Genomic DNA, 350694 nt, shown 5'->3' with positions numbered 1-350694 from the left:
GCTTGGTTACTTGGCGCTCTTCCAAGTGACCCGCTGTAAGAGCGGAACCAATAGCCGCCGTTACCGCAGAAATGGATATGCACACACCCAGCAGCATCACCGCATAAAGCGAACAATCACCACTGCACACCGCTAGTCTCGATCCACTGCTGAATCGACTCCCGCTTCGGCGCCCAGCCCAGCAACACACGAGCATTGACCGCACGCACACGGCTATTCGAACCAATGGCAAAACGCGCCCAATCCCCCAGCTCGGCAATCGCCTCATCCGCCGGCCAGCTCTGAATCGCCCCGCCAAAACCCAACGACTTGCTGATCGACGTCGCAATCTCGATAAACGAAGCCTCGCCATTCTCGGCAAAGAACAACGAAGCAGAAGGCGCCTTCTCGATAGCCAGACGATACAACTCCGCCAGGTCCTCGATGTGCACGTTGGACCAGCGATGCACCCCGGCCCCCATATAAGCTCCCGCGCCATACTTGCGCGATTGAGCGAACAGTTTCGGCAGTTGATCGCTTTTCGCCGGCACGCCCAACGTCTCGCCATAAATCATGGTCGGGCAGAACACGATGCTGCGAATACCCAGCTCAACGCCGGCATTACGCACCAGCTGATTGATCTCGACCCGGTCCTTGCGGATGTCCATCGGCGTGAATGGCGTTTCATCGGTGAAGATGTCCGGGCGTTCATAGGCGCCGCGAGCGTCATCACCGACCACGCTCGAACCCGAGGTGTGCAACAACACTTTTCCGCTGCCGCTCAGGGCGCTGATAAACGTTTCCACCGAAGCACGATGGTCGGAGTTGGCGGCGTTGACCACTGCGTCGGCAGCGCGCGCCTGTTCGCTGAGAATATAAGCATCATCGAGGGTGCCGAGTACCGGGGTGATGCCCAGTGCCTGCAGCGCTGCGCGGTGTTCCGGGTTACGCACCAGGCCGCTGACTTCATGGCCCGCATCCACCAGGTATTTGGCTACGGAACCGCCGATGTAACCGGTCACGCCGGTAACGAAAATTTTCAATGGATTATCTCCCTTGCATCTTTGAGTTATGCCCGGCCTCGCATTAAATGGAAGGCGCAGGTATTCCTGGTCAAGGAATCCGGTCACGATACGATCCACTCCGTATATGAGCTAGACTGCTGGAACTACAAGTATCTGTGAATCAAGTTCATGCTAACGATCAAAGACATCAACCGCTCCGGCGAGATGGAAGTGTTCACCCGGGTCGTCAGCGCAGGCACCTTCTCTGAAGCCGCACGACGCCTGGACATGTCGCCCTCGGCGGTCAGCAAACTGATTGCGCGACTTGAGGCGCGCTTGGGTGCGCGCTTGTTGCATCGTTCGACGCGGCGTCTGGAACTCACGGCGGAAGGCGAGCGGTTCAACAACGAATGCCTGCGGATTCTCGAACTGATCGATTCCGCCGAGCGAGATATCGCCAACGTGACCCGGCCTAGCGGGCTGATTCAGGTCAACGCCAACCTGCCGTTCGGTCTGCATTGCCTGTTGCCGCTGCTGCCGGATTTTCTTGCGGCCTACCCGGACATCACGCTGAACGTCGAGCTGACCGACACCGTGGTGGACCTGCTGGAGCGACGCGCGGATGTCGCGATCCGCACCGGCCCGATGAGAGAGTCGAGCCTGGTCCAGCGACGTTTGGGTGAAAGCCGCAAGATCACCGTGGCCTCACCGGGTTACCTCGCCCGCTGGGGACAGCCGAAAACCCTGGAGGAGTTGCAGCGGCATAACCGCCTCAGTTTTGGTTTTCATCGCCATTCCCAGGCCTGGGTTTTTCGCGGCGCTGACGGTCAACGCATCGAGATCGAGCCCAAGGGCAATGTCCTGCTCAGTGACGGCGAGAGCATGCGTCAGTCGGCGCTGGCCGGATTAGGGATCGCCCGGCTGGCGAATTTCCACATCAGCGCCGACATCGAAGCGGGGCGTCTGGTACCGGTGCTGGAGGCATTCGACAGTGGTGAAACCGAGGCGATTCACGCCGTGTTCATCGGCCCGGGACAGCAATTGCCCCATCGCGTACGGGTGTTCATTGATTTCCTGCTGGAGCGAATCGGGCCGCAGTTGACCTCGCCCTGATTGCAACACAACCCCGCGGTTTCGGTTTTTTGCTGAATCAGTCTTCAGCAACCCTTGAAAGTCTTCACGCCAGGCCTGGGGCATGATTGTCCGCATAACAACAAACCAGGGCTGTTCATGGACTATCAACTGACTGGAAAAACCGCGCTGATCACCGGCGGCGCGACGGGGATCGGCAAGGCCATCGCCCAGCGTTTCATCCTTGAAGGCGCCAACGTGGTCATCAGCGGGCTGTTGGCGGAAGAGGTCGACGCAGCCGTCGCAGAACTGGGTGAACGCAGCAAAGGCCTGGTGGCAGACTTGACCCAGGAAGGCGCGGCGGAACGTCTGGTGGCCTTGGCCCTTGAGTCCGGGCCGATCGATTTCCTGATCAACAATGTCGGCATCTTCGAGGTCCGGGACTTTTTCGAAACGGACGACGCCCAGTGGTTTCATTACTTCAACGTCAATGTCATGAGCGGTGTGCGCATGACGCGGCTGGTCATGAAGCAGATGCTCGAACGCGGGCACGGTTCGATTGTGTTTATCAGCAGTGAATCCGCGGTCAAGCCACAGCCGTGGATGGTTCATTACGGTGCGATGAAAACCTGCCTGCTGGGGATTTCCAGAGCGTTGGCCGAACTCACCAAAGGCACCGCCGTGCGGGTCAACTCGATCCTGCCGGGGCCGACCTACACCGAGGCGGTCAAGCGTTACCACCGCGAAATCGCTGCCGAGAAAGGCATCACCCCGCAGCAGGTGGTCCACGATTACTTTGACGATACCGAGCCGACGTCGTTGATCCGGCGCATGATCGAGCCTGAAGAAGTGGCCTGCAGCGTGCTTCACCTGGCGGCGTCACCGGCGCTCAATGGCATGGCCATGCGCGTCGAGGGCGGCACCATTCGCTCGATTCTTTAAGCGGTCGCATCCCTGCGGACCGGTACGCGTTAAAGCAGCGGAATGCTGTAGTTCACGATCAAGCGGTTCTGATCCTGATCACGGCTCGCTTCGCTGTTGGACTTGCCGTTGCGCCAGCCAAACCCGACACCCTTGAGCGCGCCGGACTGAATCGTGTAGTCCAGGCCGAAATCCCGTTCCCATTCCTTCTGGGTGTCGCCGGTGACGGTCTTGATGTTATCGCCGCTGAGGTAGATGACCGAAGCCTTCAAACCGGGCACACCCACACCGGCAAAGTCATACGCATACTGACCGAAAGACGTGCGTTCGCCCGCGCGGGTGAAGGTCTGGATCAGGCGATCGGTGTACAGGTAGAGGCTGGCGCCGCCGGCACCTTTATCGGGCAGGTTGCCCTGGCTGAGTTGAGTGAAGTTGCTGCCGCTGGAGACGCTTTGATAACCGGCGGTGAGTGCATGGGCACCGACGGTGTAGATCAGTGCGGCGCTCCAGGTCCGGTTGTCGATTTCGCCATCGGCACCTTCGGTGTAGCCGCTGATCCGGTAGCCTGAGGTGCCCGAACTGTTGGCGCCGGACGAATCGGTCTTGAAGTAGCGCAGGTCGGTTTTCAGCGATTGATTGTCCGAGATCGCCAGCGTGTGCAACAGGCCGAAGAACTGCTGGGTGTAGTAGTTGTCGAGGTTGGCATAGTAATACTGGGCGGTCAGGTCCTTGGTGATTTTCCAGTCGCCGCCGGCGAAATCGAAGGCGTTACTTTCACGGGTGCCGCCGGTGGCTGCCAGGCCTGTTCGGTCGCTTGAGCCACGTCCCGTCGCATGTTCGATGCGGCCACCTGTGAGGGTCAGGTCCTTGAACTCGCTCGAGGTGATCTGGCCGCCGTCGAATGTCTGTGGCAGCAGGCGCCCGTCGTTGGACACCAGGATCGGCAGTTTCGGCATCAGCGTGCCCAGGCGCAGCTCGGTTTTCGAGACCTTGACCTTGCCGGTCAACCCCAGCCGGCTCCATTCATCGACCGCGCTGTTGTCGCTGTCCGACGGAATCATGCTGCTGCCGACGTGGCGTCCTTTGCCGCTGTCCAGCGTGATCCCCATCAGCCCGAGCGCATCGACACCAAAGCCGACCATGCCGTCGGTGTAACCCGACTTGAAGTCCAGCATGAAACCCTGCGCCCATTCCTCGGTTTTCGACGGCGCGGCCGGGCCGTCGCGGTTGTCGTTGTTGAAGTAGAAATTCCTCATCCCCAGGGTTGCCTTGCTGTCACTCAGGAAATCGGCGTGGGCCTGGGTGCTCAGTGCAATGGCGCCCAGCGCCAGGGTTACAACGGTGTTCTTGTTACTCATGTAAATCGCCCCTTTTTTTGTAGTTTTTGAATTCAGGAGGGTGGCTCCCGCCGTGACAGGCGGGAGCGTGATGCCTGGATCAGATACCCAACACGTTGGCGCCGATGCATGGGTCAATGCCGCGCTCCAGGCGACGCTGGTGGACGATCACGGTGATTTCCATCGAGCCGGTGGTGACTTCGAAGTCGAGGATGTGGCCGCCATACGCCTGGAACGTGGCGTCACCGGCCACGCCGTGCATATGGATCGAAGGCTGTTCGTTTTTCCAGGCGACCGAGCCGGTGATGCTCGCCATCTCGACACCGTTCAAGAGCTTGGCGTCGAAGTCCTTCTTGTCCTTGTTCCAGAAACCGAACTTGACGTTGCCGAAGCCGATACCGGTGATGGACGCGCTGGGGATCTTCTCGGCGATGGCCAGTTTGGTCAGCTCCTTGAACGCGTTGTCGCCCGTGCGCAGGACCATGAGGTAACCGGTGGGGGTTTTGGTGTAGCGCGGTGTGGCTTCAGTGGGGCATTGCATGGGCGCGGTCGTCGCGGTGGGAGTGGTTTCGGCAAAGGCCAATTGAGCACCTGCAATGTTGATCATCACGGCGGCGGACACGGCCAGCATCAGTTTGCACAGGCGTTGTTTCGGGTGACGTTGGACTTGCATGAGACTTCCTCTGTTTTTGTTGTTGTGTGGGTGTTGCGGTTTTCGGGACGAGCGAATCCGACGCCTGTAGTTCAACAGGCGCGGAAGTTGTCGCTAAACGTGGTTGTTAGTTGAAGCCGTGTGACTTACAGCGCATCGCGGCTGCTGACGCCGTCAACCAGTCGGGCGATGCTCAGCGGGTTGCTGTTTTTCAGGGCCTCCGGCAACAGGCTGTCGGGGCAATTCTGGTAACACACCGGCCGCAGGAAACGATCGATCGCCAAGGTTCCGACCGAGGTGCCGCGTGCATCCGACGTCGCCGGGTAAGGGCCGCCATGCACCATGGCGTCGCAGACTTCCACGCCAGTGGGATAACCGTTGAACAGCACGCGCCCGACTTTCTGTTCCAGCAGGGCCAGTACATCGCCGAGGGTATCGAGCTCCGAATCCTCGGTAATCAGCGTGGCGGTCAACTGCCCGCGCAAACCGTGCAATGCCTGCATCAACTCGGTGTGGTCGGCGACTTCAACGACGAGGGTGGTCGGGCCGAACACTTCTTCCTGAAGCAACTCATCGCCATTGATCAGCAGGCTCGCATCGGCCTTGAACACTTGTGGCCGTGCCTGATTGCCCTGTTGCTCGCTGCCGGCCAGGTGTGTGATGCCGGGGTGAGCGCGCAGGTTGTCGAGGCCATGGCAATAGCTTTTCAAGGCGCCGGCGTTGAGCATCGTTTGCGCCGGTTGTTCGCTCATCAATCCGGTAAAACGTTCGAGGAATGCCGTGAATTCCGCCGAACGAATGCCCAGCACCAAACCGGGATTGGTGCAGAACTGGCCCGCACCCAACACCACGGAAGCGCTCAGCTCGGCGGCGATTTTTTCACCGCGTGCCTTGAGTGCTTCGGGCATCAGCAACACCGGGTTGATGCTGCTCATCTCGGCGAACACCGGGATCGGCTGAGGGCGCGCCGCCGCCATGTCACACAAGGCGCGACCGCCACGCAACGAACCGGTGAAGCCGACCGCCTGAATGGCCGGATGCTTGACCAGCGCCTCACCGACGCTGCCGTAGAGCAGGTTGAATACGCCTGCGGGCATCCCGGTTTTGCGCGCTGCGCGGGTGATCGCATCGGCGACGTAATCGGCGGTTGCCATGTGGCCGCTGTGGGCCTTGAACACCACCGGGCAACCGGCGGCGAGGGCGGAAGCGGTGTCGCCGCCGGCGGTGGAGAAGGCCAGCGGAAAGTTGCTGGCGCCGAACACGGCGACCGGACCGAGACCGGTGCGGTACTGACGCAGGTCGGGACGCGGCAGTGGCTGACGGTCCGGTAACGCACGGTCGATGCGCGCACCGTAGAAATCACCCCGACGCAGCATCGTGGCGAACAGGCGCATCTGGCCGCTGGTGCGTGCCCGTTCACCTTGAATGCGCCCGGCGGGCAGGGCAGTTTCCTGGCACACCAGGGCGATGAACGTGTCATCCAGCGCATCGAGTTCTGCGGCGATGGCATCGAGAAATCCGGCGCGGCGGGCGGCCGACAGGTTACGGAAAGTCGGGTACGCCGTGGCCGCGGCTTCTGCAGCGGCATTCACTTCCTCGGCTGTTGCCTGATGGAAGCGATAGGGCAGTGCTTCGCCAGTGTTGGCATCGTGGCTTTGCAGGGTGTGCGTGCCGTTGGCCGAGCGTGCGCCGGCGATGTAGTTGTGGCCTGAAACTTCAAACATGTTGGACTCCTGATGAGCTGTTCAAATCGGGTCAAGCGAGCCGGTAGATGCGTCGGGCGTTGTCATGAAACAGCGCAAGCCGATCTTCGAGAGAGCGGTCCCGGACAATGGTTTTGAAACCGTCGAACACTTCGCTGAGGCTGTTCACTACGCCATCGACCGGGTAATTGCTGGCAAACGCGCAGCGGCTGACGTCGAAAATCGATATCGCGTCGTTCACCACCACGCGGTTCGCCTCGATCGGCCACGCCTTGCCGGGAATGCAGATGCCGGAAATCTTCAGCACGACGTTCGGTTCCTTTGCCAGCAGGGCGAGGTTTTCACGCCAACCGGCCAGACCTTCTTCGGAGCGGTCGGCGGGCAATGCGGTGTGATTGACCACGATGGACACGTCGGGAAAATCCCGCGCCAGCTCGGCGGCTTCCGGCAGATGCCACCACGGCGCCTGCAATTCGAAGTGCAGGCCGTTTTCGGCCAGTTGGGCGTATCTCTCGCGCCAGCGCGGATCGCGCATCGAACCGGGGGCGACAAAATCTTCGCGCCAGGCTTCACGGCTGGTCACCGCCGGTTTATGGCGTATGCCGCGCACCAATGGGTGATCGCCGTACAGGCGCAGCAGATCAAAAGCGTCTTCACGATCCAGCCAGGCCTGCGCGACCATGGCGCCCAGGGTGGACTCGGTTTTCGCCAGCGATTCGACAAACCGCACTTCATCGGCCGGTGTCGCCGGGTCCCACTCACCCTCGATCACGACCGTTTGCACGACGTGATGGCGGCCGGTCAGCCGGTGATAGTCGGCCGGCAGGAAATTGCGGCAGATCGACGAGTAATCGCCATAACGAAACGGCCGCAACGGGCGGTCGTTCAGCCATGGGTAGTAATGGGTTTCGATATCGAAATAGTGTTGATGCGCGTCGACGATGGGCAAATCCGCATCGTCGCCGCTGGCCAGAAAACGTGCGCGCCAGTCGATGGCCGACAGGTTATCCATGCTGCTCCTCCAATCGATAAAAGCGTCGGGCGTTGCCGGCGAACACCGCTTCCTGCACCGCACGGCCCATGGGGACGAGCATCGCGGCCATGCCATCGGCAATCGTGTCGTAGGAAGCGCGCAGCCCGGCCACCGGAAAATTGCTGGCGAACATGCAACGCTCGGGGCCGAAGATTTCCAGCGCGGTCAGGACCACAATCCGGTTGTCGTCATAATTCCAGGGCGAATCTTTAAGCCCGAACTCCGACAGCTTGATGTGCACGTTCGGCTGCAAGGCCAACGCCTCCAGGCCTTTGCGCCAGCGCGCCATGCCTTGTGGGCTGCGGTCCCAGGCGAAACCGGTGTGGTTGAGCGCAATGCGGATCTGCGGAAACATCGCCGCCACTTCCGCCGCCTCGATCAGGTGCCACGGCGGCACCCGCAGGTCCCACGACAGATCGTGCTCGGCCAGCCGTGAAAAGCCTTCCAGCCAGTTCGGGTCCTGCATGGTGCCCTTGGCACCGGCCACCGATACGTCCGGCGATGCCGAAGTCACCGGTTTTGAACGGATGCCTTTCACCAGCGGCCTGGCGGCTTGAGCGGCGAGAATCTCTGCACTGTCTTCGCGATCGAACCAGGCATGGGCAACGATGGCATTCGGAAAGCCGTAACGGGCGTTCACCTGTTCCAGCCAGCGCGTCTCGGCGACTTGCTCGTCGCGCGCACGCTCGGCCTCGACGTGCACCGTGCCGACCAAGCGTTGATTTTCGGTCAGGGCGAGGAACTGTTCCGGCAGGAAATCACGGCACAGGCTGTGATAGTCGCCGAGGAAGAATTCCTCGTGATACTCGTCCTGCAACCACGGATAGCGCCCGTTGCCCAGGTCCCACAAATGGTGATGGGCATCGACGACCGGCAGCGCATCCCCGGCCGCCAGGTTCGGCATGCCGTTGCGTTCGTGAAGGGTGATCATGACGAAGACCCTGACTCAGCGCGACGCGGAGAATTGCGAAGGGCTGAGCACGCCGTCTTCGACGTCGCCGGCGGCCGCTGCCTCGGCTTTGGCCTGGACGCGGCTGCGCAGTTTGGCGACGTTCACCACCACACGGGTATGCGCTGCTGTCGCCACCAGCTCGACGTCATCGCGCACCTCGACATTGAAGGTGACGCTGCGACCTTCAATGCGAGTGACCGTGGCGACAATGTTCACCGACATGCCCAGCAGCGTGGCGCCGACGTGACGGATATCGACCGCCGCCCCCACGGTGTTTTCACCCTCGTCGAGGAAGGTCAGCAGGTAATCGAGGCAAGTCTGCTCAATGTCGTCGACCAGGCGCGGCGTGGCGTAGATGCGCAAGTCTTCGCCCAGAAACGAAATGGTGCGTTGTTTGTCGACGATCAGTGGGCGCTCGGTGGCGGAGCCTGGGTGCAGAGTGGAGAAATTCATACAAAACCTCGTGTTTGAGTGCTGACAGTCAAAGGTTGATTCAGGCAGACGGCAGGAAACCGATGGAAATCCACGGCACGGCGATCAGCACCGCCAGCGCGACGACCAGGGCGCCGAGATACGGCCAGACCCGGCGCATGGCGCCACTTGGGTCGACCTTGGCGATGGCGCACGCGGCGTAGAAACCGACGCCGAATGGCGGGGCGAACAAGCCCAGGCCCATGGCGAAGATCGCGACCATGGCGTAATGCACGTCGTTGATGCCCATGGCTTTGGCAATTGGGAACAGCAGCGGGCCGAACAGCACGATGGCCGGGATGCCTTCCAGGAAGCTGCCGAGCAGGATGAACGCCACGGCGGAGATGATCAGGAAGCCCATCGCGCCCCCCGGAACGGTCGCCATCACTTGCGCCAATTGGTGCGAGAAGCCCGACTGGGTCAGCGCCCAGGCCATGGCGGTGGCGCTGCCGATGATGATCAGGATCGCGCCGGACAACGACGCGGTGCTGACCAGAATCGGATACAAGCGGCGCCAGTCGAAGCAGCGGTAGCACAGCAGACCGACGATGAAGGTGTAGGCCACACCGATGGCGGCGACTTCGGTCGCGGTGGCGACGCCTTCGACCACCGCAGTGCGGATCACGAAGGGCAGGGCCAGCGCAGGGATCGCGAGCAGCAGCGAGTGGCCGATTTCCTTGCCTGAGGCGCGTTTGCCGGTGGAGGCCTCACCTTTGCGGTTCTTCCACCAGATGACGGCTGCCATCGCAATTGCGCCCACCACCGCCGGCATGAAACCGCCGGTGAACAGTGCGGAAATCGACACACCGGTCACCGAACCGATGGTGATCAGCACCAGGCTTGGCGGAATGGTTTCCGACATCGCCCCGGAAGCGTTAAGCATCGCCACCAGTTCGTTTTCGTCCTCGCCGCGCTTCTTCATTTCCGGAAACAGCGCCGGGGCGATGGCGGCCATGTCGGCCGCTTTCGAGCCGGAAATACCGGAGATCAGGTAAATGGCGCCGATCAGCACATACGACAAACCGCCGCGCACATGGCCGATCAGCGAGCACAGGAAACGGATCATCGCCCGCGCCATGCCCATGGCTTCGATCAGTGCACCCAAAAACACGAACAGCGGGATGGCCAGCAGGATCAGGCTCGCCATGCCTTCGTCCATCCGCCCCACCACCAGCGTGAGTGGTGTGCTGGTCATGGTCGACAAGTACGCCACCGTGGCCAGGCCGAACGCGACCATGATGGGGACGCCGATGACGATCATCGCCATCACGCCGACCATGAAGAAGATCACCAGGTTCCAGTTGCCCATCAGCAACATCGAGCCTTCGGCCACCCACAACAACGCGCCGAGGGATGCGAGCATCGCCACCGAGACCGAGAAGTCGATCAACCGTGCGCTGGTCAACAGCCGGGCGACGCAGGTCATCAACATCAGGCTCAGGCCGACGGCGATGGCGGACACACGAAAGGCGTTGGGGATTTCGAGGGCGGCGGTGGTGATGATCCACTCGTCGCTGACGTACTCCCAGGCCGGGGTGAACAGCAGCCCGATGAAGGTGATGACGATCACTGCGCCCAGGGTGTCGATGAACGCCCGTTTTTCCACGGGCAGCCGCGAGATGAACGAGGTCAGCCGCATGTGCTCGCCGCGTCGCATCGCCACTACTGAACCGAGCATCGCCAGCCACAGGAACAGCAGCGAAGCCAGTTCGTCGCCCCAGACAATCGGCTGGTTGAGCACATAACGCGAGAACACGTTGCAGAACAGCAGCGTGACTTCGATGACCACCAGCAACGCGGCGCTGCCCTCGGTCAGCCAGCGCAGACCGGTGTCCAGCGCGCGGCCGAGACGAAATGTGGTTTGGTGTGGGCTGAGTCCTTCAGCGGGAGCAACATCCGTCATTGGCAGTTCATTTTTCATGACTTTGTCTCCGGCTTAGGACAGTTGACCCGCGTATTGCTCAAGCAAGCTCCAGGCTTCCGGGCCGTACTTATCCTTCCATTGGGTGTAGAAGCCTTTCGATTGCAGGTCTGTCCTGAACAGTGTGCGGTCGACTTTGTTGAAGGTGATGCCGTGGGCGGTCAGCGACGGCTCCAGGCTGGAGTTGAGGTCGATCACCTGTTGGCGCTGAACCAGCGCGGCGGCGTTGATCTGCCGGGAGACGATTTCCTGCACGTCCGCCGGCAGTTTCGGGAAGGTCTTGCCCGAAGCGACGATCCAGAAACCGCCCCAGATGTGGTCAGTCATCGAGCAATATTTCTGCACTTCATAGAAGCGTGCAGACTCGACCACCACCAGCGGGTTTTCCTGGCCGTCGACCACTTTGGTCTGCAAGGCCGAGTAGGTTTCGTTGATGCTGATGCCGGTCGGCGACGCGCCCAGGGCGCTGAACATCGACGTCCACAGCGGGCTGACCAAGACGCGCAGTTTGAAGCCGGCGAGGTCTTGCGGCGTGTTGATCGGCCGCGTCGAACTGGTGATCTGGCGGAAGCCGTTGTTCCAGACTTTTTCCATCGGGATCAGGCCGACCTTCTCGGTCTTGGCGCGCACGTATTCGCCCAGCTTGCCGTCCAGCGCAGCCCAGACACTGTCGTAGTCCTTGAACGCAAACGGCATGCTTTCAATCGACATGGCCGGCACCAGCGTCGAGAGAATCGCACCCGGCAATGGAATGAAATCGATTGCCCCGGCGCGCACCTGGGACAGCATGTCGGTGTCGCCGCCCATGGCGCCGTTGGCGTACACCTGCAAGTCCACCGCGCCGTTGGTTTCGGCCTTGATCGCCAGCGAGGCGGCCTTCATCTGTTGGTTCAGCGGATGGGTGTCGGGCAGGCTGCTGGTGTAGCGCAGCACGATGGGTTTGGTCGCGGCGAAGACGCTGGAAGGCAGCAGGTTGGCGGCAAATGCGCCACCCACGGTGACGCCGGCAGACACTAGAAAGGATCGGCGGCTGACGGACTCGGTCAAGATACGGCTCATGATGTTCACCTATTGTTTTTGTTGTAGTTGTTCTAAAAAGCAACGCGAACGCTGCTCCTTGTGGGAGCGAGCCTGCTCGCGATGGACCTGAGGGCGCCGCGTTTATCCAGCCAAAAACGCGTTTTCGTTAACGTCCATCGCGAGCAGGCTCGCTCCCACACAGTTCGGTTCAGGAGGCGAGTGCGACCACCGCCTGGGTGCGAATCAACTCGTCGATTTCGTTTTCCGCATACCCGCTTTCCTTCAGCACTTCGCGGGTGTGCTCGCCGAGCAGCGGTGCAGGGCGGCTGGTCGGTGGCGCGGCGTTGTCCATGTCGGAGAAGTGAATCGGCAAGCCCATGCCGCGCACCCGGCCTTCGGTCGGGTGTTCGGTCTCGACGACCATGCCGCGTGCCTTGGTTTGCGGGTGGGCCAGCGCGGCGGCGATGTCGAGGACCGGCCCGGCAGGCAGGCCGAGGCTGTCGAACAACACCATCCATTCATCCGTGGTGCGTGCGACCAGCACTTCGTTGAGGATTTCCACCAGCGCCAGGCGATGCTCCATGCGCAAGGCGTTGCTGGCGAAGCGTGGGTCGGCTTTCAATTGCGGAACGGCCAGCGCCTCGACCAGTCGTTCATAGTTGGCCTGGTTGGCGGCGCCGATGTTGATCCAGCCATCCGCCGTGCGGAACACCTGGTACGGCGCGCTGGTGGAGTTGGCCGAGCCCATTTTTGGCAGGATGGTGCCGTCGGCGAAATACGCCGCTGCTGGCCAGTACATTTGTTGCAGGCCGGCTTCGAACAGCGAGGTGTCGACCATCTGCCCAAGGCCGGTTTTCTGTTTCGCGGCATACGCGGCGCAGATGCCGAGGGCGGCGAGGATGCCGGAGTTGATGTCGGCCACCGGCGAACCGGCCTTGACCGGCTCACGCCCGGCTTCGCCGGTCATGCTCATCATGCCGCTCATGCCTTGGGCGATCAGGTCGAAACCGCCTTTCTCGCCGAACGGCCCGCTGCGGCCGTAACCGGAAATCGCGCAGTAGATCAGCCCGGGGTTGAGGGTTTTCAGGGTTTCGTAACCGAGGCCGAATTTTTCCATGGTGCCGGCGCGGTAGTTTTCCGTGACCACGTCGGCGTCCATCAGCAGGCGGCGCAGAACGTCGCGGCCGCCCTCGGTTTTCAGGTTCAGGCCGATCCCGCGCTTGTTGCGGTTGACCACCATGAACGAAGCGGATTCACCGCTGGCCATGATCGGCGAGAAGCGGCGCGAATCATCACCGTCCGGGACTTTCTCGACCTTCACCACGTCAGCGCCCATGTCGGCCAGCATCATGCCGCACACCGGGCCGGACATGATGTGAGCCAGTTCTACCACGCGCATTCCTGTCAGCGGTCCCATGTTATTTGCCCTCGAATTGTGGTTTGGCTTTGGCGATGAACGCGTTCAGGCCGATCTGAAAATCGTCGGTGTCGTAGCAGGAGTAACTGCTGTCGATCTGCTCGACGGTGGGGGCGATGCCCGCTTCCAGTTGTCGTGCCGCCTGGCGATGCCAGCGGGCGACGAGCGGGGCGCCGTTGATGATGCGTTTGGCGGTGGCGAGGGTTTCGGATTCGACTTCGGCATCCGGTACGACGCGGGTCACGAGGTTTTTCACGTAGGCGTCGTTGGCGTCGAGAATGCGACCTTCAAGGAGAATCTCCAGGGTCGTCGAGCGTCCCGCCAGCGCCACCAGCCCGGCCATTTCGTCATAGGACATGACCAGCCCGAGCTTGCCGACCGGCGCGCCGAAGCGGCTGGACGTGCCACAGATGCGCAGGTCGCAGAGTGCGGCGATTTCCAGGCCACCGCCGACGCACACGCCGTGGATCATCGCGATCACCGGGTGCGGGCAGTCGACAACCGCGCGCATCGCCGCTGAAGTGACTTCGGCATAGTGTCGGGCTTGCGCCTGGTTGGCGCGCACGCTCGGAAACTCGCCGACATCGGCGCCGGCGGCAAAGGCCTGTTCGCCCGCACCGCGCAACACCACGCAACGCACGCTGAGGTCGGCGGACAGTTCGGTCATGACGTCACCCAGGTCTTGCCACATGGACAGGGTCAGGGCGTTCATCTTTCCCGGATGACTGAGGGTGACGATGGCAATGGCGTCTTGCCGTTCGATAAGGACGGTGGGCTTCATGATTGTTCCGCTGTCGTCGATGCTCGGGGGGTGAGATCGACGGCGCGGTTGCCTCCTGATTTATTGTTGTTGGGCAGCGGCTGCTTACAGCGATTGTTCGAGCATCGACAGGTAGTCCGCCGAGGATGCTTCGCGCGGATTGGTCTTGTGGCTGTGATCGTGCAACGCGCCCTCGACGATGCCGGCGAACAGGCTTTCATCGACGCCGATCTGGCTCAGGCGGGTCGGCAGGCCCAGGCGTTTGGTCATGTCTTCGATGGCTGCGCCGATGTTCGCGTCGGCCTCAAGGCCCATGGCATGGCGCAGTCGTTCCAGTTTGCGCTCGTCACGGACAGTCGGGGCGTTGGCGTTGAAGTGCACGACCGCCGGTAGAAAAATCGCGTTCAAAGTGCCGTGGTGCAGTTTCGGATTGATGCCGCCCAAGGCGTGGGAAAGGCTGTGCACGCAGCCCAGACCTTTCTGGAAGGCCAGCGCGCCTTGCATGGACGCGCTCATCATGTTCATCCGCGCTTCACGATCGCCGGGTTCGGCGGTCGCGCGTTCGATGTGTTCCCAGGCACGCCACAGGCCGTCGAGGGCGATGCCGTCTGCGGCGGGGTTGAAGGCCGGGGCCATGAACGTTTCGATGCAATGCGCGATAGCGTCCATGCCGGTGGCGGCGGTGAGCATGGGCGGCAGACCGAGGGTCAACTCCGGATCGCAGATGGCCACGCGCGGCACGACATAGGGGGAGATAACGCCGACCTTGCGACCATCGTCGAGGATCAGGATGGCGCCGCGACCCACCTCGCTGCCGGTGCCGGCCGTGGTCGGAACCGCAATCAGCGGCGCGGTGGCCGAGGTGATGCGATCCAGTCCGCCTTCAATCACCGCGAAGCTTTGCAGAGGACCGTCGTGGGTGGCGCAGACCGCGACGCCTTTGGCCAGATCGATCGATGAACCGCCACCGACGGCGATGATGCCGTTGCACTCGCCGAGGTGGTATTGGGCCACGGCTTCACGCACGGCGTGTTCATTCGGATTGGACGGGGTGGCGTCGAAGATTGTCGGTGCGCGGTCACTGCCGAGGGCGGCGATGACCTTGTCGACGATGCCGGCATTGCGTACGCCGACGTCGGTGACGATCAGCGGCCGGGTGATGCCGGCGCGCTCGGCTTCGGCGGCGAGGTGCTGCAGGCTGTCATAGCCGAACTGGATTTTGGTGACGTAATTGATGAGTGACATGATTCACCACAAGTTATACAGGATTGTTATTGTTGCAACCGGTCTGGGGCAGGAGGGCTTTCGCGCTCTGGTCAAACCCATTGCATTGCCTGGCTGTGGAGTGGACTATAGGGCCGTCTTGGCCAGCCTCGATACTGACAACTTTCGATACCTCTATAACTTTTAGTTAACCCTGATGACGCCCTCACTGAACTCGATCATGTCCCGCCTGCACGTCAAGCAGCTCCGTTTGCTGATCGCCCTGGATGAGCACGGCTCCTTGCTGGGCGCGGCCAAACAGGTCGCGCTGACCCAGCCCGGCGCGAGCAAGGCGCTGCAAGAAATTGAAACCACTTTCGGCACTGCGCTGTTCACTCGCACTAACCGCGGGCTTGAGCCGAACGATGCCGGGCGTTCGGTCATCCGGTACGCGCGGTTGATCCAGACTGACCTTGCGCACCTGCGCGAAGAGATCATCGGCATCATGAGCGGCGAGGGCGGACGCGTGTCGGTCGGCACCATCATGGGCGCCGTGCCGCTGCTGACCACGGCGATCAGCCGGGTGATCGCCGACAACCCGAAGCTGTCCATCGAGATTGTCGAAGACACCAGCGCCGCGCTGCTCAGCCAGCTCGATGCCGGGCGCCTGGACCTGGCGATCTGCCGTACCACCATCAGCACCACCCCCTACTTGTATGAGAGCTCGACCTTCGTCGAGGAAACCCTGGCGGTGATCGCCAGCACCCAGCATCCGTTCGCCTATGCCCGCCAGTTGTCGTTGAAAGACCTGGTGGATTACCGCTGGGTCGTCTATCGCGCCAACATGCCGATGCGGCTGTTGCTGGAGCGCGAGTTTCATGAGGCAGACCTGCGTTTTCCGGTGCATTTGCTGGAAACCACCTCGGCCTTCGCCACTCTGTCGCTGCTCCAGGAAAACCCGACCCTCGTCGCACTGGTGTCGACCGACGTGGCGAAGTTCTGCTCCGGCTACGGCTTCACCACCACGCTGCCGCTGCCGATCACCTCACGCAGCGAACCCTATGAACTGGTGTCGCGCAAAGGCGTCCCGGACTCGCCGGCGGCCAGGCTGCTGCGCGAGGCGCTGCTGAATCCCGCCTGACTGCCGGCGATGACGGCCTTGAAATCGATGCAAACCTTACGGGCCCCATCGCCGGCAAGCCGGCTCCTACAGTGGATCGCAGTTGTTCACCTTTTCGTGCCTGCCACTGAACCCTTGTAGGAGCCGGCTTGCCGGCGATGACGGCCTTGAAATCGATGCAAACCTTGCGGGCCCCATCGCCGGCAAGCCGGCTCCTACAGTGGATCGTGTTGTTCACCTTTTCCGTGCCCGCCACCAAACCCTTGTAGGAGCCGGCTTGCCGGCGATGACGGCCTCGAAGTCGATGCAAATCCTGCGGGCCTCATCGCCAGCAAGCCGGCTCCTACAGGGATCGTGTTGTTCACACCATTCCGGCCTGCCACAACACCCTTGTAGGAGCCGGCTTGCCGGCGATGGCGGTCTTGAAATCGATGCAAAACTCTCGGGCCTCATCGCCGGCAAGCCGGCTCCTACAGTGGGTTGCGTCTTTGTCAGGGATAGTGCCCGGCATTGGACGTTTGCATTCGTGCGATTCAGGCAAAATTGATTTGTGGCGGGCGCGGTGTTTGAAACGAATCGGCGCCGCGATACTCGACGGGATTTTGCCTATTCCTGAATTGGCCCACGGATGGCCATTGCGAGGTTCGAACCATGACTGTCTCCCGCCGACTGGCGCTCTTGATGACCGCTGCCGCGTTGCTCACCGCGTGTGGTGAATCTTCCAAACTGCCGCCGCAGGCCAGTGTCGGCCCGAGCCCGCAGTTGCCTGAGCCCACGACTACGCTGATCCCGACGTTGAAGGTGTCCAAGGCCATCGGCTGGGCCGGCAGCGACAAGCCGAAAGCGCCCGCCGGTTTCACGGTGACGGCCCTGGCCGAAAACCTCGACCACCCGCGCTGGATCTACAGATTGCCCAATGGCGATCTGTTGGTCGCCGAGAGCAATCACCCGCCGATGCCTGAAGGCGCCACTGACGGTGGCAGCGGTCCGCTGGCCTGGGCGCGGCGCACCGCGATGGGTTTTGTGATGGGCCGTGTCGGCGCCGATGCGCCCAGCGCCAATCGAATCACTTTGTTGCGCGATGCCGACGGTGACGGTCACGCAGAACTGCGCACGGTGTTCATGAGTGGACTGACGTCACCCTTCGGCATGGCGTTGGTGGGCAACGAGCTGTTCATCGCCAACGCCGACGCCCTGGTCAAGGTGCCTTACAGCGAGGGGCAAACCGAGATCACGGCGACGCCGGTGAAAGTCACCGATCTGCCTGCCGGTATCAATCACCACTGGACCAAGAACGTGCTCGCCAACCCTGAGGGCACCAAGCTTTACGTCACCGTGGGCTCCAACAGCAACGTTGGCGAAAACGGTCTGGAGGCCGAAGAAGGGCGGGCGGCCATCTGGGAAGTTGACGTTAAAAGCGCAGACAAGCGTCTGTTTGCCAGCGGTCTGCGCAACCCCAACGGCCTGGCCTGGAAACCCGGTTCGAACCAGTTGTGGACCGTGGTCAATGAGCGCGACGAAATCGGCAGCGACCTGGTGCCGGATTACCTGACGTCGGTAAAAGACGGCGCGTTTTACGGCTGGCCATGGAGTTACTACGGCAACCACGTCGACACCCGGGTTGAGCCGCCGCGCCCGGACAAGGTGGCCCAGGCCATCGCCCCGGATTACGCGTTGGGCACCCACGTCGCCCCGCTGGGCCTGGCGTTCTCTGACTCGCGCGGCATGCCCAGCGCTTTCGCCAATGGCGTGTTCATCGGCGAACACGGCTCGTGGAACCGCAATCCGCAGGCCGGCTACAAGGTGGTGTTCATCCCGTTCAGCGACGGCAAGCCTTCAGGTTTACCGGTGGATTTCCTTACCGGTTTCCTCAATGCCGACGGCGAGGCGCAAGGGCGTCCGGTGGGCGTAGCGCTTGATCAGAGCGGAGCGCTGCTGGTGGCGGACGATGTCGGCAACAAGGTATGGCGCGTGGCTGTGGCCAAACCGGGTCAATAAAGCGGGATAGGGCCCGGTCACCGCGCAAGTTGCGCGGCTGACACGGGCTATCAAAGAGGTATCTGCGGCGTCGAGACCACCTGGCGCAAGCCCATGAACGAACGAATCTGCCGCACGCCGGGCAGGTACAACAATTGCTCCGCGTGCAGGCGGTTGAAACTGTTGCTGTCCTTGGTGCGCAACAACATGAAGTAGTCGAATTCCCCCGTCACCACATGGCATTCCATGCAGCCGGAAACCTTTTGCGCCGCCGCTTCGAAGGCAGCGAAGGATTCCGGCGTCGAGCGGTCCAGCACCACGCCGATCAACACCACCATGCCCGCATCCAGCGCGTCATTGTCCAGCAACGCGACGATGCCCTTGATCAAACCCGCCTGCTTGAGGCGTTCAACGCGGCGCAAACACGCCGGCGCACTCAGTTTGACCTTCTCGGCAAGCGCCACATTGGAGATGGAAGCGTCGCGTTGCAGCGCCTTGAGAATGGCGCGGTCGGTGCGGTCCAGCGGGTGTGGCTCCGGGCTGGATGTGCCGGTTTTCTTGTGAGTATTTGTTGCGTTCATATGGATTTCTACGCAATAAAAAGTTGTTTGAAGTGATAGGCGGCGATTTATGTTTCTTTAATGTATTGAAACTTGCAACACATATTTTTGGCTTTGTTCTTAATATTGAACTCATCGAAGCCCCTCTGAAAGAACCTGGAATGCAGCCTGTTTGCCTTTCGGTCTGGCGCTTGGATATCCAATAATCAAGGAGCAGAGTCATGAACCTGAATCGTTTCAAACGCTATCCGTTGACCTTCGGTCCTTCGCCCATCACTCCCTTGAAACGCCTCAGCGAACACCTGGGCGGCAAAGTCGAGCTATATGCCAAGCGTGAAGACTGCAACAGTGGCCTGGCCTTCGGCGGCAACAAGACGCGCAAGCTTGAATACCTGATTCCCGAGGCCATCGAGCAGGGCTGCGACACCCTCGTGTCCATCGGCGGGATCCAGTCGAACCAGACCCGCCAGGTCGCTGCCGTTGCCGCACACCTGGGCATGAAGTGCGTGCTGGTCCAGGAAAACTGGGTGAACTACTCCGATGCCGTGTATGACCGCGTTGGCAACATCGAGATGTCTCGCATCATGGGCGCGGATGTACGACTGGACGCCGCCGGGTTCGACATCGGCATTCGCCCCAGCTGGGAAAAGGCGATGAACGATGTGGTGGAGCGCGGCGGCAAACCGTTTCCGATCCCGGCGGGCTGTTCCGAGCATCCGTATGGCGGTCTCGGCTTCGTCGGTTTCGCCGAGGAAGTCCGCCAGCAGGAAAAAGAACTCGGCTTCAAGTTCGATTACATCGTGGTCTGCTCGGTGACCGGCAGCACCCAGGCGGGCATGGTGGTCGGGTTTGCCGCCGACGGCCGTTCGAAGAATGTCATCGGTATCGACGCTTCGGCCAAACCGGAAAAAACCAAGGCGCAGATCCTGCGGATCGCCCGGCACACCGCTGAACTGGTGGAGCTGGGGCGCGAAATCACCGAAGAAGATGTGGTGCTCGACACACGGTTCGCCTACCCGGAATACGGTTTGCCCAACGACGGCACGCTGGAAGCCATCCGCCTGTGCGGCAGACTTGAAGGCGTGCTGACCGACCCGGTGTACGAAGGAAAATCCATGCACGGGATGATCGAAATGGTTCGCCGTGGCGAGTTCCCCGAAGGCTCGAAAGTGCTTTACGCACACTTGGGCGGGGTGCCTGCGCTGAATGCCTACAGCTTCCTGTTCCGTAACGGCTGATCACAAACCTGTAGGAGCCGGCTTGCCGGCGATGGCGGCCTCGAAATCGATGCAAAACCCACGGGCCTCATCGCCGGCAAGCCGGCTCCTACAGTGGATTGTGTTGTTCACATTGTCGTGTCAGTCACCGAACCCTTGTAGGAGCCGGCTTGCCGGCGATGGCGGCCTCGAAATCGATGCAAAACCAACGGGCCTCATCGCCAGCAAGCCGGCTCCTACAGTGGATTGTGTTGTTCACATTGTCGTGTCAGTCACCGAACCCTTGTAGGAGCCGGCTTGCCGGCGATGGCGGCCTCGAAATCGATGCAGAACCCACGGGCCTCATCGCCAGCAAGCCGGCTCCTACAGTGGATTGTGTTGTTCACATTTTCGTGCCTGTCACCGAACCCTTGTAGGAGCCGGCTTGCCGGCGATGGCGGCCTTGAAATCGATGCAGAACTCACGGGCCTCATCGCCGGCAAGCCGGCTCCTACAGTGGATTGTGTTGTTCACATTGTCGTGTCAGTCACCGAACCCTTGTAGGAGCCGGCTTGCCGGCGATAGCGGCCTTGAAATCGATGCAAAACCCACGGGCCCCATCGCCGGCAAGCCGGCTCCTACAGGAAAGGGGACAACGTTCAACCGCCAGGAGTAGCGCCATGCATGCGATATCGCAATCCGCCGTCTGGATCAAGGAACCCTCGGCGGATGCCGGGGTGGTCATCGTGACCAGTGCCGCGTTGCCCAAATACATGATCGACCAGCTGCACGTGGCCATCGACGACTGGGATCAGGTGGCTTACCTGGCCGTCAAGCAATGCAGGGCATTGATGCTCGACTGGTTGCGGGTCGGGTCCAGCCCCGAGCAAGCGTGTGATGCCCGTCAATTGCTGCGCGGCGTGTGCAAAAGCAGTTTTTTACTGGACGTCGAAGTCGGCACGGTGCCGGGCCTGACCTGGCTGGGATCCGTCTGCGGTCACTCGCTGCGCGTCGTCGACCTGGGAACCGTCGCCTCAACCCATGCAGCGATGGATCGACAGGTGGAAGCCGTTTTGTTGGCGACCCGGAGTCTGGCGAAAAGCGTGCTGCAGGAGCGCTACCTTATTTAGCGGATGTCTTCGCCCGCTCAATCAAACACACCCAATAAGAAAGGCAACGCCTATGAGCCGATCTGCCGACCGTCGTAATAACGCCAGGAAATGGATGCGCGAACCCTCAAGTGGCACGCGCATTGTGGTGATCACTGCTGGACTGGGCAGTGAACATCTAGAGTTGATTCACCACAGTTTCAGTTGCTTTGAAAACATTGCACTGATGCAGGTCGATGTCGCGCCGATGAGCGCAGGAATGTTTGAAGCGCACACATCCACCTGTGATTACTGCCTTGTCGTGGCTGGCGAACTGGATAAGCGCTTTTTACGCGATTTGCCCAAGCGCAGAATCAATATTTACCCGATAGCCCGGGATGCCCGGACCGAGCGCTCCGTCATCGAAGCGGTCGAGCAGGTCAAAAGCCTGGCCCGAGCAAACCCTCCACCGCGCATTGATAACGAATCAGCCTTTTGCAGGAGATGCCCATGAACCCGTCCGATCTTCATGCTCAGTTACCCGGCCAGACCACGGAAGATGCCGAGGAAATCGCTGAATGGCGCGATGCCTTGCTATCGGTCATCGCCCACGGCGGCGCCGGGCAGGCCCGGCAGATCATGGACATGCTGGTGACGCTGGCCAGCACCTGCGAGATGAATTGGCGGCCCCGTCACGGTACGCCCTACATCAATACCATCAGCGTTGAGCAGCAGCCGGTGTTTCCGGGGGATCTGGCGCTCGAAGAACGCCTGGCCTCGATCATGCGCTGGAACGCGTTGGTCATGGTGGCGAGAGCCAACCAGGCCTACGGGGAACTCGGCGGCCACATCGCCAGCTACGCGAGCGCCGCCGATTTGTTTGAGGTGGGCTTCAACCACTTCTTCAGGGCGCGCACTGAAACCAGCGGCGGCGATCTGGTGTTCTACCAGCCGCACTCGGCGCCGGGCGTTTATGCACGGGCTTTTCTGGAAGGCCGCCTCGAAGAGAAGGACTTGCAGCATTACCGGCAAGAGATCGGCGCACGCGCCAATGGCGCCCGGGGGCTGTCGAGTTATCCGCACCCGTGGTTGATGCCGGACTTCTGGCAGTTCCCGACCGGCTCGATGGGCATCGGTCCGATCAGCTCGATCTACCAGGCGCGTTTCATGCGCTACCTGGAACACCGCGGCCTGCAAGACACCGCCGGGCGCACCGTTTGGGGGGTGTTCGGCGACGGTGAAATGGATGAGCCGGAAAGCATGTCGGCCCTGACGCTGGCGGCGCGCGAAGGGCTGGATAATCTGGTGTGGGTGGTCAACTGCAACCTTCAGCGTCTGGACGGTCCGGTGCGGGGCAACGGTCGCATCATCGACGAGCTGGAGGCGCTGTTCGGTGGGGCCGGCTGGAACGTCATCAAACTGGTCTGGGGCTCTGACTGGGACGGACTGTTTGCCCGGGATCACGACGGCGCGCTGGTCAAGGCCCTGTCCGCCACGGTCGATGGCCAGTTCCAGACGTTCGCCGCCAAGGACGGACGTTTCAACCGCGATCAGTTCTTTGGCCAGAACGAAGCCCTGGCACATCTGGCCCAGGGCCTGACCGATGAACAGATCGACCGCCTCAAACGCGGCGGCCACGACGTGGTGAAGATTTTCGCCGCCTACCAAAGCGCGATGCGCGAGGGCAGAAAACCCACGGTAATTCTGGCGCAGACCAAGAAAGGCTTCGGCATGGGCGATGCAGGGCAGGGCAAGATGACCGTGCACCAGCAGAAGAAACTCGACAAGGACGCCTTGATCGCCTTCCGTAACCGTTTCAATTTGCCGTTGACCGATGAACAGGCGACCTCGCTGAGCTTCTTCAAACCCGACGACGACAGCGCCGAAATGCGCTACCTGCACGAACGTCGCCGGGCATTGGGCGGCTATATGCCGTCGCGGCCCACCACGTCGACGTCCTTGGCCGTGCCCGACGTCAACAGCTACGCCGGGTTCGCCATTGCTGCCGAAGGCAAGGAAATGTCCACCACCATGGCCTTCGTGCGAATGCTCAGCGGTTTGCTCCGGGATAAACAACTGGGGCCGCGCATCGTGCCGATCGTGGCCGATGAAGCGCGCACGTTCGGCATGGCCAGCCTGTTCAAGCAGATCGGGATTTACTCCAGCGTGGGCCAACGTTATGAGCCGGAGGATATCGGTTCGATCCTGAGCTATCGCGAAGCCCTCGACGGGCAGATTCTCGAAGAGGGCATCAGCGAGGCCGGGGCGATCAGTTCCTGGGTAGCCGCCGCGACCAGCTATTCGGTGCATGGCCTGCCGATGTTGCCGTTCTACATCTACTACTCGATGTTCGGCTTCCAGCGCATCGGCGATTTGATCTGGGCGGCGGCGGACCAGCGGGCGCGCGGGTTTCTGCTCGGCGCCACGGCGGGGCGCACGACGCTCGGCGGCGAAGGTTTGCAGCATCAGGACGGCAACAGTCACCTGATGGCGGCGATGGTGCCCAACTGCCGGGCCTACGATCCGGCGTTCGCCGGTGAGTTCGCGGTGATCCTCGATCACGGCATGCGCCAGATGCTGGAACGCCAGGTCGACGAGTTCTACTACGTCACGCTGATGAACGAAAACTACCCGCAGCCCAATCTGCCCGAGGGCGTCGAACAGGCAATTATCAAGGGCATGTACCTGTTCGCCCGGCATGAAGTCGAGGACGCACGCGGCAGCGTTCAGTTGTTGGGTTCCGGCGCGATCCTGCTTGAAGTGATCGCGGCAGCCGAGCTGCTGGCCAGCGACTGGAACATCGACAGCGAGGTCTGGAGCGTCACCAGCTTCACCGAGCTGGCCCGCGAGGCCCGTGAGGTGGAGCGCTGGAATCGCCTGCATCCGGGACAACCGGCGCGGCGCAGCCACGTTCAGGAATCGCTCAACGACAAGGCACCGATCATTGCCAGCACCGATTACGTGCGTGCCTTGCCCCAACTGATCGCCAGCTACGCGCCGGCGCGTTACACGGTGCTCGGCACTGACGGTTTCGGCCGCAGTGATACCCGCAGCCGGTTGCGCGCGTTTTTCGAAGTGGACCGCCATCAGATCGTCTTGAGCGCCCTGACGTCACTGGTTCAGGACGGGCGCCTCGATGCCGGCGTGTGTGCCGAAGCGATTGCGCGCTACGGGATTGATGTTGACGCCATCGCGCCTTGGGACGCTTGAAGCCGGGCTTCAGGTCGAGTCGAATTTTCAGGAAATGGTCATGAAGAATGTGCATGAAGTGCGAATGCCCGACATCGGCGATGCCAAGGATGTCGGTGTCATCGAAATACCGGTCAAGGCGGGCGATGCGGTGGTCGAAGGGCAGACCCTGATCATTGTCGAGACGGACAAGGCGTCCATGGAAATTCCATCGCCGCACACGGGCGTGTTGCAATCGTTGGTGGTCAGTCTGGATGACAAAGTCAGCGAGGGATCACCGATTGCCTTTATCGAAAGTGAAGGGCTATCGGCGGCGCCGGCACCGCGCATCGAGCCGGTTGCAACGGTCATAGAACCTCAGCCGATTGCCTCGCCAGGGTTGCTCATCGAAGCGGTTGATCCGCCAACGGACTTGCCGCTGGCATCGCCGTCGGTTCGCAAGTTTTCTCGAGAATTGGGTGTTTCGCTCAAGGCCATTCAGGGCACGGGCCTGCGTCGCCGCATCACCAAGGACGACGTGTTGGCCCATGTGAAAGGCGCACTGACGGTAACTGAAACCCGTGCCCAGCCGTTGGGCGGATTGCTGCCCTGGCCGGTGGTGGACTTTGCCAAGTACGGGCCGGTGGAAACCCGGCCACTGTCGCGCATCCGCAAAATCAGCGGGGCCAACCTGCATCGCAATTGGCTGATGATTCCCCACGTGACCAATCACGACGACGCGGATATCACGCAACTCGAACAGTTCCGCGTGCAGGTGAACAAGGAAAAGGCCGGCAGCGGGGTCAAGTTGACGTTGCTGGCGTTGTTGATGAAAGCCTGTGCGGGCGCGTTGAAAAAATTCCCGGAGTTCAATGCCAGTCTCAACGGCGACGAATTGGTGTTGAAGGGTTATTGCCACATCGGTTTTGCCGCTGATACACCCGAAGGGTTGGTCGTCCCCGTCATCAAGGACGTCGATCAGAAAGGTGTGCTGGCGATTGCCCGGGAAATGTCAGCGCTGGCTGAAAAGGCGCGGGCGGGCAAGTTGAGCGTTGCCGAGATGAGTGGCGGCTGCTTTTCAATCTCGTCGTTGGGCGGCATTGGCGGGACGTATTTCACGCCGATCATCAATGCGCCGGAAGTCGCGATTCTCGGGGTGGGCAAAAGCACGGAGCGACTCGCGCTGGAGGGCGGGCAGGTTGTGACGCGCAACATGCTGCCGTTGAGCCTGAGTTGGGATCATCGCGTGATCGATGGCGCGGCGGCGGGGCGTTTCAACGCCTATCTGAGCAGTGTGCTGGCGGATTACCGCAGGCTGGTTCTGTGATCGAGGGGGCGGTTTGTCGGGTTCGTTCAGCCACTTGAACATACAAATTCCCCGATCGCGGACACAATGCAGATACATGAGTGCGGTTTGATGAGGTCGTCCAACACCACAAAGAGGCTTTTGCCATGTTCCGCAAACTGCAGCTTGCCGCCAGGTTCCTCAGCCAGAGCACGCGCCTGATGGTGGGCGTTCCGGATTACGACAACTACGTTGCGCAGATGAAGCTGAATCATCCGGACCAGCCGGTCATGAGCTATTCAGCATTCTTTCGCGAGCGTCAGGAAGCACGTTACGGCAAACGCAGCTGCACGACGCGGTGCTGCTGAACGCCGATTGAACGGCGGCTGCCGAAAAGCCTCGTCCTCATTGAGAGGGCGGAGCTTTTTGCGTTTCACAGAGCCGAATTGAGGGGCCGGCACACCGAGTGCTAGAACGAGCAGTTCGCGCCCTGAAGCACTACGCGTCCAAACTGCGCATTGTCGTCCAGCGGCGTCACGGCCAGCAGCTGATCCAGACGGATCTCCTGTGGGCCGCCTGCCGTTTCAACGCAGAGAAACTCTTCTTTGTCGCTGGACGTCCGTGTCGTCAGCGCTTTGGCCGTCAGGCTTGTGCCATCCATCAACTCGATATGCAGTCGATAACCGCGCAGGCAGGCAATCTCGAGATAGTCGTGCAGGTCGCAATCCAAAGGCTGATACGTGTTCATGGCATGACTCCTGGCAATCTTGAAGTTTGATGATGCAGGGTTGGCCTGCAACATAGAATCTCCCGCCTGTTTTGTGCAAGCCCCGCAATCCCTGTGGGAGCGAGACCGGCTTGCCGGCGATGAGGCCCTTACAAACGCAAACAATCCCGCCCCTTTACTCAGCTGCCGCGTGACTAGACTAACCAGGGTTATCGAACGGCAGGGGCGACAACCGTGGCGCTACTTTTATGGACTCATTGATCACCGCCGCAGCGCGGGCACTCGCGGCGGGTGATCCGCTTGGTGCGCTTGACCGGGTGGCGTTGCGTGACGATGCGCCCGCGCTCGCGTTGCGCGGCATCGCCATGGCGCAGCTCGGCGATCTGGTTCGGGCGAAAGCGCTGGTGAAAAGCGCCGCGCGCGCATTCGGGCCGAAAGAGCCGTTGGCACGGGCGCGCTGCGTGGTGGCCGAGGCCGAAATTGCGCTGGCTTCGCGTGACCTGGGCTGGCCAGTGAAGGCGCTCGAAACGGCACGCCTGGCGCTTGAGGCCCATGGGGATCGAGTGAATGCCGCTCACGCGCGGTATTTGCAGATTCGGCGATTGTTGCTGATCGGTCGGCTCGACGAGGCCGACGTTCTGTTGGCCGCGCTGGATCCCGCACCGTTGCCGCCGGTGCTGCGCGCCGCCCATGAATTGGTGGTGGCGGGGATTGCCATCCGCCGCCTGCAATCGCAAACAGCCCGGCTTGCCCTGGCGAGGGCCGAACATGTCGCACGCGAGGCGGGTGTCCCGGCGCTTATCGGCGAAGTCGAAAACGCCGTTAACGTCCTGAATTCCCCGGCGGCGCGCCTGATCGCCCATGGCGAAGAGCGGCCGTTGTGGCTGGATGAAGTTGAAGCCGTGCTCGGCTCGACCGCGTTGGTGGTGGACGCCTGCCGTTATGCCGTGCGCGGCGTCGGCATGTCGGTTTCCCTCGCCAGGCGCCCGGTGTTGTTCACCCTCGCTCGGGCGCTGGCCGAAGCGTGGCCGGCGGACGTATCGAGGGAAACCCTGATCCGCCGGGCGTTCCGCCTGAAGCTGTCGGACGAGTCCCATCGAGCGCGCTTGCGTGTCGAAGTCGGGCGCTTGCGTGCGGCGCTGAAACCCTTGGCGGGCGTCATCGCCACTCAACGCGGGTTTGCGCTGGTGGCGCTGGTTTCATCTGACGTAGTGGTGTTGGCGCAACCGGTCGAAGAACGACACGCGGCGCTGTTTGCCTTGCTCGCCGACGGCGAATCCTGGTCGAGTTCGGCGTTGGCGTTGGCGCTCGACACCAGCCAGCGCACGGTGCAGCGCACACTCGACGCGCTGGCGGCGGCCGGCAAAGTGCAGCCATTCGGACGTGGCCGGGCGCGGCGCTGGATGACCCCGTCGGTACCGGGTTTCGCGACGACCTTGTTACTCCCGGCGCCACTGCCGAGTGACTAGGATGAACGCCACGAACCCCTGAAGAGGTAACCGAGATGAAACACTCAACCGCAGAAATCCTCCGCGAATATGGCCCGTTCGCCGGTGTCGACAGCGTGCATGGCGTGACCTGGGACGGTGAGCGCGTCTGGTTTGCCAGTGGCGAAAAACTCATCGCCCTCGACCCGGCCAGCGGCAAGACCCTGCGTTCAATCGACGTCAGCGCCGATGCAGGCACGGCCTTCGACGGCCAGCACCTGTTCCAGATCGCCGCCGACCGCATCCAGAAAATCGACCCACAGACCGGCAAAGTGCTCAACACCATCCCGGCACCGGGTGGCGGCAACGACTCCGGGCTGACCTGGGCTGAGGGGACGCTGTGGGTCGGCCGCTATCGCGACCGGAAGATCCACCAGATCGACCCCGAGACCGGCGCGATTTTGCGCACGATCGAGTCCAATCGCTTCGTTACCGGGGTGACCTGGGTTGACGGGCAGCTGTGGCATGGAACGTGGGAAGGGGATGAAAGCGAGCTGCGCCGCGTGGATGCCAAAACCGGGGAAGTGCTGCAAAGCGTCAAGATGCCGACCGGCGTCGGCGTGTCGGGACTTGAGTCCGATGGCGGCGATCAGTTCTTCTGCGGCGGCGGTGGCAGCGGGAAGGTGAGGGCGGTGCGGCGGCCAGCGTGACGCATCACGCTGGCCATGGTGTGACCGGCCTCAAGGCGCTCCAAACAACATCGTCCAGTAAACCCCTTGGTCACTGCGAGCGTCCGTCGCGTAGGCGGCTCCCACTTGGGTGAACAACGGGCTCATCAGGTTGGCGCAATGTCCGGGGCTGGCGAGCCAGCCTGCCATTGCCTTGCTCGGTGAGCCTTGGCCTGCGGCGATGTTTTCGCCGATCTGGCGGCCACGGAATCCGGCAGCCCGCGCCCGGTCGGCAGGCATATCGCCGTCGGGATCGCGGTGTGCGAAGTAATTTCCGTAGGCCATTGCCTTGCTGTGGCCCTGCGCCGCTGCCCCGAGGCTGGCATTCCAGGCCAGTGGTCGGGCGGCGGCAAAGCGCTGGCGTCCGCAGAGACGCGGTTTCGCCCGCGCGGCGTTGACCTGGGCGAGCAACGCCTTGCTGACGGCTCGCGCGTCGTTCATTTGACTGTCCAGCACCGGCCGCGCCAGCACCACTTGCCATTCGCTGCGGCTGCGGCTGACGCCGATATCGGCGTATTGGCTATCCAGCAATGCCGAGCAGTAATCGCTCTGCAGCAGGTCGAAGGCCTCTTCGGCATCTTGCGCGCCGACCACGCGCAGGCTACGCACGGTCACTGCCTGATAACCGGACGCTTTCAACCGGTCCCGCAAGCCGCCGCCGTAGCCGACCGGCAAGGCCAGATTCGATTTCAGCGCCAGCGGTGCCAAGCGTTGGGCGGGACGCCGCTCGCAGCGCTGCGGGTGGGCGCGGTAATCGTTGATGGCTTCCACCAGTTGCCGTTCCGCGCCGGCGTGGGCGGGGCGGGTGGTAATGGAAAGCAAGGTAAACAGGCACAGCGAAGTCAAGCGCAAGGCGTCGGCGGTTTGGCGCATGGAGGGACAGCTCTGAAGAGATGGCAGCGGTTAGGGGAGGAATTGGCGCCGCTGTAAGACTGGGGAGTTGAAACAAGGTTCACGGGGCAGGAGTGCATATTTACCGGCGACTTCGTGTGTCCGACAGACGTACCTTCACCGCTACATCTTCAGGTGCAAGGATTGCCGGCGATGGCGATTTTACGGACGCCTTCGCGGGCAAGTCGGGTCGCCGCATCGCACGCTCCTACAGGGTTGGTGTCGTTCACAAAATTGTGTTTCAACTCAAACCCGTAGGAGCGAGGCTTGCCCGCGAAGACGGCAGCACAAACACCGACGAAATCAGCTCAGCCCTCACAACCCCCAGCCTTCACGAACAGCCGTGCGAATCCCTTCCAGCAACATGGCAAACGCCGGGTTGTCATTGTTCTCGCGCCAGATCAGATGCAACTCGCTCTGCACGCCTTCCCCCAGGTCGATATCGCGAAACACCACGTTCTTGAACACCACGCTGCTGGCACACCGTGGCACCAGCGCCAGGCCCATGCCGGCGTTGACCAGCGCCAGAATGGTCAGCGACGAACCCAGCCACTGCACGTATTCCGGGGCGACGCGGGCCGAGCGCAGCATGCCGGTCAGCAGTTCGTTGAAAGGTGGGTAGGCGGCGTGGGAGTACATTAGAAACGGTTGTGCATCGAGGTCTTTGACCGACACGGTTTCGGCGCTGGCCAATCGATGATGGCTGGGCACGGCCAGGACAAACGGCTCGCGCACCAGGCACTCGGTGGCATATCCCGGTTCCAGCAACGGCGCGCGGACGATCCCCAGGTCGATGCGGCGGGCGCGCAGGGCTTCGTGCTGTTGGTAGGTATTCATCTCCGACAGGTCGATTTTCACGTGCGGTTGCTTGAGGCGGGCTTCGGCGATGACCTTGGGCAGGAATTCATACACCGCGCTGCCGACAAAACTGATGTTGACCGTGCCGATATCGCCCTCGGCAAAACGCCGGGCGGTGGTGGCGGCTTGCTGCGCGCGTTCGAGCAGGTTCTGCGCTTCGATGAAGAAGGCGCGGCCGGCAGCCGTCAGGGCGACGCTGCGGGTGGTGCGGGTGAACAGCTCGACGCCCAGGTGATGTTCCAGCAGCTGAATCTGTCGGCTGAGCGGCGGCTGGGTCATGTTCAACCGTTCGGCGGCGCGCCGGAAGTTCAGTTCGGTGGCCACCGTGGTGAAGCAGCGCAGTTGGGTCAGTTCGAACATTGATCTAATCCAGGTATCAATCGAATGCCAAGTTAGATTAGACGGGATCAATGTCGGCGTCCATGATCGGCGCGTCCCTAAAAAAACAATGAACGGGAGTCGCCCCCTTGAATACCCTCCAGAGTCCGCCCGATCCAACTGTGCTCGCCCGCGCAGCGGCCAAGGTGAAGCGCCATGTGCTGCCGCTGTTCGTGGTGATGTTCATCGTCAACTACATCGACCGGGTCAACATCGGCTTCGTGCGCAGTCACATGGAAACCGATCTCGGCATTGGCGCCGCGGCCTATGGCCTCGGTGCCGGACTGTTCTTCATCGGTTACGCAATCTTCGAAGTCCCCTCCAACCTGCTGCTGCAACGCTACGGCGCCCGCGCCTGGCTGACGCGCATCATGTTCACCTGGGGCGCAGCGGCCATGGCCATGGCGTTCGTGCGCGGCGAAACCAGTTTCTATGTGCTGCGCTTCATCCTCGGCGCGGCCGAAGCCGGGTTCTTCCCCGGCATCATTTATTACTTCACCCAATGGTTGCCGTCGACCGAACGCGGCAAGGCCATGGCGATCTTCCTCAGCGGCTCGGCCATTGCCTCGGTGATTTCCGGGCCGGTGTCCGGTGCGCTGTTGCACGTCAGCGGTTTCAGCCTGCACGGCTGGCAGTGGATGTTCCTGATCGAAGGTTTCGCCTCGATCGTGCTCTGCGGGTTTGTCTGGTTCTGGTTGCAGTCCCATCCACGCCAGGCGAACTGGCTGAGCGAGGAAGAAAAGGACGCACTGGTGGGCGCCATCGCCCTCGAACAGCAGGCCCGCGAAGCCACGCAGACGGTCAAGCCGTCGATGTTCAAATTGCTCGCCGACAAGCAGATCGCACTGTTCTGCTTCATCTACTTTTCCATTGCCCTGACCATCTACGGCGCGACGTTCTGGTTGCCGAGCATGATCAAGAAAATGGGCAACCTCGGCGACTTCCAGGTCGGTCTGTTCAACTCGATTCCGTGGATCATTTCCATCGTCGCGATGTACGGCTTCGCCGCCATGGCCAGCAAATGGAAACACCAGCAAGCGTGGGTTGCGTTGACCCTGGTGATTGCCGCATTCGGCATGTTCATGTCCACCACTGGCGGGCCGGTCTTTGCCTTCGTCGCCATCTGTTTTGCCGCGATTGGTTTCAAGGCCGCCTCGGCGTTGTTCTGGCCTATTCCGCAAGGCTATCTGGATGCGCGCATCGCCGCGGCGGTGATCGCGTTGATCAACTCCATCGGCAACCTCGGCGGCTTCGTCGCCCCGACGGCGTTCGGTTTCCTCGAACAAAAAACCGGCTCCATCGAGGGCGGTCTCTATGGGCTGGCGGCCACCTCACTGGTGGCGGCGGTGGTGATCTTCTTTGCCCGCACCGCCCCGCGTGGTGATCCCGTTCGCGTGTTGAGCGGCCAACCTGCCGACATCGCAGCGTCAGAAAAATCAGTCAGTCATCAAGCCTTGAGCTCAGGTCCAAAGGGAGCAGCCTCTTGAAAATCAAACGAGTCACCGTCACCCCCATCGCTTTCCGTGATCCGCCGCTGCTCAACGCCAGCGGGATTCACGAGCCGTTCGCGCTGCGTTCGATCATCGAGATTGAGAGCGACAATGGCTACATCGGTCTCGGTGAAAGTTACGGCGATGCGCCGGCGCTGTTGATCCAGCAGCAACTGCAATCGCAATTGATCGGTCTCGATCCGTTCGACCTCAATCAACTGCGGCGCATCGTCCAGGCCACCGTGGCGGCGCACAAACCGGCGAGCATTGCCGGCGCGGAATTGGCACCGGGCTCCCATGCCAGCAAAGCAGTGAGCAATGCGTATTCGGCATTCGAAGTGGCGTTCCTGGATTTGCAGGCGCATTCGTTGAACGTGCCGTTGGTGGACTTGCTGGGCGGGGCGATTCGCGACGAGATTCCGTTCAGCGCCTACCTGTTTTTCAAGTACGCGCAGCATGTCGATTCGCCGTACAAACCGGACAATTGGGGTGAGGCGCTGAACGAAGAGCAGATCGTTGCCCAGGCTCGGCGGATGATCGAGGCCTACGGTTTCAAGAGCATCAAACTCAAGGCCGGCACGCTGCCGCCGGAGCACGAAGTGTCGTGCATCAAGGCGCTGAAAAAGGCCTTCCCCGGTTACCCGCTGCGCATTGACCCGAATGGCAACTGGTCATTGGAAACATCGATTCGCATGGCTGAGTTGCTGGGCGATGACCTGCAATATTACGAAGACCCGACGCCGGGCCTCGACGGCATGGCCGAGCTGCACAAACGCACCGGGCTGCCGCTGGCGACCAACATGGTGGTCACCGATTTCGACGAGTTCCGGCGTAGCGTGGCGTTGAACAGCGTGCAGATTGTCCTCGCCGATCACCATTACTGGGGCGGGCTGCGCGACACGCAGGCGCTGGCGAAAATGTGCGACACCTTTGGTCTTGGCGTGTCGATGCACTCCAACTCGCACCTGGGCATCAGCCTGATGGCGATGGCGCATGTTGCGGCCGCGGTGCCCAATCTGGATTACGCCTGCGACACGCATTACCCGTGGCAGGAGCCGGATGAAGAAGTGATCAAGGGCGGCAAGCTGCCGATCGTCGATGGCTGCGTGAAAATCACTCGCGCCCCGGGGTTGGGTCTTGAGCTGGATCACGATCAACTGGGCAAGCTGCATGACCAATACCTGACCTGCGGCATCCGCCAGCGCGATGACGTGAAGCAGATGCAGCGTTACAAACCGGACTGGAAGGCGGTCAAACCGCGTTTTTGAACTCGGTCAGCAGGCGTTCTATCTGCGCCAGTTCCCAGGTGCTGAGCAGACTGACCGGGTCGGTGCCGTAACGTTGCCAATTGTCGAACAGGCCCTCGCGGCCGTCCGGGCTCTGGCAGCGTTGGCAGTGGCGCAAGTGGTTGTCGTCGATGTCGAGGGTCAGCTGCCAACCTTCGATGTCGACCTGCATCAGACCGGATGCGGAAGGTTCGCCTATCAGCCGCAGGGGACGAACCTCCAGGGCGGCGTCGCGCAATAGCTGGTAAATCTCGCGGGTGGTCAACGGTGGCACGGGTGTCTCCGGTGGCTCAGATAAAAAATCGGCAACGACACCCCCCTGTAGGAGCCAGCTTGCTGGCGATGGCGATCTTGAGGACGCCATCGCCGGCAAGCCGGCTCCTACAGGGGGTAGTGTTCAGCAGGCTTATGGGGAAATGATCCCGTGGTCGATGGCGTATTTGACCAGCGCCGCCGGTTTGTCGATGTTGAGTTTGCGGCGGATGCTCAGGCGATGGGTTTCAACCGTGCGCACGCTGATGTCGAGGTCGCGGGCCATTTCCTTGTTGTTCATCCCCTGGGCCATTTTGTACAACACCTGGCTTTCACGCGGCGTCAGCTCGTTGTCGGTACTTTTATCAGCAATGAGCCGCTGGGCAATTTCCGCGCTGTAGAACGTGCCGCCGCTGGCAATGGCTTCGATGGCGGCGATGATTTCCCGTGACGGCGCGTTCTTCAGCACATAACCGCTGGCACCCGAACGCACGGACTCGCTCACGTATTCATAATTGTCGTACATGCTCAGCACCAGCACTTTGAGCGACGGGTACTGGCTGCGCAGCAACCGGGTCAGCTCCAGTCCGTTCATGTCCTTGAGGCTGATGTCGACCAGCAACAGGTCAGGCTGGCAGCGTCCGACCATCTCGATGGCGTCCGCGCCATTCTCGGCTTCACCCACCACTTCCAGCGGGGCCATGACGGACAGCAGCGCCTTGATCCCGTCGCGAACCAGGGAGTGATCGTCGACCAGGGCGACGCGGATCGGGGAGGGCAGGTTAATCACGGGCATTCACTCTTGTTGTCTGATCAGCGTTTTGTGCCGGGCATTTTCATGGGCAGCAGCACGTCCAGCTCACTTCTTCCCGGCACCGAGATCAGCTCGAACCGACCGCCAAAGTGCTCGACACGCTCACGGATATTACGCAGGCCGATGCCGGCATGGCCACGTTCGACCTGGGCGACGTTGAAGCCGATACCGTCATCGATCACCGTCAGCCGGATGGATTCTTCAGAACCGTGCAGGTTGATGGAAACGTTTTTTGCCTGTGCATGGCGTTCAATGTTGGTCAGGCCTTCCTGCACAATGCGAAACAACGAAACCGCCGCGCCATCGACCAGATGGCAGTCGAATTCGTTGTCGTTATAGGTCACGGTGAGGCCGCTGCGTTGCTCGAATTCCTCGGCAAGTTGACCGATGGCCGCCGACAGCCCCAGGGTGTCGAGCAAGGATGAGCGCAGGTCGTGGGAGAGGCTGCGCACCTCGCCAATCGCCTCGCCGAGTCGTTCCGTGGCCTCTCTTAAAATACTCAAACCCTTGTCTTGTCCATTTTCCAGCACATGGCTGGCGAGTTCGAACTGGAACTTGATGGAGACGAGCACCTGACTGATGCCGTCGTGCAGTTCACGGGAAACCCGCGAGCGTTCTTCCTCCTGCAAACTGACGATTCGCTGGGTCAGGCGTTGCAGTTTTTTGTCGGCCAGACGGTGCTCGCTGACGTTCAGTGTCATGCCGCTGGCAAACACGAACAGCACCGCCACGAGCGCCACGGCGGCAATCGCCAGCATGGTTTTGCGGATGCCCTGGGCCACCTCGTCACGCGCCTGTTGGGTCGCGCGCTCGACGTCCTCAAGGTATATGCCGGTGCCGAGCATCCAGCCCCAGCGATCCAGCATCACCACGTAGGCGAGCTTGTCGGTGACCTGGCCGGAAGACGGCTTGTTCCAGGCGTAGCGTTGAAAGCCTTCGCCCGATTGCGCACTTTTGAGCAATGCCTGAATCACCGGCAGGCCGTGCGGGTCCTTCATGTCCCACAGGTATTGGCCGACCAGTTCCGACTGCCGCGCGTGCATCAGGCTGCGACCTTCGCGGTCGTACACGAAGAAGTAACCATTGATGCCAAAGCTGAGTTTGCGCAGTTCTTCCAGCACGCGTTGCTGGGCGTGTTCGTCACCGTGGCCGTCGTCGTACAGTGGCGCGATCAGGCTTTGCGCCATTTCCACGTAGTTTTTCAGTTCGGCGCGCTTGCTCGCCAGGATGCTGTCTTCGATCAGTTGCGCCTGTTGATCACCCACCTGGCGGTTCAGGGAAATCACCAGCCCGCAGATGACAGCGATCGCCAACACCAGCGGCAGAATCCCGAGCGCGACGATTTTGTGTTTGAGCTGCATCTGGGCTCCTGTCCGGACCGGGGGAAGGCGAAGGCCGGCATCATATGCCAAAGATGCGCACGTCCAGTAGCGCTGCTGGACGGAATGACCTGCGGCTTTCTGGACGACGCGAAATTGTAGGAGCCAGCTTGCTGGCGATCCAGACGACGCGGTGTATCAGTCACGCCACCATCGCCAGCAAGCTGGCTCCTACAGGTTTTGCGTTTCTACGTAGAACTACGTAGAGAGCGCGTACGTAGTAACGCGGATTTATTTGTAGACGGCATGCGCGGATATTGGGCCAGCTCCGCACAGCGGACACAATTATAAAAATTACCGCCGCAGTCACAAGCTGTCGGCAGGAGACACGCTATGCCCCGTCTGGCTAAACACCTCGCCTGGTTTGCCGTGGCTGTTCTGGGAGCGTTTGCGCTAAGTGTCGTGGCCCTGCGCCGCGGCGAAGCGATCAACGCCCTCTGGATCGTAGTCGCAGCCGTCGCCATCTACCTCGTCGCATACCGCTACTACAGCCTGTTCATCGCCAACAAGGTGATGCAACTGGACCCCAATCGAGCCACTCCCGCCGTACTCAATAACGATGGTCTGGACTACGTTCCGACCAACAAGCACGTACTCTTCGGTCACCACTTCGCAGCCATTGCCGGCGCAGGCCCGCTGGTCGGTCCGGTATTGGCGGCGCAGATGGGCTATCTGCCCGGCACACTTTGGCTGATCGCCGGTGTGGTGCTGGCCGGTGCGGTTCAGGACTTCATGGTCCTGTTCATGTCCACCCGCCGCAACGGCCGCTCCCTGGGCGATATGGTCCGCGAAGAAATGGGCCGCATCCCCGGCACCATCGCGCTGTTCGGCTGCTTCCTGATCATGATCATCATCCTCGCGGTGTTGGCGCTGATCGTGGTCAAAGCCCTGGCCGAAAGCCCTTGGGGCATGTTCACCGTGATGGCGACCATCCCGATCGCGATGTTCATGGGCATCTACATGCGCTACATCCGTCCGGGCCGCATCGGTGAAATCTCGATCATCGGCGTGTTCCTGCTGCTGGGCTCGATCTGGCTGGGCGGGCAGATTGCCGCGGACCCAGTGTGGGCCAAGGCGTTCACCTTCACCGGCATTCAAATCACCTGGATGCTGATCGGCTACGGTTTCGTTGCCGCGGTACTGCCGGTGTGGCTGATTCTGGCACCGCGTGACTACCTCTCCACGTTCCTGAAAATCGGCACCATTGTGGCATTGGCGATCGGCATTCTGATCACCATGCCCGAGCTGAGAATGCCGGCACTGACCCAGTTCATCGATGGCACCGGTCCGGTGTGGAAGGGCGGTATGTTCCCGTTCCTGTTCATCACCATTGCCTGTGGCGCGGTATCGGGTTTCCACTCGCTGATCGCTTCCGGCACCACGCCGAAGCTGCTTGCCAGTGAAGGTCATGCCCGCTACATCGGTTACGGTGGCATGCTGATGGAATCCTTCGTCGCCATCATGGCCATGGTTGCGGCATCGGTGATCGATCCGGGCGTGTATTTCGCCATGAACAGCCCAGCGGCGATTGTCGGCGCGGATGCTGTTTCGGTTGCGCAGACTGTCAGCAGCTGGGGCTTTGCAATTACCCCGGAAGCGCTGCAAGCGGTGGCCAAGGACATCGGTGAAACCACCATCCTGGCCCGTGCCGGCGGTGCACCAACCCTGGCGGTCGGTATCGCGCAGATCCTGCACCACGTCCTGCCGGGTGAAAACACCATGGCGTTCTGGTACCACTTTGCGATCCTGTTTGAAGCGCTGTTCATCCTGACCGCAGTCGATGCCGGTACCCGTGCCGGTCGCTTCATGCTCCAGGATTTGCTCGGCTCGTTCGTGCCGGCGCTGAAACGCACCGAGTCCTGGACCGCCAACCTGATCGCCACCGCCGGTTGTGTGGCGATGTGGGGTTACTTGCTCTATCAAGGCGTGATCGATCCGCTGGGTGGCATCAACACCTTGTGGCCGCTGTTCGGCATCTCCAACCAGATGCTGGCCGGTATCGCGCTGATGTTGGCGACGGTTGTGCTGATCAAAATGAAGCGCCAGCGCTACGTCTGGGTGACCATGCTGCCTGCGGTATGGCTGCTGATCTGCACCACCACCGCCGGTTTCATCAAGCTGTTCGACGCCAACCCGGCGATCGGTTTCCTCGCGCTGGCCAAGAAGTACAGCGATGCCTTGGCCAACGGCCAGGTACTCGCGCCGGCCAAGAGCATCGAGCAGATGCAGCACGTGATCTACAACGCCTACACCAATGCGACGTTGACCGCGCTGTTCCTGTTGGTGGTGTTCAGCATCCTGTTCTTTGCCCTCAAGGTCGGCATTGCCGCGTGGGGAACCAAGGAGCGCACGGATAAAGAAGCGCCATTCCAGGCCCTGCCGAATGCGTGATCGAGGAGTGCAGCATGTTCAATGACCTGAGTCGCCTCGGTAAATACCTCGGTCAGGCCGCGCGCCTGATGGTCGGCATGCCCGACTACGATACTTACGTCGAGCATATGCAGACCAAACATCCGGACAAACCGGTGATGAGTTACGAGGTGTTCTTCCGGGAACGCCAGGAAGCGCGTTACGGAAGCAAGGCCGGGCCCAAGTGCTGTTGACCCGGTTGTCGGGTTAACAGCAATCCCTGTGGGAGCTAGCCTGCTGGCGATGGCGGCTGAACATTCAACATCACTGTTGATTGACAGTCCGCCATCGCCAGCAGGCTAGCTCCCACATTGTTTTGCGCAGTAATTTTCAGGGTTTACGTTCGATGAGGGTTCGCCCCGGTTCATTGCGGCACACAAGCTTGTCCCGATAGTTGTCACACAGCGATTTCAGCACATCACTCGCGCAAGCCCCGCTGATCCGCCGATCAATCGCAAAACCCGCCACGTCGCCCTTCAGTTGAATATCTACCCCCGACACCGTCTCCAATCGCTGTTTGATCGGCGCTTCTGCTATTTGCACGGCTGCGCGGAACATTGAACTGTGCAAATGGCCGCACGTCCAAGCCATTAAGCCGGTTTGAGCATTTCAATGTTTCTGGAGGCGGGTGATGTCGAGGCGGGCGCTGATTCGGTTTTTTGCGGTTTATCTGTCCGCTTTCCTGGTGTTCGGATTGGGCGTGGCCGCGGCGTCTCCCTGGATTGCCACTCACATTCTTCTGAAGTGGATGCTATAACCCGGCACTCGCCTCGACGCCAACGGACAGACACATGATTGAAGAGGGACTTTCGCTACTGATCGATTACGGCACTTATCTGCTGCCCGGTTTTAGCCTCTGTGCTCTCTGGTTCTGGTTGACGCCGAAGACGCAACCCGGTTTGCGTATTGCGATCCTGCTGCTGACCTTCGTCCTGCTGCGCGATGTGATGACACCGCTGCGTTTATGGTCCCTGAGTGGCGATGTGCAGATCGGCTTTGTTGCGAATCCGTTTGTCCTGGCCGTGCTGGGTGCGCTGTCGCTGGCGATCGTGGCCGTGCTGGCAAGGATCGCTCCGCAGCTTTGGCAACTCGTCATCTGGAGGAAGGGCAATCTGGCTGCAGGGCTAGCGCTGGGTGTTGCTGCCGGGTGTGCGCTCGGCGTTCCGCTGCGGCTCTATCAAGGCATCGGTGTAGGCGAAATAGCCGGTTACTGGCCTTGGTTGATGGGCATGGTCGTGCTGGCCTACGGCGGGAATGCGTTGGAAGAAGTGCTGTTTCGCGGGTTCCTGCAAGGTCACCTCGAACACCACACCTCTGCGATACGAGCCGCCTTGATCAGCGCTGTCGCGTTCTCGGCCAGCCATTCGTTTCTGGCACTGAGCGTCACCCGGATTGGCTGGCCGATTCTACTGTTCACGTTGCTGGAGGGGGTGGTCTGTGCTTTCGTCCGCATGCGCTACGGCGTGATCGCCGCCACCGCTGCACACGGGACGGCGATATTGCTCATCGCCGCTCCCATGTGATTGATCAACATTGGGGGCTGCTCAGGGGTTGCAAATCTCGACCCGGTGCTCAATCGAGTCTTTTCGGTTGAGCGACAGCAGCCAGATCAGCGGCAACTGCGCAAGGATCACGGTCACAACACCAGCCCAGGGTGTGAGAGCCATTTGCCCATTGGCGACCAGGGCGCTGCCGCTGGTTTCTCCCAAGGCTATACCGAGGTTGAAGGCCGAAATGTTCAGCGCCGAAGCGAACGCCACGGCGTGCGGGGTATAGCGTTCGGCGGTGGCCAGCATGCCGGCCTGGGCGGCGGGAGAGAGACCGAAGGCCAGCGCGCCCCAGAAAAACAGCATCACTACCATCGGCAGTTGATAGGGCAACAGCAGTGCGACCGCCGCCAGCACGAGTGTCAGTAGCACAAAGATCATTCGCAGCGCCGATTGCCAGCCCATCGAGGCCGCGAGTCGGCCCCCGACCAGATTGCCGACCAGGGTCGCAACGCCGAACACGACCAACAACAAACTGGCGGTCGCGGTGGAAAAGCCGCTGATGTCGGTGAGGATCGGGGTGATAAAGGTGAAGGCGGCAAAGCTTGAACCGAAACCCAACACGGTCACGGCCATCATCGCCAGAATGGCCGGGTGCCTGAGTGCCGCCAGCTGAGTGAGAGCTTTGCCCGACGGTGGCGTCGGCACGTTCGGCAACCACCGCGCACTGGCTATCAAGGCTAGGGCAGCCAGCAGCGCGACCGCATAAAACGGCAGGCGCCACCCCATCGCGTTACCCAGGATGCTGCCAATCGGCACACCGATGACCATCGCCAGCGTCAGGCCGGCGAACATCACGGCAATGGCTTTGCTTGCCTGTCCCTTTGGCGCCAGGCTGGCGGCGACGGTGGCACCGATGGCAAAAAAACTGCCATGAGCAAGCGCGGTGATGATGCGTCCTGCCAGTAACCAAAGGTAATCGGTGGAGAGCGCTGCCAGCAGATTCCCGCCCAGAAACAACGCAATCAACGCCAGCAGCACCGATTTGCGCGGCAGGCGCGCCAGTGCCAGAACGGTCAGCGGCGTGCCCAGTGCCAGGGCCAACGCGTACAGCCCGACCAGGCTCCCCGCACGCGCCAGTGGGATGTCGAGGTCAGAGGCGATAGCCGGGAGAATGCCGACGACAATGAACTCGGCCATTCCGATAGCGAAAGCGGTCACCGCCAGCGCCACCACGCCAGGGTGAATACGTTGCGTGCTCGGGTTCATGGACGACCCGCTGCCTGCAGGGCAATCACCTGGTCCGCCTCGACGGTCGCCCCGGCAACGCCAACGGCGCCTATGACCTTGCCGTGTTCATCACGCAGCACCACGCCACCGCCAAAGCTGATCAGGCCGCCGTTGGTAGCCTCCAGCGAGTAAATGGCTCCGCCCGGTTGCGCTTCCATACCCAGTTCGGCGCTGTCGGTGCGAAACAACGCAGCCGTGCGTGCTTTCTTCAGCGAAACATCGATGGCGCCTGGCACGGCGTCATCCATGCGCACGAAATGGCGCAGAAGTCCGGCATCGTCGACCACGCTGATGCAGACGGCGAAACCCTGATCACGCGCCTGCGCTTGTGCACGGTTAATGACCTGCTGGGACAATTGCTCAAACATTCGGGACTCCATTGAATAAAACGACAGGAACGCGATGATCCCGACGATTGCTTTTCAAGGGAATATGCCCCAGGCCATTGGCGGTTAAAGTTTGAGCATGTCGAACATTTCGCGCATGGCGTGGTTCGCCAACGTGCACAACGCTGTCTTGGGCAGACGTGAGGCGGGCGCGGCAACACCGAGCGCCGCCACCACGCGACCTTGCAAACGCAGGGGCAGGGCGACGCAGTTAAGCCCCGGCTCGGCTTCTTCAAGGTCTAACGCGTAGCCATGGGTGACGATACCGGCCAACTCGATTTCCAGTTCCGCAGGCAGCAAGTCCGCTCGACGCAGGCTGCGCCGCAGGTCCTCGTCAAAGGCCAGGAATATTTTACCGATGGCCGAGGTGGTCAGCCCGGCGCGACGCCCGCGCGGGCTTGCAACGCGCAAGTTGCCGCTGCCTTCCAGGGCATCCATGTAGAGGTATTCGCGGGTGCCACAGGGCGCTGCGAGGAAACAGGTTTCGCCACTGCGTTCGGCCAGCGTGCGCAGCGCAGGGGCAAAGGCTTCACGCAGCAACGCATCGGCGTCGTTCAACGGTTGAGCGATTTCGCGCAGGCGCAAACCCAACGCATAGTGGGTGCCACGGCGGGCAATGTAGCCCATGGCGGCCAGTGTATTGAGCAGGCCGTGCAAGGTGCTCTTGTGCAGTCCGGATTGCGCCGCAAGGTCCACCAAGCGGATTTCGCCCTCCGCCGCTGCGATGGTTTCAAGGATCATCATCGCGCGCTCGACGGACTGTATGCCTTTGTTCTCGTTGATCATGTGAGGGACGTTCGTTGGCCAGTAATGAGTCTGAGGTTCACGAGGAATAGTGCCTCGTGGTTCGGTGAAAGCCCATGAGTCGCAGGATTATCCACGCTGACAGGATTGGGCAGCAGTCCTGATCATCCGGGGGGCTTGATGCTGGCGTGAAGGTGGCCGGAGCGATTGGCGGGGAAAGTTTGATGATGTCGGAGTTTAGCGCGGGTGATTGTCTGCGCCGCTCGCAAAACGCCCGCAGCACGCAGAGCAATTGTGGGAGCGAGCAGGCTCGTTCCCACAGGGATTGGCGTTCTTCAACGCCTATTGCGATCAGACCTCGCTGATGTTGACCCAGCGCTGTTCCCGCGCCGCCAATCGAATTGCCGTCGCCAGTCGCTCCACTTCAAAGGCTTGCTCGAAATCGGTGCCGGCTTGTCCGTGGCCGGCCAAGGCCATGATCAGCTCATGCACTTCCAGCGTCTTCAACTCGTTGTAGCCCAACTGATGCCCCGGCGCTGGACTGAACGCTGCGTAACCGGGCAAGTCCGGTCCGGCGAGTAAACGCTGGAAACCGTCCTGGCCGGCGCGGCACAGGCGTAACTCATTCAAACGCTCCTGATCGAACGCCAGGGTGCCTCGGGTACCGCTGATCTCGAAGCTCAGATGATTCTTGTAGCCGTGCTTGAGCCAACTGCTGCTGAAGGTGCCACGAGCGCCGCTGGTGAAGCGCAGCAAGGCATGGGCGTGATCGTCAACAGCAATGCTGCGTTGATCCTGGCTACCGGCCGTGACCGGGCGCTGGCGGTGCACGGTCTGGGAGTCGGCGCACACCGCTTCGACATTACCCAGCAGATGGCGCGCCATGGCGAGCAAGTGACTGCCCAGATCCGCCAATGCCCCGCCGGCATGCCCGGCCTCACAGCGCCACGACCAGGGGGACGCTGGATCGGCCATGAAATCTTCGCTGAATTCGCCTTGAAAACTGATGATCTCGCCGAGTTCGCCGCTCAGAATCAACTCACGTGCCAGGCCAATGATCGGGTTGTGCTGGTAGTTGTAGCCGACACGGGTGACCACCCCGGCATCCTTGGCCGCCACGTGCATGGCATTCGCCTGTTCAAGGTTCACCGCCAGCGGTTTTTCGCAGTACACCGCCTTGCCGGCGGCAAGAGCGGCCATGGCCATCGGGTAGTGCAGATGGTTGGGGGTGGTGATGGCGATCAGGTTGACCTTGGGGTCGTCGATCAATTGCTGCCAGTCGCCATGGGCCTGCTCAAAGCCCCAGGCAGTGGCGCATGCTTGCGCACGAACGGGATCGGCGTCGGCCAGGGCGGCGAGGCGAAGCGTGAAGGGCAGTTCGAATGCCGCACTGACGTTGCGAAAGGCCAGGGCATGGGCACGGCCCATGAAACCCGTGCCGATAAGTCCGATTCCGAGTTCGCGCATGACAGGATCCTTTGGATTCTTGTTTTCAGAGATCCAATTTATAGAATAAATATTCTCTTGTTTCAATTTTTAGAAAAAATATTTACACGTGATCGCTGAGTCGCCGTACGCGCAGCCGTAATACCCGTGTCCGGGTCAGTCGTCGAACCCGACCTGTTCGTGAATCTCATCGACCTTCAACTCCAGTCGATAGGCCACGGCGATAAACAACGCCTGGCACAGGCACAGGGTCGCACTCAATGAACGGAACGCAAACGAACTGCCTTCGTTGACCAGCAGCAGGGTGTTGGCGCGCTTGGCCAGGGGCGAGAGATTGCTGTCGGTGATGATCAGGGTTTTCGCCTGATGATGCTGGGCGATGCGCAGGCAGTGCTGGGTTTCCTTGCCGTATGGCGTGAAGCTGATGGCGATCACCAGGTCATTGGCGCGCACGCTGCGCATCTGCTCGCGGTAGCTGCCGCCGAGCCCAGACACCAAATGAATGCGCTTGTTGGTGTGTTGCAGGTTGTAGACCAGGTAATCGGCTACCGCGAACGAACGACGCACGCCGACCACGTAGATGTTGTCGGCGTTGACCACCAGGTCCACGGCCTTGTCGAAGGCCTGGTCATCGAGTTCCAGCCCCAGTCGCTCGATGCCCGACAGGGTCGCGTCGATGCACTCGCGCGCCAGGTCGCCGCCGCTGGCTTTCTGTGACTTGTTGGCGATCATGCTGCGAATGCGCTGCTGGTAGTTCTGTACCGGCGTGGTTTTGTGGGTATACGCCTCGCGGAACAATGCCTGCATTTCGCTGAAACCGCTGAAGCCGAAACGCTGGGAAAACCGCACGATGGCCGACGGGTGCACTTCGCACTCGCGAGCGATGTCGCTGATGCGGTCGACCATGATCCGGTCGCTCTGCTGGCTCATGTAACTGGCAATGCGTTTGAGCTGGCGCGGCAGGCTTTCGTATTCATTGGTGATCAGCTGCAGCAGGCGCTCGGCATTGATCGGGGGGCTGACAAGATCGCTCTCGGGCGTGCTCTCGGTCGTATCCGGCTGATCGGTGCGGGACATAAGGAATCCTTCTGGCTTGTTCTTGGCTTGTTCTTACTAGCGACGATGTTTCACCGCGTCCCAGGACAATAGGTTGGCTGTGCGCAGTCTACAGGGTAGGCCCGAACAAAATCATGAGCTTGCAGTAGTGTGAGGCTTGCTGAAACGATGCACTGCGTCTGGAGTGCTTGTAATGAAGCTTATTGGAAAAAATATTCCACGTAAAAATTATTTGGAATAATTATTGATTATTCGGTCCCGGTCGTTTTAGTCTGCATCCACCAAGAGTGTTCGGCACGGTCATCGTCCTGAACACAGGCTGATAAAAATAACAGGAGCCAGCATGGGCCAGACTCGTTTTGCCAGTGGACGCCAATTGGATCTGATTTGCCTGGGGCGACTGGGTGTCGACCTCTATGCGCAGCAAGTCGGGGCGCGGTTGGAGGATGTGAGCAGCTTCGCCAAGTACCTCGGTGGATCGTCCGCCAACATCGCTTTCGGCACCGCCCGGTTGGGGCTCAAGTCGGCGATGCTGAGCCGGGTAGGGGACGACCACATGGGGCGTTTCCTGGTCGAATCCCTGGCCCGCGAAGGCTGCGACACCAGTGGTATCAACGTTGATCCGGAGCACCTGACGGCGATGGTGTTGCTCGGCCTCAAGGACCGCGAGACCTTTCCTTTGGTGTTCTATCGCGAAAACTGCGCCGACATGGCGCTACGGGCCGAAGACATCAGCGAAGCCTTTATCGCCTCCAGCAAAGCCTTGCTGATCACCGGCACGCATTTCTCCACCGACGGCGTCTACAAGGCGAGTATCCAGGCGCTGGACTACGCCGAAAAACACAACGTCAAACGGGTTCTGGACATCGACTACCGCCCGGTCCTGTGGGGGCTTGCCGGCAAGGCCGATGGCGAAACCCGCTTCATTGCCGACCAGAACGTCAGTCAGCATGTGCAGAAAATCCTCCCGCGTTTCGATCTTATTGTCGGCACCGAAGAAGAGTTTCTGATTGCCGGTGGTTCCGAGGACTTGCTCACCGCGCTGCGCAACGTCCGTCGATTGAGCGACGCGACCCTGGTGGTCAAACTCGGCCCGCAAGGCTGCACGGTGATTCACGGGGTGATCCCGGAGCGTCTGGAAGATGGCGCGATTTATCCCGGCGTGCGGGTCGAAGTGCTGAACGTACTGGGGGCCGGCGATGCCTTTATGGCCGGCTTCCTCAGCGGTTGGCTGGAGGATGCCAGCGACGAGCATTGCTGCCGGCTGGCCAATGCCTGCGGTGGCCTGGTGGTGTCACGCCATGCCTGCGCCCCGGCGATGCCGACCCGTGCCGAGCTCGATTATCTGTTCAACAGTCCGGTGCCGATTACCCGGCCGGATCAGGACGCCACGTTGCAACGCCTGCATCAGGTCAGTGTGTCGCGCAAGCCGTGGAAGCAACTGTTCATCTTTGCCTTCGACCATCGCTGGCAACTGGTGGAACTGGCGCAAAAGGGCGGTCGCGACCTCGGCGTCATCAGCCAACTCAAACAGCTCTTTATCAAAGCCGTGGAGCGGGTCGAACGCGATTTGCGCGAGCAGGGCATCGAGGCCGATGTCGGGCTGCTGGCGGACCAGCGTTTCGGCCAGGACTCGCTGAACGCGGCCACCGGTCGTGGCTGGTGGGTGGCGCGGCCGGTCGAGATACAAAACTCCCGTCCACTGGCCTTCGAACACGGGCGTTCGATCGGCAGCAACCTGATTGCCTGGCCACAAGAGCAAATCATCAAATGCCTGGTGCAATTTCACCCGGACGACGAGCCAATGCTACGTCTGGAGCAGGAGGCGCAGATCAAGGGTTTGTACCAGGCGTCGCAAGTCAGCGGTCATGAACTGCTGCTGGAAATCATCCCGCCCAAGGATCATCCCTCGACGCACCCGGACGTGTTGTATCGCGCGCTCAAGCGCCTCTACAACCTGGGCATCTACCCGGCGTGGTGGAAGATCGAAGCCCAGAGCGCCGAGGAATGGAAGCAACTCGACGAGCTGATCCAGGAGCGCGATCCGTACTGCCGAGGCGTGGTGTTGCTGGGCTTGAATGCCCCGGCGGCGACATTGGCCGAAGGCTTTCAACAGGCGAGCCAGAGCCGGACATGCCGAGGGTTCGCCGTGGGGCGGACGATTTTTCAGGAGCCAAGCCGTGCGTGGCTGGCTGGGGAAATCGACGACGAGGCGCTGATTCGACAGGTGCAGGGCACGTTTGTCGAATTGATCGATGCCTGGCGCACAGCCCGGGCTTGACGCGACACCGCGTTATCGTTGTTCGCGGGCAAGCCTCGCTCCTACAGATCACCGTAGCTTCCCGTAGGAGCGAGGCTTGCCCGCGAAGGCGGCCTCAGATTCAACGGAAATTCAGAAAACAATAAAAGGTGCAGCCATGCCCGCTATCCGAATTGGCATCAACCCGATCTCCTGGAGCAACGACGACCTGCCGTCCCTCGGTGGCGAGACGCCGCTGAGCACCGCCCTCGGCGAAGGCAAGGAGATCGGCTACGAAGGCTTCGAACTCAACGGCAAATTCCCCAAGGACGCCAAAGGCGTTGGCGATGTACTGCGCCCGTATGACCTGGCGCTGGTGTCCGGCTGGTATTCCAGTCGCCTGGCACGCCGCTCCGTGGCCGAGGAAATCGACGCCATTGCCAGCCATGTCGAGCTGCTGGCGAAGAACGGCGCCAAGGTGCTGGTTTACGGAGAAGTCGCCGATTCCATTCAAGGGCAACGTATTCCTCTGGTCGAACGCCCGCGTTTTCACACCGAACAGGCGTGGCAGGAATACGCTGACAAACTGACCGAGCTGGCGCGCTTCACCCTGTCGCAGGGTGTACGCCTGGCGTATCACCACCATATGGGCGCCTACGTCGAATCCCCGTCGGACATCGACACCCTGATGGCGTTGACCGGCAGTGAAGTTGGCCTGCTGTTCGATTCGGGTCATTGCTACATGGGGGGCGGTGAACCCTTGCAGGTGCTGCGCAAACACATCTCACGCATTTGCCACGTGCATTTCAAGGACGTGCGCAAACCGGTAGTGCAGTTGGCGCGCAACAATCTATGGAGCTTCCCGGACTGCATCATCAACGGCACCTTCACCGTGCCGGGAGATGGCGACATCGACTTCGCCGAACTGCTCGACGTGCTGCTGACGGCCGATTACCAGGGCTGGCTGGTGGTCGAGGCCGAGCAGGACCCGGCGGTGGCCCCGAGCTACGTCTATGCCAAAAAAGGCTTCGACACCTTGCGTGCGCTGCTCGACGAGAGGACAGCACGATGAGCCTGCTGGTCAAAAGCAATGCCCGTGGCGGGACCATGGTCGAGTTGGGCAAAGGTGAACTTGAATACGTCGGTTTCGCCGCTTACCGCTTGAGCCTCGGCGAAACCCTGCCGGTCTCTGCCGGTGACAAGGAACTGTGCCTGGTGCTGCTCAGCGGCCGGGTCGGCATCAAGGGTGAAACGCCGGGGCAGGGCGTGTTCGACTGGGACAACCTTGGGGATCGTCAGTCGGTGTTTGAAGACAAATCCCCGTTCGCCGCGTACTTGCCGCCCGGCAGTCAGGCCCGGATTGTCGCGTTGAGTGATGTGCAGATCGCCGTTTGCGCGGCGCCCGGTGCACCAACCGAGAACCTCGGCCCACGGCTGATCAAACCCGAGACCATGAAACGCAGCGTGCGCGGCAAGGGCGCCAATACCCGCTACGTCTGCGACATCCTGCCGGACACCGAGCCGGCCCATTCGCTGCTGGTGGTGGAAGTGCGCACGCCTTCGGGGCACTCGTCGAGCTACCCGCCGCACAAGCACGACACCGACGATCTGCCGCACCAGAGCTTTCTCGAAGAAACCTATTACCACCAGATCAACCCGCCCCAGGGCTTCGTGTTCCAACGGGTCTACACCGACGATCGCAGCATCGATCAGGCCATGGCCGTGGAAAACAACGACCTTGTGGTCGTGCCCAAGGGTTATCACCCGGTCAGTGTGCCGTACGGCTACGAGTCGTATTACCTGAACGTGATGGCGGGCCCGAAACGCGTCTGGCAATTCCATAACGATCCGCAGCACAGCTGGCTGCTGGATCTCTGAATTCCAACCTCTGCACGGAGAACAAGCACAATGAGCGACGCCCAGGTTGTAGGTCATTACATCGATGGTCAGGTGCAAGACAGCGGCAGTGAAAGGTTCAGCAACGTCTTCAACCCGGCCACCGGCAGCGTTCAGGCGCGGGTCGGGTTGGCCAGCCAGAAGACCGTGGACCAGGCTGTCGCCTCGGCCCTGAAAGCCTTCCCGGCCTGGTCCGAGCAATCGTCCCTGCGACGCTCGCGGGTGATGTTCAAGTTCAAGGAACTGCTCGACCGCCATCACGATGAGCTGGCGGAAATCATCAGCCGCGAACACGGCAAGGTCTTCTCCGACGCCAAGGGTGAAGTCACCCGCGGCATCGAAATCGTCGAATACGCCTGCGGTGCGCCGAACCTGCTGAAAACCGAGTTCAGCGACAACATCGGCGGCGGCATCGACAACTGGAACCTGCGTCAGCCGCTCGGTGTTTGCGCCGGGGTTACGCCGTTCAACTTCCCGGTGATGGTGCCGCTGTGGATGATTCCGCTGGCGCTGGTCACCGGTAACTGCTTCATCCTCAAGCCGTCCGAGCGCGATCCGTCCGCCAGTTTGCTGATGGCTCGCCTGCTGACCGAAGCCGGCTTGCCGGACGGTGTGTTCAACGTGGTCCAGGGGGACAAGACGGCGGTCGACGCCTTGCTGCAACACCCGGACATCGAAGCGATTTCGTTTGTCGGTTCAACGCCGATCGCCGAGTACATCCACCAGCAGGCGACCTCGCGTGGCAAGCGTGTACAGGCGCTGGGCGGGGCGAAGAACCACATGATCGTCATGCCCGATGCGGATCTGGATCAAGCGGCGGATGCCCTGATCGGCGCCGCTTATGGTTCGGCCGGTGAGCGCTGCATGGCGATTTCGATTGCCGTGGCAGTCGGTGATGTCGGTGACCGACTGATTGCCAAATTGTTGCCGCGTATCGATCAGTTGAAAGTCGGCAATGGCCTGCAGGGTGATACCGACATGGGGCCATTGGTGACCGCCGAACACAAGGCCAAGGTTGAAGGCTTCATCGATCAGGGCGTGGCCCAGGGCGCGCAACTGATCGTTGACGGGCGCAACTTCAAGGTGCCGGGTGCCGAGAATGGCTTCTTTGTCGGCGCGACGCTGTTCGACAACGTCACGACCGGGATGAGCATCTACCAGCAGGAAATTTTCGGGCCGGTGCTGGGCATCGTTCGCGTGCCGGATTTCGCCAGTGCCGTGGCCCTGATCAACGCACATGAGTTCGGCAACGGCGTGTCGTGTTTTACCAGCGATGGCGGGATTGCCCGTGCCTTTGCGCGCAGCATCAAGGTCGGCATGGTCGGCATCAACGTGCCGATTCCGGTACCCATGGCCTGGCATTCGTTCGGCGGCTGGAAGCGCTCGCTGTTCGGCGACCACCATGCCTACGGCGAAGAAGGCATCCGCTTCTACAGCCGCTATAAAAGCGTGATGCAGCGCTGGCCCGACAGCATCGCCAAGGGCCCGGAATTCAGCATGCCGACGGCTAAATAATTCACCTGTGCGGAGAACAACAATAATGAGCAAGCCGCTGCGTTTCGCCTTGAACCGTATGGTCGCCCCACGCTTGTCCCTGCCTGCGTTCATCGAGTTGGCGGTGACCCTCAAGGCCGACGCCATTGAGATCCGCAACGACCTCAAGGGCATCGAGATCGAGGACGGGACCGCGCCCGGGCACGTCCGGGAATTGTGTGCGGCCCAAGGCGTCACCGTGCTGTCGATCAACGCGTTGTATCCGTTTGATGTGTGGAATGACGAGCGCCGTGCGCAGGCGTTGAAACTCGCCGCTTACGCACGTGATTGCGGCGCGCAGGGGTTGGTCATGTGCCCGTTGAACGACCGGGCCGATCCGCGCAGCGAGGCCGAGCGCGCTTCGGGCCTGCGCACGGCGTTGAGTCAGCTGGCGCCGATCCTGCGCGATCACGGCATCCTCGGTTTCATCGAACCGCTGGGCTTCGAAGAATGTTCGTTGCGGCGCAAACGCACGGCGGTCGATGCGATCAAGGCCATCGGCGGACTGGATGTGTTCCGTCTGGTGCACGACACCTTTCATCATCACCTGGCCGGTGAACAGGAGTTTTTCCCTGAGTTGACCGGGCTGGTGCACATCTCCGGCGTCGAGGATACCGAAGCGCCGTTGGCGACCATCCGCGATGGCCATCGGGTGCTGGTGGGCGAGGGCGACATTCTCGGCAACGCGGTGCAGATCGAGACCTTGCTCGGCAGCGGCTACAGCGGCTACCTGTCGTTCGAACCGTTTGCCGACAGCGTGCATGGGCTGGTGGATATCGAGCAGGCGATCGGCGCGAGCATGGATCACCTGCAAAAATCCCTGGGCTGAGGCCAACGCGGTTCAAATGTGGGAGCGAGCCTGCTCGCGAAGCGGCGGCACAATCAATATTGATGTCGCCTGACACAACGCTTTCGCGAGCAGGCTCGCTCCCACAAGGGTTTCTTCGTGTATTGAAGGATCAGATATGACCACTACAAGACTGACCATGGCCCAGGCCCTGGTGAAATTCCTCGATAACCAGTACATCGAGGTCGATGGGGTTCAGAGCAAATTCGTCGCCGGGATATTTACCATCTTCGGCCACGGCAACGTGCTGGGTCTGGGGCAAGCCCTGGAGCAGGACAGCGGCGACCTGATCGTCCATCAGGGCCGCAACGAACAAGGCATGGCCCACGCCGCCATCGGGTTCGCCAAGCAGCATCTGCGACGCAAGATCTACGCCTGTACTTCGTCGGTGGGGCCAGGCGCGGCGAACATGCTGACCGCTGCCGCCACCGCGACAGCCAACCGCATCCCATTGCTGTTGTTGCCGGGTGATGTCTACGCCTGCCGCCAGCCAGACCCGGTGCTGCAACAGATCGAGCAGTTCCACGACCTGAGCATCAGCACCAACGACGCGTTCAAGGCCGTGAGCAAATACTGGGATCGCATCAACCGTCCCGAGCAACTGATGACCGCCGCAATTCACGCCATGCGCGTGCTCACCGATCCCGCCGAAACCGGTGCCGTAACCCTGGCCTTGCCGCAAGACGTGCAAGCCGAGGCTTACGACTACCCCGATTACTTCCTGCAAAAACGCGTGCACCGCATCGAGCGCCGTCCGGCGACCGAAGCGATGCTCGACGATGCCGTGGCGTTGTTCAAAGGCAAGCGCAAACCGCTGATCATCTGCGGCGGCGGAGTTAAATACTCTGGCGCCAACGCGGCGTTACAGGCCTTTGCCGAGCGCTTCGATATTCCCTTTGCCGAAACCCAGGCCGGCAAAAGCGCGGTGGTCTCCAGCCATGCCCTGAACGTCGGCGGCATCGGTGAGACTGGCTGTTTGGCGGCAAACCTGTTGGCCAGGGATGCAGATCTGATCATCGGTATCGGCACTCGTTACAGCGACTTCACTACCGCGTCGAAATCCTTGTTTCAGCACCCTGAAGTGCAATTCCTCAACCTCAATATCAGCCCGTGCGATGCTCTGAAACTCGACGGCGTGCAATTGCTGGCGGACGCCCGGACCGGTTTGCAGGCGCTGGCCGAAGCGCTGGGCGACTACCGCTCCGGTTGGGGTGATCAACCCCGTCAAGCCAGGGCGCAGCTGGATGAGGAAGTCGATCGCCTTTATCAGATCGAATACCAGACCCAGGACTTCACCCCGGAAATCAACGATCACCTGGACCCGGCAGTGTTGCGCGAATTCATCGAGTTGACCGGCTCGTGCCTGACCCAGAGCCGCGTGCTCGGCGTGCTCAATGAAGCCCTCGCGGATGACGCGGTGATCGTTGCCGCCGCCGGCAGCCTGCCGGGTGACTTGCAGCGCAGCTGGCGCAGCAAAGGCGTGAACACCTATCACGTCGAATACGGATATTCGTGCATGGGCTATGAGATCAACGCCGCATTGGGGGTGAAACTCGCCGAACCTGAGCGCGAGGTCTATGCGCTGGTGGGCGATGGCTCCTACATGATGTTGCACTCGGAACTGGCGACCTCGATTCAGGAGCGACGCAAGATCAACGTGGTGCTGCTCGACAACATGACCTTCGGTTGCATCAACAACCTGCAGATGGGCAACGGCATGGACAGCTTCGCTACCGAATTCCGTTACCGCAACCCGCAAACCGGCAAGCTCGACGGCGGTTTCGTGCCGGTGGATTTCGCCATGAGCGCGGCGGCCTATGGCTGCAAGACCTACAAAGTGAACACCGTTGAAGAGTTGCACGCCGCGTTGGCGGATGCGCGCTTGCAGACCGTGTCGACCCTGATCGATATCAAGGTCCTGCCCAAAACCATGATTCATGGCTACCTGTCCTGGTGGCGGGTCGGCGTGGCGCAAGTCTCCACCAGCGCCCGCACCGATGCGGTGGCCAAGACCCTGAACGAACGACTGGCCAAGGCCCGTCAGTACTGATTGCCCTGAAACGAACAAACAGGAGTGTTTATATGTCTTTGAAGCTTGGCGTCATCGGCACCGGGGCCATCGGCCAGGACCACATCCGTCGTTGCAGCCAGACCTTGCTCAACAGTCAGGTGGTCGCGGTCACCGACATCAATTTGCAGCAAGCGGCCAAGGTCGTTTCCGATCTGAAGCTGACTGCCGAGGTCTATCCCGACGGTCATGCGCTGATCAAGGCGCCGGAAGTCGAAGCGATCCTCGTCACCTCCTGGGGGCCGAGCCACGAAGAGTTCGTATTGGCAGCGATTGCCGCGGGCAAACCGGTGTTCTGCGAGAAACCGCTGGCGGTCACCGCCGAAGGCTGCCGCAAGATCGTCGAGGCCGAAGTGGCCCATGGCAAGCGGCTGGTGCAGGTCGGTTTCATGCGTCCGTACGATGAAGGGTATCGCGCGTTGAAATCAGTGATCGACAGTGGCCAGATCGGCGAACCGTTGATGCTGCATTGCGCTCACCGTAACCCCACGGTGGGCGAGAACTACAAGACCGACATGGCGATCACCGACACGCTGATCCATGAGCTGGACGTGCTGCGCTGGTTGCTCGACGACGATTACGTTTCGGTGCAGGTAGTGTTCCCGCGCAAGAGCAGCAAGGCCCTCGCGCATTTGAAAGACCCGCAGATCGTTCTGCTGGAAACCGCCAAGGGCACACGCATCGACGTGGAAGTTTTCGTCAATTGCCAGTACGGCTACGACATCCAGTGCGAAGTGGTGGGGGAGACCGGCATCGCCAAACTGCCGGAGCCGTCCCAGGTTCAATTGCGCAGCGGGGCGAAGTTGTCCAACGCGATTCTGATGGACTGGAAGGATCGCTTCATCGCGGCGTACGACGTCGAGTTGCAGGCGTTCATTGATGGTGTAAGGGCCGGGCAGGTGGGTGGGCCTTCGGCGTGGGATGGCTTTGCTGCCGCTGTCGCCGCCGATGCGTGCATCGAAGCGCAAAACAGCGGGGCGATCGTCAACGTCGCACTCCCTGATCGCCCCCGCTTCTACGGCTAACAATTATCCCCTGTGGGAGCGAGCCTGCTCGCGATAGCGGTGTATCAGGCGACATCAATGTGGAATGTACCGCCGTCATCGCGAGCAGGCTCCCTCCTACAGGGTTTGCGTTCTTTCAGGGGAAATACGTGTATGCGCATCGGACTTGTCGGTTACGGCCATGGCGGCCGGTTTTTCCATGCTCCGCTGATCAGCAGTTTGCCAACGGCGACCTTCGTGGGCGTGGTTACCCGCTCCCCCGAGCGCCGACAATTGCTGGCCGCGGAGCATCCCGGCGTGCCAGCCTTCGACAGCATCGGCCAATTGGTGGAAGCCGGAATCGATGTGTTGGTGGTGTCGACACCACTCAAGGGCCGCCCGGCACTGGTGCTCGACGGCATTGAGTACGGCGTGGCAGTGGTCAGCGACAAGCCGTTTGCTGCCGATGCGCAACAGGCACAAACCCTGATTACCATGGCCGAGCGCCAGGGTGTGCGGCTCAGCGTCTATCAGAATCGGCGCTGGGATTCGGATTTCCTCACCGTACGCAAACTCATCGAGTCCGGCGCGCTGGGCCAGGTCACCCGTTTTGAGTCGCGGATCGAGCGCTACTCGCCGCAGTCGGTGAACAACGGCAGTGGCGGCGGCTTCCTGCGGGATCTGGGCAGCCATCTGGTGGATCAGGCGTTGTTGCTGTTCGGTCCGGTGACACGGGTTTATGCCGAACTGGATTACCTGGAGAAAGGCCAGACGTTCGATAACGGCTTTTTTATGTCCCTGACTCACGCCAGCGGTGTGACCTCGCACCTGGGTGGCAGTTGCCTGCAAAACACCCCCGGCCCGCGCTTTCGGGTGACCGGCACACAAGGCTGTTACAGCGTCGATGGTCTGGACGGGCAGGAGGCGTCGGCGCTTGCCGGGCTCTCGCCTAAAACCGAAGGCGAACGCTGGGGCGTGGAGGAGCACCGACGCTGGGGCTGGTTCGAGCAGGGCGAAGAGCGCGAACGGGTTCCCTCCGAGCGGGGCTGTTGGAATCAGTTCTATTTACAGCTACAAACCGCGTTGCAGAGCGGTGGCCCACTGCCTGTGGACGCCCGTGATGCACTGGCGACCACCCGTGTGCTAGACGCCGCGCGGCTGAGTTTCAAGCGCCATCAAGCGGTGGAGTTGAGCCCGTTCGAAAGCCATGGAATAAAATCAGAATAAAATTCTAAAATTGGTTGATATAGAAAATATTTTCCAATAAAGTCATTTCCAGCGAGCTGCCTCGCGTTATGTTTCAACACTTTTCCTGCTTGTCCGCTTACTGAAATCGTCACGCCTCATCCATAAAACCAACAAGAATGTGGAGAAAGACTTTTCATGAAGACCAAGATCCGTTTTGCCTCACTTGCCCTGTCCCTGATGGTCGCCAGCGGCGCTGTGCTGGCCGATGTGAAGATCGGCGTCAGCATGTCCCAGTTCGATGACACCTGGCTGACCTACCTGCGTGAATCCATGGACAAGAAAGCCAAGTCTTACCCCGACGGCGTCCAGCTGCAATTCGAAGATGCCCGCAGCGACGTGGTCAAGCAACTGAGCCAGGTCGAAAGCTTTATCAGCCAGAAAGTCGATGCCATCGTGGTCAACCCGGTGGATACGGCCGCAACCAAAAAAATCACTGAAGCCGCCGTGAAGGCCGGTATTCCGCTGGTCTACGTCAACCGCCGCCCCGATGACCTGAACCTGCCCAAAGGTGTGGTGACTGTCGCTTCCAACGACCTGGAGGCCGGTGAAATGCAAATGCAGTACCTGGCGGACAAGATGGGCGGCAAGGGCGATATTGTGATTTTGCTGGGCGACCTCGCGAACAACTCCACCACCAATCGCACCAAGGGCGTCAAGGAAGTACTGGCCAAATACCCGAACATCAAGATCGAGCAAGAGCAGAGCGGTATCTGGCTGCGGGATAAAGGCATGACCCTGGTCAACGACTGGCTGACCCAGGGCCGCAAGTTTGACGCGATCGTCTCCAACAACGACGAAATGGCCATTGGCGCCGCGATGGCCCTGCAACAGGCGGGCGTCGAAAAAGGCAGTGTGTTGATTGCGGGTGTCGATGGTACGCCGGACGGTTTGAATGCCGTGAAGAAAGGCTCGCTGGCGGCTTCGGTGTTTCAGGACGCCAAGGGGCAGGCCGACGGCTCCATCGATACTGCAGTGAGAATGGCGAAAAACGAGCCGGTCGAGTCGGCCGTCTGGGTGCCGTTTCGCCTGATCACGCCGCAAAACGTTGACCAGTTCAAATAGTCCGTCCGTTCAATAACAACAATAAGTACGCAAGGTGGCGAGCGCGACCTTGCTGATGGAGTACCTGATCATGTTCGCTTCAGCGACTGCTTCGAGCACCCCTTTGAAGGGTGCCCAGCCCACTGCAACACCTGTCGATGAGCCGTACCTGCTGGAGATCGTCAACGTCAGCAAGGGTTTTCCCGGTGTGGTGGCGTTGTCCGATGTGCAGCTGCGGGTGCGCCCCGGTTCCGTGCTGGCGCTCATGGGCGAAAATGGCGCCGGCAAGTCTACCCTGATGAAAATCATCGCCGGCATCTACCAGCCAGACGCCGGCGAACTGCGCCTGCGGGGCAAGCCGGTGGTGTTTGAAACGCCGCTGGCGGCGCTGCAGGCCGGGATCGCAATGATCCACCAGGAACTCAACCTGATGCCGCACATGAGCATCGCCGAAAACATCTGGATCGGTCGTGAGCAGCTCAACGGCTTCCACATGATCGACCACCGGGAAATGCACCGCTGCACGGCGAAATTGCTGGAGCGCCTGCGGATCAACCTCGACCCCGAAGAGCTGGTCGGCAACCTGAGCATCGCCGAGCGGCAGATGGTCGAGATCGCCAAAGCCGTGTCCTATGACTCCGATATCCTGATCATGGACGAACCGACTTCGGCCATCACCGACAAGGAGGTCGCCCACCTGTTTTCGATCATTGCCGACCTGAAAAGCCAGGGCAAAGGCATCATCTATATCACCCACAAAATGAACGAAGTGTTCGCTATCGCCGATGAAGTGGCGGTGTTCCGCGATGGCGCCTACATAGGCCTGCAGCGGGCCGACAGCATGGACAGCGACAGCCTGATTTCGATGATGGTCGGTCGTGAGTTGAGCCAGTTGTTTCCGGTGCGCGACGAGCCGATTGGCGATCTGTTGCTGTCGGTGCGCGACCTCAAGCTGGATGGCATCTTCAAAGGCGTCTCTTTCGACCTGCATGCCGGGGAGATCCTTGGCATTGCCGGGTTGATGGGCTCCGGACGGACCAACGTGGCCGAAGCGATTTTCGGCATTACCCCGAGCGACAGTGGCGAGATTCGCCTCGATGGCGAAGTGGTGCGCATCAGCGATCCGCACATGGCGATCGAGAAGGGTTTCGCACTGTTGACCGAGGATCGCAAGCTCAGCGGCCTGTTCCCATGCCTTTCGGTACTGGAGAACATGGAAATGGCGGTGCTGCCGCACTACGCCGGCCACGGCTTCATTCAGCAGAAAGCCTTGCGGGTGTTGTGCGAAGACATGTGCAAGAAGCTGCGGGTGAAAACCCCTTCACTGGAGCAGTGCATCGACACCTTGTCCGGCGGCAATCAGCAGAAGGCCTTGTTGGCGCGCTGGCTGATGACCAACCCACGAATCCTGATTCTCGACGAGCCGACCCGCGGTATCGATGTCGGCGCCAAGGCCGAGATTTACCGACTCATCTCCTACCTCGCCGGCGAAGGCATGGCGGTGATCATGATTTCCTCGGAACTGCCGGAAGTGCTCGGCATGAGCGACCGGGTGATGGTCATGCACGAGGGCGAACTGATGGGCACCCTCGACCGCAGCGAAGCGACTCAGGAACGAGTGATGCAACTGGCCTCGGGCATGTCCTCGGTTCATTAATGATGCGGGTGGTGGCTACGGCCGCCGTCGATGACGCAATAGAAAGGTGAGTGGCTATGAACGCGATACTGGAAAACAAACCGGCAGCGGCACCGGCCAAGAGTCGCCGGCGCTTTCCGACCGAGCTGAGCATCTTCCTGGTGCTGATCGGGATCGGCCTGGTGTTCGAAATGTTCGGCTGGATCGTGCGCGACCAGAGCTTCCTGATGAACTCCCAGCGGTTGGTGTTGATGATCCTGCAAGTGTCGATCATTGGCCTGCTGGCGATTGGCGTGACCCAGGTGATCATCACCACCGGCATCGACCTGTCGTCGGGCTCGGTGCTGGCCTTGTCGGCGATGATCGCTGCCAGCCTGGCGCAGACCTCGGATTTCACTCGGGCGGTATTCCCGTCGCTGACCGACTTGCCGGTGTGGATTCCAGTGATTGTCGGGCTCGGCGTCGGGCTGTTGGCGGGGGCAATCAACGGCAGCATCATTGCCATCACCGGGATCCCGCCGTTCATTGCTACCCTGGGCATGATGGTCTCGGCCCGTGGCCTGGCGCGTTACTACACCGAAGGCCAGCCAGTGAGCATGCTGTCGGATTCCTACACGGCGATCGGTCACGGTGCGATGCCGGTGATCATTTTCCTGGTGGTGGCGGTGATCTTCCACATCGCGCTGCGCTACACCAAGTACGGCAAATACACCTACGCCATCGGCGGCAACATGCAGGCGGCGCGCACGTCGGGTATTAACGTCAAACGCCATCTGGTCATCGTCTACAGCATCGCCGGGTTGCTGGCGGGGCTGGCGGGCGTGGTGGCTTCGGCCCGTGCCGCCACCGGGCAGGCCGGGATGGGCATGTCCTATGAACTGGATGCGATTGCCGCAGCGGTCATCGGCGGCACCAGCCTGGCGGGCGGGGTGGGGCGCATCACCGGCACGGTCATCGGCGCACTGATCCTTGGGGTGATGGCCAGCGGTTTCACTTTCGTCGGGGTCGATGCCTACATCCAGGACATCATCAAGGGCTTGATCATCGTGGTCGCGGTGGTCATCGACCAATACCGCAACAAGCGCAAACTCAAGCGCTGACATTGACTGCCAGCAGCGGGGGCCGGCTCTGGCTCTCGCTGCCATGTCCGTTGCCGCCTTGTCTCGCAAGCCGCGCATTTGGAGGTCGGTCAGGTAGTGATTCAAGTAGAGATAGTCTGTCGCAAAATTTTACACAGGGGCCCTCTGTCTGCGACGAGGCGGTTCCATTTTTTTTATTAAGTAATTGTAATTTAAGGAGTTTATGTCTTTGGCGTGAAAAGTGCTGATGATTGATGTCAGGGGGCCAGTACTGCTTGCTGAGCTGACCCGATCCACGTTGCCGTCGGGTTCCGCCGTCAATGCGCGCATCGTCGGACCTCAACCAGTATCTCCGCACAAGGACTGCTTCAATGCCTCTTGACCGACTTTCCATCCAATGGAAGATCACCTTGCTGACCGGCTTCTGTCTGGTGGCTATCGTTGCCATGCTCATCGGCATCTCGCTCTACCGCATGGGGGCCGGGACCACGCTGGTCAAGGCGAGCAGTGCGCAGATGCTCGAAGCATCGGCCCGCGAACGCATGCAAGGGGAGGGCAAGGTTCAGGCGTTGACCATCCAACGTTACTTCATGTCGGCCTACCAGGATGGCCTGAACTTATCCCGCGAAGTAATGCGCCAGCGGCGCCAGGCGCAGAAACTGAATCTGGACGGCCAGGCCCTGCGTGATTCGCTCAACCAGCAGATCAAAGAGGCGTTGCAGGCCAACCCGCAACTGCTCAGCCTCTACCTGGTGTTCGAACCTGATGCGCTGGGCGGTGACGATTCCGCCTTTGCCGGCCGTGCCGAAACGGGCAGTAACGAACAAGGCCGATTCGCCACTTACTGGGCGCAGCGCGGTGCAAGCCTGAACACCCTGGCAGTGACCGAAGACATGATCAGCGACGCCACGCCCATGCTCGACGGCAGCCCTTTCAATACCTGGTTCAACTGCCCCAAGCAAAGCCTTAAGCCCTGCTTGTTGAATCCCTACTTCGATGACGCTTCGGGGCAGAAGACGCTGATCACCACCTTGACCTTTCCGGTCATCGAGAACGGTCGCATGATCGCGGTGGTCGGCATGGACATCAGCCTGAGCAATCTCCAGCAGTTGGCGACGGCGGGCAGTCAGGGCCTTTATCAGGGGCAGGGCGCCATCAGTATCCTCAGCCCGGCCGGCTTGCTGGCCGGTCACAGTGTGGACGCCGGCCTGCTCGGCCAGAGCCTGTCCAAGGCCTACCCGGGCGAAGCGGCCGAGCTGCTGGACTTGCAACGTCAGGGGTTGGGGCATGAGCAGCAGACGAACGACCATTTGCAGGTGCTGGCACCGCTGCAACCCATTCCAGATGCCAAGCCCTGGGCCGTGTTGCTGGACGTGCCCATGACGACCCTGCTGGCGCCGGCCATGGCCTTGCAGAACGATCTGGACGTGCGCAACACCCAGGGAACCTGGCTGGAGCTGCTGCTCGGGATAGCCGCCGCCATCGCCGGTCTGCTCCTGGTGTGGCTGACCGCGCGCGGCGTGACCCGACCGATTCTTGGGGTCGCCAGCATGCTCAAGGACATCGCCAGCGGTGAAGGCGACCTGACCCGTCGCCTCGACTACTCGCGCAAGGACGAGCTGGGCGAACTGGCCGGCTGGTTCAACCGCTTCCTCGACAAGCTGCAACCGGTGATTGCCGACGTGAAACGCTCGGTGCAGGACGCCCGCAGCACCGCCGATCAGTCTGCGGCGATCGCCAGCCAGACCAGCTCCGGCATGCAGCAGCAATATCGCGAAGTGGACCAGGTGGCCACGGCCTCCAACGAGATGAGCGCCACCGCCCAGGATGTCGCCCGCAGCGCGGCGCAGGCTGCTGAATCGGCGCGTGGTGCCGACCTCGCCACCCGCGAAGGCCTCGGCATCATTGGCCACACCACCAGCGCCATCGATGCCCTGGCGCGCGACATGAGCAGTGCCATGGCGCAGGTCGAAGGCCTGGCGGCCAACAGTGAACAGATTGGATTGGTGCTGGAGGTGATCCGCAGCATCGCCGAGCAGACCAACTTGCTCGCCCTCAATGCCGCCATCGAAGCTGCGCGTGCCGGTGAAGCCGGACGTGGCTTTGCGGTGGTTGCCGACGAGGTGCGCAACCTGGCCAAGCGGACCCAGGACTCGGTGGAGGAAATCCGTCAGGTCATCGAAGGTTTGCAGAAGGGGACCCGCGAGGTCGCCAGTTCAATGAACAGCAGCTACCAGCAAGCACAGGGCAGCGTCGTACATGTCGAACAGGCGGTCGCCGCCTTGCGTCGAATCGGCGAATCGGTATCGGTCATCTCCGACATGAACCTGCAGATTGCCAGCGCCGCCGAGGAGCAGAGCGCCGTGGCCGAAGAGATCAATACCAACGTGGCGACCATCCGCGATGTCACCGAATCCCTGTCGGGGCAGGCCGAGGAATCGGCCCAGGTGAGCCAGGCGCTGAACCGCCTGGCCAACCATCAGCAGGGGCTGATGCAGCAATTTCGGGTTTAGTCTGTTCAGGGCGTGGGTGAAGGCCATTTATGCGATTCACCCTCGCATTCCTTGCACCAGGCTAACGCAACAGATGCACGGTCAAACCGACGAGCGCGCAGGCCATCAACACCTGAATGACACCCCGCTTGAAGCGGAACAAGGCAACCGCCGCCGCAATCGCGATCAGCGCGGAGGGCCAGTCGAGGTTGCCGCTGAAGCCTGTTGGCCAAAGCACGTGATAGCCGAAGAAGCACGCCAGATTGAGGATCACTCCAACCACGGCGGCTGTTATGGCGGTAAGCGGTGCCGTGAACTTGAGTTCGTTGTGGGTCGACTCCACCAGCGGGCCACCCGCGAGGATGAACAGGAACGAGGGCAGGAAGGTGAACCAGGTCACCAGCGAGGCCGCCACGGCCCCGGCCAGAAACACCTGATCGGCTCCGAACACTTGCGAGACATAGGCGCCGACAAAGCCGACGAAGGCCACGACCATGATCAGCGGCCCCGGTGTGGTTTCCCCCAGGGCCAGCCCGTCGATCATTTGTGTCGGGGTCAGCCAGCCATAGTGTCCGACCGCGCCCTGGTAGACATACGGAAGCACGGCATACGCACCGCCAAAGGTCAGCAACGCGGCTTTGGTAAAGAACCAGCTCATTTGAGTCAAGGTGCCTTCCCAGCCGAAGAGGAGGGTCAAGATGCCCATCGGCAATGCCCAGAGCGTGGCGCCGATAAGTGCGAGCGACGCCAGTTTCAGCCAGTTAAAACGGGCATGCTCAGGGGTGGGGGTGTCGTCATCGATCAAGGCTGGCCCGAAGGATTTTTTGGCGGAACCATGGCCCCCGGTCCTGAACTTCTCGGGCGCCAGGCGCCCTCCGACATAGCCGATCAAAGCGGCGCTCAGCACGATCAGCGGGAATGGAACGTTGAATGCGAAGATCGCGGTAAATGACGCCGCCGCTATCGCCCACAGCCAATTGTTCTTCAGTGCCCGAGAGCCGATCCTGTGTGCCGCTTGCACCACGATGGCCGTCACGGCGGGCTTTATCCCATAGAAGAGCCCGGCCACCACGGGTATATCGCCGAACGCGATGTACATCCACGACAACGCAATCAGGATGAACAGCGAGGGCAACACAAACAGTGCCCCCGCAATGACTCCTCCCCATGTCCGATGCATCAGCCAGCCAATGTAGGTCGCCAACTGCTGAGCCTCAGGCCCGGGCAGCAACATGCAGTAGTTGAGGGCATGCAAAAATCTCCGTTCCGAAATCCAGCGCCGCCGTTCTACCAACTCCTGGTGCATGATCGAGATCTGTCCTGCCGGCCCGCCGAAACTGATGAAGCCGAGCTTTAGCCAGAACCAGAACGCCTCACGCAAACTGACCGGCTGAGGCCTCGACAGATTCTCGTCAACGTCCAATGTGGAAACCTTACTCATCGGGTTGTTCCTCTTTCACAAATTCGTCGAGCAGGCCGTCGAAGATGGCGCTTGCCGCAGCGAGCAAGTAGTCGTCATGGGAAATGGTTTCACGCAGCCCTGCCAGCACCCGTTCGAGAGCTGATGCAGGCAGGGCGAAATCGTCCTCAAGCGGCGCTATCCAGCACCGAGCCTTGTTGTACGAACCGGTCGATCAACCACCTTGCCGCAGGGCCCGGTGGCAGATCCGTACGGTAGATGACGTCGAAGGTATATTGGCCGCTTTTGTATTCCGGTATGTTCAATTGCACGAGCCGGCCGCTCTCCAGATCTTCCTGGACCATCGGCAACGGCATGTTCCCCCAACCGATGCCTTCACGCAGCAGCATGTGCTTGGCACCCAGGTCCGCCAGGCGCCAGGTGCGGTTACTGAGCACGGCGAAATCCTTGCCTTTGGTCAGAAGCGAGCGATCGGACAGCACCAGTTGCGTGAACTCTCGCCCGGCGCCCGGCACATTCGAGCCGTTTGAAGCCAGTGGATGATTCGGGGCTGCCACCGGAATCAACTCAACGCTGCCGACGCCAATTCTTTCGATACCGTCGATGCCTTCATTCATCGGCCCACTGACGCCAACGATTGCACCACGGTTGATCACCAGTTCCGTGACGGCGCCGAGCGCTTCCATATGCAAGTGCAGGGCAACCGTAGGAAATTCTTCGCGAAAGGATTTGAGTGCGTCGACCACGCGCTCCGGGGGAAGCATCACATCGAGCACCACGTGGACTTCGGCTTCAAGCCCCTGAAGCAGCCCTTTCACTTTGGCGCGTAATCCGTGAATGCCGTTGGCGATGGTCCGGGCTTCGGCCAGAACGGTGCGGCCGGCGTCGGTGAGCTGCGGTTTGCGTGTCGTCTGACGGTCGAACAGCGACACGCCGAGCTGCATTTCCAGGTTGGCAATCGAGTAGCTGATGACCGAAGTGGCTCGATGCAGCTTTCTGGCAGCCGCTGCAAAACTGCCAACTTCAACGACCGTCAGGAACACGCGCAGTTGGTCCAGTGTCGGTGTTCCGGGATCAGAAATCATGCGTGTTTCCTCGAACGTAATGGTCAATATTATCCCGGTATTGCTAACCGTTTCATCAGCATGGATCGCCTGCCCGGCTTGCGCTTTCAACCCGACCCTCAGGGAACCTGAAACGCCGGACAGATAAGCGCAAAGCCCCGACAGGGTGAGCAAGGCTCCTAAAGAGTGGCGGGTCGCAATCGGCGACAGTTGAGTCGTCGATTGCGACACCCCCATACGTTCAGGCGTATGCGCAGCGGCTGGAATTATTCAGCTGCGCTCTTAACAGGAGAAACAAGATGACTGATTTCATTCCTACCCCCAACGAGATCGCCGGCAAAGTCGTGATTGTGACGGGCGCCGCCAGCGGTATCGGCCGTGCCATCGTCGAGTTGTTTCATGCCCGTGGCGCCAAGATCATAGCCGAAGACATCAACCCCGAAGTGAATGCACTTGAGCGCCCGGGGCTGGTGCCTTTGGTGGCGGATATCACGGTCGATGGCTCGGCTGAACAGGCTGTTGCACTGGCCGTTCAACACTTCGGCAAGCTTGATGTACTGGTCAATAATGCGGGACGGATCATCTACAAACCTCTGGTCGAGATGACCCGCGCGGACTGGAGCTGGCAGATGGAGACAAACGTGACGGGCGCATTTCTCCATTCCCGCGAAGCGGCGAAAGAAATGATGAAGAAAAAGTCAGGCGCTATCGTCAATATTGCCTCCTATGCCTCTTACTTTGCCTTCCCCGGTATCGCGGCCTACACCGCGTCGAAAGGGGCACTGGCGCAGCTGACCCGGACCCAGGCGCTGGAGGCGATAGAACACGGAATCCGGGTCAATGCGATTGGCGTGGGTGACGTGGTCACCAATCTGCTCAATCACTTCATGGAAGACGGCCCGGGTTTCCTGCAAGAGCACGGGAAATCCGCCCCCATTGGCCGTGCCGCCTCGCCCGGGGAGATCGCCGAAATCGTGGCATTCCTGGCCTCCGAGCGCGCCAGTTTCATTGTCGGCTCGGTGGTCATGGCCGATGGCGGCATGAGCATTCCCGTGGGCAGTTGATGGGTCGGTTGTACCTGCGGCACGGTGCACGCCGTGCCGCGTTTTTCATTTGCGGTAGTGACTGGGCAGGACGCCGACTTCCCGTTTGAACGCTTGAGAGAAATGGCTGGCGCTGCTGTACCCGACTTCCAGTCCGGCATCGATGATGCTCATGTCGGTTTCAATCAGCAGTTGCCTGGCTTTGGTCATTCTCAACCTGATGAAGTAGCGCGAGGGTGAAAGCCCCGTGGCGCGTTTGAACAGGCGGCTGAAGTGGTACTCGCTCATGCCGGCTTCGTCGGCCAGGTCACCCAGACAAAACGCCTCACTCAATGACCTCTCCATCGCGTTCAGCACACGCTTGAGCTTGAAGGCCGGCAGGGCGTTGCGCTGCACGATGTTGTCCGCTTGCGTATCAAGGTACCGGCGCGCCAGATGCACGGCGATGCACTGGGCGATGCCTTGCATCAGCAGTGGGCTGGATTCTCCCTGGGCAGTCAGTTCAACTCTGAATTGTTCGAACAGCACTGACAGCGCTTCATCTCGACCGCCGGATATTTCCCGCAGGCAAATCGCACCGGTGACCTCTTTGTGGGTTTCCTGGATTGCACGTTCAAGCAATGGCAGACCGAGGTAAATGTGCATCACCACGAAGGGCTCCGCACTGTTCACGTGCCAGCGCATTTCGTAGGGAACAGCACTGGTGGTCAGGAAAAAATCACCCTTTTTCACCTCACTCGCCAGCCACTCTTTGCCGGGCTCCCGTTCTTCAATGGTGGCGCTCCCGCACAGCACCCAGACAATCAGCGGTTCAGCCACGGCGGGAACGACAAAGCTCTGTTCAATCCTTTCCCGGGTAAAGATCTGCACCAGCACATCGTTGGAAAAAACATCTTCGGAGGCGGCCAGGCGCTGACCGCGAATGTGCGATTCCAGGCCTGTTGCAGAGGTTCGCTCAACGATTTGCACGATTGAACTTCCTGTTGATGGGGGGATTTACTTGCCTATTTATTCGAATCTAATGATCTAAATTAGTCGGCTATTCAGAGGAGAGGGCAAGACGCAAAATTTCTTCACAGCAGCGATTCATGGTGAGTCGCACAAACTTTGAAGGAAATACCTCATGACTACTTCTGCAAACATCGCTCATTCCACCGGCTCTGAACAGAGCCGCCGCGACGTGACCCACGCCTCGGCTTCGTTGATCGGTCGCGTACTGCTCAGCGCAATCTTCATTCTCTCCGGTTTTTCGAAACTGGCCGCTCCCGCGATGATGGTCGGCTACATCAGCTCCGTGGGTCTTCCGCTTCCGGAACTGGCGCTGGCGTTGGCGATCATTGTCGAAGTCGGTGGTGGCCTGGCACTGATCGCCGGTTACCGCACTCGCACCGTTGCCGCTGTACTGGCCGTGTTCAGCGTATTTACCGCACTGGCTTTCCATAACGCACTGGGCGATCAAAACCAGTTCATCCACTTCTTCAAGAACATCGCGATGGCCGGTGGCCTGTTGCAGGTCGTGGCTTTCGGTGCCGGTCGCTTCAGCCTCGACGCTCGCCGTCGTTGAACCGGTAAGTCGCAGCCCGTTATCCCGACAGGATCAGGCAAGTTGTCAGAAGGATCTGACTAACTGGCTGCCCACCGTTATCCCTAATCTGGACTGGCAGCGAGACACCGCTCTCGCGTCACCAGCCACTCAAGTGAGGGATTAGGGTCATGTCGAATATCTCGAAAAAAGTCGTTCTGATTACGGGCGCGAGCAGCGGAATAGGCGAGGCGACAGCGCGCCTGTTGGCCAGTAGCGGTGCACATGTCGTGCTCGGGGCACGTCGTACGGAGCGCCTCGAAATACTCTGCGCGCAGATCAATTCCAGCGGGGGAAGTGCCCACTTCCAGGCATTGGATGTCACCCGTCTGACCGACGTACAAGCGTTCGTGGATTTTGCGTTGAACCTGCATGGCCGGGTCGACGTATTCGTCAATAACGCCGGGGTCATGCCGCTGTCAAAACTCGAGGCGCTGAAGGTCTCGGAATGGGATCAGATGATCGACGTCAATATTCGCGGCGTCTTGCACGGTATCGCTGCAGGTTTGCCGTTGATGCAAAAACAGAAATCAGGCCAGTTCATCAACATTGCATCGATTGGCGCCTACACCGTCAGCCCAACGGCGTCGGTCTACTGCGCGACGAAGTTTGCAGTGCGCGCCCTATCTGAGGGATTGCGTCAGGAGGTCGGCGGGGACATTCGTGTCACGGTGATTTCACCCGGCGTAACCGAGTCCGAGCTGGCCGAGAGCATTTCCGATGAAGGCGGGCGTGCCGAGATGCGCGAGTTCCGCAAGATCGCCATCCCGGCAATGGCCGTCGCTCGCGCTATCGCTTACGCCATCGAACAGCCTGCCGATGTGGACGTCAGCGAGCTGATTGTCCGCCCGACCGCCAGCGCGTTCTGAACGGAGGAGTTGAACATGACGGTAAAAAAATCCGCTGATCAGGACAAATATGTCGGTATGTGGGTCACGGCAGACGGGCTCATCCGCCATGAGCTCTTGCCGGGTGGCCGATACGATGAAGCCCGGGGCCGGAAGGCGAGTGCCTACCAGGGGCGGTATTGGCTGGAAGGTGACCACATCGAGTACGTCGATGACACCGGGTTCACGGCTGATGGCGACTTCCGCGACGGGATTCTGTACCACGCGGGCATGATTCTTTATCGCGAGATGTAGAGGCCTGGCACCGCCGTGACGGGTTGCCTGCAATGGGTGCCGTTACTGATGCACAGGCGAAGAGTCGGCCGCATTCATCTTCTGGATGACCAACTCGATGAACGCTGATACCGCCAGCGGCAACTGTCGGCGGCTCGGATACAGCACGTTCAGGCCGTAACCGTTGGGCTGGTATTGAGGCAACACCGGGACCAGTGCGCCGGCCTCCACTTCAAGCTTGGCCATCACCGGCGGCAGCAGCGCGATGCCGAGGCCCGCCACGGCGGCCTTGCGCAACGCCTGGGCGGTATTGCCGCTGAAGCGTCCGCTCACTTGCACTTCTTCCTCACCGTTCGGGCCGACCAAGCGCCAAGTGGCATGGCCGCCTGGATGCGCCGAGATCACACAATCGTGGTTTACCAGGTCATGCAGCGTGCGGGGTGAACCCCGCGCCGCGAGGTAGGCGGGGCTGGCGACCATCCCGACGCTGCGCGGGTCAAGGATCTGACGACCGACATAGCCTGAATCGCGCAAGGGGCCGCCGCGAAAGGCGACGTCGATCTGCTCGGCGATCAAGTCGGCCTTCGCGTCGCTGAGCACGAAGTCGAGTCGCACGCGCGGATGCGCGGTCAGAAACTCCGTCACCCATTGCATCTGAAAAAAGTCGAAAAAGTCGGCCGGGGCCGCCACGCGCACCCGACCACTGGGCTCGTGACTGCCCGTCATCAACGCCTGTCCCGCTTCGAGCAGGCCCTCGACGGCGCCCACGCAACGCTCATGAAAGCCAAGGCCGGCACTGGTGAGCGTGAGCTTGCGAGTGGAGCGCTGCATCAGCCGAGTGCCGAGCTGCGTTTCGAGCTGCTGGATGCGCCGACTCACGGTATTGGGGGGCATGCCCAGCTGTCGCGCGGCTTCTGCAAAGCTGCCGCAACGTACTACCTGCACAAACATGGCGATGTCATTGAGGTCGAGCATGGCGAGTCATTCCTGATGCTGGTGGACGAGTGCAATCCAATTGTACCGGCTTATCAAGTAATCGTTCCGGGCCTATTGTCTGGAGCATCGGGCCGAAAGGCTTCCAACTTCGAGTCATCATGATGTCTTTCAAGCAACAAGCTCAGTTCGCTACACAAGAAACCGTTACCCAGCGGGCCATCCGTTACCGCACCACCGGCAATGGGCATGGCTCGATTGTCCGGTTGATGAGCCCCTCAGACCTCGGCCAACTGCTCAAGCCTTTTGTGTTCCTCGACCTGTTTGAAGGCGAGAGCTCGTTCATCAACGGCATGCAGATGCATCCGCATTCCGGCATCGCCACGGTCACCGTCATTACCGAAGGGAATTTGCGTTTTGAGGAGGCGGATTCGGGTTCGGGGATGATTGACTATGGCGGTGTCGAATGGATGCGCGCGGGTGGCGGGGTCTGGCATGGCAAGGAAATGTCGGTCGGTACATCGAAGCGCATTCAGGGTTTTCAACTGTGGGTTGCACTCCCGCCGGCACTGGAAAACGCCAGTGTCGATAGCCAATACCTGGAGTCAGGCGTGATGCCAGAAGTGGGACCGGCGCGTGTGATTCTAGGTGCATACCAGGGTGTCCAAAGCCCGGTTCGCGCTCCCGCCGGAATGAACTACCTGCTGGTCACGCTACCTGCCGGAGAATCCTGGAGTTATGTGCCGCCCACGGGTCATGAGTCGTTGTGGTTGAGTGTCAGTCGTGGATCGCTTTGCGCTCCGGAGGTGGTCATGGCGGGAGAAATGGTCGTTTTCGAACCCGGTAGCGGCACCGTTACGCTCAAGGCCATGCACAAGGAAACGGTCTTCGTGATCGGCTCCGCGCAGCCACATCCTTATGATCTCGCGCTGGGAAGTTACTCGGTGCATACCAACCCGCAAGCCTTGCGGGCGGGGGAGGCAAAAATTGCCGAGATCGGTGCACGGCTGCGTGAATACCTGAAAAAGCCGAGCGGGTCAGCCAGCGTGCCCGTTTTCAAGTAACCCGGCTTTCAGGTGATTAAACCGGTGTTGCCTGACCGCTCGTGCGGGGCGAGCGGGGGCAATGAACAACCTGTATCAGCTGAAGCGAATATCCAGCGAGCGAAGATGCGTCTGCAGCCCCGCGTCCTGAATCGGGATCAGGAACGCTTCCTGATCCGACTCGTTGAAGTGGGCGTGCCAGTAACCAGGTGGCGTTACAAAAGCCAACCCCGGGGCCCAATCCACACGAACCGGGTTACGTATCTGGCCATCGGCATCCAGTTCGGTGCCCACCAGTGAGTAGCAACCTGCCGGGCAGTCGATGATGAAATCCAGCGCAATGGACTGATGCCGGTGAGGCTTCTGGATCGAGCCGGCAGGCAAGATTCCATACATTGCCCAGAGCACATGGGTCACGGTTCGGGTTTGAGGAAAATTGCGATTAGCCAACAAAATGCTGATACGGCTGCGGTCTTGCGCGCGCGGGTCATCGGCCGCTTCACGCAGCTTCGCGTTGGCTGTATGCGCCGGATACAACGTAGGCATGAACCGATCGATGCTGCGGGTCACGCCGAGATAACGCAGCAGTGGTTCGTCATGCACGTAGTAGAGACGGGCATCCTCGGTCGCGCTGAAACGGGCGTCCAGAAGACCCGGCAGCGCAATGAAGCAGCCTTTGGACCATTCAAGGGTGTGCTCGCCCTGGGTGACTTCGCCTGCGCCGGCAATCACATAAAAAACCTGCGAGGTGGCGTTGGGCTGGAGCGTAAGGTTATCGCCCGCATTGAGGCGGATGAAGTTTGCACAAAGCCCGGGCCCGGTTGCCGGCCCTTCACAGCCCAGTGCTTCGCTCAGGTCCAGCGGCACGATCCGCGAGGGGCCAGTGGCACAGAGTGACGCTGGAAAGTTGTGGTAGGGAACGCGGGTAATGAGCTTGGCGCTGATCGGATTCGCCGCTTTGCTGTACTCGAAATACTCGGCTTCCCGCTCGTTTGTCGGCACGGCGTCTACTGCATCGATCCTGAATGTGCTGTTCACGGTTATCACCTCGATCTTTGATCCTTTGACGCAGCTTCTGTTGGATTGCTGTCAGAAGCTGCGAGGGGGGTTACAACGGGAAGTGGTGATTATCGGTTGACCATTTTCGCCGGTACGAACACCAGGATGATCATGGCCGAGACGAACACGCAGCCCGCGACAATGACCAACCCTGTGGTCATCGATTGCGTCAGGTCCTTCAGGTAACCGTGCATTGCAGGGCCGGCGAAGCTGGCCAGATTGCCCGTGGAGTTAATCAGCGCAATTCCGGCCGCCGCACCTGCACCGCCCAGAAACGAGGTCGGCAGCGCCCAGAACATGGGCAGTGAGGTGATGATCCCGGCAGTCGCGATGATCAGACCGGTAATGGCCAGCCAGGGTGTCAACGGGAAGAACGCGCAAATCAGAAAACCAGGCACGGCCACCAACAGCGGAATGATTGCATGCCAACGGCGCTCCCGATGGCGATCAGAGCTTTTACCGGCCAGGTACATGCCCAGCAGTGCCGCCAGATAGGGCACCGCCGAAATGATCCCGATCGTTCGCGGGTCGGTAATGCCGGAGTTGCTGATGATGCTTGGCTGCCAGAAGCCAATGGTGCTGGTGCCCATCACGAGCAGGAACAGAATGGCGCACATCAGCCAGACCCGACCGCCGAGCAATCCTTGACGCACCGAGCTGTGGGTTTTGGAGCGGTTGTCCTGGCTGATTTCTTCGGCAACCAAGGCGCGTTGTTCTTTGCTCAGCCAATGAGCGTCGTCGACTTTGTCGGTAAGAAAGAACATCACGACAAAACCCAGTATCAGTGCCGGTGCGGCTTCGATAATGAACAGCCATTGCCAGCCGGCCAGCCCATGGACCGCGTTCATGGTGTGCATGATGTAGCCCGACACCAGGCCGCTGAGGATGCCGGACACCGGATTGCCTGCCATCAGCAGCGCGACCATCTTGCCCCGGCGATGGGCCGGAAACCAAAGGGTGAGATAGAGCACGATGCCGGGGAAAAAGCCTGCTTCGGCGATGCCCAGGAAAAACCGGGCGATGTAGAACTGCATCGGCGTCTGAACCAGTGCAGTCGCTGCCGAGATGAGCGACCAGGTGATCATGATCCGGGCGATCCAGCGTCGCGCGCCGACGCGGTGCAGGATCATGTTGCTGGGCACTTCAGCGAAGAAATAGCCAATGAAGAAAACACCGGCGCCCAGGCCGTAGACCGCATTGCTGAAGGACAAATCGTTGAGCATGGTCAGCTTGGCAAAGCCGACGTTGATCCTGTCCAGGTAACTGACGACATAGCAAAGGAACAACAGCGGCATGAACCGCCACATGATTTTCTTGAACGTTGATTCGGCGAGGGCAGGGTCCTGTACGCCGATGTGCTGTTCTGCGGTATTGAGGATAGTCATCGCTGACTCCTTGTTATTTTTATGGAGTGCTCGTGATATCAATGCCCTGTGATCGCCAGCGAGCAGTCGAAGCGGCTGTACTCTGGCGATTGTGGCAGCTCTGAAGGTTGTCTGGATAAATCAGGTGCCGCTAAAGCGTGCCGGTCGTCGTTCCATGAAATGCGCCACGCCTTCCTTGAAGTCATCGCTCTGGATGCTCAGGAACATCTCCCGGTTGGCCTGGGCGATGGACTCGGTGATTGTCTGGAAAGGCGACTCGCCCAACTGCTGTTTGATGACGCGTACAGAGCGGGGCGAGACATTGAGGGCCAGTTCTTCGGCGTATTTCAGGGTCTGATCCAGCAGGGCATCCGCTGCAAACAGGCGTTCGACCAGGCCCATGCTCAGTGCTTCCTGCGCCGATACCTTGCGTGACGAAAGCAACAAATCCGCGGCGTGCCCCGGCCCGACAATGCGCGGCAACAGCCAGGCAATGCCGTGTTCGGCAATCAACCCGCGTTTGGCGAAAGCCGTGGAAAACACCGCGGTTTCACTGGCGAAACGCATGTCGCTGTACAGCGCCAGTACCAACCCCAAGCCGGCTGCGGCGCCGTTGATTGCGCTGATGACGGGTTTGCGGACGCCGGGGAAATACGAGTAACGGCTTTGGTAGTCGGCGCGACGATTCATGTCATAGGCGCGCATCCAGGCCATTTCACTGATGTCGTCGGGTGGCAGCACCTCAAGTTCATCGATGTCCATGCCGGCGCAGAATGCACGACCGTTACCGGTCAATACGATGACGCGAACGGTGTCGTCGCGATCCAGTTGAGCGAACGCTTCGCGCAGCTCTGCCTCCATCACCTTGGTCAGTGCATTCATTTTCTCGGGGCGCATCAGGGTCACGACGGCAACGTGCTCTTGAGCGCCGAAACGGCTGAGTTCGATCTGATTGAAATTCATGATTTTTCCCTCGTGCTGGCGACGGGCATTTGAATGGCGCGTATTTCCACAAACTCCTCGATTCCGTACGTACCGCCCTCACGACCAAGGCCGGAATCACCAAAGCCACCGAACGGCGCTGCCGGGTTATAGGGCGCGCCATTGACGTCGACCTGACCGGCGCGTAGTTGAAGGGCGAGGCTCAGGGCGTGATCGGTATCGGCCGCCCACACCGCGCCGGCCAGGCCATACGATGTGCCGTTGGCAATCTCGACGGCCTGCTGTTCGCTTTCATAGGTGGTCACACTGAGTACAGGGCCAAACACTTCCTGCTGTGCCAGTGCCGATTGAGGCGGAACGCGGCCGAAAATAGTCGGCGCAATGTAGTAACCGGTCGCCGGCACTGGCGCTTGGCTGCCGCCGGCAATCAGGTCAAAACCCTGGGATTCGCTATCAGTGATCATGGCGTGAACACGGTCCCGATGCGCCGCAGACACCAGGGGCCCCATGCGTGTGGTCGCCTCCATGGGGTCGCCTAGCGTCAGGCGAGTCACCGCGTCAGCCAGCAAGGCACGGTAGGTGTCATACAACTCGACGGGGACGAGCAAGCGCGTCAGTGAGTTGCACGATTGGCCCGAGTTCAGAAAGCATGACGCGACCACGTGGCGTACGACGTTTTCGGCAGGGGCATCCGCTGTCGCGATGCAGGCTGATTTGCCACCCAACTCCAGTGAAACCCGCTTCAGTGCCTGGCCTGCCGAGGCGGCGATACGTCGGCCCACTGCGGTGGAACCGGTAAACGAGAGCAGCGCGATGTCTGGATGATCGACCAAAGCCTGGCCGGTCGCCGCGTCGCCCAGAACAATGTTCAGCACACCGTTGGGCAGGCCGGCGGCCAGTGCCGCTTCACCCAGTGCACGTGCTGTGCAAGGCGCCAGTTCCGACGGTTTGAGGACCACGGTGCAACCGGCGACCAATGCCGCGGCGACCTTGCCGGTGATCTGGTGCAACGGGTAGTTCCACGGGGTGATAGCACCGACGACGCCGACCGGGACATGGGTGATGGTGGAGTTGCCGACCTGGGCATCCGCCAGGCAATCGACCGCCAGATCAGCCGTCGCCCGCCACGCCAGAATCGGTGCCTGCACCTGTATGCGCTGCGACAGCTTGAGCGGCATGCCGACCTCGGCGGCAATCCCTTGGGCAAGCTGAGCAACGTGTTCTTCCAGTTGATTGGCGATGCCGCGCACGAAGTCAGCCCGTGTGCTGACAGGCAGCGTTGACCACGAGGCAAAGGCATTTTTTGCGGCCTCGACGGCGAGGTCGATTTCCGATGATGTGCCATGGGCGACCTGGCCCAGCCCGGCTTCGCTCGCCGAGTCGTAGACGCGAGTGCTGTCGGCGGATTGTGCGGGCGTCCAGCGTCCGTTGATCAGGTGATGTTGATAGGCAGTCATGGTGTATTTCCTTTGCGTGCACGGGCGTCGAGAAACGCGCTCATCAAGGTCTGTGGCTCACCGCTGGCATAGCATTCGAGTTGGGCGCGGATGCCGGCGGTACAGGCGTCGTCGAAACCGGGTTGAGTGAGCGCCCGGAAGCGTTGTTTGGACAGGCGGATGGCCGTCGCGGGTAGCTGCGCCAGCGAGTGTGCACGGACGATGGCTGCACCCAGGACGTCTGACGCAAGCTCTGTCACCAGCCCGATCTCGTGAGCGCGCTGGCCGTTGATGAGTTCGCCGGACAGGGACAGTTGCGCGTTGTGGGTCAGGCCGACATGCAAAGAGAGCAAGTAGGAGCCGACGATGCTTGCCAGGCCCGCTTTCACTTCAGGCTGACCGATGCGGGCGTCCGGCGTGGCAACCCGCCAGTCGCCACACAGCGCGAGTTGCATGCCTGCGCCAGCGGCGACGCCGTTGATGGCGACCACACAGGGTTTGTCCAGGTCGCGTACGGCCTGGTACATGGCGCGTTGCGCGTTCAGCCAAGGCGCAATCTGCTTCCAGTCGACCGCGCTGGCTTCTTCCAGATCCTGACCCGCACAAAACGCCCGGTCACCGGCACCCGTCAGAACGACCGCTTTAACAGCCGGGTCGTCATTGAGTTGTGTCAGCGCGGTGATCAATGCGCTGCGCAGGTTTTGATTCACCGCGTTCAGGTTGGCGGGGCGGTTGAGCGTGACCAGCGCCACCTGATTCTCGATTTCAACCAGGACGCTGCGCTGTTGATCGATATGACTGATGCTCATGGTGCCTCCCGGTATTCGATAACGGCGTCGACCGCTACTACGCCTTCGGCCATGACCATGACCGGGTTGACGTCGACGCTCAGCAGGTTTGCCTGGTGTTGCAGGGCGAAATCACCCAGCGCCACCGCTGCCCGGGCCAGGGCCTTGGCGTCGAGTGGCGGTTGACCGCGCGCGCCCTTGAGTACCGGGGCAATGCGCAGTTGATCGATCGCTTCCAGCGCTTGTGCCTCAGTGAACGGGGCGAGCAGCGAAACGGTGTCCTTGCGGATCTCGACCAGGGTTCCCCCTTCACCGATCACGACCAGCGTGCCGAACAATGGATCTACTACGACGCCAAGCATGAATTCATGCAGCCCTTTGACCGAGCGCGCGACGATCAGCCGGCCGTGGGGAACACCCAGCGTGTCCAGGGCGCCCAGGCAACGATGCGCCGCGTCCTGAACCGCTTGCGGGTCGGCGAGGTTGAGATGAACCAGACCGTGCTCGCTCTTGTGGGGAACCTGCGCAGCGCAGCCTTTGATGACGATGCGCCCGCCGAAATCAGCGGCGATACGGGCCGCGCTATCCGCGTCATGGCAAACCCGATGCTCGACGACCGGCACCCCGGCGTTTGCCAGGAGGGCCAGGCTGTCTGCCTCATCAAGCAGGCCGGCGCAGGCGTTCACGGTTGTTGCCGTGGGCGCGGTGAGTGGCGAACCTTGCCATTGGCAATGCCGGGCGTACTGACGAAGCGCCGCTACCGCTTCGCTTTCGTTGCGGAAGGCCGGCACTCCGGCTTGCTGGAATTGCGCCCGGACATCCGCTTGAGGCGCGGTCATTACCACGGGTTTGCCGGTGTGTTGCATGAACCTCGCAGTGGTCTGAGCCAGCCCCGGCACATCGTAGCCGGGGCCCGCCACGGGGATCCCGATGAGAAACATGTCCGCTTCCGGGTCTTGGCCAAGCACATCGAGAACGGCAGGAAACATCCCGCCGTTGCCGAGCAGGGCGGCGGTGAGGTCCAGCGGATTTGCGGCGCTGGCGAAGTCAGGGATCAGACCTTTCAGGCGTTCCAGGGTTGGCGGCGCCAGCTCGGTCAGCGGCAGACCGACACGTTCGGCGGCATCGGCGCACAGCACACCCACTGCACCGCTGTGACTCATCACGACCGCTCGACCAGCACCCGGAGCAAAACCGCTCAGGTACAGCGGTGCTGCGTTGACCAGTTCGTGGATATCGTGTGCACGCCAGATTCCATGCTTGTCGAGAAACGCATCGAGGGCGCCATCCTGGCCCACCATGGCCCCGGTGTGGGACGCGGCGGCAGCAGCGCCCTTGTTACTCACGCCGCCTTTGAGCAGCACGATGTGGCAGCCGTTTTGACGAGCGATGTGTGCCGCCTCCGCGAGCAGCATCGGGTTCGAAACCGTTTCCACGTACACCAGAATCAGGCGGATCTGCGGGTCGTCCACGAGGACGCGAGTCAGCTCCGACACGCCCAGGTCAGCGTCGTTGCCAGTGGCTGCCAGGTAGCGAACGCCATAACCCTGCTCACGCAACATCGCGTACGGCATGACGCTCGCCGCACCGCTTTGGCTGACAATGGCGATAGGTCCGTCGGCGGGCGCCACTTCCATGAACATGGTGCTGAAATTCAGCACCGCGCCGTTGGCGAAATTGGCAAACCCTTGGGCGTTGGGGCCGATCAGACGCATGCCGTGATGGCATGCGAAGTCCACCAGTTCATTCTGCAACTGGCGACCGCTTTCGCCGGTCTCGGCAAACCCGGAAGCCATGACCACTGCCGTCTTCACACCCAAACGGGCGCACGCCTTGATGGCTTCCACCGCCGCAGTGCCCGAGACGGCAATGATTGCTGCCTCGGGAACGGTATCCAGCGCACCCAGATCGGGATAGCAGCGCAGGCCTTGAACCGACTCGCGCTTGGGGTTGATCGGCAGGATTGTGCCGGCGTAACCCAACTTGAGCATGTAATGGATGGGCCGTCCGCCGACTTTGTTCGGGTCTTCGGATGCGCCGATGACGGCGACGCTGGACGGGTCGAACAGCGATAACGCTGCCGGGCTGATTTTATTGTTATGGGCCATGGGGGCTCTCGTTGGCTTCAGGTCTGATACGAGTCTAGGGAGCGCCATACCCATCTGGAAGTGTCATAAAGGCGATATCAGATACATCAAATAGTGATGGCTTGATGCAGGGCTGTCGTTTATGTTTCGAGCACTGGATGAGGGCGCTGAGGGCGAGGTTGATGAATCTGAAACAGCTACAAAGCGTGCTGCTGATGGATGAGCTCGGGTCTATTTCCCGAACCGCAGTGGCGCTGGGCACCGCTCAATCACTGGTCAGCCGGCAACTGGCGCAACTGGAGGCCGAGTGGGGCGATCAGCTATTCGTGCGCACTGGGCGTGGTCTGGTCGTCTCGGATTTTGGGCGGCTTGTGCTACCGGAGATTCGTTTGCTGCTCGCTCAGGCCGAGCGCCTGGAAACGTTGGTCAGGGAGTCCTCAGGCGTGCCGGCAGGGACGGTGCACATCGGCGTGCTGCCGTCGATGTCGAGAAGGTTGCTGCCCATGCTGTTCACCAAGCTGCAAACCAATGCCCCCGGCGTCCGCCTGCATGTGGTCGAGGGCTTCAGCGGTGATCTTGATGAGCAACTGGCAGCAGGTGCGCTGGACCTGATAGTCGTTAATCGCTACGGCATATCCAACGCGCGTGACGAAGAAACCCTCGGCGTCGTTGATACGTACCTAGTGGGTAAAGCGGGAAGCCTCAATGGGCTCAAGCAATCGATCGAGTTTGCTGCGTTGGCGGATTTTCCGCTGATCCTGCCTTCTCGCCCCAACGGGTTACGGACCACCCTGGACCAGTTGGCGCGCAAACATCAGCTCTCGTTGAACGTGGCTATCGAAGTCGACACGCTGAACGCAATGAAGGATGTGGCGACGACAGGCGGAGCGTTCACCATCCTGCCTTTTCTGGCGGTGCAGGACGATGTCGAACGCGGGTTGCTCGATGCCGTGCGAATCACCAGGCCGGAGATCAAACGGACGATTGCCTTGGCGTTCACCCACCAGCATCCGCTGTCGAAGGCGGCCAGAGTGGTTGGCGTGCATGTCCGTGAGTTGTCCAAGGCGCTTCTTGAGTAAATCCTGCGCTTTTGAAGAATGGTCATGCCTGGGTTTTGCTCAGTCCCGCAGCGAACCTCCAGCCGATAAACCATCAGCTGCCGCTTATGAAGCGGCAGCTTTTTTATGCCTTGAAGGCGCCACAAAATTCACCTGGAGCCAGCTTTCAAGACTTCATCCCTGCACTTAGTGACGATCCAGCCACACCGTCTGCGCGTTGCAGAATTCCCGCACGCCGAAGTGCGAAAGCTCGCGACCAAAACCGCTCTTCTTCACGCCGCCGAAGGTGACGCGCGGATCGGAGGCGCAGTAACCGTTGATGAATACGCCACCGGTTTCCAGTTCGCCGGCCATCTGTTGGGCACGTTCTACGTTGCCGGTGTAGATAGTCGCAGCGAGGCCGAATTCACTGTCATTTGCCAATTCCAGCGCGTGGGCGGCATCGCGTGCGGTGATGATCGACGCGACCGGGCCAAACAGTTCCTGCTTGAACGAGGTCATCTGGTCGGTGACATCAGCGAAAACCGTTGGCTCGTAGAAGTTGCCGGGGCCTTCTGCTTTCTTGCCACCCAGCAACAATGTCGCGCCTTCTTCCAGGGTATCGCGCACTTGTTGATCCAGTTCATCACGCAGATCAAAGCGGGCCATCGGGCCGACGTACGTGGTGGCGGCGAGTGGATCACCGACCACCAGTTTGCGCGTGGCTTCGACGAACTTGCGTGTGAACTCCTCGACGATGCCTTGCTCGACAATCAGGCGTTTGGCCGCTGCGCAGACTTGCCCGGTGTTTTGATAACGGCCAATGACGGCGGCTTTCACCGCATCGTCGAGGTCGGCATCGTTGAGCACGATAAAGGGGTCGGAACCACCGAGCTCCAATACACATTTTTTCAACGCTGCACCGGCCTGCGCGCCGATGGCCATGCCGGCCCGCACGCTGCCGGTGAGGGTCACCGCTGCAATGCGTGAGTCTTTGATCGCCTTGGAAACGCCGTCCGGCGTGACGTTGATGACTTCGAAAACCCCTTCAGGGAATTCGGCTTGCTTGAAGGCATCCAGCAACAGGTAAGCGCTGCCCATCACGTTGGGTGCGTGTTTGAGCACGTAGGTGTTGCCGGCGAGCAGTACCGGAACGGCGCCACGTAGTACCTGCCAGGTCGGGAAGTTCCACGGCATCACCGCGAGAATCGGGCCGAGCGGGCGGTATTCAATGCGCGCTTTCCCGCCCTCAACCAGTGTCGGTTCGGCGTTGAGCATGGCTGGGCCGTGCTCGGCGTACCATTCGCAGAGCTGCGCACACTTTTCGATTTCGCCACGGGCCTGACTGATCGGCTTCCCCATCTCCAGGGTGATCATGGTTGCCATCGCTTCTGCGTTGTTGCGCAAGGCGCTGGCCAGGGCGATCAGCCGTTGCGCGCGTTGCGCCACCGGTGTGCCGCGCCAGACACGAAACCCGGCCGCAGCGCGTGACAGTGCGGATTGCAGCGCCGCATCGGATTCAAAAGGGTAGTGGCCGATCTGCTCGCCGTTGGCGGGGTTGATCGAAATGGCATGGGTGAGGCTGGAAACATGGGTCATGGCACCGTCCTGCGGGGTGGGGATGGGTTCAGACTACGGTGGCATTTGTTTTCTGGAAACTGAATAATACTGATCGTACCGTTCACGTTTGGAGAATGACTTGGATCTGGTTCAGCTCGAAATTTTCAAAGCTGTCGCCGAGCACGGCAGCATCAGCGTGGCCGCTCAGCATATCCATCGGGTGCCGTCGAACCTGACGACGCGGATCAAGCAACTGGAGCAGGATCTGGGCGTGGACCTGTTTATCCGCGAGAAAAGCCGCCTGCGGCTGTCGCCGGCCGGTTGGAGTTTTCTCGACTATGCCCGACGCATCCTCGACCTGGTCCAGGAGGCCCGCGCGACGGTTGCCGGGGAAGAGCCGCAAGGATCGTTTCCCCTCGGTTCGCTGGAGAGCACGGCGGCGGTGCGTATTCCTGGGCTGTTGGCCGCCTATAACCAGAAGCACGCCAAAGTCGAGCTGGCCTTGTCCACGGGACCTTCCGGAACCATGATTGACGGCGTGCTCTCGGGTCGATTGGCCGCAGCGTTTGTCGACGGGCCGGTGCTGCATCCGGCACTGGAGGGTGTGCCGGCCTTCGAGGAAGAGATGGTGCTGATCGCGCCGCTCAACCATGCCCCGATCCACCGCGCGCAGGATGTGAACGGCGAAAACATCTACGCCTTTCGTTCCAATTGCTCTTATCGCCACCACTTTGAAAGTTGGTTCGCGAAGGACGCCGCAGTGCCCGGCAAGATTTTCGAAATGGAGTCCTATCACGGCATGCTGGCCTGTGTCAGCTCCGGGGCTGGCCTGGCGTTGATGCCGCGCAGCATGCTCGAAAGCATGCCGGGCTGCACCACCGTGAGTGTGTGGCCGTTGTCTGAGTCCTTTCGCTATTTGCGAACCTGGCTGGTGTGGCGCCGGGGCACGGTGTCGCAAAGCCTGACCATGTTCGTGCGTTTGCTCGAAGAGCGATGTGCAGCGGCGGACTTGCTGACTTGAGCGAATCGCGCCGCCATCGATCAGCAGATTCTGCCCGGCCGAAATAGCAGGGCTGCGCAAAAACCGTCAGTGCGAATGACGCGGCTCGCCGCCACTTCGAGCGATGACCCGCATATGCAGGGTGGCCGGCTCCAGGCATCCGCCCGTCGATAACTGTCCAACCAATTGCCGGTACAGCTCTTGCCACGGCGTTTGGGACGCGGGGATGTTTGGCGTCCACTCGGCGCGACGGCGGGCCATTTCGGCTTCGTCGACCAGCAGGTTTACCGATCTTGCGTTGAGGTCCACACGCAGGCGGTCGTTGGTTTTCAGCAGCGCCAAACCTCCGCCGACAGCGGCTTCCGGGGACATGTTGAGGATCGAAGGGCTGGCCGAGGTGCCGCTCTGGCGACCGTCGCCCAGGCACGGCAGAGAGTCGATGCCTTGCTTGATCAGTGCTGCCGGTGGCGCCATGTTCACCACTTCGGCACTACCGGGGTAGCCCACGGTGCCAGCACCACGAATCACCAGGATGCAACGCTCGTCGATTTCCAGCGACGGGTCGTCGATTCGGGCGTGATAGTCCTCCGGTCCTTCGAACACAATTGCCCGTGCTTCAAAGCTGTTTTCTGCGCCTGGCTCGGATAGATAGGTCTTGCGGAACGCCTCGCCGACCACCGACATTTTCATGATTGCGCTATCGAAGAAGTTACCGCTGAGAACGATGAAGCCCGCGCGATGTTTGAGAGGGGTCTCGAAGGGATAGATCACGTCAGCGTTGCTGGTCAGACTGCTGCTGACGATTTCGCCGATCGTCTTGCCGCTGACCGTGGCGCAGTCTTCGTGCAGGCGCCCGGCTTTTTGCAGTTCATGCATGACCGATGGCACGCCGCCCGCGCGATGGAAACCTTCACCCAGGTATTTGCCGGCCGGCATGCAATTGACCAGCAGCGGCACATCTTCGCCAATCCGTTGCCAGTCATCCAGGCTCAACTCGACGCCCATGTGCCGGGCGATGGCGATCAGGTGCGGAGGGCAGTTGCTTGACGCGCCGAGCGCCGACGCGACGGCGATGGCGTTTTCGAAGGCTTCGCGGGTCATGATGTGTGACGGGCGTACATCCTGCATCACCAGTTCGCAAATGCGCTTGCCGGTGGCGTAGGCCATTTGACCGCGCTCGCGGTAGGGCGCCGGAATACTCGCGCAACCCGGCAACGACATGCCCAGCGCTTCGGCCAGTGCGTTCATCGACAGTGCGGTGCCCATGGTGTTGCAGTGACCCACCGAAGGCGATGCCGCGGTGGTCATTTCCATGAAGCCTTCGTAATCGATTTCACCGGCCGCCATCAGGTTGCGCGCATGCCAGAGCACGGTGCCGGAACCGATCAGTTCGCCCTTGTGGTGACCGTCGAGCATCGGCCCGCCGGACAGCACAATGGACGGCAGGTCAGTGGTGGCGGCGGCCATCAGGCAGGCCGGGGTGGTCTTGTCGCAACCGGTGGTGAGTACAACACCATCCAGCGGATAACCGTGGAGAATCTCCACCAGTCCCAGATAGGCCAGGTTCCGATCCAGTGCGGCAGTAGGCCGGCGTGACTGTTCGGCGATCGGGTGGACGGGGAATTCCATGGGGATGCCACCGGCATCACGAATGCCGGCCTTGACCCGCTGCGCGAGTTCCAGGTGATGACGGTTGCAAGGTGTCAAGTCGCTGCCGGTCTGGGCGATGCCAATGATCGGGCGACCCGATTGCAGCTCTTCTCGGGTCATGCCGTAGTTCATGTAGCGTTCGACATACAGGGCAGTCATGTCCGCGTGGGCAGGGTCGTTGAACCATTGCTCGCTGCGCAGACGGCGTTTAGGGGTGTCACTCATGATTCATGTCTCTCTTGTAATTGGATGAATCGACAATCTGTTCTGGATCAGCGTGGCAGCAGTCCTCGGGACGCCAGGTTACGCAGCAAGGCGCTCACGCCAAAGGTCCAAGGCGTTGCCTCGCAGCTGTGGGTCACCTGATTGTGCAGGCTGCCGAGCAACGGGCTGCTGATGCTGACCCGGTCCCCCAGTTTGTGGGTGAAACCACTGCCGACATGATCGCGATCTTCGGTAGGCGCGAACAGGGTACCGAGAAACAGCAGGAAACCATCGGGGTATTGGTGGTTGGCGTTGAGGGTCTGGCCAGCGAGGTCCTGCGGGTCACGGCTGATCTGGCTCATGGAGCTCGATCCGTGCATCCGGTAACCGTCCTCACCTTGCACCTCAAGGTCGACCACGCAGGCACGGACATCGTCCAGGCTGAAGTGCTCGTCGAACAGGCGGATGAACGGCCCGATCGAGCAGGATGCGTTGTTGTCCTTGGCCTTGCTCAGCAGCAGCGCGCTGCGGCCTTCAAAGTCCCGCAGGTTGACGTCATTGCCCAGGGTCGCACCGTGAATCTGCCCGCGACTGTTCACCGCCAGCACCACTTCCGGTTCCGGGTTGTTCCACTGCGAACCCGGATGAATGCCAATCCGGCTGCCGCTGCCAACAGAGGCCAGAACCGGTGCCTTGGTGAAGATTTCCGCGTCCGGACCGATGCCCACTTCCAGGTATTGCGACCACATGCCTTGTTCGATCAACAAGGCTTTCAGACGCATGGCCTGCTCTGAGCCAGGAACGATCGAACGCAGGTTGTCACCGATCACACCGTGCACGGTGGCCCGCACGGCTTCGGCTTTGGCGGCGTCACCACCGGCCTGCTCCTCGATCACACGCTCGATCATGCTGGCGGCGAAGGTCACGCCGGCGGCCTTGATCACCTGCAAGTCCAGAGGAGCCAGCAGGTAAGGTCGGGACGGGTCTGCGTCAGGTCCGGTGTTGGCAAGCAGGGCTTCGATGCTGGCAATGAAGGTGCCCGGCGTCTCGCGCACTGCCGACAGAGGAGCGTCCGATTCCAGCAAGTCACTCAGGGTCGCGAAGCGCTCCGACAGATCGAACACGCCGTCGGCGCGCAGGACGATCGGCGAAGGTCCGGCGATCTGGCCTGGTACCCAGGCGCGACCGATCAAGGTACCGGCGATGCCATCGACGGGCAGGGTGTTTTCGGGAGTAAGCAATAGCGACATGGGGCATCTTCCTGGTTCGTAAAGACTTCACGCTAGGACGGACAGTCGATAAACTCCAATGAGATAAATTCAGTATTCGATAACTTGCGGTTATTACCTGTGCGAGGCGTGTTCATGTCAGATCTGTCCTTCTCCAGTTTCTGCGGTTGGCTCAAGTTCAGGCATTTGCTGCTGATCGACACGTTGGGGCGCACCCGTAACATGCACCTGGCGGCGCAACAGATGAACCTCAGCCAGCCGGCCATCAGCAAGATGCTCAAAGAGATCGAAAGCCTGCTCGGTTTCGCCTTGTTCGAGCGCCAACCACGGGCCATGCCGCCCACGGCGCTGGGCGAGCACGTGCTGCGCTATGCGCAAATCGCCTTGAACGACGCGCGCTCGTTCGTCGAGCAAATCAGCAGCCTGCGTGAGGGGGGGCACGGTCATCTCAAGGTCGGCGGAATATTTGCCGCTACGGCGGTGGCCCTGCCCGAGGCGATCTTGCAGATCAAACAGCGCTGGCCATTGCTGTCGATCGAGGTGGTGGAGCAAACCAGTAACCACCTGATGGAAATGCTTGAAGAGAAGAAACTGGACCTGGCCATCGCCCGTTTCACCGATCAAAGCCAGCAGCAGCGGTACGACTTTCAACCGCTGGCTCCCGAACCGTTCTGCATTGTGGTCAACGACCGGCACCCGCTGGCAGGTGTCGGCCCCATCTCGTTGGAGCAACTGGTGGACTTGCCATGGATTCTTTACCCGGTGGGTACGCCGATTCGCGGGCGCATGGAACTCGCGTTCGCCGAAGCCGGCGTGGGCATGCCCCGCAACACCGTCGACACCATTTCGATGCAGACCTTCCTCCAGGTGCTGCAGCGTGGGCCGATGATCGGGATGCTGCCCAATGCCATGGTCAACCCACTGCTCGAAAGCGGTCAGCTCAAGACGCTGGATACGCCTTTGCATTTGGTCCCGCAGGACTACGGCATCCTCACCCGCAAGGGTGAGCAACTGGTGGGAGCGGCTCTGGAGTTTGCCGAAATACTCAAGGACAACGCCCGTTTGAACAACGATTCGGCGAGTTAAATACGATGGGGTTTATCGGTCATTTCGATAACGGATCGTTATCGGTTAATCCAAAAATGCCATTGGGAAAGAATCGATTCGCGACAGTACAGTAGCGACCAGCTTTCAATCAGGGTCAGGAGACTGTCATGCCCGAACTGTCCGGACACAATTTCATCGCGGGAGGCCGCAGCGCCGCCGGATCGGTGGTGTTGCACAGCGTTGATGCGACGACCGGGCAACCTTTGCCCACGGCCTTCATTCAGGCCACGGTCGAGGAAGTGGACGCCGCGGCAACGGCCGCCGCCCAGGCCTATCCGGTTTATCGCCATCTGCCGGCCGCCCGTCGTGCCGAGTTCCTTGAGGCCATTGCCACAGAGCTGGATGCACTGGGCGATGATTTCGTTGCCCTGGTCTGCCAGGAAACCGCTTTGCCGGCGGCACGCATCCAGGGCGAACGCGCTCGCACCAGCGGCCAGATGCGCCTGTTCGCCCAGACCCTGCGTCGCGGTGACTTCTACGGTGCACGCATCGATCTGCCACTCCCGGCGCGTCAACCCTTGCCGCGCGTCGATCTGCGTCAGTGTCGCCTGGGTGTCGGCCCGGTGGCGGTGTTCGGCGCCAGTAACTTTCCGTTGGCATTTTCTACCGCTGGAGGTGACACCGCGGCTGCGCTCGCCGCCGGTTGCCCAGTGGTGTTCAAAGCCCACAGCGGACACATGGCGACCGCCGAACGAGTGGCCGAAGCCATCGTTCGCGCCGCCGAGCATACCGGCATGCCTGAAGGCGTGTTCAACATGATCTTCGGTGCCGGTGTGGGTGAAACGCTGGTCAAGCATCCGCTGATTCAGGCCGTCGGATTCACCGGTTCACTCAAGGGCGGCAGGGCGCTGTGCGACATGGCCGCCGCCCGCCCGCAACCGATCCCGGTATTTGCCGAGATGAGCAGCATCAACCCGGTACTGGTCCTGCCCGAGGCACTGCAAGTGCGCGGCGAGCGCATCGCTACCGAGCTGGCGGCGTCAGTGGTCATGGGCGCGGGGCAGTTCTGCACCAATCCCGGCCTGGTCATCGGCATTCGCTCAACGGCCTTCAGCCACTTTGTGCAGACGCTCAGTGCCTTGATGGCTGATCAGCCTGCGCAAACCATGCTCAATGCGGGCGGCCTGCGCAGTTACGTTCACGGTTGCGAAACGTTGCTGGCGCATCCGCAGATCATTCATCTGGCAGGGCGGACACAGCAGGGCAATAAGGCGCAGGCGCAATTGTTCCAGGCAGATGCCAGCCTGCTGCTGACGGGCAACGAGTTGCTGCAGGAAGAAATCTTCGGCCCGGCCACCGTGGTGGTCGAGGTGGCCGATCGGGCCGAACTGTTGGCGGCCTTGCACGGTTTACGCGGCCAACTGACCGCGACCTTGCTGGGAGAGACGGCAGAGTTGGAACAGTCCGCCGACCTGGTGGTGCTGCTTGAGCAAAAAGTCGGTCGCGTACTGGTCAATGGTTACCCCACCGGTGTGGAAGTCTGCGATGCCATGGTCCACGGCGGTCCTTGGCCGGCGACATCCGATGCCCGTGGCACCTCGGTTGGCACATTGGCCATCGATCGCTTCCTGCGTCCGGTGTGCTACCAGAACTTCCCGGACGCCTTGCTTCCTGACGCGCTGAAGAACCGCAATCCATTGGGACTGACGCGCCTGGTCAACGGAGAAAAAACCACCGAAGCACTCTAGTCATTGCGCTATGCCGAGTGAACGGTTCACTCGGCCTGACCCATTCGATAAAAACAATCAGGCATGTCCACATGCCCAGGGGTTACCTCATGCAAACGATATCCGAGCAATTGCCCGCGCAGGCGCAGGCCAGCGCCCTTGAATTTGAAGACCGGACCTACCGCAAGGTGATCTGGCGAATTCTTCCTGTCCTGCTCCTGTGTTACATGGCGGCTTACCTGGACCGGGTCAATATCGGCTTTGCCAAACTCGACATGCTCAACGAGCTGCAGTTCAGCAACACCGTCTATGCCTTGGGCGCCAGTATGTTCTTCTGGGGCTACTTCCTGTTTGAAGTGCCAAGCAACCTGTTGCTGCATCGCTACGGCGCGCGCTTCTGGATTGCCCGGATCATGTTGACCTGGGCCGTAATCTCCATGGCCGTGGCGTTCACCGTGCCACTGGCGGGTTTCTTCCACATCGAATCGAGCACGATGTTCTACGTGCTGCGCTTCTTGTTGGGCATCTGTGAAGCCGGCTTTTTCCCGGGTGTGATTCTGTACCTCAACTACTGGTTTCCGACCCATCGGCAAAGCCGGGTGATGTCCGGGTTCCTGATGGCTTTGCCGGTCAGCCTGACCCTGGGCGGGATCCTTTCCGGTTGGTTGATGAGCAGCATGCAAGGCGTGCAGGGCATGTCCGGATGGCAATGGATGCTGATCATCGAAGGCATTCCCTCGATCATCATGGCGTTCGTCGTCATCGTCTGCCTGGCCAACAACATCGACTCCGCCAAATGGCTGTCCGCTGCGGAGAAAGCCTTGCTCAAGGCCAATCTGCAAACCGATAACCAGGGCAAGGCTTCGCGCCTGAGCGAGGTGTTTTTCAATCCGCGGGTGTGGTTGCTGGTGCTGATCCTGCTGACCTTCAACACCGGCTTCTACGGCCTGGCGTTCTGGATGCCTTCGATCATCAAGAGCACGGGCATCACCAACAGCTTGCACATTGGCCTCCTGACCGCCATTCCCTATTCGATTGCCACGGTTGCGATGCTGCTCAACGCACGGCACTCCAACCGGACCGGTGAGCGTCGTATGCACGCGGCGATTCCGGCCTTCATCGGTGGTTTGGGGTTGATCCTGAGCGCGTATTTCGCCGACAACCTGGTGTTGTCCGTGTTGTTCCTCAGCGTATCTGCCTCGGGGATCCTCAGCCTGATGCCGATTTACTGGACCCTGCCGGGAACCGTGCTTTCCGGCGTCGCCGCTGCGGCGGGTATCGGCATGATCAACGCCTTCGGCAACCTCTCCGGTTTCACCGGCTCGATGATCACCGCCGTCGCTGAAAACCTGACCGGCAATATCAACAACGGCACCTATGTACTGGCGCTGTGCTTGTTCGTCAGCGGCGGGCTGATCCTTGCCATTCCCGCGTCGATGCTCGGCAGAACCCCTAAAACAGCACCCCTCACCGCGAAGCTGGAGGCTGCATGAACCTGCAGAACAAACGGGTGCTGATCACGGCGGCGGGGCAGGGTATCGGCATGGCCAGCGCCATTGCCTTTGCCCGGGCCGGTGCCGAAGTGTTTGCCACGGACCTCGATATCAGCAGGCTGGAAGGGCTTGAAGGCATAACGGCGATTACCCTGGACGTGACATCGACTACCGCCATCAGCGAAATCAGAGAGCGCATCGGCGCACTGGACGTGCTGTTCAACTGCGCGGGCTACGTGCACAGTGGCAACATTCTCGAATGCGATGAAGCGGACTGGGCGCGGTCGATGGACATCAACGTCACCGCCATGTACCGCATGATCCGCGCGTTCCTGCCGGGCATGCTGGAACGCGGAGGTGGATCAGTCATCAACATGTCATCGGTGGTTTCCAGCATCAAAGGCGTGCCCAACCGTTTTGCCTATGCTGCCAGCAAAGCGGCGGTGGTAGGGCTGACCAAGGCGGTTGCCGCCGACTTCATCCGTCAGGGCATTCGCTGCAACGCCATTTGCCCCGGTACCGTGGAATCGCCGTCGCTGCGTCAGCGTATTGCCGCACAGGCCGCGCAACAAGGCGTCGACGAAGCACGGGTCTACCAGCAATTCCTTGACCGTCAACCCATGGGGCGCATCGGCAGTGCCGACGAGATCGCCCAGTTGGCTTTGTACCTGGGCAGCGATGCGTCCGCCTACACCACAGGCGGTGTGCATGTCATCGATGGCGGCATGAGCATCTGAAACCCGCTTCGCACTTTCGGTTTGAGCAGGAGAACTAAATGAAACTGTTGCGTTATGGCGAAAAAGGTTCGGAAAAACCGGGCCTGCTGGATGGCGATAATCAGATCCGCGACCTCTCGGCGCATGTACCGGATATCGCCGGACTGGCCCTCAGCCCGGAAAGCCTGGCAACGCTTGCCGCCATCGATCCGTCCAGCCTGCCCATCGTTGCCGGCAAGCCACGGATAGGCGCCTGCGTCGGCCAGGTCGGCAAATTCGTCTGCATTGGTCTGAACTACGCCGACCATGCGGCCGAGTCGAACATGGAAGTGCCGAAAGAGCCGATCATCTTCAACAAATGGACCAGTGCCATCTGCGGCCCGAACGACAACATCGAGATCCCGCGCGGTTCAAAGAAGACCGATTGGGAAGTCGAACTCGGCGTGGTCATCGGCAAAGGCGGGCGCAACATCGATGAAGCCAACGCCATGGAGCATGTCGCCGGCTACTGCGTGATCAACGATGTCTCTGAGCGCGAATGGCAACTGGAGCGGGGCGGTACCTGGGACAAGGGCAAAGGCTTCGATACCTTCGGTCCGCTCGGCCCGTGGCTGGTAACCCGCGATGAAATCCCCGATCCGCATGCGCTGGACCTGTGGCTCGATGTCGACGGACACCGCTATCAGCAAGGGAATACGCGGACGCTGATCTTCAACGTGCCGCAACTGATTGCTTACCTGAGTCGTTGCATGAGCCTGCAACCTGGCGATGTGATTTCGACGGGCACGCCTCCGGGCGTTGGGCTGGGCATCAAGCCACAGCCGGTTTTCCTGCGTCCGGGGCAGACCATACGCCTGGGCATCGCAGGGTTGGGCGAACAGCAGCAAGTCACCGTGCAGGCGGATTGAGGCAAGCGTTCCCAAACACCAGAAATGACAAAGCCCCGAGCAATCGGGGCTTTGTCGTTTTTCTCGGGTCTTGTTAACTCAAACTCAACTTAGCGAGGGCAAATCACTAACGTCGCACGGGTCCCCGTTGGCGTTCGATTTTCCAGCTTGATTTCCCCTCCCGTACGATCTGCGATTGCCTTGACGATGGCCAGCCCCAGGCCTGCCCCTTGGCCATTGCCACGGCTGTAAAAGCGCTCAAGGAGCCGATTGCGTTCCGACTCTTCGATTCCCGGGCCTTCGTCCTCGACGGATAACTCATAGCGATCTTCTTTTCTTTCCAGGCGCACGCTGATCAAGCCGTTAGCCGGTGAAAAATTTGCCGCATTCGTCACTAGATTGTTCAAGGCAATGTGGATGTCGGCCGAATCGATCCTGACCGGGCCGATGTCATCATCCGCATCGAAAACCAGTTCAAGTCCTTTGCTCAAAAGCCAGGGAGTCAACTGCACCAGGCTTTCTCGAACGGTGGCTGTGAGGTCAATGGGGGGAGGGGTTTTGGCTGCTGTTTTCGGTTCGAGACGCGCCATGGTCAGCAATTGGTTGACCAGGCGGCTGGTACGATCGACGCCGGCGATCAGGTGTTCAAGTGATTCGCGTCGGTCATTTTCGGTGCCGGCCTCCAGCAGGTTTTGTGCGTGCACCCGCAAGACGGCCAAGGGCGTGCGCATTTCGTGGGCGGCGTCGGCAATGAAGCGCCGCTCACGTCCGAGCACGTCCTGAATTTGCGCAAGCATGCGGTTGAGTGCCGCCTGCATCGGTTCCAGTTCGCTGGGCAGCGGTGTCATTTGCAGCGGCTCCAGCGAGCCGCTATGGCGTGCGCGCAGGGTCGCGGCCATATCGGCTAACGGCTTGAGCCCCCAGCCGATGGCCAGCCAAACCATCGCCGCGAGGATCAGGCTGCCCAGCATGTTCGGCCACAGGGTGTGGCGGACGATGCGATCGACCAGATCCGCCCGCACATCGTCGCGTTCACCGACCCAGATGCGCAGGCCATTTTGTTTGTCTTCAAGGACAAAGGCGCGCCAGTGACGATTGTTCAAATCCACCACGTCACTGAAACCGGGTGTGTTCGGTGGCGTGCCGAACGAGGGCGCACTGGCGGTGTGCACCAGCACTTCACCTTTGGGACTCCACACCTGAAAGGCGATTTTCCTTTCGTACGGATGACCATCGCCGCGAGGCACTGCCTCGCCCAGCGCCGTATTGAACGCCTGGTACAGATCCGCATGTTCCTGACTCGCCAACGGCATGCGCATCACGCCTTGCAACAGGCGGGCATTCTGCGCCAGTTGCGCATCGTAGACCTCGGCGATTTCGTGGTTGCTGTCGTGCACGTTAAACAGGCTGATCACCGCCAGCCCGGCGAGCATCAAGCCGATGATCAGCGTCAGCGTACGGCGACGGATCGACGTCATCGACGTTCCTCCACCAGATAGCCCACACCACGAACGGTGCGGATCAGGTCGGTGGAGAATTTTTTGCGCAGGTGATGGATGTGCACTTCCAGGGTGTTGCTTTCCGCTTCTTCATTCCAGCCGTACAGCAATTGCATCAAATGATCGCGGGTCATGACGCGACCCGGTGGCGAGAGCAATTCGTGCAACAACTGGTATTCCTTGGGTGTCAGCCCCACGGGCTGGCCAAGATAGCTGACCTGCTGCGTGCCGGGGTTGAGGCTGATGCCGGCGTGCTCGATCAGCATTTGCGCGCGTCCGGCGCTGCGCCGCAGCAGGGCGCGCAACCGGGCTTTGAGTTCGGCCAGGTCGAACGGTTTGATCAAGTAGTCATCGGCGCCGGCATCCAGCCCGGCGATGCGGTCTTCGGTGGCATCGCGGGCGGTGAGTATCAGGACCGGCAAGTTGGAACCGCTGTCGCGCAGGCGTCGCAGCACTTCGAGACCGTCCATGCGCGGCAGGCCGAGATCAAGCACGGCCAGGTCGAAGGTTTCACTGAGCAAGGCATGCAGGGCGCTGCTGCCGTCCTTGATCCAGTCGACGGTGTAGCCTTCGCGCCCGAGGGCCTGGTGAATGCCTTCGCCGAGGGCGACGTCATCCTCGATCAGTAATAAACGCACGCGAACTCCTGTCAGTCGAGTTTTCTGTTTACGTCCACCAGCAACGTCTCGATCTCTTTGCGGCGCCCGGCGTCGGCCGTTTCGCGGTTGGGGCGAGGGGCGGCCAGCAGCGCCTTTTGCAACGCTGCCTTGGCCTCAGAGTAGCGCTTTTGACGGTAAAGGTGATCGCCCCAAAAGTACAGGCTGTCGATGCCATTGGGGTTCATTTGCAAGGCAAGCTTGAGCAGTTGTTCGGCCTTGTCTGAATCACCAAAACCGATGGGCCAGCCCGGCACGCGGTCATACAGTGCGCCGAGGCTGGTGTAAGCCGAGCCTTGCAGGGCTTTGGGGTCCAGAGTCAGGGATTTTTCCAGGTCAGCCTTGGCGTCTTTGGCTTTGCCCAATGCCCCGAGCCCGCCTTGGGCGCCGGCCCAACTGCTGGTGACAATGCCTTTCCAGATCCACGCTTCGGCCACGGCCGGGCGTTCCTGGCTGAAGGCGGAGGCTTGCGCGGCCAGTTGTTCGAAGGCTTGCTCGCGTTGTTTTTCCGGCATTTCGTATTGAATGTGCGCCCAACTCTGCTGGAGGGCAGAGAGGCGTTGCTGGTCGGCGCTGTCGAGGGCCCAGGCGATCTGGCTGAAGGCGCCTATCAAAAGGCAGACGATGATTTTTTTCATGGTTTTTGCTCGTTCTCGGGTTTGTGGCTCAGACGGCGGATCAGTGGCAATTGCTTGCGCAGGCCTCGATCCACCAGGTTGGGCAACAGGCTGTTGAGACGCACGAAAAAACGTTCCGGCCAGCCCAGGTAAAGGTCGCGGTGGTCGCCGGCGATTGCGTGGAGGACGGCCGAGGCCACGGTTTTCGGGTCGTCGACATTGGCCTTGAGGGCATCGTTCAGGGCTTGGGCCGCCGCGCTGTTCATCGATGTGCGGGTGGCGCGGGGTGCCACGTACAGAACACTGACCCGGGTATCCGCCAGTTCCCGGCGCAGGGCTTCGGAAAAACCGCGCAGGGCAAACTTGGTGGCGCAGTAACTGGCATAACCGGGGTAGCCGATCGAACCGTAGGTCGAGCCGACATTCACCACCATGGCACTGTCGGCTTGCTTGAGCTGCGGCAACAGCAGCTTGGTCATGCAAATCGGTGCACTGACGTTGACCGCCAACATGGCGTTGATGTCGCTGTCATCGAGCTGCTCCAGCATGGCGAAATGATTGACGCCGGCGGCATTGATCAACAGGTTGATGCCACCGATGGCCTCAACGGCGGCCAGTACCTTGTGCCGGTCAAAAGGTAACGTCAGGTCGGCGGCCACCCAGTGCAGATTCTGCGGATAGCGCGCGAGCAGCGGCAGCAGTGACTCCTGGTGACGAGCCACGGCCAGGACCCGGGCACCGGCGGCGCACAGTGCGCTGGCGATCTCCATGCCGATGCCGCCACTCGCGCCGGTCAGGACCACACGGGCCTCATGCAGCTGCATGTTGGACTTCCTGGCGGCCCGGCAAACCGCGGAACATGTCGGCGTAAAGCCGGTACACCACTTTCGAGGCGTGGATCACGGCGGCCTGGTCGGCGCTGTCGTCGAGTTGATTCATGAGCCGGCGATAGGTCTGCATGTGCTCGATGTCCAGCGAACCGTGGGAGCTCAAATAACTGAAGGCGCTTTCCGGCAAGGCCAAGTGCTCACGGATGCTGCCCGCCGCGTGAGTCGCCAGGGCGATGCTGGTGCCTTCCAGCACGTTGACCATGCCGAACAGCCCCACCGGGTTGCCCCGGGCAATCAGGTCGTAGAGAAAGCCGACCATCAGTTCAATCGGCAGCGAGGGCTGGCCGTTGCGCACCGCTTCGCGATCACCGCCACAGGCGGCTATGTCGTCGAGCACCCATTGTTCGTGGCCGTATTCATCCTCGATGTATTCACATACCGCCTTGCGCAGCCATTCCAGGCGTGTGGGCAGGCGCGCGCCGCACGCCATCATCAGCGGCACGGTGTGGCGCACGTGGTAGTAAGCCTGAGCGAGAAACGCCCGATAGCTTTCAAGACTGACTTTGCCTTGCAGCGCATCGAGGATGATCGGCAGGTTGAACAGTTCGTGGCGCTCTTGTTGAGTGGCTTCTTGCAGAGTGTCGAAAAACGTCATGATGCGGGCTCCTCGGAATGGGGAAATTCAGTCAGTTGTGCGCGGTACAACGCGACGATGGCGTCCCGGCGCGGGCGGCCATTGGCGGTCAGCAGGCCATTGGCGGCAGTGAAGGGTTCATTCAGGCGTGTCCAGTGATGCACCTGCGCATAATCGGGTAACGCGTCGTTGGCTTCGTCGACGGCAGCAGCCAGTTGTTCGTCCGTGCAGTCCGGGCGGTTGGGCCACAACAATGCGTGATTTCGCGGCAGAGCCTCGCCATACACAAAAGCCTGGGCGATGTGTTGGCGTTGGGTGAGTTCCGCTTCGACCCATTCCGGGTTGACGTTGCGCCCGTAGCTGGTGATGAACTGATGCTTTTTGCGACCGTTGAGGAAGAGGAAACCCTGCGCGTCGAACTCCCCCAGATCGCCGCTGTGCCACCACTCGTCGGTGTAGGCCGGCTCACCCAGGTAACCGAGCAAGAGCGAGCCCTTGATCAGTACCTCACCGTCTTCGGCCAGTTTCACTTCGACGTGGGGCAGGGGCCGGCCGACGCTACCTGCACGGTACGCTGCAGGGCGATTGAGGCAGACGACCGAAGCGCATTCGGACAGGCCGTAACCTTCATAGACCGGCAGGCCGACATGTCGGGCGCGTTGCAATAAGTCCTTAGAGACCCGCGCGCCACCGACGGCGGCAAAGCGCAGTGTTTGCGGATTGAACGCGTTCTGTTCGGTTGCGCTGACCAGCATCAGCAGCAGTTGCGGCACCAGAATCAGACTCTCGGGCGAACGACTGGCCAGGCAACCGAGCAGGCGCGGTACATCGACGCCGCTGGCGCCCCGGATGCCCAGGGTTTTCTGGCTCGGCAGGCTCAGGGTGGCACCGGCGTAGAGCGCGGCGTAGCAGCCCAGGTTTTCCAGCAGGATCGCCAGCGGCAACAGCGCCAGGTGATGCTGTGGTTCAGTGGGTTTGCTGGCCTGATCCAGTTCCCGCGCTACCCGCAACAAGCTGTCGGCGCTCAGGCACACGCCTTTGGGAGTCCCGGTGGTGCCGGAGGTGAAGGTCAGTTTGGCCGTGCCGGGGTGCATCGGGCTCGGGCCGGCGAACGGGCGTCGCCAGAACTCGGCGCTTTTCTCATAGCCGGCAACGAGCAGTTCGGCTTCGAATTCCGGTTCGGCAATCACTCGTTCTGCCTGGCTCTGTTCCAGGCAGTGGGCACGCTGTGCGGGGCTGAAGAAGGGGGGCAAGGTCACGCAAGCAAGGCCTTCGAACAGCGCGGCCAAGTCCCAGAGTATGGCCTCGACGCCGTTGTCCAGAGCCAGGGCGATGACGCTTGCCTGTTCATCGCGCAGACGCTGTTGGCGGTACTTCACTTCAGCGTACAGCGTGGCGTAATCGATTTTCAGGGTGTCGCCCCACAGGGCAATGACGTTGCTCTTGCGCTCGGCATGGCTGCGCAAGGCCTGCTCGAATCGTTGGCATTCAGGCGACATGGCAGGCTCCGTCAAGGGACGATGGCAAGCCCAGCCGGCTGAACAGACCGATGTTGCGCAAATGAATGAAGCCGGCGCGGATGTTGCCGACGTGAACCCAGGGTTTGCTTTCGTAGTAGCTGCCCCAACTGTGCCGGTCGTCGCCCAGTCGCTGCGGGTCGGCGGCGCAGAGGGTCACCGGTTTCAGGCCCAGTCGGTGAAAACTGTTGACCAGGCCCATGTTGCCGGTGAATGCCACCCATTCCAGCCCGCCCATGGCCAGCAGGTAGGTGATGGCAATGATGCTCATCCGCGCATTGCCGGTGTCGGTGGCGGCCAGATTGCCGACCTCGACAATGCCGGCAGGGTCCACCGGGCGTTCTACCACGGCGCTGATCAATGTCTGGATCGGTTTGTCCAGATAACGCTCCAGAAACAACGGCTCGTCACGGCCCAGGCGTACCCCGGCGACCGCGCACAGTTCGCCGTCGGTGCTGCTTATGCCGAACAACTGCGGCATGAAATGACGAATGTCTGCGCCGTGAACCTTGCGAAAGCGTTGCTGGATAAAGTTCTCGAATACCGGCCTCTGTTCATCGCCCGGCAAGGCGCGGGACAGGACGATCTGTGGCGTTTCTGCCTGGCCGAAGTGCAGCGGCAGTGCAATGTTCCAGTCGAAATCGGGCATGGGCGGAACGCCTCCCTCTATAAGTTTGGGGGGAGTATCCGAGGCATTTCTTAATGAAGTCTGAAGGTGGAAAAAGGTTCGTTGAGCGCTGTTCTTCAGACTGTCTTAAGTTTTGACCGACAGGCTGCGTGCCGCCGGTTCAAAGCAACCGCTCAGAGGCTGTCGCACGGCAGTCGTCCCAAAATTTGATGAGGCGTGTTTATGACCCGCGAGATAGTCACAGATCGTTATGCAAAGCTGTCGATCACCCTGCACTGGCTGATGTTGGCGCTGTTCGTCGGCGTGTATGCGTGCATTGAGATCAAGGGGCTGCTGCCACGCGGCAGCAACGCACGAGCTCTGTTCCTGGGGTTGCATGGGCTGTTCGGGATAAGCATTTTCGCTCTGGTCTGGATTCGCCTGCTCGGGCGTCTGACGCCGCGTCCGCCGATCACGCCAACGCCGCCGGCCTGGCAGACCGGCCTGTCACATCTGATGCACCTGGTGCTGTATGGCTTGATGATTGTGACGCCACTGATGGCCTGGTTGATGCTGGCTGCGGGAGGCAAGCCCTTGCCGTATTTCGACTTCTATCTGTCGGCACCGGTGTCGGTGGATCCGGATCTGGCCAAGCGATTCAAGTACTGGCACGAATGGCTTGGCACCAGCGGCTATTGGCTGATCGGCCTGCATGCGCTCGCTGGCCTGTTCCATCATTACTGGGTCGGTGATAACACCCTTGCCCGGATGTTGTCTGGACGAAGCAGGTCATGAATTCAGTGCGCTCTTGACCCTGACGGCGTCCTGGAGAGACACGAGTCAGTCAGTCCAGTACTTCTGGCGAAACCACCCAGACGCTGCAGGGAATCTTGTACAGCAGATGTTCCACGGTGCTGCCGACTAATCGCTCCATGGCGCGGTGACCTATGCGACCCATCACAATCACATCGGTGTCATAAGCCTCGGCATAGCTGGAAAGCACTTTGGCCGGATTGCCCATGATCATGTGCTGGTGCTCCGGCGCAATACCGTTGCGCTCCGAAAGCTCGCGGAACGCGTCCGCTTGCGCGTCGAACAGGGTCTTGGCTTTGCTCGAAGAAAAAAATGCCGAACCATTGCTGAAACCGAATTCATCTGCACTGATGGATGAAAGGTCATGGGCGTAGATCACTTCGAGTTCGGCGTTGCAGGTAGTGGCCAGTTTTGACGCCTCGCGCAAAATCCTGTCGTTGAAACCTTTGTATTGGTCATCACAGTGGAAAGGGTCGACGGCGGCGACGATTTTTCGTGGTAAAGCATGGTGCATATGGCTGACAAAATGCAGCGGTACAGGGCATTCACGTAGCAGATGGATATCCAGCGGGGTAAACATCAGGCGTGATAGCAGGGATTCGTGTTCTAGCGCCTTGATCAATACGGCCATCGGCTGTTCTTTGAGATGAACGAGGATTTCCTGCAACGGCCGCTCCACCCAGACCACTTCAGTAGTGACGTGAACCCCGATTTTGCGCAACGGTCTAGCTTGATCTTCAAGCCATTGACGATGGCGCTCGACATAGCCCAGCCGCATCTGTTCCAGCGCTTGTTCGTTGACCATTCCAGCCGTTGCCAGCCCTTCGAGGTAATCGAACGCCACGATGTGCAGTGCCGCGTCTGCAGCCTTGGCCAGTGCGGCGGCCCGGTCGAAGGCGGGGCTATTTTCCATCAACGGCGAGACGATCAGCATGAAACGTGATTGATCAGACATGACAACTCTCCGGTAGGTAATCGCGCTGTTTCTTGCCCCAATGGCTGAGGCATTGGGCAGTGAAGCCTTGCACTTATCCTGCTGTGGAACGGGGCATCGAGTTTGATCTTTGTCAAATGGAGGGGAGACCGACGATGTAGTCCGACGTGCGGTTGTCCGGGGATTGTCCAGTCACGAAATTGTTGACCATTATCAATCTTTCGTCCGTCAACCCAGCGCAGTCTTTGGATTCGAACTGAACGTTGGCTCGGCATAAGAGGGATCACCATGGGAACCATGAAAGCGGCTGTTTTCGTTGAGCAGAACCGGATCGTGCTGGAAGACAAACCCATCCCTGAAGTCGGGCCGCAGGATGCATTGATCCGTATCACCACCACGACCATTTGTGGCACCGACGTGCATATCCTGCGTGGTGAGTATCCAGTGGCCAAGGGCCTGACCGTGGGCCACGAGCCAGTGGGCATCATTGAACGCTTGGGCTCCCAGGTGCGTGGCTTTGTTGAAGGCCAGCGGGTGATTGCCGGTGCCATTACGCCCAGCGGACAGAGTTATGCCTGTCTCTGTGGTTGCGGCTCACAGGACGGCCCGGACACACGCCATGGTTTTCGCGCCATCGGGGGGTGGAAGTTCGGCAGCATTATTGACGGCTGCCAGGCCGAGTACGTGCTGGTACCGGACGCCATTGCCAATTTGTGCCCGATTCCCGACGGGCTTAGTGACGAGCAGGTGTTGATGTGCCCGGACATTATGTCCACCGGATTTTCCGGGGCAGAGCGGGGAGAAGTGACCATCGGCGATACAGTTGCCGTGTTTGCCCTTGGGCCAATCGGCCTCTGCGCGGTGGCTGGTGCACGCCTCAAAGGCGCGACGACGATCATTGGCGTCGATGCCGTGGCCGAGCGGATGAGCGTCGCGCAACGGTTGGGCGCGACTCATGTCGTCAATTTCAAGGACGGTAACGTGGTCGAGCAGATCATGGCCTTGACCGATGGTCGGGGTGTCGATGTGTCTATCGAGGCACTGGGGACCCAGGGGACGTTCGAGTCCGCACTGCGGGTGCTACGTCCGGGCGGTCGACTGTCCAGCCTCGGCGTTTACTCCAGCGATCTGCGCATTCCCCTCGATGCCTTTGCTGCAGGGTTGGGGGACTACAGCATCGTCACCACCCTGTGCCCCGGCGGCAAGGAGCGCATGCGCCGCTTGATGGCGGTGGTGCAAAGCGTTGGTGTGGACCTGTCGCCACTGGTGACACACCGTTTCAAGCTCGATGATATCGAGGCGGCATATGAGTTGTTTGCCCACCAACAGGACGGTGTGATGAAGATCGCGATTACGCCGTGAGGCTGTCCGGCTTTATTCTCGAAGTAGAACGGAGGTATCTATGATCATTGATATCACGGAGAAACCGGCAAGCCATTGCTGGGTCGTGTGCATGGATGCCCTGGAAGTGAACTTCAATAGCCTGAGCGAAGCGCAGGCTTTCGTTGGCCAACTCAAGGCCCGTATCGAAGCGCCGCACGCCTGGCCGATTCCCCCTGGCCCGGCAGCTTTTACCAGACTGATGGCCGACCCTCGAACGGACTGTCCCAAGGGCGAGCAGGTTCGCGCCGACCTCGTGGAGTAACGCTTTGGGCCAGTACCGGGCGGGCTTCATGCGAATGACAACCCAATGAACGAAACCATTGGGCTGACAGGTGCAGCTGCGGCGCTGGGAATTGGCATGCTCATCGGTCTTGAGCGCGAACGACACAAGGGGCAGGGGGAAACCCGCGCTTGTGCCGGTTTACGGACGTACGCGATTACGGCGTTGTTGGGTTATGTGACGATGCAGGTCGGTGGCAGCCTGCTGGTGGGCATCATGGCGATCGCCTTGGGGTTACTCGTCACCGTGGCGTATTGGCGAAGCCTGAGCGACGACCCCGGCGTGACCAGCGAGGTGGCGTTATTTACGGTGTTGGTACTGGGGGCGTTGTGCGGCACGAACCCCGAGCTGGCGATTGCCATCGGCGTGGTGATCGCGGGGCTGCTGACCTATCGAAAGAAGCTGCATTACTTTGCCCGTAGCCAATTGACCGAAGCGGAGTTGGGTGACGGCCTGATCCTGCTGACTGCTGCGCTGGTCGTGCTGCCCTTGGCGCCGGACCGCTTCATCGGCCCCTACGCGGCCATCAATTTTCGTACCATTTGCACCCTGACCGTATTGCTTATGGCCGTGGGGGCGATTGGACACATTGCTGTTCGTACCTTGGGCACCCGTTACGGTTACGCCATTAGCGCCATTGCCTCCGGGTTTGCCTCCAGCACCGTAACGATTGCCGCCATGGGCCACCTCGTCGCCCGACAGCCCGACAACACAAAGCTCCTGAGTGCGGCCGCGATCCTGTCCAATATGGCCACTGTCACTCAGGTCGGCCTGATCCTGGGGGCGGTCGATCCCGGTTTGCTCCACCACATGTGGGGGCCGCTGGTATCCGGAGCCGCCGTCACAGCATTGTATGGCGTGTGCCTGATGTTTCCCAAGACCGCTTCCGGGGCTAACGAGTCAATCAAGGTCGGTGGTGCGTTCAAGCTCAAACTGGCCCTGATCGTCACGTTGACCATGACCGGCATCACTTTTGTTTCGTCCATGATGCTCAGCCATTTCGGCCAGTTGGGGGTAATGCTGACGGCCACGTTCAGCGGTTTTGCCGATGCGCATGCCTCGACGGCGTCGATTGCTACGTTGGCCAAGTCCGGCCAATTGCCGTTCGATGCCGTTGTCGGCCCTGTGCTGATTGCGATCAGCAGCAACTCCGTCAGCAAATGCGTGGTGGCGTGGGTCAGCGGCGGGCGACGGTTTGCCGCTTATGTGATTCCCGGCCAGGTGTTGCTGACACTGGCAATGTGGGCGGGCATGGGGGTGTCCTGACGGACATCGCGCGGGTAACTGATAAAAATCAAGTGGTCGGTACGGGGAGCAATCAATCTGTGGTTCTACTCCTGGATTGAAATGGCCGCGTGCCGAGGTGTCCCATGTCGCAGACTCAACGTTTACTCTTGATCGCTCCTTCAGCCATGACTCGGACACCGGCATTCGACCGGGCCGCTGCGTTGGCGCTGGCGATGCAATTGCCGTTGCACATCGTGGCGTTCGACTATTCACAAGCTCTGGCGGTGGCGGGGCTTTTCGCCCCGGAACAATTCAGTCTGGCCCGGGACGGCTATCTGCAAACCCATCGGCAATGGCTCGCCGATCAGGCCGGATTGATGAGCAAGCATGGCGTAGAGGTCTCCAGCGAGGTGGTGTGGGTACAGCATCCTTACGAAGAGATCCTGAACTTCATCAATGAGATGCCGCTGACGCTGATCATCAAGGACGTCCAGGAAGAGTCGGTGCTGAAACGTGTGTTTTTCACGCCGCTGGATTGGCAGCTGCTGCGTGATTGTCCGGTACCGGTGCATCTGGTGACCACGCCTCTAAATCCCCGGCCGCGCAACGTACTGGCCATTATTGATGTGTTGCGCGATGAGGATCAGGACCATGTGTTCAATGACCAGATTATCGACGCAGCAACGAAACTGGCTGCGGTCTGTGATGCCAGTCTTGAACTGCTGCATGTGTATGACTGGACGGTTGTATACGCTCAGGACATGGGCTTTGCCGCCTTACCGCTGGCCACCGGTCTATATGAAATGTTGGGAACGGCTCAGCATGACGCGTTTGCGGCCATCGCTGAACGCCATGGCGTGCCTCCGGAGCGTCGTCACTTTTACGAGGGGTCACCTGTGCCGCGTATTTGTGAGTTTGTCTCGGACCACAATACCGATGTCATCGTCATGGGCACTGTGCAGCACAAAGGCTTGAGAAAACTTCTAGGAACCACGGCCGAGCAACTCTTGCATCGGGCGCCGTGCAGTGTGCTGGCGATCAAGCCGGGACGAATGCTGTAATCCTGAGGACTGGATCGCCCCGCGATGGACCGTTGGCCGGAACATCGCGGGGTGATTTTTTACAGGTAAAGACGATGGATGACCTGACGGGTGTCGTTGGGGTCATTGTTCGTCGCGAAACCCAATGCCTTGGCCAGGTCGCGCATGGGCGCATTGTTGGCGGCGTCCACCGAATACATATGGCGAAAACCGTTCTTGCGGGCGGCCTTGATTAAATGCTCCATCAGCAACGTACCCAGCCCAAGGTGCGTCCATTCATCGGCGACCGTGACGGCGCATTCACATTCATGTTCGCCGGTGGCCGCGTAACGACTGATGCCGATCTCGATCAGTTGACCATTGTCGTGGACCAGGGCGATGTAGGCCACGCGCTGTTTGTTGTCGGTGTCCATCAACTGATCGAGCATCGCAGCGCCGGGCTCGTTGATCTGCGCGAGAAAGCGCATGTGCCGGGACTCCGGAGACAGCCGCTTGATGAAGGCATATTCACGGTCGCGATCCTTTTTCGCCAGCGGCCGTATCAGCACGTGGCGGCCGTCCCTGAGCGCTTCGATCCAGTATTGGCCGTCGACCGCGGCATACGCGGCCGCGGCTCGATCATTGTGGTCTTTGACGGTGAGCATGGGGTATTCCTCCAGCACGGTTTTGAAGGGAGACGAGTCAGAAAAAGCAACCGCGTTTGATGCCTTTCTACGCCGCTGTCTACGCTGGAGTTTGATCTGGATCAGAGACTGGTGCCGGGGGCGTCAATTCACCTGTGTTTGATGTAAATCAACTCGCACGAGGTACCAGAGCGCAGTGTTGAAGCATGCCGGCACGTGAAGACCGGGGTCGAACGGAGGTGTGTGATGAGTCAATATCAACGGTTGCTACTGATCGTCGATAAAAGCCTTCAGCAGTCGCCCGCCATGCAGCGCGCCGTCGCTCTGGCTGGGGCCACAGGGGCAGTTCTGGATGTGCGGGCCTTTGTCGAGCCAACACCGGTGGTGCATTTGTGGGAGGAAAAAATCGACGACGCAGAGCAGCAGCGCTATTTGCGTCGCTATCGCCGCTGGGAGGCCGAAGAATTCGATCGGCTCAGCGACCTGGATTTGGAGGTCACGGTCAAAGCCGTCTTCACCACCCATCCGTTACTGGACATTTTGAGGACGGTCGAAGATCTGAAGCCTGATCTGCTGATCAAGGATGTAACCCTTGAACCCGCGCTCAAGCGAGTGTTCATTACTCCGCTCGATTGTCACTTGTTGCGTGAATGCCCAATCCCCATGCACTTGGTCAACTACGTCCGTTACAGCTTGCCACACCGGATCGTGGCAGCAGTGGACCCGTTCGATTCGTCGACACAAATCAGCGGTTTGAACGACACCATCATTCAGACGGCCAATACCCTGGCTCTTCAATGCGATGCGCCGTTACACCTGCTGTACGCCTATGACTTGTCGCCCGTCTTCAACAGCGATGCGCCACTGGCCGGGGGCGGTTGGGGCGTGGACTATATTGAGGAGCTGCGTCAATCCTTGCATGAAGCGTTTATTACTCTGGCGGAGCGCCACGGCGTGCCGCCAGAACGACGCCATTTCGTTATGGGGCTGCCGGTGCCTGTGATCAGTGGATTCGTCGAGGAGTACTTGGCCGACGTGGTGGTAATGGGTGCTGTGCATCGGGTGGGAATCGACCGGCTTATCGGCAGCAATACTGAGCGGGCGCTGTACTCGGTGCCGGGGAGTATTCTGGCCGTCAGGCAGCGCGTCAGGGAGTGAGCACGATTGCGCCGTTGAACTGCCCGGCCCGTAACCGTTCCAGCGTCTGATTGGCATCGAGCAGGTGTCGCGGAGGCTGATCCGAAGCCCCGGCCAATTCGGCACCCGGTGATCGGGCATAAGCCTGACCCTCGCTGTCGTCTGGACGGGTGCCGGATAGTGGGCGTCCTTGACCATTTGCAGGGCCCGAAAGCTGTAACGGCTGGCCGGGGCGATTCAGGACCATGGCACGCCTGAAGACGCTCCAGACGTCAGGTTTCATCTCAAGTGGCGATGGCAGCCCACGATCAGTTGCTTGAGCCCGTCCAGATCCATGATGTTAACGTCGCGGCCGGTTATTTCCACCAACCCCTGGTCACGCAAGTGTGCGATACCCCGGCAGATGGTTTCGAGGCGAAGGCCTAGGTAAGAGCCGATTTCCTCCCGACGCATTTTCAGTACAAAGTTGCTGGACGAATATCCGCGCGTATTCAAGCGTTGCGACATATTCATCAGAAAAGCGGCCAAGCGTTCATCCGAGTTCATGTTGCCCAGCATCATCAGCATGTCGTGATCGCGAACGATTTCCCGGCTGAGGATTTTGTTCAGGTTGTGCTGCAGTGAAGGCAGTTCTCGGGCAAGTTTTTCCAGGTGGGAAAAATGAATGGGGCAGACCTCGCTGTCCTCCAGAGCAACCGCATTGCACGCATGCAAATCGGTGCTGATGGCGTCCAGGCCGAGCATTTCGCCGGGTATCTGGAACCCTGTGACTTGCTCGCGACCATCGACCGAAACCACGCTGGTCTTGAACGAACCGATTCGCACGGCGTAAAGCGAGCGCAACGGATCGCCTGCGCGGTAGAGTGCCGCGCCTTTTTTGACCTTGAATCTTTGCACGATCAGCGTGTCCAGACGCTCGATCTCCAGGGCCGTCAGGCCAAGCGGAAGGCACAGTTCCAATACACTGCAGTTGGAGCATGCAGCTTTAAGGTATTGAACTTGAAGCGGGCGGGCTTCCGGCATGTGGAGGCTACCTTTCCAAAAGTGTACTAAGCATAGGTCTTGCGTCGAAGTGCGGGCCTTTCATTCATGCATTTATCGGTATCGCCGATGAGTGGAAAAGAACGGTTCAACATTCATCCTGGGCAGCGGCTATAGCTATTGATGTAGATCAAGTCATGAGCGCATCGGACTTGCAGAATCGACTTATGAATCAGCGTGCAGCCGCTGGTGCAGAAGGCTGCGGACAGCGGGTCATTGGCGCCCAGCCGGAAGATGGCTTGCATTGGATACTCACCTGACTGGAGGCCATCATGAGCCAGTATCAACGCCTGTTACTGATCATCAACCCGGCCCTGCGCCATTCCCCTGCCATGAACCATGCTGCGGCGCTGGCGAAGGCCAGTGGCGCGAGTTTGCATATCGCGGCGCTAACGTCCTCGTTCAAATGGTTATCACTACTTGAAGAAGGCGAACGGGAACCCGCTCGGGAACGCTACCTGCAGGACCATCGCGACTGGCTCAAGGCTCAGGCCGAAAATCTGCGCGGCAGAGGAATAGAGGTGACCACTGAGGCAGCCTGGGCTGAGGACATCAAGCAGGACATCCTTGATCACGTCACGGACATGCAGCCCGATTTATTGATCAAGGAGGTTCAGCATGAATCCACGCTTAAGCGGGCCTTCTTCACCCCGTTGGACTGGCATCTTTTGCGCCACTGTCCGGTGCCGGTTTATCTGGTAGGCGGAAGTGGCTACGTATTGCCACGCAAGGTTGTAGCGGCGGTCGAGGTAACGGATATCGAGTCAGCCGACAATGAGCTGAACGACCGTATCATTAAGCAGGCATGCAGCCTTGCGATGCAGTGTAATGCCGACCTTCATTTGCTGTACGCGTGCGATATTACGGCCGCTTTTCTGGCGGACATGGGCGGCCTGACCCTCGCTGACCTCACCAAAGTGCTTCGCAGTGACCTGGAGAATTCTTTTTTGAGGTTGGCAGATCGGTTCGGAGTGCCCTCTGATCGTCGACATTTCATTGAGGGGCATCCGGTCAAGGCATTGAGTGAGTTCGCTAATGAACACAAGGTGGATGTGATCGTGATGGGCAGGGTCCAGTCCCATGGAGTGGACAAGCTTCTGGGCAGCACAACCGAACATATTCTGTATCAGGTGCCATGCAGCGTTCTGGCGGTTTAGCGAATCGTCAGTTGGACAGCTTTTCGATGGCCCGTACTTATCGGTCGACAGCTGAGTCTGATATGAGAGGGAAAGACGCAACAGACATTCGTAATGGATCACTACGGAGATGGTCACCACCGTCGTATTGATCAGCGTGTCTGCGAGCATGGCAAGTCTCCAGCGATGGCGGGCTTCAATTCAAGCTTGTCCAGTCTGGATTTACGTAAGCTCAAGGCACTCCTGATGACGATCTCGGTGTGAATGCCTGTCAGTGTTTTCTACGCCTGATACCGGGGAAACGTTGAGGTTTGTCAGCAAGGCTTTCATGAGCTGAAAGGGGATTGCGCTGCCAGTGATTGCCTCCAATTTAGTTGATAAAAATCATGGCTCCCGCCGAATAACGCCAGATACTCGAACAACGAACGCACCAGGCGGATGCTGCAAAAGGCCAATCGCAAGTAACAAGCGTTTGCCTGAAGCCTGACGAAAGGACGTCCGGGTTGCGATCAGGCAGATAAATGGTTTCAGGGAGGGGGACGTGATGCTCAAACTCAAACGCATTTTATTGATAGCCCCCAGCGAAATGACCCTTAGCCCGGCGTTTGAACGTGCGTATGCCTTGGCTTGTGCGACAGGTGCGTTATTGCACATTGTCGCGTTCGATTATGTCCCGGCACTGGCGGTGGCCGGTTTGCTGAACCACGATGCGATGGCTCAGGCTAGGGAAGGTTATCTGCAGGTGCACCGGCATTGGCTGGAGCAGCAAGCCCGGTTTGAACGATGTATCGGAATACAGGTGACCACTGAAGTGGTCTGGGCCCGATCGAGTCTGGCGCACCTGCTTGAGTACGTGAATGACTTTCTTCCGGACCTGGTGATCAAGGATACCCATTACGTGCCGGCACTCGACCGGGCCTTTCACCGACCTTTGGACTGGCATTTGTTGCGCGAGTGTCCGGCCCACTTGCACTTGGTGACCAGTGCCGCAAATCCCAAACCAATGAAAATTCTCGCGGCAATTGATCTGTCCCATCTGGAAGAGCTTACTCAGGGATTGAATGACCGAGTACTCGATCTGGCCTCTACGCTGGCGGCCAGTTGTGGTGCCTCGCTGCACTTGCTCAATGTCAGTCGTTGGTCCGTGATGAGTGATTCGCCGATGAGTGTGCCGACAAGCAGTTTTGATGACAGTTTGAGGGACGCGATTCAGGATGCCCAGCAAGAGGCCTTGGACGTGCTTGCGGAGCGCTATTGCATCAAAAATACACGTCGACATTCGCTGACGGGTAACCCCCAAAAGGTCATCGGACTTTTCGCTCGGCAGAATGCTTTTGACATGGTTGTGTTGGGCACGGTTTATCACCATGGGTACGATCGGTTTATTGGCAGTACTGCCGAGTCTGTGTTGAACCGAGCACCGTGCAGTCTGATGATCGTCAAACCACTGCTCCCGCCCGATTGAGAGGAGCACCGTCGAGCTTGCAGTTGATAAAAGTCAGCTGGCCTTGAGTCAAAAGGAGCGATCAATAGCATTCTCCTGAATGCTCAAGGAAATTGGCCATGCGAATCACATTTTTAGGTGCCGCGGGCACAGTCACGGGCAGCAAGTACTTACTGGAACATCGTAACCAACATGTGCTGATCGATTGCGGTTTATTCCAGGGCTACAAGCAACTGCGATTACACAACAGGGATCCGTTGCAATTTCCGGTCAGCGACCTCAACGCCATTGTCCTGACCCATGCGCATCTCGATCACAGCGGTTATTTACCCGTACTGGTGCGCAATGGTTATTGCGGCCCGGTTTACGCCACTCCCGCTACCTGTGAGCTGGTAAAAAATCTGCTGCTAGACAGTGGCCGCTTGCAGGAAGAAGAGGCAGAGTTCGTGAATCGGCATGGCTTCTCAAAGCACAACCCGGCGTTGCCGCTTTACACCGAGCAAGATGCCAAAAAAGCACTAAAGCTGTTGCGACCAGTAGAGCTGCACCACAAGGTGGAAATTGTCACGGATATGACCATCCAGCTTCGTTGCTCCGGGCATATCTTGGGTGCCGCTACGGTGGAGGTGATCGCCAACGGCCTGGCCTTGGTGTTTTCAGGGGATTTGGGGCGGCTCGATGATCCTTTGATGTTCGCTCCGGAAACCGTCGAACAGGCGGATTACCTGCTGGTAGAGTCGACCTATGGTGATCGTAAACATCCAGTCGAGTCGCCGCAGGAACAATTGGCTGAGGTCATTACCCGCACCGCGCTACGCCGAGGGATAACCTTGGTGCCATCGTTCGCGGTAGGACGTGCCCAACTGTTGATGTATCACCTATATCAGTTGAAACGGAAAAGGGCGATTCCCGATATTCCAATTTACCTCAACAGCCCGATGGCCACCGACGTCACGAGCTTGTACCAGCGTTTTCGTAACGAGCACAGATTATCTCTAGAGGACTGCGAAGGCATGTGCCATGTTGCGCAATTCGTACGTACTGTCAAAGATTCGATCGAGCTGGATCAGCAAACTACCCCGGCGGTGATTATCGCCGCCAGCGGCATGGCCACGGGAGGACGGGTTGTCCATCACCTCAAGGCGCTTGCCCCCAAGCCGATTAACACGCTGCTAATGCCAGGCTTCCAGGCTGGTGGCACCCGTGGCGCGCAGATTGTCGCGTGCGCTCCTTCCGTTCGTATCCACGGAAAAGACGTGCCGATCCGGGCCGAAGTCGTGTCGATGCAAACACTGTCCGCACACGCCGACGCCGATGAAATCATTCAGTGGTTGCGTGGTTTCAAGCGACCTCCAAAACACACATTTGTGGTGCATGGGGAACCTAACGCCTCCGATGTACTGCGTCGACGAATCAGTCTGGAGCTGGGCTGGTCGGTTTCGGTTCCGGAGTATCGCGATAGTGTCGAACTCTCCAGTCTTGATCCTTCTCCAAGTTCAACAACGTGACAATACAGGCGACCAAGGTGTATCGCTTTGGCTTTCAGGTCTTAAAGCGTCATCGGTGAGATAGCTGCCTTTGTTTTTCGCTCGGCCAGGAAATACGGAGCACGGAGCATAGGTTGGTCACCCTGTTGATCAGCCATCCTCAGCGCACGTTGAAGGGCTTCGATGATGGATTCGGCTAGCCGTGGAAATGACCCGGGAGCAGGCTTGGGGTTGACCATCGTCCAGGCCATTGCAGTTCGCTTGGTGGGTAAACTCGGTTAGAAAAACGTCTGTTTGGTGGCTTACGCGCGACATTGTAAATTTGCCGTTTTTAAGCTCCCATTCATGTTTCAAGTGACCGCTTCTGGCCGAGAGCTCTCCCCAGGCGCCATCAACACGGCGAGCGACGGGCGAGTTGGTTTTCGTTGATCTTGTACAGCAGAGAAGGCAGCAAGTCTGAGTTCGGTATAGCAATTCCTACTTGGTAGATGGCAGCGTAACAAGGGAGAACTGAACCGAAGAGGTGGTTTCAGGTTGGAAAAATGCCGGCGCGGGGGGCAAGGGGAATGAGTGCCAAAGATTTCTGGGGGGCGGAAATAGCCTAAAAGATGCGGAAACGACCACTCAGATTTCACAGCCGATTCCCAAACCCCAGAAACGACAAAGCCCTGAATAATCAGGGCTTTGTCGTATAAAGATGGCGGAGGCGATGGGATTCGAACTCATGGACCTGTTACGGTCGACGGTTTTCAAGACCGATACAAAGACGTAAGCGGGCCGATGTTCGTAGCGATTTTCCGTTCCATTACTTTCATTTTTCAGCACCCCTACAGACCGCGTAATACAAGGGGCCTGCTTTGAGTTATGGAACTGTTTTTTCGGCTATTTTGATGGTTTGGCGATAGCGCCAACGCGACGGTAAACCCGCTCGGTGATGTCTCCTTTGGTGTTGAAGGAGCGGTGGCAGCTTGACGCTCTGTTTTTCCAGCAGGCGCCGTTGATTCCTATCCGTGTTCATGGCGATAGTTATCCTCGACCGGCGTTAACCGGCAGGCTGTATGTGAATTTGTGGGTTACGCTGGAAAGCAGGCAACGTGAGAACGCAAACGGTCTCTCATCATGGATGGATCAAGATGAAACTGATTTTGGTTGTGCTTGTTGTTGGTCTGTTGGCTTGGAAGCTTTCCCCTGAATTACAGTCCTGGGCTGAGGCTCGGCTATCGACGCCCCAAATCATCTCTACGGTCGTGACTGCGCCGAAGCCTGTTTCGGCTCCAGTCAAATGCGATGGGCGCAAATACTGCTCGCAGATGACCTCGTGCGCAGAGGCGAAAAACTTTCTGCAAAATTGTCCAGGAATGAAAATGGATGGCGACAATGACGGAGTCCCCTGTGAGATGCAGTGGTGCCGGTGACATTCGCCGTTCAGCAGCAGGCTGGTAGGTGGAAGAGGGCTTAGGCTGTTGCTTTGGATGCCAGCTCGCACTTGGCGGCCAGCTTCAGCAGGTTTTGAGTCGTCGGCTTGAAGCCTTCCGTGTTCGGGCAGTGAGCAAGGTCATGCCCATGCGGGTATTCCTCGAACGGACCATGGAAAGGCCAATTCATCTTCCAGTCCGCCCAGGTGGTGTAAGCATCCATCCCGTCACCCCAATAATCGGTTCCACCTCCCACGCTCAGGCAATGCCTGACATTCGATTTCTGGTCGTACGCTAGTTCGGAGTGCTCATCGTCACGCCAGGCCTTTCGATACAGCGCCGGGTGCAATTGAACGAGGCGATCATGGGTTCACCTGCACGCCGAGATCTTCGAGTGCAAACACGATGCCCCGGCAGTCACCGTCCTCGCCATCCATTGATGTAATGGCAATAGTCGTGATGCTTGAGCACGGTCTTGAGCAGGTGGGCTATGTAACCGCGTCCGCCATCTGGCGTGTTCAGGTCAAAGCCAGGCTCGACCGGTTTGTTTTCTGTGGGCATGGAGGAGCCTTGGCCGGTGTTCGGCTACAGTGAGTGGGTCATCGAAATGGAGATCGGACATGCAATGCTTAATTTGCCAAGCTGTTTCTAAAATTGTTCACACGACAGGATGCTGGTCCGAGGTCAAATGCTCGGCCGGATGTGGACACTTCAGGGTCTCAGCAAACCTTGTTGCGAAGATGAAGTTCAAGAACGAATTCTTTGACGTTGAACGGACAAGGCAATGGCTCGGGATGGCTCGGAATGAGGGGCCAGTGCCGTTGATATCGACCTACGATTACAACGTTTCCTTATTGCACCGTGCCACTAAAGAGCGATCTGGCAGCTCGGCGAGTCGTTCTAGGACATCGATCGCTTCGGAATAGATTGACTTTTTATATCGGTCCGCCGCTGCGTGGGCATGGGGCGTCCTATGCCGGGGAGTGCCCGAGCTCGTCAAAACTAGGTAGTGGTAAAAAGCCATTATTTTTCAATGGAGTTTTTGTTTGATTGAGGTATGGTTGCCGGCATTGCGCACAGTGGGGTATGTGCTTTCCTGAACTTGTGAGTCGCATCGATTTTATGGAGCGGAATAGAATTGTTAACTGATATTAAGGACGCGTCTGCGGCTCTCGCTCAGATCTTAGGTGTAACAGGTTTGGTCTGGATGTTATTTTTTTCTTACAATGAAAAAAATAGAGCGTCAATTGTAAAGCTTATAGGTAGTGCATTAGTTCTGGCTTTGGCTTTTGCAGCTAATAATGCATTTACATACGGGCTGGCAATTTTCATTGTTGCGACTCTTGTTACCGATCTAGATTTTCTTGAAAAGCTTGCTGCGCTTTTTTGGAATAGAGATAAGTATTGGGAATATCAACTAAAAAAACAAAGCCCCGATGAGACTGCAGCTAAGGCTGCGAAAGAAGCAGATGACATTCTCTCGGAAAAGCAGGTCAACTCTGACCAGCCCCCATTCACTGACAGTGCTGTTGAGCCAGAGCCAGAGCCAGAGAGAAAACCAGAGTCAGAGCGAAAGGTTGAGGCAGAGGTTGTTGATAACACTGTGGCTTCGAAGCTATCTAAGCCCAATATTTTTATAGGTGACGAGTCTCTACTTCAGAGTAAATTGAAAGAATCGAGACAAATGACAAGACGAATTTTAAATTTCGAGGCTTTAGTCTCTAAAGCGATTGTTTCAGATAGAGGACCGTTTGTGGGTGCCGTGGCCTCTACAGGGTTTATTTTGGAGGTGCGTGATAGGAGGTTTGAGATTGACCTTATTGTCAAGGTCCCTGGGGCCCATTATGTAGCTGAAATAAAGTATGGTGCCACTCCAAGAATAGTTAAAGAAGGAGAAATGAGGATTCGCGAAGTTGCTAGGGTGTATGAGGCGTATTTAATGGAGAAAGGGCAGTTAGATGTTATGGTAATTCCTATGCTGATAGTTTCTTCTCAGGCTGACTGCTCGAGGGTCGGTTCTGCTGTTACGCTACTAAAGTACGACGAGGGGACAAACTCTTTCGTTTAGTGAGATCTTGCGGATATGTCCTCTGTTATTCAGGCGGCCCCAATCAAAGCCTCGATGATACGTTGCCCAGCCAGCGGCGGCACCGCGTTACCGGTCATGTGCATAGTTAGCCGGTGGTTGTCCGGGCGGAGGGTATCTTCGGGAAAGGACTGTGCGGCCATGGCCTCGTCAGCGGTGATCATGCGCATCATGTCGCCGTCGACCACGGCCCAGCGGTCAAGGGTGGTGATGGTACCGATCGGCCGATCCAGGCTGCGGCCGGTGAGGCCTGATCCTGAGCCGTAGTAGGGCATAACGAACCGTTCGCCGAATCGCTTGCGGCCGTTCTCTACTCGAATGAGTGTCGAAGCGGTGCGCCCTGGCTTGACGACCTGTGACCACTTGCCGGCATCGAAGTCGATGATCTGGCTGGCGGGTACGTGTCGGTATTGCTGCAACTGCAAGTGCAACGGCGCTTTGCTGCGAGAGCAGACCATGAACAGTCGCACGCGGTGTTGCGGCACGCCGAGATCGGCGCAGTCCACGATGTGGGGTGCCAACTGGTAACCCAAGCAGCGCATGGCGTCTGCCCAAGCAAGGGTACAAAATCCAGTTCATGAACTCGGGTACGTTCTCGATCACTGCGAAGTCAGGTCGGTTGACCTCGGCGTTCGCCACCGGTGCCCAGGCTGTCGAGCGCGAGTTGTCGTGCTGCGGGTTGCCGGACTTTTTCCCCCGAGCCCTTGTGTGGCCCTGGCAGCAAGGGGAGGCCAGCATCACGTCATCCTTCGGGACGTCCGCCCAGTTCGCCTGGTGCAAATCTTGGCACGCATGGATGGTGTCCGGGTTGTTGCGGGTGTGCCATTCGACTGCCTCAGCCCAGTGGTTTGTTGCCCAAAGCACTTTCATGCCGACATCGACGCCGCCGCGGGTCCATCCGCCGAAGCCCGAGAACAAATCAATTGCTGTGAACATAGGGGATCCTCGCCGAAGTGGCGTTTCAGAAATGGGTAGGGTAGGGTCTTGGTTTTTCGCGAGGGAACGTAAATGGCGAAGCTGAAAGGACTTGATAAAGGGTTGTTTGCAGTAGCAGTTTTTGCATTGTTTGCGATCGTCAGTGTCGCCATCAGATATGTTTCAGAGTTTTCCATCAATATTTTAACTGACCAAGAAAAGTGGGGGCAATTTGGCGATTACTTTGGTGGTGTTTTAAATCCAGTATTGTCTTTTTTTGCTTTTGTTGCGATTCTTTATACTCTGCGAATTCAAGTGGCAGCTAATGAAGAAGGGGAGCAAAGACATGAAGAGTAACTTAGAGAACAGCGGCTATTCCAGCTTATTGGATTGATGAGTCAGACTGCGGTCAATACCAGAATTGTAAATGTTGGTGGGTTTGGTGATTTGGTTGGGCATCAAGCACAGCACTACGCTTTTGGTGAGCTGTCGGAATCACTCGCCACACGTGCAAGCTGGGAAATGATACCTGCGCCACCTCATATGGAAACATTTGAAGCGTTAGAGAAAAAATATAAAGGATGGAGAAGACGTTATTGGCCAGCAGTAGGTTTTTACATCGATTCCGTTTTTTTGATTCTTGAGTTTATTTTAAAGGAGGAGTCAAGTGCAAAGTTTAAAGAGTTTGCTCTAGAGGCACTGCGCGTTCAGTTGTCTGAGAGCGAGCGACTACTTTTATGGTATTCGGCAATGTTTACGGCTAGGCGTGTCGTTTACTTATATCCTATTCTTCAATCAGGGTTTATTGATGATCAAGATGGTTCTCTTGATGATCTATTAAAGCCTTTTCGAAAGGAGATGCTCGCCTGTAGTCTCTTGTGGTCTCATACACAGCTTGATAGCCAACTCGCGGACACGCCGAACAATAAATAATATAAATAAAGTGCGCGCCGTGACTGGGTTCGCAGCTTGGGTGGGGTTTATTTCGGAATGTCGATTTCGTCGCCAGGCTCTGGCGGATCGTCTGCGAGCGACTTCAGTCCGGCTGCTCGAATGATGCGCGACACCTTTTCGCTCACAACAAAAGGTGTCGTGACACAGCGAAGCATTTGAGCGGCGGTATCGAAATCGGCGGCGATCACATTGCGCAGCGGGTTCTGATACACCTCCTGCTGGTTGTTGAAGCCGTGCTCTTTCATCAGGCGCTTGAGGTCCGGCATGAACACGCCGACCACTTCAACCCTGAAGACACCTACACCCTTCTTCGCATCGTCTTCGGCCTTCTTGGCCCGCTTTTTCTTTTGCTTCACCGACTCCGCCGTCGGTTCCTGCTGTTCCTCGGCCATGCCCTGCCTCTTCAATTTCGTGGGCCGATATATCCAGCCATGTCTGTCGTCGGCGCTGACGCACCTGGTTGTTGATGCACCTCATGCTGCGACCTTCACCTGATGCCATGCGCCGGCGGCGTAGAACAGCTTTGCGGCTTGGGCCTCATCAAGCGATACCTCCGCGGGAATGGCGATCCAGCCTGAAGCGACCATGTGGTTCGGGTTCCGTTCTGGTCAGTGACCGAGAAGGGCATGGCCTACGGCAAGAACCTCACCAACCCCCAATCCCCCCGCGAGACGCAACCTCATTGGTACGTCGATCGTGGCAGCACTGGTCGGGAAGGCCTGACATGCAATACACCGTCACGATCAATCAGGCGAAGGCATTGGAGTGGGGCTTGAATGCACAGCAAGCCCTGCTGTTCGCCTTCGTCTATGAGTGCCCGAGCTGGGCCAATCCAATCGAGACGGACACCGGGATCTACTTCGCGCTGAGCAAGAGCAAGATCGTTGAAGAGCTGCCGCTGCTCACCGACAAACCGGACACCGCTTACCGCTTGCTGAAAGCCTTGCGCGATGCCGGCCTGATCGAGCTTTCCAGCACGTCGAGCATCACATTGATTCGCTTGACTGAGAAGGCGAAAGAATGGAACCGTAAACTGGATGGGGCGGAAAAATATCCGACCTTTGATGCGATCGATGGTCGGAAAAAAATCTGATCTACCTCGGATAAATCTCCGAGCAAGGTCGGAAAAAAATCCGATGCAGGGTCGAAAAAGTCTCCGACAAATCAGGGTACCAATAATCAGGGTACCAATCAGGTAACCAGTAATCAGAATTTGCAGGACGGCTCGGACAAGCCGAACCGATCCGGCGGGCGGGTGCTGGTCGTTGATCGCACCGAGGCGCCGCGGGTTGAAATTCCCGCCGACATGCCCGGACCCAAAGACCAGTCCTGCAAGACGTTCAAGACCTGGGCGAACTACGCCATGTCCTACCTCAAGCGGTACAAAGCCTGGCCGGTATGGAACGCCAAGGAGGGAGGGCAGGTCGGTCTGCTGATCGGCCGCCTGGGCATCGACGTCGCTCACAGCGTCGCCGCGTACTACCTCGGAATCAACGACGCCCAACTGATACGCAAGTGCCACAGCGTCAGCGAGCTGCTGGCCAACGCCGAGAGCTACCACACCCAGTGGGTGACCCAAACTCAGATCAACGGCCGCACCGCCCGCCAACAGGAAGACACCCAGGCCAACATTAACGCCGCACAAGAAGCTGCTCGGAACATCCGCGAAGGAGGGCCACGCAATGCTTTCCTCTGACGAACGCGCACAGCTCGCCGGCGCGATCTGCGCTACTGCCGAAACCCTCGGCCAGACCATCAGCGCCACGGATGCGGAGTTGATGGCTGAGGATCTTGCAGTGTTCGCTCCGACTGACATCCGCAAAGCGCTTCAGGCGTGCCGCCGAGAACTGACCGGGAAGCTGACGCTGGCCTCAGTGCTGCAGCAGGTACAGGCCGCCGATGGCCGTCCGGGTAAAGGCGAGGCGTGGTCGATTGCGCTTACCGCGGGCGATGAATCCGAAACAGTTGTGATGACCGCCGAGATACGCCAGGCGATGGTTGCTGCGCAGCCTATCTTGAGTCGTCGAGACGTAGTGGGTGCGCGGATGGCGTTTAACAGCGCCTATGAGCGACTTGTGTCCGCGGCCAGAGCGGAGGCCATACCGACTACTTGGAGCGTTTCCCTTGGGCAGGATCCGACGCGCCGGGTAACAGCGATCGAGTCGGCAGTCCGTATGCAACTGGTCACTCAGCAGGCCGGCACCCAGTACCTGGCTGACCTGCGCATCGCGCCCATCACCAACGATGGCCAGGCTATCGCTGGGCTGCTCACCGGGTCCGAAGTAGAACCCTCACTGCACCTGCGCGAGAAGCTCGCTGAAGTGCGCCAGATCGTCGATGCGGCGAAGGCCCAGCAGAAGAGCGAGCGACTCAAAAGAGCTCAGGCAGATCGAGTCGACACATATCTGCGCAAACGTAAGTTCCGAGTGGCTATCGCAGCAGCACAACGCAAGGAGACATCCCGTGGCTGAACTCGCATTGATCCGCACTGCCCAGGGTTTGGTGCCGGCCACGGAAGCCGACCGCGAAACTGTCCAGAAGTGGAAGGCTGGACAAATCATCCACGGCAAGTTCACCCGCATGCGCAACGGCAAGCTCCACGGCAAGTTCTTCTCGATGCTCGACTTGGCCTGGGAGTACTGGGAGCCCGACGGCGGACTGATTCCGCGCCAAGAGATGCGTGGCACTCAGGGGCTGGCCAGGTTCTTTGAAGCGCAGAGCGGGAAGCCGGGGCAACTGTCTCACGCGGTCGCCGCTTACATCACCGGGCTTGAGCTGGCTCGAGCTGAGCGTTTCCCGGCGGTGGACAAGAGTCGGGAAGCATTCCGTGAGTGGGTGACGATCGAGGCCGGTCATTTCCATCTGGTGCATACCCCCGAGGGGATCCGCAAAGAAGCCAAGTCGATCAGTTGGGCAAACATGGATGACACCGCTTTCGAGCCACTTTACCGCGACGTCTTCAACGCCTGCTGGCGCTTGGTTTTGTCCGCGCACTTTGAAAATGAAGCAGACGCGCTTTCTGCGGCTGATCAGCTGGGGAGTTATGCATGAGAGCCGCCCTCAAGGAAGCAAAGGCGAAGAGGTGCAAGAACCCGGCCTGCGGGGTTAGCTTCAAGCCGTCTTTCTCCACCGCGCAAAAGGTGTGCAGTTGGGCATGCGGCCTGGCTATCGCTCCGGAGAATCGCGAGAAGGCTCGCAAAGCCATTGCTGAAATTGGCCGTAAGGAAATACGCGCAGCCAAGGAGCGAATCAAGCCGCGGGCCCAGTACATGCGTGAGGCGCAACACGCTTTTAATGAATGGGTGCGCCTACGTGATTTCGCTCTGCCGTGCGTGAGCTGCGGTCGACACCACGAAGGCCAATATCACGCCGGGCATTACCGCACCGTGGGAGCAAATCCTGAGCGGCGTTTCGAGCCGCTGAACGTCCACAAGCAGTGCGCGCCGTGTAACAACCACAAGTCGGGCGACATCGTGAATTACCGGATCGAGTTGGTGAAGCGGATCGGCGCCGAGGCGGTCGAGTGGCTGGAAGGCCCGCATAAGCCGAAGAAGTACACCGTCGATGAGCTGAAGGCGATGACCACCGAATACCGGGCAAAGACCAGAGAACTGAAAAAGGGGCTCGCAGCATGAAACTGATCAACGCAAGACAGGTATGGACTGAGGCACAGCACGAATCGAACGCATCGATCAGTGCTGTGGCCATCGACAAGGCGGAATCGGCACCGGTGCAGAAGGGCGGCCGCATGCGCCGTCATGAGGCCGTGTTTGCCGCCCTGGGCGATGACAAGGAAGTACGCATCCAGATTGTTCGTCAGAAGATCAGCATCGGCGAGACACGCCGCACACCGAGTGGTCGATCTACCGACCACGCCGCTCACCTGGCCACCATCGGCAAGGTCTTGCGTGCCATCGACACGCTGCCGTTTCAGGTGCAGCAGTTCGGGCACTACCTCTATCACCCAGCAATGACCATGCGCCACGTAATGAACGCTGTGCTGCTGATCACCGCCCATGCCAAGTTGCCAGACCTGAAATCGGCCAAGCGCGTGAAGGCGCAGTACCTGGTGACCCTAGCGCTGCAATCGTACAAGGGGGAGGTAGTCGGGGCGGCAGAGTGGGGGCCGGCCCGGATTGCTGCTGAGATGAAGATCTTCTTCGGCGTGACGATAGATCCGAAGAACTGGACGCGCGATTGGCTCGACCTGTGGGAATCCCTGAAAGAAGTCATCAAGGAAGTGGATATTCAGGTGCAACAACCGAACTGTCAGGTGATTCACGCGGAAAAAGAAGAAGAGGTGGCATAAAAATATTGACATGATGGGGTTTTGCGCGTACGACTACCCATGGTACGCAATTCACGCAACACGCATACAAACATTTAAATCCAGCCGCCGCGCCGGGTTTTGTTTAGATTGCGTATTAACCAATGTATAATCAAAACTCAGCCAGATTTTATTTGTTCTGGCGCCCAGTTTCTGGGGATCGAAAGGTTCAAATCCGGCCATGTCGGCTGCTCAAATGGCGATTCTGTTGGTGTTAACAGTTTTAATGACTGTCCTGTACACATCCCCTGAATTGCTGATCGCAACAGTTCAATTTGCGAATGAGGGTAGCCTGATGATGAAAGACACCGTGGTGCAATACGTAAAACCAATCTCTGCAATGCTCGTCGCCATCTCGTGCGGTTGCATGGCCAACGGTAAGATCCCTGTTTGATTCGAGGTTAATCCTCACAAAAAACCCCGCCACGCGCGGGGTTTTTTGTGCAAGTCCGATTGTTGCGATATTCTCAATACCTTCGTTTATCGGCATATCAAAGGAAGGCGCAATGAAGCGAGATATCAGGATGGCAACCCTTATTCTTTCAAGCGTGCAGCATTACGCAAAAGTGAACGGTGTCGAACGCCGGCTGCTTGAAACGATGGTTATTGGTGATTTTCCAGGCCAAAAGGACGACTTCGATTACAACTTTGATCTGCTAGTAAATGACGGATTTCTTTTCAGGGATCACGGTAATGTGCAGCTGACCTGGTCAGGTCATGATCTCCTGGACAAACTGGTGAAATAATTTTCTGATTCAAGCAAGCCGGGCCAAGCGCCGGGTTGTTTGTTTCTGCCGTTCGTCCAATGCTCGGCATTTGCAATGCGCCAGCACATCTCAAGTTCAAGCACGGACATTCCTCGCGTCAGAACGGAGAGCGAGCATGGGCATTGATGAAAATGCGCCCGGAAACATTTCTCAGGCGGGCATAACGGGTGGCACTGATAACGAAACCGGCGATGATCCCGAAGGGAAAGAGCCTGAGGTTCCGCTGCCTCCGGACGACGAAGCACCTGTCGATGAAGAAATGGTCGACGTGGACGCCACTAACTCAGTGTCGAGCGAGCATCCAAAACCCTAGCTATTTTCCAGTTTATGAGCCAGGTCACTGCGTCGGGCTTTTTTTTGTCATGGGTCATGCTAGGTGTGTTGTTTTGGCTGGGCGTTACACCACATAATCTGTGGAAGGACACCACCTAATAGGGACTCAATCTTCTATGACAACACTCGCCGCACGCCTGCTAGAGGCTTTTGAAGGGCCGCACACCCTAAATCTTCCAGAGAATCTCAAGAGCTTTCTGGTGAGGGTCCAGCTCGCCCATAGTCAAAATTATGATGACCTGCATGATGCTATGCTCGATCAGGGATTTGAAAGGACGGTGGTGGCGCGAAATGGCGAAGTCAAACAACTTCCAGAAGCGACGTACTTCCTCTCGGGTCAGCCTGATTATTTGAGTGCTGAGGCCGTCCACGATCAGGTCAAAAAGGCGATAAAGCTTCACAAGACCCGGACGGAACAGTCGAATATTACAGCGCAAACATTTGTGTCAGCCGTGTCAGACGTTTGGTTCGACCTTGGCGATGCAGACGACTAACGCCTACGCTTAAAGACCAGATGCATAAATTAAAGCCCCGTCAAATGCGGGGCTTTTTCGTTTCTGAAATACGACGCCTGGTAGCGGGCAAGCAGGTTTGAGTTCGCGTGCTGCTGTAAACGGCAAGGGTTCGGTTCTTCGCATTCCACCAATTTTCAGGCCTCGGCAATGATCGAGGTCTTTTCGTTTTCGGCACCACCACACCCATCGCTCTGAACTGGGAGTGCTGCCGGGGCTGATTCAAATCCGCAGGTCATGGCCTGCCGTATTCCCAATTCCCTGACGGGGAGGAACCGAGATGCCAAACATGCCAGACAAACCAGGCACTTGGGCGATAGCGCTTGCGTGGTTGAGCCAGCATTCGCCGATCCTCTTCGCCGCTGGACTGTCCTGTGCCATGGCTGTGCTTCGAATCACATACGGTGGTGGCACTCGGCGTCAGATGCTGGTGGAAGGTGCGATCTGCGGAGGCCTGACTTTGACGATCATCAGTGGTCTGGATTTCTTCGGCCTACCTCAGAGCATGGCCACCTTTGCCGGTGGCTGGGTTGGCTTCCTGGGTGTGGAGAAGATCCGCAACATCGCTGACCGGGTGACTGACTTCAAGTTGCCGAGCCGCACGCCTGAATAGCCCGCGACACCTTTCGCGGATCAGCAAATTGTGTTGCGATATTGTCAATGGCTTGAAGATCTGACTGGCTGCCCATATGGTCCGGAAGGCATTTCGCCATATGGAGATTGACATGGACCCGTTGCAACGCTTGATTCTAAAAAATCAGTACGAAATTCTTGCTTTACTCGACCCCGACAACAGAGACCATGAGCTCGCGCTCAAAGCTATCGATAGCGGTTATGAGTTGGAGATCCAAACGCTCATTGAGAATGCGTCGATCGAGCCAGTATCTGTGGCGGTCTGTAAGGAGGTTCGCAGCATTTTGGACATGTTCCGGAATCTGCAGAACAGCCTTAGAGAGAATGAAGCCGATAAGAGTTTGATCAAGGCGTCCCTATTCCCTGGATTCGATGGCAATGACGAGTCATCGCACTATTCTTACGCTTTGTACTTGCTAGAAGACAAGGGACTATGGAAAGGCCTGAAGAACAGAGAGCAAACGTGGAACTCACACCACTCGACCCTTGACGGATATCGGGCAATGCTTACCGAGTTTGAAAGTGTGACCGGTTTCCCATATTCAAATGAAGAGGTAGAGCGGGTACTTGCTGCGCGCCACGAAAGGTAACAGAAACCATATGACAACCAAGCAACCCGACTGGGAGGCAATCGATCAACCTTTCAGTCGGGCTGCTATCAAATACTTACGGACTGATGTGTTTAAAGAAGCAAGGACCTACAGGTTGACCGTAGGCAGCACATTCGGCATGAATTTCGGTTAACCCCTGAGCGAAGCTCCCGATACACAGCCCCAAAAGCGCCGCAATGACGACATAAGCCCATACACGATCGGTTGGCATTGGCTGGCGCTTCATCCACGAATCTACACACCTGGCGCCGTATAATAGAAAGTACAGGCCGATCAATGCGGCGACGCCGATCGCCGAGTAAAAGCCCAGCGAAAAGATACTGAGCGGTTTAAGAAACTCCATTGCACATCTCCTTTTTTAAAGTGCCGCTCGATTGAAGCACTCCGGCATCACGCCCGCCACTCAACTGCGTGTAGTTTCCAGCACTTGTGTGGCTTGATCACACAGGAATCACTCCAAATGCGCAGGCCAATGCCCCCGAAAGCACGGCTTGAGTTGTCGGGGCTATCCGTACTCGGCATCCGTCTGACCCCAGATCCAGAAGTGTGGGAGTGGCTCCAAGCCGAGATCCTTGCCGACACCGGAAGCATTCACAACGAAGACCATGCCCACCTACTGGATGCAGACATCCGGGGCATGTGGGCGTCGTCGAGCGTCGAGAAACAAGGGCGCACGGTCCTCGGCCAGGCCGAACAGGTCGCGTTCCGCGCAGGTGGCAGGACGCCGGAGGAGGGGCAAAACGAGTTGAGTTATGGAACGCTTCCATAATAGTTATGGAACACATGCTAAGCGGCGAAGGATTTGCCAAACCCCAGAAACAACAAAGCCCTGAATAATCAGGGCTTTGTCGTATAAAGATGGCGGAGGCGATGGGATTCGAACTCATGGACCTGTTACAGTCGACGGTTTTCAAGACCGTTGCCTTAAACCACTCGGCCACACCTCCGTTTGCGTTGCGGGCGCCATAATACCTGAATGAAACACACTGTCAAACTCTGTGCATGGCTTGTTACAGAGCGTCTGTTATGATCTTTGCGACTGAACGTTTCAAACCAACAGGAGTGTCGCCATGCGCGAACAGGATTACGCAGTTAATAACAGCGTGCAGGCTGAGCAGCTAGAGGTTAGCCGCGTCCTGCGCAACACATACGGCTTGCTCGCTCTCACCCTCGCATTCAGCGGCGTGATGGCGTTCGTCGCCCAGCAGATGCGCGTCGGCTACCCGAATATCTTCGTGGTGCTGATCGGTTTCTACGGCCTTTTCTTCCTAACCAACAAACTCCGTGATTCCGCGTGGGGCCTGGTGTCGGCGTTTGCCTTGACCGGTTTCATGGGTTTCCTGCTCGGCCCGATCCTTAACCGTTACCTGGGCATGCAGGGCGGCGCGGAAGTAGTGAGCTCGGCCTTCGCAATGACGGCGCTGGTGTTTGGCGGTCTGTCGGCTTACGTGCTGATCACCCGTAAGGACATGAGCTTCCTCGGTGGCTTCATCACCGCAGGTTTCTTCGTGCTGCTGGGTGCGACGCTGGCGAGCTTCTTCTTCCAGGTCAGCGGTCTGCAACTGGCGATCAGCGCAGGTTTTGTGCTGTTCTCCTCGGTCTGCATTCTGTTCCAGACCAGCGCCATCATTCACGGCGGTGAGCGCAACTACATCATGGCGACCATCAGCCTGTATGTGTCGATCTACAACCTGTTCATCAGCTTGTTGCAGATCTTCGGCATCATGAGCCGCGATGATTAATCGTTGTCCATGAGTAAAAAACCCGCTTCGGCGGGTTTTTTCTTGCCTGCGATTTGGCTGAAGGCTTATGCCATGGGCGGCAATCGGCGTTTGACCGGGGTTTTCTTGACGATGGCGGTGTTGGTTTCTGCATGGGTGTTGAGGCGGTCGAGGAGGGTGTCCAGTTGTTCCATCGAGCGCACGTGCAGGCGGGCTATGAAGCAGTCGTCGCCAGTGACTTTGTCGCACTCGGTGAATTCGGGAATCGCCTGGATTTGCCGCTCCACCTCTTGCAACTGGCCCGGCAACGGGCGGATTCGCACGATGGCCTGGAGTTGATAGCCGAAACACTTGGGATCAATCTCGACGGTGTAGCCCTTGAGCACGCCGCGTTCTTCTAGGCGGCGCAAACGCTCGGCGACGCTCGGTGAGGACAGGCCGCTGAGGTTTGCCAGCGCCTTGAGCGAACGCCGTGAGTCTTCCATCAACGCCGTAATCAGCACTTGGTCGATATCGTCAGTCATGGCGCTACCCCTGTAAGGTAATTAATCGAAACCGCCTTGATAAAAAAGGCAGATGTCGAGTTTAGCCTGCTTTTTGCGCTGGAGAAGCCCCCGGTTGGATGGGCATACTTTGGGCTCAATCACAGGAGTCTGATGATGGACAAAACACTTCGTCGCGGTTCATTCGAGATGACCGCCGCCATGCTGATTTCCGGGACCATCGGCTGGTTCGTGCTGGTGTCCGGGCAACCGGTGCTGGACGTGGTGTTCTGGCGTTGCGTGTTCGGCGCCGGCACCTTGTTGCTGATTTGCTCGGCTTTCGGCTTCCTGCGCCCCGGCATTCTGACCCGCACCACGTTCCTGCTGGCGGTGCTCAGCGGCGTGGCGATTGTCGGCAACTGGGTGCTGTTGTTTGCTTCTTACTCCCGCGCTTCGATTGCCATCGGCACCGCGGTGTATAACGTTCAGCCGTTCATGCTGGTCGGCTTGGCCGCGCTGTTCCTCAACGAAAAAATCACCTTGCAGAAACTGTTCTGGCTGGGCGTTTCGTTTCTGGGGATGCTGGCGATTGTCAGCGCACACGGGCAACAGGGCGAGGGCGGCAACGATTACCTGATGGGTATCGCGCTGGCACTCGGGGCCGCTTTCCTTTATGCGATTGCGGCGTTGATCATCAAACGCCTGACCGGCACGCCACCGCACCTGATTGCGCTGATTCAGGTCAGCACCGGCGTGTTGTTGCTCGCGCCATTCGCGCACTTCTCGGCGTTGCCACAAGCACCGAGCGCCTGGGCCAGCCTGGTGACTCTCGGCATTGTTCACACCGGCGTGATGTACGTGTTGCTGTACGGCGCGATCCAGAAATTGCCGACGGCACTGACCGGTGCGTTGTCGTTCATTTACCCGATTGCGGCGATTTTCGTCGACTGGTTTGCCTTTGGTCATCGTCTGGAAATGCTGCAATGGATCGGTGTCGCTGCAATTCTGCTGGCCGCCGCGGGCATGCAACAAGGCTGGAGCCTGAAGTTTCGGCGGACAGTTACACAATAATCAGATGTTCCAACACGGCGCGGTCTTGGCCAGGCGCTGGCGCATTTCGCCAATGTTGCTGGCCAGCTGTCGGATCAAAAGCCGGTAGCCGTCCAGCGGGTTGTAGACCGGTGCGTCCAGGCTCGAATCCGCCGGCAGTTCGACGGGGCGATTCAGCCGCTGGGACGCGCCGGATTTCAGCGCCCGCGCCATCCCCACCAGTTGTACGCGAATCAGCCGATGCTCCGCTTTCAACGCCGATTGCAGATTCGCCATGGCGTCGGGGTCATTGGCATCGGGTCGGGTGTTGCCGAGGATTTCCAGAGTGCTGACGCACATGCGCAAATGGCGCTGGATGGCATCAAGTTCGGTCATTGAAATCTTCACTTCCTTGGACACCGACGGCATCAGCGAGCGCTGTTGCACCATCACCGTGTTCAGGCGATTCATCAACTTCACGTGCTCGTCATCAGTAACGGGTTGGCCATTGATGATGCGCCCGTAAATCGTCGCGCAATCACGCAGCGCATCGGCCAGGTTGTAGCGCCAGGAGTAAACCGCGTACAGCGGCAGGGCGAAGGAAAACGCCAGGGCCAGGGCAATGCCGATCAGGATATCCACCCCGCGCCACAGCCCGTCGGTCACCGGATTATCGCCATGCCCGGCGACGATAAACACGGTGATCGCTGACAGCAGCGCCGTGTAACCGCCCTTGCCGATGGCGTGGTATGAGAAGAATCCGCAGACCACCGACATCGCAAAATAGGTCAGCCACGGCATCCCGAGCCAGGCTTGTTGCGCCACCAGCAACAGGCCGACACCAGCGCCGATCAAGGTGCCGATGGCGCGCTCGGCGGCTTTTTTGCCGATGTTGCCGTGGTGTTGCAAACCGCCGATCACCACCAGCATCGTCACCGACGCCCACTCACCGTGGGGCAGGTGGATGCCGGTGGTCAGCAGGATCGTCGCCAGCAACCCCAGCGATACACGCACGGCGTGAATCAATCTGGCGTGGCGATAGCGCCGGTACGGGTCCAGTAACGGACGCAGTACCCGGCGCAGCAACGGTGGCAGTCGGTTGGCTCTGAAGGTGCTCAGACTCTTGGTCCTCAGAAGATGTAGTCGGTGGTCAGGAAACTCGAACTGCGGCCGCTGATGATCTCGCTGATGAGGTCCTTGTTGGTCTCCTGGAACTTGGTCGCGACCAGCGTGCGAATAGAGAACACCCGCAGCGCATCATGCACCGACAACGTGCCTTCGGCCGAGTTCTTGCGACCATTGAACGGATAGGTGTCCGGGCCGCGCTGGCACTGGGCGTTGAGGTTGATCCGACCGACCTGGTTGGCGAAGGTGTCCACCAACCGGCCAACCGCCACCGGGTTGGTGCCAAAGATACTCAGTTGCTGGCCGAAGTCCGACTCCAGGACGTAATCGATCACTGTGTCCAGATGCCGATAAGGCACGATTGGCACCACCGGGCCGAACTGTTCTTCCTGATAGACACGCATCTGTGGCGTCACCGGGAACAACACCGCCGGATAGAAGAAGGACGCGCGGGCTTCACCGCCATTCGGGTTGACCACACGGGCACCTTTGCTCACGGCATCCGCAACCAGCCCGTGCAGATAATCGACCTTGCCCGACTCCGGCAGCGGCGTCAGGGCTACGCCGGTTTCCCACGGCATGCCGGGTTTGAGGCTGGCAAGTTTGGCGTTGAATTTGTCGATGAACGCCTCGACCACGTCTTCGTGGACGAAGAGGATTTTCAGCGCGGTGCAGCGCTGGCCATTGAACGACAGCGAACCGGTGACCGCTTCGTTCACGGCGTTGTCCAGGTCCACCTCAGGCAAAACGATGCCAGGGTTTTTCGCGTCCAGGCCCAGCGCTGCGCGCAAACGGTGCGGTTTCGGGTGGAGTTTTTTCAGGTCGCTGGCAGCCTTGTTGGTGCCGATGAACGCGAAGATATCGATCTTGCCGCTGGCCATCAGCGCGCTGACCGTCTCGCGGCCGCTGCCGTAAATGACGTTGATCACACCGGTCGGGAAGCTGTCGCGAAACGCTTCCAGCAGCGGACGAATCAGCAGCACGCCGAGCTTGGCTGGTTTGAACACCACGGTGTTGCCCATGATCAACGCCGGAATCAGCGTGGTGAAGGTTTCGTTCAGCGGGTAGTTGTAAGGTCCCATGCACAGCGCCACGCCCAGCGGCACGCGGCGGATCTGCCCGAGCGTGTCCTGTTCCAGCTCGAAACGACTGGAGCGGCGGTCGAGTTCCTTAAGCGCGTTGATGGTGTCGACGATGTAGTCGCAGGTGCGGTCGAACTCTTTTTCCGAGTCCTTGAGGTTTTTGCCGATCTCCCACATCAGCAACTTGACCACGGCTTCGCGCTGTTCGCGCATACGCCCGAGAAACGCTTCGACGTGCTGGATGCGTTCGGCCACGCGCATGGTCGGCCACAAACCCTGGCCCCGGTCATAGGCGCGGACGGCGGCGTCGAGCGCGGTCAGCGCGGTGTCGGCATCGAGCAGCGGCGTGCTGCCGAGGATCACTTGTTCGTCGCCATTTTCGCCGGTCAGGTACACCGGGCTGCGGACTTGGGCGAGGGGACCGGCCCAGGTTTTCAGTTCGCCATCGACCAGGTATTCACGTTGCTCGGTCTGGCCGTCGAGGCGGTACTTTTCCGGGATGTCGCTGGCGTCGGGAAACAGGTTGCCGAGGATGTGTGCTGTGGTCATGTCGCTACTCCATGTGATGTAAGCCATGCGCTGGCGGCTTGCAGTTCAGAATTCACTTCAAAGGTTATACGCCTTATTGCCTCGACTTTTTAAGTGCCGGGGTCAAGATCCGGCGATCTTTTGACCTGAGAACACACAACGGCCGACGCTGCGGGTAAACTTCATGCTCTTTATTAAGGAGTTCATATGAGTTACTACCAGCCGGGCATCCTCGCCACCCCCGTTCCACCTCAAGCCCGTCATATGTTCTTCGCGCTGGAATCCGTCGATGCACTGCCGGCCGCGCTCGACAAGTTGACGCAGCTGGTGGACGGGAAGTCGGCGGTGGCCGGTTTCGGTGAATCCCTGGTCAAGGCGCTGCACGTGCAGATCGACGGGCTGCGGCCGTTTCCGGCACTGACCGGCGTCGGCGTCGACAACCCGTCGACCCAGCACGCGCTGTGGTGCTGGTTGCATGGTGTCGACCGTGGCGAGTTGCTCAATCGCGCCACCGCCATCGAGGCCGCGCTGGCACCGGCCCTGCGCCTGGTGCAGATGAACGAAACGTTCCGCCACCTCACCGGCCACGACCTGACCGGTTACGAAGATGGCACCGAAAACCCGCACGATGAAGCCGCCGTATCTGCCGCGTTGATTGGTGAGGGCGCTGACGGTGTGGTCGGTGGCAGCTTCGCCGCGATCCAGCAGTGGCAGCACGACCTGAAGGGCTTCCACGCGATGCCGTCCGAAGAAAAGGACAACATCATGGGCCGTCGCTTGAGCGACAACGAAGAAATCGATGACGCGCCGATCTCTGCCCACGTCAAACGCACCGCCCAGGAAAGCTTCGCTCCCGAAGCGTTCGTGGTCCGCCGCTCGATGCCGTGGATCGAAGGGGATCGCGCCGGCCTGATGTTCCTCGCGTTCGGTTTCTCCCTCGACGCCTTCGAAGCCCAATTGCGACGCATGAGCGGTCTGGAAGACGGCATCACCGACGGCTTGTACCGTATCAGTCGGCCGATCACTGGCGGCTACTACTGGTGCCCACCGCTGAAGGACGGTCGCCTGGATTTGCGCGCATTGCGCGTCGGTTGATCTGTAGGAGCAAAGCTTGCCGGCGAAGGCGATTTCAATGACGCCATCGCCAGCAAGCCGGCTCCTACAAGTGCGTATGTGTGCCGGGAATGTTCGGTTGACGCCAATCCCGTAGGAGCACGGCTTGCCGGCGAAGGCGATTTCATGGGCGCCATCGCCGGCAAGCCGGCTCCTACAAGTGCGTGGGTGTGCCGGGAAAGTTCGGTTGACGCCAATCCTGTAGGAGCACGGCTTGCCGGCGAAGGCGATTTCAAGGACGCCATCGCCAGCAAGCCGGCTCCTACAAGTGTGTATGCGTGCCGGGAATGTTCGGTTGACGCCAATCCCGTAGGAGCACGGCTTGCCGGCGAAGGCGATTTCATGGACGCCATCGCCGGCAGCCGGCTCCTACAAGTGCGTATGCGTGCCGGGAAAGTTCGGATGACGCCAATCCTGTAGGAGCCAGGCTTGCCGGCGAAGGCGATTTCATGGACGTCATCGCCGGCAAGCCGGCTCCTACAAGTGCGTATGCGTGCCGGGAATGTTCGGTTGACGCCAATCCTGTAGGAGCACGGCTTGCCGGCGAAGGTGATTTCATGGACGCCATCGCCGGCAAGCCGGCTCCTACAAGTGCGTATGCGTGCCGGGAATGTTCGGTTGACGCCAATCCTGTAGGAGCACGGCTTGCCGGCGAAGGCGATTTCACGGGTGCCATCGCCGGCAGGCCGGCTCCTACAAGTGCGCGGGTGTACCGGGAATGTTCGGTTGACGCCAATCCTGTAGGAGCCGGCTTGCCGGCGATCCATGCGGCGCGGTGCGTCAGGTGCCGCGCCATCCCACGAATCTAACCTTATTCTCAAACAGTATTTCTCAACCCCAGTACTAGAACTCTAAGATCACGTCATAACTCGTTATAACAAGTGATCTGCCATGACCGATAACGTTCTCTCCCTCAGCAGTGTTCCTTTGCACACGCAACTGCGCGACGTCTTGCGTGCCCGCATTCTCGACGGCGAATACCCGCAAGACAGCCAGATGCCTTCGGAAAGCGAGCTTGGTGCGTTGTTCAAAGTCAGCCGCATCACCGTGCGCCAGGCCCTCGGCGATCTGCAAAAAGAAGGGCTGATCTTCAAGATTCACGGCAAGGGCACGTTCGTCGCCAAGCCGAAAACCTTCCAGAACGTCAGCACCCTGCAAGGCCTTGCCGAGTCCATGACCGGGCGCGGCTACGAGGTGATCAACCGCCTGCGCAGTTTCAAATTCATCCCCGCCGACAAACTCGTCGCCGAGCGTTTGCGGGTGGCCGAAGGCGAGATCGTGGCGCAGATCAAGCGGGTGCGCCTGATCAACCGTCAGCCGATCTCACTGGAAATCACCTACCTGCCCAAAACCATCGGCGAACGGCTGGAGAAGGCCGATCTGGTCACCCGCGACATCTTCCTGATCCTCGAAAACGACTGCGGCCTGGCCCTCGGTCATGCCGATCTGGCCATCGACGCCGTACTCGCCGACAGCGACCTGACCCAAGCACTCAACATCGAACCCGGCTCGCCGATCATGCGCATCGAGCGTCTGACCCACGATGCCAGCGGCCAACCCGTGGACTTCGAACACCTTTACTACCGTGGCGATGCCTTCCAGTACCGCCTGCGGATCGACCGGCACAAAGGGGCGCAGGCATGACAAGAAGTACCCTCGAACAGGAATACGACATCGTCGTGATCGGCGGTGGCACGGCGGGTCCCATGGCGGCAATCAAGGCCAAGGAGCGCAACCGCGACCTGCGCGTGTTGCTGATCGACAAGGCCAACGTCAAACGCAGCGGCGCGATCAGTATGGGCATGGACGGCCTGAACAACGCGATCATTCCCGGCCATTCCACGCCGGAGCAGTACACCAAGGAAATCACCATCGCCAACGACGGCATCGTCAATCAGGCAGCGGTCTATGCCTACGCCACCCACAGCTTCGAAACCATCGAGCAACTGGACCGCTGGGGCGTGAAGTTCGAGAAGGACGAAACCGGCGATTACGCAGTGAAAAAGGTCCACCACATGGGCGCTTACGTTCTGCCGATGCCGGAAGGGCACGACATCAAGAAAGTCCTGTACCGCCAGTTGAAACGCGCCCGGGTCAGTATCACCAACCGTGTCGTTTGCACGCGCTTGCTGACGGACGAAGAGGGTGCGGTCAACGGCCTGATGGGTTTCGACTGTCGCACCGCCGATTTTCACGTGATCAAAGCCAAGGCGGTGATCCTCGCGTGCGGTGCTGCCGGGCGCCTCGGTTTGCCGTCCTCGGGTTACCTGATGGGCACTTACGAAAACCCGACCAATGCCGGCGACGGTTACGCCATGGCTTATCACGCCGGGGCCGAACTGGCGAACCTCGAATGCTTCCAGATCAACCCGCTGATCAAGGATTACAACGGCCCGGCCTGCGCCTACGTCACCGGCCCGTTGGGCGGCTACACCGCCAACAACAAGGGCGAGCGCTTCATCGAGTGCGACTACTGGAGCGGCCAGATGATGTGGGAGTTCCACCAGGAACTCGAAAGCGGCAACGGCCCGGTGTTCCTCAAACTCGATCACCTGGCCGAGGAAACCATTCAGAACATCGAAGAGATCCTGCACAGCAACGAACGCCCGAGTCGCGGCCAGTTTCACGCCAATCGCGGCACCGATTACCGCACGCAGATGGTCGAGATGCACATCTCCGAAATCGGTTTTTGCAGCGGGCATTCGGCGTCGGGTGTGTGGGTCAACGAGAAGGCCGAAACCTCGGTCAAGGGTTTGTACTCGGCGGGTGACATGGCCGCCGTGCCGCACAACTACATGCTTGGCGCGTTCACCTACGGCTGGTTTGCCGGCACCAACGCAGCGGATTTTGTCGCCGGTCGCGAATTTTCAGCGGTCGATGCCAAGCAGATCGAGACAGAGAAAGCGCGGGTCTACGCGCCACTGGACCGCGAGCACGGACTGCCGCCGGCCCAGGTCGAGTACAAGCTGCGACGCTTCGTGAACGATTACCTGCAACCGCCGAAAGTGACCAAGAAGATGCAGATCGGCCTGCAGCGTTTCAGCGATATCCAGCGCGATCTCGATCAGATCAAGGCCCACAACGCCCACGAACTGATGCGCGCCATGGAAGTCAGCATGATCCGCGACTGCGCCGAAATGGCCGCCCGCGCTTCGTTGTTCCGTGCTGAAAGTCGCTGGGGGCTTTACCACTATCGGGTCGATCACCCGCAACGCAACGACAGCGACTGGTTCTGCCATTGCCATTTGAAGAAGGATGAACACGGCCAGATGAGCAGTTTCAAGAAAGCCGTCGAGCCCTACATCATCCCGCTGGATGCCGAAGAAATGCAGGCCTACGACCGGCTGCGTGTCGGTGCCTTTGCGGCCTGAGCCTGACTATAAGAGAGACCGACCAATGGCCTATCAACCCCAGGAAATTTTCTTCCGTTCCAACGCGCCCGTCACGGTCGACGAGGACCTGTGCATCGCCCACAAAGGCTGCACCGTGTGCGTCGACGTCTGCCCGATGGACTTGCTGGCGATCAACCCGGCCACGCAAAAGGCCTACATGGCCTTCGACGAATGCTGGTACTGCATGCCGTGCGAAAAGGACTGCCCGACCGGGGCGGTGAAAGTCGAAATCCCATACCTCTTACGTTGAAACACCAACCTTGTAGGAGCCGGCTTGCCGGCGATGAGGATTTCCAATTCAACATTAATGCTGGCGGATATACCGCGATCGCCGGCAAGCCGGCTCCTACAGGTTTCGCGTAAAAAGCTACCCGGCAACACCGGACGCCTGCTTCAAACACCCCTCGTTTCCCACCACGCCCTGATCGTGGCGGAGACGAACATCCTATAAATGATTCGAGGGGATTCACCATGTTATTGCGTGCAGCATTGGCCGGTCTGGTACTGGCTTCATTCACCTTGTCGGCTTCCGCCGAAACCATCCGCATTGCCATCGGCACCCAGGACACCACGATCAACTGCGCCGCCGGCGGCCTGTTGATTCGCGAGCTCGGCCTGCTGGACAAATACTTGCCCCACGATGGCCAATACAAGGACGCCAAATACGAGGTCGAGTGGAAGAACTTCACCAGCGGCGCGCCCCTGACCAACGAGATGGTCGCCGGCAAACTGGACTTCGGCGCGATGGCCGATTTCCCCGGCTCGTTCAACGGTGTCGCGTTCGAAACCGCCGGCAAACACAGTCTGTTTATCAGCGTGCTGTCGGGCAGTATCAAGGGCAGCGGCAACGGCATCGTCGTGCCGAGTGCTTCGGGCGTGCAATCACTGGCCGAGTTGAAGGGCAAGACCATTTCCGTGCCGTTCGCCTCGACCGCCCATGGCATGTTGCTGCGCGCCGTGACGGCTCAGGGTTGGGACCCGCTCAAAGACGTGAACATCATCGCCCAGCCGCCGGAAGTCGCCGGTTCCGCGTTGCAGGCCGGGAAGATCGACGCCCATGCCGACTTTGTGCCGTTCGCTGAACTGTTCCCGAGCCGTGGCTTCGCTCGCAAGATCTATGACGGTTCACAGGCGAATACGCCGACGTTCCACGGTGCGCTGGTCGATCAGGCCTACGCGAAAAAGTACCCGGAAATCGTCGTCGCGTACCTGCGCGCCAGCCTCGAAGCCAACCAGTTATTGGCGGCAGAACCCGAGAAGTACAGCGAGTTGATCGCCAAGGTCACCGGCGTCGATGCCGAGGTCAATTACCTGTTCCACGGCCCGCTCGGCGTGCAGACCCGCGACCTGAGCTGGAAGCCGGAATATCGCCAGGCGGTCGGCACCGCCATCGACACCCTCAAGCTGCTGAAGAAGGCTGATCGCGGTCTCGACCTCAACACCTTCATCGACGACCAGTACATCCGCGCCGCGTTCAAGGCATCGAAGCTGGACTACACCGCGCAACTGGCCAACTACGGCCAGACCCCGCTCAAAGCAGTGGATGCCTTGAGTGGCAAAGCCATTACCGACTTCAGTCATGTGGCCGAGATCTGGGTGCGCGGCGAGCCGAAAGTGCGGCAGTACGCCTCGGCGGAATCGGCGTTCACCGCATTGGCCGGTTTGAAGTCCGAAGGCAAAAACATCCGCGCGGTGTATGCCCAGGCGAGTGACAGCGGGATCAAGTTGCTGGCGGATCAGGCGTGGTTTGCCAGTGACGCGAAAGGGCGCCTCAGCGCGTTCCTGCTCAAGGGCCAGGCCCAGCAATTCGCCACGGCCCAGGGCGGCAAAGTCCTCGACTTCACCGACGCCACCACCCAGGCCGTAGCCGCCCGCTAACCGCCAGAACCCCGCAATCCCCTGTAGGAGCGAAGCTTGCTCGCGAAGGAGTGTCAGCTAAGTCAATGTCGACTGACACACCTTCGCGAGCAAGCTTCGCTCCTACAGGGGGTTAGGTTGAGAGGAAGAATTGTGTACCGATCATTTATCCGCTGGATTCCGAGGGCAGCCTCAATACTGCTCTGCCTTTTGTTCTGGCAACTCGCCGCCAGCCACCACTGGAACCTCGGCCTGGTCACCTTCGCCAATGTCCCGACACCGCTGGCGGTGATCGAAGCCGCCCTCGGCCTGGGCGATTCCGGCAAACTCGCCCAGCACCTGAGCAGCAGCCTCAGCCGGGTCTTCGCCGGTTACCTCGCGGCGCTGATCATCGGCATCGCGTTGGGCCTGGCCATCGGTCGTTCGAAATGGGCCGAAGATTTGCTGTTGCCGCCGCTGGAAGTCCTGCGCCCGATCCCCGCCGTCGCCTGGATTCCCCTGGCGATCCTGATGTTCCCGTCGTCGGAACTGTCGATGGTCTTCATCACCTTCACTGGCGCGCTGTTCCCGATCCTGCTCAACACCGTGCACGGCGTCGAAGGCGTTGACCCGCGCCTGATTGCCTCGGCGAAAAGCCTCGGGGCAGGGCGTCGGGCGATTCTGCTGGAGGTGATTCTGCCGGGCGCCGCGCCGAGCATCATCACCGGCCTCGCCATCGGCATGGGCACCTCGTGGTTTTGCCTGGTGACCGCCGAAATGATCTCCGGCCAATACGGCATCGGCTATTACACCTGGGAGTCCTACACCATCCAGAACTACGCCGACATCGTCGTCGGCATGTTGCTGATCGGCGTGCTCGGCATGGGCAGCAGCCTGCTGATCAAACGGTTGGGCGGGTTGTTGACGCCTTGGCATCGACCACGAGGAAAAGCCTGATGAGCGTATTTCAACACCTTGAAGGGCGCATCGATATTCGCGGATTGTCGATCAGCCTCGGGGAGGGCCGTGCCGCGTTCGAAGCCGTACAAGGCCTCGATTGCCAGATCGAACCGGGGCAGTTCGTGTGCATTCTCGGCCCCTCCGGTTGCGGCAAATCGACCTTGCTCGGCGCGCTGGCCGGACACCTGCAACCTCGCGCCGGCAGCCTTAAAGTCGATGGCGAAGACGTGTCGAGTCCTTCGCCCCAGCGCGGCATGGTGTTCCAGCACCACACGCTGTTCCCTTGGCGCACGGTGCGCGACAACGTCGCGTTCGGCCTGAAAATGCGCGGCATCGGCAAGGCCGAACGGCACGAAGCCGCCGATGAAATCCTCGCGCTGGTCGGCCTCGACGGTTTCGCCGAGCGCTGGCCGGATCAGTTGTCCGGTGGCATGCAGCAGCGGGTGGAAATCGCCCGGGTGCTGATCAACCGTCCGCGTTTGTTGCTGATGGACGAACCTTTCGGTGCCCTCGACGCGCTGACCCGATTGAACATGCAAGAGCTGCTGCTGGACATCTGGACGCGGATTCGCACCACCGTGGTGTTCGTCACCCACGACATCGACGAAGCGTTGTTCCTCGCCGACCGGCTGCTGGTCATGAGCACGCGTCCCGGGCGGATCATCGAAGACCTGCGCCTCGACTTCCCTCGGCCACGCACCAGCGAACTGGTGACAAGCCATGAGTTTTCCCGCTTGAAGCGCCATTGCCTCGAATTACTGCGTCACGAAGACGGTCGGCAGCTACCGCGCCTGAACCCTCTCGGACTTCCCCCTGAAAACAAACTGCCGCGATTTGCCCTATGACCTCTCTATTCGATGTAACCGATAACGATGACATTCTCGCCCTGCAACCGCGCCTGACCGATGCCGACGCCGGCGTGCGCCGGATCGCCCTGATCGAGCTGGCAGATCTGGAAGAGCCGGACGGCTTGCTGTGGCTGGTCGATCGACTGGCCGAAGACCCGACCGCAGAGGTTCGCGCCGAAGCCGCGCGCCTGCTTGAAGCCTGGGAGGATGCGCCGGTCGTCGAGGCGCTGTGCCAGGCGTTGACCGATCCGTCGCCGGCCGTGCAGGCCGCCGCCGCGCAGAGCCTGAGCCTGCTCAAGAGTGAAGCCGCAGGCCGGGTGATTCTGCCGTGGACCGGGCATGCCGACATCAACGTGCGTATCGCCGCGTTCCGGGCGTTGCGCGAATTGCGTTTTCCCGATGCCGCGACCGCTGCCTTGGCGGCGCTGGACGATGCAGACGCCAGCGTTCGCCGCGAAGCGGTTGGCGTGCTTGGCTGGCTCAAACAGCTCGATGCCTTGCCGGCCCTGGCGACGTTGGCCAGTCACGACCCGGACACCGAAGTCCGTCGCGCCGCCACGGGAGCCCTTGGCCTGGCCTCCGATGCGCACGTCCTGCCGGCCCTGCGCCAGGCGTTACAGGACTGCGCCTGGCAAGTGCGCGAAGAAGCCGCGACCACCCTTGGCAAGGTCGGTCATACCGACGCGGGCCCGGCATTGGTCGAAGCGTTGAGCGATGATTACTGGCAAGTGCGCCTGCGCGCCACCCGCAGTCTCGGTCGCTTGCGTTATGCCCCGGCGCTGGACGCATTGATCGAAACCCTCGGTCATCGCATCAGCAACCTGCGCAAGGAGGCCGCGTTGGCCCTCGGCGAATTGAACGATAAAGGCGCAGTTGCGCCGTTGCAGGCCGCGCAGAACGACGGCGACCCGGAAGTGCGCAAAGCCGTGCGCATTGCCTTGAGTCAGTTGCAATGAACCCGCTGGCGATCGGCAATTCCCGGAGCAAACAGCAGCTGCGACTGAACTGGCCGGATGGTCGTGAGCAGTTGCTGGATCATGCCGAGTTGCGCCGGCAATGCCCGTGTTCGCAGTGCCGGGCGTTTCGCTTGAAAGGGTTGACGCCGAGGGTCGATGACCGAGTGCAAGTCATCGAATTGAATGCGCAGGGCTATGGCCTGCAACTGATTTTCAGCGATGGCCACGAACGGGGCATTTACCCGTGGCCGTATCTTTCGAGCCTGGCCTGATGACGCGCTTCACCGGTGAGTGTGCCCGCCGATGAAGCGCTGCGCAGTGGTCAGGCTTTGCTGGCGGCCAGGAAAGCGCCCAGTCGGCGGCCCATCTCTTCACCCAAGGCTTGCAAGCCACTCAGGGGGCGGACCATCACCTCGAATTCAACGATTTTTCCTTGTTCGTTGAAGCGGATCATGTCGATGCCCTTGAGCTGTTTTTCACCGACCCTGGCGCTGAACTCGAGGATGACGTTCAAGCCGTCCGCAGTCGACAGTTCGCGGTGGTACTGGAAGTCCTCGAACACGCCGGACACCGTGTTGAGAATCATGTTGACCACCGGCGCCCCTGGATAAGGCGTGTGCGCCATCGGCGAGCGGAAAACCACTTGCGGGTCCAGTAATTCGGGCAAGGCCTTCAAGTCGGCCTTTTTGATCATCGCGTGCCACTGGCTCAACGATTGTGCGGCGTTTGGATGCAGTTTCAGTTCCGACATTTTCAACTCCTGTATTTTTTGTTGTTCTGCAAACGTCGGCGAAGACTGTACATCAAAGGGCTTGAAGGGAAACCCTCCGGCAGCAAAACCCTCGAACACTGGTTAGTATTTTTCCGTCCTGAGGTCCGTCGCCATGGGCAAAATCGTTCTAAAAATTCAGGGGCGCGGTTTGGGAGGGTGTACTAGTCTAGAACTTGTAGGTGAAGACGCAGACTGATGCGCAAGCGGATGGCAAGGACACGTGGGGCGCGTTCCGAAGGGTACACGGTTAGAAAGATCTCCGCGCTGAGATCCAGCCCTTATGCCGTGTGAAGCAGAAGAGCACAAAACTCTTCTGTGAGAGTCCTGATAAACCTTGTAAGCCGGAGACCAGCGCCGGCCACCTACTCGAATCCCAAAGCCCGCCTTGTGCGGGCTTTGTCGTTTTAGTCTTCTCCCGCAAGACCACCGCAAATCCCCTGTGGGAGCGAGCCTGCTCGCGAAGAGGCCAGCACCTTCAACATTGATATTGAATGGTAGATCGCCTTCGCGAGCAGGCTCGCTCCCACAGGGGGGGCGTGCTGCTGAAAATCTTTCTGCATCCCCATCAACCGGATCCACCGGGACACCGATATTGGCCATTTCGATCTCCTTTTGGCCGACCTCGCACTATGAACTCACTCGTTCGTCAGCAAGAATCGAAGCAGCATTGCTGTTTCAGCACGCTTGCGAATCCACAACCGAAATCCTGTTTTCCTTGCCCTGGGCAATTTTTAAGGCCTGCCGTGTACAGAACATAAAAACCAACGAGCGACACATTTGGGGAATTCATTCATGGTCATGATGAAACGCATACTGGGCGCCACTGTTTGTGGGCTGACGCTGTTGGCCAGTGCCGTGCACGCCGAACAGCGGGAATTGCGGGTGTACAACTGGGCGGACTACATCCTGCCGTCCGTGCCCAAGGACTTCGCCCAGAAAAGCGGAATCAAAGTGACTTGGGACACCTTCGACACCAACGAATCGCTGGAAGCCAAGCTGCTGACCGGTAACTCGGGGTACGACCTGGTGGTGCCGTCGAACCAGTTCATCGAAACCCAGATCAAGGCCGGTGTCTTCCAGAAACTCGACAAGTCCAAGCTGCCGAACTGGAAACACCAGGACCCGGCACTGCTCGCATTGCTGGACAAGAACGATCCGGGCAACCAGTACGGCGTGCCCTACATGTACGGCACCGTGCTGATCGGTTTCAACCCGGCCAAGGTCAAGGCCGCGCTGGGCGAGAATGCGCCGGTGGACAGTTGGGACCTGGTGTTCAACCCGCAGAACATGCAGAAGCTGAAATCCTGTGGCGTCGCCATGCTCGACTCACCTTCGGAAATCCTGCCGCTGGCGCTGCACTATCTGGGACTGGACCCGAACAGCCAGAACCCGGACGACTACGAAAAAGCCAAGGCATTGATGCTGAAGATTCGCCCTTACGTCACCTACTTCAACTCCGCCAAGTACATGACCGACATCGCCAACGGCGACATCTGCGTCGCCATCGGCTACTCCGGCAGCTTCTACCAGTTCGGCAATCGCGCCAAGGAAGCGGGCAACGGCGTAGTGGTCGACTGGCGCTTGCCGAAGGAGGGCGCGCCGATCTGGTTTGATACCTTTGCGATTCCAAAAAGCGCGAAGAACGTGGAGGAGGCCCACGAATTTCTCAATACCTTGCTGGACCCGAAAGTCATCGCCCCGATCAGCGATTTCCTCGGCTACCCCAACGCCAACAAGGACTCGCTTGCGCTGATCAATAAAGAAATCACCGGCAACCCGAACCTGACGCCGACCAGCGAAGCGTTGAAAACCCTGTATGTGGTGCAACCGCTGCCGCAAAAGCTTGAGCGGGTGCGCACACGGGTCTGGACGAGCATCAAGTCCGGCGAATAACACCCGAGGCGGAGCGCAATCGGCCTGCCTTACGCATTCCCCTGTAGGAGCCGGCTTGCCGGCGATAGCGGTAGATCAATCAGCATTAATGTTGGCTGACACACCGCCATCGCCGGCAAGCCGGCTCCTACAGGGTTTTTAGATCCGCGTCAGCGCCTGCGCGAGGTCGGCACGCAGATCCTCGACATCTTCAACTCCCACGGACAACCGCACCAGCCCGTCGCCAATCCCCAGCTGTGCACGGGTTTCTGCGGGGATGGTGGCGTGGGTCATGATCGCCGGGTGCTCGATCAGGCTTTCCACGCCGCCCAGGCTCTCGGCCAGGGCGAATATCCGTACGCTCTCAAGGAAGCGCGTGGCACCCGCCAGATCGCTCTTCAGATCGACAGAAATCATCCCGCCGAAACCGCGCATCTGCCGCTTCGCCAATTCATGCTGCGGGTGCGATGGCAGGCCCGGGTAGTAGACGCGCGCCACTTGCGGCTGGCGCTCCAGCCATTGCGCCAACTCAAGCGCGTTGCTGCAGTGGCGCTCCATGCGCAGCGCCAGGGTTTTCACGCCGCGCAGGGTCAGAAACGCGTCGAACGGGCCGGCGATTGCGCCCACCGAGTTCTGCAGGAAACCCAGGCGTTGCGCCAGTTCCGGGTTCTGCCCGACCACGGCGATGCCGCCGATCACGTCGGAGTGGCCGTTCAGGTATTTGGTGGTCGAGTGCAGCACGATGTCGAAACCCAGCTCCAGCGGGCGCTGGATCCATGGGCTGGCAAAGGTGTTGTCGGCGACGCAGATGATGTCGCGGTCGCGGCAGATACGTGCGACGGCGGCGAGGTCGGTCAGGCTCAGCAATGGATTGCTCGGTGTCTCGACCCAGACCATTTTGGTGTCGTCCTGCAACGACGCTTCGAACGCCCCGAGGTCCGTCAGGTCGACGAAGCTGAAACGATGCCCGGCGCTGCGTTTACGCACTTTGTCGAACAGTCGGAACGTCCCGCCGTAGAGGTCATTGCCGGACACGATGTGCGAACCGGCGTCGAGCAGTTCCAGCACCGTGGAAATCGCCGCCAGCCCGGAGGCGAACGCGAAGGCCTGGGTGCCGCTTTCCAGGTCGGCGACGCAGCGTTCCAGGGCGAAGCGCGTCGGGTTGTGCGAGCGCCCGTAATCGAAACCCTTGTGCACGCCGGGGCTTTGTTGCAAATAGGTGGAGTTGGCATAAATCGGTGGCATCAATGCGCCGGTGGTCGGGTCCGGCGTTTGCCCGGCGTGGATCACCCGAGTGGCGAAGGCGCGTGCCGCGGCGTTTTCATCGTGTTGACTCATGCAAGGGATCTCCGCAAATGATTGAGCAGGTCGACGCGAGTAATCAGGCCATGGAAGCCCGAGGCGTCGGCGATGATCGCGACCAGCCCGCGATCGAGTTCTGCCTGCAGCTTTTCCAGGCTGGCGCTGGGCGGCAGGGTTTCTACTTTGTCGGTCATTGCGCTGGCCACGGTCAAGCGGAAGTGTGAAGGATCTTCCTGCATGCCCAGCAGAATGTCGGATTCGTCGATCACGCCGACCAGTTGCTTGCCGTCCGCCAGCACCGGCAGTTGCGACACATCCGCCAGGCGCATGCGCTGGAACGCCGTCAGCAGCGTGTCGTCCGGGCCGACGCTGATCACCCGGCCATCCTCGAAACGCCGTGCGATCACATCGCGCAGGTCGCCATAAGGTTTGCGCTTGAGCAAGCCCTGATCGTTCATCCACTGGTCGTTGTAGACCTTCGACAGGTAGCGGGTGCCGGTGTCGCAGACAAAGCTGACCACGCGTTTGGGCGTGGTTTGTTCGCGGCAGTAACGCAGCGCCGCCGCCAGCAGGGTGCCGGTCGAAGAACCGCCAAGAATGCCTTCGGCGCGCAGCAGTTGGCGGGCGTGATCGAAGCTTTCCTCGTCGCTGATCGAATAGGCGTGGCGCACGCTGGACAGGTCGGCAATCGAGGGGATGAAGTCTTCGCCGATGCCTTCCACCGCCCACGAGCCGGGCGTCTGCATGGTGCCGCTGCGGCTGTATTCGGCCATCACCGAACCGATGGGGTCGGCCAGCACCATTTCCAGATTGGGCTGTACGCGCTTGAAGAAACGGGTCAGCCCGGTCAGCGTGCCGGCCGAGCCGACGCCGACGACAATCGCATCCACGTCATGCTGGGTTTGCGCCCAGATCTCCGGTGCGGTGCTGCACTCATGGGCGAGCGGGTTGGCCGGGTTGTTGAACTGATCGGCGAAGAATGCGTCGGGAATTTCCAGCGCCAGCCGTGCGGCGACGTCCTGGTAATAATCGGGATGGCCCTTGCCGACATCGGAGCGGGTGATGTGCACCTCGGCGCCCATGGCCTTGAGGTGCAAGACTTTCTCGGTGGACATCTTGTCCGGCACCACCAGCACCACCCGATAGCCCTTGGCGCGACCGACCAAGGCCAGACCAAGGCCGGTGTTGCCGGCGGTGGCCTCGACGATGGTGCCGCCAGATTTCAGCCGGCCGTCGCGCTCGGCTTCGTCGATCATCGCCAGGCCGATGCGGTCCTTGATCGAGCCGCCGGGGTTCTGTGATTCGAGCTTCAGAAACAGGGTGCACGGGCCCGTGTCAAAGCGGCTGACGCGCACCAGCGGCGTATTGCCGATCAGTTCAAGCACGGCAGGGCGGGAGTCGTTCGGCATGTTGTCACCTCTTTGCGAAAATTCGCACGGGAAGGACAGCAACCGGCGGCGAGCCATCGCACGCCGGTCGCCAGCAATGCATCGTTTGGACCATAGGCCGCGAATGCGCCTCTCGCAACTTTGTGCGACCAGCCGGTCACCTGATTGCTGGAGAGAATCCCCGAGTCGGCAATACTCAAGCGACCACCATCGGCCGAGGGCGAGCACCATGACGAAGGAAAGCAGCGGGGGCGAATCGGCCTGTGCGCTGATCGACGCACGAATCAGGGAATTGAATGACTGGCGGGGCGAGACGCTCGCGCGCGTCAGGGCGATCATCCAACAGGCCGACCCCGACGTGGTCGAGGAGTGGAAGTGGAGGGGCGTGCCGGTGTGGTCGCATGCCGGGATCATCTGCACGGGCGAGACGTACAAAACGGCGGTGAAAATGACCTTCGCCAAAGGCGCTGCGCTGGACGATCCTGCCCATCTCTTCAACGCCAGCCTGGAAGGCAATACCCGCCGGGCGATTGATGTGCATGAAGGCGAGACGCTTGATGAAAATGCATTGAAGGCGCTGATCCGGGCGGCGGTGGTGCTCAACACCTCCAAATGAGTCGGCCGGTTTGTATCCCCGTGTATCCCTCGGGGCCGCAGCTATCTTGGCTTACAAAACCATGGCATCCGCGACACGTCCCCGATACACGACGGCCGCCTAATGGGGCACCACAACGGTATCACCCGGAGAAATGCCATGTTCCGTATCAACGCTCGTCACACCGCCAGAATGCTTGGCGTCGCTGTTGTCACCACTGCCGCACTCGCGGCGTTCTCCGGGATGTCTCAGGCCGAGGAAGTGAAGGCCCCTGCAAAAAGCTGGCAGACAGGGATTCATCGCACCGATCTCCTGAAAAAGGACCTCGACGTCGACGGTCGTGAAGTGATCCAGGTACGGGTTGATATCGATCCGGGCATCTCGTCGCCCAACCATTCCCATCCTGGCGTGGAAGTGGCTTATGTCATCGACGGCACGTTCGAATATCAACTGGAAGGGCAGCCACCGGTGACGTTGAAAGCCGGTGATTCGCTGTACATCCCGGCCGGCGTTGCGCACGTCGCGAAGAACATCGGAACCAAAACCGGCTCCGAACTGGCAACGTACATCGTCAAGAAAGGCGAACCGCTGGTTGTGATCAAACAATAAGCCAAAGGCGAAACAAATCCCCTGTAGGAGCCGGCTTGCTGGCGATAGCGGTGTGCCAGCCAACATCAATAGTGATTGATAAGCCGCCATCGCCGGCAAGCCGGCTCCTACAGGATTTACGTTAACCGAACATTCCCCGTCCATACGCGCACTTGTAGGAGCCGGCTTGCCGGCGATAGCGGTGTGTCAGCCAACATCAATGGTGATTGATACACCGCCATCGCCGGCAAGCCGGCTCCTACAGGATTTATGTCAACCGGACATTCCCGGAACACTCCCGCACTTGTAGGAGCCGGCTTGCCGGCGATAGCGGTATGCCAGCCAACATCAATGGTGATTGATACGCCGCCATCGCCGGCAAGCCGGCTCCTACAAAGGTTTCAGCGCTCGGCGGGCTAGCACGACGCCGAGCGCAACAACGATCAGCCCCAACGCTACCGCGAAGGTGACCCGCATGCCGTGGGCCACGGCTTCGGGTGGTGTCAGGGTGATGTCGGCCGCCTGCGAGGCGAGGGCAAATACAGCGCCCAATGCCGAGGCACCGGTGATCAATCCCAGGTTTCGCGACAGATTGAGCATGCCCGAGACAACGCCACGCTGATCGGGCTGCACATCGCTCATGACCGTGGTGTTGTTGGCCGTCTGGAATACGGCATAGCCGAGCGTGATCACCACCATCGGCGCAACATACCCGCCAATGCCAACGGTCAGCGGCAACACCGATAACACCAGGCAACCGACGGCCATGGCGATTAGCCCGGCGACAGTCATCCGCTGGGCGCCGAATCGGTCGGCGATCCGGCCGGCGGGCACACCTGTCAGGGCCGCGACACAGGGCCCGACCGCGAGCACTATGCCCACCACAACCGCCTTCAGCCCAAGCCCGTGGGCCAGATAAAACGGCCCGACCACCAGCGTTGCCATCATCACCGTCGCGACCAGTGTGCTCATGGCCAGGCTCGCGCTCAGCACCGGGTTGCGAAACATCGCCAGCCGTATCAGCGGCGAAGCGACTTTCATTTCAACGAACACGAAGAGCCCCACGCCGAACCCCGCCGCCAACAGCAAACCGATATTAAGCAGCCCGAAATGGCCACGGCCCAACGTCATGGCCAGCGCATACGCGGCCAACGTCAGCGCCAATACCAGCGTGCCCCACGCGTCGAAACGGGCGCTCCCGGTGGTTGCCTTCTGCCGATCCGCCGGCAGGTAGCGATGCGCAAGCAGCAGCGTCATCAGGCCCAATGGCACGGTGATCAGGAACATCGCCTGCCAACCGAATCCACTGATCAACAGGCCACCCAGCGATGGCCCCAGTGCGGTGCCAATCGCCGACATCGTCCCGAGCAACCCCATGGCGCTGCCGGTTTTGGCTTTCGCCACGGTCTCACCGACGAAGGCCATGGTCAGCGCCATCATGATCGCCGCACCGAGCCCTTGCAGGGCTCGGGCGCCGATCAACATGCCCAATGTCGGTGCCGATGCGCACAGCGCCGAGGCGAGGGTGAACACGCCAATGCCGCCGAGCAGCAACCGGCGGCGGCCGATCAGGTCACCGAGCCTTCCGACGCTGACGATCAGCGTGGTGATCGCCAGCAGATACGCGATGACGACCCATTGCACGTCCTGAAAGGTTGCACCGAACACCTGGGCCAGCGTCGGCAAACCGACGTTGGCGACGCTGGTGCCGAGTGACGACAGCAGCATCGACAGCGAAAGGCTGACCAGCGCCCAGCGCACGGCGGGTGTCTGTGTTGCGTTGTCCACGATGGCGATAGTCGGCTTCATGCTGTCCCTCTGGATCTGACCGCTCCCGAAGTGGAGCTATCAGAAATCTACGCTGGCGCCTAACATGGCGGAAGGCGCACGGGTTGCACTCTACTCGTGCGTCAAACGCCATCTCACCCGGCCGTGGGGCAACGCATGTCGACTCCCGATTTCAATTTGCTGATCACCCTTGATGTGCTGCTCGCCGAAGGCAGCGTGGCGCGCGCCGCCAAACGCTTGCGCCTGAGCCCGTCAGCGATGAGCCGGGCGTTGGCGCGGTTGCGCGAAACCACCGGTGACCCGTTGCTGGTCCGGGCCGGGCGCGGACTGGTTGCCACGCCTCGGGCGCTGGAATTGCGCGAGCGGGTCAGCCAGTTGGTGCAGGACGCCGAAGCGGTGCTGCGCCCGGCGCAACAGCCTGACCTGAAACAATTGGCCCGCACGTTCACGCTGCGTACCAGCGAGGGCTTTGTGGAGACCTTTGGCGCGCCGCTCATCGCCCGCGTCGCCGAGCAAGCGCCGGGCGTACTGCTGCGCTTCATGCACAAACCTGACAAGGACAGCACGTCGCTGCGGGATGGGACCGTTGATCTGGAAACCGGTGTGGTGGGGAAGGCTGCCGGGCCTGAGTTAAGGACCCAGGGTTTGTTTCGTGACCGATTCATCGGCGTAGTGCGCACGGGGCACCCGTTGAGCCAGGGCGAGATCACTCCGGAACGTTATGCGGCGGGCGGTCACATCAGCGTCTCAAGGCGCGGGCTCGACAAGGGGCCTGTCGATGAGGCGCTGGCGGCGCTGCAACTGGAACGGCAGGTCGCGACCATCGTTGCCGGTTTCTCGACCGCGTTGGCGCTTGCCCGAGCCACCGATTTGATCGCGGCCGTTCCTGAACGCCACACCGAAAACCTGCGGGCGGGCATGCACAGTTTTTCGCTGCCGGTTGCCTTGCCGGAATTCACCGTCGCGATGCTCTGGCATCCGCGTCTGGACGCCGATCCGGTGCATCGCTGGTTGCGGGGGTGTGTTCGTGAGGTCTGTGCGCAATAGCCAGTGACGGTCAGTCTCAAAAACTGAACGACCGCGAGGTGTGTTGGGCCAGCTCGGCATCCAGCAGATGTTCGGCCAGCACATCATTCAAAAAGCGGAATTGATCGTTGAGGCCGACCACTTCGTTGCTGAAGTGGTTGCCGGCGGCGGGCATCAGCAGCGCTTCGAAGTTCTTGTCGAACACCAGCGACAGCACTTTGCGCGAGACGGCCTGCTGCGAGTAGTAGTTGTTGCCGAACACCGGAAAGCTCACGGCGAGGGTGACGGTGTGGATCATGATGTGCGCTCCTCGGTCAGGACGTACCACGAAAAAACGGTCAGCGTGAAGGCTGTCAGGGCCAGGCAGGTCAGCAGATGGATCAACATGATTTGCCCCTCCGGTTCGGGGTTGTGTGTCGGGTTGAAGCTGATCCTACGCTGACGGTTCATGAGCGGAAGGCATTCGCGGCGATGGTGAATATCGATGTCAGTGATGGTCGGGTTTTTGTGGTGTTCTTGAGGGACCCTTCGCGGGCAAGCCTCGCTCCTACAGGGGCCGGTATTGAGATGTTATTTTGTGAACGACGCTGATCCCTTGTGGGAGCGAGCCTGCTCGCGATGCTCTTGCGGGCAAACACCTATACTCAGGTAGAAACCCTTAATCTGATTTCAACCCTAGAGAACCGCGATCTTGAACCTGCGTTCGCTGATCGTCGCCGTGCTGCTGGTGTTGGCGGGATGCGTCACGCCTGCGCGTGCCCCGGCGCCTGCGCCGCCCGTGGTCATTTCCCAGAGCACCTGGCAGCAGGTGGATAGGGACATCGTCGCGGCATCCCAGTCCGCCACCGAGCAGGCAAAAATCTATTCGCGCGGCGCCATGGATTACTGGCGAACCCGGGTCTATCAACTGACCGAAGAAAAATTCATTCCCTGGTTCAGCAGTTACTGGACCCAGGAATGGCTGTCGATGAAAGTCAGCTGGTACAGCCTCAGCGCCCAGGGTGAGCAGGACGCCTCGTCGAAACGCCTGGCGGCCTATCTGCTGGAGCAATACCAGAAACGCGTGCTGGCCCCGGTCGCGGTAGAGATTGATCCCGACCAGATCCTCGGTCTGGCCACGGCGTTCTACGTGGATATTCTTCAGGAAGAACTGCAAAAAATCTCCCAGCGCCACGGCGTGCCCATGGCCCAGCTCAATGGCCGTATCCAGAAAATCCCGGCCATTGCCCTCGGACCGCCGCCCGCGCGAGACGCTTCGCTGTACCAGGTCGTGCACACCCAGCCGCTCAACACCCTGCCGGCGTACGCGGCGCTGATCGACAAAATCCACAAGGCCGGCGGTAGCAAGGGTGTTGATTCCACCGACCAAGCCATGGCGCCGGTGGCCAAGCGCGCCAGCCAGCGGATGGAAGCCGAAATGGCCCCGCGCGGTGCCGCCAGCGCGGTGTCCGCAGCGGCGGGAAAAATCGCCGGAGGCTTGATTACCTTGGGCGTGGCGGGAATTCGCGCACTGATTCAGGCCAGCGACCGACCGGACAGCGAGGCGCTGATTCGCAGCAGCTTGGGCAATACGTTCGACAAGGCCTGGATAAAAATGGTGCAGAACCCGACCTTCGGTGTGATGGCGGGGACGTTGTACATGGCAGGGCAGATCGAGGGCAACCTGGCGGGGAGTGCCGATGTACCGTCGGTCAGTTCGGGCAGCGGCGCTGTCGATTGGAGCCCGTCCGAACCGACTAAACCGCAGATCGACCCTCAACCCCCGGCAGGAGAATGACCATGTCTTACGTCGATGGCTGTGTCTTTGCGGTGCCCAGTGCCAACCGCGAAAAATTCAAGAAACACGCGGAATCCGCCGCTGTGATTTTCAAGGAAAACGGCGCCCTGAGCATTGTCGAATGCTGGGGCGATGACGTGCCCGATGGCAAAGTGACTTCGTTTCCGCTGGCGGTGAAACTCAAGGACGACGAAACCGTGGTGTTTTCCTGGATCGTCTGGCCGGACAAGCCCACCCGCGATGCCGGCATGCAGAAATTGATGGCCGACCCGCGTATGCAGCAGGACGTCAACCCGATGCCGTTCGATGGTCAGCGGATGATCTTCGGTGGCTTCAACATCCTCTTGCAGGCCTGAGTGCGTGTCAGGATCACTCCGGCGTCGGGGTGATCCTGCAACTCTTGCGATTGCGGATCTCGCTGTCCGTCGGTCGTTCTTTGACAAACTCGAAACGCGGTTCACCTTCGCTATAGTGAACCAGCCAGCCCCATTCCAGCTCTGACTCATCCTGACCCGGTTTCGGTGGCACGGCCCACCATGGCTCTTTGCTGATGATCTCTCGCATGGCCCCGTCCCGTTTATTCGGTTGGTTCAACTATAACGTGCATGTCAGGAGGTGCCAGGCGTGAGCGACGAAACCCCGGAACCGGTCAAACGGCTGTTTTTTGCATTGGATTGCCCACCCGAACAGCGCAAGGCGATTGCCCAATGGCGCAGCGCGCTGCAATTGCGCATCGGGCGTCCGGTGCCGGTGGAAAACTTCCATCTGACGTTGCTGTTTTTGGGCGCTGTGGAGGTGGCGCAGATTGCCGAAATCTGCACGGCGGCAGCAAAGGTGCGCGTGCCGGGTGCGACGTTGCGGCTGGCGCTGGATCGCCTGGATGTGTGGCGCAGGGCCGGGGTGTTGGTGCTCGCGCCGGAACAGGCGCCGCCGGAGTTGCTGCGGCTGGTGTATGCGCTGGAGCAGGCGATGTTGCCGTTCGGGTTTGAAGAGGTACACAAGGAATTCAGGCCGCATCTGACGTTGATGCGTGACTATCGGGCGCCGGTGCCTGAGTCGACGACGCCGCCGGAGTTTTTTCTGCGGGCGGATCGATTTGTGTTGTTTGAATCCCACAAGGGCCGCTATCGAGCGCTGGCCGAATGGCCGCTGGTGCCGGCATAAAAAAAGGCGCCCGAGGAGGGCGCCGAACTCACCTTAACCGAGGAAGCCAGGTGAGGCCGTTCGTCAGAGAGGAGTGCAGCGGTGGTAAGGCGCTGCGTGAACGGAAACAGTTGGATTTTGTGTTGCCAGTGATGGCCTCATCGCCGGCAAGCCGGCTCCTACAATGATCTGCGGTGCGACGCGTACCCTGTAGGAGCTGGCTTGCCAGCGATAGCAATCTTGGGTCCGACGATTATTTCCCGAGCTTCACCCGCGTCCAGCCGCGCGTCATCACCCGCTGAACGCCGATCGGCATGTCCGGAATCGCGTACAACGTCGCCATCACGGCCAAGGGCGGATACGAGCCCGGATCATCGCGAATCGCTTCATCCACCAACGGCGTCGCCGCCGCGTTGGCGTTGCTGTAGCCGATGTTGTTGGTGATCTCGGCGATGATGTCCGGGCGCATCAGGAAGTTCATGAACAGGTAGGCGTTGTCGACGTTCGCCGCATCCCGTGGGATCGCGACCATGTCGTAGAAACTGCCGGCGCCTTCTTTCGGAATGCTGTATTCGATCTTCACCTTGTCGCCCGCTTCCTGTGCGCGGGCCTTGGCTTGCAGCACGTCGCCGGAATAACCGACAGCCACGCAGATGTTGCCGTTGGCCAGGTCGGAGATGTACTTCGATGAATGGAAATACGCCACCGACGGCCGGATCTTCATGAACAGCGATTCAGCTTCGGCGATCTGCGCCTTGTCCTGCGAGTTCACCGGGTAGCCCAGGTAGTGCAGGGCGGCGGGCAGCATTTCGGTCGGCGAGTCGAGGAAGCTGATGCCGCAGGCTTTCAGTTTCTCGGCGTTTTCCGGTTTGAACAGCAAGTCCCAGGAGTTGGTCGGCGCATTGGCACCGAGCACTTCCTTGACCTTGGCCGGGTTGAACCCGATGCCGATCGAGCCCCACATGTACGGGAAGGCGTGACCGTTTCCCGGGTCGCTGGCCGAAGCGTTTTTCAGCAACACCGGGTTGAGGTTTTTCCAGTTCGGCAGCTTCGACTTGTCCAGTTCCTGATAGACGCCAGCCTTGATCTGCTTGGCCAGGAAGCTGTTGGACGGCACGACAATGTCGTAGCCGGATTTGCCTGCGAGCAGGCGTGCCTCAAGGGTTTCGTTGCTGTCGAACACATCGTAGGTCACGCGGATACCGGTCTCGTCTTCGAACTTCTTGACGGTGTCCGGGGCGATGTAATCCGACCAGTTGTAGACGCGCAGTACCTTGTCATTGGCCTGGGCGCCGGTAGCCATCGCGCCCAATAAGGACAGTGTCAGCAGAGTCCTGCCAAACATTTTCATCGGTACAACTCCATTTCTCTTTTTATTCAAAATCACACAGCAAGCGCTTGCACGCTCCTTGTAGGAGCGAGCTCGCTCGCGAAAAACTCAAGGACGCCGCGTTAATTCAGGTAGCCCGCGTCATCGTTAACGTCCATCGCGAGCAGGCTCGCTCCTACAGGGACGGGTATCAGGCCGTCGCTCCTGCCATTTGCTTTTCAGGTTGCTGCCAGGATTCGCTGGCGGTCTGGTCCATCGCTTCCTGGATCGCCCGTTTGCGGCTGGCTTCAGCGCGGCGGCTGAAGTACCAGACCATGAAGGTCACAATCGAAACGGCGAGCAGAATCAGGCTGGCCACGGCGTTGATCTCAGGCTTCACGCCCAGACGCACCGCCGAGAACACTTCCATTGGCAAGGTCGTCGAGCCTGGGCCGGATACGAAACTCGCCAACACCAGGTCATCCAGCGACAGCGCAAACGACATCATGCCGCCGGCCGCCAGTGACGGCGCGATCATCGGGATGGTGATCAGGAAAAACACCTTGAACGGTTTCGCCCCGAGGTCCATGGCCGCTTCTTCGATGGACAGGTCCAGCTCACGAAGGCGGGCGGAAACCACCACCGCGACATAAGCGGCACAGAACGTGGTGTGGGCAATCCAGATGGTGACGATGCCACGCTCCATCGGCCAGCCGATCAGCTGCGCCATGGCGACGAACAGCAGCAACAGCGACAGACCGGTGATCACTTCAGGCATCACCAACGGCGCGGTGACCAGGCCACCAAACAGCGTACGACCCTTGAAGCGCGTGACACGAGTCAGCACGAACGCCGCCAAAGTCCCCAGCGCCACCGCTGCAATCGCGGTGTAGCAGGCAATCTCCAGCGAGCGCACCACCGAGCCCATCAGTTGCGAGTTGTCGAGCAAGCCGACGTACCACTTCACCGACCAGCCGCCCCACACCGTCACCAGTTTCGAGGCGTTGAACGAGTAGATCACCAGAATCAACATCGGCAGGTAGATAAACGACAGGCCGAAAATCAGCATGAACTTTGAAAATCCGAAGCGTTTCATCCCCGACCCTCCATCTCTTTGGCCTGGCTACGGTTGAACAACAGGATCGGCACAATCAGGATCAACAGCATCACCACCGCCAGGGCAGACGCCACCGGCCAGTCGCGGTTGTTGAAGAACTCTTGCCACAGCACACGGCCGATCATCAGGGTTTCCGGGCCGCCCAGCAGTTCCGGAATCACGAACTCACCGACCACCGGAATGAACACCAGCATGCAGCCGGCGATGATCCCGTTCTTGGCCAGCGGCACGGTGATTTTCCAGAAGTTGTTGAAGTTGCTCGACCCCAGGTCCGAACCCGCTTCCAGCAAGCTTTGATCGTGCTTGACCAGGTTGGCGTAAAGCGGCAAGACCATGAACGGCAGGTAGGCATAGACCACGCCGATATACACGGCCGTGTTGGTGTTGAGGATCTCGATCGGGTGATCGGTCAGCCCGGTCCACATCAAGAACGCGTTGAGCAAGCCGTTGTTGCTGAGGATGCCCATCCACGCATACACGCGGATCAGGATCGCAGTCCAGGTCGGCATCATGATCAACAGCAGCAAGACGTTTTGCGCTTCCTTGCTTGCCTTGGTGATTGCGTAGGCCATTGGGAAGCCGATCACCAGGCACATCAGCGTGCTGAAAAACGCGACCTTCAACGAGCCGAAGTAAGCCGAGATGTACAACTCATCCTCGGTCAGCATCAGGTAGTTGCCGACGTTGAGGAACAGCTGGAGTTTCTGTTCGGCGAAGGTGTAGATCTCGGAGTAAGGTGGAATGGCCAGCGCCGCTTCCGAGAAGCTGATCTTCATCACCAGGAAGAACGGCAACAGGAAAAACAGGCACAGCCACAGGAATGGAATCCCGATGACGAGCTTTCGACCACTCGGCATCAGCCGCATGAACCGCTGATTGAGTGTTTTCATGAGCGCAGTACCACGCCGCTGTCGTCTTCCCACCACACGTAGACCTTGTCGTCCCAGGTCGGACGCGCGCCACGGCGTTCGGCGTTGGCCATGAACGACTGCACGACTTTGCCGCCAGGCAATTCGACGTAGAACACCGAGTGACCACCGAGGTAGGCGATGTCATGCACCTTGCCGCTGGACCAGTTGTAACGGGACTCGGGTTGGGTGGTGCTGACCAGCAGTTTTTCCGGACGGATCGCGTAGGTGATGGACTTGTCCTCCACCGAAGTGCTGACGCCGTGACCGACGTAGATCTTCTGTTCCAGATCCTTGCTGTGAATGATCGCGTGACCTTCAAGGTCCTCAACAACGGTGCCTTCGAAGGCGTTCACGTTGCCGATGAATTCGCAGACCATGCGGCTGACCGGGGCTTCGTAAATGTCGACCGGGCTGCCAATCTGGGCGATCCAGCCCAGGTGCATGATCGCGATGCGCTGGGCCATGGTCATGGCCTCTTCCTGGTCGTGGGTCACCATTACGCAGGTCACGCCAACGCGTTCGATGATTTCCACCAGCTCAAGCTGCATCTGCGAACGCAGTTTTTTATCCAGCGCGCCCATCGGTTCGTCGAGCAACAACAGCTTCGGACGTTTCGCCAGGGAGCGGGCGAGGGCGACACGCTGACGCTGACCGCCGGAGAGTTGATGCGGCTTGCGTTTGGCGTATTGGGTCATGTGCACCAGGCGCAGCATCTCTTCCACACGGGCGTCGATTTCACTGGCGGGCAAACGGTCCTGCTTGAGGCCGAAGGCAATGTTCTGTGCGACGGTCATGTGCGGGAACAGGGCGTACGACTGGAACATCATGTTGATCGGCCGTTCGTACGGCGGCATGTCGGTGATGTCCACGCCATCGAGCAGGATCCGCCCTTCGGTCGGGCGTTCGAAGCCGGCGAGCATGCGTAGCAGCGTCGATTTACCGGAACCGGAACCGCCGAGCAAGGCGAAGATTTCCCCTTGATGAATCTCAAGCGAAACATCGTCCACTGCGGTGGTTTCGTCGAATTTCTTGGTGACGCGGTCGACTTTCACCAACACCTTTTTCGGTGCCTGGTGACCTTCAAGAGCCTTCCTGTAAATGCTGGAGGCGTTTGCCATGTGAAACTCCCAACAGGTTTCAGTCGTCGGGCCAACGCGGCCTGACTTAAGAGTGGATTGCAAGCCCGGGGCATTCGGTTGGCGCAACCCCCTGTAGGAGCGAGGCTTGCCCGCGAAGACGGTATGTCAGTCGATATCATCGTTGCCTGAAACACCGCCTTCGCGGGCAAGCCTCGCTCCTACAAAGGATTGCGCTCGCCTGATCCATACCGCTCGGGCTTATTCGGCGCCGCCGTCCTGGCTGCCTGGGTCGTACTTGTTGTTATTGCAGTGTGTTGTTTTCGCGAGCCACGGACGCGCAAAGGCACGCCCGCCAAACTCGCGGGGGCAGTAAATGGGTGTTTTGGGTCAGCGGGTTTTACGCTGCGCGGCCCGTCGTCGGCATGCATCGCCGAACGCCTGGAAAATACTCAAATAAGGAGGATTCGAAAGCACCTGCCATTCCGGGTGCCATTGCACACCGACCGCGAAGGTCGGGCTGTGGTCCACCGAAATCGCTTCGATCAGACCGTCCGGCGCAATCGCCTCGGCACGCAGGCCGGGAGCGAGGCGGTCGATGCCCTGGCTGTGAATCGAATTGACCATGAACTCGGTCGGCAACTCCAGCGCTTCAAACACGCCACCCGGTTGCACCGTCACCGCATGCGCCGGGGCGTATTGCACCGCCAGTTCAGGGCTGTCCGCTTCGCGGTGATCGAGCATGCCCGGCAGTTCATGCACCTTCTGATGCAGGCTGCCGCCGAACGCCACGTTCATTTCCTGGAAGCCACGGCAGATGCCGAGTACCGGAACGCCCGCCGCAATGGCTGCACGCAATAAAGGAAGGGTAGTGGCGTCCCGCGCCGGATCGTGATCCGTGCCGGGAGCGCTGGCCGGGCCTTGATAGTGGAAGGGCTCCACATTCGATGGCGAACCGGTCAGCAACAGACCGTCGAGATGCGCGAGCACATCCTCGATTTCAGTCAGTTCGCCTAAGGAAGGAATGACCACGGGCAACCCCAGAGCCGCGACGCTGACAGCACGCAAGTACTTGTCGCCGCTGATGTGGTAGGGGTGCAGGCCAATCTGTTTGACGCACGCTGTAACGCCGATCAATGGCTTGAATGCCATTTTTATCACCTCGACCTTGAACGAGTTTTTCAGGAGCTTAGCTTTGTTGATTTTAATTAACAACTCTCATGTAAAAAATTCTAAACGCCGCACGTCCGATTGCTAGTCTTTGTGCGGTGTTGAGGGCCTATATGGCACTCTCGTGCCCAGAAAAGTCCCAAAAATAAAGGATGAAAGGCCAAGTGTTCGCTATTGACTTCACTTTGCCGTTCGGGTTGACTGGGCTCCAGAAAGTGCGGTGAACATAATAATTAACAGCTAATAGGTGCATCATGTCGGTCCCTCTGCGTGCCGTTCAACTCAACGAAGCAAACGCATTCCTTAAGAAATATCCTGAGGTTTTGTACGTCGACCTTCTGATTGCGGATATGAACGGTGTGGTGCGCGGCAAGCGCATCGAGCGCACCAGTCTTCATAAGGTCTACGAAAAAGGCATCAACCTGCCGGCGTCCCTGTTTGCCCTGGACATCAATGGCTCCACGGTGGAAAGCACCGGCCTGGGTCTGGACATCGGCGACTCTGACCGGATCTGCTATCCAATCCCTGGCACCCTGAGCATCGAGCCTTGGCAGAAGCGCCCGACCGCGCAACTGTTGATGACCATGCACGAGCTCGAAGGCGAACCGTTCTTCGCCGACCCGCGTGAAGTGCTGGCCAATGTGGTGCGCAAGTTCGATGAACTTGGCCTGACCATTTGCGCTGCGTTCGAACTCGAGTTCTACCTGATCGACCAGGACAACGTGAACGGTCGTCCGCAATCGCCACGCTCGCCGGTCTCCGGCAAACGTCCGATGTCGACCCAGGTGTATTTGATCGACGACCTCGACGAATACGTCGATTGCCTGCAAGACATCCTCGAAGGTGCGAAAGAGCAGGGCATCCCGGCCGACGCCATCGTCAAGGAAAGCGCCCCGGCGCAGTTCGAAGTGAACCTGCATCACGTCAACGACCCGATCAAGGCCTGCGACTACGCGGTGTTGCTCAAGCGTCTGGTGAAAAACATCGCCTACGACCACGAGATGGACACCACGTTTATGGCCAAGCCGTATCCGGGCCAGGCGGGCAACGGTTTGCACGTGCACATTTCGATTCTCGACAAAGAAGGCAACAACATCTTTGCCAGCGAGGATCCCGAGCAGAACGCCGCGCTGCGACACGCGATCGGCGGTGTGCTCGAGACCCTGCCGGCGCAGATGGCTTTCCTGTGCCCGAACGTCAACTCGTACCGTCGTTTCGGCGCGCAGTTCTACGTACCGAACTCGCCGAGCTGGGGCATCGACAACCGTACTGTTGCGGTGCGTGTGCCGACCGGTTCCTCCGATGCCGTGCGCATCGAGCACCGCGTGGCCGGTGCGGATGCCAACCCGTACTTGTTGATGGCTTCGGTCCTGGCCGGTATTCACCACGGCCTGACCAACGAGATCGAGCCGGGCGCCCCCGTGGAAGGCAACAGCTACGAGCAGAACGAGCAAAGCCTGCCGAACAACCTGCGCGATGCATTGCGCGAGCTGGACGACAGCGAAGTCATGGCCAAATACATTGACCCGCTGTACATCGACGTGTTCGTGGCGTGCAAGGAAAGCGAGCTGGCCGAGTTCGAAAACTCCATTTCGGACCTTGAGTACAACTGGTACCTGCACACGGTTTGACGAGATCTGCGTCGTCCACACCTCTCGTGCACGACACAAAACTCTGTAGGAGCCGGCTTGCTGGCGATAGCGGCGGCACATCCAACACAAGTGCCGCCTGACACACCGCCATCGCCAGCAAGCCGGCTCCTACAGTTGATCTTCGTCGTGCACAGCTTTCGTGTACGTCACCAAACCCTGTAGGAGCCGGCTTGCCGGCGATGGCGGCAGCTCAGCCACCACCAACGCCCACGGCCCACCCAACATTCCTCTGCGTCGAGTCACAACCATGACAAACACTCGCAGCGACTGGGAACAACGCTTCCAGTCCCTAACCATCGAAAACCGCGCCTTCATCGACGGCCAATACCGCGCTGCACTCAGCGGTGAAACCTTCGAATGCATCAGCCCGGTCGACGGTCGCTTCCTGGCCAACGTCGCCAGCACCGATGAAGCCGACGCCAACGAAGCCGTCGCCGTCGCACGCCGCACCTTCGAATCCGGCGTCTGGGCCAATCTCGCCCCGGCCGAGCGCAAGCGCACTTTGATCCGCTTCGCCGACCTGATCCTGGCCAACCGGGAAGAACTCGCCCTGCTCGAAACCCTCGACATGGGCAAACCGATCAACGACTCGATGAACATCGACATCCCGGCGACCGCCAACGCGATCCGCTGGAGCGCTGAAGCCATCGACAAAATCTACGACGAAGTCGCTGCCACGCCGCACGATCAACTCGGCCTCATCACCCGCGAACCTGCCGGTGTTGTCGCCGCCATCGTGCCGTGGAATTTCCCGTTGATCATGGCCAGCTGGAAGTTCGCCCCGGCCCTCGCGGCGGGTAACTCGTTCATCCTCAAGCCTTCGGAAAAGTCGCCGCTGACCGCGATCCGCATCGCGCAATTAGCGCTGGACGCCGGCATTCCGAAAGGCGTGTTCAACGTCCTGCCGGGCTACGGCCACACCGTCGGCAAGGCACTGGCGTTGCACATGGACGTCGACGTGCTGGCCTTTACCGGCTCGACCGCGATTGCCAAGCAACTGCTGGTCTACGCCGGCCAAAGCAACATGAAACGCGTCTGGCTCGAAGCAGGGGGGAAGAGCCCGAACGTGGTGTTCGCCGATGCGCCGGATCTGCGCGCGGCAGCACAAGCAGCGGCCAGCGGCATCGCTTTCAATCAGGGCGAAGTCTGTACCGCCGGTTCGCGTTTGCTGGTCGAGCGTTCGATCCGCGAGCAGTTCATTCCGCTGCTGGTGGAAGCGCTGCAAGCCTGGAAACCGGGGCATGCTTTGGACCCGCAAACCACCGTCGGTGCGGTCGTCGATCAGCGTCAACTGGACAACGTGTTGCGCTACATCCAGGTCGGCAAAGACCAGGGCGCGCAACTGATCGCCGGCGGCAGCCGCACCCTCGAAGCCACCGGCGGCCTGTACGTGGAACCGGCGATTTTCGACGGTGTGACCAACGCCATGACCATCGCCCGGGAAGAAATCTTCGGCCCGGTGCTGTCGCTGATCACCTTCGATACCGCTGAAGAAGCCTTGGCCATCGCCAACGACAGCATCTTCGGCCTGGCTGCCGGTGTCTGGACCAGCAACCTGAGCAAGGCCCACACCTTCGCTCGCGGCTTGCGCGCCGGCAGCGTCTGGGTCAACCAGTACGACGGCGGCGACATGACCGCGCCGTTTGGCGGGTACAAGCAGTCGGGTAACGGTCGGGACAAATCGCTGCACGCGTTCGACAAATACACCGAGCTCAAAGCGACCTGGATCAAGCTCTAATACTTCTACAACGGCGGCCGCCGGCACATGCCAGCGGCCATCGGAGAAACCTATGAAACAAGCACATGTAAACAGCTACTACGCCGCAACCCGCAACTTCACCGGCGACTTCCCGGTACTGGAACAAGCGGTGGATTGCGACGTCTGCATCATCGGCGCCGGCTACACCGGTTTGTCCTCGGCGCTGTTCCTCGCCGAAGCCGGCTACAGCGTGACCGTACTCGAAGCCGCCAAAGTCGGTTTCGGCGCCAGCGGTCGCAATGGCGGCCAACTGGTCAACTCCTACAGCCGCGACGTCGATGTCATCGAAGAGCGCTACGGCGACAGAACCGCCGAAGTCCTCGGCAGCATGATCTTCGAAGGCGCCGACATCATCCGTCAGCGCATACAACACTACGACATCCAGTGCGACTACAAGCCGGGCGGCATCTTCGCAGCGCTGAACAAAAAGCAGCTCAAAGGTCTGGCCGAGCAGAAAAACAGCTGGGAGCGCTACGGCAACAAGAACCTGAAAATGCTCGACGCGGCGGACATCAAGCGCGAAGTCGGCAGCGACAACTACGTCGGCGGCCTGCTCGACATGCAGGGCGGCCACATCCACCCGCTGAACCTGGCCCTCGGCGAAGCCTCGGCCATCATCGGCCTCGGCGGCAAAATCTACGAACAATCGGCGGCGGTAGAAATCACCTACGGCGAACCGATCACCGTGCGCACCGCCAAAGGTGTGGTCCGCGCCAAATACCTGTTGATCGCCGGCAACGCTTACCTGCCGCAGGGCCTCGACAATCGCGTGACCGCCAAAAGCATGCCGTGCGGCTCGCAAATCGTCGTCACCGAACCGTTGTCGGAGAAGGTTGCGCGCAGCCTGATCAAAAACAACTACTGCGTCGAAGACTGCAACTACCTGCTCGACTACTACCGCCTCACCGCCGACAACCGCCTGCTGTACGGCGGCGGCGTGGTCTACGGCGCCCGTGAACCGGACGACATCGAGCAACTGATCAAGCCGAAAATCCTCAAGACCTTCCCGCAACTGAAGGACGTGAAGATCGACTACCGCTGGACCGGCAACTTCCTGCTGACCATGTCGCGCATGCCGCAATTCGGCCGCATCGAGAAAAACGCCTACTACATGCAGGGCTACAGTGGCCACGGCGTCACCTGTTCGCACCTGGCCGGCAAACTGATCTCGGAAATGATCCGCGGCGACGCCGAACGCTTCGATGCCTTCGCATCCTTGCCGCACATGCCAATGATCGGCGGCCGCACCTTCCAGGCCCCGCTCACCGCCATGGGCGCTGCGTACTACGCGCTTCGCGACCGTTTCGGTATCTAACCCAACACAACCCTGTAGGAGCAGAGCTTGCTCGCGAAGACGGCGGCACATCCGACATCGGTGCTGTCTGACACACCGCCTTCGCGAGCAAGCTCTGCTCCTACATTGGATCCATGGCAGGCACAAAATGTACGTGCAGCAGAGGTCAAAAACTGTGGGAGCGAGCCCGCTCGCGATGACGCCATCCGGTTCCCCATCAATGCCAACTGACCCACCACCATCACCAATAACCATGCGCCTACAGCAACACCCCCAAACGTGATTTAATACCCGCCTTTCACAATTACGGGACAGGGAAGCGGTACTTTCGCGGCCAAAAGTCGCCCGCCATCCACCCCCATAACCCTTAAGTTTTCCTCGCATAAGGCTGTCATGGACACGGGCTCACGACTCAAATTAGTACGCGAAAGCTACAAACTCTCCCAGCGCGAGCTGGCCCGGCGTAGCGGCGTCACCAATGCCACCATCTCCCTGATCGAACAGAATCGCGTCAGTCCCTCCGTCAGCTCCCTGAAAAAACTGCTCGAAGGCATCCCCATGTCTTTGGCGGACTTCTTTACCTTTGATCAGCCGCCGCGTGAACATCAATACGTGTTCCGCGCTAACGAACAGCCGGATCTTGGGCGTCATGGGCTGCGGTTGCTGCTGATTGGCGCTTCGGTGCCGAGCCGGCAGATGCGCTTGCTGCGCGAGCAATACGCGCCGGGCGCGAGTTCGGGGGAAGAGCCGATTGTGCACTCGGAAGGGGAGGAGTGTGGGTTGGTTACGCGGGGGACGGTTGAGTTGACTGTTGATGGGCAGATTAGTGTGCTTAACGCTGGGGATGGCTACTACTTCCCGACAACCTTACCGCACAAGTTCCGCAACATCGGCCAGGATGAAGCGGAAATCATCAGCGCCAACACCCCGGCTAACTTCTGATCTCAAAAACGGACGCCAACCTGTAGCAGCTGCCGAGGTTGCGTCCGCGACCAACACCCATGCCGAATGGGAGCAGCTGCTTCAGGAATTTTCAAAGTAAATGGACTTCACATCATGACCACACCCCGCATCCGCCCCCTCGCACTCTGCATCTTCCATCACGATGGCAAGATACTGGTCAACGAAGCCCGCGACCCCATCACTGAAAAGCCATTCTTCCGCCCAATCGGTGGCGGAATCGAATTCGGTGAAACCAGTGCACAAGCCGTTGTGCGAGAGGTTCAGGAAGAACTCGGTTTACCCATCACCGATGTTCGCTTGCTCGGTACGCTTGAAAGCCTCTTTACGTATAACGGCACACCAGGGCACGAAATCGTGCAGGTCTACGACGCGAAGTTTGTGGATGCCAGTGTCTATGAGTTGCCGCACTTGAATGCTCAAGAAAGCGATGGTGCGGCCTTCGTTGCGAAGTGGCTTCCTTGTGCGAGCTTTACTGCCGAAGCGCCGTTGGTTCCTGATGGTTTGCACGAACTACTTAGGAAATTAGCACTGCTGGACTGACGCCCGTTACCCGGTAACCTTGGATCAATCAGTGTCAGGCTGTCTCCTGACAAAATCATGGAAGTGTGCGATGAAAGTCATTGTTGCAGTGTTGTTGATGCTTAGCGGTTACGCCTACGCCGGTTGTTCCACCATCAATGATAATGATCAGCGCCGACTCTGCGAGGCGAGGACTAACGGTGGTACCTGCGCCACTATCGACAACGCCGATCTTCGCCGTGCCTGCGAAGCAGAAACCAGCGGTGGCACGTGTAACACCATCGACAACGCAGACCAGCGCAGATACTGCGAAGCCAAGAAAGGTGGGGGTAATTGCGAGACCATCGACAACGCCGATCTTCGCCGTACCTGCAATGCTGAAACTGGTCATGGTGGCTGTAACTCCATCGACAACCATGACCAACGCTTATTGTGCGAAGCCAAAACGGGTAGTGGCAGTTGTGCGAGTATCGATAATTCGGATGTGCGCAATGAGTGCGAAAGCATTAAGCGTTAATTAAATATCTATCAAGTTCTTGGCGTGTTGCCCGTGACCGCTGATCAAAGAGAGAGTAATGCAATGAAGCTAATACTGAATGGTGTCATCGTGATAGTCGTTGTGGTGGGTATGTGCTTACTTATACCCTACTTTAATAATGAATGTTTGAAGCCGCAAGTCGTTGAGGCGCACCTTGAAAATTGTAATCTTCTGGGGGTGAAAGATTCTTGCGTCTGGTTGAAGGATAATGGCGTTCCTGAAGAGTTTAAAGTTGATAAAAGTAATGTCGAGCAATCATGTATTAACTCTAAGGATATAGCTGACTTTCTTGTGGGGGTTTCGTCAAAAGGAAAGATTGGGGGCTAGCTAGTAAAGAGGCTCTACTTTTAATTCGTAAAAAGGTGGCAGATCTATTTGAATAAATAGATCTGTCACCTTTTTTCGTCAAAACTAGGCAATAACCAGCCGGTTTACGCTGGAACAGGCTTGGTAGCAACTTTGGTTGCCGCAACTCTTGGCTTCGATTTTCCAGCAGTAGGCCGGGAAGCGGATTTTTCGGGAGCAGGTCTGGGCTTACTTGGGGATGTGGCTGGCGTCGATATCGGGCGTACGGTGAGTTCCAGGCCTATGGCAGTCATCACCTTCCTGATTGTCTCAAAGCGCGTCTTCGCTCCACCTTTAAGCACTTTGTAAAGGCTTTCGCGGTTGAGTCCGGCTTCCAGGGCAACATTGCTCACACCTTTAGCCTTTGCAACTTCACTCAGCGCATGAACCAGTGCCATGTCACCAGCCTTCATGCTCTCAGCAATGTAAGCAGCCATAATCTCCGGGCTGTCGAGAAATCGGGATGCCTCGTGACGACTTGTGCCAGAGGTGTCGAGGTTTAGGACAGGCATATCCTCGGGGTTGAATGTCGATTCTTTCATGTTATTTACCTTTCAGGGCTTCGAGGATCCTTTTAGCTCGTTTGATACCTCGTGCTTGATCCGTTTTATCGCTTCCAGTGAGCATCGTGTCGTCAGTCGGCCCGGTGCGCATAAAGAAGACTCAGTACCCAAAACCAACAGAAACACTTAAAAACCCGCGTCAATGCGGGTTTTTTTGGGGTGAAATTTGGTCACTGACCTTTGGAGGTATCAAACCCCCGCTGCTCAATCACCCGAAACACATCACTCACATCCTGGAGCAAAATCCGGGCGATGTTGGCGACGGTGTTGATGTCGTTTTCGGCGTAGTCGGGGAGGCTGGTGCAGCCCATGAGCTGGAGGTAGGGGAGGACGGCGTTGAGGCGTTCGCTGACGACGTTGTGCAGTTCGCGGATTGGGGCGTGGCTGTCGATGACTAGTACGGGGTAGTCGGTGGCGAATTGGGACATGGGGGTGAAGCGGCGTGGCGGGTGTTGGGTCGACATGGATGTAGTCCTAGAAAGATGAATCACAATCGCCATTACTCGTTTACCGACGGAGGTCGGCTGCGTGGGTTTGGCGGTCTTCGGTGTCTTCTCTTTTGGGCTGCGAATCCCGGTCACCGACAATGGCAGCGACGGCGGGAACTATAAGCTGCGATTTTTGCGCTCACAACCGGGCTGTAGGACGCTTTGGCGCTTGTTGCGATAAGGCTCAATGCCACTGTTTACGGGGCTTTCGCGGTAATTCGGGCGGTATGGAGTGCCTTGGGAAATCGGGGGCAGGTTTTGGGGCTGCTTCGCTGCTTGTTGGGAATAAATCCCCTCGTTACAAAAGGTGAATTCCTACACGTTTTTCGGATGTCAGGTTTGTGAAATCGAGTTGGCCTGGAAGGTGTGACAGTTGATGTAGATGTTGGATGTCCGGGCCTCATCGCGAGCAGGCTCACTCCTACAGGGGGAGTAGGCGGGCGCACTGTTGCGTCCGCCTGGGATCCTTTTATGCCGCGTGACCGATCACTTCGATGATTCGCTTCGCAATGTAGTCGACGTGGGTTTCCAGGGCGAAGTGTCCGGTGTCGAGTAGTTCGACTACGGCATTGGGGTTGTCGCGTTTGAATGCCTCTGCGCCAGGCGGGATGAAGAAGGGGTCGTTCTGGCCCCAGATGGCCAGGGTTGGCAGTTGGGTCTCGCGGAAGAAGCGCTGAAAGTCCGGGTAGCGTTTGAGGTTGTTCGCGTAGTCCAGGAACAGGTCGAGCTGGATGTCTTTGTTGCCCGGCCGCTCCAATAGCAGCGCGTCGAGGGTGTAGGACTCGGGAGCGATGAGTTCAGGCGTGCTGACGCCATGTTCGTATTGCCAGCGCGTGCCTTCCAGGTGCAGGATCGCGTCGGCGATGACCTGGCGATTTTTGGCCGACGGTTCTGCCCAGTAGGCTTTGATCGGTGCCCATGCATCGCCCAGTCCTTCGAGATACGCGTTGCCGTTTTGCGAGATCAGCGCGGTCATTCTTTCGGGGTATTTGACTGCCAGTCTCAGGCCGGTCGGTGCGCCGTAATCGAAGACGTACATCGCGTAGCGTTTCAGTCCCAGGGTCTCGACGAAATGCCCCAGCGTTTCTGCCAGTGCGTCGAAGGTGTACGAGTATTTGCGCTCGGCGGGCACTTCGGTGAATCCAAAGCCGGGCAGGTCCGGGGCGATGATGTGGAAGTGGGCTGAAAGCAACGGGATGAGTTGGCGGAACTGGTGGGATGAGCTGGGAAACCCGTGGAGCAGGAGGAGGGTCGGCTTGGCCGGTTCTCCTGCCTCCCGGTAGAAGACGCGAACGCCGTCGACGTCGGCAAATGTGTAGCGGATAGGTGCAGTGGTGCTGGTCATGATGATTGGCCTCGTAACCGCATGGATGAGATCAAGCCGGTTTTCGAGATTAAATCTGGCACGAACAAAGTAACCTGTCAAAATGATTTTGACAGGTTATTGTTTTTCACCCTCAAGCATCGATGACTTTCTTTTGCCGCTCGCGGTGGGCCGCTGCTTTCGCTCGGTTGCCGCAGACCGCCATGCTGCACCAGCGGCGTTTTCTGCCTCGGGTGTGATCGACGAACATCAGGGTGCAGCTCGGTCCTTCGCAACATTTCACGTTGGTGAAATCTTCCTCGCTGACGAACTGCGCGAGCACTTCGCCCAGTGGCAACAGCAGGGAATCCGGACTGCGCCAGCGGCGTTTCAGTTCCCAGGCGAGCTTCGGTGTTTCGCCTTCCTGCAGCGTGATCTGGGTGTATTTTTCGTCCCGTTCGAGCAGGCGATTCAAGGCCTCTAGCTCTGTCAGGGCCGAGGCTTCAAGCGGTTGGCCTTTGTATTTCAGGACAAAGCCGCGAAACCATTCGCGCAATGACCGTGCCTGCGCTGCGACGGTTTCCAGCTCGCCAGGCATCGCTTGTGCCTGAAGCCGTTGCAGTATCTCGTCTTCCACCCAGCCCGATTGTTTCAGCCATTCAAGCCAGCCGTTGCCGTCGTCGATCCAGTCGACGGGTTCATCGACCGGCGTTGCTATCGAGTTCAGAAAATCGAGAGCGGCGGCGTCGGCGACAAAGAGGGCCGGTCCACGGGGAGTGCTGTTCATGAGGATGTCCGCTAAAGCCTGGATTGATAAGGCTCAGCGTAACCACTCAAAGTGCATTCGACAAGTTACTATGTTATTTGTAACCTCTTCGTTGTGTTCGGTGGGGTTACTGAATGGGCTCAATTCTTGACCTGCTGATTCCTCCCATAAACATCCTCCAACCGCTCAATATCATCCTCACCCAAATAGCTCCCGGACTGCACCTCAATCACCTCCAACGGAATTTTCCCGGGATTGGCCAGCCGATGCACCGAAGCAATCGGAATGTAGGTGGACTGGTTTTCCGTCAGCAGGAAGACCTTTTCATTGCACGTCACTTGGGCGGTGCCGGAGACCACGATCCAGTGTTCGGCGCGGTGGTGGTGCATTTGCAGGGACAGTTGCGCGCCCGGTTTGACGGTGATGTGTTTGACCTGGTGGCGGATGCCGTTGTCCACCGAGTGGTAGCTGCCCCAGGGGCGATACACCGCGCAGTTGTTCTGGGTTTCCGAGCGGTTTTGGGCGTCGAGCGCATTCACCAGTTTTTTCACGTCTTGCACGGTGTCGCGGTGCGCGACCATCAGTGCGTCTTCGGTTTCTATCACGACGAGGTCTTCCACCCCGAGCAGGGTCACCAGTTTGCTGCTGCCATGGACGAAGCAATTGCGGCTGTTGTAGCTGACGACATCGCCCTTGAGCACATTGCCGTCGGTGTCCTTTTCGTGCACATCCCACAGCGACGACCAGCAACCGACGTCACTCCAGCCAGCGCTGAGCGGGACGACCCACGCGCGGTGGGTGCGTTCCATCACCGCGTAGTCGATGGAGTTGTCCGGGCAGCATTCGAAGGTGACGCGATCGATGCTGGTCACGCCTTCGCTGCTGGGGCTGCGCTCCAGGGCCATCACGCAGGTGTCGTACATGTCCGGTTCGTGCGTGCGCAGCTCTTCGAGGTAGCGGCTGGCACGGAACAGGAACATGCCGCTGTTCCAGAAGTATTCGCCGGAGCGGACAAATTCGGCGGCGGTTTGCTGGTCGGGTTTTTCGATAAATTGCTCGACCTTGAAGGCGTGGGCGCCCGCATCGCTGCAGTCGGCCTTGATGTAGCCGAAGCCGGTTTCCGGACGTGTCGCCGGAATGCCGAACAGCACCAGATTGCCTTTCAGCGCCTCTTGCTCTGCGTGTTCCAGTGTGGCGCGCAAGGCGGGGACGTCGCTGATCACGTGGTCGGCCGGAAGGACCAACATGAGTTCATCGCGGCCTTCGGCAATCAGCTTGAGGGCTGCCAGCGCCACCGCCGGTGCGGTGTTGCGGCCGAAGGGTTCGAGCAGGATTGCCTGCGGCGTGCAGCTGATGGCGGCAAGTTGTTCGTTGACGAGAAAGCGATGCTCCTGATTACACACCACGATCGGTTTGCCGATACCGTTGAACGCCAGGCGCTGCAGGGTTTGCTGAAAGAGTGATCCTTCGCCGGCCAGGCTCAGGAACTGTTTGGGATACAACTTGCGTGACAATGGCCACAACCGGGAACCACTGCCCCCGGACAGAATGACTGGAATCATTTTTCTTTCCTCCCACACCTTCATCGTTCGATATGAAGGCGCTTCGAACAGCGAAGGACTGCCTTCCATTATTTGAAACACAAGCTCAATTCAAAGTGGCCGCAATCAGGGGCGTGCCGGCTGTTGCACCTGGTCTTTCTGGTCTGCAAACAGCTGGGTGATGTCGCCGCCCAGGCGGTAGTTTTTCATCGGTTCGACCGATTGGCGCCAGCGGTTGGTTTGCGCTGAGCAGTCGTATAGGGCGCAGTACGGTTCCAGCCAGGCAAACTTGCCATCCTCGTTGAGGTCTTCGAGTGCTTGCTTGTGGCCGGTCTTGCGTTCGAACAAACCTGGATTCTTGATGCCTTCTTCCACGCGTGTCGCCAGACGCCGCATGGCGCCGTGGTTTTCTTCGCGCAGGTCGACGCCGTTGGCTTGGGCGAAGGAGGCGATCATCATCAGCGGCCCCATCGCGTAGTTATGGTAAGCCAGAGCACGGGTGTCGCGGCCCAATTCGTTGGGCAGGTATCCATCTGCATCGACCTGGGACGCGCCGATGCGAAACTGTGCAACCGACCAGTCGAACAGGTCGCGCCGGTCAACCACCACCGAGGCCGCCATGACGGACCATGCCGCCCAATACTGGTGATTGTTGAGGCGGTCCAGCGGTTGGTCGCGCCAATCCCGCACTACCTGTTCGGCGAGCTTGCCGATCCAGGCTTCGATGGGACGGGTCTGCGCTTCACGGCCCTTCAATGGCTGTGATTGCGAAAACTTGAGCCGCAGGTACGCCGAAGAAATACTGCCCAACGCCCATTTGCGCATCGACTTGCCGGTGTGGGTGTAGGTGGTGCTCAGCAGCGCCTGCGCCTTGGCCCAATCGCCCAGCCAGCTCAACGTGCAGTCCACATGACCGGTGCGGCCGAGCCGCAAGTAGGCGGCGACTTGTTTGTTGACGCCTTTTTCCAGTTCGTTGATATCGCCGGACATTTCCTTGTAGCGTTTGTTGGATTCTGCGTTGAGCTGATCCCGAGCCTTGCCCGAGCCTTCGTATTTGCTGGGGATCAGCAGGTCGCCGGTATAGGGTTTGGGCGTCGCCGGACAGCTCTGCGCGTCGCCCTTTTTCTCTGTGGCCGGCGCGTAATAGCCCTGCGGTGGGCGAAGTTGTGCGGCCGCCTGCATGATCGGCCCCATCAGAATGAAGGCCACGCCAATGGCGGCCCAGTGTGCCGGGCGCATCAGTTTTCCTCCGTCTGCGCGGTGCGCAGGGTCGGTGCTGCCGTGATGGCGGGTTTGACGCACAGTCGGGTCGACAGCCCTGTGGTGGTCATTCCCGGCGGCGGTTGCACGTCCATGGAAAGAAGCGTCTGTTCGCCCCAGTCCCCGTCGCCGCGCAGCTCGAAGGCGAAGCGGCCCTGGGTATTGACCGTCGGCGAACGGCTCAAGCTGAGGTTTTCCTGGCGACCGTTCAGATAAGTCAGGGTCGCGTTCAGCAGGCGCACGCCGGGATCCGCGAACTTGAGGTCGACCTGATAACGATTGCCCTTGATCGGATACACGTTGCCGCCACTGCCGTTGAACAACACTTGATTGCGCCCACTGTGCAGGGTCGCCTGGCTTTTGAGCAGCGGGGACTGGTTGTCGCAGCCATCGCTCAGCGCCGCCATTGCCTGGCGGTAGAAGCTGGGTTTGCCAAGGCTGTCGAGGTTGTCGGTTTCCCACACCAGCACCGCCGGCGGGGCGTTCTGGAAGTCGTCGCCGAGCAGGTAGGCGATCAACGAATCATCGTAGCCACCGCCCGGTACGCTGAAGTTGCGGACCGGCGTCTCCAGGTATTGTTCAAGGAAACCGGGAAAGTTGAACAGCTCGCTGCTGGCGCTGGTGCCGATCAGTGCGACCTTGGCCGGACCCTTGGCATCGCCTTGGGCGCGGGTTTGATAACGGGTCACATACTGCGCCGCATAACCGTTGCCGCAGATCTGTGCGGCGGCTTTTTGCAGCGTGCCCGAGCGTCCCAGCAGGCCGGCCGGTTGACTGGCGAAGACCTGATGCGGCAACGCCTTGAGCACATCGCTGCCCTTGAGCGTCTGGGCCACCAATTGGGCGCTGCGGTCGGCGCCATAGGGCGTCCAGTTGTGATCGCCCTTGAAGTAGAAGGGCTGCCCGGCGGGCTGTGGCGAACTCAGCAGGTTGGCAAAGTCGGGCGCCAGGATGCCCAGGCCGCGTACCCGGTCCAGGGTTTGCAGGTAGTTTTGCCGGGCCCTGGCCTGATCGAAGCTGGCCAGTTCCAGCGGCGTCAGGCGGTCGGCGTGCAGCAGGCCGCGACTGGGTGGCATCACCAGCACCAGTTCGACGCCGCGCTGGGCGAGCCCGTCGCGCAGGCGCTTGAGGGCTTTGTAGCCGCTCTCGTCGAGGCCGAAGTCCGTGCGCAAATCGCTACGGGTGCGAAACAGCCACTGGTCCTTGGCCTCCACCAGCGTCGCGTAGTTTTTCAGTTCCGGTGGCTCGTAATAGGTTGCCTGCGCCGCTTGCGGGCACAGCTGACAGCAGGCCTCGGCCGTGTACTGCGGCTGCGCTTGTGCCCCCATCGACATGGACAGCAGGCCAAGCGCGGCAAATCCATGAAAGGTGTTCATCGGCAGGCTCCTCACAGTGTCTCGGGCAGAATCAACGCGGCGGCATGGCGGCGCAGGAGGATGTCCATCAAGTCGCCCTGGACGTCCCCCAACAAACCGGTGAAGGCCAGGCCGTCCTGTTTCTGCGGTGCGAGAAAGGTCAAGTCATAGAGTTCCAGGCGCGAGGGTGAAAACACGGCGATGGGGCTGGAACCGTTGCCGATCAGCTTGCCGCCGACCACGGTGAGCGACAGCTTGGCTTCGTAAGGGTCTTCCTTGAGATCGCGGTCGCTGCCACGCAAATCCTTGGTGTGGCCATAGATCCCGGTCAGGGCGTTGGCCATCAACTCGTTTTCATACAGCCGCACGCCGGTGCTGTTGCGCACGCGGATCCCGTGTCGGTCATTGTCCGCCGCGCGGTTGCGCCAGATCAGGTTATTGCCGCTCTCGTACAAGGTGATGCCGTCGGAACGGTTTTTGTAGGTTTCGTTGTAGGCCAGCAGGTTATTGACGCTGGAACGGTCCAGGACGATGCCCGACAGATGATTGTTGTAGGTGCGGTTGTAGATGATCCAGCTGTCGTTGACCTCGCGCGAGAGGATGATGCCGTGCTTCTTGTGGGTATCGAAGACATCGTTATGGGCAATGATCAGCCGGCGCGAACGGTCGTGCGGGTCGATGCCATATACGATGTTTGCGCGATAGGTGTTGCGCAGAATCACCACGTCGTCGGCCTCGTAGCAATAGAAGCCGAAATAGTTGTCGATGAACTGCGAATTGATCAGCCAGCCGGTCGGTTTCTTGCGCTTCATCTTCGGCGCCATGCTCGGGCTGTACTGGGAAATACTCACCCCATAACTCTTGCTCTCGGTGTAGCCGAAGCTGGTGATGGTGCTGTTGACGATGTAGGTTTCGGTGCCGCCCCAGGAGATCAGGAACGGGCGAAACGTTTCCTCTTTTTTGAACCAGGCCGGGCTGTCGTCTTTCTCGCTCCAGGCGCTGACCTTGGTATCGGTAATGAACAGTTTGCCGTCGTTGACCAGGAACGAACCGCCGTCCTGGGACAAGCGCAATTCCTTGACCGATTTGTCGATATGCAGCGTCCCGCCGGGACGAATGACGATCGGCAAGCGCGCCAGAAACACCCCCGGTGCGGTCTCGCGCAGGGCTGTCTGCGGCAGGCTGCGTGCCAGTTGCGTCAGGCTCATGTAGCCACGGTCGATGAAGATCGCCACGGGCATTTGCTTTTGGCGTACCACCCATTCCTTGAAGCGGTCCTGGCCACCGATGAACTCGTCCAGCGCGTTTTCCTTGAGCATCGGCTGGATCAAGGCACGGCCGGCGGGCTTGTAGGCAATCTTCGCGGCGACTGCCTCGGCGGTATAGCCGGACAGGTCGGGCATTTTCGGTTCCTTGATCAGCAACGGTTTTCCCGGAGCCTCGCTGATGCTGTAGCGCGGTATCAGGAGGTCACCTGCCGCACTGGCACCTGCCGTCTGCACCAACAGCATTGCGGCGAGCATCAGTCCTATCTTGACGACACGGTCCATAAGTCTCACTCATCCAAAAGGCAGCCGGTTGTGATCAATGTGCCGTTGCCCGCGATGGCTTCAGCGCGGGCAGCCACCGGGTCCTAGATTTTCCAGACGAAATCGATGAACGCCCGGTGCATGCTCGAATCGGTGTCGTTGGCGTAGGCGTCACCGGGGAAGAACACGCCCAGACGCAGGCGGATCAGTGCCGAGGGTTCGTCGACCCAATCCACCATGCTCGCGGGCAACAGGCCTTGCTTGAAGTACTTGGTCATGACCAGATCGACTTCCTGGCCCAGGTCCTTCTCGCCGTCCACCAGCGCCGCATTGATGATCCCGTCGTCGCCGGTTTCCGTCTGGTCGTCGACCCGCCAGAAGCGGTGGTAGACGAGGCTGGCGTCGTAGTCCTCGCGATACGACCAGGCGCCGAACAGCGTTGCTGTCTGGAGGTTGCTCAGTTCACCGCGAAAGGCTTCGCCGAAGCGGTGTACCCGTGAGCGCGTGCCGGTGTAGTTCGAGCGGTTGCTTTGCAGGCCGGTTTGCTGGAACTGGTTCTCCTGGTCGTTGCCGCCGCCATCGCCACGGGCGGCGGCAGCACCGAGGCGCCAGGCGTCATCGATGTTCCAGCGCAAGCCCAGGTCCGCGGCCCAGGAATTGACGTCGCCGCTGGTGTGGCCTGTCGCGATTCGATCGCCGGAAGGGACGATCACGCTGTTGAGGTTGTCGCGATCGCCGGTCAGCCAGGTTGCGTTGACCCAGTAATTGAGCGGCATCGTCGAGCGATAGTTGTAGCCGTCACCGTTCGCTTCAAGGCCGACCCAGGTCAGGCTGCCGGTGGTGGTCTTGTCGAGTGTGTCGAGCCGGTCACCGGGATCCGGCAGATTGCCGCTGTCTTCCGAGTGATGTACGCGCAGGCCGACCCAATTGTTGGGCGTCCATTGCGTAGAGATGTCGGCGAAGGCATGGGAGCGGTCTTTGTCTTCCGGTGCCAGGTCGTCCAGGTCGGTGCGGTAGTCGGAAAAGCGTTGAGCGGCGCCGACGTGGCTGCGCAGCAGCGTGGTTTCGAAGGTCCAGTTGAGCGCTTCGATGTTGGTGTCCATCCATTCGCCGCTGTCCTCGCGCAGACGCTGGCGCCCCAGGCGCAGATGCTCGCCCGGATAGGCCGTGATGCCCGAATAGTCGACCCAGAATTCGCGAAGCGCCAGGTAGCTGTCATCCGCTTCACGGGTGTTGCTGTCGTCGACGCCGTTGTTCACGGTGTCGGTGTCGATGGTGTCGGTTGCCGCTACCGCCTGGCCCATCACATAGGCGCTCCAGTTGCCCCATTGGCCAAAGGCCCAGGGGCGCAGGTCGAGGCCAATATCGTTGAGGGTGCCACCGGGTGCAGTGCCCAGGTCCCGGTCGTCCTGCGACTCGCCGGTAATCTTCACATCGAGGCCGAAATTCTTCGGCGCCACTTCCGCCGCCAGCACCAGACCGGCGCTGCACATCAGCGAAACTCCCAGACCATAACCTGCCAACAGTGCTTGTTTCATAGTAAGTCCTGTCCATTTTCCGGAGTTTGCAGCCTGGCGAGAGCCGCGCCCGTCAGACGGGCCTGAGCTTCTTCCTCAAGTAAGGGCTGCGCGATTTTCCTCTCTGCCGGGGTCATCCCCGACTGCACGGCCGACAGCACTGGCCCCGCATTTACCACGCCCTGGCGTTGCGCGAGTTGCGCAAAGACAAAGGCATTGATTCGATTGACCTTGACCCCGCGTGAATCGGAAAACATGTGCGCCAGCGCCAGGTCGGCATTGGGCGAACCGTTGCGGGCTGCCAACAGCAAGTGTTGCAGCGCTTTCTGTGGTTCGACCTGGCCCAGATAACCGCGCCGGTACAACTGGCCGAGGTAGTAATGCGCCCCGACTTCACCGGCGGCGGCCGCCTTGAGCAGGTGCTCTTGCGCCAGGCGCGGATCCTGCGGCAGCCATTTGCCGAGGTAATACAGGCGCCCGGTCAGCAGTTCCGCCCGTGGATCGCCCGCTTCGCGCCCGCGCTGCAAGGCCGAGAGCAATTGCGGCGCATCGCCTTGGGCGGGGTAGTCGTCGATCAGCCGCGCCAGGCTGGTCCAGGCCGGTGGATAGTCGGGTGCCAGTTCCTCAAGCAGGCGCTGGGCGCTTTGCGGATCGGCCGGGCCTTCGAGTGTCGGCGTCGACAGAACGCGCGCCACCGACTCGACCCGCAAGGGCGCTACTCGGCCCTCGCGCCAACCCTGGCGCAACTGCGCCAGCAAGTCGGCTTGCGCCTTGGGCTGGGCGCGCATCCGATTGATGGTGGCCAGCTCCACATAACAGGCATCGAGTAATGTCAGTCTCGCCCGGCACATCTGCTCGATTTGCGGCAGGTGAGCGTTATAAGTGCCCTGATTGCGGTAAATCAGAATCTGCGCCAGGTCGGCCTCGACAATGCCCTGGGCGCGCCAACTGTTGACCTTCTGCTGCGGATCCACCCCCGGCGTCAGTTGCGGGTAACCCAGGTACAACAAGGTCAGCGGCACCACTGCACTGAACTCGCCTTTGTCCAGCGCGCCTTCCAGCAATTGCCGGGCCTCTTGCACTTGCTTGGGATCCGTCGGTCCCTGACGCAGCAACACGCGGCCCAGACGTGACTGCGCCTTGACCGATTCCGGCGCAGCCTGCCGGTACAATCCCTCAGCCTCTTTCAGGCTCGCGGGGTCGCCCGCCGAGGCCGTCAAGTCGCCCATTCCGGCCTGGGCGTCGGCATAGCCGTCCTCGGCCAGCGGCGCGAAGTTCTTGCGAGCCGTTTCATAATCGCCGCGCGCCATGGCCTCGCGCGCCAAGCCTTGATCGGGGAGGGTGCCACACCCATGAATCATTGTCAGGGCCGCGGCCAGCGCGCAAAACCGCAGCCCCGATCGCCATGCGCCGTTCATTTTCCGGCCGCCATGACTTTATTCGCCCAGGTGTTTTTCACCCAGGCATTGGCCGCCGAGGCACTCTGCACCCAGACATTGCCTTGCAGGTCTTCGATACTGACCTCCACCGGCCGCCCGGCCTGATCGGTTTGCAACGGGCTGTCAGGCTCAATGGTGACCCGCAGGTCCGAAGCCAGGCCGCCGTTGTCCAGCGCCACCGCAGTGATTTTGCCCGCGCGTGGCTGTTCTTCGCCGATCAACTGGAAGCTCACCGCTTTGCCGGGCTGGATCTTGGCAAAATTCTTGTAGGGGAAGCGCGCCTCGATGGTCGCCACACCGTCGATTGGCATCAACTCGTACACCGTGGTGCCCTTGCCGACGACCTGGCCATCCGGCACCAGTTGCGACACCACCCGGCAATCGCAAGGGCTGGTCAGCGAGCCTTGCAGGGTTCGGCTGAACAGGCGCTCAAGGTTTTCCGGGGTCGCCTGTCCGGGCGGCAGGTTGCCTTTCATCACATCCAGCAGCGAGGCGGAAAAGGTCGCCAGCGGGGCGCCCTTGGCCACCACCGACCCGACTTTGACCAACGAATTGACGCTGCCGTCGCGCGGCAGGCCGATCAACTGGCCGGGCACATTTACCCGCGCCGATTCGGCATGGGTGACGAAATAAATGCCATACAACTGGTGCACCACATAACCAAAGGCAAACAGTCCCACCAGGAACATCAGCAGGCTTACCGCGGTGGCCCGCACGCGAGCGAGAATGCCCATGCCGTGGCCGCTGTCGTGCTTTCGCGGCTTGGTGAAGTTGTCGCGCTGCTGGGTCGAGAGCATGTCACCCAGGCTGATCACCCCGCCCGAGAGGTAAGAGGTGATCACGTAACGCAAGGCGGAAATCGCACGAGGGCGCAGGTTTTGAAACTCGCAACCTATGCGCTGCCCCTCGTCGTTAATCGAGCGCACGACAAACTCCACGTCGATGGCAAACCCCAGCGCATCGACCTGGAACACCAGTTTGCCTTTGTGTTGCCGGCCCACGATCAGCGTTGTACCCGGCTGACTCAGGCTGAATCCGCCGGCTGACAAGTCGATCAGCTCGCAATCGAACGGCTCCCGGTCCGGCCCGTGAAACTTGATCCTCGCCGGTAGCGTGAGCCGCGCATGCTGGCGCTGCACCTCCGACTCGTGCACGACATTGTCATCAACAGCAACAAAAGCTGTGTTCATAACGCGTTCCTTCCCATCGATTGAGTCCGATCCGGCACGGCCTGCCACGGCCCTGACACCTGCACTACACAATCCACATCAGCAGCGCGCAAAACACGCTGCCCGCCGAAAACGTCATGGCCCGCGACGACCAGGTATTGAACCAGCGCTGATAGCTCGCCAGCCCACGGTCGAGTTTGGTTTTCTGGCGCGTCCACGATTGCTGGTCGAGACGGAAGAACACATAGATCTTCACCATGGCGCCGACCAGCTGGTTGTAATAGAGAATCAGGGGATAAGCCGGCCCGACCGGGTGCCCCGACGCCAGCAACAGAAGACTCAGGATCAGGCGCGTCACGCCGATCCAGAGCACATAAATCAGCAAGTAGGCGATGCTGTATTTGAGGCTGGCAATGATCGCCACCGACGGCCCGAGCAGGCTGGCCCACATCGATACGCGTTGGTCGAGCAACACCAGCGAGGTGAACCAGCCCAGCCGCCGCACGCCCAGGTGCAGGGCCCGTGAGTTCTGCCGCAGGTTATTGCCATACCAGCGGAACATCAGCTTGCGGCTGGCCTTGATGAAGTTCTTTTCCGGTGGATGCTCGACGGTGTTGATCGCCGCGTCGGGCACATAAAAGGTGTCGTAGCCCAGCCGCATCAGGCTGTACCAACTGGACTTGTCATCACCGGTCAAAAAGCGGAAACGTCCCAGGCGCCAGTGCTGCAGATAATCGCGCTCGACGTCTTGAATGAATCCGGGATCGGTCACCACCTGGGCGCGGAACACCGACATCCGCCCGGTCATTGTCAGCACCCGCTTGCCCAGTGCCATCGAGCACATATTGATGTGCCGCTGGGCGAACCGCAGCTTGTGCCATTCGCTCATCAGGTAGCTGCCGCGTACCTCGCAGAACTCATTGGTGGTCAACCCGCCAACGTTCGGAAAAAGCTTGAACCAGGGCACGGTCTGACGTACCAGCCCGGCGGAGAGCACGGTGTCGCCATCGACCACGGCCACCACTGCATCGGCGTCCGGCACATGCCGGGAGATCGCCCGGAAACCATGGGCCAGGCCGTCGCGCTTGCCGGTGCCGGGAATCCGCACGAAGCTCAGCTTGACCTGCTCCGGCGGGGTATAGCTGTCCCAGAGTGCCTTGATCAGCAATTCATCGGCGAGCTCGACGATGGAACAGACCACCGTGGTCGGGTAACCACAACCGATGGCTTCTTCGATCACCGAGCGGTACACCTGCGCCGTGGTCAACGCCTCGATCCGAAAACTGGTGACCAGCAAAAACACGTGCGACGGGTCGGCAATGCTGCCGAGCCGGGTGACTTTGCGTCTGTAGTAGGGGAACACCACATAAAGGAACAGTAACCCTCGTATGTAATGGACAGCCCCCATCGAGTAGCGCCAGATACCGACCGCTCCCAGCAACAGGAGAAAGTCCCTGGATTGGGGATCGAACACTGAGCGCGGCAGCAGCAATGCAAGCCCCAGCAACGCGGTGACGTAAAACAGCCAGCCCGCCGCTTCGCGCAAGTAATCCCTGGCACCAGCCATACTTGTGACTCCTGTTCGATAAACCCGTATTGCCCGGGTTGCAGTTCGGTGACTCTCTTACCAGCAGATGCCTTCGAGCTGATCGTCACTGGTGTGTGGCATGAAACCCACCAGGTCAACCACCTGCTTGCCCTCGGGCACCTCAAGCGCGAGGGCTCTGAAGGACTCGTCACCGTTGCCAAGCACAATCACCTCCGCTTCGTCGATCACCTTCACAAGGTCAGCGCGTAGCAGCGAAGCCAGGTGCGGAATCTTCGATTCGATGTAGTCCTTGTTGGCGCCGTAGATGCGCGCGTATTCAACGTTGCGGTCGAAGATATGCAGGTCGTAGCCCTTGCCGATCAACATCTCGGCCAACTCCACCAGCGGGCTTTCGCGCAGGTCATCGGTGCCGGCCTTGAAGCTCAGGCCGAGCAGGGCGATACGCCGCTTGCCGTAACTGGTGATGATGTCGAAGGCTCGCTGAACCTGCGCCGCATTGCTGCGCATGATCGACGCCAGCAGCGGGTGCTCGACATCCAGTTGCCCGGCGCGGTAGTTCAGCGCACGCACATCCTTGGGCAGGCAGGAACCGCCGAACGCGAATCCGGGGCGCATGTAATAACGCGACAGGTTGAGTTTGGTGTCCTGGCAGACCACGTCCATCACATCGCGACCGTCCACGCCGGCAGCCTTCGCGATATTGCCGATCTCATTGGCGAAGGTGACTTTGGTCGCGTGCCAGACATTGCAGGTGTACTTGATCATCTCGGCCACTTCGATACTGCGGCGCAGGAGCGGCGCGTCCAGCTCTTGAAAGAGCGAGGCGAGCAGGTCACCGCTGCGTTGGTCGAGTTCACCGATCACTGTCATGGGCGGACAGTTGTAGTCCTTGATCGCCGTGCTTTCACGCAGGAACTCCGGGTTGATCGCCACACCGAAGTCGACCCCGGCCTTCTTGCCCGAACAGTCTTCGAGTATCGGGATCACCACATTCTTGACGGTGCCCGGCAGTACCGTGCTGCGCACCACAACCGTATGCCAACTGTCCTTGGTGTGCAGGGCTTCGCCGATCTCGCGGCAGACCGACTCTATGTAGACCAGATCCAGATCGCCATTCTTCTTGCAGGGTGTACCGACGCAGAGGAATGACATCTGCGTGTCCATCACGGCCGCCTTTACATCATTGCTGCCGCGCAGCCGCCCCGAATTCACCCCCTGTTCGAGCAGCGGTTCCAGGCCGGGCTCGACGATAGGCGATTTGCCCTGGTTGATCAGGTCAATCTTGACTTGCGAGACATCCACCCCGATTACGTCATGACCGCGAGCAGAGAGACAGCCCGCGCATACAGCGCCCACATACCCCAGACCAAATATGCTGATACGCATTGGTAAGTTCCCCATATACCCGGATTTCGGATGGCCGTCGGCATGCCACACAGGCCGACAGTTGCTCTATTTGGCTAACTAAGCGGCAGTTTGGTTCAACGTGTTTTTCGGGCCAGCAATCGCAGAACCAAGAGTGTAGACAAACATCTTCCTGGCACTGTCATTTTTTTTAACAGGAATTTCGAACAGTTCGCGCCAGCAATATAAAGAGTGGGGGTTACAAGGAAGGTGCCAAAAGACAATATGTGAATTACAAATAAAAAACATCAACAAAAACAGATGGATATCTAACTTATTTCGTTTGGTCATATGAGTAGAATATGTATTTTTGCACCAAAATCAGGCAGGTAGATATATCGTTTTTTTGAAGCGGCACTGGCGCGGTGCAACGCCAGCGTTACAATTTTGCAATCAGCCAGATCAATTTTTTATTAGAGTGTAAAGTTGCTGAGACATGTCAAATTTTCAATAACGGTTTTATTGGCGTTTTTATTATGCGTGATAGTCAATATCTTGGAGCTGCATAATATGATCAAGCAATAAAAAACCGCATTAATGCGGTTTTTTATTGCGGTTGAAATGTGGGGGCGTTAGAGGCTATTGGCCAGTTTTCCGGTGGACAGTCGGCGCTTGTACGCAGTGTCGCGATTGGCCAGCCAGTAGTAGAGCGGCGAGGTGATGATCAGGCCCACCAGCCAGGACAGGTCAGCGCCATTGATGTGCTCCGAAATCGGCCCGACGTACAGCGGCGTGTTCATGAACGGAATCTGCACCACGATCCCGATCGCATACGCCAACAGTGCCTGTGGGTTGTATCGGCCGTAGATGCCGCCATCGACCTTGAAGATCGAATTGATGTCGTACTGGCCTTTGTGGATGGCGTAGAAGTCGATCAGGTTGATCGCGGTCCATGGCACCAACACCACGAGCAACACCAGCACCATGTCGACGAAGTGGCCAATGAAGTTGGCGGAGGCGCCGACGGCGGCAAAGCAGCAGGCAGCGAGGAGGATGATCGACAGGATGGCGCGGCTTTTGGCGGTGGGGATCCAGCGGTAGGCGAAGGTTTGCACCAGGGTGATCAGCGACAGCACCGCGCCGTAGAGGTTGAGGGCGTTGTGGCTGATGACGCTGAGCAGGAACAGCACGAGCATCAACGGGCCGATGGAGCCGGTGGCGAGTTTAACGGCGTCCATGGTGTCCATGCCGACGGGCGTGGCGAGGACGGCGACTGCGCCGAAAATGAACGAGAGGCTGGAGCCGAGCACGGTGCCCAGATAAGTCGTCCAGAAGGTTGCGGCGACGGGTACGTTGGCCGGCAGGTAGCGCGAGTAGTCGGAGACGTAAGGCGCGAAAGCGATTTGCCAGAGTGCGGCAAGGGACACGGTGGCGAGCCAGCCGGAAATGTTGAAGCTGCCGCGTGTGAGGAAGTCGGCGGTCTGCACGTGGGTGAAGATGTAGCCGAAGCCGAGCACGATACCCGCGCCGAGCACCCAGGTGCCGATGCGGTTGAGCACGTGGATGAAGCGATAGCCAATGATGCCGATGATGCCGGAACCGAGGGCGCCGATGACGATGCCGACCGGCACCGGCACGCTGTCGACCACGCCATGCAGGGACTTGCCGGCGAGGACGATATTGGAGGCGAAGAAGCCGATGTACATGATGCCGGCGATCAGCACCACCAGCAGCGCGCCGAGGGAACCGAACTGGGCGCGGCTCTGGATCATTTGCGGGATGCCCATCTGCGGGCCTTGCGCCGAGTGCAGAGCCATCAGCACGCCGCCGACCAGGTGGCCGACGAGGATGGCGACAATGCCCCACACCAGGTTGAGGTGAAACATCTGCACGCCGAGGGCGCCGGTGACGATGGGCAGCGGGGCGATGTTGCCGCCGAACCAGAGGGTGAACAGGTCACGGGTTTTGCCGTGGCGATCTTCGGGTGGCACGTAGCCGATGGTGTGTTTTTCGATGAGTGGGGCGGGGGTTGTTGCTGCGGTAACCATGACGGACTCCAAGGCAATTTTGAGTACGTGGACGTACTTCGGTGAGCGCCGCGTGGGGCGACGCTTTTCTTGTTGGAGTTGATGATGTGCGGTGGGGTGGGATAGATAAATTAGTAGTTTTGTTGGTACAGACGTTAAAAAAAGTAGGTCCACGGGTCGCCCCAAAACCCTGTGGGAGCGGGCTTGCTCGCGATAGCGGAGTGTCAGTCAACACAGGTGTTGAAAGTTAGTCCACCATCGCCGGCAAGCCGGCTCCTACAGGGTTATTTGGGGTGTTCGGGGTCGTTGCATCACCACGCAACCTGTAGGAGCCGGCTTGCCGGCGATAGCGATTGTGAGACCGCCATCGCCAGCAAGCTGGCTCCTACAGGGTTATTTGGGGTGTTCGGGGTCGTTGCATCACCACGTAACCTGTAGGAGCCGGCTTGCCGGCGATGGCGATTTTGGGGACGCCATCGCCAGCAAGCTGGCTCCTACAGGCTGATGAATGTGAACATTCGCTGCAGCATTTCATCGCAACGGTTCAATTGTTCGAGGCTGACGAACTCGTCGGGTTTATGGCCCTGATCCATGCTCCCGGGGCCGCAGACAACGGTGGGGATTCCTGCTGCATCGAACAGGCCGCCCTCGGTGCCGAAGGCCACTGTTCCAAATTCCCTGGAGCCGGAAAATGCAGCGATCAACTCAGCCGCTTCGCTGTGGGCGTCCGTCGCCAATCCGGGATACGCCGACAACTCACTGAAGCGAATCTCGCTCTGTTCACTGACCGCACGCATTCGCGGCAGCACTTGCTGCTCGGCGTAGGCTTTCAATTCCTGGGCGACTTCACTTGGATCATGCGAGGGCAGGGCGCGTATTTCGAAGTCGAACCGGCAATCGGCCGGGACAATGTTCAACGCTTTGCCTCCGGAAATAACACCGGTTTGTACGGTGGAAAATGGCGGATCGAAACGCGCGTCGTGATGCTCGGGCGCTTTCAGGCGGTTACCGATCCGTCCCAGCTTACCGATCAATTCGGCGGCGTACTCAATGGCATTGACCCCAAGCGGCGCATACGCCGAATGGCACGCTTCACCGTGAATATCACAGCGCATCGCCAGTTTTCCCTTGTGCCCGAGCACCGGTTTCAGCTCAGTCGGTTCTCCAATGATGCACAGCATCGGTTTGACCAGGCGTTGTTCCAGCTCCGCCAGTAAGGAGCGTACACCGAGGCAGCCGACCTCTTCATCGTACGAAAGCGCGATGTGCACCGGCAGTCTCAGCGAAGCGTTTACCAAGGATGGAACGAGGGCAAGCACGCAAGCAATGAAGCCCTTCATGTCCGCCGTACCGCGACCGTACAACTTGCCATCGCGCTCGGTCAGTTCGAACGGCGCAACGGTCCACGGCTGGCCATCGACGGGCACCACATCGGTATGTCCCGAGAGCACGATCCCTGGCTTGTCCGCCGGGCCGATCGTGGCAAACAGATTGGCCTTGCTGCGCTGCTCGTTGTAGATCAGTTCACAAGGCACATCGAGACTCGCGAGATAGTCGCGGACAAACTCGATGAGCAGCAGGTTCGATTCGCGGCTCGTGGTGTCAAACGCCACCAGGGTTTGCAGCACGTCGCGGCTGCTGCTCATCGGTCGTCTCCGGCGACGCCGTAGCCGGGGGATTTGTCCGGGGCGAGGGCGCGGTCGATGTAGTCCTGGACTTGTGGGCGGTAGGCATCCCAGAGTTTTTCCAACCCACCGATAGGGTCTTCATCTGCCCAGTCGACCCGCAGGTTGATGATCGGCCAGGTCAGTTCGCCGACCACCACCATCGCTGCCGAATGCACCGGCCCGGCTTCGCCACCAGCGGCGATGGCGGCTTTCATTGCGGCGAGCAGGCGGTCGGCGAGTTGACCTTCGCCGTGTTCGAAGGCCTCGACCATCGCCTCGATCACGCCCCGGTCCGCAAGCATGTTGCCGGCGGCCACACATTGTTCACCGGACACGGCGTTGTGGTTGCCCAGGGTTTGCGCGCCGCTGAAGTGGGCGGTCTGGCCGAGGTGGTCGATGGCGGTGATCTGCCGGTATTGGCTGTAGCCGTTGCGTGTGAGGACCTTGTCCAGCGCATCGAAGGGGGCGAGGCCTTGCTCCATCAGGGCAAGGACGTCCGGGCCGAGGGAGGGCAGGGTGATGTTTTGCGTGGAGACGGCGCCGACGCCCGGCAGCAGCCACGGACAGCGGGCGCCGACGGCGATGCTGGAGGAACTGATGGCGATGCCGAACTGACCGGTTTCGGGGCAACGGGCGGCGATGGAGAAGGTCATGGGTTTTGCTCCTTGGCAAATGAGGTGTCTGGGCGGGCCTCTTCGCGAGCAAGCTTCGCTCCTACAGAAAATCCGGATCACCTGTAGGAGCGAAGCTTGCTCGCGAAGGCCGCGACTCGGTCTACTCGGGAATCACCGCAATCACATCAATCTCCATCAACCACTGCGGTTGCCCCAACGCCGACACCACCAACCCGGTCGAAATCGGAAACACGCCTTTCAACCACTTTCCGACTTCCTGATACACCGGCTCGCGATACCGCGGATCGATCAGGTAAGTCGTGGTTTTGACGATGTGACTGAGGTCGCTGCCAGCCTCTTCCAGCAACTGCTTGACGTTGCGCATGGCTTGCTCGGTTTGCGCACGCGGGTCGCCAAGGCCCACCAGACGGCCTTCGAAATCAGTCCCGACCTGGCCACGGACATAAACCGTATTGCCGGCGCGGACCGCCTGGCACAGGTCATTGTCCAGGCTCTGGTTCGGGTAGGTTTCCTTGGTGTTGAACATGCGAATACGGGTATGGGTTGGCGTGGACATGTGAAGCTCCTGGAAAATGGCTTAAGCGCTGACAGTTTTTTTAGGGGCGAGCGAAACAACTTCAGCCTCGCGTTGCGCCGCATCGTGGTAGTCGAGGTACGAACGCTGAATGGCGATGTGATCCGCCACGTACTTGGCGTCATGCCAAACGCCCCAGATGAACGAAGAGCCGCGACGGGACTGCCAAGGCAAGCCGAGGAAATACACTCCCGGTTCGCTCGACACACCGCGTTGTTGCTGCGGCTTACCCTTGTCGTCGAAGGCATCCACCTTCAGCCAGCTGTAGTCCGTGGCAAAACCGGTGGCCCAGATGATCGAGGTCACGCCGGCCTTGGCCAGGTCCAGCTCAAGAATCGGATGGGTCACGCACTCCGGATCGGGGAAGGTGATGCGCGCTTCAGGTTCTTGCGGCAGGTCCAGGCCATTGCGTTCGATGTAGGCGTCGGCGGCGTTGAGCAGCGCCAGATAATTCTCGTCGCCACGCGCCAGGTTCTCGGCCAGGTTCGGCTGGAAGGTCGCCACGCCGCCGTTGAACGCCTGGGTCAGGCCGACCAGCGTCATGCCGCGATGAGCGAGGCCGCGGAAGTCCACCGTACGGCCGCCATGTGCGCCGCTGACCGCGATGGTCACGTGTTCGCGACCGGGCTTCATCGCCGCTTGATCCCACTCGCCAAGCACCCCCAGCCACCAGCAGAAATCACGGTTGCGATAGGCGCGAGGCGGGCGGTCGTGGGCACCGACCGAGAGATAAACCTGCTTGCCGGCCCGCTGCAATTCATCGGCGATCTGCACGCCGGACGAACCGGCGCCAACCACCAGCACCGCGCCTTCAGGCAGTTGCTGCGGGTTGCGATAATCGGCGGAGTGGATTTGCAGGAAGGGCTGATCCTGCGGTGCAATCGGTGGGATGACCGGACGCTGGAAAGGCCCGGTGGCGGCGACCACACGGTTAGCCTCGATCACGCCTTCAGAAGTTTCGATGGTGAAACCCGGACGGCCAACGTTGCGTTCAACTTTCAGCACGTCCACGCCGGTGCGGATCGGCGCGTTGAATTTCTTCGCGTAGGCTTCGAAGTAATCGGCCACGCGTTCTTTCGGCGCAAATTCGTCGGGGCTGAGGTCGTCAAAATCAAGGCCGGGAAAACGGTCGTGCCACGCCGGACCATTCGCCACCAGCGAATCCCAGCGCCCGGTGCGCCAGCGTTCGGCGATACGGTTGCGCTCCAGCACCAGGTGCGGCACGCCGAGTTTGCTCAGGTGTTCACTCATGGCCACGCCAGCCTGACCGGCACCAACAATCAGCGTATCTGTTTTTATTTTTTCAGTGGTCATCTCTATACCCTTCGAGTTGGATTTAGGTCGCGAACGGCCTGCCATTTCTTGGGCTCAAGACTAGGGATGACCCTGTTATCGGTAAAATATTATTAAGCTGGCATTTGAGTATAAATAACTGATGCAGAGCGTTTGACTCAGGGCCTGTTGAACCTCCACGCTGAAATATGGTTGTATAGTGCAACTATTTTTCAGGGGAGGCCTGAAGTGACCACTCATCCCGCTCTGGTTGAAGAAATCCGCTCTGCGTCGCGCACAATGGTGCGTGAGTTGGGCTTCATGCGCGCCACGCTGGCGGCGACCGACTACTCACCTTCAGCCGTACACGCGCTGCTGGAAATCGAAGCACACCTGGCGCTGACCGCCGCTCAACTCGTGCAATTGCTTGATCTGGACAAGTCCAGTGTCAGCCGCATGGTGGCCAAGCTCATCAAGGCCGGCGAGCTGGTGGAGAGCGCCGACAGCGATGGTCGCGTCAAGCGCCTGCAATTGACGAAGCAGGGCCGGCGCACGGTGGCTGCGATCCATGCTTACGGGCGAACGCAGGTCCAAACGGCGCTGGAGCACTTGAATCCATCACAACAACAAGCGGTCGCCCAAGGGCTGGCGGCGTATGCCCACGCCCTGAATGCGCACCGTACCGGCGAAGGAAAAGCGCCGGGCAACCCGGTCGAGATCAGCGTCGGTTACCGTCCCGGTGTCGTTGGGCGCGTGACTGAAATGCATGCCGCCTTTTACGCCAGGCACTCAGGGTTCGGGCAATTCTTCGAGAGCAAGGTCGCCAGCGGCATCGCTGAGTTCGTGGGGCGTCTGGACCAGCCTTGCAACAACCTCTGGGTGGCGACAGTGAATGATCGCATCGTCGGCTCGATCGCCTTCGACGGGCAGGATCTGGGCAATAACCAGGCCCACCTGCGCTGGTTCATCCTTGATGACGGTTGCCGTGGTGGCGGGGTCGGCCGTCAGTTGCTGCGCGAGGCCGTTGAGTTCTGCGACCGGTTCGGCTTCGAGGCGATTGAGCTGGCAACGTTCAAGGGCCTGGACGCCGCGCGTCGACTTTATGAAGCCGCAGGTTTTGAGCTGACCCACGAACAACAAGGCAGTCAGTGGGGCAGCGTGGTGACTGAACAGCAATTCACCCGCCGCAGGGGAGGCGCAAGTCACCCGGTGAAGCTGTAAACTCCCCACACTTTTTACTTCCTCGAACAAGAGAACCCCATGGCGAACCAAGACATCACCTTCACCCCTGATCCCGACGCGGATTCCATCTCCTCCGACGTGGCCGGCTTCAACGGCATCCTGGTCTCCACGCAGATCCCGACCCGCGCCGACGGCAGCCTGGAACTGGGCGACATCACCCTGCAGAGCGAATGCACGTTGCAGGCATTGAAGGTTGCGCTGGAGCGCGCCGGCAGTTCCATGGACCGCGTCATGCACCTGACCATCTACCTCACCGACATGGCCGACCGCGCCGCGTTCAACGAGGTGTACAAGCGCTTCTTCGCCAAGCCGTGGCCGGTGCGTGCGGCAGTGGGCGTGGCCTCGCTGGCAGTTGAAGGCATGCGTGTGGAAGTGACCGCGATGGCAGCCAAGGGCTGAGCAAAATGGTAGGAGCAGCCGGTCGACGCTCGATTGCTCGCGATGAACTCAGGTGCAACGCGTTTATTCAGAAAGCCCGCGTTATCGTTGGCCTCCATCGCGAGCAGGCTCGCTCCTACAGGGAAAGTGTTGGGCTTTCTCATCACATTTATGTGATTTTGGTATTAGTGCTATCCGATTAGTACTGTTTATCAATCAATAGTCTGAGGGTAAGTTGCTTCTCTGCGTTTCTCGCCGAGAGTACCCCATGACCCATCCCGTTATTCTCTATCGTGTTTCAGCCCTGGCAAAGGCAGGCACCCTGTGTTTTGCCCTGTGCACCTCTGCGGTCGCCGAAGCGGACGAGCGCAGTCCGCTGGTCATCAAGGAGCAGGGCAGCGTGATTGCCGGCGGGAGGGTTGAGACTCAGCCGGGCATCTTTGACCCGTACAAGCCTGCCCTGTCTGATGGCCAAAGCTACCATGGCGACCATGTGTATGCGTTCTACCAGGTCCCGGTTGACGCTCGCCCGTTGCCGATTGTCATGTGGCATGGCGCGGGGCAGTCTGCGAAATCCTGGGAAACGACGGCTGACGGACGCGAAGGGTTTCAGAACATCTTCTTGCGTCGCGGCTTCTCCACCTGGTTGATCGACCAGCCGCGCCGTGGCGATGCCGGACGCAGTCTGGTTGAAACGACGATCAAGCCGGTGGCGGACGAGCAGATGTGGTTCAACCAGTTCCGCATTGGCCTGTGGCCCGACACTTTCGAGGGCAGCCAATTCCCTCGGGGTCCGCAGGCGCTGGAGCAGTTCTTCCGTTCGATGACGCCCAACACCGGCCCTTATGACATTGAGGTCGTATCCGATGGCGTATCCGCGCTGCTGGAAAAGACGGGGCCGGCCATTCTGTTTACCCACTCGCAAGGTGGCGGGCCCGGTTGGCTGACGGCGATCAAGAGCCGCCATGTGCGGGCTATCGTCGCATTTGAACCGGGCAGCAGCTTCGTGTTTCCCGAGGGGGAAGGTCCCGCGCCGATCCCCAGCGCGTTCGACACAGTCTCGGCACAGATCGTCTCGAAGGAGCAGTTCGAAGCGTTGACCCGTATCCCCATCCTCATCTTCTACGGCGACAACATCCCCGACAAACCGGTTCGTTTGCCTGCTCAGGACAGCTGGCGCGCGCGACTTGAGATGGCGCGCCTGTGGCGTGATGCGGTGAATCGCCATGGCGGTGACATCAGGCTCATCCACTTGCCGGAGATCGGGATCAAGGGCAATAGCCACTTCCCGTTCTCGGACATGAACAACATCGAGATCGCGGACCTGGTTTCGACCTTCCTCGCAGAAAAAAATCTTGATTGATTACGCGCACGGCCATGGCTGCCGTGCACCTTGGAAACAGGAATTGGCAGGAATATTCATATGACGCGAACCACGATAAAGGCCGCATTCCTGGCCGCCATGATCGGGATGTCCGGAGCCGAAGTCGAGGCAGGGGACTACAAGCAGAATCCATTCACATTGACCTACGGTGGCGCGTTGACTAAGAACGAGCCCGGCAAGGTCAACATCCATCCGGTCACTTACAAACTCGATGGCCTGGACATTGCCGCCAACGTTTACACCCCCGCGAACTATGACTCGGCGAAGAAGTACCCGGTTGTTGTCGTGGCGCATCCCAATGGCGGGGTGAAGGAGCAAGTCGCAGGCCTGTATGCCCAGCGTCTGGCAGATCAGGGCTACATCACGATCACTGCGGATGCGGCGTATCAGGGAGGCAGTGGCGGTCAGCCGCGCAACGTCGACAAACCGGCGAACCGCGTCGAAGACATCCATGGCATGGCGGATTTTATCGCCGGCTATCCGGGCGCCGACGACTCGCGTTTGGGCTTGCTCGGTATCTGCGGCGGTGGCGGCTATTCATTGAAGGCGGCGCAAACCGACAAGCGCTTCCAGTCCATCGCAACGGTGAGCATGTTCAATTCCGGACTGGTACGGCGCAATGGCTACAGGGATTCGCAGCTGTCCACCGTTCAGGAGCGTTTACGGCAGGCTTCGGCTGCCCGTGCCCAGGAAGCGGCGGGCGGAGAAATCCTCTACACCGGCGATGCCAAACTCACCGACGAGCAGATCGCCAAGCTGCCATTTGATTTGTATCGGCAGGGTTTTGAGTACTACGGCAAGACTCATGCTCACCCCAACTCGACCTTCAGATACACCCTGAGCAGCCTGCTGGACCTGATGAGCTTCGATGCGACGGATCAGATCGAACTGATCGACAAGCCGTTGCTGATGATCGCGGGCAGCAAGGCGGACAGCCTGTATATGTCGGAGCAAGCCTTTGCCAAGGCCACTGGTACACAGGACAAGAAGCTGTTCACCATCGATGGCGCAACTCATATCGAAACCTATTGGGTGCCTGAGTATGTTGACGTCGCCATTGCGCAGTTGAACGCGTTTTACGCCAGAACGCTCTGACTTGGGGGGCATTATGAAAAACACTCTTTTGGGGATCGCGGTTTGCGTCGCAGCGCCCTTCGCCAGCGCTGCGGGTGCTGAAAATGCCGGTGAGTCCCGGTCCGTTCAGCAGATCAGTCGCGCAGGCTCCCAATCTTCCACAGCGGGATCGGCGGATTACTTTACCGGGCAAGTGCGCGTCGACCCCTTGTTCCCCGTCACGAATGAAATCAATGCGTCCAGCGCCTACGTGACCTTCGAGCCGGGGGCGCGTTCGGCCTGGCACACCCATCCCGCAGGCCAGCGATTGGTGGTGGTTTCCGGTGTGGGCTTGACTCAGGAGTGGGGTAAGCCTGTGCAGGAAATCCTCCCCGGCGACGTGATCGTCTGCCCGCCGGGCGTCAAGCATTGGCACGGCGCCGCACCGTCAAGTGCCATGACCCACCTGGCGGTGACCGGTGCTGTGAATGGCAAGAGTGTGGATTGGCTGGAGAAAGTCACCGACGATCAATACCGCGCCCACGAACCCGTGACGCCGACATCAACGTCCACCGAAAATCTCGCTTCCGAGGTGCTGTCCGCGAGGCAGCAAGCCATCCCGCTGATTGCTGCCCACATGGCCAGCAGCAACATGCCGGAGCTGAATGCTGCATTGAATCAGGGGCTGGACGCGGGCCTGACCGTCAGCGAGGCGAAGGAAATATTGGTGCAACTCTACGCTTACACCGGTTTTCCACGCAGCCTCAACGCACTTGGCGAGCTGATGAGGGTTGTGGAGGCGCGCAAGAAAAACGGCATCCGGGACGATCCGGGGCGCGAGCCCGGTCGTGTCATTCCCACCGGAGGTGAACTGCTGGCGGTGGGCAAGGCCAATCAGACCCGCATTGCCGGTGCGCCTGTTCAGGGCCCGCTGTTCGACTTTGCACCTGTCATCAACCAGTATCTGCAGGCGCATTTGTTCGGTGATATTTTCGAGCGCGACAACCTGGACTGGCAAAGTCGTGAGTTGGCCACGGTCGCCGCGTTGGCCGTCACTCCCGGTGTGGAGTCACAGCTGCGTTCGCACATGGCCGCCAGCCTGCGGGTCGGCCTGAGCGTTTCGCAATTGCGTCAATTGGTCCGGCTGCTGGCGGAGCAAGGTCATGCCGATGCAGCCAAACGTGCCGACGCGGCGCTGAATGCTGCCCAGGCAAATCAACCCAAATAGCGCAGGGCTTCGCGCAGCAGTGCGAAGGCGGGCGAGCTCTGGCGTCGGCTCGGGTAATAGAGGTGGTACCCCGAGAACGGCTCGCACCAATCCGCGAGCACGCGAATCAACCGGCCTTGCGCAATATGCTCCTGCACCAGGTCTTCGGGCATATAGGCCAGCCCCAACCCCTGAAGGGCGGCCTCCATGCGCATGGCGATGTTGTTGAACACCATTTGGCCTTCGACGCGTACGTTCAGTTCTTGCCCATCCTTCTCGAACTCCCAGAGAAAGAGGCCGCCGTAGGTGGGCATGCGCAGCGTAATGCAGTTGTGCTGCATGAGGTCGCTTGGGATGTCTGGCTTTGAATGCCGGGCGAAATACGCTGGGGAGCCGACAACCGCCATGCGCATGTCGGGACCGATGCGCATGGCGATCATGTCTTTGGCGACCTGCTCACCCAACCGAACCCCGGCGTCGAAGCCTTCCGCCACAATGTCAGTCAGGCCGTAGTCGACGATGATTTCGATATTGAGATCGGGATTGTCGGGCAGCAGCTTCGCGAGTACCGGTTGCAGGACCGTAATCGCGGAATGCTCACCGGCCGTTATACGCAGTTTGCCTGCGGGCTTGTCGCGGAATTCGCTGAGCAATGCCAGCTCGATGTCGATCTCTTCGAACCTTGGGGCGATCACTTTCAGCAGGTGTTCGCCCGCTTCCGTGGGGGATACGCTGCGCGTGGTGCGAGACAGTAACCTGACGCCCAGTCGTTCCTCCAGCTGGCGCATGGCCCGGCTCAATGCGGGCTGTGACATGCCCAGCCTGGCAGCGGCGCGGGTGAAACTGCGCTCCTGCGCCACGGCCGAGAAGATCGCGAGTTGGTCGTAGCTTTCAACGGTCATTTGTACATCCCTGGGTCACGTTTCCAAAGAGGAACGAGGAGCTTACCTTGAGGCCTGCGAAAGCGCTGTGCAGGATGTCGAAAAGACCGCGTCACGTCAGGTTGTTCAGCAACCACTCGATAAAACTGCGCGCCAACGGATTGTTCTCACTGTCACGGTGCGTCAGCAACGCCCAGTTCGGCCCACGAATGGTTTCCTCCACCAACGGTTGCAGCAATCCGTTGTCACGCGCCTGTCGACTCAGCAGCTGGCTGACCAGCGCAATCCCTAACCCCGCGCACGCCGCGTCCAGCAGCAACCCGGGGTCGGAAAAATTCAACCCCTGATCCTTCTGCCCCACATCGATGCCGGCCTCGACGTCCCAATGGCTCCAGTCCATTTCCCGCTCGCCGTGCAAGGTGGTGCGCTGTTCGATGGGCACGGCCAATACATCGGGGTGGCAGGCCGGATAGAGGCGGTCAGCGTGCAGCACCTTGAAGCTGCATTCGGCCTGGGAGCTGATGTCATCGCGCACCGCGAGGTCGATGGTCTGGGTGGTCATGTCCGGGACTTCATCGGTGCTGAAAATCCACAGATCGACTTCCGGATGTTGCCGGCGAAAATCCCCCAGGCGTGGCAGCAGCCAATGACGAGCGAACGTCGGCGTCGTGTTGAGTACCAGTTGATTGGGCTTCTGGTATTGCCCGAGGCGACGAATGCCGACCGACAATTGCTGCAACAACGCTTGCGTGGTGCTGAGCAAATCGTGGCCGGCATCGGTCAGGCTGACGCTGCGTCCACTGCGAAAAAACAGCGGCTGTTCAAGGTACGCCTCAAGCGTTCGAATCTGCTGGCTGATCGCCGATTGGGTCAGGTGCAGCTCGTCGGCGGCCTTGTGAAAACTGCCCAGGCGGGCAGCAGCCTCAAAGCCGCGAAGGGTGCTGAGCGGGGGCCAGTGCTTGAGCATATTGATAAGTTCCTCTAATCACTTTTCTGCAAAATCCATCGTTTGTTAGCCCGTTTTTACAGCCGTAGCATGCATGCCAGGACCGAAAAGGTCATTTTCATTGAACACAATGACTTAACTCAAGGGCGATTGTCATGCAGCAGAACGAACTTCAGAACAGCGGCTGGTTGATGCCGGCAGAATGGGTAAAGCACGCAGCGACCTGGATGGTCTGGCCACACAATCAGGCACTCTGGGAGTCGGGTTGGCGCGTCACCCTCGCACAAGTGCAAAAGGATTTCGCCGGGGTAGCCAACGCCATCGCTCGTTTCGAACCGGTGAAAATGGTCGTTGATCCGTCGGCTGTCGCGAGTGCCAAGGCGCTTTGTGGGCCAAACATCGAACTGATCGAATTGGCGGTAAACGACAGTTGGTGCCGCGACTCCGGCCCAAGCTTCGTTTGCCACCCGCAACAAGGGCTGGCCGGTGTGAGCTGGCGTTTCAATGCGTGGGGCGGCAAGTCGGCGCACGATCTGGATGAAGGCCTGGCGCGCCGTGCACTCAATCACCTGGGCTTGCCGTGCTTCGGCACTCCGCTGAGTAACGAAGGCGGGGCGATCCATGTCGACGGCGAGGGCACGCTGATCACCACCGAGTCGGTGTTGCTCAATCCCAATCGCAACCCCGGGATGACCAAGGCTGAGATGGAGGAGATTTTCACGCGTCTGCTGGGTGTGAAGAAAACCATCTGGCTGCCGGGCGATCCGGACTACGTGACCGGCGACATGACTGACGGCCATGTCGATGGTGTCTGCGCATTCGCACGCCCCGGCGTGTTGCTGGTGGACGCGACTCACGACAAGCAGTCGGTGTATGCCGAAGTGGCTCGCGAGAATCGCCGTGCGCTGGAACTGGCCACCGATGCCCAAGGCCGGAAGTTCGAGCTGATCGAGCTCTATGAAGCCACCGATGCGGTGGACACTGAGGCTGAAGTGTTCTGCGCCTCGTACACCAATTTCTACATCGCCAACGACGCGATCATCATGCCGGCCTACGGCATCGACGCCGACCACGCAGCGGCCGAAGTGTTGGCCCAGGCGTTCCCTGGTCGAGAAGTGGTGCCGGTGCGGATCAACCATCTGGCCCATGGCGGCGGCGGGGTGCATTGCATCACCCAGCAACAGCCTGCCTGGCCAGTGAAGGGTTGATGCCATGACCCTATTGACGATTGCCACCACCCAAATGCCCTGCACCTGGGATTTGCCGCACAACCTCAACCTTGCCGAGCAGTTGGTTCGCGAGGCCGCGTCGAAGGGCGCTCAAGTCATCCTGTTGCAGGAGCTGTTTGCCACGCCGTATTTCTGCATCGAGCAAAGCCACAAACACTTGGCACTGGCCGAAGAATATCAATACAGCCGTGTACTCAAACGCTTTGCCGCCTTGGCCAAGGAGTTGGGCGTGGTGCTGCCGCTGAGCTGGTTCGAGAAGGCCGGCAATGCCTATTTCAATTCTCTGAGCGTGGCCGATGCCGACGGGCGCTTGCTGGGCGTGTATCGCAAGACCCACATCCCCAACGCCATCGGTTATCAGGAGAAGGAATACTTCAGCCCCGGCGATACCGGTTTCCGGGTTTGGGACACCGCGTTCGGGCGCCTCGGCGTGGGGATCTGCTGGGATCAGTGGTTCCCCGAGACCGCTCGTTGCCTGGCGTTGATGGGCGCTGAAGTCTTGCTGTTTCCCACCGCCATCGGTTCTGAACCTGGCTGCGCCGAGCTGGATTCCCGTGACCACTGGCAGATGACCATGCGTGGCCATGCGGCCGCGAACATCCTGCCGGTGGTGGCCGCCAATCGCGTCGGCCGAGAAGCGGCGACCACCGATCCGACCTTGCAAATGGGCTTCTATGGCTCGTCGTTCATCTGCAATCACAAGGGCAAATTGCTCGCCGAGGCCGACCGTGACAGCACCGGCGTGCTGGTGCACAGCCTGGACTTGAGCGCCATGCGCGAAGAGCGCCTGAGCTGGGGCATCTACCGCGACCGTCGCCCTGAGATGTACGGGGCGTTGTTGAGTCAGGACGGTCGTCACCTTCATGCACGCTGGAACACTCAAGGAGTTTGATATGGGCATTGCGCACACGTTGTTGCTCGGTACCTTGGGGTTGGCACTGGCCTCGTCGTCGCTGCACGCCGAAGAGAAAACCCTCAGGCTGTACAACTGGGCCGATTATTTCGCCGAGGATACGCTGGCGAAATTCACCGCCGAAACCGGGATCAAAGTGATCTATGACGTCATGGATGGCAGCGAAACGCTGGAAGCCAAGATGCTCGCCGGTGGCAGCGGTTATGACCTGATCTTCCCCGGCGACACGGTGGCCGAACGCTTGATGCGCGCCGGCAGCCTGCTGCCGCTGGACCGCAGCAAACTCACCGCGCTGAACGACATCGAGCCCGGTTTGCAGAAACTGCGCAGGCAGTATGAAACCTCGAGTCAGGCCACCGTGCCTTACACGTGGGGCACCATCGGCCTGACCTACAATGATGAGCAGATCAAACAGCGCTTGCCCGATGCTCCGGTCAACAGCCTCGATATGTTGTTCAAGCCGGAGCTGGCCGGCAAATTTGCCGACTGCGGTATTTCGATGATCGACTCACCGGACGAAGTGCTCGCCGTGGTGCTCAATTACCTCGGTCGGGAACCGCGCAGCGCCAAGCCCGAAGACCTCGCGGCGGCGAGTGAATTGCTGATGAAACTGCGGCCACACATTCGCAAGTTCCAGTCGCAGCCGGTGACCGATCTGGTGAACGGCAACCTGTGCGTGTCGCTCGGTTACAGCGGCGACATGACCCAGGCGCAGCGGACGTCAGACAGCGCCGGCAAAAGCACCCGATTCGAGTACCGCATCCCCCGTGAAGGCACCACCGTGTGGATGGACACCATGGCGATTCCGGTCGATGCGAAACATCCGGAGTACGCGTATGCGTTCATCAACTTCGTCATGCGCCCGCAGAACATGGCCGACATCAGTAACTTCACTGGCTACCCGACCTCCAATGCCAAGGCGCGGCCGAGCGTCGGTGCGACAATGCGCAACAACCCGGACATCTATCTTGATGAAGCCACTTATGCGCGGCTGATTCCGGGCAAGGACATCCCACAATCCGATATGCGCGCGCGGATGCGCACCTGGACCAAGTTCAAGACGGCCACCGCAAAATGAGTTCACTTTCCAAGGATCAATACATGTCGACGCGTCGCGAGTTCATCAAGCAGGTTTCGGTCGTGGCGGGGATGGGGGCGGTTGCCTCCATCGGTTTCGGCCTGACGCCTTTGTCCGCGCACGCAGCCACCCAAGTCGGTTGGCGCATGCCGGATGAGGGCGATCGCCACGAGCAAGCCTTCATTGCTTTTGGTGCGCAAGAGGCGATCTGGGAGGATTTCACCGCCGACGTGCAAGCGGCCATTGGCCTGATTGCGCGCACCATCGCCCGCCATGAGCCGGTCACCGTTTTTTGTCGCGAGCACGAGCGAAGCCTGGCCGAGGAGCATTGCGGCAAGAGCAACATCACCTACGTCGTCACCGAACTCGACGACATCTGGATGCGCGACATCGGCGCCAACTTCGTCATTGATGACAAGGGCGTACTTGGCGCCGTGGATTTCAACTTCAATGGCTGGGGCAACAAACAGCAGCACAGCGAAGATGCGCAACTGGCGGCACAGGTGGCCGACGCCACGGATGCGCGTTACCTGCGCAGCGAACTGGTAGGCGAGGGCGGCGGCATCGAAGTGGATGGTCACGGCACCGGGATCATGACCGAGAGCAGCTGGATCAATAAAAATCGCAACCCGGACTGGAGCAAGGCCGAGGTCGAGGAAGAACTGAAAGCCCGCTTGGGCCTGCGCAAAATCATTTGGCTGCCGGGCATCAAGGGCAAGGACATCACCGATGCCCATGTCGATTTCTACGCCCGTTTCGTCAAGCCTGGCGTGGTGATCGCCAACCTCGACAACGACCCCGAGTCATACGATTACAAGGTCACGCGGGCTCATCTGGATATTCTGAAAAATGCCACGGATGCCGATGGCCGCAAGCTGCAGGTGCATACGGTGTCGCCGCCGCTCAATCCACGAAAGAGCAGGTTCAACCGCAGCAACCCGGACTTTGCAGCGGGCTATATCAACTACTTCGTAATCAACGACGCGGTGATTGCGCCGGAGTTTGGTGACAAGGTGGCAGATGCCAAAGCCTTTGATCTGTTGTCCGGGCTCTATCTGGATAGAGAGGTGGTGCAGCTCAACATCGACGCGATCTCGGCCGGCGGTGGCGGTATTCATTGTGTGACCAGTCATCAGCCGTTGGTTTAGTCTGCGATGCTCCACTGCTTGAGCCTGGTCGGGAGCTTTGTATGAAGGTTGGCGTGATTTCCGATACCCATGGACTGCTCCGCCCTGAGGCCCTTGCGGCTTTGGAGGGGTGTGAGCGGATCATTCATGCGGGCGACATCGGCAGCTCCGAAATCCTTGAGCAGCTGGGGGCAATCGCTCCATTGAATGTCGTGCGCGGGAACAATGATCTTGACGCTCCCTGGGCAAAGGATCTTGCAGATTGCCTGCGTTTCGACCTCAACGGGTGGGAGGCGTTGCTGGTGCACGACCTCGCCGATGTCCCGGCCGTGCTCGATGCGACGGTCAAACTGGTGATCACCGGCCATTCGCACAAGCCGTGCATCGAATGGCGCGGTGAAGTGCTTTATCTCAATCCGGGCAGTGCGGGACGCAGGCGCTTCAAGTTGCCGGTGACGCTGGCGTTGCTGGAGGTATTCGAGACTGCTTTAGAACCGCGCCTGGTCTCGCTGTTGGAGTGAAGTGCGCGAAGCAAAAAACGGTTCGTTGGGTGCGCTCTACCGCAAGTCGGTACTGAAGTTCGAGGGAGAGGGCCTGCTGATCTTTCGATTTGGCAGCAAGCTCAGGACAACAAATTTTCGCCATCCCCCAAACCGACAGTAAGTCCATCAGTTGGTCGAAGCTTTTTTTCATGTTGTTCAATTTCCGCCCGCAATGCAGCAGCGCCGCTGCCTTCAAGCGCAATCAGTAGCGCCGAGAGCAAATCCGGCCATCCCGGTCCAGGCGCTGTTTCCATAGTTCTCCATACCCGTCAAATCGCACATGGCGAAATTTTGATACTACACGTCGGGTTGACGGGAGCGACGAAGCGCTGACGACGATTATTGTTTTCGCACAAAAGCAGGAAACAATAATCATGCTGCCGTCGAACAAAAGAATTGATAGTCACGTTCACTTTTACACGTCGGATGATCTTCGCCGGGTGGCTGGCTCGCTGCCTTACACCTTGCCTGAACCGCATCCGCTGACGACTTATCTGGACAAGCTGATTGATGCCGGAGTGGTTCCGACAGTCATTAACAATGTCCATCTAAGTATCCTGCCTGATTCAGAAAACGTGTTTGCTTCGTTTGATGAACTGAAGAGTCTCCAGGCTGCGAATCCTTCGCGCTATGAGGACGTCAGGTTGGTCGGGACGATCAAGGCCGAACCCGCTTACGCCACCAAAGAACGCCTTTCGCACCCGCAGGTTATCGGCGCGCGAATCGTTCTGCACGATGCCAGGCCTGAAACGGTTTCCGATACGCGCTTCAGTGATGAGCAATGGTCGGCGTTTTATGCGCGTCTGTTACCGCACCAGCACCTGCACATTTATGCGAAAGAGGCCGAGACCAATCTGCGCGTATTGCGCCAGATCCCTGACGATGTGCGCGTCATCATCGATCATCTGGGCAGCTGCCACAGCGAGCGCGGCGCCACGGAGCCGGCCTACCTTGCGCTACTTGCCGAGGCGGGAAGGCGAGGCAACGTGTGGTTCAAGGGGCCGGGCTATCGCACCTCGGTCTCTCCCGTGGAAACCGCACGTTTCGTCACGCAAATAATCAGCGCCCTCGGCGCCGACAAGATTCTCCTGGAAGCCACCGACGCCCCTCATGTGGGAACCGACAACAACGGTGTGGCGTATTCCGAGCTGTTTGATTTGCCCAGCGCTTTCGATTTCGTCGATGCCGTTGCGCAGCTTGTTTCTACAGAAACCCGAATTCCCGTTGGCCAACTTCTTCGAGGAGCTTCTGGCCAGTTGGTTAGTTGATCTACGCCCACACTCACACTTCGAGATACCCAGCGATGACGAACATCATTACCCAAGAAATCAACTTTGCCGTTCAGTACGGCGATGAAACCCTGAGCCTCAAAGGCACGGTCTTTCAGCCAGAACAAATCGACGCGGCACTTCCACCCGTCATCTTCAACTCCGGCTTCACCGGCGGCGTCACCATGTACGGTCAGCTGTTCGGCCGTGCCCTGGCGGCCCGGGGCTATCGAGTCATGACGTATGACGTGGCGGGTTTCTTTTCCAACAAGTACATCCGCAACACGATTAAGGCCGCAGGCATCGAGATCACCGATGTCAGCCTGGAAGACCAGAAGGATGAAGTCCTCGGCGCCGTAGCCTGGGCACGAGACAATTTTGGCGAGATGCCAGTCGTGGCGTCCTGGGCGATGGGCTCGACTGCGAGCCTCGGCGCGGTGGCTGAACTCGCCGCAGCGGGTGGCGAGCAGATCCGGTTTTGGGTGCCGATGAGCTACACCAACATCAGCAAGTTGCAAGCCTTGCGCACCGACAAAGCCGCCGCCGACGCTGCGATCCAGCAATTGGCGGATGACGCGCCGATCCCGCCGTTTGATACCGGGACCGAATCGACTCGTCTGGGTTATTACCCGCTCGATCCTGAAACCCAGGCCTACGTTGATCAGCAACTGGGCGGCTACACCGAAGCGGGCGGCGCCGACCGTTGGCCTGGCTGCACGCATGTGACGGCAAAATCCTACAAGTCCTATGTGGCGTATGACCCGGAGCAGTCCATCGAGGGGGCAAAAGGCTTCCCGCCAGCGCTGATCATCCACGGCGCCGAGAACACCCTGCACATGCCGTCGGAATCCGAGCGTCTGCACCGGCACTACCCGGGTGATGCAGGTGCGGGTGCGCTGATCATCCCGCACATGCAGCATGGCCAGCAGAATCAGGTCGACAGCCCTGTTTTCAAATCGATGATCCAGAGCATCGACGAAGCGATCCGCGCGCGCAGCTGATCTGCTCGCCACTCTCCTGCGGGACCTTGCAATGAGGTCTCGCAGCGTTCGTCGTTGCGAGGAATCGATCTGGCTGAATGCGTGCCAAGGCCCTAACATAGCGTGTCCAAAGCCACTCCCTCGGGCTGGCCTGAGCCGTGATGTCTGAACGGCTGGACCCACTCATGACAAGGATCTGGCGATGACAAGCCCCATTGAAGCAGCGACGCCAGTGAACGGTTACACAACCAAGCGAATCGGCCTGCTCATACTCCCTCAGTTTTCCATGATGGCATTGGCTGGCGCCAGCGAGCCGCTGCGGGCGGCGAACCGGCTTTCCGGGAAAACGCTGTATGAGTGGACCCTGCTCACGGAGTCCGGCGGGCCGGTCAGTTCCAGCAGTGGTATCGAAATCCAGACCGTGCCGATTGATCAAGCGCCCGAGGTCGATCGCGTTTTTGTCCTGGCGAGCCTGGACATCGAACATCAGAAACCGCCGAAAATGCTGCGCTTTCTACAGCGCGCTGCGTCCCGTGGCGTCACTGTTGGCGCACTGAGTACCGGTACGTTCATTCTTGCCCGTGCCGGGCTGTTGGAAGGGAAGCGGTGCACGTTGCACTGGGAGTCCATCGGTCAATTTGCCGAAGAGTTTCCCACCATCGAAGTCACCAAAGAACTGTACGTCAACCATGGAAATCGCTGGACCTGCGCCGGAGGGACGGCGGCCATCGACCTGATGCTGGCGCAGATCGCGCTGGATTTCGGTAACCCGCTGGCCGCGAGCATCGCCGAGCAATTTCTGCACGCACGGATACGGGCGCCGGAAGAACATCAGCGGATGTCGATCCAGTGGCGGTTCGGGATTCACGATCGACGGCTCACGGCGGCCATTGCCGCCATGGAAGACAACCTGGAAAACATTGTCGGCATCGAAGAGATCGCCGACCGGTGCAATCTGTCCCATCGTCAGCTGGAGCGCTTGTGGCACCAGCACTTCGGGATGACCCCGAAAAAATTCTATCTGGAGCTCAGGCTCAACGAAGCACGCCGGTTGCTGCGTGAAAGCACCCAGCCCATTGCGTCCATTGCCTACAGCTGCGGCTTCGTTTCTGCCTCGCATCTGGGGGCCGCCTACCGTCGCGTGTGGGGATGCACGCCGGGTGAAGAGCGGCGGAAATTTGATGATGCCCATTCCTGATTTCAGCCCTTGGTAAATTGGCGTCAATCCCTCGCCAACCCCCACCGAGCAATCCTCCCCGCAAAACCCAATAGCTAGCTAATGACTTGGCCCGACAGCAGGTGCGCACTGGCGGGCCTGGGTGATTTGGCGATCCTGTATGCTTTCTTCATGACTCGATCCTTCACATCGCACCGCACGCGGTCGGGTCTCGTGACGTCGGTTTTTTGATAGAAATCGTCGAACTCAAAGCGCAGGCTCCGTTCGTGAGCGCGGTAAGGTTCCTTACAAATCCGGCGTCCACTTCCAGATGCTCAGCCGGCAAAAACAACAATGACGTAAAGAAGGCCTATCAACCATGGAAACCTTGAGTTTCATTCTGGAAAACGGCGGGCTGATCAGCCTGCTCCTCGGACAGCACCTGCTCATCGTGGCGGTAGCGGTGGGGCTGGCGATTCTGACCGGCGTGCCTGTCGGGATCGCGATATCCCAGCACCCCAGAACCCGCCGGTGGGTCCTGGCCTTCGCCGCTGTGCTGATGACCATTCCTTCTGCCGCGCTGTTCGGGCTGATGATTCCGGTCTTGTCCCTGATTGGCTATGGGATCGGCGTTGTACCGGCGGTCATTGCGCTGTTTCTGTATTCGCAGTTGCCCATCATCCGCAACACCACCACCGCGATCTCCAATATCGATCCTGCCTTGCGCGAAGCGGCAATCGGGATGGGCATGTCCACCTGGCAACGGCTGCGCAAGGTCGAGCTGCCGATTGCGGTCCCTCTGATCATGGCCGGCGTCAGGATGGCTACGGTCATCAACATCGGGATCGCCGCCATCGCCGCCTACATCGGCGCCGGTGGTCTGGGCAGCCTGATCATTCGCGGCATCGCCCAATCGGATACCCGGCAGCTGCTGGCTGGCGCCATCGTCATCAGCGTCATTGCCATTGCGGCTGACTATGCCCTGTACGCCTTGCAGCGCCTCCTGACGCCGAAAGGCCTGAACAAGAACAAAGTGGCCACTGGCCGAATGAAGGAAGCGACGACGTGATCCAGATCGAAAACCTGAACAAAAAATTTGGCTCAATCACCGCCGTAGAAGATGTCTCGTTCAACGTTGAAGAGGGACAGATCTGCGTACTGCTCGGGCCGTCGGGCTGTGGCAAAACCACGACGCTGAAAATGATCAACCGCCTGATCACGCCCACGTCGGGCACCATCAGAATCGGTGGTCGCGATACGGCCGAACTGGACAGCGTCACGCTCAAGCGATCCATCGGCTACGTGATCCAGCAAGTCGGTTTGTTCCCGAACATGACCGTCGAGGAAAACATTTGCGTCGTCCCCAATCTGCTGGGATGGGACAAGACCAAAAGCCGCAAGCGAGCGGCGGAATTACTGGAAGTGGTCGCGCTGGATCCGTCGAAATTCCTCAAGCGCTACCCGTGTGAACTCTCGGGTGGCCAACAGCAGCGCGTCGGGGTTGCCCGCGCCTTGGCCGCGGACCCGCCGGTGATGTTGATGGACGAACCGTTTGGTGCGATCGACCCGATCAACCGGGACGTGATCCAGGACGAGTTCATGCGCATCCAGCGCCAGGTCGGGAAGACCGTGCTCTTTGTCAGTCACGACATCGACGAAGCCGTGAAGATGGCGGACTGTGTCGCGCTGTTCCACAACGGCAAGATCGAGCAGTTTGGCAGCTCGGATGACCTGTTGGCCCGGCCCAACAGCGAGTTCGTGGCGAATTTCATGGGCGGCGACCGGATCATGAAACGCCTGCGACTGCTGCGGGCGGCGGATGTCGCCAGCAAGATCCCGCCGAGGGAACAGATGCAGATCGTGGGCGGCAACAGCGCCATCTCCACACGTTCGCAACTGGTGGTGAAACCCGGAGATGACCTGCGCCAGGTGCTTTCGCAGCTACTGGGACGCGGCCAGGACTGGGCGCTGTGCAACGACAGCGACGGGCGCTTTATCGGCTACGTCCATCAGACCGACATCCTGGCAAGGCTTGTCGACAACATTACTCCGGCGGTGCACTGACGATGTCTGACTTGATGATCAGATTTTGGCAAGGGCTTCAGTTTTACTGGGGCGATATCAGCTACCTCACGGTTCAGCATCTGCAGATCGTGGCCATCAGTGGCGCCCTGGCGCTGGCCGTAGCGCTGCCACTCGGCGTCTGGATGAGCCGTCCCGCGAACCAGCGCTACGCCATGGCCAGCATGCAGTTCCTCAATGTGGGGCAGGCGATTCCCAAGCTCGCACTGCTGGCGTTGGCCATGAGCTTCATCGGCGTAGGCAGTGGCGCGGCCATCATCGGCTTGTTTGTCGCGACGTTGTTGCCGGTGGCGGTCAACACCTATGAAGGGTTGCGCGCGGTGCCGCAGCACTTGGTGGAGGCGGCCGAGGCCATGGGCATGACGCCTGCGCAAACCCTGTGGAAAGTTGAAATCCCGAATGCGATGAACGTGATTTTCGCCGGTATCCGCACGGCGCTCGCCATCAACGTCGGTACCGCGCCGCTGGCCTTTCTGGTCGGCGGAGGAGGGCTGGGCGAGTTGATCTTTACCGGCATCGACCTGAACGACTTCGGCATGATGTTGGCCGGTGCCGCGTCAACCGCGCTGTTGGCGATTGCGGTCGACCTGTCGTGCGGTTTGATCCAGAACGTTGCCGTGTCGCGGGGCTTGAGGTTGGCCGGGCGCGAATGAATTAGAAAACCATCGATAAAAACCAATAATACGAGGTGCACCATGATTCATCGAATGCTAGTCAGTCTGATCTGTACGCTGAGTCTTGTTTCAGGTGTCGTGGGCAGTGCTTCTGCCAACAGCACGATAGTGGTCGGCGGCAAGAAGTTCACCGAACAGCAGCTGGTGGCGGAAATGACCACGCAATTGTTGCGCGCCAATGGCTACAACGTCGATAAGCGCCCGGATTTGGGTTCGTCGGTATTACGCGCGGCGCAAGAGAACGGTCAGGTCGACGTGTATTGGGAATACACCGGCACTTCGCTGATCACTTACAACAAAGTCATGGACAAGCTGAGTGCCGAGGAAACGTATAAGAAGATCAGCACCCTTGACGCAGAGAAGGGCATCACGTGGTTGAACCCTTCAAAAGCCAACAACACTTACGCATTTGCCATGCGTAAGGACGAGGCCGATAAGGATGGCATCGTCTCAATCAGCGATCTGGCGAAAAATATCGGAGCAGGCAAAGTCTATAAATTCGCTTCCAACGCTGAGTTCTTTTCGCGCCCCGATGGCTTGCAGCCTCTTCAAAAGACCTACGACTTTGAGTTCGAACGCAAGAACGTCGTGCGCATGGACGGTGGGCTGACCTATCAGGCACTTCGGGATGGCCAGGTGAATGTGGCGTTGGTGCTGTCGACTGACGGGCGTATTCCTGCCTTCGGCTTTGTTGTGCTGAAGGACGATAAAGGCTTTTTCCCCAGCTATGCGCTGACGCCGGTGATTCGTACCGAAGTCTTCAAAGAGAATCCGAAGATCGGCGAATTGCTCAATGCGCTCTCTTCCAAACTGGACGACGAAACCATTGCCGGCCTCAACTCCCGGGTCGACGTAGGCCGTGAGTCGATCGAGAGCGTGTCCAAGGAATTCCTGCAGCACAGCAAGTTGCTCTAATTCATGCATCACACACATTAACTGTAGGAGCCGGCTTGCTGCGGGCGGCGTTCCGACGATTGCGTCCGTTCAGTCAAATAATCTGTCGACTGACCCACCGCTTTCGCCAGCAAGCCGGCTCCTACAGGGAACGCGTTCGCCTGGAGAATCATTAATGCAGTCGATTAAAAAGTTCGTGGCATGGTCATTCGTGATGTTTACGGCAAGTGCTCAAGCCGATGTTGCCATCGACCACATGACGCTCGCCGATATGCGGCAGGCGTTGAACAACGGGACTATCACTTCCGAGCAACTGGTCAGGCATTACCTGGATAACATTCGCGCCAACAATCACCAGGGCCAAAACATCAACGCGCTGGTGACGATCAATGGAGCAGCGATCGAGCAGGCGCGGAAATGGGATGCCCAACGAGCCAAAAATCCTGCTGCTGAATATGCGCCTCTGGCCGGGATTCCCTTTGTCGCGAAGGACAACTTTGATACCCGTGGCATGGTCACCTCTGGTGGTTCTTATGTGTTGCGATCCTCTCTGCCGAACCAGGATGCCTTTACCGTCAAGAAGCTGATCGACGGGCAAGCGATTCTTCTCGGCAAAGCGAACATGTCCGAACTGGCTGCATCCTTTGGCTGGTTTGGCTACAGCTCGTTTGGCGGGCAGACGCTGAATCCCAGCAACACCAAGCGCGATGCGTCTGGCTCCAGCAGCGGCTCGGCTGCGGCGGTGGCGGCGAAATTTGCGCCTTTTGCGTTGGGGTCGGATACCAGCGGGTCGATCCGGGCGCCGGCCAGCGTCACCGGTACCGTGGGCTTTCGACCTTCGCTCGGGCTGATCAGTCGCAGCGGCATCATTCCGCTGTCGCTCGCGTTCGATACCGGTGGAGTGATCACCCGCAGTGTGGTGGATCAGGCAATCGTGCTGGATGCGATCAAGGGCCAGGACAACAGCGATTCCGCGACTCTGGACGTGGCTTCAGACCGCATACAGTTTGAGCAAGCGCTGGACCGTACCTCACTTAAAGGCAAGAGCATCGGGGTCATCACAAACTTCAAAGGCGCAAACCCTGAGGTGGATGCGGTTTTCACGGCCGCTCAGGAAACGCTTGCCAAGCGGGGGGCTCATGTCGTTGCCATTGACCTGCCAAAGGGCTTTGAAACGCTTTGGAGCGATGTGCTGGGGCCGGTGGGAGAGAGCGAATTCAAGCCGCAATTCGAACGCTACCTGGCAACCCTCGGTGCCAACCAACCGCGGACGCTGGAAGGGTTTCTGGGGCTTGCCAGGAAAAATCAGGCCGAAAATGGTCCGCACGGAATGAACCCGGCGCGCCTGGCCGGGCTGGAAGCGCTATCGAAAACCAATAGCACCGATTCGCCGTTGTACATCTCGATCCTCTCCAGAAAGATTCCGCAATTGCGTGCGCAACTGATGGGCATCATGCAGAAGAACAAAGTGGACAGCCTGTTTTTCGCGACCATCAATTGCCCGGCGTCGGTGGTTCATGGCGTGACGGATGACAGTTACGTCTGCAAGGCCGGTGATACCTATGCGTCTTCGTACATTGCCTCCGCGACCGGGTTCCCCGAGATCACGGTTCCTGCGGGCACCATAAAGGGCAATTTGCCGGTGGGTGTTTCGTTCCTGGGCGGCTATGGGGAAGACGCCAAGGTGGTGAGTTTCGGGTACTCGTTTCTTGAACGGTAGGTTTTCCTGATGCCCCGCGTTGTCTGGATCGCCAGCAAGCCGGCTCCTACAGGATTGGGGTGTTCATTGATCGGGTGAACGACGCACACCTTGTAGGAGCTGGCTTGCCAGCGATGGCGGTTTGTCTGGCACACCGGGTTGCCCGGATCGCCGGCAAGCCGGCTCCTACAGGATTGGGGTGTTCATTGATCGGGTGAGCGACGCACACCTTGTAGGAGCTGGCTTGCCAGCGATGGCGGTTTGTCTGGCACACCGGGTTGCCCGGATCGCCAGCAAGCCGGCTCCTACAGGGTGAGGCTGGGTCTTGTGTGCGCCGCTGCACTGTAGGAGCCGGCTTGCTGGCGATGCAGACGACGCGGTGTATCCACGGACGCCGTCATATCTGCGCCAGCAACCAGGTACGGAACGCGATCAGCGACGGCAGCCTTTCGTTGCGCGGTGGATAGGTCAGGTAGTAACTGCGCTGGCTGGCGAAGGGTTGGTCCAGGCTGATCAACTCGGCGTTGGCCAGTTCGTCGGTCACCAGGATGCGCGGCACCAGACCGATACCGATGCCCGCTCTCACGGCCTGGATCAAGTGTGAAGTGAGTTCGAAACTCGGCCCCAGCCGCATCATTCGATGGGGCAGGCCGTGGTGGCTGAACCACTCGCCCCAGACGTTGGCGTTGTTCGCGACGTTGAGCAGCGTCTGTCCGCCGATGCGTTCCGGGGGCCAGGCGTCATGGGCCTCGGTCGCTTCTGGAGAAATGATCACCATCAACTCTTCCGTATGCAACCGATGGCTGATCAGGCCCGGCGAGTCGGCCGTGCCGACGACGATCGCGGCATCGATGCCACTGGTTTCGAAGTCGATGGCTTCGATCCGGGAGTTGATGTGCACCAGCATGCCGGGATGGGTTTTGTAGAAGTCATGAAGGCGCGGCAACAACCACTTCGAACCGAACGTGGGCAATGTGGCCAGGCGCAAGGTGCCGCTGCCTGACTGATAAGCCAGCGCCTGCAATGTGGCGCTGCGGATGCGCCCGAGCGCGTCGCTCATTTCCCGCTGGTAAAGACGACCGACGTCGGTCAATTGCACCTGCCGACCTTCGCGACGAAACAGCGTCAGGCCCAGTTGCTGCTCCAGCGCCTGGACTTGCCTGCTGACGGCGCTTTGGGTCAGTGACAGCTCCAGCGCGGCGCGGGTATAGCTTTCATGCCGGGCGGCGGCTTCAAACGCCAACAGCAAGGACATGGACGGGGTGAGATGGCGGTAATTCATTCGTAAAAGTCATCGATAGCGGCAGGATTATCCGTTTGTCCGGCACCAAAACCTACAGGATCATTGGCTTGGCCGACGACCTGAGGCTGACCTATTAATGCTCAGGCGACAAGTATTTTGATTTCCGTGATTAGACCTACAAGAGATTTTCCAGCGATGATCGCCCAGTTGCCTACCGCTGCACCCGCCGCACAGTACCCGGAATTCCTCCAGGCCTTGCGTGCCGCCGGTTTCCGCGGTCAGCTCAGTGCCGACTACGCCACCCGCACCGTGCTGGCGACCGACAACTCGATTTACCAGCGTCTGCCGCAAGCGGCGGTGTTCCCACTGGATGCAGACGACATCGTGCGCATCGCAACATTGATGGCCGAACCGCGCTTTCGCCAGATCAAGCTGACCCCGCGTGGCGGCGGCACCGGCACCAACGGCCAGTCGTTGACCGATGGCATCGTGGTTGACCTGTCGCGACACATGAACACCATCCTCGAAATCAACGTCGCCGAACGTTGGGTGCGGGTGCAGGCGGGCGTGGTCAAAGACCAGCTCAATGCCGCGCTAAAACCTCATGGATTGTTTTTCGCCCCGGAGCTGTCGACGTCCAACCGGGCCACCGTTGGCGGCATGATCAACACGGACGCCAGCGGCCAGGGCAGTTGCACCTATGGCAAGACCCGCGATCATGTGCTGGAACTGGACAGCGTACTGCTCGGCGGTGAGCGCCTGCACAGCCAGCCGCTGTCCGACGCACAGCTGGAAGCTGCATGTGCGCAACCCGGCCGTATCGGCGAGGTGTACCGCACCGCACGGCAGATCCAGGAAACCCAGGCCGAGCTGATCGAGGCGGTGTTCCCCAAACTCAATCGCTGCCTGACCGGTTACGACCTGGCGCACCTGCGCGACGAGCAGGGGCGTTTCAACCTCAATAGCGTGCTGTGCGGTGCGGAAGGTTCGTTGAGTTACCTCGTCGAAGCCAAGCTCAACGTGCTGCCGATTCCCAAGTATTCGGTGCTGGTGAACGTGCGCTACAGCAGCTTCATGGATGCGCTGCGCGATGCCAACGCGTTGCTGGCGCACAAGCCGCTGTCCATCGAAACCGTGGACTCCAAAGTGTTGCTGCTGGCGATGAAAGACATCGTCTGGCACAGCGTCGCCGAGTATTTCCCGACGGATGCCGAGCGCCCGACGCTGGGTATCAACCTGGTTGAGTTCAGCGGCGAAGACCTGACGGAGGTAAACGCTCGCGTGGCGTCGTTCGTGACGCATTTGCAGGCCGATACGACGATCGAACGGCTGGGCCACACGCTGGCCGAAGGTGCTGAAGCGGTGACCCGTGTCTACACCATGCGTAAGCGCTCCGTCGGGTTATTGGGCAATGTCGAAGGCGAAGTCCGCCCGCAGCCGTTTGTTGAAGACACCGCCGTACCGCCTGAGAAACTGGCCGACTACATCACCGAGTTCCGCGCATTGCTCGACAGCCATGGCCTGGCCTACGGCATGTTCGGTCACGTCGATGCCGGCGTGTTGCATGTGCGTCCGGCGCTGGACATGAAAGACCCGAAGCAGGCCGCACTGGTCAAGCCGATTTCCGATGCCGTGGCCGAGCTGACCCGGCGTTATGGGGGCCTGTTGTGGGGCGAGCACGGCAAGGGTTTGCGCTCGGAATATGTCCCCGATTTTTTTGGCGAACTGTACCCGGCGCTGCAATCGCTCAAGGGCGCGTTCGACCCGCACAATCAGCTCAATCCCGGCAAGATCTGCACCCCGCCGGATGCGGCCCAAGGCTTGCTCAAGGTTAACGAGGTGACGCTGCGCGGTGATCTGGATCGGCAAATCGATGAGCGCGTGTGGCAGAGCTTCGGCAGCGCCGTGCACTGCAACGGCAACGGCGCTTGCTACAACTATGACCCCAACGATGCGATGTGCCCGTCGTGGAAAGCCACGCGGGAACGCCAGCATTCGCCGAAGGGCAGGGCGTCATTGATTCGCGAGTGGTTGCGTCTGCAAGGCGCGGCCAATATTGATGTGTTGCAAGCGGCCCGGGGCAAGTTGACGTGGTTGAGCGGGTTGCCGACGCGACTGCGCAACAACCTGGCGCGCTCGCGCGGCGAGGCGGATTTCTCCCATGAGGTGTACGACGCCATGGCCGGCTGCCTGGCCTGCAAATCCTGCGCGGGACAATGCCCGGTCAAGGTCAATGTCCCGGAATTCCGCTCGCGTTTTCTCGAGCTGTATCACGGTCGCTATCAACGCCCGATGCGCGATTATCTGATCGGCTCGCTGGAGTTCACCATTCCCTACATGGCCTACGCGCCGGGCCTGTACAACGCGGTGATGGGTTCGAAATGGGTGAGTCGTTTGCTGGAGCGACACGTCGGCATGCTCGACAGTCCGCTGATCCACCGCTTCGACCTGCAGAACACGTTGACCCGCTGCAAAGTCGCTGTCGCCAGCGTGCCCGCCCTGCGCGAACTGACTGCCGCACAACGTGAGCGAAGCGTGGTGTTGGTGCAGGACGCCTTCACCCGCTACTTTGAAACACCGCTGTTGGCGAGCTATATCCAGTTGGCGCATCAGTTGGGCTACCGCGTGTTTCTGGCGCCCTACAGTGCCAACGGCAAGCCTTTGCACGTGCAGGGTTTCCTCGGTGCATTCGCCAAAGCGGCGATCCGCAACGCCAATCAGCTCAAGGCCCTGGCCGACTGTGGCGTGCCGTTGGTTGGCCTGGACCCGGCGATGACGCTGGTCTATCGCCAGGAATATCAGAAAGTGCCGGGCCTCGACGGCTGCCCGAAAGTCTTGCTGCCCCAGGAATGGCTGGTTGATGTGTTGCCTGAAAGGTCCCGTCACGCTGATCAGACGTTCCGTTTGATGGCGCACTGCACCGAGAAGACCAACGTCCCGGCCAGCACCTCGCAATGGGAAACCGTGTTTGCCAGGCTTGGGCTGAAGCTGGTGACCGAGGCAACCGGCTGTTGCGGCATGTCGGGCACCTACGGCCATGAAGCGCGTAACCAGGAGACCTCGCGGACTATCTTCGAGCAGTCATGGGCGGGCAAGCTGGACAAGGCGGGTGAAGCGCTGGCGACGGGGTATTCGTGCCGCAGCCAGGTCAAGCGCCTGGCCAGCAAGCAACTGCGTCACCCGCTGGAGGTGGTGTTGGAGCATGTGCTCGTTGAGTGAAGAGTAGGGCGTCAGTCCGGAACGCCTGCCTGCTCTTCTTTCTCGGGAGCAGCAGGCCAGGCACTGATCACCGATTGCAGGAACTGCCCGGACAACTCAGGGTTGTCCAACGCCCTGGCAATCAACATCGCCCCGGCTATCGATGACAGGATGCGCAGCGATTCCTGGTATTTCTCCTCGTGACTTTCCCCCTCGACCAGCGCCATCAACGTTTCGATCAAACGCTCGACGCCTTTGGTGAAGGAGTTGCTGACGGTCCCGCCGGCGCGGGCAACGTCAGCGCCCAATGCCGGGATGGGGCAGCCTTCGGTCCAGTTATCCAGGTGCCCTTGCGTCAGGTAACCCTTGATGAGCTCGGGAATGGATTTGGCGTCCCGCCAGTCCTGGATATTGGACTCGAACGTGCGGGTGACGGCTTCTGAAGCCAACTGCTCCTTGCCGCCCGGAAACTGTCCGTAAAAGCCGCCATGGGTCAGGCCCACGGAGCGCGACAGTTCACCAATGCCGATGCCGTCGATTCCCTTTTCCCGATACAGCCGGGACGCGGCCGTGAGGATCGCCTCTTTGTTTGCGGCGGCCTGGTCTTTCGTGACTTTCATGAGTCTGCTCCTGTCGCCAGGTCGGCATCGCTTGGGAAAAGCTGTGCTGAGAGGCTGGTATTGATGATGCGCGTCATATAAAGTCGCTGCAATGGCTTTTCCGGTATCGACTCAAGTCTGGCGGATTCCCCGCCTGTGGCTCAAGTCAAAAATCTCTACGTGGACCTGCCCCATGAAACGTAATGATCTGCACAGTATCGATCTGAATCTGCTGGTGGTGTTCGACACGCTGATTCAGGAGCGAAACCTCACCCGCACCGCTGAGAAATTGTCGCTGGGCCAGCCCGCCATCAGCGCGGCGCTGGTGCGTTTGCGCAAGTTGTTCAACGACCCTTTGTTCGAGCGCATCGGTCGCCGAATGGTGCCCACCCCACGGGCATTGAGTGCGGCGCAGACGCTGGGGCCAGCGCTGGATTGCGTGTGTTCGGCAATCGCTCACAGGGGGAGTTAACCGGGTCGACCCTTTTTTTTACCCTTAAACATGACGGCTATCATTAATGATGATAGCCAACTTCACTCCGTTCGATTCGTCGTGACCTCGCGCGAGGCCGAGAATCCGCAAAATCCCAAACCGTCTGGCGGACACACCCCATGGAACAGTCACTCAAACCTTTGCGTTATCCCTTGGCTGCGTTGGCGCTGCTGATGCTTGCCGCGTGTGAACGTACACCCAGCGCCGCACAGGCTCCGGGGGCGCCGCACGTTACCGTCGCCAAAGTGCTCGAGCAGCCCATTACCGAGTGGGATGAAGTCACCGCTCGCCTGGAAGCACCGGAAACCGTCGAGGTTCGTCCACGGGTGTCGGGCCAGATTGAACGTGTTGCCTTTACCGATGGCGCGCTGGTGAAGAAGGGCGACTTGCTGTTCCAGATTGATCCACGGCCGTTCGAACATGAGGTGCATCGCATCGAGGCGCAGTTGCAACAGGCACGCGCCACCCTGGTCCGCACCGGCAACGAAGCGCAGCGCGGCCAACGTCTATTGAGCAGCAACGCGATCTCCGCAGAGCTCGCCGACACCCGCACGACCACGGCGCAAGAGGCCAGGGCCGGTGTCGATGCCATTCAGGCGCAGCTGGATCTGGCGCGTTTGAACCTCAGTTTCACCCGCGTTACCGCGCCGATCACCGGCCGCGTCAGCCGTGCGGAAATCACCGCCGGCAACATCGTGACCGCCGACACTACAGCGCTGACCAGCGTGGTCTCCACGGACAAGGTCTACGCCTATTTCGATGCGGACGAGCGCATGTTCCTCAAGTACAGCCTGCTTTCCCGCCAGGGCCAGCGCGGTCAAACCACGCCGGTGTACATGGGCCTGTCGAACGAGGAGGGCAACAGCCACCTCGGGCAGATGAACTTCGTCGACAACCAGGTCAATCCGAAAACCGGCACCATCCGTGGTCGCGCGGTGTTCGACAACGCAGACGGTCAATACACCCCCGGCCTGTACGCCCGGTTGAAACTGGTGGGCAGCGCCGCCTATCCCGGCCTGTTGATCAAGGACGAAGCGGTGGGCACCGACCTCGGCAAAAAATTCGTGCTGGTGGTCGATCAGGACAACAAAGCCGTGTATCGCAGCGTCGATCTGGGGCCGAAGCTTGAAGGCTTGCGCATCGTGCGCAGCGGCTTGCAGAAAGACGATCGCATCGTCATCAACGGCTTGCAGCGCGTGCGGCCCGGCGCAGTGATCGATCCGCAGGATGCGCCGATGGCCAGCCCGGAAACCGTCGCCACACTGGCTCGCCAACGTCAGGCCATCGAAGCCTCCAATCAGCTGGCTGCCGCTAAATCACCTGCCCTGGTGAAAGCGGATTCTGCCGCTGCACCTCGCGGATAAGGAGCACCGACATGAAGTTCTCCCAGTTCTTTATCACGCGGCCGATCTTTGCGGCGGTGCTGTCGCTGCTGATCCTGATCGCCGGCGCGATCTCGCTGTTCCAGTTGCCGATCAGTGAATATCCGGAAGTGGTTCCACCGACCGTCGTCGTTCACGCCAACTACCCGGGCGCCAACCCGAAAGTCATCGGCGAAACCGTGGCAGCCCCTTTGGAGCAAGCCATCACCGGTGTCGAGAACATGCTGTACATGTCCTCGCAAACCACGGCTGACGGCCGGCTCACCCTGACCGTGACCTTCGCGTTGGGCACCGACCTGGACAACGCCCAGGTCCAGGTCCAGAACCGCGTGACCCGTACCGAGCCCAAGCTGCCCGAGGAAGTGACGCGTATCGGTATCACCGTCGACAAGGCGTCCCCCGAGCTGACGTTGCTGGTGCACTTGGTGTCGCCGGACAAACGCTACGACATGCTCTACCTGTCCAACTACGCGATCCTCAACGTCAAGGACGAGCTGTCGCGTCTGGAAGGGATCGGCGATGTGAAGATGTTCGGCATCGGCGATTACTCGCTGCGTATCTGGCTCGATCCGGATAAAACCGCCTCGCGTAATCTGACTGCCACTGATGTGGTCACAGCGGTGCGTGAACAGAACCGTCAAGTCGCCGCCGGGCAACTGGGTTCGCCACCCGCACCAAATGCCACCAGCTTCCAGATGTCGATCAACTCCCAAGGGCGGTTGGTCAGCGAAGAAGAGTTTGAAAACGTGATCGTGCGCAGTGGCCCGAACGGCGAAATCACGCGCCTGAAGGACATTGCCCGGATCGAACTGGGTTCCAACCAGTACGCCTTGCGCGCCTTGCTCAACAACCAGGAAGCGGTGGCGATGCCGATCTTCCAGCGGCCAGGTTCCAACGCCATCGACGTCTCCGACCAGGTGCGGGCGAAGATGGCCGAGCTGAAGAAAAACTTCCCGGAAGGCATGGATTACGAGATCGTCTACGACCCGACGATTTTCGTCCGCAGCTCGATTGAGGCGGTGGTGCACACGCTGTTTGAAGCACTGATTCTCGTGGTGCTGGTCGTCATCCTGTTCCTGCAAACCTGGCGCGCTTCGATCATTCCTTTGGTGGCCGTGCCTGTGTCGCTGATCGGTACGTTTGCCGTGATGCACCTACTCGGATTTTCGCTCAACGCGCTGTCGCTGTTCGGCCTGGTCCTCGCCATCGGGATCGTGGTCGACGATGCCATTGTGGTGGTGGAGAACGTCGAACGAAACATTGAATCCGGACTGGAGCCGGTCGAGGCGACCAAGAAAGCCATGGGCGAAGTGACCGGGCCGATCATCGCCACGGCGCTGGTGCTGTGCGCGGTGTTCGTGCCTGCGGCTTTCATCTCGGGTCTTACGGGACAGTTCTACAAACAGTTCGCGTTGACCATCGCGATCTCCACGGTGATCTCGGCGTTCAACTCCCTGACTCTGTCACCGGCGTTGGCAGCGGTGTTGCTTAAGGCCCATGGCGCACCGAAAGACCGGTTCTCCAGAGTGCTGGATCGTTTGCTCGGTGGCTGGCTGTTCAAACCGTTCAACCGTTTCTTCGAAAAGGCCAGTCACGGCTACATGGTTGCCGTGGCCAAAGTCATTCGTGGCAGCAGCGTAGCGTTGTTGGTGTACGCCGGTCTGATCGCCATGACCTGGATGGGTTTCAGCACCACGCCGACCGGCTTCGTGCCGACCCAGGACAAAAAGTACCTGGTGACCTTCGCGCAATTGCCGGACGCCGCGAGTCTCGACCGCACCGAGTCGGTGATCCGTCGCATGAGCACCATCGCCATGAACGAGCCGGGTTTCGACAGTGCCGTGGCATTCCCGGGCCTTTCAATCAACGGCTTCACCAACAGCCCGAACGCCGGTATTGCGTTCATCGGCTTGAGTTCGTTCGAAGAGCGTAAAGACCCGAGCCTGTCTGCCAAGGCGATTTCCGCCTCGCTCAACGGCAAGTTCGGCGGCATTCAGGACGCCTACATCGCCGTGTTCCCGCCACCGCCGGTACAAGGCCTGGGCACCATCGGTGGCTTCCGTCTGCAGATCGAAGACCGTGGCAACCTGGGCTACGACGAGCTGTACAAAGAGACGATGAACATCATCGCCAAGAGCCGTAGCACGCCGGAGCTGGCCAACCTGTTCACCAGCTACACCGTGAACGTGCCGCAGGTCGAAGCCGCCATTGACCGGGAAAAAGCCAAGACTCACGGGGTGAAGATCAACGATATTTTCGACACCTTGCAGGTCTACCTGGGCTCGCTGTACGCCAACGACTTCAACCGTTTTGGCCGGACCTATCAGGTCAACGTGCAGGCTGAGCAGCAGTTCCGCCAGGAGCCGGAACAGATCGGTCAGTTGAAGGTGCGCAATGATCGCGGCGAAATGATTCCGCTCGCCACGTTCGTCAAGGTCAGCCCGACGTCAGGCCCTGACCGGGTCTCGCACTACAACGGTTTCCTCACCGCCGAAATCAACGGCAGTGCAGCCCCCGGCTACAGCTCCGGACAGGCACAAGCCGCGATTGAAAAGTTGCTCAAGGAAGAATTGCCCAACGGCATGACGTACGAGTGGACCGACCTGACCTACCAGCAGATTTTGTCGGGCAACACGGCTTTGCTGGTGTTCCCGCTCTGCGTGCTGTTGGCGTTCCTGGTGCTGGCGGCGCTGTATGAAAGCTGGAGCCTGCCATTGGCGGTGATCCTGATCGTGCCGATGACCCTGCTGTCGGCGATTGCCGGGGTGATCATTTCCAAGGGCGACAACAACATCTTCACCCAGATCGGCCTGATCGTGTTGGTCGGCCTGGCCTGCAAAAACGCGATCCTGATCGTCGAGTTCGCCAAGGATAAACAGGACCAGGGCATGTCGCCGCTGGATGCAGTGCTGGACGCTTGCCGCATGCGTCTGCGGCCGATTCTGATGACGTCCTTCGCGTTCATCATGGGGGTGATTCCGTTGGTGACGTCCACGGGTGCCGGCTCGGAAATGCGTCGTGCGATGGGTGTCGCGGTGTTCTCCGGGATGCTCGGCGTGACCTTCTTCGGGTTGCTGCTGACGCCCGTGTTCTTCGTGCTGATTCGTCGCTACATCGAGCGCAAAAACGCGCGCAAGGTCACCAAGGCTCATCAGGCAAACGCACTTAACCAGGAGGCACATTCATGAACACCTTGAAGCTTTTTTTACCCAGCCTTCTGGTCGTCGCGCTCGGCGCCTGCACGGTAGGCCCCGACTACAAAACGCCGGACACCGCGCCTGCCAATGTCGTGTCTGCCCAAGGCAGTGCCTACGATCAATCGCGTTTTGAAACGGTGTGGTGGCAACAGTTTGATGACCCCACGCTCAATCAGTTGGTGAGCAAATCCCTGGAGGGCAACCGCGACTTGCGCGTCGCGTTTGCCCGCTGGAAAGCGGCCCGGGCGATTCGTGATGACGTCAGCAATGACATTTTGCCGGTTGTCACCAGCCGCGTCAGCAGCCAGCATGGCAAGTCGCAAGTGCCTGGCCTGACCGAAAGCCGCGTCAATATCGAACGCTACGACCTGGGCCTCGACATGGCTTGGGAAGTCGATCTGTTCGGCCGGATCCAGCGTCAACTGGAATCCAGCAGCGCCCAGGAAGACGCTGCCGCCGCAGACTTGTTTCAGCTTCGCGTGACAATGATCGCCGAGCTGGTGGATGCCTACGGCCAATTGCGCGGCGCGCAGTTGCGGGAAAAAATTGCCCTGGCCAACCTGAAGAATCAGCAGGATTCGCGCAGCGTGACGGTCAGCCTGCGCGATGCCGGCGTGGGTAATGAGCTCGACGTGGTGCGTGCCGACGCACGTTTGGCGGCTGTCGAGGCGACGGTTCCGCAACTGCAAGCGGAACAGGTGCGGCAGAAAAACCGCATCGCCACGCTGTTGGGTGAACGCCCGGATACGTTGAGCGTGTCGTTGAGCCCTGCGCAGTTGCCATCCATCGCCAAAGCATTGCCGATCGGTGATCCCGCCGAGCTGCTGCGCCGGCGTCCCGATGTGCTCGCCGCCGAGCGCAGGCTGGCGTCCTCCACGGCGGAAATCGGCGTGGCCACCGCCGACCTGTTCCCGAGAGTGAGCTTGAGCGGCTTCCTCGGTTTCACCGCTGGCCGTGGATCGCAGATTGGTTCAAGTGCCGCCAGAGCCTGGGGATTGGGACCGAGCATTACCTGGGCAGCTTTTGACCTGGGCAGTGTGCGAGCGCGCATCCGGGGTGCCGACGCGAATGCCGAAGGCGCCTTGGCCACCTACGAACAGCAAGTGCTGCTGGCGCTGGAAGAGTCGGAAAACGCCTTCAGCGACTACGGCAAACGCCAGCAACGGCTGCTGTCGTTGATCCGGCAAAGCGAGTCCAGCCGAGCGGCGGCAGACCTGGCGGCGATCCAGTACAAGGAAGGCACGGTGGATTATCTGGTTTTGCTCGATGCGCAGCGTGAACGCCTGAACGCCGAGGATGCGCAGGCGCTGGGTGAGATTGATCAGTACCGGGGCATCGTCGCGATCTATAAGGCGTTGGGAGGAGGGTGGGACAGTGGCGGCAAAAAAGTGGTAACCACGAACTGATGCCGGTGTGAGATCTGTCGCCCTACGCTGACGGTGTGGGGCGTCCGGTCGGATATTTCGGATGCATCACCATCCTTTCACTCCACTCATATCGGGCAACTTGTGCGCAATGCCCTTGTGGCAGTCGATGCAAGTGGCCTCGCCCTTGGCCAATGCGGTGGAGTGCATGGCCGCAGCGCGTTTGCCCTGGCGGGTAAAGTCCATGAACTCAAAGTTGTGGCAGTTGCGACATTCGCGCGAGTCGTTGGCCTTGAGCCTGGCCCATTCATGTTCCGCCAGTTCACGGCGCAAGGTGAGGAATTTGTCGCGGGTGTCGATGGTGCCGAACAGCTTGCCCCAGACTTCCTTCGATGCCTGCATCTTGCGCGCGATCTTGTGCGTCCACTCATGGGGGACGTGGCAGTCCGGGCAACTGGCGCGCACACCGGATCGGTTGGTGTAGTGAATGGTGTCCTGCAACTCGACATAGACGTTGTCTCGCATCTCGTGGCAGGAAATACAGAACTTCTCGGTGTTGGTCAGCTCCAGCGCTGTGTTGAAACCGCCCCAGAAAATGATCCCGGCGATAAAGCCGCCCAGTGTCAGAAACCCCAGGCTGAAGTAAACGCTGGGTCGACAGAGGATGCCCCAATAATCCTTAAGCAGGGCGAACAGTGCTTTCATGGCGCCTCCTCAAGGTTTTTGCGCAGCGTTGGCATCGTCTTGCAGGATTTTGTCGATGGTTTCAAAGGTGTTGCCCACCAGCGGCAGTACCTCTTTTTGCGGCACGTGGCACTGAGTACAGAAGTAGCGCCGGGGCGAGACCGCCGCCAGCGCCTGACCGTCGCGGTCCATGTAGTGGGTGATGCTGATCATCGTCGCCTGGGTGCGCGCGCTATTGGCCCGGCTGTGGCACGTCAGGCATTTGTTGCCGTTCTTGTCGATCTGGTACCCGCGAATGCTGTGGGGAATGGTCGGCGGCTGGTCAGGATAGTTGCGCTCGCGCTTCAGGTCCTTGTTTTCATCGTTGGCAATCGGTGGCGCGGGCATGCTCCGGGTGAGGGTGCCGCCGGGGCGGCGACCGTCGGGGCCGGGGGCATCCAGCGGGTAATCGACCTCGGCGGCGAGCACCATGCCCATTGCGGCAAGCAGTACCAGGGGCAGGATTCGAAAAGTCATGACGGTTCTCCTCAAGCCGCGCTGATCAACTCGATGCGGATGGCGCATTTCTTGTAGTCGGTCTGCTTGGAGATCGGGTCGGTGGCGTCGAGCGTGACCTTGTTGATCAACTTGTTGGCATCGAAAAACGGTACGAACACCAGGCCGCGGGGTGGTTTGTTGCGCCCGCGGGTTTCGATGCGCGCGCGGATTTCACCGCGGCGGCTGATCAGCTTCACTTCACTGCCACGCCGTGCCTTCAAGGCCTTGGCGTCCTCCGGATGCATGTACACCAGGGCGTCCGGCACCGCTCTGTACAACTCCTCGACTCGCTGGGTCATGCTGCCCGTATGCCAGTGTTCGAGGACCCGGCCGGTGCTCAGCCAGAACGGGTAGTCAGCATCCGGGATTTCGGCCGGTGGCTCGTAGGGCAGGGCGAAGATGATCGCCTTCTTGTCCGGGTAGCCATAGAACTGCACTTCGCTGCCGGCCTCCACGTAAGGATCGAGGCCCTCGCGATAACGCCAGCGGGTCTCCTTGCCGTCGACCACCGGCCAGCGCAGGCCCCGTTCGCTGTGGTAAAGGTCGAAGGGCGCCAGGTCATGGCCGTGGCCACGACCGAACCGGGCGTACTCTTCGAACAAGCCTTTTTGCGCATAGAAACCAAAGGCCTTGGCTTCGTCGTTCTTGTAGCCGGCCTCGATTTGCTCGACGGGAAACTGGTCGACCTGACCGTTCTTGAATAGAACCTCGAATAGGGTTTTGCCTTTGTATTGCGGCGATTTGGCCAGCAACTCGGCGGGCCAGGTTTCGTCGGTGGTGAAGCGTTTGGAAAACTCCATCAGCTGCCACAAGTCCGATTTGGCGTCTCCCGGTGCGCTGACCAATTGATGCCAGAACTGCGTGCGACGTTCGGCATTGCCAAAGGCGCCTTCCTTTTCCACCCACATGGCGCTGGGCAGGATCAGGTCGGCGGCCTGGGCGGAAACGGTGGGGTAGACGTCCGAGACGATGACGAAGTTTTCCGGGTTGCGCCAGCCAGGCAAGACTTCCTGCATGATGTTCGGCCCGGCGTGCATGTTGTTGCTGGCCTGGGTCCAATACACGTTGAGGACGCCGTCCTTGAGCATGCGGCTCTGTTGTACCGCGTGAAAACCGACTTTCTCCTGGATGGTGCCGGCCGGCAGTTTCCAGATCTGTTCTGCGGTGGCGCGGTGCTTGGGATTGGTCACTACCATGTCGGCGGGTAAGCGGTGGGAGAAGGTGCCGACCTCCCGCGCAGTGCCACAGGCCGACGGCTGGCCGGTCAACGAGAATGGGCTGTTGCCCGGCTCGCTGATCTTGCCGGTGAGCAGGTGGATGTTATAGATCAGGTTGTTGGCCCACACCCCGCGTGTGTGTTGGTTGAAACCCATGGTCCAGAACGACACGACCTTGCGTTCGGGGTCCGCATAAAGTTCAGCCAGGGCCTTGAGGCGTTCCGGGGCAACGCCGGACTCTTTCGCGGTACGTTCCAGGGTGTAGGGTTTGACGAACGCGGCGAACTGCTCGAAGGACATATCGGTCCAGGTATTGGCCTTGTCGGCATTCTTCGCCTGTTTTTCCCGTGGGTCGTCGGGACGCAAGCCGTAGCCGATGTCATCGGCGCCTTTGGCGAAGCGCGTGTGCTTGCTGATGAAATCCTTATCGACCTTACCGTTTTCAATGATGTGGTTGGCAATGTAATTGAGGATCAGCAGGTCGGATTGCGGCGCGAATACCATGGGAATATCGGCCAGTTCGAAGCTGCGATGCTCGAAGGTCGACAGCACCGCGACTTTCACATGCGGCTGGCTCAGGCGCCGGTCGGTGACCCGGCTCCATAGAATCGGGTGCATCTCAGCCATGTTCGAGCCCCACAGCACAAAGGCGTCGGTGGCTTCGATGTCGTCGTAGCAGCCCATCGGTTCATCCGCGCCAAAAGTGCGCATGAAACCCATCACCGCCGAGGCCATGCAATGGCGGGCGTTGGGGTCGATGTTGTTGCTGCGAAAACCGGCTTTCATCAATTTGTTGGCCGCGTAACCTTCCCAAACCGTCCATTGCCCGGAACCGAACATGCCGATCGATTCCGGGCCTTTGTTCTTCAGGGCTTGCTTGAACTTTTCTTCCATGATGTCGAAGGCCTGGTCCCAGCTGATCGGCTGGAATTCGCCCTGTTTGTCGAACTGGCCGTTGGTCATGCGCAGCAGTGGCTGGGTCAGGCGGTCCACGCCGTACATGATTTTGGAGAGAAAATAGCCCTTCACGCAGTTGAGTCCGCGATTGACCTCGGCCTTGACGTCGCCATGGGTGGCGACCACCCGGTTGTCGCGGGTCGCGACCATCACGCTGCACCCGGTGCCGCAGAAACGGCAGGGCGCCTTGTTCCAGTCCAGGGTGACCATGTCCGCTTCGGTAATCAGGTTACTGGCGGAGGTGGCAATCGGCAGGCCAGCGGCGGCGGCTGCGATGGCCGCGGCCTGGGCCTTGACGAACTGTCGGCGGGACATGCTCATTCGGTGTCTCCTGTGGGCTCTAGGAGTTCGTGATAGATCAACGCGGCGTTGAGCACACCCGGCAGATTGTTGATTTGCTCGATACGTTGCAGGATCTGATTTTCGTGGCTGGCCTCAAGCACGACCACCAGTTTTCCGGCGGCACTTTCGTGATGTAATTCCAGGCCGTCCAAAAGACGCAAGTTGGCTTTGACGGCGTCGAATAGTTCAGGTCGGGCAAGTACCACCAGGCTGGCTATATGCAGAGTTTCGTCCATGCGCTGACTCCAACAGGCTCTGAAAGAGAACTATCAGTTAGGTGGTCCGGGCGGGCCGTAGAGCATTTGGAAAAACCAGATGAGGAAGCCATAGCCGCCCACTATCGCGACCGACAGCAGCGGAAAAAGGCAGACGACAAGAAAGACAAACAGCCGGGCTTCTTTGCGACGCTGCGGTTTTTGTTCTTCAGCCAACGACATGAGAATCTCCTGCCGAAACTTGCGTTGATACTAGATCAGTAGTTAAGGGGAGGACTTCTGCCCTGAGTTTTTCTCGACCAATGGTTAACTATCGGTCCAGCAGAGGTGCCAGCAGTGCACACATGCTGCGCCAGTGCGAACCCTTCCAGTAAATCCGTTGGCAGGCGTCGCAGCGCAGGAAGTGAGAATAGAGCGCGCCAACGCGTGGCGGCACCTGCGACCGGGCCAGTTCCGGGCTGATCTCGTGCAGCGGCAGGTTGCAATGAAGGCACAGGCTGAATGGCCGCGCGCTACGCGCCAGGTCGAGGCGCTCGTACAATTCGCGCAGCTGCAGCGACGGTTTCAGGGCATGCACGTAACAGCCATGGCTGATGATCCGCCGCTTGAGCAGTTCGCGGTCACGGGTCAGCACGATACGTCCTTGCTGCGAGGCGATCTCAGCGATCTCGCCATCCTCGAAGCCATTGTCGTAGAGGGTGTCGAAGCCGCTCATGCGCAGCAGGTTGGCCAGCCCGCCCAGGTGCGCATCCGCGACGAAGCGCAGCACCCGTAAAGGTTGAGCACGAACCTTTAACAGCGGGCTGATGTCCAGCGTTTCGAACTTGGGATATACCGCCAACCGGTCATCATCGAAGATCACCCGCTCGAAACCCACCGACTCGCCGTTGAGCAACACCAGTTCGACCTCCGTGTGCGGTATCCCGAGCGCCTCGATCATGTGCTTGACCGTCGCCCCTCGCGCGCACTTGCAGGTGAATGACTGCCGCCGTCGTTCGGCCGGCAGGAAATCGTTGAGCTCCTCGTAGAAGCGGAAGGTTGCACTGGCCATGATGAACAGTATGGCAGGGCTGCAGGATGAGCGAGTCTGGCCCGGACACCTTCTGCGGCGGGGCCCCGACTACGATCGTGTTGGAATTGCTCAGGGATAGGTTTGGTGCCGATTTGTTCAGGGCCTTCCAGGCCACCAGGATAAAAAACAGTGGGCCAAATGTATCGCTGTGTATCCAGACCCGCCGTAAAGATGCTGGCGTACAAATGCCCCACGATCCGGATACATCCGGGATACACGGTTGCAGTCAAATAGCCTGGCCTTAGCGAGAAAGCAAACGCACCTCGCACCACGGCTTATAGCCCTGGCGGCATGACCCTGAGCGGCCTTACCGCACACAGTATCCGGAGAAATAACCATGTCCCGTCTTTCGAACAAATCCCGTATTGGCCTGATCGCTGTTTCACTGGTCGGCTGCATGAACCTCGCTTCGTCCGCCTTCGCCGCTGACGCACTGCCTCAAGGCTACCAACTCGCCGCGGCGGAAAAGACCAGTGAAGGCAAGTGTGGCGAAGGCAAGTGCGGCGCCAGCGAAACCGGCGCCAAAGTCACCAAGGCCGGTGAAGGCAAGTGCGGTGAAGGCAAATGCGGCGACGCTTCCTTCGCCCGTACCGACACCGACCACGACGGCCGCGTTTCCCTGAAAGAATTGCTGACCGTGGCCCCAAAGGGTGCTGAAGAGTTCAAGGCGATGGACACCAACAACGACGGTTTCCTTTCCGAAGGCGAGGTCTACAAATTCCGCACCAACCAGTTCACCTCCAACGGCAAGAAAGTGCCAACCGAGCTGTTCACCAAAATGAGCAAAGCGCAGGGCTGATAGTGGGGGCTGCCGACAACTGCGACACCGGTGTGGCGAGATAGGGTTTCCTCTATCTCGCCAGCGCTGGCGTTTTTTATTGCGATCTATAAAACGTTGGAGGGAGGCAGGATCGCGAGGATTAATTGATGTTTGAGACGGCATAAGCGGCAGGCAAAAAAAGCTGCCAAAAATGGCAGCCATTGAAAGAGCCCGCAACGGGTTGAAGTCAGTATTACTTAAGATAAATGACAGCCTCGTGACAATTCTTCAATCCGCACTTTATTTCACGTGCTTCCCATCGGTCAGGACTTCCCTTCGGCGCAATCACTGCTCTAATAACAGCAACCGATGTTCCGTTCACTGTCTTGAAAGAGGGGGCGTTGCTCATGACCGAAAAATTCCGGGTGCTGTTCGTCTGCGCTAAAAATGACATTCGTTCATTGATGGCGGAGTCTCTCCTGAAACATACCGACTCCGAACACTTTGAAGCCTTCAGCGCGGGGCTGGAAGCCAGTGAAGTCGATCCGCGAACGCTTGAGTCGCTGGAACATATCGGCGTCGACGCAACCGGCTTGCGCAGCAAATCAATCAGCGAGTTTGAAGGCCAGCAGTTCGACTATGTCATCACGCTGTGTGACAAATCATCGGAAGAGGCGGGCAAGATGCCGATCTCTGACGAAGTGATGACGTGGAATTTTGAGGATCCGGCGAGCAGTGAACGGCATGAACCTTTTCGACATGCTCTCCAGGAAATTCACGACCGCGTCAAAATGTTCGTCACTGTCAAAATGAGGCATTCAAGCGCTCATGCTTGAGATTCAAATCGACCGCTGATTCACCCGCCGGGTCAGTTCCTCCGCCGACTCCTTGCGTTCCGAGTAACGGTCAACCAGGTCCGGGCGCTCGCGCAGCAACAGGGTGAACTTCACCAGCTCCTCCATGACGTCCACCACCCGGTCATAAAGCGCGGACGGTTTCATACGGTTGTCTTCGTCGAATTCCAGATAAGCCTTCGGCACGGAAGATTGATTGGGGATGGTGAACATCCGCATCCAGCGTCCCAGCACGCGCAGTTGATTCACCACGTTAAACGACTGAGAGCCACCACTGACTTGCATGACCGCGAGGGTTTTGCCCTGGGTCGGGCGAATGGCGCCTAGCGCGAGCGGTACCCAGTCTATCTGCGCCTTGAACACGGCCGACATCGAGCCATGACGTTCAGGCGAACACCAGACCTGTCCTTCGGACCATTGCATCAGTTCGAGCAGTTCCTGGACTTTCGGGTGATCGGTCGGTGCATCGTCCGGCAGAGGAAGACCGGATGGATTGAAGATTCGCGTTTCTGCACCGAAATGTTCGAGCAATCGGGCGGCTTCCTCGATCAGCAGACGACTGAATGAGCGCGGTCGAGTCGACCCGTACAACAGCAGGATTCGCGGCTTGTGCGGGATGTCGTCACCGGCAATGGATTGAATCAGGGAGGCGTCTAGATTGGGCAGTTCGTGGGACATGAGGGCTCCGGTTACAGGGTGCTGATGCGATCGAGTTCGCGCTTCAACGCATCCCGGTCAAGTTCGCCGAAGGGCAGGGCGAGGAAGGCCCGGCAGCGTGTTTCGATGCGCGCCAGGGTCGAGTGGAAGGCCGCGGTCACGACCGCGTCGTCGCCCTTCACCTCGGACGGATCTTCCAATCCCCAATGGGCCTTCAGCGCCGGCCCGAAGTAAACCGGGCACGCCTCGCCGGCAGCCTTGTCGCAGACGGTGATGACAATGTCCGGCGGGTTGGCTTCGAAGGCGTCGTTGCCTTTACTGCTCAACCCGTCAATCGCGATGCCGGCTTCTTGCAGCGTCACAAGACTGCGCGGCAGAACCTGGCCCTTGGGGAAGCTGCCGGCACTGACTGCCTGAAAACCTTGCGGCGCGAGATGATTGAACATCGCTTCGGAGAGGATGCTGCGGCAGCTATTGGCGGTGCACATGAACAGAACGCGCATGGTGACTTCTCTGAGTACATATGGTTAATCGAATATACGGTTTTCCATATGGATAGGTCAAATACTGTCTGAATGTCAATTCATTGCCTGGCATGGGGCGTTGCTGGAATGCGGTCTTTGAGAACGAGGCCGATGCAGAGTCCGTAGGGCTGACTCATTCGCCCAAATCATTACTACCTTTGCAGGCTGATCGATCAGATCCATCAGTATTCCTTCCTCATTGCCATAACGTGCATTTGATTTAGCGCCCAAACCGACTAATATACGTTCCATATCCATTTCATATAGTGAAGCTCATGGGCATCGTAAAAATTTCTGAAGACATGCATGAGCATCTGCGCGTCGCGAGCGATGCGTTGAGTCGCTCGATCAACGCTCAGGCCGAGCACTGGATGCGTATCGGGATGCTTGCCGAATTACACCCCGACCTGGATCACAGCGACATTTGCCGCATGCTGATTCGCGCAGAACTGCAAGGCGGTCTTGATTTGAAGAAGCTCTGCGCCCTCGAAGAAAGTTCGCAAGGCCCACAGGTTCATGCAGCCATCGGAGCCAGGAAATGAGGGCGAACGTGCGCATCAATACCCGGGCAGACATCGCCAGCTCGCGTGCCGCTGCAACGCTGGCGGCCGAGGTGCTGGCCATGATTGGGCCTTATGTGAAAGCGGGTGTCACCACCGACGAGCTCGATCAGCGCTGTCACGACTACATCGTCAATGTGCAAAAGGCCATTGCGGGGAATATCGGGTATCTCGGCTACCCGAAAACCGTGCTGACGTCCGTCAATCAGGTGGTCTGCCATGGCCTGCCTTCGGCCACTGTCCTGAAGGATGGCGACATTGTGAATATCGACGTCGCTGTCAAAAAGGACGGTTGGTATGGCGACACCAGTCGAATGTATTACGTGGGTGAACCCAGTCCGCAGGCTCGGCATTTGGTCAAGACTACCTACGAAGCGCTGTGCGCCGGTATTCGAGTCGTTCGCCCCGGTGCCACGCTGGGCGATATCGGTTATGCCATTCAGTCGGTCGCCGAAAGGGATGGATTCAGTGTTGTGCGCGAATACTGCGGTCACGGTATTGGCAAGGTCTATCACGATGAGCCGCAGATCCTCCATTACGGCTATCCCGGCCAGGGATTGCAGTTGAAAGCGGGCATGATTTTCACCATTGAGCCCATGTTGAACGCGGGTAAGCGTCACGTGAAAACCCTGGCGGACGGCTGGACAGTTGTCACCAAGGATCACTCCCTTTCGGCCCAGTGGGAGCACATGGTGGCGGTCACTGACGATGGCTTTGAGGTTCTATCTGCCTGGCCTGACAGCGTCGAAGAGTTCCCGGCTATCCGATAACCCGGCCCTGGACGGGCCTTTGGCATTTGTGCGGTGGCGGCAGGCCGATGGCGAACATTCACCCCGGCCTCTTTCAGGCAAACGCCTCCTCGATAAATGCTTCCAGCGCCTTGTCTTCCAATATCTCGATGGAGAAGTGCCCGAAGCGTTTGGGCAACCAGATGATGCGGGCCCCGGACGGGGATTGCAGGTTCGCGCGGGCGAGGGGTTTGCCGTTTTCGTCTTCTGGCTGAACACCCGTGGCGATCAATTCGTCATAGGCCTGCTCGATGTCCGGCGTGGAGTAGCAGTGGCGATAAATCATGCCTTCACCCGAAGAATCCAGGAGTTCTTTCAGGTTCCCCGCCAACGGTTGCACCAGCATGAAACGCTCCTGACCGATCAACGCAATCGCGTAGCGCACGTGCAGGCCACCGCGTTCCCAGACGAGCGTTTTAGAGATCCTGGCCTTCAGTGTCCGTGCGTAGTAAGCACAGGCTTCTTCAAGATTCGTGACCAGTACATCGACGTGACTGAACTTCAGTTCCATTGCATTTCTCCTGTCAAACCGGCGTCCATGATAACGACGTCACCCTCAGGATCAGAAGGGGTTACATGGGGTTTGTTTGCGAGCCGAACAGCGTCGCTGAGATGGGGCCGTGCCGCATGCTTGCCGAGAGCGGCAACGCATTGCCCTCGACGTTTGCGGCAAGCAAGCACTTCATCCCTTACTCATGCGCCGTAACTCGCCGCTATCACAATGAGCGCAAGGAAACAGACCAACTGAACGCAAAAGAAGGTAAACCGAACCGCCACGAACCTGTTTGTCTGCACATGAGATACGTGAACCAGAGACTGGCACACGCGAGCGATCAGGACGAGCATGGACAAGTAGTCAACGGCGGGTGTGTTGATACCAAGGGCTGAAATCACGAACACGATGGCGCCAAAGACGGGCAGGTTTTCCACACAGTTCGCATGCGCTCGTGTTCCGCGCCGATACCAATCTTCGCCATCGGGCTGATCGCTTCGGAAAGAGGCAATCGGAACATTCGAGAACAGGATTCTGACCCAGCGATACACCCCGACGGTTGCCATCAACAGCAGCAAAGTCCAGGTCGCGAATCCCAGCAACATCCACATCGGTATCGTCATGGCTGCCATCCTCAATCCAGCACGTCATTGCACATCCGCGCGGCCGACGCGAGGTCGGCCGCACCCTGTAGATCAGTTGCTCATGATGGGAGCCAGTGCGGTCTGAATCCTGGACATCTGTTCGGGTGTTGTCATGCGCGCAAGCAGTTGGCCAAAATGTGGATGCTGCACGCCCGAGATAATGTACTGCCAGCGGTAGGCGCCCAGCACGGAGGCATTGATTTGCGCGGTCTCGTCAACACTGAACGAGCGTGAAACATTGCGAATGAAGTAGTCGGCATCGGATGCCGATTGTGCCTGCAGGATTGCATCGACGGCTGCCACCAGCGCAATCAGATCGTTCACTGCCTGGTCGCGCTCGACTGGCGAAAGTTTCGCGTGCTCCGCTTTCCATTCCAGCTCATCGAGTACGACGTGCCGGCTTTCATCCTTCCAGTGAAATTTGAAGACATCCTTGAAGAGCGGGCACAACTCCTCGCGCGGGGCGATGCTTTTTGCGTAATGCGTTTGAACAAACAGCTCGATATGACAGGTCAGCGCCAGCACCGACCAGGTGCTGGCCGCCAGTACCGCACGCGCCACATCGTTTGGATCGGCCACTTGGCGATATCCCGCCGGCAATTGCGCATCCATCATCGTTTCTATGCGCCGGAACAGCTCCTGATGCTTGATCTCGTCATTGGAAAATCGCACCAGCGCTTCAAGTGCGAGCTGATCGTCAAAGACATGGGCCCGACCTTGATCGAGCATTTTGGCACTGATGAAACGCTCGACCAGGCCAAAGATATACGCATAGGTTCGGCCCTGAATCTGGCTGAGCAGGCGCGCTTCTTCCAGGGTGAGAAAGGTCAGGCGGTCGATCCGCGAGAGTCCGTCGGGCAAGAATTTGCGCGAGAAGTCGAAGCGGCGGTCCTGGAGCAAATCGCGATCGATCTGCCATTCGGCTTTTTTCGAGGACCTGACGAGTTGAGCATAACGGGCGGCGTTGCCCGAATCTGCGTCGGGTAAGGTTGCGACGGTGTTCATATCGATCTCCTGCTTCCTGGTCGAACTGGAAGGGGGCCATTACGGTTAACGTCGGAGCCTGTGACCATGAGTGAAACCTCTGGGGGGCGTCCTGATCACTGAGTCCGCGTTGGTGCTAATCTAGGCCTCGCCGTTCAGGCGCAGAATGACCGGTGCGCCTGATTACATGCTCCGGACTCCGGAAAGGAGGGCTGGCAATTGCTGGATGCGCTTTCTGATGTCTTGCGTGTCATTCGGCTCTCTGGAGGAGTCTTCCTCGAGGCGGAATTCACTGCGCCCTGGTGCCTCAGCGGAAAAATCTCTGCGGACGATTGCAAACCGTTCCTGGCAGCCCCTCGACATGTCATTGCTTCGCATTTTGTCGCTGCGGGGCACATGCAATTAAGAGTCGACGGTAAAGCCCCTCTCGACGTGGGGGCAGGCGAACTCATTCTGCTTCCGCGCAATGACGTTCATACGTTTGGCAGCGACCTGAGCGTTGCTCCCATGTCGGCGCGCGACGTTATTCAGCCGCCGGAAGTCGGCGGCATTTCACGTATCAAGTGCGGCGGAGGCGGCGAGGTCACGCAGTTATTGTGTGGGTTCCTCGGCACTGAAACCCCTTTCAGTCCGTTGCTCTCGTCGCTGCCATCCTTATTGAAACTGGACGTGCGCGCGACGGCTTCGGGAGCCTGGATTGAAAGCTCATTCCGGTTTGCTGTCAGCGAGATCGCGGCGGGGCGCGTCGGCTCGACAACGGTCATCGCCAAGCTATCGGAATTGCTCTTCGTCGAAGCCGTCAGCCAGTATGTCGCGAGCCTCCCCGCTGAACGGCGCGGGTGGCTGGCGGGTTTGCGGGATCCGCATATCGGGCGCGCATTGGCGCTGCTTCATGCTCGCCCAACCGAGGGCTGGACGGCAGAAGCCCTGGCGCTTGAAGTGGGCATGTCGCGCTCGGTTTTCGCGGAACGATTCACGGCATTGGTCGGCCAGCCACCAATGCAATACCTGACGCTCTGGCGCATGCACGTGGCGGCTCAACACCTGCGCGAAGGTCGCGGCAATGTGGCGCAAATCGGCTTTGCAGTGGGCTACGAATCCGAAGCCGCGTTCAGTCGCGCATTCAAACGCCAGTTCGGCACATCACCCGGCACCTGGCGCAGGCAATCGGCATGAGAAGGTCGGGTGCCGGCGGACGCACTTAATCCGCTTGCGACGCGTATTCAGCGAAAGATCAGCGACTGGTGTGCCGCGCCGCCCGTGCGTGCGCCGTCACCCACTGCGACGGCCACATTGCCTGCGGCTATTGCCGCATCCCCGCAGGCAAACACGCCGGGTACACTGGTTTCGCGCATCGCATCGACCTTGATGAACTCACCCGTCGGCCCGGCTTCAAACTCGCAACCAAGCAGCGCTGCCAGTGGGCTGCCCATTCGCGTGAGAGGCTGAGTGAACAGCCCAGCAAGTTTGATTACACGACCGCTGGCGAGTGTCACATCGGCTTGTTCCCCGCCAACCGACAAGACAGGTTCGCGCTCCACCGCAACCCCACGCCTGGCCAGCTTCGCCAACTGCTCGGCATCAGGCTCGAATACCTCGTTGAGGAAGAGTGTCGTTGGCCCCCAGTCGGGCAACATTAGCGATTGGTGGATGGCAACTGTCGACGCCGCCAAAACTCCAATCTGCCCGCCGTACAGTTCATATCCATGGCAATACGGACAATGAAACACTCGCTGCCCCCAGCGCTCTGACAGCCCGGGAATCGCAGGCAACTCATCCACCACCCCTGTGGCCAGGATTAGACGCCTCGCCGCGAATTGTTCCCCGTTCGCGGCTGTTATCACAAATCCACCATCGCCCGTCTTTGCATGGACGGCGGGTTGCGAAAGCCACTCGACTGTTGGATAGGCCAGCAACTGGGCACGTGCCTCGCTGGCTATCGTGCCGGGATCACGACCGTCCTGCCCGAGAAATCCATGTGAATTGTGAGCAAACCGATTACGGCGCTGACCTGCATCGATCACCAACACCTTTCGGCGCGCCCGTGCCAGTTGCAAGCCTGCGGAAATACCGGAATAGCTGCCGCCAACGATGATCACGTCGTAAACCATTGATCAGTCTCCCTGGGTCTTCGACCTGCTCGAAAACTCTAGATACAACGTAAGTTACGTGATGTCAGGGTGTCAACAGTCTCGTAACTTATGCTGTGTCGAGCGATACTCGGCACACGCAACTTCAGGAAACCGCCATCCATGAGAAATGACACTCGCTTGTCCCGCATGCTGCACGTGCTGATCCACATGGCTCGCCACGAACAGCCCGCCACGTCCGATACCATCGCGCAGATGCTCGGTACCAACCCGGTGGTGGTCCGGCGGACCATGGCGCTGCTCAAGGACGGGGGCTATGTGCGCTCGGAAAAGGGGCACCGTGGGGGGTGGACGCTGGCGAAACCGTTAGCGGATATAACACTGTTGAACATCCATCAGGCCTTGGGCTCGTCCTCTCTTTTCGCCATCGGTCTGTCGACCGACCATCCAGAATGCCTGGTGGAGCAAGCGGTGAATGCCGCGCTGACCGAAGCGTTTGATGCGGCGCAGGCACTGCTTTTAGATCGCTTGGGAAGCGTCACGCTTGAACAGTTGGCCAGTGATTTCGAACGGCGCTACCAACGTCTGTAAACCTGTGGTCTACAAAGTGGCGTCTGGAAGTAGCTGTATGTTTGGTTCTAGCCGGAAAGTGACGGTCCAGTAGACTAAGGATCGCATCCTTGGGCATTTCCCATTTGGGCCACATAATCTTGTAAAAAAGATGAATGGTTTCGCCCGATGGGCAAATTATGTTGCTCAAAAAAGCACCTCCAGCCTACCTCCACTTTGTCTGTACTACGTTAGCTGAAAACGCTCTAACGCATAATCCTTGCCTGCCAAGGTAAGTTCAAAAGTGGTGGAGCCAAACGTGCCCCGGGTCACTTTTTGTTTGATAAGGCGTTTGTCTTGAAGTTGCTTTAGATCGGCTTCAACTTCTGCTGTGCTGAGTGAGACAAGTTTGCAAATTGAGTTCAGGTTTGCAACTTTCCTGAAATTTGCATGATAGGCCAAAGCTTCCATTAATAGCGTTTGGTTATCTGTTAGTCGTGGGAACTGAGGGTTGTTCATTTTGTAAACTTTTCGCTCTATCTCATGTAGCTCGTCGTAAGCTCCATCAGTGTTGCGGGCGTAGTAAATCGCTGCAGACAGAGTGCTGATTAAAATCGCGATTATCATCAGCAGCGACCAATTCGGCATTGGCGTTTCCAGCGAAAGCCAATCCGAAAAACGTTGCGGCCAGCTCGTGCTATCTGCCAACAATCTCAGGTCCAGGTGAGTGTCGAGCAGCTTTATGACAGCCCAAGCGACAAGGAAAATCCCAGCCCAGCAGGCCATAACCTTGAGCGTGAATGGGGAATGCTTGCCTTGTGCTGCCATGCTACTCGTCCCCAGTGCAGAAACAGGTCTTATCAGCATAGCAGTGGAAAACTGGTCGTCAGGCAGCTGACCTGCAAGGTCAGCTTTTGGCCGCCGGCCGCTCACCCAACCGCTCAACCAATCTGACGAGATAACCATCGGGATCCTGGACGATGAACTCGCGCTGGCCTACTTCTACGGTATCAGCCCGATACCAGGTGTCTTTGCATGCTCGATAGAGTGGAAATCCGGCTTGGCCAAGTTTTTGGGTGATGGGGGCGACAGCGGCAACGTCGATCTGCAGGTTGATTCCTCTTCCAAATGGCTTCGTCAGGGGGGCCGTAAGCCATTGGCCTGCGTCCGGATCAATCTGCTCGAGCATCACCTGAGCACCGTTCAAGTCGAGGTAAGCGAATCCATCTTCGGGGCGTTGATACGCTACTTCGAAGCCAAGGCAATGCACCCAAAAACCCAGGCTGTTACCAAGGTCGGTGACCATTAACTCTGGAACCAGTTTGCTACGTTCAAACATGAGATGACTTCCATTTCGATAGGTTTCTCCCCTGGGGCTGGCAGTGTAAATGCCTGATGCGTGGTAGCAGGCTCTGCACTGTTGGCACGAGTGCCACGGGAAAGGGGAGCGAGCGGCATGATGCAGGGGCGGATGAGTATTCTCGAGCCACAAAGCGATTATCGGGACTGCGGCCAGTGATCCTGAATGTCATGCCATACAGACTTGGACGTCACCTCGACATGCTTCTGTTTATCGCAAGTAAAGGGCGTGTCCAGCGTACCGAGGGCTATGGAGATCCAGTCGGAGTAATCGCCCTGGCTATTTGACCAGAAGAGCGACGAGCCGCAGCGAGCGCAAAACTGGCGCTCGACAGATTCAGAGGAAGGGTAAGAACGGATGTCGTCGTTACCCTGTACCAGGTCAAAGTCGCCCCTCAAGACACTGCCGTAGCTCGCAAATGCAGCGCCATGGCTTTTGCGGCATTGGCTGCAATGGCAGTGCGAAACAGCTTTGGGGCGTGACCGGAGTTGGTATTGGATGGCGCCGCAAAGGCAACTGCCCTGGAAGGTCTCAGTCATTTTTGGTGGCAATCCATTGTTGAGGGGCAGCACTTTAAGTGGTGGGCAGATGCAGTGTCGAGCGACTGTCCGTCGAACAGGCAGGGCGGCAGACTTCGACAACGATCCGTAGAGAGTTTTTGCCCTGCCACAGACGGTCACTGCAAAAAGTCGCGAATCGCCCGAATAGTCTGCGTAGGTGCCTCTTCCATCAACCAATGTCCTGCCCCCGGAATCACCACTTCCGTGACATTGTCCGCGGCGTTGCGCATGACGATGGCTTCGTTGTTGCCAAAGGATTTTTCCCCGCCGACGGCCAGCACGGGCATGGTCAGGCGTGTCTTCATTGATGCTTCGTTGTCCACGGCGTCCTGGCGAATGCTGCGAAACTGCGCGAACGCCGCGTGCATCGCGCCGGGGCGGGCGTAGAGTTTGGCGTAATGCTGGCGGGTGGCTTCGTCCACTTTGGTCGGGTCGCCGGCGAACTCGTTCCAGAAGCGGTCGAGGTAGATACGCTCACGACCGGCCACCAGGCGCTCGGCATCCGGACCGCCAAAATCGAAGTGCCATAGCATCGGTGAACGCACAATCTCGTTCCACGGCGGAATGCCCGGTACGGGCGCATCCATGACCACCAGGCGATCGGTTTGCTGCGGATAACGTGAGGCGTAGGCGAAGGCGACCATGGTGCCGATGTCGTGGCCGATGACTACCGAGTGGTCGATCTTCAAGGCTGCGAGTACCGCGCGTATGTCGCCCGCTTGCGTCTTCTTGTCGTAGCCGCCGTCCGGGATCGACGACAAGCCCATGCCGCGAAGGTCCGGCACCACGACCGTGTGGTCCTTGGCCAGGTCGGCAGCGAGAGGCGCCCACATGTCGCCGGTGTCGCCGAAGCCATGCAGCAGCACCACGGCAGGCCCTTTGCCGCCGACGCGCACGTGGATTTTCGCGCCTTCCACGGCGATGTCCTGGGTGCGGAACGAAGTGGGGAATGGCGTGACGCCGGCATGGGCGGGCAGGCTTAGCGCAAGCAGCAAAGAAGCAGTCAGCAAGGTGCGGATCATGTGGTTTTCCCGGAAGGATGCGTGGAGAGTTGCGTACCGCATCCGCTGCAAACCACCGTGCCGAAAACGCACGTCGCCCGGGGCAGAACAAGGTACCCAAGGCTGGAGCGTAGACCACATTGAAAGGTTCTGATGGACCCTACAAATCGATGACCAGGTCTGACGTTGGCTTACTGCAGCACAGCAGGCGCAATCCCTTGTCGATTTCACGCTGGCGGATGCCGCCGTTGTGGTTCATCGCCACCGTGCCTTGCAGCACCGCCGTTTTACAGGTGCCGCAGACCCCTTGGCTGCAAGAGGAGGGGATGATGGCGCCGGCCTTCTTCGCAGCGGCCAGCACGGTCTGGTTGCCCGGCATGCTGAAGGTTTTACCGGAGCGGGACAGCGTGATCGTAAACAGGCTCTCCGGCTGATCGAGCACGCAGGCCGTTTCGATCAGAGGGGCCTCATCCAGCGCCGTGATATCGAAGCTTTCCTGATGATAGTGGTGGAAATCAAAGTTTCCCTGTTTGAGTAGCGACTTGACCGCGCCCATGTAGCCTTGCGGCCCACAAGTGAACACTTCCCGCTCCTTGAAGTCCGGCACCTGTTCGCTGAGCAAGGCCAGATCCAGGCGGCCAATCGGCCCGGCCCAATCCGTGCTGTCGCCGTGTCCTTCGCAGATATTCACGACACGAAGTCCCGGCATGCTGGCCTGCATCCGTGTCAGTTCTTCATGGAAAATAATATCGTCGGGGGTTCGAGCACTGTGCACGAAGACGATATCCAGTCGGGCTGCCAGGTCGAAACCCGCACGGGTCATGGACATCAGCGGTGTCACGCCGGAGCCCGCCGATAGATAAAGCAGCTTGTCGGCTGGACGGCCTGTCGGTGTGAAGCTGCCCGCAGGGCCTGAGGCAAGCAGCCTGTCGCCTTCGCGCAAGTGATCGTGCAGCCAGTTCGATACGGTCCCGCCGGGAACACGCTTGACCGTGATCGACAGCGCAAAAGGGCGGGTGGGCGACGATGACAACGTATAGCAGCGCGACACGCGTTGCCCCGAGATGGTCGGCGATACCGTAATGAACTGCCCTGGCTCAAAACTGACGGCGCTGAAATCCGCACTTCGAAAGGTAAAGGTTTTTACGTCGTGGGTTTCGTCGCGTACGGCGCAACAGTGCAGCGCTTTTTGCTCGCCACTGTTCCACTGCGCACCGTAGGTGGCCCACGTGTCCGGATGGGCAAATACGTTCGGTGCAGACATGGCGCTCGCTGTAACCGGCGGCTTTTCAAGGAGGGTCATGGTCATTGCTCACACTCCCTGTGCGGCAAGCCGCGCGGCGTACCAGCGAGAAAATTGATCCACGTAGGATTCGGTAAATGCCGAGAAGGGGCCAGGCGAGTAGCCGGGATCTTGCGTACCGCTGTGGGTGATCGCGACAAGGTTGGCGTCCTGCTGATTGGTGGCTTTCCAGACCTCGGTCAGTTTTTCGATGTCGTAATCCACGCCCTCGATGGCGTCGGCATGGACCAGCCATTTGGTGCGCACCAACGTCTTGTCGGGCGCGAGCGGGATGATGTACGAAATGACGGCGTGATCGCTCATCACATGCGTCCAGGAGTTATGAGTCCACAAGTGCACGTCGCCGAGATCGCGGCGGGTCAGGTCACCAAACAGCCGCGTGCAGGCCACCCGAGTGTCGAGCGTTTGCGATTCGCCATTGCCGGCAATGACCAGCCGCTGCGTGCGGAACTGGGTCACCGCGTCTGTGTCCAGGTGTTCCACTGCGTCGCAGATAAACCCGTCACGTTCCCAGCTGCGTTTGGCTGCCGCATTGCGTTCTTCATATTCATCCAGCGCTTGCAGCGATTCCTCACTCAGACCTTCAGCGCAGAACCCAAAATCCTCCGGCAGGAATGAGGCGGTTAATTCAGGGTGCGTCGCAGAGCAGTGATAACACTCGCGATTGTTTTCGATGACCAACTTCCAGTTACCGTCTTCAATGATCTCGGCTTCATAAGCAATCTTCGAATACGTGAGGTTGTAGGGCGCCAGCCGGGGCGCCATGGTTTGTTCCAGATAGGCGATGTCTGCCGGTGGTTGGTCACCCAGGCAAACAAACACATGAGTGCCGACCACTTTCGTATGAACACGAATCAGGCTTTTGCAGGTCGGATCGAAATCCTTGCCCATGTGAGCGGCGTGCTTGAGGCTGCCATCAAGGTCGTAGGTCCACTGGTGATACGGGCACACGAGCATGCCCACCGTTGATTTGCCGGCCTGCTTCAGGCGCGCCCCGCGATGGCGGCAAACGTTGCGAAACGCCTGCACCTGCTCGTCGTCATCGCGCACGAGAATGATCGAGGACTTGCCGATGTCTATGGTCGAAACATCCCCAGGCTCCGGGATGTCCGCCGTCACGCCGACCAGAATCCAGTGCCGGGTGAAAAAGATATCGACGTCGCTGTCGAAAATGTCCTGACGCCCGAACAACGCGCCATGCATGCCATGGCCTGGGGTGCGTGCAGTCACCAGTTCTTGTTGGGATTTCGCGACGGTAGTTGTCATCTGTTGCCTCACGGGGGCGATGTTGAATCGTCAGCAAGTGACGGTGAGGCAAGTATCAAAATGGTCCGGATTTGCGTCAATGCGCTTTAATTTCACCCTCGCATAGCTAAAAGTTATGCGAAGAATCGACAACTGACCTTAGTGTGAAAGTAGCGACTCATCCCGTAACCAATCGACGATGGCGTGCACCAGCGGGGTTATTTCCCGGCCGTTCGGAACAATCAGGTAATAGGCATCTTTCGGTTTCACCGCATAGTCAGTAATCCGCACCAGTTCGCCGCTCTGCAATAGTGGACGCAACAAACGGTTCCAGCCCAGCGCGACGCCATAGCCCTGCAACGCGGCCTGCACCGTGTCGTTGTAACTGCTGCAGCGCAGGCAGTAATTCACCTTGGGACGACTCTCGCCCAGTTCCTTGAACCAGCTGTTCCACGTCATCCAGCCTTCGAGCGTGGTGTCCGAATCGATCAGGTCAATGTGCAGGAAGTCGTCGACTGATAGCGGGGCAGGGTGCGTGGTCAGCCAGGAGGGGGAACACACCGGGAACACTTCTTCGTCAAACAGGAATATCGCGGTGCCGTCCTCCCATTTTCCATTGCCGAAGCGCACGGCGATGTCGACGTCCTGTCGGTGCACGTCCGGATTGTGGACTTGGGTGATCAGGCGCAATTGCAGCTTGGGTTGCGACAGGCGCAATGCAGCCAGCCGGGGCAGGATGCGCAGGTGTGAAAACGCCGCGGTGCAGGCGAGCACCAGTTCCTGCTCGGGAATCCCCTCGGAAATCTTGTCGAACACGTTCGCCATGCGCTGCATGGATTCGGCGACCACCGAATACAGCACGTAGCCTTCGCTGGTCAGTTTGATCGCCCGGTGCAGTCGATGAAACAGACGGGTGCCGAGGGTTTCCTCCAGGTATTTGACCTGCTTGCTGACGGCCGCCTGGGTCACGCCCAATTCTTGCGCCGCCAGCGTGAAGCTGCTCAACCGCGCAACGGCCTCGAATTCCATCAAGGCCGTCATGGACGGTATCAGTCGGCGGTAACCCTTGACCTTCTTACTGGTTTCTTCACTGCCCATCTTGGTCGATCCTGAAGGAGAACGGAGCCGCTCAACCGGCGACACACTATCGCTTGTTCCGTTGCTCGCCGGGAAGTGCTCGCAAAGCCGTGTCGCAAACGCCTTGCGCCATGTCGCTACGGGTCAACCGGGCTGCTGGCAAAGTGCGCTTGGCAATAAGCTTTATGATGGAATGATCTAGAAATAAGCATTCCAAAAACGACGTGTTTCTTTTCTGTAACCGACTAGTTCATTTTTGAGGTGAACGCATAACTAAATGAATTAAAAAGAAATTAATCGAAATCGCGTTGTGTTTTTCCTGTGTTTTCTATGTATACACAAGAAATACAATCTATTGACCGACCCAAAAACCCGTGCGAGTCTCGACTCATCAGTCAGCCGCACCTGACCGCAAAACTGCCCTTGGAGGTCGTTGTGAAAAACGGCAAAACCAGTCTTTACGAAGATCTGAAACGTCAAATCCTGACGATGGAACTGGACCCTGACGAAGCGCTGGATGAGGTCATTCTCAGCGAGCGATATGGCTTGTCCCGCACGCCGGTCCGGGAAGTATTCCGACGCCTGGCCGGTGAAGGTTATGTCGACATTCGGGAAAACCGCGGTGCCCGGGTGATTCCAATGAATCACTCGACCCTGCGCAATTTCTTCCTCGTCGCACCGATGATTTACGCAGCCGTTGGCCGTCTGGCCGTTCAAAACTACAAGCCGCGCCAACTGGTCGACTTGAAGGACACGCAGCATCGGTTCCGCATCGCCACCACCTCAAGGGATGCGCTGGCCATGGTCGTCGAGAACAACCGCTTCCACGCGATCATGGGCGAAATGGCCGGCAATCAATACCTCCAGCCCAGCCTGGAAAGATTGCTGATTGATCACTCCCGTATCGGCAATACCTTTTTCCGGCCTCAAAACGAGGACATGGAAGAGCGTCTTGAGCTGTCGGCGGGGCACCACGATTTGTTTATCGAGGCGATTGAACGCCGCGATGAATCCGCAGTAGTCGATCTCGTGTTTGAACACTGGGAACTGTCCCGGGAAAACATGGAGATTTTTATCGCGCCCCAAGGCATCAAGGCGGACGCGCTCGTTGATCTTCCACGCAATTCATTTCCGGAGAAATCATCTTGAAATTTGAAGGCATCTACACACCCGCAGTGACACCTCATAAACCGGATGGGGAAATAGACTGGAGCGTGTACTCCGAAGTACTGGAGTCGCTGATCGAGGCGAAAGTGCACGGCATTATCATCGGCGGTTCGACCGGCGAATATTATGCGCAGACCTCGGAAGAGCGTACCGAGCTTGCCGCTTATGCCAAGGATGTCATCGGCAACCGGGTCCAGTTGATCGTCAGCACCGGGGCCATTCGTACCGAAGATTCGGTGCAATACGCCAAGGATGCCAAAGCGATCAAAGCGGACGCCATTCTCGTCACTAGCCCGCCGTACGCGCTGCCGACTTCCCAGGAAAACGCAATCCACGCACTGACCATCGATCGCGCTGCCGACTTGCCGATCATGCTTTACAACTACCCCGGCCGCATGTCCGTTTCGATGGACGAGGATTACCTCACCCGTGTAAGCGCCTCCAAAAATGTAGTTGCCATCAAGGAAAGCTCCGGCGACATGGGCCGCGTTCATCTGCTGGCCCGTGAGTTCCCGAACATCGCGCTGTCCTGCGGTTGGGATGATCAGGCGCTGGAGTTTTTTGCCTGGGGCGCCCGAAGCTGGGTGTGTGCCGGCTCCAACTTCCTGCCAACCGAACACGTGGCGCTTTATGAAGCCTGTGTGCTCGAAAAGGACTTCGACAAGGGCCGCCGGATCATGTCGGCGATGATGCCGCTGATGAATGCCCTGGACGGCGGCAAGTTTGTACAGTCGATCAAATACGGTTGTGAACTGGCCGGCCTGAAAGTAGGGGACGTGCGCTTGCCGCTGCAACCTCTCGACCTGGAAGAAAAGCAAAGCCTGCAAACCATCATTGCCAATGTGAAGCGCGACGTTGCACGCATCACATCAGGAGCCAGCCATGGGTGATCTCCTGACCAAGGCCGAATACGCCGCCATCGCCAAAGACATTTCGTTCCCCTGCAATGCCTTCATCAACGGCGCGTTCAAACCCGCGATCTCGGGCAAAACCTTCGCCACGAACAATCCGGCGACCGGTGAGTTTCTGGCAGACGTCGCCGCTTGCGCGTCGGCAGATGTCGATCTCGCGGTCAGCAACGCCAAGGAAGCGTTTGAGGATGGCCGCTGGAGATCCATTTCTCCAAAAGAGCGCAAAACCGTCCTGTTGAAGTTTGCCGATTTGCTTGAACGGCATAGCCACGAACTGGCCGTCCTTGAGAGTCTCGACAGCGGCAAGCCAGTCAGCGAGTGCCAGTTGGTCGATGTGCCGGACACCATTCATACGCTGCGCTGGCACGCCGAGTTGATCGACAAGATTTATGACAACACCGCCCCTGTGGGCAGTGACGCGCTGACCATGGTCGTGCGTGAGCCCATCGGGGTGGTGGGCTGCGTGCTGCCCTGGAACTTCCCGCTGCTGATGCTGGCCTGGAAAATCGGCCCGGCACTCGCCGCAGGCTGTTCGGTGATCGTCAAACCCGCCGAGCAGACCACGCTGACGACGCTGCGTGTGGCGCAACTCGCGTTCGAGGCGGGCGTCCCTGCTGGTGTGCTCAACATTGTCACCGGCACCGGGAAAGAAGTCGGCGAGCCGATCGGCCTGCATCACGACGTCGACATGGTGAGCTTCACCGGTTCCACTGCGACCGGCCGCCGTTTCCTGCACTACGCAGCCGATTCGAACCTGAAACGCATCGTTCTCGAGTGCGGCGGGAAAAACCCGGCCGTGGTGATGGACGATGCGCAAAACCTCGACCTCGTCGCTCAGCATGTCGTCAACGGCGCGTTCTGGAACATGGGCGAAAACTGCTCCGCAACCTCGCGGCTGATCGTCCACGCGTCTGTGAAAGATGAACTGCTGGAACGCATGGGCGCCTACATCCGCGAATGGAAAATGGGCGATCCACTCGACCCGCAAAACCGCGTCGGCGCGTTGGTCAGCCCCGAACATTTCGCGAAAGTGAAGTCGTACCTTGAGCATGCCAGCGCCGGCAAACTTGATGTTGTGTACGGCGGTGGTACCGAAGACGGTGCGTTCGTCGAGCCGACCGTGATTGACGGTGTTGCGCCAGAGAGTCGGTTGTTCCAGGAAGAGATCTTCGGTCCGATTCTGTCGGTCACCACGTTCAGCTCGATTTCTGAAGCCATTGCCCTGGCCAATGACACGGTGTACGGCCTGGCCGCCTCGGTTTACACCGGCAGTTTGCGTCGTGCCATCAAGTTGGCGAGGGAGATACGCGCCGGGATCGTCACCGTGAACTGCTTCGGCGAGGGCGATGCTTCCACGCCGTTTGGCGGCTACAAGGAGTCCGGGTTCGGCGGTCGGGACAAATCGATTTTTGCCCACGATCAATACACCGAAATCAAAACCATCTGGATCGATGTGTCTGATCGGTCGGATGAAGAGAACGAAAAATGAGCACCCATACCATCAAGCGCCTTCCGGTAGACACCGGGGTTTCAGGTTGGGAGGCAATTTCCGTACGCACTGCGCCTGTTCGCCTGCTTGATGGCAACGTCACGGCGGACTGGCTGATCATCGGTGCGGGTTTTGCCGGGCTGTCTGCGGCTCGCAGGCTGGCTCAACTGCATCCGGGCTGCCGCATCGCGGTGGTGGATGCCCATGAAATCGCCAAGGGGCCGGCGGGCAGGAACTCGGGGTTCATGATCGATGTGCCGCACAGCCTTTCATCCGGGGAGTATTCGGTGGGCGGTGAGTCGGCAACGGCACTGGAAATTGCCCAGAACCGTTTTGCCATTGCGTTTGCCGCCGACGCTGCTCGTGAATATGGCATGTCTGCGCAGACGTTCGACCCTTCCGGCAAGATCAACGCCGCCGCCACCGAGCGGGGGACGAAACTCAATGACAACTATGCCAAATCGTTAAAAGGCATTGGCGAGCGGTTTGAAGTACTGGACGCCGCGCAGATGCGAGACATCACCGGTTCCACTTATTACCACAACGGGCTGTATACGCCTGGTGCGGTGATGATTCAGCCAGCGCAATATATTCGGGATCTTGCAAACGGACTTGATCGGCAGATTGAACTGTATGAGCGTTCACCGATTGTGGAATTGTCCCGGGCGGGAGTTGGCTGGAAGGCGAAGTCTCATCGTGGTTCCGTTAGTGCGCCTAAAGTCATTCTTGCGGTCAATGGCCATATTGAAGACTTCGGTCACTTTCAAGGCCGGTTGCTGCATGTCTTTACTTACGCCTCAATGACGGCTGCTTATAGTCATGATGAGTTTTCAAGGCCGGTTACCGGTAAAGATCGTTGGGCCTTATTGCCAGCGGACCCGATGGGCGCGACAGTTCGCAAGATAACTTCTAATGGACTTTCGCGGATTGTTATCCGCACCAAGTTTACCTATGACCCGAGTATTCAAGTCACACCGATGCGTGTCGCAGCGGTGGCCGAAGAACAACGGCACTCTCTGGATGCACGTTTCCCGGAGTTGAAATCAACGCCGCTGGAATTCAGCTGGGCAGGGCGGCTTTGCCTGAGTCGCAACAGTGCTCCCGCCTTTGGCGAAATCGAGGAAAACCTCTATTCCGCTTGCTGCGAAAACGGGCTGGGCACGGTTAAAAGTACATTGGCAGGCGTGATGGCTGCCGAGTTGGCCAGCGGTCACCATTCACAGGTTTTGCAAAGTTTCAGTCAACTGCCAGGGCCTAGCCGGCTTCCACCGAAGATATTGACGATGTTGGGTGTCAACTCGGTTATTCGCTGGCAGGCGCTCAGAGCAGGGCGAGAAGGCTGAATAGTTTCAAACCACCGGCTTTTATTTCATAAAGGCCTAATCTCTAGTTTTAACCGTAGATCGGAGCACGCCATGAAAAAGATTTGGAAGGCAGTCTGCGCTGTCGCTGTGGCCGGCGTTATGTGTTTGCCAGTTCACGCCGAAGAAAAAAATATCACCATGGGTACTATGACGTGGGAGGACTTGACGCCAATTACAGGTATTACCAAGAAGGTGCTTGAAGACTCTGGTTATACCGTAAAAGTTGTAGAGTTCTCCGAGTGGGGCATCGCTTATGCGGCATTAAGCAAAGGTGATGTTCAAGTGCTGGCGTCGCAAACGGACTACGCGGCAAACGATTACTGGAACAAAAACAAGAACAAAATCGAGAAACTTTCGCCGGTTTCGTTTGGCCTCTACCAAGGGCTTGCGGTACCGAGTTACGTCGACATCGATTCCATTGACCAGTTGAACGCCAATTCGGAAAAACTGGGCGGCAAGATCATCGGTATCGAACCGGGTTCCGGCCTGATGAACGATGCGACCAATGTGGTTAAGGCCTATGACCTCAAGCTGAAACTGGTGGAAGGCAGTACCACGGCAATGACGGCGGCGTTGAAATCGGCAGTCGACCGTAAAGAGCCGGTGGTCGTCACCGTTTGGGATCCGTCCTGGATGACCAAGAAATTCGATCTCAAATTCCTGAAAGATCCAAAAGGCATTTTCCCGCCGCTGCAAGGCTACTACTGGATCGGCCACAAAGGCTTCGCTGAAAGCAATCCGCGTGCGCGTGAACTGATGGCGAGCGTGTACGTGCCAATCGCCGACATCACCGCGATGAACGCCGAAGTCAAAGATGGCAAGACCATGGAACAGGCCATCAAGGGCTGGACCGATAGCCACAGCGAGCTGCTCAAGCGCTGGGAAAATATCAAGAACTGATTGCTGATGCCTTACGCCACTGCCGCCCTTTGATTCATTAGAGAAACCAGAAAACTGGTTCACGGGTTACGAAAATGACAACGGCCAAAATAGACACTAACGAAGTGCTGATAGATTGCCAGTCAGTCTGGAAAATCTTCGGGAAAGCCGCACCGGCAGCGATGAACGCTGTCACTCAGCAAGGGCTGACCAAGACTCAGATCCTGCAAAACTACGGCTGTGTGGTCGGGGTCTCCGACGTCAGCCTCCAGGTTCGAAGAGGCGAAATCTTCTGCATCATGGGCTTGTCCGGCAGTGGCAAATCCACCTTGATCAGGCTCCTCAACAAACTGATCACACCGAGCTCAGGCAAAGTGCTGGTCAAAGGCAAGGACCTGTCTTCCCTGACACCGGCGCAGCTTCGAGAGGTGAGGGCGCGTCACATCGGCATGGTCTTCCAGAGTGTGGCGTTGTTGCCCAATCGAACGGTGCTGGAGAACACGGCATTCGGCCTGGAAGTGCAGGGCGTCGGCAAGGCTGAGCGGTACAAAGTGGCCGAGCAGGCACTGGCCAAAGTGGGGCTGAGCGAATGGTCATCGCGTTACCCCACGGAGTTGTCTGGCGGCATGCAGCAACGTGTCGGCCTGGCCCGTGCGATTACCGCCGACCCTGAAGTGATTTTGATGGATGAACCGTTCAGTGCGCTTGATCCATTGATTCGCCGGCAGTTGCAGGACGAGTTTCGCCAGCTGACCAAGGAGCTTGGCAAGTCGGCGGTCTTCATTACTCACGACCTGGACGAGGCCATCCGCATCGGTGATCGCATCGCGATCATGAAGGATGGCGTGATCATCCAGGTCGGCACCGCCGAGGAAATCGTGCTTAACCCGGCGGACGATTATGTCGCGGAATTTGTGGCAGGTATTTCCCGGCTGCACCTGGTCAAGGCTCACTCGGTCATGACGCCGGTCGAGCCTTTCAAGGTCGCAAACCCGGGATGCGACATTTCCAGGCTGAGCAAGACTTCGCTGGGCGCAGACATCAACGAACTGATCGGATTGACGATGAAGTCCGAGCGCGACGCGCTGGCAGTCATCGACAATGGCGTGGTGGTGGGCATCATTACGCCGCGCGATTTGCTTCGCGGTGTTCAGGGCATTCCGAATGAATTCTCGGCCTCAACAACCGACACCGTTCTGGAGGCATCGACATGAGCATTCCGGACTTTTCCGATCAATTCGACGCGACCATCGACTCGAGCCTGGAATGGCTCTCGGACCATGGCGAGTTTTTGTTCGACGGTGTCAATGCACTGCTGACGGGCGTTTATAAAAGTGTGCTTTGGTGCATTGCCTATCCGCCGTATTACCTCGTCGCGCTGGCCATCGCCCTGATCGGATGGCGGGTGGTGGGCGCCCGGTTCGCGATTCTCGCGGGCCTCGCGCTGGTGTTCTGCGACGTGATCGGCTTGTGGCCAGAGACGGTCAGCACGCTTGCGCTGGTGCTGACGGCCACCGTACTGGCACTGGTGGTCGCGATTCCATTGGGCGTGCTGGCCGGTCTCGCACCGTCGGTTGATCGCGTGGTCGATCCGGTGCTGGACCTGATCCAGACCATGCCGCCCTACATCTACCTGTTGCCGGCCATCGCGCTGCTGGGCTACGGCCCGGCCACCGCACTGCTGGCGACTTTTATCGTGGCCGTGCCGCCGGCGATACGCCTGACATCCCTGGGGATTCGGATGACCCCGCGAGAGTTCATCGAGCTGGGCGATGCCAGTGGTGTCACGGGCTGGCAAATGTTTTTCAAGATTCGCCTGCCGTTCGCCAAGCCCAGCATCATGGCCGGGGTGAACCAGAGCTTGATGATGGCGTTCGGCATGGTGGTTATCGCCGGCATCGTCGGCTCCGGCGGGCTGGGTGAGTCGATCTACGGCGCCGTTCGCACACTGGATATCGCCAAGTCGATCAACGCGGCCATCGCCATCGTCATTCTGACCATGATTCTGGATCGGTTGGCGCAGCACGCTGCCCGCTCGCGGATGGGAGAAAGCCAATGAGTGCCTCAGAACTGCAATTTTCCCCGGGCGAATTCCTGGCGCCCGCAGTCGATTGGCTGAACGCCAATCTGCACGGTGTGTTCAAAGGCATCAGCCAAGTCATCGAGGCGGTGCTGGGCGCGGTGGAGTCCGCGTTGCTGGCGCCGCATCCTTATCTGTTCATCGCCATCGTCGTGGTCGGCGCGTTCTTTTTCGCCAACAAACGCGTCGCGGTATTTGCCGCCTTGATGTTGGCATTTTGCCTGTTCGCCGGCCTTTGGGCGGCCTCCATGCAAACCATCGCGCTGGTCTCGGTGGCGGTGTTGATCTCGGTGGCCATCGCCTTTCCGCTTGGTGTGCTGGCTGCACGGGTAAAGCGCGTGGATGAAGCCTTCCTGCCGATCCTCAACATCATGCAAACCGTGCCACCGTGGGTTTACCTGATTCCCGCCGTGATGCTGTTCAGCCTCGGGCGAGTGCCGGCGATTATCGCGACCATCGTCTACGGCATTCCGCCGATGCTCAGGCTGACCACCCTGGCGTTCAAACAGTTGCCGAAAGACCTGCTGGAACTGGGCCAGGCGTCCGGCGCTTCACCCCGGGACATTCTGTTCAAGATCGAACTGCCGACGGCCGCACCGACGCTGTTGGTCGGGCTCAACCAGTGCATCCTCATGTCCCTGGCGATGGTGGTGTTGGCGGGCCTGGTTGGTGCCGGAGGTCTCGGTGCCGAAGTGACACGAGGTCTCTCCAGAATGGAGATGGGCCTGGGGCTGCGCGCCGGTCTGGCGATCGTCGCGGTGGCTCTGTTGCTGGACCGGCTGACACGCGGCGCGTTGCAGCGTCACTCCCCACGCGCACTTCTTTGAGAGAACTTCAGAATGAGACGTAGCTTTTTTTGTGTCGACTCCCATGCGTGCGGGAACCCGGTGCGGGTCGTGACTGGCGGCGGGCCTCTGTTGCCGTCCGTTTCGATGGCCGAACGCCGTGAGATTTTCGTGCGAGACCATGACTGGGTTCGCACCGCGTTGATGTTCGAGCCCCGTGGGCACGACATCATGTCCGGCGTGATCATCTACCCGTCGAACCGCGACGATTGCGATTTTGGCGCGTTGTTCATCGAGGTCAGCGGCTGCCTGCCAATGTGCGGGGCGGGTACGATCGGCTTGTCCACCGTGGTGATTGAAGAGGGGCTGGTTACGCCGCGCGAACCGGGCCGGCTGGCCATCGAAACACCGGCCGGGCGTGTCGATGTCGATTACGTCATGAGCGGCGAATACGTGGACTCGATCCGACTGTTCAACGTGGCCAGCTACCTGCACAGCGCCGACGTGGTGGTCGAGGTGCCGGACGTTGGAACCTTCACCGTCGACATTGCCTATGGCGGCAATTTCTATGCAGTGGTTGAACCGCAAGAAAGTTGGGCCGGCCTGACGGGGATGACGACCGCAGACATCGTCAGCCTGAGTCAGAAACTTCGCTCGGCATTGGCAGGCGTGTGTGATCCCGTGCATCCCGAAAACAGCCGGATCAGTGGCGTTCACCATGTCATCTGGTGCGACGACGAACACGGCACCGCCGCCGATGGCCGCAGTGCGGTGTTCTACGGCGACAAGGCGATTGACCGCTCTCCCGGCGGCACGGGGACGTCGGCGCGGATGGCGCAACTGGTGGGGAAGGGCCGGTTGCACGTGGGCGAGACGTTCCGCAATGAGAGCCTGATCGGCACGATCTTCGAAGGCAAAGTCGAGTCTGCGGAGAAAGTCGGCCCATTCGACGGCATTCGCCCCAGCATCGGTGGCTGGGCGCAGATTACCGGGCACAACACCATTTTTGTCGATGACAAGGACCCGCTTCGTCATGGCTTTCAGTTGGCGTGAAGAGGTGTAAATGGCGCTAGGGTGTTTTGAGCGTCAGCAGGTAGCATTAGGTTTTATCTACGCCGTAACCGAGTGCCTAAAACTTTGATCGAACGACGCCAATTTAGCGGAGGCATGAAGGGGAAAAATCTTCGCTATCTGAACGACAACCCCGATGAGCCTGTTCAACTGACACGGACAGGCTTTTTGCTGCTCGAACATTTTTCGCTGCCGGCATTTACGCAGGCACTGGATACGATCATCACGGCGAATCTGCTACGGCCAAAACTGTTCTCGTCGCGCACGTTCGGCTTGCACGACGGGGAGGTCATCAGCGATCTGGGGCTGGTCATCCGGCCGGATGCGCGCATTGATTGCTCCGTCGTGCACGACCTCGATCTGTTGGTCATTTGTGGTGGCTACAGGACCGAGCTGAAGGCCTCTGACGAGTTGACCAGTCTGTTGAGAGCGGCCGCCGACCATGGCGTGAGCCTGGCCGGTTTGTGGAATGGCGCCTGGTTCCTCGGGAGTGCCGGCTTGCTCGACGGCTATCGCTGCGCGATTCACCCCGAACATCGCCCCGCGCTCGCGGAAGTGGCGAAAGCGGCGCATGTCACCAGCGAGCCTTTTGTCATTGATCGGGACCGGCTCACGGCGTCCAGTCCTTCGGGCGCGTTCCACATGGCGCTGGACTGGATCAAGAGCTTGCACGACAAGGCTCTTGTCGAAGGGATCGAGGACATCCTCGCGTTCGAAGAGTCGCGTTACCGGCGGATCAAACCGACGGAAAATGTCTGCGTGAGCGCACCCTTGCGCGAGGTGGTGAAACTGATGGACGCCAACCTCGAAGAGCCTCTGGAGTTGGAGCAGTTGGCCGTTTACGCAGGCCGTTCTCGCCGCCAACTCGAGCGTCTGTTCAAGGAGCAACTCGGCACTACGCCTCAGCGCTATTACATGGAATTGCGCATTACCGAAGCGCGACGCCTGCTGCAGCACACGGAACTGTCCCAGGTGGATGTGCTGGTGGCCTGTGGTTTTGTGTCACCGAGTCATTTCAGCAAGTGCTACAGCTCGTATTTCGGGTACAGGCCGTCGAAGGAAAAACGGCTGGTCAAATAAGCCCCTTCAATACTTGTAGGAGCGAGCCGGCTCCGGGCGGCGTTCCGACGATGGACTTCAGAACACCGCGTTTATCCAGATAACACGCGTTTTCGTTCACGTCCATCGCGAGCAGGCTCGCTCCTACCGTTCAAATGTTCGTAACGACATGCGTTGTCGTACGACTATCTGATTTTCAAATACCCACGACCACACCCGGACCACTAATCTCTTCAAGGGCGGCACAGCCTTTGCCGTTCGGTGGGTTGTCTGTCGAGACGAACGGCCATTTTCCGGATTGACAGCCGGGTAGGGGAATCGTTATAAAAGGCGCAGTTGTACGACGACATACGATGTTACACCCCTAAAAACAAAAACCGGGTCCCATCATGAACTCAATCCGCTTTCCAGCCTTCCCGCATACCGCTTCTTGTGGTCCGGTCCTGATTGCCTGCCCAGGCGCTCAGTCATCCCCGTTATCTGTAGCAACCTCCCGATTGCACGTGCTACTCGTCTGACGATAGCCACAGAGCAGTTCGCTGCGCGTAAGAATTGATCTCGCTTGAAACCGAGAGATCATCACCACAATCCAATAATAAAGTGATGCCATGAATCTGAACGAGCCCATCAATGCGCAACGTGTCGGCCAGTCCGTCGGCAAATATCGCTGGACGATCTGTGCACTGTTGTTCTTCGCCACCACCGTCAACTACCTCGACCGCCAGGTGCTCAGCCTGTTGGCGCCGGATTTGTCGACGCAATTTGGCTGGAGCAACAGCGACTACGCCAACATCGCTTCCGTTTTCCAGTTTGTGTACGCGATATCCATGCTGTTTGCCGGCCGTTTCGTCGACAAGATCGGCACCAAGAAGGCCTACATCATCGCGATCGCTGTCTGGTCGACCGGCGCCATGATGCATGCCTTTTCAGTGCCGATGGGCGAGGGCATCGCAGCGGTGAGCAGTGCGTTCGGTCTTGCGGTGATCCCGGTCTCGATTGCCGGTTTCATGCTGTCCCGCGCTGTGCTGGCGATAGGCGAGGCGGGTAACTTCCCGATCGCGATCAAGGCCACGGCCGAATACTTCCCGAAGAAGGAACGCTCCTTCGCCACCGGTATCTTCAACTCCGGTGCCAACGTGGGCGCGATCCTGGCGCCGATCTGCGTGCCGCTGATTGCTGCCCTGTGGGGTTGGGAAGCGGCGTTCATCGTGATCGGCATGCTGGGCTTTGTCTGGGTGGCCGTGTGGATTGCGCTGTACGAAAAACCTGAAAATCAAAAACGCCTCTCGGCAGAGGAACTGGCCTTCATTCGCAGCGATGCGCAGGTGATTGCCACCCCGGCACCGGGCGTTGCCGAGAAAAAAGTCTCGTGGTTCAAGTTGCTGACCTACCGTCAGACCTGGGCGTTCGCCTTCGGCAAATTCATGACCGACGGTGTGTGGTGGTTCTTCCTGTTCTGGCTGCCAACCTACCTGTCGGCGCAGTACGGCATGAAGGGCGCGGCCATCGTGTTGCCTTTGGCCGTGCTGTACAGCATGACCATGGTCGGCAGTATCGGCGGCGGCTGGTTCCCGAGCTATTTCATGGCACGTGGCGATGCGCCGTATGACGGTCGGATGAAAGCCATGCTGGTCATCGCCTTCTTCCCGCTGCTGGTGTTGCTGGCTCAGCCATTGGGTTACATCAGCTTTTGGGTACCGGTGATATTGATCGGCATCGGGGCGTCGGCGCATCAGGCGTGGTCGTGCAACATCTTCACCACCGTGTCTGACATGTTCCCGCAAAAATCCATCGCGTCAGTGGTCGGCATTGGCGGATTGGCCGGCGGCATGGGCGGTGTTGCGATGACGAAGCTTGGCGGTTGGGTGTTCGACTACTACAAATCGATCAACGATATTCACACCGGCTACATGATCATGTTCGCCATCTGTGCGGTGGCCTACCTGGTGGCGTGGAGCGTGATGAAACTGCTGGTACCGCGCCACAAGGAAATCACCGATCTGTAATCGGCTGGCTTGAGAGGTTGAACCGGTGACGGCGCTGGTAGCCGTCGCCGGTTCCGTTTCGCATGCTGGTCAATTCTTGTGTCACCCGGGTGAGGGGTGACACTCGACGGGGCCTGCTGCACGTGGATAACGAACATCAGAGGAACGAGCACTTCCGATACCATCGCATGCGATGTATAGTCGGGCCTTGCGATCCATTTGTCTTTGGCCCGGAGAATGCTCATGAAACCCACTGAAAAGACATCCGCCCTCGACCTGAAACTTTCCGACTTCCTGTGTTTTGCGGTCTATTCCTCCAACCTCGCCTTCGGCAAGGCTTACAAGCCAATGCTCGAACGGCTCGGACTCACCTACACGCAATACATCACCCTCGTGGCGCTGTGGGAGGAAGACAACCAGACCGTTGGCAGCCTCGGCGAAAAACTGTTCCTGGAATCCAACACCCTCACTCCGATCCTGAAGAAGTTGGAAGCCATGGGTTATGTGCTGCGCCAGCGCGATCCGGAAGACGAACGCCAAGTGCGGATCAGCCTCACAAAAGAGGGGCGAAAATTGCGTGAAGGTCTCTCCGAAGACGGCTTCCCGCAAACCGGTCTGGATGCCGACGACTTCGTGCAATTGCAGCAGGCAATCGTGAAATTACGGGGCAACCTCATCCGTACGACGAAAGATCGGGAGTAGGGCGATTCAACCGTTCGAGCCTGTCTACCCGAAGGCAAGACGACAGGCAGTTCATCACACAACCGGCGCCGGCGCTTTACCCTGCCACCCTCACCAAGCATCATGTGCGGCCCGCACTTATGCCAACGGTGCCGGACATCCGTGGTGAAAAGGAACTGCAGTTGAACGAACAGACATTGTCCATGCGCCTGGAGCGCGTGGCTGCGCATATGCCAGCCGGTGCGCGCCTGGCCGATATCGGCTCGGATCATGCCTACTTGCCGGTGGCGTTGATGCGCCGTGGCGCCATCGCATCGGCGGTGGCGGGCGAGGTGGCATTGACACCGTTCCACTCGGCCGAACGCACCGTGCGCGAAAACGGTCTGGACCAGCACATCACCGTGCGCCTGGCCGATGGCCTGGCGGCAATCGAGCCGGGAGACGGGATCACCGCGATCAGCCTCTGCGGCATGGGCGGCGAGACGATCCGCGACATCCTCGACAGCGGCAAGGCGCACCTGAGCGGCCAGGAACGCCTGATCCTGCAGCCCAACGGCGGCGAGCAGCCACTGCGCCAATGGCTGATGGAAAATGGCTACCGCATCCTCTGCGAGGAAGTGCTGCGCGAAAACCGTTTCGACTACGAAATCATCGTCGCCGAGCGCGCCGGACCGGTGACGTACACCGCCGAAGAACTGTACTTCGGCCCGCTGCAGATGCAGGCACGCACCCCGGCGTTCCTGGTCAAATGGCAGCGCATCCTGCGCCACAAGCAACAGACCCTGACCCAGTTCGCCCACGCGCGACAGGCCGTGCCTGAGGAGAAGGTGCAGGATGTCGCCCGGCAGGCGCGATGGATTAGCGAGTTGCTGACTTGATACGTTTCCCGGGTTTGTACGGACGTTAGCTGGGCGGATATCCCTCAAAGGTGTAGACACATCAAATGGTTGATAACGACCTATCGCGAGGGGCAGCGAACGACCCATAGCCGCCAGTCAAGGAGGGGCGCAATCGGCCAAAAGCGGACGCTCGCCCTCAGATACTCGGAGCGAGCAACCAATCGACAAGCTTGCCCCTTGGTCAACTGCTGATGCGTTCACCAGTAGGCCTGTTTTTTATTCACGCGGATATTCCAAGACGCTTACGTACCATTCTCAAAAGCTGGCTGGCCACATCGGACATTCCCTTGTTCTGAGCCACGACCTGCGCACCCTCGAGTAGCAGGGTCAGCTCCTGAGCTTTGTCGAGTGGGTCTGCCAGCCGCGCCTCCTCACACAATTCTGCTACTCGCTGAAACTGACGCCGTTTATGCGCCTCGATCAACAGCCGAGCAGGATGCAACTGGTCTGCGAGCTCAGCCAGGCTATTAGTGAACGGGCAACCGCGATAACCCGATTTTTCTAGATCCGCCGCGATGAATTCGGCAAATCCCAATAATTGCATAACGGGCTGACCAGGCAGTTGTTCTGCGAGATCGTCAAGCACCGCGCTGTACTGCTCAGTGAGAAGCCGCAACCACTCCAGTACCAGCAAATCCTTGGTCTCGAAATGCCGATACAGCGTCATTTTTGTTGAGCCCGCCAAAGCGGCAATGGCGTCCACTGTCACTCGGGAAATGCCCTGTTCGAAAAATAGCGCGTGAGCGGCATCGATGATGCGCTCACGGGGTGGCAACTGTGCGATGCGTTCAGGACGTATGGGCTTTTCCACGGCTAACACTCTCTGGAAATCGAATTCTGCTTGACATCGATACTACACAGTATCGCATGATACTAACAAGTATCGCTCGATACCGATCAGTATAGGTCACTCATCACAGGAGATATGTATGAATCTTTCCGAGTACGCTGAACATGACGCCGTGGGCCTGGCAGCTCTGATTGCCAACCGCCAAATCAGCGAAGTCGAAGTTCGAAGCGCTGCCCTTTGCGCAATAAAGGCGCTTAACCCTCACATCAACGCGGTAATCGAAACCTGGGAAGACGAGCCACAGGCCCAGGCAGGCCCACTGCAAGGTGTGCCGATGCTGGTTAAAGATCTGGGGCTGACTGCGCGTAATCGTCGCAATGAGTTGGGTAGCCGGCTTGCACAGGGCTGCGTTGCCGATTCAGATTCAGAGTTGATGAGTAGATTCCGCCGTAGCGGTCTTCTCACACTTGGCCGCACCACCACTCCAGAACTGGCCGCCAGCACGACTACAGAAAACCGTGTGGACGGTCCGACCCGCAATCCATGGGATCTGACTCGCAGTGCCGGTGGCTCCAGCGGTGGTTCGGCGGCCGCCGTGGCTGTAGGTGTAGTGCCGGTGGCTCATGCGACTGATGGCGGCGGTTCGATACGAGTACCCGCAGCGTCCTGCGGGCTGTTCGGCTTGAAGCCAAGTCGTGGCCGTTTACCCATGGGCCCTGATGTAGATGAAGTGTGGGCTGGGCTCGCTGTGCACGGTGTCCTGAGTCGTTCGGTTCGGGATACCGCCAGCTTGCTGGACGCTGTGCACGGCCCAGCTGTGGGCGATCCTTTCCACATTGCACCACCGAACCAAGCCTACATGTCTCTGCTGAATCGCGAGCCCGGGTCTCTGCGCATTGCCGTGCAAGAACATGCCCTGAACGGTCTGTTGACATCACCCGAGGTGAGCGCCAGTTTAAAAATGGTCTGCCAGACACTTGAAAACCTAGGCCATCATGTCACGCCCGTAATCGCTGATATCGGTCTGAGCTGGGAAGCGTTTGTGGAACTCAATGCACGATTCTGGTCCAGCAACACAGCTGCTTGGATTGACGCGATTGCGGCTGTAACTGGCCGAGGCATTGATGAGTCCACACTTGAGCCCGCAACACTCGCTCTATACCGGCTCGGCCAGGAATTAAGCGCGACCGAACTGTTGGGCGCGATGTACCAACGCAATATCGTGACCCGGAACATGGGCCAACTGTTCAGCAACTACGACGTGCTTCTAACCCCGACGCTACCCAATGCTCAGCCAGTTATTGGCCAATACAATGCAGGCCAAGAAACACTTGATGGGCGCGGCTGGATGGCGAGAGTGTTCGATCACTCCCCATTCACCGCAGTTTTCAACGTCAGCGGATGCCCAGCCATGTCGATGCCTCTGGCGCACGACTCGACGAATGGCTTGCCTATTGGTATGCAGTTCGGGGCAGGCTATGGCCGCGAAGATCTGTTACTGCAACTGGCTGCGCAGTTGGAGCGTGCTTTGCCTTGGAATGCCCGGCGTCCAGGAATCTGGGCAGGGAACTACTAATCGTCGACCCTAGACATCGCTAAGAACCCGAGAACGCAGGCCGCATACGGGGTATGCGGTCGACATTCGTTGTGCCGTAAAGAGGTGGAACTCCAAATGCCATCCCTGTTAATTGAGCATGACTAAAGGGTCTCACCGATTCGGCGGCTGACCTGAACGACCACTTTTGGCCGATTTCCTGTCTACCACCACCGTCTGCTTTGGGTCGTTTGTGGCCGGCCAACCACTCCGGAGGCCCACCAGCATCGTGGGCCCGTATCGTCGAACTGAAGTGTAACTTCGGGTTGAAGTAAGACCTGGAAACGATAATCGAAACAGGGGTTCTTGCCGAATCATCGTTTCCGCACGGCGCTTTAGCACTGATAGCCTTTTTCAGGGTTAGCTGATTTGTGTCGCAACAACTATGCCGATAGTGTTCCCCGTTCAGTTTCAATAACTGGAGGCGTTTTTTGAAGTCCGATCTTGGCATTCGCAAACGAGTGCTTGGCGCCTTGCCGGAGCTACCGCTCGAGTGTAATGTACACAGCAGCTACGATCTGTAGCGGAGCCAACTACCCGTGATGCTCTCTATTGATGATGCCAAAGCGTTAGGTATTGAGCGTAAGGTAATTACCTTGAAATATTGTGTTTAATCGTTCGTGCTTGCTGCATGTGTAACTGCAACAGCCCAGGCCACTACAAAATCGGAAATCTGTGGATGGCCCGCCGACATTTATAGAGCAACGCAGGAGAGGTGCGCCTGTAATACGGGGAATGGCCGCTGCGAGGTGCTCGCTGCGGCTGAAAAACCAGAAATGAGTGAGTGATCTGAGCGTTTTGGATCGACTCGCCACTTTCAAAATCGGCAGTAGTCGAAGTTAGCCCGAAACGTATGGCTACTTCAGACCATCCCTAGCGCGTGATAAAGCAAAGATTGTCATGTAGCATAGATCAATGAGTAGTTCTACAGTCAGCCCCTCACTACGCGCTTCTGCACCAACTCTAGAAGGTTTGTGAATGATAAAGACTATCCCGATGTGGAAAATGATGATGGCCACCAAAGGTAAGAAAACGGGACTTGCAATACTGGCATGCTTACCTGTTTTCATCGTTACCGGTGCGTGGATGTTTCTTGAAGGGTTGCAAAATGGGCAAAAGCGCCAGGCTGCAATGGGGCTTATTGGTCTGATTTTTTTTGGTGTGTGCCTCCTGCTATTTGCACCTTCAAAAAAATATATTCCCGGCAAAACATTTCAGGCTTATAGAAATAAAAAGCTCAGTACAAAGACGGCCATAAATTACGGTTACGGAATCATTGTTTTTATTTTCGCAGTTTTTGTGGCTCTTGCACCGGAAGACGCGCTGAGAGCAATAGGCTATGGATTAGTAGGCATCTTTAGCCTTTATGTTCTGTCAAAAAGCTTAAAATTTCACGCAGATATCGATTTTTCGACAAATGAATATTTGGCAACCGCTCTGGGATTTCCTGTGGGGGAGAAAATTCTGGTCAGCTACCAGAATTTTGATGCTGACGAGGTTGAAGTTGGTAGCAATGCTTTTGCCGCAACAGCGACAAAATTCATTGTAGCGTCGTTTGATGGGTATCTTTGGAGAAAGCTGTCGCGGGATCTGAATCAGGTCTCGCGCATTGGGATCGCTGGCGATGAAAATCAAAATTACTTCGTTAAATTGCAATTCAATGATGGAGCCGATGCTTTGTTGCGCATTGGGCTATATGAAAAGCTCACATCAAATCCCATTCTGGTAATAAGAAGGCTGCTGGAAGCGATTGATGCAAGTCTTCTTTGTGGTAGTGGTGCATCACAGACAGCACAAAGACGTCGGGTAGTTGTCAACTCTGGAACTCCAACATCGGTTTCAGAAATTGTTGCGCCTGAGGCTGCGCTTGCATCCACGGCGCCTATGCGCAACATTGAGGTAGCCCCTGACGTAATAATTGCTATCCAGAACGCCGAAGAAGTTGTTCCCGGTCGCAGGCTGGAGCTTTAACAATGTCTCATTGTACAAAGTTTGAATTTTCTTATGTTAATGAAGAAGCCATTGCCAAAGCGTTCGGCAAGATGGGCCTAAGCCCAACGACTGGTCTGGTTTCCGTATTTGCCAGCGACTTCAGTAAAAAGGTATTGAGCAAAATAGGCTATATGGGCAAGCAGCAATTTAGGGCTATTTGTGGCCAAACGGCTGATAAATTCAATCTATTTGTTTGCCAAATTGAGGAGGGGTCCTACAAGCTCCTCATCGAGCGGGGAACTATTTCGTCCGACGATGAAGCGATAATGGCTGATTTGGCTTTAAGCTTTCAGAAAGCGTACATCAGCGTAGCCATCGATGAAACCATCAAGCGCATAGACGCATCAGGTGTTCCAGCAAGAGTGAAAGAAACTCTTCAAGGGTTCGAGGTTGAATTCGGACCTAACTACGAATACAGCATTCATGTCACCTTTACGGGCGATGAAATTACGGAGGAAGTGCATGGCGTGAAAGGCGATATTTGCACAAAACTTACTGAAGAGCTTGAATCTCTACTTTCTAGCCCTACTGCGGAACTTATGACTGAGTGGAAGCCGGAATATACCGTAGTCCATGAAGAGCAAACCCTTCAAATTCTCAGTGCGAATTTCTAAATGGAAATCAATGTACACCATATGGAATTGAGCAGCGTTAACGGCCCCGGGTTGCGCTTGACATTATGGGTGCAGGGTTGTGCGCTGAATTGTAAGGGGTGCTTCAATCAGAAGACCCACGCTCGCGAAGCGAGTACGCTGATGCCTGTTTATGAATTGGCACAGAAGATAAATGCGCTGGACATCGCTGGGGTTACCCTCTCTGGGGGGGAACCGCTCGACCAAGCGCCAGCCTTGGCGCAATTAATACATGCCGTCAATGGCGAGAAAAACTGGATACTTTATACAGGCTATACGCCAAAAGAGATATTCCAGAATGAAGCCATGATTCGTGTTGTTAAAGCCGTAGACTTGACGCTGGCTGGTCGGTATCGGCATAACGCGAATCACCCCTATCAGCACAAGCAGATTATCAAAACCAGCGACAGAGTCGACATTGACTTTTTCCGTACTAGAAGAGTTGTCGAGTTTGTTGTTTCAAAATCTGGTGTTACCAAAACCGGTCTTCCGATGCATGTATAACTCAGTTCAAGCGCAGGGATAATAGGCATGAGCCGTACCAAGCAGATAACAGATTACCTCAAAGCGCGTTATGCGATTTTGGTCATTGAAACTTTCGAGGAAGAGCGTGCACTCATTGAAGTTTCTGAAATCGCCAAGGCGCTCGGCCATCGTTTGTTCGTTTGGAACTCGACGCTAGGAGTCCAGATAAATGGCGTCGTGGCTGGGGATAAAACCTTTGATTTGAAAATGGCCTTGGACTTTTGCGAAGAAAAGGCGAAGGAGGAGGGCAGCAAAAATATTTTTGTTTTTTGTGATGCTCATAACTACCTTTCCTCAAGCTCAAATCCTGTCTATCGTCGTCGACTTCGAGATTTAGCCATAAATATCCGCTCACGTGGATATCGAAGCAATTGCATTATCGTGGCGCCCAGCTTTGAAATTGCCAATGATCTTCAAAAGGAAATCACGTTGATTGATTTTCCTTTGCCATCAAGAGATGAAGTTAAGACTCAGATAAATAACTTTGTTAATTCCTGGCAAGGCAACAGCAGCGTTAAGATTGATCTTTCTAGCGAAACCAAAGATAAACTCATTGATGCCGCTTTGGGCCTCACGGGATTAGAAATTGACAATAGCTTGTCTCGTTCATTGGTATCCAGTCTGAGTGTAAATGAAAATACCGTAAAAGATCTGCTTTCCGAAAAAAGACAAATTATACGGAAAACAGGTATCTTGGAATACATCGACTCAAAGGTAAATCTTGAGGATGTTGGAGGGCTGGCAACTCTTAAGAAGTGGCTCCATTTGCGTAGCCAGTGTTTTGGGCAGATTGCTCAGGAGTTCGGTGTCGGAACCCCGAAGGGTTTGCTCTTAACTGGAGTTCCTGGTTGCGGTAAGTCTCTAACGGCGAAATGCGTATCGTCGTCTTGGAACATGCCCTTATTGCGTTTGGACATGGGGAAAATCTTCCAAGGGGTGGTTGGCTCTTCAGAATCCAATATTCGTTCCGCACTACGTACTGCCGAAGCTATTTCGCCCTGCATCCTATGGATCGATGAAATTGAAAAAGGACTTTCCGGCTCTTCCGGAGGAGCATCTGATGGTGGCACGGCTACACGCGTATTCGGCACACTGTTGACTTGGATGCAAGAAAAAACGGCGCCTGTTTTTGTGTTTGCTACCGCTAACAACATCAACAGCTTACCTCCGGAGTTGTTGAGAAAGGGGCGATTCGACGAAATATTTTTCGTTGACTTCCCATCGACATTAGAAAGAAAGAAGATTCTTGAAATACATCTGAAGAAATTGAAACGTGACCCAGAAAAATTTGATTTGGATCGATTGGCTGCTCTAGGAGGCGAGTCGAATTTTGGTAAAGACATTGTGCTTTCTGGTGCTGAAATCGAAGCTTGGGTTGGGGACTCGCTGATTGAAGCGTTCTCACGGCGGATGAATGGCTCCGGTGATGTAAGCGACCTGACTATGGTTGATTTTGAAACTACTATTTCGCGTTTAGTACCAATGAGCAAAATGCGTAAAGACGAGTTTACAAAACTTCGTGAGTGGGCGAATCAAAATGCAATTAGCGCTTCGGCTATGGTTGCCGGTCAGAGTGATACGGAAACTCAAATCGGCGGCAGGCAAATTGATTTTTAATCTGCGGTGATTTTTCAGTGGGTAAGGCTTTCTTGCACAAGTCGCGGCTGATGGTCTGGCCGTTTGTTGCCTGTTGTGAAAGGCAGATATCGACCCAATGCAGTCCTTCTGTTTCATTGTGTCTGTAACTGTCGGCAGCCGACTGTCGGCTCTCGACAGGCCCGGCGCATCGGGCCTGCATTGGATTCTTGCGCTGCAATTGCTGCTGGGACTGTTTCACTCGAAAGGTCAGGTCAGGTCAGGTCAGGTCAGGTCAGTACTTAGGATCCGGCTGAGCGATTCTTTCCCTGCGTACACGGATTAAAAATCTGGTAAATACTCTCGCTGGATCCTACATAGGTTTTGGTACCTGGAACCGCCACAGCCGAGTAATTCTTGCGATCGGTGACCTGAATAAAATTTCCTTGCCCAGCCGTGAAGCTCTCAGTGTTTGGCGGCACTAGCACGCTCAGGAACTGGGCTTTCTTGTCGAGGGCCAAGGCACCTCCCACGGTAATTGGCGCCAGCATGGCGGCCCAACGTTCACTGAACAGGTAGAAGGTATCGGCTGCGGCTCTGCCACTTTGCAGGTGGGCACACTGCACATCGCTGGCGTTGATGACTTCAGCTTGCTGGTAGATGCCGCCCTTATAGAAAGCCAGTACTAGCTTGCTCTTGGTCAGCACACCCAGGCCTTGCTTGGGTCTGCACACTTGCAAATCACCATAGGCAGATAAACACCAGTTGGTTTCGGTGATAGTGACGATTTCGTCTGCTCTGAGCTTCAGATCGCGTTCAATATTGGCGCGGGCTTCCGGGGTTTCGTAAGGGATGGCGCATGCGCTCAATAGAGCTGCGAGGGTAAGGGCGAGTAGCGGGGTTCTCATCAAGCGTCCTTTGCTGCTGGAAGGTACATGTAAATGACGAATATTTTTTGCAAATCTCTTCTTTCAACACTCTACGAGTCAAGCAATCGCGAGAGCAGGAGAAAATTGCCGTCGTTGAGATTGGGTTCTGAGACAAGAACATCAAAGCGGACGATGTGATCGACAGATAGGAATAGAAAAGTGGCCTGGCAAATGCTTCGCCCCCAAAAATCCTCTCAATTTCAAGTTGTAGATTCACTTGATCCCTTCATGGCTACAAGACCGACTCCATAGCTTGGGCGGTGCAGAGGGATATTACTGTATACGTAAGATCTGAGCTAAGCCGCGAGCGTCCGTATATGGCTGTGGATTCAACTGATAGGAATCGACATCAGCCTAAAATCAACATAAAAATCCGAGAGCCGATGCCTATGTGGACGGTAGTGCTGAGGTATGTGATATCGGTGTATAGCTTATTCCAGCGCTAGCCAAGAATCCTTTCTCATCAAATTTGGCCCAAGCGCTTCCCCATGAAAACCTTTCCAGGTCGGTCTGGAATGAGCGTGAAAGCTGTCGCCTGAATGAGTTTTTTAGAAAGTTGACTTCTAGTTCAATTGATTCTCTCGTAGGCCAGCCGGTTTCGGTTCCTGTGGTTGGCACAGACGCGCCAATATGGACTTCAGTCAGTCGACCAGAATGGAAGCAAAGCGCCAAACCACCCGATACGCCTTCAATGCTGATTCCCTGATACGTACGCCACACGTACCCGTTTTTGTGTACCTGTTCGGATCGGTAGAGCTGCGCGAGTGGTGCCGCTGTGGTATCGGAGGTAAATGTACTTTCGATGACAAAGTTGCATCCAGCGATTGCTATATGGATAGAGCCATCTTTCGGGTTGATGGTGAGAGCGGGATTCAATTTCTGGCGGCCTATCAGTCTAGTAGTGTGTAAGGAACAATTGGGAACAGACCACGATATGGGGTTATTAGGGGACAGACCACATTTTCTAAATGTGGTCTGTCCCTGAAATCCCAATTGCGGTCATCCAGCTCAAGCAACTATCCCTGCGCTTTCTTCAACCCTTTCAAACGCACATTCGCCCTTTGCACAGCGGCCATTTTTTCAGGCCGCTTCATGCGTTTCCACTTTCTGATGTCTTCCTTGCTCCGTCCACAACTCACACACAGATCGCCACTCAGTTGGCAAACCGAGATGCAGGGGTTTTCGATTTCTTTAGCCATCGTCAATAACCCTTGGCCAGGCGCTTCTGCCAATCGCCACCGTGAGTGCGCTGGCATTCTTCTTCGGAGTCAAAGCGGACATTAATATCTGAAGGGCTAAGATCGATGTTGGCCTCATTCAAGGCGATAGCCGTCAGCTCAAAGATGCGTGTCTTCGCATTAACCTGGGCGAGCTTTTTGTCAGCGAGGGTTTCGAACACCCAGATCACCTTCAGGGTTTCAGCCAATGCGTTCAGGTCAGTGATGTGGGTGAGCCAGGTAAAACCCTTGATTTCACCTTTTGCTGTTTCGCACGCATCAGTGAGCGTGGCAATCAATCGGCGTTCGATCCGCGCCAGTTCACGTTTCCCTGGGGGCATTACGGTTTCCTTTGGAGGCAGTGGAGGGGGGGGCTGAATCAGGCCGGTCGAAACTCGACCGTCAGATGGCTGACTTCATGAACCGGCTTCAGACGTTCACGAATGCTGTCGGCGTTCGCAGTGGCTTCACCAAGGACGCTGACGATGGCCGCATGAGCTTGTGGTCCAACTCGCCAGACGTGCAAGTCAGTGATGGTGGCATCCCCAGGTTTCTCAACCAGTTCACGGATTTCCTCGGCAACGTGTGCGTCTGTCTGATCCAGCAGTACACCTGCGGTGACCCCCATCAAGATCCACGCCCAACGCGCGATAACGATAGCGCCGACAATGCCTATGACCGGGTCCAGCCACACCCAACCGAGATACCGGCCGGCGAGCAGTGCAGCAATGGCCAGAACCGAAGTCAGCGCGTCCGCGATGACGTGGACGTAGGCCGATTTCAGGTTGTTGTCGTTCCCATGATGGGCATGGTCGTGATCGTGATCGTGCCCATGACTGTGCCCGTGACCCAGCAGCAGAGCGCTGACTATGTTGACGATCAAGCCGGCAATCGCGATGAGCGTAGCGGTGCCGAACTGAACTTCCGTTGGCTGCAAGAGACGTATGACGGACTCAACGCCAATTCCCAGGGAAACCATACCGAGAATCAGCGCCGAGGCGAACCCGCCCAAGTCTCCAACCTTTCCGGTGCCGAAACTGTAGCGCTGGCTGAAAGCGTGGCGTTTTGCGTATCCATAAGCGGCCGCCGCGATGCCCAATGCGCCGGCATGGGTTGCCATGTGAAAGCCATCGGCCAGTAACGCCATCGAGCCCGTCATGTACCCGGCGGTGATCTCGCCAACCATCATCACAACGGTCAGTATCACAACCCAAAGCGTACGCTTGGCATTTTCGTCGTGCGCTGAGCCAAGGAACATGTGGTCGTGTGTGTAGTTGATGTTGGAGCTGCTCATGAGTGTGTACCTGCGTTCACTTGGAGTAACGGCGAATGGCCTCAAGAAGTTCTTCGACGCCCTTGTTACGCTCCTCTTCGCTGAGAGCAGGGTTCGCGACATGCTCCCGCGCGTGGTCCTCGATGATTTCCTCCATCAAGCCGTTGATGGCTCCGCGGGTGGCGGCAACAAGGTGCAGTGTTTTGGCACAATCGAGATCCGATTCCAATGCCCGTTCAACGGCTTGGATTTGCCCGGCGATACGTTTTACGCGTTTGAGAAGATCGCCTTTGTTTGCTGCAATATGGCCCATGGCATACCCCCCCTACCTATGTATTTCGCATGATAGGCATACCCCCTATACCTATGCAATGTCAGGGGCGGAGAGGGCATCTATAACCCCTGGCAGGAATTTGCGAGGGGGGAATCGAGAGGACCTGGAATGATCGCTTCTGGCTGATTGTTGCCGTTCACCATCGACACTGATGCTCACCAGCTGCCCCAATGGATATCGCTTGGATGAATGGCAGTTCCTCAGCCTGCGGGACGTCTGGAAATCAGCTGTACTTAAATTCCGACATCGAGTTCCTGGAGATCAGATTATGAGAAAGCACAGGACGTTTGGTTGGGTAGCGATGATTTTTCTTCTGGTGGCGAACGGGGCAGCTTGGGCGGCCACCGAACGAGCCGAGACGCGTCGTTCCGCGCGCGATGTCAGGCAGGAGACGCGCCAGGGTGCGCGTGAGACGAAACAGGATTGTCGAGCGGCCGATGCCAAGAGCAATCCCGGTTGCCGACAAGACAAGCGACAAACGAAGCAGGAAGGACGTCAAAAAGCCCGGGATATCAAGTACTGAACCTGGACGCTCGAACGGCGGAAACTGGCCGATTTCGGCCAGTCATGGACGGCAGAAATCGGCCAATACCCGATATTGCTCACCCTGGCTCGCAGACGTTTTCGGTCCATGTGCCGTCACAGCCAGCACGTGAAATCTTGCTCGAAAATCCGTCATAACATGTTATGACCTCACTCAAAAATGCCGTTTGGCCCAACAAATACGGCGTTTAATGGACGAATGGTCGTAAGGCGTCAAGCGCGGGGAATTGCTAGGGGCCTGAAGCCACTACAGGCGACTCAGATCGGCGCGTTCGTCGCGGTGAAGTGAACTTCACTTTGATCACGTGTCACATTAAGTCCTCGTTAAGAGAACTTCAGTGGAGGTATAGCCTTATGAACATGGCCACAATTGTCAGTGCCGTGATTTCCAGTCTCGCGCCAACTGTCTTCGACCAGAACGGCCTGCAAGAACCCGGCGCGCATGTCTCAGCCGTCGATTACCACTACGGTATGGAAATCGATGTGAAGCGGGTACTGCAGCGCACTGATACATCCAACAAGACAGGCGTGGTACCGGTGACCCTGGTCTATGAAGACAGCCTGGGTGAGGTTCACAAGATCCGTTTCCTCGAATGGGGCGCAAGCCCGGCAAATCCCACCAGCATTGCCTGATCCGCTCGCCGATAGGGTTCTGGATCTCGCCGACCCCAGAAGCGGAAGTTAAACCTCATATGCACTAAGTACGGATGATTGAAAGTTCATTCGCGAAAATCACTATTATCCTGGCAGCGTAACACAGCGAGATTATTTAATAATAATTGTTGGATCCTAATTACAATCAGCAACGGCAAACTCCAATCAGTCTGTGCCGAGAACTATGTTGATTCACTATTGAAGTCAAGAGGTAACCATGGAACTTAGTATAATTTCTTCGTCCACCGTGGAATATTTTCGTTTGGGCGTTGTATATTTCCATCTTATCGCCTGCTGTGTTGCAATCGGTCTTGTCTTGACCAGTGACGTTGCAATGGTCAAGCAACTCCTGAAGGGGGACGTGTCGGGTCACCATGATGACGCACATATGGAAAGCCTTCAAAAAACCGTAGTAATTGCACTTGTAGCTCTCTGGATTACGGGCATTGGCATTATCGGGATCGATTATGCCGGCAAGGGGATGGAGTATTTCCAGAATCCAAAGTTGCAAGCAAAAATCGGGATCGTTGTACTGCTGACCTTTAACGGCTTCCTGTTGCATAGCGCTGTATTGCCGGCGCTGAAAAAAGCCGGTTCGTTACTTGAACTTTCCTTCAGCCTTCGCATGCTGGCGCTGTTCTCGGGTGCGCTCTCTGGTGTGTCGTGGTTCTATGCCGCCATGTTGGGTGTTGGTCGTCCTCTCGCCTGGAAATACTCGCTGATCGAGTTGCTGGCAGCCTATCCGGTTCTCATCGTTGGTGGATTCGCAATGATGGTAATGCTCACCGCCTGGGCAAAAAGCAGAGATACCGACGGGCGTATGGAGCAAGGCACCTGGACGCAACAAAACGCCGCCCTGGCTTAATGCTAAAGCCAGGTTGAATAAGCAAGTAATGCTTTAGCAAATAACTACCACTGTTATCTATTAATAAACTCTTACTTGAGGATACCCAAATGAAATCCATGAAAGTTCTTTTCGTCGCCGCCGCTCTGACCGCTTCCACTCTGGCTATGGCCACAGGTGGCGGTGATCGGACCTTCACACGCATGGAGTCGGCCCGGAAAGTCTCGATGGAAGCCTTCCAGGTTGCACAGAAACAGAAGGCTGAAGCCGCTGTTGCCGAAAGCAAAGCCAAGGCGACCGATCGCACCAACGGCTGATCTGTGTAGCGCGTCCCTGGGCTGACAGAAATAGGCGGGTTGCGCTCAACGGCAACAACCTGTTCGACAAGCGCTACTACGCCACCATCGGAACCGAGACCTTCGGCAACTACTACGGTGATCCACGCAACTTTATGGTGTCGGTCAAAGCTAGTTTTTAACGCAGGCCGCGCTGAAAACGACGCATGACCCGTGAACGAAATGCCCGCTTCGCAAGAGGCGGGCATTTTTTTGGGTTCTTCACACAGTCCCGGGAAACACAAAACTGTAGGAGCCGGCTTGCCGGCGATGCGGTCTTGAGCTTTACGTTGCCCGTTCGGACGTCATCGCCGGCAAGCCGGCTCCTACAGGGGGACGCTGTTCACCGCTTGCTGAACGCCAACCGCGCGGCAAACAGAACAAAGATCATGCCCGTCGTGCGGTCCATCCACTTGATGACTTTTTCACGCCGCAGCACCAGGGCGAGTGGCTGTGTAGCGCGAATCAACGTCAACGACCAGATCAAGCCGAGCACCACGTGAATGCTGACCAGGCCAAAAGTCCAGGCAATCAGCGAGTGGCCCTGGGGAATGAACTGTGGGAGAAAAGAGACGTAAAAGATGCCGATTTTCGGGTTGAGCACATTCCCCATCATGCCTTTCAGAAACCAGTTGGCCGTTGGTTTTGCATCCGTTTCGAGGGGCGACAGCGAGCGGCGCGGGCGCAACAGCATGTTCAAGCCCAGCCACGCCAGGTAAGCGGCGCCGCAGTATTTCAGGACGTTGAAGGCCAGTTCCGAGACAGCGATCAACGCGCCCAGGCCAAAAGCGACGGCGGCTCCCCACAGGAAGCAGCCGGCATTGATGCCCAATGCCGCGCGGAAGGCCTGTTGTCGACCTTCCACCGTTGCGGTTCGCAGGATCAATGCGGTATCGAGGCCGGGTGTCAGTGTCAGCAGAGTGGCCGCGAAGGTAAACGCGAGAAGATTGTCGGCGATGGACATGGGCGTGCGCTTCCAAAAGAGGATGCGCGCACGTTATCACGCGGCGACCTATCGGTTATGCGCGACGTCGGCCAATTGAGCGGTGTCCACGCGAACAAAAGTGGAGTCGCCCACCGCCGTGAGCACATCCCCGGCGTAGATCTCGCAGATGACCCGAGTCTTGCGCCCGACATCACCTTCGACTTTCGCCCGCAGGGTCAGCGGGACACCCATCGGCGTCGGTTTGATGAACTTGATGCCGAGGTTGCCCGTGACGCAATTGATGCGCGGAAGGCTGGCGGCGTCGCGGTTTTCCGCCCGGTAGTGATAGGCCATGGCGGTCCAGTTGGAATGGCAATCCACCAACATCGCGATCAAACCGCCGTAGACCAGATCCGGCCAGCCGCAATACCTGGCGTCGGGCACGTGCTCGGCGATGACATGCTCGCCGTCTTCATGCCAGTAGCTCTTGACGTGCAGCCCATGCGGGTTGCGGCTGCCACAGCCATAACAAACGCCTTCCGGCGCCGCGGTGTCTTGCAGGGAAATGTCGGGTGTGGACATGCCTGGGTCATCCTCAAAAGTGTGGGCTGAACATTTTCCGATTCTAACGCCGAACGGAAAACGCGTTCATCCCCTGTGCAGGCGTCAGTTCATTCCTCGGCGGTGTCTGGAAGCCTGGCAATCACCTTGATCTCGAATTGAAAGCCATACAGCCACGTTACGCCGACTCCGGTCAACGTCGGGTGCGGTGCGTTACCCCAGAACTCCGGCACGATCTTCCAGATGGTTTCGAAGGTCGATTCGGGGTCGACGATGAACACGGTGACATCAATCACATCGTCGAAGGTGCAACCGGCCGCCACGAGGATCGCGTTCAAATTGGTGAAGGCGAGCCGCACCTGTTTCTCCAGATCCGGTTCGGGCGATCCATCCTCAGCGCTGCCGACTTGCCCCGAGACGAACAAAAAGCCGTTGGAGCGAATAGCCGGCGAGTAGCGATTGCGTTCATATAGCGCCTGGCGTTTGGCTGGGAAAACAACATCGCGTTGCGTCATGAAAGGCCTCCATCAAGGGCTCTGTGTGAACGATGAAGGGACTGTAAGGACTTGCATCGGGGCGATAAACGAGCAACCTTGGCCAGCACTGTTTGTGATATCCAAACAATCCTATCGATACCTGGGGCTGCAATGGACCGTTTTGATGCAATGCAGGCATTCGCGCGCGTGGTGGAGGCGGGCAGTTTCACCAAGGCGGCCGAAACCCTGCACATGAGCAAGACCACCGTGACCCAACTTGTGCAGCAACTGGAGGCCCGGTTGCGCGTCAAGTTGCTCAACCGCACCACGCGCAAGGTCAACGTCACGGCTGATGGCGCCGTCTATTACGAGCGGGTGTTGCGGCTGCTGGCCGACATGGACGATGCCGAAACCAGCCTGTCCGGTGCGTCGACGTTGCCCAGAGGCCGGCTGCGCGTGGATGTGCCGAGCCCGCTGGCGAGGATGATTCTGGTGCCGGCATTGCCTGCGTTTTATGCGCGATACCCGGACATCCAGATCGACATGGGCGTCAGCGATCGCATCGTCGACATCATCGATGAAAACGTCGATTGCGTGGTGCGCGGCGGCGAGCTGATGGACCAGTCGCTGATGGCCCGGCGTGTCGCTGACCTGCCGCTTGGGGTGTTTGCAGCACCGAGCTATCTGGCTCGCGTCGGCGTGCCTTTGCATCCGCAAGAGCTGGAGGATTCGGATCATCGAGTCGTCGGCTTTTTGTGGGCGCGCACCGGCAAACCGGTGCCCTACGCGATGTACAACGAACGTGAGCGTGTGCAGGTCAAAGGACGTTATGTGCTGGCCGTCGATGATGGCAACGCATTTCTTGCGGCGGGCCTCGCCGGGCTCGGTGTGCTTTGGCTGCCCACATACATGTCCCGGGACTACGAGGCTCGCGGTGAATTGGTACCGCTGTTCGAGGGCTGGAGTCTCGAGACGATGCCCTTGTATGTGGCCTTCCCGCCGAACCGGCACATCAGCCTGAAGCTGCGCGTGTTTATTGATTGGGTGGTCGAGTTGATGGCGCAGCATGCGCCGGTTGCTGATCGGCCGGGGGCATGAGGCTAGGGGGTAACGGTCCCTTTTGCCGCAACCATTCGTTTGATCAATAACCATCATCAAGAATCGCAAGTTCTGTTTTTTCGCCAAGGGAGGAGGATAGCCACATACCGAATTCGCCACCGAAGGAACCTGCGCGATGAGAATCTCTACCCTGCTGGCCCTTGTCGCTGTCCTGACCGGCAGCGTTGCCGCCAGCGTGCCGGCATACGCCGCCGAACAGTCCTGCCACTTCCCGCCGGTCGCCGACAGCGCCGCGACTTTGCAACACGCGCAATCAGTGGGCGTGCTCTACAGCGAAAACACTGTCAGCACCCTCGAATACCTTGAGCAGTACCACTCGGTCGCGCTGAACGGCGCGAAGAACCCTGAACTGGATTCACGCATCAGCAGCGCCTTCGTCGACAGCTCCGATCCGAAACGGGCGATCAACTGGCTGATGGGGTCGTTGCAGAAAGAGTTTGCCTCGGTGACGGTCTACGACAACCTCGATGCGCTGGTGCAGGCGCACCCGGACGTGGTGGTGATGCTCGACACTTACAGCCGTCTGGTGTCCAAGCGCAACAACCAGGTTGAAGCGCGGTTCATGGCCAAATTCTACGACTCGAACCTGCAATACATCGGCAAGGCCGAGGGCTCGCGCGCACAACAAATGCCTTCGGTCTGGGTGCATGGCAAAGCCGCACCGGAGATCGCCGCGCAGATCGACCAGCAAACCGCATTGCAAGTGAATGCACTGAAACAGTTCGACACCTCGCTGAAGGCGCTGGTGACCTCGGGCCATGTGGCCCAAATCGCGATCAACTGACGCTTCACCGCAATCCTGTAGGAGCCGGCTTGCCGGCGATGGGGCCCCCTGAGCCTTGCATCGATTGTGTTTGCACGAAGGTTTGGCTAATCTCGCACAAACCCGCAAACTCAGGCATAAACATGCACGACCATCACTCGGCCGCCGAACTCCCTCATCTGCGCCGGCAGAAAATCCTGCTGATCCTCGAACGTGACGGCAAGGTCATGGCCTCCGAGTTGAGTCAGCATTTCGCCGTCTCGGAAGACACCATCCGCCGCGACCTGTCGGAGTTGGCCACGGCAGGCCTGGTGCAACGCGTGCACGGCGGCGCGCTGCCTCGGCCCAAGGACACGGGCAAGGATTACTTCACGCGGGTCAGCGAAACCGATGAGGTGAAAACCCACCTCGCGCAGCTCGCCGCCAGTCGCGTGGAGAATGGCCAGATCGTGATGTTCGATTCCGGCACCACCACGCTGCAGATCGCGCGTTCGTTGCCTTCGGACATTTCCATCACCGCCATCACGACCTCGCCGATGACCGCCATCACCCTGGCCGAATACAAAGGCATCAAGGTGATTCTGGCAGGCGGGCAACTCAACCTCGCGACGATGTCAGTCAGCGGACACGAGACCCTGCGCTTGTTGCAGGGCATCAAGGCGGATGTGCTGTTCACCGGGGTTTGCGCGATTCATCCGCAAGTTGGCATCAGCTCGTTGCACTTCGATGAGGTGCCGGTGAAACAGGCGCTGCTCGACAGTGCTTCGCAGGTGATCGCCGTCACCACGTCGGACAAACTGGGCGCGGTCGAGCCGTTTGTGGTCGCGCCGTGCAACCGCATTCATACGCTGATCACCGAGCGCCATGTGGCGTCGGGCGATGTCGGGGATTATCGGAAACTGGGGATCGAGGTGGTTCAGGCGTAGGCCTGAACCTGTCCCGCTGGCGTTTCAGCTCAACACGAAATCGACGGGTTCAAGGGCCGGGGGAAGTTGTGTTTCACCCAGTGCCGCGAGGATTTCGCGCTCGATGTTGCGCACCATCGCATGGGTCGGCAGATCGTTTTCGTCACGCCCGAACGGGTCCTCCAATTCATCGCCAATCGCATCCAGGCCGAAGAACGTGTAGCTGACGATGGCGGTGAAAACCGGTGTCAGCCAGCCCAGCGACTCTGCCATGGCGAAGGGCAGCAAGAGGCAGAAAAGGTAGGTCGTGCGGTGCAGCAGCAGGGTGTAGGCGAAGGGCAGTGGCGTGTGCTTGATCCGTTCGCAGGCCGCTTGCGAACGGCTCAGGCTCGTCAGGTGGTTGGCCATGATCGTGTAGCGAAACTCACTGATGGCTTCGGATTCGCCGAGTGCTGAACATTGCTCACCGACATGGTTGAGAATTCGCCCGCTGATGTCCGGCGCGTTGTCGTCCGGCCTCGGCTCAAGCCACTCACCAGCAGCGTCCAGTTCGCGCTTGCCGTGCAATTTTGCGTTCAACGCGTGGGCGAACCCGCAAAGGTTGCGCAGGATGGTCTGCCGCGCGTGTGCGTCCTTGATCACTTGGGTTTCGCGGATCATCGAGCGGATCGCGACGATCATTTCGCCCCAGGCTTTACGTGCTTCGTACCAGCGGTCGTAACAGGCGTTGTTGCGAAAGCTCATGAAAATCGAGAGCGACAGGCCGAGCAAGGTGAATGGCGTCGCGTTCACTTTGGAGAAGTAGTTGGGGTGCAGGGTTTCCACGAGCACGATGATGGAAGCCAGCAGCGTCACCATCAGACAACGCAGGGCAATTTTTCTGGCGATCGAGCCCTTGAGCGAAGTGAGGATGTTGATCAGATTGGGTTTGGGGCGGACGATCATGGTGCTTTGCCTGTGTCGGAGGGCGCTGTTCACGAAATGAGTGCGCGCAGGCTAGAAGCAACGGGCCGGGGCGTCCAATCACTTTAGATGACCAGTTGATTGACAGAGTCTATGACAACGCCAAACGCCGACCTGTATCTGTAGGAGCGAGCCTGCTCGCGATGGACGTTAACGATAACGCGTTGTCCTGAATGAACGCGGCGCCCTGAAGTCCATCGCGAGCAGGCTCGCTCCTACAGGAGATGCGGTTTACGGCGAACCAAACATCACTGTCCAGTAAATCCCCGAATCGCTCTTCGGGTCCACCGCATACGCCGCGCCCAGCTCGTGATACTGCGGGTTCATCAGGTTCGCGCAGTGGCCGGGGCTGGCGACCCAGCCATCGACGACCTTGCGCACGCTGTCTTGCCCGGCGGCGATGTTCTCGCCGATCTGCTGGCCGCTGTAACCCGCCAGTTCTGCCCGGTCACCCGGCGTGCGACCGTCGCGGTCCTTGTGATCGAAGTAATTGTTGTTGGCCATGGACCGCGCATGCGTCTCGGCGGCTGTCGCCAGTGTGGCGTTCCAGGTCAGCGGCGTGGCGGCGGCAAAGGATTGCGTGCCGCACTGACGTGGACGGCTGCGGGCGACGTTGAGTTCGGCCAGCAGCTTCTGGCCTTCCGCCTGCCAGTCGCCCAGGCGCGCGCTCAACAATGGACGGGCGACCACGATGCGCCATTCACGGTCCTGGCGGCTTACGCCGATGTCGACGAATTGCGGATCGAGCACGATCTGGCAAAAGCTCTCCTGGATCGCTTTCATCGCCGCCGCCGCATCGCGCGGCCCGGACAGGCTGATCGCCTGCACGTTCTTCATCGGATAATTCGCGGCGACCATGGCCTGTTGCAGATTGCCGATGCTGGAGGCGGACAACACCAGCCGTGGATCACCCGCCAGCGGTGGCAGTTCTGACGAGACCTGGCCTGCGCACCGCTGGTTCTGGCTGCGGTAATCGTTGATCGAGTCGATCAGTTGTTTCTCGTCGGTCGCCAGCGCATTCATGGCGAACAACAGCCCCAGCGACAACGTGGCAAGACGCAAAACGGGTGGCAGGACACGCATGGAAATCTCCCTTGTTCGGACTGCGCCCATGATGCGCGATTTCACCCCTGTGAGCGCAATGCCTTTTCACACCGAAATACAGGTTGTCGGCCGTCTGTCGAAATGAAAACGGGCAACTACAATCAAGCGATGTCGCCGGCCAGGGGCGCTCAGCGTCGACAGTTTGATGCTTGAATCCAGTCCACTCAGAAGGGTCGATCATGCGCTTGATTTGGATAGCAACCTGCTTTGCAATCACGCTACTCGGCGGCCAGGCATCGGCGACTGAACAGGAACAAAAAAAGGAAACGGCCGAAAACAAGGCCGAAGTGCTGGAACAGAAAGCGGCGGAGAAGGGGGCCGATGTGCCGGTGCCCAAGTCCGAAGCGATTACCACCTCCGAAGTGCAGGCGGTCGACCCGGCAGGCGCGTCGCCGCTGGACGATGCAATCACCTGCCTGGCGCGCTCCATTTATTGGGAAGCCAAGGGCAAGTCCTCCGCCGACATGGAAGCCGTGGCCAGCGTGGTGATGAATCGCCTGGGCCATGAGGGCTTTCCGGACACGGTGTGCGCGGTGGTCAAACAAGGTTCTGAAACCAAGAATTGCCAGTTTTCCTGGTGGTGTGACGGGCGTTCCGACCAGGTCCAGGAAGAAACCCAATACACGATCGCCAAGGAAATCGCGCGCAAGGCACTCAACAAGCAGCTCAACGACCGCACCCACGGCGCGATGTATTTTCACGACCGCAACGTGAACCCCGATTGGGCCGGCAAATACATCAAGACCACCGAAACCAGCATGTTTCTCTTCTATAAGCCCAAGGGTGGAGAGGCCCATTAGCGATGTCATCTGGATGTCATCGAACCCATGTAAAAATTCTTGCAAACCGTCTTGAACGTACAGCGGGCCTGGGTCTGCTGACAGATGAATTTGCAAGGAATACCTCAATGAAAGGAGATGCCTCCCTGTTTGCGGCCATCGACCTGGGTTCCAATGCGTTTCGCATGATGATCGGTCAGTCGGTCAAGCGGAATCAGCAACTGGTGATCCAGGAAGTGAAAACCCTGCGCGAGCCGGTGCGTCTGGCTGAGGGTTTTCAGGGCGGTGCGCTGGACGAAATGGCACTGGATCGCGGATGGCAGGCACTCGCGCGATTCGGCAAAAAGTTACGCGGCTTTGAGCCCGGTCGTGTGCGGGCGGTGGCGACCAGCGCCGTGCGTGAAGCCGACAATGCTCAACTGTTCCTGGCCAGCGCAGAGCGGCATCTGGGATTCCGCATTGATGTGATCTCCGGGCATGAAGAAGCAAGGCTGGTTTACGCCGGTGTGGCCCACACGGTTCCCGGTACGGAACGCAAACGGCTGGTGATCGACGTCGGTGGCGGCTCTACGGAATTGATCCTCGGGCAGGGCGCGCAGCCGCTGTTGACCGAGAGCATCGCCATCGGCAGCGGCACCTTTGGTGCGCGTTATTTTCAAGGTGGTCGCATCACGGCCCCGGCGCTGCTGGAAGCCGAGCGTGTCGCCACCTTGCAATTCGAGCGCGTGGCGCGCCGTTATCGCTCGCTGGGCTGGCAGCAGGTGATCGGCTCATCAGGCACCGCACGAATGCTCGCCAAAGTGCTCAAGGCCAACGGTTTGAATGACGAAGGCCAGAGCGGCATTACCTACAGCGGCCTGTTGCGCCTGTCGCTGCGCCTGCTGGAAGTGGGGCACGTCAATCAACTCAGGCTCGCGGGCCTGCAAAGTCACCGCCTGAGCATCCTGCCCGGTGGGCTGGTGCTGATGCTGGCAGCGTTCAAAGTCTTCGGCGTCTCGCACATGACACCCTCCGAGCCCGGTTTGCGGTTCGGTGTGCTGCATGGGTTGATGTCTCGGCACTGAGTGCCAGCCGCTATTCCTTCAGAACTTCGCATAGTTCAACGCATCGACCACGGCCGGCGCCTCGTGTTGTCGGCCAACGGCTTTCCGTTAGGTGTAGACCTGATCAGGGCGTACAGTGCAAGTTAGATGGCCTTAAAAGCTATCAAGCCTCCTTTGCGGTCATCAGGAATTGGCGTCATGCACGAGATCGGCCTCATCGTTTACCCCGAATTCCAGGTGCTGGGCCTGGCCATGTGTGCGGCGTTTGAAATGGCCAACGGCGCCGCCGACGAGCCGGTGTACAGCCTCACCTTGTTGTCGGAACACGGCGGGACGGTGCAGACCTCCGCCGGTTTCGGCGTGGAAACCACCGCGTTCGATCAGCGCTCGTTCGACACGCTGCTGGTGATGGGCGACAACCTGATCCGTCCGGTTTCATCGGGCATGGTGGCGTTTCTGCGCAGCGCCAGTCAGAGCTCTCGCCGGGTCGGATCGATCTGCACCGGTGCCATCGCGCTGGCCGAGGCCGGTCTGCTCGATGGGCGGCGAGCGACCACGCACTGGTGCCATGCGCCTGCGTTGCAACGGGCTTACCCGAAGGTGAAGGTGGAGGAGGACCGGATCTTCATCAACGACGGTAACGTCTGGACCGCTGCCGGCATGAGTGCCTGTGTCGATCTTGCATTGGCGCTAGTGGAAAGTGACCTCGGTGCCGAAGTGGCGCGGCGGGTGGCCCGGCAATTGGTGGTGTACCACCGGCGCGCGGGCGGGCAGTCGCAGTTTTCGGTGATGCTTGAACTCGAACCCAAGACTGACCGCATTCAAGCCGCGTTGACCTATGCCAAACAGCATTTGAAGTCCGAGCTGTCGGTCGAGGAACTGGCCAGCGCCGCCAACCTCAGCCCGCGACAGTTCAGTCGCGTCTTCCATGCTGAAACCGGTCAGTCTCCTGCCAAGGCCATTGAAAACCTGCGGGTGGAGGCCGCGCGCCTGATGATGGAAACCGGCCGGCACGCCATCGATGTGGTGGCGACAGAGACCGGTTTTGGTGATCGCGAGCGGATGCGCCGGGCGTTTATTCGCGCCTTCGGCCAACCGCCGCAGGTCATCCAGCGTGCGAATCGAGGTTGACTTGCGTGAACCCACAATTCCGAACCTCCGCGTAATCTGTAGGAGCCAGCTTGCTGGCGATGGCGTATTTGAAATCGCTATCTGCGTGGCTTAAAAGGTGGCGTATTTGACATTTAAGACAAAATATTATTGCCGTAATCTCGATCTCGTTGAAGCCCATTCCCCACTGAGATCACCGCCATGACCATCGTCAAAGCCGCTGCCGTCCAGATCGCACCTGTGCTCTACAGCCGTGAAGGCACTGTAGAAAAGGTCGTCAACAAGATCCATGAACTCGGCGAGAAAGGCGTGCAGTTCGCCGTTTTTCCAGAAACCATCGTGCCGTACTACCCGTACTTTTCCTTTGTGCAGGCGCCGTTCGAAATGGGTTCCGAGCACTACAAATTGCTCGATCAGGCCGTCGTCGTGCCTTCCGCGACCACCGATGCCATTGGCAAAGCCGCCAAGGACGCCAACATGGTGGTGTCCATCGGCGTCAACGAGCGCGATGGCAGTACCCTGTACAACACGCAATTGCTGTTCGATGCGGACGGCACCCTGATTCAGGCACGTCGCAAGATTTCGCCGACCTATCATGAGCGCATGATCTGGGGCATGGGCGATGGTTCCGGCCTGCGCGCAACCGACAGCGCTGTTGGCCGCATTGGTCAACTGGCGTGCTGGGAACACTACAATCCGCTGGCGCGTTATGCCTTGATCGAGGATGGCGAACAGATCCACGCCTCGATGTACCCCGGTTCGTTCGCCGGTGAGCGGTTTACCCGCCAGATGGAAGTCAGCATCCGCATGCACGCGCTGGAATCGGCGTGTTTCGTGGTGAACTCGACGGCCTGGCTGTACCCGGAACAACAGGCACAAATCATGGCTGACACCGGTTGCGGCATTGGTCCGATCTCCGGCGGTTGCTACACCGCGATCATCGATCCGCAAGGTGAAGTCGTCGGCGCACTGACCGAAGGTGAAGGCGAAGTCATTGCCGACATCGACTTGTTCCAGATCGAAGTGCGCAAGCGTCAGATGGATGGGCGCGGCCACTACAGCCGTCCGGAAATCCTCAGCCTGAACATCGACCGCACACCGCATCGCCATGTGCACGAGCGCAACGCACAGCCGAAGCTGGCCGACACTGCGCAAGCGGAAGAGTTGTGATTATGAAAGTCATGACGATCAATCGGTAAACGCTTCACCTGTAGGAGCACGGCTTGCCGGCGAAGGCGTCTTTGAAATCGCCATCGCCAGCAAGCCGGCTCCTACAGGTTGTGCGTCAACCCGCGATCCCGAACACACCCGAGATCTGTAGGAGCCGGCTTGCCGGCGATGGCGTCTTTGAAATCGCCATCGCCAGCAAGCTGGCTCCTACAGGTTTTGCGTCAACCCGCGATCCCGAACACACCCGAGATCTGTAGGAGCACGGCTTGCCGGCGAAGGCGTCTTTGAAATCGCCATCGCCAGCAAGCTGGCTCCTACAGGTTTGGCGTCAACCCGCGATCCCGAACACACCCGAGATCTGTAGGAGCCAGGCTTGCCGGCGAAGGCGTCTTTGAAATCGCCATCGCCGGCAAGCTGGCTCCTACAGGTTTTGCGTCAACCCGCGACCCCGAACACACCTGTGATCCGTAGGAGCCGGCTTGCTGGCGATGGCGTCTTTGAAATCACCATCACCAGCAAGCCGGGCTCCTGCCAAAAGCGTGTCGGTCTTAGAGTTCCATGCCCAGGAAGATCAGCGTATTGCCATGGGCTTCAGCCGCGGCACGCTGGTTGTAGCTGTCGCGATGCGAGCAGTTGAAGCCATGCTCGGCTTCCGGGTAAACCACGATTTCCACGTTATCGTTGTTGTCGAAACGCTCGGCGATTTTCTCCACGGCTTCCAGCGGGATATGGCTGTCCTGTTCGCCGAAGTGCATCAGCAGCGGCACTTCGATTTCGTCGGCGCGGTCCAGTTGGTTCTGGATGCCGCCGCCGTAATAGGCGATCGCCACGTCCACCAGCCCATTGGCAGCGGTGTGGTAGGAGAGCAAGCCGCCGAAGCAGAAGCCGATGGAGGCAATGCCGCCATCCAGACCCGGTTGTGCTTTCAGGGCGTCGATGGCCAGCTCGATGTCTTTCTGCGCTTTGCCGACGTCGGTGGCGTTCATCAATTCGACGGCGCGTTTCCAGCCGGCTTCGTCGTAGGTCAGTTCAATGCGCGGGCCGTTGCGCCAGAACAGGTCCGGTACGATCACCAGGTAGCCGTCGGCGGCATATTGCTCGGCGACCGAGCGGATGTGTTCATTCACACCGAAGATCTCCTGGATCAGCACAATCCCCGGGCCTTTACGGGTATGCGGAATCGCCAGGTAAGCGCCGAATTTACCTTCAGCGCTGTCGATCTCGATCCATTGGGTGGTCACGCTCATGGTGGCTCCTGTCTTCGCAAGTGAGTTGGGGCGTAGCTTAATGCGGCTGTGTGGCTTTGAAGCTCGTCAGCCCCTGCATCCGTTTCCACCAGCTGTTGAAGCCGTCCACGGCAAATACCTGCGGCGCATCCGGGGTCATCGCGATGTAGGCGCAACCCGGTGCCAGGTAGAAGTCGCCGATGCTCGGTTCAAGGCCGGCGATATACGGATCGGTGCCTTTAATCTTCATCAACTCGCGCAGCACTCGTTTCGAGTTCTCGATGCCTTGGCGGCGCGAATCTTCATTCTGCCCGCCAATGAAGTCGGGAAACAGATGGTAGCCGAACACCGAGACCAGCGCGCCATAACCGTAGGAATCATAAATGCCCTGGGCCATGTGGGTGCGCGCACGGTCGTGGGCGTTGTCCGGGGTGATTGACGGGCCGGGCAGGACTTCGTCCAGGTAGGCAATGATCGCGCCGGTTTCGATCACCCGAAAGCCGTCGTGGTCGACGACGGGCACCTTGCCGAACGGGTGGCGCACCAAATGCTCAGGCAGGTGTGGTTCCCCTTTGATCACGTTGACCTGCACCTGCTCGAAGTCCGCGTCTTTTTCCACCAGCAACATCTTCACTGTGCGCACATAAGTACTGCCGTCAAAACCGTAGAGAGTGAGACTCATGGCGATTGCTCCTGTTCTATTGGGAGTGGCAGGTACGTTATCGAAACGCCGGCGCCTCAGCGGTGGTTGCGACGCCAGAAGAAGCGAGCCAACAACGTATCGAGACTGAGCTTGCCGGCACCCGAGAGCAACAGCGGCATCAGGGCGGCGAGGTAAATCAGCGGCAGTTTGAAGTTGCCGTGGCCCTTGTTGCTGATGGCGTAACCCTGAGCAAGCTCACTCAATGTAGACCAATCGGCCGGCCAGTGGACGGCGGCCGTCGCCACAAGGGTGACCACGATCAACGCGATGGCCGAAATCCGCGTGCCAAGGCCGACGAGGATGGCGAGGGCACAAAGCAGTTCGGCCCACATCGACAGTTCCCAGTTCAGCGTCGCCGGTATCTGGTCGAAGGGAAACGGAAAGCGATCCTGAATGTCGGCGAACCAGTTTTCGCCATTCCATTTTTCCAGGCCTGACTCGAAAAATTCCCAGGCAATGAACAACCGCAGGGTCAATGGGGCGAGCCAGCTACCGGCACGGTCAAGGTTCAGGTGCAGGCCTTTCACGGCCGACGAGATTGCAGAGTTCATGGGCGTGGTCTCCGTTCAGTCAGGGATGCGGGGCTCGCGGCCCCGCGCAAGGGTTACTCGCCGGCGCCGCACTTGCCTTCGCCGCATTTGCCTTCAGCCGGTTTTTCCGCGGTGTCGGCGTGGGCCTGGCTGTAGCCGTGGGCCAGCTGTTTCATGCTGAACGCTTCGGACTCGGAGGCCGACGCAACGTTGGACAGGGCCAGGCCGCCGGCGATGATCAGGCCGAGGGTCAGGGAGGAAGTCGAGAGCTTGAACATGGTGATACTCCGTAGCATTGAATGAATTGAGCGCTTTGATCGGCTGAGCCAATCGACAGGCACATTTCATCAATCGGGTGTATCTGCGATGTGTCGTTGGGGTGGGGTTTTATGGCCGGGGTGTGTCAAGGGCGGGGCTGTACACACTCTGATACGTAACCCCCTAAATTTCCTTGGCCCCCCCACAAATCACTGTAGGAGCCGGCTTGCCGGCGATGGCGTCCGTTCAGGCGATAAATGTGTCGACTGATCCACCGCTATCGCCGGCAAGCCGGCTCCTACAGGGGTATTCCACGCCACCACTGTGATCCATTCGTTGCCACCAGCGTCTAGCGTCAGTGTCCCCGCAATCCCTTGGGGCGAGACTTCGGAACCCGGCATGCAAGCGCTGTTGAACGAGATCCTTGACGCAGTTCGGCCCCTGATCGGTCAGGGCAAGGTGGCTGACTACATTCCTGCCCTCGGCACCGTGCCGGCCAATCAGCTGGGCATCGCCGTGTATGGCAACGACGGCGAGCTGTTTTGCGCCGGTGACGCCCACACGCCGTTCTCGGTGCAGAGTATTTCCAAGGTGTTCAGCCTGGTGCAGGCCATCGAGCATTCCGGCGAAGCCATCTGGCAGCGCCTGGGTCACGAGCCTTCCGGGCAGCCATTCAACTCGCTGGTGCAGCTGGAATTCGAACGCGGGCGCCCGCGCAATCCGTTCATCAACGCCGGTGCGCTGGTGATCTGCGACATCAATCAGTCACGTTTTGCCGCCCCTGCGCTGTCGATGCGTGATTTCGTCCGGCGCCTGTCGGGCAATCCGCAAGTCATGGTGGACGGCAAGGTCGCCGAGTCCGAATACCAGCACCGGGCGCGCAACGCCGCCATGGCGTACCTGATGCAATCCTTCGGCAATTTTCACAATGATGTCGAGGCGGTGCTGCGCAGCTACTTCAGCCATTGCGCCCTGCGCATGAGCTGCGTGGACCTGGCGCGGGCGTTCTGCTTCCTGGCCAACGACGGCTTCTGCAAGCACAGCGGCGAACAGATCCTCAGCGGCCGCCAGACCCAGCAAGTCAATTCCATCATGGCCACCAGCGGCCTCTACGACGAGGCGGGCAACTTCGCCTATCGCGTCGGTTTGCCCGGCAAGAGCGGCGTGGGCGGCGGGATCGTCGCGGTGGTGCCGGGGCAGTTCACGGTGTGCGTCTGGTCGCCGGAACTCAACGCCGCCGGTAACTCACTGGCGGGCATGGCCGCGCTGGAGTTGTTGAGCCAGCGGATCGGCTGGTCGGTGTTCTGATAGCGCGGGGTTGTGGCCGGCGCGACTACCGCCACAGCCGCCGAGGCGAGCTGTCTCTTTGTTCGTACGCATTCCCCTGTAGGAGCCGGCTTGCCGGCGAAAAACGTCGGGGCAACGCGTTTACTCAGACAGCCCGAGTTATCGTTGACGTCCATCGCCGGCAAGCCGGCTCCTACAGGGGATCTGCGTACGGTTTCGCAATCGAACGAAATGCGCCGGATGGCCACCGGTTAATGACGCTCCAGAAATTTTGCTATACATTTTCTGACCGCCCATTGCATGGTGAAACCGCTTCATGTCTCTTGCGCTCGAACGTCTAGTCGCTGGCACGCCAATCCCTTTCGCTGGTAACCGCGTCACTGTGGTCAGCCCCGAACTGGCCTTGCGCTTTCAGCCCGGGGACCACCTGTTGGTGGAGCAGGTCAGCGGCGAGTTGTTGCTGATTCCCGTTGCGGACCAGAAAGCGGCGGCGGTCGCGATTGAGCGGGCTGAAGCGGCGTTTACGGCGATGTCCGCCGTTTCCGATCAGGCGATCAGTGCGTTTTTCGACCTTTTTGCCCAACGCCTGGAAAACCAGGACTGCTGGGACTTGATCGAAGCCGCCAACCGGGCCGACATCGAATGGGCCAAGTCGCGTGGACGCTCCACCACACGGTTGCTGGCCGATGAGCGCATGCGTCGTGACATGATCGCGGGTCTCAGGGCCTGGCGCGATGCGTCAGCCACGCGGGGCAAAGTGATCAGTTGCGTCGAGCATGACGGTTGGAAAGTCGAGCAGGTGGTTTCGCCGTTGGGCATCGTCGCCTTCGTCTTCGAGGGCCGGCCGAATGTCTTCGCCGACGCCGCCGGCGTGTTGCGCACCGGCAACACCGCGGTGCTGCGCATTGGCAGCGATGCCTTGGGCACGGCGCAAGCCATTGTCACCCACGCGTTGAATCCGGCATTGAGTGAGGCCGGTTTGCCGGTGGGCGCAGTGTCGCTGGTGGAAAGCGTCAATCACGCCGCCGGTTGGGCCATGTTCGCCGACCGTCGTCTGTCGTTGGCGGTGGCCCGTGGTTCGGGGCGTGCGGTCAGTCAGTTGGGCAGCATCGCGCAACAGGTCGGCACTGCCGTCAGCCTGCATGGCACCGGTGGCGCCTGGCTGGTCGCCGACAAGGACGCCGACGCCAAGCGTTTTGCCGCCGTCGTGCGCAATTCCCTGGACCGTAAAGTCTGCAACACCCTGAACGTCTGCCTGATCCACCGCGACCGCGCCGCCGAACTGGTGCCGCTGTTTCTGGACGCCTTGGAAAAAGCCGGCAGCGCCCGGGAAGAGGGCTGCAAGTTGCACATCGTCGAGGGCAGCGAAACGTATTTGCCTGGCCGTTGGCGGAGTGCAACCGTCGAGGTCTATCGTCCTGACGGCTACCAGACTGAAGCGTTGGCCGAACCACTGCCCGAAGACCAGTTGGGCCGCGAGTGGGAGTGGGAAGAAACCCCGGAAGTCAGCCTCAAGATCGTCGACGACCTGGGCCAGGCCATCGCCTTGTTCAATCGCTACAGCCCGCAATTCACCGTGTCGTTGATCAGTGAAGATGCCGAGGCGCATGAGCGCTTCTACAACGCGGTCAACGCACCTTTTGTCGGCAACGGGATTACCCGTTGGGTTGACGGGCAGTACGCGCTGAACAAGCCGGAACTGGGGCTTTCGAACTGGGAGAGTGGTCGCCTGTTCGCTCGCAGCGCGATTCTCTCGGGCGACGGTGTGTTCACGATCCGTAGTCGCATGACGCAGATCGATCTGTCGGTCAAACGCTGACAACCCGACCTCAAGCGCAGACCGCACTATAATTAAGGGTGTCTGCGACTGCGTCTTGAGACAGGGGTCCGCCATGAAACTTCAATCCTTCGATCATTACTCTCATAAGCTGGAATTGGCCGCGCATGACGCGTGGCTGACAGCCCGGGTGAAGTCGGCCTTGGCGTTGGCCGATCCGACCCTTGGCCTGCAAGTCCATGTCAAAACCCTCGCGGGAATGGTGATGTTGAGTGGTCGCGTCAACACGCATAAGCAATGTGAGCAGGCTGTTGCGCTGGCTCGCACGGTCAGTGGTGTCAATGAAATCGATGCCAGGGAATTGCTGACTCACGTGTTCACGCCTGGAAGCTTTCCAACACCGCCCAACGCCGAGGAAAACCCGGAGATCCGGCCATCCTCGTCAGCCAAACCGGAAGACAAATAAAGCGGGGTGCAGCGCTTCCGTGAATCGGGCGCGCTGCATTTTCACTTCGCGGTTATTGAGCGCGGATGCTGATTGGCTGCAAGGTGCCAGCTGAGGGCGATGGCCCTCTGGTACACGGATCAAGCCGCTTCAACCGCTTTGCCGTGAACGGCGCACGTGCTCGGGCGTTCGGCCAGCGACACGAACGTGCGGCTGTTGGCATCCAGTGCATCGATCGAACCGGTTTCGATGTCGTAGACCCAGCCATGCAGGTTCAGCAGGCCTTTTTCCTGAGCCAGTCGCACGCTCGGGTGCGTCTGAATGTTCGCCAGTTGCGCGATCACGTTTTCCCGCACCATCGAACTCACTTTCGCCGCGTCGCTGGCATGAGGCCGGGATTCGTTGATGACCTTCGCCGATTCCGCGTGTTGCAACCAGCCGCTGACGGCGGGCAGGTGATCCATGCATTTGCAGCTGGCGACGGCTGTCATCGCGCCACAATCCGAATGGCCGCAAATCACGATGTCGGTGACGCCCAGTACGGCCACCGCGTATTCGACCGTGGCCGATACACCGCCCGGATGCGGGCTGTAGGAGGGCACGATATTGCCGGCGTTACGGATCACGAACAGTTCACCGGGTTCTTGCTGGGTCAGCAGTTCCGGTACGACACGGCTGTCGGAACAGGTGATGAACAGCGTGCCGGGGTGTTGCGTGGTGGCCAGGTGTTTGAACAGGTCGGTCCGTTGTGGGAAGGCTTCTGTCTGGAACTTCAAAAAACCGTCGATGAGCGCTTTCATGGGGAATTTCCTTTCAAATGATGGGGGATCAGTTCGAGCAGCCGGTGCCAAACACGCTGTAGTCCAGAATGTGGGTGGCGCCTGTGGAGTCCTGGTACGTCATTTCCACGGGGACGACCCCGCACTCATCGGCAATCGGCGTGATGCTCACGACATGCGCGATGTCCAGTTTCATGCCGTACTCGTACGCGACGGCCGTTTCTTCTGCGTGAGCCTGGGCAGACATGCCCGCTAACAACGACAGCACCAATAGAATTTTTTTCATGGGGCATCCTCCAGACCAATGTGGTGAACAAAGAAACAAGTGGGGTTCTGGAACTGGCCCGCACTTGAATGCGGGCCGGGATCAAGTCAGAAAGGACGCAGTGGCAGGAACTTGCCGTCGAGGGTGATCACGGCGCGGGAGCCGCCTTCCGGGTCTTCGACTTTTTTCATGTCGAGCTTGAAGTTGATCGCACTGATGATGCCGTCGCCGAACTGTTCATGAACCAGGGCTTTGAGCGTGGTGCCGTAGATCTGGATCATTTCGTAGAAGCGGTAGATGGTCGGGTCGGTCGGCACGCCAGAGAGGCTGCCGCGCAATGGAATGATTTGCAGGCGTGCCACGGCGTCGGCGTCCAGGTCGAGCTTCTCGCCAATCACTTTGGCGGCGCTTTCCGGCAGTGGGTGCTGACCGAGCAGGGCGGCGGTGACATAGGCCAGGCCGAGGCCGGTGCCGTCGGTCAGGTCCTGCCACGACAGGTTTTTACGCGCCTTGGCATCGAGGATCGAGGTGGTCAGGGCCAGGCTCGGGTCGTTGTAAGCGTGGGACTGTTGCATGGTGAATCTCCTATCGGGTTGAGTATTGCTTGGGTGTGAAGCAATCTTCTGCCGATTGATTCATAGCGTCCAAGACCGATATACAATGCAATGCATAAGTCCTGCCTATAGGTTGATCCCGATGTTGCTCCGACATTTGCGCTACTTGCTGGCGGTCGCCGACCACGGCGGCTTTACCCGTGCTGCCGAGGCATTGCACGTGTCCCAACCGACCTTGTCGCAGCAGATCCGCCAACTGGAGGAAACCCTCGGCGTGAGCCTGTTCGACCGCACCTCGCGCACGGTCAAGCCGACCGATGCGGGTGAGGCCTACATCGAGTGCGCTCGGCGGGTGCTGGTGGAACTGGAGGCGGGTAAACGGGCGTTGCATGACGTGAAGGACTTGTCCCGGGGGACGTTGCGATTGGCGATGACGCCGACGTTCATGGCGTATCTGGTCGGGCCATTGGTGCGCGACTACGTGGCGCGCTATCCGAACATTCACCTGGAGATTTTCGAGTTGTCGATGGACGACATCGAGGCCGGGCTGCTGGATGACTCGCTGGACATCGCCATTGCGTTTGATCAGGTCAGGAATGCCGACATCGAGTCGATCCCGGCGTTTACCGAGACGCTGGGCGTGATGGTCGGGCGGGATCATCCGTTGTACGAAAGCCGGGTCGCGTTATCCGCTGAAGCGGTGGCCCAGCTGGAGTTTGCCCTGTTGGCCACGGACTTCGTCACCCGAACCCGAATCGATGAGTATTTCGCTGAGCAGCGGATCACGCCAAAAGTGGCCATCGAGGTGAACTCGGTCAGCACCTTGCTGGAAGTCATCCGCCACACGGCGATTGCCACCATCCTTCCGGAACCCATCGCCACTCAGGACCGCGCGTTACGCAGGATCCCGTTGCTGGGGGAGGCGCCCAAGCGCGGGGCCGCGCTGCTGCGGCGTAAAAACAACTACCACAGCGCGGCGTCGGTGGCCTTCATGGAACTGTTGCTGGGAACCGTTGAGGCGACGTCAGTCATCCACTGACTGGCATACGCCGTTGGAGGCCTTGCCGGAGGAGGTCACGGCGACCGAATCGTCATCGGCGAGGACAATTGACAAGGTGATGCCGGAGCCCTTGGCTTCGAAGCGGCGCTCACTGATGATTTTGGTGTCTGCTTCCTTGCCGTTGATCATGACCGGCCCATCCTGATCCGCCTGGACGAGAAACTTGCCGGGGCACTCCACCGCGAATGACGGGACACCGTCGACGCTGTTTGCCTGAGCAACACTTGTCAGAACCAGCAACAGCGGGAATATCAGCTTGTTTTTCATCGCAAGTCTCCAGTGACCAACAGCGGATACGCTTAACAATAGCTTTGTTTGGCAAACCGGAGACAAACAAAAAGGCCCCGCTCGTTTATTCGAGCGGGGCCTTTTTTATGGGGCCTTCATTGGTTTGAACACCCATTCAGACCATTGTAGGAGCCGGCTTGCCGGCGATGGTCGTTAACGATAACGCGTACTGACTGTTTCACCACGGTGTCGTTGAGTCCATCGCCGGCAAGCCGGCTCCTACATCATTGGGTTTATCAGTAGAACCGATCAATCACCCGAACTTCATTCTGGTTCTGCATCGAGTCCCAGGCCTGCTTCAGCGTTTGCAGGACATTGCCGATGAAGTCTTTGTCGGCTGCAGCTTTCTTGCCGACATAACCCTGGCCGCGACGGTACATTTTCAGTCGGGCCAACAGGTTCTGGTTGTTCTGGTCGAACTCGGCTTCATGGGCATGCGGCGACAGGCAATCGATATGAACCTGGCCCGATTTGCTGATCCACAAAATGTGGCTGTCGTGGCTGTCTTTTTGCGCAGCGAACATACGAGCCAGTTCATCGATAGTAGGTTGATTGTTCAGATTCATAATATGCCCCTTGACCATTTGGTGATCTTTCAAAGTTGATTCGCTAATACAAGTAGCCCATCGGTTAGTTGATCCCTGGCACCGAAACCAGGACGTCAGCGTTCGGCCGTCGAGAGTGACGGGGTTCCGCGTCTGTTGCATGTAGTCGTGTTGAATAACTGCTACGCAATAGCGTCACAACGAAGAGAAGCAGCGAATACCTTCAGGCCACTGCCGACGTTTTCAGGGTCGGCCACAAGCTTCATGAGGATTGATCGCCAGCGCTTCTCGTCCTTGTACTGGACGTTCGGGCCAGGTCAGCTTCTTCAATCTGCCTTGTGGGCAGCGTGTATCCGGGAAAAACAGCTCGGCGGTCAGACGAGCTTGCTCAAACATGTTGCTGTACTCCCGATCGGGGAGATGTCTGCATCATGCAAGGGCAAATCGGAGGCGTCAACGGTTTTGTAGTGATTATTTTCAGTCACTACATATTGTCGGACAAAGCTGTTTGGAATTAGAAAGCAGCAGGGAGAAAGCGCCCCTCAGGACGAGGGCGGCGCGCTTTGGAAGCGGTAAAAGGTGCAGGGATAACCGTCCACTGAGTGCTGATGCCGGGAGAACGCGTCACCCGTGAGGTGTGGCATCACACGGGCCCAGAACTGCCGTGCAGGCGGGTTGGCATCGATGTGGAAAATCTGCCATTGCCCGGGCAGCTGGCTCAAGAGGGTAGAAACGACAAACGTCGCGACTCCTTGGCCACGAAAGCGTCGGCTGACAAAAAGGTAGCCGATGTTGTTCTGGGCGCCAGGCAGATGGGTGTTGTCATCCACGGTCACAAAACCGGCCAGCTCCCCGTCGACCTTGATCAGGAACGGGCGGGTTGCGGGGTTGCGCCAGTAGTCCTGTTGCGGCTGGATGTGGAAGAAGCCATGCCCGCCGAGTTTGAGCGGCAGCCACTCACTGAGGTCGTACATATAGAACTGCATCAGGTTTTCGAGCGTTTCCAGTTCGTCGCGCTGAGCGACGTGCAGTTCTATAGAGGGCATGCGGGCTGGCTCCTGTTCAGAGCGGAATCAATCAGTGAGGCGCGAAGTCGTATTTGCCACCTTTCTTCAGTGCGGCTTGATAGGCCGGGCGCGCCTGGAAGCGCTCGACCCAGGACGCTACATGAGGGTAGTCGCCGAGCTTGCCTTGGGCGCGGGCGATTTCACCTATGAAACTCATCTGGATATCGGCTGCGCTGAATTCCTTGCCCAGCAGGTAATCGGACTGGTTCAGTGCCGTGTTCAGATAGCCGAGGTAGTTGGCTACTTCCGAGTTGATCCGTGGATGCAGCGGTGCGCCGGCTTCACCGAGACGTCCGACATACAGGTTCAACATCAGCGGCAACATGGCCGAGCCTTCGGCGAAATGCAGCCACTGCACGTATTCATCGTAGGCCGGGGTGGACGGATCGGGTTGCAGCCGCCCCTCGCCATGGCGACGAATCAGGTAGTCGATAATTGCGGCGGACTCAATCAGCTTCTGCGTGCCGTCTTCGATGACCGGCGATTTGCCCAGGGCGTTGATCGCTTTCAGTTCCGGCGGGGCCAGGTTGGTTTTCGGATCGCGCTGATAGAGCTTCAGTTCGTAAGGGATGGCCAGTTCTTCCAGTAGCCACAGAATGCGCTGGGAGCGGGAGTTGTTCAGGTGGTGCACGATAATCATGGTCGATGCCTTTTCAGGAAACAGGGCTGTAGCCGGGCTTGAAGAACACTAGACCATCGCTGGCCAGTCGAAGTGCCATCAAGCTTTACCCGGCGTTTTTGCTGCACGTTTGGCGCCGGTCGATGGCTTGCGTTTGGCCGGCTTGCGTTTGTTTTTCCAGGGTGTGGCACCTCGCCCGGCAGGGCTTGCAGGCCCGCTGATGGTCAGGCTCAGGCCGGAGCAGCGGGCGACCTGCTTGCTCATCCACGCCGCTTGTTTGGTGACGAATTCTTCCAGGCTCATTTCGCCGCTCTGCACCATGTCCAGCGCCTGCTCCCAGATCGCCGTGGTGCCAGGGTCGGCAATCGCGCGCGGCACGGCGTCGATCAGGCTGAATGCCGCCGGGGTGGCGGCCAGGGCCTTGCCGTTCTTGATCAGATAACCACGGTCGAGCAGGCCCTGAATGATCGAGGCGCGGGTGGCCTCGGTGCCGATCCCGGTGGTGTCCTTGAGTTTCTGTTTCAGCAGTGGATCCTCCACCAGCTTGGCGACGTTCTTCATCGCCTTGATCAAATCACCTTCGGTAAACGGTTTGGGCGGCTGCGTCCAAAGGTCCTTGAGCTTCACTTCGGCCACCGCGCAATCACGGCCTTCGCTCAATGTCGGCAGTGTTTGCGGCGCCGGTACTTCGCGGCCCTTGGCCGGAGCAAGGGCCTCGGGCAGGGCGCGTTTCCAGCCGGGTTCGACGATCTGCTTGCCGACCGCGCGCAAGGCTTCACCGGCACAGTCGAAGTCGGCCTGGGTCCGGTCGTATTCATGGTTGGGCAGAAACTGCGCCAGATACCGCGCGCGGATCAGCGTGTAGACCGCTCGCTGCTTGCCCACCAGTCGATCCAGGTTCTTTGCCGCAGCCGTGGGGATGATGCCGTGGTGAGCGCTGACCTTGGCGTCATTCCAGGCCCGTGAGCGCCGTTGCGGTTCAAGGTAGTCCTGCAAGGCGTTCAGCGTCGGATCTGCTTGCCGCAGGGCGGCGAGAATTCCGGGCGCTTCACTGTGTTGACTCACCGGCAGGTAACCGCAGTCGCTGCGAGGGTAGGTGATGACTTTATGGGTTTCGTAGAGTGCCTGGGCGATGTCGAGGGTTTCCTGAGCGCCAAGCCCGAGTTTCTTCGAACAGACCTCCTGCAAGGTGCCCAGATCGAACGGCAATGGCGCCACTTCGCGCATGCGCTCGGTACGCAGTTTGATCACCCGGGCGCTCGCCGCGTTGCCAATCGCCGCAGCTGCCTGTTGTGCGAGTGCCTGATTGAGGCAGCGATCCTGGTCGTCGCAAACGTCGGACGGCGCACGCCACTGTGCAGTGAACGCGGTGCCATCGTGCAGCAGCTGCACGTCGATGGCCCAGTAAGCCACGGGGACGAAATCGGCGATGCTGCGGTCGCGGTCCACCACCAGACGCAGGGTCGGCGTTTGCACTCGACCGACCGGCAATACGCCCTGATAACCGGACTGGCGCCCCAGCAGCGTGAACAACCGACTCATGTTCATGCCGATCAGCCAGTCGGCCCGTGAACGGCCCAATGCCGAATGATAAAGGCTGAAGGTCTCCGCCCCCGGCTTCAGCGCAGCCAATGCCTTGCGGATTGACGCATCGTCCAGCGCCGACAGCCACAACCGCTGGATTGGCCCGCGATAACGGCAATGCTCCACCAGTTCCCGGGCGATCATTTCGCCTTCACGGTCGGCGTCGGTGGCGATCACCAATTCATCGGCCTCGCCGAGCAAGCGTTTGACGGCCTTGTACTGACTGGCGGTGCGCGGTTTGACGGTCATTTTCCATTTGTCCGGAATGATCGGCAGATCTGCCAGCACCCAGCGCTTGTAGCGTGCGTCGTAGGCATCCGGTGGCGCGGTTTCCAGCAGATGGCCGATGCACCAGGTCACCGTGACGTCCGTTCCCAACCAGCAGCCGTCGCCGCGACGCCGGGCGCCGAGCACGGCCGCAATGTCTTTGGCCTGGGAGGGTTTTTCACAGAGGTACAACCGCATAACCACCATCGTTCATCAATTGCCGGGAGGTGCACAGAATGGCGGCTGATGAGCGATGGAGCAATCTTTATCTGTATGGATGTACAGCTCGTGCGTTTCGACTCATTGCAACGAACGGCATCTCGCTTCCGCATTTGACGTTATCCGCCTATGCGCTTGTGCCGGTCCACCGACAGATAGCTTCAGCGCCCCGTTCGGCTGTGAAGCCGTCGCGCTGATGAAATCTGGGTTATACCTGACAAAGCTGTGTTCTCAAGTTTTGGGGCTCTGTGCGACCCATTGCGGGCAAGTCGGATTGCCGCATCGCACGCTCCCACAGGTTTTTCACCGTCCCGAGGAACGCATTTCATGAAAAGCTCCGGTCCTAGCCCTGTCATTACCATCGCCGAGCAGCCTGGCTGTCTGTTGGTGAAGTTTCACGGCATTCAGGTGGCTGCGTCGGCGCGCGCGCTGGTGCTGCTGGAGGCCAATTACCCTCCGGTGTACTACGTGCCCCGGGAGGATATCGACGAGAAGTATTTTGCCCGCACCGACCACACGAGTTACTGCCCCTACAAGGGTGATGCGAGCTATTTCAGCCTGCAGGTCCCGGGGCATGAGGGTGCGAATGCGGCGTGGAGCTATGAAGATCCCAAAGTGTCGGTAGAACAGATTCGGGGCTACATTGCGTTCTATCCCGATCAGGTGAAGTTCGAGATTCTCAAAGACGTCGAGTGATTGAAAACGCCCTGCATCGACAGGGCGTTTTTACGATCAAGCGTTCATTTCACGAACCGCCTGCACCAGCGTCGACTCATCGATCTGAGCAATCGAGGTCACTCCGGTCAACGTCATGGCCACGCGCATCTCTTTGGCGAAAATATCCAGCATGTTTTCCACCCCGCGTTGACCATCGGCGGCCAGCGCATAGGCCATGGATCGCCCCAGCAATACACCTTTCGCGCCCAGGGCCAGCATCCGCACGACATCGAGCCCCGAGCGGATCCCCGAGTCGACCAGCACCGTCAGATCATTCCCCACCGCTTGTACGATGGGCGGCAATGCCTTGGCGGTGGAAAGCACGCCGTCCAGCTGTCGTCCGCCGTGGTTCGATACCACAATGCCGTCCGCGCCAAAGCTGACGGCGTCTCGCGCGTCCTGAGGATCGAGAATGCCCTTGATGATCATCGGGCCTTTCCAGAAGTCACGAATCCACTCCAGATCGCTCCAGCTGATCGACGGGTCGAAGTTGTTCGCCAGCCAGCCCATGTAGTCTTCGAGCGTGACGGCTTTGCCAAGGTACTTCGAGATGTTGCCCAGATCGTGCGGGCGTCCCATGACGCCGACGTTGAAGGCCCAGTCGGGTCGGGTCATCGCCTGAAGTATTCGCCGCGATGACGCAAACGGCCCGGACATGCCCGAGTGCGCATCCCGGTATCGGGCGCCGGGCGTGGGCATGTCGACGGTAAACACCAGGTTCTTCACCCCGGCAGCCTTGGCCCGTTCCAGGGCGTTTTTCATGAAGCCCCGGTCTTTCAGCACGTACAGCTGGAACCAGATGGATTGTTGGCTTTGCGCCACGACTTCCTCGATCGAACACACCGAGACCGTCGACAGGCACAGGGGAATGCCTTTGTTTTGCGCCGCTTTCACGGCTTGTACTTCGCCTCGACGGGCGAACATGCCTGTCAGGCCTACCGGTGCCAGGATGATCGGCATTGCGAGGGGCTGGTCGAAGAGGGTGGTTTGCAGGCTCAGGGTTTCGACGTTTTTCAGAATGCGCTGACGCAGGCTGATGCCTGTCAGGTCGGCGCTGTTGGCCCTTAGTGTGTGTTCCGCATAAGCGCCTCCATCGATGTAATCGAACAAGAACCGGGGGAGTTTGCGGCGGGCTGCCTCGCGATAGTCGGATGCGGATGAAATGATCATGGTGCCTCGGTCGGGTGAGTGGCGGGGCGATGGGTGCTTTGAGCCAGAGTAGCGAAAACGGCTCGTGTTTGCGGTAATTCTGTTTTTCGCGGTGTTGAGTGTTTGGGTTTTTTGGGGGGTACATATCCGTTATTGGGGTAACGGCGGCTATTGGTTTCGCCCTTACGGCGAGTCACTTTCGAAAAGCGCGAAAGTAACCAAAGCGCTCTTGCCCCTTTCGTTCGGTGGCTCGCTAATGCTCGCCATACCCTCGCTCCGGTCCTGCTCCGTGGGCCCGCCGCGATCGGCCATCCTTGGCCGTGCGCGGCTAACCCGGCATCCATGCCGGGTTGCCCACTGCGCAGAACCTCCACTCGGCCTCTCGAGGGGGCGACGACCGCCACAGCCGCCGAGGCGGCCTGAAAGCCGACCTGGCTCTTTGGTCGTGTGCACACTCCCACATCATGGTGGCTGCACTAATGTTGGATGTTTGCACATTCCCTTGTAGGAGCCAGCCTGCTGGCGATGGACGTCAACGATAACGCGGGCTGTCTGAATGAACGTGTTGTCCGGTCGTTTTTCGCGGGCAAGCCTCGCTCCTACAGGGAATCCCATAAGCTTTTGATTTTCACCACTCATCAGGCCGAGCGTTAGCTCGCCTTCAGCTTTTGATCTGAGCGCCCCCTCGAGAGGCCGAGTGGAGGTTCTGCGTAGTGGGCAACCCGGCATGGATGCCGGGTTAGCCGCCCCCGGCCAGGGATGGCCGATGGCGGCGGGCCCACGGAGCAGGGCCGGAGCGAGGGCATGGCGAGCATTAGCGAGCCACCGAACGAAAGGGGCAAGAGCCCTTTGGTTACTTTGGGGCTTTTCCAAAGTGACTCGCCGTAAGGGCGAAACCAATAGCCGCCATCACCGAAATAACGGACATGCCCCCAACCGCCCAAACACCAACCAACCCTCAGTTAGTATCCAGATCCACGTTCTTGGTCTCACGCAAACAGATCATCCCCACCACCAGGCTCACCGCAGTAATCACCACCGGGTACCAAAGCCCATAGAAAATGTCCCCGGTGTACACCACCAACGCAAACGATACCGTCGGCAAGAACCCACCAAACCACCCGTTGCCAATGTGATACGGCAGGGACATCGAGGTATAGCGAATGCGCGTCGGAAACAGCTCGACCATCAACGCCGCCAGCGGCCCGTAGCACATGGCCGAGATGATGATCAGCGCGACGATCAGCGCCACGATCATCGGTTTGTTGATCAACTGGACGTCGGCTTTTGACGGATACCCGGCCAGGGTCACCGCACCCCGCAGGGCCGCTTCGTCAAAGCCTTCAAGCCTCACGTCACCAACGCTGACCTGCACGCCGCTGCCGGCCGGGGCCGCTTCGCTGCTGTAGGGCAGGCCCTGTTTCACCAGGAAGGTTTTGACCTTGTCGCACGGGCTGTCAAATTTCGCCTTGCCCACCGGATCAAACTGGAAGGTGCACGTCGCCGGGTCGGCCAGTACGGTAATCGGTGCCTGACGGCTGGCCTGGTCGATCGCCGGGTTGGCGTAATGAGCCAGGGTCTTGAAGATCGGGAAGTACAGCGCGGTGGCCAGCAACAGGCCGATCATCAGCACCGGTTTGCGCCCGACCTTGTCCGACAGCCAACCGAAGAAAATGAAGAACGGCGCGCCGATGATCACGCTGACGATCAGCAGGCTGTTGGCCAGGGCCGGGTCCATTTTCAGGAACTGGGTGAGGAAGAACAGCACGTAAAACTGCGCTGCGTAAAACGTCACCGCTTGCCCGGCGTTGATGCTGAACAGCGCGATCAGCACGACCTTGAGGTTTTCCCATTTGCCGAAGGAATCGCGCAGTGGCGATTTGCAGAGTTTGCCTTCCTCTTTCATTTTCACGAACGCAGGCGATTCGTGCAGGCTCAGGCGAATCCAGGTCGAGATGCCCAGCAGCACGATGGAAAACAGAAACGGAATCCGCCAGCCCCAGACTTCAAACTGGTCGCCGGTGAAGTAGCGGCAACCCAGCACCACGAGCAACGACAGCAGCAGGCCGAGGGTCGCGGTGGACTGAATCCAACTGGTGTGGAAACCGCGTTTGCCGATTGGCGCGTGTTCGGCGACATAGGTCGCAGCGCCGCCGTACTCACCGCCCAGGGCCAGGCCCTGAAGCATGCGCAGCACCACGAGGATGATCGGCGCGGCGATGCCGATGCTCGCGTAAGTCGGCAGCAACCCGACGCAAAACGTCGCGACGCCCATGAGGACGATGGTGGCGAGGAAGGTGTACTTGCGCCCGATCATGTCCCCCAGCCGCCCGAACACCAGCGCACCGAAGGGCCGCACGATAAAGCCGGCGGCGAACGCCATCAGTGCAAAGATGAATGCGGTGGTGTCATTGACCCCGGCGAAAAACTGTTTGCTGATCACCGCCGCGAGGGCGCCGTAGAGGAAAAAGTCGTACCACTCGAACACTGTTCCCAGTGACGAAGCGAAGATGACTTTGCGGGTGTCACGGCTGGCATCGGCGCTGCGCGTGATTTCCAGAGATTGAACGTGTTCTGACATATCGGTATCCCTCACAGTGATTGTTTTTGTTGTTCCACTGTCGGCACATGCTTTGTGGGCGGGTGCCGCTACTGTCCGTGCATCGGGTGACATCGATGTTGATTGATCCGCCGCTATCGCTGGCAAGCCAGCTCCTACAGTTGATCTTTGTCGTTCATATTTCTTGTGCCCCACCTACAACCCTGTAGGAGCCGGCTTGCCGGCGAAAACGATGTGTCAGTCAATACTGATGGCGCCTGACACACAGCCTTCGCCAGCAAGCCGGCTCCTACAATGTTCGTGTTTGGAGGTCAGGCATTGGTCGCCAGTTCCATTGGCGCTGTCAGGCTCCTTGTGGCGGGGTTGAGGATGAGTTGTGCGGCCTTTTCGGCAATCATCAGCGTCGGCGAACAGGTGTTGCCCGAGGTGATGCGCGGCATGATCGAGGCGTCGGCGATACGCAGGCCGGGAATGCCGTGGACTTTCAATTCGGCATCGACCACAGCGTCCCCGTCGTTGCCCATGCGGCACGTACCGACCGGATGGAAAATCGTCGTACCGATTCGCGCGGCGGCTTCGTGCAGTTGTTCTTCGCTTTGCAAACTGTCGCCGGGCAGGTATTCCACCGGTTTGAACGCTTGCAGGGCTGGCGCGGAAACGATGCGTCGGGTCAGGCGGATCGCATCGGCAGCGACGCGCAAATCTTCCGGATGGCTCAGGTAATTGGGTTGAATCAGCGGCGCGTCCTGCGGGTTGACCGAGCGAATATCGATTCGCCCACGGCTTTGCGGACGCAGATCGCAGACCGACGCCGTGAAGGCCGGGAAGGCATGCAGCGGCTCGCCGAAACGCTCCAGCGACAGTGGCTGCACGTGGTATTCGAGATTCGCCGAAGTCTGCTCCGGCCCCGAGCGGGCAAACGCACCGAGCTGACTCGGCGCCATGGACAGCGGGCCACTGCGGTCATACAGATAACGCAGCCCCATGCCGATCTTGCCCCACACACTGCCGGCGATCTGGTTCAGGGTGCGCGCGTTTTGCAGTTTGTAGATCAGCCGCAGTTGCAGGTGATCCTGCAGGTTGCCGCCCACACCGGGCAGCTCATGGGCCACACCGATACCCAGTTTTTCCAGGAGCGGGCGAGGGCCGATGCCGGAGCGTTGCAGGATGCTCGGCGAACCGACGGCACCCGCGCAAAGGACGATTTCCTTGCGCGCCTTGAAGGTTTTCGCCTGACCCTGCCAGCGTGTACTTACCGCTGCTGCGCGGCCGTTTTCCAGGAGCACACGGTCGACTTCAACGTCGGTCAGCACGGTGAGATTGGGACGATGGCGGACCGGTTTGAGAAATGCCTTGGCCGCGTTCCAGCGAATCCCGGCCTTCTGGTTGACCTGAAAGTAGCCGCAGCCTTCGTTGTCGCCCTGATTGAAGTCATCGATGCTGGCGATGCCGCTTTGTTCGGCCGCGCTGCGGAACGCATCGAGAATCGGCCAGGACAGTCGCTGACGCTCGATCCGCCATTCCCCGGCGGCACCGTGAAATTGCGAGTCGCCGGCAAAATGATTTTCGCTTTTCTTGAACAGCGGCAGCACATCGTCCCAACGCCAGCCGGGATTGCCATCGGCCGCCCAACCGTCGTAGTCGCCGGCCTGGCCGCGCATGTAGATCATGCCGTTGATTGAGGAGCAACCGCCGAGCACCTTGCCGCGCGGGTAACTCAGGGCGCGACCTTGCAGGCCTGCTTGCGCTTCGGTCTTGAAGCACCAGTCGGTGCGCGGGTTGCCGATGCAGAACAGGTAACCCACGGGGATGTGAATCCATGCGTAGTTATCGCGGCCGCCGGCTTCGAGCAGCAGCACCCGGTGTTGCGGGTTGGCCGACAATCGATTGGCCAGCAAACATCCCGCCGGCCCGGCCCCGACCACGATGTAATCGTATTCATCAAGGGAAGTCTGCATCCCTGACCTCGTATTGTTGTTCTTGTTGTCGATCATCCTAGTTGTTAGCTTTCGTCAAAAGAATGTTAGTTTTTGCGCAGCCGCTGTGCGTTTTTAAACAGCGTATCCCTAAGGACGGTTCATGTTCGATTGGAATGACCTGCGTTTTTTTCTCGAATTGCAGCGCAGCGGGCGTTTGCTCACCGCTGCCCGCCGTTTGAACACCACCCATGCCACCGTGGCCCGGCACATCGAGGCCATCGAAAAAAGCCTCGGCACGGCGCTGTTCGTCCAGCACGCCCAGGGTTATGAATTGACGCCGGCAGGTGAAGCGCTGCTCAAACACGCTGAAGCGATGGAGAACGTCGCCTTGCTGGCCCAGGAAGAGATCACCCAATCGACGGCGCCGCTGGGCAAGATTCGCGTGGGGGTGACCGAAGGCCTGGGCATCATGTTCCTCGCCAGTCGCATGAACGGTTTGTTCGAGCGCTATCCGGGGCTGGAAGTGGAGCTGGTGGCGGTGCCGCGATTTGTCAGCATCCTCAACCGCGAAGCGGAGATCAGCATCCACCTCGAACGCCCCGCAGCCGACATGCTGGTCACGCGCAAACTCACTGACTATCGCCTGGCGCTGTATGCCAGCCAGGCTTACCTCGACAGGGCGCCACCGTTGCGAAGCCGCGAAGACCTCGGGCGCCACGCGTGGATCGGCTATGTCGACGACTTGCTGTTCAGTCAGGAATTGATGTTCCTCAACAGCTTCTGCCGCAATCCACAGGTGGTGTTCCACAGCACCAGCGTGATTGCCCAGCAACAGGCGGCGCGCTCGGGGTTGGGGATTGCGGTGCTGCCGTGCTACATGGCCAGCGCCGATCCGCAGCTTGTGCCGTTGTTGCCGGATGAAAGCATCCAGCGCAGCTACTGGATCAGTACCCGTCGCGAGCTGCACAAGTCCGTGCGGTTGCGGGTGTTGTGGGATTACGTGGTGGAGTTGTGTGAGCGTGAACAGGATCTACTGCGAGGCCCCGATCCCTTGTAGGAGCCGGCTTGCCGGCGATGGCGGCCTTGAAATTGATGCACGATTCAAGGGCCCCATCGCCGGCAAGCCGGCTCCTACAGGGGGTTGGGTTTCAAGGAAGGATTTCGAAGGCAGTGCTGGCGAGGCGTTTGCCGTTCACCAGGACGTGCACCGCGTGTCGGCCGGCGTAGTGCTTGCGCGTGGTGAGTTCCTTGATGTGCTGACCACGGCTGAGGAGGGCGGTCGCATGGCCGGGCAGCGTCAATGTCTTGAGCTTGAACACCTTCGCCGAGGTGCTGCCATTGGCTTTGACGTAATCGATGGCGTAGTCGATCACCAGGCGCTGACTGTCCTCAACCGTGGATTTAACGCTGAAGGACAAGGTGATTTCCTCACCCAGGCCAATCACGGCCGGTTCAACGTTCACATCAATGATTTCAACCTCGGGCTTGCCGCCCGCGCCGATGATCGCCAGCGCCCGCTGGTTGCCCTGTTTGATCAGGCTGCGTAGTGCATGTCTTGCGATCCACGCGGTGTGTTTGTTTTCCAGCGACCAGCCTTCGATCAGGTCCAGCACCCACTCGGGATGGTCCTTGGTGATGTCGTTGAGGTGGTTGGCCACCGACTTGCGCACATAAAGGCTGGCGTCCGCCTTGAGGTTGTCGAGGATCGCGGCGGCGAGGCTCGGGTCGGCCTGAATCTGTTCCAGGCGAAATGACCACGGCAGGCGCGGGCGACAGCCTTCGCTGGCCAGGCGCCGGACATGTTCGTTTTCATCCAGCGACCAATCGTGCATCACTGCCAACGCGCGCTTGAGGTCACTGCGCAGGAAATAGCGGATCGCGAACTCGGCGGAGCCGAATGTGGTGAAGTATTTGAGCGCAGCCATGGACGGTTCGAAAGCATGGGCACCGTAAGTCGCGACGTAATGCGGCAGCGAGATGCTGACGAAACCGCTGTTCAGGCGCGGGGCGAGGGCGCGCAATACCTCCAGCGACTCATCAAAACCCAGCGGCAGTACGGCGTGCAGTGATTCGCTGACACGGGCCATGCGCTGCATGATCGACAGCTCGGCCAGTCCGTCGTTGGCCAGTTTGAGGAAGGCTTTGGCGTTGAAGTCGGGGTAGACCGCGGTCATCTCGGTGGCGATGTGCTTGAGGCGCTCGGCGTTGAAGATTTCCTTCAGGGCGGGGGCGGGTTGGTCAACGGCCATTGTCGATTCCTTTGAAATCGTTATTTATCCAGGTACACCGCGTTATCCAGGCGAGCTTGCTCGCGAATACGCTCATCACTGATGAAACGTATACCGATCCTTCCCCGAATGTTTTGACTCATACAACGCCTCATCCGCTTTCACCAGCGCCTGATTCAGCGTGTCGCTCTCCGCAACCCGCGCCAGGCCAATGCTGATGGTCACCGGGTGCAGAGTGGTTCGTTCGCGGACCACCCTGCACAGATCGCCGGCCAGGGCGGCGACGTCTTCACGGCGCACACCGGCGAGGTAAATCGCAAACTCTTCACCACCCAGTCGCGCGTATTCAAAGTCGGCCATCACCGCTTTGATGTCCGCGGCAACGCGCTTGAGCACCTCGTCGCCAATGTCGTGGCCGAACACGTCGTTGACCTTCTTGAAGTTGTCGATATCGATCATTGCCAGGTAATGGTCGGATTCCCGTGGCGCGGCTTGCAACTGTTTGTCGGCGCGTGCCATGAACGAGCGACGGTTGGGGATCTCGGTCAGTGTGTCGATGTAGGCCTGATCCAGCAGCAGGCGGGACATGATGAAATTGTAGAGTTTGGCCTCGCGTAATTTCAGGAAGCAGTAGACGGTCATCGCACAAAGAAAACCGGCGTAGCAGACCGTCATCATTCCCCGCAGCTCAAGCACGTGAAAGTGGGTGTCGTAGAACGGATTGAGCAGCAGCCAGGTGATGATTTGCGCACCGTAGAAGGACCAGCGACTCAGCGGCAAAACCGACGCGCTGTACAGCGTGCTCGCAGCGGCCAGTACCAGCCAGGCGGGCTGAAAATCGGCGGGCAAGCCTTCGATCACCAGGCGAATGCCCAAGGTCATGGCGAAGACGAACATCAGGTTCAATACGTGGAAATGCCGAGCCTTGCGGGTGAACAGCAGCACAATCGCCAGGATCGTGAAAACCCCGAGAAACAGCATCGACAGCCAGGTAAAACCCTGGCCACCGATGAAGCTGACAATCAGATCGAAGAGCACCCAGATAACGATGCTGGCGACATAAATCAGCAGGCAGAATTTATGCAGCCGCTCGAATTCATGCTGGATGAATTCAGCCTTGAGTGCCGCTGGCGCGGCTTTTTTCAGGACTTCATCTTCAATGGTTTTGTACATCGCCGACCTATTGCTTGCGCTGGTTGTCGAGAATCACCTTGCCCCACGGTCGATAACGCAGGGAAAACACCGCCGTCGGATGGCAACCTGCCGAGGAAGCGTCCGGGGCGGCCGGCTCTGCGCGGAACGGTTGGCCTTCGGCGCTGACCTGCCGGAACGCTTCGCGCACGATGCCGACCGGGCAGGGCAGCGCGCTGGCGTAGCCGTTGCGCACCAGTGGTGGTAAACGCCCGGTGCCCGCGCCGTCCTGCCACCACACCTGAACGCCCACGCTCGTCAGCCCATCGAGCCACTGGCCATTGACCTGTGGCGCAAGTTTGCCGGCCGTGAAGGCGCTGACGTGCAGCGGTGCGTCCAGTTTGCCGGCGAAATCCTTGAGTTGGCGCTGTAGGGTTTGCCGTCGCTCGACCGCCAGGAAGTGAAAGTCATCGAGCTCCATCGGCAGGTACCAACCGCTGACCGGCAACTTCCAGTCCTGGCGCAGCCGCTGTTGCTGGGCGAGCGATTGCCCGAGTTGCACCTGCCAATAAGCCGCGAGCCCGGCGCTGTCCAGCTCATCGATACGCTGGTAATAGGCCGGGTCCATGTTCAGGCCCAGTATCAGTTTCAGGCCTTGCTCGTGGGCCAGTTTCAAACTGTTGGCGAGCCAGCCATCGACGCCACCGAAGTTTGAATCACCGTATGCCGTCCATTGCACGATGACGGTCTGCACGCCGTATTGAGCGGTGTCCTGCCAGATCCGTTGCCATTGCGCCTGGCTCAGACTGGCGTCGACGTTCAGGGGTTGGTAAAAAATCCGCTCATCGGCGCGGGCCATTGTGCTGCTCAACAACAGGCAAAGAACCAGGAGAAAACGCGTCATCAGAAATTCAACTCCACACCCAGCAACACACCGTTGCCGCCTTCATACAGGTTGCCGCTCAGGGATTGCTGATACTCGGTGCGAACCGTCAGGTGCGCGCGGTAAGCATTGTAGATGTCGTCGTCGAACCACCATTGCCAGCGCAAGCCGATACCGGTGCGCAGATCCTGGCGCCAGTCATTGTTCGGGTCCTGGCTGGCGAACTCGAGAAAGCCGTACGGCATGACGGTTTGCGCACCGTTGAACGGCAGTTTCCAGGTGTGACCCTGCTGGAAGCGCGACAGCCATTGGTGATCACCGGCCTTGGTCCACCACGCGGCGTCGAGGTAGAGGAAACGTTCCTCCCAATCGTTTTCATCAATGCGCCAGTCGTTGCGGAATCGTCCCTGATCAAGAAACGAGGCCGTGGCGCGCAACAGGTAATCAGTGCTGGTATGACCGTCCTGGCGGTGATCGTTGAACTGGTCGGCGAGTTTTTCAGGAATCAGCAATTGACCCAGGCTCAGGCGCTGATTGTCGTTGTCATCGAACGAACTCTGTTTGTAGAGCTCGCCGTAGAAGTTGATGTTCGCCGTGCCCCAGGGCTTGTAGCGCAGACCCACGCCGGTGCCGAGGGATTCGCCGTAACTCGATCGACCCTGACCGCCAAGCAGTACGCGGCCATAAACCGACAACGTGCTGCCGGCGCGACTCGGCTCTTCGCCGAGCGCATGGTCCCAGATCGCCACTTGTACGTTCTGTGAGGTGGCGCGTCGTGAGCTGTCGCGCAAGGTGCCGTTGGGGCGGAAGCTGTCGTTGGTCGAGACGCCGGCCGGTGACCAGGTGCTGGCCAGCGTGCGGCTGTCGCGACGGGACAGGGTTTCGTGAGCACGGCGCTGGCGATAACGCCTGGCTTCCATGCTGCCGTCCTCATCGTCGGCGGCTACCGGGTGCTGTTCCAGGTCAATGACCCGGCGCAATTCCTTGCGCGCCGCCGCGCTGTCCTTCACTTCGTCATAACGCAGCGCCAGGGTTTCGCCGAGGCGATAGTCTTCCGGAAAATCACGGGTGGCGCTTTGCAGATAAGGGATGGCGTGGGCGCGCTGTTCCCGGGTGTCGGCCCCCGCCAGACGCATGCCGTAATCGGCGCGATAGCGCGGGTTGTCCGGTTCGCGACGCACGGCTTCGGCGAGCCACGCGGTGCTTTGTTCCAGTTCGCCGGCCTTTTGCGCGGTGACCGACGCTGCGTAGAAATTCCCGGCATCCGGCGCCTGCTGCAAGGCTGAACGCTGACGTTGCAATGCTTCGAGATGATCGCTGCGCGCGTCGGCAATCGCCGCGCCAAGTGCCCATTCATTGGCCCCCCGGGCGCGACTGTGTTGCCAGTAACGTTCTGCGAGCTGCGTGTCGCCTGCGGTGAGGGCGCTGCGGCTGGCCGTCAGCTTGGCGTTATCGCTCAACTCAGCCTCCGGCAGGCTGCGCCAGATGGCCAGGGCACCCGCCGAATCACCGGACGCTTCCAGCGCATACGCCAGTGGCAGACGACTGCCACGGTCGCCGAGTTTTTCTGCGGTCTGGTAGTAGACGACGGCTTCACCCGGCCGATTCGGCATGGCGCAACGGCCCAGGGCTCGATAGTCGCCTGCGACCTGCGGGTGGTCGCCAATGGCTTGTTGCACCGCGTCGCACTGACCTTTCTCGGCCAGTTGCGCCAGCAGTTGGCCGCGTGTGGCGGGATCGACGCGATTGAGCAGCGACACCATGCGTTTCTGCTGCGCCGGGGTCGGCGTCGACGAGGCATAGAGCCCCGCCAGCCGCTGCAGCAGGGCAACGGGCAACTTGCCGCCATGACGGTCATAGGCGTTTTCGAGCCACTGTTGCGCGTGTTCGCGCTGGCCAGCATTCAGCGCCAGATACGTTGCCTGATTGAGCGAACCGAGGTTGCTGGTCTGCTGGTAGTGTCGCTCCCAGAGCGTCGCGGCTTCTGTATTGCGACCCAGGGCTTGCACCAGTTCGGCCCGGCGTTTGACCACGTCAGCCGTCTGTGGCTGGCCGGCGAGCCAGGCCATGACTTTGTCGCTCTCGCCCTGGTCCTGCCAGATGTCCAGCAGCCGTGCCTGGCGGCGACTGTCCCAGGGTTCGGGCAGGCGCGTGCCTTGCAGCAGCTCGGTGTCTTGCAGGCGCTGGGCCAGAATCAACCATTTTTGCGGGTCATCGTTCGGCTGGCAGCCACGCAGCTGCGTGCGTGCGGCTTGCGGATCGCGACCGGACAACCATTCGGCCGTCTCCAGGCACGGGCGCTGCAATTCGCCACTCAAGCGTTGCACGGTCGGTACATCGCCGCTTTGTCTAGCCAGTTCCCACAGGCGCTGGCGTTGCGCCGGATCCGCCAGTTCGCTGGCGGGCAATGATTGAATCCAGCGTTGAGCCTGTTGCACTTGGCCCATGGCGATCGCCCGATCGATCATCGCGAGGCGTGCCTTGCGCGCGGCTTCGGGGGACGGGGCTTGCTGCAGCAATTGCTGCAAAGGCTGTTCGTCGAGTCGCTGCACATAGGCATTGGCCAGTCGCTGCCAGCCTTCGGCGTCCAGTTGATCGCTGGCGGCCAGTGGCGCCAGTTGCTCGATGGTGCCGTTCCAGTCGCGCAATTGCTCGGACCAATTGGAGCGGGCCAGTTGCAGGATGTTGTCGTCACCCTTGGGTGTCAGTTGTGCCAGCCAGTCGTGAGCCCTGCCAGCGCCACCAAACTTCGCGAGGCTCAAGCTATAGGCCTGCCACAGGCGTACCCGCTGACTGAGGTTGCTGTTGGCGATCCATTGTTCTACTTGCTCGCTGCCCGGAGGATCCTGTTCGATCCAGGTCAGGCGCAGGTTGAGCAGGGCGTCGTTGTTGTCCGGGTTGTCCGGCAGCGCCTGCACGGCATCCTTGTACCGTCGTTGCTTGGCCAGCGCTTCCACCAGCAGGGCGCGGGCTTCATCGTTTTTCGGCACCTTGACCAGCAGGTGGCGCATCAGCCGTTCGACCTCAGCCCAGTTGCCCTTTTTCGCTTCGCGGTAGCTGCGATCCATGTAGGGGAAACTGCGAAATTGTTCGAACTCGGTCAGCGGTTCAGCCTGCACCCATGAGCTGGTGGCCAGGCTCAGCAACAGACTGCCGATGAGGAGGGCATGACGATCAGGCTTCATGCGACCTCCCGGACAATGCGGAAGGCCGCTTGCTGTTCACTGGCCTGGTCGGCCAGGGCCTGTTCGAGCACTTCCTGCGTGATCATGCCGCGCGAGATGAGGTGTTCACCCAAGGACATGTTCTCGGCATCGAAGTCGATCAAAGCCTGATTGAACAGGCTCGGCGGGACCATGCCGCGCACTTGCAGCAGATTGCCCAGCAGCACTTGGTGATGGCTGACGCGTTCGAGCAAGGCTTCATCGTCCTGATGACGCTCAAGCACTTCGAGCATGTGGTGCACTTCCTTATTCTGGCGAGGGCTGGCGTACCAGTAGCGGATACCCAGCGTGACCCGGCCCTGAGGCGCGAGACGGCAGCGCACCGGGCGTTTCAATTGACGGCTGATGGCGCCGAGGGAGACCTGGCTCACCGGCCCTTCGGAGGCCAGCACCAGGGTGTTGCCTTCCTCGGCCACCGGCAGCACGCCGTAGTGGGAGGCGATCTTGCGCGGCACGGCGTCGATCAGGCGTTTGTCGAGTTTGAACGGGTTCAGTGGCGCCCATTCGAGATCCAGCTGCTCGGCGAGGGTTTCTACCAGTTGCGTGCTGTCGATGTGTTCACGCAGCAGCAGTTCGTGGCCCAGACGCCGGCGTATCGGGTTGGTGATCGCCGCTTCCAGTTGCTCTTCGGTGAGCAGGCCTTTTTCCACCAGGCGATGACCCAGCGGCGTGCGCTGGGCTTTGGTCAGGGCCGGGAATTCATGGGTGGTCTTGTCCCACGCCACGCGGCGCGAATCACCCATTTCCATGACCTGGCGCAGCGCCCGCACGTTAGCGAAGAAGTTGATGAAGTTGCTCCATATCATGCGCGGTGCCGACAACAGGCCTTCGACGAGCCCGTAGTAACGGGTGACGAACCAGCCACGCTGGAACAGCCGATTGATCAGCATCAAACCGTTGAGCCACAAGAGCGTAGCGAGCACCGGGCTGTTGGACAGGATCGACGGATAGCGCCAGGCGGTCGGTGCAATCACTGTCATCAGCCACATTGCCAGCAGCACGAGGCACAACAGGTTCACCAGGAAACTCAGCAGGTACGCGATCATGCCGCGACGGTCGCGCCAGAGGAAATAGTTGAGCACGCCCGTGGGGCTCCAGCCGAGGTTCTTGGTGCCTTGAAAGACGATGCCGACGATCCAGCGCGATTTCTGGCGGATGGCATGCTGAAAGTCCCGGGGGAAATGCTCGCGAACGCAGATGACCTGGGAAAACACGCGGTCCATGCCGAACGCCCAGCGCTGTTCGAGCGCCAGTTTCGGGTCGGTCACCGAGTAGCGGGCAAAGATGCACTTCATGCCTTTTTGCTTGAGGCGGAAACCGATGTCGTAGTCTTCGGTCAGGCTCTGCACGTCGAAGGCGATGCCGTCACCGTCTTCGAGCAGGGCGCTGATGGCTTTACGGCTGAAGCAGGTGCCGACCCCGGCGCTGGGCACCTGGCCAGTCATGGCTTCGCGGACGATTACATCCTTGCCATGGTTCTCGGCGAACTCGTCGACGTAATGCCCGGCGGTGAAGCCTCGCCACTCCGGCGCATAGGGGTAGACCGGAATCTGGATCAGGTCCTTGGCCGGCAGCAGGTAGTTGAAGAGGCGCAATTCCATCGGCGAAATCACGTCTTCGGCATCGTGCAGAATGAACCCGGAAAACTGGATTTTCGCCTCGCTTTCAAAGCGCAGGATCGCGTCGATGATGTTGTTCAGGCAGTCGGCCTTACTGGTGGGGCCGGGGCGGGCGCAGACCACTTTGTGCACGTTGGGGTAGTGCTGGCAGACCGCATCGACGTCGGCCTGCGTCTCGGCATCGTTAGGGTACGTACCGACGAAAATCTGATAGTTCTCGTAATCGATGGTCGACGCCGCAAGGCGCGCCATTTCACCGACCACTCCGACTTCGTTCCACGCCGGAACCATGATTGCCAGGGGTTTTTCGGCGATGGCGTACAGGCGCTCTTCATCCGCGCGCTTGAATTTTTCGTAGATCCGCCAGCGCCGGACCAACTTGCGGCCCCAGTACACGAGGTCGATGAACAGGTCATCGAGCCCGAGGAGGAACATCAAAAACGCCAGGGTGATCGCGAGGTATTTGAGACCGAACAGGACGTAGGCAAAAAAATCGACAAAACCGAAAGTCATCGTGCTTTGACCGCCGCCGAGCGCACGCCCAGCCACTCGAACAATCGAGTGCCGATGCGTTCGCTGGCGTGGCCGTCGCCGAAGGGGGTGTGAACGCGGCTCATGCGTTCGAAGTGGACCTCGTCATCCAGTTGGCCGGTGGAGCAGAGGCTCAGTCTGCCCCCGGACAATTGACGCAACACTCTGGCGAGTGGCGCCATCTTGATGGCCTCCGGACGCGTACCGAAAACCATCATGATGTTGAAAGACATTGACCCCTCCTGGGAATGTGGCAAGGCTCTGGCTCAAGGCCAGCAATGCTTTGCCGCTTACTGAGATGTAAATAAAAGCAGTCGGATTGGAGCTTGTCCAATTCGGTTTGAGGCTTGATTGATGTCAATAAATTGCTGCAAATGCTCGGTCGATTATGGTTGCACCGCCGAGTATGAACGATAGAAAACTGCCGATCGCACTCATGTAAAACATTCTTGTCTTTGACCCGTCGGACGGGTGGGCTGCCGGCCATATGCTAGTCGTTCGATATGCCAAGTAAAAGATTTTGATTCGATAGGTTGCGTGGCCCCGTAGAGATGGGCTTCGGGTTGGTGAACCCGGTGGTTTTTTTCCTACAGCAACTCGGACGTGTATGGCCGTGTTTCGGGATCTGGCCCACAGCAGACTCGGAAATGGCGAAACGCGTGACGTGATATTTTTTGTTCTTCTGTTAAAGGATGCGATCAATCCAGACAGATAGAGGTGGGATGCTTGTCGGAGTGCTATTTTTAGCACTTCTAAAAGCACCCTTAGGAATACCTTCATGACACACATCGTGCTTTCGCATGTTGTAGCGAGCATCTCAGAATTGAAAAAGAACCCGATGGGCACGGTTGCCGCGGGCGGTGGCCAATCCGTTGCGATACTCAACCGCAACGAGCCAGCGTTTTATTGCGTTCCGGCAAAAGAGTATGAGGCCATGATCTCTCGACTCGAAGATTTGGAGTTGATTGCCCTTTGTAAAGAACGAGAAAACGACCCGACCATAAGGGTTTCCATTGATGACCTATGAACTGGAGTTTTCCGAAAAGGCCTGGAAAGAATGGAAGAAGCTCGGAACAAACTTGAGGGATCAGTTCAAGAAGAAGTTGCTGGAACGCCTGGAAAACCCACACGTTCCAGCAGACCGACTCACCGGACTTGGAAATGCCTATAAGATCAAGCTGCGCAGTGCCGGGTATCGAATGGTGTATCGGGTCATGGATGAAGTGTTGGTGGTGACGGTGATAGCTGTCGGTAAACGAGAGCGGGGTGATGTTTACAAAAACGCAGTTGACCGTTAATTCGCCAATGCACCTTCCGTTCGTTCCAGGTGCATCACGCACCGATTGTGAACCTGATACTCGCCCTTCGTAGCAAACGGTAGCGCTTCTCCTCTCTACGTTTCGTAACACCTTTTCCGCGCTTTCACGCATCCCTCTGATTCACAAGACTTTTCATTCTCCCCAACATTCTCTCCACAACCTGTGGCACACTTTCTGCTGTCTATTCCGTTGTTACATACTCGGTTCCGGTATAGCGGAATACACATCATCCTGGAGTGCTTGCCATGCATCGCCGACCTTCCTTGTTTAAAGCGTGTGTTTTTCTTTTTGCAGCTTCGGCTGCTGCCATGGGCGTTGCCCAGGCGGCGGACAGCAAGCTCGATAGCGTGCTGGCCCGTGGGAAACTGATCGTGGGCACGGGCAGTACCAATGCGCCGTGGCATTTCCAGGGAGCGGACGGCAAGTTGCAGGGGTTCGATATCGATATCGCGCGAATGGTCGCCAAAGGGTTGTTCAACGACCCGAGCAAGGTCGAGTTCGTGGTGCAGTCGTCCGATGCGCGGATTCCCAACCTGCTGACCGACAAGGTCGACATGAGTTGCCAGTTCATTACCGTGACCGCCAGCCGTGCGCAGCAAGTGGCGTTCACGCTGCCGTACTATCGCGAAGGTGTCGGCCTGCTGTTGCCGGCCAACAGCAAGTACAAGGAAATCGAAGACCTCAAGGCGGCCAATGACAGCGTGACCGTGGCGGTGCTGCAGAACGTGTATGCCGAAGAACTGGTGCACCAGGCGCTGCCCAAGGCCAAGGTCGATCAGTACGACAGCGTGGATTTGATGTACCAGGCCGTGAACTCCGGCCGAGCCGACGCCGCTGCCACCGACCAGTCTTCGGTCAAGTACCTGATGGTGCAGAACCCGGGCCGCTATCGCAGCCCGACCTACGCCTGGAGCCCGCAAACGTACGCGTGCGCAGTTAAACGCGGCGATCAGGACTGGCTGAACTTCGTCAACACCACGTTGCATGAAGCCATGACCGGCGTTGAATTCCCGACGTACGCGGCGTCCTTCAAGCAGTGGTTCGGTGTGGATCTGCCTACCCCGGCCATCGGTTTTCCCGTCGAATTCAAATGACCCCGTGAGAGTGGGGCGCGCATAACGCGCCCCGTTCAAGGTACTGCTGACCATGAACTATCAGTTGAACTTTGCCGCCGTGTGGCGCGATTTCGACACCTTGCTGGCGGGGCTCGGTCTGGGCCTGGAGCTGGCGCTGGTGTCGATCGCCATCGGTTGCGTGATCGGCCTGATGATGGCGTTTGCTTTGCTCTCAAAGCACCGCGCATTGCGGGTGATGGCGTCGGTGTATGTGACGGTGATCCGTAATACGCCGATTCTGGTGTTGATTCTGTTGATCTACTTCGCGTTGCCGAGCCTGGGGATTCGTCTGGACAAGATCCCGTCGTTCATCATCACCCTGTCGCTGTATGCCGGTGCGTACCTGACCGAAGTGTTCCGTGGCGGGTTGTTGAGCATTCCCAAGGGCCAGCGTGAAGCCGGGTTGGCCATCGGCCTGGGCGAGTGGCAGGTCAAGGCCTACGTCACTGTGCCGGTGATGTTGCGCAATGTGCTGCCGGCCTTGTCGAACAACTTCATTTCGCTGTTCAAGGACACCTCGCTGGCGGCGGCGATTGCCGTGCCCGAGCTGACCTATTACGCGCGCAAGATCAATGTCGAGAGCTACCGGGTGATTGAAACCTGGCTGGTGACCACAGCGCTCTATGTTGCGGCCTGTTACCTCATTGCCATGATGCTGCGTTACCTCGAGCAGCGTCTGGCGATCCGCCGATAGGAGGCCCTCATGTACGAATCACCCAGTTGGTTGCATGAGTTATGGGTTGCCCGCGAAGTGTTGTGGCAAGGCTTCCTGACCAGTGTGCAGGTCTCGGCGCTGGCGATTTTGCTGGGCACGATGGTCGGCATTGTCGCCGGTCTGGTGCTGACCTACGGCAAGTTCTGGATGCGTGCGCCGTTCCGTTTTTACGTGGACATTATTCGCGGCACACCGGTGTTTGTGTTGGTACTCGCTTGCTTCTACATGGCGCCCGCATTGGGCTGGCAGATCAGTGCATTCCAGGCCGGAGCCTTGGGGTTGACGCTGTTTTGCGGTTCCCACGTCGCCGAGATTGTGCGCGGCGCGCTGCAAGCGTTGCCGAGCGGGCAGATGGAAGCGAGCAAGGCGATTGGCCTGACGTTTTATCAAGCCCTCGGTTACGTGCTGTTGCCTCAGGCGCTGCGGCAGATCTTGCCGACCTGGGTCAACTCGTCCACCGAGATCGTCAAGGCTTCGACGCTGCTGTCGGTGATCGGCGTGGCCGAGTTGCTGCTCAGCACCCAGCAGATCATCGCCCGGACCTTCATGACGCTGGAGTTTTACCTGTTCGCCGGATTTCTGTTTTTCGTCATCAACTACGCCATCGAATTACTCGGCCGGCACATTGAAAAGCGGGTGGCCTTGCCATGACTCAACCTCAAGTTTCGAACGTTCCAAATGAGCAGCCCCTGCTGGACATTCGCGGGCTGCAAAAAAAATATGGCCAGCTCGAAGTGCTCAAGGGCGTCGACCTGACCATGCAGCGCGGCAACGTGGTCACGCTGATCGGCTCCAGCGGTTCGGGCAAGACCACGCTGCTGCGTTGCGTGAACATGCTCGAAGAATTCCAGGGTGGACAGATCATGCTCGATGGAGAATCCATCGGCTATGACGAGGTCAATGGCAAGCGCATACGCCACCCGGAAAAAGTCATCGCCCGCCATCGCGCCATGACCGGCATGGCGTTCCAGCAGTTCAATCTGTTCCCGCACCTGACCGCATTGCAGAACGTCACCCTGGGGTTGCTCAAGGTCAAAAAGCTGCACAAGGACGAGGCTGTCGCGCTCGCCGAAAAATGGCTCGAGCGGGTCGGTTTGCTGGAGCGCCGCGATCACTATCCGGGGCAGTTGTCGGGCGGTCAGCAACAGCGCGTGGCGATTGCCCGGGCGATTGCAATGAACCCAAGCCTGATGCTGTTCGACGAAGTCACCTCGGCCCTCGACCCGGAACTGGTGGGCGAAGTGCTGAGCGTGATCAAGGGCCTGGCCGAGGATGGCATGACCATGTTGTTGGTGACCCATGAAATGCGCTTCGCTTTCGAGGTCTCGGACAAGATCGTTTTCATGAATCAGGGGCGTATCGAAGAGCAGGGGCCTCCCAAGGAGCTGTTCGAACGCCCGCAATCACCGCGTCTGGCTGAGTTCCTCAAAAACACGCGGTTTTAACTTTTAGCTTTTCAATCAGGAGAAACACTCATGAGCATTACTCGTTACGGCACCGGCAGCAGCGCCGCTGGCGGTACGCCTCGTCCTTTCGCCCGCGCCGTTGAAGCCGACGGCTGGCTGCACGTTTCTGGCCAGGTGCCGGCGTTGGATGGCGAGATCATTGTTGGCGGCATCGTCGAGCAGACTCACCAGACCATGAAGAACCTGATCGCGATTCTCGAAGAGGCCGGTTATGGCCTCGAAGACGTGGTGCGCGCCGGGGTGTGGTTGGAAGATCCGCGGGATTTCACCAGTTTCAACAAGGTCTTCTCCGAGTACTTCAAACCCGAACACGCACCGGCCCGGGCCTGCGTGCAGGCGAACATGATGGTTGATTGCAAGGTTGAGATCGACTGCATCGCGTACAAGAAAAAGGCCTGAACCGAGTCGCGCCCATCGCTGGCAAGCCAGCTCCTACAAGGACCGCGCAAACCTGTAGGAGCCGGCTTGCCGGCGAAGGCGGCCTAACGGTCGACACGGCACTCTGGGTAAACTCCCGGCACTTTGATTGGGAAACACTGACATGACCGAAGACACCATCAAGCGCCGGGCTCGCGGTCTGGACCGGGCGTTCGATATCCTCGATTTCCTCAAGGAAATCGGCCAGCCCCTGCGTCCGAATGAAATTGCCAGTGGCATCGGCAGCCCGAAATCCACGGTCTACGAACTGGTGGCGTCCTTGCTTGAACGGCGGATTCTGGAGCCCGTGGGCAAGGACGGTCACGTCTACCTCGGCCGTCAGCTGTACTTCCTCGGGCAGGCGCATTTGCGTCATTTCGACCTGACCCGCGAGGCCGATCACGCCCTGCAGGAGATCGTCAGCCAGACCCATGAAACCGCGCAGATGTGCCTGCTCAACGGGCGCAAATACACGGTGGCATTGATGAAAGAGGGCGAGCGGCATTTCCGCATTTCCTCGGACATCGGCGAGAACGCGCCGATCCCCTGGACCGCGTCCGGGCGCCTGTTGCTGGCGCACCTGAGCGACCAGGAAATCATCGACCTGATCGATCACGACGACTTCATCCTGCCTAACGGTGAACGCCTGCCGCTGGAGCAGTTTCTCGGTGAAATCCGTCAGGCCGGCATCGACGGTTTTTTCTCCTTCGACAGTGTCGCCGACACCTTTACTCATTGCTTCGCTGCCCCGGTCAAAGACCCGAACGGCGTGGCCATTGCAACCCTGTGCATCGTCGCTCCACGGGCCGATGCCAAGACGCATTACAACGACTATCGCCGGGTGTTGATCGACAACGCCAACCGCCTGGCCCGTCGCATTAACGAATAACAGCGGCTGTTCGCGGCCGCGAAAATGTGAGGAGTTCGACCATGTCTTCTGCCCAAAATACTGCTGCCGTGGAAAAGGGCTTTGCCCAGGCCGGTGCCCATCTGGTGCGCGACGTCAGCCTGCCGGCGCTGGTGCTGCACCGCGAGGCGCTGGAACACAACATTCGCTGGATGCAGGCGTTCGTCAGCAACAGCGGCGCCGAACTCGCGCCTCACGGCAAAACCAGCATGACCCCGGCCTTGTTTCGCCGCCAACTGGACGCCGGCGCCTGGGGCATCACCCTGGCCAGCGCCACGCAAACCCGCGCGGCGTACGCGCACGGTGTGCGTCGGGTGCTGATGGCCAACCAACTGGTGGGGACGCCGAACATGGCGCTGATCGCCGATTTGTTGGCGGACCCGACGTTCGATTTCCATTGCATGGTCGATCACCCGGACAACGTCGCTGACCTCGGCGCGTATTTCGCCTCGCGCGGTGTGCGCCTGAACGTGATGATCGAGTACGGCGTGGTGGGTGGCCGTTGCGGTTGCCGGACCGAGGAGGAAGTGATCGCCCTGGCCAAGGCCATCAGCGCACAACCCGCGTTGGCACTGACCGGTATCGAAGGTTATGAAGGCGTGATTCACGGTGATCATGCAGTCACCGGCATTCGTGCGTTCGCCGCGTCGCTGGTGCGTCTGGCGGTGCAATTGCAGGACAGCGGCGCGTTCGCCATTGCCAAGCCGATCATCACCGCGTCGGGTTCGGCCTGGTACGACCTGATCGCCGAGTCCTTCGAAGCGCAGAACGCTGGCGGACGTTTCCTCAGCGTATTGCGCCCTGGCAGCTACGTGGCCCACGACCATGGCATCTATAAAGAAGCGCAATGCTGCGTGCTCGACCGTCGTAGCGACCTGCACGAAGGCCTGCGCCCGGCGCTGGAAGTCTGGGCGCATGTGCAGTCGTTGCCGGAACCGGGTTTTGCGGTGATCGCCCTGGGCAAACGCGACGTGGCCTACGACGCCGGGCTGCCGGTGCCGTTGCTGCGTTACAAGGCCGGTGTGGTGCCGGCAGCGGGCGACGACGTCAGTGCCTGCAAGGTGACGGCGGTGATGGACCAGCACGCGTTCATGACCGTGGCGCCGGGGATTGAGTTGCGGGTGGGCGACATCATTTCGTTCGGCACTTCGCACCCGTGCCTGACGTTCGACAAGTGGCGCACGGGGTGTCTGGTGGATGAGCAGTTGAATGTCATCGAAACCATGGAAACCTGTTTTTAAGGTTCCAGACCGAGGCGCGGCCATCGCCAGCAAGCCGGCTCCTACAGGGGGAACGCATTCCATTGTAGGAGCCGGCTTGCTGGCGATGGCGCCCGCCGAGACACCACCGAACCACCAGAGACACCACAACAATGAACACCATCAACACACTCGGCCCCAACATCCCGCGCATCGCCTTGATCGGCGAATGCATGATCGAGTTGCAACACCGCGCCGACGGCAGTCTGCAACAGAGCTTCGGCGGCGATACCTTGAACACGGCGGTCTATCTGTCCCGCGAACTGGGAGAAGGCGGCAGCGTTGATTACGTCACCGCCCTGGGCGATGACAGTTTCAGCGATGCCATGTGCCGAAGCTGGGCCGCCGAAAACATCGGCCTGGACATGGTCCAGCGCCTGCCCGGTCGCTTGCCCGGTTTGTACTGCATCCAGACCGACGCCGCCGGCGAACGTCGCTTTTTGTACTGGCGTAACGAAGCCGCCGTCCGCGATTGCTTTACCACGCCAGCCGCCGCGCCGATCCTCGCGGCGCTGCCGGATTACGACGTGCTGTATTTCAGCGGCATCACCCTGGCGGTGCTCGGTGTGCAAGGTCGGGAGAAGTTGCTGGAAAGCCTGATCGAAGCACGGCAGCGGGATGCGCGGATTGTGTTCGACAACAACTACCGGCCACGTTTGTGGGCGTCGATCGAGGACGCTCGGGCGGCGTATCGCAGCGTGTTGCCGTATGTGGATCTGGCGTTGCTGACTGTCGACGACGAACAGGCGTTGTTTCATTTTTCCGATTGCGAGGCGGTGTTCGCCGCTTACGAGCAGGTGGGTACGCCGGAAGTGGTGCTCAAGCGTGGTGCCGAAGCGTGCCTGATTCGCTGTGAGGGCGAGTCGTTCGAGGTGCCGGCGCAGAAGGTCGAACGCGTGGTGGACACGACGGCGGCGGGGGATTCGTTCAGTGCGGCGTACCTGGCCAGTCGGCTCAAGGGGGGGAGCCCGGTGGAGGCCGCCGAGGCCGGGCATCGGTTGGCGAGTCGGGTGATTCAGGTGCCGGGGGCACTGATCCCAAGGTAGTCGGTGAATGGCCGGTTGGCTGCGCCACCGGATCGCTGGCAAGCCAGCTCCTACAGGTTTTTCGCGGTCTTTGTAGGAGCTGGCTTGCCAGCGATGAGGCCCTCAAGCCAACCGCTCAATCCCGATAAAACACCTGCACCAGGTGATAGCCAAACTTGCTCTTGATCGGCCCATGCACCACCCGCAACGGCTTCTTGAAAATCACCGCATCAATCACACCGACCATCTGCCCAGGCCGTACTTCACCGAGATCACCGCCGCGCTTGCCGGACGGGCAGGTGGAATACTTCTTGGCCAGCACATCGAAGGCTTCGCCCTTGGCGATGCGTTGTTTGAGCTGCTCGGCTTCTTCCGAGGTTTTCACCAGAATATGGCGGGCTTGAGCTTTCATGGGGCGAGTACCTTGCAACGGTAGTGGCTATGTGGGTGGATCGGGGCGCGCGATTATGCCTCAACTCACTCGGGTTGGCCGATCATCGTGCGAATCTTGTTGGCCAGCAGGTCAACCGAAAACGGTTTGGCTACCATGTCCATGCCTTCCTCAAGGAAGCTCTGACGCTCGGCGGCCATTTCCGCGTAACCGGTCATGAACAGCACTTTGAGCTCTGGACGGTGCTGACGGGCGATTTCTGCCAATTGCCGACCGTTCATGCCCGGCAGCCCGACATCGGTCACCAGCAGATCGACCCGCAGACCGGATTCGAGCAGGGGCAGGGCGGTCTTCGCATCTTCGGCCTCGTGGGCGTGATAACCCAGCTCCTTGAGCAGATCGAACACCAGCATGCGCACCGCCGGATCATCTTCCACCAACACCACGGTTTCCCCGGCTATCGCTGAGGGGGCCTCGCCGATGATCGGCGTCAGCACATCTTGCGGCTCCATCTCGTGCAAGCGCGGCAAGAACAGGCGCACGCTGGTGCCCTGGCCCGGCAAGCTGAACAGGCTCACGTGGCCACCCGACTGCTGGGCAAAACCGTAGATCATCGACAAACCCAGCCCCGTGCCCTGGCCGATAGGTTTGGTGGTGAAAAATGGATCGAACGCCTTGGCCAACACTTTCGGGGTCATGCCGGTGCCGTTGTCACTGACGGCGATCATCAGGTAATCCCCGGCCTTGACGGGTTCCAGAATGTTGATGTCACTGCTGTCCAGATAGACATTGGCGGTTTCGATACGCAACTCGCCGCCATCGGGCATGGCATCCCGCGCATTGATGACCAGGTTGAGCAGGGCGTTTTCCAGTTGGCTGACGTCGGTGCTGACTGGCCAGGCTTCATCGGCCAGTTGCAGTTTCAGCTCGATGTGGTCGCCCTTGGTGCGGCTGAGCAAATCTTCCAGAGAATGAATCAGTTCGTTGGCGTTCAGCGGCTTGCGGTCCAGCGATTGGCGCCGGGAGAAGGCCAGCAGGCGATGGGTCAGGGCGGCTGCGCGGTTGGCTGACGACACCGCCGCTTCGGTGAAACGGCCTATCTCGGCGGTACGCCCATCGGCGATGTAGCGCTGCATCAGGTCGAGGCTGCCGATGATCCCGGTGAGCATGTTGTTGAAGTCATGGGCGATGCCGCCGGTGAGCTGGCCGACCGCTTCCATTTTCTGCGCATGGCGCAGGGCATCTTCGGCACGCTCGCGTTCGAACATTTCGTTTTGCAGGCGCTGGTTCGCTTCGGCCAATTGCTGGGTACGGGCGGCGACACGTTCCTCAAGGGTTTCGTTGAGGTTGCGCAAGGCTTCTTCGGTCTGTTTGCGCTCGGTTTCGTCGATCACAAAAATATAGAAACCGTTCACCGCGCCATCCGGCCCGTGGCGGGGCAGGTAATTCATCAAGGCTTGTCGAGTGCTGCCATCACGATGCGGCGTGCTGATGCTGAAACAGCAGGTCCTGCCCGCCAGTGCTTCGGCGATGTATTCGGCACGTAAGGCGTAGGCTTCTTCACCCAGCACCTCACGAATAGTCCGACCGTAAAGCTCCTGGGGCGTCAGGCCGTACCAGTCGAGGTACGCCGCGTTGTTCAGGCGAAAGCGTTCCTCGCTGTCAACGTAACTGATCAGGATCGGCATGGCGTTGATGATCAGTTGCAGCTCGGTCTGACTCTGACGCAAGGCCTGTTCGGTGTGTTTTCGTTCGGTCAGGTCCAGCGCGGCGCCGAGGAAACGGATCGGCCGGCCATGGTGGTCCTTGTAACAACGGCCCCGGGCAAACACCCAGCGCAACTGGCCGTCGGGTTGCAGCAGGCGATATTCCTCGGCGTATTCGCTGCCCTGGGTGATGCACTGCTTGATGCCGCGGGTGACCATCGAGCGGTCTTCCGGATGCACCGCTTCGAGATAGTCGCTGATGGGCAACTGACTGGCGAGTAGCGGGTCGATGCCATGCAATTGGGCGAAGTGCGCGTCGGCAATGAAGCGGTCTTCGCCGATGTCCCAGTCCCAGGTGCCGACGGCGTCAGTGGCAGCCAGCGCCAATTGCAGGCGTTCCTCGGTCTCGCGCTGAGCCTTCAGGCTGGCGGCCGAGCGCTGCTCCAGTTCGAGGGCAATGCGTCGGCGTTCGTTGGTTTCGATGGCTGTGACCAGAATCCCGGCGACGTCGGCGTGTTCATCGCGGATCGGGCTGTAGGTCAAATCCAGCCAGAAGTCGGAATCATTCCCGTCGCGTTGCAGGGTGAAGCGTTGTTCGCTGTAAGTCCGCACCTGGCCTTGTAGGACGGCGCTGTAAATCGGGTCGGTAAAGTCTTTGAGTTCTGGCCAGATCTGGTGCGTCGGTTGTCCGAAAGCGTGCGGATGCTTGCTGCCGGCCAGCAGCGCGAAGCCGTCGTTATAGATCTGCGTAAGCTGCGGCCCCCACAGCAACAGCATCGGCATCGGTGAGTGAATCACGATGTCCACCGCTGTGCGCAGGCTCTGCGGCCAGTCACTGGCGGCGCCGAGCGGGGTGCACGTCCAGTCCAGTCTGGCAATCAAGGCCTGGGCATCGCTGCCGGTGGGTACTGCGTTCATCAAGGTGTCCTGCACGTCGGTCGGGGTGACGGCGTCTACTATCCTAGGGCGGTAGACGCTGAATGACCGATTTTTCGGGTCATTTCTGTTCATTGAATGCTTCGCGGGTGTTTTTTGCCATGGAAATCGATGCGCTGTTAAAGACCCTGTCCAGCCAGGAGGGTTCCGATTTGTACCTGTCCACCGGTGCGCCACCCTGCGCCCGGTTTGACGGTGTACTCAAACCCTTGGCCGACCAGCCGTTCAAACCGGGGGAAATCGCCGCGATTGCCGCGTCCATCATGGACGCCGAACAGCGACTGGAGTTCGATCGGGAACTGGAGATGAACCTGGCGATCTCGTTGGCGGGTGTCGGGCGCTTTCGGGTCAATATTTTCAAGCAACGCAACGATGTGTCGATCGTGGTACGCAACATCAAGCTCGACATTCCGCGTTTCGAAGACCTCAAGTTGCCACCCGTGCTGCTGGAAACGGTGATGCTCAAGCAAGGGCTGATGCTGTTCGTCGGCGCCACCGACTCGGGCAAGTCGACCTCGCTGGCGGCGTTGATCGATTACCGCAATCGCCATAGCAGCGGGCATATCGTCACCATCGAAGACCCTATCGAGTACATCCACCGGCACAAAAAATCGATCATCAATCAGCGCGAGGTCGGCGTCGATACCCGCAGTTTTCATACCGCGCTGAAAAACACCCTGCGCCAGGCACCCGATGTGGTGCTGATCGGTGAGATCCGCGACCGCGAGACCATGGAGCATGCGCTGGCGTTTGCCGACACCGGGCATTTGGTGATTTCCACCTTGCATGCTCACAACGCCCATCAGGCGCTGGATCGCATTATCAATTTCTTCCCGCAAGAACGGCGGATGCAACTGCTGCATGACCTGGGCAACAATCTTAAAGCGTTCGTTTCCCAGCGCCTGGTGCGCACTCGTGACGGTCAACGCAGGGCGGCGGTAGAAGTGATGCTGGGCACGCCGACCGTAGGCGACCTGATACGGCGCAATGAATTCGACGAGCTCAAAGGGATCATGGAGAAGTCGACCGAACAGGGTATGCAGACGTTCGATTGCGCGCTGTACGCATTGGTGATCGAAGGCGCTATCGGCGAAGAAGAGGCCTTGAAGCATGCGGACTCGCTGAACAATTTGCGCCTGCGGCTCAAGCTGCATGCCGACGCATCACCGGGACCCAACGCACAACCCGGCGAATGGGGCCTGATGGACTGACACGGATGAAAAATGTGGGAGCGGGCTTGCCCGCGAATGCGGTGTATCAGTCACTAGTGATGTCGACTGGCGTATCGCATTCGCGAGCAAGCCCGCTCCCACAGTTGATCTTCATCAGTCCTGGAGTTCCGGTCGATCCCGAAATTGCTCCAGCGCTTCGGGATTGGCCAGCGCATCGGTGTTTTTCACCGTCTGGCCATGCACCACGTTCCTCACTGCCAACTCGACCACTTTGCCGCTGATGGTGCGCGGAATGTCCGTCACCGCGACAATCTTCGCCGGTACGTGACGTGGCGTGGTGTTGGCGCGGATGACCTGGCGAATCTGCTGTTGCAGCGCCTCGTCCAGTTCGACGCCCTCGACCAGCCGCACGAACAGCACCACCCGCACGTCGTCTTGCCATTGCTGACCGATGGCCACACTGTCGGTGACTTGCGGGACTTTCTCCACCTGACGGTAAATTTCCGCCGTGCCGATGCGCACGCCGCCGGGGTTGAGTACCGCATCCGAGCGTCCGTGAATCATCATCGCGCCGTGAGCCAATTGTTCGGCGTAGTCGCCCTGGGCCCAGACGCCGGGGAACAGGCTGAAATAAGACGCGCGCAGTTTTTCCCCGGTCGGGTCGTTCCACAGGCCGACGGGCATGGCCGGAAAGTGTCGGGTGCAGACCAGCTCACCTTTTTCGCCAATGACCGCGCGGCCGGCATCGTTCCAGACTTCGACCGCCATCCCCAGGCTCTTGCCCTGGATTTCGCCGCGACGTACCGCCAGCAGCGGATTGCCGTTCACGAAGCACGAAACGATGTCGGTGCCACCGGACATCGACGCCAGGCACAGGTCGGCCTTGAGGTCACGGTAGACGTAGTCGTAGCTTTGCGGTGATAGCGCCGAGCCGGTGCACAACAGGGTTTTCAGCGTGCCGAGATCATGGCTTTGCCGAGGCTTCACACCGTTGCTTTCCAGGGTCGCGAGGTACTTGGGACTGGTGCCGAACACGCTGATGCGCTCGTCGTCGATCAGGTCGATCAAGCGTTCCGGGCCGGGATGAAATGGCGAGCCGTCGTACAGCACCACGGCGCTGCCGACGGCCAGGGCTGACACCAGCCAGTTCCACATCATCCAGCCGCAAGTGGTGTAGTAAAACAAGCGGTCGCCGGGCCCGAGGTCGCAATGCAGGCCGTGTTCCTTGACGTGCTGCAACAGCACGCCGCCGGTGCTGTGGATGATGCATTTGGGCACGCCGGTGGTGCCGCTGGAATAGAGGATGTACAGCGGATGGGCGAAAGGCACGGCAACGAAATCCGGCTCGCCGCCCGGTTCGTAGAACGCATCCCAAAGCGTCACGCCTGCGTGGGTGCGGAAGTCTTTGATGTGCGCCTGGGGTCGTGCGTAAGGCACCACGATCAGCTGTTGCAGCGACGGCAGGCGTTCAAGGATTTCGTTGACCTTGGCGCTTTGGTCGATGTCTTTGCCGGCATAACGGTAACCGGCGCAGGTGATCAGCACTTTCGGTTCGATCTGGCCGAAGCGGTCGATGACGCCCTGGGTGCCGAAGTCCGGCGACGAACAGGACCAGATCGCCCCGAGGCTGGTGGTGGCGAGCATGGCGACCAGGGTTTGCCAGGTGTTCGGCATGCACGCGGCGACGCGGTCGCCAAGGCCGACACCGACGGCGATCAAGCTGTTTTGAAAACCGGCGACATGCTCGGCCAGTTCGGCCCAGGTCAGTTGTTCGCGCTGACCGTTTTCGCCAATCGCAATCACGGCGACGGCATCGTCACGACGGCGCAGCAGGTGTTCGGCAAAGTTCAGGGTGGCGCCGGGAAACCACTGGGCGCTGGGCATGTGATCGTCTTCGATCAGCACAGCATCCGGTTGCGTATGGAAACGAATATCGAAGAAATCGACGATGGCTTGCCAGAAATCGACCCGTTGATCGATGGACCATTGGTGCAGGGCGGCGTAGTCGGCAATGTCGAGGTGGTGGCGCTGATTGATGGCGCGCCGGAAGGCGTCCATGCGGGTCTTGGCGATGCGTTTGGCGTCAGGTTGCCAGAGGATGTCGGACATTTTTTGCCTCTTCTTTTTCTATTTCGAGATCCAATCGCCGGTAAGCCGGCTCCTACAGGTTATCGGTGTTTTCATGAACGACGCACGACCTGTAGGAGCGAGGCTTGCCCGCGAAGAACGATAACGCGGTCTATCGCCCAATCACTGCGCCAACCACCCACCGTCTATATTCCACGCCGCGCCCCGCACTTGGCTACCGGCCTCACTGCACAAAAACAGCACCAGTTCACCCAGCTGAGGCGGCGTAACGAACTCCAGCGACGGCTGCTTCTCGGCCAGCAAATCGTGCTGCGCCTGCTGCGGATCAACCCCTTTGGCGATGCGGTCGTCAATCTGCTTCTGCACCAACGGCGTCAACACCCAGCCTGGACAGATGGCGTTGCAGGTGACGTTGGTCGTGGCGGTTTCCAGGCCGACCACCTTGGTCAAACCGATCACCCCATGCTTGGCCGCGACGTACGCCGCCTTGCCCACCGAACCGACCTGGCCATGCACCGAAGCGATATTGATAACCCGTCCCCAACCCTTGGCGCGCATGCCCGGCAAGCTCAAACGGGTGCTGTGAAACACCGACGACAGGTTGATCGCAATGATCGAATCCCAGCGCTCCACGGGAAAATCTTCCACCGACGCCACGTGCTGAATGCCGGCGTTGTTGACCAGAATGTCCACGCCGCCGAACTCGCGCTCGGCGTAGGCGATCATGTCGGCAATCTGCGCCGGGTCGCTGACATCGGCGGGGTGATGACCGACCTTGCCGCCGAACTGTTCAACCTCGGCAATCACTGTGGAGGCATCGCCGAAACCGTTGAGAATCAGGTTGGCGCCAGCCTTGGCCAGGCTGAGGGCGATGCCCAGGCCGATGCCGCTGGTGGAGCCGGTGACCAGTGCGGTCTTGCCTGAAAGAGTCGTCATGAATACCTCACACAATGCCAGTGGCGTAGAAAGTACCGATCACCACAAAAACCGCCAGGGTCTTGATCAGCGTAATACAGAAAATGTCTTTGTAGGCTTCGCGGTGGGTCAGGCCGGTCACCGCCAGCAAGGTGATGACCGCGCCGTTGTGCGGCAGGGTGTCCATGCCGCCACTGGCCATCGCGGCGACGCGGTGCAGCACTTCCAGGGGAATGTTCGCCGCATGGGCCGCAGCGATGAAGTCATTGGCCATGGCCGCCAGTGCAATGCTCATGCCGCCCGATGCAGAGCCGGTGATGCCGGCCAGCAAGGTCACGGTGATCGCTTCGTTGACCAGTGGGTTGGGAATGCTTTTGAGCCAGTCGGCCAGCACCAGAAAGCCTGGCAAGGACGCGATTACCGCACCAAAACCGTATTCGGACGCCGTGTTCATCGCTGCCAGCAATGAACCGCTGACTGCACTTCTGCTGCCTTCGGCCAACTTGCCGCGAATCGCCTGGAAGCCGAACACCAGCACCATGATGATGCCGACCAGCAAGGCAGCCTGAACGGCCCAGATCGCCGTGAGTTTGGCGACATCGGTGGTTACCGGTGCGGCCATGCCCGGCAGCGCGAGGCTGTGGGTCTTGCCGTACCACTGGGGAATCCACTGGGTAAACAACAGGTTCATGATGCCGACGGCCAACAGCGGCGACAGCGCGATCCACGGATTCGGCAGTTTGATGTCTGCGGCGGTTTCCGGTTCGTTGCGCAGGTCGGTGCCGTAGCCTTCACCCGAAATCTGAGCCTTGTTGCGCTGGCGCTGCAGAAACGCCATGCCGGCGCAGACCACGAAGATTGCGCCGATCAAACCCAGCCACGGCGCCGCCCACGCGGTGGTGTTGAAGAAGGTGCTGGGGATGATGTTCTGGATTTGCGGGGTGCCGGGCAGGGCGTCCATGGTGAACGAGAAGGCGCCGAGGGCGATGGTCGCCGGGATCAGGCGCTTGGGAATATTGCTCTGGCGGAACATCTCGGCCGCGAACGGGTAGACCGCAAACACCACCACAAACAGCGACACGCCGCCGTAAGTGAGCAGGGCGCAAACCAGCACGATCACCAGCATCGCCTGACGGGTGCCGAGCAGGCGAATCGCCGCCGCAACGATGGAGCGCGAGAAACCCGACAGCTCAATCAGCTTGCCGAACACCGCGCCGAGCAGGAACACCGGGAAATACAGTTTGATGAAGCCGACCATTTTCTCCATGAACACCCCGGTGAAAGCAGGGGCGACGGCGGAAGGGTCGGTGAGCAGGACGGCGCCGAGGGCGGCAATCGGGGCAAAAAGGATAACGCTGTAGCCACGGTAGGCCGCGAGCATCAGCAGCGCGAGGGCTGCCAAGGCAATGATCACACTCATGGTGTGTCTCCTGGATTGTTATTTTTGTGGGGTGAAACGGTGTGAGGAGGGGCTTTAGCGAGAACTGTGCCAAGGTGGCAACATATTGAAATATAAGGATATTTATTGTTTTTTCAGAAGCGAATTAGCGTATTTGTCTCTGTTTTGAGATTTTTTGTGATGTCGAGGGCCTCATCGCCGGCAAGCCGGCTCCTACAGGGTGCGTGTTGTGAATGCGATCTCCTGTAGGAGCCGGCTTGCCGGCGATGAGCGCGCAGCGCTCCGAGGGAGTGTCTAACAATGGAGATGCGTGTCTCGTTATAGAGACTCGGCAATCCCCAACGCCACCATCTTCTTGTACAACGTCGACCTCCCAAGCCCCAGCCGCGCCGCCGCCTCAATCACTTTCCCCCCGCATTGCGCGAGGGCCGATTCAATCAACTGCCGGTCAAACCGTTCACGCGCCTCACTGAACGTCTCGTGTGCCACCGACTCAACCTTTAAAGGCGCCACACGCTCCACCGGCGTAAACGTACCAATCGCCGCGCGGATATCGGTTGCGTTCAGCATCAGATCGTCACTGAGCAATGCCGCTCGTTCCAGCACGTTGCGCAGCTCGCGAATGTTCCCCGGCCAGGCGTGTCGGGCGAGCAACTCCAGCGCCTCGCGGTTCAGCTCGTGCTGACTGCGCAGTTCTTCAAGAATGGCCTCGCTCAAAGCCGGCAAATCATCAAGACGATCACGCAGCGGCGGCACCTGGATCGGCAGCACATTGAGGCGGTAATACAAGTCGGCACGAAACTCGCCGCGTTTGATCGCCGCTTCAAGGTCGGTGGAGGTCGCGGCGATCACCCGCACATCGCTCTGAATCACTTCGTTGGACCCGACCGGTTCGAATTCCTTTTCCTGCAACACCCGCAGCAGCTTGCTTTGCAGCGGCAGCGGCATGTCGCCGATTTCATCCAGAAACAGCGTGCCGCCCTGAGCAATCTGCAACTTGCCTACGCGACCCTTGCGATCGGCGCCGGTAAACGCGCCGGGGGCAGTGCCGAAGAATTCGGCCTCGAGCAGCGCCTCGGGAATCGCTGCGCTGTTGATGCTGACGAAAGCCTTGTGCGCACGGGGTGATGCGCCATGAATCGCCTGCGCCAGCAGTTCTTTGCCGGTGCCGGTTTCGCCGAGCAGCAAAACCGGGGAATCAGCACTGGCACTGCGTCGGGCGCGGCGTTTGACTTCGAGGCTGGCCGCGCTGGTGCCGATAAAATGCGCGAAGTTGTACTTGGTCTGCCGCGCCCGCAGCAGCGAACGGGTGGAGGCCAGTTCTTCCTGCATGCTCATGTAGCGCTTGAGCATCGGCGACAGGCTGCGCAACTCATCGAACAACGCGAAACCGATGGCGCCGATCACCACGCCGGCGTCGTCATGGATCGGCAGGCGCATCACCACCAACGGTTCCTTGGGGGTGTCCTGCATGTCGAGCAGAATCGGTCGGCCGGTGCGTACCACTTCTCGTAGCAGGCTGCCGGGGATCACGCTTTCGCAGGCCTTGCCGATGGCCACTTGCGCCGAATCCAGACCGAAGCGTCGGGCATAACGTTCGTTCATCCAGACGATGTTCGCGTCGCGGTCGACAATCACCGTGCCTTCACTGGACTGCTCGATGATCTCGAACAGCGAACGGATCGCCAACAGACGAACGCGCTGGTAATCCTTGAGGCTTTCGGTGGTGTTCATGGGGTCATGTCCAGAATGTGTGTGTCTGTGCGGGCCTCTTCGCGGGCAAGCCTCGCTCCTACAGGTCGAGGTGATTTGTAGGAGCGAGGCTTGCCCGCGAAGGCAGCGACGCGATTTTATGCCTGTTGCAGATGCGCCGCCGCCAACAGCTCTTTGGTGTACGGATGCTGCGGTGAATCAAACACGTCGTGGCTGGCGCCGCTTTCCACCACTTTGCCGTCCTTGATCACGATCATGTCGTGGGCGAGGGCGCGAACCACCGCCAGGTCGTGGCTGATAAACAGATACGTCAGGCCGTGTTTTTCCTGAAGCTGGCGCAGCAGTGCGACCACTTGTTTCTGCACGGTGCGGTCCAGCGCCGAGGTCGGTTCGTCCAGCAGGATCAGCGCCGGTTTCAGCACCAGCGCCCTGGCGATGGCGATGCGTTGGCGCTGGCCGCCGGAGAATTCGTGGGGGTAGCGATGGCGGCTTTGCGGGTCGAGGCCGACTTCCTGCAGGGCCCGAATCACTTCGGCCTTGCATTCGTCCGCCGTCAACTGGCTATGCACTTCCAGGCCTTCACTGATGATTTGTGCCACGGACATCCGTGGGCTGAGGCTGCCGAAAGGGTCCTGGAACACCACCTGCATTTTCTTGCGCCATGGCCGCAGTTGCTTTTGCGTCAGGCCGTCCAGCGCCGCGCCCTGAAAGCGAATGCTGCCTTCGGAGTCGAGCAGGCGCAGGATCGCCTGACCCAGTGTCGACTTGCCCGAGCCGGACTCACCGACAATGCCCAATGTCTTGCCGCGCTGGACATTCAGGCTGATGCCGTCCACGGCATGCAAGTACGTTTTGCGCTGAAACAGCCCGCCACCGAGGGGGAAGCGCACGCAAAGATTGTCCACTTCCAGAACGTTCTCGCGCTCGTCACGGGGCAGCGCCTGGCCTTCCGGTTCGGCGTTCAGCAGTACGCAGCTGTAGGGATGTTTCGGCTCGGTGAACAGCGTTTCGCACGGTGCCTGTTCGACGATTTCCCCGGCCTTCATCACGCACACACGCTGAGCGATGCTGCGCACCAGATTGAGGTCATGGCTGATCAGCAGCAATGACATGCCGAGCCGCTGTTGCAGGGACTTGAGCAGGATCAGGATCTTGCGCTGCACCGTAACGTCGAGCGCAGTAGTGGGCTCGTCGGCAATCAGCAACTCCGGTTCGCAGGCCAGCGCCATGGCGATCATCACCCGTTGCCGCTGGCCGCCGGAGAGTTGATGCGGATACGCCTTGAGCCGCTCTTTGGGTTTCTGGATGCCCACGAGGTGCAGCAACTCCAGTATCCGCTCCTGCGCAGCTTTGCCGGTCAGGCCCTTGTGCAGCAGCAGGGTTTCGCCGATCTGCTTTTCAATGCTGTGCAGCGGATTGAGCGAGGTCATCGGCTCCTGGAAGATCATGGCGATGCGGTTGCCCCGCAACTCTCGCAAAACCCTGGACGAAGCGCCGAGCAACTCCTTGCCGCGATAGCGGACGCTGCCGCTGGTTTCGGTGCCGGTCTCGGGCAGCAGTTGCAGGATCGAGTGCGCGGTCACCGATTTGCCGGAACCCGACTCACCCACCAGCGCCAGGCATTCACCGGGGCGGATGTCCAGACACAGGTTGCGCACCACGGTCTGGCCGCTGAAGGCCACGCAGAGGTCACGGATTTCGATCAGGTTGTTACTCATATCAACAGTCCGCGTCAGGATCGAGGGTCAAAGGCATCTCGCAACGCCTCGCCGATAAACACCAGTAAAGACAGGATCAACGCCAGGGTAAAAAACGCGGTCAGCCCCAGCCACGGCGCTTGCAGATTCTGCTTGCCCTGACCGATCAACTCGCCCAGCGAGGCACTGCCGGCCGGCATGCCGAAGCCGAGGAAGTCCAGCGCGGTGAGCGTTGAAATGGCCCCGGTCAAAATGAACGGCAGGTAGCTCAGCGTCGCGTTCATCGCGTTAGGCAGGATGTGCCGCACGATGACTTTGCGGTCGGTCAGGCCCAGTGCCCGCGCAGCCTTGACGTATTCGAGGTTGCGCCCGCGCAGGAACTCGGCACGCACCACGTCCACCAGTGCCAGCCAGGAAAACAACGCCATGATCCCCAGCAGCCACCAGAAATTCGGCTCGACAAACCCCGACAGAATGATCAGCAGGTACAGCACCGGCAGACCCGACCAGACCTCCTGCAAACGCTGGCCGATCAGGTCAACCCAGCCGCCGTAATAGCCTTGCAGCGCGCCGGCGGCGATGCCGATCAGTGCGCTGACAAAGGTCAGCATCAGTGCAAACAGAATCGACACCCGCGCGCCGAAAATCACCCGTGCCAGCACGTCGCGAGCCTGGTCGTCGGTGCCCAGCCAATTCACATTCGACGGTGGACTTGGTGCCGGTTTGTTCAGGTCGTAGTTAGGCGTGTCGTCGCTGAACGGGATTGGCGGAAACAGCAGCCAGCCGCCGTCCTTTTTGATCAGCTTCTGTACATAGTCACTGCGGTAATCCGCCTGGAACGGCAGTTGCCCGCCGAACGCCTGCTCGGTGTAGCGCTTGAACGCCGGGAAGTACAACGAGCCCTGATAACTGACCACCAGCGGTTTGTCGTTGGCGATCAGCTCGCCACCGAGGGTCAGCAAAAACAGGCCGACAAATAGCCACAGCGACCACCAGCCACGGCGGTTTTTCTTGAATCGGTCGAAACGGCGGCGCGCCAACGGCGAAAGCTTGAACATCAGGCATTCCTCGCGGCGAAGTCGATACGCGGGTCGACCAGCGTGTAGCACAGGTCGCCGACCAGTTTTATCAGCAGGCCGAACAGCGTGAAGATGAACAGCGAACCGAACACCACCGGATAATCCCGCGACACCGCAGCTTCATAACTCATGCGGCCCAGGCCATCGAGGGAGAAGATCACCTCGATCAGCAACGAGCCGGCGAAAAATACGCTGATGAACGCCTGGGGAATGCCCGACACCACCAGCAGCATGGCGTTGCGGAACACATGGCCGTAAAGCACGCGACGTTCGCTCATGCCTTTGGCGCGCGCCGTGACCACGTACTGGCGGGTGATTTCATTGAGGAAGGAGTTTTTGGTCAGGATGGTCAATGTGGCAAACCCACCGATGACCAGCGCCGTGACCGGCAATACCAGGTGCCAGAAATAGTCGGCGATCTTGCCCACGGTGGACAGCGAGTCGAAATTGTCCGAGACCAGGCCGCGCACCGGAAACCAGTTCAGCGACGTGCCGCCGGCGAACACCACGATCAGGAACATCGCAAACAGGAACGCCGGCATGGCGTAGCCAATGATGATCGCGGTGCTGCTCCAGATATCGAATTGGCTGCCGTGGTGCACGGCTTTGCGGATGCCCAGCGGGATCGACACCAGATAGGTGATCAGCGTGGCCCAGAGCCCGAGGGAAATGGTCACCGGCATTTTTTCTAGGATCAGGTCGGTGACCGTGGCACCGCGGAAAAAGCTTTTGCCGAAGTCCAGTCGCGCGTAACTGGTGAGCATCAACCACAGGCGTTCATGGGCCGGTTTGTCGAAGCCGTATTGCTTTTCGATTTCCTTGATCAGTTGCGGGTCCAGGCCGCGACTGGCTCGCGAACTGCCGCTCATGACCTCACCGGAACCGCCGCCGACGCTGGCGCCGCCGATGCCTTGCAGGTGCGCGATCGCTTGTTCAACCGGGCCGCCTGGCGCGGCCTGAACGATGACGAAGTTGACCAGCAGAATGATCACCAGGGTCGGAATGATCAGCAGCAGGCGCCGCAGAATATAAGCCCACATCAGTGCGGCCCTCCGGGTTTGCCGCGCTTGATCAGTTCGGCGGTCATCTGTTGGTTGGTCAGCGGCGTGGTGCTCACTTCCCACCAGCTCTCGATGGCTTCGTCATTGGCTGCTTGCACGCTGGGAATGCCGAAACGGTTCCACCACACGGTCGAGCTGCCCGGCGGGTAGTAGTTGGGAATCCAGTAATAGTTCCATTGCAGTACCCGGTCGAGGGCATGGGCGTAGCGCAACATGTCGGCCTGGGTGGTGGCGCGGACCAGGCCGTTGACCAGCGTATCGACCGCCGGGTTCTTCAACACCATGTAGTTGTTGGAGCCCGGATCGTTGGCCGCTGCCGAACCAAAATAGTTATTCAACTCGTTGCCCGGCGACGTGGTGACCGGGTAGCCGGTGACGATCATGTCGTAATCCCGGGACATCAGGCGATTGACGTATTGGGAGGAGTCGATGCGGCGGATGTTCAGGTCGATGCCGATCTGCTTCAGCGTGCGCTTGTAAGGCAACAGCAAACGGTCCATCCCGTTCTGACTGACCAGGAAGGTAAAGCTCAGCGGCTGGCCCTCGGCATTCACCAATTGATCGCCATCGGGTTTCCAGCCGGCCTGTTCGAGCAAATCCAGTGCTTGCAGTTGTTTGTCACGGATCACGCCACTGCCGTCGGTTTTCGGCGCTTCGAATACTTTGGTGAACACCTCGTCGGGGATCTGTCCGCGCAGCGGTTCGAGAATCGCCAGTTCGGCGGCATCCGGCAGGCTGCGGGCGGCGAGGGCGGAGTTGGAGAAGAAACTCTGCTGGCGGATATACATATCGCGCATCATCTGCCGGTTGCTCCATTCGAAATCCCACAGCATCACCAGTGCCTGGCGGACGCGGCGATCCTGGAACATCGGGTTCTGCAGATTGAACACAAAGCCCTGGGCCGATTGCGGCGCTTCTCTGGCCAGGTGCGCCTTTTGCAGGCGACCGTCGCTGAGGGCCGGGCTTTCGTAACCGATGGAGTAGGCGGTGGCGGAGAATTCGCGGTTGTAGTCGTAGGCGCCACCGCGCAGCACCTGACGCGCGACATCGGTATCACCGAAGTACTCGATGCTGAAGTGATCGAAGTTGTACAGCCCACGGCTGACCGGCAGGTCCTTGCCCCACCAGTCCGGATTGCGTTCGAAGGTGATGCTGCGCCCGGAGTCGACCTTGCCCACCCTGTACGGGCCGCTGCCCAGTGGTGGCTCGTAACCACCACCGCTGGCGAAATCGCGGGTTTTCCACCAGTGCTCGGGAAACACCGGCAGGGTTGCGATGTCGAGGGGCAGGGTGCGGTTTTCGTTGCTTTTGAAGTCGAAACGCACCGTCAGCGGGGATTCCACCTCGACGCCTTTGACGTCGGCGAACTGGGTGCGATAACGCAGGCTGCCCTGGGTCATCAGCAGGTCGAAGGTGTAACGCACGTCTTCGGCGGTGATCGGCTTGCCGTCGGCGAAGCGAGCCTTGGGGTTGAGGTAGAAACGCAGCGATAACCCGTCATCCGAGCGCTCCATTTTCTGCGCCACCAGACCGTACACGGTGTAAGGCTCGTCCTGCGAGCGCTGAGCCAGCGGCGAATAGATCAAACCGTCGATCTGCGTCACGCCGATGCCTTTGTCTATATAAGGCAGGACATGGTCGAAATGCCCGATCTCGATCGCCGAACGACGCATCGTGCCGCCCTTGGGGGCTTGCGGATTGGTGTAGGCAAAATGACTGAAGCCGGCCGGGTACTTGGGCGGTTCGCCGTAGACGGTCAGCGCGTGTTGCGGTGCGGCGTTCACACCGGCGGCGCCCAGTAGCAGGGTCACGGCAGTGAACAACAAAACAGGGAAAGCCAGTCGCATTTTCAGCCTTAGAGCCGGGTGATCGATAACCGCAATTTGTACGCTAGCGGCGCGTCCCTCGCCAGTCGTATCACGTACCCGAAACACGACGGCCCACCAAAAGGCGGGCCGTTGTGCATGAAACTACGCGAATGACTCAGTCCTGACGGCTGGTCACTTCGAGCAAGTGGTAGCCGAACTGGGTCTTGACCGGGCCTTGCACGACGTTGATCGGTGCGCTGAAGACCACGGTGTCGAATTCCTTGACCATCTGGCCCGGACCGAACGAACCCAGATCACCGCCCTGACGGCTGGACGGGCAAGTGGAGTTGGCTTTGGCAACTTCGGCGAAATCGGCACCAGCCTCGATTTGGGCTTTGAGTTCGTTGCACTTGTCTTCGCTGGCAACCAGGATGTGACGGGCAGTGGCTTTAGCCATGGAAAAATACTCCTTCTAATGTTCAGTAAAGTGCTCAGCCTACCGGATTCAGTAGGCTATTTCTCCTCAAAGTTCCCCCCGGCTCACAGACCCGCCTTGCGCAGACGTTCGACGTGTTGCACGTACAGGTCAATCGGGTCGATGTCTTTGCGAACCCGACCGACTGTCTGGCTGATGCTGTCCAGGTGGTCCAGCGGATAGTCGGAGCGGATCACCTTGCCCAGATGAGAGCTGAAGCGGCCGACCATGCCGTCGTTTTGCTCGGCCTCGATGGTGAAGTACCTGGCAAAAGCACGGGAGCACCCATTCAGTGGGTCAAGTGCGTTGAGCCCTTCATCGAGGAGGTTGCCCTGCAGGGTTCCGCTCCAGGAATAGTAGCGAACGCCGTTGACCCGCTCGCTGCCCTTGCCGCCCCAGGTCTTCGGCAGCCCTTGAGGGTACTTCTCGTTAAACGCGCTGACGCCTTCGGTGGTCAAGGCATTGAGCGCAGCGATCGCGTTTTGCGGCAGGTGGCGGTCGCCACTCAACAAGGACAGGAAGTCAGCGAACAACGTGGCCACCGTGTCGGCGACCTGTTCCGGCAGCTGTCCAGGCGTCAGCGCCTTGCGCAGGAAATCCGCCAGTTCCGAGCCACGGTTGGGCCCGCTGACCGAGGTCACTGACGCAACGATTTGCGGCGCTATCGCTGCGGCATAGCGGGCGGCCAGCGCTCCCTGGCTGTGCCCGATCAGGTTGACCTTGTCTGCACCGGTGCCTTCCAGCACCCGTTCGATCTGTGCCAGAAGCTGGTCACCGCGTGCTTCATTGGTATGCGTAGCCGACAGGTGCGGGATGAACACCCTGGCGCCGGCGCTCCTGAGGGTTTGCTTGATGTCATGGAACAGTTCGAAAGGGCCGATCCGATCGAAGCCAAACAGGCCGTGGACCAACAGGATGGGGTGGAGGGTGCTTGCATTCCGTTGCATGTTCATACCTTTTCGCGGGAGTTCGTGATGTGTCCGGGGCTCACTCTAAAGCACTCGGACGTTTGCGCGATGTATGAAGAAGCCGCTGTGAATGGGTGAAAACGGAATAGGGAATGTACGAATATTCGAATCAGCAGGAGGCTCTTTTCGGAATGTCCGGACGTCCTTTAATCGGAGGTAGCGCAGAGTTCTGCAATGACCTACCTCCGGAATGTCATTTGCCTGTCAGCCGCGTGCGGTTCTCAGCTGTTCCGCCGCTGAACGCAACAACGTTTCGGTCCCCTCCCAGCCAAGGCAGCCATCCGTCACCGATACACCGTACTGAAGCGACGGACTCAGCGGCTGGCAACCCTCGAACAGGTGACTCTCAATCATCATCCCGATCAGTGAGCGATCACCTTGCAGACGCTGCTCAAGCACATCGTTGAACACCGCCGGTTGACGTAGCGGGTCTTTGCCGCTGTTGGCGTGGCTGCAATCGACCATGATCCGGGCCGGGATCTTCAGTTTGGTCAGGTCGCTGTTCACCTGGGCGACGCTGGCGCGGTCGTAGTTCGGGCCGCGATGACCGCCGCGCAATACCAGGTGAGTGTCAGGGTTGCCGGGCGTCTGGATGATCGCGGGGTGCCCCTGACTGTCGACACCGAAATGCCGATGCGGATGAGCGGCCGAGCGCATGGCGTCACTGGCAACACCGACGCCACCATCGGTGCCGTTTTTGAAGCCGACCGGCATGTTCAGGCCGCTGGCCATTTCCCGGTGGATCTGCGATTCAGTGGTGCGGGCGCCAATGGCGACCCAGCTGAGCAGGTCGTCGAAGTACCCGGCGGCCATCGGTTGCAGCAGTTCGGTGGCAATTGGCAGGCCGAGTCGAAGCATTTCGCGCATCAGCTCCCGTGACAGGGTCAGGCCACCGGCCATGTCGTCGCTGCCGTCCAGGTGCGGATCGTAGGCCAGGCCTTTCCAGCCGACGGTGGTACGGGGTTTTTCGACGTAGGCGCGCATCACCAGCAGCATTTCATCGCTGACGTCGGCGGCGAGGCGGGCGAGGTGACTGGCGTATTCGAGGGCGGACTGCGGATCGTGAATCGAGCAAGGACCGACGATGACGAGCAAACGGGAGTCTTCACCGTTGAGAATCGCGCGGACCGCATCGCGGTGGGCGGCGACTTGCCGGGTCAGGGCGTTGCTGAGCGGCAGTTGCTGTTTGAGTTGCAATGAGCTCGGCAGGCGCAAGGTCAGCGCTTCATTGGCAGGGCTCAGGGTGGACAGCGGCAAAGCAGAGACGGACGAGTTCATGTTCAGGCTTCCTGGGCGGGCGGCGGGTTCGTTCCCGCGCGCTCGGCCCTACTGGGGTGTTCGACAATTGGCCGGATTGGCTGCGTGTGTGTGCTTGCCACCTGTGGGTGACCGATCGGAGGCGGCAGGCTGTCCCGAGCGGAGGCTGCTAAATCGCCAGGCGGTAAAACTGTCGTGACGGTAATAAGTGGCGTAGTTCATGTCGTGAATCCTCAAAATGTCTGGTTGTTGCTAAAAAGTGTGGGGGCTGAAAAAACAAAACCCCCGGTCGGGAGGCCGACCGGGGGTTGAGAATTCTCTGGTGGCGACCCGTTTAAAGTGGGCGCCGTGTGGGTATCAGGCGCGCCAGTGGCTAAACCAATACCCAAAATAAAAGCTGACCGAAGCGCAAACGACATTCACCCGGGCAGCCGCAACCGAGCGCGGGGCGCTGGCGGAACGAAGCTGTGAGAGGGCGTTGAACATGGTCTGTCTCCGATGGATGCGCCGAGCTTACTAGAGGCCGGTACACGGATTCAATCAGAAATTGCTATTGGTTGCTGGCGGCGTTTTCTATCGCTTGAGTGCGTCGGCGGTTGTGACACACTCGCCGTTTAAACAAAAACACAACGTCACAAGGACGAACCATGACGACGCTGACCATCGCCGCCGCTCAATCGATCTCCATCGCCGGAGACCTGGCCGCCAATATTGCGTGGCATCAACGCTTCATGCAGGTGGCGGCGGAGCAGGGCGTGCAGTTGCTGGTGTTTCCGGAACTGTCACTGACCGGGTACGAGCGCGGGCTGGCGGCTGAGCTGGCCATTGCACCGAAGGATTCGGTGCTGCAACCGTTGCGCGATTTTGCGCAGGAAGTCGGCGTAACGACCATAGTCGGGATGCCTGTTCGTCTGTCGGAGCATTCGCCGGTGTTGATTGGAGCGCTGGTACTGGGCGCCGATGGTTCACTCGAGGTCTACAGCAAGCAGCATCTGCATCCCGGCGAGGAAGTAGCGTTTGCGCCGGGCACTGGCGGTTCGCCCCTGACCATCGGCGGCGATACGATAGCCTTGGCGGTGTGCGCCGATTTTTCCCACGCCAGTCATGCGGCCGCAGCGGCGCAACAGGGCGCCGACCTGTATGCCGCAGGTGTGCTGATCACCGAAAATGGTTACGCCCCCGACACTGCGTTGTTGCAAGGCTATGCCGTCAAACATTCGATGGCGGTGCTGATGGCCAACCATGGCGGTGCGACGGGGGGTTGGGAGTCGGCAGGACGCAGCGCCATCTGGGCGTCGGACGGTTCGCTGATCGCTGCCGCACCTGGCACGGGCAATCTGCTGGTCATTGCTCGCCGCAATGCTGACAGCTGGACGGGGCGCGTCGTCGCCGTCGCGGAGGCCTGATGGGATTCGAATTACGTCCTGCGACATCGCAAGACCTCGACTTTGCTCGTGAACTGACCTGTAAAACCATGCTCCGCTACTACATTCAGCACGATCTGCTGTGGCAGGACGAGGCTTTTGATGTGGCCTGGGCGGGGCGGGAAAACTGGCTGATCGTCCGTGATGATGTACGGCTGGGTTATGTAAGCCTGAGTCGGGATGCAAGGGCCTTGTATATCCGTGAGTTACACGTGCTCGAAGCGTTCCGGGGGCAGGGCGCCGGTTCCTGGGCGATCGATCAGGTATTGGCAATGGCGTGCAAGGAACGACGCCCGGCATTGCGCCTGACGGTTTTTGAAAATAATCCGGCGAAAGCGTTATACGAGCGAAAGGGCCTGGCAGTGGTCGGTGAAGACGAGTGTTTCCTGAGAATGCAGCGCGATGTCGATGCCTCGTATCGCTGAAACACGCATGAGACAAGCCTTTCAAGATGTATTGAAACTTTTTATATGACGCTTGCCGCTAGGTCTGCCAGTTGCTTTTTGCTAAGGTGTCGGCAACTCAATAAGACCATATCGCGAGGTGTCTGCTTGATTAGGGTGCTAGTAGTCGATGACCATGATCTCGTTCGTACAGGCATTACACGAATGCTGGCTGACATCGATGGCCTGCAAGTAGTCGGCCAGGCTGAGTCCGGGGAAGAATCCCTGCTCAAGGCGCGTGAGTTGAAACCCGATGTGGTGCTGATGGACGTCAAGATGCCGGGTATCGGCGGTCTTGAAGCCACGCGCAAACTGTTGCGCAGTCATCCGGATATCAAGGTCGTCGCGGTCACCGTGTGCGAGGAAGATCCGTTTCCTACACGTTTGTTGCAGGCCGGGGCCGCGGGCTACCTGACCAAAGGCGCCGGGTTGCCGGAAATGGTCCAGGCCATCCGCCTGGTGTTTGCCGGGCAACGCTACATCAGCCCGCAGATAGCCCAGCAACTGGCGATCAAATCCTTTCAGCCGACCAACGATTCGCCCTTCGACGCACTGTCGGAGCGGGAAATCCAGATCGCGCTGATGATTGTCGGCTGCCAGAAGGTCCAGATCATTTCCGACAAACTGTGCCTGTCGCCCAAAACCGTGAACACCTACCGTTACCGAATTTTCGAAAAGCTTTCGATCAGCAGCGATGTCGAATTGACGCTGTTGGCAGTTCGTCACGGCATGGTTGATGCCAGCCTCTGAAAATGACTGACACCTTCGATCCGAGTGCTTTCCTGTCGACGGTCAGCGGACGCCCCGGCGTCTATCGCATGTTCGACAGCGAGGCACGCCTGCTTTATGTCGGCAAGGCCAAGAATCTCAAGAATCGTCTGTCGAGTTACTTCCGCAAGTCCGGCCTCGCGCCCAAGACCGCTGCGCTGGTGGCGCGTATCGCCCAGGTCGAAACGACGATCACGGCCAACGAAACCGAAGCCTTGCTGCTTGAGCAGACGCTGATCAAGGAATGGCGCCCGCCCTACAACATTCTGCTGCGCGACGACAAATCCTACCCGTACGTGTTTCTTTCCGACGGTCAGTTCCCGCGCCTGAGCATTCATCGTGGGGCGAAAAAGGCCAAGGGCAAATATTTCGGCCCTTATCCCAGTGCCGGGGCGATTCGCGAAAGCCTGAGCCTGCTGCAAAAAACCTTTTTCGTTCGCCAGTGCGAAGACAGCTACTACAAGAACCGCACACGCCCATGCCTGCAATACCAGATCAAACGCTGCAAGGCGCCGTGCGTGGGGCTGGTGGAGCCCGAGGTTTACGCCGAGGACGTTCGTCACTCGGTGATGTTCCTCGAAGGGCGCAGCAATGCGCTGACCGATGAATTGTCCGCCGGCATGGAAGAGGCGGCGATCAACCTCGAATTCGAACGTGCCGCCGAATTCCGCGACCAGATCTCGTTGCTGCGCCGGGTCCAGGATCAACAGAGCATGGAAGGCGGGACCGGTGACGTCGACGTCATCGCCGCGTTCGTCAATCCGGGCGGTGCCTGCGTCCATTTGATCAGCGTGCGCGGCGGACGGGTGCTGGGGAGCAAGAACTTCTTTCCGCAGGTGGGCATTGAGGAAGACGTTTCAGAAGTCATGGCCGCGTTTCTCGGTCAGTACTTCGTCAGCAGCCCCGAGCGCGACTTGCCGAGCGAGCTGATCGTCAACGTGGTTCACGAAGACTTCCCGACCCTGATCGCGGCCATCGAAGAGCTGCGCGGTCGTGAGCTGAGCATCAGTCACAGGGTTCGTGGCACGCGGGCACGCTGGCAGCAATTGGCCGTGACCAATGCCGAGCAGGCTCTGGGCGCGCGCCTGGCCAACCGCCAACACGTTGCGGCACGTTTCGATGCCTTGGCCGACGTGCTGAAACTGGATGAGCCGCCGCAGCGCCTCGAGTGCTACGACATCAGTCACTCCAGCGGCGAAGCGACCGTGGCGTCCTGCGTGGTGTTCGGCCCCGAAGGGCCGATCAAGTCCGATTACCGGCGCTACAACATTGAAGGCGTCACGCCCGGCGATGACTACGCCGCGATGCACCAGGCCCTGACCCGGCGCTTCAGCAAACTGAAGGACGGGGAGGGCAAGTTGCCGGACATTCTGCTGGTGGACGGCGGCAAGGGGCAGTTGTCCATGGCGCGCGATGTGCTCAATGAACTGGCGGTGCCCGACCTGATTCTGTTGGGCGTGGCCAAGGGGGCGACGCGCAAGGCCGGTTTCGAAACCTTGTACCTCAATGACGCCGCCCACGAATTTACCTTGCGTGGCGATTCTCCGGCGCTGCATTTGATCCAGCAGATCCGCGATGAAGCCCACCGATTTGCAATTACCGGACACCGTGCCCGTCGTGGCAAAACGCGCCGTACGTCTACGCTTGAGGGTGTAGCCGGGGTGGGTCCGACCCGTCGGCGCGATTTGTTGAAACATTTTGGTGGATTGCAGGAGCTGTCTCGTGCCAGCATCGAAGAGATCGCCAAAGCACCCGGGATCAGTAAAAAGCTCGCAGAGTTGATTTATGCAAATCTGCACAGCGAGTAGAATGCCCCCTCACCTCGTAGCCAGTTGTGCCGATGAATATCCCTAATCTGATTACCGTTCTACGCGTCCTGCTTATCCCGATCTTCATTTTACTGTTCTACCTGCCTTACCAATGGAGCTACCTGGCGTCCGCTTCGGTCTTCGCGTTTGCCGCTGCCACAGACTGGCTGGACGGATACCTGGCTCGTCGTCTGGAGCAAAGTACGCCGTTCGGGGCGTTCCTCGATCCGGTGGCCGACAAGCTGATGGTCGCCGTGGCGTTGGTGCTGCTGGTGCAGGAACACGGTAATTTGTGGCTCACGCTGCCGGCTGCCGTGATCATCGGTCGCGAGATCGTGGTATCGGCATTGCGCGAGTGGATGGCCGAGCTCGGCGCTCGCGCTCACGTCGCCGTGTCGAATCTGGGCAAATGGAAAACTGCCGCGCAGATGCTGGCGCTGGTGATCCTGCTGGCCAATCCGTCGGACTTCACGTTCTGGGTCCTGGTGGGTTATGCCTTGCTGATGATCTCTGCGGGCCTGACATTGTGGTCCATGGTTCAATACCTGCGGGCTGCCTGGCCGCATCTGAAGACCGATGTGGAAAAATAAATAAAACTTTTTTGAATCAAGGGGTTGACGGAGCTTCTGGATTCTATAGAATTCGCACCACCAAGACGCGGGAATAGCTCAGTTGGTAGAGCACGACCTTGCCAAGGTCGGGGTCGCGAGTTCGAGTCTCGTTTCCCGCTCCAAATACAGAAAAAGCGCCACTCAATGAGTGGCGCTTTTTTTTGTGCGTTTTTTTTGGTTGGCATTAGAAAAAGAGGCATCAGCCTCTTTTTTCATTCCAGCGATTTCATTGCGCCTATCAGCAAACAGCGCTGAGATCACCGAGAAGCCAATCTGATTCCGTCACCCGCCCCAAACATCGGCAAGCGCTGCAACATCCAGTTCAGCAGCTCCTGAGCCGGCGCGGCCAGCGGTCGGCCGGACTTCACCAGCAGTTTCGCTTCCACGCCCAGAAACAGCGGATGGTCGATCAGTACCGCCGCGAGGCTGCCTTGTTCGATTTCCCGATAGGCAGCGAATTCGCCGAGCAACGAGGTGAAATCCCCGGAGGCCACCAGGCGCTTGAGTGCGGCGAGGGAGTTGCTGACCAGTGCCGGGCGGATTTCGATTTTCTCGGCGTACTCAAGCATCTTGATCGCATGCCCGATACCGAAAGTGGGGGGCGTCAGCACCAGTCGGCAGGTGAGTATGTCCTCGACGGTTGCCGTTCCCCCTCGCACTGCCAACGGATGATCAGGGCGAACCAGCAGCATCACTGGCTGCGATGACGTCGCGCGATAATCGATTTGCGAATGCGGCGGCGGATTGTAGGCAAGGCCGATGTGCGCACGGTTTTCGGCGACTTCGTTCAGTACGTCGTCGACGGGAAGTATGTCCAGCCGGACATCGAGCTTGGGGTACTGTTTGCAGAAGGGGGCGAGCACGTTGTCGACCAAGGCATCGACATAGCCCTCACTGATGACGACTCGCACTTGGCCCTGTTGCAGGCCTTTGATCGCTTGAAGCTGGTCTTCGAGTTTCTCCTGGTGTGATCGATAACCGCGCCAGAACTCCAGCAAGTGCGCCGCCGCCTCGGTGGGCTGCACGCCGCGTGCCTGGCGCTCGAACAGTTTTGCGCCCAGTTCCTCTTCCAGCAGCTTGATCTGGCGCGTGATAACGGAGGGCGACGTATTGATGCTGTCCGCCGCGCCACGAATCGAGCCGTGGACCAGCACTTCGTGAAAATACCGCAGCCGTTGTTGGTTGATCTCGCGCATCCCGGGCCCTCCCGCCAGAAAGTTTGTGTTGCCTGTAGGGCAACGATACACGAACTTAGTTGCTCTTGCTGGGCCTGCGGTGCCAGTGCAACATTCTTTGGCACGAACGCAGACCAACAAGAATAATTGGAGACTCGCATGTCAACCTTACTGACACCGGCAAGCAGTGATGCCGTTTCTGCCCTTTACCGCAAGCTCAATTGGCGGCTGTTGCCACTCCTGTTCATTTGCTACGTCTTTGCGTATCTGGACCGGATCAACGTCGGCTTCGCCAAATTGCAGATGCAAAATGATCTCGGACTGTCCGATGCGGCCTACGGAGCGGGCGCGGGTATTTTCTTTCTGGGGTACGTGCTGTTTGAGTTGCCGAGCAACCTGATGTTGCCGAAGGTGGGGGCGCGAAAAACCTTCAGCCGCATTCTGGTGTGTTGGGGCATCACATCGGCCTGCATGCTCTTTGTGCGCAACGTGCCAATGTTTTATGCGATGCGTTTTCTGCTGGGTGTATTCGAAGCCGGTTTTGCCCCTGGCATGATCTATTACCTGTCTTGCTGGTACGGCCCGAAGCGCATGGCGCGGGCCATTGCGATCGTGTTTATTGCCGGTCCCATCGGCGGCATTATCGGCGGTCCGCTGTCTGCCTGGCTGATCACCACGTTCGAAGGCGTTGGGGGCCTGGCCGGCTGGCAATGGATGTTTTTGATTGAAGGACTGCCTTGCGTGTTCCTTGGCATCCTGACCTATTTCGTACTCTCCAATCGGCCCTCGGAGGCCCGATGGCTGAGTGTTGAAGAAAGGACACTGCTGGAGAGTGAACTCGGTACATCGTCGGGGCGAGCCCATTCGTTCCGGGCGGTGTTGCGCGACCCGAAAATCTACATCCTCGCGTCAGCCTATTTCTGCATCATCTTCTCGATCTACGCCATGAGTTTCTGGCTGCCGGCAATCCTCAAGGCCCAGGGCGTCAACGACACCATGCAGCTGGGTTGGTATGCCGCAATTCCTTATGTCGCGGCGGCATGCGGCATGTACTGGATAGGGCGTCGGTCCGACCGGGTCGGCGAACGACGCTACCACTGCGCAGTCCCTGCGGGCATTGGCGCCATCCTGTTGCTCATGTATCCCTTTGCCGACGGCAACCTGATGGCGTCGCTGGTTCTGCTGACCGTGGCGACCGCCATGATGTTCATGGCCTACACCGTGTTATGGGCGATGCCCTCCGAGCACATCAAGGGTGATGCGGCGGCGGGAGGCATTGCCTTGATCAACACCATCGGGCTTTCCGGCGGCTTCTGGGGGCCTGCGGTGATTGGCTGGGCAAAAACGGCAACCGGCAGCGCCAATCTCGGCATCGTCGTTGTGGGCTGCGTCTTCCTGTGTGCAGCGTTCGTGATCCTTGCCACCAAACGGCAACCGCGTGAGCGCCCGGTTTCTGAATTCAGCGCGGGTTGATCAACCGCCTCCCACTTGATCAGTCGTGTTCCGAAAGGAACCCTTTTAAAGAGAGAACCCACATGCTTTTACACTTATCGACCTGGGCCGAGATCGGGCAATTCCTTGAACGCAGCCGCACCATCGTGATCCCGATCGGCTCCAATGAACAACACGGTCCGACCGGCCTTTTGGGGACCGACTGGATGTGCCCCGAAATTATTGCGTGCGAAGCGCAGAAGTCGGCAGACATCCTGATAGCACCGACCTTCAACATCGGCATGGCCCAACACCATCTTGGATTCCCCGGGACCATCTCACTTCGTCCTTCGACGTTCATCGCGGCCATTGGCGACTGGGTGCGTTCGTTGGCCGCTCACGGGTTTGAAAAAATCCTCTTCCTCAATGGCCACGGCGGCAACGTCGCATCGATTGAAGCGGCGTTCTCGGAGCTCTATGCCGAAGCAAGCTTCGCTCGACGCCCTGCAGGGTTCGCGCTGAAGTTGTGCAACTGGTGGGATCTGGAGGGAATCGGTGAGTTGGCGCGGGAGCAGTTTCCTGAGGGACACGGCATTCATGCCACGCCGTCCGAGATTGCCGTGACCCAATGGGCCTATCCGGATTCCATCAAAACCGCCGGGTACTCGCCGCAGATCGCGCCGTGGGGGCCGATTCGCGAAGCGCTGGATTTCCGCGCACGCCATCCGGATGGCCGCATGGGCTCGGATCCGTCCCTGGCCACCCCGGACAAAGGCCGCGCTCTGGTGATGTTGGCAGCGCAGAGCCTGGTGCAGGAAGTCGACGCCTTCAGCCGCGAATCGATACCCGGTTAAACAACCGAATCAAACGTTTTTCAACTAGCCCAGCGCCCGGAAGTTCCGGGCGTTGGCACGTTCTATTCGAGGAAAACCCATGATTGAACATGATGTTTATACCCGCCTGAAAGACCTCGGTATCGAGTTGCCCGCCACCGGTGCTCCCGCTGCTGCCTATGTAATGAGTGCGCAGAGTGGCAATGTCGTTTACCTGTCCGGCCATATCGCGAAGCAAGACGGCAAAGTCTGGGCAGGAAAACTGGGCGAAACGCTGACGACAGAGGAGGGCTATGTGGCCGCGCGTTCGACCGCCATCGATTTGTTGGCGACGCTGCAGGCACATCTTGGTGATCTGAATCGGGTCACGCGGATTGTCAAAGTGCTGAGCCTGGTGAATTCAACGTCCAGTTTCACCGAGCAGCATCTGGTCACGAACGGCGCCTCGGAGCTGCTCGCCGAGGTGTTTGGGGATAAGGGAAAACACGCGCGCTCGGCATTCGGCGTGGCACAGATTCCGTTGGGTGCCTGTGTCGAAATCGAGATGACCGTGGAAGTCAGTTGAAGGCCGGGTAACAGTAAAACCTGTGGGGGCGAAGTGATTCGCCCCCACACTTGTTTTTAGAAATCAGAACAGCGTCCACGTGTAACTGATGATCAGTCGGTTCTCGTTGATATCCGTGCGGTAGTTGGAGCGTGCCACCGCGTTGCGCACTCGCACGCCGAGGCCTTTCAATGGGGCTGCCTGGAAGGTGTAACTGAGGTCGAGGTCACGCTCCCGATCTTTGCCTTCATAGCCCATCCCCGTCTTCACATTGTCGCCGGTGACATAACGTGTGCTGGCTAGCAGGCCAGGCACACCGAGGGCCGCGAAGTCATAGTCATAGCGCAGTTGAAAGGAGCGCTCATGGGTGGAGACGAACTCGTAGGTCGGCAATTCGTTGCCAAGGGCGCTGACATTGAGAAACACGCGAGGAAAGGGGCTGTCGCCGTACATGCCCTGGTAACCGGCATAGAACGTATGGCCACCGAGCTTGGCCGATAGCAACGAGAAGAAGGACTGGTTGTCGACCTTGCCCACCAGTTTGCGACCTTCTTCCTGGGTGTCGTAGTAACCAAGATTGGCGCCCAGCACCCAACTGCCCACCGGCACACTGTGTTTCAAACCGAAGAAGTTTTGCTCATAGATATCTTCCAGTCGGGAATGCCAGGTACTCACGGTGGTGCGGTTACTGTTGAACGCGTAATCGCCGCCCACGTAGTTGAAGGCATCACTCGACACTTGCCGTTGCGGCTTGTTGCCCAGCAACGCCTGGAGTTTGCTCTCGCCGGCCTCGTTGCGCAGGGTCGTGGAGGTCAAATGTCCGGCTTGCAGCGTCAGGCCGGGGATTTCACTGCTGGTAATGCTCGCACCCTGATAGGCCGGGGGCAGCAAGCGGATGTCGCTGAAGACCAGTGTCGGCAGGTTGGGTTGCAGTTCACCGACCTTCAGCTCGGTTTTGGAAACGCGCATCTTCGCCGCCAACCCGAGGCGACCGTAATTGTCCGCGGCATGGCCATCGTCCTTGACCGGTAATAACCCCGAGTTGACCCGGTCCGGGCTGCTGTCGAGCTTGATGCCGAATTTGCCGATGGCATCCAGGCCGAATCCTACCGGCCCGGGCGTGTAGCCGGACTTGAAGTTGAGGATGAACCCTTGGGCCCATTCCTGAGCCATCGATTTTTCCGAGCCTCGGATATCGGAGAAGTCTCTGCTGAAAAAATAGTTTCGGGTTTGCAGGGTAGCGGTGGACTGTTCGACGAATCCGCTGTCGGCGGCTTGGGCAAGGTTGGCGCCAGCCCCGGTAAACAGCAGTACACACAGTTTGCCTTTGTCTCTGGTCATAATTTAACTCTTGTTTTTATTAGACATGACTCTCCCGTAGGCCCTCTGTCGGGGCTTGTGCGCGTGCGGGGGAGGTAAGACAGCCGGCAGGATGTGGCGCTCGCAGCCGCTCCGGTGTCGAGAGCGATGCTCGCTCCATTGACCAATGGCAGCAAGAGCAACTTAATTCAGAGATCGTTGCTCTGGAGGCAACGCTGATGGCAAGGCGTGAAAAGACTGCTACAGGAAAGTGGATCAGGACGCTGTAAACGTCGGACCCGCCAGAGCAGCGGGTCCGAAGGGGAGGGCTTAGAGTTTTGGCAGCTGGCCGATGCGCCCGAACATCTCGGTCACGATTTGCAGGTCCAGCAGGAACTGGTCGACAGTCTTGAACTCGTTGTCGGTGTGGCCGGTGTATTTGACTTCGGGCCGGGCCAGGCCGAATTGCACGCCATTGGGCAGTTCATGGACAGAAGTGGCGCCGGCCGAGGTGCCGAATTTGTGTTCCATGCCCAGGTTTTCGCTGGCCACGGCGAGAAGCGCCTTGACCCATTCACCCTCGGGATTGCGGTACATCGGTTCGGCGATCGAGTAATCGAAGGCCACCGCAACCTGGGATTTCTTGCTCCAGGCGTCGAGCTTGTCGGCGATTTCGTGCTTGAGCACTTCCGGGGACTTGCCCTTCGGTACGCGCAGGTTGACCGCGAGTTTGAAGGTGTTTTCATCCATCCCGACAAAGGTCAGGGAGGTGGTCAACGGCCCCATGAACGCATCGGAAAAACCGACCGCCAATTTACCACCCAGATAATCGAGCCCCCAGTTGTCGGCAGCGTAGCGGGCCGCGTCGGTGATGTGGTTGTGCTTGAGGGCGACCTTGCCGTCGAGGCTGTTGATGAACACCAGCATTCTCGCCACCGGGTTGATTCCGGACTCGGGCTCGGAGGAGTGGGCGGAAACGCCGGTGACTGTCAGCGTGACGTCTTTGCCGACGACCTTGGCCGTCACCTCGAAGTCGCCGCCATTGCGCTTGGCGTACTCGGTACCGGCCTTTTGCAGGCTGGCGGCCAGCTCGGCGGGTTTGTCACTCAGCAGGGTGGCGACCGACGCCGACGGAATCTGGTTGGTGGCCAGGCCGCCAGTCATCGAGACGATTTCAGCGCCCTTGCCGTCAGCTTTGCGCTTGGGGAAGTTGGCCATGACGGTGCCGTAGCCTTTCTCGGCGATCACCACCGGGTAGCCGCCATCCAGCGCCAGGTTGTAGTTCGGTGTGGGGTTGTGTTCGAAGTAATAAGGGATGGCGTCGCCGCTGGTTTCCTCGGTGGTGTCCACCAGCAGTTTGAAATTCCTCGCCAGCGGCAGCTTTTCTTCCTTGATGACTTTCATGGCGTAGAGCGCCACCACGATGCCGTTTTTGTCATCTTCGGTGCCACGGCCATACATGCGATCGCCAATCAGGGTGACCTTGAGCGGATCGAGGCGGGTGCCGTCTTTCAGGACCCAGTTTTCCGGTGTCACGGGCACCACGTCGGCGTGGGCGTGAATGCCGACCACTTCATCGCCGCTCCCTTCGAGGGAGATTTCATAGACGCGGTTGTCGACGTTGCGAAAGGTCAGGTTGAAGGCCTGGGCCAGGCTCTTGATCTTGTCGGCGATCTTGATGAATTCAGGGTTGTCGTGCTGGGCAACGCCGTCCACGCGGAAGGTCGGGATGGCCACCAGTTCACGCAGCGTCTCGGTGGCGGCGCTGCCGTATTTCACCCGCGCATAGAGGCCGAGCAGGCGATGGATTTCGTTCTGCTGGTCGGCGGAAAGGCTCTTGTTGTCGAGGAAGGCAGAGATTGCCGTGCCGAGGTCGTCGGTTTTGGCCAGGTCGCTCTTGGCCAGGCTTGTCAGGAACTGCCTGAAATCCGTGATCGATGCGTCACTGAACGTCTTGAGGATGGCCGCGCCTTGCTGCGGGGTAATGTTGGCGTGCGCTGCTGTGGTGAACGACGAAAGACTGGCCAGCATCAACGTTGTCGCGGCGAGGTGCTTGAGTGAGAAGTCCATTGTTGAAGGCATTCCTTTGCAGGTGTCTGATTAATGAAACAAAACATTTCAACATTAACACTGTAGGAGCGAGCCTGCTCGCGATGGTTTAAAGGACGCTGCGTTTACCCAGGCAACACGCGTTTTCGTTAACGACCATCGCGAGCAGGCTCGCTCCTACATGGTTTCCTTCTAAATGTGCACAAACTAAAAAAATGCTTTGAGATGTTATAGGGTAACAATATAAGGTGCCCGGCAGGCTGTCCTGTGGGACACGTTTATTCACCCCTTGCGTTGCGAAACATCCATGACCCTTGCACCTTCTCGCTCCACCGGCACGGTAGTTGGCCGGCTTCTTTCCATCGATGCATTGAGGGGCATGGTGATTCTGTTCATGCTGCTCGATCACGTTCGCGAAACCTTTTTCCTGCACCGGCAAGTGTCCGATCCGATGGACATCACCACGACCGAGCCGGCGCTGTTTTTCAGTCGCACGCTCGCTCATTTGTGCGCGCCGGTCTTCGTGCTGCTCACCGGTCTGTCGGCCTGGCTGTACGGTGAGAAGTACGCCGGCAAGGCTGACGTTTGCAGCTTCTTGTTCAAGCGAGGGCTGTTTCTGGTGGTGCTTGAGTTCACCCTGGTGAACTTCGCCTGGACGTTCCAGTTTCCGCCGACCGTCATTTACATGCAGGTGATCTGGGCCATCGGCTTGAGCATGCTGGCCCTGTCGGTGATGGTCTGGCTGCCGCGTCCGGTGTTGTTGCTCCTGAGCCTGGCGATCATTGCCGGTCACAACGTGCTGGATGGTCTGCATTTTCCGATCGAATCGGCGATGCACGTGCCATGGGCGATCCTCCATGATCGCGGCTGGATCGAACTGTCCGAAGGGTTTCGGCTGCGCACGTCCTATCCGGTGCTGCCGTGGATCGGTGTCATTGGCTTGGGTTACGCCATGGGTCCGTGGTTCGGGCGAGCGGCGCAGGCCAAGGGGCGCCAGCGCAAGTTGCTGCTCTGTGGCGTTTTGGGGCTGGCCGGTTTCGTCGCACTGCGGCTGCTCAACGGTTATGGCGAGAAGCCATGGAGCGTTGGCGATACGTCCGTGCAAACACTGATGAGTTTTTTCAACATCACCAAGTACCCGCCGTCGCTGCTGTTTATTGCGCTGACCCTGAGCCTCGGATGTTTGCTGCTTCTCTGGTTTGAGCACTTGCAGAAGAGCCGATGGTTGCGTCCCTTGACGGTGTTTGGATCAGCGCCGATGTTCTTCTATCTGTTGCACCTCTACGCACTGAAGGTTTTGTATCTCATCGCTGTAGCGCTGTTCGGATTGAATCAGGGCGCGTACTTCGGTTTCGACTCGGTAGGCGCGGTTTGGATCGCCGCAATCCTGTTGGCCATTGCGCTTTATCGCCCGGTCCGTTGGTTCTCCGGGCTGAAGGCCCGACGTCGCGACATCGCCTGGCTCAAATACCTGTAATGCCCATGAATGCACTTTTATAAAGCCGTGAGGCCTAGGTCTGCACTATGCGAAGGCAAAAGTCTGGAGCCTGCTCGGTGCTTGCGCCTGAAAAACGCCGGGCAATCAGCGTTTTCGCGATCTGGCACAAACACTGCAATACACCGGACAGGCCCACCATAAACGCAGTCGAGTGGGCAGCCCCCTCGGTCAACGACGATCGAATCATGGGCAACATCGGTGGATCAGGCATAGACGTCTGGTGCTAACACCGCAAAAGAACAGGCAAAGACGCCTGGAACCGCAAGGTTTCAGGCGTTTTTTTTTGCTTTTTGAACCGTTTTAGCCGGGTGCTTCTTATGAATTCCAATGTTGCCGCGTTGAACAAAGTGCAAACGCTGATCGTGATCGGCAATGGCATGGTCGGACATCATTGCGTCGAGCAGTTGATTGAGCGGGGCGCGCTTGACCAGTATCGGCTGCACGTCTTCAGCGAGGAGCCGATGCGTGCCTACGACCGCGTGCATCTCTCCGAGTACTTCTCGGGGCGTGATGCCGAATCGTTGGCGCTGTCGGATGCGTCGCTTTACCAGACGCCGGGCGTCACCCTGCATTTGGGTGTGCCGGTGCTGGAAATCGACCGCACCCGTCGCCAGGTGATTACCGCGCAAGGCAGCATCCCTTACGACAAGTTGGTGTTGGCCACCGGCTCTTATCCGTTTGTGCCGCCAGTCGAAGGTGCCGAAGGCGATTCGCGCCTGGTGTATCGAACCCTTGAAGACCTCGATGCGATCCGTGCCGCAGCAGCCAATGCCCGACGCGGCGTCGTGGTCGGCGGTGGCCTGTTGGGCCTTGAAGCCGCCAATGCCCTGAAAAGCCTCGGCCTGGAAGCGCATGTGGTGGAATTCGCCCCGCGCTTGATGCCGGTGCAACTGGACACAATGGGTGGGCTTGCGCTCAAGTCGCAGATCGAAAGACTCGGTGTCGGTGTGCACCTGTCGCGCTCTACTCAATCGATCAGTGCGGGCGAGGAATATCGCTACCGCATGAACTTCGCCAACGACGAGTTTCTTGAAACCGACCTGATCGTGTTCTCGGCGGGCATCCGCGCACAAGATGCGTTGGCCCGGCAGTGCGCGCTGGAGATCGGCCCGCGCGGCGGCGTAGTGATCAATGACGAATGCCTGACCAGCGATCCGGACATTTACGCCATCGGCGAATGCGCCTCCTGGAACGGCAGTCTTTTCGGCTTGGTCGCGCCGGGCTACCAGATGGCGCGCGGTGTGGCGGCACGTCTGTGCAACGACACGGCCGAGCCGTTTCTGGGTGCCGACATGTCGACCAAACTCAAACTGCTGGGCGTTGACGTCGGCTCCATCGGCGATGCCCATGGCAATACGCCAGGCGCACGCAGTTATCAGTTCATCGACGAAACCACGGCCAGCTATCGACGGCTGGTGGTGGATGCCTCGGGCAAGCATGTCATCGGCGCGGTGCTGGTTGGCGACAACAGCTATTACGACACGCTGCTGCAATACATGCAGAACGCGATTGCCTTGCCGGGGGAACCCGCCAGCCTGATCCTGCCGTCATCCGAAGGCGCGCCGACCCTGGGCCCGGGCGCGCTGCCCGAATCGGCCACGGTCTGCTCGTGCCACAACGTCACCAAGGGTTCCATCTGCTCGGCCATCGATGGCGGCTGCACCGACCTGGGCCTGCTCAAGTCTCAGACCAAGGCTTGCACCGGCTGCGGTGGCTGCGCCGGTCTGCTCAAGCAAGTGTTCGAACATGAGTTGATCGCCCGGGGCGTCAGTGTCGACAAAAGCCTGTGCGAACACTTTGCCTATACCCGTCAGGAACTGTATGCGCTGGTCCGCGTAGAAGGGGTCATCACCTTCGAAGAACTGCTGGCCAAACACGGCCGTGGCCACACCGGTTGCGACGTCTGCAAGCCGGCCGTGGGCTCGATTCTCGCGTCGTGCTGGAACCAGCCGATCATGGATACATCGCTGGTGCCGTTGCAGGACACCAACGACACCTTCATGGCCAACATGCAAAAAAACGGCACCTATTCGGTGGTGCCGCGTATTCCCGGTGGTGAGATCACGGCCGACAAACTGATCGCGATCGGTGTGGTGGCGAAAAAATACGACCTCTACACCAAAATCACCGGCGGTCAGCGGATCGACCTGTTCGGCGCGCAGCTGCATGAACTGCCGGACATCTGGGCCGAACTGATCGAAGCCGGTTTCGAAACCGGGCACGCCTACGGCAAATCGACCCGGACGGTGAAGTCGTGCGTCGGCAGCACCTGGTGCCGTTATGGCGTGCAGGACAGCGTGCAAATGGCCCTGACCATCGAGGACCGCTACAAGGGATTGCGCTCGCCGCACAAACTCAAGTTCGCAGTGTCCGGTTGCACCCGTGAGTGCGCCGAAGCCCAGAGCAAAGACGTCGGCGTGATCGCCACCGAGAAGGGCTGGAACCTCTACATCGCCGGTAACGGCGGCATGCGCCCACGCCACGCCGAGCTGTTTGCCACTGACCTGGACGATGCCACGCTGATCCGCTACATCGACCGCTTCCTGATGTTCTACATCCGCACCGCCGACAAACTGCAACGCACCTCGGTGTGGCGCGAAAGCCTGGAGGGCGGCCTCGACTTCCTCAAAGAGGTGATCATCAACGACAGCCTCGGGCTCGGCGCCGAACTCGAATCGCAGATGCAACTGGTGGTCGACCGCTACGAATGCGAGTGGGCCAACGCCCTCAAAGACCCGGAAAAACTCAAGCGCTTCCGGACCTTCGTCAACGACAAACGCCCGGACCCGGACATCCATTTTGTCCAGGAACGCGGCCAACGGCGCCCGATCATGGCTGCCGAACTCAACCTGATCCCTGTCACCGAGGAGATTGCCTGATGAGCCAGTCCACTACCCAACGCATCGATTCCCTGGCCGACAGCGATGTCTGGCAAACCGTGTGCGAGCAGCAGGACCTTGTCTCTAACTCCGGCGTCGTCGTGTGGCTCGACGGCGCACAAGTGGCGCTGTTCTACCTGCCGGGCGCGGAGGGCAGAAGCCTCTACGCCATCGACAACCATGACCCGCAATCCGGGGCGAACGTCATCGGGCGCGGGCTGGTCGGCAGCATCAAGGGGGACCTCGTGGTTGCTTCACCGATCTACAAACAGCATTTCCGTCTTGAGGACGGCAGTTGCCTGGAGTACCCGCAGCAACGTTTGCGGGTCTGGCCGGTGCGGCTTAACGGCGGCGTGGTGGAAGTCGGGCTGGCTTGAGGTCAAGCATCGGCAATGAGCAACGATAGCGGAGGCATCCATGAAAACAGCCGCACAGCTGCTGAAACTGAAAGTCGTGCAAAACCAGCACGTGCACAGCATCGCGCCAGACCAGATGGTGCTTGAAGCGCTGAAAATGATGGCCGAGAAGAATGTGGGCGCGCTGCCAGTCATCGAAGCGGGGCAGGTGGTCGGCGTCATCAGCGAGCGCGACTATGCGCGCAAGGTCGTTCTGCAGGGACGCTCCTCGGTCGGCACGCCGGTGCGCGACATCATGAGCGCGCCGGTGGTGACAGCCGACAGTCAACAGAGCATCGAGCGCTGTATGGAAGTCATGACCGACAGCCACCTGCGGCATCTGCCGGTGTTAGATAGCGGCGAGCTGATCGGGTTGTTGTCGATTGGCGACCTGGTCAAAGAGGCGATTGTCGAGCAGGCCGATTTGATCCGGCAATTGGAGTACTACATTCGCGGGCACTAAGCGGGCCGGGGGCATGCTGAAGCCGTATTGGCGCGCGCGGGCGAAGCGGTTGAGCCTGCGTCGCAACATGCAAAGCACCTGACAAATTTTTTTTGAAATCAAGGGGTTGCCAGCCTTCGGAAATCAGTACATAATTCACGCCATCGAAAGCACTGACCGCTGAAAAAGCTCAATGTTTTCAAGGGGTTAGATCTAGATCTTCTCCAAGACTGTACGCGTTTGGTGTTGTGCTACATGACATCAGATGTTTGAGGCCGAGTAGCAAAATGGTTATGCAGTGGATTGCAAATCCACCTACGCCGGTTCGATTCCGACCTCGGCCTCCACTTTAAACAAGCTCCGTAGATCGATGATTTACGGAGCTTTTTTATTTGCGTCGTCCTGCAAGATTTAGTCTTGAAATGGGCGTTTGCAAACTTGCTTCACCGGGACGGGATGTATATATTTCGTCCTCTGCTGTACAGGCGTCAGAACTGACAGATCGTCATTTGTCAGCCATCAGACTGCCTGACCGCGCTACCGCCCGAATGGCGAAACTGGTAGACGCATGGGACTTAAAATCCCCCGCTCGTAAGGGCGTGCCGGTTCGATTCCGGCTTCGGGCACCATGAATATCAAAGGCTTGCGTGAGATACCTCACGCAGGCCTTTTTCATTTTTACCCGGCTATTTCTCGAAGTGTTCTGCGAAGATCACTTTGCCGACTTCATCTTCTTGCGAGGCCCAGGATGGCATGGAAGACACTTAAGTACCTGATGGTATCGGGCATCGTTCTGGCGAGCGTGGCCTACGCGTCAAGGTATGCGTACTTCAATTACTACATGGAGTACCAGGCTAAAAACCTTGTCAGGGATTATCTGAAAGATCCTCAATCCGCGGTGTTCAGGAACATTGACTCCAGGCACCAGGTATTTTGCGGCGAGGTGAACAGTAGAAACAGCTTCGGGGGAATGGTCGGCTTTTCAAGGTTCATCGCACTTCCTCGCGATAGCAGAGTTTTTCTGGAGGAAGAGTTTGAAAGCCGAAACGCTGGGGAATTGTTTGAGCAGTCGTGGAGGCTGACCTGCGAACCGGCTTGAGTGGGACTCTCACCGTACTTTATAAAATCAAGGGTTTGCCAGCGAAAGCTGATGCAAACCCTTGTTTGTTTCCGGTCACCTATTTTCACTTGCCGCTTTTGTCAGCAGGCTGATTCGCCTTGCGTCGATCAGCGCCGGAAGGGTTGCCGGTGTCAACGAGCCTTCTTTCTCGCAATATATTTTGCAATGCCTGACGAGCTGCCGGATCAAGCTGATGTTCTCTTGCTTTGAGCTCCAGCAAGATCGGGCTGGACCAGCGGCAGTATTCTTCTTCCGCCTCACGGATCGTCGTCATTTACTCCTCCTTGATCGGGCGCCTGCCCACATCGTCGGGGCAGAATCGATGCGATAGAAACCCTAGCTGAGGAAAACGCTTATCGCCAAAAATGAAATGGCATACAGCGCTATTGAACTGATCGTCGAATAATCTATTCGGCTGATCTCAACCCCAGACACCCGTAGCCGCCGTGCGGCGAACATAGTCGCTGAAGTCCCGCGCCGGGCGACCCAGTGCACGCTGTACGCCGTCAGCCACCGGTGTATTGCGGCCATCGAGTACGGTGGTGAAGAGGTACAGCACGAGTTCAATCAGCTCTGTTGGTAGTTGGGCCTGTTCCAGCGCCTGGCGATAGGCGTCGGGTGGCACGGCGACGAA

General features: G+C 59.3%; 336 protein-coding genes, 4 tRNA genes and 8 pseudogenes (1 of these 348 only partly in view). 185 read left to right on the top strand and 163 right to left on the bottom strand.

The annotated features are described in order from the left end of the window. Positions 1–116: 116 nt before the first annotated feature. On the bottom strand, positions 117–1022 hold the full coding sequence (locus J4E42_RS03615) for an NAD-dependent epimerase/dehydratase family protein (protein WP_008035828.1): 906 nt from the start codon (positions 1020–1022) through the stop codon (positions 117–119). Between the two features lie 150 nt (positions 1023–1172). On the opposite strand from J4E42_RS03615, the gene J4E42_RS03610 reads away from it, so the two are divergent. Together J4E42_RS03610 and J4E42_RS03605 are read left to right on the top strand one after the other, a co-directional pair. After that, on the top strand, positions 1173–2096 hold the full coding sequence (locus J4E42_RS03610) for a LysR family transcriptional regulator (protein WP_207284625.1): 924 nt from the start codon (positions 1173–1175) through the stop codon (positions 2094–2096). A 117-nt stretch (positions 2097–2213) separates the two neighbouring features. Further along, a complete protein-coding gene (locus J4E42_RS03605) occupies positions 2214–2996 on the top strand; it encodes an SDR family NAD(P)-dependent oxidoreductase (protein WP_008043101.1) in 783 nt (260 codons plus the stop codon). Between the two features lie 29 nt (positions 2997–3025). Here the strand turns inward: J4E42_RS03605 and J4E42_RS03600 are convergent, their stop codons facing one another. The 11 genes from J4E42_RS03600 to J4E42_RS03550 all read right to left on the bottom strand — a co-directional run bounded on the left by J4E42_RS03600 (position 3026) and on the right by J4E42_RS03550 (position 15486). Next, positions 3026–4333, bottom strand: coding sequence for an OprD family porin (locus tag J4E42_RS03600; protein WP_207284624.1), 1308 nt, complete (start codon positions 4331–4333; stop codon positions 3026–3028). Between the two features lie 79 nt (positions 4334–4412). Beyond that, positions 4413–4985 (bottom strand): PPC domain-containing DNA-binding protein, encoded by a 573-nt coding sequence (locus tag J4E42_RS03595; protein WP_207284623.1) that lies wholly within the window; start codon positions 4983–4985, stop codon positions 4413–4415. Between the two features lie 125 nt (positions 4986–5110). Beyond that, on the bottom strand, positions 5111–6688 hold the full coding sequence (locus J4E42_RS03590) for an aldehyde dehydrogenase (NADP(+)) (RefSeq protein ID WP_207284622.1): 1578 nt from the start codon (positions 6686–6688) through the stop codon (positions 5111–5113). Between the two features lie 31 nt (positions 6689–6719). Next, positions 6720–7679, bottom strand: a complete 960-nt coding sequence (locus tag J4E42_RS03585; protein ID WP_207284621.1) for an amidohydrolase — start codon at positions 7677–7679, stop codon at positions 6720–6722. Continuing rightward, positions 7672–8631, bottom strand: coding sequence for an amidohydrolase (locus tag J4E42_RS03580; protein ID WP_207284620.1), 960 nt, complete (start codon positions 8629–8631; stop codon positions 7672–7674). The genes J4E42_RS03585 and J4E42_RS03580 overlap by 8 nt, the downstream gene beginning before the upstream one ends. A 15-nt stretch (positions 8632–8646) precedes the next feature. Next, complete coding sequence (locus tag J4E42_RS03575) at positions 8647–9105, bottom strand: thioesterase family protein (RefSeq protein WP_008033805.1); 459 nt, start codon at positions 9103–9105, stop codon at positions 8647–8649. 40 nt (positions 9106–9145) lie between these two features. Continuing rightward, complete coding sequence (locus J4E42_RS03570; RefSeq protein ID WP_008033807.1) at positions 9146–11044, bottom strand: TRAP transporter large permease subunit; 1899 nt, start codon at positions 11042–11044, stop codon at positions 9146–9148. Positions 11045–11059: 15 nt separating this feature from the next. Further along, positions 11060–12103 carry a TRAP transporter substrate-binding protein gene (locus tag J4E42_RS03565; protein WP_008033809.1) on the bottom strand — a complete coding sequence of 348 codons (1044 nt, stop codon included), beginning with the start codon at positions 12101–12103 and terminating at the stop codon, positions 11060–11062. Positions 12104–12272: 169 nt separating this feature from the next. Further along, complete coding sequence (locus J4E42_RS03560; protein ID WP_008033811.1) at positions 12273–13481, bottom strand: CaiB/BaiF CoA-transferase family protein; 1209 nt, start codon at positions 13479–13481, stop codon at positions 12273–12275. Position 13482: 1 nt separating this feature from the next. Further along, positions 13483–14262 carry an enoyl-CoA hydratase-related protein gene (locus tag J4E42_RS03555; protein ID WP_207284619.1) on the bottom strand — a complete coding sequence of 260 codons (780 nt, stop codon included), beginning with the start codon at positions 14260–14262 and terminating at the stop codon, positions 13483–13485. 84 nt (positions 14263–14346) lie between these two features. Then, positions 14347–15486 (bottom strand): iron-containing alcohol dehydrogenase, encoded by a 1140-nt coding sequence (locus J4E42_RS03550; RefSeq protein ID WP_207284618.1) that lies wholly within the window; start codon positions 15484–15486, stop codon positions 14347–14349. 175 nt (positions 15487–15661) lie between these two features. Between J4E42_RS03550 and J4E42_RS03545 the strand changes: the two genes are divergently transcribed. Then, on the top strand, positions 15662–16585 hold the full coding sequence (locus J4E42_RS03545) for a LysR family transcriptional regulator (RefSeq protein ID WP_008033815.1): 924 nt from the start codon (positions 15662–15664) through the stop codon (positions 16583–16585). A gap of 630 nt (positions 16586–17215) precedes the next feature. Continuing rightward, a complete protein-coding gene (locus tag J4E42_RS03540) occupies positions 17216–18562 on the top strand; it encodes a sorbosone dehydrogenase family protein (RefSeq protein WP_207284617.1) in 1347 nt (448 codons plus the stop codon). Between the two features lie 50 nt (positions 18563–18612). Here the strand turns inward: J4E42_RS03540 and J4E42_RS03535 are convergent, their stop codons facing one another. After that, positions 18613–19122, bottom strand: coding sequence for an Lrp/AsnC family transcriptional regulator (locus tag J4E42_RS03535; protein ID WP_207284616.1), 510 nt, complete (start codon positions 19120–19122; stop codon positions 18613–18615). A 200-nt stretch (positions 19123–19322) separates the two neighbouring features. Between J4E42_RS03535 and J4E42_RS03530 the strand changes: the two genes are divergently transcribed. The 6 genes from J4E42_RS03530 to J4E42_RS03505 all read left to right on the top strand — a co-directional run bounded on the left by J4E42_RS03530 (position 19323) and on the right by J4E42_RS03505 (position 26206). Next, complete coding sequence (locus tag J4E42_RS03530; RefSeq protein ID WP_008045265.1) at positions 19323–20339, top strand: 1-aminocyclopropane-1-carboxylate deaminase; 1017 nt, start codon at positions 19323–19325, stop codon at positions 20337–20339. A 638-nt stretch (positions 20340–20977) separates the two neighbouring features. After that, positions 20978–21427 (top strand): transketolase, encoded by a 450-nt coding sequence (locus J4E42_RS03525; protein ID WP_207284615.1) that lies wholly within the window; start codon positions 20978–20980, stop codon positions 21425–21427. A 52-nt stretch (positions 21428–21479) separates the two neighbouring features. Continuing rightward, complete coding sequence (locus tag J4E42_RS03520; RefSeq protein ID WP_223449437.1) at positions 21480–21899, top strand: hypothetical protein; 420 nt, start codon at positions 21480–21482, stop codon at positions 21897–21899. Continuing rightward, on the top strand, positions 21896–24595 hold the full coding sequence (mdeB, locus tag J4E42_RS03515; RefSeq protein WP_207284614.1) for an alpha-ketoglutarate dehydrogenase: 2700 nt from the start codon (positions 21896–21898) through the stop codon (positions 24593–24595). The genes J4E42_RS03520 and mdeB overlap by 4 nt, the downstream gene beginning before the upstream one ends. 40 nt (positions 24596–24635) lie before the next feature. After that, complete coding sequence (locus J4E42_RS03510; RefSeq protein WP_207284613.1) at positions 24636–25880, top strand: dihydrolipoyllysine-residue acetyltransferase; 1245 nt, start codon at positions 24636–24638, stop codon at positions 25878–25880. A gap of 125 nt (positions 25881–26005) precedes the next feature. Beyond that, positions 26006–26206 carry a YbdD/YjiX family protein gene (locus tag J4E42_RS03505; RefSeq protein WP_008033844.1) on the top strand — a complete coding sequence of 67 codons (201 nt, stop codon included), beginning with the start codon at positions 26006–26008 and terminating at the stop codon, positions 26204–26206. Positions 26207–26307: 101 nt separating this feature from the next. Here J4E42_RS03505 and J4E42_RS03500 read toward each other — a convergent pair whose 3' ends face one another. Then, the gene (locus tag J4E42_RS03500; protein ID WP_008036366.1) at positions 26308–26586 is read right to left on the bottom strand and encodes a Rho-binding antiterminator; all 279 of its coding nucleotides are present in this window, start codon (positions 26584–26586) and stop codon (positions 26308–26310) included. Positions 26587–26813: 227 nt separating this feature from the next. Between J4E42_RS03500 and J4E42_RS03495 the strand changes: the two genes are divergently transcribed. Both J4E42_RS03495 and J4E42_RS03490 read left to right on the top strand, forming a co-directional pair. Further along, positions 26814–28034, top strand: coding sequence for a helix-turn-helix domain-containing protein (locus J4E42_RS03495; protein WP_207284612.1), 1221 nt, complete (start codon positions 26814–26816; stop codon positions 28032–28034). 35 nt (positions 28035–28069) lie between these two features. After that, entirely contained in the window at positions 28070–28702 is a 633-nt protein-coding gene (locus tag J4E42_RS03490) for a glutaminyl-peptide cyclotransferase (protein ID WP_207284611.1), read from the top strand. 30 nt (positions 28703–28732) lie between these two features. Here the strand turns inward: J4E42_RS03490 and J4E42_RS03485 are convergent, their stop codons facing one another. After that, complete coding sequence (locus J4E42_RS03485) at positions 28733–29593, bottom strand: CAP domain-containing protein (RefSeq protein WP_207284610.1); 861 nt, start codon at positions 29591–29593, stop codon at positions 28733–28735. 333 nt (positions 29594–29926) lie between these two features. Continuing rightward, complete coding sequence (locus tag J4E42_RS03480; protein WP_207284609.1) at positions 29927–30829, bottom strand: LysR substrate-binding domain-containing protein; 903 nt, start codon at positions 30827–30829, stop codon at positions 29927–29929. 107 nt (positions 30830–30936) lie between these two features. Between J4E42_RS03480 and J4E42_RS03475 the strand changes: the two genes are divergently transcribed. Both J4E42_RS03475 and J4E42_RS03470 read left to right on the top strand, forming a co-directional pair. Beyond that, a complete protein-coding gene (locus J4E42_RS03475) occupies positions 30937–32334 on the top strand; it encodes an MFS transporter (protein ID WP_207284608.1) in 1398 nt (465 codons plus the stop codon). Further along, positions 32331–33605, top strand: coding sequence for a glucarate dehydratase family protein (locus J4E42_RS03470; protein ID WP_008033863.1), 1275 nt, complete (start codon positions 32331–32333; stop codon positions 33603–33605). Before J4E42_RS03475 ends, J4E42_RS03470 begins: the two co-directional genes overlap by 4 nt. Here J4E42_RS03470 and J4E42_RS03465 read toward each other — a convergent pair. The 3 genes from J4E42_RS03465 to J4E42_RS03455 all read right to left on the bottom strand — a co-directional run bounded on the left by J4E42_RS03465 (position 33589) and on the right by J4E42_RS03455 (position 36050). Next, positions 33589–33897 carry a hypothetical protein gene (locus J4E42_RS03465; RefSeq protein WP_207284607.1) on the bottom strand — a complete coding sequence of 103 codons (309 nt, stop codon included), beginning with the start codon at positions 33895–33897 and terminating at the stop codon, positions 33589–33591. The genes J4E42_RS03470 and J4E42_RS03465 overlap by 17 nt on opposite strands. Before the next feature lie 132 nt (positions 33898–34029). Continuing rightward, complete coding sequence (locus J4E42_RS03460; RefSeq protein ID WP_017339266.1) at positions 34030–34662, bottom strand: response regulator transcription factor; 633 nt, start codon at positions 34660–34662, stop codon at positions 34030–34032. Between the two features lie 26 nt (positions 34663–34688). Further along, on the bottom strand, positions 34689–36050 hold the full coding sequence (locus tag J4E42_RS03455) for a cache domain-containing protein (protein ID WP_192228366.1): 1362 nt from the start codon (positions 36048–36050) through the stop codon (positions 34689–34691). Between the two features lie 351 nt (positions 36051–36401). Here J4E42_RS03455 and J4E42_RS03450 point away from each other — a divergent pair, with 351 nt between their 5' ends. Continuing rightward, positions 36402–38459, top strand: coding sequence for a carbon starvation CstA family protein (locus J4E42_RS03450; RefSeq protein ID WP_008024713.1), 2058 nt, complete (start codon positions 36402–36404; stop codon positions 38457–38459). Between the two features lie 14 nt (positions 38460–38473). Then, a complete protein-coding gene (locus J4E42_RS03445; RefSeq protein WP_007900300.1) occupies positions 38474–38671 on the top strand; it encodes a YbdD/YjiX family protein in 198 nt (65 codons plus the stop codon). Positions 38672–38807: 136 nt separating this feature from the next. Here the strand turns inward: J4E42_RS03445 and J4E42_RS03440 are convergent, their stop codons facing one another. Then, positions 38808–39035, bottom strand: coding sequence for a hypothetical protein (locus tag J4E42_RS03440; protein WP_223480285.1), 228 nt, complete (start codon positions 39033–39035; stop codon positions 38808–38810). Between the two features lie 233 nt (positions 39036–39268). Between J4E42_RS03440 and J4E42_RS03435 the strand changes: the two genes are divergently transcribed. Further along, positions 39269–40000: a CPBP family intramembrane glutamic endopeptidase gene (locus tag J4E42_RS03435; protein ID WP_207284605.1), complete on the top strand. Its 732-nt coding sequence runs from the start codon at positions 39269–39271 to the stop codon at positions 39998–40000. Between the two features lie 21 nt (positions 40001–40021). Here J4E42_RS03435 and J4E42_RS03430 read toward each other — a convergent pair whose 3' ends face one another. The 5 genes from J4E42_RS03430 to J4E42_RS03410 all read right to left on the bottom strand — a co-directional run bounded on the left by J4E42_RS03430 (position 40022) and on the right by J4E42_RS03410 (position 44907). Continuing rightward, positions 40022–41233: an MFS transporter gene (locus tag J4E42_RS03430; protein WP_207284604.1), complete on the bottom strand. Its 1212-nt coding sequence runs from the start codon at positions 41231–41233 to the stop codon at positions 40022–40024. After that, entirely contained in the window at positions 41230–41622 is a 393-nt protein-coding gene (locus J4E42_RS03425) for a heme-binding protein (RefSeq protein ID WP_008039127.1), read from the bottom strand. Before J4E42_RS03425 ends, J4E42_RS03430 begins: the two co-directional genes overlap by 4 nt. 84 nt (positions 41623–41706) lie before the next feature. Then, on the bottom strand, positions 41707–42426 hold the full coding sequence (locus tag J4E42_RS03420; RefSeq protein WP_207284603.1) for an IclR family transcriptional regulator: 720 nt from the start codon (positions 42424–42426) through the stop codon (positions 41707–41709). 309 nt (positions 42427–42735) lie between these two features. Then, positions 42736–43851 (bottom strand): Gfo/Idh/MocA family protein, encoded by a 1116-nt coding sequence (locus J4E42_RS03415; protein WP_207284602.1) that lies wholly within the window; start codon positions 43849–43851, stop codon positions 42736–42738. Positions 43852–43986: 135 nt separating this feature from the next. Continuing rightward, complete coding sequence (locus J4E42_RS03410) at positions 43987–44907, bottom strand: MurR/RpiR family transcriptional regulator (protein ID WP_008039123.1); 921 nt, start codon at positions 44905–44907, stop codon at positions 43987–43989. Positions 44908–45229: 322 nt separating this feature from the next. Here J4E42_RS03410 and iolC point away from each other — a divergent pair, with 322 nt between their 5' ends. From iolC to J4E42_RS29640, 13 genes and pseudogenes are all read left to right on the top strand, one after another. After that, positions 45230–47167, top strand: coding sequence for a 5-dehydro-2-deoxygluconokinase (gene iolC / locus J4E42_RS03405; protein WP_207284601.1), 1938 nt, complete (start codon positions 45230–45232; stop codon positions 47165–47167). A 136-nt stretch (positions 47168–47303) separates the two neighbouring features. Then, positions 47304–48197 carry a myo-inosose-2 dehydratase gene (iolE, locus tag J4E42_RS03400; protein WP_207284600.1) on the top strand — a complete coding sequence of 298 codons (894 nt, stop codon included), beginning with the start codon at positions 47304–47306 and terminating at the stop codon, positions 48195–48197. Further along, complete coding sequence (gene iolB / locus J4E42_RS03395) at positions 48194–49003, top strand: 5-deoxy-glucuronate isomerase (RefSeq protein ID WP_207284599.1); 810 nt, start codon at positions 48194–48196, stop codon at positions 49001–49003. Before iolE ends, iolB begins: the two co-directional genes overlap by 4 nt. Positions 49004–49033: 30 nt before the next feature. Beyond that, positions 49034–50536, top strand: a complete 1503-nt coding sequence (locus J4E42_RS03390; RefSeq protein WP_008039116.1) for a CoA-acylating methylmalonate-semialdehyde dehydrogenase — start codon at positions 49034–49036, stop codon at positions 50534–50536. Positions 50537–50561: 25 nt separating this feature from the next. Next, positions 50562–51383, top strand: a complete 822-nt coding sequence (locus tag J4E42_RS03385; RefSeq protein WP_207284598.1) for a TIM barrel protein — start codon at positions 50562–50564, stop codon at positions 51381–51383. A gap of 136 nt (positions 51384–51519) precedes the next feature. Beyond that, the gene (gene iolD / locus J4E42_RS03380) at positions 51520–53451 is read left to right on the top strand and encodes a 3D-(3,5/4)-trihydroxycyclohexane-1,2-dione acylhydrolase (decyclizing) (protein ID WP_207284597.1); all 1932 of its coding nucleotides are present in this window, start codon (positions 51520–51522) and stop codon (positions 53449–53451) included. A gap of 32 nt (positions 53452–53483) precedes the next feature. After that, on the top strand, positions 53484–54494 hold the full coding sequence (locus J4E42_RS03375) for a Gfo/Idh/MocA family protein (protein ID WP_008039111.1): 1011 nt from the start codon (positions 53484–53486) through the stop codon (positions 54492–54494). 132 nt (positions 54495–54626) lie between these two features. Continuing rightward, positions 54627–55679: a Gfo/Idh/MocA family protein gene (locus J4E42_RS03370; protein ID WP_192228358.1), complete on the top strand. Its 1053-nt coding sequence runs from the start codon at positions 54627–54629 to the stop codon at positions 55677–55679. A gap of 156 nt (positions 55680–55835) precedes the next feature. Next, a complete protein-coding gene (locus J4E42_RS03365; RefSeq protein WP_008039109.1) occupies positions 55836–56762 on the top strand; it encodes a sugar ABC transporter substrate-binding protein in 927 nt (308 codons plus the stop codon). 70 nt (positions 56763–56832) lie between these two features. After that, complete coding sequence (locus J4E42_RS03360; protein WP_008039108.1) at positions 56833–58398, top strand: sugar ABC transporter ATP-binding protein; 1566 nt, start codon at positions 56833–56835, stop codon at positions 58396–58398. Positions 58399–58454: 56 nt separating this feature from the next. Continuing rightward, positions 58455–59477 (top strand): ABC transporter permease, encoded by a 1023-nt coding sequence (locus tag J4E42_RS03355; protein ID WP_008039101.1) that lies wholly within the window; start codon positions 58455–58457, stop codon positions 59475–59477. Positions 59478–59776: 299 nt separating this feature from the next. Beyond that, positions 59777–61111 (top strand): annotated as a pseudogene (locus tag J4E42_RS29645) (HAMP domain-containing protein); the annotation flags it as partial. A 102-nt stretch (positions 61112–61213) separates the two neighbouring features. Continuing rightward, complete coding sequence (locus tag J4E42_RS29640; RefSeq protein ID WP_404943239.1) at positions 61214–61969, top strand: methyl-accepting chemotaxis protein; 756 nt, start codon at positions 61214–61216, stop codon at positions 61967–61969. 61 nt (positions 61970–62030) lie between these two features. Here J4E42_RS29640 and chrA read toward each other — a convergent pair whose 3' ends face one another. The 3 genes and pseudogenes from chrA to J4E42_RS03340 form a co-directional block, all read right to left on the bottom strand. Then, positions 62031–63389 carry a chromate efflux transporter gene (gene chrA, locus J4E42_RS03345; protein ID WP_207284595.1) on the bottom strand — a complete coding sequence of 453 codons (1359 nt, stop codon included), beginning with the start codon at positions 63387–63389 and terminating at the stop codon, positions 62031–62033. Then, a pseudogene (locus J4E42_RS29390) lies at positions 63382–63516 on the bottom strand (chromate resistance protein); the annotation flags it as partial. The pseudogene J4E42_RS29390 and the gene chrA, both read right to left, overlap by 8 nt. Positions 63517–63535: 19 nt before the next feature. Then, positions 63536–64453 (bottom strand): LysR family transcriptional regulator, encoded by a 918-nt coding sequence (locus J4E42_RS03340; protein ID WP_207284594.1) that lies wholly within the window; start codon positions 64451–64453, stop codon positions 63536–63538. Positions 64454–64731: 278 nt separating this feature from the next. Here J4E42_RS03340 and J4E42_RS03335 point away from each other — a divergent pair, with 278 nt between their 5' ends. Beyond that, positions 64732–65496: an SDR family NAD(P)-dependent oxidoreductase gene (locus J4E42_RS03335; RefSeq protein ID WP_207284593.1), complete on the top strand. Its 765-nt coding sequence runs from the start codon at positions 64732–64734 to the stop codon at positions 65494–65496. A 45-nt stretch (positions 65497–65541) separates the two neighbouring features. On the opposite strand, the gene J4E42_RS03330 is transcribed toward J4E42_RS03335, so the two are convergent. Beyond that, positions 65542–66444, bottom strand: coding sequence for a helix-turn-helix domain-containing protein (locus J4E42_RS03330; protein WP_207284592.1), 903 nt, complete (start codon positions 66442–66444; stop codon positions 65542–65544). 154 nt (positions 66445–66598) lie between these two features. Between J4E42_RS03330 and J4E42_RS03325 the strand changes: the two genes are divergently transcribed. The 3 genes from J4E42_RS03325 to J4E42_RS03315 all read left to right on the top strand — a co-directional run bounded on the left by J4E42_RS03325 (position 66599) and on the right by J4E42_RS03315 (position 68199). Then, positions 66599–67039 carry a DoxX family protein gene (locus J4E42_RS03325; RefSeq protein WP_207284591.1) on the top strand — a complete coding sequence of 147 codons (441 nt, stop codon included), beginning with the start codon at positions 66599–66601 and terminating at the stop codon, positions 67037–67039. A gap of 149 nt (positions 67040–67188) precedes the next feature. Then, complete coding sequence (locus tag J4E42_RS03320) at positions 67189–67926, top strand: SDR family oxidoreductase (RefSeq protein WP_207284590.1); 738 nt, start codon at positions 67189–67191, stop codon at positions 67924–67926. Between the two features lie 15 nt (positions 67927–67941). Further along, a complete protein-coding gene (locus tag J4E42_RS03315; RefSeq protein ID WP_207284589.1) occupies positions 67942–68199 on the top strand; it encodes an Atu4866 domain-containing protein in 258 nt (85 codons plus the stop codon). Between the two features lie 42 nt (positions 68200–68241). On the opposite strand, the gene J4E42_RS03310 is transcribed toward J4E42_RS03315, so the two are convergent. Continuing rightward, positions 68242–69153, bottom strand: a complete 912-nt coding sequence (locus tag J4E42_RS03310; RefSeq protein ID WP_207284588.1) for a LysR family transcriptional regulator — start codon at positions 69151–69153, stop codon at positions 68242–68244. Between the two features lie 122 nt (positions 69154–69275). Between J4E42_RS03310 and J4E42_RS03305 the strand changes: the two genes are divergently transcribed. Further along, entirely contained in the window at positions 69276–70175 is a 900-nt protein-coding gene (locus tag J4E42_RS03305; RefSeq protein WP_207284633.1) for a pirin family protein, read from the top strand. Between the two features lie 75 nt (positions 70176–70250). On the opposite strand, the gene J4E42_RS03300 is transcribed toward J4E42_RS03305, so the two are convergent. From J4E42_RS03300 to J4E42_RS03275, 6 genes are all read right to left on the bottom strand, one after another. Continuing rightward, positions 70251–71192, bottom strand: a complete 942-nt coding sequence (locus J4E42_RS03300; protein WP_192228351.1) for a cupin — start codon at positions 71190–71192, stop codon at positions 70251–70253. Between the two features lie 89 nt (positions 71193–71281). Continuing rightward, positions 71282–72598 carry an MFS transporter gene (locus J4E42_RS03295; RefSeq protein ID WP_192228350.1) on the bottom strand — a complete coding sequence of 439 codons (1317 nt, stop codon included), beginning with the start codon at positions 72596–72598 and terminating at the stop codon, positions 71282–71284. Positions 72599–72718: 120 nt separating this feature from the next. Beyond that, the gene (locus tag J4E42_RS03290; RefSeq protein WP_207284587.1) at positions 72719–73540 is read right to left on the bottom strand and encodes an enoyl-CoA hydratase; all 822 of its coding nucleotides are present in this window, start codon (positions 73538–73540) and stop codon (positions 72719–72721) included. After that, positions 73537–74976, bottom strand: a complete 1440-nt coding sequence (locus J4E42_RS03285; protein WP_207284586.1) for an aldehyde dehydrogenase family protein — start codon at positions 74974–74976, stop codon at positions 73537–73539. The genes J4E42_RS03290 and J4E42_RS03285 overlap by 4 nt, the downstream gene beginning before the upstream one ends. Then, positions 74973–75764 (bottom strand): enoyl-CoA hydratase/isomerase family protein, encoded by a 792-nt coding sequence (locus tag J4E42_RS03280; RefSeq protein ID WP_192228347.1) that lies wholly within the window; start codon positions 75762–75764, stop codon positions 74973–74975. The genes J4E42_RS03285 and J4E42_RS03280 overlap by 4 nt, the downstream gene beginning before the upstream one ends. Next, the gene (locus J4E42_RS03275; RefSeq protein ID WP_207284585.1) at positions 75761–77851 is read right to left on the bottom strand and encodes an acetate--CoA ligase family protein; all 2091 of its coding nucleotides are present in this window, start codon (positions 77849–77851) and stop codon (positions 75761–75763) included. Before J4E42_RS03275 ends, J4E42_RS03280 begins: the two co-directional genes overlap by 4 nt. Positions 77852–78012: 161 nt before the next feature. Between J4E42_RS03275 and J4E42_RS03270 the strand changes: the two genes are divergently transcribed. After that, entirely contained in the window at positions 78013–78909 is an 897-nt protein-coding gene (locus J4E42_RS03270) for a LysR family transcriptional regulator (protein WP_207284584.1), read from the top strand. A 165-nt stretch (positions 78910–79074) separates the two neighbouring features. Here the strand turns inward: J4E42_RS03270 and J4E42_RS03265 are convergent, their stop codons facing one another. Then, positions 79075–80466, bottom strand: a complete 1392-nt coding sequence (locus J4E42_RS03265) for an aldehyde dehydrogenase family protein (protein ID WP_207284583.1) — start codon at positions 80464–80466, stop codon at positions 79075–79077. A gap of 100 nt (positions 80467–80566) precedes the next feature. On the opposite strand from J4E42_RS03265, the gene J4E42_RS03260 reads away from it, so the two are divergent. After that, a complete protein-coding gene (locus tag J4E42_RS03260) occupies positions 80567–81448 on the top strand; it encodes a putrescine utilization regulator PtrR (RefSeq protein WP_192415615.1) in 882 nt (293 codons plus the stop codon). Positions 81449–81514: 66 nt separating this feature from the next. On the opposite strand, the gene J4E42_RS03255 is transcribed toward J4E42_RS03260, so the two are convergent. Together J4E42_RS03255 and J4E42_RS03250 are read right to left on the bottom strand one after the other, a co-directional pair. Next, on the bottom strand, positions 81515–83302 hold the full coding sequence (locus J4E42_RS03255; protein WP_207284582.1) for an IlvD/Edd family dehydratase: 1788 nt from the start codon (positions 83300–83302) through the stop codon (positions 81515–81517). A gap of 47 nt (positions 83303–83349) precedes the next feature. Next, positions 83350–84531, bottom strand: a complete 1182-nt coding sequence (locus tag J4E42_RS03250; RefSeq protein ID WP_207284581.1) for a fumarylacetoacetate hydrolase family protein — start codon at positions 84529–84531, stop codon at positions 83350–83352. Positions 84532–84645: 114 nt separating this feature from the next. On the opposite strand from J4E42_RS03250, the gene J4E42_RS03245 reads away from it, so the two are divergent. The 5 genes from J4E42_RS03245 to J4E42_RS03225 all read left to right on the top strand — a co-directional run bounded on the left by J4E42_RS03245 (position 84646) and on the right by J4E42_RS03225 (position 90401). Then, on the top strand, positions 84646–85596 hold the full coding sequence (locus J4E42_RS03245; RefSeq protein WP_008024779.1) for a LysR family transcriptional regulator: 951 nt from the start codon (positions 84646–84648) through the stop codon (positions 85594–85596). Between the two features lie 128 nt (positions 85597–85724). Continuing rightward, entirely contained in the window at positions 85725–87305 is a 1581-nt protein-coding gene (locus J4E42_RS03240) for an aldehyde dehydrogenase (NADP(+)) (RefSeq protein WP_207284580.1), read from the top strand. Positions 87306–87394: 89 nt separating this feature from the next. Further along, on the top strand, positions 87395–88777 hold the full coding sequence (locus J4E42_RS03235; protein WP_032832480.1) for an MFS transporter: 1383 nt from the start codon (positions 87395–87397) through the stop codon (positions 88775–88777). Beyond that, positions 88774–89514 carry an SDR family oxidoreductase gene (locus J4E42_RS03230; RefSeq protein WP_207284579.1) on the top strand — a complete coding sequence of 247 codons (741 nt, stop codon included), beginning with the start codon at positions 88774–88776 and terminating at the stop codon, positions 89512–89514. Before J4E42_RS03235 ends, J4E42_RS03230 begins: the two co-directional genes overlap by 4 nt. 38 nt (positions 89515–89552) lie before the next feature. Then, a complete protein-coding gene (locus J4E42_RS03225; protein WP_207284578.1) occupies positions 89553–90401 on the top strand; it encodes a fumarylacetoacetate hydrolase family protein in 849 nt (282 codons plus the stop codon). A gap of 89 nt (positions 90402–90490) precedes the next feature. On the opposite strand, the gene J4E42_RS03220 is transcribed toward J4E42_RS03225, so the two are convergent. From J4E42_RS03220 to J4E42_RS03190, 7 genes are read right to left on the bottom strand one after another with little or no spacing between them, the layout of a single operon-like run. Then, on the bottom strand, positions 90491–91858 hold the full coding sequence (locus J4E42_RS03220) for a sensor histidine kinase (protein ID WP_207284577.1): 1368 nt from the start codon (positions 91856–91858) through the stop codon (positions 90491–90493). Continuing rightward, positions 91855–92517: a response regulator gene (locus J4E42_RS03215; RefSeq protein ID WP_008028051.1), complete on the bottom strand. Its 663-nt coding sequence runs from the start codon at positions 92515–92517 to the stop codon at positions 91855–91857. Before J4E42_RS03215 ends, J4E42_RS03220 begins: the two co-directional genes overlap by 4 nt. Before the next feature lie 11 nt (positions 92518–92528). Then, a complete protein-coding gene (locus J4E42_RS03210) occupies positions 92529–93173 on the bottom strand; it encodes a tetratricopeptide repeat protein (RefSeq protein ID WP_207284576.1) in 645 nt (214 codons plus the stop codon). Next, complete coding sequence (locus J4E42_RS03205) at positions 93170–93976, bottom strand: SDR family oxidoreductase (RefSeq protein ID WP_008039066.1); 807 nt, start codon at positions 93974–93976, stop codon at positions 93170–93172. The genes J4E42_RS03210 and J4E42_RS03205 overlap by 4 nt, the downstream gene beginning before the upstream one ends. Then, complete coding sequence (locus J4E42_RS03200) at positions 93963–94637, bottom strand: TenA family transcriptional regulator (protein WP_207284575.1); 675 nt, start codon at positions 94635–94637, stop codon at positions 93963–93965. Before J4E42_RS03200 ends, J4E42_RS03205 begins: the two co-directional genes overlap by 14 nt. Next, a complete protein-coding gene (locus J4E42_RS03195) occupies positions 94634–96115 on the bottom strand; it encodes an AMP-binding protein (RefSeq protein ID WP_207284574.1) in 1482 nt (493 codons plus the stop codon). The genes J4E42_RS03200 and J4E42_RS03195 overlap by 4 nt, the downstream gene beginning before the upstream one ends. After that, on the bottom strand, positions 96105–96782 hold the full coding sequence (locus J4E42_RS03190; RefSeq protein ID WP_207284573.1) for a thermostable hemolysin: 678 nt from the start codon (positions 96780–96782) through the stop codon (positions 96105–96107). The genes J4E42_RS03195 and J4E42_RS03190 overlap by 11 nt, the downstream gene beginning before the upstream one ends. Before the next feature lie 201 nt (positions 96783–96983). Between J4E42_RS03190 and J4E42_RS03185 the strand changes: the two genes are divergently transcribed. Next, entirely contained in the window at positions 96984–97535 is a 552-nt protein-coding gene (locus J4E42_RS03185; protein ID WP_207284572.1) for a cytochrome b, read from the top strand. Between the two features lie 49 nt (positions 97536–97584). Here J4E42_RS03185 and J4E42_RS03180 read toward each other — a convergent pair whose 3' ends face one another. Beyond that, positions 97585–98508, bottom strand: a complete 924-nt coding sequence (locus tag J4E42_RS03180) for a universal stress protein (RefSeq protein ID WP_207284571.1) — start codon at positions 98506–98508, stop codon at positions 97585–97587. A gap of 267 nt (positions 98509–98775) precedes the next feature. Between J4E42_RS03180 and J4E42_RS03175 the strand changes: the two genes are divergently transcribed. The 4 genes from J4E42_RS03175 (at position 98776) to J4E42_RS03160 (ending at position 102438) form a co-directional block, all read left to right on the top strand. Beyond that, positions 98776–99849 (top strand): NAD(P)-dependent alcohol dehydrogenase, encoded by a 1074-nt coding sequence (locus J4E42_RS03175; RefSeq protein WP_207284570.1) that lies wholly within the window; start codon positions 98776–98778, stop codon positions 99847–99849. 40 nt (positions 99850–99889) lie between these two features. Then, positions 99890–100132, top strand: a complete 243-nt coding sequence (locus J4E42_RS03170; RefSeq protein ID WP_207284569.1) for a hypothetical protein — start codon at positions 99890–99892, stop codon at positions 100130–100132. A gap of 45 nt (positions 100133–100177) precedes the next feature. Then, positions 100178–101416 (top strand): DUF4010 domain-containing protein, encoded by a 1239-nt coding sequence (locus J4E42_RS03165; protein WP_032828701.1) that lies wholly within the window; start codon positions 100178–100180, stop codon positions 101414–101416. 104 nt (positions 101417–101520) lie between these two features. Next, positions 101521–102438: a universal stress protein gene (locus J4E42_RS03160; RefSeq protein WP_207284568.1), complete on the top strand. Its 918-nt coding sequence runs from the start codon at positions 101521–101523 to the stop codon at positions 102436–102438. A 59-nt stretch (positions 102439–102497) separates the two neighbouring features. On the opposite strand, the gene J4E42_RS03155 is transcribed toward J4E42_RS03160, so the two are convergent. Next, the gene (locus tag J4E42_RS03155; protein WP_008028083.1) at positions 102498–103061 is read right to left on the bottom strand and encodes a GNAT family N-acetyltransferase; all 564 of its coding nucleotides are present in this window, start codon (positions 103059–103061) and stop codon (positions 102498–102500) included. A 225-nt stretch (positions 103062–103286) separates the two neighbouring features. On the opposite strand from J4E42_RS03155, the gene J4E42_RS03150 reads away from it, so the two are divergent. Continuing rightward, complete coding sequence (locus J4E42_RS03150) at positions 103287–104198, top strand: universal stress protein (RefSeq protein WP_207284567.1); 912 nt, start codon at positions 103287–103289, stop codon at positions 104196–104198. Positions 104199–104456: 258 nt separating this feature from the next. Here the strand turns inward: J4E42_RS03150 and fnr are convergent, their stop codons facing one another. Both fnr and J4E42_RS03140 read right to left on the bottom strand, forming a co-directional pair. After that, positions 104457–105200 (bottom strand): fumarate/nitrate reduction transcriptional regulator Fnr, encoded by a 744-nt coding sequence (gene fnr, locus J4E42_RS03145; RefSeq protein WP_008028087.1) that lies wholly within the window; start codon positions 105198–105200, stop codon positions 104457–104459. 113 nt (positions 105201–105313) lie between these two features. After that, positions 105314–105463, bottom strand: coding sequence for a hypothetical protein (locus J4E42_RS03140; RefSeq protein ID WP_207284566.1), 150 nt, complete (start codon positions 105461–105463; stop codon positions 105314–105316). A gap of 27 nt (positions 105464–105490) precedes the next feature. On the opposite strand from J4E42_RS03140, the gene J4E42_RS03135 reads away from it, so the two are divergent. Continuing rightward, entirely contained in the window at positions 105491–106375 is an 885-nt protein-coding gene (locus J4E42_RS03135; RefSeq protein ID WP_008028091.1) for a universal stress protein, read from the top strand. 69 nt (positions 106376–106444) lie between these two features. Here J4E42_RS03135 and J4E42_RS29600 read toward each other — a convergent pair. Further along, positions 106445–106525: pseudogene (locus J4E42_RS29600) on the bottom strand (two pore domain potassium channel family protein); the annotation flags it as partial. 373 nt (positions 106526–106898) lie between these two features. On the opposite strand from J4E42_RS29600, the gene J4E42_RS03130 reads away from it, so the two are divergent. The 3 genes from J4E42_RS03130 to J4E42_RS03120 all read left to right on the top strand — a co-directional run bounded on the left by J4E42_RS03130 (position 106899) and on the right by J4E42_RS03120 (position 110700). Beyond that, positions 106899–107819 (top strand): universal stress protein, encoded by a 921-nt coding sequence (locus J4E42_RS03130; protein WP_207284565.1) that lies wholly within the window; start codon positions 106899–106901, stop codon positions 107817–107819. Between the two features lie 98 nt (positions 107820–107917). Next, on the top strand, positions 107918–109306 hold the full coding sequence (locus tag J4E42_RS03125) for an MBL fold metallo-hydrolase RNA specificity domain-containing protein (protein WP_207284564.1): 1389 nt from the start codon (positions 107918–107920) through the stop codon (positions 109304–109306). A gap of 1112 nt (positions 109307–110418) precedes the next feature. After that, positions 110419–110700, top strand: a complete 282-nt coding sequence (locus J4E42_RS03120; protein WP_207284563.1) for an excalibur calcium-binding domain-containing protein — start codon at positions 110419–110421, stop codon at positions 110698–110700. Positions 110701–110740: 40 nt separating this feature from the next. On the opposite strand, the gene J4E42_RS03115 is transcribed toward J4E42_RS03120, so the two are convergent. Beyond that, complete coding sequence (locus J4E42_RS03115) at positions 110741–111049, bottom strand: hypothetical protein (protein WP_207284562.1); 309 nt, start codon at positions 111047–111049, stop codon at positions 110741–110743. Positions 111050–111117: 68 nt separating this feature from the next. Further along, positions 111118–111261 (bottom strand): hypothetical protein, encoded by a 144-nt coding sequence (locus J4E42_RS03110; RefSeq protein ID WP_207284561.1) that lies wholly within the window; start codon positions 111259–111261, stop codon positions 111118–111120. A gap of 577 nt (positions 111262–111838) precedes the next feature. Between J4E42_RS03110 and J4E42_RS03105 the strand changes: the two genes are divergently transcribed. Continuing rightward, positions 111839–112768 carry a hypothetical protein gene (locus J4E42_RS03105; protein WP_207284560.1) on the top strand — a complete coding sequence of 310 codons (930 nt, stop codon included), beginning with the start codon at positions 111839–111841 and terminating at the stop codon, positions 112766–112768. A gap of 29 nt (positions 112769–112797) precedes the next feature. Here J4E42_RS03105 and J4E42_RS03100 read toward each other — a convergent pair. Then, positions 112798–113722 (bottom strand): annotated as a pseudogene (locus J4E42_RS03100) (DNA cytosine methyltransferase). A gap of 72 nt (positions 113723–113794) precedes the next feature. Between J4E42_RS03100 and J4E42_RS03095 the strand changes: the two are divergent. Beyond that, positions 113795–114058: a hypothetical protein gene (locus tag J4E42_RS03095; protein WP_207284559.1), complete on the top strand. Its 264-nt coding sequence runs from the start codon at positions 113795–113797 to the stop codon at positions 114056–114058. 36 nt (positions 114059–114094) lie between these two features. Further along, positions 114095–114634: a hypothetical protein gene (locus J4E42_RS03090; protein WP_207284558.1), complete on the top strand. Its 540-nt coding sequence runs from the start codon at positions 114095–114097 to the stop codon at positions 114632–114634. A gap of 47 nt (positions 114635–114681) precedes the next feature. Here the strand turns inward: J4E42_RS03090 and J4E42_RS03085 are convergent, their stop codons facing one another. Further along, positions 114682–115047: a hypothetical protein gene (locus J4E42_RS03085; protein ID WP_207284557.1), complete on the bottom strand. Its 366-nt coding sequence runs from the start codon at positions 115045–115047 to the stop codon at positions 114682–114684. A gap of 204 nt (positions 115048–115251) precedes the next feature. On the opposite strand from J4E42_RS03085, the pseudogene J4E42_RS29385 reads away from it, so the two are divergent. The 12 genes and pseudogenes from J4E42_RS29385 to J4E42_RS03030 form a co-directional block, all read left to right on the top strand. After that, a pseudogene (locus J4E42_RS29385) lies at positions 115252–115431 on the top strand (hypothetical protein); the annotation flags it as partial. Beyond that, positions 115380–116351: pseudogene (locus tag J4E42_RS03080) on the top strand (phage replication protein). The pseudogenes J4E42_RS29385 and J4E42_RS03080, both read left to right, overlap by 52 nt. Further along, positions 116338–117126 (top strand): hypothetical protein, encoded by a 789-nt coding sequence (locus J4E42_RS03075; protein WP_207284556.1) that lies wholly within the window; start codon positions 116338–116340, stop codon positions 117124–117126. Before J4E42_RS03080 ends, J4E42_RS03075 begins: the two are co-directional and overlap by 14 nt. Continuing rightward, the gene (locus J4E42_RS03070) at positions 117119–117706 is read left to right on the top strand and encodes a DUF1367 family protein (RefSeq protein ID WP_207284555.1); all 588 of its coding nucleotides are present in this window, start codon (positions 117119–117121) and stop codon (positions 117704–117706) included. The genes J4E42_RS03075 and J4E42_RS03070 overlap by 8 nt, the downstream gene beginning before the upstream one ends. After that, entirely contained in the window at positions 117703–118290 is a 588-nt protein-coding gene (locus J4E42_RS03065; protein WP_207284554.1) for a recombination protein NinG, read from the top strand. Before J4E42_RS03070 ends, J4E42_RS03065 begins: the two co-directional genes overlap by 4 nt. Beyond that, positions 118287–118964, top strand: a complete 678-nt coding sequence (locus tag J4E42_RS03060) for a hypothetical protein (protein ID WP_207284553.1) — start codon at positions 118287–118289, stop codon at positions 118962–118964. The genes J4E42_RS03065 and J4E42_RS03060 overlap by 4 nt, the downstream gene beginning before the upstream one ends. A 199-nt stretch (positions 118965–119163) precedes the next feature. Next, a complete protein-coding gene (locus J4E42_RS03055; RefSeq protein WP_207284552.1) occupies positions 119164–119376 on the top strand; it encodes a hypothetical protein in 213 nt (70 codons plus the stop codon). 112 nt (positions 119377–119488) lie between these two features. Then, positions 119489–119728 carry a hypothetical protein gene (locus J4E42_RS03050; protein ID WP_207284551.1) on the top strand — a complete coding sequence of 80 codons (240 nt, stop codon included), beginning with the start codon at positions 119489–119491 and terminating at the stop codon, positions 119726–119728. A 136-nt stretch (positions 119729–119864) separates the two neighbouring features. Continuing rightward, positions 119865–120062 carry a hypothetical protein gene (locus J4E42_RS03045; RefSeq protein ID WP_207284550.1) on the top strand — a complete coding sequence of 66 codons (198 nt, stop codon included), beginning with the start codon at positions 119865–119867 and terminating at the stop codon, positions 120060–120062. 136 nt (positions 120063–120198) lie between these two features. Then, positions 120199–120576 carry a hypothetical protein gene (locus J4E42_RS03040; protein WP_207284549.1) on the top strand — a complete coding sequence of 126 codons (378 nt, stop codon included), beginning with the start codon at positions 120199–120201 and terminating at the stop codon, positions 120574–120576. A gap of 298 nt (positions 120577–120874) precedes the next feature. After that, positions 120875–121207 (top strand): phage holin, lambda family, encoded by a 333-nt coding sequence (locus J4E42_RS03035; protein ID WP_207284548.1) that lies wholly within the window; start codon positions 120875–120877, stop codon positions 121205–121207. 112 nt (positions 121208–121319) lie between these two features. Next, positions 121320–121817: a YfbU family protein gene (locus tag J4E42_RS03030; RefSeq protein WP_207284547.1), complete on the top strand. Its 498-nt coding sequence runs from the start codon at positions 121320–121322 to the stop codon at positions 121815–121817. Between the two features lie 76 nt (positions 121818–121893). Here J4E42_RS03030 and J4E42_RS03025 read toward each other — a convergent pair whose 3' ends face one another. Further along, on the bottom strand, positions 121894–122181 hold the full coding sequence (locus tag J4E42_RS03025) for a hypothetical protein (RefSeq protein WP_207284546.1): 288 nt from the start codon (positions 122179–122181) through the stop codon (positions 121894–121896). 117 nt (positions 122182–122298) lie between these two features. Here J4E42_RS03025 and J4E42_RS03020 point away from each other — a divergent pair. After that, a pseudogene (locus J4E42_RS03020) lies at positions 122299–122556 on the top strand (putative metallopeptidase); the annotation flags it as partial. A 141-nt stretch (positions 122557–122697) separates the two neighbouring features. Here J4E42_RS03020 and J4E42_RS03015 read toward each other — a convergent pair. After that, positions 122698–122785 (bottom strand) — tRNA-Ser (locus J4E42_RS03015). Between the two features lie 123 nt (positions 122786–122908). Here J4E42_RS03015 and J4E42_RS03010 point away from each other — a divergent pair. Next, positions 122909–123580 carry a Bax inhibitor-1/YccA family protein gene (locus J4E42_RS03010; RefSeq protein ID WP_007915443.1) on the top strand — a complete coding sequence of 224 codons (672 nt, stop codon included), beginning with the start codon at positions 122909–122911 and terminating at the stop codon, positions 123578–123580. Positions 123581–123645: 65 nt separating this feature from the next. On the opposite strand, the gene J4E42_RS03005 is transcribed toward J4E42_RS03010, so the two are convergent. Then, positions 123646–124083, bottom strand: a complete 438-nt coding sequence (locus J4E42_RS03005) for an Lrp/AsnC family transcriptional regulator (RefSeq protein WP_008028095.1) — start codon at positions 124081–124083, stop codon at positions 123646–123648. A 135-nt stretch (positions 124084–124218) separates the two neighbouring features. Here J4E42_RS03005 and J4E42_RS03000 point away from each other — a divergent pair, with 135 nt between their 5' ends. Beyond that, the gene (locus J4E42_RS03000; RefSeq protein WP_207284545.1) at positions 124219–125112 is read left to right on the top strand and encodes a DMT family transporter; all 894 of its coding nucleotides are present in this window, start codon (positions 124219–124221) and stop codon (positions 125110–125112) included. On the opposite strand, the gene J4E42_RS02995 is transcribed toward J4E42_RS03000, so the two are convergent. Then, positions 125113–126156: an FUSC family protein gene (locus J4E42_RS02995; RefSeq protein ID WP_207284544.1), complete on the bottom strand. Its 1044-nt coding sequence runs from the start codon at positions 126154–126156 to the stop codon at positions 125113–125115. Between the two features lie 44 nt (positions 126157–126200). Next, the gene (locus J4E42_RS02990; RefSeq protein ID WP_207284543.1) at positions 126201–127826 is read right to left on the bottom strand and encodes an NADP-dependent glyceraldehyde-3-phosphate dehydrogenase; all 1626 of its coding nucleotides are present in this window, start codon (positions 127824–127826) and stop codon (positions 126201–126203) included. Between the two features lie 186 nt (positions 127827–128012). On the opposite strand from J4E42_RS02990, the gene J4E42_RS02985 reads away from it, so the two are divergent. The 10 genes from J4E42_RS02985 (at position 128013) to J4E42_RS02940 (ending at position 137182) form a co-directional block, all read left to right on the top strand. Then, positions 128013–128900 (top strand): Dyp-type peroxidase, encoded by an 888-nt coding sequence (locus J4E42_RS02985; RefSeq protein WP_207284542.1) that lies wholly within the window; start codon positions 128013–128015, stop codon positions 128898–128900. 144 nt (positions 128901–129044) lie between these two features. Then, positions 129045–129338 (top strand): hypothetical protein, encoded by a 294-nt coding sequence (locus J4E42_RS02980; RefSeq protein ID WP_207284541.1) that lies wholly within the window; start codon positions 129045–129047, stop codon positions 129336–129338. Positions 129339–129809: 471 nt separating this feature from the next. After that, a complete protein-coding gene (locus J4E42_RS02975) occupies positions 129810–130562 on the top strand; it encodes a GntR family transcriptional regulator (protein ID WP_207284540.1) in 753 nt (250 codons plus the stop codon). Continuing rightward, entirely contained in the window at positions 130559–132289 is a 1731-nt protein-coding gene (locus J4E42_RS02970; protein ID WP_207284539.1) for a fumarate reductase/succinate dehydrogenase flavoprotein subunit, read from the top strand. Before J4E42_RS02975 ends, J4E42_RS02970 begins: the two co-directional genes overlap by 4 nt. A 25-nt stretch (positions 132290–132314) precedes the next feature. Beyond that, complete coding sequence (locus J4E42_RS02965) at positions 132315–132560, top strand: ferredoxin family protein (RefSeq protein WP_007946457.1); 246 nt, start codon at positions 132315–132317, stop codon at positions 132558–132560. 221 nt (positions 132561–132781) lie between these two features. Further along, on the top strand, positions 132782–134188 hold the full coding sequence (locus J4E42_RS02960) for an ABC transporter substrate-binding protein (RefSeq protein ID WP_207284538.1): 1407 nt from the start codon (positions 132782–132784) through the stop codon (positions 134186–134188). Between the two features lie 132 nt (positions 134189–134320). Next, the gene (locus J4E42_RS02955; RefSeq protein ID WP_207284537.1) at positions 134321–135103 is read left to right on the top strand and encodes an ABC transporter permease; all 783 of its coding nucleotides are present in this window, start codon (positions 134321–134323) and stop codon (positions 135101–135103) included. Then, positions 135103–135951: an ABC transporter ATP-binding protein gene (locus J4E42_RS02950; RefSeq protein WP_207284536.1), complete on the top strand. Its 849-nt coding sequence runs from the start codon at positions 135103–135105 to the stop codon at positions 135949–135951. The genes J4E42_RS02955 and J4E42_RS02950 overlap by 1 nt, the downstream gene beginning before the upstream one ends. Next, positions 135948–136910 carry a HEAT repeat domain-containing protein gene (locus J4E42_RS02945; RefSeq protein WP_207284535.1) on the top strand — a complete coding sequence of 321 codons (963 nt, stop codon included), beginning with the start codon at positions 135948–135950 and terminating at the stop codon, positions 136908–136910. The genes J4E42_RS02950 and J4E42_RS02945 overlap by 4 nt, the downstream gene beginning before the upstream one ends. Continuing rightward, positions 136907–137182 carry a DUF971 domain-containing protein gene (locus J4E42_RS02940; RefSeq protein WP_008027252.1) on the top strand — a complete coding sequence of 92 codons (276 nt, stop codon included), beginning with the start codon at positions 136907–136909 and terminating at the stop codon, positions 137180–137182. The genes J4E42_RS02945 and J4E42_RS02940 overlap by 4 nt, the downstream gene beginning before the upstream one ends. Positions 137183–137232: 50 nt before the next feature. On the opposite strand, the gene J4E42_RS02935 is transcribed toward J4E42_RS02940, so the two are convergent. Then, entirely contained in the window at positions 137233–137661 is a 429-nt protein-coding gene (locus J4E42_RS02935; RefSeq protein ID WP_207284534.1) for a nuclear transport factor 2 family protein, read from the bottom strand. An 813-nt stretch (positions 137662–138474) separates the two neighbouring features. Here J4E42_RS02935 and J4E42_RS02930 point away from each other — a divergent pair. After that, on the top strand, positions 138475–139575 hold the full coding sequence (locus tag J4E42_RS02930; RefSeq protein ID WP_008027246.1) for a polyamine ABC transporter substrate-binding protein: 1101 nt from the start codon (positions 138475–138477) through the stop codon (positions 139573–139575). Between the two features lie 138 nt (positions 139576–139713). Here the strand turns inward: J4E42_RS02930 and J4E42_RS02925 are convergent, their stop codons facing one another. Then, entirely contained in the window at positions 139714–140892 is a 1179-nt protein-coding gene (locus J4E42_RS02925) for a cystathionine gamma-synthase (protein ID WP_008027244.1), read from the bottom strand. Next, positions 140889–142265, bottom strand: coding sequence for a pyridoxal-phosphate dependent enzyme (locus tag J4E42_RS02920; protein ID WP_008039030.1), 1377 nt, complete (start codon positions 142263–142265; stop codon positions 140889–140891). The genes J4E42_RS02925 and J4E42_RS02920 overlap by 4 nt, the downstream gene beginning before the upstream one ends. Before the next feature lie 208 nt (positions 142266–142473). Between J4E42_RS02920 and J4E42_RS02915 the strand changes: the two genes are divergently transcribed. After that, on the top strand, positions 142474–142860 hold the full coding sequence (locus tag J4E42_RS02915; RefSeq protein WP_207284533.1) for a DUF1801 domain-containing protein: 387 nt from the start codon (positions 142474–142476) through the stop codon (positions 142858–142860). A 138-nt stretch (positions 142861–142998) separates the two neighbouring features. Beyond that, positions 142999–143448: a cupin domain-containing protein gene (locus J4E42_RS02910; RefSeq protein WP_207284532.1), complete on the top strand. Its 450-nt coding sequence runs from the start codon at positions 142999–143001 to the stop codon at positions 143446–143448. A gap of 369 nt (positions 143449–143817) precedes the next feature. On the opposite strand, the gene J4E42_RS02905 is transcribed toward J4E42_RS02910, so the two are convergent. Then, positions 143818–145236, bottom strand: a complete 1419-nt coding sequence (locus tag J4E42_RS02905; RefSeq protein ID WP_207284531.1) for an MFS transporter — start codon at positions 145234–145236, stop codon at positions 143818–143820. Positions 145237–145371: 135 nt separating this feature from the next. On the opposite strand from J4E42_RS02905, the gene J4E42_RS02900 reads away from it, so the two are divergent. After that, positions 145372–146262, top strand: a complete 891-nt coding sequence (locus tag J4E42_RS02900) for a LysR family transcriptional regulator (RefSeq protein WP_207284530.1) — start codon at positions 145372–145374, stop codon at positions 146260–146262. A gap of 16 nt (positions 146263–146278) precedes the next feature. Here J4E42_RS02900 and J4E42_RS02895 read toward each other — a convergent pair whose 3' ends face one another. Then, the gene (locus J4E42_RS02895) at positions 146279–146539 is read right to left on the bottom strand and encodes a hypothetical protein (RefSeq protein WP_008027230.1); all 261 of its coding nucleotides are present in this window, start codon (positions 146537–146539) and stop codon (positions 146279–146281) included. Between the two features lie 393 nt (positions 146540–146932). Between J4E42_RS02895 and J4E42_RS02890 the strand changes: the two genes are divergently transcribed. Then, entirely contained in the window at positions 146933–148018 is a 1086-nt protein-coding gene (locus J4E42_RS02890; RefSeq protein ID WP_207284529.1) for a hypothetical protein, read from the top strand. A 2-nt stretch (positions 148019–148020) separates the two neighbouring features. Further along, the gene (locus tag J4E42_RS02885) at positions 148021–148374 is read left to right on the top strand and encodes a DUF1428 domain-containing protein (protein WP_207284528.1); all 354 of its coding nucleotides are present in this window, start codon (positions 148021–148023) and stop codon (positions 148372–148374) included. 13 nt (positions 148375–148387) lie between these two features. Here J4E42_RS02885 and J4E42_RS02880 read toward each other — a convergent pair whose 3' ends face one another. Then, the gene (locus tag J4E42_RS02880; RefSeq protein ID WP_008027221.1) at positions 148388–148582 is read right to left on the bottom strand and encodes a hypothetical protein; all 195 of its coding nucleotides are present in this window, start codon (positions 148580–148582) and stop codon (positions 148388–148390) included. A gap of 60 nt (positions 148583–148642) precedes the next feature. Here J4E42_RS02880 and thpR point away from each other — a divergent pair, with 60 nt between their 5' ends. Beyond that, positions 148643–149182, top strand: coding sequence for an RNA 2',3'-cyclic phosphodiesterase (gene thpR, locus J4E42_RS02875; protein ID WP_207284527.1), 540 nt, complete (start codon positions 148643–148645; stop codon positions 149180–149182). 232 nt (positions 149183–149414) lie between these two features. On the opposite strand, the gene J4E42_RS02870 is transcribed toward thpR, so the two are convergent. The 5 genes from J4E42_RS02870 to J4E42_RS02850 all read right to left on the bottom strand — a co-directional run bounded on the left by J4E42_RS02870 (position 149415) and on the right by J4E42_RS02850 (position 154726). Beyond that, positions 149415–150512, bottom strand: coding sequence for a polyamine ABC transporter substrate-binding protein (locus J4E42_RS02870; RefSeq protein WP_207284526.1), 1098 nt, complete (start codon positions 150510–150512; stop codon positions 149415–149417). Between the two features lie 169 nt (positions 150513–150681). Then, entirely contained in the window at positions 150682–151566 is an 885-nt protein-coding gene (locus J4E42_RS02865) for an ABC transporter permease subunit (RefSeq protein ID WP_008027215.1), read from the bottom strand. Next, complete coding sequence (locus tag J4E42_RS02860) at positions 151563–152444, bottom strand: ABC transporter permease subunit (protein WP_162130729.1); 882 nt, start codon at positions 152442–152444, stop codon at positions 151563–151565. The genes J4E42_RS02865 and J4E42_RS02860 overlap by 4 nt, the downstream gene beginning before the upstream one ends. A gap of 29 nt (positions 152445–152473) precedes the next feature. Beyond that, on the bottom strand, positions 152474–153616 hold the full coding sequence (gene potA, locus J4E42_RS02855; RefSeq protein ID WP_207284525.1) for a polyamine ABC transporter ATP-binding protein: 1143 nt from the start codon (positions 153614–153616) through the stop codon (positions 152474–152476). Between the two features lie 348 nt (positions 153617–153964). Beyond that, positions 153965–154726 (bottom strand): gamma-glutamyl-gamma-aminobutyrate hydrolase family protein, encoded by a 762-nt coding sequence (locus J4E42_RS02850; protein WP_008027209.1) that lies wholly within the window; start codon positions 154724–154726, stop codon positions 153965–153967. 272 nt (positions 154727–154998) lie between these two features. Between J4E42_RS02850 and J4E42_RS02845 the strand changes: the two genes are divergently transcribed. The 7 genes from J4E42_RS02845 to J4E42_RS02815 all read left to right on the top strand — a co-directional run bounded on the left by J4E42_RS02845 (position 154999) and on the right by J4E42_RS02815 (position 161796). After that, a complete protein-coding gene (locus J4E42_RS02845) occupies positions 154999–156375 on the top strand; it encodes a glutamine synthetase family protein (RefSeq protein ID WP_207284524.1) in 1377 nt (458 codons plus the stop codon). A gap of 268 nt (positions 156376–156643) precedes the next feature. Then, complete coding sequence (locus J4E42_RS02840; RefSeq protein ID WP_207284523.1) at positions 156644–158134, top strand: aldehyde dehydrogenase; 1491 nt, start codon at positions 156644–156646, stop codon at positions 158132–158134. A gap of 52 nt (positions 158135–158186) precedes the next feature. Beyond that, the gene (locus J4E42_RS02835; RefSeq protein WP_207284522.1) at positions 158187–159470 is read left to right on the top strand and encodes an FAD-binding oxidoreductase; all 1284 of its coding nucleotides are present in this window, start codon (positions 158187–158189) and stop codon (positions 159468–159470) included. 372 nt (positions 159471–159842) lie between these two features. Beyond that, the gene (locus tag J4E42_RS02830) at positions 159843–160391 is read left to right on the top strand and encodes a cupin domain-containing protein (RefSeq protein ID WP_007946335.1); all 549 of its coding nucleotides are present in this window, start codon (positions 159843–159845) and stop codon (positions 160389–160391) included. Positions 160392–160505: 114 nt separating this feature from the next. After that, a complete protein-coding gene (locus J4E42_RS02825) occupies positions 160506–160952 on the top strand; it encodes an NUDIX hydrolase (RefSeq protein ID WP_207284521.1) in 447 nt (148 codons plus the stop codon). Positions 160953–161022: 70 nt separating this feature from the next. Beyond that, positions 161023–161448, top strand: a complete 426-nt coding sequence (locus J4E42_RS02820) for a hypothetical protein (protein WP_207284520.1) — start codon at positions 161023–161025, stop codon at positions 161446–161448. A gap of 33 nt (positions 161449–161481) precedes the next feature. After that, entirely contained in the window at positions 161482–161796 is a 315-nt protein-coding gene (locus J4E42_RS02815) for a hypothetical protein (protein ID WP_207284519.1), read from the top strand. 104 nt (positions 161797–161900) lie between these two features. Here the strand turns inward: J4E42_RS02815 and J4E42_RS02810 are convergent, their stop codons facing one another. From J4E42_RS02810 to J4E42_RS02725, 18 genes are all read right to left on the bottom strand, one after another. Continuing rightward, a complete protein-coding gene (locus tag J4E42_RS02810) occupies positions 161901–162356 on the bottom strand; it encodes an addiction module antidote protein (protein ID WP_207284518.1) in 456 nt (151 codons plus the stop codon). A 191-nt stretch (positions 162357–162547) separates the two neighbouring features. Then, positions 162548–162841 carry a fructose-bisphosphate aldolase gene (locus tag J4E42_RS02805; RefSeq protein WP_207284517.1) on the bottom strand — a complete coding sequence of 98 codons (294 nt, stop codon included), beginning with the start codon at positions 162839–162841 and terminating at the stop codon, positions 162548–162550. Between the two features lie 493 nt (positions 162842–163334). Further along, the gene (locus J4E42_RS02800; protein ID WP_207284516.1) at positions 163335–164210 is read right to left on the bottom strand and encodes an alpha/beta fold hydrolase; all 876 of its coding nucleotides are present in this window, start codon (positions 164208–164210) and stop codon (positions 163335–163337) included. A 112-nt stretch (positions 164211–164322) separates the two neighbouring features. Continuing rightward, positions 164323–164955, bottom strand: coding sequence for a CGNR zinc finger domain-containing protein (locus J4E42_RS02795; RefSeq protein ID WP_207284515.1), 633 nt, complete (start codon positions 164953–164955; stop codon positions 164323–164325). 119 nt (positions 164956–165074) lie between these two features. Beyond that, a complete protein-coding gene (locus tag J4E42_RS02790; RefSeq protein WP_207284514.1) occupies positions 165075–166496 on the bottom strand; it encodes a mannose-1-phosphate guanylyltransferase/mannose-6-phosphate isomerase in 1422 nt (473 codons plus the stop codon). Between the two features lie 105 nt (positions 166497–166601). Then, positions 166602–167714 carry a mannuronate-specific alginate lyase gene (locus J4E42_RS02785; protein WP_207284513.1) on the bottom strand — a complete coding sequence of 371 codons (1113 nt, stop codon included), beginning with the start codon at positions 167712–167714 and terminating at the stop codon, positions 166602–166604. Then, positions 167714–169111 carry an alginate O-acetyltransferase AlgX-related protein gene (locus J4E42_RS02780; protein ID WP_207284512.1) on the bottom strand — a complete coding sequence of 466 codons (1398 nt, stop codon included), beginning with the start codon at positions 169109–169111 and terminating at the stop codon, positions 167714–167716. Before J4E42_RS02780 ends, J4E42_RS02785 begins: the two co-directional genes overlap by 1 nt. Positions 169112–169122: 11 nt before the next feature. Continuing rightward, on the bottom strand, positions 169123–170640 hold the full coding sequence (gene algG / locus J4E42_RS02775) for a mannuronan 5-epimerase AlgG (protein WP_192228291.1): 1518 nt from the start codon (positions 170638–170640) through the stop codon (positions 169123–169125). 83 nt (positions 170641–170723) lie between these two features. Next, a complete protein-coding gene (locus tag J4E42_RS02770) occupies positions 170724–172112 on the bottom strand; it encodes an alginate export family protein (RefSeq protein ID WP_223436639.1) in 1389 nt (462 codons plus the stop codon). Positions 172113–172153: 41 nt separating this feature from the next. Next, complete coding sequence (locus J4E42_RS02765; protein WP_259331654.1) at positions 172154–173446, bottom strand: alginate biosynthesis protein AlgK; 1293 nt, start codon at positions 173444–173446, stop codon at positions 172154–172156. A gap of 104 nt (positions 173447–173550) precedes the next feature. Then, on the bottom strand, positions 173551–174765 hold the full coding sequence (locus J4E42_RS02760; protein WP_207284510.1) for an alginate biosynthesis protein Alg44: 1215 nt from the start codon (positions 174763–174765) through the stop codon (positions 173551–173553). Between the two features lie 64 nt (positions 174766–174829). Then, positions 174830–176311, bottom strand: a complete 1482-nt coding sequence (locus tag J4E42_RS02755) for a glycosyltransferase family 2 protein (RefSeq protein ID WP_008038964.1) — start codon at positions 176309–176311, stop codon at positions 174830–174832. 57 nt (positions 176312–176368) lie between these two features. Continuing rightward, positions 176369–177679, bottom strand: a complete 1311-nt coding sequence (locus J4E42_RS02750) for a nucleotide sugar dehydrogenase (protein ID WP_207284509.1) — start codon at positions 177677–177679, stop codon at positions 176369–176371. Between the two features lie 590 nt (positions 177680–178269). Next, positions 178270–179685 carry a cytosine permease gene (locus J4E42_RS02745; protein ID WP_008027173.1) on the bottom strand — a complete coding sequence of 472 codons (1416 nt, stop codon included), beginning with the start codon at positions 179683–179685 and terminating at the stop codon, positions 178270–178272. Between the two features lie 473 nt (positions 179686–180158). After that, positions 180159–181310: an acetylornithine deacetylase gene (gene argE / locus J4E42_RS02740; RefSeq protein WP_207284508.1), complete on the bottom strand. Its 1152-nt coding sequence runs from the start codon at positions 181308–181310 to the stop codon at positions 180159–180161. Next, positions 181307–181984, bottom strand: a complete 678-nt coding sequence (locus J4E42_RS02735; RefSeq protein WP_008038956.1) for a DUF1028 domain-containing protein — start codon at positions 181982–181984, stop codon at positions 181307–181309. Before J4E42_RS02735 ends, argE begins: the two co-directional genes overlap by 4 nt. A gap of 121 nt (positions 181985–182105) precedes the next feature. Beyond that, the gene (locus J4E42_RS02730) at positions 182106–182522 is read right to left on the bottom strand and encodes a RidA family protein (protein ID WP_008038953.1); all 417 of its coding nucleotides are present in this window, start codon (positions 182520–182522) and stop codon (positions 182106–182108) included. Between the two features lie 21 nt (positions 182523–182543). Next, the gene (locus J4E42_RS02725) at positions 182544–183854 is read right to left on the bottom strand and encodes an NAD(P)/FAD-dependent oxidoreductase (protein WP_207284507.1); all 1311 of its coding nucleotides are present in this window, start codon (positions 183852–183854) and stop codon (positions 182544–182546) included. Between the two features lie 207 nt (positions 183855–184061). On the opposite strand from J4E42_RS02725, the gene J4E42_RS02720 reads away from it, so the two are divergent. From J4E42_RS02720 to J4E42_RS02700, 5 genes are all read left to right on the top strand, one after another. Beyond that, positions 184062–185033, top strand: coding sequence for a helix-turn-helix domain-containing GNAT family N-acetyltransferase (locus tag J4E42_RS02720; RefSeq protein WP_207284506.1), 972 nt, complete (start codon positions 184062–184064; stop codon positions 185031–185033). A gap of 39 nt (positions 185034–185072) precedes the next feature. Beyond that, complete coding sequence (locus tag J4E42_RS02715) at positions 185073–185453, top strand: RidA family protein (protein WP_008027160.1); 381 nt, start codon at positions 185073–185075, stop codon at positions 185451–185453. A gap of 247 nt (positions 185454–185700) precedes the next feature. Next, positions 185701–186795 carry an alpha/beta fold hydrolase gene (locus J4E42_RS02710; RefSeq protein WP_207284505.1) on the top strand — a complete coding sequence of 365 codons (1095 nt, stop codon included), beginning with the start codon at positions 185701–185703 and terminating at the stop codon, positions 186793–186795. A 60-nt stretch (positions 186796–186855) separates the two neighbouring features. After that, positions 186856–187911, top strand: coding sequence for an alpha/beta hydrolase (locus J4E42_RS02705; protein ID WP_207284504.1), 1056 nt, complete (start codon positions 186856–186858; stop codon positions 187909–187911). A gap of 13 nt (positions 187912–187924) precedes the next feature. Beyond that, the gene (locus J4E42_RS02700) at positions 187925–189097 is read left to right on the top strand and encodes a carboxymuconolactone decarboxylase family protein (protein WP_207284503.1); all 1173 of its coding nucleotides are present in this window, start codon (positions 187925–187927) and stop codon (positions 189095–189097) included. On the opposite strand, the gene J4E42_RS02695 is transcribed toward J4E42_RS02700, so the two are convergent. Beyond that, positions 189085–189978, bottom strand: coding sequence for a LysR family transcriptional regulator (locus J4E42_RS02695; protein ID WP_008038941.1), 894 nt, complete (start codon positions 189976–189978; stop codon positions 189085–189087). The genes J4E42_RS02700 and J4E42_RS02695 overlap by 13 nt on opposite strands. 91 nt (positions 189979–190069) lie before the next feature. After that, positions 190070–190924, bottom strand: a complete 855-nt coding sequence (locus J4E42_RS02690) for a LysR substrate-binding domain-containing protein (protein WP_008027147.1) — start codon at positions 190922–190924, stop codon at positions 190070–190072. 134 nt (positions 190925–191058) lie between these two features. Between J4E42_RS02690 and J4E42_RS02685 the strand changes: the two genes are divergently transcribed. Genes J4E42_RS02685 through J4E42_RS02665 form a run of 5 tightly spaced genes read left to right on the top strand, consistent with a single transcriptional unit; the run spans position 191059 to position 195771 of the window. Then, positions 191059–192111: an agmatine/peptidylarginine deiminase gene (locus J4E42_RS02685; protein ID WP_207284502.1), complete on the top strand. Its 1053-nt coding sequence runs from the start codon at positions 191059–191061 to the stop codon at positions 192109–192111. Between the two features lie 4 nt (positions 192112–192115). Continuing rightward, a complete protein-coding gene (aguB, locus tag J4E42_RS02680) occupies positions 192116–193024 on the top strand; it encodes an N-carbamoylputrescine amidase (RefSeq protein ID WP_207284501.1) in 909 nt (302 codons plus the stop codon). 1 nt (position 193025) lies between these two features. Next, the gene (locus tag J4E42_RS02675; protein WP_207284500.1) at positions 193026–194123 is read left to right on the top strand and encodes an extracellular solute-binding protein; all 1098 of its coding nucleotides are present in this window, start codon (positions 193026–193028) and stop codon (positions 194121–194123) included. Between the two features lie 23 nt (positions 194124–194146). Next, positions 194147–195271 carry an agmatine/peptidylarginine deiminase gene (locus J4E42_RS02670; protein ID WP_207284499.1) on the top strand — a complete coding sequence of 375 codons (1125 nt, stop codon included), beginning with the start codon at positions 194147–194149 and terminating at the stop codon, positions 195269–195271. Between the two features lie 41 nt (positions 195272–195312). Then, on the top strand, positions 195313–195771 hold the full coding sequence (locus J4E42_RS02665) for a metallophosphoesterase family protein (RefSeq protein WP_207284498.1): 459 nt from the start codon (positions 195313–195315) through the stop codon (positions 195769–195771). 101 nt (positions 195772–195872) lie between these two features. On the opposite strand, the gene J4E42_RS02660 is transcribed toward J4E42_RS02665, so the two are convergent. Then, positions 195873–196046: a hypothetical protein gene (locus J4E42_RS02660; protein WP_157222767.1), complete on the bottom strand. Its 174-nt coding sequence runs from the start codon at positions 196044–196046 to the stop codon at positions 195873–195875. A 120-nt stretch (positions 196047–196166) separates the two neighbouring features. Between J4E42_RS02660 and J4E42_RS02655 the strand changes: the two genes are divergently transcribed. The 8 genes from J4E42_RS02655 to J4E42_RS02620 all read left to right on the top strand — a co-directional run bounded on the left by J4E42_RS02655 (position 196167) and on the right by J4E42_RS02620 (position 204566). Then, a complete protein-coding gene (locus J4E42_RS02655; RefSeq protein WP_008038934.1) occupies positions 196167–197060 on the top strand; it encodes an amidohydrolase in 894 nt (297 codons plus the stop codon). 35 nt (positions 197061–197095) lie between these two features. Then, positions 197096–198061: an alpha/beta fold hydrolase gene (locus tag J4E42_RS02650; protein ID WP_008038933.1), complete on the top strand. Its 966-nt coding sequence runs from the start codon at positions 197096–197098 to the stop codon at positions 198059–198061. Positions 198062–198242: 181 nt separating this feature from the next. Beyond that, positions 198243–199238, top strand: a complete 996-nt coding sequence (locus J4E42_RS02645; RefSeq protein WP_008038932.1) for a GlxA family transcriptional regulator — start codon at positions 198243–198245, stop codon at positions 199236–199238. Positions 199239–199575: 337 nt separating this feature from the next. After that, on the top strand, positions 199576–200265 hold the full coding sequence (locus J4E42_RS02640) for an ABC transporter permease (RefSeq protein ID WP_192228271.1): 690 nt from the start codon (positions 199576–199578) through the stop codon (positions 200263–200265). After that, a complete protein-coding gene (locus tag J4E42_RS02635; protein ID WP_008038926.1) occupies positions 200262–201260 on the top strand; it encodes an ABC transporter ATP-binding protein in 999 nt (332 codons plus the stop codon). The genes J4E42_RS02640 and J4E42_RS02635 overlap by 4 nt, the downstream gene beginning before the upstream one ends. Before the next feature lie 14 nt (positions 201261–201274). Then, on the top strand, positions 201275–201931 hold the full coding sequence (locus tag J4E42_RS02630; protein ID WP_223553164.1) for an ABC transporter permease: 657 nt from the start codon (positions 201275–201277) through the stop codon (positions 201929–201931). A 54-nt stretch (positions 201932–201985) separates the two neighbouring features. After that, entirely contained in the window at positions 201986–202867 is an 882-nt protein-coding gene (locus J4E42_RS02625; protein WP_223553166.1) for a glycine betaine ABC transporter substrate-binding protein, read from the top strand. A 154-nt stretch (positions 202868–203021) separates the two neighbouring features. Next, on the top strand, positions 203022–204566 hold the full coding sequence (locus J4E42_RS02620; protein ID WP_207284497.1) for an amidase family protein: 1545 nt from the start codon (positions 203022–203024) through the stop codon (positions 204564–204566). Between the two features lie 376 nt (positions 204567–204942). Here J4E42_RS02620 and J4E42_RS02615 read toward each other — a convergent pair whose 3' ends face one another. Beyond that, positions 204943–205827 carry a LysR substrate-binding domain-containing protein gene (locus tag J4E42_RS02615; RefSeq protein WP_207284496.1) on the bottom strand — a complete coding sequence of 295 codons (885 nt, stop codon included), beginning with the start codon at positions 205825–205827 and terminating at the stop codon, positions 204943–204945. A 156-nt stretch (positions 205828–205983) separates the two neighbouring features. Here J4E42_RS02615 and J4E42_RS02610 point away from each other — a divergent pair, with 156 nt between their 5' ends. After that, positions 205984–209007, top strand: coding sequence for an FAD-binding and (Fe-S)-binding domain-containing protein (locus J4E42_RS02610; protein ID WP_207284495.1), 3024 nt, complete (start codon positions 205984–205986; stop codon positions 209005–209007). An 11-nt stretch (positions 209008–209018) separates the two neighbouring features. On the opposite strand, the gene J4E42_RS02605 is transcribed toward J4E42_RS02610, so the two are convergent. Beyond that, on the bottom strand, positions 209019–209606 hold the full coding sequence (locus tag J4E42_RS02605) for a TetR/AcrR family transcriptional regulator (protein WP_207284494.1): 588 nt from the start codon (positions 209604–209606) through the stop codon (positions 209019–209021). A gap of 172 nt (positions 209607–209778) precedes the next feature. Between J4E42_RS02605 and J4E42_RS02600 the strand changes: the two genes are divergently transcribed. From J4E42_RS02600 to J4E42_RS02585, 4 genes are all read left to right on the top strand, one after another. Further along, positions 209779–210057 carry a LysR family transcriptional regulator gene (locus J4E42_RS02600; protein WP_207284493.1) on the top strand — a complete coding sequence of 93 codons (279 nt, stop codon included), beginning with the start codon at positions 209779–209781 and terminating at the stop codon, positions 210055–210057. Positions 210058–210197: 140 nt separating this feature from the next. Further along, positions 210198–211442 (top strand): multidrug efflux RND transporter periplasmic adaptor subunit MexE, encoded by a 1245-nt coding sequence (gene mexE / locus J4E42_RS02595; protein ID WP_207284492.1) that lies wholly within the window; start codon positions 210198–210200, stop codon positions 211440–211442. An 11-nt stretch (positions 211443–211453) separates the two neighbouring features. Next, entirely contained in the window at positions 211454–214648 is a 3195-nt protein-coding gene (locus tag J4E42_RS02590) for an efflux RND transporter permease subunit (protein WP_207284491.1), read from the top strand. Further along, positions 214645–216063 (top strand): efflux transporter outer membrane subunit, encoded by a 1419-nt coding sequence (locus J4E42_RS02585; protein ID WP_207284490.1) that lies wholly within the window; start codon positions 214645–214647, stop codon positions 216061–216063. Before J4E42_RS02590 ends, J4E42_RS02585 begins: the two co-directional genes overlap by 4 nt. A 66-nt stretch (positions 216064–216129) precedes the next feature. Here the strand turns inward: J4E42_RS02585 and J4E42_RS02580 are convergent, their stop codons facing one another. From J4E42_RS02580 to J4E42_RS02555, 6 genes are all read right to left on the bottom strand, one after another. Beyond that, positions 216130–216726: a cytochrome c3 family protein gene (locus tag J4E42_RS02580; RefSeq protein WP_008038883.1), complete on the bottom strand. Its 597-nt coding sequence runs from the start codon at positions 216724–216726 to the stop codon at positions 216130–216132. Between the two features lie 9 nt (positions 216727–216735). Then, positions 216736–217221, bottom strand: a complete 486-nt coding sequence (locus tag J4E42_RS02575; protein WP_008038876.1) for a nitrate reductase cytochrome c-type subunit — start codon at positions 217219–217221, stop codon at positions 216736–216738. An 11-nt stretch (positions 217222–217232) separates the two neighbouring features. Beyond that, positions 217233–219737 (bottom strand): nitrate reductase catalytic subunit NapA, encoded by a 2505-nt coding sequence (gene napA / locus J4E42_RS02570; protein ID WP_207284489.1) that lies wholly within the window; start codon positions 219735–219737, stop codon positions 217233–217235. After that, on the bottom strand, positions 219734–219994 hold the full coding sequence (locus J4E42_RS02565; protein ID WP_008038861.1) for a chaperone NapD: 261 nt from the start codon (positions 219992–219994) through the stop codon (positions 219734–219736). The genes napA and J4E42_RS02565 overlap by 4 nt, the downstream gene beginning before the upstream one ends. A 33-nt stretch (positions 219995–220027) precedes the next feature. Further along, a complete protein-coding gene (napE, locus tag J4E42_RS02560; protein WP_008038857.1) occupies positions 220028–220195 on the bottom strand; it encodes a periplasmic nitrate reductase, NapE protein in 168 nt (55 codons plus the stop codon). 88 nt (positions 220196–220283) lie between these two features. Beyond that, entirely contained in the window at positions 220284–221024 is a 741-nt protein-coding gene (locus J4E42_RS02555; RefSeq protein WP_207284488.1) for a Mut7-C RNAse domain-containing protein, read from the bottom strand. A 358-nt stretch (positions 221025–221382) separates the two neighbouring features. Here J4E42_RS02555 and J4E42_RS02550 point away from each other — a divergent pair, with 358 nt between their 5' ends. Together J4E42_RS02550 and J4E42_RS02545 are read left to right on the top strand one after the other, a co-directional pair. Next, a complete protein-coding gene (locus J4E42_RS02550) occupies positions 221383–221844 on the top strand; it encodes a hypothetical protein (protein ID WP_192228256.1) in 462 nt (153 codons plus the stop codon). 368 nt (positions 221845–222212) lie between these two features. After that, positions 222213–222641 (top strand): arsenate reductase ArsC, encoded by a 429-nt coding sequence (locus J4E42_RS02545; RefSeq protein WP_207284487.1) that lies wholly within the window; start codon positions 222213–222215, stop codon positions 222639–222641. Positions 222642–222644: 3 nt separating this feature from the next. Here J4E42_RS02545 and arsH read toward each other — a convergent pair whose 3' ends face one another. Further along, positions 222645–223337: an arsenical resistance protein ArsH gene (gene arsH, locus J4E42_RS02540; protein ID WP_008038847.1), complete on the bottom strand. Its 693-nt coding sequence runs from the start codon at positions 223335–223337 to the stop codon at positions 222645–222647. Between the two features lie 11 nt (positions 223338–223348). Beyond that, positions 223349–223819, bottom strand: a complete 471-nt coding sequence (locus J4E42_RS02535) for an arsenate reductase ArsC (protein WP_207284486.1) — start codon at positions 223817–223819, stop codon at positions 223349–223351. A gap of 296 nt (positions 223820–224115) precedes the next feature. Between J4E42_RS02535 and J4E42_RS02530 the strand changes: the two genes are divergently transcribed. Both J4E42_RS02530 and map read left to right on the top strand, forming a co-directional pair. Next, positions 224116–224382, top strand: coding sequence for a ParD-like family protein (locus J4E42_RS02530; protein WP_008038842.1), 267 nt, complete (start codon positions 224116–224118; stop codon positions 224380–224382). Then, complete coding sequence (gene map, locus J4E42_RS02525; RefSeq protein ID WP_207284485.1) at positions 224379–225170, top strand: type I methionyl aminopeptidase; 792 nt, start codon at positions 224379–224381, stop codon at positions 225168–225170. Before J4E42_RS02530 ends, map begins: the two co-directional genes overlap by 4 nt. Positions 225171–225243: 73 nt before the next feature. Here map and J4E42_RS02520 read toward each other — a convergent pair whose 3' ends face one another. The 3 genes from J4E42_RS02520 to J4E42_RS02510 form a co-directional block, all read right to left on the bottom strand. After that, positions 225244–225699 (bottom strand): VOC family protein, encoded by a 456-nt coding sequence (locus J4E42_RS02520; protein ID WP_207284484.1) that lies wholly within the window; start codon positions 225697–225699, stop codon positions 225244–225246. 182 nt (positions 225700–225881) lie between these two features. Next, the gene (locus J4E42_RS02515) at positions 225882–226304 is read right to left on the bottom strand and encodes an MAPEG family protein (RefSeq protein WP_192228253.1); all 423 of its coding nucleotides are present in this window, start codon (positions 226302–226304) and stop codon (positions 225882–225884) included. Between the two features lie 72 nt (positions 226305–226376). After that, positions 226377–227330 (bottom strand): diiron oxygenase, encoded by a 954-nt coding sequence (locus J4E42_RS02510; protein WP_207284483.1) that lies wholly within the window; start codon positions 227328–227330, stop codon positions 226377–226379. A 198-nt stretch (positions 227331–227528) separates the two neighbouring features. On the opposite strand from J4E42_RS02510, the gene J4E42_RS02505 reads away from it, so the two are divergent. Continuing rightward, on the top strand, positions 227529–228485 hold the full coding sequence (locus tag J4E42_RS02505; RefSeq protein ID WP_207284482.1) for an AraC family transcriptional regulator: 957 nt from the start codon (positions 227529–227531) through the stop codon (positions 228483–228485). Positions 228486–228532: 47 nt separating this feature from the next. Here J4E42_RS02505 and J4E42_RS02500 read toward each other — a convergent pair whose 3' ends face one another. Then, on the bottom strand, positions 228533–229420 hold the full coding sequence (locus J4E42_RS02500) for an NAD(P)/FAD-dependent oxidoreductase (RefSeq protein WP_207284481.1): 888 nt from the start codon (positions 229418–229420) through the stop codon (positions 228533–228535). Positions 229421–229561: 141 nt separating this feature from the next. Here J4E42_RS02500 and J4E42_RS02495 point away from each other — a divergent pair, with 141 nt between their 5' ends. Further along, positions 229562–229990 (top strand): Rrf2 family transcriptional regulator, encoded by a 429-nt coding sequence (locus J4E42_RS02495; RefSeq protein ID WP_207284480.1) that lies wholly within the window; start codon positions 229562–229564, stop codon positions 229988–229990. 204 nt (positions 229991–230194) lie between these two features. On the opposite strand, the gene J4E42_RS02490 is transcribed toward J4E42_RS02495, so the two are convergent. From J4E42_RS02490 to J4E42_RS02460, 7 genes are all read right to left on the bottom strand, one after another. Then, positions 230195–230776 (bottom strand): hypothetical protein, encoded by a 582-nt coding sequence (locus J4E42_RS02490; RefSeq protein WP_207284479.1) that lies wholly within the window; start codon positions 230774–230776, stop codon positions 230195–230197. A gap of 79 nt (positions 230777–230855) precedes the next feature. Beyond that, entirely contained in the window at positions 230856–231287 is a 432-nt protein-coding gene (locus J4E42_RS02485) for a VOC family protein (protein WP_207284478.1), read from the bottom strand. A gap of 158 nt (positions 231288–231445) precedes the next feature. Then, positions 231446–231847 (bottom strand): GFA family protein, encoded by a 402-nt coding sequence (locus J4E42_RS02480; RefSeq protein WP_207284477.1) that lies wholly within the window; start codon positions 231845–231847, stop codon positions 231446–231448. A 137-nt stretch (positions 231848–231984) separates the two neighbouring features. Further along, on the bottom strand, positions 231985–232890 hold the full coding sequence (locus J4E42_RS02475) for an alpha/beta fold hydrolase (protein ID WP_008038818.1): 906 nt from the start codon (positions 232888–232890) through the stop codon (positions 231985–231987). Positions 232891–233029: 139 nt separating this feature from the next. Then, a complete protein-coding gene (locus J4E42_RS02470) occupies positions 233030–234178 on the bottom strand; it encodes a hybrid-cluster NAD(P)-dependent oxidoreductase (protein ID WP_207284476.1) in 1149 nt (382 codons plus the stop codon). 3 nt (positions 234179–234181) lie between these two features. Next, positions 234182–235438, bottom strand: coding sequence for an SRPBCC family protein (locus J4E42_RS02465; protein WP_207284475.1), 1257 nt, complete (start codon positions 235436–235438; stop codon positions 234182–234184). Positions 235439–235576: 138 nt separating this feature from the next. Next, positions 235577–236515 (bottom strand): LysR substrate-binding domain-containing protein, encoded by a 939-nt coding sequence (locus tag J4E42_RS02460; protein ID WP_207284474.1) that lies wholly within the window; start codon positions 236513–236515, stop codon positions 235577–235579. A gap of 414 nt (positions 236516–236929) precedes the next feature. On the opposite strand from J4E42_RS02460, the gene J4E42_RS02455 reads away from it, so the two are divergent. The 13 genes from J4E42_RS02455 (at position 236930) to J4E42_RS02395 (ending at position 250843) form a co-directional block, all read left to right on the top strand. Then, positions 236930–237643, top strand: a complete 714-nt coding sequence (locus tag J4E42_RS02455) for a GntR family transcriptional regulator (protein ID WP_008033405.1) — start codon at positions 236930–236932, stop codon at positions 237641–237643. Then, positions 237640–238551, top strand: coding sequence for a dihydrodipicolinate synthase family protein (locus J4E42_RS02450; protein ID WP_192228242.1), 912 nt, complete (start codon positions 237640–237642; stop codon positions 238549–238551). The genes J4E42_RS02455 and J4E42_RS02450 overlap by 4 nt, the downstream gene beginning before the upstream one ends. Further along, positions 238544–240061: an aldehyde dehydrogenase gene (locus tag J4E42_RS02445; RefSeq protein WP_008038808.1), complete on the top strand. Its 1518-nt coding sequence runs from the start codon at positions 238544–238546 to the stop codon at positions 240059–240061. Before J4E42_RS02450 ends, J4E42_RS02445 begins: the two co-directional genes overlap by 8 nt. Further along, a complete protein-coding gene (locus J4E42_RS02440; protein ID WP_207284473.1) occupies positions 240058–241404 on the top strand; it encodes an FAD-binding oxidoreductase in 1347 nt (448 codons plus the stop codon). The genes J4E42_RS02445 and J4E42_RS02440 overlap by 4 nt, the downstream gene beginning before the upstream one ends. A 72-nt stretch (positions 241405–241476) precedes the next feature. After that, a complete protein-coding gene (locus J4E42_RS02435) occupies positions 241477–242325 on the top strand; it encodes a glycine betaine ABC transporter substrate-binding protein (RefSeq protein ID WP_008038804.1) in 849 nt (282 codons plus the stop codon). Positions 242326–242399: 74 nt separating this feature from the next. Then, positions 242400–243518 carry a glycine betaine/L-proline ABC transporter ATP-binding protein gene (locus J4E42_RS02430; protein WP_008033396.1) on the top strand — a complete coding sequence of 373 codons (1119 nt, stop codon included), beginning with the start codon at positions 242400–242402 and terminating at the stop codon, positions 243516–243518. Further along, positions 243515–244363 carry a proline/glycine betaine ABC transporter permease gene (locus tag J4E42_RS02425; RefSeq protein ID WP_008038802.1) on the top strand — a complete coding sequence of 283 codons (849 nt, stop codon included), beginning with the start codon at positions 243515–243517 and terminating at the stop codon, positions 244361–244363. The genes J4E42_RS02430 and J4E42_RS02425 overlap by 4 nt, the downstream gene beginning before the upstream one ends. Continuing rightward, positions 244360–245211 carry a proline/glycine betaine ABC transporter permease gene (locus J4E42_RS02420; RefSeq protein ID WP_008033394.1) on the top strand — a complete coding sequence of 284 codons (852 nt, stop codon included), beginning with the start codon at positions 244360–244362 and terminating at the stop codon, positions 245209–245211. The genes J4E42_RS02425 and J4E42_RS02420 overlap by 4 nt, the downstream gene beginning before the upstream one ends. Before the next feature lie 12 nt (positions 245212–245223). Next, a complete protein-coding gene (locus tag J4E42_RS02415; protein ID WP_207284472.1) occupies positions 245224–246222 on the top strand; it encodes a 4-hydroxyproline epimerase in 999 nt (332 codons plus the stop codon). Positions 246223–246336: 114 nt separating this feature from the next. Further along, positions 246337–247320 carry a GlxA family transcriptional regulator gene (locus tag J4E42_RS02410; RefSeq protein ID WP_008038798.1) on the top strand — a complete coding sequence of 328 codons (984 nt, stop codon included), beginning with the start codon at positions 246337–246339 and terminating at the stop codon, positions 247318–247320. Positions 247321–247907: 587 nt separating this feature from the next. Beyond that, positions 247908–249305 carry an MFS transporter gene (locus tag J4E42_RS02405; protein ID WP_008033386.1) on the top strand — a complete coding sequence of 466 codons (1398 nt, stop codon included), beginning with the start codon at positions 247908–247910 and terminating at the stop codon, positions 249303–249305. Positions 249306–249527: 222 nt separating this feature from the next. Further along, positions 249528–249986, top strand: a complete 459-nt coding sequence (locus J4E42_RS02400; RefSeq protein WP_008033385.1) for a MarR family winged helix-turn-helix transcriptional regulator — start codon at positions 249528–249530, stop codon at positions 249984–249986. Positions 249987–250147: 161 nt separating this feature from the next. Beyond that, entirely contained in the window at positions 250148–250843 is a 696-nt protein-coding gene (locus J4E42_RS02395) for a tRNA (adenine(22)-N(1))-methyltransferase TrmK (RefSeq protein ID WP_310650437.1), read from the top strand. Between the two features lie 241 nt (positions 250844–251084). On the opposite strand, the gene J4E42_RS02390 is transcribed toward J4E42_RS02395, so the two are convergent. Continuing rightward, complete coding sequence (locus tag J4E42_RS02390; protein ID WP_008038793.1) at positions 251085–251675, bottom strand: TetR/AcrR family transcriptional regulator; 591 nt, start codon at positions 251673–251675, stop codon at positions 251085–251087. Between the two features lie 118 nt (positions 251676–251793). On the opposite strand from J4E42_RS02390, the gene J4E42_RS02385 reads away from it, so the two are divergent. From J4E42_RS02385 to J4E42_RS02365, 5 genes are all read left to right on the top strand, one after another. Then, a complete protein-coding gene (locus tag J4E42_RS02385; protein ID WP_207284470.1) occupies positions 251794–253230 on the top strand; it encodes an amidase in 1437 nt (478 codons plus the stop codon). 996 nt (positions 253231–254226) lie between these two features. Further along, positions 254227–255219, top strand: a complete 993-nt coding sequence (locus J4E42_RS02380; RefSeq protein ID WP_207284469.1) for a hypothetical protein — start codon at positions 254227–254229, stop codon at positions 255217–255219. Between the two features lie 2 nt (positions 255220–255221). Then, positions 255222–255854 (top strand): DUF2997 domain-containing protein, encoded by a 633-nt coding sequence (locus tag J4E42_RS02375; protein WP_207284468.1) that lies wholly within the window; start codon positions 255222–255224, stop codon positions 255852–255854. Then, positions 255855–256376, top strand: a complete 522-nt coding sequence (locus J4E42_RS02370; RefSeq protein ID WP_008044179.1) for a 4Fe-4S single cluster domain-containing protein — start codon at positions 255855–255857, stop codon at positions 256374–256376. It begins immediately after the preceding gene. 27 nt (positions 256377–256403) lie between these two features. Continuing rightward, a complete protein-coding gene (locus J4E42_RS02365) occupies positions 256404–258014 on the top strand; it encodes an AAA family ATPase (protein WP_008044180.1) in 1611 nt (536 codons plus the stop codon). A 260-nt stretch (positions 258015–258274) separates the two neighbouring features. Here the strand turns inward: J4E42_RS02365 and J4E42_RS02360 are convergent, their stop codons facing one another. The 5 genes from J4E42_RS02360 to J4E42_RS02340 all read right to left on the bottom strand — a co-directional run bounded on the left by J4E42_RS02360 (position 258275) and on the right by J4E42_RS02340 (position 261704). After that, positions 258275–258880: a hypothetical protein gene (locus J4E42_RS02360; RefSeq protein WP_008044181.1), complete on the bottom strand. Its 606-nt coding sequence runs from the start codon at positions 258878–258880 to the stop codon at positions 258275–258277. A gap of 1037 nt (positions 258881–259917) precedes the next feature. Continuing rightward, positions 259918–260100 carry a DUF1289 domain-containing protein gene (locus tag J4E42_RS02355; protein ID WP_008033373.1) on the bottom strand — a complete coding sequence of 61 codons (183 nt, stop codon included), beginning with the start codon at positions 260098–260100 and terminating at the stop codon, positions 259918–259920. Positions 260101–260102: 2 nt separating this feature from the next. After that, a complete protein-coding gene (locus J4E42_RS02350) occupies positions 260103–260459 on the bottom strand; it encodes a hypothetical protein (protein ID WP_207284467.1) in 357 nt (118 codons plus the stop codon). Between the two features lie 38 nt (positions 260460–260497). Next, positions 260498–261412 (bottom strand): CDF family Co(II)/Ni(II) efflux transporter DmeF, encoded by a 915-nt coding sequence (gene dmeF / locus J4E42_RS02345; protein ID WP_207284466.1) that lies wholly within the window; start codon positions 261410–261412, stop codon positions 260498–260500. Positions 261413–261428: 16 nt separating this feature from the next. Next, positions 261429–261704, bottom strand: a complete 276-nt coding sequence (locus J4E42_RS02340; protein ID WP_008033367.1) for a metal/formaldehyde-sensitive transcriptional repressor — start codon at positions 261702–261704, stop codon at positions 261429–261431. 202 nt (positions 261705–261906) lie between these two features. On the opposite strand from J4E42_RS02340, the gene J4E42_RS02335 reads away from it, so the two are divergent. The 4 genes from J4E42_RS02335 (at position 261907) to J4E42_RS02320 (ending at position 264083) form a co-directional block, all read left to right on the top strand. After that, the gene (locus J4E42_RS02335; RefSeq protein WP_223416297.1) at positions 261907–262248 is read left to right on the top strand and encodes a hypothetical protein; all 342 of its coding nucleotides are present in this window, start codon (positions 261907–261909) and stop codon (positions 262246–262248) included. Positions 262249–262622: 374 nt separating this feature from the next. After that, positions 262623–262901 carry a DUF2790 domain-containing protein gene (locus J4E42_RS02330; protein ID WP_008033362.1) on the top strand — a complete coding sequence of 93 codons (279 nt, stop codon included), beginning with the start codon at positions 262623–262625 and terminating at the stop codon, positions 262899–262901. A gap of 238 nt (positions 262902–263139) precedes the next feature. Continuing rightward, positions 263140–263787, top strand: coding sequence for a hypothetical protein (locus J4E42_RS02325; RefSeq protein WP_207284465.1), 648 nt, complete (start codon positions 263140–263142; stop codon positions 263785–263787). Between the two features lie 89 nt (positions 263788–263876). Beyond that, the gene (locus J4E42_RS02320; protein WP_008033360.1) at positions 263877–264083 is read left to right on the top strand and encodes a co-regulatory protein PtrA N-terminal domain-containing protein; all 207 of its coding nucleotides are present in this window, start codon (positions 263877–263879) and stop codon (positions 264081–264083) included. A gap of 361 nt (positions 264084–264444) precedes the next feature. On the opposite strand, the gene J4E42_RS02310 is transcribed toward J4E42_RS02320, so the two are convergent. The 3 genes from J4E42_RS02310 to J4E42_RS02300 all read right to left on the bottom strand — a co-directional run bounded on the left by J4E42_RS02310 (position 264445) and on the right by J4E42_RS02300 (position 266102). Next, the gene (locus tag J4E42_RS02310; RefSeq protein WP_008024109.1) at positions 264445–265065 is read right to left on the bottom strand and encodes a LysE family translocator; all 621 of its coding nucleotides are present in this window, start codon (positions 265063–265065) and stop codon (positions 264445–264447) included. A 48-nt stretch (positions 265066–265113) separates the two neighbouring features. Beyond that, on the bottom strand, positions 265114–265608 hold the full coding sequence (locus J4E42_RS02305; protein ID WP_008044189.1) for a PaaI family thioesterase: 495 nt from the start codon (positions 265606–265608) through the stop codon (positions 265114–265116). A gap of 89 nt (positions 265609–265697) precedes the next feature. Beyond that, entirely contained in the window at positions 265698–266102 is a 405-nt protein-coding gene (locus J4E42_RS02300) for a RidA family protein (protein WP_008024112.1), read from the bottom strand. A gap of 132 nt (positions 266103–266234) precedes the next feature. Here J4E42_RS02300 and J4E42_RS02295 point away from each other — a divergent pair, with 132 nt between their 5' ends. From J4E42_RS02295 to J4E42_RS02285, 3 genes are all read left to right on the top strand, one after another. Beyond that, positions 266235–267161: a LysR family transcriptional regulator gene (locus J4E42_RS02295; RefSeq protein ID WP_207284464.1), complete on the top strand. Its 927-nt coding sequence runs from the start codon at positions 266235–266237 to the stop codon at positions 267159–267161. Between the two features lie 136 nt (positions 267162–267297). After that, positions 267298–267966, top strand: a complete 669-nt coding sequence (locus tag J4E42_RS02290; RefSeq protein ID WP_207284463.1) for an ATPase — start codon at positions 267298–267300, stop codon at positions 267964–267966. A 122-nt stretch (positions 267967–268088) separates the two neighbouring features. Continuing rightward, positions 268089–268871 carry a DeoR/GlpR family DNA-binding transcription regulator gene (locus J4E42_RS02285; RefSeq protein ID WP_207284462.1) on the top strand — a complete coding sequence of 261 codons (783 nt, stop codon included), beginning with the start codon at positions 268089–268091 and terminating at the stop codon, positions 268869–268871. Positions 268872–268895: 24 nt separating this feature from the next. Here J4E42_RS02285 and J4E42_RS02280 read toward each other — a convergent pair whose 3' ends face one another. After that, positions 268896–269795: a bestrophin family protein gene (locus J4E42_RS02280; RefSeq protein ID WP_207284461.1), complete on the bottom strand. Its 900-nt coding sequence runs from the start codon at positions 269793–269795 to the stop codon at positions 268896–268898. Positions 269796–270044: 249 nt separating this feature from the next. Continuing rightward, positions 270045–270896: a CAP domain-containing protein gene (locus J4E42_RS02275; RefSeq protein WP_207284460.1), complete on the bottom strand. Its 852-nt coding sequence runs from the start codon at positions 270894–270896 to the stop codon at positions 270045–270047. 200 nt (positions 270897–271096) lie between these two features. Between J4E42_RS02275 and J4E42_RS02270 the strand changes: the two genes are divergently transcribed. The 4 genes from J4E42_RS02270 to J4E42_RS02255 all read left to right on the top strand — a co-directional run bounded on the left by J4E42_RS02270 (position 271097) and on the right by J4E42_RS02255 (position 275019). Further along, positions 271097–271717 (top strand): cell wall hydrolase, encoded by a 621-nt coding sequence (locus J4E42_RS02270; RefSeq protein ID WP_207284459.1) that lies wholly within the window; start codon positions 271097–271099, stop codon positions 271715–271717. Between the two features lie 107 nt (positions 271718–271824). Continuing rightward, complete coding sequence (locus tag J4E42_RS02265; RefSeq protein WP_008024127.1) at positions 271825–272760, top strand: phosphatase; 936 nt, start codon at positions 271825–271827, stop codon at positions 272758–272760. A gap of 177 nt (positions 272761–272937) precedes the next feature. After that, positions 272938–273870 carry a GlxA family transcriptional regulator gene (locus tag J4E42_RS02260; protein ID WP_008044201.1) on the top strand — a complete coding sequence of 311 codons (933 nt, stop codon included), beginning with the start codon at positions 272938–272940 and terminating at the stop codon, positions 273868–273870. A 180-nt stretch (positions 273871–274050) separates the two neighbouring features. Beyond that, positions 274051–275019 (top strand): nitrilase-related carbon-nitrogen hydrolase, encoded by a 969-nt coding sequence (locus J4E42_RS02255; protein WP_207284458.1) that lies wholly within the window; start codon positions 274051–274053, stop codon positions 275017–275019. A gap of 548 nt (positions 275020–275567) precedes the next feature. On the opposite strand, the gene J4E42_RS02250 is transcribed toward J4E42_RS02255, so the two are convergent. From J4E42_RS02250 to J4E42_RS02235, 4 genes are read right to left on the bottom strand one after another with little or no spacing between them, the layout of a single operon-like run. Then, positions 275568–276266 carry a dienelactone hydrolase family protein gene (locus J4E42_RS02250; RefSeq protein ID WP_207284457.1) on the bottom strand — a complete coding sequence of 233 codons (699 nt, stop codon included), beginning with the start codon at positions 276264–276266 and terminating at the stop codon, positions 275568–275570. 37 nt (positions 276267–276303) lie between these two features. Beyond that, positions 276304–276927, bottom strand: coding sequence for a glutathione S-transferase family protein (locus J4E42_RS02245; protein WP_008043943.1), 624 nt, complete (start codon positions 276925–276927; stop codon positions 276304–276306). Between the two features lie 56 nt (positions 276928–276983). Next, positions 276984–277499 (bottom strand): DoxX family protein, encoded by a 516-nt coding sequence (locus J4E42_RS02240; RefSeq protein ID WP_008043945.1) that lies wholly within the window; start codon positions 277497–277499, stop codon positions 276984–276986. A 53-nt stretch (positions 277500–277552) separates the two neighbouring features. Continuing rightward, on the bottom strand, positions 277553–277756 hold the full coding sequence (locus J4E42_RS02235; RefSeq protein ID WP_008043946.1) for a hypothetical protein: 204 nt from the start codon (positions 277754–277756) through the stop codon (positions 277553–277555). Positions 277757–278135: 379 nt separating this feature from the next. Between J4E42_RS02235 and glsB the strand changes: the two genes are divergently transcribed. The 3 genes from glsB (at position 278136) to J4E42_RS02220 (ending at position 281266) form a co-directional block, all read left to right on the top strand. Beyond that, positions 278136–279044: a glutaminase B gene (gene glsB, locus J4E42_RS02230; RefSeq protein WP_008028142.1), complete on the top strand. Its 909-nt coding sequence runs from the start codon at positions 278136–278138 to the stop codon at positions 279042–279044. Positions 279045–279339: 295 nt separating this feature from the next. Then, positions 279340–280842: an aldehyde dehydrogenase family protein gene (locus tag J4E42_RS02225; RefSeq protein ID WP_207284456.1), complete on the top strand. Its 1503-nt coding sequence runs from the start codon at positions 279340–279342 to the stop codon at positions 280840–280842. A 73-nt stretch (positions 280843–280915) separates the two neighbouring features. Further along, positions 280916–281266, top strand: a complete 351-nt coding sequence (locus J4E42_RS02220; RefSeq protein ID WP_008043954.1) for a BON domain-containing protein — start codon at positions 280916–280918, stop codon at positions 281264–281266. Between the two features lie 119 nt (positions 281267–281385). Here the strand turns inward: J4E42_RS02220 and J4E42_RS02215 are convergent, their stop codons facing one another. From J4E42_RS02215 to cynS, 3 genes are all read right to left on the bottom strand, one after another. Further along, positions 281386–282045, bottom strand: coding sequence for a carbonic anhydrase (locus tag J4E42_RS02215; protein WP_008043956.1), 660 nt, complete (start codon positions 282043–282045; stop codon positions 281386–281388). Positions 282046–282073: 28 nt separating this feature from the next. Further along, positions 282074–282310, bottom strand: a complete 237-nt coding sequence (locus tag J4E42_RS02210) for a DUF2790 domain-containing protein (RefSeq protein WP_008043958.1) — start codon at positions 282308–282310, stop codon at positions 282074–282076. A gap of 86 nt (positions 282311–282396) precedes the next feature. Further along, positions 282397–282864, bottom strand: a complete 468-nt coding sequence (cynS, locus tag J4E42_RS02205) for a cyanase (protein WP_201112519.1) — start codon at positions 282862–282864, stop codon at positions 282397–282399. Positions 282865–282985: 121 nt separating this feature from the next. Between cynS and cynR the strand changes: the two genes are divergently transcribed. Next, positions 282986–283882 (top strand): transcriptional regulator CynR, encoded by an 897-nt coding sequence (cynR, locus tag J4E42_RS02200; protein WP_192229298.1) that lies wholly within the window; start codon positions 282986–282988, stop codon positions 283880–283882. On the opposite strand, the gene J4E42_RS02195 is transcribed toward cynR, so the two are convergent. The 5 genes from J4E42_RS02195 to J4E42_RS02175 all read right to left on the bottom strand — a co-directional run bounded on the left by J4E42_RS02195 (position 283868) and on the right by J4E42_RS02175 (position 288471). Next, entirely contained in the window at positions 283868–284170 is a 303-nt protein-coding gene (locus J4E42_RS02195) for a hypothetical protein (RefSeq protein ID WP_008043969.1), read from the bottom strand. The two genes, cynR and J4E42_RS02195, sit on opposite strands and share 15 nt — an antisense overlap. A gap of 257 nt (positions 284171–284427) precedes the next feature. Then, positions 284428–284757, bottom strand: coding sequence for a hypothetical protein (locus tag J4E42_RS02190; protein ID WP_008028159.1), 330 nt, complete (start codon positions 284755–284757; stop codon positions 284428–284430). A 521-nt stretch (positions 284758–285278) separates the two neighbouring features. Continuing rightward, positions 285279–285782, bottom strand: a complete 504-nt coding sequence (locus J4E42_RS02185; RefSeq protein WP_207284455.1) for a GNAT family N-acetyltransferase — start codon at positions 285780–285782, stop codon at positions 285279–285281. Between the two features lie 31 nt (positions 285783–285813). Then, positions 285814–286443, bottom strand: a complete 630-nt coding sequence (locus J4E42_RS02180) for a glutathione S-transferase family protein (RefSeq protein ID WP_207284454.1) — start codon at positions 286441–286443, stop codon at positions 285814–285816. Between the two features lie 78 nt (positions 286444–286521). Further along, positions 286522–288471 (bottom strand): DNA topoisomerase III, encoded by a 1950-nt coding sequence (locus J4E42_RS02175; RefSeq protein WP_207284453.1) that lies wholly within the window; start codon positions 288469–288471, stop codon positions 286522–286524. Positions 288472–288819: 348 nt separating this feature from the next. On the opposite strand from J4E42_RS02175, the gene J4E42_RS02170 reads away from it, so the two are divergent. After that, the gene (locus tag J4E42_RS02170; RefSeq protein WP_008028168.1) at positions 288820–289188 is read left to right on the top strand and encodes a DUF427 domain-containing protein; all 369 of its coding nucleotides are present in this window, start codon (positions 288820–288822) and stop codon (positions 289186–289188) included. Between the two features lie 36 nt (positions 289189–289224). Here J4E42_RS02170 and lldD read toward each other — a convergent pair whose 3' ends face one another. From lldD to J4E42_RS02155, 3 genes are all read right to left on the bottom strand, one after another. After that, on the bottom strand, positions 289225–290379 hold the full coding sequence (gene lldD, locus J4E42_RS02165) for an FMN-dependent L-lactate dehydrogenase LldD (RefSeq protein ID WP_207284452.1): 1155 nt from the start codon (positions 290377–290379) through the stop codon (positions 289225–289227). Positions 290380–291316: 937 nt separating this feature from the next. Continuing rightward, a complete protein-coding gene (locus J4E42_RS02160; protein ID WP_008037160.1) occupies positions 291317–292939 on the bottom strand; it encodes an MFS transporter in 1623 nt (540 codons plus the stop codon). Between the two features lie 290 nt (positions 292940–293229). Next, complete coding sequence (locus J4E42_RS02155) at positions 293230–294876, bottom strand: GMC family oxidoreductase (RefSeq protein WP_008037156.1); 1647 nt, start codon at positions 294874–294876, stop codon at positions 293230–293232. Between the two features lie 121 nt (positions 294877–294997). Here J4E42_RS02155 and J4E42_RS02150 point away from each other — a divergent pair, with 121 nt between their 5' ends. Next, positions 294998–295894 carry a LysR family transcriptional regulator gene (locus tag J4E42_RS02150; RefSeq protein ID WP_207284451.1) on the top strand — a complete coding sequence of 299 codons (897 nt, stop codon included), beginning with the start codon at positions 294998–295000 and terminating at the stop codon, positions 295892–295894. 91 nt (positions 295895–295985) lie between these two features. Here J4E42_RS02150 and J4E42_RS02145 read toward each other — a convergent pair whose 3' ends face one another. The 6 genes and pseudogenes from J4E42_RS02145 to J4E42_RS02120 form a co-directional block, all read right to left on the bottom strand. Then, positions 295986–297086, bottom strand: coding sequence for a DNA alkylation repair protein (locus J4E42_RS02145; RefSeq protein ID WP_207284450.1), 1101 nt, complete (start codon positions 297084–297086; stop codon positions 295986–295988). Positions 297087–297161: 75 nt separating this feature from the next. After that, positions 297162–298238, bottom strand: a complete 1077-nt coding sequence (locus J4E42_RS02140; protein WP_207284449.1) for a diguanylate cyclase — start codon at positions 298236–298238, stop codon at positions 297162–297164. A gap of 7 nt (positions 298239–298245) precedes the next feature. Next, positions 298246–299100, bottom strand: coding sequence for a DUF4434 family protein (locus J4E42_RS02135; protein ID WP_207284448.1), 855 nt, complete (start codon positions 299098–299100; stop codon positions 298246–298248). Further along, a complete protein-coding gene (locus tag J4E42_RS02130) occupies positions 299100–302264 on the bottom strand; it encodes an NfrA family protein (protein WP_207284447.1) in 3165 nt (1054 codons plus the stop codon). Before J4E42_RS02130 ends, J4E42_RS02135 begins: the two co-directional genes overlap by 1 nt. Further along, entirely contained in the window at positions 302261–304435 is a 2175-nt protein-coding gene (gene nrfB / locus J4E42_RS02125; protein ID WP_207284446.1) for a cyclic di-3',5'-guanylate-activated glycosyltransferase NrfB, read from the bottom strand. Before nrfB ends, J4E42_RS02130 begins: the two co-directional genes overlap by 4 nt. Before the next feature lie 80 nt (positions 304436–304515). Next, positions 304516–304686: pseudogene (locus J4E42_RS02120) on the bottom strand (UDP-N-acetylglucosamine 2-epimerase (non-hydrolyzing)); the annotation flags it as partial. Between the two features lie 545 nt (positions 304687–305231). Here J4E42_RS02120 and J4E42_RS02115 point away from each other — a divergent pair. From J4E42_RS02115 to J4E42_RS02070, 10 genes are all read left to right on the top strand, one after another. After that, a complete protein-coding gene (locus J4E42_RS02115; RefSeq protein WP_207284445.1) occupies positions 305232–305480 on the top strand; it encodes a type II toxin-antitoxin system Phd/YefM family antitoxin in 249 nt (82 codons plus the stop codon). Then, complete coding sequence (locus tag J4E42_RS02110; RefSeq protein ID WP_207284444.1) at positions 305470–305751, top strand: type II toxin-antitoxin system RelE/ParE family toxin; 282 nt, start codon at positions 305470–305472, stop codon at positions 305749–305751. Before J4E42_RS02115 ends, J4E42_RS02110 begins: the two co-directional genes overlap by 11 nt. A 266-nt stretch (positions 305752–306017) precedes the next feature. Beyond that, the gene (locus J4E42_RS02105; protein ID WP_008033036.1) at positions 306018–306866 is read left to right on the top strand and encodes a transporter substrate-binding domain-containing protein; all 849 of its coding nucleotides are present in this window, start codon (positions 306018–306020) and stop codon (positions 306864–306866) included. Between the two features lie 52 nt (positions 306867–306918). Further along, positions 306919–307581, top strand: coding sequence for an amino acid ABC transporter permease (locus J4E42_RS02100; RefSeq protein ID WP_008033038.1), 663 nt, complete (start codon positions 306919–306921; stop codon positions 307579–307581). 9 nt (positions 307582–307590) lie between these two features. Next, a complete protein-coding gene (locus J4E42_RS02095) occupies positions 307591–308253 on the top strand; it encodes an amino acid ABC transporter permease (protein ID WP_008033040.1) in 663 nt (220 codons plus the stop codon). Further along, a complete protein-coding gene (locus J4E42_RS02090; RefSeq protein ID WP_207284443.1) occupies positions 308250–309047 on the top strand; it encodes an amino acid ABC transporter ATP-binding protein in 798 nt (265 codons plus the stop codon). The genes J4E42_RS02095 and J4E42_RS02090 overlap by 4 nt, the downstream gene beginning before the upstream one ends. A gap of 30 nt (positions 309048–309077) precedes the next feature. Then, positions 309078–309467: a RidA family protein gene (locus J4E42_RS02085; RefSeq protein ID WP_008033044.1), complete on the top strand. Its 390-nt coding sequence runs from the start codon at positions 309078–309080 to the stop codon at positions 309465–309467. Between the two features lie 142 nt (positions 309468–309609). Further along, positions 309610–310374, top strand: a complete 765-nt coding sequence (locus tag J4E42_RS02080) for an IclR family transcriptional regulator (protein ID WP_008033782.1) — start codon at positions 309610–309612, stop codon at positions 310372–310374. A gap of 41 nt (positions 310375–310415) precedes the next feature. Further along, positions 310416–311633 carry an amino acid deaminase gene (locus tag J4E42_RS02075; RefSeq protein ID WP_207284442.1) on the top strand — a complete coding sequence of 406 codons (1218 nt, stop codon included), beginning with the start codon at positions 310416–310418 and terminating at the stop codon, positions 311631–311633. Positions 311634–311764: 131 nt separating this feature from the next. Continuing rightward, positions 311765–312697, top strand: a complete 933-nt coding sequence (locus tag J4E42_RS02070) for a sugar kinase (RefSeq protein WP_207284441.1) — start codon at positions 311765–311767, stop codon at positions 312695–312697. Positions 312698–312812: 115 nt separating this feature from the next. Here J4E42_RS02070 and J4E42_RS02065 read toward each other — a convergent pair whose 3' ends face one another. Together J4E42_RS02065 and J4E42_RS02060 are read right to left on the bottom strand one after the other, a co-directional pair. After that, positions 312813–313088 carry a peptidylprolyl isomerase gene (locus tag J4E42_RS02065; protein WP_007898282.1) on the bottom strand — a complete coding sequence of 92 codons (276 nt, stop codon included), beginning with the start codon at positions 313086–313088 and terminating at the stop codon, positions 312813–312815. Positions 313089–313153: 65 nt separating this feature from the next. Then, the gene (locus J4E42_RS02060) at positions 313154–315691 is read right to left on the bottom strand and encodes a PAS domain-containing protein (protein ID WP_207284440.1); all 2538 of its coding nucleotides are present in this window, start codon (positions 315689–315691) and stop codon (positions 313154–313156) included. A gap of 119 nt (positions 315692–315810) precedes the next feature. Between J4E42_RS02060 and J4E42_RS02055 the strand changes: the two genes are divergently transcribed. Beyond that, positions 315811–316920 carry a PilT/PilU family type 4a pilus ATPase gene (locus tag J4E42_RS02055; protein ID WP_207284630.1) on the top strand — a complete coding sequence of 370 codons (1110 nt, stop codon included), beginning with the start codon at positions 315811–315813 and terminating at the stop codon, positions 316918–316920. Positions 316921–317034: 114 nt separating this feature from the next. Here the strand turns inward: J4E42_RS02055 and J4E42_RS02050 are convergent, their stop codons facing one another. The 11 genes from J4E42_RS02050 to J4E42_RS02000 all read right to left on the bottom strand — a co-directional run bounded on the left by J4E42_RS02050 (position 317035) and on the right by J4E42_RS02000 (position 331362). Next, positions 317035–318990: an acetoacetate--CoA ligase gene (locus J4E42_RS02050; protein WP_207284439.1), complete on the bottom strand. Its 1956-nt coding sequence runs from the start codon at positions 318988–318990 to the stop codon at positions 317035–317037. 141 nt (positions 318991–319131) lie between these two features. Further along, on the bottom strand, positions 319132–319905 hold the full coding sequence (gene hbdH, locus J4E42_RS02045) for a 3-hydroxybutyrate dehydrogenase (protein WP_008033792.1): 774 nt from the start codon (positions 319903–319905) through the stop codon (positions 319132–319134). Between the two features lie 7 nt (positions 319906–319912). Continuing rightward, complete coding sequence (locus tag J4E42_RS02040; protein ID WP_008037115.1) at positions 319913–321304, bottom strand: GntP family permease; 1392 nt, start codon at positions 321302–321304, stop codon at positions 319913–319915. A gap of 297 nt (positions 321305–321601) precedes the next feature. Continuing rightward, positions 321602–323017 carry a sigma-54-dependent Fis family transcriptional regulator gene (locus J4E42_RS02035; protein ID WP_192496308.1) on the bottom strand — a complete coding sequence of 472 codons (1416 nt, stop codon included), beginning with the start codon at positions 323015–323017 and terminating at the stop codon, positions 321602–321604. Between the two features lie 116 nt (positions 323018–323133). After that, positions 323134–324714, bottom strand: a complete 1581-nt coding sequence (locus J4E42_RS02030) for an ABC transporter ATP-binding protein (protein WP_207284438.1) — start codon at positions 324712–324714, stop codon at positions 323134–323136. 14 nt (positions 324715–324728) lie between these two features. Beyond that, complete coding sequence (locus J4E42_RS02025) at positions 324729–325751, bottom strand: ABC transporter permease (RefSeq protein WP_008037110.1); 1023 nt, start codon at positions 325749–325751, stop codon at positions 324729–324731. After that, positions 325751–326812, bottom strand: a complete 1062-nt coding sequence (locus J4E42_RS02020) for a microcin C ABC transporter permease YejB (RefSeq protein WP_008029533.1) — start codon at positions 326810–326812, stop codon at positions 325751–325753. The genes J4E42_RS02025 and J4E42_RS02020 overlap by 1 nt, the downstream gene beginning before the upstream one ends. Beyond that, positions 326812–328680, bottom strand: coding sequence for an extracellular solute-binding protein (locus tag J4E42_RS02015; RefSeq protein ID WP_008037108.1), 1869 nt, complete (start codon positions 328678–328680; stop codon positions 326812–326814). The genes J4E42_RS02020 and J4E42_RS02015 overlap by 1 nt, the downstream gene beginning before the upstream one ends. Before the next feature lie 136 nt (positions 328681–328816). Then, a complete protein-coding gene (locus J4E42_RS02010) occupies positions 328817–329098 on the bottom strand; it encodes a peptidylprolyl isomerase (protein ID WP_008029538.1) in 282 nt (93 codons plus the stop codon). A gap of 83 nt (positions 329099–329181) precedes the next feature. Further along, positions 329182–330063: a triacylglycerol lipase gene (locus J4E42_RS02005; protein WP_207284437.1), complete on the bottom strand. Its 882-nt coding sequence runs from the start codon at positions 330061–330063 to the stop codon at positions 329182–329184. Positions 330064–330288: 225 nt separating this feature from the next. Continuing rightward, a complete protein-coding gene (locus J4E42_RS02000) occupies positions 330289–331362 on the bottom strand; it encodes a 3-deoxy-7-phosphoheptulonate synthase (protein WP_207284436.1) in 1074 nt (357 codons plus the stop codon). Positions 331363–331988: 626 nt separating this feature from the next. Here J4E42_RS02000 and J4E42_RS01995 point away from each other — a divergent pair. The 6 genes from J4E42_RS01995 (at position 331989) to J4E42_RS01970 (ending at position 336517) form a co-directional block, all read left to right on the top strand. Then, positions 331989–332747: a carbon-nitrogen hydrolase family protein gene (locus J4E42_RS01995; RefSeq protein WP_207284435.1), complete on the top strand. Its 759-nt coding sequence runs from the start codon at positions 331989–331991 to the stop codon at positions 332745–332747. Continuing rightward, the gene (locus J4E42_RS01990) at positions 332747–333190 is read left to right on the top strand and encodes an N-acetyltransferase (protein ID WP_207284434.1); all 444 of its coding nucleotides are present in this window, start codon (positions 332747–332749) and stop codon (positions 333188–333190) included. The genes J4E42_RS01995 and J4E42_RS01990 overlap by 1 nt, the downstream gene beginning before the upstream one ends. Before the next feature lie 126 nt (positions 333191–333316). Then, entirely contained in the window at positions 333317–333958 is a 642-nt protein-coding gene (gene uvrY, locus J4E42_RS01985; protein ID WP_008015884.1) for a UvrY/SirA/GacA family response regulator transcription factor, read from the top strand. A gap of 2 nt (positions 333959–333960) precedes the next feature. After that, positions 333961–335784: an excinuclease ABC subunit UvrC gene (uvrC, locus tag J4E42_RS01980; protein WP_008037102.1), complete on the top strand. Its 1824-nt coding sequence runs from the start codon at positions 333961–333963 to the stop codon at positions 335782–335784. 32 nt (positions 335785–335816) lie between these two features. Beyond that, positions 335817–336374, top strand: coding sequence for a CDP-diacylglycerol--glycerol-3-phosphate 3-phosphatidyltransferase (gene pgsA, locus J4E42_RS01975; RefSeq protein WP_008029556.1), 558 nt, complete (start codon positions 335817–335819; stop codon positions 336372–336374). Positions 336375–336441: 67 nt separating this feature from the next. Continuing rightward, positions 336442–336517 (top strand) — tRNA-Gly (locus tag J4E42_RS01970). Between the two features lie 135 nt (positions 336518–336652). Here the strand turns inward: J4E42_RS01970 and J4E42_RS01965 are convergent. Next, positions 336653–337591: a LysR family transcriptional regulator gene (locus J4E42_RS01965; protein WP_207284433.1), complete on the bottom strand. Its 939-nt coding sequence runs from the start codon at positions 337589–337591 to the stop codon at positions 336653–336655. 138 nt (positions 337592–337729) lie between these two features. On the opposite strand from J4E42_RS01965, the gene J4E42_RS01960 reads away from it, so the two are divergent. From J4E42_RS01960 to J4E42_RS01950, 3 genes are all read left to right on the top strand, one after another. After that, complete coding sequence (locus J4E42_RS01960; RefSeq protein WP_008037095.1) at positions 337730–339043, top strand: MFS transporter; 1314 nt, start codon at positions 337730–337732, stop codon at positions 339041–339043. Positions 339044–339105: 62 nt separating this feature from the next. After that, positions 339106–339855, top strand: coding sequence for a creatininase family protein (locus tag J4E42_RS01955; protein ID WP_207284432.1), 750 nt, complete (start codon positions 339106–339108; stop codon positions 339853–339855). 79 nt (positions 339856–339934) lie between these two features. Beyond that, the gene (locus tag J4E42_RS01950; RefSeq protein ID WP_207284431.1) at positions 339935–340399 is read left to right on the top strand and encodes a RidA family protein; all 465 of its coding nucleotides are present in this window, start codon (positions 339935–339937) and stop codon (positions 340397–340399) included. A gap of 63 nt (positions 340400–340462) precedes the next feature. Here J4E42_RS01950 and J4E42_RS01945 read toward each other — a convergent pair whose 3' ends face one another. Both J4E42_RS01945 and J4E42_RS01940 read right to left on the bottom strand, forming a co-directional pair. Further along, positions 340463–341719 carry an OprD family porin gene (locus J4E42_RS01945; RefSeq protein ID WP_207284430.1) on the bottom strand — a complete coding sequence of 419 codons (1257 nt, stop codon included), beginning with the start codon at positions 341717–341719 and terminating at the stop codon, positions 340463–340465. 288 nt (positions 341720–342007) lie between these two features. Further along, positions 342008–343747, bottom strand: a complete 1740-nt coding sequence (locus J4E42_RS01940) for a dipeptidase (protein ID WP_207284429.1) — start codon at positions 343745–343747, stop codon at positions 342008–342010. Positions 343748–344033: 286 nt separating this feature from the next. On the opposite strand from J4E42_RS01940, the gene J4E42_RS01935 reads away from it, so the two are divergent. From J4E42_RS01935 to J4E42_RS01905, 7 genes are all read left to right on the top strand, one after another. Further along, the gene (locus tag J4E42_RS01935) at positions 344034–345203 is read left to right on the top strand and encodes a DUF1624 domain-containing protein (protein ID WP_207284428.1); all 1170 of its coding nucleotides are present in this window, start codon (positions 344034–344036) and stop codon (positions 345201–345203) included. 338 nt (positions 345204–345541) lie between these two features. After that, a complete protein-coding gene (nirB, locus tag J4E42_RS01930; RefSeq protein ID WP_207284427.1) occupies positions 345542–348103 on the top strand; it encodes a nitrite reductase large subunit NirB in 2562 nt (853 codons plus the stop codon). Further along, positions 348103–348480 carry a nitrite reductase small subunit NirD gene (gene nirD / locus J4E42_RS01925; protein WP_008029576.1) on the top strand — a complete coding sequence of 126 codons (378 nt, stop codon included), beginning with the start codon at positions 348103–348105 and terminating at the stop codon, positions 348478–348480. Before nirB ends, nirD begins: the two co-directional genes overlap by 1 nt. A 40-nt stretch (positions 348481–348520) precedes the next feature. Beyond that, positions 348521–348961, top strand: coding sequence for a CBS domain-containing protein (locus tag J4E42_RS01920; protein ID WP_008029579.1), 441 nt, complete (start codon positions 348521–348523; stop codon positions 348959–348961). A 252-nt stretch (positions 348962–349213) separates the two neighbouring features. Beyond that, positions 349214–349287, top strand: a tRNA-Cys gene (locus J4E42_RS01915). Positions 349288–349482: 195 nt separating this feature from the next. Further along, a tRNA-Leu gene (locus tag J4E42_RS01910) sits at positions 349483–349569 on the top strand. A 119-nt stretch (positions 349570–349688) separates the two neighbouring features. After that, the gene (locus J4E42_RS01905) at positions 349689–350039 is read left to right on the top strand and encodes a hypothetical protein (protein ID WP_207284426.1); all 351 of its coding nucleotides are present in this window, start codon (positions 349689–349691) and stop codon (positions 350037–350039) included. 85 nt (positions 350040–350124) lie between these two features. Here the strand turns inward: J4E42_RS01905 and J4E42_RS01900 are convergent, their stop codons facing one another. Continuing rightward, positions 350125–350334, bottom strand: a complete 210-nt coding sequence (locus J4E42_RS01900; RefSeq protein WP_008031035.1) for a hypothetical protein — start codon at positions 350332–350334, stop codon at positions 350125–350127. 147 nt (positions 350335–350481) lie between these two features. Continuing rightward, on the bottom strand, positions 350482–350694 hold the 3' end of the coding sequence (locus J4E42_RS01895; protein WP_207284425.1) for an NAD(P)H-binding protein. It continues 615 nt past the right edge of the window; only the last 213 of its 828 coding nucleotides appear in the window; the start codon falls outside the window, past its right edge; its stop codon occupies positions 350482–350484.

It is taken from the genome of Pseudomonas sp. FW300-N2A2 (assembly GCF_017351735.1).
GTDB lineage: Bacteria > Pseudomonadota > Gammaproteobacteria > Pseudomonadales > Pseudomonadaceae > Aquipseudomonas > Aquipseudomonas migulae.
The sequence above is the reverse complement of the archived record's forward strand: the minus strand, read 5'-3'. Positions and strand labels throughout refer to the sequence as shown.

Coding starts and splice junctions, on each gene's coding strand:
- J4E42_RS03610 (WP_207284625.1), top strand. CDS start 1,173: ATGCTAACGATCAAAGACATCAACCGCTCCGGCGAGATGGAAGTGTTC.
- J4E42_RS03605 (WP_008043101.1), top strand. CDS start 2,214: ATGGACTATCAACTGACTGGAAAAACCGCGCTGATCACCGGCGGCGCG.
- J4E42_RS03600 (WP_207284624.1), bottom strand. CDS start 4,333: ATGAGTAACAAGAACACCGTTGTAACCCTGGCGCTGGGCGCCATTGCA.
- J4E42_RS03595 (WP_207284623.1), bottom strand. CDS start 4,985: ATGCAAGTCCAACGTCACCCGAAACAACGCCTGTGCAAACTGATGCTG.
- J4E42_RS03590 (WP_207284622.1), bottom strand. CDS start 6,688: ATGTTTGAAGTTTCAGGCCACAACTACATCGCCGGCGCACGCTCGGCC.
- J4E42_RS03585 (WP_207284621.1), bottom strand. CDS start 7,679: ATGGATAACCTGTCGGCCATCGACTGGCGCGCACGTTTTCTGGCCAGC.
- J4E42_RS03580 (WP_207284620.1), bottom strand. CDS start 8,631: ATGATCACCCTTCACGAACGCAACGGCATGCCGAACCTGGCGGCCGGG.
- J4E42_RS03575 (WP_008033805.1), bottom strand. CDS start 9,105: ATGAATTTCTCCACTCTGCACCCAGGCTCCGCCACCGAGCGCCCACTG.
- J4E42_RS03570 (WP_008033807.1), bottom strand. CDS start 11,044: ATGAAAAATGAACTGCCAATGACGGATGTTGCTCCCGCTGAAGGACTC.
- J4E42_RS03565 (WP_008033809.1), bottom strand. CDS start 12,103: ATGAGCCGTATCTTGACCGAGTCCGTCAGCCGCCGATCCTTTCTAGTG.
- J4E42_RS03560 (WP_008033811.1), bottom strand. CDS start 13,481: ATGGGACCGCTGACAGGAATGCGCGTGGTAGAACTGGCTCACATCATG.
- J4E42_RS03555 (WP_207284619.1), bottom strand. CDS start 14,262: ATGAAGCCCACCGTCCTTATCGAACGGCAAGACGCCATTGCCATCGTC.
- J4E42_RS03550 (WP_207284618.1), bottom strand. CDS start 15,486: ATGTCACTCATCAATTACGTCACCAAAATCCAGTTCGGCTATGACAGC.
- J4E42_RS03545 (WP_008033815.1), top strand. CDS start 15,662: ATGACGCCCTCACTGAACTCGATCATGTCCCGCCTGCACGTCAAGCAG.
- J4E42_RS03540 (WP_207284617.1), top strand. CDS start 17,216: ATGACTGTCTCCCGCCGACTGGCGCTCTTGATGACCGCTGCCGCGTTG.
- J4E42_RS03535 (WP_207284616.1), bottom strand. CDS start 19,122: ATGAACGCAACAAATACTCACAAGAAAACCGGCACATCCAGCCCGGAG.
- J4E42_RS03530 (WP_008045265.1), top strand. CDS start 19,323: ATGAACCTGAATCGTTTCAAACGCTATCCGTTGACCTTCGGTCCTTCG.
- J4E42_RS03525 (WP_207284615.1), top strand. CDS start 20,978: ATGCATGCGATATCGCAATCCGCCGTCTGGATCAAGGAACCCTCGGCG.
- J4E42_RS03520 (WP_223449437.1), top strand. CDS start 21,480: ATGAGCCGATCTGCCGACCGTCGTAATAACGCCAGGAAATGGATGCGC.
- mdeB (WP_207284614.1), top strand. CDS start 21,896: ATGAACCCGTCCGATCTTCATGCTCAGTTACCCGGCCAGACCACGGAA.
- J4E42_RS03510 (WP_207284613.1), top strand. CDS start 24,636: ATGAAGAATGTGCATGAAGTGCGAATGCCCGACATCGGCGATGCCAAG.
- J4E42_RS03505 (WP_008033844.1), top strand. CDS start 26,006: ATGTTCCGCAAACTGCAGCTTGCCGCCAGGTTCCTCAGCCAGAGCACG.
- J4E42_RS03500 (WP_008036366.1), bottom strand. CDS start 26,586: ATGAACACGTATCAGCCTTTGGATTGCGACCTGCACGACTATCTCGAG.
- J4E42_RS03495 (WP_207284612.1), top strand. CDS start 26,814: ATGGACTCATTGATCACCGCCGCAGCGCGGGCACTCGCGGCGGGTGAT.
- J4E42_RS03490 (WP_207284611.1), top strand. CDS start 28,070: ATGAAACACTCAACCGCAGAAATCCTCCGCGAATATGGCCCGTTCGCC.
- J4E42_RS03485 (WP_207284610.1), bottom strand. CDS start 29,593: ATGCGCCAAACCGCCGACGCCTTGCGCTTGACTTCGCTGTGCCTGTTT.
- J4E42_RS03480 (WP_207284609.1), bottom strand. CDS start 30,829: ATGTTCGAACTGACCCAACTGCGCTGCTTCACCACGGTGGCCACCGAA.
- J4E42_RS03455 (WP_192228366.1), bottom strand. CDS start 36,050: ATGCAGCTCAAACACAAAATCGTCGCGCTCGGGATTCTGCCGCTGGTG.
- J4E42_RS03450 (WP_008024713.1), top strand. CDS start 36,402: ATGCCCCGTCTGGCTAAACACCTCGCCTGGTTTGCCGTGGCTGTTCTG.
- J4E42_RS03445 (WP_007900300.1), top strand. CDS start 38,474: ATGTTCAATGACCTGAGTCGCCTCGGTAAATACCTCGGTCAGGCCGCG.
- J4E42_RS03440 (WP_223480285.1), bottom strand. CDS start 39,035: ATGTTCCGCGCAGCCGTGCAAATAGCAGAAGCGCCGATCAAACAGCGA.
- J4E42_RS03435 (WP_207284605.1), top strand. CDS start 39,269: ATGATTGAAGAGGGACTTTCGCTACTGATCGATTACGGCACTTATCTG.
- J4E42_RS03430 (WP_207284604.1), bottom strand. CDS start 41,233: ATGAACCCGAGCACGCAACGTATTCACCCTGGCGTGGTGGCGCTGGCG.
- J4E42_RS03425 (WP_008039127.1), bottom strand. CDS start 41,622: ATGTTTGAGCAATTGTCCCAGCAGGTCATTAACCGTGCACAAGCGCAG.
- J4E42_RS03420 (WP_207284603.1), bottom strand. CDS start 42,426: ATGATCAACGAGAACAAAGGCATACAGTCCGTCGAGCGCGCGATGATG.
- J4E42_RS03415 (WP_207284602.1), bottom strand. CDS start 43,851: ATGCGCGAACTCGGAATCGGACTTATCGGCACGGGTTTCATGGGCCGT.
- J4E42_RS03410 (WP_008039123.1), bottom strand. CDS start 44,907: ATGTCCCGCACCGATCAGCCGGATACGACCGAGAGCACGCCCGAGAGC.
- iolC (WP_207284601.1), top strand. CDS start 45,230: ATGGGCCAGACTCGTTTTGCCAGTGGACGCCAATTGGATCTGATTTGC.
- iolE (WP_207284600.1), top strand. CDS start 47,304: ATGCCCGCTATCCGAATTGGCATCAACCCGATCTCCTGGAGCAACGAC.
- iolB (WP_207284599.1), top strand. CDS start 48,194: ATGAGCCTGCTGGTCAAAAGCAATGCCCGTGGCGGGACCATGGTCGAG.
- J4E42_RS03390 (WP_008039116.1), top strand. CDS start 49,034: ATGAGCGACGCCCAGGTTGTAGGTCATTACATCGATGGTCAGGTGCAA.
- J4E42_RS03385 (WP_207284598.1), top strand. CDS start 50,562: ATGAGCAAGCCGCTGCGTTTCGCCTTGAACCGTATGGTCGCCCCACGC.
- iolD (WP_207284597.1), top strand. CDS start 51,520: ATGACCACTACAAGACTGACCATGGCCCAGGCCCTGGTGAAATTCCTC.
- J4E42_RS03375 (WP_008039111.1), top strand. CDS start 53,484: ATGTCTTTGAAGCTTGGCGTCATCGGCACCGGGGCCATCGGCCAGGAC.
- J4E42_RS03370 (WP_192228358.1), top strand. CDS start 54,627: ATGCGCATCGGACTTGTCGGTTACGGCCATGGCGGCCGGTTTTTCCAT.
- J4E42_RS03365 (WP_008039109.1), top strand. CDS start 55,836: ATGAAGACCAAGATCCGTTTTGCCTCACTTGCCCTGTCCCTGATGGTC.
- J4E42_RS03360 (WP_008039108.1), top strand. CDS start 56,833: ATGTTCGCTTCAGCGACTGCTTCGAGCACCCCTTTGAAGGGTGCCCAG.
- J4E42_RS03355 (WP_008039101.1), top strand. CDS start 58,455: ATGAACGCGATACTGGAAAACAAACCGGCAGCGGCACCGGCCAAGAGT.
- J4E42_RS29640 (WP_404943239.1), top strand. CDS start 61,214: ATGCAGCAGCAATATCGCGAAGTGGACCAGGTGGCCACGGCCTCCAAC.
- chrA (WP_207284595.1), bottom strand. CDS start 63,389: ATGAGTAAGGTTTCCACATTGGACGTTGACGAGAATCTGTCGAGGCCT.
- J4E42_RS03340 (WP_207284594.1), bottom strand. CDS start 64,453: ATGATTTCTGATCCCGGAACACCGACACTGGACCAACTGCGCGTGTTC.
- J4E42_RS03335 (WP_207284593.1), top strand. CDS start 64,732: ATGACTGATTTCATTCCTACCCCCAACGAGATCGCCGGCAAAGTCGTG.
- J4E42_RS03325 (WP_207284591.1), top strand. CDS start 66,599: ATGACTACTTCTGCAAACATCGCTCATTCCACCGGCTCTGAACAGAGC.
- J4E42_RS03320 (WP_207284590.1), top strand. CDS start 67,189: ATGTCGAATATCTCGAAAAAAGTCGTTCTGATTACGGGCGCGAGCAGC.
- J4E42_RS03315 (WP_207284589.1), top strand. CDS start 67,942: ATGACGGTAAAAAAATCCGCTGATCAGGACAAATATGTCGGTATGTGG.
- J4E42_RS03310 (WP_207284588.1), bottom strand. CDS start 69,153: ATGCTCGACCTCAATGACATCGCCATGTTTGTGCAGGTAGTACGTTGC.
- J4E42_RS03305 (WP_207284633.1), top strand. CDS start 69,276: ATGTCTTTCAAGCAACAAGCTCAGTTCGCTACACAAGAAACCGTTACC.
- J4E42_RS03295 (WP_192228350.1), bottom strand. CDS start 72,598: ATGACTATCCTCAATACCGCAGAACAGCACATCGGCGTACAGGACCCT.
- J4E42_RS03290 (WP_207284587.1), bottom strand. CDS start 73,540: ATGAATTTCAATCAGATCGAACTCAGCCGTTTCGGCGCTCAAGAGCAC.
- J4E42_RS03285 (WP_207284586.1), bottom strand. CDS start 74,976: ATGACTGCCTATCAACATCACCTGATCAACGGACGCTGGACGCCCGCA.
- J4E42_RS03280 (WP_192228347.1), bottom strand. CDS start 75,764: ATGAGCATCAGTCATATCGATCAACAGCGCAGCGTCCTGGTTGAAATC.
- J4E42_RS03275 (WP_207284585.1), bottom strand. CDS start 77,851: ATGGCCCATAACAATAAAATCAGCCCGGCAGCGTTATCGCTGTTCGAC.
- J4E42_RS03270 (WP_207284584.1), top strand. CDS start 78,013: ATGAATCTGAAACAGCTACAAAGCGTGCTGCTGATGGATGAGCTCGGG.
- J4E42_RS03265 (WP_207284583.1), bottom strand. CDS start 80,466: ATGACCCATGTTTCCAGCCTCACCCATGCCATTTCGATCAACCCCGCC.
- J4E42_RS03255 (WP_207284582.1), bottom strand. CDS start 83,302: ATGAGTGACACCCCTAAACGCCGTCTGCGCAGCGAGCAATGGTTCAAC.
- J4E42_RS03250 (WP_207284581.1), bottom strand. CDS start 84,531: ATGTCGCTATTGCTTACTCCCGAAAACACCCTGCCCGTCGATGGCATC.
- J4E42_RS03245 (WP_008024779.1), top strand. CDS start 84,646: ATGTCAGATCTGTCCTTCTCCAGTTTCTGCGGTTGGCTCAAGTTCAGG.
- J4E42_RS03240 (WP_207284580.1), top strand. CDS start 85,725: ATGCCCGAACTGTCCGGACACAATTTCATCGCGGGAGGCCGCAGCGCC.
- J4E42_RS03235 (WP_032832480.1), top strand. CDS start 87,395: ATGCAAACGATATCCGAGCAATTGCCCGCGCAGGCGCAGGCCAGCGCC.
- J4E42_RS03230 (WP_207284579.1), top strand. CDS start 88,774: ATGAACCTGCAGAACAAACGGGTGCTGATCACGGCGGCGGGGCAGGGT.
- J4E42_RS03225 (WP_207284578.1), top strand. CDS start 89,553: ATGAAACTGTTGCGTTATGGCGAAAAAGGTTCGGAAAAACCGGGCCTG.
- J4E42_RS03220 (WP_207284577.1), bottom strand. CDS start 91,858: ATGACGTCGATCCGTCGCCGTACGCTGACGCTGATCATCGGCTTGATG.
- J4E42_RS03210 (WP_207284576.1), bottom strand. CDS start 93,173: ATGAAAAAAATCATCGTCTGCCTTTTGATAGGCGCCTTCAGCCAGATC.
- J4E42_RS03205 (WP_008039066.1), bottom strand. CDS start 93,976: ATGCAGCTGCATGAGGCCCGTGTGGTCCTGACCGGCGCGAGTGGCGGC.
- J4E42_RS03200 (WP_207284575.1), bottom strand. CDS start 94,637: ATGACGTTTTTCGACACTCTGCAAGAAGCCACTCAACAAGAGCGCCAC.
- J4E42_RS03195 (WP_207284574.1), bottom strand. CDS start 96,115: ATGTCGCCTGAATGCCAACGATTCGAGCAGGCCTTGCGCAGCCATGCC.
- J4E42_RS03190 (WP_207284573.1), bottom strand. CDS start 96,782: ATGCCCGATTTCGACTGGAACATTGCACTGCCGCTGCACTTCGGCCAG.
- J4E42_RS03185 (WP_207284572.1), top strand. CDS start 96,984: ATGACCCGCGAGATAGTCACAGATCGTTATGCAAAGCTGTCGATCACC.
- J4E42_RS03180 (WP_207284571.1), bottom strand. CDS start 98,508: ATGTCTGATCAATCACGTTTCATGCTGATCGTCTCGCCGTTGATGGAA.
- J4E42_RS03175 (WP_207284570.1), top strand. CDS start 98,776: ATGGGAACCATGAAAGCGGCTGTTTTCGTTGAGCAGAACCGGATCGTG.
- J4E42_RS03170 (WP_207284569.1), top strand. CDS start 99,890: ATGATCATTGATATCACGGAGAAACCGGCAAGCCATTGCTGGGTCGTG.
- J4E42_RS03165 (WP_032828701.1), top strand. CDS start 100,178: ATGAACGAAACCATTGGGCTGACAGGTGCAGCTGCGGCGCTGGGAATT.
- J4E42_RS03160 (WP_207284568.1), top strand. CDS start 101,521: ATGTCGCAGACTCAACGTTTACTCTTGATCGCTCCTTCAGCCATGACT.
- J4E42_RS03155 (WP_008028083.1), bottom strand. CDS start 103,061: ATGCTCACCGTCAAAGACCACAATGATCGAGCCGCGGCCGCGTATGCC.
- J4E42_RS03150 (WP_207284567.1), top strand. CDS start 103,287: ATGAGTCAATATCAACGGTTGCTACTGATCGTCGATAAAAGCCTTCAG.
- fnr (WP_008028087.1), bottom strand. CDS start 105,200: ATGCCGGAAGCCCGCCCGCTTCAAGTTCAATACCTTAAAGCTGCATGC.
- J4E42_RS03140 (WP_207284566.1), bottom strand. CDS start 105,463: ATGCAAGCCATCTTCCGGCTGGGCGCCAATGACCCGCTGTCCGCAGCC.
- J4E42_RS03135 (WP_008028091.1), top strand. CDS start 105,491: ATGAGCCAGTATCAACGCCTGTTACTGATCATCAACCCGGCCCTGCGC.
- J4E42_RS03130 (WP_207284565.1), top strand. CDS start 106,899: ATGCTCAAACTCAAACGCATTTTATTGATAGCCCCCAGCGAAATGACC.
- J4E42_RS03125 (WP_207284564.1), top strand. CDS start 107,918: ATGCGAATCACATTTTTAGGTGCCGCGGGCACAGTCACGGGCAGCAAG.
- J4E42_RS03120 (WP_207284563.1), top strand. CDS start 110,419: ATGAAACTGATTTTGGTTGTGCTTGTTGTTGGTCTGTTGGCTTGGAAG.
- J4E42_RS03110 (WP_207284561.1), bottom strand. CDS start 111,261: ATGCCCACAGAAAACAAACCGGTCGAGCCTGGCTTTGACCTGAACACG.
- J4E42_RS03095 (WP_207284559.1), top strand. CDS start 113,795: ATGGCGAAGCTGAAAGGACTTGATAAAGGGTTGTTTGCAGTAGCAGTT.
- J4E42_RS03090 (WP_207284558.1), top strand. CDS start 114,095: ATGAGTCAGACTGCGGTCAATACCAGAATTGTAAATGTTGGTGGGTTT.
- J4E42_RS03085 (WP_207284557.1), bottom strand. CDS start 115,047: ATGGCCGAGGAACAGCAGGAACCGACGGCGGAGTCGGTGAAGCAAAAG.
- J4E42_RS03075 (WP_207284556.1), top strand. CDS start 116,338: ATGCTTTCCTCTGACGAACGCGCACAGCTCGCCGGCGCGATCTGCGCT.
- J4E42_RS03065 (WP_207284554.1), top strand. CDS start 117,703: ATGAGAGCCGCCCTCAAGGAAGCAAAGGCGAAGAGGTGCAAGAACCCG.
- J4E42_RS03060 (WP_207284553.1), top strand. CDS start 118,287: ATGAAACTGATCAACGCAAGACAGGTATGGACTGAGGCACAGCACGAA.
- J4E42_RS03055 (WP_207284552.1), top strand. CDS start 119,164: ATGTCGGCTGCTCAAATGGCGATTCTGTTGGTGTTAACAGTTTTAATG.
- J4E42_RS03050 (WP_207284551.1), top strand. CDS start 119,489: ATGAAGCGAGATATCAGGATGGCAACCCTTATTCTTTCAAGCGTGCAG.
- J4E42_RS03045 (WP_207284550.1), top strand. CDS start 119,865: ATGGGCATTGATGAAAATGCGCCCGGAAACATTTCTCAGGCGGGCATA.
- J4E42_RS03040 (WP_207284549.1), top strand. CDS start 120,199: ATGACAACACTCGCCGCACGCCTGCTAGAGGCTTTTGAAGGGCCGCAC.
- J4E42_RS03035 (WP_207284548.1), top strand. CDS start 120,875: ATGCCAAACATGCCAGACAAACCAGGCACTTGGGCGATAGCGCTTGCG.
- J4E42_RS03030 (WP_207284547.1), top strand. CDS start 121,320: ATGGACCCGTTGCAACGCTTGATTCTAAAAAATCAGTACGAAATTCTT.
- J4E42_RS03025 (WP_207284546.1), bottom strand. CDS start 122,181: ATGGAGTTTCTTAAACCGCTCAGTATCTTTTCGCTGGGCTTTTACTCG.
- J4E42_RS03010 (WP_007915443.1), top strand. CDS start 122,909: ATGCGCGAACAGGATTACGCAGTTAATAACAGCGTGCAGGCTGAGCAG.
- J4E42_RS03005 (WP_008028095.1), bottom strand. CDS start 124,083: ATGACTGACGATATCGACCAAGTGCTGATTACGGCGTTGATGGAAGAC.
- J4E42_RS03000 (WP_207284545.1), top strand. CDS start 124,219: ATGGACAAAACACTTCGTCGCGGTTCATTCGAGATGACCGCCGCCATG.
- J4E42_RS02990 (WP_207284543.1), bottom strand. CDS start 127,826: ATGACCACAGCACACATCCTCGGCAACCTGTTTCCCGACGCCAGCGAC.
- J4E42_RS02985 (WP_207284542.1), top strand. CDS start 128,013: ATGAGTTACTACCAGCCGGGCATCCTCGCCACCCCCGTTCCACCTCAA.
- J4E42_RS02980 (WP_207284541.1), top strand. CDS start 129,045: ATGGGCGCCATCGCCGGCAAGCCGGCTCCTACAAGTGCGTGGGTGTGC.
- J4E42_RS02975 (WP_207284540.1), top strand. CDS start 129,810: ATGACCGATAACGTTCTCTCCCTCAGCAGTGTTCCTTTGCACACGCAA.
- J4E42_RS02970 (WP_207284539.1), top strand. CDS start 130,559: ATGACAAGAAGTACCCTCGAACAGGAATACGACATCGTCGTGATCGGC.
- J4E42_RS02965 (WP_007946457.1), top strand. CDS start 132,315: ATGGCCTATCAACCCCAGGAAATTTTCTTCCGTTCCAACGCGCCCGTC.
- J4E42_RS02960 (WP_207284538.1), top strand. CDS start 132,782: ATGTTATTGCGTGCAGCATTGGCCGGTCTGGTACTGGCTTCATTCACC.
- J4E42_RS02950 (WP_207284536.1), top strand. CDS start 135,103: ATGAGCGTATTTCAACACCTTGAAGGGCGCATCGATATTCGCGGATTG.
- J4E42_RS02945 (WP_207284535.1), top strand. CDS start 135,948: ATGACCTCTCTATTCGATGTAACCGATAACGATGACATTCTCGCCCTG.
- J4E42_RS02940 (WP_008027252.1), top strand. CDS start 136,907: ATGAACCCGCTGGCGATCGGCAATTCCCGGAGCAAACAGCAGCTGCGA.
- J4E42_RS02935 (WP_207284534.1), bottom strand. CDS start 137,661: ATGTCGGAACTGAAACTGCATCCAAACGCCGCACAATCGTTGAGCCAG.
- J4E42_RS02930 (WP_008027246.1), top strand. CDS start 138,475: ATGGTCATGATGAAACGCATACTGGGCGCCACTGTTTGTGGGCTGACG.
- J4E42_RS02925 (WP_008027244.1), bottom strand. CDS start 140,892: ATGAGTCAACACGATGAAAACGCCGCGGCACGCGCCTTCGCCACTCGG.
- J4E42_RS02920 (WP_008039030.1), bottom strand. CDS start 142,265: ATGCCGAACGACTCCCGCCCTGCCGTGCTTGAACTGATCGGCAATACG.
- J4E42_RS02915 (WP_207284533.1), top strand. CDS start 142,474: ATGACGAAGGAAAGCAGCGGGGGCGAATCGGCCTGTGCGCTGATCGAC.
- J4E42_RS02910 (WP_207284532.1), top strand. CDS start 142,999: ATGTTCCGTATCAACGCTCGTCACACCGCCAGAATGCTTGGCGTCGCT.
- J4E42_RS02905 (WP_207284531.1), bottom strand. CDS start 145,236: ATGAAGCCGACTATCGCCATCGTGGACAACGCAACACAGACACCCGCC.
- J4E42_RS02900 (WP_207284530.1), top strand. CDS start 145,372: ATGTCGACTCCCGATTTCAATTTGCTGATCACCCTTGATGTGCTGCTC.
- J4E42_RS02895 (WP_008027230.1), bottom strand. CDS start 146,539: ATGATCCACACCGTCACCCTCGCCGTGAGCTTTCCGGTGTTCGGCAAC.
- J4E42_RS02885 (WP_207284528.1), top strand. CDS start 148,021: ATGTCTTACGTCGATGGCTGTGTCTTTGCGGTGCCCAGTGCCAACCGC.
- J4E42_RS02880 (WP_008027221.1), bottom strand. CDS start 148,582: ATGCGAGAGATCATCAGCAAAGAGCCATGGTGGGCCGTGCCACCGAAA.
- J4E42_RS02870 (WP_207284526.1), bottom strand. CDS start 150,512: ATGAAAATGTTTGGCAGGACTCTGCTGACACTGTCCTTATTGGGCGCG.
- J4E42_RS02865 (WP_008027215.1), bottom strand. CDS start 151,566: ATGAAACGCTTCGGATTTTCAAAGTTCATGCTGATTTTCGGCCTGTCG.
- J4E42_RS02860 (WP_162130729.1), bottom strand. CDS start 152,444: ATGCCGAGTGGTCGAAAGCTCGTCATCGGGATTCCATTCCTGTGGCTG.
- potA (WP_207284525.1), bottom strand. CDS start 153,616: ATGGCAAACGCCTCCAGCATTTACAGGAAGGCTCTTGAAGGTCACCAG.
- J4E42_RS02850 (WP_008027209.1), bottom strand. CDS start 154,726: ATGGCATTCAAGCCATTGATCGGCGTTACAGCGTGCGTCAAACAGATT.
- J4E42_RS02845 (WP_207284524.1), top strand. CDS start 154,999: ATGTCGGTCCCTCTGCGTGCCGTTCAACTCAACGAAGCAAACGCATTC.
- J4E42_RS02840 (WP_207284523.1), top strand. CDS start 156,644: ATGACAAACACTCGCAGCGACTGGGAACAACGCTTCCAGTCCCTAACC.
- J4E42_RS02835 (WP_207284522.1), top strand. CDS start 158,187: ATGAAACAAGCACATGTAAACAGCTACTACGCCGCAACCCGCAACTTC.
- J4E42_RS02830 (WP_007946335.1), top strand. CDS start 159,843: ATGGACACGGGCTCACGACTCAAATTAGTACGCGAAAGCTACAAACTC.
- J4E42_RS02825 (WP_207284521.1), top strand. CDS start 160,506: ATGACCACACCCCGCATCCGCCCCCTCGCACTCTGCATCTTCCATCAC.
- J4E42_RS02820 (WP_207284520.1), top strand. CDS start 161,023: ATGAAAGTCATTGTTGCAGTGTTGTTGATGCTTAGCGGTTACGCCTAC.
- J4E42_RS02810 (WP_207284518.1), bottom strand. CDS start 162,356: ATGAAAGAATCGACATTCAACCCCGAGGATATGCCTGTCCTAAACCTC.
- J4E42_RS02805 (WP_207284517.1), bottom strand. CDS start 162,841: ATGTCGACCCAACACCCGCCACGCCGCTTCACCCCCATGTCCCAATTC.
- J4E42_RS02800 (WP_207284516.1), bottom strand. CDS start 164,210: ATGACCAGCACCACTGCACCTATCCGCTACACATTTGCCGACGTCGAC.
- J4E42_RS02795 (WP_207284515.1), bottom strand. CDS start 164,955: ATGAACAGCACTCCCCGTGGACCGGCCCTCTTTGTCGCCGACGCCGCC.
- J4E42_RS02790 (WP_207284514.1), bottom strand. CDS start 166,496: ATGATTCCAGTCATTCTGTCCGGGGGCAGTGGTTCCCGGTTGTGGCCA.
- J4E42_RS02785 (WP_207284513.1), bottom strand. CDS start 167,714: ATGCGCCCGGCACACTGGGCCGCCATTGGCGTGGCCTTCATTCTGATG.
- J4E42_RS02780 (WP_207284512.1), bottom strand. CDS start 169,111: ATGAACACCTTTCATGGATTTGCCGCGCTTGGCCTGCTGTCCATGTCG.
- algG (WP_192228291.1), bottom strand. CDS start 170,640: ATGGACCGTGTCGTCAAGATAGGACTGATGCTCGCCGCAATGCTGTTG.
- J4E42_RS02770 (WP_223436639.1), bottom strand. CDS start 172,112: ATGTGCAGCGCCGGTCTGGTGCTGGCGGCGGAAGTGGCGCCGAAGAAT.
- J4E42_RS02765 (WP_259331654.1), bottom strand. CDS start 173,446: ATGGCGCGCGGCGATTATGAAACGGCTCGCAAGAACTTCGCGCCGCTG.
- J4E42_RS02760 (WP_207284510.1), bottom strand. CDS start 174,765: ATGAACACAGCTTTTGTTGCTGTTGATGACAATGTCGTGCACGAGTCG.
- J4E42_RS02755 (WP_008038964.1), bottom strand. CDS start 176,311: ATGGCTGGTGCCAGGGATTACTTGCGCGAAGCGGCGGGCTGGCTGTTT.
- J4E42_RS02750 (WP_207284509.1), bottom strand. CDS start 177,679: ATGCGTATCAGCATATTTGGTCTGGGGTATGTGGGCGCTGTATGCGCG.
- J4E42_RS02745 (WP_008027173.1), bottom strand. CDS start 179,685: ATGGTTACCGCAGCAACAACCCCCGCCCCACTCATCGAAAAACACACC.
- argE (WP_207284508.1), bottom strand. CDS start 181,310: ATGAGCAGCAGCCGCGACGTGCTGCAAACCCTGGTGGCGTTTGACACC.
- J4E42_RS02735 (WP_008038956.1), bottom strand. CDS start 181,984: ATGACCTTCTCCATCGCCGCCCGTTGCCCCGAAACCGGTCAGTTCGGC.
- J4E42_RS02730 (WP_008038953.1), bottom strand. CDS start 182,522: ATGTCCACGCCAACCCATACCCGTATTCGCATGTTCAACACCAAGGAA.
- J4E42_RS02725 (WP_207284507.1), bottom strand. CDS start 183,854: ATGACCACTGAAAAAATAAAAACAGATACGCTGATTGTTGGTGCCGGT.
- J4E42_RS02715 (WP_008027160.1), top strand. CDS start 185,073: ATGGCGAACCAAGACATCACCTTCACCCCTGATCCCGACGCGGATTCC.
- J4E42_RS02710 (WP_207284505.1), top strand. CDS start 185,701: ATGACCCATCCCGTTATTCTCTATCGTGTTTCAGCCCTGGCAAAGGCA.
- J4E42_RS02705 (WP_207284504.1), top strand. CDS start 186,856: ATGACGCGAACCACGATAAAGGCCGCATTCCTGGCCGCCATGATCGGG.
- J4E42_RS02700 (WP_207284503.1), top strand. CDS start 187,925: ATGAAAAACACTCTTTTGGGGATCGCGGTTTGCGTCGCAGCGCCCTTC.
- J4E42_RS02695 (WP_008038941.1), bottom strand. CDS start 189,978: ATGACCGTTGAAAGCTACGACCAACTCGCGATCTTCTCGGCCGTGGCG.
- J4E42_RS02690 (WP_008027147.1), bottom strand. CDS start 190,924: ATGCTCAAGCACTGGCCCCCGCTCAGCACCCTTCGCGGCTTTGAGGCT.
- J4E42_RS02685 (WP_207284502.1), top strand. CDS start 191,059: ATGCAGCAGAACGAACTTCAGAACAGCGGCTGGTTGATGCCGGCAGAA.
- aguB (WP_207284501.1), top strand. CDS start 192,116: ATGACCCTATTGACGATTGCCACCACCCAAATGCCCTGCACCTGGGAT.
- J4E42_RS02675 (WP_207284500.1), top strand. CDS start 193,026: ATGGGCATTGCGCACACGTTGTTGCTCGGTACCTTGGGGTTGGCACTG.
- J4E42_RS02670 (WP_207284499.1), top strand. CDS start 194,147: ATGTCGACGCGTCGCGAGTTCATCAAGCAGGTTTCGGTCGTGGCGGGG.
- J4E42_RS02665 (WP_207284498.1), top strand. CDS start 195,313: ATGAAGGTTGGCGTGATTTCCGATACCCATGGACTGCTCCGCCCTGAG.
- J4E42_RS02660 (WP_157222767.1), bottom strand. CDS start 196,046: ATGGAAACAGCGCCTGGACCGGGATGGCCGGATTTGCTCTCGGCGCTA.
- J4E42_RS02655 (WP_008038934.1), top strand. CDS start 196,167: ATGCTGCCGTCGAACAAAAGAATTGATAGTCACGTTCACTTTTACACG.
- J4E42_RS02650 (WP_008038933.1), top strand. CDS start 197,096: ATGACGAACATCATTACCCAAGAAATCAACTTTGCCGTTCAGTACGGC.
- J4E42_RS02645 (WP_008038932.1), top strand. CDS start 198,243: ATGACAAGCCCCATTGAAGCAGCGACGCCAGTGAACGGTTACACAACC.
- J4E42_RS02640 (WP_192228271.1), top strand. CDS start 199,576: ATGGAAACCTTGAGTTTCATTCTGGAAAACGGCGGGCTGATCAGCCTG.
- J4E42_RS02630 (WP_223553164.1), top strand. CDS start 201,275: ATGATCAGATTTTGGCAAGGGCTTCAGTTTTACTGGGGCGATATCAGC.
- J4E42_RS02625 (WP_223553166.1), top strand. CDS start 201,986: ATGCTAGTCAGTCTGATCTGTACGCTGAGTCTTGTTTCAGGTGTCGTG.
- J4E42_RS02620 (WP_207284497.1), top strand. CDS start 203,022: ATGCAGTCGATTAAAAAGTTCGTGGCATGGTCATTCGTGATGTTTACG.
- J4E42_RS02615 (WP_207284496.1), bottom strand. CDS start 205,827: ATGAATTACCGCCATCTCACCCCGTCCATGTCCTTGCTGTTGGCGTTT.
- J4E42_RS02610 (WP_207284495.1), top strand. CDS start 205,984: ATGATCGCCCAGTTGCCTACCGCTGCACCCGCCGCACAGTACCCGGAA.
- J4E42_RS02605 (WP_207284494.1), bottom strand. CDS start 209,606: ATGAAAGTCACGAAAGACCAGGCCGCCGCAAACAAAGAGGCGATCCTC.
- J4E42_RS02600 (WP_207284493.1), top strand. CDS start 209,779: ATGAAACGTAATGATCTGCACAGTATCGATCTGAATCTGCTGGTGGTG.
- mexE (WP_207284492.1), top strand. CDS start 210,198: ATGGAACAGTCACTCAAACCTTTGCGTTATCCCTTGGCTGCGTTGGCG.
- J4E42_RS02590 (WP_207284491.1), top strand. CDS start 211,454: ATGAAGTTCTCCCAGTTCTTTATCACGCGGCCGATCTTTGCGGCGGTG.
- J4E42_RS02585 (WP_207284490.1), top strand. CDS start 214,645: ATGAACACCTTGAAGCTTTTTTTACCCAGCCTTCTGGTCGTCGCGCTC.
- J4E42_RS02580 (WP_008038883.1), bottom strand. CDS start 216,726: ATGAAAGCACTGTTCGCCCTGCTTAAGGATTATTGGGGCATCCTCTGT.
- J4E42_RS02575 (WP_008038876.1), bottom strand. CDS start 217,221: ATGACTTTTCGAATCCTGCCCCTGGTACTGCTTGCCGCAATGGGCATG.
- napA (WP_207284489.1), bottom strand. CDS start 219,737: ATGAGCATGTCCCGCCGACAGTTCGTCAAGGCCCAGGCCGCGGCCATC.
- J4E42_RS02565 (WP_008038861.1), bottom strand. CDS start 219,994: ATGGACGAAACTCTGCATATAGCCAGCCTGGTGGTACTTGCCCGACCT.
- napE (WP_008038857.1), bottom strand. CDS start 220,195: ATGTCGTTGGCTGAAGAACAAAAACCGCAGCGTCGCAAAGAAGCCCGG.
- J4E42_RS02555 (WP_207284488.1), bottom strand. CDS start 221,024: ATGGCCAGTGCAACCTTCCGCTTCTACGAGGAGCTCAACGATTTCCTG.
- J4E42_RS02550 (WP_192228256.1), top strand. CDS start 221,383: ATGTCCCGTCTTTCGAACAAATCCCGTATTGGCCTGATCGCTGTTTCA.
- J4E42_RS02545 (WP_207284487.1), top strand. CDS start 222,213: ATGACCGAAAAATTCCGGGTGCTGTTCGTCTGCGCTAAAAATGACATT.
- arsH (WP_008038847.1), bottom strand. CDS start 223,337: ATGTCCCACGAACTGCCCAATCTAGACGCCTCCCTGATTCAATCCATT.
- J4E42_RS02535 (WP_207284486.1), bottom strand. CDS start 223,819: ATGCGCGTTCTGTTCATGTGCACCGCCAATAGCTGCCGCAGCATCCTC.
- J4E42_RS02530 (WP_008038842.1), top strand. CDS start 224,116: ATGGGCATCGTAAAAATTTCTGAAGACATGCATGAGCATCTGCGCGTC.
- map (WP_207284485.1), top strand. CDS start 224,379: ATGAGGGCGAACGTGCGCATCAATACCCGGGCAGACATCGCCAGCTCG.
- J4E42_RS02520 (WP_207284484.1), bottom strand. CDS start 225,699: ATGGAACTGAAGTTCAGTCACGTCGATGTACTGGTCACGAATCTTGAA.
- J4E42_RS02515 (WP_192228253.1), bottom strand. CDS start 226,304: ATGACGATACCGATGTGGATGTTGCTGGGATTCGCGACCTGGACTTTG.
- J4E42_RS02510 (WP_207284483.1), bottom strand. CDS start 227,330: ATGAACACCGTCGCAACCTTACCCGACGCAGATTCGGGCAACGCCGCC.
- J4E42_RS02500 (WP_207284481.1), bottom strand. CDS start 229,420: ATGGTTTACGACGTGATCATCGTTGGCGGCAGCTATTCCGGTATTTCC.
- J4E42_RS02495 (WP_207284480.1), top strand. CDS start 229,562: ATGAGAAATGACACTCGCTTGTCCCGCATGCTGCACGTGCTGATCCAC.
- J4E42_RS02490 (WP_207284479.1), bottom strand. CDS start 230,776: ATGGCAGCACAAGGCAAGCATTCCCCATTCACGCTCAAGGTTATGGCC.
- J4E42_RS02485 (WP_207284478.1), bottom strand. CDS start 231,287: ATGTTTGAACGTAGCAAACTGGTTCCAGAGTTAATGGTCACCGACCTT.
- J4E42_RS02480 (WP_207284477.1), bottom strand. CDS start 231,847: ATGACTGAGACCTTCCAGGGCAGTTGCCTTTGCGGCGCCATCCAATAC.
- J4E42_RS02475 (WP_008038818.1), bottom strand. CDS start 232,890: ATGATCCGCACCTTGCTGACTGCTTCTTTGCTGCTTGCGCTAAGCCTG.
- J4E42_RS02470 (WP_207284476.1), bottom strand. CDS start 234,178: ATGACCATGACCCTCCTTGAAAAGCCGCCGGTTACAGCGAGCGCCATG.
- J4E42_RS02465 (WP_207284475.1), bottom strand. CDS start 235,438: ATGACAACTACCGTCGCGAAATCCCAACAAGAACTGGTGACTGCACGC.
- J4E42_RS02460 (WP_207284474.1), bottom strand. CDS start 236,515: ATGGGCAGTGAAGAAACCAGTAAGAAGGTCAAGGGTTACCGCCGACTG.
- J4E42_RS02445 (WP_008038808.1), top strand. CDS start 238,544: ATGGGTGATCTCCTGACCAAGGCCGAATACGCCGCCATCGCCAAAGAC.
- J4E42_RS02440 (WP_207284473.1), top strand. CDS start 240,058: ATGAGCACCCATACCATCAAGCGCCTTCCGGTAGACACCGGGGTTTCA.
- J4E42_RS02435 (WP_008038804.1), top strand. CDS start 241,477: ATGAAAAAGATTTGGAAGGCAGTCTGCGCTGTCGCTGTGGCCGGCGTT.
- J4E42_RS02430 (WP_008033396.1), top strand. CDS start 242,400: ATGACAACGGCCAAAATAGACACTAACGAAGTGCTGATAGATTGCCAG.
- J4E42_RS02425 (WP_008038802.1), top strand. CDS start 243,515: ATGAGCATTCCGGACTTTTCCGATCAATTCGACGCGACCATCGACTCG.
- J4E42_RS02420 (WP_008033394.1), top strand. CDS start 244,360: ATGAGTGCCTCAGAACTGCAATTTTCCCCGGGCGAATTCCTGGCGCCC.
- J4E42_RS02415 (WP_207284472.1), top strand. CDS start 245,224: ATGAGACGTAGCTTTTTTTGTGTCGACTCCCATGCGTGCGGGAACCCG.
- J4E42_RS02410 (WP_008038798.1), top strand. CDS start 246,337: ATGAAGGGGAAAAATCTTCGCTATCTGAACGACAACCCCGATGAGCCT.
- J4E42_RS02405 (WP_008033386.1), top strand. CDS start 247,908: ATGAATCTGAACGAGCCCATCAATGCGCAACGTGTCGGCCAGTCCGTC.
- J4E42_RS02400 (WP_008033385.1), top strand. CDS start 249,528: ATGAAACCCACTGAAAAGACATCCGCCCTCGACCTGAAACTTTCCGAC.
- J4E42_RS02385 (WP_207284470.1), top strand. CDS start 251,794: ATGAATCTTTCCGAGTACGCTGAACATGACGCCGTGGGCCTGGCAGCT.
- J4E42_RS02380 (WP_207284469.1), top strand. CDS start 254,227: ATGATAAAGACTATCCCGATGTGGAAAATGATGATGGCCACCAAAGGT.
- J4E42_RS02375 (WP_207284468.1), top strand. CDS start 255,222: ATGTCTCATTGTACAAAGTTTGAATTTTCTTATGTTAATGAAGAAGCC.
- J4E42_RS02370 (WP_008044179.1), top strand. CDS start 255,855: ATGGAAATCAATGTACACCATATGGAATTGAGCAGCGTTAACGGCCCC.
- J4E42_RS02365 (WP_008044180.1), top strand. CDS start 256,404: ATGAGCCGTACCAAGCAGATAACAGATTACCTCAAAGCGCGTTATGCG.
- J4E42_RS02360 (WP_008044181.1), bottom strand. CDS start 258,880: ATGAGAACCCCGCTACTCGCCCTTACCCTCGCAGCTCTATTGAGCGCA.
- J4E42_RS02355 (WP_008033373.1), bottom strand. CDS start 260,100: ATGGCTAAAGAAATCGAAAACCCCTGCATCTCGGTTTGCCAACTGAGT.
- J4E42_RS02350 (WP_207284467.1), bottom strand. CDS start 260,459: ATGCCCCCAGGGAAACGTGAACTGGCGCGGATCGAACGCCGATTGATT.
- dmeF (WP_207284466.1), bottom strand. CDS start 261,412: ATGAGCAGCTCCAACATCAACTACACACACGACCACATGTTCCTTGGC.
- J4E42_RS02340 (WP_008033367.1), bottom strand. CDS start 261,704: ATGGGCCATATTGCAGCAAACAAAGGCGATCTTCTCAAACGCGTAAAA.
- J4E42_RS02330 (WP_008033362.1), top strand. CDS start 262,623: ATGAACATGGCCACAATTGTCAGTGCCGTGATTTCCAGTCTCGCGCCA.
- J4E42_RS02325 (WP_207284465.1), top strand. CDS start 263,140: ATGGAACTTAGTATAATTTCTTCGTCCACCGTGGAATATTTTCGTTTG.
- J4E42_RS02320 (WP_008033360.1), top strand. CDS start 263,877: ATGAAATCCATGAAAGTTCTTTTCGTCGCCGCCGCTCTGACCGCTTCC.
- J4E42_RS02310 (WP_008024109.1), bottom strand. CDS start 265,065: ATGTCCATCGCCGACAATCTTCTCGCGTTTACCTTCGCGGCCACTCTG.
- J4E42_RS02305 (WP_008044189.1), bottom strand. CDS start 265,608: ATGTCCACACCCGACATTTCCCTGCAAGACACCGCGGCGCCGGAAGGC.
- J4E42_RS02300 (WP_008024112.1), bottom strand. CDS start 266,102: ATGACGCAACGCGATGTTGTTTTCCCAGCCAAACGCCAGGCGCTATAT.
- J4E42_RS02295 (WP_207284464.1), top strand. CDS start 266,235: ATGGACCGTTTTGATGCAATGCAGGCATTCGCGCGCGTGGTGGAGGCG.
- J4E42_RS02290 (WP_207284463.1), top strand. CDS start 267,298: ATGAGAATCTCTACCCTGCTGGCCCTTGTCGCTGTCCTGACCGGCAGC.
- J4E42_RS02285 (WP_207284462.1), top strand. CDS start 268,089: ATGCACGACCATCACTCGGCCGCCGAACTCCCTCATCTGCGCCGGCAG.
- J4E42_RS02280 (WP_207284461.1), bottom strand. CDS start 269,795: ATGATCGTCCGCCCCAAACCCAATCTGATCAACATCCTCACTTCGCTC.
- J4E42_RS02275 (WP_207284460.1), bottom strand. CDS start 270,896: ATGCGTGTCCTGCCACCCGTTTTGCGTCTTGCCACGTTGTCGCTGGGG.
- J4E42_RS02270 (WP_207284459.1), top strand. CDS start 271,097: ATGCGCTTGATTTGGATAGCAACCTGCTTTGCAATCACGCTACTCGGC.
- J4E42_RS02265 (WP_008024127.1), top strand. CDS start 271,825: ATGAAAGGAGATGCCTCCCTGTTTGCGGCCATCGACCTGGGTTCCAAT.
- J4E42_RS02260 (WP_008044201.1), top strand. CDS start 272,938: ATGCACGAGATCGGCCTCATCGTTTACCCCGAATTCCAGGTGCTGGGC.
- J4E42_RS02255 (WP_207284458.1), top strand. CDS start 274,051: ATGACCATCGTCAAAGCCGCTGCCGTCCAGATCGCACCTGTGCTCTAC.
- J4E42_RS02250 (WP_207284457.1), bottom strand. CDS start 276,266: ATGAGCGTGACCACCCAATGGATCGAGATCGACAGCGCTGAAGGTAAA.
- J4E42_RS02245 (WP_008043943.1), bottom strand. CDS start 276,927: ATGAGTCTCACTCTCTACGGTTTTGACGGCAGTACTTATGTGCGCACA.
- J4E42_RS02240 (WP_008043945.1), bottom strand. CDS start 277,499: ATGAACTCTGCAATCTCGTCGGCCGTGAAAGGCCTGCACCTGAACCTT.
- J4E42_RS02235 (WP_008043946.1), bottom strand. CDS start 277,756: ATGTTCAAGCTCTCGACTTCCTCCCTGACCCTCGGCCTGATCATCGCC.
- glsB (WP_008028142.1), top strand. CDS start 278,136: ATGCAAGCGCTGTTGAACGAGATCCTTGACGCAGTTCGGCCCCTGATC.
- J4E42_RS02225 (WP_207284456.1), top strand. CDS start 279,340: ATGTCTCTTGCGCTCGAACGTCTAGTCGCTGGCACGCCAATCCCTTTC.
- J4E42_RS02220 (WP_008043954.1), top strand. CDS start 280,916: ATGAAACTTCAATCCTTCGATCATTACTCTCATAAGCTGGAATTGGCC.
- J4E42_RS02215 (WP_008043956.1), bottom strand. CDS start 282,045: ATGAAAGCGCTCATCGACGGTTTTTTGAAGTTCCAGACAGAAGCCTTC.
- J4E42_RS02210 (WP_008043958.1), bottom strand. CDS start 282,310: ATGAAAAAAATTCTATTGGTGCTGTCGTTGTTAGCGGGCATGTCTGCC.
- cynS (WP_201112519.1), bottom strand. CDS start 282,864: ATGCAACAGTCCCACGCTTACAACGACCCGAGCCTGGCCCTGACCACC.
- cynR (WP_192229298.1), top strand. CDS start 282,986: ATGTTGCTCCGACATTTGCGCTACTTGCTGGCGGTCGCCGACCACGGC.
- J4E42_RS02195 (WP_008043969.1), bottom strand. CDS start 284,170: ATGAAAAACAAGCTGATATTCCCGCTGTTGCTGGTTCTGACAAGTGTT.
- J4E42_RS02190 (WP_008028159.1), bottom strand. CDS start 284,757: ATGAATCTGAACAATCAACCTACTATCGATGAACTGGCTCGTATGTTC.
- J4E42_RS02185 (WP_207284455.1), bottom strand. CDS start 285,782: ATGCCCTCTATAGAACTGCACGTCGCTCAGCGCGACGAACTGGAAACG.
- J4E42_RS02180 (WP_207284454.1), bottom strand. CDS start 286,443: ATGATTATCGTGCACCACCTGAACAACTCCCGCTCCCAGCGCATTCTG.
- J4E42_RS02175 (WP_207284453.1), bottom strand. CDS start 288,471: ATGCGGTTGTACCTCTGTGAAAAACCCTCCCAGGCCAAAGACATTGCG.
- J4E42_RS02170 (WP_008028168.1), top strand. CDS start 288,820: ATGAAAAGCTCCGGTCCTAGCCCTGTCATTACCATCGCCGAGCAGCCT.
- lldD (WP_207284452.1), bottom strand. CDS start 290,379: ATGATCATTTCATCCGCATCCGACTATCGCGAGGCAGCCCGCCGCAAA.
- J4E42_RS02160 (WP_008037160.1), bottom strand. CDS start 292,939: ATGTCAGAACACGTTCAATCTCTGGAAATCACGCGCAGCGCCGATGCC.
- J4E42_RS02155 (WP_008037156.1), bottom strand. CDS start 294,876: ATGCAGACTTCCCTTGATGAATACGATTACATCGTGGTCGGGGCCGGG.
- J4E42_RS02150 (WP_207284451.1), top strand. CDS start 294,998: ATGTTCGATTGGAATGACCTGCGTTTTTTTCTCGAATTGCAGCGCAGC.
- J4E42_RS02145 (WP_207284450.1), bottom strand. CDS start 297,086: ATGGCCGTTGACCAACCCGCCCCCGCCCTGAAGGAAATCTTCAACGCC.
- J4E42_RS02140 (WP_207284449.1), bottom strand. CDS start 298,238: ATGTACAAAACCATTGAAGATGAAGTCCTGAAAAAAGCCGCGCCAGCG.
- J4E42_RS02135 (WP_207284448.1), bottom strand. CDS start 299,100: ATGACGCGTTTTCTCCTGGTTCTTTGCCTGTTGTTGAGCAGCACAATG.
- J4E42_RS02130 (WP_207284447.1), bottom strand. CDS start 302,264: ATGAAGCCTGATCGTCATGCCCTCCTCATCGGCAGTCTGTTGCTGAGC.
- nrfB (WP_207284446.1), bottom strand. CDS start 304,435: ATGACTTTCGGTTTTGTCGATTTTTTTGCCTACGTCCTGTTCGGTCTC.
- J4E42_RS02115 (WP_207284445.1), top strand. CDS start 305,232: ATGACACACATCGTGCTTTCGCATGTTGTAGCGAGCATCTCAGAATTG.
- J4E42_RS02110 (WP_207284444.1), top strand. CDS start 305,470: ATGACCTATGAACTGGAGTTTTCCGAAAAGGCCTGGAAAGAATGGAAG.
- J4E42_RS02105 (WP_008033036.1), top strand. CDS start 306,018: ATGCATCGCCGACCTTCCTTGTTTAAAGCGTGTGTTTTTCTTTTTGCA.
- J4E42_RS02100 (WP_008033038.1), top strand. CDS start 306,919: ATGAACTATCAGTTGAACTTTGCCGCCGTGTGGCGCGATTTCGACACC.
- J4E42_RS02095 (WP_008033040.1), top strand. CDS start 307,591: ATGTACGAATCACCCAGTTGGTTGCATGAGTTATGGGTTGCCCGCGAA.
- J4E42_RS02090 (WP_207284443.1), top strand. CDS start 308,250: ATGACTCAACCTCAAGTTTCGAACGTTCCAAATGAGCAGCCCCTGCTG.
- J4E42_RS02085 (WP_008033044.1), top strand. CDS start 309,078: ATGAGCATTACTCGTTACGGCACCGGCAGCAGCGCCGCTGGCGGTACG.
- J4E42_RS02080 (WP_008033782.1), top strand. CDS start 309,610: ATGACCGAAGACACCATCAAGCGCCGGGCTCGCGGTCTGGACCGGGCG.
- J4E42_RS02075 (WP_207284442.1), top strand. CDS start 310,416: ATGTCTTCTGCCCAAAATACTGCTGCCGTGGAAAAGGGCTTTGCCCAG.
- J4E42_RS02070 (WP_207284441.1), top strand. CDS start 311,765: ATGAACACCATCAACACACTCGGCCCCAACATCCCGCGCATCGCCTTG.
- J4E42_RS02065 (WP_007898282.1), bottom strand. CDS start 313,088: ATGAAAGCTCAAGCCCGCCATATTCTGGTGAAAACCTCGGAAGAAGCC.
- J4E42_RS02060 (WP_207284440.1), bottom strand. CDS start 315,691: ATGAACGCAGTACCCACCGGCAGCGATGCCCAGGCCTTGATTGCCAGA.
- J4E42_RS02055 (WP_207284630.1), top strand. CDS start 315,811: ATGGAAATCGATGCGCTGTTAAAGACCCTGTCCAGCCAGGAGGGTTCC.
- J4E42_RS02050 (WP_207284439.1), bottom strand. CDS start 318,990: ATGTCCGACATCCTCTGGCAACCTGACGCCAAACGCATCGCCAAGACC.
- hbdH (WP_008033792.1), bottom strand. CDS start 319,905: ATGACGACTCTTTCAGGCAAGACCGCACTGGTCACCGGCTCCACCAGC.
- J4E42_RS02040 (WP_008037115.1), bottom strand. CDS start 321,304: ATGAGTGTGATCATTGCCTTGGCAGCCCTCGCGCTGCTGATGCTCGCG.
- J4E42_RS02035 (WP_192496308.1), bottom strand. CDS start 323,017: ATGAACACCACCGAAAGCCTCAAGGATTACCAGCGCGTTCGTCTGTTG.
- J4E42_RS02030 (WP_207284438.1), bottom strand. CDS start 324,714: ATGAGTAACAACCTGATCGAAATCCGTGACCTCTGCGTGGCCTTCAGC.
- J4E42_RS02025 (WP_008037110.1), bottom strand. CDS start 325,751: ATGTTCAAGCTTTCGCCGTTGGCGCGCCGCCGTTTCGACCGATTCAAG.
- J4E42_RS02020 (WP_008029533.1), bottom strand. CDS start 326,812: ATGTGGGCTTATATTCTGCGGCGCCTGCTGCTGATCATTCCGACCCTG.
- J4E42_RS02015 (WP_008037108.1), bottom strand. CDS start 328,680: ATGCGACTGGCTTTCCCTGTTTTGTTGTTCACTGCCGTGACCCTGCTA.
- J4E42_RS02010 (WP_008029538.1), bottom strand. CDS start 329,098: ATGGCTAAAGCCACTGCCCGTCACATCCTGGTTGCCAGCGAAGACAAG.
- J4E42_RS02005 (WP_207284437.1), bottom strand. CDS start 330,063: ATGCAACGGAATGCAAGCACCCTCCACCCCATCCTGTTGGTCCACGGC.
- J4E42_RS02000 (WP_207284436.1), bottom strand. CDS start 331,362: ATGAACTCGTCCGTCTCTGCTTTGCCGCTGTCCACCCTGAGCCCTGCC.
- J4E42_RS01995 (WP_207284435.1), top strand. CDS start 331,989: ATGACGACGCTGACCATCGCCGCCGCTCAATCGATCTCCATCGCCGGA.
- J4E42_RS01990 (WP_207284434.1), top strand. CDS start 332,747: ATGGGATTCGAATTACGTCCTGCGACATCGCAAGACCTCGACTTTGCT.
- uvrC (WP_008037102.1), top strand. CDS start 333,961: ATGACTGACACCTTCGATCCGAGTGCTTTCCTGTCGACGGTCAGCGGA.
- pgsA (WP_008029556.1), top strand. CDS start 335,817: ATGAATATCCCTAATCTGATTACCGTTCTACGCGTCCTGCTTATCCCG.
- J4E42_RS01965 (WP_207284433.1), bottom strand. CDS start 337,591: ATGCGCGAGATCAACCAACAACGGCTGCGGTATTTTCACGAAGTGCTG.
- J4E42_RS01960 (WP_008037095.1), top strand. CDS start 337,730: ATGTCAACCTTACTGACACCGGCAAGCAGTGATGCCGTTTCTGCCCTT.
- J4E42_RS01955 (WP_207284432.1), top strand. CDS start 339,106: ATGCTTTTACACTTATCGACCTGGGCCGAGATCGGGCAATTCCTTGAA.
- J4E42_RS01950 (WP_207284431.1), top strand. CDS start 339,935: ATGATTGAACATGATGTTTATACCCGCCTGAAAGACCTCGGTATCGAG.
- J4E42_RS01945 (WP_207284430.1), bottom strand. CDS start 341,719: ATGACCAGAGACAAAGGCAAACTGTGTGTACTGCTGTTTACCGGGGCT.
- J4E42_RS01940 (WP_207284429.1), bottom strand. CDS start 343,747: ATGGACTTCTCACTCAAGCACCTCGCCGCGACAACGTTGATGCTGGCC.
- J4E42_RS01935 (WP_207284428.1), top strand. CDS start 344,034: ATGACCCTTGCACCTTCTCGCTCCACCGGCACGGTAGTTGGCCGGCTT.
- nirB (WP_207284427.1), top strand. CDS start 345,542: ATGAATTCCAATGTTGCCGCGTTGAACAAAGTGCAAACGCTGATCGTG.
- nirD (WP_008029576.1), top strand. CDS start 348,103: ATGAGCCAGTCCACTACCCAACGCATCGATTCCCTGGCCGACAGCGAT.
- J4E42_RS01920 (WP_008029579.1), top strand. CDS start 348,521: ATGAAAACAGCCGCACAGCTGCTGAAACTGAAAGTCGTGCAAAACCAG.
- J4E42_RS01905 (WP_207284426.1), top strand. CDS start 349,689: ATGGCATGGAAGACACTTAAGTACCTGATGGTATCGGGCATCGTTCTG.
- J4E42_RS01900 (WP_008031035.1), bottom strand. CDS start 350,334: ATGACGACGATCCGTGAGGCGGAAGAAGAATACTGCCGCTGGTCCAGC.